Consider the following 461,373-nt stretch of genomic DNA (forward strand, 5'->3'; position numbering starts at 1 on the left):
GTATGGCGACGCGTTTGTCCCGCTTACGTCAGCGAATTGACGATGTCGGTGCCCATACCCAGGCGAAGGCTTGTGCGCGAGCCAAACGAGCCTCGCGTGGCGACATCGGCATGTCCTTTGCTTTGAAGGGAACGGCCGCGCATCGAGTGCGGTTCTTCCGTCCCATCGCAAACAAGGAGACATGCCATGCAATGGATCACCCCGTCGTACGCCGAGGTGCGTTTCGGCTTTGAAGTCACGATGTATATCGCCAATCGCTGAGCGGGCTGCGGCGTGCCGCCCGCAGTGCCGTAGTGGCGCCGCGGGCGGCGCTCGCAACGCCGGGCACGCCCGAGGCGCAGCAGCGCGCGCTCGATATCCTGCGGTTCAAACTCGATATTCTCTGGTCGATCCTCGATGCGGTCGAAAAGGCCTGGCCCCTATGAACACGCGTGACGCGGATAGCGGCGTGCCGCTGCGCCCCCGCCTGCGGAGCGTCTTCCGCCTGCAGTGGGAAGCGGCGCAGGACGCCTACGTGCTGCTCTATCCCGAAGGGATGGTGAAGCTCAACACTAGCGCCGGCGCGATCCTCGCGCGTTGCGACGGAGAACACGAGCTCGACGACATCATCGGCGAACTCGAACGGCTTTTCGGCACGTCCGAACTTGCGCCCGACGTCTATCGCTTTCTCGATCACGCGCGGCTGCGCGGCTGGCTAGCCTGACCTGGCCCACGACCATCCCGGTCCTTCCGTGCCAGTGCGGCGGCTCGCCGAATTGAAGTGCCGGTGCGTCCGAAGGCGTGCATGAAGGGCTGGGACTCGGTGTTTCCTGGTGTCGCGCCGGGTGGAGTTGCCCACCGTGCCACTCGGCGCGCCAATCAATGACCAGCGGCTCCCGCTGCTCCTGCGTCGGCACCGTTGTGCGGTTTAGTCAGCCAGATTAGCGGAATGATCGCGATAAAGATCACTGCCGATAACCAGAAAATGTCGTTTAAGCCCAGCATCGAGGCCGTTAATCGTTATAAAACGCCGCACGGACCACGCGAGCGTCTGATCAAATGTCCGATAATATCGAACGATTGCATCGCCCAGATCGTACGGCATTTCAATTGAAGCGGCGCATCCTTGAATTGCAGTAACTCACCTGACTGATCGGAGAAAAACATGGCTCGATTTCATGGCAAATCTGTATTGATCACTGGCGGTAGCAGCGGGATCGGTCTCGCCGCAGCAAAGGCGTTCGCCGCGGAAGGTGCGCGAGTCGTCATCACGGGCCGTGACAGCGCGGCTCTCGAAGAGGCTAGACGGGTGCTTGGCGCGGACGCGGTGGCAGTTCGTAACGACACAGGCTCGGTTGCGGCGGCGCGCGAACTCGCCATTGCGATCGGCAAGGCGGGCATCAAGCTCGATGCGCTCTTCATCAACGCGGGCGCTGCAAAGTTCGCGCCTTTCACTGACGTGGACGAAGCGCTCTGGGACGCGAGCTTCAATACCAACGTCAAGGGCGCCTATTTTCAGATCCAGTCGCTGCTGACGTATTTGAATAAGGGTGCTTCGGTGGTGATCAATGGCTCGATAAACGCGCACATCGGCATGCCGGGTTCATCCGTTTATGCGGCCAGCAAGGCTGCCGTGATCTCGCTCGCCAAGACCTTGTCCGCGGAGTTATTGCCGCGCGGCGTGCGCGTGAATGTCGTCAGCCCCGGGCCGGTGCAAACGCCGCTGTACGGCAAGCTCGGCATGGATGCAGCGACCCTCGAAGCCACTGCCGCTCAAATTCTCAATCAGATTCCCCTTGGACGCTTCGGCACGCCCGAGGAAATCGCCGCCACCGTCTTGCATCTGTCGTCACCCGAATCGGCGTTTATCGTCGGCACGGAGATCATCGCTGATGGTGGCATGAGTCAGCTTTAAACGACTCGATCGCAACAGCCTGCAATCCGTGCGCCATACCGGCGCCGTCGTGAGAGAGCTTCGCGAGATTGTCGCCAGCGGGCCTCCGGCATTTCGTCGGTGGCCCCGCCCTGATGCGGTCTCCAGTGTGGCGCAACATCGGGCCGAAGATATGAATCAGGTTTCCCTCCGGATCGCGCAACAAGGTTGAGCGCCGCTCGGCGCTCAACGGCTGGTCGGCCCACACCATGTCTACCTGATGGTCCGTCAGCAAGGCCGTGATCGCCTCCAGGTCGTCGGTTTCGAACACCATCGCTTTGAGGCCAAGCACTGCCTGACGATCTGGCGGGGACGTCCGGTCGACCGGACGTTGCACCGCGCTTGCGCGTGACACCAGTTCAATGCGCAAACCAGCGGCATCGAGCATTGCGTAGTCCGCGCTTACCGCGTCGAAACGACCGCGCCCGGTCACGACGAAATCGAGTCGGGATTCGTACCACGCGACCATCGCGTTCAGGTTGCTCACGGCGAGCGCGACGTTATTGAGTCGCAGGCCGCGAACGGGAGGGAGCATGGGATGAGCCTTGTACATGACTGAGGTTCCTACTTTGCAGGTGCGAATCGCGCGCGATCGTGAGGGATGAAGAAATCGAGAACCGGTCCAAGCGGCACGATGCCAGTAGGGTTGACCCCACGATGGCTTTCGTAATAGTGCCGTTTGATGTGATCGAAATTGACCGTTTCCGCGACACCCGGCAACTGATAGATATCGCGCGTATAGGCGGAAAGATTGGGGTAGTCGGCGATCCGGTGCAGGTTGCACTTGAAGTGACCGCTTCTAACCATCTTCATGGCCTTCATCGTCCCTGCAACGCCAAGTATGTTCATGACCCGCTTCAGGTTGTAGGCCAACACCTGCAGGCTCATCTCCGTACTCACTCGCCCGAGCGTCCTGGTCAGGAAGTGTGCAGGACCCATCCAGTGCTTGAGTGTACCGAAGACATGCTCGACAGTACTTCTGCGGATGGTCATTACATCGGGCTTCCGGTCGAGCCGTCGCTGCATGGCTTCCAGTATGTTTTCGTGCTCCCACCTTCGGATGCGACGATAGTCGCTGGGTGAACATCGCTCCTTCATAGGGCAACGCGGGCAGGCGCTGGGCCAGTAAACCCGCAAATTCATATCATACTCAACGGTAGTAAATCGAAGGATGGCACGCTCGCCGGCAGGACATCGATACACATCGTTTTTTGCCACGTAGACAAAGTCGGCTTTGGTGAAGAGACCTTTCTTCCTCGACGCGGAGGTGAGTGGCTTGGGAACGTACGCGCTCATGTCGTTCAGATCGCATGCCCGTATCTCCGGGCCGCTGAAGTAACCCCGATCCGCGACAACCTTCAGCCTCGATCCGCCCATCGCGTCCTTCGCAGACGGCGCCATTCTGCTGAGTTGTCCGTGATCGTTTCCGAACGCATCTGCTGGCGCAAGCGGGCGATTTTCTCGTACAGGCGAACGGTCTTCACATCGAAACCTGTGGGACTGGTCCGGTCTGCGGATTCAATCAGGTCGAGATATCGCTGCACGCTTTCCTCGATCTGCTGCTGACGCCTGTCGATCTTGCTTGCCGTGTAATTCCTGTCGCGGCTGTTTGACGCCTTGAACTTGCTACCGTCGATGGCCACCATGTCACTGGATAGCAGTTTCAGCCCACGACACAGTTCGACGAAACGCCGGCATACGTTGCGAATGGCTGCGCCGCTGTCACGGCGAAAGTCGGCGATCGTCTTGAAGTCGGGAGCCAGACGTCCCGTTAGCCACATCAGCTCGAGGTTGCGTTGGCATTCACGCTCGAGACGCCGGCTCGAAGGTATCCGGTTCAGGTAGCCGTAAATATAGATCTTGAGCATCGCGCCTGGGTGATAGGACGGGCGGGCCGTAATCGCTGGCGTGGTACCGTTGAAACCAAGATCCGCAAGGTCCAGTTCGTCGGCGAAGGCGTCTATGACCCTGAAAGGGTTGTCCTTTCCGATGTAGTCATCGACACATTCGGGAAGTAGTGCGATCTGCCCGCGGTCATCGCCTTCAACGAATCGCTTCATGAGTCACCCGGTCTCAGTGCGTTGATTCAGTTTGGGCGATCAATGCGTTTTCACACACTCTGCTCCGTAATCCGCCATTTGGGCAGCGAGGGCCGAACCGGCCGCTCCGGGTCGGAAGTACCCATTCGGCCCTCTGGAGAAGCGGTCATTGGCGGGCTCCCAGCCTGACTTCGGCGCCGAAGAGGCGTGGCAGGCAGGAAGCCTTGCACCGTGAGGGTACGAACGCGGCGCGTCAAGACGGGCTGCAGACCACCGCGGTCAGCAACAACGGAATCACCGTGCGCACGGTAGCGTTGCTGCCAGCATCGCGCACGCGCGATTCGACCGCGTCGCTGGGAGCGGACAGCACAGCGCCGTACAGCGGGCCCGCGAGCGCATTGCCGCGGCCCTTCTTGAACGTCCCGTCGTCCTGCTCGTACCCAAGCACGGCGTAGACACGAAAGCCGAAGGCCGTTATGTCGCTGCCTTGTGCTGGCCGAAACGCGTTGACCGAATTCGCCTCAACGTGCATTGGATTCGGGTCGATGTACTGGTTGTTGATGAGCTGCCCGATAAACGCGTGTGGACTCGCCCTGCAGTCGAATTGCCCATCAAGCGCGTACGCGTGCGCCGCGACTGGGCAGAAGCCTGCGCCTGACACCAGCAGTACGACGAGTACTTTTTGAAGACGGGTTGCCATGGTGAACGTGCCCGAACCGCGGGTGTCGACAGGCAAAACACGAGCCAGCCTGTAGTCTCGCAGATTTTCGCCGTCCGCCCGATGGGGCGACGCTAGCAGTCGGCTCGGGATAACGGCGACGGTGCGCCGCGATGACGCTTTCGTCTCCACGCTCGGACCGTACGAGTCCAACTGCGTGGTCTCATCCGCAGTTCGATCAGGTGGCGCAGCCTTGAGGCTGCCACAAAGTGTCGTCACGACTTTCAGGACGGCCTTCGTCAGCCTGTTCACGCCTGCCCCCGACGTTGCTTCGCCTTTCATCGTTCAACCTCCATCGTCCGACGGCAATACACACGACCTGCCTCGACAAATCCCTGCGGTGTTAGCTGAAAGCGCCGAGTGGAGCGGTAGCCGACCTACTCGACGCGCCCGCCTCTTGCCGCAACCGGAATTCTGGTCTGGCGGAAACATCCATCGGCGAGTGCAGCAACAGCAACAGCAGCATCAGCGCGATTTCATGGCCGCTGAAGCGGCGGCGCAACCTCGTAAGCGGCTTGGACGGGATGCTCATCGACATGGCTTGTTCGTGCGTGATCGTCATCGGGGCGAGTCTCCACCTCAGAAATTCAGCCCGATCGCGACCGCTTGTGTATCGATGAGAACGGGCGAATGAAGTGCGCGGTGAGTTTACGTCCAGTACTTGAAACTGGTCACGCTTCGCTCGTAGCCAGTCCCATGCTGCGGCGCTCGCGTCGAATGCGCACGGGAGAGTTGTATTCTTCTGGCATTTGCGTGGCGGGGCGGCCTTGCGTCCTCGGGACATGCCCCTTCCATTCGGAACGGTCGGCGACGGTAGCAACAGGCGAGGGCTCGGCGTTCTCTGGACTCTCTGCGGCCAGGCGTTCGAGCGGCAATTGCACATTCGCACCGACGACAAGAATGGCCTGCATCAGACCGGGCGTTTGAGACGCACACATTGCGGAAATTGCCACAATACACGCGGCAACGACATAGCTTGCTCGAATGCGAGGTAGTCTGATCGTGTACATCTTGCGTTCTCCATCACGCGCGAAAGAAAGTCACACAGCGGGTTTTAATTGACCAACGACGATAAATGTCTGACGATTCAGGTTGTATTGCGTACATCAGAAAGGCCCGAAGCCAATCAAATCTGCGCAACGCGATTGAGCGCTTCACTGGCGGGCACGCTCCCGAAACTGCTATCGAGCGTTTCCCTCATACGCGGCAGGAACTTAAGATGCACTGAAACGGCAGGAAAACGCCTGCGATATTCGATGATCGAGTGCGTCAACTGTCCGAGGCCGAGATCGGTTACGCAGTGAACGCGGAGTTTTCGGCGCGCGCGGGTGTGGGCGTCGCGTGCTTCGGCTTCGGCATCGTCGAGGTCGGACAGGATCCTCTTGCACTTCTGGTAGTAGCGCTTGCCGGGTTCCGTCAGCGATACCCGACGTGTCGCGCGTTGCAGGAGCGGCGCCTGCAGCTGGTCTTCGAGTGACAGGACGGCACGCGATACGTTCCCCTTGCTGCAACTCATATGCTCCGCAACGACGCTGAAGCGTCCCGCCTCGACTACTCCGGAGAAGATGCGCATGCTCATGAACTTGTCCATGGAACCGTTCACCTCGTGCTGTCTGATTCGGATCGCTCTTCAGAATGAGACTTTCCCGCTTGGAAGAACGATAGACCGAGGCGAACGATTGAACCATCCCTACATTGGGTTCGTCGCTTAATCCATGTGGTCAGCCGGCGATACGTTGGTATAGGTGTCGATCTTGCTGCGCAAGGCGGGTGTTCTGGAAGACGGAGAGCTTAGCGTCAGTGAGACAGGGACACCACAGGGATCAGTGGCTTCACCGCTGTTCGCGAACGTGTACCTGCACTACGTCTTCGATCTCTGGGCCAACCGGTGGCGACGGCGGGAAGCCAAAGGCAACGTCATCATTCTGCGATACGCAGATGACATCGTTGTCGGTTTCGAGCACGAAGCTGACGCGCGGCGATTCTGGGACGCGATGCGTTTGAGGCTGGAGGCATTCTCGCTTGTGCTTCACCCGGACAAGACGAGGCTGCTGGAGGTCGGCCGCTATGCAGCGGTCAACCGCCAGAGCCGGGGTCCTGGCCGACCGGCGACCTTCACCTTCCTGGGTTTCATCTTTATCTGCGGCAGGTCTCGTCGCGGGGCTTTCCAGTTGCAGCGGAAGACCCGAGGGGATCGCATGCGGGCGAGACTCAGGCAGATCAAGGAGGCGCTACGGACGCGCATGCACGAACCGATTCCAGTGCAAGGGCAATGGCTCAGGCAGGTAGTTCGCGGATACTTTGCGTATCACGCGGTGCCTACCAACTCGCGGGCACTCGGCGCATTTCGACATCACATCACCGCTCTATGGCGGCGCACGCTCCGGCGGCGCAGTCAGAAGGACGCCATGACGTGGGAGCGAATGAGACGAATCGCCAATGCCTGGCTTCCGCCCCCTCGAATCCTTCATCCGTGGCCTGACCGGCGCTTCGCCGTCAAACACCCGAGGTAGGAGCCCGGTGCCCGAATTGGGCACGCCGGGATCTGTGCGGGGGGTGCTCAGTAATGGGCATCCCTACCGCAATCCTGGGTCGACTTGCGACGATCATCCGCTGCGGGCCGGCAAGCGGTTCTCAATTCAGCTATCGGTCCGGGTTGGCCATGAAGCGCCATTCGCTCCCATCATTGCTCGGCCACCCAGAGGACGGCTCCACCCAATAACCGGCCGTTCCATCCCGCGAAGATGAACTCTGCATCATCGTGGCATTGCTCGCTCAGACGGCGAGGACAGTGCGCAAGGTGAAGCCTCCCGGAGCAGGGCCGGCGATTCATCAGCTTCGAGCGAAGCGCCGGTCGCGTCCGGTGAGTTCCGCGACCGGCTGATTTGTGAGTCTTCGGCTCGAACTGCAATCTAAATCGTCGATGGTCGGCGACGTCGTGCTTCTCGAGTTGCCCGGGGAGCAGCGCGCTGCCGGCTATTGCCCGTTCTGAGCGGACGCTCGTGCCTTCGAGCCGCTTGCCGGGGCGATGATACCGAAGAGTCCATTTGTCTCCTTGTTAGGACCTGCCGAGAAGTACAGCGCGTCCGGGCTCGAATTGCGGCCGCCACCAAGTGTCAGAGTCCACAGGCCGTCGATAGCCAGTGGATTGCCGAACTCATTTTCCAGCTGATCGACGAATGTGCCGTCGTTGTCGAAGACATTGATTCGACCATCGCCGAAGTTGCCAATGAGAATCTTGCCGCTGAAGCGGCCGAACGCAAACGATGCGCGCGCGATACCCCACGGCGAGTCGAGCGGCCCTCGGCTCGCAAAGCGACGCAGCAGGTGGCCGTCGGTATCAAATACGTCGACGAATCCATGACCGCGGCCTGCATCGTCGTCGTGCTTCTGTTTGTCCTGCTTCGCGTAGGTGACGAAAAGGTCCCCCTCGATGTTCGCGATGCCAAACGGGGCGTAGCCAGCCGGGATGTTCGGGTCGGCGAAACCACCGTCCGTCGCCGCAGGCGTGAACAGGCCGTCCGAACCGTTCGGCCCAAATACCTCGATCCGACCCGAGCGGAAGTTCGTCGCAAACAGGAATCCTCCTTGCGCATTCACTCCGAAGACGAGCCCCTTGTAGACCGCCCCGCTGGCGGCGGAGGGATTGGACGAGTTATCGACTGCGATCACGGCGTTGTTCGGCGGATTCAACCCACCGGCCCAAGCGGAAATCGTGCCGTCTTCCGTTGCGAAGATGAATACGGCCGGGATCTTGGTACCTGGCACGAGAAACGCCGACGAAGGATTCCATACAATTCCGGTTGGCGCCGCGGGCGTGGGATTCGGTGGACTCTTGGGAAGGACGGGATGACAGGCGCCGGCCGGAATGACGTTGCCTGGCAGCGGGATGGACACCTGCAGCGTCGTCACCTTTGTCCCCTCGCCGTCATACAGCGTGGAGCAGCCTGTGGCATTGTCGTTGATCCAGAATGGACTTCCTGCCGGACTAAAGGCAATACCCCAGGCGTTCTGCAGTACCCCGTCGACCTTCGGGGCAGCGCCTGCGACGTTGGACACGAGCGGTGTGACGACATAGGCATCGTCAGCGGCGGCATCCGCGATTGTGAAACCGGCGGCAAGGACAATCATGGCCGCCGCTTTGAGACCCCACGAGATCTGAGACATAACTTTCCTCCTCGTCTGACTGGCGAGAAATCGCCGCAGGCTAAACGAACGCTGTACTTCAAATATTCCCGCCCGGCTCCCAAAAATTCACTGGTCACCCGGTAGACTGGCATGAATGGCCCGCCGGATCACAGTTGGGGTGCGGTACTGGCCGTGGCAGGCATCTTTTTGCCAGGGCCGCTGCTCGTGTTTGCGGCTTTGCCTTCCAGAAGGGCTCAGTTGGGTCGAAAAGAGCGACTCTCGAGGACCGAGACTCCGCCGATGCGAACCTCGCGCGATCCTATTCGCGGCGCGCCTCGCTGACCAACCTCCGCGGTAGGCGGGAGGGGAACGATGCTTGCTGGTCCTGCGGCGGATCAACCGAAGGAGCGTGATAGGGCCGAAGGGCACAAAGCGGGCGAGAAGCTTCAGACGTATGGCATCTACAAGGTGGTGAGAGAAGGCGACGCCGGCTCCGGCTTCGAAGTGACATGCGTCGAAGGCGAGCATTTTCCGCCCACACGCAGCGGCAAGGGTGCGCACTACGAGTTGGTTCACGGCGCGGCGCAGGGAAGGAGACGTACTATGAGAAATCGGCCTGGAACACGGTCAATACTTCCCGCTCTGGTGATTTTGCTCGCTGGCTGTGTCGCTGGTGGCATGCCGTATACCGGGGTGCACTTCACTCCGACAGAGTGCCGCGACCTGGCGGCGCTCAAGACAAACGCGCCCCCTTCGATGGCGCAGCACCAAAGTGAACTCGCTGCCTTGAGGTAAGCGGGCTACGACCCGTCACCGTGGTTTGATGATCCGTATTACCCCTCAGGATTACCCATAAGTCGCTCGCGACTGTGCGATTGAAGGGCGATGGCTTGTAAACGGTGACGACCGATGTTAACTTTGATCCGGTTCGTGATCTGTGATGTCGGGCATTGTCGGACACATCTGACCTTGATGATTGGGCAAATGAAGAGTTTGGCGCCGCCGAGCTCGGCGACGCTCGCCTGACCAGACGGCTCGTGACGCTGGCACGCAAGCTTTCGTTGGGCCCACATTGCTCTTTTCCGCAGTCGTTCAATGGTTCGGAGCTGAAGGCGGCATATCGTTTTTTCGACAACCCGCACGTGGATGTCGATGGCGTGCTGGGTGGGCACATCGGTCAAACGCTGTGTCGTATGCAACAGGTGCCAGTCGTCCTTGCTGTTCAGGACACCACCGAGTTCAATTTGTCTCATCTGCGGGCAACCGAAGGTCTGGGATATGGCTCCGATCCACATGTGCGTGGTTTCCTGATACACAGTCTGCTTGCGCTCACGCCAGAGGGGCTGCCACTCGGGGTGATCGGGATGAAGACCTGGATACGCAGGCACGAGGAGTTGGGCAAGAAACATCTGCGTGGGCAACGAACCGTACAACAGAAAGAGAGCGCGAAATGGCTCGAAGGCATCGAGCAACTGGGCGTACTCAAGACGCACTGTCCGTGCACGCATGTCATCGGCGTGAGCGACCGTGAAGGCGATGTCTATGACGTGTTCCTGGCGCAGCGGCCTGCCGGTGTCGACTGGTTGGTGCGCGCGTCGTGGAACCGACGCGTTGCTCACCCCGATCGATATTTGTGGGAAACCGTGCTGGCCTCGCCAGTGCTTGGAGAGGCGCAACTGCAGGTGCCTGCACGCGAAAACCGCCAGGCACGCACCGCACGGCTGGTTGTGCGCTGCATGCCCGTACGCCTTCGTCCGCCGCAAAATCGTCGTCGCGAGAAGCTTCCCGAAATTGAAGTGTTTGCAATTCATGCACAGGAAACGAACTTGGACGAAGGAGCAGAGCCATTGGAATGGCTTCTACTGACTTCGGTGCCTACGCAAACACACGCAGAGGCCCTCGAGCGTCTTGCATGGTATGCGCGCCGATGGACGATTGAATCGTGGCATCGTGTGCTTAAAAGTGGCTGTCGCATTGAAGCCCGCCAATTTGGCAATCTCGATCGATTCGTCCGCGCCACCGCATTGTTCGCCGTCGTAAGCTGGAGGATCCTGTACTCCATGTTGCTTGCCAGGCTTGATGGCAACCTGCCATGCGAAGTATTGCTGCAGCCAATCGAGTGGCGAGCCCTCTACTGTCGTACGCATGGCAGTACCGAAATACCTGCTAAACCGCCGTCACTCGCGCAGGTCATCTTGTGGATCGCCAGACTCGGCGGATATCTCGCTCGAAAGCATGATCGTCCACCTGGTCCTACCGTCATCTGGCGTGGATTTCTTGTCCTGCACGAAATCACGATGATGTACCGAATATTCAGGCAAAACGAATAGCACCATCACATTACTTGTGGGTAATCCTGAGGGATTTGGTTTCAGGCAAAACGAATAGCACCATCACATTACTTGTGGGTAATCCTGAGGTATTACCCGGATGATCTACAAGCGGCACAGCGCCTGGTCAACTATTGGTTCCAAACGGAGCGCCAGCACCTTCAACCCGGCTGAGATAGAGAGATCGAGGACTGACCCGGATGTCGCCGCGCGGCCGAGGGTGTGTCAAAACTCGAAACTGCCAGGTTTTCGAGTGTCGCTTTACCCCTCCCCACGTGCCGCGAAGCCGATACAGCGCGTTCTGGTGGGTCGACTTTCGCACTCGACTACGAAGCAGCACGTTTTGACACACCCTCGGCCACGAACGGCCATACGCTCGAGCATTCGGACAGACACTCAAACGTCCGGTCCACTCCGCGGATTCAACCCGTCGATGCAATAGTTCGACCTTTCTCTCAAACCGACATTAGAACGTCGGCTCCGCCCCGGACAATGGACGTCCGCAAGCTGATCGTAGCTGGCGTGTTTATCGGTGTGATTGTCCGACGCAAGGAGACTCGTGGGTATAAAAGTGTACGTTTCGTCGAAGCGGTTGCTCAAGCATAGGTCGACGTTCTTGCGGTCCTCCAGACCGCTTTGAGAGGCACTCATGGACCGATTGCAAGGTTTGGCCGATAGCACTAGCGCGTGGCCTCGACTCGCGCTGATCGCGCTTTTGGCGGCGGTCTGTCTTTCCTGTGGTGGTGGCGGCGCGGGCGGGGCCGGCGCGAGTGGGGGAACTGGCTCCGGCGGAACATCGGCGAGTGGTTCTGGCGGAACATCGGGGAGTAGTTCCGGAGGAATGTCTAATGGCACGGCATCGATCGCGTGGATCGGTACCTGGGCTGTCGCACCATGGGTCACAAGTGCACCGGGGTTTAACAACGAGACTGTGCGCCAGATCGTGCACACCAGCATTGGCGGTTCTGCCGTGCGTGTGCAGTTGTCGAACCTTTACGGGAGCGAGGCAGTCGTGAGATCGGCAACGTTTATGTTGCCCTGCGTGACAGCGGTCCCATTACGGTCGCCAGTAGCACGAGAACGGTGACGTTCGGAGGCCAACAAAGCGTGACACTGCCCGCAGGTGCGTCAATCGCAAGCGACCCTGTTCCCTTCGACGTGCCGTCACTCGCGGATATTGCCGTCAGCCTGTATCTGCCCGGCGGAACGCCACCGCATTCGACTGGCCACGACGGCTCGCTGCAGGACGTCTACGTCGCGCCGGGCAACGTCGGTGCCGATCCGAGCTTCGCCGGCTTCACCCCTAACCCTGCCGGTCAGGCATACTATTTTTTGACGAACGTCGATGTCCAAAACGCCAAGGCAACGGGCGCGGTGGTGGCACTCGGCGCGTCGATCACTGACGGGTCTGCATCCAGCAGCAACGCTAATCGCCGCTGGCCGAACGATCTTGCCGTGCGCCTGTTCGACGCCGGCATGGCGGTCGGTGTACTGAACGAGGGAATCAGTGGCAATAACTTTTTCACGGATGGCTGGGGCGAAGCGGGCCTCAATCGCTTCAATCGCGACGCGTTGGCCCAGACGGGAGTGAAGTGGACTATCGTCTCCGACGATGCCGTCAACAACCTCAACACCGAGGCACCAGCCAGCGCGCAGGATCTGATCGCCGCGTTTCAACAGTTGATCGCTCGCGCGCATGTGGTCGACGTCAAGGTTATCTGCTCGACGCTGACGCCGTTTCGCGGCACGCCGTTCTGGACACCCGCGATCGAAGCTACACGGGAAGCGATCAACGCGTTTGTGCTGAGCCCGTCGAGCGGCTGCGATGCCGTGTTGGACCAGGCTCGCGCCGTGAGCAATCCCGCTGACCCAGCCTCCTTCCTGCCGGCTTTTAACAGTGGTGACAACCTGCATCCGAACGACGCTGGCATGCAGGCGATCGCCGACGCATTGGACCTTGATAGCCTCAAGTGATGACGTCATCTTGGGTTTCTGAACCTGCGTGCGCATTCTCAGCCAACGACGCTGGTGGTCCGATACCTTTATGGCAGGACACCGTCGCGCCATTCAAACGATGTCTGCGGGGAAATCGAGGCCGTTCACAACCGTTGGCTTGTTAAAGGACAGTTAGCTGCGGTTAGCAAACACACGCCCACGTCGACCGGCCACGCCGTGGGTCGCATAGAGCAACCGTCGCCGTTAATCGACTTGCTCTCCTGTCGAGACACGACAACGCGTGCCAGTGACGAGGTTTGGTGCAGCAACGGCGAGCCTGCCTACGAGAATCGCCATCAAGTTGGACAAGCCAATTAGAGACACGGACAACTACCAGCCAGTCAATATGAACGATCGAATGGCCGTTTTGGCGTGGCGGATTCAACCGGTCGATGCAACACAATGAACGTCGCATGAGCGGCGGGAGTGTTGCAAATGAAACAGAGGCGCCGGATCTATTACAGCGAAAGCCAGAAGGCATTGATGTGGGAACGCTGGCGCAAAGGCGAGTCGTTGCAGCACATCGCCCAGCTATTTGACCGCAATCACTCGTCAGTACAGGGAATTCTGGCGCAAACTGGAGGAATCCAGCCTGCACCCCGCCAGCGATCCAGGCTGGCGCTGACGCTTGCCGAACGCGAGGATGTAGATTGTCACTTACGATGGCCGCCCGTGTTGCCTCACGAAGGAATGTTACCCGACGGATTGTTGTCGTTTCGGTTTCTTTCTTCTTTTCTTTCGGGGGTTTGCCGGGCGCGAAGCGCCCGGCCCCCGCCGGCTTTCAACTTTTCCGCAGCTCACACTTGAGCGGGCGTCTCGGCGGACTTGTGCAGGCAGCCCAGGACCATTTCTTTCACGCGCTCGGCGCGCCATGCCTTGACCCGGCGCTGTAGCGTTCGAAGCTGTGCCTTGCTCGCATAGGCGTCCGGAACCATCGTCGCCAACCGGTCCATCAATTCATTCGCCGACACAGCGGGTTCGGCGATCAGCCACCCTTCGATAACCGGCCACGCGTCGGCGAAAGGATCCACCCGGGTTTTCCACCAGTGCTTTGCCTTGGGTTGCTTTCGGTGCGTTGGACGTGCTTCCCCTTCCTTCCACGCCGAAGAGAGGCTCGCGAGGAAGACGGCAACGTCTGATTCGTCTGCTGGCGCTGCGTCAGCGCGCACGCCGTGGGCCGCGAACTCGCTCAATGTCTGCTGAGCCGTTCGCATCTCCTGCAGCAGGCGCACAGGATCGAGGCTGTTGAACTGCGCCTTCAGCTTTTCCTTGATAGCTGGTTCGACGCTGTCGTGTGCCAGAAGCCGATCGCACGGCGTCGCCGGCGCAAAGTAGACCTTATGCACGCGCGCGCCATCGCGCGTCTTGGACTTCAGCTTGAACGAAGGCTGGAAGAAGTTGATGTATAGCCGCGATGACGCGTACAGCTGCGCCAGCGCGTTCCTCGCATCGGCGCCGCTCAGGCGGCCATAACCGACCAGTCGCCGAACGACGGAGCCGTTCTTCTGCTCCACCCAGGCCTGATCGTTCTTCTTGTGGGCCCGCGAGCGGGTCTGCTCAAGACCATGTTCCTTGCAGTAGTCGAAGACGCTCTGGTTCATGAATGCGGTGTCGTTATCCGAGTCCACTCCAAGCATCGCGAATGGCAGATCGGCGGCCACCTTGTCAAACGCCTCTATAACCAGCATCTGGTTGCGTACTCGCATGGCCACGCATTCTGTCCAGCCGCTGGCGATATCGGTCAGCGTCAGCGTGTGGACGAAGTCACCGTCGGTCTTCGGACCGCCACAGTGTTCGACCATGTCGATCTCGAAGAAGCCTGGCGGCGGATCGCGCCAGTCGGCGAAGGTGCGCACCGGGATGCTGCGCCGGATGGCCGAGCCCACACCCGTGCGGCGTTTGCGCTGCCCGTCGATCTGCAAACGTGCATTGGCCAGCATGCGATCGATGGTCGCCGCGCTGACCTCAAGGAGTTTGGCCTTGATGACCGGATCCAGGTCGAGACGGCCGTGCCGCTCCATGGCATCAACCAGCTTCGGGATCAACGCCTTCAGGCGCTTGCCGCAGACCCGGTCGGCCGCTTCCCACAACACCGTCAGCGCTTGGCGTACCGCTTCGTCGTACAGCCGGTTGCGCTCGCGCGTCCCCTTTGCCGCGCCGGGCTGCTCCCGCAGCAGCCGGATGGCGTGCTTGCGGTGATATCCGGTCAGAGCCACGAACTCGTCGAGAATCCTGATCCGGTCACCAAACGCCGCGCTGCTATACCGCAACTGCAATGCTGCCACCAACTCCTTGCGTGTCGTCATGCTGATTTGCCTCGTCACCTCGTGTCGCTCCCGCCGGACAATCCGGCGGGTAGCAAACTACGTGAGGCAACAGGTCAGCGCGAGTTGCATTTCTGATGAGTCAATGCGCCGCCCGAGCGACAACTATCTTGGCCGGTCGGCGGGGTTAGTTGCTGCGGCTCAGATCGTCATAGTTGTCGCTCCCTCCGATTCGGGCTCGGGTAATTGACGCCGCCGCGCGCGCTTGTTGTCGTCGGCGCTGCGACGCCGGTAGCTTTCGACGTTCAGCTCGAAGATCGTCGAGTGATGGACCAGGCGATCGATGGCGGCCACCGTCATCGACGGATCGGGGAACACGTCGCTCCAGCCAGAGAACGGCTGATTGGCCGTGATCAGCAGACTGCGCCGCTCATATCGTTCGGCAATGAGTTCGAACAGCACGCTCGTTTCCGCTTGATCCTTGCGCACGTATGACAGGTCGTCGAGGATGATCAGGTCGAAGTGATCGAGCTTGGCAAGCATCGATGGCAATTGCAGGCTCTGGCGGGCCGCCTGCAGCTTCTGCACGATTTCGCCGGTGCGTGTGAACAGCACCCGGTATCCGGCGTCGATCAACGCATGGCCGATGCCACAGCCTAAATGGCTCTTCCCGGCACCCGGCGAACCTGCAACACACTGCCCATCATCATTGCGACGATGTCGTTGTCTGCTATCCGTTTCACCCGCGCTTCGGCGAGCGCGTTAATGTCATTGGAATGAATCGCTATCGAGGCGAGTCGTACCTGATCATCATGCAACGCGATGGCACTCGCGCTCATCTTCCGCCGTGGATGACCGGCGAAGCAGCAACTCGCATGTCTATCGTTGTGCAGCCGGAATTACCGCACGGGGCGTTGATCGAACTTCAGCGCCTGGTCAGCGCCGCTTTATCTTCTTCAGTGTTGTCAACGCACAGGGGATACGGTGATGCGCAAACAGGTGATGATGCAGCACGATCTGTTCGAGGGGAGCAGCGAGGAAGGACCTCTGCCCGCAGAGGTGTTAGCGGACGTAGTGGCCCAGTTGACACTGTTGATGCAGTCGGTGATCGATGCAATCGAGATGGAGGTGCGCGATGAACAAGATCCGCGCTGAGCATCTCTCGCGCCTCGCCTATGTCTACGTTCGTCAGTCGACGCTGGACCAGGTGCAGCATAATCGTGAGAGCCAGTTACGTCAGTATGGACTCGCCGATCGTGCCCGCGTGCTCGGCTGGCCTGAGGTGACGGTCATCGATGACGACCTGGGCCGCTCGGGCTCGGGTATCCATCGGCCCGGCTTCGAGCGCTTGCTGGCCGCCCTTTGTAGCGGCGCGGTGGGCGCAGTATTCTGTATCGAAGCGTCCCGGCTCGCGCGCAACGGGCGTGACTGGCACACGTCGAATGCGCCATTGATCACGTTCTGGATGACGTTGCCTTTGTGTGGTACGCGGATATCGGCGATGTTCTCGCCCGCGACCATGCCGTTCTGGCAGACAAACCGGAATGTGCCCGCCAGCATCTGGTAGCTGCTGGTGCCATCGTGCGAGTTCAGCAGCACGATTTCGTCGGCTTCCTCGCCGGTGATCTGGTCAGCATGCCGAAGCCGGAGCATGTGTTTGGTGAATTCGCGCTTGCCCTCGTCGCGCACGCGGGTCTGGCAGATCATGAACGGCTGAAAGCCTTCGTTGCGCAGGCCGCGTAGCACGTCGATGGTGGGAATGTAGGTGTAGCGTTCGGAACGGCTTTCGTGCTTGCCGTGCGCGAAGATGGAAGGGGCAACGCGGCGGATCTGGTCGTCCGACAGAGGGGAATCGGCGCGCAGCATTGGGGCGCCGTAATGGAAGGAAGAAGCGAGTTGCATGGCAATCTCCACAGTCAAGGTTGGGGACCTGAACCGGGCGAGGGGATGTGCCTTGCAGTCGCGGCTGGGCACGTTCCGGTGGAACTCGGGGTTGGCTTTGCTGCCGCCAGGCTCCCGGGTTCCCGCCCGTGCGACTTGAGGAGCCGATAGCGGGCAGGCGTCAAGGAAAGAGGCGAGGGAGGGGTGCGGGTAACACGGTCCCTCGCCCCTTGATGCCTGCTCGCTATCGGCTACGGTCGCGGGTCAAGGGCAGGAACCTGGGAGTCGGGTGCATGCCATGCCCCGGGTTGACCGGGCATGCAGGTGCGGTTTGGCAAGGCGGCCACCGGGCTGCCGTTCACGGCTTTGCCTCCAACACACGAAAACACGTCCACGATGAACGCTATCTGGATTTCGACATGCCGTTTTGCGAGGTTTCACGCCAACGCCGCCATGCGACCGCGCTAATCGAGGACCAGTCGGAGGGCATCCGCGCCATTCTGATGGTGACGGATGGCGCACCCGCGGACATCGACGTGACACGCGATGCCTATCTGGTCGAAGACGCCCGGGTCGCGGTGCAGCATGCGAGGCGGGCTGGACTCCGCTGCTTCTGCATCGCTTTGGACACGCGGGCCGACTCGTATGTGCGTCGAATTTTCGGACAAGGGAACTATCTGATCGCGGTGGATCCGGATTTTTTACAGCAGCGCTTGAAGTCCGTCCTGGCGAAACTGGTGCGCCTCTAAGCGGTGGCTTGACAGCAATCGCCAATAGCGCCTGTGGGTCGCTATGCGGAGGTTTACATAGCGACCCTGACCGGACGGTCTCTTGCATATGTCGAATGTCGCTTCATTCGTCCATGACGGACCATCAACTGAAGTCACATCACAGGTTGGACCGCTGACCCGTCCGCCCGGACACGCAGCGCAGAGGAACGTGGCGGTGTGCCACGTTTCCTCCAGCTGCATTGATAACGTCCAAACATCAATGCTTCGAAAAAATGCACTTATCGCGTAACTCCATTTGCGTGAGTATCTGTACTCAAGATTCCAGCGAGATTGGAACGAAAGTAAAACGCATCGGAGACAAGGCTATGTACAACGCAAGGCGCACCTGGAGCGGCACGATCGCCCTTTGGGCCGGGTAGTCTCGAGCCCCAGCCGGTTCGAGCACCGGACAACTCAACCCACATCAGCCACGCATTCCGGCCGCCATCGGCGTCACGGCCGCTTGTCACGCCTGGCGCTTTCGCCTAACGACCAATCCGAACACCCGTTTCTTTTATATCGCTATGCCCTTCAGGAGACAACTTCATGCAAATCACCGGTATGTTGCACGGCGCGCGCCTGTTGCAATTCGTCGGATTCCCGGCGAGTGAGATCCTCGGCCCGAGCGCCAGCGAGGAGGAGATCAAGACTTTGATCGATCGTCATCGCCGGATATTCATCAAACCCGTCTTCAAAGGCGGAGTCGGAAAGAAGGGGAAGGCGGGTTTACTCGGCCGCGCGACCGATCTCAAGACGGCGTTGATCGAAAAAGAGCGGTTGTATTTTGCCGAGCATTCCGTCGGCCACCTGAAAGCTAAATCGAATGGCGTGACGTTCGAAGCCGGCGTTCCGGCCCAGCATGAGGTCTACTTCTCGATCACCGACTCCACGCGTTTTCGTGCGCCGACCATGACGCTCTCGCACGTGGGCGGCATGGACATTGAGGAGGTCGACCCGAAGCAGGTGGCGATGGTGCCGTTCGATGCGCTGACCGGGTTGAAGGCGTTCGTCGTAGCGAATGCACTGAGCGAGATCGGCGCGCCGAAGGAGATCATTTCGCCGCTCGTGCAGCAGTTGCCGAAACTCTGGGAACTCTTTCACGACTTCGGCATGACGACGCTCGAGTTGAACCCGATCCGCATGCGCGAGGACAGGCACGGTCGCCTTACGCCGGTTGCGTGCGACTTCAAGTGCGGCTTCGATCGCGACGATCCGCGCTGGGCGCGTCTTGGCCTGCCGCCCCATCTGTTCGCCGCCGACTACTCCGATTTTGAGCAGGAGATCAACCAGCTTCGCACCCATCAGGGCCAGAGCGACGTGTATGTGATCAACGAGAAGGGGACGATCCTCGCCCCGACCTTCGGCGGCGGCGCCAACTCGCTCGTGACCGAAATGCTCGGCGACGCCGCGATCATCTCGTCGGATTTCGGCGGCAATCCGCCTTACGCGAAGATGAAGGAAGTGGCGCGCATCTGTTTCAGGCACTGGCTCGAACAGGCGAACGTGCTCTTCATCATTGGCGGCAAGTCCAATAACACGGACATCTACGAGACGCTGCGCGCCATGGCCGACGCCCTGCGCGAGCACTTCAGCGAGCACGGACCGACGCCGCTCTATGTCGTGCTGGGCCGTGGAGGTCCGAACCTCGTGCGGGGCATGTCGGCGCTGAGGGACACATGCGACTCGCTGGGCCTGCCTTATCGGCTGTTCGGCTTCGACTCTGACATCAGCGAAGTGATCCAGTACGCACGCCGGGCGGACGCCTGGATGCGCGCCGGCGGCCGCACCGAGATCGCAGCAAGGATTGGCGCGTCACCGAGGCAAACCGAAACGGCTCGTGCCTGAGGAGATCGACATGTACAAGCAAGGCAGCAATACGTTCAAGTATTTCGTTGGCGTCAACTCACTTGCACAGATCGCCACGCGCGAGGATCGCGTGTGCGTGCTCAACATCCTGGGCGGTGAATCGTCGGACGTGACGCCCGTGAGTCACGCATTCTCGGGCGGTAACGTCGTATTCGGCACGGCGCCGGGCAAGGGCGGGCAAGTGCTCGCGACGCCGGCCGGCGATATCCCCGTGTACAACAACGTCCGTGAGGGGCTGCAGGCGGGACACCGGTTCAACTGCGGCGTCGTTTACCTGCCGCCGTCCGCGGCCCGCGACGGCGTCGCTGAACTGATCCGCGTGAATCCCGAGTTGCGGAAGATTTTCATCATCACCGAGAAGATCGCGGTCCACGACGCCCGCGAAATCCGCGCAATGGGCCAGCAGGCGGGCATCGACATCTTCGGCGCGAACGGCCTCGGCGTCGCCGATTCGTGGAATCGCGTGAGGATCGGCGGAGCGCTCGGCGGCGACAATCCTGACGATTCGTTGCGCAAGGGCTCGATCGCGATCTTCTCCAACTCCGGTGGCTTCAGCACGACGATCGCACAGTACCTGCGCATGGGTGGCTGGGGCACGTCGACGGTCATTTCCAGCGGCAAGGACGTCTATATCCACTATGCCGCGCCTGAATTCGCGTTCGCGCTCGCCAACGATGCGCGCAGCAAGGCTGCGGTGCTTTACTGCGAACCGGGTGGCTACTACGAGGCCGATGCGGTCTTCACGAAGCCAGTCGTCGCGTGCGTCGTGGGACGGTGGAAGAGCCGCCTCACGCGGGCAGTCGGCCACGCCGGCGCGATGGCCGGCGGCAACGACGATGCGCAAGCCAAGGAACGCTGGTTCATGCAGAAGTTCGGCGTCGAGCGCCTCTTCACGCCGGATGATCCATGCTGCTCGACGAAGGGTGCCGTGGTGACGAACATCGCGCACATCCCGGCCGCGCTGAGCGCCGTGATGCGCGCCAACGCGACGATGCCCGATTTCGAGTCGGAGGGCAGTCTCGCACTCAAGCCGTGGTTTGGCTCCGATCAGGGCATCGCGCTGCCGGACGGCCTCGGGATTCCGGTCGTGGAAGCTGTTGCGCCATATAACGAGCAGGTCCATCAGGTCAATCGACAGATCGGCGTGATCGCTCCGCGCCAGGCGCTCAAGGATGCATCGGGCGCGTCGCAGATGGACGCGAAGACGCAGGTGAGCAGCCTGCACGGCGCGTCAATGCTGGAGGCCGCGACGCGTTCGCTCGAAGCGAACGTCGGCCTTGCCCTGCTGCACGAATTCGGCGGCGAGAATGACGAACAACTCATCGATGTGGCGATCGCTGCGTCCGTCAATCTGCACGGAACGCCGGAACTCGCGGCAGCGCAAGCCGCACGCGAAGCCGGCAATGCACCCAACGCCATCTTGGCCGCCGCGGCCTCGATCATCGGGCCGAATCGTCAGCGCGCGGCGCGGGATGCCGCGAAATGGATGATCGAACGCTTCTCGGCAGCCGGCCTTACGAGTGCGCTCGACGAGAACTTTGACATCGCCCGGATCGACGTCAGCGGCTGCGAGCCGCTCTTTGCCGACACGCGCGATTTGCGCACCGAAGCGATGCTCGCGGGACTCGCCGAGCGTCGAGTCAGATCGGTCCCCGTGCGCTGGCTCACGTCTCAGCCCGCTCACCCGACGGCAGACGCTGTTCTGGCGGCGATCTCCATGACGCTCGCGTGGGGACCGCTGATGCGCAAGCGCATCTCGCGCGTCACGGCCGAGAGCCTGCCCTGGTGGACCATGTTGTTCGGGACGCTGATCGGTGCATCGGCGGACGCCTCGCGACACCGTCCCGACGGCTTTTGCGGCTTTACCACGCAAGCGCTGCTGAACGAACGCAGCCTGACAGAAATCTGTTTTGCCGCGTTGCTCAACCTCGCGCCGGGGCCCAACGATCTGTTCGCCTTCAAGACGCTCGTCGGTCTGCTGCTCACCAACGGTCCGGGCGCCATCTCGGCGCAAGGAGCAAAGGGCGCGGTATCCGCTGACGGCCCGGAAAGCCCCGAGCGCGTGCAACTCAACAAGGCGCTGGTCGGCTTTCTCACCCATACAGGCTATACGCACGGCGGCAATGGCTATGAAGGCATCGCCTTCCTGATCGAAGCGTTCAGGGACAGCGGGCTTGCCGATCCGTCCGACCCCGCGCACGGCGTGGACCTGCGCTCGCTGGCCGAGCGCTCGGTCGAGCGCTATGCGCAGTACAAGGCCCGACAGAAGCATGCCGGCAGCCTCGATATCGCGAAGCTGCCGGGCGTGAACCATCCCGTCTTCAAGGACAGGCCGGTCAACTACGATCCGCGCGAAGTGTTCATCGCGGAACTGTGCGGGAAGCGTGGGGAATATAACGTGTTCCATGCTTTCTATCGCGAACTGGTGCAGGCGTTGTTTGATGCCGGCGTCTCCCGCAACGTGTACTGCGTAAACGTCGATGCGGTGATCGCGGCGCTGCTGCTGAAGATGCTGTGGCAGCCGCTGCAACGTGGTGAATTGACTGAGACCGATCTGGAAACCGCCGCATTCACGATCTTCCTTTATCCCCGCATGCTCGGATGTGCGGCGGAAATCGACGATCATCTGAACCGGGGGCGCAACATGGACACCCGAACGCCCGCGTCCCAGTGCCGCTTCGTAGCTTGAGCGCTTCGCCGACACTGATAATCAACGGACATCAATCGTTTCGAAAATAGCACTTATCGTTTCGTGTGGTTCGGGCGAATATTCGACAAACAACAAATCGCCCGAACACCGCGTTCAAAATCTCTGGAGACACCTCGATGCATCCCTCCTCACCCCCGCTGGCCCCCGGGCAATCGAAGGCATTCGCCGTGCTACGCGTGACGGCAGGCAACTTCCTGGAGCAGTTCGACTTCTTCCTGTTCGGCTTCTATGCCACGCAGATTGCCGCGGTCTTTTTCCCGGCGGGGAGCGAGTTCGCTTCACTGATGATGACGTTCGCAGTGTTCGGCGCGGGCTTCCTGATGCGGCCGCTCGGCGCGATCATCCTCGGCGCGTATATCGACGATGTCGGTCGCCGCAAGGGCCTGATTGTCACGCTGTCGATCATGGCGAGCGGCACCATCCTGATCGCGTTCGTGCCCGGCTATGCGACGATCGGACTATTCGCCCCGGCGCTGGTTCTCATTGGCCGTCTGCTGCAGGGCTTCTCCGCGGGTGCGGAACTGGGCGGCGTATCGGTTTATCTCGCCGAGATGGCGACGCCGGGCCGCAAGGGTTTCTTCACGAGTTGGCAGTCGGCGAGCCAGCAAGTGGCGATCGTCATCGCTGCCGCGCTCGGCTTCGCGCTCAATCAGTGGCTCGACACGGCGGCGATCGCTGCGTGGGGATGGCGCGTGCCGTTCTTCGTCGGCTGCATGATCGTGCCGTTCATCTTCATCTTGCGGCGCAATCTCGAGGAAACGCAGGAATTCAAACAGCGCCAGCATCGCCCGAGCATGAAAGAAGTCTTTACGACGCTCGTGCAGAACTGGAATGTCGTAATCGCGGGCGTGCTGCTGGTCGCAATGACCACCACGAGCTTCTATCTGATCACGGTGTATGCGCCGACGTTTGGCAAGACGGTCCTGCATCTGAGCACCGCCGATAGCCTGCTCGTCACGCTGTGCGTGGGGATCTCCAACTTCATCTGGCTGCCGATTGGTGGCGCCCTATCGGACCGGATCGGACGCCGTCCGCTCCTCCTCGGAATGACGATCCTGGCAATTGCGACCGCCTACCCCGCGCTATCGCTGCTGGCTCACGCGCCGAGCTTCGTCAATATGCTGCTTGTGCTGCTCTGGCTCTCGTTCATGTACGGGATGTACAACGGCGCGATGATCGTCGCGCTCACCGAAGTGATGCCGGTCGAAGTGCGTGTCGCTGGATTCTCGCTGGCCTACAGCCTCGCGACGGCAGTCTTTGGCGGTTTCACACCCGTTATCTCGACCGCGCTCATTCACATGACGGGCGATAAAGCCGCGCCGGGCTACTGGATGAGCTTCGCCGCGGTGTGCGGGCTCGGTGCCACACTCGCACTGTATCGGCGCCGTCGCGTTCCGCTGCATGCGGCTTCCTGAAGCATCGCTTCGCTCCTCGAACTTCAGCCTGATGTTCTTTCAACCATGAAATCCATCCTTCTGAAACTCTGCACCGCGGCGCTCCTCGGCAGCGCCGCCGCTGCGGCGAATGTACAGGCCGCCGAACTGCACGTGATGAGCTCTGGCGGCTTCACCGCCGCCTACAAGCTGCTCGGCCCGAAGTTCGCGGCGTCCACGGGCAACACGCTCGATACCGCGCTCGGGCCGTCGATGGGCAAGTCGCCGGAGGCCATTCCGAACCGGCTTCGGCGCGGCGAGCCTGCCGACGTGGTGATCATGGTCGGCTATGCACTCGACGACCTCATCAAGCAGGGCAAGGTGATCCCCGATTCGCGCGTCGAGCTCGCGGATTCGCGCATCGGGATGGTCGTGCGCGATGGCGCGCCGAAGCCCGACATCGGATCTGAGGCGGCGCTCAAGGAAACCTTGCTGCATGCCCGGTCGATCGCTTACTCGGATAGCGCGAGCGGCGTCTATATCGAGCGCGAGTTGTTCAAGCGGCTCGGCATCGAGGAACAGGTGAAGACCAAGGCGAAGATGATCCCGAAGATCCCGGTGGCGTCGGTGGTTGCAACCGGCGACTATGAAGTGGGATTTCAGCAGGTGAGCGAGTTGCTCCCGGTGAAGGGCGCGGCTTACGTCGGCAAGATTCCGGAGTCGATACAGTCCGTCACGCGCTTTGCGGCCGGCATCCCGGTCGGCGCGCAGCATCCGAAGGAGGCGAAAGCGCTGCTCGACTATCTCGCGTCGCCCGCCGTGCAGCCGGAGGTGACATCGACCGGGCTCGATTCCGTCGCCACGCATTGAGACGACGGCAACGATTCAGCCCGGCAGGTCGGCGGGCTGATCGAAAGCTTCTTCGGGCTCATGCGCCAGGCTCAATGCATCCTTCAGACGCGTTCGGTCGCAGGCGCGCTCCCACATCGATACGAAGATCACCGCGCAGGCGTTGCTGATCACGCTCGTCAGGGCACGCGCCTCGGACATAAAGCGATCGATGCCGACCAGTAGCGCGACGCCTGCAACCGGCAGATCGGGAATGACGGCGAGCGTCGCGACGAGCGCAACCAGTCCGCTGCCCGACACGCCCGCCGCGCCCTTCGACGTGATCAGCATGACCACGAGCATCGTCGCGATCCGGCCGCCCGAGAGGTATACATCGCACGCTTGGGCGATGAACATCGAGGCGAGCGTCAGGTAGATCGCCGTGCCGTCGAGATTGAAGGAATAGCCGGCGGGCAGCACGAGACCCACGATGCCCTTGTCGCAGCCAAGCGCTTCGAGCTTGACGATGAGGCGCGGCAGCACCGGTTCGGTCGACGACGTCGCGAGCACGATGACGAGTTCCTCGCGAATGTAGCGCAGCAAACGCCACAGGGAGAAGCGATGCAGGCGTGCGAGGGGACCGAGCACGCAGACGACGAACAGCAGGCACGCCACATAGAACGACAACATCAGCATGCCGAGCGAGCCAATCGAACGGATGCCGAAACGGCCCACCGTGAACGCCATCGCGCCGAATGCTCCGACGGGGGCAAGCCGCATGATCAGCGCGAGGATGCGGAACAGCACGTGTGCGACGCTATCGATGAATTCCTGCACTCGCCGTCCGGCGCTTCCGCTGGCGTTCAGTGCGAAGCCGAACAGAAGGGCAAGCAGCAGGACCGGCAGAACCTCGCCTTTCTCGAAGGCGCCGACGAGCGTCTCCGGAATCAGATGCAGTGCGAACTCGACGAGCCCGTGCGACTGCGTGCGCGTCGAATACTGCGCCAGGATGGCCGTGTCCAGATGATGCGCGTCGATGTGCAGTCCCGCACCCGGATGCAGCGCGAACGCGGTCGCGAGACCCAGAACGAGCGCAACGATGGTGAGCACGTAGAACAACGCGAGCGCCTTCACGATGGTCCGGCCGATCTTCGAGTCGCTCGCAAGCGACGTGATGCCGATGACGATCGTGCAGAAGACGATTGGCGCGATCATCATGCGAACCAGCGCGACGAACGCATCGCTGAGCGGTTTCAGCGACGCGCCGACCTGTGGCCAGAAGTGGCCGACGGTCATGCCGAGCCCCATTCCAAGCAGGACCTGGACGTAAAGCAGCCGGAATGGCCTTGGCAGTGTCATTTCGAGGTCTTCTTCGCCGCGCGGGCCATGCCGCTGCGCTTCGTGTCGAGAATCGTCTGATAGAACTGCTGTGCGGCCGGCGCCAGCGGACGCCCCCGGCGTCTGACAATACCGACTCGCCTTGTCACGACCGGATCGACGAGCGGCACGCTGGTCAAAATCGGATGGTCGCGCATGGGCATTGCCATTGAAGGCACCGCTGCGACACCGAGTCCCGCTTCGATCAGGCCGAGCATGGTGGTGACATGACGAGTCTCGCAAACACTCGGCGTTGCCGGCTGCACGTTGGTCAACGCCTGATCGAGCAGCAGGCGGTTGCCAGAGGTCTTGTCCACGGATACATATTCGTGTTCATAAAGCTCGTTCCAGGTCACCTGCTTTTTCCGGGCAAGGGGATGATCGCGACGGCACGCGGCGACGAACCGTTCCTGCAGCAGGACCTTGAACTCGACCTCGGTTTCCTGGCTGCCCATGAAGCTGACGCCGAAATCGGCTTCACCGCTGATGACCGAGCCGAGCACTTCGTTGGCGCTCGAGTCCAGCAGCTTGACCCGGATGCGCGGATAGCGGCTGTGATAGGCGGCAACGACGCTCGGCAGGAAATAGTAGGCGACCGACGGCACGCATGCGATGGTCACATGACCGAGGCGGCTGCTGGAGACGTCGCGGATGCCGAGCAATGCGACATCGAGATCGTCGAGAAGTTGTTCCGCGCTTGGGGCGAACACGCGACCTATGGTGGTGAGCGTCACGCTGCGAGTGGTCCGCTCGAAGAGCCGCACACCGAGCGCCGCTTCGAGCTTCTCGATGCGCCGGCTCAGCGCTGGCTGCGAAATATTGACCGCCTCCGCTGCTTTGCGGAAGCTACCCAACTCCACCACGGCTCGAAACGCCTGCAAATCGTTCAGGTCGAAGTTGACACCCACGGGCCATCCTCCGCATTTTCGATGCGGCTATTTTGCATGATGCGGGTGAAAGCGCCCATCGAGGACAACACTCGGTGATTAGCCCGCGAGGGATTACCGAAGGCGGGATCGGGGGGCCGACCCGATACGATAAGCGATAGTCAGGCACACGATGTTCGCCAGTATCTTGCACGCGCCCTCGCAATAGCAGCCCGTCGAGCTGCGTCTTTATATCGTGCACAGCCGCAAGCATTGCGGGTATGTTCGGCATGGCGTTCCCCTCTCGTATATGAGGGATCAATTGGACGTCGAATATACGCCGACCTTCGGTCACTCGAGAAAGCCTGTCGAGCGACTCCTGATGGCCGGCTTATGCCGGATGCTGCTCCTCAATCGAAGCCTTGGAGGTAACCGCATGCGCAACGCAACCTGCTCAAGGTGACCAGTGAAGCGTTCCCCGGCAAGCGGCTGGTGGTGTGCCGCAATCCGCTGCTGGCCGACGAGCGCACCCGCAAGCGTGAGGTCTTGCTGCAGGCCACTGAACAGGAACTGGGCAAGATTGCCGAGGCGACCACGCGCGTACGCAACCGGCTCAAGGGCATGGAGGCGATTGCCTTGCGCGTGGGCCGCGTCATCGATCATTTCAGGAAACAGCAGTCGTGACCTCGACTTGCAACACGCCTTGCGGGAGCTCGATTCCCGATGTGGAGAATAAACCGGTCGGCTATTTTTGCTGCAGTACACCCCTGAAAGCCCAAGCCTGGCAGCGGTTTTCGGAGGATTTTCAGATTTCGGGGGATGGGCAAAAATAGCCTTTCACCTCGCCCCGACGGCCATAGCCATAAGTAAAGCGGACCCATTATCGTCTTTTTTATTGCTTTACCCGCTCCTCGTTCTACCCGACAGTAACCTCAGCGCGCCGCCACGGCAGCTTGCAGCCGAAACGCGATTGATCAGTGCTGACGGCTACCTACGACAATGATGACCTGCATTGCAGAAAATCTGCGGGTCCGGGAGACGAGTCGATGAGTCATATGGACAGAAGCTTAATCAACTACCGGCTTACGAAGTCAGGGGCCATTCACTTCGGCCAACACACGGCCGGCCCGGCCATGGGCATATCACCTTGCTGCTATCTCTGTTAATGACGCGGGATTTATTGCGTCATCGCGATGCACGCCTGCAGGGACCTCTCGAACAGGTGATGCCTAACTGGGAATTAAGGAACACCGAAAACCATACCGCTCCGGCAAGTTTCACCATTCCCAATATCAAAGATATCGATGTTTGATTATCTAAATTATCAAAAATACAAGGCATCGAGATGAAGACATCAATTAATGATTAGATCCCGGATAGCTTTTTATATTTAACCGACATTAATTACTGGATTCGATATGTCTAACCAAGTGATTTTGCCGCGCATCCTTCAGGTCGGCGCCAACGCCAGCGAGACAGTTCCCACGGTTCTGGCGACTCTCGGCTGCAGTCGACCTCTGATCATCACCGACAAGATGATGGTGCAGCTGGGCTATGCCGGGCGCATTCAGGAAAATCTCGCCGCCAATGGCATGACAGCCGAAATTTTCGCTGATACGGTCCCCGAGCCCACGGTTGACTCGATTCGAGCTGGCGTGGAGAAGGCTCGCGCAGGAGACTACGACAGTATCATCGCACTGGGCGGCGGCAGTCCGATCGACAGCGCCAAGGCGATTGGCATTCTTGCCAAGCATGGTGGAGAAATGCGCGACTATAAGTTTCCGCGCGTTGTTACCGAGGTTGGGTTGCCCATTATCGCGGTGCCCACCACTGCGGGAACCGGCTCGGAAGTGACCCGTTTCACGATCATCACTGACCAGCAGAACGACGAAAAAATGCTTTGTGTGGGCATCGGCTTCATGCCCGTGGCAGCCTTGGTCGACTATAACCTAACCCTCAGCCTGCCGCCGCGCGTCACCGCCGATACGGGTATTGATGCGCTGACCCACGCGATCGAGGCCTACGTCAGCCAGAAAGCCAACCTGTACAGCGACAGTCAGGCCTTGGCGGCCATGCGCTTGATTGGCCCCAATCTGCGTAAAGCCTATCGATCCGGCCAGGATACAGCCGCCCGCGAAGCCCTGATGCTCGGTTCGACGCTCGCGGGTGTGGCGTTCTCCGCTGCGTCCGTGGCGCTGGTACACGGCATGAGTCGACCGATCGGCGCCTTTTTCCACGTTCCCCATGGGCTGTCCAATGCCATGCTGCTGCCCAGTGTGACCGCGTTCTCGATCCCGGCGGCGGAAGAACGCTACGCTGATTGCGCTCGTGCCATGGGCGTGGCTGACAGGCAGGACAGTACGCAGGCCGCCAACGCCAGGTTGCTCGCTGAATTGCGGTCGATCAACGATGACCTTCAGGTGCCGACGCCCGAACAATTTGGTATCGACCGCGAGCGCTTCTTCAGCTTAATGCCGACCATGGCACGGCAGGCTCTGGCCTCCGGCTCGCCTGGCAATAACCCACGCGTGCCCTCGGTCGAGGAAATGGTCGAGCTCTACCGCGGTCTCTGGTAAGCAAATTCCCCACTCAAAAAAACCGCATCTGATCTATCGAAGTGAAGGTCATTCAGATGCGACAACAACTCTTGGCATCGGGAAGCAGAACGCTATTCCCATCGCCCATTTTTGTGGCCCTTAGAGCCTGTTCCGATCCCAGCAAGGAGTATGAAATGCAGCCCTTCAACGACGACGCAGACGTGGTTCACTTCATCAACGGTCGCCGCGTGCCAGGCACAGGCACTCGAAAGCAGCCGATATTCAACCCCGCGACCGGTTCTCCGGCACGCATGCTGCACCTCGGCGACGCGTCCGACGTAAGTGCCGCCGTAGCGTCGGGGAAACAGGCGTTCCAGGGATGGAGTAATACGCCACCCATCCGTCGCGCGCGCGTCATGCGCCGCTTTCTCGAACTGATGAACCAGCACAAGGACGAACTGGCAGCGATCATGACCGCCGAGCACGGAAAAGTGTTCAGCGATGCGCAAGGCGAAGTGGCACGGGGCATCGATGTGATCGAGTTTGCCTGCGGCATTCCGCAATTGCTGAAGGGTGACCATACGGAACAGGTGTCGACCGACATCGACAACTGGACGACCCGGCAACCACTCGGCGTTGTCGCCGGAATCACGCCTTTTAACTTTCCGTGCATGGTTCCTTGCTGGATGTTTCCGATCGCGATCGCCGCAGGCAATGCGTTCATTCTGAAGCCCAGCGAGCGTGATCCGTCAGCTTCGCTCTACATGGCCCGCCTGCTGCAGGAAGCCGGGTTGCCTGACGGCGTGTTCAACGTCGTGCAGGGGGACAAGGTAGTCGTGGATGCGCTACTCGAGCATCCTGACGTAAAAGCGATCAGTTTCGTCGGTTCGACGCCGATTGCCAACTACATCTACGAGACGGGGGCAAAGCACGGAAAACGGATCCAGGCGCTTGGCGGAGCGAAGAATCACATGGTTGTGATGCCCGACGCTGACATTGATCAAGCCGTCGACGCTTTGGTCGGCGCAGGCTACGGCTCCGCGGGTGAACGTTGCATGGCGATCTCGGTCGCAGTCCTCGTAGGCGACGTTGCGGACAAGCTGATTCCGCGGCTCGCTGATCGAGCACGCTCCGTAATAGTAAAGAACGGCACGGAGCCCGACGCCGAGATGGGGCCGATCGTCACACGTCAGGCGCTGGAACGCATTGAAAACTACATCGCGATTGGCGTCGAAGAAGGCGCGTCGCTGGTTGTCGATGGACGTGGCCTCAAGGTTCCGGGGCACGAGGAAGGCTTTTTTACCGGTGCCACGTTGTTCGACCACGTCACGCCCGAGATGCGAATCTATCAAGAGGAAATCTTCGGACCGGTGCTGTCCTGCGTCCGTGCGAAGGACTTTACAGAGGCCGTCGACCTGGTCAACGCGCACGAATTCGGCAATGGCGTCGCCTGTTACACTCGCGATGGACACATCGCGCGCGAGTTTGGCCGGAGAATTGAGGTTGGAATGGTTGGCATCAACGTACCGATCCCGGTACCGATGGCGTGGCACGGATTTGGCGGCTGGAAGCGTAGCTTGTTCGGTGATACGCACGCGTATGGCGAGGAAGGCGTCCGGTTCTATACGCGTCAGAAGTCAATCATGCAACGCTGGCCGGAGAGTATCGAGCAAGGTGCCGAATTCGCGATGCCGACGGCGAGGTAGCCTTTCCACTGCAAAACCCGCTACATCTCCCGTGCTGCCACATCCCGGCACGGGAGAGCACACCACCGGTCCTGAAGTCGCAGGCCTTCAAATCCGAACGGCAGCGCCCGACATCATGCGCTGCGGCAAATGTCGACAACCGTGCGACCGCTCAGCTTTCCATCCATCATTTGCACGGCTGCCTCCGGCACGTCGTGCAACGCTATTCGGTGCGTGAGTTCGGCGAGCTTTGCTCGATCCAGATTCGCAGCGAGCCGATTCCACGCTATCTGACGATGAGCGATCGAACACATAACCGAGTCGATGCCCAACAGTTTTATACCGCGCAGAATGAAAGGCGCAACGTTCGCCGGGAACTCCATGCCTTGCGCGAGACCACATGCCGTTACGGCGCCGCCATATTTCGTCTGTGCGCATGCGTTGGCAAGCGTATGCGAGCCGACAGAATCCACAACCGCCGCCCAGCGCTCTTTCTGCAACGGCTTGCCGGCTGCCGACAGCGAGTCCCGATCGACCACATCGGCGGCGCCGATACGCTTCAGAAAATGCGCCTGCTCCGGCTTGCCCGTCGATGCCACGACCGTAAATCCCCAACTGCTCAATAGCGAGATTGCCACGCTGCCCACACCGCCGCTCGCGCCGGTCACGAGGACTTCACCGTCGGCCGGCTTGACACCGGCCTGTTCCAGCGCAAGGCAGGATAGCATCGCCGTGTAACCGGCCGTCCCGATTGCCATGCTTTCGGCCGTTGATAGTCCCTGCGGTACCGCAATCAGCCAGTCGGCCTTCAGGCGGGCTTTCTCTGCGAGGCACCCCCAGTGTGTTTCGCCGAGGCCCCATCCGTTGACGAGGACAATATCTCCCGCTTTCCAGCGAGAATCTGTCGATGTCACCACCTCGCCGGCGCCATCGATACCCGCGACCATTGGCCAGGCGCGTACGACCGGACCGCGGTTCGTGACCGCTAGCGCGTCCTTGTAGTTAAGCGTCGAGTGCGCGATACGAATGAGCACTTCGCCGGCTGCGAGGGGATGCTCGTCGAGGGTTCGGTCATCGAGGCTGGTAACCCCGGCCGAAAAACCGCTGTCATTCTGCTGCAGATAAAGGGCTGAAAAAGCCATGCCTGTCCTCTCTGACGGTGAACGCAGGCGGGCAGGCAAGGCGAAATGGTACATCCAGACAACATAAACCATTCAAGGATGTACCACTACGCCATGCCCGACGGCTTCCGCGGGAATAATGCGACAGGTGCCGCGGCAAGCAGTGTCACGTCGCTATCTGTCGCGCCGCGCTTCTGGACCTCAGCCACTCCATCGTCACCAGAAGCAGGCTCGAAAATACAATCAGAATTGTCGCAAGGGCAGCAATCGTCGGCGTAATGTTTTCCCGGAGGCCGATGAACATCTGCAACGGCAATGTACCTTGTGTCGGACCCGCGATGAACATCGTGATGACGACATCATCGAGCGACGTGGCGAATGCAAACAGGGCTCCAGAAATAACGCCCGGCGCAATGATGGGCAGGGTGACGGAGAAGAACGTCGTGACGGGCGACGCACCGAGGCTCAGGCTCGCCCGCACGTAATTCTGGTTGAACCCGGCAAGGGTGGCGTTGACAGTGACCACCACGAATGGAGCAGCGATAGCGGTATGACCCAAAATCAGACCAAGGTACGACCCGGCTAACCCCCACTTCGCAAAGAACAGATACATCCCGACGGCAGTGACGATCACCGGCACGATCATCGGCGAGATCAAAATGCCGATCAGCGCGCCCTTGCCTTTGAACGTCGCCTTGTTGAGGCCCAACGCGGCCAACGTCCCGAGGACAGTGGCCAGGATCGTGGCAAGCGGGGTTACGATGAAGCTGTTTTTTCCGGCACGAAGCCAGTCAATCGACGTAAACAGATTGTGGTACCACTTGAACGAGAACTTGTGTATCGGATAGACCAGGAATGTATTGTCCGTGAAAGAAAGCGGGATGATCACCAGTATCGGCAAGACCAGAAAAAGCAGGATCATGACATTGGTCGACCGCAAAAAGTAGTGCCACGCGATCTCGGGGGCCGATGTATAAGGTGCAAAACGCGATACGGTCGTTTTCATGGTCCTAACCTACCTTCAGTTCGTTGCCGACGATCTTTCGATAAACACCGAAGAGTATCAATGTCACGAGAAGCAGAACCGCTCCCAGTGCGCACGCCATCCCCCAGTTCAAGGCCACATTCGTGAAATACGCGATGTAGTAGCTCACCATCTGGTCGCCGGCTCCGCCCAGCAATGCGGGAGTGATGTAGTAGCCCAAAGCCGTGATGAATACCAGCAGTCCGCCGGCGCCGACTCCTGGCAGCGTTTGCGGAAAGTAGACCTTCCAGAACGCGCCGAACGGGTGACTACCCAGCGAGATCGCTGCCTTCGTATAGCTGGCTGGCACCGACTTCATGACGCTGTACAGCGGCAGAATCATGAATGGCAGGAGGATATGAGTCATCGAGATCAGCACCCCCGTCCGGTTGAACAGCAGCGGCAATGGAGACGATATCAGGTCCAGCGACAGCAACGCCTTGTTGACGAGGCCCGATCCTTGAAGGATGACAATCCAGGCGGAGATCCGCACGAGGATCGAAGTCCAGAAGGGAAGGAGCACCAGGATCATCAGCAGATTTGCCTTACCCGCCGGCAGACTGGAGATCCAGTATGCCAGGGGGTAGCCAAGGAGCAGCGCGGCGAGCGTTACCAGGCCGCTAATCACGAACGTTCGCTTGAATACCTCCCGAAATGCCGAGGCGCCTGGATCAACCGGAACGATGTCACCGGCAGAATTGCGACGGTAGTCCATCGTCGCGAGGAGATACTGGCTTGTGTATCGGGATGAATCTTTAGCGATTACCTGCCAGTAACCGGGATCTTCCCAACGCCTGTCGATTTCGATCAGCTTTTGTCGAACCTCGTGCGCAGGCAACGCCGAATCATCGTCGCCGAACGGAAGTGCGCTCGAAGTCTTGTAAAACAACGAACGGAAACCCGGCTTCTGCCCGTTCAGTCGACCGGCAGCGGTACCCGAACTGTTGTTCCCGCCGTTGCGCTCGATATCCAGCATCAGCCCGCGAAAAGCCTCATCCGGAACTGCCGATTTCCGATCCCAGTTTCGCAGCGCCGCCGTCGTGTCTGGCAACGCGTCAACGACTTCCGGACTCTGAATCGACCGCGAAATCATGGATGCAACGGGCATCACGAATACCAGAAAAATGAAAATAGCAAGAGGAGCGACCAGCGCCAGCGCCGCCATTTGCTTACGTAAATTCACGTTCCTAAGCGATCGCTTGAGCTCACGCAAATGCCAATCCTGCTGCTGAGTAGTTACTGCGCTCATGTCTCTCTCCTTCGCGTACCCATGCGTTCGAGCGATGGGTACACGATTCGCGTTATTTCGCTGCCCACGCGGTGAAACGCTGTTCCAGCCCGTCGCCGTGGTCGGTCCAGAACTCTACGTCGTTGGGGATAGCGGCTTTGCCGTTCTTCGGCGAGTTTGGCAGGTTTTCAAGAGTGGCTGCATCGAGCAACTTTAAAGCGTTCTTGTTGGTTGGCCCGTATGGAATGTGCCGCGCGAACGCAGCTTGAGCCTGAGGTTCGAGCACGTAGGCAAGGTACTTCTCGGCTGCATCCTTATTTTTCGAGCCCTTCGGAATCACGAAAAAGTCCAGCTCATAGATGCTTTGGTCCCACGAGATACCCAGGTTCTTGTTCCCTGCCCGCATTGCGGCGTCGATGCGGCCGTTATACGCGGTGGACATCGAAACGTCACCGGCGACCAGGAACTGCGGCGGCTGTGCGCCAGCCTCCCACCACTGAATGTGTGGCTTGAGTTCGTCCATCTTCTTGAACGCCCGATTGACGCCAGCCTCCGTGCCCAGCACGGTGTACACGTCTTTCGCCGGAACGCCATCTGCCATCAGTGCGAATTCGAGGTTATAACGCGCCTCCTTCTTCATGCCACGCTTGCCAGGAAATTTCTTGACGTCCCAAAAATCCTTCCAGCCCTGTGGCGTGCCCTTCGTCAGCGTCGGGTTGTATGCCAGCACGGTCGACCACACGAATGTGCCGGCAGCGCAGGGAGTCACCGATCCAGGCACCAGATCACCCTTTTTCGCGATCTTCGACCAGTCGAGCTTCTCGAAGAGTCCGTCCTGACAGCCGCGTCCGATGTCTGCCGACTCGACTTCAACGACATCCCACGTAACATCTTTGGCGTCGACCATCGCTTTGACTTTGGCCATTTCGCCCGTGTACTCAATCGCATTCGTCGGAATACCGCTCGCTTTCGAGAACGGTTCAACCCAGGCAGCCTTCTCGGCGTTCCCCACGGCGCCACCGTAATTGACCGTCGTAAGGCCGTCGGCCAAAGCGAAAGCGGAACAACACATCATGGCAGCCACGCTGACCGTATTTCTAAATAGCCTCATTTCGTTCTCCTTGGCACAAGGTGATTTCGCTACGCGTGGTCAATTGAAAACTCTCAGATGATCTTCATGAAACGACAACGCGATTCGATTTCCCGGTTGGACATGGGCCGCCCCGTCCTGCCCGAGCGGAACCTTCACGAAACACTCTGTTTCTCCGGGGCAGCGGCAGCGTAGCCGGACGTGATCGCCGAAGTAGATCATCCCAAGCGTTTCGCTGTTGATGACATTGCGCTGCTGTTCGGATTGCCGTCCAATCGAGAGCCGCTCGGGACGGATCATGCCTGTGGCGTGGCTACCGACATTGAGCCCGGCAACATTCAGCGCACGTACGGTCGTACCGTCTGCAATACGCAATTCGCAATAGGTACCGTCCCGGCTTACGACGGTGCCTTCCACCCGGTTACTGTCACCAATGAAGTTGGCTACAAACAGATTCGTCGGCGATTCGTAGAGCGAGTCGACCTGGTCGAGCTGTTGAATCACCCCCTGATCAAAGACCGCTACTCGATCTGACATCGTGAGCGCCTCACCTTGATCGTGTGTGACGTACACAAAGGTCAGGCCAAGGGATTCGTGCAATGCCTTGAGTTCTATCTGCATGTGCTCGCGCAGCTGTTTGTCCAGCGCGCCAAGCGGTTCGTCCATCAGCACAAGCTTTGGGTTGAACACCAACGCACGCGCAAGCGCCACTCGCTGTTGCTGACCGCCTGAGAGCTGACCTGGCATTCGCTTACCCAGCTTTTCCATGTGGACCATCTCGAGCGCCCGCTTGACGCGCGCGGCCCGCTCGTCTGGCGGCATCTTGCGAACCTTGAGGGGATACTCGAGGTTCTGTCCGACGGTCAGGTGTGGGAAGAGTGCATAGTTCTGAAATACCATTCCGATGTCGCGTTTATGCGGCGGAATACGATTGAGCAACTGACCGTCCAGCCAGATTTCTCCATCGGTTGGGTATTCAAACCCGGCGAGCATCATGAGACAGGTGGTCTTTCCCGAGCCGGACGGACCGAGCAAAGTGAGAAACTCCCCCTTCTGGATGTCGAGATTCAGGTCTTTGACGACGAGTGTTTCTCCGTCGTATGTCTTCCGAACATTGCGGAAGCTCACAAATGTGTTGCCCTGGCCTTGCATGATCGTTACCCTCAATGTCTTTCGGTGCGGAAGGCACCTGGCAGCGCAGGCGGTAGCGCTGTGTCTGCAGATCGGCTGCGGCGAAAGGGAGGCGCACAGGGTACCTCCTTCCCCGTGCCTCGCCATGGGCGTCTTCGCGCCATGTGCTGCGTCGCTCGATTGAGGTTCTCGATAACGATTTCTGCGCCTCGCCGGGTGTTTTCGGTACCCGGGAGCTTGCGGTGTCGTACATGCATCTTCGTCTCCAATCTTATAAATATTCGAACACCTCTTGGCTACAGCCTTTTTTCTTTTAAGGTGCTTGCTGCTATCGTTCGCGTCCACACATCAGCGGAACGGTCGCGATTGTTCCGGCTTGCCCGCAACTGTGACGTGTTCAGCTGGGCAAATACTCTTCGCACCAGCTTTCGCCCACCGCCCCTCGCGCAATCAACGTCGTAATCTGGGTATCGCTGTAGCCCATCTTGCGCAGAACCTCTCGGGTCGAGGCACCAAACTTTTCTGCTGGCGCCAGTGCGCGGATCGGAGCAACGTGAGGGCGAATCGCAAAAGGATCGAGTTGGGTGACGCATCGTCCACTCGGATGCTCGGCATACACACTGAATGAATAGCTGCCGTTATCGATGCCCGGACGATTGTCTGCAGGGCGGCTGTAGCGTTGGCGCAAGTTGTCGATATTGTCCGGAATGGCTGCCGCCACATTGGCCGCTTGCAACCGCGTCTGCCAGGTTTCGGCGGAGGCCGTGGCGAGCGCGGAGCTGAGAAACGCTGCGGAATCCGCCGCGTCGCGGATGCCCGTCAGCCCCTCTACGGCGTTCAGCTTGTCCAGTTCCTTTGCGCTGGCGTCCACATACAACCAGTCATCCGCGGCCCGAAAGAAGCGTGACAGGTTGCCAAAGCCCTGGGCGCTACGGCCGGAAGGCTCATCGAACGGGGCCCGCCGTGGGTAGTCGTAGCAGAAGGGAATCTGCACCAGGTTGCCGAGCGATGCCAGGGAGGTCCGGGCACGGCTGATCTGGCCGGTTCTGGCTTTGCGATATAACGCGGCGGCAATGCCGAGCGCTGCAGCGAACCCGCAATTCACGTCAATGGTTCCGACGTGAGCGTGTTCCTCTGGCGTTGCCATGCCGCCGCCGAAGCGCAGCATGATGCCGGTGCTGGCCTGGATCAAGTCGTCGTAACCGAGATAATCGGTCCGCGGGCCGCGACGCGGTCCCCCAAAGCAATCCAGTTGACAGAAGATCACGCCAGGGTTGACGGCCTGGAGACTGGCTTCGTCAAGACCCAACGGTGCCAGTTGACGGTCCGGTGCATTCATCACGATCACGTCAACCGAACGAACCAATTGATTAAACACCTCGCGTCCGTCAGGGTGGTTCAGGTCGACCAGGACGCTTTGTTTGCCGCGGCCCGAAGACATGCCAAAGACCACTGTGTTCCAGGGATCATAGTTGGGTGTTACGGGGTCGAGCTTGATGACATCGGCGCCGAACCGGCCGAGGTAGGAGGTCGAATGCGGACCCGCGATGACGTTGGTCAAATCGAGGACACGCACACCGTCAAGCCAGCCGCCAACATGCTGTTCGGATGGGGTCGGCAGTGCCGTGGACGCGCACTCATCCAGGATGTCCAGGGCTTCTTTGAGACTCACCGTGCGGCGTGAGTCGGGCGAGAGCATCAGTTCGGCACTGTCTTCCAGCCAGGCGATCGCGCCAGGCTGTTTCATGTTGCCGTACTGGTGGTCGTCGACATCGACCACCAGACCAGCGGCGTTGGCGTGCTCGTCGTGCAACCACTCCTGAGTCGAGCGGTGGGGCGCACCGGGAAAACGGCCTTCGCCGAAGATTTTTTCCCACTCGGCTGCTGTCTTGGTCAGGAACACCTCCTTCATGCGTGCCGAAATGCGCCGGGCCCAACGATCAGGCAACGGGTAGACACCGAGTGAGGCGTCCCCCTCCCACTGAGAGATAGGAAGGTATGGGTCGCTCACTGTCGGCAGCCCGGCAGATAGCATTTCCTCGTACAGCCCCATCGCCTGAAGGCAACGCCTGGCGTGCGAGCGGTGTGACGGGCATACCGCATAGAACTTGCGACCGTCCGCGCACTCGTATGTGCGGTAAAAGGGGTCGAGATATTCTTGCAGTTCTTCGTAGCTGAGGTTCATCGGAAGATTTTCCGACCGCCGCCGCTCAGTTTCCTTTTCGCGCAAGGTCTTGTAGCGTTCTGGATAACCGTCGATCTTGATCGAGTTGTAAGACAGCCCCTCCATCACCGCCGCGGCCAGAGGTACCTCGATTTGATCACCCACTCCCGTGCGCTCCCGCGCCTGCAGAGCGAGTGCCACCGCGGAGACAGCCAGCATGGTGCCGTAGGACGATGCTAGCGGCAGCGGCGAAAAGCTCGGGTTTATCCCCATCAGTACGCGGTTCTGACCCATATCGGTGAATACCCCGGAGGCCGACGCAATAATCGGCTCGAGGGCGCGCCAGTGACGACGCAACTGGTCGTTGCTGGCGAAGCCAGGGATGGACAGCGTAATGAGCTCGGGCCTTTGACGACGCAGCTCGACGAAGTCCAGGCCCAACCGGGTCATGACGCCCGGCCGGAAGTTCTCGATCACGATATCGGCACGCGCGATGAATGCCATGGCCGCCTCGAGCCCCTGCGCGGACTTCAGGTCAAGCTGCAGGCAATACTTGTTGCGGTTCAGTACGGCATTGGCCGGGCTGTCCCAAAGCGGCCCGGCAGGGGGATCGATGTGAATGACGGTGGCGCCGAGATCCGCCAGGATCATCGCCACGGCCGGGCCGGCGATGTACTGGCCAAAGTCGATGACTTTCACGCCGCTAAAAGGCAGTTGATTATGCTTTCCCATGGCTCACCGACTCATCTCCAGGACCTGCAGATCTTCCGAAACGCAGGTCATTATTGTGGTGGGTCGCCGCCAGCACCAATCAACCGCATTTCGAATGCGAGGCGAGTGGCCTTGGCGACGAACTCGGGATCACTGTCGGATACAACGGGGAGCCGGTAAAGCAATAAAAAAAACGACGATGGGGTTGTTTTATTTATGACTCAGGCCGCTGGAGTGAACGCGCACGAAAATGGCCAGTCGATCACTGGTAGCCCGGCGAAATGGACGTGCGATGTCAACCTGCCTGATCAGTTCCGCGCACGCCCCTCCTGAGCCTTCGCACTCAACCAGGCCACGAACGCCGCGGCATCAGGGTTGACGATGCTGTGCGGAGAATAGACCAGGTAGAAAGCTTCACTGGTCGTAAGCCGGGATTTGAAAGGCGCTATCAGTTGCCCGGTGTCCAGCATCGACTGGACCAGCGACGAGCGCGCCAAGGCCACCCCTTGACCAAGCTCGGCCATTCTCAAAGCAGAGATCAAGGTATCGAACTGCATTCCCTTCGAAGAGTCGACCTGTCCCGCGCCTGCTTTCTTCAACCAGTATCCCCAGCCCTCCTCGTAGCCCAGGACGTGGAGTAGTTCGTGGTGACGGAGATCCTTCGGAGTAGCCAGTGGCGCCTGTTCGGAGGGCAAGAATGGGGCGCAGACCGGCAGCAACGTATCCCAGGTCAGCCGCTCGGCCTTGAGTCCCGTCCATTCTCCATGTCCATAGCGGATTTCCATATCGGCTTCGACGTCGGTCACGCTCGAATCGCCCCCCCATATGTTGCTGGTGATACGCAGATTGACCTCGGGGTGGCGTTCACGAAAATCGGGCAAGCGCATTGCCAGCCAATGGGTAAAAAACACCAGGCTGACCCGAACGGTAAGGACTCTGCCGTGACCTTGCCCGAAGATCTCTTCAGTTGCGGCCGCCAGTCGCTCTACAGCCTCATGGACAACCGGCAAATAGGCTAGCCCGGCCTCAGTGAGATCGAGTCCTCTTGGCAAGCGCTTAAAGAGGACTGCCCCCAACTGCGACTCGAGGCCCTTCACCTGCTGGCTTACCGCCGCCTGGGTCAGGTTCAACTCTGTCGCCGCATGGGTGAAACTGAGATGCCGGGCAGAGGATTCGAATGCGCGCAACCAGTTAAGCGGAGGTAATCGTTTTCTCATTCTGCAGACCGTTTGACTAAAGCTGTCCGCCTTCGTGGATTAGTTGCGTGTTGCGGCAACTCAGGATCCTCTAGACCCGCGGACGCGGCGGCGTCCTCAGGCGTCGACGAGTGCGTGCTCACTCCAATTGGGCAATCGAACATATGTTAGCGCGGAATTTCGAACACTCTGAAATGACAAGCCTGGGGGGCGGTTTCAAGAACGAAGTGCCGTTCCATACGAAAACTTACCGGATTCCGGTTGACCTTCGGTGGCAAGCGCGTTCCTGTCAAATCTCGCGCATGCGCTGGACTGCCGGAATGCGCGTTTCCCGCTGCGCCCCAATCACTGCGAAGACAACTGAGAGCAACGCCACGCCGACCACGGTAGTCAAATAAAGCCAGGGCATGCTGACAGATTCGGGCGGTGGATCGAAAACCCCCGTCAGGAGCTTGACCAGCATCCATGCGAGCGCAAAACCGGTCAGTAAGCCGATGCTGGTCCCGGTGACAAGGAGCAGTAAGGCCTCGCTCCACAGAAACGCGCCGAGCTGCCGGGGTTTCGCACCGAGGGCGGAGAGAATGGCAAAGGTGCGCCGCCGGTCGGCAATACCGAGCGCGAGAACGAGCCCCGCCGCGCCAGCCACCATAACGACGGCGAAGCCAAGCTCCAGTCGCGTCAGGCCGCCAAGGTCGACGGCGGTCAGACTGGATCCGATCAGATGCTGGGCCTGCCCCACATCGCTGACCTGCACTGCTGCCAGCGGAGCGACAATGCCCCGCGCCGCGGAAGCAATTTGCGCGGGGGAGGTGGACGTCTTCAACAGAACGATTTCCGCTGCATCCGCACCGGTCTGCTGTCCCACGTAACGGGCATTCGCGACCAGAAAGGAGTCACGGGGCGCGGTCGGGAATTCACGGACGACGCCAATGAAGTGGAACCGGACAACATGATACTGATGATCGTGTGCATTTTGCAGACGCAGATTGAGCTCATCGCCCGCCTGCAACTGAAAATCCCTGACGGTTTCTTCCGAAACGAGAATGCCGTCGGGTGTTCGCGCGAGCTTGTCCAGCGTCTGTTTCGCATTGCCGCCCACGAAATACGCATTTGACATCCTCGTTGCCTCCCCGATGTGCCTGGCGTCGATGCCATACAGGTCCTGCAGGTCCGTGCCGACGTAGGCGAGCCGGTGCTGCATCGGCTGCGCCGCGCTCACACCCGGGAGTGCCGCGAGTTCCCTGAGTTTCGTTGACGCCGGTGCCTGCGACGTGCCGGTGACCGTCACGTCTGCGCCGTTCGTGAGTTCAGCGTCGACGCGCGTCTGCGCGTTGTAGGTTGTGTTGAAGACGGCGGTCGATGTTGCGAAAGCAAAGGCCAGCGCGACCAGGACGATACCCTGTGTCATGCGTTTCCGCTGTCGGCTGAGGGCCGCGGCAACAATGCCCGCCAGGGAGCCCGCAATGGGATCCAGCCACCTGGCCAGACATGCCCGACCCCGCCTGAGTCCCGTCAGGCACACCCTCACCGCCAGCAGGCCGAGACCCAGCCATAGCAGAACCGGCGCGAGAAAGGCCGGGTAATCGATCGATGATGACGGCGTTCCCTCGGGCGCCAGCACGACCTGATAGCCCGTACTCCATGTTCTCCAGAAGATGACAGCCGACAGGGCAATGAAAATGAAATCGAGGCCGATGCGTTGCCAGAGCGCGGCGTGATCGTAGCCGATCGTCATCCGGGCGGTCGCGACCGTGGTCTGCCGGGCATCGATCCAGGCTGTGGCAAGCATGGTGGCAGGGGCGAGCACAACGCCAGCCAGGGCGGTGGCGGCGATCCAGCCTAAGGCGGAAACAACGAAAATACCCGCGCCGAGCAGCATGCGGGACACGAGCACGGCAAGGACCAGTCCGGCAATCGTGCCGCCCATACCCACGCACGCGGCTTCGACCGCCGCCAGTTTCATGATCTGCGCGCGCGAGGCACCACGAATTCGCAGCAGCGCCTGATCGCGCCGGCGCCGGCCGGCGCCGGATGCCACCACCGCCATCGTCAGGAGGGCGGCGAGGAGGGCTCCGGGTGCGCCAAGAAAGAGAAACACGACCTTGGCGTACAGCGCGTCACTGCGTACCGCATCGAGCCTGGCCGCCAGATTGTCCGCCACGATGCCATCGCCCGCGATGCGCGCTTCGAGATTCCTCGCCGCGCCCCGTACCGCCGCAAAAGCTGCCTGCGGATCGGCTGGAAGCCGGTCATGCGCCAACCGGACATGCAGCTGTACGCGAATCGAATCCGGCCTGATCGCCGCCTGCGGGTCAAATAGGCGGTGCCACTCATCGATGGGCATCAACAGCACATTGTCGGGTGGCGCTTGCGGTGCCGCCCCGGCCGGAACCCCGACCGCCTGGAACAGCGAGTCAGCATGCGGCAGATCGACAACGCCAGCCACCCTGACATCGACGGGCGCCAGGCCGATACGGTGGATCGTCACTGCGTCGCCGACCGTCACATGCAAATTGGCCGCCGTCTGTTGTGCGATGAGCACGCCATCCAGGCGGCCGAGCAGGGTCCGGAACTGCGCTGGATAGTCGCGCACATAGGCAGCATCGAGGCCAAGCACCTTGCCTTTGCCGGTCGTCTGCACGCTTGCGCCGGTATGGGCCTCGAAACCCGCGACATCGGCATAGCCGACCGTCTGCAGCCGCGAAACTGTTGCGGCCTGTCCAATGGCTGCCATGACCGACTGGGCGGTGGTCGCGGAGACCAGTTGCACCTGCCAGTCAACGGGTACGCCCGCGATGGCGCGGCGCGTCATGGAAGCGGTGCTTTGGGCCAGAAATGCACCGAGCGAGGTCAGCAACGCGACGGTGATCGCGATGCCCGCCGCTGCGCCTGCGAGGCGCGCCTTGCGTTCCTGGACCAGCCCCAAAAACCACAGCCAGGTCATATGGCCCCCGCAGTGTTGGGAGCGTCGATGAGCGTGCCGCGCTCGAGATACCAGACGCTATCCATGCGTTCCGCGACCGCCCGATCATGGGTGGCGATGACGAGTGCCGTCCCGGTGCCGGCGAGATGGGCCACCAGTGCGTCAAGCAAGGCGCGGCCGGTCGGCTGATCGAGTTGGCCAGTCGGCTCGTCGGCGAGGATCACGCGCGGGTTTCCGACGATCGCCCGTGCCATCGCGACACGCTGCATCTGGCCACCCGACAGCTCTTCGGGCAGCCTGGCCATCAGGCGCTCAAGACCAAAGGTGGCGAGCGCATCCGCCACCGCCTTGCCGATATCGCAGGTCGCTTTCGCCATCAGCAGCGGCAGTGCGACGTTCTCACTGACCGTCAACGGCTCCAGCAGGCTCGGCACCTGAAACACCAGCGAAATTCTCGTGGGCAGGAGCGCGTCCGCGGCGCCTAACGCGGGCCAACAGATCGCGCCGCTTGTCGGCGCGTCGAGTCCTGCCATGAGGTGCAACAACGTGGACTTGCCGCTCCCGGATCTCCCGACAAGGGCGACACGATCGCCCGCATGCAGGCGGAATGTCGCAGACGCGAGTGCGGCGACAGACACCCTGCCTTGCTGATAGCGCCGGCCCACTGACTTGGCCTCGATCAGGGTGTCAGACATGGGTTAGGCGCCCATCCTGAATGCCGAGCAGACGGTCGGCATATGACGCCAGTGCCATGCTGTGCGTCGCGATCAGGACTGCGACCCCGGCGCGGCATCGTTCCCCCAAATGGTTCAGGATGTCCGTTTCGGTGGCCGCGTCCACCTCCGCTGTAGGTTCGTCTGCCAGCAGCACGCGAGGATTCGACGACAGGGCAACCGCCAGCCCGGCGCGTGCCGCTTCGCCGCCCGACAGTTGCGAGGGGCGTGCGCGGCGTTGCCCGCCCAGTCCCATCACCTCGAGCAGATGATCGATCGTCCGTTGGCTGGACTGCCTGGACAGTGACATCTGAAACCGCATATGGGCTTCCACCGTGAGGTGCTCGAACAGGTTGCCCGATTGCATCAGGATACCGATGTGCCGCGCGCGCAACGCGGCACGAACCGCTTCGGGGCGTCGCGACAGGCGCAGCCCCATCACCTCGACATGTCCCCCATCCGGTTCATCCAGCCCGGCCAGGCAAGCCAGAAGCGTGGACTTGCCGCTTCCGGAAGGCCCCATCAGCGCGACGAATTCTCCTGCCCGGAGTCGCAGTGACACACCGCGCAACGCGGCCGTCTCGCCATCGCCGCTATGGAAGAAACGGTAGAGTTCAAATGCTTCCAGCGGCTGCGCTTCAACGCCATTGGAACGAATCTGAGATGAGTTTCCATTGGTCGGCATTGTCGGCTCCAAGCGGGGCAGAGAGATCAAGGGTAGCGAGCTTGCCGCCCCGGTAGATCAGATAGCGATGTCTCTCCAGGCGCAACTGTCTGTTGGTGACCGGGTTGGGTCCGGAATTCGATGTGTAGACGATCAGAAGCGCCGGGCCGGATCGCAGCATGACCTGCCTGATCGCCGCTATCCTGACTGCACGACCGCCTTTTATGAGATCCACCGCCTCATGACTGCCGATGGAGGTAGCGGTGGGAGCACGGGCAGCGGATGTGACGGTGACGTCGATGGCGTTGTATTTGTCCGAGAAGCCTGCCCCATCGGGATGATCCGTTCGCGCCCAGCCTTCAGGTACCTTGAGCGAAAAACCCAGTGGCGAGGCATAGGTAATGAAGACCTGGGTGTCTGGAATGTCGCCGGGTGGATTCTTTTCCGGCGTGATCGGCCGTTCTGTTGCCATCGCTGGCGTGCCCGCGATTTGCGTCGCGCTGCCGATCAGGGCGGCGACGGCAAAGATGGCCATGTGCAGTGACCGGAAGTATCCCTTGATCCGAGTTCTGCCTTGCATAGTGCCTCCTGTCCTGTAACCGCGCTGCGCCTGTTACTTCTCACACGTCCTTCGTGCCAGCGACTTTCTCATTGTTCTTTTATTTCCTGCTGCCTGGTCTCTTTCGCGTCATTCATCTCCTGCTTCCTGTTCTCACGTTTTTCTTCTTTCATTTCCCGTTTGCTACTCTCGCGTTGATATTTGCTGGCAGGTGTGGCTTGCGGCTGGGAAGCGGTCGCCCCGACGCCCGAAGCAGTCGTGTCAGCGGCCGCCGCAGTGAAAATCACCGTGGACAATGCCGCGGCAACGATGATTAACAGTAGTCTGCTCATTTCGATTCCTTTCACGAAGCCAGATCAGTTGAGATTCGTGTCGCCGCTCTCCTGGCGGCTTCACGTCGACCGCTCTGCATTGCTAAATATTGATATGTCCGTGGCCGGCTATTTCTCGGTTTTCTCTTCGTCGCTGGCAGTCCCCACGTGCACAACCGCCCCGTTGCCCGCATCGATCTTCACGTCCTTGATGTCGTTGCTGGCGGTCTTGATCTCCACGCTGTACACCAGGTTGCCGTTTTCGTTGTCGAGGGCGACCTTGAGCACGGTTCCGGGTACTTGGGCCAAAGCGGCTGAGGTCGCCCGGGTCGCGTCGATCCTTGCCAGCGCGGCAAGCCGGGCCGCTTCACCCCGTTCCCCTTTCTGCTGGTCCGGCACCTTGATGCTGGACTGATAGGCCGGGGCCTGGGTATGGCCGTCGCCGGCCGCGGATGCGCCGCCAGGCAGTCCGAAGCCCACGGTAAGCGCGCCCAGCACCATACCTAGCCGTTGCTTCCCGTTCATTGTCCATACTCCCTGAGCGAACCGTTTGCGTTGCAAGGCCGACTCGATGCCGATGTCCGTGTCAGCGCTGCGACCGCGAACGGACATCGGCATGCCTGCCCCACAGAGCCTATAGTGGTCGCTCAATCTTGCCCGGATCTTTCCCGAACATTACATCGCGGTAAGGATTGACGGGTGACGGGAAGGAAATGGGCGCTGACCGGTGAAGACGAGGGAAGAGCGTGCGTGAAGACGGATTCAGCGGACCGGTCCCCCGATTCAACTTCGTGACGGTCAATGTGCCACGGCGCGTCAGCATGCTGCGCCTGAACAGGGCGACCGAATGGGCGTTCCTCCCCGACGACGCTCGCACCGCGATCGGTCCGCGCGCGCAGGCTTGCCGCCGCACCGCGCTTGCTCTGATGCAGCTGATTTGACACTGCTGTGTTCCACATCGTGCCAGGACGCGTTCACAGAGAAGCGATTCGCGCTTGCACGGCGCGCAAGGGTAGCGGCCGTTCCGTTGCCCGATGACCCGGACAGTCGACCCCGCACCGGGTGGCGATGTTGCCTGTACCCTCGGTTGGCCCGTGTCACCGTGCGCGGTGACCAATGCCCATCGCCGGTCGGTCGGTTTCCGGCGGAAACACGCACCACGAGCCATCGTCATGTCGAAAGAATACGATGGTCAGTGTGCCGGCCGGTCGCGATGTCTCGACTTGTACATAGCGTTTCCGGGTGGAACGCGTGCGACTGAACCGGGTGACGTGAGCAGGCATCGCCGGGCCTGGCGCAAGCCATTTGTCGACCAGCCAGTGCAAGGACTTTTCGCCGATGTTCATCCGCGTCTCCTTCAGAGGTCCCGCGCTGGGACCGGAGTTCGCATACGGGCCCCACAGCAACCATACTGGTTGCTGAGTCTTGCCGGGACTTTTCCCGAACGTTACATCCTGGTAAGCGTTGACTGGTCGTTCGGGGGGAACGGGCTCCCGCCGGGAAAGGCGACGGGAAGCGTGACGGTGAAGACGGACCCGGCGCCCAGGTTGCTGGACGCTGTGACGTGGCCCTGGTGCGCTTCGACGACGGCCTTCACGAGGCTAAGGCCCAGTCCCAGGCCACGCTGCGAGCGGCTGCGATCGCCTCGAAACAGCCGGTCCCAGCTTTTCGATAGCTCGTCGGGCGTCATGCCGATGCCGGTGTCCGCGACGCGGATCACCAGCGTGTTCTGCGAAGCGTCGGCCTGCACCTCGACCCGGCCGCCCGCCGGTGTGTATTTGATGGCGTTGTCCAGCAGATTTCCCATGACCTGGCGAAGGCGGCTGCGGTCCGCTGTCAACCACATGTGCGGCGGTGCGACGATCGAGACGGCAATGGCTTTTTCTTCAGCCACAAGCTGGTAGAGGTCGACGGCATCGGCCAGGAGAGCCGGGATGTCTACCGGTTCCAGGTGCAATTTGAGCGTGCCCGTTTCTGCCTCGGAAATGTCCATCAACGTGTTCAGCATCTGAAGCAGTTGATCCGATTCTTCCATGCAGTCCGCCAGCGCCTCCCGGCAGCTATCCGGGTCGCGCTCCGAGCGCAGCGCGATTTCCGCGATGCCACGGATGCGGGCCACCGGCGTGCGCAAATCATGGGCGACGTTGTCAAGCGCGTTGCGCATGCCCAGGATCAACGTCGCAATCTTGTTCAGCATCCTGTTGAACAGCTTGCCGAGTTCGTCCAGTTCGTCACCGCTCTCGCGGACCGGCACCCGCGCCTCCATGGCCCCTGCCTCAATCGCATGGACGGCCTGAATGAGTTGGCGAACCGGCCGCAGGGATCGTCGCGCGAGAAACACCCCGCCGAACACGCCGACAACAACCATCGGGACCATGACACCGGCGACGATCCGCCCAAAGCTCTCGAGGACGCTGTCACGCTGCTCGGTGCTTTTGCCGACCTGCAGAACGCCGCCGTCGGGCAGACGGGTGCTGGCAATCTCGAGAACCGCCTCATCATCTTGTGCCGGCACACGGATCAGATCGCCGGGACCGGCGAGCGGTGTGCGCTCGAGCCGGCTCACGTCGAACGCCGCCCACTGATCCGGGATCTGAAGGAAGACCGTCGTATTGCGTGGTCCGGCAATGCGGATAAAGAACGGCTTTGACTTCCGTAGCCGGGTCTCCAGCGCCAGTTCCTTTTTCAGGCCGGCGAGGTCGCTTGCCTGATATTGGGCGGCCAGTTGGCGAAGCCGCTGCTCGACGTCGTCGCGATCATGCTGTTGCAGCGTGGAGGCGAGCAGGAAATAGGCGAGCGCGAAAAGCAAGGTGGTGCTGAGAATGAAGCACGCCGAATACCACAGCGCGAGTCGAAAGCTGATCGTCTTGCGGAGGGGATCAAGGGCCTTTAAGAACATACCCCACTCCCCGGATGGTATGAATCATCTTCACCGGAAAATCACGATCAACCTTGTTGCGCAGGCGGCAGACCAGCACGTCGACCACGTTGGTCTGTGGCTCGAAGCTGTAATCCCACACGTGCTCCAGGATCATCGTCTTCGACACAGGGCGGTTCGCATTGCGCATCAGGTACTCGAGCAGGGACAGTTCACGCGGCTGCAGATCGAGCCTGTGGTCCCCCCGCGATACTTCACGTGCGAGCAGATCAAGCGTGAGTTCACCGACGACCAGCCGGGTCGGTTCAGTCGCGCCGGTGGCCCGGCGGATGAGCGCGCCGACGCGCGCCAGCAGTTCAGTCAGCGCAAAAGGCTTGGTCAGGTAGTCGTCGCCCCCCGTCTGGAGACCCTTGACCCGATCATCGACGGTGCGCCTGGCACTGAGGATGATAACCGGTGTGGTGACTTTCTCACGGCGCAGTGTCTCGATGAGCGAGAGTCCGTCCAGTCGGGGCAGCATGATATCGATGACGGCTGCATCATAGGCGGTCGCGAGCGCCAGATCCAGTCCGCTCGCGCCGTCTTCCGCATGGTCGACCGCGAAGCCGGCCTGCTGCAGCGCCGTCACGACAAACGAGCCGATCTTCCGATCGTCTTCAACGACCAGCACGCGCATGATGGTTCTTCCTCGCCGTCCCCGGTCGGGACCTTTTCCGCAGGAGCATTCCGGATCTGCCGGACATTGTACGACTCGAGCGGGTTCGGGGGCGGCAGTGATCGCGTGACGCATTTCAATCTGCCAGTTCATGCCGGCAGGAAGACCGTCCGGACCATCTTGCCCGGTACTTGTGACGGGAGCCGCAGTCGGCATTGCGAAGGTCCGGGCCCGGCGTCCATAGCAGCCACGGCGACGGAATCACGATCTGAAAGCCCATCCGCATTCGACAGTCGCCGATGGGTGCTCCCTCCTGTACTAATCCAAACGCAGTTCTCGATGCCGCACACGGCGCAGGCCCTTTGGACTATCGTAATCGCAGGTATCGGCGGTACCGCGATCGGCTACATCGTTCAGAGCAGGGCGCAGGTCGAGTCGCCACCCAGCAGGATCGCGCTGATTCTCGTCCTCGAGCCCGTATTCGGCGGGCAGTTTGGGTACCTCTGGGTGGCGATCGCTTGAGCACAGCCAATCTGCTCGGCGCCGCTCTGATCCTTTGCGACGGTCGTAACCGAATTCCGTCCGCGCATCCGCGTAGTCTCGAATTTAATAGCCAGCGGCATGAATTGCGCCCGGCTTCGTTTGCAGCATGACTGAGGTTTTTGACCGTTAATATTTCGTTAAACTGGAGAACAGGGTATGCGAGTTACAGCGCCACTATACGGCGCTGTCATGGTTTTTTCGGCATAACTATCCGAGAGGGATCCGCTTTCAGGATCTCGGCCAACAAAGACAGATCCTCATGGGTCGGCGAGGGACTGAGCTTGCGCCCGGCTGCGCTTAGTGAGCGCGAAAGAGCGCGCGCTGGCCTGCCGCAGCCTGCCGGCCGCCCGATTGGGACAATGCTGCATCCACGCCGCCATAGCCGCCAATGTTTGCAGTTGCAGCGTTGTTGCGCCTGGCTGCTACGGTCAGCGCGCTTGGTCCGCGCTGAGACGCGGGAGCGCCGACGCCGGGACGGTAGAACGGAGCCGGACCATAACCGCTGGCAAAGGCCGGGGCAGCAATCGATGGGGAAAGTGCGAAGAGAACTGCGGCGATAAGCCTAGTTTTCATGATATGACTCCGATCGAAATTGAATAAAGAGGGCGCTGCGACTGTTTGCCATTGATCGCATCAACAGGTTCTTTCTCGGTCAAGCGGATAGAAGGACCGGCAATTGACAAACGGCGTGCAGCAGCGCGGGAGAGGATAGTTCAATATTTTTGAGGGACGCCTCCCAGGCAGGTTGTGACTGTCTTGACGAGCGCGGACCGCCCGCCCGCCCGTGCCGTCCGCCACGGTCGTTTTCAGGAGCAGTGCACCCTCGGTGCGGTGGCCGGCGACGGATAATCGTTTTTGCTGTGTTGTGCACTGCTCAGGCGCGCGGTCGCATCGATTTGAGCTTCGTTGCGCTCCCGCCGGGTCAGCGTCTGGCCGGTAGCTTGCTGCGCGAGGGCGGCCGGCTCGTTCACGGCACACACCACCTGCTTGCCGTCGCGCAAATGGACCGTCGTCGTATAGCTGGTTGAGGGAGTCGCGAATGCAGCGTCGGCGGTTGTTCCAAAGAGCACAATGGCGACTGCAAGATGAGAGATGTGACGCATGATGAATCCTCCGTACGGAGCGGCGATGTGCCGCGTCAAAATGAATTGTCGAGTGGCTACGTTCGCCACGTGGTACCGCTGACAGGTACCGGCAAGACGGCCCAACAGAATTCATATTGGCCCCTGAACGTTGCCGGGATCTTTCCCGAACGTTACATCCAGGTAAGGATTGGCGAATTGGGTTTTGCCGCAATAAGGCAGTCCGGTATGCAAAATTCGCGCGTCTTGATCGGCCTCGTAACGCAATGGGCCCGAAGTCAGCAGTCAAGCTATCTTGTTGGCCGGGAGCGGCGAGGCGATTTCTTTGCGCTGATCGTCCTCCAGGTCGCGACGAAACAGCTAATACTCACTCTCTCCTGGGTAGCGCCCATCCCCCATGACATTCCTGATGACGTGGGTGCCCAGTTTTTTCCAAACTCCGTGAACGCAGGAGTTCGACCGTGCTGCTTTCCGCTTCTTCGTTCCCCTTGTAAATGTGCTCCTCGCGAGCGCTCAGTCCCGTTCCAACAGGCGGTTCATCGAAGCGTAGAGGGCGGGCATCAGCAGCAACACTAGCGGCACCGCCACGATGAGGCCAGCAATGATGGCGATGGCGAGTGGCTTCAGCATCCCCGATCCAGCGCCGAGCCCCAACGCTAGCGGCGACAAGGCCAAAATGGCGATGATGGCGCTCATCAGGATCGCGCGCATGCGACCAACGCCGGCATCAATCAATGCCTCAGGCCCCGGTCGCGTTGCCACATCAAGCTCGTCAAAGTAGAAGATGGCGATTTCGGTGACCATGCCAACGATCATTGTCATGCCCATCATCGCCGAGATATTGCGCTCGGTACCCGTGAGCCAGAGCCCCACGAACACGCCCGTGAGGGTGAGCAAAGTCGTTGCGAGTATGCTTATAACAACAGTGAGCCGCTCATACAGGAACAGCAGCAAGACGGATACGAGCAGTACCGCGGCGACGAACACGATGAGCAGATCGTGGGATGATTTCTGCTGCTCTTTATACAGACCGCCATATTTCAATTGCACGCCGCCAGGAAGTTGCAGCTTGCCGAGGGCGGTCTTGACGTCCTGCACGGTCGAGCCCAGGTCGCGCCCTACGATGCGCGCCGTGACCGCCACCATCTGCCGGGAATTTTCACGAGTGATTTGCGGCTGCCCGACGGCGATCTTTATTTGCGCCACGCGTTTCAAGGGCAGGTAATGCCCATCGGGCGCCTGCAGCAGTGTATTCTGCAGTAGCGAAATTCGCTCGCGCAGGCGCTGGGGCGTCCAGATCCGCACGCCGATGATCTTCTCTTTGGACTGTATCTGACTCGTCACATTGCCGCCGAGCTGGTCCTGAATCTGGCCGGTGATCGACTTTTCATCCAATCCTTCGAGCGCCGCCTTGACCCGATCGATCTCGATGTCGATAGCGTCTCCCGCTATCACGATGCCATTCTTCACCTCCACTACGCCGGACACCTTGGAAATCTCTGCGGCAATTCTGGATGGCAGGCTCTTTAAGACACTCACATCGCTACTGAATATCTTTATCTCAATGGGTTGGGGAACCGCGGTCAAATCGCCAATTAAATCCTCGACCAGTTGCGAGGTTTCGATTTGCAGTCCCGGCACGTCTTGCTGCACCTGCTGGCGTACTTCCGACATGATCGCGTCGATCCCACGGCTACGCCTGACGGTGAGATGAATGAAAAAGTCGCCCGCGTTCGCTTCCGTAAGGCCGCCGCCAAGCTGCAACCCGGTGCGGCGCGAATAGCTGTCCACCTCCGGCACTTTCGCAATGATCTGCTCTACCTGGCGCAGCAAGCGATCGGTTTCCGTTAGGGAAGTCCCGGGCGCGGCCTTGTAATCGAGGATGAATCCTCCTTCGTCCATGTGCGGCAGGAAGCCTGAACCGACCTGCGTATAAGCGAAAAAACCGGCGATGCACAGTAGCACGACAATCGGCAATGCCCATAGCGGACGCGCGAGAAACCCGCCCATCAAGACTCTGTAGCGGGCCTCGAGCCAGTGCATGATGTACTGCTTTCTTGTCTTGGGCTGAGCTCCTGCCAGCAAGAACTCGCCCAGCAGCGGGACCACGAAAAAGGCCACAAAAAAGGAAATGAACAGCGCCGAGGCCATGGTCAGCGCTAACGCCTTGAAGAACCCGCCTGCGACGCCGCTCAGGAAAGCCAGCGGCAGGAAGATCACCGTAGTCGCCAGCGACGAACCCAATAACGGGCGGCTCATTTCCATGGCGCCCCTGAGCACCGTATCGCGACGCGTTACGCGATTCTGCTCCAGATCTTTCCCCAACTGCGGCTCTTGTTTCAGCCGGCGCATGATATGTTCCAGCATCACGACGCCATCATCGACGATGAGCCCGACCGCCGCGGCCATACCGCCCAGAGTCATCATGTCGAAATTCATGTTTAGCATGTGAAGGAGCAAGATGGCAGCGGCCAGGACCGTCGGCAGCATCAGCGCGATGATCAGGGTGACGCGCCAGTTCCATAAAAACAGGAACAGCACAGCGGCGGCGAAAATCGCGCCGATGGCGATCGCATCGCGCACGCTTTTTTCGGAAGCCAGCACCAATTCCGATTGATCGTAATAAGGCTTGATCTGAATGTCGGCGGGAACGGTGAAAGCGGCCACAGCCGCCTTCACTTCCTGAGCGATGGCGACGGTGTTCGCGCCTGGCTGCTGGAACACATTGACCAGCACCGCATCGCTGCCGTTGGCGGTCACGGTCGTCCATTCGGGGACTGTGTCACGCCGCACGTCTGCAACGTCCTCCAGCGTGACAATGCCGTTGCTGCCGCTGCGCAGAATGGTGTGCCGGATATCGTCGAGGCCGCGCAAGGGCGTGCTCGACAAAAGCAGATAAAGCCGGTACTGATCCTCGAGCCGGCCGACCGCGGTCACGACATTGCTCGCGGAAAGCGCGGTGACCACGTTATTGATCGAAATCCCGAGTGCGCGCAGCCGTGCAGGGTCGACCTGCACATGATATTCCTCTTGCCTGCCGCCCAGCGTATCCACGTTCGCGACGCCGGACACCGTGGATATTTCGCGACGCAGTTGATAATAGGCAAAATCGCGCAGGCTGACCAGATCGCGCGTCTTCGAAGTGAGTGCCAAACCCAGCACAGGAAATACGGTGGGGTCCAGCCGCCGGGCGGTGAATTTGGTTTCGCGCGGCAAGTTGGGCAACAGCTTGTTCACCGCTGACTCCGCCTGGACGAGTGCAGTGATCATGTCGGTGCCCCAAGCAAAGTTCACCGAGATCTCCGCCGAGCCCCGGCTGCTCGTGGAGCGTATGTCCTGCACGCCCGGCACGCCTCTCAACGCCTGTTCCAGGGGCTGGGTGACTTCCAGGATCATGCGATCGACCGGCCGGTCGCCGGCATCAACGCCGACAATGATGCGCGGAAACTGAATGTTGGGGAACAGCGCAACCGGCAGGCTGAACGCCGCGAAACCACCGCCCAGGGCGAGCAGAACGGTCACTATTAGCAGCGACCGGCGGTGCTGCTGCAGCCACGCGCCAATCATTTTTGCGGCTCCGTGTGCAATGCCATGCCGGCTGTCAATTCGGCATTGCCGACTGTGACGACGCTTTGTCCCGCGACGAGCCCTTTGCGGATTTCGATGACTTTCCCATTGTCCTCACCGGTTTCCACCGGACGCTCCCTGGCGTGCCCGTGATCATCCACAAATACATATGACTTGCCTTGCTGGGAGAGCACGGCGGAGCGCGGTACCACGAGTGCGTGCGGATTCGCTTCGACAACGATTTCCGCCCGCACCATCGCACCGGGAAGCAAGCCATGCGCCCGTGGCAAGGGGATCACCGCGTCCGCCAGGCGAGTCGTTGGATCGATTTGCCGATAGATCTTCTCTACGGTGCTCGATATCGGCGTTTCCGCCGAGTTGATCGGAACCACTTCGACGCGTTGACCGATGTGGATCCGCGCGAGATCGTCCTGCTCCAAGCCTAGTTTGACGCGTAAGCGATCGCGGTTGCCGATGGTGACCAGAGGCGCGCCTGGCGCCACCACTTGCCCGACCTGCACAGTGACGGTCTGCACGGTTCCCGCTACATTGGCCCGCACCACATGCGGTCCACCTCCTTCATGGCGCCGGGCGATGTTGGCGAGCGCCACCTCTGCCGTAGCGAGATACTTCTCGGCGGCTTGCACGTCGGTGTTGGTTGCGAGTTGCCGCTGGCGAAGATCATCCAGGCGCTGCACCTCCTTGTGCGCGAACTGCACTTCGATCCGTGCTTTATCAAGTTCGAGGCGGGCGTTGGCACTGGGTTCCAATGTAAGCAGACTGTCGCCTCTGCTCACCGGCTGTCCCACGGCGACCAACAGTTGCGTCACGACTTCCTCCGCTTGCACGCTTATTCTGCGCGCGCCGTCGGGGGAATATTCCACGGTGCCGTAAGCCGTAAGGGTCCTGGTAATCGGCGCGAGTTTCGCGGCCGTCACCATGACCCGCACGGGCGGCGGGCTTGCCGCGGACTGCGCCTGGTTGGCATCGGCAGTCTTGCCGCTGCAGCCCATGCAGAGCAGCGCAGCGCCGATTATGGCGATTGCTATCCTCATCGAGGGCTCTCCTGGGAACGCCACGGCGCACCCGTGGCGAGCTGCAGCGCTATCCGCTCTTCCGATGCCGCCTGTTCAAGACTGGAAAGCTTGAGCCGCTTGTCGAGCAAGCTCGCGCGCACCGTTTCGTAGTTGATCAGGGTCACGTCGCCGCTGTCCACGCCGCCTCGCATGCGCTGCTCTGCGCGCTGAAGTTCCGGCAATTGGTTCTGCAGCGGCACCATCTCCCGATCGATCCGTTCCAGATCGGCGACCAGCGCCGCGATATCCGCTCGCGTCTTGTAAAGCCTGGCAAGGTACTCCACATAGAGCTGCTCGCGGGTCGCGCGGGCAACGGCAATAGTCCCCCGGTTGCCGTTGAAGACCGGTAGCGTCATGCTGATGCTGAAACCGATTGTGGTGACATCACCGGTGTCGCGTGCACGATTCAAGCCCAGGTTGATCTGTGGAAAACGGGCCAGCAAATCCTTATACAACTGGTTTTCCTGCGCCGCGTAGCCGGCGCGCAAGGCGATGAGATCGAGTCGTTGATCTCGCGCCGTATCAAATAGCGCCTGGGCATCCAAATGCGGCCGCACGGAAATCGGTCTGGCCGCTACGACCAATCGCTCCGACGGCGGCAGCCCGAGATCCTGGTTCAATTCCTGACGGGCTTTTTCCAGCTCCCGCGTCAAGGCGAGCGTTCGATCCTGCGCATCGAGATAAGCCACTTGGCGCAGGGCGAATTCATCGATCTTGATATCGTGTCGCTGAAGATTGTGCCGGCTGATTTCGCATAGCTGCGCCGCGGTAGCCGCTGCATCGCGGGCCAGGCGTTCCTGTATTTGAAGATACGTCACCCGCTCGGCAAGCAGCCAGGCATGGTTGGCGATCATCCATTCGTTCCAGGCCACGTCATTACGCACCGCGGATAGTTTGGCCACGGCGATTCGCTCGCTGGCCCGACGGGTAATGAGGCTGAGGATGTCCCAGTTCAGGCCGAGATTGTAGGCATTGACCAGACCGGGCTGCCGACTCGTTGGAAGAGAGAGACCTAGCGCGAGCTGTGGGTCAGGTAGTAAGCCGGCATCGAACACCTGCGCTTCTGCAACCCCTTCCTTGGCGCGCAGGGCCTTGAGATCGGGGTTGATCAGCACGGCGATTACGGCGAGTTCATCGCCGGTCAAGGGTCTGGAGAAGTCGAGCGTGATGGGGGCGATGCGCGGGTGGCGGATTTGCTCGGCCTTGCTCACCAACATTGTCTTGTCGGATTCCGACAAGACCGCATCGGGCAGCGGGGGAATTTCAGAGAGGGGTTTGGGCTGGTAGGTAACGCAGCCAGACACCATGTTGGCAAGAGCGAATAGAAAGACATAAATTCTCATGGCATCTGTCCCGCCAACTTTTTGAGGTCGTGTCCCTGCGCACGGTGCAGGTCCACAGCTCATCGTCTGCCAAATTTGCCTGCCGCCCATTGTCGACACTCCAGAGCGCACCGTTTATGTTGCGGGGCGGATCCGCTGTGGAGATCCGTTCGCGGCACGTCGTACCTGTTGACGGAGGACCGACATGCCGGTCTCAAGAAAGTCATATTGGCCGGTCAACGTTGCCAGAACCTTGGCCGAACGTTACATCCGGGTAAGGTTGAGCAGATTGCCCGGCGACAATGGGCCCTCGCCCTCGCTATTTACACGCGACTGGAATAGTTGAAGCCGCAAGCGGGGACCAGCAGGGTCATCGGCGTGTTGAGCCTCACAGGCAACCGGATGTGCGGCACCGCGATCGCCGCATTGCGCTCGACCATGACTGGCACCCCTACCACGACCCTCTGCGCCTTTGGAAGCGCGCCGGTCAATCAGGGATTCGCGATGGACGCCGCGCAATATACCGAGCCGTTCATCGCCCGGGAGACCCATATAGTCCGCGCTGCACCGGGGCACTGCAGGTCGCTTATCCTGGGGGGAGCGGAGGCCAACGCCCATCGGTGAGCGGCTTGCGTGAACTACCGATCGTCTACGGAGCGGATAAAGTCTGGAAGCAGATGAACCGGGAGCATATCGCGGTGGTTCGCTGCACGGTCGAACGGCTGATGAAGCAACTGGGTTTGCGTGGCGTAATGCGAGGGCAAACGTGTTCGCACGACCATTGCCGATGCGGCGGCCGCGCGCCCGCTGGATCGGGTCAACCGGCAGTTCAGGGCAGACCGGCCAAACCAGCTCCGGGTTTCTGATTTCACCTATGTCTCGACGTGGCAGGGCTGGCTCTACGTGCGCGTTCGTGATCGACGTGTTTGCCCGACGGATTGTCGGTTGGTGCGTCAGTTCGTCGATGACTAGAGGCTTCGTTCTGGATGCACTTGAACAGGCACTTTATGCGCGGCGCCCAGGCGGCGATGGAACGTTGATACATCACTCCGACAGAGGCTCAATACGTTAGCATTCGCTATAGCGAGCGACTGGCTGAAGCGGGCATCGAGCCCTCGGTTGGTAGCAGTAGCGACAGTTACGACACTGGCCGAGACAATCAACGGTTTGTACAAGGCCGAACTGATTCATCGCCGCGCCTGGAAAACACGCGAGTCCGTCGAGTTGGCAACGCTGGAACGGGTGGCCTGGTTCAATCATCATCGATTGATGGAACCCATCGGCTACATCCCGCCTGCTGAAGTTGAGGCAATGAAATGAACGTCTCCCAACCCTGCGATCCGCCAGGGTAAGCCCGGATGCAGACGGATCCTCACGAGCCGACGGCATCAGAGTGCCCAAGATGGAAGATCATGAAGGTCTTCACAGGCAAATCGGAGGATCCGCCCTGCAGCTTACGCCAGTTGGAGTTGACATAGCAAAGTCAGTGTTTCAGGTGCACCACGTGGACCTCGAAACAGGGGAGATCGTGAACAAGGCGATTAAGCGCGTCGGATTTCTGGAGTACTTCGCCACGGCTTGAACGTCACGCCGGCAATCGACTGCGACGGGCTCTCGACCTGGAACGTCTGCGCGGCCTCGGGAACGTTGGCCATGATGTCGGCGACCTGACGGCCGAACGCCTCCTTTTGCTGCAGCGTCGCGTCCGGCGCGGAAGTCGGCTGCAGAATGACGACCCCTTGATCCTCTTGCGGTGCGAGTTCGCTGTCGGCACTTGTGTAGAGGAAATAGACCGAAACCGCTGCTCGCAACCGCACGCGCAACAGCCTCATCGTTCAGGCGCAGATCGCCACTTTATTTTGAGATGGCGAGTGTTGACGATTGCCGTCAGGGAGGTAACGGCGGCACATACGGCAGGGACGATAGGTCAGCCCTCCCGGGAACGACCCATCGTCCGTACTCTCACGCTCTGTGCATTTTTCGAGTAATCAAGGTTGCCTGGTACATCGGATCGGCGTTCCCTTGATGTCGATTTATGGGACGTATGGCTACTGCTGCGCCACGGCGCTCGTTTCCGACCAGCCGCCGCCCAGCACCTTGTACAGCGTGATCAGGTTCGACTGCCTGGCGAGCGTGTCCGTCGCAAGCTGCTGTTGCGCACTGTAGAGCGTGCGCTGGGCGTCGAGCAAGGTCAGGAAACTGTCGGTCCCGGCCCGGTAGCGTGCCTGCGCGAGATCGTAGTACTGCTGCGCCGAGTTCGCGTAGTCGCGGTCCGCGGCCACTTGCGATACGTAGGTCGTGCGCCCCGCAAGCGCGTTGGACACTTCCTTGAACGCCGTCTGGATGGCCTTTTCATAGTTGGCGATGTCGATGTCCTTCTCTACCTTCGCGACGTCGAGCGAGGCCCGGTTGTAGCCGAAGTCCAGGATCGGAACCGAGATGGACGGCGCAAAGGTCCACGCGCCCGTGCCGGCCTTGAAGAGATTCGAGAGGCTGCTGCTGGTGCTGCCCGCCGACGCCGTGAGCTCGATCTTCGGAAAGAACGCGGCGCGTGCCGCGCCAATGTTCGCGTTGGCGCCCTTGAGCGTGTGCTCGGCCTCGACGATGTCGGGGCGGCGCGTGAGCAGATCCGATGGCACGCCTTCACCGATGTCCGCGAGCGTGTTCTCGTTCTCCATCAGCGCGGGACCCTGGGGCAGATCGGCGGGCAGCGGCGCGCCAATTTCCGCGACGAGGTTGTTGCGGTCCTGTGCCACTGCGCGCGTGTAGGAGGCGAGGCTCGCACGCGCGGCGGCAAGCGAGTTTTCGGCCTGGCGCACGTCCTGCATCGATGCACTGCCCATCTTCATCATGCTGACCGTCAGATCGTAGGTGTGCTGGTCCGCATCCACCGTGTCTTGCGTGATCTGCAGCAGGGCTTCGTCTGAGAGTAGTTGCAGATAGTCGGTGGCGACCGTCGCGATCAGGCTGATCTGCGTGCTCGTGCGGGCGGCGTCCGTGGCGAGGTATTGCTCGAGCGCCTGGCGTTTCAGGCTGCGCAGGCGGCCGAAGAAGTCGATTTCCCACGACGTGAGGCCCACGCTCGCGCTGCTCGAGCTATACGCGCTGGTGGAGCCTTCCCAGCGTTCGCGCGTGACCGACCCCGACGCGCTGATGGTCGGGCCGATGTTGGCGCGCGCGATGCGGTACTGCGCCTCGTACTCGGCCACGTTCAGTGCGGCCACGCGCATGTCGCGATTGTTCGCGAGCGCGAGTTCGATCAGTTTCTGCAGGCACGGGTCCTTGAAGAAGTCGCGCCAGCCGAGGTCAGCGGCGAGCGGGGCAGCGGTGGCCGCCGTTGCCGCTTTCGACTGCGCCGGCGCGGGCGCGGTGGACCACGTGCTATCGACGGGCGCCGACGGGCGTTGCCAGGCCGGGTCCAGCGAACAGGCGCCGAGCGCGGCGGCGCACAGAAGGGCGATCAGTGTGCGTTTCATGCGTTGCCCTCGTTGGTTTCGGCCGCATCCATGGTGTGGCCGTGTTCCTTGAACAGTCTGCGTACCACGACGAAGAAGACAGGTACGAAGAAGATGGCGAGTACCGTGGCGGCGATCATGCCGCCCGTCACGCCCGTGCCGATCGCATGGCGCGCGCTGGCGCCGGCGCCCGTGCTGATAACGAGCGGCAGCACGCCGAACACGAACGCGAGCGAGGTCATGAGGATGGGGCGCAGGCGCATATGGGCGGCTTCGAGCACGGCGTCGACGAGGCTGTGTCCCTGCGCCTGAAGGTCCTTGGCGAACTCGACGATCAGAATCGCGTTCTTCGTGGAGAGTCCGATGGTGGTCAGCAGCCCCACCTTGAAGTAGATGTCGTTGGAGAGTCCGCGTCCATGCGCGGCGAGCAGCGCACCGAGCACGCCGAGCGGTACGACGAGCAACACCGCGAGCGGGATCGACCAGCTTTCGTAAAGGCCCGCGAGACACAGGAATACGATGACGAGCGAGATCGCATAGAGCATCGTGGCCTGGGAGCCGGCCTGCTTCTCCTGGTAGGACTGTCCCGTCCATTCCACGGCGAAGCCGGGCGGCATTTTGCGGGCGAGTTGTTCGACCGCGTTCATCGCTTCGCCGGTGCTCACGCCGGGCCGCGTGGCGGCTGAAATGCCCGTGGCGAGTTGCCGGTTGTAGCGCTCGATCTGCGGCGGCCCGAACGTCCAGTGGCTCTTCGCGAACGACGAGAACGGCGCCATGGTGGAGTCGTAGCCTGTGGTGCTGCTACTGGTGCTCGTGGTGGTTGTCGAAGACGACGAAGACGAAGACGAACTCGACGAGGTACTGCTCGCCTTCACATACCAGTCGCCGAGATCGGTGGGCATCATGCGATACGGCGCATCCGACTGCACGTAGACCTTCTGCACACGCCCCGTGTCGATGTAGTTGTTCACGTAGGACGAACCGAACGCGGTCTGCAACGTGTCGTTGACGTCCGAGATGGAAAGCCCCAGCGCGTTGGCCTTTTCGCGGTCGATATCCACCTGCAACTGCGGCGTATCTTCGAGGCCGGACGGGCGCACCATCGCGAGCGTGGGATCCTTCGACGCCATGCCGAGGAACTGGTCGCGCACCGTGAGGAGCTTGTCGTGCCCGGCGCCGCCGCGGTCTTCTATCTCGAAGTCGAGGCCGCTCTGCGTCCCGAGTTCCTGAATGGCGGGCGGATTCAGCACGAAGATCTGCGCATCGCGGTTCGCCGCGAAATGCTGGTTGGCGCGCGCGATGATGGCCTGCGCGCTGTCATGAGAGCCCCGCTGGCTCCAGTCCTTGAGGCTCACGAAGGCGATGGCGTTGTTCTGCCCCTGGCCGTTGAAGCTGAAACCGTTGATGGCGATGACCTGCTTGACACCCGGTTCGTCGTTCAGCACGTAGTGCTCGACTGCCTCCACCGTCTTCAGCGTGCGCGAGGCCGGGGTGCCCGCGGGCGCGCTGATCGACACGATGAAGTAGCCCTGGTCTTCGTCGGGCAGGAACGAGGAGGGCAGCGTGACGTAGAGCAACGCCACGATGCCGGCGATCACGCCGTAGACGAGCATGTAGCGCGTGGGCTTCGCGACCACGCGGGCGAGCGAGCTGCTGTAGCCCGCATTGCTTTTGGTGAACCAGCGGTTGAACCAGCCGAAGAAGCCGCGCTTCTCGTGATGTTCCACGTCGGCACGCTTGAGCAGCGTGGCGCACAAGGCCGGCGTGAGCGTGAGCGCGAGCATCACCGAAAGCAGCATCGCGGAGACGATCGTGATGGAGAACTGCCGGTAGATCGCGCCGGTGGAACCCGAGAAGAACGCCATCGGGATGAACACCGCGGTGAGCACCGTGGTCACGCCGATCAGCGCGCCCGTGATCTGGCCCATCGCCTTGTGCGTGGCTTCCTTCGGTTCGAGTTTCTCCTCGATCATGATGCGTTCGACGTTTTCCACCACGACGATCGCGTCGTCCACGAGCAGGCCGATGGCGAGCACCATGGCGAACATCGAAAGCACGTTGATCGAAAAGCCGATCATCGACATCACGCCGAACGTGCCGAGCAGCGCCACCGGCACCACGATGGTGGGAATCAGCGTGGCGCGCACGTTCTGCAGGAACAGGTACATCACGAGGAACACGAGCACGACGGCTTCGAACAGCGTCTTCACGACCTCTTCGATCGAGATGCGCACGAACGGCGCGGTGTCGTACGGATAACTGAGCGCCACGTCCTTCGGCAACTGCGGCTGGAGTTCGGCAAGCTTCGCACGAACCGCGTTTGCGGCCTGCAGCGCGTTGGCGCCGGTGGCGAGCTTGATGGCAAGTGCCGCCGCGGGCTTGCCGTTCAGGCGCGACGAGGTCTCGTAGCTGTCGCCGCCCACCTCGACCCGCGCGACATCCTTGATCAGCACACGGGAGCCGTCGCTGTTCACGCGCAGCAGAATGTTGGCGAACTGGTCGGCGGTGGTGAGCAGGCTCGATGAGCGGATGGTCGCGTTGATGGCCTGCGAGTCCGTTGCGGGCGCGCCGCCCACCTGGCCGGTGGTGAGCTCGACGTTCTGATTGGTGATCGCTGTGGTGACGTCCGAGGCCGTGAGGCCGTAGCTGCGCAGCTTCACCGGGTTGAGCCAGATGCGCATGGCGTGCTGCGCGCCGAACAGCGTGACGTCGCCCACGCCGTTGAGCTGCGAGAGCGGATCTTCGATCTGGGTGGCGATGATGTTGCCGAGATCCACTGAATTCCAGGTGCCGCCCGGCGACGAGAGCGCGACGATCATGAGGTAGTTCGTCGATGCCTTCGCCACCTGCACGCCTTGTTCCTGCACGGTCTGGGGCAAGGTGGGCGTGGCCTGCGTCACCTTGTTCTGGACTTGCACCTGCGCAATGTCGGGGTTCGTGCCGGGATTGAACGTCAACGTGATGGTGCCCTGCCCCGCGGAACTGCTCGTGGAGGACATGTACAGCACGTTGTCGATGCCGCTCAGCTTCTGCTCGATTACCTGGGTGACGGTTGCCGCCACGGTGTCGGCTGAGGCGCCGGGGTAGGTCGCCGTGACCTGTACCGAGGGTGGCGCGATGGTGGGGTACTGCTCGACGGGAAGGCTCGTGACCGCGGCGGCACCCACCAGCATGATGACGATGGCGGCGACCCACGCGAGAATCGGACGCTTGATGAAGAACTCTGCCATGTCGTTCTCCGCCTAGCGTTGCGCGGACACGGCCGCGGCCGTGCTTGCTGCTGACGCATCCGATGGTGCATTCGATCCCGTCTGCGACGTATCGGCGACCACCTTGACCGGCGCCCCCGCATGCTCGCTCTGCAAACCGCTCACGATCACGCGGTCACCGGCGTGCAGGCCCGAGGTCACGATCCATTGGTCGCCGAACGCGTTGTCGGCGACCACGGTCGCCTGCTGGGCGTTGCCGGACGCGTCCACGACGTAGACGCTTGCCTTGCCGTCCGACGCGCGTGTTACTGCCATCTGCGGCACGAGTATCGCGTTGTCGTTCTCGCCTTCTTCCAGGCTCGCGCGCACGAACATGCCGGGCAGCAATTCGCGTTCGGGATTCGGGAACGTGCTGCGCAACGTGACCGAACCCGTGGTGGCGTCCACCGTGACGCCGGAGAACTGCAGCGCGCCGGGGTGTGCGTATTCCGTGCCGTCTTCCATCACCAGCGTGACGATGGCGCTGTCGCTGCCGGTCTTCTTCAGACGCCCGGAGGCGAACGCTTTGCGCAGCTTCAGCCATTCCGTGCTGGGGCGCGTGACGTCGAGATACATCTGGTCGAACGCCTGGATCGTGGCGAGCGCGGTGGTCTGGTCCGAGGTGACGAGCGCACCCTCGGTCACGGTCGATGCGCCGATGCGGCCTGAAATGGGCGCCCGCACGCGCGTGTATTCGAGGTTCACGCGCGCGGATTCGAGCGATGCCTCGTCGGCGGTGACATCCGCGGCATCCTCGCGAACGGCGGCAACCGCATCGTCGTAGTCCTGCTTGCTCACGGCGTTGATCTTCACGAGGTCCGTGTAGCGGTCCGCCTTCGTCTTCGCGGAGGCCAGCGTGGCGCGCGCTTTCTCGAGCGTGCCGCGTGCCTGGTCGTAGGCGGCCTGGTAGGCGGCAGGATCGATCTGGTAGAGCACCTGGCCCGCCTTCACGTCGCTGCCTTCCACGAAGAGCCGCTTGAGGATGATGCCGCTCACCTGCGGGCGGACGTCGGAGACCTTCTGCGAGGAAAGCCGGCCGGAGAGCTCGGTGGTCTCTACGATCCGCTGCGGTGCGAGCGTGAGTACGCCCACTTGGGCGGTTTGCGCGGGAAAGCCGGCGGGTGCGCCTGCTTGCCTGTTGCAGCCGGCGGTGCCCAGTATCGCGAGCATCGAGAGTGCTGCAAACAGCCGACGCGGCCTCCAACGCAGGCGGTGCAGGCGGTGGTGCGCATCGTGGATCAGGGTGGTTGGCGTCTTCATCTTTGACCTGTTGGACATCGCAATGCCTCGCAACGCGAGAACGGGACCGCACCGGGCGCCGTGGCGGGAGCCTTAATGGAAGCCGTAGCGGGACCGGGTGCTGGGCAAGGCATAAAGCTACCGATGCCGCATGTTTTCGTGCTTACGGAAACTTACTGTCCAGTGACGCATCAAGACCGGCGAAAGAGATTCGGGCGTTCGGCGCACGAAACGCGGGACGACGCGGCCTTTGCGTTAGCGACCGCAGATCTCAGTAATATTCCGAAAGCCAATCGTGCCCTTTCCGGGCTACGATAACCCCGTCCTCATGCCGCCCCGAATGCCTGAAGTGCACGCACCTTCCACGCCCGATTCCGCCCTGCAAGTCCTGCTCGTTGACGACGACGCCGAACTGCGCGATCTGCTGCGCAAGTTCTTCCAGCAGCGCGGCATCGCGTTCTCCGTATTGCACGACGCCACGAAGCTGGCGCGGCGGCTGGAACGCGAGCGCCCATCCGTCATCGTGCTGGACCTCATGATGCCGGGCGTGGATGGCCTCACGGCGCTCAAGCAGCTGCGAGCCAGCGGCGACACGATTCCGGTCGTCATGCTCACGGCCCGTGCTGAAGGCGTGGACCGTGTGCTCGGGCTCGAACTCGGCGCGGACGACTATCTCGGCAAGCCCTTCATGCCGCAGGAACTGCTCGCGCGCATCCACGCGGTGCTGCGCCGGCAGGGCCAGCCGCAGACCACGGCGGCGCCGGAGAAGCGCGCGCCGTGCCGGTTCGGACGTTTCGAACTCGATTTCTCGACGCGCACGCTCCTGTGCGACGGCGAACCCGTGAAGCTCACGGGCGGCGAATACGCGCTGCTCGAAGTGCTCGCCTCGCACCCCATGGAAACGCTTTCGCGTACGCGCCTCATCGAGCTGCTCCACGGCCCGGATGCCGAAGTCACGGAACGCGGCATCGACGTACCGGTGTGGCGCCTGCGCCGGCTGATCGAGGACGACCCGTCCAATCCCCGCCGGCTGCAAACCATGCGCGGCGTCGGCTACATGTTCGTTCCCGACAACCCGGCCGATGAAGAATCCGCTTGATACGGTGTTTGGCCGGCTCGTAGTTACCACGGTTGGCCTGCTCCTACTCGTGCACCTCACGTCGCTGCTGCTGATCGACCGCACACGGGCGAGCCTCGCCGCGTCCCATATTTCGCGCGTTGTGGAGGCCGGTGCACAAATGAGCCAGCAGGACACCGGGCACGAACGTTCCGTGGCGGACATCCTCGGCATTTCTCTGGTGGACATTCACGGGCTCCCGCCCGCCGACGCTCAGCGTTTCCTCAACGACACGATAGGGCCGCTCGAGCAGCGTCTGAGGCGCGTCCTGCCCGCAGGCAGCCACGTCGCGCTGGACAGCGAAGGCACGCTCCGCGTCCTGCCCGCGGGCAGCTCGCGCGGCATCGTGCTGCCGCAGGCGGAGGTGCCGCCGAGCCGTTTCACCGGCGTGCTGACGCTCACGCTGGTGTTCGCCATCGTGGTCGCTGTCGTGCTTGCCTGGCAACTCAACCGGCCGATCCGCGACCTCGCCGCAGCCGCGCGCGAGCATCGCATGGGCCATCACTTGAGCCACGTGCGCAAGCGCGGGCCGCGCGAGCTCCGCGAACTGATCGGCGACTTCGACGACATGACGCGCGAACTGGCCGAGGCCGAGCGCGAGCGCGCCGTGATGCTCGCGAGCATCGCGCACGATCTGCGCACGCCGATCACGCGCATGCAGGTGCGTGCGGACCTGCTTGCCGATCCGGGCGATCGCGATGGTTTCCTACGCGATGCCGAATCCATGTCGCGCGTCATCACGCAGTTCCTCGACTTTGCCAGGGAGAGCCCCGAAGGCTCGCCGCAGATCAGCGTGGATGCGCACTGCCGCCGCGATTACACGGACGCGCTGAGTCCTGGCGGCGAACAGGACGCAGACGCGCTCGTCACGCTCGACCTGCGCGCGGGGCCGGACTTCACGCTGCCCATCGTCGATGTCGACCGCATCCTGTCGAACCTCGTCGAGAATGCGCTGACCTACGGCGAGCCGCCCGTCGAAATATCCACGCGAGCGCATGAGGAGCTTTACGAACTCGCGGTGCGCGACCATGGTGCCGGCGTGCCCGCGCCCGACCTCGACCGCGTGCTGCGCCCTTTCGTGCGGCTCGATCCCGCGCGCGGTGGCACCGCGCATAGCGGCCTCGGTCTCGCCATCGTGCGCCGTCTCGTTCGCCATCACGGCGGCACACTTCAAATCTCCAACGCGTCCGATGGCGGCCTCGTCATCGCGATGATGTTTCGGAGGCGCAGCCCCACACGTTGAAGCACCCTAGTTCGTCGCCGCTGCGGGCAACCGCAACGAATCGCCGCTGCTGCGTGACGCGCTGCCCAGAGTGAGCCAGATGGCGCGCGCCATCGGCATGGACCAGAAAGGCGCGCGCCTCAGTCTGGATGGTGACCATCAGAAGCGGAGCGAACGAGCTTGATGTATTCGGCGTGGGCCCACGCGAGCGGTGTGGCTGAGCCCGTCGGCCCGCCGGTCACGAAGGGCGTGTTGGGCAGATCGGGCAGATCCCACAATTGCTCGGGAAGCAGACCGCGCGTTCCTGCGAACGCCTCGAGAGCGCGGATGTAGGGTGTAGGATCGCCACCAGCGGCCAATTCATCATGGCCGCGTTCGCCAGCAAGCAGCGGCCAGGGGCGCCCAACCCCGAAGGGAGACCCTCTCCGGACGTTCACCCCGCGTGACCTCTACGGCCGCATTTGGGGTTCAACGGTCATCAAGGTGCCCGGGTGCGGACAGATCGTCGCCCTATAGGCGATCGGCGGCGGAAAGCGGTAAAAAAATATGGCGTGGGCAAGTAATGGAAATCTTACTAATATGGGAAAGGTGGTCAGTCCGGCCAGTCCTGAATGTCGTGTCCTCCTTGGCGCCCATTCTGCCTATCCACTACTTCCGGCTGATTAGTCGGCGGAATGAGCGGACCAAATCGACCTGTCCGGTGCGAGGCTGTGAATGCCGTCACAATCCTGCTGCAATGGCGCGTTTCCGCGTGGACATCGAAAGCATTGGTACGGGGATTTGTCGTGACTTTTCCTGCGCAGGATCAGGGCGGGCCGCTTGCTGGACACGAGGATGCAACTTTCGGTTTCGCAGAGATTGCATCAAATCGCTGATCGAACTGGTTCCATATCCAGTCGCTGTTGTGGACGACTGGCTTACGATCATCTGCACCAACGCCTGCGCAGCATCGCTGCTCGGCTATACGACGGAAGAACTCTCCGGCATGTGCTGCGGCACAGTCTTTCCTCAGTTGACAGCACCCGGTGGAGAGTCCCCGACCGAAGTGCGATCTTTCGGTGATGAGCCGTCCGCCCGCGGCGCAATGAAACCCGTCATTGCAAGCCGCAAGGACGGAGGCTGTGTTGCCGTGAACATCAAGAGCACGCGGTGCCCAACCGAGCTTTCGCCCGCCTGGAGGCTGGTTTTCGAGCAGGTGAAAGCTGGTCGGGACGAGGAACTGGGGGCGCATCTGGCACGGATGTCGGAACTGGAGTTTATGACAGGTGGAGGAGCCCACGAGATCAGGCAGCCGCTGACGGCGATCCTGAGCAATGCAGAGGCGGCGCAGCGAATTCTCGGGATGGATGTGCCAAACCTGTCTGAGTTGCGCGAGGCGATGGCGGACATCGCGGATAGCAGCTTCAGGGCCAACGAAATTGTCCGGACGATGCAGCAGCTGGCCAGACGGGCTCCCCATGAAACGCTCCCCCTCGACATGGGCAACCTGGTCCGCTCAGTGGTTCAGCGCATGCGTCGCGATGCTGCCGTGCGCGACATACAGATGACGTTAGATATCGTCCCGGACTTGCCGGTCGTGCACGGCAACAACATACAGCTGCAGCAGGTCATGGCCAACTTGTTGATGAATGCATTCGATGCGGTAGAACGATGTTCCGCAGAGGACCGGGTTGTTTCCGTAGCAGCGATGGGCGCGCTGGACGGAAGCGGCGTGAGCGTTGCTGTGAGCGATCGCGGCCTGGGTTTGAGCACCGAGCAGATCGGCGGATTGTTCACGCCGTATATCACGTCGAAGGCACACGGGCTGGGATTAGGCCTGTCGATCAGCAGCACCATCATCACCATGCATGGTGGGCGCCTGTGGGCCGAAAGTAATGGCGAACGCGGCGCAGTGTTTCATATCCTGCTCCCCGCGCGGGGCACGGAAGAAGAAACCGGTTCGCCGCGAAAATCATGAACACGCTCCTCCCAAAGTGTTCGAGGTCGAGGACGACGAACGCGTGCGCAGCGCGCTCGTACGGCTGCTACGGTTAAGCGACCATCGGGTGAAAACGTTCGGAAGCACTGAGGCATTCATGGAACACGCGAATCTCGCCGACGTCCCGGCGAGCCTGCTGTGGACCTGCAACTTCCGGGCTGAGCCGGCTGGCTCTGCAACGTCGGTTGCGCGTGATGCTTCCGATTATCTTCAAAAGTCGTCGTTGTAGTCAGAGAAGCTCGAACCGCGGTTCAGGGTTGATCGCGTTGCAAAAGGGCGTGACTTGACGGTACCGATGACGGTATCAACCTGCCAAGTCGTCTTGAGATGCGTGGCTTTCACGATTTTTTAAGGCGGGGGGCGTTGATTTTCCGATGCGGCCCACCTAAAGCCGTTGAGTGCCAGGATGAAATGCCGGTATCGCTGGCGGTATCGGCGGGTGCAATGGGAGCCGAGCGAGGCTCTGCGGTGGGTTTGCGGCGGGTGGTTGTCAATTGAGTGGGTATGGTGCTCAGGTTTGCTTGCTTGATCCTGCGGCCGTCGTTGGCATGCTTAGCCGATCAATATAGTCGGCCCACTCCTGCATGACCCTGCGACGATCGTCGTCAAACGTTGTTCTGTCATAGGCCTTTTGTACATCGCCACGCTTGGCGTGTGCCAGTTGCGCTTCCAGTACATCGATATCCATACCGAGTCGTTCTCGTCCGACCGTGCGGAGCATGCCCCGGAAACCGTGCGTCGCGTGTTTTCCTTGAAAGCCCATCTCTCGCAGTGCTTTGCTCAATGCATCTCGATGTAAATGAGGAGTCTTTTGGCGGGCAGGGGACGGAAAGACATAGTGCCCCTTACCGGTAAGTGACTGCAACTCGTTCAGAACGGCGATGGCCTGTTTCGGCAATGGCACGATATGATCGTGCCGCATTTTCATCCGCTCGGCTGCAACATGCCATTCAGCTGTCTTGAGGTTTACCTCGTCCCACGGCACTGCGGCAACTACACCTGGGCGAAGGCCGGTCAGCATGGTGAGCTTGAGGGCGGCGCGTGTAATAGGCGACTCGTAGGCATCGATGGCAAGAACGAGCGGAGCGATGTCCGCAGGCCTGGTGATCGCTGGTATGTGGCCTTTCTTGTGGCGTGGCACAACGCCGCGGAGTGTCAAGGCGGCGCCATCTTCGCGCAGTCCGTTCTGAACGGCGTACGTCACGATGCCACCGACATATTGCCTTGCTTTGGTCGCGAGGTTGGGCGCGTGGGATGCGATCGCTTCGAGTATGGGCTTGACCTCCGGCGTGGCAAGCGTCGAGATGGGCTTGTTGCGGAGCGCGGGAGTCAGGTATTCGCGTACGACAAACTCCGCTTTCCGGTAGGTTTCGTCTGCCCATTCCTTGCGTTTGAAGTCGAGCCAACGCTGCGCCACGAGATGGAAGGCGCCTTCGGCTACGCGTTTGCGTGCTGTGGATTCGGCCCGGCGATGTTCTACCGGATCGGTGCCCTCGCGTACAAGATTGCGCGCGGTAGTGGCCGACCGTCGTGCATCAACGAGCGTGATATCGGGGTAGGGGCCGAGGCTGAGGAAGTTCTCCCTGCCCGTGCTCGGTCGTCGGTAGCGGAACAGCCAGGTCTTGGCGCCGTTTGGCTGGACTCTCAGGGCGAGTCCGTTTCCATCTGCGTGAAGGTAGGAGCGCGCACGCGCTTTAGCTGCACGGAACACCAACTCTGACTTCGGTTCGACGCGTCTGGGCATGGGTTTGCCCCCGAATCTGGTATACGCAACAGCATACGCAAAAATCGTCGATGTCAGTGGAACGCAAGGGATCTGTAGAGAACAAAAAACCCCGTAAGACGTTGACTTTACGGGGTTTCTCGGACTTCTTCGGCTTACGCCGGAATAGCTGTTGGTGCCCAGGAGAGGACTCGAACCTCCACGGTGTTGCCACCGCTAGGACCTGAACCTAGTGCGTCTACCAATTCCGCCACCTGGGCACGTCTTCAAGCTAGACCGCTATTTTAGCAAGATGATTAAGCTTGTCAATTCCTGCTTCAAACAAACTTGCTTTTCTCATCCGCTCGGTTGAACGCGCAGCGAAGTAATGCAATCGCTGCTGAACCACCGTCCTGCTGATCCGGCAATCGAAACACAAACAACGATTTCGACTACCAGGCCTTACAAAAAAGAGAGCCGCCAAAAGGCGGCTCTACTTTTGAATCTGGTGCCAAGAGAGGACTCGAACAGTCGCTATAACGTCATGATTTAAAGGCAATTTCTGCTCCCTAATCGCATGCGTATACGTTTGCGTATACGCAAAAAAAATGGATCACTTCGGGAAGATTCGATACTACGGAGAAACGGAGCGAGCTGGAACAGCGCTCGGTTGGCTGGAGACGAAACCGGGACTGGTTTGGCTGCAGCGCCCGTGCGTGCGCTCAATGGCGCTACTACTAGTCCAACGAATTTCGATATCTGCGCCGTGCTCTTGGCTGTGCCTCGTAACCCGGTGCACTACCGTGCCGGTCGTCAGACGGCCGCGATTTTTGCACGGGTTCGCTATCGCACGAGGCATGTGGGTGGTTCTGCATGAGGTGCAGGTGGTCGGAGGTTCAAATCCTCTCGCCCCGACCAAAGAAATCAAGGCCTTACAAGCAATGCTTGTAAGGCCTTTTTGCTTGGCGGGCGGATTTTGCCCCCACGTTTGCCCCCACACGACGGGCGGCTCTCGCGGGAACGGAGCGGAATTTTTGGCGGGGACGGGGGAGCGGACGCGTTCGTTGCTCAGTTCGGGACGGCTTTGCTCGCGCGTTTGCCGGTGCATGCTATGTCCACGGCAACCGCACACACCGGTAACGACATGCCGTTTTCTGACGGTTTCGGAGGGGCTAGCATTTTGCCGAACATTTCCGATGCCGTCGCGTCGCTGACGACAAACGCTACGTAGCGCCCACAGACGGCACAACGGACCCCGCTGCGGGACGTGGCGGCGAATATGAAGGCCGGCACGGTGGCGCCTGCCCGCTGACCGAAGCGGACTGGGTCGTGACGAAGCACGGCGTGTCGCTCGTCGGCCACACGAATGTTCCGTCGATGGTCGCGGCCGACGCGTCGTCGCTCTACGCGCACAATCTGCTCGACTTCCTGAATCTGATCGTCACGAAGGAAGGCGCGCCATCCCAATGTGATCGAGTCTTCCGGCGAGCGCGAGGAAGCGAACTAAGCAATCCTTAATTTTACCCCGTCACGACATCGACTCGCATAACGTTGTGCCCGGCGGACTCCTGAGTGCGGTCCGTTTTCTGCGTTCCATATACTGGGGTCCGCGATGACCACCTGCATTGTTCGTTCAGCGCGTCCGGAAGACTATTTCGCCGTATGTGCGCTATTGGTCGCTCAAGACTACGCAGACCGCCGGCAGGGGAATGGCTCGCGTCTTGCGCCCCTTGCCGAGCACGGTAAGAATCCAACTGCCGCTGTCGTCGACCTCGAGCCTCGGTAGCTGCGCCTCATCGGACCACACGAGTTCGAACAGTCGTACGCCGGCATCGCGGTACAGCGTCCAGATCGCTCGTCGCCGCGCGGCGACGAGCGCATCTTCCCCCGCAACGGCTTGAGCTACTGCTACCCGCTCATTGCATGCGGCCAGCAACGCCGGCGGCAACATACGCTGTGACGCGAAGCCGACCAGTGACGCAAACATGCTCGATTCATTCCCATAACCCGCAAGGCCAACACGTGAGCCTTGGAGAGTTGGACGTATTGGCGCGGTAAACGCGGTCATGTATGCAAGGTAGGGTAGCGCTTGCGCGCTATCACGCGCCCGTTCCCGGCGACAAGATATTGCTCTCGGCATCCTCAACGCGGCCCATCTCGATTGCAGATGGTGAGGTCTCCAAATGGTATTTTTCTTTTCATCGCGGCGGCGTGATGATGGAAAAGCGCTGCGGGCATAACCACATTTGAAGTCCTCTTCGGACGTCCCCGCAACGGCCGCATATCAACAAAATATTCGGAGACTGAGCCCGGCATGAAACGTAGATCTTCCGCTTGTGCGACGAGGTCGGAACTGTTCGCGCTGTCGATTTCAGGCGAGCAGATCAGTTGCTTGATCCGCGTCGTCTATCTGGCGTTCTACCTGCGGGATGCGCACGCGTGAAATAGGCCCACGGGGCGCGCACGATACAGAGTCCATACGCGTGCCGTACGCCGTCCAGATCCGCGGTCAGTCCCATGAGCGCACCTCGTTGTCGTGACGGTTCAAATAAGGTTCAGGCAGTGTCGTCGTCCGCGAAAATGCCATTTTCAGGCTCCGCGCCCTCGTGGTCGACACATTGAATGTGCCAGTGGCCACTCATCAGCGTCCTGCCTGCATTGGCGCACCATTGCGCACGCCCGGTCTCACCTTCGAACGGGCCGCCGGACACGTTCAGATCAAGCCCCTCAAGCACACAGCAGGGCACCGAATCGTGCGGGCCGCACACGAGTGTATTGCCGCAGTCGACTTGCAGCGTGCCCCATTCGGGCAGTTCGAGGCCCAGGTGCCCCTCGCGCGACCATTGCCGCGTTTCGTTGTCGAGCCACAGGATGGCAAATGCCATCGGATTGACACGGTCGAATGTGTCGAGGTGAATGGTCAGGCGCATGACTTTCTCCATCTGTACCACGTGCATCCGCAGTAAGCGACTAGTCGTTCGTTGCGGTTCATTGACTCAGGACCCACTGGATCAGCGTGTGGGCGTCTTCGGGCGTAATCGGTCCGCCGCGGTCAGGCGGCAGCGGCATGGCCATGTCACCCCAATGAGCCCTGCCGCCGACCCGCAGTTTGTGTTCAAGCATCACCTGTGCATTCGGCGCGTTTCGATAACGTTGCGCGATCTGCTGGAACGAAGGCGCGAGAAACGGCGCGTCGCGGGTATGGCAGAACATGCAATGCTGTTGATCGACGAGGGCGGTCGGCTCGGACTGCCCGAACGCCGCGCCGCTTGCTGTCAGCAGGAGCCCGACTACATGCGCGGCCAGGTAGGGCGGAAACATGGCTTTCACGAGACACACTCCACGAAAGGTTGCAGGCTCAGTCCAGGTTTGACGACGCGGTTGCAATTGACTCACGTCAAGCCGACGTTTGCCTGCGATCATTGACCGTTTGCTTGCGTTATCCGGCATCGTCGGCGCTATCGGACGAATCGAAGCGGCCAACCGTTTGAGCGAGGACCGAAACGCTGTCGCGCGGCAGGTGCATTTCGACACTCAGCGCACTGAGGTTGAGCCAGCCGCGCGCCGCGACAGCGAGTCCTGCGGCCGCGCAGAAGAGATAGACGTTCTGCACGATCGCGCCGGCGCTTGCCGATGCAAAAGGTTCGCGCTGCGACGGTGTGATGTCGTGCATGCGTGCAAGGTCGGCGACGTACACCAGATCGAGCGGCGCATCGCCCACGAAGTCCTGGTAGCCCGTCAGCCCGCGCAGATCGCTTGCGACGGCCAGGTCGAGGCGATGTCGGCGTGGATTGTAGCGATACAGTCCGCGCGCGAGCACCGCGTAGATGTCGATTTCATGCAGGGCCAGCACCGAGGGCGCGGTTCGCCCACCGTCCGGCTCGCGATTGATGCCGTTGGCCGCCCACAGCAAATTGCTGAGTATCGTGTCGTCCAGCATGTCGGCCGCGAAGCGGCGCGTTGTGCGGCGTTTCGCAAATGTTTCCATGATCGGCATGCCGCCGGCGCGCTCGGGAGCAGGCAGTTCGATGTGCTCTGACACCATGCCGGTGACCGGACGCGTACGCGCCTGATCGCGCGGTGTGGTGCCAAGTCTGAATAGATGTTTCATGAACACGTCATCCTCGTGCAAGCCGGAACTGCAAACGGCACACAGTCATCGTGTACCACCGCGGCATTTAATGATTGACTCAAATCAACCCGGCTTTCGCGAACGCGGAGCTGTTCGAGGCCTGCCGTCAGGTGATGTCACTCGCTTGATCCGAGTCAACCAGGATCGCCACCAAAAAATTGGCGACGTTTCAAGCGCGTCTATTCTGAACACATCGGAGCGCCGAGCGTGGTCGCACTCAGGTTGTCCGCGCCGCTTCCGTCGGCTTTATTCAAGCCACGTCCTTTCACGCTCACAGGTACCGGCCATGCATATCCATTTCCCGCAGGAACGTCCCGAGTACTGCGCGCGCGATCTCGTCGTCGCCTTTCCGGCGGAGGTCGACGGTGAGCGCGTGCAGTGCGCCATCACCGCGGAGGCGCTGGAAGACCACTTCGGCGCGCCTTCGTTGCGTGAAGACGATCTGATCGAAGCGTTCGATACACACCGGCTGCCCATCGAGGCCGCCGCGCGAAATTTGCTGAAAGAAGTGGGCGCGAAGCCGGTCATGATGCACAGCGGCTACTTCCGCTTCCGGGATTGAAGCCGCGCGGCCGGGCCGCTGATCGGCCCTTTGACTGCGCCGCGCTACGACACCGGCACGGCGCTGCCACGGCCAACCCGGATCAGCAGTTGCGGAACGGCGTCCAGATTGAGCGCGGCGCGCAGGCGCTCGCGCAGCGAAGCCACTTCGATCAGTTGATTCAGGTAGGAAGCCGTCATGCCTTCGGAGGCGGCGGTGAGCAGCACCCGTTCGAGCGCCTGCCCGGCCGCGAGCCATGCGGACGCGTCATCCGTGCCGGTGCCGATGCAAAGCAGCAATGGCGAGCCGGCGACGAGTGTCTGATGCGCTGCGGCCAGACCGCCGCCCAGGTCGAAGGTGCGAACGATCGAACTCACCAACGGCACCGCGAAGTCGAGCAACCCGCGCGCGCCGGTCGACAACGCGGGCATGCCGTCCTGAAGACGCCGCGGATGAATCCAGCTAGCAAGTTCGCGGCGAAAGCGCGGGTCCTTGAATTGCCTCTGGTCGGCTTCACCGATCAACTCGGCGAGCTGTTCCCGACTCGCCGTGCTTTCAATGCAGACCGTATCGCAGCCTTCCGCCGTCCCCGCGTCCACGAGGCGCCGCTGGAATTCGGGTGGCGTGGGTTCGCCAGCGAAAATCTCACGCGTCGTCACGCGCAGCGCAATCGCATCGAACAGCGCGGCGAGGCCCTTGCCGCGCCGCAACTGATAATCAACTCGCGGTCGTACGGATCGACCACCGGCAGCGCGCGCATGTGGTCCGCGCACAGCGTCATGCAGTCGCCATCGACGATGAAATGCCACGGTTGAGTGTTGTGGTTCGACGGCGCGAGTACCGCATAGCGCAGCGCGAAGCGCAGTTTCTCGTCGATGCCCGCATGCGGGTCGAGTTGCCGTTCATCGACGGACCATGCCGTCGTGTTGGGAAGGGTGCTCATTCGGGGTCTCCTGACGCCGTGTCGGCTATGTTGCGTCAGACCATCCTGTCAGACAGCCCTGCGGCGGGCTTGACTCCGATCAAACGGCGGCGCAATGCCGGCTTGATTCAACTGCGGCGCGCGCGGCTACACGCGGGCGAGACCTTCCCTGTCGAGAATCCTGATCTGCTTGCCGTGGGTGTCGAGCAGGCCGTCCTTCTGAAACTTCGATAGCATGCGGCTGACGGTTTCGAGTTTCATCCCGAGGTAGCTGCCGATCTCTTCCCGCGTCATGCGCAGATGAAATTCGGCCTGCGAATAACCGCGCGACTTGAGCTTGCCCGACAGGTTCAGCAGGAACGTCGCGACCCGCTGGTCCGCGGACATCGTGCCGAGCAGCATCATCAGCGTGGCCTCGCGCACGATCTCGCCGCCCATCAGCCTGTGCACATGCTGCTGCAATGCCTTGACGTCGCGACACATGGCTTCGAGCAAATGGAACGGGATGATGCAGACCTTGCTGTCCTCGATGGCGAGCGCATCGCAGCTATGCTTGCCTGAACCGATGCCGTCGAGACCCAGCACATCGCCCGCAAGATGAAATCCGGTGACCTGTTCACGGCCGTCGCGATGCATCACGACGGTCTTGAACGAGCCCGCGCGAACCGCGTAGATGCTCTGGAACGAATCGCCTGCGCGAAACAGGGATTCGCCATTTTTGATCGTGCGCGAAGGGCAGATCAGCGCCTCGACCCGTTCGGTCTCTGTCGCCGTCAGACCTTCCGGCAAGCAGGAAGCACGCATCGCGCAACTCGAGCAGTTGGCGCCGCCGTGCTTCGGCGGGGCCGGTGCGAATCCGGGGTCTTTCAGTGCTTGCAGCGGAATCTGCGCGATGGTCCGGGTCTGGAAATATTCGGCAACGTCAGACATGATGGGCTCCGAGATGGTAGAGACCACGCGCGCAATGCTCGTGGGCAATTCGCTCGATGGTGTTGCATGCAAGATCGAATTCGCTGGTCTTGTCGAAGAAGTACTGCGCGCCGTTGGCGACGCACGCCTGCCTGAACCACGTGCCCGAATGATTCGTTAGCACGATCGTGATGACGGTGGACATGCTCTGCGCGAGGTTGCGCAGCAGGTCGATGCCGCTGCCGCCGCTCAGATGTAAATCCATCACCACGACGTCGGCTGCCGTCGCGCCGATGCCGTCCAGTGCCGCACAGAGTTCCTCCGCTTCACCGACGATCTCGACGCCTTCGATCGCACCGAAACGCGCGGCGATCCGTTTCCTGATCGAAATCGCGTCGTCCACGAGGAACACGCGTACGGCTGGGTATGACGGGCTTGAGTTCATGGCTCGAAGTATCGGCCGCGTCATCTCAAAATAAAATCAGCGGGGAACGAGATTCGGGTAGGCGAGCGCGAAGTGTTGTAGGGAATTTCCTACATACACTCTGTGACGGTAAAGCAGCCGCGCGAGGAGCCACGGATGTGACGGGGGTTAACGACGGAGCGGACCCAGTGACAGCGGCGCCATGACTGCGCTAGATTTCGTCGTCTTCGCCGAGCAGCTTGTGGCGCAGTGCATAGCGCACCAGTGCGGCTTCGTGAGGCATCTGCATTTTCTCGAGGCTGCGGGTTTTGTAGGTGCTTACGGTCTTGCCGCTGACGCTCAGTTCGGCGGCGATTTCCGTGAGGGTCTGCCCTGCTGCGATGCGCCGGAATACGTCGAATTCGCGATCCGACAGGCGCTGACGGGGCAGCGTGTCGGCGGGCTCGTTGAGGCTTTGCGCAAAGCGCTCGGCGATCGCGAGACTGGTGAGTACGAGGATGCGCAGCGCCGGCACTCTCCTTGGTGAGATAGCCCGATGCGCCGGCTTTGAAAGCGCGCACGGCGTACTGTTGCTCTCATGCCAGTAGCTGCGGTTGATGACGCGGAGCGCAGTGCCTGAAAGAGGGGTGGTCGAAGCCAGACGGCCGGCGCTTGATCCGCATCAAGCGTATTTCGGGTTTGAAACCGCAGACTGAACATCCGGGCACGTTTCGCCAGTGTTCGTTGGGGGATGCGTCAGAGTTCAGGAGCATGTCATGTACAAGCGGATTCTCGTAGCAATCGACGGCAGTCAGGCGGCCCAACTCGCGCTTCAGGAAGCGCTGACCATCGCGGAGGCGGCACAGTCGACCGTGACAGCGGTATTCGTCGCCGAACATGCTGCGCAAATGGTCGACGTCGGCATCGGCCTGATCGATCAGCAGAGCCGCTCGACGGTGTCGGCCGAGGCCGCGATGGCGACGCTGGAAGATGCTCGCGCGCTATTCGGGCAGCGTGGGGTGCGTGGCTTGACGCGAGTTCTCGACGCGTACGGCGAGGACATCGCGGGTGTGCTCTGCCGTATAGCCGGCGAATGCGAAGCCGATCTTGTCGTGATGGGCACGCATGGACGGCATGGAATAGGACGCTTGCTGCTGGGCAGTGTGGCTGAAGCCGTCTTGCGGCGCACCGAGGTGCCGGTCCTGCTGGTCCGGCGCGAACGGGATCTGGACGAGATACCCTCGGGCCTGTGACGGCATGAATTACAACCTCGGCCTGTGGATCGCGGACAAAAGAGGCGCCCTGACGAGCGGGCGCCTTGAAAGTTTCGTGAGGGGCTATCGCCGCGTAATGCCTAAAAACCCGTACATCGCGAATCCGTTTCGAATCAGTGTGACATCAGCACCGGCACGGTCATCGACTGCAGCATGGTTCGCGTGACGCCGCCGAGCAACCTTTCCTGAACGCGCGCATGCCCGTACGCGCCCATCACCAGTAGATCGATATGGCGGTCGGCAAGCATGTTCAACAGCAGCGCGCCGGTCGATACACCGTCCACTCCGGGCGTCCCGGCGAATCCCGCTTCGATGCCGTGCCGCGCGAGCCAGGCGGCGACGTCGATGCCGGCCGGTTCACCGCTCTGCGAATGGCGCTGCACCATCATCACGGTGACGAATCTCGCCTTCTTTAGCACCGGCAGTGCATCGGCCACGGATCGCGCGCTTTCGCGGCTGCCGTCCCACGCAATCAACACGCTTTGCCCGAACGACCGGACGGCTCCGGCGTAAGGCAGTACGATGGCCGGGCGGCCCGCACTCATGACCACGTCCTCTACAAAGTAACGGGCGATATACGACGACGGCTCCTCCGGATCGGACTGACCGAGAATCAGAAGGTCCGCGTGGCGAGCGTGCAAAGCCGTTGTTTCGACCGCATCACCCGCTGGCGCGCGCCATTCAACGCTCAGGCCGGCGCGTTCGCCGGCCGCCAGGAAGCGTGCCCGGGCGTCCTTCAGATTGGCGTCGCGTTGCGCTTCCTGCGCAGCCACCCAGGCACCTTCTCCATCCAATAAAATCGGTCGTGCGAGTTCCTGGCACACCACGTACAAGCCGATCAGATGCGCTTCGTACCGGCGGGCCAGGTCGAGCGCGAATTCGGTGCGCGCGGCGCTATACGGACTGTCGTCCAGATGCACGAGCAGAGTTTTGCAGTTCATGATCGCTCCTTGGCAGCTTCGGCCGTTGGCGATTGTTCGCCTGTAGCCGGGTTCACGCAGTGCGCGGAGATCAGGAGCACCGGGCACTGCGCAATGCGCAGAAAGCGTTCGGCGACGCTGCCGAGCACCATCCGCCGGAAACCTCGGCGCCCATGGGTGCCTATCACCACCACGTCGGCCTTGAACTCGGCGGCGGCGCGCTGGATGCATTGCGCGACGTCGTCGGCGCCCGGATCCGCCTCGACGATGCGTGGTGAGCCCGCCACGCCGGCGCGGCGCATGCGGGCGGCGGCGTCGTCGGTCACATGCGCGCCTTCTTCGAGAAGCGTGTCGCGGACATAAGAGGGATCGTAAGAGGGCACGTCATACGTCATGAGCGGGACGTTCACAACATACAACGGTTGCAATTGCGCGCCGGCTTCGCGTGCAAGTTGCAAGGCGGCGTCGAGCGCATGACTCGACACTTCACTGCCGTCGACCGCAACCAGAATCTGCTGGTACATGGCGAACTCTCCTTAAGGAGGCGGCTTGGGGCCGCGCCTGCAAAGCGCCTTCGATTGTCAGTGCGACATCAGCACCGGCACGGTCATCGACTGCAGCACCGTGCGGGTTGCGCCGCCCATCACCAGTTCCTGCCAGCGGGCATGGCCGTAGGCTCCCATCACGAGGAGGTCCGCACCGAGTCCGGCTGCTTCCGATAAGAGGGTGTCGCCAACCGACGCGGCCGGACCGGCTTCGACGTCCTTGACTTCGACCTTGATGCCGTGCCGCGCGATCACCGCTGCGATGTCGGCGCCTGGAATACGAGGGCCCGTTTCCCTGCGAGCGCCGTTGACCGCGACGATCGTGGTGAGCCGCGCTGTGCGCATGAACGGCAGCGCGTCATGCACGGCACGGGTGGCTTCGCGGCTGCCGTCCCAGCCGACCATCACATGACCGCCGGGGGAAGTGACGCTGCTGGCGTTCGGCACCAGCAGCACCGGCCGCCCCGCGGACATGACCAGGTTTTCGGGGAAATAGTTGCCGACGTACGACTCCGGATCATCCGGATCGTCCTGGCCGGCGATGATCAGATCCGCGCAACGTCCCCGGTGCGGCACCGCGAGACTGGCTGACTGATCGACGGCGACCCACTCGCCCGTCACCCCGGCCCGGCTCAGCTCCGCATGGAAGAGGCGTTCGAGCGCGCCGCGCCGCTCGGCGCGCAGCTGCTCATGCGTCGCGTAGTAGCTGGCGGTGCCGGCCATCACGTACAGCGAGCGCGGATCGGGACTGAACAGGGCGAATACGCCGGTCAGATGGGCACCGAAGTGCTTCGCGAGGCGCAGCGCGATTTCGAGCCGCGGATGCGCGCGCCGGCTCGTATCCAGATGAACGACGATGGTTTTGTAGCTCATTGCAAAGCTCCCGGAAAGTGAATGGGCGGCGCCCGACCATGTGAACTGAGTCTATGAGCGCGATGGCGCTGCGGCGTTGATTCAGATCAACCGTGCGACTGGTGGGGCGGGGACAGTGGAACCTGAAAACGACGGGGCGCGCCGGTCCCAAACGCCCCGTTCACGGGCGCTCCGAGCCTGCCAGCGCACGTTCCGCCGTCAGCTTGCCGAGTGCGGCGGATGCGAGCCTTACGCGCACGCTGTCGGCACGGCTCGTGAGGATGATCGGCACCCGCGCGCCGAGCACGAGACCAGCCGCGTCGGCGCCGGCGAAGTACATGAGCTGTTTGGCGAGCAGGTTGCCGGCTTCCAGATCTGGCGCCAGCAGGATGTCCGCCTGACCGGCCACGGGCGAATCGATCTGCTTGATTTTCGCGGCCGCCAGGCTGATTGCATTGTCGAAGGCGAGCGGGCCGTCCACCAGCGCGCCCGTGATCTGACCGCGCGCGGCCATGACGGTCAGCGCGGCGGCGTCGAGCGTGGTCGGCATGCGCGAGTTGACCGTTTCGATCGCGCCGAGCACCGCGACCCGCGGGAGTTCGACGCCCAGCGCGTGCAACATGTTGATGGCGTTCTGGCAGATATCGCGCTTATGGTCGAGCGATGGCGTGATATTGACCACGGCGTCGGTGACCACCAGCGGCTTCGAATAGGCCGGGACGTCCATCGCATAGACATGGCTGATGCGCCGCGAAGTGCGTAAGCCGGATGTCCGCGCGACGATCGCGCCGAGCAGTTCGCCCGTGTGCAGACTGCCTTTCATCAACGCGGCGACCCGACCGGCCGCGCCCATTTCCACGGCACGCGCAGCCGCCGCATGACTGTGCTCGACCGCTTCGATCGGCACGCCCGCGGGCTGACGTTGGCGGCCTCGGCAGCGGCGCGGATTTTGGCTTCGGGGCCGATCAGGACCGGTTCGATCAGGCCTTCGTCGCGGGCTTCGATCGCTGCCAGGATGGCTTCTTCCGAGCAGGGATGAACGATCGTGCGCAATGCGGGACGCACGCGCGCCTGCCGCATAAACGCGTCGTAGCGGTCGTGACGTCGCAAAGCGACCTCGGCATTCACCGTGCACGGCCACATTACCGGCATCGACGGTGCAACGACCGTTGCCGTGCCGAGCAGCACGCTGTCGCCCCTCTGGTTCGTGCAGCAGATGTCGAGCAGGACGATGCGTCCGTCATTGCGCTTTTCCTTCACCTTGACCATCGCGGTGATGGCGTCCCCCGCTGAGACAGGATGACGGAACTGCAGGGTCTGGCCGAGGCAGATCGTGCCGGGGCCAGGCAGCCGCTTGCCAAGCAGCGCGGAAATCAGCGCGGGGGTCCACATGCCGTGTACGACTCCAAGGCCGGACAGCGCGCCCGCGGCGATCGCCGCATCTTCATGCGCGGGATCGAGATCGCCCGATACGGCCGCAAACAGATCGATATCGTTCTGCAGGGCCACGCGTACGAGCGATGCCGACTCGCCGATTTCGATTTCGTCGAAAGTGCGGTTGCGCAAAAGGTTGTCGTTCACGATGGCTCCGACGCGACACGATGCCGTGTGAGTTTCAGGTACGTCGATTAAGTCATGCCGACGCTCCGGTGAGTTGATCTGCATCATCTGTTTCGGGGACGCGGCTGCTGGCGTCCTGCATTTCGTCAGACCGGCGCACGCTGACCGACGGTGTCGCACAGCGCTTCGGCGAAGCGTTTGAACGCATGCAGCGAGCCCGCGATGCTCTGGTATTTTTCTCGGCGCATCTGTCCGTCGAGCGTAATCAGCAGCTCCGACTCGCGCGCGAGCGCGAGGATGGCATCGAATTCACGGATCGCGTTGCGCGCGTCCTGTGATGGTTCCGCCGATGTCGCGGCGCGGGCGAAAAAGGCTGTGTTCGACATGGCCCGGTCTCCTTACGGGTCAACCTCGGCACGCGCACCAGGCGCATCGCGAGGGCAATCGATTCAGGCTGTCACGAATCCAGTATGGGTCGGCACCCGGCCGGTGCAAATCAGGTGGTGCCGAGCTTCAGGTAGGACGTGCTGCATGCTTGTCAGGTTTTTCCTACGCAACGATGCGCTGTCATGACGGCCAGGTTCGTCGCTTGATATGGATCACGAGAATTCGCTCAAGCGCGCCTATGCTCGTGGCATGTGCTGCGAATCCAGCATGTGAATGCACAACCGCGTGTGATATGGAGGCTGAAATGCCCAAAGCAAAAGTCCTTGTCGTCTATTTCTCACGCACCGGGACCACGCGCCTACTCGCGTCGGCGATTGCCGGAATGCTGGCCGCCGATCTCGAAGCGATCTGTGACTGCAGCGATCGCGCAGGGCCGGGCGGCTATCTGCGCTCGCTGATCGATGCGATCCGCAAGCGGCCCACGGAAATCGGTCCGGCCGGCTTGAGCGTGTCGGCCTATGACCTCGTCGTGATCGGTTCGCCGGTATGGGCCGGTTCCGTGTCGGCCCCGGTGCGTTCGTATCTCATCGAGAACCGGGCGCGACTGCCTCAGGTTGCATTTTTCTGCAGCTTCGGCGGACACGGCGCCGACGCGGCGCTTCGCGAGATGGGCGAACTGGCCGGGAAGCCGGCCGTTGCCGAATGCAAGATCACCGCGGCCGCGGCGCACCAGGGCGCGCAGGCCGCGCTGGCTGCGTTCGTCGGTGGACTCAAACGGCACCTGGCGCGGGCCGGCGAATTCGAATGGATGTGTTGAGTCGCATGGGGAGCGGGCGAACATGAACTGGCGGCTCTTTCCGATACTCGCCGTCGCGGGACTTGCGGCGTGCAACTCCGAGGCACGCATTGCCGCATTGCGCGACAGTGAGATTCAGCTGCAGCAGGCCCGCACACAGGCGTGGGTGAACTGCTCGGCTGGCGCCGACTGCGATCGCCTTTGGACATTGACGAAAAAATACCTCGCGCAGCGCTCGGTGACGCCGATTCGCCGTGCCGACGACACAGCGATCGAAACCGCCGAGCCGCATATGTTCGGCGCCGTCTATGTCTGGGCAACCAGGACCACCAATGACGCGGGCGCCTCGACCATCAGGCTCAAAGGCATGTGCCGTGGCATGTATCGCGCCGACGGTAACCCCGGTTGGCTGTACACGAGCTGTGCGCAGCAGATCCGTGCAGTCGAAACGGATTTCCGGGCGTTCGTCGGCGCCGCGTCGTAATTCCGCTGCTCGCACTTTCGCTGTGACCGCGTCGCGGCGTGCACAGCGCGCTTTTTTCTTACCCGGGAATAAACATCAGCAGCGCGGCCACGCCCATCACCAGGGTGGCGATCGAACCGAGCACGATCAGCGGTTTGCTGGCCGTGAACGCGCCCATCACCGATTCCCTCGACACGAGGATCATCACGACCACCAATAACGGCACCGCCACCACGCCGTTGATGACCGCGCTCCAGAACAGCGCCTTCATCGGACTGATCGGCGAATACTGGATCGCGAGCGCGGCCAGCACGCTGACGGCGATGATCGCGTAGAAGCCGCGCGCGTCGCGCAACTTGCGCTCGAGCCCCTCATGCCAGCCCATCGCTTCGGATAGCGCGTACGCGCCAGAACCCGCCAGCACCGGCACGCCGATCAGGCCGACGCCGAGAATGCCCGCCGCGAACAGGAGGTAAGCGAAGTCGCCGGCGAGCGGTCGCAGCGCGCTCGCGGCCTGCGCCGCTGTGGTGATATCGGTCAAGCCAGCCGCGTGCAGCGTGACGGCGGTCGCCAGCATGATGAAAAAGGCGGTGAGGTCGGAGTAGAACATGCCGGACCATGTGTCCCAGCGAATCCGCTCAAGCTCCCGGGGCGCCGCGCCGGCATCCAGGATGAGCGCGACACCGCCGCGATGAGCGTGCATGTCCTCCACTTCTTCGGAAGCCTGCCAGAAAAAGAGGTAAGGGCTGATGGTGGTGCCGAACACGCCGACGACCATCGCCGCCACGTTGCCGTTCAGCGTCAGATGCGGCCACAGCATGCGCCAGGCCACTTCGCGCCAGGGCACGTGAACGGTCAACAGCACGACGGCATAGGCGAGCAGCGAGACCGTCAGCCACTTCAGAAAGAACACGTACCGATGGTACGGAACGAAAACCTGCAGCAGCAGCGTGCCGAACACGAAGCAGGCCGTCATCAGGTGCCGGTCGACGCCGCTCACCAGTTCCGCCACTTCGCCCATCGCGGCAACATCGGCGGCGATGTTCAGCACGTTCGCGACCAGCAGCAACGACACGACGCCCATCAGCACGACAGGTGGGAACGTGCTCTTGATGTTGGCGGCGAGCCCTTTGCCGGTCACCCGGCCGAGGTTCGCGCACATTGACTGGACCGCGGCCATCAACGGAAAGGCGAGCGGCATCGTCCACAGCATGTTCAGGCCGAACTGCGCGCCAGCCTGCGAATAGGTGGCGATGCCGCTCGGATCGTCATCGGCGACGCCCGTGATGAGGCCCGGACCGACATGGGCCAGCGGATGCTCCTTCAGACGCGCGAGCAGCGCCCGCAGGCTTCTGGTATGCCGCAAACCGTCGACTTCCACTAGATCACCTCGCTAATGGTCCCGCAGCGTCGCGAATGCCTTGTAGACGATCCGCGGGTCATGCCGCCCCTTGTAGACAGCCGGTGCGGCCCGATCGAGCCCGAGCAGTGCATACACCGCGTTCTGCGCCGAGCGCACCGAGTATTCGACGGTGAACACGACGTCGTCGGGCAACTCGCAGAACTGCCCGATGAAAGCGAGATTGCGCCATCCGTCAGGCACCACGGCAGGCCGGTCGCCGCGCCGGCGCGGCAGGAACTGGCTCGTGATGAACGGCATCATGCAGGGAATGCAAACCGCGTGCTCGAGGATTCGGGCCGACTCCGCCTTGACCTTCAAATGGCCGAGAATCTCCGTCAGGATTTCGCGGCCGGTGCAGGCCTGCATCGGCTTGTCGACGAAATTGCCTGGCTGGTCGACTCGCAAGCCGTACCCCCAGAACACCTGCACGTCCGCCGGCTGATCGATGAAATGCGGCTGGTGTGGCAGCACGATCGAGGCGAGCCAGTTCGACTCAGGAAAAGTAATCAGGCCGCCTTCGCCGGGTACATTGCCGGTCAGATCGCGGATCAGCCGGAACAGTGTCGGGTCTCGCAGCGTCACCGTGAAGGAGAGCCACTTCGACGCGTCGACATGATCGGCGAACACGGACGGGTCGCCGAATTCGGGCCGGCCCGCGGCAATGTTTTTCCACAGGCTCCAGGCGCCCGTGCCGTCGACAGTCTCCAGCGGCGCGGGACGGTCCATGCCGCCGAGGCTGGAAGCCGCCGTCATCGAGCCGAGCGTGACGATCACCGTGTCGTTGCGGCCGATCAGCAATTCGAAGCCTTGATGCGCGCTCAAGCAAACCATGCCAACTACACTGTTCTGCTCGCCGGTTTCGTCGAACCAGAGATCGGTGACCCGGGTGTCCGGCTGGAAAATTGCGCCGTGCCCGTCCAGCCAGCGGCGCAGAGGCCGGACCATCGACTCGTACTGGTTGTAGACCGTGCGCATGATGCCGTGCAGCTGGTTGAAGCCCGCCGACATATGCGCGAAACGCAATAGATACCGACGGAATTCTGCTGCGCTATGCCATGGCTGGAACGCAAACGTCGTGCACCACATCAGCCAGAAATTGGTATCGAAGAACGACGCGTCGAAATGATCGGAAATCCGGCTGTTGCCGAGCATGATTTCCGGTTCGATCGACAGGCGGCCCAGGGTCATCAGATGCTTTTCATCGAGCCCATAGGCGGGGGCGTCCTCGCGTTTGCCGTTCCTCACGAGCCGCGACCTGGACGAAGTCCGGATGGTCTCGTTCCAGTCGAAGATCTCCTGGGTCACGGTTTTGCTGTCGTCCAGCGTCGGGATCGACGAAAAGAGGTCGTAGGTGCACAGATACTTGCTTTCGAGCATGCGGCCGCCGCGCACCACATAGCCACTTTCCGCGTTACCCGCGCCATCAAGGCTGCCGCCGGGCTTGTCGAGGGCTTCGAGGATGGTGACGTCGCAGCCGCGCACGTGGCCGTCGCGGATCAGGAACGCAGCGGCCGCCAGCGAGGCAATGCCGCCGCCGACAAGATAGAACTTGCCGTTCTCTGCAGGGTGGCCGTCACTGTTGACGTCGGTGCGCGGCGTGTGTGCGTGAATCGGATCAGAGTTTTGCACGTCGTTCTCCCGTTTGAGGTTCGCTGCAATCGAACTGCAGCCGGCCCGCCCTGCCGCGCAGAGCAGGCGTTGGTTCACCATACGCGAGGCTCGGTGGGTTCGATTGCGTTGGATCAAGCAATGATCGCGGCAGCGCAGCCGAGCGGGCGGCAGTCGACCTCATGTCGATTCGCAAAGGCAGCGCGGGCGTCGCGACGCTGCGTATCTCGCCTGTTTGTGATCCGTATCAAGGTCACCCGACGCTGCCCTCATACGATGGTTCAGCACCTCCCGTCAGCCGGTGGTTACAGCGGCGGCGCAGTCAACGGACGCTGGCCGCTAGCGGGACGGTCACCGGCGTCGCAAAGTCGGATACGGTGGCGAAATGAGCGATGATTTTCGCATTGCCGGCCTGGGCGGCATCGACCCCCATGACGGCCCGCGTGCGGTGCGCGCATGGCGCTGGCTGCAATGGGTTCTGTTGGGATTCAGCCTGTTGGCCATTCCCGCGTTCTACTTCGAACTGGCCGCCCACTCCACGGTCTTGCACCAAACGGGGCGGGCGCTCTACGCGTGCATGTCGGCCGGTTTCTCAATATCGCTCGCGTGGCTCGCGCGCTTGAGCCACAAGCCCCGGCGGTTTCTGGTGCGCAACCGCTATGACGTGCTGATCGCAGTGGGCGCAGCAGCTAGCGTCATTTCGGGCGTGTCGGCCTGGTCCTCGTTCGAATGGTCGATGCGCATTCTGTTCGTCGGACTCGTGGCGGCGCGAATCGCGCTGTCGCTGCAAGGATTTTTCTCGCCCAACCGACTGCTTCTGCTGCCCGCGACGGCTGCTGTGCTGCTGGCCTCGGCGGGCGCCGGTTTTTACTGGCTCGAACCGGGCGCGCACACGTATGCGGAGGGCGTCTGGCTCGCCTTCGAAAGCAGCGCGACGGTGGGCTACGGCGATATGGCGCCGACCACGCCGGCCTCGCGCGTCTTCGCCGCGTTCGTGGTGCTGCTCGGCTACGGGCTGCTGTCGCTGTTATTCGCGAGTATTGCCGCGCTCTTCATCGAACGGGAAGAGCGTCTGCTGCGTCGCGAAATGCATCGCGACATCAAGACCTTGCAGGCGGAAATCGCCTCGCTGCGAACGGAAGTGCTCCGCATCGGCGCCCACGCGCACGCCGACGACACCGCAATCGGTCGTCATCGTGCTGCGGGTACGCATGATCGAACCAGGCGGGCGCGCGTCAGATGACCCATCCGGCAAGCAGGTTGGTCACCAGCACCACCGCCCACGACGGCGCACGCCACGATCCGAGCAGCAGCAAGGCCAGCACGACGAGCACGAAATCCGCGCCGCTGTGCACGGCGCTCGTCCAGACCGGATCGTAGAGCGCAGCGAGCAGAATGCCGATCACCGCGGCGCTGATCGCGGCCATCGCCCGGCGCATCGGTGCGAACGCCCGCAGTTGTCCCCACAGCGGCAGCGTCGCGCCGACCAGCAAAAACGACGGCAGAAAGATCGCGGCTGTCGCGATCAGTGCGCCGCCGATTCCCGCCGGATGGCCGCTACTTGCGGCGCCGAGAAATGCCGCGAACGAGAACAGCGGACCCGGCACTGCTTGCGCGGCGCCGTAGCCGGCCATGAATTCGTTGGCCGACAGCCAGCCGCGCGGCACCACGACCGCTTGCAGCAACGGCAGCACCACATGGCCGCCGCCGAACACCGGCGACCCGACCCGGTAGAACGCGGCGAACAGGTCGAGCGGATAGACGTGCAGCCATGCGGCCGCCGCGGGCAGGCCGAACAGCAGCAAACCGAATCCGAGCAGGCACGCGAACGCGCCGGCTTTCGTGCCGGGCATGCCGAGCGGCGCGCCCGGCACGTCGGCCGAGCTTTTCAGAAGTAGCGCGCCGATCCCGGCCGCGACGACGATCGACGCGATCTGGCCATACGTCACGCCAAGCACCAGCACCGCGATCGCGGCGCCTGCGGCGATGGTCGCGCGGTCGCGGTCGGGACAGAGCGTGCGTCCCATCGACCACACCGCCTGCGCGACGACCGCCACCGCCGCCAGCTTGAGACCGCGCAGCAGACGAAGCGACGTCGCATCGGTCAGATGCGTGAACCCGTAGGCGAAACCGGTCAGCAGCGCGACCGGGGGCAGCTTGAATCCCAGCCGCGCTGCCAACGCGCCGGCGATACCGCCGCGCATCCGCCCGATCGCGATGCCGACCTGGCTGCTGCCCGGGCCGGCGGAAACTGGCACAACGCGACGAGGTCGCCGAACGTGTGTTCGTCGAGCCAACCGCGGCGCTTGACGAACTCGTCGCGGAAATAGCCCAGATGCGCGGCCGGACCGCCGAACGAAGTGAGGCGTGGCGCGCACGGCGCGACATGAACAGCATTCGGCGCTCAGGAAAAGCCGGCATCCACTCGATGTCTTGACGCAAGTCAAGTGGCTCAAACCGTCCCAGCCGATGATCCAATCATCCCGCCGGCTGCGTCTCGTCAGTTTGGCCACACGACCGCGGCGGGCAAGTTTGCTATGGAGCCCGCGCAAGAACGCTGGACGCCTGGGAGAGGGAACATGGGAGTCGGCATGCAAATCGTCTACTTCGGCTTCGTCGGAACGTCGCAAATCGAAGCCGAAGCCGCTTCGCAACTGGTGCGCCTCGAGCGTTTCAGCAGGTCCATCGCGGGCTGTCATCTGGCGATCGAATCCATCCGTGCCGCGCGCCCCGACTACCGGGACAACGCGCGGGCAGGTGATGGGCGCGCTCGCATGTTCGACGCCCGGCTCGACCTGATCATGCGCAGCGGCGAACTCGTCCCGATCAGACATTGTCTCGACGCCAAAGCGGAAGCGGCGATCCGGGCGGCATTCGATTCCGCCGAGGAGCAACTGGTGCGCAATTCGCCGCGTACCCGGTCCTGATCGTTGCAGCGAGTGCCGCGACCGCATCGTTTTTTAACGCTCTATGAGGAGACAGGCATGTATCGAAACATTCTGGTTGCCGTGGATGGCAGCGAAGCGTCGAAATGCGCGCTCGATGAGGCGATCCGCATGGCGAAGCTGGCAAGCGCGAAGTTGACGGCGGTCTATGCGATCGACCAGTCGGCGGCCTTCACTTATGCGGGCGCATGCGACCCGCATCTGTTGACCGATGCCGCGCGCGAGGCCGGACGACGCCTGCTGGACGACGCGCTCGTGAAAATGAAAGCCCTCGACGTGGCCGGCGATTCTGAAATCATCGAAACCCAGGGCATCGCCGAAGATATCGCGAGTTGCATCGCGCGGTGTGTCGAGCGGCGCGGCGCGGATCTGGTGGTGATGGGCACGCATGGCCGGCGCGGCATGCGGCGCATGGTGCTCGGCAGCGTCGCCGAGCGTTTCGTGCGGCATTCGCCGTGCCCTGTGCTGCTGGTTCGGGAAAGCGCCGCCCATGCCTGAGCATCGTCCTGACAGGCGCGCCATCTGCGGGACCGCAGCGCGCTGGCGTGCGTTGATACAGGTCAACCGCACTTCAACGCGCGGGCCTACATTGAACCGTCTGCTGCGTCGCGCTGACCGGCAGTGAGAATTGCGGGCTCGCCTGCGTCCGCCAAAACGATCTGAGGACCATCATGTCAACTGAATCCACCACGCCGCTCGATCTGTATCGTGCGAACCTGGGACTTTCACTGCGGATGTTCGGCTACGGACACGAATACCGCCGGCAAGCCTGCGAGTTCGAGATGCAACGCATCCAACGTGATCTTGCCGCGTTGAATGCGACGCGCGACGCCGCAACTGGCGCGCACGACTGGAGTGAACTCGCGGCGAGCTATCAGACGATGCTGCGCGACTATATGGCGGCCACTACGAATCTCTGGCAGCAGGGGCTCGCTTCGGCGGCCCGGCAGCAAACCGCGTGCAGCGACGGCATGCGCGACGCGCTCGCCGGATGGCATGCCGCGTGGACCGGCAATTGGCAACAGGGCGTCGGCATGAACCCCGCGACGCTGCCGCTGCAGGGCTGGATGCGTCGCTTCGAAGAGATGGCCAGGGGCGCGCTGGACGGCGGCGCAGCACTCGGGCTGCGTACGGGTTCTGCGACACCGCCCGCGCCGGCGGGCCGCTCCGCGCAACCGGGAGAACAGCATGTCGGCTAAGCGCGTTGCCTTCATTACCGGCGGCATGGGCGGACTCGGCGCCGCCATTAGCCGGCGCCTTCACGACGCCGGCATGGTGGTCGCCATGTCGCATTCGGAACGCAACGATCACGTCGCCACCTGGCTGGTGCACGAACGCGAAGCCGGCCGCCGTTTTCATGCCTACGAAGCCGACGTGACGAGTTTCGATTCATGCGCGCATTGCGCCAAACGCGTGTTCGACGAATTCGGGACGATCGACATTCTCGTCAACAATGCCGGCATCACGCGCGATTCGAGCTTTGCAAAAATGAACAAGGACGACTGGGATGCGGTACTGCGCACCGATCTCGACTCGCTGTTCAATATGACCAAGCCGTTGCTCGGCGGGATGGTCGCGCAACGTTTCGGGCGCATCGTGAATATCGGCTCGGTGAACGGCGCGCGCGGCGCTTTCGGTCAGACCAACTACGCAGCGGCGAAAGCCGGGATTCATGGCTTCTCGATGTCGCTGGCGCTGGAGGTTGCGAAACATGGCGTGACGGTCAACACCGTCTCGCCCGGTTACCTCGCGACCGCGATGACCGCGGCCGTGTCGAAGGATGTAATGGAGACGAAGATCTTGCCGCAGATTCCCGTGGGCCGTCTCGGGCAACCCGACGAAGTGGCCGCGCTGGTGGCGTTCCTCTGTTCGGACGACGGGGGTTTCGTCACCGGCGCGGAGTTCGCCATCAATGGCGGCATGCATATGGGCTAAAACGGGCTAAAGCGGTACGGATGGCGCTTCAGGGCCGCGCGGCGAACGACTGCGCGGCCCATTTCATGCGTGGGCTACGTCCGCATCGGGCGCCGCCGTTTCGTGCATTTCATGCATTGACTGCGTGTCCAGGCGTTCCAGCAATGCTTGCCAGTACTCAATATGCGCGAAGGCGCCCACGGGCACCTCGGTATCGAAATGTACCGTGCAAGCCATCTCGCCTGCGCTGAGCGGGTCTTCATTCGCCAGTTGCCTGATCAGAACGACCGGCCCGGCGTCCGACTCCGCATGCGCCTGCGCGGCGCGCCTGCTGACGCGTTCCGCAAGCAGGCAGGTGCGCGCATGAAAATCGAGCACGATGACAGGAACCGCCAGCGCATCGGCCAACGCCGCAAACCTCGACCGGTGATCGCGCTTCAAAAATGTCGCGTCGACCAGCGCTGGATAACCCGCGGCCAGCACGTGACGCGTGAGCGCCAGCAGCGTGCCGTAGTGTCGATCGATCGAGTCCGCCGAGTAGGCGGCGCGCGGCAACGGCTGCGCATCTATCGGCGCGAACGGGCGTGGGCGTTTGCGTTCGATGTCGCTGGACACGCGTATCGCACCGATCAGATTGACGAGCGCCTCGCTCGCCACCGATTTGCCCGAACCCGAGTAGCCGTGGCATAGCAACAGATAAGGGCGCGGCTTTGCGATCAGGCGTCCGGCGAGCCGCAGGTACTGATGGGTCTCTACCGATTCGCGGTCCGTCGGGCCGCCACGCGCTTTCAGCGCCGCAACGAGCGCTCGCACCAGCGCGCGATAAACCACGTAGTAACGCAGTGCGGGCAATGCGGCGAAGTCGCCGGTGCGTTGCAGCCAGCCGTTCAGCAACCGGGCGGCAAGATCGTCCCGGCCGTGCGCCTGCAGGTCCATCAGCAGGAAACTCAAATCACTCGCCACGTCGATCCACCGCAACGCGTCGCTGAATTCGATGCAATCGAACATGAGCACCCGCTTGCCACGACGCAGCACGTTGTCGAGGTGCAGGTCGCCATGGCACTCACGCACGAAGCCGCCCGCGCGGCGCGTTTCGAAATGTTCCGCGAGCCGCTCGCCGTCTTTCTCGCACCATTGACGAAGTGTGTCCGGTAGGGGCTTGCCGGTCTCGCGTCCCAGCGCGTCCAGCACGGTGTGCATTTGCGTGCGTACCGTCGACGCCGAACCGAAGCCGCGTCGCGGTGCAGCGCGCGCCGCACCGCGATGAAACGCGGCGAGGCTGTCGGCCAGCGCGTCGATCTCCGCGAAACCGAGCGCGTCGCGCGCGAGCAATGCCTGGAATACGTCGCGCTCGTCGAAACGCCGCATCTTGACCGCGTGTTCGACAACGTGCCCGTGGTGCCGGATCTTGCGCACGCGGCCCTGACGCACGATCGTCTCGACGCCGCAATACAACTCGCGCGCAAGGCGGCCGTTCAACCGCGCTTCGTCCTCGCACGCGCGTTGCCGCACGGCGGGCAGCGTGAAATCGACAAAGCCCGGATTGACCGGTTTCTTCAGCTTGTACGCGTAACGGCCGGCCAGATAGATCACGGAGATATGCGTTTCGATCCGGCCAATGCGGCCGGCCGGATGGCGGTATGAGCAGGGCCGTTGCAAGGCCCGGTCGATGGCGCGCCAGCCGCGTTGCGCAACGCGTTCGCGTTGCCGGACGTGCAGCGGGCGGTGACGCGGCGAGGGGAAATGTTCGGGCATGGTCGGCTCCGGGAAAGCAATGAGGGCTCGTCCAGCATAGGCACGACCGGATGAGCGGCGCTTGACGGAGATCATTCATTCGAGCGGACGGCGGCGGATGAACATCGCTTGATACATGTCAATCGGCGCGCTGCGAGCCAGCCTAAAGTCAGTCGTAGGCAAGCCCGCATCGATCAACGGAGGCAGCATATGAAAGCGCTCGTGTACCAGGGTCCCGGGAAGAAATCGCTTGAGGAACGGCCCATTCCAAAGCTCGCGGCGCCCACCGATGCGATCGTCAAAATGACGCGCACCACGATATGCGGCACCGATCTGCATATTCTCAAAGGCGACGTGCCGACCTGCGAGCCGGGACGCATTCTCGGCCACGAGGGCGTCGGCGTCGTGCAGCAGGTCGGCACGGCGGTATCGTCGTTCAAGTCCGGCGACCGGGTGCTGATTTCATGCATTTCGTCGTGCGGCAAATGCGATTACTGCCGGCGCGGAATGTATTCCCATTGCAGCACGGGCGGCTGGATTCTCGGCAACAAGATTGACGGCACCCAGGCCGAGTACGTGCGCATTCCGCACGCGGAGACGAGCCTCTATCCGATTCCCGCTGGCGCCGACGAAGAAGCGCTCGTGATGCTCTCCGATATCCTGCCGACCGGCTTCGAATGCGGCGTACTGAACGGCAAAGTGCAGCCCGGCAGTACGGTGGCGATCGTCGGTGCCGGGCCGATTGGCCTCGCCGCGCTGCTGACCGCGCAGTTCTATGCGCCGGCGCAGATCATCATGATCGACCTCGATCCCAACCGGCTCGAAGTCGCAGGCGGCTTCGGCGCCACTGCATGCATCGATAGCGGCCATGACGATCCCGTTGCGGCCGTGATGAAGCTGACCGAACAGAAAGGTGTGGATTGCGCAATCGAAGCGGTCGGCGTGCCTGCCACGTTCGAACTGTGCGAGGCGCTTGTCGCGCCGGGCGGCGTGATCGCGAACGTCGGCGTGCACGGCGTCAAGGCCGATCTGCACCTTGAACAGCTGTGGGACCGCAACATCGCGATCACGACGCGTCTGGTCGACACCGTCAGCACGCCGATGCTGCTCAAGACGGTGCGAGCGGGCCGCATCGATCCCGCGCGGCTGATTACGCACCGCTTCCAGCTCGAAGACGTGGCCGGTGCCTACGACACCTTCAGCCGCGCCGCGGACACGCATGCGCTGAAAGTGATCATTGAAGTGTCCTAACTGGCGCGTTGCGCGACGCATGCGCACCCGTGCCATTAACCCAGTCCCCTATCCATGACTGTATTGAATGGTAAGGAGTGACACGATGAGCAACTTGACCCGTTTTGACCCGTTTGCAATCGAACCCATGTCGGATCTCTTTCAGGGCCTGTTCCGCCCACTGCGCGGTGGCGCTGGCGGGGAGGTGCCGCTTGCCGATATCAAGGTCGATGTGACGGAGAGCGATACCCAGTACACCGTGAAAGCCGAACTGCCCGGCGTCGAGAAAGACGATATCGACGTGAAGATCGACGGCAATCTCGTATCGATCAGCGCCAAGGTCGAGCGTAAGCAGGAGCTGAAGGAGGGCGAACGCGTGGTTCGTCGCGAACGCTATTCGGGCGCCGTCAGCCGTTCGTTCTCGCTGCAGAGCGAGATCGATGAAGCCACTGCAACGGCGCAATACAAGGACGGCGTGCTGTCGCTGACGCTGCCCAAGAAGTCGGCCTCCGAACGCAAACGCCTGCCGATCAATTGATTGGCGCGCCGGACCCACGGCTACAGGTCCCGGCGCAGTTGCAATCCTTGCATGTCATCCAGGAGCAAGCAATGAAGTCTGACGTGGAATTGAAACGGCAGGTCGAAGACGAACTGGCCTGGGATCCGGCAGTCAGCATCACGGACATCGGCGTCGAAGTGTGCGACCGTGTCGTCACGCTGTCCGGCCACCCGCTCAGTTACGCCGAAAAAATCGCGGCGGAGAAAGCGGCGCAACGCGTCGCGGGCGTGAAGGCCGTCGTCGTGGAAATGGATGTGCGCCTGCTGCATACCGATGTGCGAACCGACGAAGACATTGCCCGGGCAGTTCGCACGATGCTGCGCTGGACGGTCGGTTTGAACGAAGACTCCGTGAAGGTGCAGGTCGAAAGAGGCTGGGTGACATTAAGCGGCGAAGTCGAGAGTGCCCATCAGAGTCATCTCGCCACCCGCACGATCTCGTGTATGCGTGGCGTAATCGGCGTCTCGAACACGATCCGCATCGGCGGGAACGTCGCCGCGCAGGATATCGGCGAGCAGATCAGCCAGGCGCTGCAGCGTCACGCCGACCGCGAGGCGAAGCATATCGCGGTCAAGGTGCACGAAGGCACCGTGACGCTGACGGGCAAGATCGATTCCGCCGCGGAGCGTTCGGCTGCGCGCGGGGCCGCGTGGGCGGCGCCGGGCGTGCATGCGGTCGTCGACAATCTGACCGTGGGCTAACGTGCGGCGCGCGTCCGGGGCGCGGTTTTGCGTGCGGTTCGCGTTGCTTCATCCAGGTGAAAGTTCAGGAGCGGCTCATGACGCTTTCCGGAGTCGTCGCGGCTCCGCCGGCCTGCGTGGATTGGTATAAAGTGAAGCGGTCGCCGCCACCGGGCGCATTGGACGAGTATTGCCGCCTCCGTTCCTCACCGGTCAGCTTCCAAAATGAAATACAGGGACTACTACGAGATTCTGGGTCTCGAACGCAGCGCTTCCCAGGAAGACATCAAGCGTTCGTATCGTAAGCTCGCGCGCAAATATCATCCTGACGTCAGCAAGCATGACGATGCGGAAGCCCGCTTCAAGGAGTTGGGCGAGGCGTACGAGGTGCTCAAGGACCCCGAGAAGCGCGCCGCCTACGATCGCATGGGCGACAAATGGCGCGACGGTCAGGATTTTCAGCCCCCGCCTGACTGGGACGAGGGTTTCGAATTCCGCGGCGCGGGCAGTCAGCAGGGTGCGCAGACCGACTTCCATGAATTCTTCGAGTCGATGTTCGGCGGCGCACGCGGCGCGCATGCGCATGCGGGGCACAGGGCGTTCAACGTGCGAGGCGAAGATCATCACGCGAAAGTGCTGATCGATCTCGAAGACGCGTATCGCGGCGCGCAGCGTTCGATCTCGCTGCAAGTGCCGGTGATCGATGCGCAAGGCCATGTCACACTGGAATCGCGCACGCTCGACATATCGATTCCAAAAGGGATACGGGCGGGCCAGCATCTTCGGCTCGGCGGCCAAGGCGGCGCGGGCGCTACGCCCGCGGACGCTGGCGACCTCTACCTGGAAATCGGGTTTCGCGAACATCCACGCTTTCGCGTCGACGGCCGCGACGTGTCGCTCGAATTGCCGGTCGCGCCGTGGGAAGCCGCGCTGGGCGCGAAGATCGCGGTGCCGATGCCGGATGGTACGGTCGAGATGACAATACCGCCGGGTTCCGCCGGCGGCCGACGCCTGAGACTCAGAGGCAAGGGGATCCCCGCCAACCCGCCTGGCGATCTCTACGTGATACTGAACATCGTTCTGCCTCCGGCGGACAGCGAAACGGCGAGGGCCGCTTACGACTCGATGCAACGGGCCTTCAACTTCGATCCGCGCGCGCACTTTTATGGAGGATCATCGTGAAAGAGACCAGGACGACGACCTGCCTGCAAGGACAGGTTGTCGACGAGAGTGTCGAGTTTACACTCGTCGAATTAAGTCGGGCGAGCGGGGCATCGGAAGAGGAATTGAGGCTTTGGGTCTCCGAAGGCGTGTTCGAACCCAAGGGGGATCAACCGCAGGAATGGCGTTTCAGTGGTGCGGCGTTTCGGCGCGTACGGACCGCACGGCGGCTCGCACGCGATCTTCAAATCAACCCACCTGGCATCGCGCTCGCCCTCGATCTGCTCGACGAAATCGACGCGCTGCGCGCGCGTGTCAATCGTCCTCGTGTTGGTTAGACGCTGGTGCGCGATGTGTGCCGCGGCGTTGCGTCGGGCTACGCGCAATGCGTCATCTTTCGCCGACCGCGCTGACGCGTCGGTGGGAGATGGCACCGACAAAGAGGCCTGTACTGCCTCGGCAATGGCAAGCGAGAGTCTGTAGCGACAGAGATCGCTGGGTCGGCCGTTAGGGTCGTAGGTGCTGTAGGCCAAACTGGATGTGCCATCGTCCGAGTAGTCGCCGGTGTCCGCTACGAGCAAGGCTGACAGAACTTTACCCGGTTTCGGGCCGTCGCCTGGCAAGCACAGTTGAATCCTTGCAAAGAGATCGGGACTGTCGCCAGATCGGTCCAGCACGTGTTCATATACGGGCAGCAAGGTGACACCGTGGAGCGCACCGCTCGGCGAACTGGTGGACATCATGGATGTTGGCTTTACGTGCGCGTTTCTGGCGACACCTTATGCGCGACGCCTCTGGGGCGAAACGCTGTATATCGACGGCGGCGTCAACATCATGGCTTGACGCGTGATTTTCGAACAATGGAGGGCAGCATCATGGCCGATCTCTGGGTGGGAAATGTAGAAGAAGACGCTTCCGACGACGAGATCAGGGAATTCCTGATCAAGTACGGGTTTCCGCCATTTGACGAAATCAGGCGCATTCCAGGAAGCGGTTCGCGGCCCGCAGTACAGCTTACGTTCAAGGACGTGGGGCCGGAAATATTACGGAGGCTGCAGCCGCGGGTACATGACATGTTCTGGAAAAACCGGAAACTCGTCGTACAGGTCATGCCAGAGCGCGACGGTCGTTGAACCCGCCGGCGCCGAACATGGGCATCGGAAGGCTGCTTCACAGGAGTCGCGCGAACGGCGAGGGCGACAAGCCGCAAATTGCCGATACGGTTGCGCGTGTCCTCAAGCTGAGTCCGCAGTAGCGGCTCGCTGACCAGTATAAGCACGCGAGCGCCTTGCGCGCGCCGTCATGACCTCGCTCGGGTAAGTCGGTAACCATTCATTTACGTCACATGTCGACGTAATCTTGTCGCGCGCAGCTCCGATATTTCCCGGTTCAAAGATCCTACGGCCATTCCGGCACCCAGCCATCAGTCCAAAATCCTATTGCTGGAAGAAGCCGGGCCAACAATACTGTATTTGTGGGGGGCGATCATGCAAGGGTTAGGTTCTGTTCGGGAGACGAAGCAATGTCTGACACTCGGAATGAGACGAAGGTCAACGGTTCGAAATCAGGCAACAAGCTAGGCAACAAGGCATACCAGAAGGAACTGGCCCGGCTTCACGTTGAACTGGTCAAGCTGCAGGAATGGGTAGTGCACAGCGGTGCCAAGATCTGCATCGTGTTCGAGGGACGCGATGGCGCGGGCAAGGGCGGAACAATCAAGGCGATCACCGAACGCGTGAGCCCGCGCATTTTCCGGGTGGTCGCGCTGCCAGCACCCACCGAGCGTGAAAAGACCCAGATGTACGTGCAGCGCTATTTTCCGTACCTGCCGGCGGCCGGCGAAGTGGTGCTCTTCGACCGAAGCTGGTATAACCGCGCGGGCGTCGAGCGGGTCATGGGCTTCTGCACGCAAGAGCAACTACGGACGTTCTTCAAGGATGCGCCGCTGGTGGAGCGGGCCATCATCGACTCAGGGGTCATCCTCGTCAAATACTGGCTCGAAGTCAGTCCCAAAGAGCAGACGCGCAGGCTCGAAGCCCGGATTCACGACGAGCGCAAGGTCTGGAAACTGTCGCCGATGGATCTCGAATCCTATCGTCGCTGGTACGACTATTCGCGTGCGCGCGATGAGATGTTCAGGTCGACTGACACCGAGTTCGCGCCGTGGTATGTCGCACGTTCCGACGACAAAAAGCGCGCCCGTCTGAACATCATCAGCCACCTGCTCAGCAGGGTTCCGTATGAGGCCGTCCCGCGCGGGAAGGTATCGTTGCCGCAACGACAGAAGGCTGGGGATTATCGCGAATCGGACCATCCGTTCAGGTATGTGCCTGAGAATTTCTGAGTAATGTCGCGTCGCGTTTAACCGCGGACAAACGGGGTAAGCCATGACGCACATTCGTCGGATTGTCGGTCGCACCCTGCTGGCCGGCCTGCTCCTGTTCATCGGCGCGGTCCCTGGCGTGCACGCCTCGGACGGTGAGACACTCGCTCAGGTGAAAGCGCGCGGGGTCCTGCGCTGCGGCGTCAGCGAAGGCATCACCGGGTTTTCGTCGCACGACGCGGCCGGCCTCTGGACGGGCATCGACGTCGATTTCTGCCGTGCGGTCGCGGCTGCTGCACTGGACAGTCCGGACAGGGTTGCCTTCGTTCCGCTCAGGGCGTCGGAGCGCTTCCCGGCACTCGAAGACGGCGTGATTGACGTGCTTGCCCGCAACACCAGTTGGACCCTGCTGCGCGAAAGCACGCTCGGCGTGCAGTTTGCGGGCGTGCTTTTCTACGACAGCCAGGCGTTCATGGTGCGCACGCAGGGCGCCCCGCAGACGCTGGCCGGGCTCAGGGATGCGGCCGTCTGCGTTGAGAAAGGCACCTCGAGCCAGGCTCATCTTCTCGCGTATTCGGCCGCAAACCGCCTGTACCTGCGGCCGCTCGTTTTCGCCTCGGCTGCCGAAGCGGGCGCTGCGTTCTTTTCCGGACGCTGCAGCGCCTGGACGAGCGATGCGTCGCAGCTGGCCGCCGCGCGCCTGCATGCGCCTGACGGTCCGCAAACCTGGGTGATCCTGCCCGAACGCATCTCGCAGGAACCGCTTGGACCCGCCGTGCGCGGCGACGACCGGAGCTGGCTGGTGCTCGTGCGGTGGGTTCTCTTCGCACTGTTGACCGCCGAGGAACTGGGTGTCACACGGGCGAACCTTGCGCAACGCTCACACGAGGCCGTCGTGCTGCAAGCGCTCGTGGCCGGCGACGAGGTGGACCGCAGTCTCGGCGTTGAATCCGGATGGATGTTGCGCGCCGTGCAGGCCGTCGGCAACTACGGCGAGCTGTTCGACCGCAATCTCGGTCCGAACAGCCCGCTCGATCTCGAACGGGGGCTCAACCGGCTCTGGACGCGGGGCGGACTGATGTACGTGCCGCCCGTGCGATAGGCGAGGAGAGTCAGACCATGAGCGAACTGCAGATCGCCATCGTGATGGCCGTTTTTTCGGCGGTGATTCTTGCGATCGCCTTCAATGTGATCGACATGGCCGTGGCCGCGCTGACCGGTGTCTGCGTGCTGATCGTGCTCGGCATTCTGGACGGTCAGGACATCGTCGACGCCGGCCGCACCTCGGGCGGACCGATCGGCTTGCTGTTCGGCGGCATGGTCGTGGCGCGCATCCTGGCTACGACGGGCATATTCGATCTGCTGGGCGACTTCTACCTGCGCGCGACGGGAGGCAGCGGCAAGCGCTTCCTGCTCCTGCTGATCGCCCTGGTCGCACCCGTGTGCGCGTTCCTGCCGAATGCCACCGCCGTCATCCTGCTCGCGCCCGTCATCGTGCGGGTCGCGCTTGCGCTCGAAGTGGATTTCGTCGGGCCCATGATACTGACCGCGATCGTGAGCAATTCCGCCGGTCTGCTCACGCTGGTCGGCGACCCGGCGACGTTCCTCGTCGGCAGTTCGATCGGCATGACGTTCGGCGCCTACCTGCACCGCGTAAGTCTGGGCGGTGTCATGGCCATCGCGATCGTCGTGCCGCTGCTGCGCTGGCTGATGCCGGACGTGTGGCACCTGCAGCGGACCTTGCCGGCGCGTACGGCGGCAAGGCGCATCGAGCGGCCTGTGTACACGAGTCTCGCGCTCGCAGTGCTCGCGACGATGGTGGCCCTGTTCGTCTTCGGCGAGGATCTGCCTACGCGCATCGTGCCGCCCGCGGTGGCGCTGATCGCGAGTGCGCTTGCGCTGCTGGTCGGATATGCAGCCCGGATCGAGCCGACCGACGACGTGCTGCGCGATGTCGACTGGAAGACCCTGGTGTTCCTGGCAAGCATTTTTTGCCTCGTGCAGGCGGTGGTCAAGACCGGCTTGCTGCAGTTGATGGCGCTTGGGCTCTATCAAGCGTTCGGCACGGAGCTGACGCTGGTTGCGCTGGCGATGATTGGGGGGATCGGCGTGCTGTCAAGCCTGCTTGCCAACGTGCCAGTGGCCGCAGCGTCCATGGTGATGGTCAAGGGCTATCTGGTGGCGGCCGAGGTGGTGCCCGAATCGGCGCTGTCCGCCCACTTCACGCAGTGGCCCGCGATTTCGATTCCCGTGTTCGTTGCGATGATGTTCGGCGCAACGCTCGGCGGCAATGCCACGCTGATCGGCGCTTCCGCCAATATCGTAGCGGCGGGGATCTGTGCGCGCGAGGACAAGCAGGTCACGTTTGCGAAGTTCCTGCGCTTCGGACTGCCTGTCACGCTGTGCCAACTGGCTGCGTCGGCGCTGTACGTACTCCTGCTGGCGCGCGTGATGCGATAGCCCCAACACGGCAGCTTGCACGTTGGTCAGCCTAACGCAGCAAAGCAGCATTGTTAGTCTCTTCGCCTTTTCGCCATCGTACGGGTAGTATTCGCGTGCGGCGTCATCGGAAAGCAGGCCGGCGAGCATTCAGACATGCTTTCTCCCTTCGACTTGTGTCATTACAGGTCCGAGGTGGCGGTTCCGGCATAGACCGCGACTAGAAGATCAAGGGCCGTTCCGTGCAATTGTCCGGTCCGGGATCAGCAGCAGATGATCGAAAACTTCGCCCGGCTGTCGCGAAGCGGTCGCGCAGAGACATTCGAAACGCCTTGTTTGGGCGCTTAGGCGGGTAGCAGCAACGCATCGCTGCGCCGCCGCCCCCCAAGAACGGAGCGTGCGACTTTCGCCGCACTCCGCTCACGCCGTTCAAAGCCCCTGATATGGAGCCGGCTTCGTCACGGATAGTTCGAGGCTGTGAATTTGCGCGTGGCAGTTCGGGTGAACCATGATCAGATTTCGTGACGCGTTACCTCCACCGTCAACACGTCGAACAATGTGGTGAACGTGCCACCCCGTGCCCTTGGTGATGCGTTGGTCGCAAACACAACAGATACCCTGTTGAGCGAGCCAAAGCCGAATCAGCTTCTTTCGGCCGCTGAGCGAGTGCAGCATCTTGAAACCCTGACGTTCTTCGAAGTAGCCTTCCCAGGCCGGGTCGAAGGGGTTCGCCTCCGCTTTGATCTTCGTGTGCCGCCGGATTGGAACCTCTACCGCGTAGCGAAGCGTTGTCACGATCGGCTTGCCATCCGGCCAACGTGCTCCCGTTTCAGCAGCAAAGGTCCAGTTCCGTGTCCCAACGCATCGAAAGTACCGATGCTTGATCCAGTGGCGCCCCTTGTTGGGATGCCTGCGACAACACCATTGCCACAACGCCCGCCAGATCTCTGAATCAACGCGTGCGAAGACTCTCTTGGAAACAGCGTGTCGATGATAGTCCGCCCACCCTTTGATCACCGGGTTCAGCAGGCCAATCAGATTCTGTTGTTTGGCCGTCCGGTTTTCTCTAATGATCGAGCGGATTTTCGTCAGAAACGCCTGAACATTCTTCTTTGATGGCTTGATCAGCAGCTTGCCATTGTATTTTCGAACGTTCTGCCCAAGGAAATCGAACCCTTCCGAGATATGCGTGATTCGTGTCTTTTCCGGCGAGAGAAGCAACCCTCGCTCTCGCAAGAAACGATCGATCTCTTGGCGAACCTCGTTTTCCAGAACCTCTTTCGAGGGGCCAGTAACGATGAAGTCGTCTGCATATCGAACGAAATTGATCTTTGAACTGATCTGCTTGCCACCGATCCAGCGTGGCTGCCCACAGGTCATCGCCAGTTGACGTTGCAAACCATCCAAAGTCCAATTCGCGATCGCGGGCGAGATGATACCGCCTTGTGGCGTACCCGCCTCGGTTGGAAACCACTGTCGATCTTCGAGGTATCCTGCCTTCAACCACTTCGAGAGCATCACTTTGTCGCTTGGGACGTGAGCGATGATCCAGTCGTGAGAAATTTTATCGAAACAGGCCTGAATGTCGCCTTCTAGAACCCACTGTGCAGCGCGCTTCGTCGCCAGCGCAATGAAGCACTGCTCGATCGCGTCCGCTGTGGACCTTTCCGGACGAAACCCATAAGAATTTGGGTCAGCATTCGTTTCCGATACAGGCTCCAGAGCAAGCAGATGAAGCGCTTGCATCGCTCTGTCGCGCATACATGGAATGCCGAGCGCTCTTTTCCTGCCATTGCTTTTTGGAATAAGAATTCTGCGCAACGGCAACGGCCGATAGCTACGCCGATGCAGCGTCTCGATGGCGTGATACTTGGCGTCCGGGGTAGACCATGTAACCTTGTCGACTCCCGGCGTTTTCCTGCCTCGGTTTTCCGTCACCCGCTTGACGGCAAGTGCCTTGCCGCTGAACGAGTGGGTCAGCAGCCATTGCAAGGCTTTCACCTTGTTCCAGCGGCCGTCCTTCGTCGCCTTGACGATGCGTGCTTGCAGCCTTCTGACTTCCCGGTAGCACGCGGCCCAATCGATCGCATGCCAGTGCCCCGCGTCGCCGGAGGGCGCGCCAGCGCGTGCTGCATACGCCGTCATTTGCATTTCCCTCCTGTAAAGGTTCACCAAACTATCTCGTCAAGAACGACCCGGTCGAAGTCTGCGCGCTTTCGCGTGGGGTGATGTCGCTTAGCAGCTCAACCCCTATCCACCCCATTACAGGGCGGCATTCGCTTTCTCGACCATCCTCTACCCGCATCCCCGTCAGCGTTCCTTGCGGTTCGCCTGCCACGAGGGCGAAGATTCGGGCTTACCGTGTTCCACGCCAGTTACACGAACAGCTTAGGTCCCGCCTTTCTTCCGGTGACTGTCTGTCCCTGTTGCTCGCAGCACGTATCGAGCAACCCGTCACATACCTTTTGGTCCAAGCCTGCCAGCATCTTGGGCTTGTCAAATTTAACGAAAGTTGCGGCGGTTCACTTACGTTGACCATCCTGTCCAGCCTAGCGTCCCTGCCGCCCGATGCTGGCAGCAATTGAGCGCACCTCGCGGCACGCTCTTCTCATGCGAAGGACTTCATTGTCCCGAGGGCTCCGAACCCGGCCGTTACCAGCCACGCTCGCCCCGGTAGGCTATCGCTGAGGGAACAACGAGTCTCACTATCCCTTGCGGGCCGAGACGATAACTGGCGCGACTTCACGTCGCACGCGTACGAAAAAATCCGTTTCTTGAGGGCACCCCGAGTTGTGCGGCAGATCAGGCAGGAAACGCACGGCTCCCGGGCTTCGCCCGCGTCGTGGCTCGCAAGCGAGGAGCTGCGATGCGTTCAGATGTCGTCCTCTTCGTCGCTGACCAGTTTGTGTCGCATCGCATAGCGCACCAGTGCGGCTTCGTGCGGCATCTGCATTTTCTCGAGGATGCGCGTCTTGTACGTGCTGACGGTCTTGGCGCTCACGCACAGTTCAGCCGCGATCTCCGTGATCGTCTGACCGGCGGCAATCCGCTTCAGGACGTCGAATTCCCGATCGGACAGACGCTGATGCGGCAGCAGATCGGTGGGTTCGTTGAGGCTCTGCGCGAACCGCTCCGCCATTGCGAGGCTCACATAGACACCGCCGGCAGCGACCTTGGTCACGGCCGCCACCAGTTCGGCGCTTGCGCTTTCTTTCGTCAGGTAACCGGATGCGCCGGCCTTGAACGCGCGCACCGCATATTGCTGCTCAGCGTGCATGGTCAGCACGAGGATGCGCAGCGTCGGTTTTTCTTCCTTGATCTGTTTGATCAATTCGACGCCGTTGCGGCCGGGCATCGACAGATCGAGCACCAGCACCTCGGCGGCCCGCGCGCGGATCAGCGCGACGGTGCTGGCGCTATCGTTCGCTTCGCCGACCACTTCGAAGCCGCTTGCACCCTGGAGGATATGCCGCAGGCCGTCGCGCACCAGCGCGTGGTCGTCGGCGAGCAGGACGCGGATCATGTTTGTGTCTCCCGCGCTTGCACGGTTTCCGAAGGAATAGTGACAGTCAACACAAAGCCCTCGCCGCGTGTGGTATGAATGTCGACCGCGCCGCCGAGCATGTGCGCGCGTTCGCGAATGCCGAGCAAGCCGAAGGACTTGCCCGCCGGCTCGGCCATGCGATGCGCGCCCTGGCCATTGTCGGCGATGCGCAGCACGAAGGTTTGATTCCCGGCGTGCAGGCTGAGTGTGACCAGAGTGGCGTCAGCATGGCGCGCGACATTCGTCAGCGCCTCCTGCACGATCCGGAATAGCGCGGTGGCTCCTGCCGGGCTGAAACGCGCGTCACCGGTCTCGATGTCACGTTTCACATCGATACCGTAGCGGTTGGTGAAGTCGTTGGAAAGCCATTCGATCGCGGGAATCAGCCCGAGGTCGTCGAGCATGACTGGCCGCAGATCGGCGGCAATGCGCCGGACCGAAGCAACGGTTACGTCGATCAACCGGCGCATGCCTTGCAACTGTTCACACACCAGCGCGCTTGCCGACGCGTCCAGCGCCTGTTCGACCGACGAGATGTCCATTTTCAGCGCGGTGAGTTGCTGGCCGAGATCGTCGTGCAGTTCGCGTGCGATGCGCGTTTTTTCTTCTTCACGGATTTTCTGCAGATTGGCGGACAGTTCGCGCAGTTCCTCACGCGCCTGCTGCTGCGCGCGTTCCGCTTTGACGCGTTCTGTGACGTCGCGCAGCATCACTGTGTAAAGGCGGGTGTCGCCATCGCGAATCTGCGAGATCGAGGCCTCGAGCGGGAATTCCTCGCCGTTGGCGCGCAAACCCGATAGCACGCGTTGCCTCCCCATCTGCCGGTCCGACACGCCTGTCACGCCGAATTGCTCGACGTGCTGCGCGTGCGCCGCCCGAAACCGCTCCGGGATGAAGCGGGCGAGCGGCTGGCCGATCGCGTCCATGGCGGAGTAGCCGAACACCTGTTCCGCCATCGGATTGAAGATGACGATCCGCTGCTGTTCGTCGATGGTGATAATCGCTTCCATCGAGGAACGGATGATCGCCATCATGCGAGCCTCATTCACGCCAGACCGACCGCTCCCGGCGCTTGTCTCGTCGCGTGCGGAAGAGTCATCGGGACGCCCGCGCACGAGCAGGAACGCGCTCGTCGCCAGAAGAAAGGCGGCGGCGACACAGATGAACAACACCGGGTCGAGCCAGTGCCGTGCCGCCAGCATCGCGGCCAGAGTCACGGAGAACGCTGCCGCCGACGCCAATGCGGGCCGTGCCGCAATCGAGCCCAGCCGCTCGCGTAAAACGGCACTGTGCGGTGCGGGCGTCTTACCGCTGACAGGCATGTGCGCCTCTTAGGAGTGACCGCGGACAAGGAGCGGGCGCGCTGTTCGACGATGTCGGTACGGCGGCGCGCATGGCAAACACGTCTATTCCGGGCGATTCCGTGCTTCGGGTGGCCGCAGGCCAAGGAAACACGCGCGGAAAGCCTGTGTTCGCGCTAATTGTCCGTGAATCGGCGGTTTCGTGCCAGTGCCGCCGGGCGGCGAGGGCGGACGACTTGCTCGTCCCCCCTTGGCGTAGGCGCCGGCGCGCCCGCGCAGTACCGACGTGCCACTCAATGCGACATCAGCAGGGGCACGGTCATCGACCGAAGCACGTTGCGCGTGACGCCGCCGAGCAGTCGTTCCTGCGCCCGCATATGGCCGTATGCACCCATCACCAACAGGTCGATATGGCGGTCGGCCAGTGCATTGAGCAGCATGGCGCCGGTGTCGACGCCGGACACTTTTGGCGTGGCCGTGAAACTTGCCTCGATGCCGTGCCGCGCCAGCCAGGCCGCCACATCGATGCCCGTCGGCTCACCGTAATGGGAATGACGCTGAACTTTCATTATTGTGACGAAACTAGCGCGGCGGATGAGCGGCAGCGCGTTGGTCGCGGCCCGCGCGCTTTCCCGGCCGCCATCCCACGCGATCATGACGTTATCCATCTGAGACCGGATCGGTCCCGCATACGGCAGCACGATTGCCGGCCGGCCCGAACCCATGATCACGTCCTCGGCGAAGTGGCGGGCGACAAATGCGCTCCTGTCTTCCGCTCATTCAGTTTCCGTAAGTGCAAGATACTTGCCCATATCACGCGTTGCGCAGCTCCTCCTGAATCGTCATGGCTACCGCGATTTGTGGGCTCATCGCACCCGTTGGCAATACCACGTGCCCATGGGTCTCGTTGATGATTTCCGCCGCCGACAGATAAAACGCTAGCAGCGCGGTGAGCATTCCCAGGTACCCGCCGGCGTGATGTAGCCATTCAAGTCCGGTCCATTCGCTCGCGGCGAGCACGAAGAACGTGATCCACAGCGAGAGAAACACCAGTTGCAGCACGCGCGCCGCGCGCCACGTCGCCACCCACATGTAAAGCGTAAACACGCCCCATAGAAACAGGTACCACCCGATAAAGGCAGGTGGAACCGTGCTGTGCAGAAACAGCACGAACAGCGCCAGCGACCACCAGAACGCGCCGTAGCTGAGGAAAGCGGTCGCGCCAAAGGTGTTGCCGCGCGGAATTTCCATCAATCCGGCGAGCGCCTGCGCGGTGCCGCCGTAAGCGAAGGCGACGGCGAGCACCATCCCCATCGCATTGCCGCTGAACCAGCCGGCGTTGATCATGCTGAGCAGCCACGTTGTCAGGGCAAAGCCTGCGAGCCCGAGCGAAGCGGGATTGGGCGCCTTGAAGTTCATGATGACATCCTCCGTTCCATGCTGGAACGCTGAAATTAGGGTCGCGCGCGTGCACGTGCGGTTCACGCGCGATCATCGGATTGCGTCAGAAGAGATGCGATGGGTAGTTGCTCGTGTGTCAGGTGGCGTCGGCGAACTGCGAAATCACCGTCGGGTTTTCTACCGTCGACGTGTCCTGCGCGATGGCTTCTCCTTTGGCCACCGAACGCAACAGCCGGCGCACTACCTTGCCCGAGCGCGTCTTCGGCATCGCATCGCCGAAGCGGATGTCCTTCGGCTTAGCGATGGGGCCAATCTCCTTGCCGACCCACGCGCGCAATTCGGCGGCCAAGCGCTTCGCGTCGGCTCCTGACGGTCGCGCCGCTTTGAGCACTACAAACGCGACGATCGCCTCGCCGGCGGTCTCATCGGGACGCCCGACCACTGCGGCCTCGGCGACCAACGGATGCGCGGCGAGCGCCGATTCGATTTCCATTGTTCCGAGCCGGTGCCCGGAAACGTTCAGCACGTCGTCGATACGGCCGGTGATGGTGAAGTAGCCGGTGTCGCGGTCGCGGATTGCGCCGTCGCCCGCGAGATACAGATTGCCGCCAAGCTCTTCGGGAAAATAGCCATGCCGGAAGCGCTCCGGATTGCCCCAGATGGTCCTGATCATCGAGGGCCACGGCTTGCGGATGACGAGCACGCCGCCGTGTCCGTTCGGCACTTCACGCCCGGTTTCGTCGACGATCGCCGCGTCGATGCCGGGCATCGGCAACGTGCATGACCCCGGCACGAGAGGAGTCACCCCGGGCAGTGGAGAAATCATGTGACCGCCCGTTTCCGTTTGCCAGAAAGTGTCGAGAACAGGACAACGCCCACCGCCGACGTGCTGCGCATACCACGTCCAGGCGCTGGGATTGATCGGCTCGCCGACTGTACCCAGCAGACGCAGACTGCTCAGGTCGAAGCTGGCCGGATGCACCGAATGATCGGCGTCCGCGGACTTGATGAGCGAGCGGATGGCCGTCGGCGCCGTGTAGAAGATGCTGACCTTGTGGCGCTGGATCATGTTCCAGAAGCGTCCCGCGTTCGGGTAGGTGGGCACGCCTTCGAAGATCACCTGCGTTGCGCCGACTGCGGTCGGCCCGTAGCAGATGTAGGTGTGTCCGGTGATCCAGCCGATATCCGCCGTGCACCAGAACACATCGGCCGGCTTGATATCGAAGGTCCATTTCATCGTCGCGGCAGCCCACAGCAGGTAACCGCCGGTGCTGTGCTGGACACCTTTGGGCGTGCCCGTCGAGCCGGACGTGTACAGCACGAACAACGGATGCTCCGCGCCGACCCACTCGGGCTCACAGGTGTCCGGCTGGGCCGCTTCGAGTTCGTTCAGCCATGCGTCGCGACCGGCGATCCACGGGATCCGGCCGCCCGTGCGCCGATAGATCGCCACCGTTCCGACGTCGGCCGTGCCGCCCATCGCGAGCGCTTCGTCGACGATCGTTTTGAGCGGCAGTGTCTTGCCGCCGCGGACCTGTTCGTCCGCGGTAATGACGGCGCACGCGCCGATATCGACGAGGCGTTCGTGCAACGATTTCGCGGAGAAGCCGCCAAAAACTACCGAGTGCGGTGCGCCGATGCGCGCGCACGCAAGCATCGCGACCACGCCTTCCACCGACATCGGCATATAGATCACCACCCGGTCGCCTTTTTTCACGCCGCGAGCACGCAACGCATTGGCGAGCCGGCATACGCGGTGATACAGAGCCTGATAGGTGACATGCGTGACGGTGCCGTCGTCCGACTCGAATACGATCGCGGTTTTCTCCGCCAGTCCGTTAATCAGGTTGCGGTCGAGGCAGTTGTACGACGCGTTCAGTTCGCCGTCTTCGAACCACCGATAGAACGGCGCATCCGTGTCGTTCAGCACCTTCGTGAACGGGCGGCGCCATTCGAGGTGTTCGCGGGCGAGACGCGCCCAGAACGCTTCGTGATCCTGGCTCGCCTCGGCAACCAGGGCGCGATAGGCGTTCATGCCGTCGATGCTGGCATGCCGGGCAAGCGGAATTTGCAGCGCGGTGGCATTGGTTGGAGCGGTATCGATGGTAGACATAGTCTCCTCACATGAGTCATGAAGGCGGTTAAAGCGCGTAACGCTTCACCGATGAGGGAAGGCTCTTGTTGGCCATGAGGCGCCGACGCCCGCGCTCCAGCAAGGGCGGGTCGGCGGCAAATCAGCGTGTGTATAGGGCGACTATGACCGAGCGAGGGGAATCGCGATTGATGCATATCAACTGGAAAGCGGACCGCCGCACATTTTCATAGCGGGATCTTCGCGGGCGACACGAAACGCGGCAGTCTTGATGAAAATCCGCTTCGGCACGTCGAAATCGCGCGGCTCGAGCAGTTCGAGCGCATTTTCAGCATTTTCCCGGGTGTACAGCGGCAGCGCGGGATGATGTTTCGAGAAGCCGTGGCGGTTCGCATAGGCCGCTTCTTCCTCCTGCAGTCGTGCGCTGTCACGCAACATTATCTGGCACAGGTCGCGGGTGCGGCGGGTGCAGTAGACCGGTCCGCAATAGCCCATCTGCACGAGCACCGGAAGGTAGCCGCTGTGATCCAGATGCGCGTGGGTCAGAATCACGGCGTCCAGTGTGCCGACATCGATCGGCAAAGGGCTCCAGTTGCGCAGGCGCAGATTTTTCGTGCCCTGAAAGAGGCCGCAGTCGATCAGAATCCGCAGCCCCGCGCCTTCCAGTAGATACCTCGAACCGGTGACGGATTCCGACGCGCCGAGAAAGGTCAGCTTCGTTTCGCGCACCTTGCAGTCAGGAGTGGCCGCATACGGCCGGGAGGCTGAGGGGCGCAACTGCGTTCAGTAACAACCACTCCACCGCCTCGGCCGGATAACTTTCCGCCACTCCCTTGCCAGCAATTCCAACGCCTCCCGCATGGCCGCAGAGATTGCTGCCGATGAAACTCCTGTGTTGCCCTCGGCCGTAGACGCTCCCGTCCCGCCCGCTGCATTGCCAGCAGTTTCCTTCACTGTTTCCAGTAGCCTTTGCGCGCAAGCAACTCGGTCGCATGCACGCCGTAGCCGAAGAAAGCTGGCGTCAGATAGCTCCAAATCGCGTGCCAAGACGCTGATGTCACTGTCTGCACCGCCCAAAATGAAGCAGAGCAGTTCGATAGAGGCTTGCGTCGTATCAGGGCGTGTCTCCGGCACTGCGGCAGATAACCATCGCAACACGCGAATTCGTGCGTGTGCCGCGCAGTCGCGACTCCTTCACGAGCCGGCCCTTCCACTTTGTCACCCTCTACCGGCCCTCGGCCAGGCCACTTCGTGTGCAGAACCTCTCCGCGTTGAGTTCATGCAGGGCCCGCACAAACGGCGTAACACCCTTGTCTTGCGGCTGTAAAGCGCGACGGGTTTCCCGTACCGTCCACAGATAGCGGCGCGTCGCCTTCGGGCAGCATTACCTTGCGCCTTTGATAGTCGACTAGCGGCAGATTTACCCCGGGTTGATCTCATGTTAGGACAGTGCGTACCGGATATGATCGAAGGAGGCTTCGATCTATCTGTCGTGGTAGCGCACGCGTTATCTGACTCCTCGTTCGTTTCGCAGTACATTGGGGCGGGTTATGCGGTGTTATGCGCATCCCCTCAATACGTCGAGCAGCACGGCATGCCTGACTCGATAGACGCTCTCGATGACCATATCTGCCTGCAACTGCTGCTTGGCGACTCGCCACGGGGACAGTGGATCTTCGACGGCGCGGACTTACCGGTGTTCCGTCATCGGCAGTTGGTGCCTTTTTCGATGAACATCGCGGAAGCGATGGTGCAGAGTCTCTGCAAGGGTATGGGTATAGGTCCGCTCTCCATTCGGGTTGCTTTGCCGTATCTTCGCGACGGCTCGCTGGTGCGCGTTTTACCGGCGCTTCATCTCCAGCATAACAACATCTACGCACTATATCCGTCCAGGCATTAGAGGGCGGAGAGGCGCTGTGACCACAATTACCTGACGTTCGTGATCGTATCTTGACAAGGGCGGACAACTTTCCGGTAGCGGCAATGCAAATTTGACATAAAAGAAATTGAGCAAAATTTTGACATGATTGATGTCAGAGCTTCATTCCATATCCTATTGTCGTGTGCTGCGTAGGCTCAGTGTTGGGCATCCAGTTCAGTGCGTCGGCGACGAATACGACGCGTACGACCACTATGACGATGCGGAGGCTGCGCTGACGACCCTCTGGAATTCAGGCGTTGGCCCCTTGGGCGCCCAAAACCGGCGCAAGCCTATCCTGCCGTTACTGGTTTTTATGTCTTTAAGATCGCCGTTCGCGAATCCGGTGAGTGGGCCTGACCATGGTCGAGCGGATAGATGGACTACCGCTGCAAAACGCCGTGTCTGGACGCGCAGAAAAAACGCGTGGCCCGCGCAGGAAGATGAAACATGCGCAGTGAAATGAACAGGACGTCGCATGGACATCTCCGGCCGTTCGCGCGAGTAAGCTGATCCACTTGGAACACGAAAGCTAAACGCCGAGCGCAGCATGCAAAACCATTCCGGTCATGCTTCGCGCAAAAAGACAGCCGCTCCGATGCACGAAGGTGTCAATGCTCGCGCAGGTTAAACGAGTCTGCTCCCGTGTGGCAGCGCAGGAAAACCTTGTCTGCCGTGCAGGTTTCAGCAGGTCCTGCGATCACCTGACATAGTATCGTGAGCCACGAATTTCAAAGACAGTCAGTCGCCAACGAACGGTGATTGATCGTTAGATCGGAGGCGCGACGTCGCTGCACATCTTCGCGTGCAATTGAAGGCACTGCCGCTCGCGACGGAGCAAAAAAATTTCTGATTCCGGGCAATTCCGGTCCGCTCCTGGACGTTCCGATACCTCGAATTGGGTCTGTTTTCAGGGATTGACGACCGTTAATCTCCTCCGCAAGATGGCATGAAGGCAGTGTGTTGAGGCGGGTCATGCCGCTCGTGAAGAGCTTTACTCAAGCCCAATGGGACGCTGCGGCGCGCCGTCTCGACGCGCTGCCGGAAAAGCCTGCGCACGAGCATCGCGTCAATGTGTGCGATGCGGTGAAGTCGATGCAACCTCAAATCAGTGGCGCGAAAAGGAAAGGGTACACGCTCGAAGAGATCGTCCAGCAGCTGGCGCAGGAGGGCGTGGACATCAGTACCAGCACGTTGAGGTACGCGATTCAACGCGCGACGAAGGAAAGCAAGTCCGAGCCCGTGGGAAAGAAAATCACGACGACGACTCCGACGGTAGCATCGCCTCGCGCCAAGAAGCCCAATCAGACAAGGTCGTGGAGCGCGGACAGCGCAGAGAAGGAATCCAGGCAGGATGGGGGAAAGACAGTGACCACGCCGGGGTCAATGGTGATTCGGGATGCGTTCTCGTTCGAGATCACGCCCGATATCGAAAACCTGTAGAGGGCTCATATGGCAACGACTTATCCCATTTATCTGGTCGGTGGCAGCAAGGGCGGTGTTGGCAAGAGCTTTGTTTCACTCGCGCTGGCCGATTACCTGCAGCGGCACGACTTTCCTGTCGCCCTGGTTGAAACCGATACTTCCAATCCAGACGTGATGAAATCCGTCCAGGACGAGATGCATTGCATCGCCTATAGCCTGGACGAGGCAGACGGCTGGATCGGTCTTGTCAACTTCTGCGACGAACGCCGGGACGCCGCCGTCATCGTGAACACGGCGGCTCGCAGTCAGACGGGTGTCGCACGCTTCGGTGCGACACTCGCCAGTACGCTCGGCGAATTGCGGCGTCAGCTCTTCGTGCTGTGGGTGATCAACCGGCAGCGCGACAGCCTCGAGCTGCTGCACGCATTCAGTAAGACATTTCCCAATGCGGTGACGCACGTGGTGCGAAATGGCTATTTCGGCACGCCCGACAAGTTCGCGCTGTATCAGTTATCGCAGCTTCGCAAGACCATTGAGGCGAGAGGGCACTCACTCGATTTTCCAGATCTTGCGGATCGTGTGGCCGACGAACTTCGGAGTCGGCGGATGTCCATCCGCAAGGCGTCGGAAATGATGCACATAGGGGAGCGAGCGGAACTATTGCGTTGGCGGGCGTTGTGCGATGTCATGTTCGCGAAGGCGATCGGCGCCGACGGGACCGCCCATGAGCAGTAGACGATCGCAGCCGGTTGATCCGCTCATGCGCCTGTTTCATGAAATATCCGGCGATGTCCCGGACGAGGCTAGTCTGGCCCGTATGCGTCGAGTATCGAGCGTACTGAATCTGCAAGAGAACGACGCGCTATGGTCGATCATCGCGGTGCTCGAATACTATGCGCGCCTGTATGAGGGGATGCCGGAACGTATTCGGTGGGCGAGCGAGGGCAGTCTCGAAGCCGCGCGCCGAGAAGTCGGCGGCGCGACCGATGCTCTGATGCAACAACACCAGGATGCGCTTGAGCGGTGCAAGTCGACGATCCAACTCGCGGAAAAGCTGATACAGGAACATGAGGCGCGGTATCGGGCTGCGCTGGCGAATCTCAATGAGGCGGCGCTGACGGCTTTGACCGTGCGTATAGCAAATCGGGTCGCGCGCTCGGCAGGTAATCGGCTGATTGGCGCAGCTGCAATTTCGGGGCGCGAGCAGCGTGAGCGGCTGGATGATGCGATTGGCGCGTTCGGACAGGCAACTGATGCAACGGTGGTGCGGGTGGATGCGATGGCGACAGGGATGGAAAGGCGTTTTGCACGCTCGATGCGCCGTCTATTGCTGATGGGCGGAGCCGTGCTCTGCCTGATGTTACTGGTCGTGGACGGTTTAGTGGAAGGGGGGGCGGGTGGTCATACGGCGGGCGCGAATTGTCGCGCGGTGCAGTTGCGGCAGGCACACGGCGGCCCCTAGAGGGTGCTGCCGCCTGCTGTGCCGCGTCATCAGTACGAGGCGAAGCTTACGCGTCGCGAAGGGCAGCCTTGCGCCGTATTCACTATGGCGGCAGTCGGGAAGGGCCACGCCGGCTGTGCGCTGATTCCGCGTCGTCGTCGTTGCTGTCCCGCGAGTTTCCTGTGTCGCTTCCGGTAACGGAGTCGTCCTCATCCACGTCGTCGCGGACGGCCCACGAGGGTATGGTCGAAATCTCGCGAACGGTGAGGACTTCCGGGACCCGTGCGACTTTCGCGGGCCGCAGTTCGGCGGTGGCAGCGGCGTCGACCTTCTTCAGCAACGGCGGAGAATGGGCGGCGCGAGTGCGCCGCCCCACGGTCGGTTACACCTTCATCTGGCGCATGGCGTCCGCGAGCATCCAGAGGGCGCGGTTCAGCTTCACGTTCTGATCGATGCCGGTGATGGGGCGCGTGGACATGGACCGGCCCGTGCGCGAACGTCCATGTAGACCGCCCTTGGTCAGGTTTTCCTGAATGCGGTTGAAGACCGTCCAGAGATCATTGCGGCGATCCTCGTAACGGCGCGGCGCGAGCAATTGGCTTTCGGTGATGGGGGCGGGTGCTTCGGCGTCGCTTGGGTCGTAGCGCAGTGCGAGCGCGGAGCGGGAAAACGCGTGCTGTTCGTCGCGGTCGAGCGTCACGGCGCGCATGCCTTCCTTCTGCTCGCGGATCAGGTCGAAGCCGTCGAGCACGTCGAACGCGCCATTGATCACGTTCTGAACGACGTTGCCTTTGTGCGGCACACGGATATCGGCGATGTTCTCGCCAGCCACCATGCCGTTTTGGCACACAAACCGGAACGTGCCTGCGAGCATCTGGTAACTGCTCGTGCCGTCGTGCGAGTTCAGCAGCACGATTTCGTCGGCTTCCTCGCCGGTGATCTGGTCGGCATGGCGCAGCCGGAGCATATGCTTGGTGAATTCGCGCTTGCCCTCATCGCGCACGCGGGTCTGGCAGATCATGAACGGCTGAAAGCCTTCGTTGCGTAGGCCGCGCAGCACGTCGATGGTGGGAATGTACGTGTAGCGTTCCGAACGGCTTTCGTGCTTGCCGTCCGCGAAGATGGTCGGGGCAACACGGCGAATCTGATCATCTGAAAGGGGCGAGTCAGCGCGCAGCATCGGGGAGCCGTAACGGAAAGAGGAAGCGAGTTGCATGGCAGTCTCCACAGTCAAGGTTGAGGACCTGAACCGGGCGAGGGGATGTGACTTGCCGTTGCGGCTGGACACCTCCCGGTGGAACTCGGGGTTGGCGTTGCTGCCGCCAGGGTCCCGGGTTCCCGCCCGTGCGACTGGAGGAGCCGATAGCGGGCAGGCGTCAAGGAAAAAGGCGAGGGAGGGGTGCGGGCGACACGGTCCCTCGCCCCTTGATGCCTGCCCGCTATCGGCTACGGTCGCGGGTCAAGGGCGGGAACCTGGGAGCCGGGTGCATGCCATGCCACGAGTTGACCGGGTGAGGGTGCCGCGCGGCAGGCGCGGCAGCGTGGCCGTGCCGGCCACGCCTGGCTAGGAGGGGACGGGGTTGTCTGCTGCGCCCCGGATGGACGCCTGGAACGGGTGAGGCGCGGCACTCTGCTCAACGCTCAGCGCGAAAACCCGGCCTCGCCGCATAAACGAATTTTGACTCCCGTTACGATCGGTACGGATCGCAGCGGTGTCAACGGCGGGTCACCCATGTCCAGCGGTCATTCGCTGACACCGGGCTGGCCGCAGCTCTTCGGCCAATGCCGACGTTGGAGAGGACTGGATTCTATGTCGGCAGTGGGACGGATTGCCGACGGTGGCGGCATCGAGCGGCCGGGCGGCAGCTTCCTGCATCAGCGAACTCACACTCTCGACCCATTGCCGCCGGTCGAGCCGTCAGGGCAGCAACGGCAGGTATCAGAGTCGAGCAGTCGCTTGGTATGGTCACTCACGGACGAGATTTTGTCTTCTTCATCACTTCGTTCTACCGGCGCCTTCCCATCAACCTGACAAAGCCGCTACCGCCCCTGCGACGTCTAAGCTTGTACTTGTTGCGAGCCGTGAACAAAGGCGTGATGTCTTGTCCGAGAGGCGATGCGGGAGATCTGGCGTCCGGTGCGGGTGAACCGCGGCGGCCGCCCACTCGGCTGAAGGTTCAGGTCGACGTGCTGCGCGAAGCGATCGGAGAATTCTCGCTGCGGGCCTGACCGCCGCTTCGGCCATGCGTGACAAGCGTCATGCGCATAAAATTTGGATAAAAGTTATTGCGCGAGAAACCTTTCGACGAGGCGCGCCCAGTACGCCGCGCCGACCGGAAGGTTGGCATCGTTGAAGTCGTAGTGCGGGTTGTGGACCATGCAGCCGTCCTCGCCTGCGCCGTTGCCGATGCACAGAAACGAGCCCGGGCGCTCGTGCAGCATGAACGCGAAGTCTTCACTACCCATCAGGATGTCCGCGTTCCCGACGACGTTTTCTTCCCCGACGAGTTCGCGCGCCACCTGCGCGGCGAATTCCGTCTCCGCGTCGGAGTTCACGACGACCGGATGGCCCTCCTCGTACGCCACCACCGCCATCGCGCCGTAGCTCGCGGCCTGCGCCTGCACCAACTCGGCGATGCGGCGCTTGAGCAGCGCGCGCACTTCCTCGCTGAACGAGCGCACGCTCAGTTCCAGCTTCGCCGAATTCGAGATGACGTTGTTCGCCGTGCCAGCATGCAGCGAGCCGACTGTGACCACCGCCGGCTGCGACGGATCGACGTTGCGCGCGACGATGGTCTGCAGCGCCATCACGACGCTCGAGGCCACCACGACCGGATCGACCGTCAGATGCGGCCGCGCCGCGTGCCCGCCGACGCCTTCGATCGTGATCGTCACTTTGTCGCCCGCCGCCGTGAACGCGCCCTTGCGGAACAGAAACGTACCCGGCGGCATGCCCGGATGGTTGTGCGCGCCGAACACGGCGTCGCACGGAAAGCGCGTGAAGAGGCCGTCAGCGATCATCTTCTGCGCGCCGCTCGGGACGCTGCGCTCCTCCGCCGGCTGGAAGTACAGATGCACCGTGCCGCTGAAACGCTGCATGCGCGCGAGATGGCGCGCGGCACCGAGGAGCATCGTCGTGTGACCGTCGTGGCCGCATGCGTGCATCTTGCCGTAGGTCGCACTGGCGTAGGGCTTGCCGGTCTGCTCGACGATCGGCAGCGCGTCCATGTCCGCGCGCAGGCCGATGCTGCGCGTGCCCTCGCCCACCTCCAGCGTGCCGACGACGCCCGTCTCGCCGACGTCGCGCGTCACCTGCCAGCCCCATTCGGCAAGCTTCTCCGCGACAAGCGCGGCCGTTCGCAGTTCCTCGAAGGCGAGTTCGGGATGCTGGTGGATGTGGTGCCGAATCTCGCGCAGGGAGGGGGCATCGTCGGCGAGATCGGGGATTTCGGTGTAGCGGGAAGTGAGAGTCATCGGGGAAGCCTTCGTGTGCCGGGTCGGCGCGGCAGCTTTCGGGTCGTGTCAACATTTACGGGCTGCAAAACGAGGCTGCGCACCGCTACACATGTCGCTGAGTTATAGCAGACGAATTCAGCCGCAAGCGCGGATAAGCTCGAGCTATTTGGCCAAGATGCCGGATGTTTCGGCAGCTTTTTCCAACGGCGGCCTGGTTCGCCGCCGATGGCTTTTACCTAACGGGCCCGTCGGGCCGGGCAGCAGTCGACCCGCTCCGGACATAGACTGCCCCGCCGTCGGACGGCGGCTTTTCGGGCTGCAACTGGCCTCGCTCGCTGCACGCATGCAAGCATGCATGCAAGCAAGCAAGTGGACCACGCTCGACCATACGGATCGTTAGCGGTATATGCTTTCAGCGTTGCATCCTGCAGCTGATCAATCTGGAACTGCGACTTGTTCGTGACCGACAGAGTCCCAGGTTCGCTCAAGCCGTGCTGTGCTCCACACAGGCAGTGTTTCAAGGAGGCTGTTCCATGAGCGACCAATATTCTTCGGCACTCGATACCGCCTACCGCAGCGCGATTCGGTTCCACGAGGCAAGGAAAGGCCTGCCGGCACGAGCGCCTGCGACGTTCGATCAACTGCTTGAAGCTTTCGGCGGTCCGATGACGGATGCGGGCATCGCGCCGGCAACGGTCATCGAGCGCCTCGCAGATGCCGCGGAGCCTGGCTTGACTGGCACGGCTGGACCGCACTTTTTCGCCTGGGTAATGGGTGCGTCCCATCCGATCGGAGTCGCCGCGGACTGGCTAACGAGCATGTGGGGCCAAAATGGCGCCGGCTATCACAGCTGCCCGGCGAACGCGGCCGCCGAAATTGTAGCCAGCAAGTGGCTGCTAGAACTTCTCCAGCTTCCGCCCGAGTGCTCAGTCGGATTTACTACTGGTGGGACAATGTCGCACTTCGTATGTCTCGCAGCCGCGCGCGGCGAACTGCTCAGTCGGCAGGGATGGGACGTTGATGCAGACGGTCTGTTCGGCGCACCGCAGATTACGGTATGCGTGAGTGCTGATGCTCACGTCAGTGTGTTTTCCGCCCTGCGATATCTTGGATTTGGTCAGCGTCGCGTCGTCGTGATACCGACGGACGGCGAAGGGCGAATGGACGCGAACGAGCTTGGACGTGCGATTGCAAAGGTCAACGCCCCGTTGTTGGTGGTCGCGCAGGCCGGACAGATCAACACCGGGGCCTTCGACCCTCTGCAAGCGATCGCCGAGTCGACGCATGAGAGACAGGGCTGGCTGCATGTCGATGGCGCTCTCGGGCTTTGGGCTCGAGCTTGTCCTTCGCGTGCGCATCTGGCGGAAGGAGCTGAACGGGCGGACTCATGGACGACCGACGGGCATAAATGGCTGCAAAGCCCCTACGACTGCGGCTATGCAATCGTTCGCGATGCGCGCGCGCACCGTCGCGCCATGACGGTTCAAGCCAGCTATCTTCCAGTGACCGCAAAAGAAATTCGTGACCCGAAGGAGTGGGTCCCCGAGCTGTCGCGCAGGGCTCGAGGCTTTGCGACTTGGGCATTGCTCCGCGCATTTGGCAAGGACGGAATTTCGGCGATGGTTGAACGGCATTGCCAACTTGCTGAACGAATGTCATCCGGGCTAGCCAGGGAACCGGGCATCCATGTGCTAAACAAGGTAGAGCTCAATCAGTTTCTTGTCCGATTCGGCTCGGCCCAGGTATCCGAGCAATCCGACCAGGCGACGAGGGATGTCATTGCTCAGTTGGAGACAGAGGGCACCTTCTTCTTCTCGGGCGCGGAATGGAGAGGAATGTGGGTCATGCGCGTGTCAGTTATCTCCTGGGCGACGACCCAGCCGGATGTGGATCAGGCGATCAACGTCATCGTGGACGCGTGGCGCCGGATGACGGGCAAACCGAAGAATCCGGCAAGTTGAGCTAATATCCAAGCGCCGACAGAATCCGCCACGAAGGTCCGTTGCTTGCGGCGGAGCCGACGTTCGAACGTCCGCGCGACGGCATCGGCGAACGTCGCTAGCTGGCCGACAGCCGCCCGACGTTGGCGACCGGGACCAACCATCTCGGCCGCATTAGCGATTACGCATCAACCCGCCTTCAGCCGCAGCGCGGGGTTTATATATGCCGAGCGCTGACACGCGAGCCTTGGAATGGTTGACGACCTATTCAAGGCGATCGATCTGTTGAAGCGCCGAAGTCAAGCGCGACTGATCCAGCGCAACGGCGGCAGGTTAATATCGCCGCGCGCCGACCCTGCGTCGTCCTAAAATTGTAAGTACGGTGTGGGGGCAACATGAAACATGGACTGGTACTTGGGCTGCTGAGCGGTGCGCTGCTTGTCGGTTGCATGTCCGCCGGGGTCGAAGTGAGGCCTGAACAGATGGCGATCTTCAGGCGTGGCGTGACGACGCTTCAGGAAGTGACAGCCACGCTCGGCCCGGCATCAGTGCAGACCGCGCTCGACGATGGTTCGATGCTGCTCGTGTACACGTATGTGACGTCGAGGCCGCACCCCGAAAACTACATCCCGATTATCGGGGCGCTGGTTGGTGGTGCCGACACGCACACATCGGCGGCGGTGTTCCTGTTCGATGCGCGCGGCGTCCTCAAGAGTGCGAACACCACCACCTCGAACGTCGGGACGGGCCTGAGCACCGAACTGCAGCACAGAGCCCCCGCGCCAATTGTTGAGGCGCCCCTCCCGGGCAACAACAATCCGCCGGCCGCCGTGCAGAGCGTTGAGCGGCCCGTCGTGGTCAAGAGCATTTCGCCGGCCGCCGCTGAGAGCGTCGAGCCACTTCCGGAAGAAGAGGGCCAACCAGCACCGGAAAACAGCGTCGAACCTCCACCAGAACAAGGCATCCAGCCGTCTGCGAGCAGCTAGCGCCGAACCTCGGCCGTCCACGACGCGCGCTGAGCGTTCTGTCGTCATGCCGATCGCAGCTGCGCGGTCGAAGGCATCGACGCGCGGGCAGGCGAGCCTTCCTGCTGTCGATGTCCACGTAACGTTGAACTTCACATACCCACGATATGAGGCTTTGCGGCGAAACCGTCCAACGAACGCCGAATCCGCGGTTCATTTAATTTTGAACTATCCAGACTTGGTTCATGATGCCAGCGCAGAGACGCGCGAACGTCTCCGCAACCCAAAACCGACATTGGGCCTGTCCGGGTTATGCGTCGGCAATGCGGCGGATTGCTGACGATACCTAGGGCAAAGCTGAACAAGCGGGTAAATCGGCGACGTGTCAGCGATTTGAACTTCGCCAAGTGATGAGGCCGAGCTTAAGCCCTTGCTTTTCGGCCCTCGCAGGCCTGTTGGGCGGGCACTTTGCCCGCCTTTCGCCCACTATGGGCGTACCGGTGCCATCAGTTTCTTGCGCGACAGGTAGACGTTCGCCAGTGCGAGCGCGACGAACGCCCGGTTGGCGTTCTTTGCCAGCCCTCGATAGCGCACCTTGGTAAATCCCCACAGGCGCTTCACAACCGCGAAGACGTGTTCGACTCGCGCCCGGATCTTCGACTTGTTGCGGTTCTTGCCGCGCTGCACCTCGTCGACTTCGCCGCCCGCACGGCGCGTGCGCTGATTGGTATAGTCGCGCGCCCTGGGCGCCTTGCTGTGGATCAGTGCCTTCTGGCTCGCATAGGCGCTGTCGCCGTAGACGCGCCGCTCCTGCCCGTGCAGCAATTGCGGCAGTGGATGCTTGTCATGCACATTGGCGGGCGTGAGCACCGCGCTGTGCGCCAGGCCGCTCTGGCTGTCCACACCGATGTGCAGCTTGGCGCCGAAATACCATTGGCGACCCTTGCGGGTCTGATGCATCTCGGGGTCGCGCGCCTTCTGCTCATTCTTCGTCGAGCTCGGCGCGCCGATGATCGTCGCGTCCACGATGGTGCCGCTTTTGAGCTTCATGCCGCTGGCCTGAAGGACCCGGCCGACTTCGGCAAACAATTGCTCGCCCAGTTTGTGCGTCTCCAGCAGGCGCCGGAATTTGAGCAGCGTCGTCGCATCGGGCACACCTTCGCAACCCAGGTCAATTCCGGCAAAGCGACGCAGGCTGGCGCTGTCGTAGAGGGCCTCTTCGCAAGCGAAGTCGGCCAGATTGAACCAGTGCTGCACGAAGTGGATCCGCAGCATGCGCTCCAGACCAATTGGCGGGCGGCCATTGCCGCGCTTCGGATAATGCGGCTCGATCACCGCGCACAACTGCGACCATGGCACGATCGCATTCATCGTGTCGAGAAACTCGTCGCGCCGCGTGCGTTTGCGGTGGGTCTCGAAACCCGCACCTTGATCGGCTGCCATCGCCAGCGTCTGCTGTTTCATCCTGTTCTGCCTTCCTCGTTTAATCCGATCTCTATAACGCTTGACGTGCCAGATTGGTGGACTTAATCAGTGTTGCCCTAGGACGAGCAGTCAGCCCGCAGCTTTTCGATCAGCGAAGACCACGTTCTCGACCCATCTCCTCTGACCGCTGTCCGACGCGGTCGGCAGAAACGCGACGTTTCTCGGACGCCCGGCATCCGGTGGGCGTATTTCTCTTATCGAAACTGCGATAATCATTCGAGGCGCTGGCGCCTGACTTTCTTCCCTTTGTACAGTGCACCTCTTCCGGTCACTGGACTAAGGCAAAATAGGCGAGGAAGTTACGGGCGACCGGCGGCATCGCGCCGCTGCGTTGCGCCAATCGGACGCATGGAGATGCGCTATGGAAAAGCTCACGAAAAGCTGCTCGACGCTTGCTGCGTTGGGGCTCCTTCTGACTGGCTATGCCGCCGCCGGAGTACCACACAGCGGGCCACACCTGACCCCAACCGAGTGCCATGACCTGGCCGCGACTAAAAGCAACGCGCCTCGGACGAGGTCACAACACCGAAGCGAGATTTCGGCTCTCAGCAAAGCGGGCTACAACCCATCACCATGGCACGACGACCCAAACTACCCAGCGGATCTACACGCGGCGCAGCGCCGGGTCGACCATTGGTTCGAAACGGAGTGCGAGCCGTCTCAACCTAGGTGAGAAGCCCCGGAGCCCCTACGGTCCTCCTCCGAGTTAGCGCGCAGCAACCGCGCGTCGCATTGCAGGGCAGCGCCGATATCTTGGAGCGTGGCCTGCAGATCGCCCCACGGGTCTCCCTTTCAACGAAAGTACATGGGCGCTGCGGTTTTTTCACTCCACTAGCCCGCGTTACTGACATCGCCCAGTTCGCGCCACCAGATCGGCATTGACAGCCTTTTCGTACCTTGCAACGGCACATTCGGAAGACCGCTTATGGCCGCCCTCTGCCTGACGGCGATCGGCAGCACGCGACCGGCGGATTCAACCGGTCGATGCAACACAATGAACGTCGCATGAGCGGCGGGAGTGTTGCAAATGAAACAGAGGCGCCGGATCTATTACAGCGAAAGCCAGAAGGCATTGATGTGGGAACGCTGGCGTCAAGGCGAGTCGTTGCAGCACATCGCCCAGCTATTTGACCGCAATCACTCGTCAGTACAGGGAATTCTGGCGCAAACTGGAGGAATCCAGCCTGCACCCCGCCAGCGATCCAGGCTGGCGCTGACGCTTGCCGAACGCGAGGAGATTTCGCGAGGCCTCGTCGCGGGTGATTCGATTCAGTCAGTCGCCCGGCGACTGTCGCGGTCACCGTCCACGATCTGTCGCGAGATCAAGCGCAACAGTGGGCAGGGCGGCTATCGGGCCAGCCACGCCGACCAGCTGGCATGGGATCGGTCGCTGCGCCCCAAAGTCTGCAAACTGGTCGAGCACCGGACGCTGACCCATATCGTGGCCGACAAGCTCCAGTTGCAGTGGTCGCCCCAGCAGATTGCTGGATGGCTCAAACGAGCCTGGCGGGGCAACGAGGACTACCACGTGTCACACGAGACCATCTACCGCAGTCTTTTCATTCAGGCACGGGATGCACTGAAGAAAGAACTGCTGGAGCATCTACGGCGCACCCGGGCCATGCGTCGCTCGCGCCATCACACCCAGAAAACGGACGACCACGGCAGGATCCGTGAGGCGGTATCAATCCGTGAACGCCCCGCCACTGTGGAAGACCGTGCGGTGCCGGGACACTGGGAAGGCGATCTCCTGTGTGGCAGTGGCGGTAGCCAGATTGCAACGCTTGTAGAGCGTCAGACGCGCTATGTGATGCTGGTGAAAATCGCCAGCAAGGACAGCGAAACAGTAGTCAATGCGCTCATCAGACATGCTGGAAAGCTGCCGAAGGAACTGTATAAATCGCTTACCTGGGATCGGGGATCAGAGATGGCGAACCACAAGCAGTTCACCATTGCCACCGACATTGCCGTGTACTTCTGCGATCCGAAACACCCCTGGCAACGGGGCTCGAATGAAAACACCAATGGCCTGTTAAGACAATACTTCCCGAAAGGCATCGATCTGTCGGTCTACTCACAGGCCAAACTCAATGCCGTGGCTCGAAGGCTGAACGAGCGTCCAAGGAAGACACTGGATTACGAAACACCGGCTGAACGGTTCCATCGAACTATTGCATCGACCGGTTGAATCCGCCACCCCCTTGCAGTCATTCGAGTCTGCGCGACGGCAACGGCCGTTTTCGGAACTCAGCGGCCACTAGCTCATCTCTGGCCCGCGGAACTATGAATCGAGTCGAAGGGCCGCGGCCGACCCCTATCGCACCATTCGACCCGATGGCCAGCGGATTTTTTCGAGTCGAGCGGGAATATTTGAAGCCCAGCGGTCGTTTAGCCTGCGGCGTTTTCGCCAGTCAGACGAGGAGGAAGCTATGTCTCAGATCTCGTGGGGTCTCAAAGCGGCGGCCGGGATTGTCCTCGCCGCCAATTTCGCAATCGGGCAGGCCGCTGCCGACGAAGCTTACGTTGTCAAACCACTCGTGTCCAACCTGGCAGGTGCTGCCCCGAAGGTCGACGGGGTATTGCAGAACGCATGGGGTATTGCCTTTAGTCCGGCAGGAAGTCCATTCTGGGTCAACGACAATGCCACGGGCTGCTCCACGCTGTATGACGGCGAGGGGACAAAAGTGACGACGCTGCAGGTCTCCATCCCGCTACCAGGCAACGTCATACCGGCCGGCGCCTGTCGTGCCGTCTATCCTAACCATCCACCGAATCCCACGCCCGCGGCGCCAACCGGGATCGTATGGAATCCTTCGACAGCCTTTCTCGTGCCAGGTACAAAGATCCCGGCCGTATTCATCTTCGCCACCGAAGACGGCACGCTTTCCGCTTGGGCCGGCGGGTTAAATCCGGCGAACAACGCCGTGATCGCGGTCGACAACTCGTCTAATCCCTCCGCCGTCAACGGGGCCGTCTACAAGGGGTTGGTCTTCGCAGTGAATTCGCAAGGAGGATTCCTGTTTGCGACGAACTTCCGCTCGGGCCAGATCGATGTATTCGGACCGAACGGTCCGAACGGCCTGTTCACGCCCGCGACGACGGATGGTGGTTTCGTCGACCCGAACATTCCGGTCGGTTACGCCCCGTTTGGTATCGCGAACATCGATGGGGACCTTTTCGTTACCTATGCGAAGCAGGACGATAAGAAGCACGACGACGTTGCAGGCCGAGGTCATGGATTCGTCGATGTATTCGATACCGACGGTCACCTGCTGCGCCGCTTTGCGAGCCAGGGAGCGCTCGACTCGCCGTGGGGCATCACGCGCGCATCGTTTGCATTCGGTCGCTTCAGCGGCAAGATCCTCATTGGCAATTTCGGCAATGGCCGAATCAATGTGTTTGACAATGACGGCAGATTCGTCGATCAACTGGAGAACGAGGCCGGCAATCCGCTGGCTATCGACGGCCTGTGGACTCTGACACTTGGTGGCGGCCGCAATTCGAGTCCGGACACGCTGTACTTCTCGGCAGGTCCTAACAAGGAGACAAATGGGCTTTTCGGCATCATCGCTCCAGTAGGCGGCTCCAGGTAACGAGCGTCGGCTCGGAACGGGCAATAGCCGCTAGCACGCGGCTCCCTGGATAACTTCAGAACCACGACGTAGCTGACCATTGACGATGTCGATTCTGGTTCGATCCGAAGGACCCCACCGCAGCCGGTCGCGGAACTCGCTAGACGCGACCGGCTCTTCTGGGTGAGACCGGGAACGACCAGTTTTCGCGTCGGCTCAGGACTGGCAGCAAGTGCGAGAAGACCCCTGGCTATTCTTTTGCCCGGTGCATCCCGTCAGAATGATTTCTGTTATCGACCCGGAGCCGTGCGCAGGCCGCTTTCGGAGCACAGCGGTCCCCCCAATGTCCAGGTCGTGGCGACGACGAACGACGGTTACTGGCCGCCCTCTGCCTGTCGCGGCCGACGACAGGCGTCCCCGCTTCTGCCGATTGTCTGAGATCCACGACTGGCCGTTTCTCTGCGCGATGGACACTGTTGCAAATCGGCTGCTTTGCGCTGCATCAAAGCGGCTTGAACGCAAGCATCTGCCACGCCCAACGCGGGCATACCGTGGAACAGCTCCTTGGCGTTTCAGGCAACCGGCTTGCGCCACACGCTGGCTGGCCACGGCTGCCGCTCACGCGGCAAGCCGGCGGGCCGGTAATAGTGCTCAATTTCGACGAAGCCTGCGTCCGCCATATATCGGCGCCATGTTTCGAGATCATGGAAGACGCCGTAGCGGCCGTGGCTCCAGCCTTCCTGATTCGTGCCGCGCGGGTTGGAGCTGAACAGTACGCCGCCGGGCTTCAGCGTCGCGTGCAATTGCCGCAACACGCGCGGCAACGCCTGACTCGGGACTTGGAACAGCGCGGCGTTGGCGAAAATGCCGTCAGAGTGCGCGGCCGGCAAATCGAGATGCAGGAAGTCCTGCTGCCAGACGTCGCAGCCAGTCGCGTCACGCGCCATTGCAACGAAGCGCTCGGCGCCATCGAGGCCGACCGCGCAATGGCCGAGTGTAGTGAAGGCCTTGAGATCTCGCCCCGGCCCGCAGCCGAAATCCAGGATCGTAAGAGGCGGCTCGACTTCGATATGGTGCAGCAGCGCCGCGATGTTCTGCGTGACGTCGTGGTCGGTGAGCGTGAGGCTGGGTGCCGCCGTGGGCACGCGGCCCGCGAGGCGAATGCGCTTGCAGTACGCGCATGGGCACGCCTCGCGCAGGCGGCTATGGGCGACGCGCTGCGTTCGGCCAGCCGCCCAATGCAGCGTGAGCGCGCGCGCCGTGACGTCGTTGCGGATTTCGTCAGGCGTATTCCGAGCGTGGTCGCCGCTTCTTCGCGCACCCGCCACACGCTTTCTGATATCGATATCGCGTCGAGCGGTGGCGACAGGATGACGCCGGTTCTGCCGTTTTTGCGAGTTGCGACGGCGGTATTGTCAAGTTGGCGCGGGGGTCGACGAATATAATGGGGCATGAAGAAAGCTTCCGTTTCCGCTTTGCTGTCGGCCGAGGCGCCGATTTCGTTCAAGGGCTATCGATTTCCGCCGGACATTATCCGCTACGCGGTGTGGCTGTACTACCGGTTCCCGCTCAGCCTGCGCATGGTTGAGGAGATGCTGGCGGCACGGGGAATCGAGCTTACGTACGAAACGGTGCGGTGCTGGGCGACGAAGTTCGGTCTGGCGGTCGCGAAGCGTATCCGTTCGACAGCGCCGGGTCGCGGCGACAAGTGGCACCTGGATGAGGCGGTCGTGACGATCCACGGCAGGAAGCATTGGCTGTGGCGGGCTGTCGATCAGCACGGCGCAGTGCTCGATGTGCTGGTGCAGAGCCGCCGCGACAAGGCGGCGGCCAAACGGCTGATGCGCAAGCTGCTCAGGCGCCACGGCTGCCCACGCGTGATCGTCACGGACAAGCTGCGCAGCTACGCGGCGGCGAACAACGAACTGGGCCTGAACGTCGAGCATCGGCAGCACAAAGGACTGAACAACCGGGCGGAGAATTCCCACCAGCCCACACGCGTGCGCGAGAAGGTGATGCGCCGCTTCAAGTCGGCGCGCCATCTACAACGATTCACGTCGGTCCATGCTCAGGTAAGCAACCTGTTCATGCACTGCCGCTACAACGCGAACGCGCAACAGAAACGGCAGGCCCGCAAGCATGCGTTCAAGGCGTGGGAAACCGTAACGGGCAATCAGATGCTGGATCGCATTGCCGCATAAATTAGTAATCCTTATGTTGAGTGATTTCGCCTGCGCGCCCTTCAACAAGTTGACAATACCCCTGGTCACTGTTGTTTCGGTCATTGGACGTTATTTCCGTTATCGTCTCATGACCTCGACACACTAAAAATCTGATAGGCTCCTCGAGTCCGGCGATAGGTCGTTGCGACTGACCTTGCCAGCCGCAACGACCTCAGCTTAGGACTGTTGAAAACAGGTCACTCTGCCTGAACCTTCTTCGGCTTAGGCGGCGATTGCACCTTCGCGTACTGGAACTCAGGCGTTGCCTTCAGGGCGTCCTTGGTGGCGCCCGGCAGATATAGGTTGCCGCCGCGCACGTCGAGTGCGGCGATGGGCACCGCTACGTCATGCGTGGCGACGCCGAGGAAGCCGCCTGTAGCGACGATGGCCGCCGACACGGAGCCGTCCGGGGCCACGATCAGATCTTTGACCGCGCCGATTTTTTCGTTCTGGTCGTTGTAGACCGATTTGCCCAGCACGCTCTTCTTGACGCTCCATCCCTGCAAAAGCGCATGGGACTGCTGAATAGTGACGCTCAGAGTCTGTGTGCCGGCGACCTGTGCGTGCACATCGATACAAGCTGCAAGTGCCACTGCTACCAATACTGCCTTCAAAGCCATATCGTTCACTCCATGGTTAGATTCGGTTTCTGGCACGTTCTTCGGCCCCCAATAGTGTAAGTTGACAATACCGTTTTGCTCTACTAATCGGCGCTGTCGATCCGAACCAGCGCTTGTGCGTCCAGCAAGCTGTGTTGCAGCCATTCGTAAGTGACGTAGGCCAGCCCGCCGTCGCCCCAGCCCGATGACCAGGAGTTCTTAATGATGAAATATCCGCCGCCCGCGACCTGATCGCTGTCCTTGTAGCCGACGACCAGAATTTCGTGACCGCACAGGCTGGTCCCGCAGCTGTCCGCCTTGATGACCCACGACACGACGCCGCCCTTGTACGTCGCAACCTGGAAATCGAAGTTCGCGTTGATGGCCATGACCACAGGGTAGCCGCGATAAAGCGCTTGCTTGATCCGGCCAATGGACGCATAGAGCTTGTGCGCCGTGGTCGTCCGAAATCCTGAGGAACTCGCTGCGGTAGAATCCTGCTGCCGGGTATCGCTGCCGCCACCCTGCGCCTCGGTAGGCGAGCAGGTGGCATTGGGATAGTTGCGGTTGTAGTTGGTGCAATACTTGTCATCGCCATTGTATGGCCACGATTTCTCCGGAACGAACTTGGTCTTGTTGTCGACGAATGCAGCGATGGTGTCGTACGGGTCGAGTCCGGCGTTGTTCCAGGTGTTGGTCAGTCGCTTTCCCTGGAAGTACGTGTTCTGTTCCGACAGTTTAGTACTGTTCTGCTGCCTCGAGAGCAGCAATTCCGTTGCGGCGTTCAGGGAGAACGCTACGCAAGTGCCCCGTTCGCTCTGATCTTTGATACCGCTCCTCAGGGATTCGAGATTCGTGATAAGAGCGCTGTGGCCCACCCCTAAGGAGTCAGAATCGACCGTGTCACAACCTTCCAGACCACTCGGGCAACTGTTCTTGCTCGCCTGGGTCAGCCGCACCTTGTAGTCGCCGAAGAGTTGGATCATCGAGTCGGAGACCTCGATGTTGGAAGCAAGGTCCTTTCCCACGTCCTGGTAGCTGATCACCTGACGGGTGACGCTGGACAGGTCGGCCTCATAGCGGGTGTCGCTTCTCGCGTCGCCGTAGCTCGGCGCATAGAAGCCGGTATCTGACGAACTGTTGCTGCTACTGTTTCCACTGCTGCCACCGCTCCCGCCGCCCCCACAAGCTTGAAGCGAAAAGAGAATGACGAGCAGAGTTACACGGGCAAGTTTCATGAGATTTTCTTGTCGGCGCCGGCGCGACAGGGCTGCCGCGAAAAAAAACGACGCGATGTTTTGACGAACCCGCTTTGGCTCAAAGCGACCTGCGCGGTCAGACCGGGGATCATTTTGGCGTAAAGCGCAATTGCATCCGGTATGGCCTTACATTACAGCCGCCACCGGAATCGGACTATCCCAGGGACGTCAGGAACGCCTGTACGGTGGGATATACCTGCATCGCGTTTAGCGTTGCCTGGATATGCGGGCGCATAGTGATGCCTTCAGGATCGGGTGCGTACACCTTGGCAACGGAGTCCGCGTCGCCCCTTACAAGCGCCGCATTGCACCGATCGAATAGCGACGCGATTTCAGCTTCGCGCTGATTTGTCGGCATCGCCGCGATTTCGTGATAGACCTGCGGTACGCGGAATTCGCCTGCAACAACGCCAGTGCTGAAAACAACTGCAGCGGCGATCAGAATCTTCTTCATCTTTGCCTTCACTACATTTAAATGGGACGCCGACGCGGCATCGGGGAACTACGCCCCATTAGTGGCTCTGGTTATGCGCGAACCTCTCAGCTATCGCCAGTTACCCCTGACTGGCAAGCAGCGCCAACATCAACAGAGCGGTTCGGTTGATTTCGGGATCCTGAGATTAATGCCGCCCAATCGCTCGCCCGCGACGACGAGTGGTGACATTACACCTAAAGTTGATTCTATCGTCAACTGTGATGTTGTTATTTTGTTTTCAGCGGACGCTGGGTCGGCTAACCATGCGTTTTGCAATTTCGGCGAGAAGCGAGTAGAGGCAATCTGCGACGATCTGAACGCACCAGGCATTCGGGTCTGTGAACGCACCGGGATGCAACTGGAAGGGGTGTTGCGACAGGAGCGGCGCGCTCCAGATGGTAGTTTGCGGAATACGCGCATCTATTCAAAGCTAGCTTGACCTCTCGCTGGGCTGGGCGAGTATTGGCCCAGACTGTGTCAAAACGCCATTTTGACAGGTTAAAATGGCTCATCCGATAGCGGAGGATGGGCGAGATGAAGCGGTTCGTTCAAGGCGACAGTCGTACACAAAGCTTTCTCCTCCCTGAAGCACTTGACGACTACGTGACGGACACCAATCCCGTGCGTGTAGTCGATGTTTTTGTAGATGAGCTTGATCTTCAGAAGCTTGGGTTTGAAGGTGTTGAGCCAGCGCTGACAGGGCGGCCTTCGTATCATCCGGAGGTGATGCTCAAGATCTACATCTACGGTTACCTGAACCGTATTCAATCCAGCCGTCGCCTTGAACGCGAGGCTCAGCGCAACGTCGAACTGATGTGGCTCACGGGCCGCTTGGCGCCGGACTTCAAGACCATTGCTCGGTTCCGTAAAGACAACGGCAAAGCAATCCGCAGCGTCTGTCGTCAGTTCGTCATGCTATGCCAGCGTCTGGACCTTTTCGCTGAAGCGTTCGTTGCGATCGACGGCAGCAAGTTCAAGGCGGTGAACCATCGTGATCGCAACTTCACAAGCGCCAAGCTCGAACGACGCATGCGCGACATCGAGTCAAGTATCGCTCGCTATCTCGAGGCGATGGACACAGCCGATCGTCAGGAGCCTGCAATCGCGAAGGCCAGAACAGAGCGACTGCAAGACAAGATCGCGGCCTTGAAGGAACAGATGCGAAGCCTCAAGGAAATCGAGGTTAAGCTGAACGAAGCACCGGACCGACAGGTGTCGCTCACGGATCCCGATGCCCGTTCGATGAAGACACGAGGAACGGGAGTCGTCGGCTACAACGTCCAGACGGCGGTTGACACGAAGCACCATCTGATCGTCGCGCACGTCGTTACGAATGATGGCATTGATCGTGATCAGTTGACGTCGATGGCGAAGCTGGCGCGTGATGAGATGGCCGTCGACAAGCTCACCGCAGTTGCGGATCGCGGCTACTACAAGAGCGAGGAGATACTCGCATGTCATGAGGCTGGAATAAGCGTGCTCGTTCCCAAACCGGTGACATCGAGCGCAACGGCTAATGGCCGCTTCGGCAAGGATGACTTCATTTACAACGCACAGACGGACGAATATCGGTGCCCGGCGGGCCAGCGGCTCATCTGGCGATTCTCAACTGTTGAGCGCGGTCTGAAGATCAGTAAATACTGGAGTTCAAATTGCCAGCAATGCTCACTAAAGGGGGATTGCACGCCGGGTCCTCAACGTCGCGTGACACGCTGGGAGCACGAGGCTGTTCTCGATGAGATGCAGGCGCGACTTGATCATGCGCCTGAGATGATGTGCATCCGGCGACAGACTGTCGAGCACCCGTTCGGCACGATCAAGGCATGGATGGGCGCCACTCATTTCCTGACACGGACCATCGAGCGGGTGAGTACGGAGATGAGCTTGCACGTGCTGGCGTACAACATGAAGCGAGTGATCAAGCTACTCGGTTCAGAAGCGGTTATGAAGGCGATGCGGGCGTGATGCCCGTACGGGGTTGTTGAGCCTTTGCGATATGTTCGGTTGTGGTTTGCGTTCAGATTGCCGCAAACGACAAGCCGCGACATGCGCCGGAACAGGTTTCGTCAATTCCCAGTGGCCACGCGTTTTGACACAGTCTGGGCCAGTTTGGGACGTTCAATGTTGGCGGCCAATTTGTCGACAATCGGATCGACCCGTTGCCTGCGGACCAGACACGGGAAACGAACGGTTCCGTCGCAATAGCGGCGGCTGGTATGCTGGGGGACCTTACAGAATGATGTGAACGACAATGAAAGCGCTCAGTCCGGCGGTAGCCAAGGTGCTGAAGCGGTTGCACTATCCGCTTGAGATCATGTTGGTGTGCGTGCGTTGGTATGTGGCCTACCCGCTGAGCTTGCGCAATCTGGAAGAGATGATGGCCGAACGCGGGATCGCGGTCGATCATTCGACCGTTCACCGGTGGGCCATCAAGCTTCTGCCGGTGCTTGAAAAGGCGTTCCGCCGCTGCAAGCGCCCGGTCGGCAAGAGCTGGCGTGTCGACGAGACCTACATCAAAGTCAAGGGGCAATGGACCTATCTGTACCGCGCCGTCGACAAGGCCGGCAACACGGTTGACTTTCTGCTGCGAGCCAGGCGGGACAAGGAAGCGGCCCGACGGTACTTCGAGAAGGCCATCGATCAGAATGGCGTGCCTGAAACCGTAACCATCGACAAGAGTGGTGCCAATCTGGCCGGGCTGCACGCCGTGAACGCCGAGCGTGAGACGCCTATCAAGATCCGCCAGGTCAAGTATCTCAACAACATCGTGGAACAAGACCATCGGGCGATAAAGCGCCGTACCCGACTCATGTTGGGATTCAAGATATTTCGTTGTGCGCGCATCTTGTTAAGCGGCATTGAACTTATGCATATGATCGCCAAAGGGCAGATGAAAGACTGCGGCATCGGACAGACTCCCGCGGAGCAGTTCTACTCGTTAGCCGTATAAGTAGTCCAAATCATGCGGGCCATTGTTCAACGCACTTTTTCTTATTGCGACAGAACCCGTCCGTGAGCTTGCTGCTGCCGGAAACATCCATCTTTCCGGGCGCGCGCCGTTCGTCCTGCCCTTTGCGCGGATGCGCGACCAGATGAACATGCACGCGATATACCGGCATTGTTCGACATCCCGCAGGACCGACAACGCCGACCGGGCGACACGCTCCCGGTCATGGGTCGCTTCTTTTGCTCAGTGGTCGAAGCTCTCCGCGCGCGACGGACTCCGGTATTCGTCCCAAAGCACCCGTCCGAAAGCGCTGGCGGGCCTCGTTCGTGAACCAATTCGCGCGAGGCGCGTCTGTATAATTCGATCGGCCGCAAGGACTCCGTGCCAAGCCGCCGTTGTTAAGGATCGTTTAAGCTCTGCCCGGGCAGCATCGCGTATCGCTCATTGAGCAACGCTTGCAAGCATCTGTCGCCGCCAATTCCCTGTTCATGCAAACACTCCATCTCGCCATTTTTTCGCTCGTCAATGCGGGCGCTTCCACTAACCCGACCGTCGCCGGCCTTGCCGAGTTCGCTGCGCAATGGCTGGTGTTCGTTGTGCCCGCAAGCTTGTTGATTGCGTGGCTCGCCGGCACGCGCACCACGCGCCGGGACAGCATCGAAGCCGGGCTGGTCGCCTGCGTCGCGCTCGCGCTTGCGCAGGTGCTCACGTACTTCTGGTATTCGCCGCGCCCGTTTGCGATCGGCATCGGCACGCAGCTCGTCGAGCACGCTGCCGACGGTTCCTTCCCGAGCGATCACCTGACGTTCATCTGGGGCGTCGCAGCCGGCTTGCTGATGTCCCGCTCGACGCGCGCACTCGGCGTCGCGCTTGCGGCGCTCGGCGTGGCTGTCGCATGGGGCCGCGTTTATGTCGGCGTACATTGGCCGATCGACATGCTCGGTGCTACGCTCGTCGCGACAGCGGCTGCTACGTCGGTTCGACTGTATGGCGGCGCCGTGTCGGTGCGGCTCGATCTTCTGGCTGAATCTGTACGGGCCGTCGTGTGCGGCGGCCGCGCGCAGGTCGCGCATCGTGTTATCGAAAGCACGCGCGCGACCGGGAAGCAGAAGCGCGACTGAAGATTCGACAGCTGTTCATTTGTTTGCAACGGCTGCAGTTTGCTTCGCCATCGCCGGGACATGAACGCCTGCCAAGGCCGTCCGATGCTCATGCTGACCCGCGCTGCGCACAGCCTTCGGAAAGAGCACCAGCGCGACTAGCGCACATGCGCTGGCGGCAAGCCATACCGCAGCCCACGCCCACGCTGCGAGGATCGCCGGAATCGCGATCGGCGTGACGTATTGCCCATCGCCAGCGCGGTTCCGGCACGTTGCGCGCCAGCCAGCGTCGCGAGTTCGGTATAGCCGACGCCATGCCACGAGGACACGCAAATTCCTGCGAAAGTGATTTTGGTCCCATCACCACAATGCCGGGCGGGTTGCGCATACCTGAATCGAAACTTGCCAGCGACATTAAGCGCTATACGCGGACGGGCTTCCGGGCGGTCATAATCTTGCATCTCTCGTCATAAAGACGATGTCGGCAGCGATACGTGGAACGAAGATGGTCTCGTGGCGCGCATGGCGCGTATTTGCAAGGACACCGCACCCGAGGCGTCGCGCATCCCTGACGCCCGAATCAAGGCCACGACGCTGCACAGCTTTAAAGGTTGGGAAGGTCGACTGCTTGTCGTGTATATCGCGCAGGCTACCGACGCGAAGAACTTTGCGCTCATCTACGCCGGGCCCACGCGCCTCAAGCGCAGCACGGGTGGCAGCTGGCTGACCGTAGTCTGTTCGGCGCCTGATCTGGAGGAATTTGGCAGAAAGTGGCCGCAATTTGAAGACTGGAGAACACCGTCAAAATTCGCGCGCGGCTGACGTCGGTGCCCTGATATCAAGCTTCCGTCCTGCATGAGTTCCCGGGTGCGCTCGACGTGCAGCGCCATTCCCTGACTCGTTCCAGTTGTGGCAAGCAGGGGACCCGAGGCGTCGCCGCGTTGGATTGGTTTAGCCGTCCTGCGCGCCTCAACGGAGCTTCAACACGCGCTCTTTGAGGTCACGGTTGATTGTGTCCAGTCGAGCCGCATCCGTTTTCGCCGACAGCGTTGAGCGAGCCTTGCGACCGAGAAAATACGCGATCCTTTCCGCATTGGCGCCGGAAGGATGCGGAAGACCATGCAGGATGCGGTCGGCCGGGATCACCCCGCGCTGCGCGAGCCAGTCCAGCCCTTCGCTCACCTTCGGTCCCAGCGGTACGAACACCGCCTTGTCCAGGATTCGGGCTTCCTGGGCGAAATGTTCCTCGATCTGCTCCTGCAGGAAGCTTGACCGGACCATGTTTGGCGTTCCGTTGTAGTTAGGCTTTTTTTTGCCCGCAATAAAGACCGGGTGGCGCAGGATCGAGGTCGTTTGCACCAAGTGGCCGGCCGAGTTGAACAGCGCGTCGCAGCTGGTCAACCCGAGCCATCGGTGCAGTCCGATGTGATCGAGCAGGCTGATCAGATTGGGCCGCATCGCGCCGCTGAACGCGCCTGTCTGTTTGGCAACCCGTTGGGCGATATCTGCCGGTGTGCCGGATCGAAGCTGCCGTTGCGCTTCCCGCATCGCGTTTTTCCATTGCGTGAAGCCCGGCGTGATGCCCACCAGCACCAGGCGGGCCGACGGATTCACGCAATCAAACTGAATGTAGTGGCTGGTCAGCGGGCCGTCCTGGCCCAGCAGGAACGACGCCGGAATGTCGGACGGTTGACTGACGCGGTCAAGGTCGAGCGTCTGGATGGCGGAAGCGAAATGGGCGAAGCGGTTGTTGTTGTCCATGGTCTCTCGTATGTAGCGTGAAGTGGAAAGTTTCAGTGTTTGATCCGGGTGTTGCGATGGGCGGCGGTCACGATCGTGCCTTCTGCGCCGACCACTGCGTAGCAGTCAAGATGGGCTTCCAGCAGGGAGGCCAGCGGGCCGGCATACGACCGCAGACGACGCCGGGCGGGTTTGTCGAAATAGTGCCTGGTGGTGCCATCGCCGGATTTTTCTGTGGCACCGAACTGCAGAAGCAGATTGAACCGGCCCGGGATTTCCGGAGGCTCCACTTCTTGAGAAAATGGAGCTATGGAAAACACCAAGAAGAAGTCCCCAAGGTACTCGCCGGAAGTTCGTGAGCGGGCTGTGCGAATGGTGCTGGAACACCAGGGCGACCGCGAATCGCAATGGAAAGTGATCGCGTCGATCGCAGCGAAATTTGGCTGCTCGGGTGAAACGCTGCGTAGCTGGGTGCGCAAGGAAGAGCGGGATCGGGGTTTGCGCCCGGGCACAAGCACGCAGGAGCAGGATCGGCTCAAGGAACTGGAGCGGGAGAACCGTGAGCTGCGCCAGGTTAATGAAATCCTGCGCAAGGCGTCAGCATATTTCGCACAGGCGGAGCTCGACCGCCGACCGAAGTGATGATCACGTTCATCGATGATCACCGGCACGTCTACGGGGTCGAGCCGATCTGCAGGGTGCTGCCAATTGCCCCGTCGACGTACTACACGCATGTGGCCCGCCGCGTCAATCCAGGCCTGGTGCCGCCGCGGGCCCAGCGCGACAGGATGCTCAAGGATGAGATCCGGCGCGTGTGGGAAGAAAATTTCCAGGTGTATGGCGCAGACAAGGTCTGGACGCAATTGAAGCGGGAAGGCATTGTCGCGGCGCGCTGCACGGTCGAGCGGCTGATGAAGCAGATGGGCCTGCGCGGTGTGGTGCGGGGCAAGACGGTACGCACGACAGTGAGCGATGGTTCGACGCCGTGCCCGAAGGATCTCGTGAACCGGCAATTCACCGCCGAACGGCCCAATGCGCTGTGGGTGTCAGATTTTACCTATGTATCGAGCTGGCAGGGCTTCGTCTATGTCGCGTTCATCATTGACGTGTTCGCCCGACGCATTGTCGGCTGGCGTGTGTCGAGCTCGGCGCGCACGGACTTCGTTCTGGACGCACTGGAGCAGGCCTTGTACGAGCGACAGCCGGCGCAGCAGGACGGGTTGATACATCACAGCGACCGCGGCGTGCAATACGTATCGATCCGCTATACGGATCGGCTGCTCGAGGCTGGCATTGAGCCGTCAGTGGGCAGCGTGGGCGACTCCTACGATAACGCACTGGCGGAAACGATCAACGGCTTGTACAAGGCAGAGGTGATCCATCGCCTCGGACCATGGCGCAATCCGCAGGCCGTTGAAATTGCGACGCTCGAATGGGTCGACTGGTTCAACAATCGTCGGCTCTTCGGCCCCATCGGCAACATTCCACCTGCTGAGGCAGAAGCCGCTTATTATTCAAAACTCGCTGGGTCCGCCATCGCGGCGTGACTCAAGCAAAACAGCCTCCGGGTTTCCCCTCAGGATTACCCACAAGTAATGTGATGGTGCTATTCGTTTTGCCTGAATACTCGGTACATCATCGTGATTTCGTGCAGGACAAGAAATCCACGCCAGATGACGGTAGGACCAGGTGGACGATCATGCTTTCGAGCGAGATATCCGCCGAGTCTGGCGATCCACAAGATGACCTGCGCGAGTGACGGCGGTTTATCAGGTATTTCGGTACTGCCATGCGTACGACAGTAGAGGGCTCGCCACTCGATTGGCTGCAGCAATACTTCGCATGGCAGGTTGCCATCAAGCCTGGCAAGCAACATGGAGTACAGGATCCTCCAGCTTACGACGGCGAACAATGCGGTGGCGCGGACGAATCGATCGAGATTGCCAAATTGGCGGGCTTCAATGCGACAGCCACTTTTAAGCACACGATGCCACGATTCAATCGTCCATCGGCGCGCATACCATGCAAGACGCTCGAGGGCCTCTGCGTGTGTTTGCGTAGGCACCGAAGTCAGTAGAAGCCATTCCAATGGCTCTGCTCCTTCGTCCAAGTTCGTTTCCTGTGCATGAATTGCAAACACTTCAATTTCGGGAAGCTTCTCGCGACGACGATTTTGCGGCGGACGAAGGCGTACGGGCATGCAGCGCACAACCAGCCGTGCGGTGCGTGCCTGGCGGTTTTCGCGTGCAGGCACCTGCAGTTGCGCCTCTCCAAGCACTGGCGAGGCCAGCACGGTTTCCCACAAATATCGATCGGGGTGAGCAACGCGTCGGTTCCACGACGCGCGCACCAACCAGTCGACACCGGCAGGCCGCTGCGCCAGGAACACGTCATAGACATCGCCTTCACGGTCGCTCACGCCGATGACATGCGTGCACGGACAGTGCGTCTTGAGTACGCCCAGTTGCTCGATGCCTTCGAGCCATTTCGCGCTCTCTTTCTGTTGTACGGTTCGTTGCCCACGCAGATGTTTCTTGCCCAACTCCTCGTGCCTGCGTATCCAGGTCTTCATCCCGATCACCCCGAGTGGCAGCCCCTCTGGCGTGAGCGCAAGCAGACTGTGTATCAGGAAACCACGCACATGTGGATCGGAGCCATATCCCAGACCTTCGGTTGCCCGCAGATGAGACAAATTGAACTCGGTGGTGTCCTGAACAGCAAGGACGACTGGCACCTGTTGCATACGACACAGCGTTTGACCGATGTGCCCACCCAGCACGCCATCGACATCCACGTGCGGGTTGTCGAAAAAACGATATGCCGCCTTCAGCTCCGAACCATTGAACGACTGCGGAAAAGAGCAATGTGGGCCCAACGAAAGCTTGCGTGCCAGCGTCACGAGCCGTCTGGTCAGGCGAGCGTCGCCGAGCTCGGCGGCGCCAAACTCTTCATTTGCCCAATCATCAAGGTCAGATGTGTCCGACAATGCCCGACATCACAGATCACGAACCGGATCAAAGTTAACATCGGTCGTCACCGTTTACAAGCCATCGCCCTTCAATCGCACAGTCGCGAGCGACTTATGGGTAATCCTGAGGGGAAACCCGGGGCGGTTCAGATCGATGACCAGCGGCGCGATGCCACGCTGTTGCAGGCGAACCGCAGCGTGCTTGCGCAGCTCCGGACTTCTCATAAGTAGTCCTCTGTATTGAATGTCGCTTTCTTACGGGTGGGATTCGATGGCCAGCCTCAGTCTTGTCCGTCGTCCGGTGGCTGGCTCAGTGCCTTCAGTTCGCGCTCGACTTCTGCGAGACGGGCCAGCGTGGCCGCTTCACGGGCGCGGAGCACGAGCCATGGGGCGGCCAGCTCAAGCAGGTCGGCAAGCGTTGTCATGAATGCCGCATCGTCAAAACGGTTCATCACATCGAATGCAAGGTAGGGGCCGTCGTAACTGTTCTCTAACTGGACGCCAGCATTCAAAAGTGCCGGATCGAGCGTGTTGGTCTCAAGACGGGCGATCAGTGCCTTGCGCCGCTGGTCCAGCGCCCGCAACAGGTCGTGAGGATCCTTGAAGCGGCGTTTCTGCAGGTCCACTTCACCGGCACTCCAGTAACGCTTGACCGGGATGTAGCGGTCCTTGGCTTGCAGCCACGCTTTGGCGACATCGCGGCCGATGCGCGTACCCTCGGGGGTAGTGAACGTTTCGAGAGGCGTAGCGCGTTTGGGATTGGCAGCGGCCCGCACACTCATTTCTTCCATATTGGCGAGCAGCGCCAGCTGTCCGACGGTCAGGCTATCGAGATCGTTACGCTCTTCCTCGTTACGCTCCTCCTTTTTGCCCAGACGTCGCGAGAAGTAGGAAAAGCCCTCCCCGTTTTCCAGGATGTGGCGGGCATTCGCGAGTTGCGCGACCTGATGTTTCGCTTTGAGGCCGACCTGAAGGTATTCCTGCATCGGGAGCCAGTCGACTTCCGGGCCGGTATCAACAGTCTGGTGATGCTGGTCGAGCAGTCGATGCAGCTCGATCCGTTCGCACGCTCGATGTTTGCCTTCCATACCTGGCGCAGCAATTGTGCCCGTTGCTGCAGATGTCCGAAGAACTCATCCAGTTCGGTCTGGACGCTCTTGCGCATGCCGGTGAGCATCAATGCGATCAGTGCCGGCAAGGGCAATTTGCGACGACGTTGGAAGACCGTGGGATGCTCGAGATCGCAAGCAACCTGACGAAACTGCTCAGTCTGTATATGGGCGGCGAGATCGGCAAGCAGAGTGGAAAGAGACATGGGGCCAACGAAGATCAAAAAGATCCTCATTGGCCGTCGCCCTGCTGGCGTCTAAAAAGACGCCAGCAGGGCGACGGCCGCGCGAAGTTGGCTTCACGTCAAGTGCTTATTTAACTCTCCGGCGCAGCAATAGCCCGGCGCTGGTAGACTTTATTGCCGGTATAAGGACTCTGCAGGACTACATGAAAGAACACATCCTGGAAGGCCAGACTCTGGACTGGCTTTTGGCTTCCGCTACGGAAGCAATGCTGATCGTCGATCGTAATGGCCAGATTGTCCATGCCAATCCGCCTGTCGATCGGCTTTTCGGCTATCCACGCTCGGAACTTGTCGGGCGGCCAGTGGAAGTACTGATGCCGGAGCGCTTCAGGGCAGCGCACATCGGCAAGCGCGTGGACTATTTTGCCGCTCCGCATGCTCGCCCCATGGGTACCGGGATGGAACTGCTCGGCCGTCGGCAGGACGGCGGAGAGTTTCCGATCGAAGTCAGTTTGTCGCCGCTCAGGACCGATCGCGGATTGAAACTGGTCATGGCGACGATCCACGACATCACCTCTCGCAAGCGCGCCGAGGAGGCGCTACTGGAAAGTGAAGCCCGCATGCGGGCGATCGTCGACACTGCTGTAGACGCCATTATCACCATCGATGAACATGGCGTGATGGAACGCGTGAATCCGCGCGCCGAGCGCCTGTTCGGCTATAGCGGCGTCGAGATGATCGGAAAGAACGTCTCGATGCTGATGCCGGAGCCGTTCCGCAACATGCACGATGGGTATTTAGCCCAATACCGGCAGACCGGCGAGAAAAAAATCATCGGCGTCGGCCGTGAAGTCGTCGGTTTGCGCAAGGACGGCACCACTTTCCCGATGGACCTAGCCGTGGCGGAAATGCACTTGGGACAGCGCCGCATGTTCACGGGGGTCGTGCGCGACATCACCGAACGCAAGCACGCCGAAGAGCAGCGTTTGCGCCTGTTGCAGGAAATCAGCAGCGCCAACGAGGAATTAACAAACTTCGCATACGTCGTGTCGCACGACCTCAAAGCGCCGCTAAGGGCCATCGGTTCGCTGGCCGACTGGCTCTCGACCGATTACGCGGACAAATTCGACGACGAAGGTCGCGAGCACATGCGCCTACTGATCAGCCGCGTGCACCGGATGAGCGCGCTGATCGACGGTATTTTGCAATACTCGCGCGTCGGTCGCGTCAAGGAAACATCCGTTGCGGTCGAGCTCAACCTGTTGGTACGCGAAGTGATCGATTTGCTCGCACCGTCAGAGAACATTGCGGTGACCATCGAGGCCCCCCTGCCCACTGTCTTTGGCGAGCGAACCCGGATCCAGCAGGTATTTCAGAATCTGATATCCAATGCCATCAAGTACATGGACAAGCCCGACGGCCAAGTCTGGATCAATTGTGTCGTGAAAGCCGACCGGTGGCAGTTCATCGTGGCCGATAATGGCCCCGGCATCGAGCAGCGGCATTTCGAGCGGATCTTTCAGCTATTTCAGACCCTCGCGCCGCGCGATAGGGTCGAGAGTACCGGGGTCGGGCTCGCGTTGGTAAAGAAAATTGTCGAGATGTACGGGGGAGAAATCTGGTTGGAATCTACGCCGGGGACCGGCAGTACCTTCTTCTTTACCCTGCCCGTCGGCACGGCAAGCAAACCACACCTGGAGCAAGTTGCATGAAGACACCGAGTAAGCCGATTCTTCTCGTTGAGGACGACGAGGTCGATATCATGACCATCAGACGTGCTCTCAAAGAAATCCATGTGGCCAATCCGGTGATACCGCAAGAAAACGGCGAGCAAGCGTTGGCCTATCTGCGCAATACTGCCAACGAAAAACCCTGCATCATTCTGCTCGACCTCAACATGCCCGTCATGAATGGTATCGAGTTTCTTCAGGTGGTCAAGAACGATGACCAGCTTAAGCGAATTCCAGTTGTGGTACTCACCACTTCTGAGGAAAAGCAGGACAAGGTAAACAGTTTCAATTTCAGCGTGGCCGGTTATATGGCAAAACCGGTGGACTATCGGCAATTCGTGGAAGTCATGCGCTCGATCGATCTCTACTGGTTCCCTCAGCGAACTACCATGAAAAGCGGCACACCAAGTACTTTCCAGGCATTGACGATAGCCTGACCAACCATGACGAAACCGCGGATTCGCATACTCCTGGTAGAAGATGATATGGTGGAACGGATGGCCTGCCGTCGCGCATTTGCCAGGGATCCGACTTGCGATTTCGTGTTATTCGAAGCGCAAACGGGCAGAGAGGGGTTGCAACTAGTCGATGCGCAAAGGCCGGACTGCATTCTGCTCGACTACCATCTTCCAGACCTGAACGGTCTCGAGTTCCTTGCGGCGCTAGCCCACGACACGGGGGAGATCGCCGTGCCCGTTATGGTACTGACCGGCGGAGATAGCCCGGCCGTAGCGGCAGAATTGATGCGACGGGGCGCACGGGACTACCTGGGTAAAGACTCCGAGCACCAGTACCTGAAGCTGCTGCCAGGCGTGATCCAGCGTATGTTACGGGCGCAGCAGATGCTGGAGGCAAAACGCCAGGCCGAAGCCAAATTCCGTACCCTGGTCGAACAGATTCAGGCCATCACTTATATCTCTTCCTGCGGCGAGTCTGGTTCGCTGCAATACATCAGTCCGCAGATCGCCATTCTCGGCTTCTCACCACAGGAGTGGCTGGCTGACAGCGGACTGCACGCGAGACAGGTCCACCCGGACGACCGCGCACATGTGCAGGAGGCCATGACTAACAGTCTCCCTGTCAATGCTCCGCGACGGATCGAATACCGCCTGCTGGCCAAAGACGGCCAGATCCTGTGGTTTCGCGACGAGACACAGGCGGTGCTCGACGATTCCGGCCGGCCGCTTTTTATACAGGGAATCTTGGTCGACATCACGCAAAACAAGCTGACCGAAGATGTATTGCGGCAGAAGCGGGAAGCATTACGGTCACTGGCCGCACATCAGGAAACGATCAAGGAAAATGAGCGCAAGCGCATCGCTCAGGAGATACACGACGAACTCGGCAGTCTGCTCACCGGTATCAAGGCATACGTATCGGTTTCCCTCGAGCGGTCGGTCCAGGCAGGCAGCTCTCCCGACCCGTTGTTGATCGACGCGGCCCGTCTCGCCGATGATGCGATGGCAGCGGTGCGCAGAGTCATTACGGACCTGAGGCCCAGCATACTGGACCAGCTTGGCGTATGGGAGGCATTGCATTGGTATGCGAACCAGATAGAGACGCGCTCGGACCTGGTCTGCGAGTGCGCAATTGACGAGAGCGCCGTCTCGACACAAATCGACTCCGAACGCAGTACGATGCTGTTCCGGATCGTACAGGAGACGCTCACCAATGTTCAGCGCCACGCCGAAGCATCACGTGTATCGATTCGCGCGGCAGCCGCGGAGGGTGAGATCATCGTCGAAATCCACGATGACGGCAAAGGCATCGAAGCCGAACACGTGCCCAACCACCCGTCGTGGGGCATCCTCGGCATGCATGAGCGTGCGAGGCATTTCGGCGGCAACCTGGTCGTGACCGGGCGACCGGGCGTCGGCACGACTGTATTGCTGCGACTGCCGATGGAGAGTACAAGTGGAAGCTGAGTTGATCAAGGTATTGCTGGTGGATGACCACACCGTCGCCCGGAACGGGGTTCGCCTCATGCTAAGTTCCGCGCCGGAAATTCGCGTGGTCGGTGAAGCCGAAACGGCAGCCGATGCGCTGCACCTCGTGCGGGACCCGAACTTCGACGTCGCGCTGGTCGATATAGCGTTACCCGGCAAAAATGGCCTCGAATTGCTAAAGTGCTTGCGCGTAGCGCAGCCCAGACTCGCTGTTTTGATTCTCAGCACCTATTCGGAAGAAATCTATGCGCTGCGTGCGCTGAAACTGGGTGCTGCAGGCTATCTCACCAAGGACAGTCCGACCGCCACGCTGGTGGCGGCGGTTCGCAAGGCCGCGCGCGGCAGTAAGTACGTCAGCCCATCACTGGCTGAGAAGCTTGCCAGCATGATCGGCGGACAAAGCGCCGCCTCGCATGAAGCGCTGTCGAATCGGGAAATCGAGGTCCTGAAACTGCTGGCCAGGGGTGAACATTTGGTGCAGATCGGAGACATGCTTCACCTGAGCCCCAAGACCGTCACCACCTACCGCACGCGCATCCTCGAGAAAATGGGACTTCACAGCAACGCGGAACTGGCCCGCTACGCGGTCGAAAACGGACTTCTGGCCTAATCTTACTGTGTCACATAATTAGTTGCGCGCTCTATTGCCGTACAGGAAGAGAGCCATCGTTGCATGAGCCTTAGTCCAAGCAGGATGCGCAACGTGGTAATGGAATCAGGAACGTGGCGTTGAGCGCGCTGGACTGCCCCGGGGGATGTAATCCGGGGGAAGGGCAGACAGCGCGCGTTCAAGGAAGTTTTTTTTATCGCGTGCATCTGATTGCATTCGGAGTCGCTGAGCCATCAGAAACCCATACGCAGCGATACTCAGTGTGGCGTGGTGGTGAAAGCCACGCCAGCCTCGCCCTTCATAATGACCGAGCCCGAACTCCTGTTTCAGGTCCTGATAGTCGCGCTCGATGCGCCAGCGCATTTTGGTCACGAACACAAGCTGCTCAAGTGTCGCCTCCTCGGGCGCGGTAGTGAGAAAGTATTTGAGCGGCTCCGGATCGCCAGCAGGCCATTCAATAAGCAGCCACTCTTCGTCGCGAACGGTGCTTCGCCAATAGTCGCGATGTGCGGGACGAACCCGTACGGCGGCAAAGCGCGAGGAAAGTGTTGCGTTGCTGCCTTCGCGCCAGGTTACGGATTGCCAGGCGTTTACGGGTAATTGCATGGCCAGTTCCTTCACGGCGATCGGCTCGTGGCCGGGCGCACGGCGCAACAACGTCGGTGGCTTGTTGCGCCCGCTCCAGGGCCTGGGCGGAAGCGGCGCCGTACCTGGTGCCCACACAGAGGTGCCCGGCCGGATCCCTACCGCGTACAACAAACCCAGTTCCGTTACGCCTTCCCGGAAAGCGGTTTCGTCGCCATACCCAGCATCGGCCAGCACGATGCCCGGTGCAATGCCGGATGCTATAGCCTCGCGAAGCTGGGCCAGCGCAATCCGGGGCTTGGTCTCGAAGGCCAGATCGTCGGGAATGCCCGCACGACGGGCACGTTCCCGGTCGTCAATCCATTCCCTGGGGACATACAGCTGCCAGGCAATCGGCAGGCTGCCGCGTTGCGTCGCGATCGACAGGCTCACTGCAACCTGGCAGTTGTCCTGCTTTCCGAGTTGCCCACAGTACTGACGTGCCACCCCGACCGAATGACGTCCGTTCTTTGGAAAGCCGGTGTCGTCAATGATCCAGTAGTAGCCGCTTTCTTCAGCAGCGTGCGCGTCTAACGCTGGTATCACCCATTCGCGTACCCGCTGCAGGACCGCCCGGTCAGACCATTCTGCCTTGGCCACAAAGTGATGGAGTGACTGGTGCTTCGCACTCGCGTGAAGTGGGTCAATGTGCGCGGCCATCGGCTCGACGCTCTTGCGCGACAGCGGCAACACCAGGCCCGAACAGTAACCCTTGAGGCCGGCATGGCGATCGGCGTGCCCTAACGCCTGCCCCAGATGATCCAGATACGCGTCAAATTCGTCGACATCTCCACTCATCGCGATCGCCCGAAGTCTGTATTATTTAATACTACCAGGTATTACCTTGCTGAAAATGAATTTTGTGACACAGTAAGACTAACAGGCTGTTGAAATACCTCGTTTCTCCGTCATCCGGGACGAAGGGGTAAACGTTGAAGGTAATGTCATGAATGTGAGCGGGATGAAACGGATGCGCGGTGCCGATGGTTTTACGGAGTCGATGTTCACGGTGTTGAAGCTGGATGATTTTGTGCCGAAAGACCATCCGTTGCGTCCGATTCGCTCGTGGCTCAACGATGCGCTCAAACGCATGGACGACGTGTTTGCCCGGATGTACGAGGCTGATGCGAAAGGTGGGCGGCCGAGCATTGCACCGGAGAAGCTGGTGCGAGCGTTACTGCTTCAGGTGCTGTACTCGATTCGCAGCGAGCGCATGTTGATGGAACAGATTTCCTACAACATGCTCTTTCGCTGGTTCGTCGGCTTGCCGATGGATGGGACGGTGTGGGACCACTCGACATTCAGCAAGAACCGCGACCGACTGCTTGAGCACGATGTGCTGGTATTGCTCTTCAATGAGACGGTTGAGACTGCGCGCGAGCGTGGGCATCTGTCGGGTGAGCACTCCACTGCTCAGGGGGAACGGCCGCCGCCTCGGGCAGGCGTCGGTTCAGCACGCGCACGGCGTGGACAAAGGACAGGTCTTCAGGTCGCTGCCCACTATCCTGTGCAGCCTCGTACATCAGTCGGCGAATGGCCGCGTGCGTAAGCATTAACGCATAGAACTCCTGACGGACCAGATCGGGCGTCTTGCTGCGCAGCACCTTCTTCCCGTCGCACAGATGTGTCTTGATCTCGTCGAACATCTCCTCTATCTTCCAGCGCCGGTGGTACAGCGCCGCCAGCTCAATGGCAGGTGCCACCTCCGGATCCAGCAGACTGGTAATCAGGCGATACTGCGGCTCAGCGTCAGGCACGCCTTCCAGGCGATACTCAATAACCCGCACCTGCATGCCGTTGCGCTGGTGTCGCCGCTCGGTGTCGCTGGCATAAACGGTGCTGAGGTACGAACCGTCTGCCACCGCACTTCGCACGGCAGCCGCAGATTCGATTTCACCCGCCACAGCAGTTGCGCGCCGGTGGCCACCGCGTCGCGCCACATGTCATAGCCATAGAACAGGCGATCGGCCAGCACCAGCATCTCGCTGGAGAACGCCGCAAACAGCTGGCACGTGAGCACCTGTTCGCTGTCCTCACGCACCCCGCCCGTCTGGACCTCACACAGCGCGTGCGTCGCACATTCGGCCAGCGCCACAAAGCGGATCTGCGGATACGCTGCCTCACCGCGCCCGCCCTGCGCATACCCGAACGCCTGCGCATTGGCCTGCTCATCAGGCACATCCAGGGTGAGCCATCCACGCTCATGACGCGATACCCCGCATAGTCCCCGCCCGCCGCCCGCGGGCGTTGCGCTGCCTGGCGGGCGAACAGTTCGCGCATCACCTGCCAGCCCAGCCGTGTGCCCCTCGATCACCAGACGAAACACTTCCTCATAGGCCACCCGCGGATACAGGCACATCGCCATCACGAAATACACCAGCACTTCCCGCGGCATGTCGCGGCGTAGCCGCGTCTGCACGCCGCACGACACCAGCGTCTCCTTGACCTGCCCCAGCGAGCAATTCAGCGCCAGATATCCCACCGTCAGATAGTCCGCCAGCCTCGCACCGCCGGGTATCGTTGCTGCCGTTCTTGCCATCCTTCAAGCTCTTCTTGTTGTTGCAGACGCTTGCAAGTGGCCTAAACCGCTCCGGCACTTTTTTGTAGGGGAACGCCTACAAATGACCATTCCGATCCCCGATACCGGGCGCGGGGCGTCCCGCCGACAATTGACTCCATCAAGAGACGTTCTGGCCGTCGACGATGAATGCCCGGCTGCTGCCCGGCCTCATTGCTCACGCCTTCTCCTACTCGACTGGAGTCTGACATGCTGAACAGCGTAACCAACCAATTGGCAAGCGCTCGAGTGCGCGGCTGCGAAAACCCGGCTGTACCGATGATGGCGATTGACCCGGATCGCATCGGGTTCGTGCGCACGGCGGCACCGCGGCCTGTGCTGATGCTCGGCCGACTGGACGACGAGAGAAACGTCCCCCTCACCGGGCCATCTCGTAGTGTTCAAACGTCGCAGTTCCCGCGAAGGTCGCAAATGCCCATCAAGATAGCAGTTCTCAAGGAAACCAGGCCGGACGAGCAGACGCAAGGAGTTTTATCATGAAGAAGACCATGAAGGCGGCCGTTGTTCGCGAATTCGGCAAGCCGCTCGTCATTGAGGAAGTGACCGTACCCGAGGTGGGTCCCGGCCAGATCCTTGTCAAGATCGCTGCGACTGGCGTTTGCCATACCGATCTCCACGCCGCCGAAGGCGACTGGCCAGTGAAACCGAAGCCGCCCTTCATTCCTGGTCACGAAGGCGTTGGTCACGTTGTTGCGGCAGGCGCGGGCGTCCGCCATGTGAAGGAGGGCGATCGCGTCGGCGTGCCGTGGCTCTATACCGCCTGCGGTCACTGCGCGCACTGCCTCGGCGGCTGGGAGACGCTATGCGACGAGCAACAGAACACAGGCTACTCGGTCAACGGCAGTTTCGCCGAATACGTCCTCGCCGACCCCAACTATGTCGGACATCTCCCCGCGAATGTCAGTTTCGTTGAGATCTCGCCGGTGCTGTGCGCGGGGGTCACGGTCTATAAGGGACTGAAGGTCACCGATACCAAACCTGGTGACTGGGTCGCCATCTCGGGCATTGGCGGGCTCGGCCACATGGCCGTGCAATACGCGAGGGCGATGGGGCTCAATGTTGTGGCTGTTGACATCGACGATGCCAAACTGAAGCTTGCGGAGACGCTAGGTGCGGCGCTGACGGTCAATGCGTTGAACACCGATCCTGCAGCCTTCATCAAGAAGGAGCTGGGTGGCACACAGGGTGTGCTAGTCACCGCCGTCTCGCCCAAGGCGTTTCAGCAGGCGATGGGCATGGTTGCTCGCGGCGGCACTGTCTCGCTGAACGGTCTGCCGCCGGGCGATTTTCCACTTTCGATCTTCGACACGGTGCTCAATGGCATTACCGTTCGTGGATCGATCGTCGGCACACGCCTTGATCTTCAGGAAGCGCTCGACTTTGCCGCTCAAGGCAAAGTCCGTGCGACTGTAAGGACCGAGACGCTCGACAACATCAATGATGTGTTTGCACGGATGCACCATGGCGAGATCGAAGGCCGTATCGTGCTCGATTTCGAGAACGATCCGACGCTCGGCAGGCGGTTAGGCTAGAGCGGGGCGGTCGCGCTGCCGGCGGATTCCGGCCGCGCGGCCCGCTCGGTACGTGTCGTTCAATACAGCAACGCGATTGAACGCAGACGGCACGTCAAAGACCCGAGCCTGCGGTTAGGTGTGTCTGCGCGACGTCGTCCACCTCGTCCTCAACAACAACGGTGAAGTCGATTCGCTGATCGGCTAGACGTTCAACATCAGCGGACCTGTCAGCAATCGTCGGGCGGAAATCGAAAGCCGTAGAGCACATCAGTTCGGTCGCTCGTTGCAAGGCCAAGGTCAGGAGGTCAATGCTCAGCCGGACGCGTTTTCAGGCGTCGCTTTGAAAAATGGTCGTGGGCTACACCGCACAGCGAAACCACGCATGGCGACGCGTCCATACATGCACGAAAAGGACGATTACCCGGAATCATGACGCGGAAGTCCACTCGGGCTTGCGTCAACCCCCTCGTAAAACATCAAGAGGATTTGCAAACATGAGTACCAGTCACACTATCGAAAACAAGAAGCTCGCTTTTCGTCCTGTCGCGCCGCTCACTGGCGCGGCCCTGCTACACGAGCCGGCGCACAACAAAGGGTCGGCCTTCACGCGCGACGAACGCCGCAGGCTCGGACTCGAAGGGCTGCTGCCGCACGCGGTCGAGCCGCTCGACCGTCAGGTCGAACGCGTGCTGTCGCATCTCGACGTGCTCACCGACGACCTCGCACGCTACGTCTATCTGATCGATCTGGAAGCGCGCAACGAAACGGTGTTCTACAAGACCATCATGTCGGACCCGAAGCGCTTCATCCCGATTCTCTACGACCCGACCGTCGCGGACGCGTGCCTCGAGTTCGGCAATCTGTATCGTCGCGCACGCGGCATGTACATCACCCGCGACATGAAGGGCCGCATCGCCGAAGTGCTGCGCAACTGGCCAGAGCGTGACGTGCGCTTCATCTGCGTGTCGACGGGCGGCCGCATTCTCGGGCTCGGCGACATCGGCGCGAACGGGATGGGCATTCCGATCGGCAAACTGCAGCTCTATACGGCGTGCGGCGCCGTGCCGCCGACGTGCCTGCTGCCTGTGCTGTTCGACATCGGCACCGCGAACGAACAGTTGCGTGCCGACCCTTTCTACATGGGTACGCGCGAGCTGCCGCTTTCCGAGGCCGAACTCGACGAGCTGACCGAAGAGTTCATCCAGGCAGTTCAGGAAGTGTTCCCGATCTGCTGCGTGCACTTCGAAGACTGGAAGGGCACGGACGCGATCCGGATGCTCGACCGCTATCGCGACCGCATCCTCTGCTACAACGACGACATCCAGGGTACTGCGTCCGTCGTGCTCGCCGGCATCTCGGCCGCGCTGACCCAGACCGGCGCCCGTCTTGCCGACCAGCGGATCCTGTTCCTCGGCGCGGGCTCGGCCGGCATCGGCATCGCGAAGCTGATCGCGGCTGAGATGCAGACCAAGGGGCTGTCGATCGAAGACGCACGTGCGCGCATTCGGCTCTTCGACGTGAATGGCCTCATCGAAGCGTCGCGCACCGACCTCACCGACGCGCAGAAGGCGTGGGCGCGCGACGACAAGCCGAGCAAGCGCTTCCTCGACGTGATCGAGAGCTTCAAGCCAACCATCCTGATCGGCGTGTCGACAAAGGTCGGCGCGTTCACCAAAGACGTCGTCGAGGCGATGGCCAGGCTCAACGAAAGGCCGGTCATCTTCGCGCTGTCCAATCCGACGACGAAGGCCGAGTGCACGGCGGAGCAGGCTTATACGTGGTCGCAGGGGCGAGCGCTCTTCGCCGCCGGCGTGCAGTTTCCCGATTTCGAGATGAACGGCCATCAGTATCGGCCGGGCCAGGCGAACAACTTCTACATCTACCCGGCGATCGGTCTTGCGACGTACGCATGCCGCCCGACGCGGCTCACCGACGAATGCTTCATCGTCGCCGCGCACGCGACCGCCGACCAGGTCAGCCCGTCGATGCAGGCCAAGGCGATGCTGTTCCCGAGCCAGGACCACATCCTCGAAACGGAGATCACGACGGCGAGCCGGATCGCCGAGTACATGTTCGAAGCCGGCCTCGCGCAGGTGCCCCGGCCTCGCGAGATCCGCGCGTGGATCGAAAGCCTGCTCTACAACCCGGCGTACTAAGCGTCAAGCGGTGGACAGGGGCGATAGGTGCCGCGTGCCGGACGCGCGACGACGCATGCAACGTCGTCGGGACGACAACCGGCAAGTCGTGGAAACAGCGAGTGCATATGGAACTGCGAGCAATGCGGTACTTCGTCGAACTCGTGCGGCAGAACAGCTTCACGCTCGCCGGCGAAAAGATGAACGTGACGCAACTGACAATCAGCAGGATGGTCAAGGCGATCGAGGACGAAGTGGGCGCGCCGCCGATCATTCGCGGCAAGCGGTTCGTCGAGCTGTCCGATGCGGGACGATTGGTGTTCGCGAGCGGCATCGAGATGCTGACCGCCGAGCGCCAATTGCGTGACGCCCTGACCGATCTCGGCAGCGGCGCGAGCGGCGTCGTGCGCGTCGGCGTGCGGCGGCTCGCCGGGCCGCTGGTTGCGCAACTCGTCGCTGCGTTTCGCGAGCGCTGTCCCGATATCACGCTGCCCTTCTGCGAAGACGTGAGCACCACGCTCGAAGCGATGCTGCGCGACGGAACAATCGATGCCGGCTTCATCCATCCGACGGTCGCGACAGAGGGGCCCGATCGAGCGCCCGTCAGCAGCGACCGCCTTTGCCTAGTCGCGCCGCGCGGATCGACGTTCGCCGTCATCCGCGCATCGGCAAGGAGCCTGATTGAAGAGAGAAAACGATGCCGGTTCAGGCGCACTGATGTTCGATATCCGGCATCAACCACATACCTTTCGCGCGCCAGGATGCGACGCTGTGCAAGCGAAGCTAAACATAAAGAGTCATTCGCCATGGAATACTTTGTCCAAACACTCCAGAAGTATCCGGAAATCGCCCTGTTCCTCACGATCGGCGTCGGCTTCTGGATCGGAAACCTGAGGCTCGGGAAACTCAATCTCGGCGTCGTCACCTCGACGTTGCTCGCCGGGCTGCTGGTCGGCCAGATCGGCATCAAGCTGCCGTCCGCGCTGCAATCGACGTTTTTCGCGATGTTCCTGTTTTCCGTCGGCTATTCCGTCGGTCCGCAATTCATCCGCGCGCTGAGAAGTGACGGGCTACCGCAAGTGGTCTTCTCGGTCATCGTCTGCCTCGCGGGCACGGCCACGGCCATTGCGCTCGGCAAGATGCTCGGCTATAACGCGGCGCTCACGTCCGGTCTGCTGTCGGGCGGCTATACGAACTCGACCGTGCTCGGTGTTGCCACCGACCTCATGCAGCAATCCGGCCTGCCCAACGCGCAACTGCAGAGCGCGCTCGCGCTGCTGCCGATCGCGTATGCCGTAACATACCCGTTCGGTACGATCGGCTCCGCGTATCTGCTCGCGAACATCGCGCCGAAGCTCATGCGCTTCGATCTCGCAAAAGAGTGCGAACAATACGAAAGCGACCATGGCGGTGGCACCGCAATCGGCCCCACCGCCTACCGCGAGTATTCGGCGCGTGCGTTCCGTCTGACGAACACCGATCTGATCGGCAAGACCGTGCTCGACGTCGAAACGCTGTTCAACCACGAAATCTTTGTGCGGCGCATACGCGTCACCGAGGGCTCGGCCATCGTCGACTGCACGCGCGATACCTTGCTCACCGAAGGTGCCGTGCTCGCAGTGTCCGGCGGCCTCGCCGCGCTCCTCACGTACGAGAACTGCTTCGGTCCCGAAGTGAAGGACGTACCGCTGCTCGATTTCCCGACCGAGCTGCTCGATCTCGTCGTGACGAACAAGCGCTATGCCGGAAAGACCCTCGGTGAAATCATCGACACGCTGTTCGGCGAGCCGGGTCGCGGCGTTTTCCTCACGAACGTCACGCGCTCCGACGTGTCGTTGCCGATGCAACGCGAGCATAAGGTCCAGCGCGGCGACGTGCTGAAGATTCTCGGCGCACGCCAGGACGTCGCGAAGATCGCGAAGGTGCTCGGCTACGCCGACCGCCCGGTCGAAGGCTCCGACATGGCGTTCATGGCGTTCGGCATCGTCGCTGGCAGCCTTGTCGGCGCGTTCACGATCCATATCGGCGGCGTCCCCCTCAGCCTCGGTACCGCGGTCGGCGCGATCGTCGCCGGGATCATCTGCGGCTATCTGCGTTCCACCATGCGGACCTTCGGCCGGATCCCCGGGCCTGCCATCTGGGTATTCAACAACGTCGGCCTCAACGGGTTCATCGCATGCATCGGACTCAACGCGGCGCTCGGCTTCGTCGGTGGTATCCAGCACTATGGCTCGACGCTTTTCCTCGCCGGCGTTCTGGTGACTATCGTGCCACTCGTCGTCGGTCTTTTGCTCGGCCGGTACGTGTTCAAGTTCCACCCCGGCATCCTGGTCGGCGCCTGCGCTGGCGCGCGGTCGACGACAGCTGCGCTCGGCGCGTTGCAGGAAGCCGCGAAGTCGAACGTGCCAGTCATCGGCTATGCGACAGGCTACGCGGTCTCGCGCCTTGTGATGGCGTTGCTCACCATCGTTGTGGTCAATATGTTCTAGACAGTATGACTCTATATGGACGCCTCCCTTTTTGCGAAGGTTTTTCGTGTGCATGACTTGATGGGGCGGTTGCTGCTTTATATCCGGCCTGTTGCAGCCAATCATTCGACTGGGGGGCCCCGATGAAATCCGCTGACTCCCTGAACTCAACCGTCGTATCATCGACCGGGTTTATAATGAATACATTGTCATAAATGACAAGTTTGTCAGATGAAGGATTGTTTGTGCTTGGTGCTGCCGTAATCCAGTCGGCATCTAGGCTTCTCTGCAACCAGGCAACGGAATGAGCAGTTGTGCCAGGTTAAGTCGCTTTGCTTAAGGAGATTCATGAGATGGACCAGGTTACACAGCTGACACGCAATCACGAGATCGCATTGAAAATCCTGCGCCTGTTGCACAATCGCCTGGAAGAGGCCCGGCAACGATTCGGGCAGAGGACGAGCGACGCAATCAAGGGGGGCGACGGCACGTCCGCGCTCACCATTCCCAACCTGGCGCAGTTCACACCATGGGGTGCCTGGCACTATACGGCCGATTTCGCGCAGCGCTCCGTCCTGTTCTGGGATGCCTTGCGTCAACGCGGCAACGAGTTCATCGAGCGCAACAAGGCCGGGATCAAGCCGGCGTTGCATTTCGACTATGACGTAGTGCTCGACGCGAGGCACTTTGAGCGGCCCGTCAACTACGCTCTGCTGTCGATACGGCCGCCGGAGGGTGTCGTGGTCGACGTGAAGAAGCGCCCGTATCTGATCATCGATCCGCGCGCCGGGCACGGTCCCGGCATCGGGGGCTTCAAGGACGATTCGCAGGTCGGCGTTGCCCTGCGCGCCGGTCATCCCGTCTATTTCGTCGTGTTCTTCCAGGAGCCAGAGCCCGGCCAGACCCTGCTCGACGTGTGCGCGGCCGAGCAGCAGTTCGTACGGAAGGTGCGCGAACTGCATTCAGACAGCCCAAAGCCCGCGATCGTCGGAAATTGCCAGGGCGGCTGGGCCGCGATGATGCTTGCCAGTTCGTCGCCGGAAGACACCGGTCCCATCCTGGTCAACGGCGCGCCCATGTCTTACTGGAGCGGGGCGTGGAGCGAGAGCGAGGTGCCCAATCCAATGCGTTATGCCGGAGGCATTCTGGGCGGCACGTGGCTCTCGTCCCTGGCGGCCGATCTTGGCAACGGCAAGTTCGACGGCGCGCATCTCGTGAACAACTTCGAGTATTTGAACCCCGCCAACACGTTCTGGGACAAGTACTACAACGTGTTCGCCAACATCGATACGGAACCGGCGCGCTTTATCGAGTTCGAGCGGTGGTGGGGCAGCTACTACCTGATGAACCGGGAAGAGATCGAGTGGATCACCCGTAACCTCTTCATCGGCAACAAGCTGTGGTCCGGCGAAGTGTCCGGCCCGTCGGGCAAATCCTTCGACCTGCGCGCCATCCGCTCGCCCATCATCCTTTTCGCATCGATGGGCGACAACATCACGCCGCCGCAACAGGCGTTCAACTGGGTCGCTGACATGTACAGCAGCACCGAGGAGATCAAGGCGCGCGGCCAGGTCATCGTCGCCCTGATGCACGAGGACGTCGGCCATCTCGGCATCTTTGTTTCCGGCAAGGTGGCGAAGAAGGAATACACGCAGATCTTCAGCGTGCTGGAGACAATCGAGACGCTCGCGCCGGGCCTCTACGGCATGTCGATCAAGGAGGGAAAGGGCGCAGACGGCAAAACGGAATACGAGGTCTCGCTCACCGAACACCGGCTGGAAGAAGCCGTCGAGCATTTCAACGAGTTGCGGCGCGAGGACGAAAAGCCGTTCAAGGCCGTGGCGGCGGTGTCGGAGTTCAACCAGCGAGCCTACGAGCTGTTCGTTCAACCCTTTGTGCAGCATGCGTCGAACGAGACGACCGCGCGGTTGCTGCGCGACTTTCATCCGTTGCGTCTCCAGCGCTGGGCGTTCTCGGACCTGAATCCGTGGGTGGCCGCGCTGCGTCCGATGGCCGATGCTGTCAGAGCCAGCCGGCAGCCCTCGAGCGACCTTGAACCCTGGCGCAAGGTGGAGCAGCGCGGCTCAGAACTGATCAGCGCCTCGCTCGACCAGTTCCGGGCGGTAAGAGACGCCAGCATCGAAGCACTGTTCTTCTCCATCTACGCGAATCTTTTCGCAATGCACGACCCGGACCGCTTCGGCGAGCATGGGGCCGGCACATCCGCCGCCGCCGATCCTCGCAGCCTGCCGTTCGTCCAGGCGGCGCTCGCCTCGCTGAGGCAGGGCGGCTACAACGAGGCGGTCGCGCGCACCGCGTTCCTCCTCGCGCCAAAGGGCGAGCCGCTGCCGCTATCGCGCATCGAGACAGTCAAGCAACTGGTCGATGAATATGCCGACGACCTGCCGCATTTGCCTCCTGCCGACTGGCGGCGCATTCGCGGGGAGCAGGAACTCATCGCGACTTTTGAGCCGCAACAGGCTATCCAGACGTTGCCCGATCTGCTCGCCAGCCCGGAAGACCGAAACCGGCTCCTGACCTTGCTCGACAAGCTGCTGGCCGACCGGCGGGTGCTGCGCATCCCGCCGACACCCGCGCAGGAAGAGGCGCTGCGCGCCATCCGGTCAGTGCTCGGCGCGACAACCGCGCTCGAGTCGCAGCCCCAAAAGGCCCGCGCACCGCGCGTTCGGGCCACGGCATCGTGAGTGCCGCCAACCCGTCAGTGAGGGAACCCGCCATGGAATCCAGACACGTCAAGTACCACGAGCTCATTGCGCAATGCCGTAACCTTGCGCCCATGTCTCTGGCCGTCGTTCATCCCTGCGACAAGAGTTCCTTGCAGGGGGCGGTCGAGGCCGCGCAGCAAGGGCTGATCGCGCCCACGCTCGTCGGTCCGCGCGAGCGCATCGTCTCGGTCGCTTCGGAATGCGGTCTACCGATCGCCGATTACCCGATCGTCGACACACCTTTCAGCGAAGCTTCGGCGGCCGCGGCCGTCCAGCTCGTGCGCGAAGGCAAGGCCGAAGCGCTCATGAAGGGCAGCCTTCACACCGACGAACTGATGGCCGAGGTGGTCCGCCGCGATTCGGGGCTGCGCACAGGCCGGCGCATCAGCCACTGCTTCGTGATGGATGTGCCGCGACATGCGGATCCGCTGATCGTGACCGACGCGGCGATCAACATCGCTCCGACGCTTGAGGAAAAAGTCGACATCCTGCAGAACGCAATCGATCTTGCCCACGCCTTGCGGTTTCCGGAAGTGCGGGTGGCGATTCTTTCGGCTATGGAGACGGTGAACCCGAAAGTGCCGTCCACAATCGAGGCTGCCGCTCTATGCAAGATGATGGACCGCGGGCAGGTGAGCGGGGCACTCGTCGACGGTCCGCTTGCGCTCGACAACGCCATCGACGCCGAGGCGGCACGCATCAAGCACATCGAGTCGCCGGTGGCGGGGCGCGCCAATGTGCTCATGGTGCCCGACCTCGAAGCGGGCAACATGCTGGCCAAGAGCCTGTCGTTCCTCGCGGGCGCGGACGCGGCCGGTATCGTGCTAGGCGCGCGCGTGCCCATCATCCTGACGAGCCGGGCCGATTCGCTCATTACCCGCCTCGCCTCGTGCGCGGTGGCCGTGCTCGTTGCCCGCGCGCGGCGCGAGGCGGCAAAGATGGTGGGGTGATGCCATGGCAGACGTGATTCTCGTCCTCAACGCCGGCTCGTCCAGTATCAAGTTCTCGGCGTTTGAAGAGCGGGGTAGTGCGCTCGAGCTGGTCGTGCATGGCCAGGTCGATGGACTCTATACGTCGCACGCAAGATTCGAAGCATTGGATCGTCACGGCAAGCACCACGCGAAGGAGTGGACTGCCGGTACGGAGCTGGACCATCGGCTCGGGCTCGAACACATCGGTGTGTTCCTCGAGGAGCACCGCGAAGGACACACGCTGGTGGCCGTCGGCCATCGTGTGGTACACGGCGGGCAGCGCTTCAGCGGGCCAGTTCGGTTGACCCCTGCCGTGGTCGACGAACTGGACAAGCTGACGCCGCTGGCACCACTGCATCAGCCGCATAACCTGAAGTCGATACGTCTTTTCGACCAGATGCAGCCAGACGTGCCGCAGGTGGCGTGCTTCGATACGGCGTTCCACCGTACGCAGCCGGAGGTGGCCCAGGCGTTCGCGCTCCCGGCGGCAATCACGGACCTCGGCGTGCGCCGCTATGGCTTTCACGGGCTGTCGTACGAGTACATCGCCAGCGTGTTGCCCCACGTCGCACCCGGAGCAGCCGCGGGGCGCACTGTGGTTGCGCATCTCGGCAACGGCGCGAGCATGTGCGCCCTCGTGGCGGGCGCGAGCGTGGCCAGCTCGATGGGCTTTACCGCCCTTGATGGCCTCCCGATGGGCACCCGCTGCGGCAATCTCGATCCCGGCGTGGTGCTGTACCTGATGGAAGAACAGGGCATGGATGTGCGTGCTGTGGAGGGTCTCCTGTATCGCAAGTCCGGATTGCTCGGCGTATCGGGCGTCTCCGCGGACATGCGCACGCTGCTCGAAAGCGACGATCCTCGCGCCCGCTTCGCGATCGATCTTTTCGTCTATCGCATCTCGCACGAGCTGGGCTCGCTTGCCGCCGCCATGGAAGGCATCGACGCGCTCGTGTTTACCGGCGGCATAGGCGAGCACGCGGCGGCGGTCCGCGAGGCTGTCGTGCGGCGAGCGAAGTGGCTCGGTGCCGAACTGGACGTCGCTGCTAATCTCAAGGGCGGACCGCTCGTGACCACCGCTTCAAGCCGCATACCGGTGTGGGTCATTCCGACCAACGAAGAACTGATGATTGCGCGCCATACGCGCGCTGTCGTGGAGTAAAGCGATGTCAACGGAAAACAGCGGACAGGCAGGCCCACTGCTGAAGGGCATGAAGGCGCTCGTCACGGGCATAGCCAACGAACACTCAATTGCATACGGGTGCGCGAAGGCGTTTCGCGAACTCGGCGCTGACCTTGCGATCACGTATGCCACGGAAAAGACCAAAGCCTGGGTCGAGCCAATCGCGCAGGAATTGGATGCTCACATGCTCCTGCCGCTCGACGTCACCGATGCGAACCAGCTCAACGCGGTGTTTGCCGAAATAGGCCAGCGTTGGGGACGCCTCGACATCGTGCTGCACTCGATTGCGTGGGCGCCGAAGGACGACCTTCAGGGCGGGCTGTTGCACTGCTCGAGCGAGGGCTTCGCGCAAGCAATGGACATTTCGTGCCATTCCTTCGTGCGTATGGCCGCGCTTGCCGCGCCCCTCATGGATAAAGGTGGCACGCTGCTCACCATGAGCTATCACGGCGCAAGCAAGGTCGTGCCGAACTATAGCGTCATGGGACCCGTGAAGGCCGCGCTCGAAGCGTGTGCGCGTTACCTCGCCCATGAACTGGGTCCGCGGGGCATCCGCGTTCACGCCATCTCACCGGGTCCGCTAATGACGCGCGCCGCTTCCGGACTCAAGGACTTTGGTCGGCTGCTCAACGAAGCAGCCCACCGTGCGCCGCTCGGCGAACTCGTCGACATCATGGACGTTGGCTACACCTGCGCTTTCCTCTCTACGCCGTACGCACGGAAAGTGTCCGGGGAAACGCTGTACGTCGATGGCGGCGTCAACATCATGGCGTGACACTGCACAGGAGAAGGACATCTTGACTGAGCTATTGCTGCAAACCGTCAAAGACACTGTTTCCGACGAAGACATCCGGGGGTTTTTGAGCCGCTATGGCTTCCCGCCGTTTATTTCCATCGAGCGCGTGGCAGGTACCGGAATCCGGCCTGCTGTGCTGCTTGCGTTCCATGATCTGCAGCCGGAAACGCTGCGACTGCTCCAGGCCAGGATTCACCGCGTGTTCTGGAACGACCACGTGATCGAAGCGATCATTGTGCAGCGCCCAACAGAATGACCGGCATGGGGTGGCGCCGCACAAAATGGGCCGCTTTCAGCGACCCCAATGCGTGGATTTCCGACTATAGGGGTGCCCTTCCATGAGCAGTCCTTTGTCAAGTGGTTCTGGCGAATTTTGATAATTGATCGATGTGCGAATCCTCCCGCCATAATGAACGGGCGGTCGCGGTTGCTGCAATTCACGATGGTCTGAAGCCGGCTCTTGCGCTCGTGAGACCTGACGTCTCCACCACTGAGGTCGGCCGGAACGCGTGGACGCCGACGGTGTTCAACATGACGATTGTGTCCAATTCATAGATGTATTCTCTATGTAGCCCGGTCAACGAAATCTGAAGAGCATGCCGTTTCCGGCTTGGCGCGCGATGTTTGGCGCGTGCTTGCCGGCTTGCACGCAAACAGCACGAAAATCACGGAGACCCTTTTAGCGAAAAGCAATCAACGCGACCAGCCGACTAATGCACGGCGACATCCTTTGCGCCCGTTTTGGGATGCACGGTCCAGGTAAATGTCATTCCGGGTTTGATGCTAAGTCGGAGCGTGACCACCGACTTTCTAATGATCAACGCGTCATGTGCGGTTGGCTCTTGTCGGCACCGGAGCGGCCCTTTGCAAAGTTTCGCCCACTGGCTGGTTGTGGCCGACTGTACTCGCTCACAGAGGCCGCCCCTAAGCCGCCGTTGAAGTTTTCAACGGCAGTTCTTCGGAACGTTCATTGAACTGGTGCTATCGGCCACCTTAGGACGTTCGCACGCGTGTTCAGGCAGACATTCGAACGTCGGTTCCTCCCCCAAAAAGCTGCCATTGAGATGCCACCGAGTGACGCGGCGGAGCCGGCTCGTGCCGGCCGCCGGTTCTCAGCTGCGCCTACCGGGCCAGTTGCCAGCGCAGGATTGGATGCGTCGCCCCGGCCGGCATGACCCACGCGCCGGTCGGGCTGAAGTCCCACGACGCGTCGAAGCTGGACGGGTTGCTCATCTGGGCAGTTGTCAGGCCGTTCGACGGGGGCAGTTGTGCGAGGTTTCCAGTGCCTTGCGTTCGTGTCGTCGTCTCTTTGTCCCAATAGACATTTGTTGCGATCGTTCCGCCGTTGTCGCGCGCCACGATTGCGCCGTAGGTGCCGTAATCCGGACCTTGACCAAAAGGTCCTCTAACCTCGCCGGATGCGAACGACTGTTCGACCACGCCGGCATTCGCGAAGACCAACCCGCTGGCCGCGAAGGATCCAAAGGTGACGCCCGTCGCGTAGGATTGCGACACGGTGCCGTAGTTGTTGCCCACCAGGCCGCCCCCAAAGCCATGGTAATTCGGAGCGACATCACCAGTTGTATAGGATTGCTTAATGGTGCCGTAGTTGGCGCCGACGAGCCCGCCAAACTCACCTCCCATACTAATCGTTGCGCTGCTCGACGACCGTTCGATCAGACCGTCATTGCGCCCCACCAGACCGCCGGCCATCGGACCCTCGAAGATACCGCTCAGCAGGAAACCGCTCGTATAAGTGTAGGTAATCAAGCCCTGGTTCTGCCCAGCCAGAATGCCCCCGTACGAATTCATACCTTCCCCCCCAACGGCATAGGCGTTCGTCATGCCGACATTGCGAACGACCGCTGTCGGACCGATCACGCCGAACAGTCCACCAAAGTCATCGAACTTGTCGATTACATGGTCCCTGCCATCGAATTGACCGGAGAAAGGCCTGGTCGCATTGCCAATTGAAATGAACGTGACCCCGCCGAAGGCATTCGTCGCGCTCGCATCGATATCCCTGCCGAGCGCATAGATGCCGGCCAGATCAAGCGACACGTTCTGCAAATCGGTCAGCGAATTGACCAGCCTGTAGCCGGTTACTTGCGTCAGTAGCCCGCTGTATGGCGCGGCGCTCCACGCGTTGTTGGTCAGGATGGTGCCCGGGCTGTAGCTGCCATTCATGTCATAGAGTGCGCTGAAGGTGCCCGTGCTGGCGGACCAGTCGATCGTGCCGTGGTTGGCTACGCTGCCGCCGTTATCGATGCCCGAAGCGTCGGCGCGCAGGGTCAGATTGCCCGCTCCGTTGTTCGCGATCGTCGTGCCCGTCGTGACCGACACATTGTGGTGCGCCGCGAGCGTAAGCGATGCGGCACCGTGCCAGTTCAGGTTCGATGCGATATCCAGATCACCGGTCGCGCCGTTGACACCCGTGGTCATGACGCCGACTGAAGTGCCCGCGTCGAGACTGCGTCGAAGCGCGCCTGCAGCGGCGCGATCGATAGTGAAAACAGGCGTCGATATGTTCCATTGGCCTGCGCGAACTTCCGCCCCCCTACCGAACGACAATCCCTCGGCCTGCGTGTCGACAGTGCCGCCACTGCCATCCGCATTCACCGCTGCAATTGGGCCACGCTGCGTGACACGGCCGCTGTCGGCGACCAGCCAGACGTGGCCATCGCGGCTCGCGGTGCCCGTCGCGCGGATGCGCGTGCCGCCGCCCGCGAGCGCATAGACGTTCCCATCGGCGGCCTGCAGACTGGCCTGTGCGGCCTTGATCTGCCCCACGTTGACGACGGTACCCTGACTGCCCGTCTGCACGAACACCTGCCTGCTGCTGGCCGAGTCCTGTAACAGCACCGTCTCGCCAGCCGCCAGTTCCACCGTGCCGCTGGGCGCTTTTACCGTGCCCGCGTTGATGACTGCCTGACGCGCGATCAGGAACACATCACCGCCGCTGGAACTGATCCTGCCGAGGTTGATCACGCTCGCGTCCGACTTGCCCGACAGCGTCAGTGCATCGCCGCCGTTGATGAAGACGTCGTTGCAGATATCCAGGGTGGACGCGACGAAACGTCCGCCCGTGCTAACCACGCCCGAGGGCCCCACGAGGATGCCTTGCGGATTGATCAGGTAGAGGCTGCCGGTGGCGGTGAGCTTGCCGAGAATCGATGACGGATCGCCGCCCGTTACACGGTTCAGCGTCGCGCCCGACCCGTTGTTGAAGGCGACGGTGTTGCCGTTGCCGATCGAGAAGCTGTGCCAGTCGATCACGCCGCGGGACGAGGACTGGTCGATCGTCAGCGAAGTGGTGCCGCTCGTCATCGCGCCTTGGCCCCGGACGAAGGCGCCGCCCTGCGGCAGCGGTCCGGCCGCGTGGGCCATCGGCACGCACCACGCGGTGAGCGCGAGCGGCACCCATAGCGCAAGCGGCAGCGGGCGCAGAACACGCTTCCATGCGGAAGGCCGCGACCGAGGCGCGATGAGTGCCGCGCCGGCATACGCCAGCGTAAAGCACAGCCCATTGCGTGGGGTTGGGGGCGACTGGATCGCCAGTCTGGACGAATGACGCGACATGATCCCTCCCGAAACATGGTTCGTGGAAAGTCGTTGTCGCGGAACGCAGGTTGTTGCGACCAGGCAAGGCGCGAAGGCCGCCATACCGCACAACACAGCCTAATGGTAGCAGCGCGTTTCGAAAGACAAACCGGTATTTGCGCATGCACCCGATGCTTGCTGGTACTTCTTCAAGCGGCGATGTGCGTCGGTCGCCGCGGCGGCAGGAATGGCCGTTCAACCCTCGAAAGCTGCCGTTAAGCTGGTGCGGGATCCAACGGCCGGATCGGGTCGAGTCCGTGTGAAAACGCATGCGAAATGCGGTGCTCGAAAAAATTGACCCTCCAGATCGCTCTGTATCGGCCTGGTAACAACTCCGGAAGGGTAAAGAGACACCCAAAAACCGAGTACTTTTGCGTTTTCACACGGGTGCGCCGGGAGACCGGCAAGGAGTAAGTGGTGCAAGTCCACTGCGATGAAGGAATAGCGAACCACATCGGCCCCGAGCCGTGCGCAGGCATCCGTGAGGATGTCGGCGAAGCGTCGGCAGGGGTACGTGCAGGCCAGCCATTGAGCCACGATAGAAAACTGATTCCGGGTGCCGACGCTGTCTGTGTAGCGGAAGGCAAAACGTCCGAGCGCGCAATCGCGAGCGCCCGGATGACCCGGCGTGGTCGTAGAACCTGGCATGTGCGCACGCTCCTTGTTCGGGAACCGGGAGATCTCCAGTCTGGCCTGTTGCAGGATGGACAGGTCCGCATCGGGAAGGCGAGGAGCCGTAGCCGATGATGAACGGACGGGAGAAGTCAGACTCCGCCGTAGTAGCGATGAAGCCTGCGAACAAGGCTGGGGAACCAGCTGCGGAGTGGGCGGAGCCAAGGGCGGGGACCGAGGGGAACACGGGTCAGCCACACACGCACCGGGCGCAGAACCGGGCAAGCGTGCCACAGGGGCTGGAACGTGTACGGCAAGCTGCAAGACAGCGGAAGAAGGAACGGTTCACCGCGCTTCTGCATCACGTCACGGCCGACCGGCTCCGAGGGGCTGAACCGCCCCGGGTTTCCCCTCAGGATTACCCACAAGTAATGTGATGGTGCTATTCGTTTTGCCTGAATATTCGGTACATCATCGTGATTTCGTGCAGGACAAGAAATCCACGCCAGATGACGGTAGGACCAGGTGGACGATCATGCTTTCGAGCGAGATATCCGCCGAGTCTGGCGATCCACAAGATGACCTGCGCGAGTGACGGCGGTTTATCAGGTATTTCGGTACTGCCATGCGTACGACAGTAGAGGGCTCGCCACTCGATTGGCTGCAGCAATACTTCGCATGGCAGGTTGCCATCAAGCCTGGCAAGCAACATGGAGTACAGGATCCTCCAGCTTACGACGGCGAACAATGCGGTGGCGCGGACGAATCGATCGAGATTGCCAAATTGGCGGGCTTCAATGCGACAGCCACTTTTAAGCACACGATGCCACGATTCAATCGTCCATCGGCGCGCATACCATGCAAGACGCTCGAGGGCCTCTGCGTGTGTTTGCGTAGGCACCGAAGTCAGTAGAAGCCATTCCAATGGCTCTGCTCCTTCGTCTAAGTTCGTTTCCTGTGCATGAATTGCAAACACTTCAATTTCGGGAAGCTTCTCGCGACGACGATTTTGCGGCGGACGAAGGCGTACGGGCATGCAGCGCACAACCAGCCGTGCGGTGCGTGCCTGGCGGTTTTCGCGTGCAGGCACCTGCAGTTGCGCCTCTCCAAGCACTGGCGAGGCCAGCACGGTTTCCCACAAATATCGATCGGGGTGAGCAACGCGTCGGTTCCACGACGCGCGCACCAACCAGTCGACACCGGCAGGCCGCTGCGCCAGGAACACGTCATAGACATCGCCTTCACGGTCGCTCACGCCGATGACATGCGTGCACGGACAGTGCGTCTTGAGTACGCCCAGTTGCTCGATGCCTTCGAGCCATTTCGCGCTCTCTTTCTGTTGTACGGTTCGTTGCCCACGCAGATGTTTCTTGCCCAACTCCTCGTGCCTGCGTATCCAGGTCTTCATCCCGATCACCCCGAGTGGCAGCCCCTCTGGCGTGAGCGCAAGCAGACTGTGTATCAGGAAACCACGCACATGTGGATCGGAGCCATATCCCAGACCTTCGGTTGCCCGCAGATGAGACAAATTGAACTCGGTGGTGTCCTGAACAGCAAGGACGACTGGCACCTGTTGCATACGACACAGCGTTTGACCGATGTGCCCACCCAGCACGCCATCGACATCCACGTGCGGGTTGTCGAAAAAACGATATGCCGCCTTCAGCTCCGAACCATTGAACGACTGCGGAAAAGAGCAATGTGGGCCCAACGAAAGCTTGCGTGCCAGCGTCACGAGCCGTCTGGTCAGGCGAGCGTCGCCGAGCTCGGCGGCGCCAAACTCTTCATTTGCCCAATCATCAAGGTCAGATGTGTCCGACAATGCCCGACATCACAGATCACGAACCGGATCAAAGTTAACATCGGTCGTCACCGTTTACAAGCCATCGCCCTTCAATCGCACAGTCGCGAGCGACTTATGGGTAATCCTGAGGGGTTTCCCGGAGGCTGTTTTGCTTGAGTCACGCCGCGATGGCGGACCCAGCGAGTTTTGAATAATAAGCGGCTTCTGCCTCAGCAGGTGGAATGTTGCCGATGGGGCCGAAGAGCCGAAGAGCCGAAGAGCCGACGATTGTTGAACCAGTCGACCCATTCGAGCGTCGCAATTTCAACGGCCTGCGGATTGCGCCATGGTCCGAGGCGATGGATCACCTCTGCCTTGTACAAGCCGTTGATCGTTTCCGCCAGTGCGTTATCGTAGGAGTCGCCCACGCTGCCCACTGACGGCTCAATGCCAGCCTCGAGCAGCCGATCCGTATAGCGGATCGATACGTATTGCACGCCGCGGTCGCTGTGATGTATCAACCCGTCCTGCTGCGCCGGCTGTCGCTCGTACAAGGCCTGCTCCAGTGCGTCCAGAACGAAGTCCGTGCGCGCCGAGCTCGACACACGCCAGCCGACAATGCGTCGGGCGAACACGTCAATGATGAACGCGACATAGACGAAGCCCTGCCAGCTCGATACATAGGTAAAATCTGACACCCACAGCGCATTGGGCCGTTCGGCGGTGAATTGCCGGTTCACGAGATCCTTCGGGCACGGCGTCGAACCATCGCTCACTGTCGTGCGTACCGTCTTGCCCCGCACCACACCGCGCAGGCCCATCTGCTTCATCAGCCGCTCGACCGTGCAGCGCGCCGCGACAATGCCTTCCCGCTTCAATTGCGTCCAGACCTTGTCTGCGCCATACACCTGGAAATTTTCTTCCCACACGCGCCGGATCTCATCCTTGAGCATCCTGTCGCGCTGGGCCCGCGGCGGCACCAGGCCTGGATTGACGCGGCGGGCCACATGCGTGTAGTACGTCGACGGGGCAATTGGCAGCACCCTGCAGATCGGCTCGACCCCGTAGACGTGCCGGTGATCATCGATGAACGTGATCATCACTTCGGTCGGCGGTCGAGCTCCGCCTGTGCGAAATATGCTGACGCCTTGCGCAGGATTTCATTAACCTGGCGCAGCTCACGGTTCTCCCGCTCCAGTTCCTTGAGCCGATCCTGCTCCTGCGTGCTTGTGCCCGGGCGCAAACCCCGATCCCGCTCTTCCTTGCGCACCCAGCTACGCAGCGTTTCACCCGAGCAGCCAAATTTCGCTGCGATCGACGCGATCACTTTCCATTGCGATTCGCGGTCGCCCTGGTGTTCCAGCACCATTCGCACAGCCCGCTCACGAACTTCCGGCGAGTACCTTGGGGACTTCTTCTTGGTGTTTTCCATAGCTCCATTTTCTCAAGAAGTGGAGCCTCCGGAAATCCCGGGCCGGTTCAAGGAAGACTTTCTGGGTTTCTCGTACGGGTTCCGGCCCGGGCGTAGTCAACATGATGCGCTGGATGCGTTGGCGACGGCCATCACCCACACCCCGGTGAACTGGATTCTGGACGCGGATCTTCGGAGCTTCTTCGACTCGGTTAGCCAGGAATGGCTAGTCCGTTTCATGGAGCACCGGATCGGCGACCAGCGCATCATCCGTCTTGTGCGCAAGTGGCTCAAGGCGGGTGTTCTGGAAGACGGAGAGCTTAGCGTCAGTGAGACAGGGACACCACAGGGATCAGTGGCTTCACCGCTGTTCGCGAACGTGTACCTGCACTACGTCTTCGATCTCTGGGCCAACCGGTGGCGACGGCGGGAAGCCAAAGGCAACGTCATCATTCTGCGATACGCAGATGACATCGTTGTCGGTTTCGAGCACGAAGCTGACGCGCGGCGATTCTGGGACGCGATGCGTTTGAGGCTGGAGGAGTTCTCGCTTGTGCTTCACCCGGACAAGACGAGGCTGCTGGAGTTCGGCCGCTATGCAGCGGTCAACCGCCAGAGCCGGGGTCTTGGCCGACCGGAGACCTTCACCTTCCTGGGTTTCATCTTTATCTGCGGCAGGTCTCGTCGCGGGGCTTTCCAGTTGCAGCGGAAGACCCGAGGGGATCGCATGCGGGCGAGATTCAGGCAGATCAAGGAGGCGCTACGGACGCGCATGCACGAACCGATTCCAGTGCAAGGGCAATGGCTCAGGCAGGTAGTTCGCGGATACTTTGCGTATCACGCGGTGCCTACCAACTCGCGGGCACTCGGCGCATTTCGACATCACGTCACCGCTCTATGGCGGCGCACGCTCCGGCGGCGCAGTCAGAAGGACGCCATGACTTGGGAGCGAATGAGACGAATCGCCAATGCCTGGCTTCCGCCCCCTCGAATCCTTCATCCGTGGCCTGACCGGCGCTTCGCCGTCAAACACCCGAGGTAGGAGCCCGGTGCCCGAATTGGGCACGCCGGGATCTGTGCGGGGGGTGCAAAGTAATGGGCATCCCTACCGCAATCCTCGGCCGTATGCGGAATTTGGTTCGGTGACGGGTTTGACCACAAGCGAGCGCCCAAGAGTTCGGTCAAAGACCAGTTTGCCCCTAATGCGCCTACCGCATGCGCCTCAATCGAAAGGCAATTCAAGTCTGGTCGACATCTGGCCGCGTGGCTTTTATGAGCGGACGAATTCGCAAGCAAATGTAAACGTGATGAACCGCCGAAATGACCGAAGGTCCAATGGGGCTCAATCGATCAATCATCGGACAAAGAAGGGAGATTCCGAACATGGCGAAACGCGTATCCTGGATCGCAATGCTGGCCGCGGCCGCGCTTGTTGCGCCCGCCGCTTCGTACGCGCAACTCAATCTCCAGCAATTCGGTTTCGGCGGCAACAAGGCGGAGCCGGCCGCGAGCGGAACAAATGGCGCGGCGCAGCCCTCGGCGCTGACGTCGCTCGTGCAGAACTACCTCGGTGCGAACCAGCAGGTGCTGAGCGGGCAGTCGAGCCTCGCTTCGTCGATGGGGATGACGGGCGTCGCGAGCCAGGCGCAGTCGGCGGCGGGAATGCTGGCGGGTGCGGCTGGTTCGGGCGGTGCGGGCGGGCTGCCGAGCGCGAGCGTCCTGTCGCAACTCGGCGGGACGCAGCAGAGCGTGTCGCAGTCGCTGATGCAGGCGTTCACTCACGGTTCGTCGACGCCCGCGTCGACCGGAGCCAGCAAGCAGGCGTTCACCGACGGCCTCGCGTCGCTCGGCAAGGGCGTGAGCCAGTACGCGGGGCTGCAATCCGATCTCGGCGCGGTAAGCAATACGATGAGCATGTCGTCGCTCCTGCAGGCGGGCTCGAATCCGGCGACGGCACAGGCGGCGACGTATATCGCGCAATCGGCGCCTGGCCAGTTGCAGTCGCTGGTCTCGACGCTGTCGCAGGCCGTGCAGTACGCCAAGACCAACGGGATTGCGGTGCCGGCGGTCGCTACTTCGGCGTTGAGCGGCGTGAGGTAGGCGGCGCATTCTTGAGAGAGCACGGTCTTGAGGGGCAGATGTAAAAAAGCGGCGAAGCCTTGAGGGCTTCACCGCTTTTTTACTCCTGCATCGTCTCACCGTGAAGACGTGGTCAATCCCGCAAAAGTCGTGATGTACGGGAAGTGCTGTCGGATTCATTATCTGCAAGCAAACGACCGCCAAGTGCACGATGTTGAACCCGCGGCTTTTCGACAAGCGTGGCAGTCTGTCGGCTGGCCGTCTATGACGACTGTTGGACCTCGGCAGCGGCCACTGAGATATCGCAGGATGCGGCGACCGGATATTGGGTCCACTACTGCCGGTCGCCGACAGACCGCCGTCGGCCACGAACAGCCAATCGCAGGTTCATGCCGAATGGCCGAAATGCGGTGAAGTTCAGCCCGTCACGGTTACGCACGCTTCACAGAATGTCGTCTTCCTATGGCGAGTCAGCAGATGTCTCGCACGCAAAGCGTTGCCGATTTGGCGATGGCCGGCTTTCTTGAACGCCCGCATGTGCTGACAGATGTGAGATGCCAATCATGTCCAGACACAGAACTCCGTACCCAATCAATTCTTCACATTGGGCTGCCCAGGGTGCGTTTGTCCGTTTGCCGGTGCTCTCGCCAGCGATTCGAGCGAAATCGGCGTGATGCAGCAACCGGCCACGCAGTGCGGCTGTCAGAGTCCGCTCGTTTTCGAAAGCGGACCTGATGCTCGTGCCACTCGGCGAGCCGAGAGCACAGCCTCGCGAACCTACGCAAGACACCCGATGAGGTAATCGCCGAAGTTGGCCGCATGGGCGCGATGCGCGACTCGGCCGACTCGAAGACGCTGATCGAATGCGGACTCGGCACGGCATTTGGCTGCGCGATCCAGGACCACGTCGAGCAAGGCGAAGTGCTGTGCTGCATGCGGGCGGTGCTCGACTCGCGCGCGGACCACGTGAGCACTGCGGACACAGCCGGCTACGCAGGTCCCGCCGCGATGCGCGATCTGTTCGAGAAGGCGCGCAAGGTCGCGGGCGAGCGCTTCTGGTGCGGCAATTTCCGTGACACCCGTGGCCTTGCGCTCGCCAACATCTATGCCGCGCAGGAAACCAGTGTGACCCGCTTCGATGCGACGCTCGCGGGTATAGGCGGCTGCCCGCATACACATGGGGCGAGCGGCAACGCGTCGAGCGAAGACCTGGCGTTCATGCTTGCCGACATGGACATCGAAACGGGTATTGACATCTCGGCGTTGCTCGCCTGACGAGCGTTGTCCGCGTTCTGGTTAATCGTCGAGGTGAGTTCCTCCATGCTGGCAGCCGTCTCCTGCAATGAAGCAACACCATGACAATGCTGACTAGACCCGCCACCACCACGAAGCTACCGACGCTTCGGTACAGCGTCGCGTGGAATTCCCCATCGATGCCGTCGAGGTAGACGCCTGTTTGGAAGACCCAGCCCTATGGCGCCTACGTATCAGAACAGGAAATCTTTGGCACGATGTCACTCGTGCCTGGTTTGGCAGGGTCGCGCCGGCTTTTTTAAAAGTTGGGCTGGCGGTAACGGAATCGAGCACCATCGCGTGACGAATCGTGACGGCGCCCGATTGGACATTAGACCGACGTTGATTTCGTGGCACCGGAAACGCGGCGCTTCGAGGCGTCAATCAACTGCCCCGATAGAGATCGTTGATGTCGACCTGCACACGCGCACCACTCGGCTGCGAAGCCGGGGATTCGACGGAGCCGCCGACAGCACCGTGGTCGCTGCGGGTGTCCGCAGCGTTGTGCTGTTCCGCCATGAGCGTTTGCGCGCTCGGGCCGCGTTGCGATGACGGCGCGCCAACCTCGGCGTTATAAAACGGTGCAGGACCGTAACCGCTCGCAAAAGCGGGAGCGGCGAGCAACGCAGATGTGGCGACCAACACTGCGACAGTGAGCTTCGTCTTCATAATGACCTCCAAAAACCTCAATGAATGCTGGAATGCGCCCTTTTAGGGACGTTCATCACCAGTCCGCAACGGCGTTGTCGGGCCGTCGCGAGATTAGTATCGGTTTCAAAGTTCACGCCCCTATCAAGGAAAGATCACAAGTCGGTCACACTGGTGCCCGTCTGAGCCCACTAGTTCCGATGAGACAAAAACGTGACGCATGCTTGACCGGCGCGTTAATTTCGGCAGCCATACTAGAGTCCAGAAGTGCGGGTTTCTTTAAGCATCTGCCGCACGTAATACGAGAGGGGAAGGAGAGGATCATGAACACCGCTCAACAATCTTTGCGCGCGCTGGTCGACAAATGGCTTGCACCGACTGTGGCCACGCCGGCTCACGTCACTCGGTTCAGTCGCATGAACTCGAATCACCGGCGCTACGTCTGCGTCGAAATTACGCGTCAAACTCGTATGGCGATATTCTTTTTCCGGCACGATGATGGGTGGTGTGTATTTCCACCCGGCGCGCATGGGCCTACCATTGGCGACCGTGCTCGCGCATCGGCCGGCTAGTCGACCCGGAGTCGGTGTACCCCGGATGCGCGATGCTCGGGAAATTTCGACGTGCTGCCCGCACTGGCGGCGACCTCGCTTCGAGGTGCAGCACCGGATCTACTGCCCGAGCTGTATGCGTCCATCAACTGAAAATCACATGTTCGCCACAGGCGGGCTCGCACGCGTCGCAGTTCGGGGAGTTAATCCGATGACTGCGCGATCTCAAAGCGCCATCTGTAACTGTCTCAAGTCCGTTCCCGAACGGACAGTCGCGAAGCCAGGTCGCGCGTCTCACATGGGTCCGACTACCGCCACCCGCATTTTTCAAGCAGACGCTCACCGTCCCGCCTGCGGCACGCGATCGCGAGTCGTCACGCTCGCGACGGCCGTCAGTCAGGAACTCACGCGCAGCTCGCACGGTCAGCGCATTGAGCGTGGTGTGCATCCCGCAACGGCGCCCGCTCACTGAGCCCGTTTCCCACGTCAATGCCTTGCCTTGACTGGAGAATGCACGCTGTCGATTCATTGCGATCACCAGCGCCGTACTCGCGTCGGGAGGATTGTCACTCACTGATTGCACCACGACGCCTGCATCGTCGGACGCGACACCCGAGGTGAACGCCGGGCGGCGCCAATCGCTACGCGAACGTGAATGCAACCCTCGAGCATCTTTGCGCGACGGTCCACGGCTCGCGCGAGATGGTCGTGTGCTCCACGAGTTCAAAATGAACATGGCCCTGGATCTTTCGCTGCATGATGGTGGCGCGCGCCGGTTATTCCGGTTCGCAACGCCGTTAGATCGTGTGCCTCGAGCTTGCTGCCGCATGCGAGATTGAACAGGGGGTGTTTTCGAGTGCGACCGGCGAGTCCGAGCCGAATCTGGTTCATCGGGATTTCCTTCAGTTGCAGACGTGTCTTTTGCCCAACTACGTGGCCCTTGTTCCGGGGCGGCCTCACTTCTGAAAGCCAGTGGACGTTTCCACGATCGTCACCTGAAAGAGACTGGGACACAATCCTGCGTTTGTCGAGCAGTACGGGCAGGTTTACCGCAGTGCGCGGTATATCGGCCAAAACGGTGATTGACACAAGGTTGCTCGCGACTTTCAGTCAATCATCGGACGTTGTAGCTGATCGGCCCGAGACCGTGCCCCCAGTATGACCAGATCCACCGGTTGCGCGATGCCACCAACGCTCCGGTTAGGCGCGGTCGCTTTCTTTGCGTCATATCCTTGAGAGACCGCCAGTTCATAAGTGATACGTGTAGTCAGTCCCCGAGTGTCTTCGGCTTTATTGTGCTTTTCAAGCTTCGCGGCAAGGTTAACGGCCTCACCGATCACCGTATATTCGAGGCGCGTATCGTCGCCGATGACGCCGAACACGACCTGGCCACTCGCCGCGCCCATGCCGACATCGGGCGCTATCTGTCCAGATTGCCGGCGCTTCGTCCGCCATCCGTGCACCGCACTTGCGATCGCGTCGACGGCGCGAAGCGCGTTCGCTGCATACTGGCTGTCCTGCGTGACCGCGCCAAAACTCGCGAGAATACCATCGCCCATGAACTTGTCGACGCTGCCGTGATGTGCTTTGATGATCGGCACGGCAAGGCGCTGATATTCGCCGAGCAACGCAATCAGCTCCGACGGCGGGAGCGTGGCTGATGCCTGGGTGAAGTCGCGCAGGTCGAGAAACAGGATCGCCGCATCGCGCAGATCGCCATGACCGGCCATGACTCGCGCGTCAGACTGGGTGATCCGGTGCGCTATGGAATCATCGAAGAAGAGCGATAAATCCGCGACAGCCTGCTGCCCCGACACAGACTTCACGACAAACCGGCGCGCACGAAAGAGCGTGAATGCAAGTACTGCGGTGACCATCAGAATGGCGAGCACCTTGTCGAATTCGCCGCCGTAGTGAATCTGGATCGAACGCAGCGCGGTGACATAGTCCCAGGTGACCGGGTTGTCGGGTGAGTGGGTCACCGCATAGCGTAACAGAACAAGCCAACCTGCCGCCGCGGTGAGACCGGACAACGCGACCCAGATTGGCTCCAACCGCAGCGCTCGCAACGCGATCAGCATGAACACATACACAAACTCAGTGCTCTTCAGGTAGAACTGTGCAGGCTGTTCATATTGAAGGTGGTACGCCCATATGACGAACATCAGTACGATCATCTCAGCGACGACGGACAGACCCACCATCCAGCGAGTGAGCTGCCCGGTCATTGCGAAGTAAAGGCGCACAAGTGTGAGCACCGCGAAGAGCGTCAGTCCCAGCGGCACGGCTCTTATCGGTGCGTCCGGAGAAAAGCCGGGTGGGGTGCTCGCGTAGAGCACGGCGAGCAACGACGCGATCAGTAACTGGACCGCCGTGACCAGCAGTTCGCTGCGATACTGTTCACGTTCGAATTCGCGCAGCACGCGCGTCGGCAGGCTCGTCTGCCCGCTTGCGGCATATATCACTGCGCGTACCATCTGTCCGGGCGTCCACATTGCATTCCTCGATTTCCGTCTGCATGAGCGCTGGCGGGAGCGTGCGTTCAAGCCGTTGCTATCCGGTTGACCTGCTGGCGCCGTCCGCGATTTTTGCGCAGGTCCCCGCCGGAAGCATCAGCCATTCGTCGCCAGCGGAATCGCGTGGGGCGCGTCCTGCGCATGCATGCTTTGCGGTGCCGCAGTCGTTCTTTCCCGCGCGCACGATGCCGAAGCAGCGTTCACGGTCGGATGTAAACGACGCATGCGCGTTCGGCATCAAATGGGTGTTGAGCCGAATCGCGAGCAGAGCTACGCCGATCGCGCTGCTTATGACCAATGTGTTGCCAAACCGATGTCCCATGTCGCTTCCCTGATATAAATCGTTACGCTCGCAACTACCACGGCGTCGGTCGCGCGTGTGCCGACGAAAGTGAATCATCCGTGCTCGGCCTGTTGCACCGAGCGTTCGGTCATGGCTTTCTCCACGACCGACGCCGTGCCGATCGCGGTACACATTGCAACGAACGCAACCCACGCATAGGGATACAGAAGCGGCATTCCGACGAGAAGAAGGCCGTCGTTGCCGCCGGGAATCAAAAGGCTGCCCCATCCCATTAGCGCACCGCCCAGCAGGCACCTCGCCACTTGCAAGGCCGAGACGGGGATGCTGCCTGACCGGCCTGCCATGCGGCCGCCCACGACTGCCCCGAGCAGCAGGGCGAGCAGCAGCATGATTCTGACGACGAGACTGGTGGCCATGCCGCGAGCAAGTTCGGTCAGGACATCGGTGTAGGACCATGCGCCGACGAGAAGCAGCATGACTACAAAGGTGATGCCGATCACTGTGGTCGCGGCATGCGGCGACCAGGACCGGCGGATGATGCCCTGCTGCGCCCGTTGAATCGCGCAAGGCCCCGATCCGCCCGGACGCGCGCTCAGCGACGAATGCGTGATGCGCCAGATGATGAACGCGCCGAACAGTAACAAAGCAGAAGCGGGCGAGTGGAATACGAACGAACCATACGCCAGAGTCTGATGCGCGGGATACGCCCACCAAGCCCGGAAACTCAAGCAGCCCACGTAGAAGCCGAGGGGCGTCGCGACATAAGCCCATTCACCCGAACCCAGTCTCGCGATCGCACCGAAGACGCACGCGCCATTGACGAAGGCGCCGAAGCCAAGCAACGCACCGCCCAACACAGTCATGTAATTCACGGGATAGCCGGCCGGCATTTTCACGAGCGCCTGAAGCATTTGTGCAAGCACCAGTCCTCCCGCGACCCACACCGATGCCTCGACGATCGCAATGAGACGGTTGAATCTGCGTTTGCCGACGATTTCGTTCACGGCGACAACCGTGCATGTCGCCCCGCGTTGAATTGCGAAGCCCATGACGCCGGCGCAAAGGGCGGCGACGACGAACGCAATACTGGTTACCATGACGTTCATTGGACGATCATCCGTTGAGGGTGCCGGCGCACGATCCACGCGAAAACGATACGACAGGCGAAACCACACCTGTCTTTGCTCGCCACATCTTCCTTCGAGGAGCCAGGCGTCGGACGACGATTAGATGACTCGGCATGACAGGCGTTTGTTTGAGGTCAGCGTCAAGCAGACGAGGCGAGCCGGCGCAGGCGGGACACAATGCCTCGCGCCGGCGCGCGGACTCACATCGTGTGCGGATCCATCTTCGCTTCGACTGGAAAGAGATCTACCGAAATCAACACGACAGGTACGGTTCCCTCGTTCTTCCACCAATGCTGCGTGCCGTTGCGTTCGGGAGCCACGTCACCGGCCTTGTGTACGATCGGCAGCGCACAATTGCTCGCGTATTCGACGATTTCTCCGGAAACCACGTAGATCTGCGCTGGACGGTTCTGGTGGCTATGCCATGGCACGATGCCTCCAGGCGCCACGTCGAGTTCACGCAGGCGCAATAGCCGGCCCTTCAGCGCAAGCGGCTCCTTCGACAAATCGGTCGACGCCCGCACGGTGTCGGTTACGCCTGTCGGTGTGCTCGGTCCGGGCTTCTGGCCCTGGCCGTCCGCGACCTTTTTGTCGAGCGGGCATTCACCCGCGCTCGCCGCCGTCGCCATAGCCGACATCGCAACGGCGAGCATTCCCGCTAGTGCGCACTGGTGCCAGATCGACACACGTTGTTGACTCTTGATGCTCATGATGTCCTCTCTTGAGGTGTGGGGGGAATTGCCTCTACGCGCAGACGCACGTCTACAGAAACTCGCTGTGGATATCGATGCTCGAGCGTTGGCCGAGTGCTTCGTAGTTGGCACTGAGCCACGCGTCGGCTTCCGCCCGGCCCTTGTCGTGAAGAAAGCAGAGGAAATCCCAGTCTGCGTTCAGCTTGCTCGACACGCCGAGCGCGCTCATGGTTTCGTCGGAGCGGATCGAATGGATTAGCATCTGCTTCATTGCGCCGCGTGCGATCTTGCCGTCGTCGATCAGGCGCGTGACGAAACTGATCGCACGCAGTTCGCGCATCAGTGACGAGTTGAAGCTGACTTCGTTGATGCGGTTGAGGATCTCGCCTGACGTCCTGGGCACGCCGCGACGCACGATAGGATTAATGTGGACGATCACCACATCGTTCGTGCCGCAGTTGTAGATCAGCGGATAAATCGCCGGATTCCCGACATAGCCGCCATCCCAGTAGTGCTCGCCATTGATTTCGACGGCCTGAAACAGGAACGGCAGGCACGCGGAAGCGAGCACGGCGCGGGCGCTCATGTCTTCCCCCGAGAAGACGCGGACCTTGCCGGTTTCGACATTGGTGGCACTGAGATAGAGATGGATCGGGCAGTGCTTTCTCAGCGCATCGAAATCGACGTGCTGTTCGAGTACGTCGCGCAGCGGATTGAGGTTGAGCGGATTGAACTGATAGGGCGACAGCATCCGTAGCATCATGTCCGTCATCAGGTACATGGGCGATCGATCCAGGGTGTAGCCGTCGTGCAGGAACTTCTCCCATGGCAGCTTGCGAAACGGATTGTTTATTTCCGCCGCGCGGGAGATGTCATGCCAGAAATCGCGCAACGCGGTGCGCGCCCCCTCGGGGCCGCCCTGCATGAGGCCATGTGCGAGCACCGCTGCGTTCATGGCACCGGCGCTGGTCGCGCTGACGCCCTCCACGGCAAGCCGGCCGTCTTCCAGCAACCGGTCGAGTACGCCCCACGCGAAGGCGCCGTGTGCGCCACCGCCCTGTAAAGCAAGTGCTATCGGTTTTTGCCCGCCGTTCGCAGGTCCCGTCTTGCGCTTCGTAGCCATCTTTCACCTCTTTAGTGCTGGGACCAGCCGCCGTCCATCGCCAGCGCAGCCGCTGTCATCGACGCCGCACTGTCGGAACTCAGGAACACCGCGAGCGCCGCGAGCTCTTCCACGGTCACGAACTCCTTGCGCGCCTGATGGACGAGCATCACGTCGCGCACCACATTCTGTGGAGAAATGCCGTGTGCCTTCGCCTGATCGGCGATCTGCTGTTCGGCGCGCGGTGTCTTCACATAACCGGGGCAAATCGTGTTGCTGGTAATGCCGTGTTCGGCGACTTCGAGCGCGACCGTTTTGGACAGTCCGAGCAACCCGTGCTTGGCCGCGACATAGGGCGACTTGAACGGCGACGCGAGCAGGCCGTGAGCCGATGCGATATTGATGATTCGCCCCCAGCGCTGCGCCTTCATGTCGGGCAGCACGGCCTTGATCAGATGGAATGCGGATGAGAGATTGATCGCGAGGATCGCGTCCCACTTCTCGTCGGGTTGTTCGTCGATGGGCGCGACGTGCTGGATACCCGCGTTGTTGACGATGATGTCCACACGGCCGAGCTCGCCGCGTGCGTAACGTGCCATCGCGCGAATGTCGTCAGGCCTGCTCATATCGGCGGCCGAGTAGCGCACGCCCACGCCGTGATCGCGTTCGAGGGCCGCACGCGTCATCTCGATCTCATCGGCATTGCCGAAGCCGTTGAGTAAGACGTTGGCGCCTTGCGCTGCCAACGCCGTGGCGATACCGAGACCGATGCCGCTCGTCGAGCCGGTGACGATGGCTGATTTGCCGTGAAGCATGAAATTCTCCTTTAGAAGTTGCTGTTGGCGTGCTGAACGCTGGAGCGAAACCTGGTCTGACAAGCCGGGTGGTCCTCAGCGACGACCGTTTCCACAGGCATGTCACCAGGCGTCTCGCGTCGCTCCTCATCGGCCTCGTGGGTGCGCGTGAAGCGCAGGTGCGTGATGTCAGTCGGGAAGAACATGCCCCAGGTCCATTCCACGAAGATGCGCAGCTTGCGGCCGAGCGTCGGCATGCGTGCGAGATACAGCGCGCGCCACAGCAGCCACGCCGGCAGGCCCGTGACGTTGACCCCATAGATTTGCGCGACACCCTTCATGTGGCCGATGGTTGCCATCGCACCTCTCGTCGTATAGGAAAATGGCTTGCCGGGCCGGTGAAGCAGGCGGTTTGCGACATTGACCGCGAGTTGGCGAGCTTGTGCGATCGCAAACTGTGCGGTAGGCGGAGACAGGCCGTCAGTCGCGGCGTTGTGGACGAGCGCGCAGTCCCCGATGGCCCAGAGCCCCGGCATGCCACGCACCGACATGTCGGGCTCGGTTTCGATGCGGCCGCGCTGGACCGGCAAGCGAACGCTTTGCGTGAGCTTTTGTACGAGCGGATTAGGCTTTGTGCCGATCGTGCAGACCACCGTCCCGCCGTCGACCGTTGTGCCGTCGGGCAGCGCGACGCCATCGGCGTGCACCTGCGCCGCACGCGTCTTCAGACGCACGTCGATGCCACGTGCAGACATCAGCCGTGCCGCAGCGATGCCGAGCGACTCGGGCATCTCGGGCAACAACCGATCGCCGTCGTGCAGGATCGTGACGGCCAGTTCGTCATCCTTGACGAGCTTGTAGAAGCGCTTGACGCTATGGATATAGTCGGCTAGTTCGCCCGCAACCTCGACCCCCGAAAATCCCCCGCCGATCACAATGAAGTGTCCCAGCCGGCGCCGCATATCGGGGCAGGTTTCGAGCTCGATGCGCGCAAGCTGACGCAAGACCCGATTGCGGATGAACATCGCATCGCCGACGAGTTTGAGCGGCAGCGAATGCTCGGCCATCCCTGGCACAAGGTCGAGATTCGCCCTCATGCCGAACGCGAAGATCAGATGTTCGAACGGAATTTTTCGGGCTCCCGCAAGCGTCCTGCCGTGCACGATCCGGCGCTGGTAGTCGACATCGCCGACCGACGCCATGATGAATCGCGAGTGCGCCAGCATCTGCCGAATCGGCACGATCACCTGCTCGGGGAAGACCGACGCACCGACGACTTCCGCCAGCATCGGGTTGAACGTTGTGTAGCTTTCTTCGCTTACCAGGATCACGCGGTACGGCGGCCGCACGATGTAGTCGAGATGCCGGGCCAGGGTGGTGCCGGCGAATCCGCCCCCAATGATGACGATGTTTCTGTCGGTGCTCATGTCCGCTCCTGGTATCTGAAAGCCTTGTCCGTGTTACATCGAGTCGCGATTCAGCGCGCGCCGAATGTGACGGCTGAGGAGGTAATCGAGGGAAAGCTTGCCCGGTCCATGCAGCAGGATGACGAGAAGGAGGACGCCCCAATACTGGTGATCCCTCAGGCCGGCGTCGCTCAGTCCCGGATACGAAAGCACCGCGATGATGTTGAAGATGAACAGACCGAAAGCCGCGCCGCGTGTGCCTAGACCGAGCACCAGCAACACCGGGAAGCCCAGTTCCGCCGCTGTGCCCATATAGGCGGCGAGCGCCGGCGGCAGCAACGGCACGGAATATTCGCTGTGAAATAGCGCGAGCGTCGTCGCCCAGCTCGCGATCTTGGTCAGGCCCGACTGGAAGAAGACGAGGCCGATCATGATGCGGATGCCCAGATCGAGCACGGGGGTGAGAACTTCCAGCATGCCGATGACTGCCTTGCCGGCGACGACGGCTCGCATTGGGAGGAGGCCGGAGGCGGCCGACGTGATTCCGGACGGGGTGGATGACGACTTCATTTCGGGTCCTCGATTCGTGATGCCAGGCGGCACGCGGCTCTGGCGCGTGCCGGACCGGACGTTGACGGGGCGGCGCCGCGGGTCAGCCCTGGGCCGCCTTGGCTGCCGGGCTGAGCACGCCGCTCTTGCCGCCTGGCTTGGCATCCTGCGACAACTGCAGATGACCGCCGGAGATCTTGTCGCAGGTGCCTTTGGGCACGAGCACCCATGCTTCCGCGTCGCGGTCGATCTTCACCGTCGCCGCACATGAGCTTTTGCTGGTGCCGCAATCGTTCTTGCCGGCCTTCGCAATGCCCGCGCACTTTTCGAAGTCGGCGGCAAATGCGTGGGTGCTGACTCCGACTACGCCAAACGCGAGCAGACTTGCGAGGGCGCCGTGAATGATGCGTTCCTTCTTCATGATCAGTTCTCCAAGATGGGTTGGGACTCGGACAGACCGTTTGCCTGTCTCTGGTAAGCAGTGTGCAAAACGGAACTCACGCCCTTGTCCGCAAAAAATCAATTTTCTGTAACGACGGACGCTGCATGGGTTCGCAGGGCCATCCCAGGTTGGATCGCGGTGCGGCAAGGACTAGAATGATCAGGAAGCGCTGACCGAAGCGGCATGGGTCGCCAAGCCACGAAGTCCAGTTCGTCGAACCGCGTCTGCGCCTTCACGCACGAAAGAGGTGAAGCCGTGTCACGTCATGTTCTGGTGATCGAGGACGAAGACGACATCGCGCAACTGGTCAAGTTGGAACTGACCAGGCAGTCGTGTGAGGTAACTGTGTGCAACGACGGCAAGGCAGGGCTCGCCGAGGCGCTCGCCCAACCGTACGATCTCCTCGTGCTCGATCTCATGCTGCCGGGTGTCGACGGCCTGGAAATCTGCAGACGCTTGCGCAGTCAGCCGCGCTATACGCCGATACTGATGCTCACTGCGCGCTCCACAGAACTCGACCGCGTGCTGGGGCTGGAGATGGGCGCCGATGACTATCTGACCAAGCCGTTCAGCGTCCTTGAGTTCGTCGCACGGGTCAAAGCGCTGTTCCGGCTCGTCGACATGCTTGTCAATCCGCCGGCGGACGCACCGAAGTTGATCGAAACGAAGGACCTCAGAATCGATATCGAGAAACGCGAGGTGACGGTGCGCCGCGAGCCCGTCTGTCTTACGGCGAAGGAGTTTCAGCTTCTGCTGCATTTCGCGCAGAATCCCGGGCGCGTCTATAGTCGCAGCCAGTTGCTGGATGAGGTCTGGGGCTACAGCCATAGCGGCTACGAGCACACCGTCAATTCGCACATCAACCGTCTTCGCGCAAAGATCGAAATCAACCCCAACGATCCCGACTATATTCAAACCGTGTGGGGTGTCGGCTACAAGTTTCGCAACGCTTCGAAAGGCTGATCCGCTCATGTACCGAACGCTGTACGGCAAGCTCGCGATCGTGCTGATGACGGTGTTCGTCGCGATCGGCGCGATCATGATCCTCGCCTCGCAGAAGATGTTCGAGGAGCAGCGGCTTTTTGGGCTTGCAACCAACCTTATGGTTGGAACGGTCGTGTTCAGCCTGATCGCAGCGTTGATCGTCTTCCGGTTTCTGACTGTCCGGCTGCGCATGTTGTCGGAATCCATCGAAGCGTTTCGTGCGAGCGGCTTCACGACGCCGGTTCCACTCACACTGCCTGGCAAACTCGACGATGAGATCTATCGGCTGAGCGCCGCATTCCAGGCGATGTCGGAGCGCATCGCCATGCAACTGGGGCAACTTGAACAGGTTGACCGGCAACGGCGCGAGTTACTCGCGAACGTCTCGCATGACTTGCGCACGCCGCTCGCGTCAATGCAGGGCTACCTCGAAACCATGCTGATCAGGGCGGACGAATTGACGTCCGAAGAAAGAAACCGCTACCTGCAGGTAGCGGTAAAACACTGCGAACGATTGGGCAAGCTGGTGCAGGATCTGTTCGAATTGACGAAGCTCGAGGCGCACGAAGTGAATCCGCAGATCGAGACCTTCCCGATCGCGGAACTGGCACAAGATGTGGTGCAGAAGTTCGCGTTGAAGGCCCAGAAGTGTCAGATCACTCTGGTCGCGAAGTGCGAGCCTGATTGTCCGCCCGTGCGCGCCGATATCGGCATGATCGAGCGGGTGCTGGAAAACCTCATTGAGAACGCAATGCGCTATACGCCAGTGGGTGGGGAGATCGGAGTCGAGGTCCGTCCAGCGGGAGCGCGCGTGGAACTGCGTGTGCGCGATACCGGCGAGGGAATTCGTGGCGAGGAACTGCACAATATCTTCGATCGCTACTATCGCGTGGACCGCTCCGAATCCGGCGGCACCGGCAACGCCGGGCTTGGGCTTGCCATCACGCGCCGTATCGTCGAACTGCACGGCGGAGACATTCAGGTCGAAAGCGCGCCGGGGCTTGGCACGACGTTTATCGTGGATCTGGCGGTAGCGTAATGCGCGTGGCGCGTCTCTCAGAACTCGAATACTTGTCCTTCCCGCAGCGCTTTCGGCAAGAATCGTCCAGCCACGTCCGTCACTTGTATTATCGTGACGGCGCGATCGCTCGGCTTCAGATGCGTGATGTAGACTTCAGCGGGAACCCGCAGCTTGGCCAGTTCGTCCGCGAGCAGGCTCGGGCACAAGTGCTGGGAGACGACGGCGAAGTCGTAGTCGCGTTGGCAAAATGCGGTTTCGATGATCAGGTAGCGCAAGTTGCCGATCGCGTTGATCGCTTCCCATAGATCGTCGTCTGGGCCGGAATCGCCGGTGAAAACGACGCTCGCAGCACCGCTGTCGATCTGATAGCCGACGGCGGGCACTATATGGCTTGCGGGCAACGGCGTGATCGCCCGTTGTCCAACCCGTACAGTTTCTCCGCAAGCGATCTCGCAGCACTGCACGAAGGGGCGATCAGGGTGTGGCAATTGCGTCAAATCGGGCCATAGAAGATTGTTGAACACGTGGGCCCGTAGCGTGTCAAGTGTTTGCCTGAGGCCATAGATCTTCAGAGGCGTTTCGCGCAGACGGCCGACTGCATCGGCGATAAACGGAACCGAACACACATGGTCAAGATGGCTGTGCGTGAGAAACACGGCTTCGATGCGCGACAGCGCCTCGATCGACAGATCGCCCACGCCCGTTCCCGCATCGATCAGTACGTCGTCGTCGAGAAGCATAGCCGTGGTGCGCAGGCCGGCGCCAATGCCGCCGCTGCAACCCAGCACGGTCAGCCTCATGATGAGGCGTTCCCTGCGTCGAAGTCGACAATCGTCGCTTCCAGGATGTGCTGCTGTATGAACGCTCCCAACTGGAATCCACTATCGACGAGCAGGGCGTCGTCGTATGCCTTTTCAACGGTTGCGCCTGCGTGCAGCGTCTGCAGCATTGTGAACGCCGCTGGTTCGAGCGGCCGCGCTTCGACCGCGAAATTGCGGCGCCGGATCAACAGGAATTCGCCTCCGCTATCTGCGTTCAAAGATTCGGAGCCGGTGGCCATCGGCTGATTGACGCACCAGATGCGTGACACTGGAAAGCGTGACGCAAGCAGACGGCAAGCGGGATTCAGCATGAAGCGCAGCGTCGTGCAGTCGGTTTGCACGATGCGGGCAAGACGGCTGATTGCGAGTGGCGGGCAGTCAGCGGCATGAAAGACCTCGTGCATTGCCCACTCCAGTTTTGCGGTGTCGAAAAGGTATGGCAGCGATGCCGCGGGAGCGAAGCCGGCCAGAAACGTTGCAAAGGTGGCACCGAACCGATGCACGTCACCGCTCGTCGAAGGATGCTCGCTGATATACCGGTCGGCGGCGTAATCAAAGAAGCGCTCGCCGACCAGCCGTTCGATGACCGGGAAGACCTCACGCAACACTTCCCTCAGGTTGTAGTACATGTTGTGGAAATAGACATCCAGCCGTTCATCGACCGGGGCGCCGCCTGTCTGCACATGTTCCCGCATGCGGGATGCGTCCTGATCGACGATCGCCGCGGCAAAGTCGAGTTGAAGTTCACGCAGAGACGGCATGTTCGTCTCCGAGGATGGCGCTGGCCTTGCCGGCCTCGTCGAGCAGGACAGCGAGCTCGGGAATATCTGTATCCCATTCGATCAGCGTCGGCACCGCGCCGAAACGCTTTGCCGCGCGTCGATAAAGCCTCCACACCGGCTCGGCCACACGCTGCCCGTGTGTATCGATCAGCAGGTCGTGGACGCGGTCAAAACCCGCCAGATGGATTTCCTTTACTGCGTGAACCGGCATCGCCTCGAGATAACGCAGAGGATCGATCCCGTGATTCACTGCGTTGACGTGGACATTGTTGACGTCGAGGAGAATCCCGCAGTCCGTGCGCGCCGCAAGCTCAGTGACGAACTCGTGCTCCGGGATAGTCGAGTGACGAAAGCGGATGTAGCTCGATACGTTCTCGACAAGAATCTGCCGCCCCAGATAATCCTGGGCTTCGTGAACATGCTCACACAGCACAGCGAGCGCTTCCTCCGTATAAGGCAGCGGCAGCAGGTCGTTCAGGAAACGTCCGGCGACTACTCCCCAGCTCAGGTGCTCCGACACGAGCCCGGGCTCGAAGCGCTCGACAAGCACGCGCAAGCGCCTGAGGTGGTCCCTGTCGAGGTGATCGGTCGTGCCGAGGCATAAGCCGACCCCGTGCAGGCTCAGTGGATAGGCATCGCGGATCCGCTGGAGGTAGTGCAGCGGCTGGCCGCCGTCGCCGAAATAGTTTTCGCTATGTACTTCCATCCATCCGATTGCCGGCCGCTCGGACAAGATCTGCCGATAATGCGGCGCGCGAAGTCCGATGCCGACCCGACACGGAATCTCAGCAGGCACTTCAAATCGGCTATTTAGCGGTTGCATCAGAAAATCCCGTCGCTGGGTTGGCTCGCTCCCGTGTACTTTCGCCTATAAAAATCACAAAATGATCACGCCGGTGTAGTGTTTGTGTCGCGTTCGGCGACATCGGGCCGCACGGCTGGCCAATGCACCCCGTCAAAGAATTGCGGCGGGCTCTCACGGAGTAGCCATGACGCCCCAGGCGCGCCGCTCCCAGGCTGCATCCCGCACCGCTTGAATCGAAGTATTCGGGTATCACCGCCATCGTCTTTCGACGTGCGGTTTTCTGTCCAGGAATTGCATATGGACCTCAAACGAAAGCTGCTGCTTCCGATAGCAATTTGTGGATTGCTCATGCTGGTTTATCTGGCGGTGGGCTGGGTGCCTGGCGCGGCAACGATCGCGACTCGGACAGGCGTGCTGGTCGTCGTTGCCGCTGGCCTGGCAGTGCTCCTCGCAGCCGCCAGCCTGGCCATCGACGCATACGTGCGGCGCCCGTTGAGCGCGATCGTCCAGGCATATTCAAACGAGAGCGAAACAAAAACGCTTGCTGGCCCGATGCCTCACGCGTCCGATGAGATTGAACAGGTCCGGATGGCGCTCGGCTCACTCCATGACAAGGCAGCAAATCTCGAGCGGACGCTGGAACTCGGGACAGAGCAGCGCAGACAGATTGACGTCGCGCTCAGGTCCAGCGAAGAGCGCTACGCGCTCGCGATGCGCACTTCCGACGATGGCCTTTGGGAGTGGAATCTTCAGACCAACGATTTCTTCCTGTCGCCTCGCTGGAAGGGCATGCTCGGCTACGACGATGACGAACTGCCGAATACGAGGCAGGCGTGGTTGCAGCGTATTCATCCGGCCGACGTTTCGTCAGTCGAGGCGGCGCTGAAGTCTTACCTGGACGGCGCGACGCCGCGCTATGAACAACAGTTGCGGCTCTTGCACAAGGACGGCCACTACCGCTGGGTGAACTCGCTCGGCAGCGTGATCCGCCACGCGAACGGCCGGGCGTCGCGCCTCATCGCACTCGACACGGACGTGACGCGCGTGAGGCGGATCGAAAATGTCCTTCAGCATATCGTTGAGGGAACCTCGGGCACATGCGGTGAGGATTTTTTCCGTACGCTGGTGCGTCACTTCGCAGGAGCGCTCGATGTGTCATGCGCGTTCGTCACCGAGTGCACTGACTGGCCGCCGAAGAGCGTCCATACGCTCGCATTCTGGTTTCAGGACGGCTTCCGCGAGAACTTCGAGTTTGAACTGGCGGGTACACCTTGCGAGGCGGTCTTCAGCCTGCAACTGCCCGCGTTTCACCCGAAAGGGGTCGGCAAGCTATTTCCGCGTGACGAAAAGTTCGAGAGCTACTATGGACTTCCAATCTTCAACAGCGAGCGGCAGGTCATCGGCCACATGGCCTTCTTCGACGAAAAGGAAATGAAGGAAGAGGATATGGTGATGGATTCCGTCTATTCGATCTTCACTGCGCGCGCCGCCGTGGAAATCGAGCGCAAGACAGTCCTGGACCGCTTGGCACGGACCTATGCCACCAGCGCTGGCAGCTCCGCGGCAATCACCCGGTAAGAGCTTCGCCTCGTCTTCCCCCTCCGGTATTCGTGATGAACACGTGATCTTTCTTTGATCGTCACGTGAATTTCGTCGGCCAGAATATCCCTCAGAAGTGCGGGTTCAATGAAGGTGCCAGCGTGCGTCGAACAGGCTATTGATGCGTCTGCTCGCCGTTGCGAAGGCTGTGCAATTCCGGCACTTCAAAATCGGGGCTGCCGTGTCGTTTGCCGGCAGCGTCATTTGATACGGAGTCCGGGCATGAATCACACATGTTTGCCGAAGCGCAAATGGATTCATGCCTTCACAGCTGATTGGAGTTTCCATGCTTACGATACGCAAATTGATGATGTGTGCGGCGGTGCCGCTTGTCCTCGCGTTTGGCGCGACTGCGAATGCGCAGGGCGTCGGCGGCAATGAGATGTATGTTGCCCCGTCCGGCACGGAGGTCGTCATCGCGATGGACAAGTTAGCGCCCGGGCAGCGCGACCAGGTCGTACAGATCAAGACAAGGATGATGCAGATGGAGATGGAGCATCGCGAAGCCATCATGCAGGTCGATACGAAGTATCAGCGATCGATAATGGAAATGCAGATGCAGTTGTTAAGCCTATACAGAGGGCATTGAGGCCGTCGGAAAGGAGCGCGCTCGCAATACTAAGGCTTCGTTTGATGGCAGCATCATTCGATAAGAAGTCCATTGTTCACAGGCGCTTTCTTGAGAACGACGGCTCATATCGCATTTCAGAGAATAGGAACGAAAAAGGACGATCACCCCGCTTTGCGACGATCGTCTTTCCTTCGCAAAGATATTTTTATCGCCCGCCTGTCATTGCGGCCGTTGTCCGCCGACTTAACCGTACCGCCGTCGCGACAAGACGTTCGCCGCACGGCATTTAGGGCATGAATGGCTGAATCGGTCGACTCCGTACCCCGCGTGATTCACAGCGATAGTGGTTCGCTCGCATGCGTGACGCCAACGGAGCCAGTCATCGATCTACAGGAGAATCCGATGAAGCTGACTTCACGTGTCGCACTGGCAGTGTGCACTGCCATTTCGGTCGCAGCCCCCGCGCATGCAGCCGACTTTCGTGAGTTCGAAAGCAGCGCGTTCGCTGCTGCACAGGCCGCCGGCGAACCAGTGCTGATCGACGTGCAAGCCTGGTGGTGTCCAGTCTGCGCATCGCAAAACCGCACGATCAAGAAGATCGTCGCCTCGCCACGCTATGACAAGCTGGTCGTCTTTCAACTCAACTACGACAAGCAAAAGGATGAATGGAGGCGCCTTGGCGTTTCGAAGCAGGGCACCTTGATCGCGTATCGCGGGCAGACCGAGACCGGCAGGCTGGCGTTTCAGACCAACTCCGAGAAGATCGAGGCGTTGCTCGATAGTGCGGTGCATTGATCATGGTGGCCTTTCTCAACCTGTTGTCGCTCGGTTATGCAGCGGGCGCGCTGACGATACTTTCGCCGTGCGTGCTGCCACTGGTGCCGATCGTGCTCGGCAGCGCGGCCCAGAACAACCGTTGGGGACCTCTCGCGCTGGCCGTGGGGCTGGTGGTGTCGTTCACGTCGGTCGCGCTGGCGGTGGCGATTGCAGGCGTGTCGAGCGGGATCGACGCGGACGTCGTGCGGATAACCGGCGCGGTCGTGATCGTGCTGGCCGGCCTCGCGATGCTGTTCAAACGCACAACTGCGGCGTTCGGCCGGATCCTCGCGCCCGTCGCTGCGTGGGCGAGCCGCAGCCAGACGCATCTCGAAAGCTATGGCGTGCTGGGCCAGGCCGCGATCGGCGCGTTGCTCGGCGTCGTATGGAGTCCCTGTGTCGGCCCGACGCTCGGAGCGGCGACCGCGCTCGCGAGTGCAGGGCATGACGTCGGCGTGGCCGCGCTGACCATCCTGGCGTTCGGGACCGGCATCGCGACGATGCTGGTGGTCATTGCACTGGCTGCGCGCGGCTTCGTGCCGCGCTGGCGCGAAGCGCTGATACGCGTCGGCGGCAACGGCAATCGCATCTTCGGCGGCCTGCTGATCGCGTTGGGGCTGCTGATCATCACCGGTCTCGACCACCAGTTCGAAGTGCTGGTGCTCGCCGTCTCGCCGGACTGGCTGACGGACTTGACCACCCGCTTGTAGTGCACACGGCCTGGCGTGCTCATTGCGTCCGCAGTCGAGCATGCCGCCAAGTGCGATTGGACTGAGGCGCAATTGGCTATGGCAATTCTCGACAATGAAGCCCATACCGCCGCGGCACCTGCATGTTTTACGGTGCCGCAGCGGCCACCCCGCTCGCGCAGCGCAGACGTCACGGCGCCTCGGCTCGATGAACGGACCGCGCGGGCGCTCGCCGACGTGTTGCCGCTGCTCCGCTGTGGAGAGGAAGCGGCCACCCTTGCATTCGGTCGGCTTGCGGACCGCGCGGATGTGGACCCTGCGCAACGCGCCGAGGCGGCCGCGCTGCACATGATCGAAGCCGAAGAGCGCGTGCATGATGCGCTGCTGCAGCAACTGTGCGAGCGGCTGCCGCAATCGGCTGACGGTGCCGCGCTGCGCAGCGCGGCACGGAGTTTTCATCTGCGCATGTTCGCGCGCGATCAGACACTGCATCTTGCGCGGATCGCTGCGGTCGATGCGGCGGTCTGTACGGTTTTGTCGCGGCTCACGTCGCCGCGCACGGCTCTCGCGCAGGATCCGGCGCTGGTGCAACTGTTTCACAGGATCCGTCGCGACGAGGCGCGCCACGTCGCGGTGACGCGTACCATCGTGAGCAAGCGCGGCAGCGCCGAACGGCTGCGTAGTTCGGGCGCCGCTGCGCGCGAGGCGCTCGCGGCGTTGCTGAGCCTGCGCGGTGCGACGTTCGACCTGTTGCGCGTCGACCCCGACGCGCTAATTCGCGACGTGGCGCGCTTGCCTGGAGGGTTGCTTTAATGGACGGCGCGCACGACACGAAGCGCAATGCGTATGCGCGCGGCAGCGTAACGGTGCTCGGCACAGGTTTCGCGCTGCCCGGTGCGCCGCTTGACAACCGCTGCCTGTTCGAGCGGGTCGGCGCGCTTGCGCCCGGCCTCAGCGCACGTGCGATGATCGCGACCGCGCGCCGCCTTTCGATCGACACGCGCCACGTCAGCCGCGCATTCCGGGCGCGCGCCGAGGCGCCACTTCCCGGCGCTCGCAACCCGGAACTTGCCGCGCGCGCCGTGCGTCGCGCACTGGACGAGGCCGGGCTCGATCCCGGCGAACTTGGCTATCTGATCGGTCACACGGCGACGCCCGCGCAACCGCTGCCGTCGAATATCGCGCTGGTCGCGGACGAATTGGACTACATGGGCCCGCATGTCGAGTTGCGCCAGGCGTGTACCGGGTTCGCGAACGCGTTGCTGATCGCGTTCGGGATGCTCGCCTATCCCGATGCGCGGCCGGTCGCGATCGTAGGCTCGGAGACCGGTTCGCTGTTCTTCGATCCGGCTTCTGCGACGCACGATCGTGGTCAGCGCGTGAACCTTGCGCAGATGGGCGATGCTGCGGCGGCGGTCGTGCTCGGGCCGGCCCGGCCCGGCGCATCGCGACTGCGTGCCGTGTGGTTCGGCGCACTCGGCCTGCACAGGGCTCCGGGGCTCGAGATGCGCGCGCTCGGCGCGGATTATTCCGCGCCGAGCGCGTTGCCGCTCGCGTTCGTTCACGACTATAAGCGGATCGCGGAGACGGGCACGGTGCTGTTCGACGCAGGGGTTGCGGCGGCGGAGAAGCAGGGTGTTGCGCTGGATGAGGTCGACTGGATCATTCCGCATCAGACGAGCGGGCGTATTGGCGTGCAACTGGCAGCTCATTTCGACGTGCCATCTGACAAGGTGTTTGTAAATGCCGACCGGGTCGGCAATACTGGCTCGGCTGCAATCTGGCTCGCGCTCGCGCAACTGCGCGAGCGCGGCCTCGCGTCGGGTACACGTGTGCTCGCGCTTGGAGCGGAAGCTACCAAGTATATGCATGGCGGCTTTTTGTACGAGCAGGGGTGAGGTTGGAGACCACGCCAAAGTGAGGGCTCTATGCTGCGAGCACTGGATACCATCGCTCGAAGCATTGCCTCGCGGATCACGTGCGCAACATGGATAGCCTGAGGTCCGAACTCCCTAGCTCAGCGGGTGCAACCGGCCATTTCCGGTCGCTCGACCGCGCTTTCACGTGGGCATTCGAACGTCTGGTCCGCACCGGATACTGTTGAAAAAGTCGCTGACCTTCTCTCTCGAGAGGTGTTCAGGGGTCTTTTTGCCCTTGACCGGCAAGCGCGCGCGGCCTGTAGGCCGATCTGAGAGGTCGATTTTCTCGCGGGAGAGCTGAAAAAGCCACGCAGCGACTTTTTCAACAGTACCTACCGGACAACGGATCGTCGCGTGTCGATGAATACCAGCGCGTCGGCGGCCACAGGATAATTCGAGCTGGATTCACGTGGCGGGAATTCGAAGCGACCGGGCGGCATTCTCACATGAGCACACTCAATGAGACGCAGCCTCGATTCGGGCAGGCGATTGCCGAAGCGGCGTGCCCCTCGGGAAAGAAGCTGAACGAAAGAACGGCCAGGAAATTCCCGGCCACCCTCCCGTCAAGCCAGGACCGTCATACGGCCCATGCCGGCTTCAGTGCGTCGGCGTGAACGAAACGCCGCGCAGCACTTCCGCAAACCCTGCACTACGCACCGTGACGAACTGTTCCTGGGCGGCGCCCGCAGCGGTCGTGTTCTTCAGCAAATCGCGGATTGCCACCAGCTTGTTCGGGTCCGCGCCTGTGTCGCCGTTGCCGCTGACGGTCGACGTGATCGCCCACAGCATTACAGTGCCGTCGCTCTCGACAGTGCCCGTCAGGTTACGCAGGCCGTCGGTTGCCGGTGCCCACGGCAGACCCGTTGCCACGTTCGATCCGGTCGGATAGCCGTTCACCGTGTACTGTTGGCCGAGGCTCAGGCCTTTCTGCAACGTGTACGCCAGCGTCCAACTCTTCGTCCCCGCGTTGTACACCCACTTCTGCAGGCCAGCGAGCGGCTGCGCGGCTGCATGCGTGTACAGGTCCGAACCGCCCGCGTAGCCGTCGCCTTCGTCCGCCACGTACAGCGTGTTCTTATCCGCGAACCACAGGCCGAACGGGTAGTGCGTCGGGTTCGCCGACTTGTTCGGCGTGGTCGGGAAGCCGGCGAGCACGCACATGTTGCTCGGAAGGCCGTTGGTTTGCAGCGTCGCGGCGCTAAACGTGAGCGGCCTGGTCGGCAGCGTCGCGTTCGGGGCCGGCACGCCCACGCCCGACAGGCATGCGGTCCCCGTCGTATCGAGGAAATACACGGTGTTCACGCCGTTGCTGCCGCTGCCCTTCGTGTAGTACAGCACGTTGTTGTAGATCGTCAGACCGCGGAAATTGTCGTCCTTGCCGATCTTGTCGGCCTTTGCACCGAGTTCGGTAACGGAAAAGCTGCCGACGGGCGTCGGCGTGCCCGGCGTTTGCTGTGCTTCGTGCTGGCTCGATGTGTCGAGCACCTGCGCGCCAGCGCCAAGCACGATGCCGTTCGGCTGCGGGTTCCCGCCATTGCCTGCGTTGCCAGCCGTGTAGATGATGTTCTGGCCGTTGCTGTCGTTCAGGATCGCGGCACGGCCGTTGTTGCCGCTGTACGCGTTGGTTTCCGTGAACTTGAACTGGCCGTTCTCATCAACACGCGCCACTGCGCGATAGACGTTCTGGCCGACCGGGTTGGTCGGATCGACCGCGCCCGGCGTGTTCGAGTTAGACGCATCGATCATGTCGACCGGAGCGACGTAACCCATGAACGTCAGGTACTTGCCGTCCGTCGACAGATTCAGCGCCATTTCCGACTTCGACGTGAAGCTCGTCACCATCTGGTCGCCACCCTGGCCCGGATGCACGCTGTTCGGCACCTCAAGCGTGTTGACGAGTTCGCCGCGCGGCGTGATCTGGTCGAGGTAGGCTCGCGCAGTGATGCCGAAGCTCGGGTCATAGATCACGTTGTTCCACACGTACGGATAGGTACCGTCGTTCGGCGCGCCGGTCGCTGCCGAGCAGCCGCTTTGCGTGGTTGCGCAGCCCGGCGGCAGCACCGTGCCGGTTTGAACGTTGCTCGACAGATTGCTATAAACACTGCGGCTGACGACCAGGTTGCCGGGCTCGAACTCGCGTGCATGGGCCGCTTGTGTCGCCATGCTGGCGGCGATCAGGGTGAGGGCAGTCGCGGGTCGCAGGAAAATTGTTTGCATGTACAGACTCCGAATGTTTTGAAGAAATCGGTTGAGTTTTCTGGCTCTCTGCATGGCACAACGTGGGTACGACTGCTGTGACTTTAGCTATGCTTAATGAAAGAATGATTGCCGCAACCTTCCAAACTTATAGATCTGGCTAACTGACAGGTTGAGTCGGCAACGAGATTGAGCGCCAGGGCACACTGTCGACGTAGATTTGACTGCGGCCCTTCAGCGTCGTGTAGTACGAGGGACAGCGCTGGGTTGCGAGTTACGGACTGCGTCCCTTGGGAAGTTCAAGCAGCGCATGCCCCGAGCACGAGGCGGCCCCCGTCCAGGCGTATACGCTGGTTAGGGAGCCGATGATCGTTTGCAGCCTGTACCGGTCGATCGGGCCTACCTGTGTCCACCGTCCCTTGAGGGTCGGGTGCCGTCCTCTGGCTGGGCGAAAGTTGTCATTCGAAGTGACAGGTCGCCCAACGACCGCAGAGCAATCTATAGCGACCCTTGGCTGACGATCGGCCCAATGACCGCATTGGCCGAACTCCAGTCTCCCTGTGCGAGTAGACGAATGGCCGTTGTACCTTGAAAGCCGACGTGGAGCGCGCCGGGACGACGGCCCGCCATGGAGGCGAACTCCGACTCAGCCCGACGCGTGCTAGCGTGTCCTGATCGGCTCTGAGAATCGCGCGGGCTCCCCGATGCGGGGTTTCGCGATACGCACAATTGCCCTTGACATGAGTTTGATCGCGCCTGCTGAAGATTGAGACACTTGCCAGTCGTGGTTGCGCAGCATCTTCCGGTCGAGCGGCCGCTGCGCTGCGCTCGCCGGGGTTGCAGCACGGTTTGCATCGTTTCCGGTCGGTAACATGGCCGCAGTTGGGATCATGGCTTCTATTCCTGAAGAAGTCGGCATTCGGATGCCCTGTGTTCGCGATGTTTGAAGGAAAGTGCGCGTGGATTCTCTGTTGCAGTCTGTCCAGAGCTGAAAACTGCCGACTGGATTTTTCGGTATGGCTGACGGTATCGTCACTCCCGACCGGCCGGAGAAGCCGTATACACAAGGGTCCCCGTCACCGATTGACGATCGAGTGGGGAGGGTGCCCAAGACGAGCGAGAAGTTATTGAATGAGAATGGGCGGTGCTCCAAGTAGCGATGGCATCGTCATCGCTCGGCTCAATTACGGCTTCGCGTTGCAGAGCCGGTCAATGTAATCAGCCCACTCTTGCATCACGCGGCGACGGTCATCGTCGAACGTTGTCCTGTCATATGCCTTCTGCACGTCCCCTCGTTTTGCGTGCGCGAGTTGTGCCTCCAGAATGTCAATGTCGATGCCTAGCCGCTCCCTGCCCACGGTGCGTAGCATGCCGCGGAATCCGTGAGTTGCATGCTTTCCCTGGAAGCCCATCTCGCGCAATGCCTTGCTTAAGGCATCCCGGTGCAAATGCGGCGTCTTCTGGCGCGCGGGTGAGGGGAACATGTAGTGTCCGCGGCCGGTCAGAGCCTCGAGCTCCTCGAGTAACTCAACCGCTTGCTTCGGCAGTGGCACGATGTGCTCGTGTTGCATCTTCATCCGGCCGGCCGGGACGTGCCATTCGGCCACATCGAGATCCATTTCATCCCAAGGTGCGGCAGCGACTACCCCGGGGCGCAGGCCGGTAAGCATGGTCAATTTCAGGGCGGCCCGTGTGATCGGCGACTTGTAGCTGTTAATGGCTTGTACAAGCGGCGCGATCTCGGCAGGTTTCGTGATTGCCGGGATGTGGCCTTTCTTGTGCCGCGGGATCACGCCGCGCAGCGACAGCGGAACACCGTCTTCTCTTAGACCGTGTTGTATTGCGTAGGTCACGATGCCGCCGACGTACTGCCGCGCCTTCGTGGCGAGGTTCGGCGCGTGCGCCGCAATCGCTTCCAGCACGGGTTTTACCTCGGGCGTAGCCAGCGTCGCGATCGGCTTGTTGCCAAGCGCCGGACTCAGGTACTCGCGCACCACGAACTCGGCCTTCCGGTAGGTCTCGTCGGCCCACTCCTTGCGTTTGAATGCGAGCCACTTCTGTGCCACGAGCTGAAACGCGCCTTCGGCTGCGCGCTTTCGCGCCGCTGACTCGGCTCTCCGGTGCTCGACGGGATCGGTGCCTTCGCGTACGAGGTTGCGCGCGATGGTGGCCGCTTTACGTGCATCCACGAGCGAGATGTCAGGGTAGGGACCGAGGCTGAGGAAGTTTTCCTTGCCGGTGCCCGGTCGCCGATATCGCAACAGCCACGTCCGGGTACCGGTTGGCCGGACTCGGAGTGCAAGGCCATTGCCATCAGCGAGCAGGTAAGGTTGCGCGCGCGGCTTGGCGGCGCGGAAGACCAATTCCGACTTCGAATCGACGCGTCTGGGCATGGAAAAGCCCCCGAATCTGGTATACGCAAGAGTATACGTAAAAATGATCGACGTCAGCGGAACGTAACGGCGCTGCAGGCAACAAAAAACCCCGTAAGACGTTGATCTTACGGGGTTTCTCGGACTACTACGGCTTACGCCGGAACAACTGATGGTGCCCAAGAGAGGACTCGAACCTCCACAGTGTTGCCACCGCTAGGACCTGAACCTAGTGCGTCTACCAATTTCGCCACCTGGGCAGATGATGAACAGCAAAGAGCGCCATTATAACGTCAGGTCCCGACCTGTCAAGCGATTTGCCGAACGCGATTCAACCTCGCGGCGAGCCCGGCGCACTATGCGTCCCAACCACCGCCGCAGGCCCGCGTGGTGCCCGACACGGGTGTTAGAATGCCTCGCAGTAGTTCGTTGGCACGATGCACATCCGGCGTCCCGACGCGAGTGTCGACATGCGATCAGGCGGACGCGCGTCGGCTGGCGTCGAACGAGCCGGACCCAGGCAGTTTCCGGTGCAAATCGCAGTGGAGCAGAAGAGCAGAAAGCAGCAGGTGCAATGACCGAGCCAGCGCAGCCGCCGTGCAGATGCAGCCGAGCGCGACTGCGCGCAATACGCAAACGCCTTCCAGGCCGGATCACATCGCCGACCGACGTCCATGCAACGAGAAAAAATCATCGACAAGCCCTTGAGCAAATTTCCGTATCCGATTCCAAGCCGCGAAGAAATCCTCGGCGTGCTGCGCACGAGTGAAATGCCGCTTGCCGCGAACGACATCGCCGAAGCCCTGTCGATCAAGCGCCAGGAGCGCGAAGGATTTTTCAAGCGTCTCGGCGCAATGGAGCGCGACGGCCAGATCCGGCTCGATCAGCGCAATCTCTATCAACTGACCCATCCGTCGAACTTCGTCGCGGGCCGCGTCCAGGGCCATCGCGACGGCTACGGTTTCCTGATTCGCGACGACGGCCAGGACGACCTGTTCCTGCCCAACGGCGAGATGCAGAAGGTCATGCACAACGACCGCGTGCTCGCGCGCATCGTCGGCTATGACCGGCGCGGGCGGCCGGAAGGGCACATCGTCGAGGTCACCGACCGCGCGAACAAGCGCGTGATCGGCCGTCTGCTCAACGAGAACGGCGCGCTGATCGTCGCGCCCGAAGACAAGCGCATCGGCCACGACATCCTGATCACGCAGAACACCCGCAAGGCGAAAGTTGGCCAGGTCGTGGTGGTCGAACTGACCGATTTTCCGAGCCGTCATTCGCAGCCGCTCGGCCGCGTGGTCGAAGTGCTGGGCGATATCGACGACCCTGGCATGGAAATCGAAATCGCGGTGCGCAAGTACGGCGTGCCGCACGAGTTCGGCGAGGCCGCGCTGGCCGAAGCGGCGAAGCTGCCCGACGAAGTGCGCCCGGTCGACATTCGCCATCGCGTCGATCTGCGCGACGTGCCGCTCGTCACGATCGACGGCGAGGACGCGCGCGACTTTGACGACGCCGTCTATTGCGAGCCGGTGCAGGTGGGCCGCGGCGACGGCTTCCGCCTGATCGTCGCAATCGCGGACGTGTCGCATTACGTGCTTCCGCAAAGCGGGCTCGATACCGACGCGATCGAGCGCAGCACGTCGGTGTATTTCCCGCGCCGCGTGATCCCGATGCTGCCGGAGAAGCTGTCGAACGGACTGTGCTCGCTGAATCCGCAAGTCGACCGCTGCGTGCTCGTGTGCGACATGATCGTCACCGCGCGTGGCGACGTGAAGGCGTATCAGTTCTATCCGGGCGTCATGCATTCGGCCGCGCGGCTCACCTACACCGAAGTCGCCGCGGTGCTGAAAAACACCAAAGGCCCGGAAGCGACCCGCCGCGCCGCGTTGCTGCCGCAACTGCAGAATCTGTATGGCGTCTACAAGGCGCTGTTCGCGGCGCGTCAGAAGCGCGGCGCGATCGACTTCGATACGACGGAGACGTACATCGTCTGCAACGCGCAGGGCAAGATCGAGCAGATCGTGCCGCGCACGCGCAACGATGCGCACAAGCTGATCGAGGAATGCATGCTGGCCGCGAACGTGTGCGCGGCGGACTTCCTCAAGCGCAACAAGCATCCGGGCCTGTTCCGCGTGCATGCGGGCCCGAGCGCGGAAAAGCTCGAGAACCTGCGTACCTTCCTGCGCGGCATGGGCCTGACGCTCGGCGGCGGCGACACGCCGCACGCGAGCGACTACGCCGCACTGATGGCGCAGATCCGCGACCGGCCCGACGCCTCGATGCTGCAGACGATGCTGCTGCGCTCGATGCAGCAGGCGGTCTACAGCCCCGACAACATCGGCCACTTTGGCCTCGCCTACGAGGCCTACGCGCACTTCACGAGCCCGATCCGCCGTTACCCCGACCTGCTCACGCATCGCGCGATCTACGCGATCCTGCAGGGCCGCAAGTATCAGCCGCAGCCGCCGCACGGCGTCGAGCTCAATACCGCACTGTCGCCGCGCGCCCGCGCGATGCAACAGGCCGACGAGGAAAAGCGCGGCGCTCGCGGGCGCGCGAACAACGTGGCGATCTGGGAAGAACTTGGGCTGCACTGCTCGGCGAACGAGCGCCGCGCGGACGAAGCATCGCGCGATGTCGAAGCGTGGCTCAAGTGCTATTTCATGCGCGACAAGCTCGGCGAAGAGTACGGCGGCATGGTCAACGGAGTCACGTCGTTTGGTATTTTCGTGCAGCTCGATTCGCTGTTCATCGAAGGCCTCGTGCATGTGACCGAACTCGGCTCCGACTACTTCCAGTACGACGAGATCAAGAACGAGCTGCGGGGCGAGCGCACGCGGCATTCGCTACCGGCTGTCGGATCGCGTGCGCGTGCAGGTGAGCCGCGTCGATCTCGACGCGCGCAAGATCGACTTCCGCCTTGTGCGCGATACGCCGATCAAGCCGCCTTTGACACGCGGTATCGCGGCGGACAAGGGAGAAGGCGCTGGCCCGCGCGTGCGCGTGATGCCGCCGGTGGAAAGTGGCGCGTCGGTGCCGGGTCCGCGGCGCAAGAAGGCCGCGCCCGCGCAGAGCGCGGCGGTCAAGGAAGCGCGCGTGGCGAGGAAGCACGGTGTCGCGACCAAGGCGGCGTCGAAGCAGGCACGCAAGAAGCGCTGAGGCTTTCACAGCGCCGGGACCGCGCGCAGCGGGCACGTGAGCACGTGCCGGTTGCGCGCGGTCTGCCTTTTGGTTTCATATTCATCACAGTGGCGCGCGTTGAATGCGCGCCCCATCAAAGGTTGTTCAGTCATGGCACGTCATAAGGTCTTATACGGTTTCCACGCAGTGACCGCGCGTATCCGGCACGATGCGTCGACGGTCGAGGATGTCTATTACGACGCGACGCGCAAGGACCGTCGTATGACCGAATTCCTGCATGCCGCGAAGGACGCGGGCGTGCGTCTGATCGCCGCCGACGAAACGCGTCTGTGGGGCCTCGCGCGCACGGAACGTCATCAGGGCGTGGTCGCGCGCGCGGGCGATCTGCCGCTTGCGCAGAATCTCGCCGAACTGCTCGACGGCATCAGCGGCTCGCCGCTGATCCTCGTGCTCGACGGCGTGACCGATCCGCACAATCTCGGCGCCTGCCTGCGCGTCGCCGACGCGGCCGGCGCCCACGCGGTGATCGCGCCGCGCGATCGCGCGGTGGGACTGAACGCGACCGCCGCGAAAGTCGCGAGCGGCGCGGCCGACACGGTCCCGTACATCACGGTCACGAATCTGGCGCGCGCGCTGCGCGAACTGAAGGACGCGGGTGTCTGGGTGGTCGGCACGGCCGACGACGCGCAGAAGAGTGTCTACGAAACGGAACTCGACGGGCCGGTGGCGCTCGTGATGGGGGCCGAAGGCGAGGGCATGCGACGCCTGACGCGTGAAACCTGCGATGTCGTCATGAACATTCCGATGGCGGGGACGGTGGAGAGTTTGAATGTATCCGTGGCTAGCGGAGTGTGTCTGTTCGAGGCTGTGCGGCAGCGGGCGGTGAAGAAGTAGTTTTTCTGTCGTCGTTCTTGTTGTTGGCCGATTGTTGGCGCCCGGAACGCAGTGGTGGTTCCGGGCGTTTTGCTTTGAGTGCGGAAAATACAGCTATTTGCGCAGGAGGCACTTTAGTTCATCAAGAAAGGACTTCGTCGTGTAGCCCCACAATTTGGGGCAAAAGCCAGTGTCGTATTCCCTTTCGAAAGCGGGATCAAGTTGCATCGGGTGCGCATTCATGAATAGATCAATTTCGCCGATCAATTCTGTCCCTCTTGTAGCACGCGATGATTTTCCGGGATGGTGTTTCCCCACAGATCGAAGTCCTTGGTTGAAATAGGCACCGAACGGTTCGTACATCCGTGGGTGGCGATCTGATCGCAGAGGGTGTAAAAATTTTTGTGTAAACGGTCATTTGGCAGGAAACTGTCAGCAACAGGAGCACAGATGACCGTAGCGAAACGCAACAAAAGAGAAAAACCCGATCCTGAACTCGTCAAGCTGGCAGACAGCCTGCTGGCGAACTACCAGAAGCCGGAAGATCTGATAGGCGAGAACGGGTTGCTCAAGCAGCTCACGAAGATGCTGGTGGAGCGAGCGCTTGAGACGGAGATGTCCGAGCACCTGGGCCATGGCAAGAGCGAAGCGGTGACTAATGCCACTGGCAACACCCGGAATGGGCATAGCGCCAAGACGCTGCAGGGGGAATTTGGCGAGTTGCCGCTCAACATCCCGCGCGACCGTCAGGGGGCGTTCGAGCCGAAGCTGGTGGAGCGCCATCAGACGCGCTGGACGGGCTTCGACGACAAGATCATTTCGCTGTATGCGCGTGGCCTGAGCGTGCGCGAGATCCAGGGGCACCTGGAAGAAATGTACGGCACGGAGGTCTCGCCCACGCTCATCTCGGCGGTCACCGACGCCGTCAGCGAGGAGGTGAAGGTCTGGCAAGGCCGTGCGCTCGATGCGCTTTACCCGATCGTCTATCTCGACTGCATCCACGTCAAGGTGCGCGACAGCGGCGCGGTGCGCACCAAGGCAGTGTACCTGGCCATCGGCGTGAACATGACCGGTCACAAGGAGGTTCTGGGACTGTGGATTGCCCAGACCGAGGGTGCCAAGTTCTGGTTGCAGGTGGTCACTGAGCTGAAGACGCGCGGCGTGCAGGACATTTTTATCGCCTGCGTCGACGGGCTCAAAGGTTTCCCTGAAGCCATTGAAGCGGTCTATCCGAAGGCGGCCGTGCAACTGTGCATCGTGCATATGGTGCGCAACAGCCTGAACTTCGTGCCGTGGAAAATACAGCAGGAAGTCGCCGCCGATCTGAAGACGATCTACACTTCATCGACCGTAGAGCTGGCCGAGCAGATGCTCGGCGTCTTCGAGGCCAGGTGGGACAAGGACTACCCTTCCATCGGGCAGAGCTGGCGGCGCAACTGGGCACGCGTGATTCCGTTCTTCGATTACCCGCCGGAAATCAGGAAGGTGATTTACACCACGAATGCCATAGAATCGATCAACATGAGTCTGCGCAAAGTAATCAAGACCCGCAGCTCGTTTCCGACCGATGAGGCCGTGACCAAGCTGTTTTACCTGGCGCTGAACAACATCAGCAAGAAGTGGACGATGCCTATCCGCGACTGGAAAGCGGCCCTGAACCGCTTCACAATCCAGTTCGAAGAGCGGCTAGTGCCGGGTTAAACCTCAACCCGTTTACACAAAATTCCGGACACCCCCTGATCGCATGACTCGTCTTCACTGAGTGATGAGAATTCTCTTCAATTCCTCGAAGACCTGTCTTCACCAGGTGAAGACTCAGACGTCCTTCTTTCAGAAAAATAAACCTGTTGCTGTTGCGCTCGGACACTACGTGGTGAGGATTTTTGCTAATTCATCAAGGAAGGAGCTGGTTGTGTATCCCCATAAGACGGGGTTGAAATCAAAGCCGTACGCATCATAAATTTTTTCATCGAGTTTTTCGCCTGCCTCCCTTCTGAATTTCTCTATTTCGGCTAGCGTATCCCGGATCTCTTCGGGCGAACTATCTCTCTCTCTCTTGAAGCAGGAGACTATCTCCTCCACAGTCTCTCCCCAAATGTCAGAGTCCTGATTGAGATAGCCACCAAGCAATGCATAAAATTGTGGGTACGACGTTTCGTCGATCCTGATGGAGAATCAAAAGGCGCGTCGGGTTTGACTGAGCCCAACTCCTGATCCTTGGCGTGTTGGAGTCCATCACCTTCGAGATCGCCCACTCCGCCGCCTGCAAATCCCGAAACGACGATACTACGTCTCTTTTCGGTTCCAACCTAAGCCTCTCCCGCAACTGCGCCTCAGTCCTCCCCACATGCTTCAATATCGTATGTCCGCCGATCAGGCTACCAGCTTCGGTCTCGTGCGCATCCAGACTAATCCGCCCCATCGTAATCCGCGCGACACGCGCGGCTTTGATCGAGCCGGCAAATCCGAACGGCACGACGATATCGAGCGACACGCCAATCTGGTTCGCCAGCTCCGAGCGGGCTTTCAGCGTCTCGGCAAGCTTCGTCGTGCTCTGCTGCGTCAGCGTGGCCGTCTCCTGGCCCGTCAACCCTGCGGCGACCTGCAGGCCACCCCATAGCCGGTTGGTCAGCATCTCCGTCTGGCTGATCGGTCCGCGCGTCAGTACGGCGGCCAGTTGCGGGGCACTGAGCACCGCGCGCACACCATCTTCATCGTATTGCTGCGACATTCCAGAATCATCTGCGGTCTCGCGGGCCTAAAAACTGGCAAGCGACCACAGCGGTATGAAATGGGCGATGGATGAATCCGGTGTCTCAATGTGTCCAATCGTGTCCGGCAAACAAGCGTGGTCCGCGGCACAAAGCCACCCAAACCCGGCCTTCTCCGCGCCACTCCGGTAAACTACGGGTTTTTCACGCTTTTCCCGCCTCTCCCATGACTCAAGACGAACTCAAGCAACTGGTCGGCCAGGCCGCCGCCGATTACGTGAATGCCAACGTGCCGCAAGGCTCGGTGATCGGCGTCGGCACGGGCTCCACCGCGAACTGCTTCATCGACGCGCTGGCCGCCACCAAATCCCGCTATCGCGGCGCGGTGTCGAGTTCGCTCGCCACCACCGCGCGTCTGCAATCGCACGGCTTCAAAGTGCTCGACCTGAATGAGATCGACTCGCTGCCGGTGTACGTCGACGGCGCCGACGAAATCGATCACAGCGGCGCGATGATCAAGGGCGGCGGCGGCGCGCTCACGCGCGAGAAGATCGTCGCGTCGGTGTCGGAAGTATTCGTCTGCATCGCGGATGCGAGCAAGGTCGTCGAGACGCTGGGCCATTTCCCGCTGCCAATCGAAGTCGTGCCGATGGCGCGCACCGCGATCGGCCGGCGCGTGACGGCGCTCGGCGGCGTGCCCGTCGTGCGTGTGACGAAGGAGGGTGTGCCGTTCATCACCGACAACGGCAACGAGATCATCGACGTGAAGGGCTTGAGCATCAGCGACCCGCGCACGCTCGAGGCGCATATCAACGCATGGCCCGGCGTCGTCACGGTTGGCCTGTTCGCGGGCCGCGGCGCGAATCTGTGCCTGCTCGGCACGGACACCGGCGTGCAAACGATGACGTACGGCCAGAATTGAGCGAATTGCGTTTCTGTTCGCTCTGACGCGTGTGAGCCGCTCCAACGGTTCACACGCGTTTTTTGTTGCGGTCGTGCCGCACGATCCCGCTTATACCGCCCGCCGCGGCGGTAATCGCGCGCACCTGGCGGAAAATGCCTGGCAGCGTGCGCAGACAATTAGCCGCCGATGCCCGCCGCGCGATGCCCGACACGCGCGCGTCGTCGATCAACCGCGCGCCAAGCGCTTCGAAGCGCACGCGCAACGGACCGTCCGACAGCAGTACCACTGCGTCGCGCGCCGTGCAGCGCACGGCGAATTCCCCCAGGGCGAACCCGGCCCTCCCAACTGAGTGCTCCGATCGCCAAACGGCACGCGAGGCACGCGAGGCACTGCGGCCGTCGACGTCGCTCGCCCGTCGCTCGCGCAGCGCTCCGATCGTAAAGGTGTGGGCTGGACTGGCGGGCAGGCGTGGGGGCGAAATGTTAGGCGTAGTGCACATACGAAAGCGCGGGAATGAAGCCGTGTTTTTGCAGACGCGAACGGACTCTCCGAATTACTCGCGTACTGTCGCACGTCGAATGTGGGCACGCGCACGCACAGGCAGGAGCGTGGCACATACACTCTTCTCTGAGGCCAGCTGGCGATTCGTGACAGATAGGACGGCATATGAAAGTGGCGATCGTGCACGATTGGCTGGTCGCTCCCGGCGGCGCCGAGAAAGTGCTCGGGCAGATCATCGAGTGCTTTCCCGACGCCGACGTTTTCAGCGTCGTCGATTTCCTCGAAGATCGCACGCCGCTTGCCGGTAAGCCGGTCACCACGTCGTTCATTCAAGGCCTGCCGTTTGCGCGCAGTCGTTATCGCGCCTATTTGCCCTTGATGCCGCTCGCCGTCGAACGGTTCGATCTGTCGAGCTATGACTTGATCATCACCAGTTCTTGCGCAGTCGCGAAGGGCGTATTGGTCGGCCCTCATCAGACGCACATCAGTTACGTGCACTCGCTGATGCGATATGCGTGGGATCTGCAGCATCAGTATCTGCGCGAAGCGAATCTGCTGCGCGGGCCGAAGTCGTGGGCCGCGCGGGTGTTGCTGCATTATCTGCGCGGCTGGGACGCGCAGTCGACGAATGGTGTCGATCGTCTGATCGCGAATTCGCATTCGGTCGCGCGGCGCATGATGAAAACCTATCGGCGCGATGCCGCGGTGATTCCACCGCCCGTCGATGTGAACGAATTCGAACTGCGCACCAAAAAAGATGATTTCTATCTGACCGTGTCGCGGATGGTGCCGCACCAACGCATCGATCTGATCGTCGAGACGTTCAACGCCACGCCGCAGCGCAAGCTGATCGCGATCGGCGACGGGCCGCAGATGGCGTCGATCCGCGCGAAGGCAGGACCGAACGTGACGGTCCTCGGCTATCAGCCATTCGGCGTACTGAAGGAGTATCTGGCGCGTGCGCGAGCCTTCGTGTGCGCCGCCGAGGAAGATTTCGGCATCGTGCCGCTCGAAGCGCAGGCCTGCGGCACGCCGGTCATCGCGTTCGCCAGGGGCGGGGCGCTCGAAACGGTAGTGCCGGTCGGCGACCCGCACCCGACCGGCGTTTTCTTCGCGCGTCAGACGGCGGTGTCAATGCTCGACGCGATCGACCGCTTCGAGCGCTTGAGCGCATACATCACGCCGGCGGCCTGTCGCGCGAATGCCGAGCGGTTTTCGGCTCAGGTGTTTCGGCGGGCGTTCATGGCCGAAGTCACGCGCACGATTGCGGCGGTCGCTCAGGGTCTGCCGGCGACGGAACTGGGGGAGCAGTTGAGGTGGGCGCAGCCCGATCTCGCGACCCGGGAACTCGGCATCGCCAACGACACGGCGCCGAAAAGCAGGTGGAGGCAATGAGGTGAGGGTCTTTCGCTGTTCTCGCCTCGTGGAGTTTTCGATAGGAGAGAAAGAGGTTTTCGTCGTCATGCAGTGATTTCGCAACGGGCAGTAACGAGCCGTTCTGACCAACGCGTCCGGGCGGCTCTTGGTGTGGGCGCGTCCGCTTCGCGCTTTGTGTCGGCAGCGCGTATCGCGTATCGCGCGATACGCGCCGCGCGTGCAATGCCAGCCGCGGCGGGCCATTGTCAAGCAGGCAGTATTGGACTTCAAAAAACGACATCGGGGTGCGCGCCACGCGCTGTGGGCGAGATATTCGCTGGCGCGGCATGCCTCGCGTGGCCATAACGACCTGAAGCAGACGTTCGCTATCGTGATCGCTGAATTTCCTCACTGCGAAGTTCGCCGTGCCGGCAATTCTGCGCGTAACGGCGATTCACTACAACAGGCAGTCGTCATTCGCGCGTCACCGATTAACGCGCCGACGGCTTTTGGACGAGGACGAATATAAACTCATGAATGCCGATCGCCTTCCGGGACCTTTTCCCGACATCTCCGCAACGTGGGCTGCGCTGAAGAGCCAGTTGCCGATCACGCCGATTCGCACCGAAGAGGATTATCACCAGATGGTGCGAGTCGCCAACTCCCTGTCCGATCATCTAAGCGGCCACGACAACGATCCGCTCGCCGATCTGCACGCGATTGTGACGGAACTGGTCGGTCACTGGCAAGCGCGCAACCTGACGATGCCAAAAGCGGAGCCGCGCGAGGTCCTGCGCCATCTGCTGATCACGCATGGTCTCAAGCAGAAGGATCTGGCCGGCATCGCGTCGCCGACCGTGGTCAGCGATATTCTCGCGGGGCGCCGCGCGATCAGCAAGAAAGTCGCCAAGGCGCTCGCGGTACGGTTTCAGACCGATGTCAGCGCGTTCCTGTAGAGGCGGTGCCACGCGGCGGACCCGTCCATGAAGTGGTCCGTCGCGGCTGCTCATCTTGCGTCAACGACGGCGGCTGTCGATCGGGCCGCCCGAGTTGGCGCTTCGATTCGCAGCGGCGTGTACGCGTTGTTGCGCGGTTGGGTGTTTTTCTCGAATGAAACGCAGGCGCATTCCGGCGATCCTTCAGCGCACCGCCTTCAGTACCCGCACTTCGTATGCGTCGCAGTGCCGGCACGATGACCGACACTCCCGGATGCGATTCCCTCGATGGCATGGTCAGAACGCGTTGCGGCCAACAAAGCCCTTGAAAATCGTGATGAAGACGATCTTCATGTCGAACCAGAACGACCAGTTCTGGATATAGAAGAGATCGAACTTCACGCGCGCTTCCATCTTCTCGACCTTGGTGGTCGCGCCGCGATAGCCGTTGACCTGGGCCCAGCCGGTGATGCCGGGCTTGATGCGGTAACGGTGCATGTAGCCGTATACCTGGTCCTTGTACAGATCATCGTGTTCGACCGCATGCGGACGCGGACCCACCACCGACATCTGACCGAGCAGCACGTTCAGAAACTGCGGCAACTCGTCGAGACTCGTGCGGCGCATGAAGCTGCCGAGCTTCGTCACGCGCAAGTCGTTGCGAGTCGCCTGCGTGATCTGGCCGCGCTCTTCCTGGTGCACGGTCATCGAGCGGAACTTGTAGATGGCGAACGGCAGGCCGTCGACGCCCTTGCGGATCTGCCGGAAAAACACCGGTCCCGGCGACGTGAGCTTGATGCCGATCGCGAGCACGACGAACACCGGCGCGAGCACGAAGAGCGCGAGCGCCGCGAACAGGCGGTCGAACATCAGCTTGGGCCACATCTGCGGCGACGAGAATGGCGTCGCGCTCAGATTCAGCGTCGGCAAACCGACGACATCGACGATCGCATGATTGAACAGCGACAGACTGCGCACGTCGGGAATGAAGCGCAGATTGACGAAGTCGTGTCTGAAGGTGCGCGTGAAGCGGTAGATCGTGTGTTCCTCGGAAAGGGGCAACGCAAGCCACACTTCGTTCACGCGTTCATTGCGCACCTTCGTCGCGAACGCTTCCAGATCCGTCAGCACGGGTAGGCGGGTCAGACGCGCGCCATACGCGTCGTGGCCTTGCACGCTGGTGTCGAACACGCACACCGGTTTGAAGCCCGCTTGCGGCGCATGCTCGAGATGCGCGAGCAGCGTGCGCGCAAACCCCGGTGCGCCGACGATCGCGACGGTGCGCGCGTTCATGCCGCGGCGACGTACGAAGCGCAGCACCACGTGCATGATGCAGCGTGTCGCGATGATCAACGCGCCCGAGATCAGCGTCGAGTAGCCGAGCCACAGGCGCGACACCGCATCCGTCCGATGCAGCGTGAATGCGAGCAGGAGCGCGGTCGCGACCACCATGAGCCACGCGGCGGCGATTCGCGCGAGCACCGGCGCGAGCGCCTTGCCGCGCCACGTCTCATAGACCCCGAAGCCCGGAAACAGCAACAGAACCAGCACACACTTGAACGCGATCAGAAGACGCTCGGTATCGGCGAACGCGATCGGCGCGGAGAAGCGCATCCAGTGGGCGAGCAGACCGCCTGCAATCACGAACAGTGCGTCGAGACATCGAGCAGTAATCCTGAACATAGGCAAATCGACCACGGTCATCGAGCCGCGTGCCGCTTATTCGACGGTCTCGGCCTGGCGCAGTCGCGGCAGCAGACGATCGAATTCGCGTTTCACGAGGCCGTAGCATTCGCACGCGCGGGCTTCGAGGCCCTTGCGGTCGAGCACCTTGATATGACCGCGGCTATGATGAATCAGGCCTTCGTCGTGCAGCTTGCCAGCCGCTTCGGTGATGCCTTCGCGGCGCACGCCGAGCATGTCGGCAATCAGCTGCTGCGTGACGGTCAGATCGTTCGACGCCACGCGGTCCACCTCGATCAGCAGCCAGCGGCACAGTTGCTTGTTGAGCGCGTGATGGCGATTGCACGCGGCGGTCTGCGCGACCTGGGTCAGAAGAGCGTGCATATACAGCAGCATCAGGCGGCGCAGAAAGTCGGACCGCGCGAACTGCTGCTTGAGCGCCTGTGCGCTCATCCGGTAGGCGAAGCCCGCGCATTGCACCTGTACGCGGTTCGGCATGGTTTCGCCGCCCGTGAGGACCGGCACGCCGGTCATGCCTTCGCGGCCGACCGCGGCGATCTCGACGGAGCTGCCGTCTTCCATCGTCGAGAGCATCGAGATGATCGCGGTGGTGGGGAAGTACACATGATGGATCCGTTGACCCGAGTCGCATAGCAGTTGCTCGGTGCGCAGATGAACCAGTTCGAGGTGGGGAGCTAGTGCCTGCCATTCGTGCGACGGCATTGCGCCCAGCAGATGGTTACCGTGCAAATCGGATTGAAGTGTCAACATGATCGGTCCTCGCATGAAAGTCGCGCCTCGCGCGACTCTCTCCGTTTATTTGATCCGATGCCCGCATCCTCGGAAGTGGGCTGCCCGGCGGGCAGCCAGGATGAACGGCATCGGCCCCGTTTTAGGCCTGTCTGCCACCGCCTCTGTTGTTGCGCTCGTGTGCGGTGACACTCTGTTGCGTCAAGGTAGTAGCGAGGACCGTGCCAACGTTAGGGAAAACGCCTGCTGATGCGGCGCAGCGAAGAAACCAGGAGCGTGTCGGGAGAGTAAAAGCGGCTTTTTGTTTCAGTTCTGCACACCCCCGCCGGATGGGGAATGCATCGTATGAAAGCTTTGGGTTTGGGCGAATCCCTTGATATCAAAGGCTTCACGGCCAAAAACTGGGGTGCTGTCGAAGCTGTCTCAGATTTGAACCTGGCGCCGCATGCACGTTTTGAAGCGCTCCTCGTGAAGTGCCGGAAATGATTCAGAAGTGTTAAATGGAGTGCGTGCGCTGTCGCACGTAAGGCCTTTCAGAGCAGGCAACAGTCGCGTTCTAGCCAACAGTGAGCGAGCCGGGCAGACAGTTCGAGACCTGCGAAGCGAGCTTTGGGGCGCTTCGCGTAAGTGCGACTAGTTCGGAATGACCACTAGCCGTAGAAGATGGCGGATAGCGCATTGATCGCGCGGACTTCCCCCTGGGGTGCCCCGCATGTTTCATCCACTTTAAAGGCCGCGTTTGATGCAGGAGCAACGAGTTCTTGCGGCGACGCCGCGAAGGCGGTCGGCAGCGGCGATTCGAGCGCATGCAGCGGCACGACACAGCGCCGGTTCGGCGCGAGATGGAACCAGTCGCGCGCCGCGCGATAACGGGGGTCAATGATATGAACGAAGCGCGCAAAGCGTTTCGTTTCGATCGCAAGCTGCCAGCCGCTGCCGTCGCCACGACGTTCGACCTCGACGGTCATACCGATGTCATCACGCGCGTGCACGCTACGCTCGGGCAGATGAAACGCTTCGGACACGATCTCGCCACTCGTGGCATCGTAGAGCGTTGCAATCGTGACATCGTGCGCGCGTGGGCCGAAGCGGTACGCATGCGTGAAATCGAAGAACTGGCCCAGATGCGCGGCCGCACTGATGCGTTGCAGGCTGCGCGGGGCAAGCGTCAGCGCGCGTCGCGCGGACGTGACCTTCACGCTGCCATCGCGCAGACAGACCAGTTCGAGTTCGCCGCAAAACGTTTGTGCGCGCTCGTTGATCAGATGAATATCGAGACCGTTCAGGCCTTCGTCGGTGAGCGTGATCTGCAACGGCTGCAGTGTCTGCGCGAAGCCGTGCAGCGCGCTTTTCGGCCGTCCCGTCGCGTCGATCACGCCCCAGCCCGCGCCCGCACGCAGATCCTGCAACTGCCACACGAGGCCGCCGCCGCACGACGAGCCCGCGCGCCGCCACTCGGCGAACACGTCGCCGATCAGCTCGGCAACCACCGCGCGCGACAGATCGAGATAACGCGCCGCATCTTCATAGCGCAAGCGCGCCGGCTCGACGCCGTAAAGCGCCTGCAAATAATGATCGCGCACGTCGTCGAAATCCCAGCCTGCGCCAGGATCGCGCGGCACGGCGGATTTCCAGCGCGGATCGTGCGTGTGGATCGTGCCGAGCGCGTCGTGCAGCGTCGCCTCGTCGGGGACGTTGGCGAATGCCAGGCATTCGGCCGCGAAGCGCACCTGCGCGCGGCGCACGTCGGCGAGCGGGCGCTGATACGCGCCGACGCCGTAATAGTGCGTGACGCCCTCGCTAGTCGAAAACGGCCACGCGCCGCCCGATGGCGAATTGCTGACATAGGGTACGTCGTCGCGATCGCGCGCGACGAGCGCGGGCAGCAGCTCGGTAAACAACGCTTGCGCGCGCTGCGCCGCGGGCAGTCCGAACATCGCCGCCTGCTGGTCGACCTCGCTGCCGCCGCACAGCACCGCGAGCGAGGCAAAGCGACGCGTGCGGCTCAGGAACTGGCTCGCTTCGCGCTCGATCAGCGCGCTGAACGCGGCATCGTTCGGGTAGTCGAAATTCGCCAGCGCGAAGTCCTGCCAGATCAGCAGGCCGTACTCGTCGGCGAGCGCATAAAACAGATCGGACTCATAGAGCATCGTGCCGCCGACGCGCAGCATGTTCATGCCAGCGGCGCGCGCGAGCTCGAACGTATGGCGCAATTGCGTTTCGGTGCCTGCTAGCGTGACGAGATCGGCGCTGGTCCAGCACGCGCCGCGACAGAATATGGGCACTTCGTTCACGCGCAAGCCGAAACCCGCAGCATCGGCGCCGCGGTCCACTTCGAGACGACGAAAGCCGATCGAGCCCAGAGACTGAGAGATCACGTTGCCGTCGACGAGCTGCAACGTCAGAGGATATAAAGTCGGCTCTCCATGCGTATGCGGCCACCAGCGTTTCGCGTGGGGCACGCGCACGTCGCCGGTGAGTGTATGTGCATCGTACCATTGCAAGGACGAAACATGGTCGCCGCAAGAAAGTGTCGCGCGGCAGGCCGCGACGTCGTGGGGGCGTACGAAACGTAAAGTCAACGAAACAACCCCATCCTCTTGCTCGAGCCGGCTGGTCAGATCAATCGTGTCGAATGCGTGCGGCGCGTCGTCGAGCATTTCGATCGGACGCCACGGGCCGACCGTCTGAATCGACGGACACCAGCCGGGCATATGGCCGAGCAGCGTGGTGCGCACGCTGCGAAGCGTCGGCGGCGACACGAGCCGCGGCCGCCAGCGCGCACGCGAGCGTTTGGCCGCCAACGCTGGCGTCAGTGAGCGAAAGCACAGCACGAGCGTCGCGCGGCCATCCAGTTCGATATCCAGATCATGGGCGATGAACATCGATGCGGAATCGAGCCGCTTCACATCGTCGAGCCACACTTGCGCGAGCGTCGCGAGTCCATGAAAACGCAAGCGGCGCCGCCCCGTACCGATCAGCGTGACGCGATACCAGTGATCGTCGAATGCGAGCGGTGGCGGGTGATCGACATCGAGCAGACCGGCGGCGAGCCGCGCGCTCGCGACGGTGCCGGGCACCTGCGCGGCGAGCCAGCCTTGCGCGGGCAGATCGGCCGGCGACTCATAGGCGTACGGCGGGGTGCTCAGACAGGCCCAGCCGGTGTCGAGCCGTTGCGGCCATAGCGAGGGCGCGGCGCGGGCAGTGCCCGCATCATGCGCTTGCGCGATCGCGCCGGCCGCGCGCGCACGGCCAGCATCGCTCTCGTCAGCGGGCGGATCGAGTGTCGATAGATCCACGGTCAATTCCCGGAAAAACCGCGCGGCACGAAGTGCGCGCAACAACGCATCACCGTATTAGCGCACCAGAGCGGCCAGCGGTGGCAGCGTTTTTTCATAAGCGCTTTCAAGCACGTCGAAGCAGTCTTCGCAGGTATCGCGACGGCCGCGCGCGATCGCGCGAATGAGCCGGAACTGCATCACCATCGACTCCGACGCGATGCGTTGCGCGGCGGCCGGTATCGTCGGCGGGATCTCGAAGCCTTGTGCGAACAGCCACTGCAGATACTTCGACAGGAACTCGAAGTTCGCGCCGAGTTGCCGCATCAGATTGAACGAGTACAGATGGAAGTACGCCTCGTCGCGCTCGAACAGCGTATCGAGATGCGCGGGAAACGCGGCACGCCATTGCGATATCGGATTGGTCAACGGACGCCGCTCCAGATGCGCGCACAGCAGTTCCGCCGACGCCTCCGCGAGCGCGGTGCCTTCGAGCGCGGGCCGCGCCTGCTTGGCGAACTCGACGTATGGAAACAGCAGATCGGGCTGCGCGGTGAAATGCGGCAGCTTGCGAAACACGCCGTCGTAGTCGTCGCCCTCGAGCCTGTGGTAGCCGGTGTTGTGGAAATAGCCGAGGCGGCGCGCGGCGGTGTCGACGAAGTCGATGCCGATCGTGGTCTTCGGATGCTCGCGGCGATACGAGGTCGCGCGCGTATCGGGGAGGTAGTAGCCGTCGACTTCGACGAGCACGGTGTGGCCGCGCAACGTCTGCGCGAGCACGCGTTCTTCGAGCGAGTCGTAGATCGCGAGCTCCTGCACCTGGGTGCCATACAGACGTTCGAGATCATCGAGCGGAAACTTGAAGAACGTGAACTGATCGCCTTCGAAATCCTGCGTGACCGTGAACGCGAGCGCCGCGCGCGGATCGAGCCCGAAGCCGTGCAGCAGCTCGATCCACAGATCGACATAGCAGTTGGTCTCCTGCCACACGCGTTCGCCCTGATGCAGCGCGTGCGCTACGTGCTCGCGCAACTGCGTGCCGGCACCGGGCACCGCGTGGGTCTGCTGATGCGTCGGCGGATCGCCTGCGCGTCGCGGCAACGACGAGTTGGCGAGCGCGCCGGCAAGCGCCGAAGTCGGCGATGGATTCATGCGCGCTCCGCGGCGACGGTCGCGGTTCGCGTAGATTGCGCCGCCTGCAGCGCATCCGCGACGCGGGTCTCGGTATCGCCCCACAGCAGCGCGCGCACGTCGTCGGGCCACGCGTCGACGTCGAGCCCATGATGACGGAACAGCGCGAGCGTGATGCGTTCCATGCCGAAGCCGACACAGCCCGTATGCGCGGTCACGCCGTCTTCGCAAGCGATCTTCCAGATCGCGCCGAAGTGGTCCATGTGATAGTTGAACGACAGGCAGGCCGTCTTGCCGCGCGGATCGGCGACCGCGATCAGCAACTCGAACTTGAGCGCCTGCGCGCGCTGACTATCGGCGACGATCTTGCCGCCGCGGCCGAAGAACGGATCGTTCGCGAGATCGACTTCGACCGGCAAGCCTAGCAGCTTCACAAGCAGCGAGCCGCGCTCGATCCACATCTGCCGGAACGCCATCACCTGCTCGGGGCTGCCGAGACGCACGTATTCCCGTTGACGGAACATCTGCATGCGGCCCGGATCGAGCGACGGCTCATGACGGAAGCAGTACGACAGCACGTCGACGGTGCGGCCGTCGGCGGGCAGCGCGCCGCGCCGCGCCATCACCGGATAGATCGGATAGCAGGCGGCCGGCGTCAGCACGACGCGCGTCGGTTTCTGTTGCGCGAGCCACGCGTCGCCGCGGTCGTCGTCGCTGTCGGCCATCGCATCGTCGAGCGCGCGCAGCAGACGGTGGTGGCCCATGTCGTCGCCGCAAAACGAATGGATGGTGCCCGCGAGATTCGGAAAGCTCTTCAGGTATTCGCTATCCTCGAAGTCGGTGCGGCGCATCACGGGCGGAAAACGCAATACTTCGGCTTGCTGATCTTTACCCAGCTGCGTAATCGCGAGGTTCAGTCGCTCGATCACGTCCTCGAAAACCTGGCTGCGGCCATAGAGTCCGTTTTCACCAGTATCGATCAGCAGGCCGGCGGCCAGCATCTCGTCGCGCAGCGTGAGCGAAGGCCCCACGTCCGTGGCGGCGGCGGCCGCGGCGATAGCGGCGGTATCGGTCCATCAGCTTCATTCAGGGTCTCCCCGGCGCGGCAGGACGTTGTGCGAGCAGCAGACTCGCGGTGTTCTGCGCGATACGGTCGTTATTGATCATCAAGGGCGCCGAGTGCAGGTCGCGCAGATGGCGGCCGACGCTATAGGGCGTGCCGTTCTTGTAGCCCGCCATGCCGCAGATCATCAGCACTTCCTGTACGACCTGCAGCGCGGTGGTCGAAATGCTGGTCTTCAGCGTGTTCATGTCCGACGCGAAACCGAGCATCGCCGCGAGCGGGGCGTCCGCCTGGGTCGCGCCCTCGCGTGCCTGATGCGCGGCGCGCGCGGCCTCCAGCGCGACCGATAGACGCGCCTGCATCATCTGCAGTAGCCCGACCGCTTCGGCGAGCCGCAGGCCCGCCGGCGGCATCGTGCCGGGCTTCGCGCGCGCCTGCGCGCGGAAGAACGCTTTCGCGCGATTGACCGCGTCGACGGCGATGCCGGTCCATACCGACGCCCACAGCGTGTGCGACACGGGCAGCATGGTCTGATCGGCGATGTCGGCGAACGGCGCCGCGAGGATCTGTTCGGCCAGTCCCGTCGCGACGAGCCGGAAGCCCTCGCTGCAGGTGCCGCGCATGCCCATCGCGTCCCAGCCGCCGCGCCGCTCGAGCTGCGTATCGGCGCGCAGCGCGACGATCAGCACCTGGTCGGACGCGGCCGCGTCGGCGGTGCGCCGCGCGGTCACGAGGATGCCGTCGGCGTGCGCGCCGTACGAGATCGTCGGTGCGAGCTTTTCGATCCGAAAACGCGCGCCATCGAGCTCCACCGAGCACGCGCTCGTGCGCATGTTGCCGCCGATCGTCTCTTCCGACGTCGCCGACGCGAGCAGCCATTGCTGCTCGGCCAGTTGTGCAAGCAGGCTCGCTTGCCAGGCGGAGGCGCCGCAATGAGAGTCGATGCACGCGATCTGGATCTGATGCATCGCGTAGATCATCGCGGTCGATGCGCAGCCCTGCGCGAGCGTTTCGCAGATCGCACCGATATCGGCAAGCGACAGGCCCGCGCCGCCGAAAGCGGTCGGCACCATCGCCGACAGCAAACGCTCGGTCTTGAGCGCGTCGAACGCCTCGACCGGAAAGCGCGCCTCGCGGTCCACGGCGTCCGCGTACTGCGAGGCGATCGCCGCGCAACGATGCGCTGCAGCACGCCATTCGGGACCGGTATCGAGCGCGCTCAGCGCCCCGGTGGCAGCGCCCTGGCCATCGCCGATCCGTGTGTCAGTAGTCGAGTTCGAGGCCGCCCCGCAGGCCGCTGCGGCGGCCTGACCCAGCAGCGGCGCACTCATGCTGCCGCCTTGGCCTGCTGCAACTCCGTCATCGCGGCGGCCATCGAGTCGATGCTCGAGAACAGGCGGCGCGTCAGCATACGGTCAGGAATTTCGACGTTGAATTCGTCTTCCATGGCAAGCATCAGATGCACGGTCGCGAGCGATGAGAGTCCGGCAGCATAGAGGTCGGCATCGTCGGCGAGGCTTTCCACCGGGACATCCAGGCGTGCGGATTCAGAAAGGATGCGTCTCAATGCAGTTTTCATGCAGTGCTCCCCTTATGGTCGAAGGTCTGCCGATGGGTGCCGGGGTCGAATGACGTCGGCACCTGATTTTCGTGTGTAAGTTCGTGCGGTGCGAAGACCGCGGCGTGCGTTCGCGATGGTGCAGTGCGGTGTTGCAGGCGGGCCTACGTGAAGCCATCCGCGATACCGGGCGCACGTGGCAAGGCTGCGCTACGTTGGCTCGTATTTAAGAATCCTCAACCCCGAGCGTCAGTGCGATGGCGCACGGAAGCACATCTTTCGCGCACGTTACCGTGTAGTCGATGATGAGGGACCGTCATGGATCGGCCTGCCGTCGCGCACGGCAGGCATTGCCGGACCCGCCGAAAATTTTGACAGCCGGGGGCGTGATGAACTGGAAAACGCTGGAGTTCGATCAGCTATCTGCACGTGAGTTGTATGTCGTGCTGCGTGCGCGCAGTGCGGTATTCGTCGTCGAGCAGTCGCATGTGTGCCTCGACGCGGACGGTCGCGACGAGCAGGCCTTGCATGTGTTCGCGGTCGAAGACATGGCGCGGCCGATGCCGGTGCTCGCCTATGCGCGGGTGCAGCCCGGCGATTCCGAAGATCCGGAAGTGACGGTCGACAAGGTGCTGACGAGTCCGCTGCGGCGCGGCGACGGCACCGCCGAGATGCTGATCGAGCGTGTGCTCGAAGCGGTGGCCCAACGCTGGCCGGGCCGCGCCACGCGCGTGAGCGCACCGCTTGGCTTGCGCGGGTTCTACGAGCAGTTCGGCTTTCGCAAGACGGAGGGACCGTACCTCGAACACGGTATGCCGTTCATCGGTCTCACGCGTCAGGTGCGCGGCGCTCAGGCGCGCTTCGGTCTGAGGCGCCGCGAGCGCGACGGCGCATCGTTCGTCAATACGTTCGAACTGTTGTGATGGCGCGTCGGCTGGGTACGTGTTTTCAGCCTTGGCATCCAGGTCCACCGACCGTGAACAAGCGGTGGACCGGCGTCATTGATTGCGCGCGCCGGGACTCAGCCTTGTGCCCGTCCGGACGACGGTGCGCAACGCAGCCAGAGTCTGTAAAGCGCGTCGCGCAACTCGCTCGACCCGCGCAGCGACATGCCGAAGTTCGCCGCGCTCAACGCGAGCGCGACGACGATCGCCAACAGCAACGCGCTGATCGAATCCGCGAGCGCGAGCGCGACGAGCAGAAACGCGAGATGCGCGAGCATGTTGCGCACGATCGTCCTTGCATGCAGCCGTGAGAACGCGAGCAACACCGAGTAATCGAGCAGCACCTTCAGCACGACGACGACCGCCGCGCCCATGATGCCGAACCAGTGGATACCGCACCATAACGCGCCGGTAAAGAACGGCAACTGAAGCCAGCTGACGCTCGCCACTGCCACGGGATGGGTCTGCGCCTGCAACAGGCTGCCGAGGATGCTCGACTGGCCGCTCAGCCACACGCCGAGGATCAGCACACTCGCGACCGGCGCCGCGGCGGCGAGCTGCGGTCCGAGCCACAGCAGCAAAAACGGCTTCAGGGCGAACAGCGCGATGATCACACATGGCGTAAATGCTCCATTGAGAAACGCGAGCGCGTTGTGCGCGAGCGCATCCGCATCCTCGCGCGACGCCGCCGACAGTCGCGGAAACAGGGTGCGCACCATCGCGAGCGGCAGCAGGTTCAATCGATTGATCAGGTTTTGCGGCGTCGCGTAGTAAGTGACGAAGCGCGCGCCGAGCAGTCCGCCGATGAACACGCGGTCGAGCGTCGACGCGATCATGTTGGCGCCGGAAAACATCAGCAGCCAGCGGCCGTTGCGGAACAGCCCGATCATCAAGCGCCATTGCGGCATCCGCATACGGCGAATGCCGAGCGCGCGAATGGCGGCCACCCCCAGCATCAGCCCGCCGACGAAACGCGCGATCACGGCGGCAGGAATCGCGATCGCGAGTGACGGCGAAAAGCAGAGGACCGCCGCGATCGGCAGCAACTGGAACAGCGCGGTGCCGAGCGTCTGGTTGATGTTGTAGCTCGTGAAGCACTCGACGCCGGTAATCGCGCCCGCGAACACCCAGGTCACGTTCGCGATCGGCACAGCGACCGCGATCCATGGCAGGCTCGCCATCACTTCATGCTGGAACGTCGGCTCGATTTTTACGCCGTAGGTGATGTAGACGATGGCTCCGGCATAAATCAGCGCGCCGCCGATGATGCCGGTACCGAGATTCATGAACCACGCACTCCAGAAGATCGGTTCGATCGAACCGTAGCTGGCCGCGCGAGCCTTGGCGATCTGGTTTTCGGTCGCCAGACTGGTGCCCAGATCGAGGACGCTGAAGTAGCCGATCAGCGCCCACACCAGATTGATCACCCCGTAACGCTCGGCGCCCAGCAGATGAATGTAGGTGGGCACGGTCACGAGGGAAACGAAGGTCGGCGCGACGGCGCCGGCAAAGTTGATGAAGATGTTCCTGACGATGCTTCGTTCCATGTTCCATTGCCGGGCCGGTGAGAAGGGCCGCGCGGACGCACGCGGCGGCATCAACGCTTCGCAGGTCTTGCATCTTGCCCCCGGGCGCCGCGTGACTGTGTGGGTGGCCGTACAGATAGCCGCGATCGGGAGGGGGTTAAATGGCAATGGTCATAGGGTAGCGCGGTCGTTGGCCACGAGACGGCCGCGCGCACCGCATTGCGGAGCATGCCCGGGCGCGCCCGCGCCGTCTCCATCACGTATTGCGCGGCACGCTGCACGCAGCCGCCGGCATCGACTACAGCGCATGAGCGACGCGATCCGCCGCGCGTCGGTCTACGCGCGGGGCATGCTGCACTGCACAGCACGCTCCTCGACACCCACGCCAGCGCGGCGCGATTCGGAGCCCAAACCAATGTGGCGCGACGCACATATGCGCGAGAGCACCTTTGTTGTAATCACTTGAAAGGGAAGAAATCGTAAGGAGCGGACTGTGAGACCCATCGTCTTCGACGGCAAATTCGGCTGGTTGCATCCAGCCAACGGCCCGGATGGCGTTGTGATGTGTTCCCCGTTTGGCTACGACACGCTGTGCACGTATCGCGGCATGCGCCGGCTCGCCGAGCGCCTCGCCGCGCGCGGCATGCCGGTGCTGCGCTTCGACTACCCGGCGACCGGCGATTCAGCCGGCGATCCGACCGACGCCGGCCTGTGGCGCGCATGGATCGACAGCGTCAAGCAGGCGGTCGCGCAGCTGCGCGAGGCGACCGGCGTCGAGCGTGTCAGCGTGTGTGGTCTGCGTCTCGGCGGCATGCTGGCCGCGCTTGCCGCGCAGGAACTTGGCGATGTGCACGGTCTCGTGCTGATGTCGCCGGTGCTGTCGGGCAAGACTTACCAGCGCGAATTGCGCGCGCATTACCGGCAGTGGTTGAACGATCCGGCCGCGATGGATTGCGTGGTCGAGCCCGATACCGACGAGTTCGTCGAAGCGTATGGCTTCCGCATGTATCGCGACACGCTGCAAAGCCTGCTCGCGGCGGATCTGTATCGCGCGACGAGCCGGCCGGCTGCGCGCGTGCTGCTGCTCGATTCACTGAACCCGGCGCGCGCCGGTGCGCTCGCCGCGCATTACAGCGAACATGGCGTCGAGCTCGAGCGTCACCCGTTCGACGAATACAGCCGCTTCATGATGGAACCGCTCGAAAGCGAAATACCGCACGCCGCGTTCGAGACCATCGAGAACTGGCTGCTGGCGGGGAGCGCGCAAACGGCCCGGACGCTGACGCGCGTGCCCGAGCGAGGCGAAGAGCCGGCGGGCGGCCACTATGTCGCGCCGAGGCTGCACGAGACGCCGGTGTGGCTGAACGACGGCAAGGTGTTCGGCATCTACTGCCGGCCCGACGGCGCCGCGGCGGCGCGCGCCCCGGCGGTGCTGCTGCTTAATACCGGCGCGGTGTCGCGGATCGGCAATGGGCGTTTCGGCGTACATTTCGCGCGGCGTCTCGCACGCCAGGGGATCGCGTCGCTGCGCATCGACGTCGGTGGTGTCGGCGACAGCATGCCGTCGTGCGACACGTTGAGCCTCGACGCGCTGTACTCTCAGTCGAGTGCCGGCGACGCCGCGTGCGCATCGCGCTGGCTTGCCGCGCGCGGTCATGCTGGCGCGCTGCTGCTCGGCATCTGCTCGGGCGCCTACACCGGCCTGCATGCGGCGACGCGCGAAGCGGCGGTGGTGGGCGCGGTGATCGTCAACGTGCAGAAGTTCAGATGGCATAACGTCTGCGACGAACACGGCAAGCCGATGATCCCGGTGTCCGCGTTCGGCTCGACGCGCAACTACATGCGCTCGATGAAGCAGCCGGGCAAATGGCTGCGTGTGCTCAAGGGCGAGACGGGCGGCTGGGGCCTCGTGCGCGAGCTGGTGGTACGCCAGCTCGCGCGGACCGGCGAAACGCTGGCCGACCGGATCGAGCAACTGTGTGGCCTCGAACTCGGCGCGCGTGACGAGCGGCATCTGTTCGCGAACCTCGAAGCACGGGGCGTCGACACGCACCTGGTGTTCGGTGTGCTGGACGAAGGCGTCGAGGAGCTCGAGCGCTACTTCGGCGTGCGCGGCACGCGGCTCGCGCGCTTCACGCGCATTCACGTGGCCTTCTGCAAGCACACCGATCACGCGATCCTGTCGTCGGTGGCGCAGGAAAACATCATGTCCTACGTCGAGAACGTCTATCGCGGCGGCGTCACGAAGCTGCGTCAGCCCGACAGCGCGGCGCTCGACGGCGAGCTGCACAGGCAGCAGCCGGAGCACGATGAACATTGCGCCGCGGGGGCGTTGCGTCCGTTCGGAGAAGCGTAGGGAGCACGCGCGGACAGACAGGGCCGCCCAGGCCGCACTGTGTGTCGCGCGCATACCCGGGTCCCTGAAGCCGCCGCTGATCGTCGTGTCGGTCGGGCATCGTGCGCGCATGCATGCACGGCTGATGGACGCCGAGCTGTTCGGCGTCAGCGTGCTGTCGGAGGCGCAGGAGCCGCACAGCCGGCATTTCGCGGGCGAGGCGCAGAGCCGCTTCGCGCCGTCTTGCGCGCCCTGCTTCGCGGCGGTCGACGGCCTCGCCGGCGTCGTGCTGCTCGAGCATGCGGCCGCGCGCTTCGCCGCGCGCGTGGTGGACCGCCATCCGTGCGGTGACCATACGCTGTTCGTCGGCGAGATGCTGGTGTTCTCGCTCGACGAGCACGCGCCGCTGCTGTTCTTCAGCGGCCGCTATGCGTCGGTCGCGGCGAGCGCGTCGAACGAAGACTCGGCGTGATGCGGCGTCCGCACGCCGCGGACCCGGCTGCGCCGCTTGCGCTTCGCACAACATCCTTGTTTGCCGGAACACGCAGGCGTCCGACCGCGTCCGTGCAAATCAGACAATTTCATCACGCCAACGTGCGAATGCGCACAATTCAAACCCCACAACGCAGGCACGCTTTGACGGGCGAGCTTTGTGCCTGGCGAAACAGATGGCGTTACACGAACGAAACAAATCTTCAGAGGGATAACCCTGTCAGGAAGTGTCCCAACTGGCGCATCCGTTTCGAAGCTTGCAACGTATCGAAAAATGATCCTACTTGCATAACAGATACGTACGGGCCCTTCATCAACAGGCCACGCGGGGTCAACACCGCTTCGGGGATATGTCATGGAACACGCAAACAAGGATCGCTCGTTGGTGAGCAAAGTCATGGACGGGCTCGTCAGCGGCATCGTCGAGGAGAAATACGGCGCGATTCTGCCGCCGCAGGATGTGCTGTCGAAGGAATTCGATGTGAGTCGCACCGTGATGCGCGAGGCGCTATCGATGCTGCTCGCGCGCGACATGCTCGACGTGCGGCCGAAGATCGGCACGCGCATCCGGCCGATGAGCGACTGGCGCATGATCGACGAGGACGTCGTCAATTGGCGTTTCCGCGCGAAGCCCGATCCGATGTTTCTGCGTGACGTGATCGAGTTTCGCATCCTGATCGAACCGCGCGCGTCGGCGCAGGCGGCCGCGCGCGGCAGTGCCGCGGACGTCGCGGCGATTCGCGAGGCGTTCGAGGCGTTTCGCATGATCCGTCCGGGCGAGGCCGGCTATCAGGAAGCCGACGAGCTGTTCCATACGCGCATCGTGATCGCGAGCGGCAACCAGTTTTTTAAGCAGATGGCGGCGATCGTTCGCGGCGCACTGTCGACCCTCAATCCGATCGTGCACGACCGGGAAGGGCTGTGGGAGAGTGCGATCGCGTCGCATCAGCGCGTCATCGAGGCGATCGAGCGGCGCGATCCGAAGGAGGCCGAGATCGCTGCGCTCGCGATGATCGATTACGCGGCCGAGGAGATCGGCGGGCGGTTTTCATCGGAGCCGCCAGCGCGGGTTTGAGCGTGATTGCGAGCGCGGGCTGAGCGTATCTGTGAACGTCCGGCGGGAGCGGCGGGGTGGGGTGTCGAAGGTCGGTGCGCGGCAGTGATGCCGCATGGTTCGATTGGCCGGGTTCGCCGCGTTCGCAAGCGACATCGGTGACAATAGCGGCTGTTCCGAACCGCATGGACCTTTGCGCACACGATGACAGATACGACAGCGGCACCGCACGCAGCCAGCACCCAACCGACCGATCGGGCAGCGCAGGACACCACTTCATCGCGCGAGATCCGCTGGGGGATCGTCGGCACCGGCCGGATTGCGCGCCGCTTCGCGCAAGGGCTCGCGTTCGTGCCGCGGACGCGGCTCGCGGCGCTGTGGTCGCGTCGCGTGGAACCGGCCCAGGCGTTCGCCGATGAATTCGGCGGCGCCGTCTGCGACAGTTTCGACACTCTGCTCGCGAGCGGCATCGACGCGCTCTATATCGCGACGCTGCAGGACAGTCACGCCGACTATGCGATCGCCGCGTTGCAAGCCGGGCTGCACGTGCTGTGCGAGAAACCCGCGTGTATCAATCGTCCGCAGCTCGAGCGCGTGCTCGACACCGCGCGCGCTTCGCAACGGCTCTTCATGGAAGCGATGAAGCCGCCGTTCTATCCGCTCTACAGAAGGTTGCGCGCGCGCCTCGCGGCCGAGCCGATCGGCGAGGTCGGGCTCGTGCGCGCGGGCTGCTCGGTGCCGGGCGTGCCGGCCGATCATCCGTCGCTGTCAGTCGAGCATGCGGGCGGCGCGCTGCTCGATATTGGCATCTACGAGATGTTTCTCGCGGTCGACTGGCTCGGCGCGCCACGCGACGTGCAGACCTTCGGCCGGCTTGGCGCGACCGGCGTCGATACGTTCGCGAGTCTGAACAGCCAGCACGAGCGCGGTGGCATCGCGCAACTATTCTGCGGGCTCGATCTGCATGGCAAGGGCGATGCGCTGCTGATGGCCCAAGGCGGTCACGTGACGCTGCACGAGCCGTGGTGGAACCCGTCGCGCGCGACGATCCGTTACGCGGATGGCCGCGTCGTCGAACTCGACGAACCGTTCGAAGGCGGCGGCTTGAACTACGAGACCGCGCACTTTTGCGAGCTGATTCGCGCGGGTGTGATGGAGAGTCCGCTGATGCCGCACGACACGTCCCGACACATGATCGCGATGGCCGACGCGGCGCGCGCGGCGTTGGGGCTCAAGTTCGCTGGGGAATGAGCCGCTGGGGGCAAAGAAAAGGAGCGGGCGGCGCTCAGTGCCGCGTCGGCAGCGACAGCCGCCGCTCATACCAGCGCTGCGCCCACTCGAGCACCTGACACAGCACCCAGTACACGGCCGCGGCCGCAAGATAAAGCGGCAGCGGCTGGTAGGTCGACGCGATGATTTCCTGCGCGCTGCGCAGCAACTCGGTCACCGTGATGACGGACACGAGCGAGGTGTCCTTGATCAGGCTGATCAGGCTGTTCGACAGACTCGGCACCGCGATGCGCAGCGCCTGCGGCGCGATCACGTAGCGCAGCGTCTGACGCCGCGACAGCCCGAGGCTGTACGAGGCGAGCCACTGGCCCTGGTGGATGCCCAGAATCGCGCCGCGCATGCTCTCGGACAGATACGCGGCGACGTTCGCCGACAACGCGATCACGCCAGCCGGCGTCGGATCGAGCGAAATGCCGAAGCTCGGCAGACCGTAATAAATCACGAAGATCTGCACGAGCAGCGGCGTGCCGCGCATCACGCTCACGTAGACGCGCGCGATCCAGTTCAGCGGACGGCTGTGGCTGATGCCCATCAGCGCGAGCACGGCGCCTCCGATCAGGCCGAAGATCATCGACAGGATCGCGAATTTGATCGTCAGCAGCGCGCCTTGTGCGAGCACCGGCAGCGATTGGAGCAGCAGGGATGTGATGGACATGGGCAGTGTTCTTATTGACGCACAAAGCGCACATCATAAACTTTGGCGCGCGTTCAGGCGCGGGCCGCGCGATGCGGCTTGGCGTATACGCGACGCGCGGTTCGGCTCCCGCAGCTCGCGTGGGCCGCAAAAGCGCGAAGGGCGGCATCGTAATCGATGCCGCCCTTCGTTCGACTGCACGCGTGTTACTTGATCGGCTTGCTGACGTCGATGCCGAACCACTTGTCCGAGATCTTCGTGAAGGTGCCGTCCGCTTCGAGCTGGGTCATCGCGTCGTCGATCGCCTGCGCGAACTTCGGGTTGCCCTTTCTGAACGGAATGCCCGACGGGTTGCCCGGGCCGACGTTCGCACCGGTGCGCAGCGGCAGGTTCGAGTTCTTCAGCAGGTACGCGAGCATCAGACGGTCGTTCAACGCCGCGTCGAGCCGGCCGGCGGCCAGATCACGCAGGTATTCGGGTGCGCCCGGGTAAGTCTTCACGTCGATGCCCGGCACTGCCTTCGCCATGTCCATGTAGTTCGTGCCGAGACCGACGCCGAGCTTCTTGCCCTTCAGGTCTTCGAGCGAGGTGAACTGGCGCGTGTCGTTCTTGCGCTGGATCAGTTGCGCCGCCGAGTACGTGTACGCCGGCGAGAAGTCGAGCGTCTGCTTGCGCGCGTCGGTGATGCCGACCTGGTTGACGATTACATCGAACTTGCCCGCCTGCAGACCGGCGATGATGCCGCTCCACTCGGTCGTGACGAACTCGGGCTTCACGCCGAGCCTGGCCGCGACCGCCTTGGCGATGTCGACGTCATAGCCGACCAGCTCGCCCGACGGCGCTTTCGAGTTGAACGGCGGGAAGGTGCCTTCGAGACCGACGCGCAGCGTGCCGCGCTGCTTGACCTGGTCGAGCAGGTCTTCCGCGTGCGCGGTAACGGCGGTCAGCGACGCGCCGATCAGCGCGGTGGCGAGGAGCTTCTTCAGCAAGCCGAATTTCATCGTGTTCCTTGTACGTCTGATGTTTTGACGGTCGAGAGCATAGCAAACGAGCCTATCGCAACCTAAATACCGTTTGTTTATGTCTATATGCGGCGGCGCGGATGCCTAGCGCAGCGCCTGCGCGCATTCGGCGATGAGCGTCGGACCGCGGTAGATGAAACCAGTATAAAGCTGCACCAGCGACGCGCCGGCCGCGAGCTTCGCGCGCGCATCGTTGCCCGAGAAAATGCCCCCGACGCCGATGATCGGCACGGCCTCGCCGACTTCGGCGCGCAGCTTGCGGATCACCTCGTTCGACGCGTCGAACACCGGCTTGCCCGACAGGCCGCCGGCTTCGTCAGCATGCTGCATGCCGGCGACGGCGGTGCGCGACAGCGTAGTGTTGGTCGCGATGACGCCTTCGAATTTGTGGCGCAGCAAGGTGTCGGCGATCGACTTGACCTGCTCGTCGTCGAGGTCGGGCGCGATCTTCAGTGCGAGCGGCACGAGCTTGCCGTGCATGTCGGCGAGTCTTTGCTGCTTGTCCTTCAGCGCGGCGAGCAGCGCGTCGAGTTCGTCGGCGCCCTGCAGCTGGCGCAGGTTCTTCGTATTCGGCGACGAGATGTTGACCGTCACGTAGCTCGCGAACGGGTACACGCGCTCGAGGCAGTACAGATAGTCTTCAGCGGCGCGCTCGATCGGCGTGTCGGCGTTCTTGCCGATGTTAAGACCGAGGATGCCGCGATAGCGCGCGGCCTGGACATTCTTCACGAACTGGTCGACGCCGGCGTTGTTGAAGCCCATCCGGTTGATCACCGCGTTCGCCTGCGGCAGCCGGAACATGCGCGGACGCGGATTGCCCGGCTGCGCGCGCGGCGTCACGGTGCCCACTTCGATGAAGCCGAAGCCGAGCGCCGCCAGACCGTCGATGCACGCGCCGTCTTTGTCGAGGCCCGCCGCGAGTCCGACCGCGTTTCGGAACGTCAGGCCCATCAGGGTGCGCGGCGAATCCGGCACGCGCGCCGCGAGCGCGCCGGCGAGGCCGGTGCGACCAGCGGCGCCGAGCATGCGCAAAGTCAGATGGTGAGCGTCTTCCGCGTCCATGCGAAAGAGTTGGGCGCGAACGAGCGGATAAAGGGAGCTGAGCACGGGATGAAGCCGGACGGCCGGGAAATGGGAACCCGCTATTTTACCGGCTTTGGGCTTTGATGAGACTGGTGGGGCGTTGCCGGCGACGAGCAGGACCCGGCAGCGACTCGACGGACGGCGCCTCGACTACGGCCTGAGCGGCCCGCGTCGTCCATGCATCGCGAAATCGACCGGCGGCAGGTCGATGCTGGCCGGATCGAGCACGCGCCACGCGCCGTCGATCAAGCCTTCGAGCGGCCGGAAATTCGCCTTGTACGCCATTTTCGGGCTTTCGCGAATCCAGTAGCCGAGATACACGTACGGCAGGTTCAGGCTGCGCGCCTGCTCGATCTGCCAGAAGATGTTGTAGGTGCCGAAGCTCGCGTGCGGCAGGCTCGGCTCGAAGAACGTGTACACGGACGACAACCCGTCGCCGAGGATATCGATCATGCTGATCATGCGCAGCGCGCCCCGCGCGTCAGGTCGCCCGTCAGGTCGCCCATCGGGCCGCAGCGGCGCTGGCTCACGAAACTCGACGAGCCGCGAGTTGATCCGGCTTTGCAGCAGGAACTGCTCGTACTGATCGCGGCTGTCGCGATCCATGCCGCCGCCCGCGTGGCGCGCCGACTGGTAGCGCATATACAGCGCGTAATGCTCCTCGTCGTAGTGCAGCGGCGCGACGGTCGCGATCAGGTCGCCGTGCTTTCGCCATACACGCCGCTGCGTGCGGTTCGGCTGAAAACGCTCGACCGGCACGCGCACCGGCACGCACGCGCGGCAGCCGTCGCAATACGGGCGATACGTGAACACGCCCGAGCGCCGGAAGCCTGCCTTGACGAGGTCGGTGTAGACGTCCGAATTGATCAGGTGACTGGGTGTGGCGACCTGCGAGCGCGCAATGCGGCCGTCCAGGTAACTGCAGGGATAGGGCGCCGTTGCATAAAATTGCAGCGCGGAAAGCGGAGAAAGAGGCAGCTCGTTGGGGTGAGTCACGTTGGCAGCTCTCGAAGCGTCTCTGGTAATGCAAACCCGGCACGCCCGGCGGTTGATGCCGCTATTCGATGGGCGGCGGACCGGATTCGGCCTGATTTTTCCTACGCCGCCCGCGCGAGGACGTCGAGCAGGGCGGTCTTGTCGAAGCGCCACGGGATGGCCGGTGCGCCGACAGACGCGCGAACATGCGCGACAAACGCCTTGCGCGCTATCTCGCGGCCGCCGAGCGACGCCAGATGCGACGTGTTCTGCTGGCAGTCTATCATTTCTATTTCGTGACGTCGCAAGTGGCCGACCAGCGCGGCCAGCGCCATTTTCGAGCCGTCGGTGACGTCGGTGTACATCGATTCGCCGAAGAACATCCGCCCGAGCGACACGCCATACAATCCCGCTACACGCTTGCCCTCGAGCCAGGTTTCGATGCTGTGCGCGTCGCCCAGGCGGTGCAGCGACGAATAGGCTTCGACGACGTCGGCGGTGATCCACGTGCCGCGCTGACCGTGGCGCGGCGCCTGCGCGCAGGCGCGCATCACGGCGGCGAAATCGTCATCGACGCGGATTTCCCACGCGTCGTCGCGCAACACGCGCTTGAGCGTCTTGCGCAGCGATGGCGACACCTTGAACTCGGCGGGGCGCAGGATCATGCGCGGATCGGGGCTCCACCACAACACCGGCTGGCCGTCCGAATACCACGGGAAGATGCCGCGCCGATACGCGTCGATGAGGCGCGACGGCAGCAGATCGCCGCTTGCCGCCAGCAGACCGGGCGCGCCGCTCGCGGCACCGAGCGCGCGCTCGACGGGCGGAAACGGGTCGTCAGCTCCGAGCCAGGGAACCATGCGCGCCGCTCAGCCTTCGCGCAGGGAGCGGAAGATGTCGCCGGTATGCAGGCCGAAACTGCCGGCCGCGCGGTCGGCGAAAAAAAAGCGCAGCGTCTGGCCGACGGTCGGAAACGCGATCTCGTCCCACGGAATCTCGTGCTCCTCGAACAGCTTCACTTCGAGGCTTTCCTCGCCGGCGACGACGTCGAGATCGAGCAGCCGCGCCATGTAGAACAGATGCACCTGATGCACGTGCGGCACATTCAGCAGCGAAAACAGGTTTTGCACCTCAACGCGGGCGCCGGCTTCCTCGAGCGTTTCGCGCGAGGCGGCTTCGGCCGTCGTTTCCCCCATTTCCATGAAGCCGGCGGGCAGTGTCCAGTAACCGTAGCGCGGCTCGATCGCGCGACGGCACAGCAGCACCTTTTCGTCCCACACGGGAACGGTGCCGACCACGTTACGCGGATTCTGATAATGCACGGTGCCGCAACTGCCGCATACGAAGCGCTCGCGATTGTCGCCCGGCGGAATGCTCAGACTGACGCCGTGGCCGCAGACAGAACAGAATTTCATTGGAAAGGGGACGAGAAAGGGTGATAGGAGTTTATCACCGGGGCGGGGGATTACTGAGGCGCCGACAGGGGCTGCGCGAGACGATGTCCAAGGCGGCGAGCGCCGTCGCGTCTGACATTGATTGACAGTCGATTTTTGGATGCGCTGATAGCATCGGTCCTGATGGTTGCGATGGAGGCCACCGCGTGCACCGGAGTCATTTTCTCTCTTGTACTTTGCCTCGTAGCTTGGCGCGTCATTCGGTTGACGCGCTTTTTTTCGCCTGAGGGTGGGGCGGTCAAGGGGATCGCCGGACCAAGGCCACAAAAACAAAAAAGGGTTACACGCCAATGCGTTGTAACCCTTCAATGATTTCGGTTGGTTGCGGGGGTAGGATTTGAACCTACGACCTTCGGGTTATGAGCCCGACGAGCTGCCAGACTGCTCCACCCCGCGTCCGTCGAAGAAAAGATTATAGACCAGCCAGACGGCCAGCGCAATAGCCATGTAAGAATTGGCTTCATTGCGCTTCGCTCCGCCCGCGCGACGTCGCCTATCGGAAAGGCTCTGGAAAGCCGTGCGCGGACGCTGCGCTAGAATTCAGATTCTCCACGCGGCTCGCCGGATCTTCACGACGGCGGCCCCTTTGACTCTGATGCCCCGACCCGTTCTGAACCCCATGGATATCGCTCACGACCTGCAGGTCATCGCCATTCAGGAAAAGACCCTCGTGTTTCCCCGCTTCGATGCCGACCGCGCGTGGCAAGTCGGCGCGTATCTGCACGAAGTCGCGAAAGCGCGCGGCATTGCCGCTGCGATCGACGTGCGCACGTTCGGCCAGCCGCTGTTCTTCAGCCTGCTCGACGGCGCGACGCCCGACAACGTCGACTGGGCGCGCCGCAAGGGCAACACCGTCGCGCAATTTCGCCGTAGCTCGTACGCGATCGGTCTGAAAATGCAGCTCGCGGGCGCGACGCTCGCCGACAAGCACGGACTGCCGGCCACCGAGTACGCATCACACGGCGGCGCGTTTCCGCTGGCGGTGGAAGGGGCGGGCGTGATCGGTTCGATCACGGTGTCCGGTCTGCCGCAGCGCGCCGATCATGAACTCGTGGTCGAAGCGCTGTGCGCGCATCTCGGTCACGACTACGGCAAGCTCGCGCTCGCGAAAAACTGACGCGATGCGCGTACCCCCGTATGCGCTGCTCGCGATCGCGATCGTCGCCGAAGTGATCGCGACTTCCGCGATGCGGGCCTCGGACGGCTTTTCACGGCTGCTGCCGTCGATGGTCGTCGTGCTCGGCTACGGCATCGCGTTCTATTGCCTGTCGTTGACGCTCCGAAGCATTCCAGTCGGCATCGTCTACGCGATCTGGTCCGGCGCGGGCATCGTGCTGATCACGCTGGTCGCGCTAGTGCTGTACCGGCAGGTACCCGACGTGCCGGCGATCATCGGGCTGGGATTGATCGTCGCTGGCGTCGCGGTGTTGAATCTCTTCTCGAAGATGCAGGCGCATTGAGCGCCCGCGCCAGCCGCCGCGATTGCCGCCAGGCACGTAAATCGGCTTACTTGCAGCGCACGATCATCGAGCGGCCCTTCACGTTCGCCGACGCCACGTTCGTGACGCTGCCGCCGGCGGTGCCGCCTTCGTCGTTATCCTTCGACACGATGTCGTAGCCGGTCGCGCCGCAGGCCTTACCCGCTTGCACGTAGCACGAGGCCCAACTCGAGCCGGCGTCGGCGCCGCTGCAGTTGACCGCGAAGCCGGTCTGGCCGTTCGGCAGATTGATCAGCGTGGTCGTGTTCGACGACGCGCAGCCGCCCAGTCCCGCGGCGAGCAGCAGCGCGGCGGGCAAGGCGGCCGACAGCGACGCGCGACGCACGAGGGCAAGCGCGGCGCTGGATCGGAGGCGGTGGAATCGGCCGGCGCGTCGCGGTTGCGTCGTGAATTGCATCGTGTTGTGTCCTTTCATTCAGATAGAGGGGGTCTGCCGGGCCGGGTCGACCGCTGTGGAGCGCGAGGGCGTGCGCCATGGCTCAGGTCGTTTCGACGGTGATGCCCGCCGCGTTGAGGAGCCGCCGGGCTTCCGCGCCTTCTTCAGTGGCTGCGTCTTCCCAGATGCCGATCGCTTTCGGGATGTCGATGCCGTGACTTTCGGCGTACTCGAACCAGCGGTTCGCCGCATCCGGCTCGGGCAGTTCATGATCCTGCAGAAAATATTTTCCCATATTGCGCTCGCTGGCCTCGAAATGGCGTCGTAACAGGTACCGTGCGACAGCATGGAGCATGCCGATATGGACCGTTCGACCAGCGCGCACGGCTGAAGTGCGGCGCGGCTTTTGGTGCGGCGCGGGGGCGCGTCTCGCGAGCAGAACTTATCGCGCGGCAACGCGCCTTATCGTTATGGGACGGGCCGCCCGCACACACCCAGTGCAGCGGCGCGCCGCATGCTGAAGCATCAGGGCGGCGCCGTTGCGACTGGCGCCAGCTCTGCAACCGCAACAGGAGAACGAAGATGGCTGAACGGGTCAGTGGCCCTTATCGCGGCTATTACATCAGCGCCGCCGCGCGCCTCGTGCCAGGGGGCAGCACGTCGGGCACGTCGGGCGACGCGCACACCAAAGCGGACGGTACTTACGTCGGCACGGTCAGCCTCGCCGAGCTCGGCCCGGACGATCCGCACCGGATGGAAACGCTGCTCGAGCTCGGCGACCGGCAACGCTTCGACAGTGAAGAAGAGGCGCTCGCGTTCGTCGAACGGGCGGCCCGCGAGTATGTCGACCGATTGCTGGATGGGCCGTGAGCGTGTCGGCGATTTCCGTGCAAAGGGCCCGCCGATGGGCTCGCCAAGGCAGCGCGCGATGCCCTGAATCAGGCCCCCGCGCGCGCTGGACCGTGATCCGGCGGCGCGAGTACCATAGCGGGACTTGCGAGGATCGGCGGCGCGCAGCGGCCTTCCGCGCAAGCTACGTTCCCGCCGCCAACTTCTGACGAGGCGACCATGAAAATCCGTTTTCCCGAAGACGCGCCTGCTTACCGCGACTCCAACCTGACCGTCGTGTTTTCCGCGCTGGTGGACGGTGAGCCGGTGCCGTGCGCGATCTCGGTGGAAGCGCTCGAGGATCATTTCGGCGCTTACAGCGAGGACCTCGACGGCTGGCTGCGCGCGTTCGATGCGGGCCGGCCGCGCATCGAGGCCGTTGCGCGTGAGCATCTGCAGATCAGTAACGGCACACCCGTGCTGCTCAAGAGTGGCCACTTTCCGCCGGGGCAGATGGCAGGCTAAGCGGACCTGCCGACGGACCATCGGCGCCAGAGGCCGGGTGCAGGTCCATCTCTGCGGGTTTCATTTCACCTACGCATCGCATCGCCAACGCCTTGCCGCTAAATCATGTCGCGTGCCGACACTACCTCGCGCGCCGCTTCGAAGCACCGCCTGATCCCTTCCTGATACGACGTCTTCGTTAGCGGCCCGATCAACGTCGCCAGCGCCGAATCGTCGAGCACGACCGGCTCGGTCATCAGATAGTTCATCTCGACCAACTCGCGCATCAGCCGATTGAATAGCCCGAGCACGCGCAGCATGCCCTTGCCGGCCACCATCAGCTTCGGCCCGGAACCCGCGAGCGCGTAGGCCTCGCGAGCCACCTCGCGCTGCGTGATCGTGCCGGCGCCCCCGAGATGCCACCAGCGGCCGTAGGCCTCGGGCGTGCGCGTGAGTCGTTCGACCACGGGACCGACATCCGGCAGATAGATGAATTCGTGCGGTACGTCGACGGGACCGAGCACCTGCGCGCGCTTGCCGGTAGCGGCGCCAACGAAGACACCGTGCAACAGGCTGCGCTCGACCCCCGGTCCGTAGAAATCGGGCAGTCGCAATACCAGCGTTTCGAGACCTTTCTGGCCATGCGCGGCCAGCACGAGCTTTTCCTGTTCAAGCCGCATGCGGCCCTTGAACGTGTGCGGCTCGCGCGGATGATCTTCTCGGACCGGGTTGCCGCGTGCGCGGCCATACGGATACACGGTGCCGATCAGAATGAAGCGCTCGACACCGGCGGCCGTCACGCCAGCCAGCGTTTTCTCCATCAACGGCGGGTGCTGCGCGAACTGGTCGTAGGGCACGCCGACGAGGTAGATCACGGTCTGCAGACCGGCGGCCGCGGCGCGGATCGAGGCGGGGTCGTCGGGGTTCCAGGTGACGATCTCCGCGTGCGGGTCGTCACCGAAAGTCCGTTGCAATACCTCGCGCGAGCGGCCGACCACCCGGTAATCGCGGCCCGCCGCGCCAAGCGCCGTCGCGATGCTTTGACCCGCAGCGCCCGCTGCACCGAATAAACCGACCTTTCCCGTGGTTTGCATGACGACTCCCTCAGATGGCGGCGCGACATCGTCGCGCGCTCATGGCTGCTCGATTTGACAGATGAAAATTTACTGAACATTGTTCAGTAAACGATGTTCAGTTTAAATTGACTTTTCAGTTTGTCAATCTGAAAATTGCGAGTCATGGGAATCGCCGAACGAAAAAACCGCCAGAAGCAGGCACTGCGCGAACGCATCCTCGATGCCGCGCGGCGCATCGTCGTGCGCGAGGGCTTTGCCGCGCTGTCGATGCGCAAGATCGCTGACGCGATCGAATATTCGCCCGCCACGTTGTATCTGCATTTCGCGAGTCGCGACGACATCGCGCGGGCCTTGTGCGCCGAAGGCTACGCGCAGTTGCTCGCGACCTTCGTGCCACTCGTGCAGATCGCGGATCCCGCCGAACGGCTGAAGGCGCTCGGGCGCGCGTACGTGGCGTTTGGCGTCGAGCATCCTGAAACGTACCGGCTGATTTTCATGGAGGACCCGAGCTATACCGGCGCGGCGCTCAGCGGCGGGGTTGGCACTGGCAAACACGACGGCAACACGGGCGACACAAGCGCGAACGCCGGGACCGGTGGTTCGACCGCCTCCCTGGGCGACGCCGCCGGCGGCGTTGCCGACGACGACCCCGACGAGGCCGCGCTGCACATCATGATCGACGCGCTCGACGAGTTGCGAGCAGCGGGGCGTCTGTCGGCGTCGGTCGCATCGATGGAGCCGGCCATCTGGGCCGAGGCGTTGTGGGCGAGTCTGCATGGCATCGTCGCGCTGAATCTCACGTGCCCGGTGTTTCCGAGCGCGCCGCTCGAGACGCTCGTCGCCGTGACGCTCGACGCATGGCTCGGTGTGCCGCAGGCCGTGGCGGCGGGCGCATCGAACAGCGCCGCAGTCTGCGGCAAGAAAACCCTCGCGCGGCGCCACGCCAAGTCGGCCGGCTCCACGGACCCGGCCCCCGAGCTCCCCACCAAACGCAAAGCGGCAGGCCCGTGATAACGTTCAGTTCCACCTCACGCCGCGCCGCCGCGCCCAGTTCTCCATGTCCACGTCCGCCTCGCCCGCCACTAGCGACGAAATCGCGACCCACGTAGCCAACCGCATCGGTCTCATCGAACTGGAGCGGCCGAAAGCGCTGAACGCGCTGTCGACCGGCATGATCCGCGCGATCCACGCGGCGCTCGACCAGTGGCGCGAGGACCCCGAGGTGCTGGCCGTCGTCGTGCGCAGCCGGCACGAGCGCGCGTTCTGCGCGGGCGGCGACATCCGCTTCATGCACGAAGCGGCGCAAACCGGCGACCAGGAGGCGCGCGATACGTTCTTCAGCGAGGAATACCGGCTCAATCACGCGATCTTCGTGTATCCGAAGCCGTATATCGCGTTGATGAACGGCATCGTGATGGGCGGCGGCATGGGCATTTCGCAGGGCGCACATCGCACCGGCGGCCTGCGCGTCGTCGCGCAATCGACGAAGATGGCGATGCCCGAAACCCGTATCGGCCTCTTTCCGGATGTCGGCGCGAGCTGGTTTCTCGCGCGCACGCCCGGCGCGATCGGCCGCTATCTGGCGGTGACCGGCGAGACGATCGGCGCGGCCGACGCGCTGTACGCGGGCCTCGCCGATGCCTACATCGACGACGCGGCGTTGCCCGCGCTCGTCGATACGTTGGGCCGCGAACCGTTCGAGCGCGGTGCTGATGCGGTTGCGTGCGTCGAGCGCGAGACGCTCGCGTATCAGGTCGCGCCGCGGCCCGAGGAGAGCGCGCTCGCAAAGGCGCGGACGTTGATCGACCGGCATTTCGCGCTGCCCGACGTCGCGCGGATACTCAAGTCGCTCGAACAGGAACGCGAGCGCGGTGGCGACGCGGCGGAGTGGGCCGAGCAGACGATCGCGGTGCTGCGCGAGCGCTCGCCGCTGTCGATGGCGGTCTCGCTCGAAGTGGTCACGCGCGCGGAAGGGTCGATGGCCGACGTGCTGCGCACTGATCTCGATCTGACGCGCTCGAGCTTTCTGCGCGGCGATACGGTGGAAGGCATTCGCGCACGCATCATCGATAAGGACAACGCGCCGCGCTGGCGTTTCGCGCGCATCGAGGACGTCAACCGGGCCGATGTGGAGCAGATGTTCGACAGCCCGTGGCCGGCGAACGAACACCCGCTGGGCGCTCTGCGCGGGTGAACGCGCGGCCTCGCGAACCCGCCCGCGCGAATCTACGCGTTGCGCGAATTCATGTTCGCCGCGCTTATTCCTCTGCCTCGCTCGCCATGAACGCGCGCATGAACACGAGCGCACCCCAGCCCCACATCGCGTTCGCCGTGAAGCCCACCGCGAGGCGCGGCAGCATGTTGCCGCTCGGCCAGATGCCGCGCAGCGGATCGACGACGAACACGCTCGCCGCCGTCAGCACGATGCCGCCGAACACGAACGCGGGTACCCACGGCGCGCGCAGATGTGGCGCGACGCGCAGCAGCCAGGCCATCAGCACGGCCCAGCACGCGCTCCAGATTGCGTTCGCGATGAACTCAGGCAGGCCGAGCGGCAAAAACGGCGCGGTCGAAAAACCGCTGGGGTCGATCATGCCGGCAGCGTGCATCAGCGCCAGCGTCGATTCGCGAAAGAACAAAGAAGCCAGAAAACCGGCGACGAACGGCAGAATAATTTTTTGCATGCATTGCACCGGCAACGTACAGGCGACGCGAATCGGAAGACCTGTACCGGGTGATTGGAAACGAGCGCCATTATATCGACCGGGGTTGGGCGGCCGGGGCCGCGTGTATAAAGCGCAACAACCCCATGCGGTAGCACCGGGCTAATCACGAAAGCGGAAATCCTAAGCTCAAAAAAATCGTTCAAAAGCCGCGGACCGCTCCATAGACTGTTTCCTCATGCAGACGGCGCGGGTGTCGCCGTCATCAGATAAATCGAGCGCACCACGCGCACGTTGGTCGAGGAAAGCCGTCGCAATGTCGAGCCGCACGCCGAATCTCCGTTGTCGCAGGGCCCGCGCGCGGTCGTGTTCGCGGTGTCGTCGGCCCGGCGCATAGCCTTCATCGATATGACGCAGTTGCCGATGGCCTGAGTCCATCGTCCGTTTCTCAATCCTTCAACGCGTCGCAGCGCCTTGCCGGTTGCCGGCTCGATGCGCGCGGCCAGCGCTCGTGCTCACCGTTTTCATTACGTCAGGAACAGGCAGGAGCAACAACATGAATGTGTTCTGGTTCATTCCGACTCACGGCGACAGCCGCTATCTCGGTACGTCCCAAGGCGCACGCGCAGCCGACTACGACTACTTCCGGCAGATCGCCGTCGCCGCCGACACGCTCGGCTACGAGGGCGTGCTGCTGCCGACCGGCCGCTCGTGCGAGGACGCCTGGGTCGTCGCGTCGAGCCTGATTCCCGTGACGCAGCGGCTGAAGTTCCTCGTCGCGATTCGCCCGGGGCTGTCGTCGCCGGGACTCGCCGCGCGTATGGCGGCGACGTTCGACCGGCTGTCGAACGGGCGTCTGTTGATCAACGTGGTGACGGGCGGCGACGCGGCCGAACTGGCCGGCGACGGCGTGTTCGTCGATCACGACACGCGCTACGAAATCACCGACGAATTCCTGCATATCTGGCGCAAGCTGCTCGCCGCGTCGCACAGCAACGTAGCGATCGATTTCGACGGCAAGCATTTGCGGTCGAAGGGCGGCAAGGCGCTATATCCGCCGGTGCAAAACCCGCATCCGCCGCTGTGGTTCGGCGGCTCGTCGGCGGCCGCGCACGATATCGCGGCCGAGCACATCGACACCTATCTGACGTGGGGTGAGCCGCCCGAAGCGGTCGCGAAGAAGATCGCCGACACTCGCGCACGCGCCGCGGCGCGCGGCCGGCGGATCCGCTTCGGCATCCGTCTGCACGTGATCGTGCGCGAGACCGAGGAGGAAGCGTGGGCCGCGGCCGACAAACTGATCAGCAAGCTCGACGACGACACGGTCGCGCGTGCGCAGGCGTCGTTCGCGAAGATGGATTCGGAAGGGCAGCGCCGTATGGCCGCGCTGCACGGCGGCAAGCGCGGCGGGCGCGAGCAGCTCGAGATCTATCCGAACCTGTGGGCGGGCGTGGGGCTCGTGCGCGGCGGCGCGGGCACCGCGCTAGTCGGCAGTCCGGAGCAGGTGGCCGCGCGTATGAAGGAGTACGCGGCGCTCGGCATCGAGACGTTCATCCTGTCGGGCTATCCGCATCTCGAGGAATCCTACCGTTTCGCCGAACTCGTGTTTCCGCTGCTGCCGCAACGCTTCAGCAAGGTTGCCAACGGGCCGTTGTCGGGGCCGTTCGGCGAAATCGTCGGCACCAGCTATCTGCCGAAGGCGGCGAGCGCGAGTTGAGCGCGCCCATAGCGTGGGTCGCGCGGCTTGCGCGACACGCGCACGACGATCGACAGGCAAGGAGAAAAGCCAACATGAGTGATACCACTTTGAGCGCGGGAAAGGCGGCAACCCCGCAGCCCGCGTCCACGACGCGCGCTGCCGCGCTGCGCCGTTTCGGCGCGCACCTGCTGCCGTGGCTCGCGCCGATCGCGATCCTGCTCGCGTGGGAAATCGCCGCGCGCAGCGGTGCGCTGTCGACGCGCGTGCTGCCCGAGCCGCTCGCGGTCGTGAAGGCCGCATGGTCGCTGATCCAGTCCGGCGAAATGTGGGCCGACGTGAAGGTCAGCACCTGGCGCGCGGTGTCGGGCTTCGCGATCGGCGGCGGCATCGGTTTCGTGCTCGGACTGGCGACGGGTCTCTTCAAACCCGCGGAAATCGTGCTCGATTCGACCGTACAGATGATCCGCAACATTCCCGCGCTCGCGATGATTCCGCTCGTGATCCTGTGGTTCGGCATCGAGGAACAAGCGAAGGTGTTCCTCGTCGCGCTCGGCGTGTTCTTCCCGGTCTATGTGAACACGTTTCACGGCATCCGTTCGGTCGACGCGAACCTGATCGAGATGGCGCGCAGCTATGGCGTCAAAGGTTTCGCGCTGTACCGCCACGTGATTCTGCCGGGTGCGCTGCCGTCGATTCTGGTCGGCGTGCGTTTCGCGTTCGGTCTGATGTGGGTCACGCTGATCGTCGCCGAGACCATTTCCGCGCAATCGGGCATCGGCTACATGACGATGAACGCGCGCGAATTCCTGCAAACCGATGTGGTGGTGGTCGGCATTCTGCTGTACGCCGCGCTCGGCAAACTCGCGGACATGCTCGCGAAGAGCCTCGAGCGCGTGTCGCTGCGCTGGCATCCGGCCTATCAGCGAGGAGCAAAAGCATGAGCGCAACGACGCTATCGACGACGTTCGGCGGCATCGCGGGCAGCGATCTCGAGACCGAACTCGCGCAGCCGCGGCTCGCGGATCACGACGCGAACGAGGCTGCGGAGGTTGAGCGGAACGGGGCGGCCGGGACTCATCACGGCTCGCAAGCCGGCTTGCAACCCGCTCCCGCGCTGGCCCGCAGCGACGCGCGCCCCGCGAGCGACTACGCGGTGCAATTGCGCGGCGTCGGCAAGCGCTATGGCGAGCGCGAGGTGCTGTCGGGCTTCGATCTGTCGATCGAGCGGGGCAGCTTCGTCGCGATCGTCGGCCGCAGCGGTTGCGGCAAGTCGACCTTGCTGCGGCTCGTCGCGGGTCTCGAGGAAGCCAGCTCGGGTGTGCTCGAAAAGCGCGCCGGGAACGGCGGTCCGCTCGACACCCGCATCATGTTTCAGGATGCGCGTCTGCTGCCGTGGAAAAGCGTGCTGCAAAACGTGATGCTCGGCCTCGGCCGCGGCGCGCGCGACGATGCGCGCGCGGTGCTCGCCGAAGTCGGCCTGCTCGAACGCGCGAACGACTGGCCCGCGCAACTATCGGGCGGTCAGCGGCAGCGCGTCGCGCTCGCGCGGGCGCTCGTGCATCGTCCGCAATTGCTGCTGCTCGACGAGCCGCTCGGCGCGCTCGATGCGTTGACGCGCATCGAAATGCACACGCTGATCGAAAGGCTGTGGCGCGAGCATCGCTTCACCGCGCTGCTCGTCACGCACGACGTGCACGAAGCCGTCGCGCTCGGCGACCGGATTCTGCTGATCGAGGAAGGGCGCATCGCGCTCGATCAGCCGGTCGCGCTCGCACGTCCGCGCGCGCGGGCGTCGGCGGGCTTCGCCGCACTCGAAGACCACGTGCTGCAACGCGTGCTGAAAAACGCGCCGAACGACGACACGCTGGCGCATCGCGCGTATCAGCCCTACGACCCGTATGGCTTGCCCGAACCCGGTCGTCTCACGCGGCCGACCGAAGTGCGCTGGGCCGTCTGAGTTTTCCTGGCAAATCGATCCGATCCGTTATCAACTGCTTCTGTGGAGTTATCTGAAATGAGCATTTCCGCCATCAACGTGCGCAATCAGTTCAAAGGCAAGGTCAAGGAAATCATCCGCGGCTCGGTGGTTTCCGAGGTCGACGTAGAGACGCCGTTCGGCATCGTCACGTCGGTGATCACGACGCGCTCGGTCGACGAACTCGAACTGAAAGTCGGCTCGGAGGTGGTCGCGCTCGTGAAGTCGACCGAGGTGTCGATCGCGCGGCTTTGATGACGCTCCGCCAATGCGAGCGGCGTGCGCAGCGGCTATTTCGCGTTTGCGCCGCTTGCGGGCGGCTCGTGCGACATGTGGTCGTTGGTCGGCTTCGCCGGCCGCTTGATCGGCATGTTGTCCGGGTTGCTCGAACCGCCGGCGCCCGATGCCGCCTCGGGCGGTTTGGCCATCGGCGCATGGCTGTCCGGCGGCGCGCTGGGCGCGGTCTGCGCGACGGCGCTCGCGCCGCTCGCGAAGAGCGCCGCCAGCGCGGCGGCGGTGGCCGTCAACGTGGCCCAATTGCCTCGCTTCATGTCGTTCTCCTTCGATGTCGCGCGCCGTCTGCAGACACGCGGCTGTGTGCACGATTAGCTAGTAGCAGGCCGCGTTCCGGGGCCGCTGCTGGCGCGTTGAGGCGTGCTCCTAACGGTCACGCCGGTTTCAGACGCCAATTGCCAGGCTCGACGCTCCGGGGAGCGGGCTCGTCAGGCGCGCACACCTGCATCCGCCGATGAAACTTGCTACGATGAATTGAGCATTCCGACGGAGACGGCCATGTCGAAGTCCTTGAGTCCTGAAGCGGTCGAAGCGTTGCGGCGTCTGAACGACGTCGGCGTCGGACAGACGGCGCCCGAAGTCGCGCAGTCCGTTGCGGCGGAGTTGCTGGCATGCGACCTGGTTGCCGAAGCGGGCAGCGGTGGGGTCGAAATCAACTGCAACGGCCGGCAGTATCTTTCCGGCGATTGCAACTGATCCGCTGATCGGCGGCCGGCCGCACGGCCGGTGTGTAGAGCGAGGCGGCGCGTCGCGGGTGAGTCGCGAGCAGGTGATTGGCCAGCGCGACGCCGGCGGACGCGCGCGTCCGCCTACCCGCAATTAGCGAAACCACGGAGACAAGCATGGAGCCGAAGGGCGTCGACATGGGCGACTATCAGGCGCGCTATGGCGACTACGACATCGAGGTGGCGGTCGAACAGGTGCTGACTGGCGTCAAGGCGCATTTCCGGGTGCTGCGCGACGATTCGACGGTGGTCGACTGGCAGCTCGTGCATATCGATAGCTTGTGGTCCACCGAGCATGCGGCCGCCGAAGCGGCTTTTCGCGCGGCGCGCGAGTTGATCGATGCGGGGCTGGCGAGTTAGACGCGGATAGCCGCGTCGCGACGGAAGGGGACGCCGTGTTCGGATGAGGCAAGGAAGCGGCAGGCGCACGAGACGACGGTTGTAAACCGCACGCTACCCGGGCAACTTACCGGGTACCACGGCTGCCGTACATGCAACTGGGCGCCGGCATCGATACTGCATGCGCGGCGCCCAGTTTGATCGCTGCCTTCAGAGGCAGCGGATCTGACGGCACTGCTGGCGGCTTAGTGGCCGAAGAACACCGATTGCGGACCCGACGTGGGTTCGCTGCGCGTGCCCGATTGCGTCGACACGCTATTCACGCCACCGTATGCATTCGATTGCGCGTTGGCGCGTTCAGCAGCGACGGTCTGCGCGTTCTGGCCTTGTTGCGAAGCCGGCGCGCCAACCGACGGACGGTAGTACGGTGCCGGACCATAGCCGCTGGCGAAAGCGGGAGCGGCGATCGAGGCGGAAGCGGCAACCAGCAGGGCGGCGATAAACTTGGTCTTCATGGTAGGACTCCGATAACGTTTCGACTGCATTTCAGGAAGATGTTGCAGGAGCCAGTGAACCAGGTGTCTGCAACGTCGATGGAAGCCAGTGTATACCCCTACTATTGAAAATTTGTGCCGATAATCTGAATTTACTATTTCCGACGAAGAAACAATCGTTCAGACGTACGCGCCGCAAGGCGGACCGGTGAACTGGCCCTGTTGGCCAAGCAGTTTTTGAGAGGCGGGAGAAGGCGGGAAGGGGTGATTGCGGGGCGGAAAACCGCACAGACATCGTGGAAAATGCAGAAGGCCGTCAGCAAAACAAAAACGGCGTTGTGATTGCTCACAACGCCGTTTGCTTGAATTCTCTGGGGTGGCTGATGGGACTCGAACCCACGACGACAGGAATCACAATCCTGTTCGGACGGCATTTCCCGGCGTTGACTTAAATTCACGAAAACACCTTAAACCGTTGCCCATTGGGCGATGCATGGACTTATGGTTACATTATCCTATTGACTAGCGTTGATTGCTGACCCCATAATCGGGTTACATGGCGGTTACATGAGATCGTGTAACCCGGTTTTCAGGGATGGCAACGGTGGCGAAGGTCAATTTCACGGCGGCTCGGGTCAACGGTTATTCCTGCCCCGAGGGCAAAGCCCAATCGTTCATATGGGATAACGGCGCGTCCGGCTTGGGCGTGCGTGCGACGGCGGCCGGCGCGCGCACCTACATATGGCAAGGCAAGTTGAACGGTGGCACGGTGCGGGTCACGATTGGCTCGCCGAAGGACTGGAAGATTGACGACGCCCGCGACGAAGCGCGCCGCCTGCAACGCCTTGTCGACGCTGGTAAAGACCCGCGCGAGGAAGCCGCCGAGCAACGCGCCGCCCATGAGGCCCGCAAGGCCGAAACGCGCCGCCAAGGCGTGACATTGGCTGATGCGTGGGCGCAGTATCTCGACGAACGCCGTTCGAAGTGGAGCGAACTGCATCACCGAGACCATGTAGACCTTTCGAGCGTCGGCGGGCAACCGAAGAAGCGTGGCAAGGGTTTGACCGAGCCGGGGCCGCTCGCCCAATTGATGCCGCTTCGCCTATCCGACCTGACCGGCGAGCATATCGCCCGATGGCTCGAAGAAGAAGCCGCGAAACGTCCGGCGCGTGCACGTCTTGCGTTTAATCTGCTGCGCATCTTTGCCGGCTGGTGCGAATCGAAACGTGAGTATCGCGGTTTGGTTGACGCTCAGGCAGTATCGACGCGCATTTCAAAAGACACACTGCCAAAACGCACCGCCAAGACCGACGCGCTCCAACGTGAGCAGTTGACGGCATGGTTTCAAGCCGTTCGGCAAACTGCAAATCCGACGATGGAGACGTATCTCATCGGCCTGTTGCTGACCGGCGCACGTCGTGAAGAACTGGCCGGCCTGCGCTGGGACGATGTGGATTTTCGCTGGCGCAGCCTGCACATTGCCGACAAGGTGGAAAACGAAACTGGCCGGGTGATTCCGTTGACGCCCTATCTTGCGTCGTTACTGGCGGAGTTGAAGCGGCGCAACGACACGCCGCCCAACGTCCGGCAGATGGCGAAACTTGAAAGCGAGGGCAAGGCGTGGGAGCCGTCACCATGGGTATTTTCAAGCCCCAACGCCGCTGATGGAAGGCTGGCCGCTCCGAACCGGGCTTTGCATCGCGTCTGCCAAGCGGCGGGCGTCCCCCCTGTCACGCTGCATGGCTTGCGCCGCTCGTTTTCCAGTCTCGCGGAATGGACGGAAACACCTACGGGCGTTGTCGCGCAAATCATGGGGCATAAGCCGAGCGCCATCGCGGAGAAGCATTACCGCCGCCGACCCATTGACCTGTTGCGCATGTGGCACGACAAGATTGAAGGGTGGATGCTTGAACAGGCGGGTATCGATTTTATGGCCGACGTTGCTGCGCCCGGGTTGCGCGCTGTTTCGATCGGATAGGTGTGGCGCTGTGCAATTTGCGACGCGCGTACGTCTGAGCGCCACGAACGTATTCGCGGCTATCGCGGCACGCGATGAGCGGCGCTCGATGCCTACGAGAAAGATAGAAGTTGGATAGCTGCTATCAGACCCTTAGCCGCGCCGTTTGCGGCCCGGTCGCCGGCGGCAGGGCGGCGCGAGACCCCCCGGCCCCGGGGGGCTGACGGGGGCGGCTCCTATGCGCTCCCCCATACGCATCAGGCCCGCGCTGAAAAATTTTGAAAATGGCTACCGCATATGGTCGCCCAAACAATTTGTAAGTGTGGCCGCGCAAAGGCAGCGCGACGCAAAAGCGCGTGTAACGCATGGCGACAAGGGGGTTGGGGAAAAGACCCTTTAAAATCAAATGTTTGGTGGGATTTGCATAATCAGGCACGCCGTTGGTGGACGCCGGTAACTCTATAGGGTAACTAATCAATTTATCGTTTCCTCACTTCATAAATGAGGAAACAAAATGGAAAATCAAACCACACAAAGCGGCCGCCGGTTTCTCACGACCGACGAACTGGCCGAACGGCTGAACGTTCGCGGGCAGTCGATTCGCAAGCGCTACAGCCAGACCGGCGCCTATTTCAATGTGCGCCCGGTCAAGCTCCCGAACCGTCGCCTTTGTTGGCCCCTCGATGCGGTCGAGATGCTTACCGGAATCGCAGAATGAGCGCGGCCGATCGACTTTTCAGTGCCCTCGCGTCGGACACGATGGCGCTCGACGAAGTGCGAGAGCGCGCCGGACTCTATTTGGAGTATTTCCCTGAGCTGACCGTCGGCGGCTGGCACGTCGACGGCGAGCCCTACGATCGCGATTTCGACATGGAACAAGTCCGGGTGGCGGAGCTGTTCCTGATCGCGTTCGGCAAGCGTCGACAGACGATCAACGGCAAAGATGAAGCGCATTCGTACATCCTGAAGCACGCCGTCGAGAACTGGACGGAGGCAAGCGGGGCTTTTGTGTACGTCGCGACCGGTGCATTCATCCTCGCTGCGCTCATGCTCGGGTATGAGTGCCGCCAGCGGCCCGGCTATCTCCACTGCCAACTCAACATCGTTGTCGATCCGACGATCCGCCATTACGCCTATTCGGACCGTCCGTTCAGCCCGCTCTTTCCGCCGTCCTGCTGACCCAATAAAAAAAGCCCCGGTGTTCGAGGCCGGGGCGTTCATTCCTCTATCGGAACGAAAATGATTAGTAATCCAAACTATAGTGGCGAGACGGCGCGCCCGCAACCCGAATCCGCAACCATGCTCGACCATGCGCTCGCCTACGCCGCACGAGGCATGCACGTGCTCCCGTTAGAGCCGAAGGGCAAAGCGCCGCTTGGCCGGCTTGTGCCGAACGGCAAGAACGATGCGACGTGCGACCCCGAAATTATCAAACGGTGGTGGGGTGCCGTGCCGGACGCGAACATCGGCATCAGTTTCGCTCCGTCCGGGCTTGTCGTCGTCGATATCGACCGGCACGAAGGTCAGGCAAACGGCTTTGACACCCTTTCGGAGCTTGAAGCGGAGTACGGCCCGTTGAACTCGCCAGTCGTTGTAACGTCGGGCGGTGGCGGCGAGCATCGCTATTACCGCACGCCCGTCGGCGCGCATTTGCCCGGCAAGGCGGCCCGGGGAGTCGACCTACTGCATAAGGGCTACGGCGTGGTGCCGCCGAGCATTCATCCGAATGGGATGCCCTATAGTTGGATGCCGGGCTGTAGCCTCTTTGACGCGCCGGAGATACCGGTATTGCCGGAATGGGTGTACGCACGCCGCCCCGAGCCAAAAAGCGCCCCTAAGGCCGATTCTGACCGGCTGCCGGACGAAGTGGCGCGCGCATGCTCTGCGCTGTTCTTCCTCAATGCCGGCTGCGACCGCGACAGATGGATTCGGCTCGGCATGGCCGCAAAGGATGCCGGCGTTCCCTTTGAAGTGTTCGACGCGTGGAGCGCAACGGGCGCCAACTACACGGGCGAAGACGATTGTCGGATAGCGTGGGATTCGTTCGAAGACGATAAGGCGGTTCGCATCACGGCGGCGACGTTGTTTCATGAAGCGCAGAAAGCCGGCTGGCATGACCCGGCCAAAGCGCGAGACTTTCAAGAAACGGATGCAGCACGCTTTCGTGTTCTGTCGGCCGATGACTTGGCAAACGCGCCGCCGCTTCGCTGCCTTGTGCGCGGCGTGCTGCCGGCGTCGGGCTTGGCTGCGCTCTACGGCCCTTCGGGCTCGGGAAAGTCGTTTCTCGCGCTCGATCTGTGTGCGGCGATTGCGGGCGGCGAAGATTGGTTCGGGCGGCGCGTCGACGCCGCGCCAGTGTTGTATGTGTGCCTCGAAGGTGCGGCCGGTATGGGAAAGCGCGTCAATGCATGGCGCAAGCACCACGGCCGCACGCTGCCTGAGCAGATGGGGTTCATTACGCAGCCGTTCGACCTGCGCAGCGCGGCCGATGTTGACGCCCTGTGCGCGGCCGTTTCGGCGGCCGGCTTGCGTGACGGCTTGATCGTAATCGACACATTGAACCGGGCCGCGCCGGGCGCCGATGAAAACGCGAGCGCGGACATGGGCGCGCTGATCGAGGCGTGTAAGGAAATTCAGCGCGAAAACGGCGGCGTGGTGCTGGTCGTGCATCACACCGGCAAAGATGCGGCGAAGGGCTTACGCGGCCATAGCAGCCTGTTTGCGGCGCTCGATGCGGCTATCGAAGTGAAGCGGGACGGCGACCGCCGCGAATGGTACGTAGCAAAGAGCAAAGATGATGCGGACGGCGCGAGCAATCCGTTCCGGCTTGAGTTCGTCGATCTTGGCGAAAGTGAGGACGGCGAGGCCGTCACGTCGTGCGTAGTCGAGCCCGATAACGGCCCTGCACAGGACGGCCCGCAAGCGCCAAAGGGAGCGACGCAAAAGGTCGTGCATGGGGCCATGGACAGACTTTTGCTCGCGTCGGAACACCACGGCGAAGCGGGAGCGCCGGCCGGCCGCCCCTGCGTGCGGAAAGATGAGGCGGTGACAGCCATCGCCAGTGATATGACGTGCGAGCAGCGGCGGCGCAGACAGTACGCCAAGCGCGCGCTCGATTCACTGATCGAGGCGGGGCACTACGCGGAGTTCGACGGGTGGGTTTGGGGAATTTGAACCTCAAAGCCGAGACACAAAGACGCCGCCCTAAAGGGCGGCTGCGTCTTTGTGTCCTTTCGGCGTTGCTATGGGCTGGACAAAAGCGACACAATTGCGTCCTTTGTGTCCTTTGCGTCCTTTTTGCTGCGGCCCGTTAGCGGGCGCTTTTTCCTCATTTCGAACGGGGTAGGTTGTGGCATCGACAAACGCCGCGCGGCTGGCGCGCCACAAGACCCGACTTCGGGCGGCGGGATTCAAGCGCCTATCGTTTTGGGTCTGTTCTGACCTTGCGGCATTGCTCGCGGCCGAACGGCGGCCGGGCGAATGCGGCGGTCGGACTCTGGAGCGGCTGCTATTGGGCGCGGCGGCAAAGCGGCCGGAGTACTGGACCGACGAGGAGCGGTCAGCTCGAAAGCGAATAAACCAACAGTAACAAGCTACGCGCGCGCTCGTAAGTGCGAAAACGGGTTCGGGTTGGGCGGTCGGATAGCGATTCGGAACAGCCAACGGGTTTGCTGGCGGCATCAATTCCAATAGTAACTCGTCGGCGCCGGAAGTTCGGCGGTGTGCGTCAGCGCCGGCGGCGCGGAATGCTTTACGGTCCCCCGTCCATTCCAATTTGCGACAGTTCAAATTGTTCGCCCTGCGGAGTTTCGATGCCGCGCGACTGGTGCGCATGTACGCTGGCGCTCTCAACGCTGGCGAACGGTCAAGCGGGCCGGACAACAGGTGTGTATCGTCGGGAGAAGGCGCGCGCAGAGCACATGGCGCGCGATTTGCCACCTACCTTGAATCGACGAGCGAACATGGAACCCCTGAAAAGTTGCCTAACTCCGGAAGAGAAGAAGAAACAGGAAACGAAAGACGCCGCTATTGGCATGCTCGTCGCGGCATTCTGCGCGTTTGTGTTTTGGAGCATCGGCGATTTGGGCCCCGGCGCATTAATCGGCAACGCCCGCGAAATACTGCTGTTCGTCCAAATGGCGCTCGTCGCCGCGTCAATAATCGCGTTTGTGTACTTCTTGCGCACGCTGCGTCGCTTGCGGTCGGATTGGTTCAGATACTTGGTTGGCATCTCGCTCCCGTTCATAGTCGGCGCTTTGGCGAGGCACCATTTTTTATCGTGACAATTGATGGTGGCGAGCGGCGAACAGCCGAGCGCGGGGCGGACACTTCACACCTTGACCCCCACGAGGTCGACTAGCGGCTCGACCTATTGAAAGAGGTTTGCCAAGGCCGTGATCGAGGCGCGGGCCGCGACATAGACCTCGGGGGCGTGGTTGTGGATGAATTGCCCTGGGGGATCAGCGCGAACTGTTTCACGACCTGGTGCGTCGTGAGCATGCTTATCCGGCACTCGCACGAATGGCGCACGAAAGACCGGCCGGCACTGGAGAAAATGCTCGCCGAGGCCGCCGAGGAGTGCATGCAGATGGCGCGGGAGTTTGAAACCTTTATGAACCAGCGAAACAGGGGGCGATATGGTGAAAAATCCGACGTTTGAAGAAACGCTCGCCGCCGAGCGCCTCGCGCGCGAGTACGGCGACGCGAAAGCGTATTTGCTCGGCTTGGCCGTACTGGTCGTGCTCTTTGCAGGATTCGCCGCCTATGTCGGCGACTGGCACGCGTTCGTCGGGCTATGGGCGGCGTCGCTCGCGGGTTGGGCGGCGCCACTTTGGGCCGACAAGGCATGGCGCGCGCGGCAAACGATGCGCGCGTACCGACAGTGGGAAAGGGAACGGAATGGGGTTCACGATTGACGAACGCGAGCGCCCCACGGCCGGGCGACTCATGTTCACGTATGCAATTTTTTCGGACCTCACTGAGTGAGGTTAGGGCGGCGGTGCACCTTTCGGGCAGAGAGGTCGTGCCGACTCGCGTTGACCGAATCCGGTTACATGGCGGTTACACGGAATCCAGAAAGCAAAAAGCCCGGTCGCAGTGACCGGGCTAAGTGCTTGATTTTATTGGGGTGGCTGATGGGACTCGAACCCACGACGACAGGAATCACAATCCTGGACTCTACCAACTGAGCTACAGCCACCACTAACATCCGCTTGACTTGCTCTAAAAACCTGTCTCGCCGACGAAGAAACGAGATTATAGGCACTAGATTGTGGTTTGCCTAGTCCTTTATTCAAAAATTTCGATGGGCTCGCGCAGATGCTGTCTTGCTTCGTCGAAGATGGTCAGATCACGGGCCGCAAGTCGCTTGCTGTCGGACAAAACTCGACGCCAACCACGCGCACCCGCTTCGCCGCGATACAGCCCAAGCGCATGGCGCGTGATCGCGCCGAGATAGGTGCCGCGTGCCATTTCGGTCGCGCAATACTCGATCAGTTTCGCTTCGACCTGCTCGCGCGTCAGCGGCGCCTGCACAGAGCCGTAGAAGCGCGCGTCGACATCGGCGAGCAGGTAGGGATTGTGATACGCCTCGCGCCCGAGCATCACGCCGTCAACGTGCTGAAGATGCGCGTCGACTTCGTCGAGCGTCTTGATACCGCCATTGATGATGATTTCCAGTTGCGGAAAATCGCGCTTCAACTGATACGCGTAGTCGTACTTGAGCGGCGGAATCTCGCGGTTTTCCTTCGGGCTCAGGCCCTTCAGGATCGCGTTGCGCGCATGAACGATAAAGACCTCACAGCCGGCTTGCGCGATCGTGCCGACAAAATCGCGGACGAAGCCGTATTCCTCGACCGTATCGACGCCGATGCGGTGCTTGACCGTGACTGGCACCGATACGACGTCGCGCATCGCCTTCACGCAATCGGCGACGAGTTGCGGCTCGTTCATCAGGCATGCGCCGAACGCGCCGCGTTGCACGCGCTCGGATGGGCAGCCGCAATTCAGGTTGATTTCGTCATAGCCCCATTGCTCGCCGAGCTTGGCCGAACGCGCGAGATCGTCGGGCTCGCTGCCGCCGAGTTGCAGCGCGACTGGCGCTTCGTCGGGTGTGAATGCGAGATGACGCGGCACGTCGCCGTGCAGCAGCGCGCCGGTCGTCACCATTTCCGTGTAAAGCCAGGTATGGCGCGAAATCATTCGATGCAGCGAGCGGCAATGACGATCCGTCCAATCCATCATCGGGGCGACGGACACGCGGCGGGGCCTGGGAGTGCGAGGTAAAGACATGGAGCGGCCAAGCGGCTTGAATCAAAACGATAATTTTACCGCAAGGCCAGAAACCGCCGGGCGCGCTGGAGCCATATCACTGTCGCGACAGAGGCGGGCACCGGTTCGTCAATGCGTCCATGCCTTAATGTCCATGTCCCCCCATCCCGCCACCACTGCTCCACGAGCTGCCGCCGCCGTGCATGCCGCCGTATCCGCCACCGTGCCATCCGCCGTCGCCGCCATGCCATCCGCCGTGCCCGCCGTGCCCGCCACCGCCATGCCATCCACCGCGCCCGTGCCAATACCCATGTCCGTAATAACAGCACGACCCTCCGAAACCGCCATAGATACCAACCGAGCCGTACGCCGGTCCGTAGTAAGGCGGTCCATACGCGTAGGGATAGTAGGGTTGCGCATAGCCGTAGTCCGCTGGCGGCGCGACGACGCATCCAGTGATGCTCGCTGCCGCGGCCGCTATCAGCGTCATCGATGCAATGAGCCTGGTCACGATTTTCTCCTTCACGTAAACCTCAGAAAAACCGCGCGCAACGGAGTTCAGCCGCGTTTGTGTCCGAGCGTTACCGGCGCCAGTGCGGCGGTGCGCGCTCGGGGCTTCGACCACGTGAGCCGTTGCCGCGACGCTCGACCGTTTCGCCAATCTTCTCGCGTATTACCGAGCGGCGTTGCGGTAACACTTCGTTAACGATCTGATACGTTACTGAAGGGCGTGGCTGCTAACTTCCATCGGACGATTCGTCGTTTAAGTCGGAAGCGATTCGCTTGCCCGCCCCGTTCGATCATCTGCTCAAAGGCAACGTGCTGTATCGCCAGGGCATGCGCGACAACGAGCCGGAATCGCTTGGACCACTCGCGCGCTTTGCCGACAAATACCCGTTCAACTTCATCAACGTCGGCCTCATTCATCTCGCGCTGCCCAACGCGCGCATCAATCTTGGCCGCCGGCCGCCATTACAGACCTGTCGATCGATTTTCTCGCGCATTTTTACGACGTGTCGTTCGGCTGCCACCTCGGCGAGCTGGGCCGCTGTCAGCGCGCGTACGATGAGTTGATAACGCGCTGGCGGCGCGTTCTACCCGCGGGCGTGATGATCGAGATCGAGCACGAGGAGCTGGTCGACGCTTGCGAGGCGAACGTGCGTCGCATGCTCGCGCATTGCGGGCTCGAGTGGGACGAACGTTGCCTCGCATTTCGCGAGACGATGCGGCGTGTCAGCACCGCGAGTTCGGCACAGGTGCGCCGACCGTTGTATCGAACGTCGATGCGGCGCTGGCAGCCGCGAGGCGAATTGCGTGAACCGCTATGGGAAGGTCTCGCCCCGACCTGACGGCGGCCGACGCTCAACGCGCGATCACCGACACGTGATGCAGCCACGGGTACACGCCGGCAATGAACGCCGCGTAGATCGCGGCCATCGTTACGCCGGCGGCCGTGCCCCAGATGTCGCGCGAGGCCGCGCCCTGGCGAAAATGCACAGGCAGTCCGACCACGACGTAGCCGATCACGAAGAACAGGATGACCGCGCGCACCGGCGACAGATCGTGGCCGATGAATTCGAGCAACGCCGACAGGCTGATTTGCGACATGGACATGCAGGGAGTCACGAAGGCGGGGGATCGCAGGGCGCCGGAACACATCGAAATTGTTCAGCGAATGACGACTGATCCGCTTCACTCTCGACGTTTCACAGCGCGACGACCTATGCCGATTAAAGGCCACGCAAACGCGATCCGCAAGAAAAAACCTGTATGAATTTGTACTGTCCCATAGAGCTTGCAGCTTGCCTGCGTCGCGACTTTCAGCCGGCTTGGCAACGCTTTCACGGCCACGGTCTCAACGCTCCAGGGGCTTCGGTTTGCGCAAGGGATCGAGCAGCGGTTTCAAACCGTTGTGATCGATCTCGTGCATCAACGCGAGCAGACGGCCGATCTCGCCGGGCGGAAAGCCTTGGCTCGCGAACCAGTTCAGATAGTGGCCGGGCAGGTCGGCGATCACGCGGCCTTTATATTTCCCGTAGGGCATCACGCGCGTGACCAGCAATTCGAGGTGTTCGTGATTCATGGCAACGAAGTCATGATGAAACGCGCATCGAGAGCGCAAAGCGCGCAACGCGCAAGCACCAGGCGGCGCGCTGCAACGCATGGCCCCGCATTCTAGCCTTGCTGCAGGTAATGCGCCGGCGTGGTAACGTCTGCGCTTTCCGTTCACCTCTTCAACAGGACAAGTTAGATGGAATACCGCAGACTCGGCGACTCCGACGTGCAGGTTAGCCTGATTGGTCTCGGCACGATGACGTGGGGCGAGCAGAACACCGAGCAGGAAGCGCACGCGCAGATCGACTACGCTCTCGATCACGGCGTGAACCTGATCGACACCGCGGAAATGTATCCGGTGCCGCCGCGCGCCGAAACGCAAGGCTCGACGGAGCGCTACATTGGCACGTGGCTCGCGCAGCACAAGAGCGCGCGCGAGAAGATCGTGCTCGCAACCAAGATCGCGGGCCCCGCGCGTCAGCCGCACAATCCGCGTCATATTCGCGGCGAGGGCAACCAGTTCGATCGCAAGAACCTGACCGAGGCGCTCAACGACAGCCTCGAACGTCTGCAAACGGACTACGTCGATCTGTATCAGCTGCACTGGCCCGATCGCAGCACGATGACGTTCGGCCGCCCGTCGTATCCGTGGGTCGACGACGCGTACACGGTGCCGATCGAGGAAACGCTGACGGTACTCGCCGAATTCGTGAAGGCTGGCAAGGTGCGCCAGATCGGCGTGTCGAACGAAACGCCGTGGGGTGTCGCGCAGTTTCTGCGCGCGGCCGAAAGACTCGGCTTGCCGCGCATCGTCAGCATCCAGAATCCGTACAGCCTATTGAACCGCACGTACGAAGTGGGTCTGTCCGAGTACGCGCATCGCGACAACATCGGTCTGCTCGCGTATTCACCGCTCGCGTTCGGCTGGCTGTCGGGCAAGTACGAAGGCGGCGCGCGTCCCGCCGGCGCGCGCATCACGCTGTTCGAGCGCTTCCAGCGCTATAGCAAGCCGCAAGCCGTGCAGGCGACCACGCGTTACGTCGAGCTCGCGAAGCGCCACGGCATGACCCCCGCGCAATTCGCGCTCGCGTTCGTCAATAGCCGGCCGTTCGTGACCAGCAATCTGATCGGCGCGACCTCGCTCGAACAATTGAAGGAAAACATCGCCAGCGCGGACGTGAAGCTGTCGCCGGAAGTGCTGGCGGAAATCGACAGGCTGCACGAGCTGCAGCCGAATCCGGCGCCTTGATGTCGAGGTAAGCGCGACGCGCTTGCCGCGGTGGCCCCGGTCGATTGCCGGGGCGGCCGCGGAAGGCGCAGCGAATCACTCGGCGTCGGCCGAACTCAACCCGCGGCCTTTGCCGTATCCACCGTCTCGCGCTTCGCCGCAAGCGGCGAATTCTCGCCGAGATCCCAGAACAGTCCCGCCATCATCTGCAGGCCCTCGCGCACCACCGGAGCTAGAAGGTGCTCGTTCGGCGCATGCTGCGAGCAGGTCGGATAAGAATGCGGCACCCAGATCGTCGGCAGACCGAGCGTGTCGGCGAATACCTCGTTCGGCAGCGTGCCGCCGAGATTCGGCAGCAGCGCGGTCTTCTTGCCGGTGGTCGCTTCGAGCGACGCGATCGCCCACGTGACCCACGGATCGTCGGGATCCAGCCGCGTGGCTGGCGCGCCGCGTTCGACGTCGATTTCGACCAGCTGAAAACCGTGCGCATCGAGATGCGCGCGCAGATGCTTGCCGAGGTTTTCCCAAGCGGTGCCGACCACGAAACGCAACTGGCAGACCGCGAACGCCGACGGCGGAATCGCGTTGACCGGGTTCTCCGGATTACCCGCCTTGAAGGCCAGCACTTCGAAGCTGTTCCAGCCGAACACGCGCTCGGGCGCGGAAAGACCCGGCTCGCCCCAGTTGTCATCGACGGTGGGGTCGCCCGGACCGTTGCCCACCGTGATGTCGGCAAGTGCGCGGCGCACGGCCTCGGGGATTGGCGGCGGACGCAGGCCTTCGACTGCGATCACGCCGCGCGCATCGACGAGACTCGCGAGCGCGTTGGCGAGCACCGTCGCCGGATTGCGCAGCAAGCCGCCCCAGTTGCCCGAGTGATGCGCGCCGTCGCGCAGGTTCAGCGACAGCCTGAAATTGACCGCGCCGCGCGAGCCGAGAAACACGGTCGGACGACGCGCTGCGAGACGCGGACCGTCGGAGGCGATCAGCACGTCGGCGGCGAGTTCGTCGCGACGCGCATGGCAGATCGCGTCGAGCCCCGGAGAGCCGGTTTCCTCGCCCATCTCGATCAACAGCTTCGTGTTGAAGCCGAGTTTGCCGTCGCGCGCGGCGAGCGTGCTCGCGAGCGCGGCGAGGTTGATCGAGTGCTGGCCTTTGTTGTCGGCGGTGCCGCGACCGAACCAGCGCTCGCCTTCCACGGTCACCGCCCACGGCGTCAGCGGCGCGCGCCACTGGCTGTCGTAGCCGCGCACGACGTCGCCGTGGCCGTAGATCAGCACGGTCGGCAGATGATCGCCTTCGTGACGGTTGGCGATCAGAAACGGACCGAAGCCATCGACCGGGTTATCGACGATGCGCGTGCTGAAGCCGAGGCGCTCCGCTTCGGGCTGGATTTCGTCGGTCAGATAGGACAGCAGCAGTGCGCCGCGATCGCTTTCCTGGCTTTCGGTGCGAAAACCGACGCGACGGTTCAGATCGGCGAGAAAAGCGCCGGATTCGAAGTGCCGGGTGGCAAGCTCGATGGCCTGGTTGCGGCTCATGTCGATGTCTCCGATGCGGGGGATGGGTCAAGGGGCGGAGGGCCGCCAGGCTCGATGGCTCGATGCTCGGCGCGGCGTTCAGGCGAATCGCCTGCAACGTCATTGCAACCGATTCTAGAAGCGCGCCATTTTTGTCACAATGATCATGTTTCGAAGCTTGCCTTGCCGGAAAAGCAAAGCGTCGCGCGTCGGCTCAAACCGCGGCACCCGCCCACCCATGGCACCGTTGCAACTGATTCGATGGAGGCGTCCAGGATGGCACGTTCACTGCATGGCATCGCGTTGCGTTATTTCGTCGAAGTCGCGCGCAGCGGCTCGCTGAGCGACGCGTCCGAGCGGCTGCACGTCGCGGTATCGGCGATCAGCCGGCAAATCGTGCGGCTCGAAAGCGAGCTCGGCGTGACGCTGTTCGAGCGGCGTCCGCGCGGCATGACGCTGTCCGAGGCCGGTGAGCGGCTGCTTGCGTACGCGCAACGCAGCCTGCTCGAAGCCGAGCACGTGATGAAAGAGATTAGCGGCCTCGCGAGCTTGCACGGCAGCCGGATCAAGATAGCGACCGCCGAGGGTTTTGCGGTCGACTTCCTGCCCGCCGCGATTGCGAATTTCCGCGCCGAGCACCCCGGCATCGATTTCACGCTGACCGTGATGTCGCCGGCCGACGCCACTCGCCACGTGCGCGACGGCGACGTCGATATCGCGCTGTCGTTCAGCCTCGCGCCGGAGAAGGGCGTGAAGGTCGAGCACACCGAACGCGCGCCGGTGTTCGTGCTGCTGCGCGCCGATCATCCCCTTGCGGCGCGCGCGAACCTGTCGCTCGCCGAGGCGAGTCGCTATCCGCTCGTGTTGTCGGAGACGGGGACCACGATTCGCCAGTTGATCGACATCACGTGCGCGCTCGAAGGCATCCTCCTCGAGCCGGACCTGATCTGCAACAACAGCGGCGCGAGTTATCGCTACGCGCAGCGGTCCGGCGCGATCATGTTCACGGGGCTGCTGTCGGTGCGCGACCGCTATGCTGACGACGGCTTCGTCGTGATTCCGCTCACCGACCCGCAGATGCGCCAGCGCAGCATCCAGGTGCAGACGATGGCGGGGCGCGAGTTGCCCCCGTCGGTGCGCACGTTTCGCGACCATCTGATCGCGCGGATCGCGGATGCGAAGCCGGCTGGGGCGCAGGCGTCGAAGGTCACAGGTGGACGCGGTAAACGTACGCCGCGGCGCCCGCGAGCCGATGCATGAAATGCGACACATGCCAGGCACTAAGCGGCAAATGTTCTCCCGGAATCCGAATCACGACCTAAACTGTGGTGGACGGCAAGGACGGCCCTGAGAAAACGATCCTGATGGTGCGCGCCACGATCAGGGGACACGCGGAGTAATCGCAGTCGAACCGCGGACCTGCCGCCCAGCCCGCGATGCTGCAATGCACACGAGCGACAATAGATGGACCCAAATAGAAGCGCGGCGCGTCGTCCCGATGGCGCGTTGCCCACAACAGAGCGATAGGACCAAAACAGCCATGGCGCAACAGAAAACCAATCCAAAACTCGAGCAGGCTCTCACACGCGGTGATCTCGCGATCCGTCAGGCGAACTCGGCGCGAGCGACCGCGTTGTTGCGTGCGCTCGCCAAGATGATCGTCGATGCGTCGGCCACCATCGGAGTGGAAGCCTTCACGCTGATTCACGACGGCGACAAGATCTACGATCCCGCCGATGGTCTATGGCCACAGGCGCTGCTGATTTCGCTCGACGGTCCCGTCGAGGACGCCGATCCCGACGAATTGCGCACGGTGCGGCTGATCGCGGATGATCCGGCCACCGTGTTCCGGGTGGAGTGGCAGCGCGCAGATGGCAAGATCGGGCGTCACGACGGCGGCCCGTTCGCGACGGTCGCGTTCATCTCCGACGTCGACATTCCGTGGAGCGATGACGAAGAATGAGCGCGCAACGATAGCAAACACGCCGTGCGACGACCGACGCGGCGTCGTCTTGCGCGGGTGCAGGCGCAACGCGCCGCCCGCACGTTCGGCTTACTTCATCATGCGACGCCGAAACAGGATCGCCGACACGATGAAGCCGCCGACTGCATAAGCGGCCAGCACGCTCACATGCAGCGCCGCGTGCTCCATCGGCCGACCGAGCATCGCCGGGCGCATCAGATCGACCGCATTGGCGAGCGGCAGCGCGGCAGTCACCGCTTGTGCGGCGCCGGGCAGTTGCGAGATCGGAAAGAACACGCCGGAGAGCAGCAGCATCGGCGTGAGCACGAGCGTCTGATAGAACATGAAAAAGTCATATGACGGCGCGAGCGCCGTCACGATCATCGCGAGGCTCGCGAACGCGAGACCGGCCAGCACGATGACCGGCAGCGCGAGCAGCATCGACGGAAAACTCGCATAGCCGAGCGCGCCCGCCACCAGCATGATCGCCACACCCGACAACACCGATTTGCTGGCGGCCCACACCACCTCGCCGAGCACGATATCGCCGAGCGTGAGCGGCGTATGCATGATCGCTTCCCACGTGCGCTGCACGTGCATGCGCGAAAAGCCCGAATACATCGACTCGAAGCTCGCCGACATCATCACGCTCGACGCCACCGTGCCCGCCGCGAGGAACGAGATATACGACACGCCGTCGACGTGCCCGACCATCAGCCCGAGCCCGAGGCCGAGACCGAACAGATAGATCATCGGATCGGCGAGGTTGCCGAACATCGACGCGATCGCGAGCTTTTTCCACACCAGGTAGTTGCGGCGCCACACCGCGATCCAGTTCGTGGCGTTGGCGGGGAAGGCGCCGAACGGCTCTTGCGCCGATGGCGTGCCGTCGTGGGTTTCGTAAGTACGTGCGTCCATCAAGTGTCTCGCTATGGGTTCAGTCCTGCATTTCGCGACCGGTGAGCCGCAGAAACACATCCTCGAGATTCGCCGGCCGATGCAGATAGCGCAAATCGGCGCGCTGCTTGAGGCGCATATGCACGGGCTGCGCGTCGTTCACATAACAGAACAGTGTCTCGCCGCTGATCTCGGTGCGCTCGGCGAGCGGCGCGAGTTCGTCGCGCAACGCAAACGGATCGGGGCCGTAGATCTCGATCACGTCGCAGCCGATTTCGGACTCGATCAACTCGCGCGGCGCGCCTTCGGCGATCTTGCGGCCTTCCTCGATCACGCACAGTCGATGACAGAGCCGTTCGGCTTCTTCCATGAAGTGCGTGGTCAGCAGGATGGTCTTGCCGCGCGCGAGCAGCGAGCGCAGCCGCTCCCAGATCAGATGGCGCGCTTGCGGATCGAGACCGGTGGTCGGCTCGTCCATGATCAGCACGTCGGGATCGTTGATCAGCGCACGCGCGAGCGTGAGGCGCCGCTTCATGCCGCCCGACAGTTCGCTCACGCGCGCGTCCGCCTTGTTCTCGAGGCGAGCGAATTCGAGCAGACCCGGCACCACCGCGCGACACTGCGCGGCGCTCAGACCGAAGTAGCGACCGAATACGAGCAGATTTTCGCGCACCGTGAAATCGGGATCGAGGTTGTCGAACTGCGGCACCACGCCGACGCGCGAGCGTGCGAGGCGCGCGCGGCCCGGGATCGGCTCGTCGCACAGCCGGATCGCGCCGGCGTCGGGCGCCGCAATGCCGAGCAGCATGCGCAACGTCGTGGTCTTACCGGCGCCGTTGGGGCCGAGTAGCCCGAAGCATTCGCCGGTGTTCACATGAAACGACAATCCGTCGACGACCGTTTTTTCGCCGTAGCTTTTCCTGACCTGATGGAACTCGATGGGGACGGTGGGCATGGCTCGAGCAAGGCTCCGGAAAAAGACACAACGTACGCGCAAGACACACAACATACCTGCGATGCACGCATTGCGCACGCGAAGCCGCTTACTCCAGGTATCGGATCGCTGATGCGAGCGGGTGTCCGGGAACGCGTCATGCGTGGGGTGCGATGCGCTCGTCGGTGTCGCTTGGCGCCGCTGATTGGCGGTGGCACGACTGGCGCGTCAACCGGCCCGCAGTGTGTCGACGCAGCGTTCGCAAACGAAGTTTTGCATTGCGGCATCCGTGTGCAAACGCTGCGTCGGGTCGCCCAACGCTTGTGCAGACTGGATCGGCATGCACCGAGTATGTACTTAGCGTTTTCCATCCCTTGCAAGCCGAATTGCGGCGCACCATGATTGATTCAGACCGCGCTTTCCGCGCGAATGGAGAAAGCAGATGGCGAGCTACCAGAAAATCCTGTTGTGCTACGACGGCTCGCGCGAAGGCCGCAAAGCCCTGCGTTGCGGTGCCGATCTGGCGTTGGAACTGAAGGCGGAAACGCATCTGCTGTCGGTCGTCGACATGCGTTCGAGCATCGCGCAGAGCGCGGGCCTGTTGACGGACGTCGCCTGCGGCAGCTTCGAAAAAACTGCCCGCGAGATTCTGCAGGAGGGCGTGAACTGGCTGACCGAGCGAGGCGTGAGCGCGGAAGGGCATTTCGCATTCGGTCATCCGATCGACGAGATCGCCAATCTTGCCAACGAGTTGCAGGTCGACCTTGTGGTGGTGGGTCATCGCTGCCGGACTGGTTTGTCGCGATGGTGGATGGGGGCGGGCAACACGCCGCTGCTCGACCGCGTGTCGTGCAGCATTCTGGTGGCGTGCTCGTCCGCGCAGGAGCAGCAGCAGGCGGCTGCGGCGTAATGGGCTAGTGAGGGACGCGAAGCCGCGCGCCCCGTCATCTAGCCCAGATGTGTATAGACCCTGTCGCGTGGCCGGCCCCGATGGCCAGCTACGCATCCCATCCGGCCAGGCTCCGACCTCACTCGTTCAGATTGATCGCCGCGAGCTTCCACGTGACCAGACCTTCGCGACGAAAGATTGCCGAATAATTCGCGTTACCTTCGCCACGCCGGTACGTGATGACAAACTCGTTGAGACTGCGATAGCCCGCCGTGCTTTGACGCCCGGGCGGCGGTGCGCTTGCCTGCGTGGTGGTGTCGCCCGCGGCTGGCGTGGCCGGCGCTTCGCCGCCCGCGGTTGGCGGCGCGGACGGTTGCTCGCCCGGCGTGCCACGCGGCGGCATGCCGTTCAGCAGCGCCGCGACGCCGTCGGGTGTCGCATAGGCATCGACGAGCGGGCCGATCAGCGTCACGCCGATCACCGCGCCGATCGTGGCCATCTTGTTGCCGGCATCCGCCTCAAGCCGGCGTGTCAGCATGGCGCCCACCTGTTGCTTCAGGCTATCGCGTAGCGCGGGAAAGTCCACATACTGATTGACGGTTTGCACGTCACGCGCATCGGCGGCGCGTTTGAGATTGTTCACCGCGAGATACGGTGACGCATAAATAAAGCCCAGCGCGGCAATCACGATCACCACGATCAGCGTGATCAGCAGCGGCCGGGTGGCGCTGCCCTGTGTGCGTTTCCGAATTGTCATCGAATGGGACTCCACGTCAGTGATGATCTAACGTCGACCACGGCGAGGTCGAAACGATCCCATCCCGCGCGAATCTCTGAACATCCGAGGTGCTTGTTGCATGCGTACTCAGGATTCGCTCACGCTTCGAACACCGCGCCGTGCACGTTGGCTTCGTCGGCTATGCAACGATCGATCATACGGCATACGGCGTCGACCGTGCCGACCATGATCAGTCGCGACGGTCCATGATAGACCCGCACCGGCGCGCGACGCGCGGGCTCGGCGATGTTCAGCGCCGAATTCAGCGACACGCGCGCGAACGCCGGCAACGACGACGGCAGACCGGAAGCTTCGGCAGTCGCGTCGAACAGCGAGGGCGTGCGCGCAGCGGGCGCCTCGATTAGCGCGCAGGGCGTGAGCTTGCGCAGATGGCGCAGACGGCCGAACTGGCGAAAGGGCAACAGGCGGGCAAGGCGTTCCATGAGTCTCTCCAGGCGATGCGGCGTAGATGCGGGCGTAGATGCGGGCGTAAATGCGGCTTGGGTTGGACAAACCGGCGCAAGCGTTCCGGCGACAGCGAAAGATCAGAACTCGCTGGGGCGGATCAGCCCGACCGCGATCCCTTCGAGCGCGAAATCGGCGCTGCCGATTTCCACGAAGATGTTGTCGTAATCGGGGTTTTCGGCGATCAGTTCGATGCCGTTCGGCCGGCGCTTCAGACGCTTGACCGTCACGTCATCGCCAAGCCGCGCAATGATGATCTGGCCGTCCTTCGCTTCGGTGCGCTTTTGCACCGCGAGCAGGTCGCCGTCGAGAATGCCCGCGTCGCGCATCGACAGGCCGCGCACCTTCAGCAGGTAGTCGGGCTTGCTCGAGAACAGCGCCGGGTCACACGCGTAGTGCTGCGAGATATGTTCCTGCGCGAGGATCGGGCTACCCGCCGCGACCCGGCCAATCAGCGGCAACGACAACTGCATCAGGCCCGCATGCGGCAGGGTGAACTGATACGGCGCGTCCTCCTGCCCGGACAGCAGGCGGATGCCGCGCGACGCGCCGGCCGCGAGTTCGATCACGCCCTTGCGCGCCAGCGCGCGCAGATGCTCTTCCGCGGAATTGGCCGAGCTGAACCCGAGTTCGGCGGCAATTTCCGCGCGAGTGGGCGGAAAGCCGGTGCGTTCGATCGCGCGGCGGATCAGATCGAAAACCTGCTGCTGTCGTGCGGTGAGTTTTGTCATAGCCACTGTATGTATGAACAGGTGACTGTATTTTTATACAGTATTCGGCGCATTTCAAGCTTTACTTTAAGTTCGGCGCAAGGGTCGCGCTGGGACGTCGTTTATCGGCGACACGACGGCGTTTTCGGCGTCCCAACAGCCGGAGCATCTGTCGTTACCACTTTTGAGTATTAAAAAATGAAGAAACATTATTTTTAATGATGAAGGCGCTTCGATAGACTGGCCTCCGGTTGGCGCTCATGTGCACGTGACCGCGACGCAGAACAACACCAGACGCTCATCAGCGGACATCACGCGGAGAAAAATTGAAATGAACCATCGGCATACGGGGCTTGCGGCTCGAACCAGAAGACTGATCGCGGCGCTCGCCGTCGGCGCGGCGGGGGCGCTCGGCATATTGGGCGCAAGCGGCGTCGCGCACGCCGACACCTCGCTGTTGAACGTGTCCTACGATCCGACGCGCGAACTGTATCAGGACATCAATCAGGCATTCGGCAAGGAATGGAAGGCCAGGACCGGCGAAGCCGTCACCTTCAGGCAGTCGCACGGCGGCTCGGGCGCTCAGGCTCGCTCGGTGCTCGACGGACTGCAGGCCGACGTCGTGACGCTCGCGCTCGCCTATGACATCGACGCGATCGCGAACAAGGGGCTCGTCGACAAGAACTGGCAAAAGCGTCTGCCGGACAACGCATCGCCGTACACGTCGACGATCGTGTTTCTGGTGCGCAAGGGCAACCCGAAGCACATCAAGGATTGGGACGATCTGGTGAAACCGGGCGTGTCGATCGTGACGCCGAATCCGAAGACCTCGGGCGGCGCGCGCTGGAATTATCTGGCCGCGTGGGCGTACGCCGAGCATCAACCGGGCGGCAACGACCAGAAGGCCAGGGAGTTCGTCGGCAAGCTGTACAGGAACGCCGGCGTGCTCGATTCGGGTGCGCGCGGCGCGACCACGAGCTTCGTGCAGCGCGGTATCGGCGACGTGCTGATCGCGTGGGAAAACGAGGCGTTCCTGTCGCTGAAGGAGTTTGGTCCGGACAAGTTCGAGATCGTGGTGCCGTCGGTGAGCATTCTGGCCGAGCCGCCGGTCGCGCTGGTCGACAAGGTCGTCGACAAACACGGCACGCGCAAGCTGGCCGAGGCATATCTGAACTTCCTGTATAGCGAGCAAGGTCAGGAGATCGCCGCGCGCAATTTCTATCGTCCGCGTTCCAGCAAGGTGCCCGCCGATCTGACCGCGAAGTTTCCGAAGCTGAAGCTGTACACGATCGACGATTCGTTCGGCGGTTGGACCAACGCGCAGAAGACCCATTTCGCGGACGGCGGCGTGTTCGATTCGATTTATCAGCCGCAGTAAGAACCACCGCCTGAATCACAGCCAGGGGAAAGAGGGCGCGCCCAATGGGCGCGCTTTCGGCTAACCGGGGTCCGGTGGCCAGCAGTGCGGCAGTACCGCAGTACGGCAGCACGGCAAAACGAACAACCGCGCGAGCATCAACCATGAACGAGTATCCAGCATGACCACGTTGACCTTCCGCAAGCCGAGCGCATTGCCCGGTTTTGGCCTGACACTCGGCATCACGGTGGCTTATCTGAGCCTCGTGGTGCTGATTCCATTGGCGGCGACCTTTCTGAAAACCGCGACGCTCGACTGGGATCAGTTCGTACGCGCGGTCACGTCGCCGCGTGTGCTCGCGTCGTATCGGCTGACGTTTTTCTCGGCGCTAGGCGGCGCGTTGATCAACGCGGTGTTCGGCTTTCTCGTCGCGTGGGTGCTGGTGCGTTACACGTTTCCGTTCAAGCGTATCGTCGATGCGGTCGTCGATCTGCCATTCGCGTTGCCCACCTCGGTGGCGGGCATTTCGCTCGCGGCCGTGTATGCGGGCAACGGCTGGATCGGCCAGTTCCTCGCGCCGCTCGGCATCAAGATCGCGTTCACGCCGGCGGGCGTGCTGGTCGCGCTGACGTTCATCGGCCTGCCGTTCGTCGTGCGCACCGTGCAACCGGTGCTCGAGGAGTTCGAGCGCGAGCAGGAGGAGGCGGCCGCGTGTCTAGGCGCGTCGCGCTGGCTCACGTTTCGCCGCGTCGTGCTGCCGGCCGTGCTCCCGGCGCTGCTGACCGGCTTCGCGCTCGCCTTTGCGCGCGCGCTCGGCGAATACGGCTCGGTGATCTTCATCGCCGGCAATGTGCCGATGAAGTCCGAGATCACGTCGCTCCTGATCATCACGAAGCTCGAGCAATACGACTATGCGGGCGCGACGGCGCTCGCGGTCGTGATGCTGGTCGTGTCGTTCCTGATGCTGCTGTTGATCAACACGCTGCAGTGGTATCTGCAGCGGCGCACGAGCCGCGGCAATACGGGATCGGCGCCAGTGGCCACGAGCGTCGCCGCTATCGGTGGAGGTGTGCAATGAGCCGCGTTCCGACCAACCCGGCGAGCGTGGCGCGTCGCCCCGATCCGGTCAGCGAGCCGGCAGTCGTGCGCTGGCTGCTGATCGGCCTCGCACTGCTGTTTCTCGCGCTGTTTCTGGTCGTGCCGCTCGCCGCGGTGTTCTACCAGGCGCTGAACAAGGGGCTGCGTTTTTACTTCGAAGCGCTCGCCGATCCGGATGCGCTGTCGGCGATCAAACTGACGCTGCTCACCGCGGCGATCGCGGTGCCGCTGAACCTCGTGTTCGGCCTTGCGGCGTCGTGGTGTATCGCGAAGTTCGAATTCCGTGGCAAGGCGCTGCTGACCACGTTGATCGATCTGCCGTTTTCGGTGTCGCCGGTGATCTCCGGTCTGATCTACGTGCTGATGTTCGGCGCGCAGGGCTGGTTCGGCCCGTGGCTCGAAGATCACAACGTGCAGATCATCTTCGCGGTGCCGGGCATCGTGCTCGCGACGATCTTCGTCACGTTCCCGTTCGTCGCGCGCGAGCTGATTCCGCTGATGCAGGCGCAGGGCAACGACGAGGAAGAAGCCGCGCACGTGCTCGGCGCATCGGGCTGGCAGACGTTCCGTCGCGTCACGCTGCCGAACGTCAAGTGGGGTCTGCTGTACGGCGTGATTCTGTGCAATGCGCGCGCAATGGGCGAGTTCGGCGCGGTGTCGGTCGTGTCGGGCCATATTCGCGGGCAGACCGACACGATGCCGCTGCACGTCGAAATCCTCTACAACGAGTACAACTTCTCGGCCGCGTTCGCCGTGGCCTCGCTGCTCGCGCTGCTGGCGCTGGTTACGCTGGGGCTCAAGCTGTTGGCCGAGCGTCATATGTCGACGGAACTGTCGGCGGCGCGCGAAGCGCCTGCGTACGCGGGGCCCGTGTCGCCGTCCGGCGCTTCGCAGGCCAATAGCGCGCAGTCCGCTTCTCATTTGTTTTTCGTCAACGCCACGCCTGCGTCGCAGCGACATCCGCTCAAGCAAGGAGAGCTGTAAATGGGTATCACCGTTCGTAACCTGCAAAAGCGCTTCGGCGATTTCGTCGCGCTCGACAACGTGTCGCTCGACTTTCCGCCGGGCGAACTCGTCGCGCTGCTCGGGCCGTCCGGTTGCGGCAAGACGACGTTGCTGCGTGTGATCGCCGGCCTCGAATACGCGGACGGCGGCCAGGTCGAGCTGCAAGGCCAGGATGTCGCGGCGGTCGGCGCGCGTGAGCGCGAGGTGGGTTTCGTGTTCCAGCACTACGCGCTGTTCCGTCATATGACGGTGTTCGAAAACGTCGCGTTCGGGCTGCGCGTGAAGCCGCGCAAGGAACGTCCGTCCGAGAAGGTGATTCGTGAGAAGGTGCATGAGTTGCTGAAGCTCGTGCAGCTCGACTGGCTCGCGCAGCGCTATCCGTCGGAGCTGTCCGGAGGCCAGCGCCAGCGCATCGCGCTCGCACGTGCGTTGGCCGTGGAGCCAAAGGTGCTGTTGCTCGACGAGCCGTTCGGCGCGCTCGACGCGAAGGTGCGCAAGGAACTGCGCAGCTGGTTGCGTCGCCTGCACGACGATCTGCATATTTCGACGATCTTCGTCACGCACGATCAGGAAGAAGCGCTCGAAGTGGCGGACCGCATCGTCGTGCTCGATCGCGGGCATGTCGAGCAGGTCGGCAGCCCACAGGAGGTGTACGACCATCCCCAGACGCCGTTCGTCTACGAGTTTCTCGGCGCGGCGAACCGCCTGCACGGCAGCGTCGATGCGCAAGGCTTCGTCGTCGATGGCGCGGCGCTGCCGGTCGCGATCGCGGCGGGTTTTAGGGGCCCGGCGTTCGCCTATGTGCGGCCGCACGATCTGCAGTTGTATCCGCAGGCGGCGGGGCATCGCGAGGGCATTGTCGTCGACGTGCGGCGCGTGGTGACGCTCGGCGGTTCGGTGCGCGTCGAGCTCTCGGGTCGCGAGGGCAATCTGCTCGAAGCCGAACTCGATCGCGAAACGTGGCGTGATCTGCAACTCGCGGTCGGCGACGGCGTGACCGCGGTGCCGCGCGCGCTGCGGGTGTTTCCGGCGCAGTGAGGTGGCGGCGCCGCTGTGCGGCACTGAGGACAGGAGAGAACGTATCAGCCGTACCGCGTGGATCGCCTGACATTTGCGGCTCCAATAACTCAACTCTGGCAGAACCGGAGACACAACGATGAATTTCCAGCAATTGCGCTTCGTGCGCGAAGCCGTGCGGCAGAACATGAACCTGACCGAAGTGGCGAACGTGCTCTACACGTCGCAGTCGGGCGTATCGAAGCAGATCAAGGATCTCGAGGACGAACTCGGGGTCGACATCTTCATCCGCCGCGGCAAGCGTCTGACCGGGCTCACCGAACCAGGCAAGGCCGTGCATCAGTTGATCGAGCGGATGCTGCTCGACGCGGAGAATCTGCGCCGCGTTGCGCGTCAGTACGCGGATCAGGACAGCGGCCACCTCGTCGTCGCGACCACCCACACGCAGGCACGCTACGCATTGCCGAAGGTGGTTCGGCAGTTCACGTCGGTGTTCCCGAAAGTGCATCTGGCGCTGCGCCAGGGCAGCCCGCAGCAGATCGCGCAGATGATCATCAACGGCGAGGCGGATATCGGCATCTCGACCGAGGCGCTCGACCGTTTTCCCGACATCGTCACGTTCCCGTGCTATTCGTGGCATCACGTCGTGGTGGTGCCGAAGGATCATCCGCTCGTCGACCGAGCGAATCTGACGCTCGACGAGATCGCCGAATTTCCGATCGTCACCTACGACCAGGACTTCACCGGCCGCTCGCATATCGATCAGGCGTTCGCGAAAGCGGGTGCGTTGCCCGACGTCGTGCTGACCGCGATCGACGCCGACGTGATCAAGACCTACGTCGAACTCGGCATGGGCATCGGCGTGGTCGCGGCAATGGCCTACGACCCGAAGCGCGACAGCGAACTCGTCGCGCTCGACACGCAGCATCTGTTCGAGGCGAGCACGACGCGCGTTGGCTTGCGCAAGGGCGCGTTCCTGCGCGCGTACGCCTATCGGTTGATCGAGATGTTCGCGCCGCAGTTGAGCGAGGCAGACATCGCGGCGCAGTTGCGCGAGGCGGCTTAGAGCCGCGAGCAGCTTAGGGTGGGACTTGCACCCGTCGTCAATACTTGTGGTGATGAGTGCAATTGGGCACCGCATGAGATTTAAGCCCGCTCGCGCGTTGCGCACGCTCGCGCAAGCCGAACCCGCGTCCGGTCTTCCACGCATGGCGACGCGAAGCGCATCGCTTACAATCGCCGCCATGAATACCTCGACTTCTCCCTCTCTCCCGATTCCCCCCGGCCATAGCACCGCGTCGACGCTGCCGCGCATCGCAGTGCTCGCGACCGGCGGCACGATCGCCGGCGCGGCCCCGGATGCGGCCAATACGTCGGGCTATCAGGCGGGCGTCGTCGGCGTCGATCAGCTGCTCGCGGCGGTGCCGGCTTTGTCTACGGTCGCGCGGATCGCGCCCGAGCAGATCGCCAGCGTCGACAGCAAGGACATGTCGCTGCCGCTTTGGACCACACTCGCGCAACGCGTCAACGCGCTGCTCGCGACGGACGACGTCGACGGCCTGGTGGTCACGCACGGTACCGATACGCTCGAGGAAACCGCCTATCTGCTGCATCTGACCGTCAAGTCGGACAAGCCGGTCGTGTTGACCGCGGCGATGCGTCCAGCGTCGGCGCTGTCCGCCGACGGTCCGCTGAACCTGCTAAACGCGGTGACGGTCGCCGCGCACGCGGCGGCACGCGGGCAGGGCGTGCTGGTCGCGTTTAACAACCGGATTCATAGCGCGCGCGACGTTGTGAAAACGAGCACGTATGCGGTCGATGCGTTCCAGTCGCCCGAAATCGGCGCGCTCGGCTGGGTGCAGGATGGCCGCGTCGAATTCCAGCGCGGCGTGGTGCGCGCGCATACGGTCGCGAGCGAATTCGCGATCGATGCGGCGTGGCCGCAGGTGGAGATCGTCACGAGCTATGCGGGCGTGTCGCGGATCGCCATCGATGCGCTGGTCGCCGCGGATGTGCGCGGCATCGTCGTGGCGGGGACGGGCAATGGCTCGATCCACCAGTCGTTGCAGCAGGCACTGGCGGATGCCGCGTTGCGCGGCGTGGCGGTGGTGCGCTCGTCGCGCGTGGGTTCGGGGCATGTGATGCGCAACGGCGCGGCGGCCGACGATGCGCTCGGTTTCGTCAGCGCGGGTTCGCTGAATCCGTACAAGGCGAGGGTGCTGCTGATGCTGGCGCTGGCCGCGGGCCACACTGCGCCGGCGGCGTTGCAGAAGGTGTTCGATACGTATTGATTGGCGAATCCGACAGCCGGACACCCGACGACGACGTCTGACCGACCAAGGCTTCCCCGTCACCGACGGGTGCCGCTGCGGACCCCACTTGCCGCTCTCAGCCCAGAGCGGCGCGATTTGCCCATTGCGCCGCGCCGGCAACCCAAGCTGCCGTGCAACGAACGGGCGCCCCACCTGTGTTCACCGTGACGTCGCCGATGCCGAAGCGGCAACCAGCGGAATCAACGGCGAGCTGAACTGAAGAGGAAACACGAAGACCTCAAGCCGCCTTCGCTTCCTCGCTGTCCGGCGCCTGCGCGACTTCATGATTCGCCATGATTTCGAGCGCGCGCACCATCGCCGAGTGATCCCACGCCTTGCCGCCGTTCGCGGCGCTGACGCTGAACAGTTGCTGCGCGCTCGCGGTATGCGGCAGCGCGATGCCGAGCTTACGCGCGCCATCGAGCGCGAGATTCAGGTCCTTCTGATGCAACTCGATCCGGAAACCCGGATTGAACGTGCGCTTCGTCATGCGCTCGCCATGCACTTCGAGAATCCGCGACGACGCGAAGCCGCCCATCAGCGCGCGCCGCACCCGCTCTGGATCAGCGCCCGAGCGCGACGCGAACAGCAGCGCTTCCGCGACCGCTTCGATGTTCAGCGCGACGATGATCTGGTTCGCGACCTTGCAGGTCTGACCCGCGCCGTTGTCGCCGATCAGCGAAATGTTCTTGCCCATCAGCTCGAACAACGGCTTGGCCAGCGCAAAGGCTTTCTCGGGACCGCCGACCATGATCGTCAGCGACGCATCCCGCGCGCCGATTTCGCCGCCGGACACCGGCGCATCGAGATAGTCGACGCCGAGCGCGTTGATCTTCTTCGCGAACGCCTGGGTGTCGAGCGGCGAGATCGAGCTCATGTCGATGACGAGCTTGCCTTTGGTGAGGCCGGCGGCGACGCCGTCGTCGGCGAACAGCACGTTGGCGACGTCCGGCGTGTCCGGCACCATGATGATGACGATGTCGGCGGCCTGCGCGACCGCGGTCGAACTGGCGACCACGCTCGTGCTCTTCGCGATGTCGTCCGGTACCGGATACGCGCCGTTCACGAACAGCGAGTGACCGCCCTTGATGAGGTTGCGCGCCATGTGCGCGCCCATGATGCCGAGTCCGATGAAGCCGATCTTTGCCATGTGTGTGAATCTCCAGGGTTATAGGGGGCGTGCGTTGAGGCTTCAGGGTTCCATCAGGAACCCCAAGGCGCCTCAAGCCGCCGCATGCGCCGCGCCACGCGCCTGACCTGCCACGCTTTGCACCCAGCCGAGGCCGGCATCGGTCGTCGTGCGCGGCTTGTATTCGCAACCGACGTAGCCGTCGTAGCCGAGCGAGTCGAGCAGCGCGAACAGATACGGATAGTTGATCTCGCCGGTGCCCGGTTCGTGCCGCCCGGGGTTGTCCGCGAGCTGGATATGCGAGATCTGCGCGAGGTTCTTTTCGATCGTCGCCGCGAGTTCGCCTTCCATCCGCTGCATGTGATAGATGTCGTATTGCAAGAACAGATTGTCCGAGCCGACCTCGCGAATCACGTCGAGTCCATCGCGCGAACGGTTCAGCGCGAAGCCCGGAATGTCGTACGAGTTGCATGGCTCGACGAGCAGCCGGATGCCGGTCTTCTTGAGTTCGCGCGCGGCAAAGCGCAGGTTGTCGACGATCGTTGCGCGGGCGGTATCGGCGTCGACGTTCGCGCCCGGAATGCCGACGAGGCAGTTCAGTTGCGGCACCTTCAACGCGCTTGCGTAGTCGATCGCGTGGCCCACGCCTTCCTGAAACTCGGCGACCCGATCGGGCAGGCACGCGATGCCGCGTTCGCCGGCTTCCCAGTTGCCGGCCGGCAGGTTGTGCAGCACCAGCTTGAGGCGGTTCTGTTGCAGACGTGCGCTCAATTCGGCGATCGAATACGGATAGGGAAACAGGAATTCGACGGCATGAAAGCCGGCGTTGGCCGCCGCCGCGAAACGGTCGAGGAACGGCACTTCGTTGAACAGCATCGTCAGGTTCGCTGCGAATTTCGGCATGGTGCTTTTGTCTCTCAGGTCGGTCAGGGAGTGGCACGCTGGTCGTGATGAGGCGAGGGCGCAGAGCATGAACTCGGCCCTCGCGCATCGAGCGCGCTGAATGCTGCGAATACCGTGAAGACGCAACGCTCAATCGAGCAGGCTGATTGCCGTCGGCGCGTCCTCGCGCTTTTCCGCGAGTTCCTCGAACTCGTTGATCGCATCGATCTCGGTGCCCATCGAGATGTTGGTCACGCGCTCGAGAATCACTTCGACGATCACCGGCACGTTGAACTCGGCGAGCATCGACTGCGCTTTTTGCAGCGCCGGCTTCAGCTCTTCCGGCTTGAACACGCGAATCGCCTTGCAGCCGAGACCTTCGGCGACCGCGACGTGATCGACGCCATAGCCGTTCGTCTCCGGCGAGTTGATGTTCTCGAAGCCGAGCTGCACGCAGTAGTCCATCTCGAACGCGCGCTGTGCCTGGCGGATCAACCCGAGGTACGAGTTGTTCACGACGACGTGCACATACGGCAGCTTGAATTGCGCGCCGGCCGCGAGCTCCTCGATCATGAACTGGAAGTCGTAGTCGCCGGACAGCGCGACGATCGGCCGTTGCGGATCGGCCGCGCGCACGCCGAGCGCCGCCGGAATCGTCCAGCCGAGCGGGCCGGCCTGACCGCAGTTGATCCAGTTGCGCGCCTTGTACACGTGCAGGAATTGCGCGGCGGCGATCTGCGATAAACCGATCGTGCTCACGTAGCAGGTATCGCGGCCGAACACCTGGTTCATCTCTTCGTAGACGCGCTGCGGCTTCATCGGCACGTTGTCGAAGTGCGTCTTGCGCAGCATCGTGCGCTTGCGCTGCTGGCAATCGGCGACCCACGCGCCGCGATCCTTCAGCTTGCCCGCGGCCTTCCATTCGCTGGCGATTTCGACGAACAGTTCGAGCGCGGCCTTCGCGTCCGACACGATGCCGAGATCCGGGCCGAACACGCGGCCGATCTGCGTCGGTTCGATATCGACGTGCACGAACTTGCGGCCCTTGGTATAGACATCGACGCTGCCGGTGTGACGGTTCGCCCAGCGGTTGCCGATGCCGAGCACGAAGTCGGACGCGAGCATCGTCGCGTTGCCGTAGCGGTGCGAGGTTTGCAGACCGACCATGCCGGCCATCAGCGGATGGTCGTCGGCAATCGCGCCCCACGACATCAGCGTCGGGATCACCGGCACGCCGACCGTTTCGGCGAACTTCACGAGCAGGTCCTCGGCCACGGCGTTCAGTACGCCGCCGCCCGACACGATCAGCGGCTTGTCGGCATCGTTGAGCAGCGTGAGCGCGGCTTCGATCTGCTTGCGGGTGGCCTTCGGCTTGTAGACCGGCAGCGGTTCGTAGGTGTCGATGTCGAATTCGATTTCGGCGAGCTGCACGTCGATCGGCAGATCGACCAGCACCGGACCCGGGCGGCCCGAGCGCATCAGGTGGAACGCCTGCTGGAACACACGCGGCACCAGCGCCGGCTCGCGCACGGTCACCGCCCACTTGGTGACGGGCTTCGCGATCGATTCGATATCGACGGCCTGGAAGTCTTCCTTGTACAGGCGCGCGCGCGGCGCCTGGCCTGTGATAGCCAGAATAGGAATCGAGTCGGCCTGCGCGGAGTACAAACCGGTGATCATGTCGGTGCCGGCGGGGCCCGACGTGCCGATGCACACGCCGATGTTGCCCGGCTGGGCGCGCGTATAGCCCTCGGCCATGTGCGACGCACCCTCCACATGGCGCGCGAGCACGTGACTGATGCCGCCGGCTTTGCGCATCGCCGAGTAGAACGGGTTGATCGCGGCGCCGGGCACGCCGAACGCGGTATCGATGCCTTCTTTTTCGAGCACCAGAACGGCGGCGTCGACGGCTCTCATTTTGGCCATGAATGTCTCCTCAAGGTCGGGAATTACGTCGGTTGAGGGACACTGTAGGCCTGCGCCGAAGGTTTGATAAGATCAGTCCGGGTCGCTTATTCCGGAACAAAAAGTATGGAATGACGTGAAGCCCGGCGCACGGCCGGCATCAGCCCCGGCAAGAGACAGGTGGGAGACGAACATGGACCGCTTCAAACAGATCGAAACCTTCGTGCGGGTCGCCGATGCGGGCAGTCTCGCGGCGGCGGCGCTGGAGGAAGGGGTGTCGCCGGTGATTCTCGGGCGGCGCATCGATGCGCTCGAGAAGCGCCTCGGCGTGAAGCTGATGTATCGCACGACACGGCGGCTCGTCGTCAGCGAGGACGGCGCCGCGTTTCTCGAACGCTGCCGCGGGCTTCTCAGCGAATGGGATCAGGCGGAAAACGAACTGAGCGCGGGGCGCCGCGCGGTGAACGGCCATCTGATCGTGTCGGCGCCCGCGGCGTTCGGGCGTAAGCACGTCGCGCCGCTCGCGCCTGCATTTCTGCGCGACAAACCCGAGTTGCAGATGTCGTTCAATCTGACCGACCGGGTCGTCGATCTGGTGCGCGAGGGCTACGATCTGTCGATCCGCATCGGCGGCGCGGTCGATCCGAACTTCGTCGCGGTGAAGCTCGCGTCGAACCGGCGCGTGGTATGCGGTACGCCCGACTATTTTCGCCGTCACGGCAAGCCGAAGACGCTCGAGGATCTGCCGGCCCACAACTGTCTCGCGTTCAATCTGCAAGGCGGGCAAAACCGCGGCTGGTATTTCCGCCGCAACGGCAAGCTCGCGACGGTGAGGGTGGGCGGCTCGCTCGACTGCAACGATGGCGAACTGCTCCATCGCTGGGTTTCGGAGGGGCTCGGACTCGGCTGGCGTTCGACGTGGGAAATCCAGCGGCAGCTCGCGCGCGGCGAGCTCGAAACCGTGCTCGACGAATATGCGCTGCCCGATTACGACATTCTTGCGGTCTATCCGCAGCAGCGCTTCGTGCCGGCGCGCGTGCGCTATTTCATCGACTATCTGAAAGACGTGTACGCGAGCGACGACTACTGGAACCGGCCATCGTACTAGCTGGCGAGCGGGGCGCGCAGGCGATCGCGATCTTTCTTGCGAATGCTCGCCTGAGTCGGGAATAAACTTGGTCTATGGCCAGTTCTGCTGTGAAAGACACGTCAGGAACGACACCACGCGGGACGCGCGACAGCGACCCGCACGACGCAGCCGCCATGCCCTTGGAGGGGCCCACGTGGTCCAGACCGATTCAGACGCCGATGCCGATGCAGCGAAAAGCCGCCGCTTCCAGCAGCTGGCGTTGCCGCATCTCGACGCCGCGTACAACCTCGCGCGCTGGCTGTGCGGCAATCCGAACGATGCCGAGGACGTCGTGCAGGAAGCATTCATGCGCGCGTTCCGCTTCTTCGATACGTTTCGCGGCGACTCCGCGCGGCCGTGGCTGCTCGCGATCGTGCGCCGCACCTGGTACACGGAATGGCGCCGGCGCGCGCCGTCGCACGACATGCTCGAGTTCGACGAAACGATGGACGACGCGACCCTCGACGGCTGGAGCGCGGGCGGCGACGATCCGCAGACGCTGCTGATCCGCGACGAGGATGCACGCCAGGTACACGACGCGTTGGCGCGTTTGCCGGTCGAGTATCGCGAGGTGCTGATCTTGCGCGAGTTCGAGGAGATGGGATATCGGGAGATCGCGGTGGTGGCCGATGTGCCGATCGGTACGGTGATGTCGCGGCTCGCGCGTGGGCGGCGCAAGCTGGCGGAGGTGTTGATGGCGCAGCAGCGAGGCGGGGGGGAGTCGGTTGGCGGGGGGCGCAAAGGCGGGCAGGGTGACCGGCGCGGGTCGACTGAAGCGCCGCTGGAGCAGCGGGCGCAGTCCGGGCGAGTCGTGCAGTCGGCGGCAGTCGCGCCCTCGGGGTCGTCCACGCCCTGCGCGCCGTCCGACCGGCCACCGCGAAGTTCCGGCGACGGCCGCGCGGCATCATCGGCGGTCGTGCCCGCCACCGCAACAGTGACGCAACTCCGGGCGTTTGCCGACGGCCGGCCCCTCAACATTCCCGGCGCTGCCGCCGACCCCGCTCAGGAGACGCCGGATGGACTGTAACGAAGCTCGGCCGCTCCTCGATGCGAATGCCGATCACGAACTGCCGGCGCCCGATGCGCGCCGGGTCCAGCAGCATATCGAGAGCTGCGACGACTGCCGGCGCGCGAGCGACAACCTGCGCGCGCTGAGCGGCGCGCTGCGCGCGGCGCCGTATCATCGGGCGCCGCAGTCGTTGCGGGCGCGGATCGTGGCGGGCTTGCCCGGCGCGGTCGAGGGAGGAACTGCGGTGTTGGCCACGACGGCGGCGCCTGAAGATGCGGAGGAGGAGTCTACCGGCAGCGCTAGCGCCGGGATGACCGACATGGCGACGTACGAACCTCAGCGTCAGCGGCGTTGGGCGCGGCGGCCCGCGTGGCTCGACCGGTGGCTCAGCGGCTTCAGCGGTCCGGGTCGCTCGGGCGATTCACGCGGCCGGCTAATCGGCTTCAACGGACCGCATGCCGCCGGCGGCGGCAACCGCGTGGTCGCGCGCGGCGGTCTCGCGGTGCTCGTGATCGCGCTGTGTGTGGCCACCGCTGTCCTGACGCTGACGCTGCGCCGTCCCGCCGAATTCACGCCATTCACCGACGAACTCATCGAAAGCCATGTGCGCGCGCAGGTTTCCGGCCGCGACATCGACGTAATTTCGACCGACCGTCACACGGTCAAGCCATGGTTCAACGGTCGGCTCGACTATTCGCCGCCGGTCGAGGACCTCGCGGCGGCCGGCTTCGCGCTGGAGGGGGGCCGGCTCGACTACGTCGCGCACCAGCGGGTCGCGGTGCTCGTGTACCGCTACGGCAAGCACGTGATCGACGTGTATGTGTTTCCGCAGTCCACAACGCGTGGCACCGACGGCGCGACGCCGGCATCGCTCGCCCACGACGGCTATTCGATCGCGCACTGGGACGCGGCGGGCATGACCTGGTGGGCGATCTCGGACGCCGCACCCGATGCGCTCAAGGGACTCGAAGCGGCGCTCAGAGCGCGTTTGCAGAGCGGCAGCCAGCGCACGGAAGCGGGTTGAGGGCAAGAACGGCCCGACTTCCGCGACCCCCACCCTAAGCTCTTGAAAATACATCCGATTCCGCCGCCGAATCGGCGGAATTCCTTGCAACCCGTCCCCATTCGGGTTACACTCTTCGGCTTCTCACTTGCCGCACCGGTTCCGACGCCCGGGCGGCTTCTATCCAAAAGTCAGCACAAGGAGTGTGTAATGCGTCATTACGAAATCGTCTTTATCGTGCATCCCGATCAAAGCGAGCAGGTGCCCGCCATGATCGAGCGTTACAAGGGCACAATCACGTCGCACGGTGGTCAGATCCACCGCGTCGAAGACTGGGGCCGTCGCCAACTGGCCTACATGATCGAGAAACTCGCGAAGGCTCACTACGTCTGCATGAACATCGAGTGCGACCAGACCACGCTCGACGAGCTGGAACACGCGTTCAAGTTCAACGACGCCGTTCTGCGTCACCTCATCGTCAAGATGAAGAAGGCCGAAACCGGCCCGTCGCCGATGATGAAGGAAGTGCAGCGCGAAGAAGCCAAGAAGTCGGCAGCAGCTCAGCCGACCGAAGCGCAGGCTTAAGACTCATTATTTAAGCTGCCAGACACGCAGCGTCGCTCCGCTCACGTACACGAAGACATAAACAGGTACATGAACCGGCTGCAACTTACGGCGAGCGTCGTCGAACGCGAACCGGTGCGGTACACCCCCGCCGGCGTTCCGATTGCAAGCTGCACGTTGCACCACCGCACGGAAGTCGTCGAGGCGGGCATTGCTCGTCAGGTCGAATTGACCATGCAGGCGGTCGCCGCGGGCGAAGCGAGCGGTAAGCTCGAAAACTGTCAGATGGGCGTCGAAACGCTCTTCACAGGTTTTCTGGCTAAAAAGCACCGTAACGCGCGAACTCTGGTATTTCACATCACAGCATTGCAGGACATTGGAAAGGACTAATCATGCCCCGCCCGACTGGTAAGAAATTCGACAAGCGTCGTCAGCAACAGAACCCGCTCTTCAAGCGCAAGAAGTTCTGCCGTTTCACGGCAGCTGGCGTCGAGTACATCGACTACAAAGACATCGAAACGCTGAAGGACTTCATCGGCGAGAACGGCAAGATCACGCCGGCACGTCTCACGGGTACCAAGTCGCATTATCAACGCCAGCTGGACACGGCTATCAAGCGCGCACGTTTCCTCGCGCTGGTGCCGTACACCGACCAGCACAAGGCCTAACCCGACGACGCGATAAGGAGCATCCGAATGCAAATCATTCTTCTGGAAAAAGTCGTCAATCTGGGTAGCCTCGGCGACATCGTGAAGGTCAAGGACGGTTACGCACGTAACTTCCTGATCCCGAACAAGAAAGCTCGCCGTGCAACGAAGGAAGCCCTCGCTGAATTCGAAGTGCGCCGCGCAGAACTCGAAAAGCACGCCGCTGAAAAGCTGGCAGCCGCTCAGGCTCAAGGCGAAAAGCTGGCAGGCCAGACCGTTCAGGTCAATCAGAAGGCTGGCGTCGACGGCCGTCTGTTCGGCTCGGTGACTAACGCTGACATCGCCGAAGCGCTCGGCAAGCAAGGCTTCGCAGTGGAAAAGTCGCAAGTGCGCCTGCCGGAAGGCCCGCTGAAGATGGTTGGCGAGCACCCGGTTCAGGTTTCGCTGCACACCGACGTTCTCGTCGATGTGACGGTGGCCGTGATCGGCGAGCACGTCTAAGCCGACCGCATCTAAGCATCAGGCAGGATCAGCCAGCGTATTGCTGGTGAAGAGCAGGGGCCGGGAAACCGGCCCCTGCTTTTTTGTGCCCGACTATCTCTCGTATATCCCCGTATTTGCGTTTTTTCCGCTCGCAGCCGTCGCCGGATTGCCCGATAATTCCTCCCCATGAACGCACCGTCCAAAGATCCCCAACTCGAGTCGCTGAAAGTCCCGCCGCATTCGATCGAAGCCGAGCAATCGGTGCTGGGCGGCCTGCTGCTCGATAACGCGGCCTGGGACCGCATCGCCGACTTCCTCGCGCAAAGCGACTTCTACCGCTACGACCACCGCATCATCTTCGAGCACATCGGCAAGCTGATTGCGGCCACGCGGCCGGCCGACGTGGTCACCGTCTACGAAGCGCTCGGCACTTCGGGCAAGGCGGAAGAGGTCGGCGGCCTCGCTTACCTGAACGCGCTCGCGCAGAACACGCCGAGCGCGGCCAACATCCGCCGCTATGCGGAAATCGTGCGCGACCGCGCGGTGCTGCGCCGGCTCGTGTCGGTCGCCGATGAAATCTCCGCCGACGCGTTCAACCCGCAAGGCAAGGAAGTCCGGCAATTGCTGGACGAAGCGGAATCGAAGGTGTTCTCGATCGCCGAAGACGGCGCGCGCGGCACCCAGGGCTTTCTCGAGATCGGGCCGCTGCTGACTCAGGTGGTCGAGCGGATCGACACGCTCTATCACACGGCCAATCCGAGCGACGTGACCGGCACGCCGACCGGCTTCGTCGATCTGGATCGTATGACCTCGGGCATGCACGGCGGCGAGCTGATCATCGTCGCGGGCCGTCCGTCGATGGGTAAGACGGCGTTTTCGATGAACATCGGCGAATACGTCGCGGTCGAGTACGGACTACCCGTCGCGGTGTTCTCGATGGAAATGCCGGGCACGCAGCTCACGATGCGTATGCTGGGCTCGGTCGGCCGGCTCGACCAGCATCGCATGCGAACCGGGCGCCTGACCGACGAGGATTGGCCGAAGCTCACGCACGCGGTGCAGAAAATGAGCGAGGCGCAGATCTTCATCGACGAAACCGGCGGTCTGAACCCGATGGAACTGCGCTCGCGCGCGCGCCGGCTATCGCGCCAGTGCGGCAAGCTCGGACTGATCATCATCGACTATCTGCAGCTGATGAGCGGCTCGTCGTCGGGCGAAAACCGCGCGACCGAAATCTCGGAAATCTCGCGTTCGCTGAAGAGCCTCGCGAAGGAGCTCGACGTGCCGGTGATCGCGTTGTCGCAGCTGAACCGCGGTCTCGAGCAGCGGCCCAACAAGCGGCCAATCATGTCGGACCTGCGCGAATCGGGAGCTATCGAACAGGACGCCGACGTGATCCTGTTCATCTACCGCGACGAAGTGTACAACCCGGACAGCCCCGACAAGGGCACCGCGGAGATCATCATCGGCAAGCAGCGGAACGGTCCGATCGGTCCCGTTCGGCTCACTTTCCACGGCCAATACACGAAGTTCGACAACTTTGCGGGCGCGCAGAACTTCTACGGCGGCGAGTGACGCAAGGCGCCGTGGGCTGTTGTAACGGCGCTGTCGCGAGTGCGGCAATGATGGCGGAACGGTACAATCTGGCGGTTTTATGTCAGCCATAACGTGACCCATTTCCAGGATCCCAATGTTCGGTCGATTCATGCCCACCGAGGGCAAGTTCTTTGAAATCTTCAATTCGCACGCAACGTGCATCATCTCGGCAAGCCGCGAACTCGAGCTCCTGATCGACAATCTGCAGGACGCCGAAACCCACAAGCAGAACGTACAAAAGGCCGAGAAAGCGGCCGACAAGCTCACACACGAAGCCATCGACCTGCTGCACAAGACCTTCATCACGCCGCTCGACCGCGACGAGATCCACAAGCTGATCACGACGATGGACGACATCCTCGACCTGATGGAGGACGTCGCCACCGCGATCTCGCTGTACGACGTGCAAGCGGTCACGTCGGAGGCGAGCCAGCTCGCGCATATCTGCACGGCGACCTGCGAGCGCGTGCAGTTCGCGGTCAGCCTGCTGTCGGACATGAAGCAGGCGAGTCAGATCCTGAAGGCCTGCGAGGACATCGACCGGCTCGAATCGGAAGCCGACCGCGTGCTGCGCGCGGCGATGTCGAAGCTGTTCCGCGAGGAAGACGACGTCAAGGTCCTGATCAAGCTCAAGGCGATCTACGAGCTGCTCGAAACGATCACGGACAAGTGTGAGGATGTGGCCAACATCATCGAAGGCATCGTGCTGGAAAACGCATAATGCAATCGATACAACTCGCTATCTGGGTCGTCACCGGCCTGGTTGCCATTGCTTTGGTGTTCGACTTCATGAACGGTTTTCACGACGCGGCGAATTCGATCGCCACGGTCGTGTCGACCGGCGTGCTGAAGCCACAGCAGGCGGTGGCGTTCGCGGCGGCGTTCAACGTCATCGCGTATTTCGTGTTTCACCTGAAGGTGGCCACGACCGTCGGCAAGGGCACGATCGACCCGGACATCGTCGATCACTACGTGATCTTCGGCGCGTTGGTCGGCGCGATCGCGTGGAACGTGATCACCTGGGTCTACGGCATTCCGTCCAGCTCGTCGCACGCGCTGATCGGCGGCCTCATGGGTGCGGCGCTCGCGAAGTCTGGCTGGGGATCGCTGAACTGGGATGGCCTGATGAAGACCGTCGCGTTCATCTTCATTTCACCGCTGCTCGGCTTCGTGCTCGGCTCGTTTTTCATGCTCCTGGTGTCGTGGCTGTACTTCCGCACGCCGCCTAGCAAGGTCGACCGGCGCTTCAGGCGTCTGCAATTGCTCTCCGCTGGCCTGTACAGCCTGGGTCACGGTGGCAACGACGCGCAGAAAACCATCGGTATCATCTGGATGCTACTGATCGCCACCGGCTTCGCATCGATGAAGGCGGACGCGCCGCCGCTGTGGGTGATCGGCGGCTGCTATCTGTCGATGGGTCTCGGTACGCTGTTCGGTGGCTGGCGCATCGTGCGCACGATGGGCCAGAAAATCACGAAGTTGAAGCCGGTCGGCGGCTTCTGCGCGGAGGCGGGCGGAGCGATCACGCTCTTTACCGCCTCGGCGCTCGGCATTCCCGTCTCTACCACGCATACGATCACCGGCGCGATCGTCGGAGTCGGCGCGACGCAGAAGCTGAGCGCGGTGCGCTGGGGTGTCGCCGGCAACATCGTCTGGGCCTGGATTCTGACGATCCCGGCTTCCGCGGTGCTGTCCGGCGGGGCCTGGTGGCTGGGCCACCACTTCCTGTGATCACCATGCGATGCAGGCCTGCGCTGCCGGGTTCGGCTGAGTTCGGCTGAACAGCACGCGCGGGCTTCGGCTACATGCCGCCCATGGCATCGCACCGGTGTCCCTACGTAGTTCGACTAAAAAGCGCGTTGCACGGCGCGTTCAGATCAGCGGCGCGTTCGCACCATCCATCGGAATGATCGCGCCCGTCACATAGCTCGCGCGGCGGCTCGCGAGGAACAGCGCCACGTCGGCGATTTCCTCCGGCTTTGCATAGCGCCCGAGCGGCATCCGGGCCTGCCCGCGCGCCAGCGCTTCGTCATTGCCGATGCCTTGCTGCGCCGCTTCCAGCCGGACCGCTTCCTCGACGCGCTCGGTCAGCGTCGAGCCCGGATTGATCGCGTTGATGCGGATGCCATAGCGCGCGTAGTAGTGCGCGAGGCCGACGGTCGCGAGCATCAGCGCCGCGTTGGCCGCGCCGCCTGCGATATGGATGTCGCTCGCGACCTTGCCGCCCATGCCGATGATATTGACGATCGTGCCCGGCTCGGCACCGCCGTTGGCTTTCGCGCGCTCGGCCATACGGCGCAGCACTTCCTGCTGCGGATAGATATACGGGAAATACTTCGCTTCCATCGTCGCGCGGAATGCGTCGGCATCGAGCGTCTCGGGGTCGTACCGGCGCGCGGCGCCGGCACTGTTGATCAGCACGTCGATCGGGCCGACGGCGGTGCTGACTTCCTCGACGATATCGGCGGCGCTGTGCGATTCGTGCAGGTCGGCGCGCGTGCGGTGCACGTGGAATCCTTCCTGTTTCAGCTGTTCGTAGGCGCGCGCAAGGTTGGCGGGGTCGCGCGACACGATCGCGACCTTCGCGCCTTCCTGTGCGAAGGCGCGCGCGCACGCGAAACCGATGCCTTTGCTGCCGCCGGTGATGAGCACCACCTTATTTCTGAGCCCGAGTTCCATGGTCGTTACCCGCCGTCGAAAGAATATCGATGACGATAGCAGATCACGGCGTCAGAAGTTGCCGTTCGCGAAACGGGCAATCGGGTCGTCGCTGCTTTGCGTGGGTGCGGGCAAGCCGTGGGAAGCCGTCGACGCACGCATGAGCTGCACGGATCCAGTGGCTTCGGTCTGCTGCATCTGCCGGGCCTGGCGTTCCGCGATGGGGGCGGGTGGCGGCGGTTCGAATGCATCGGCGGCGGCGTCGATCGGGTCGGGTGAAGGTTGGGCAACGGTGCGGGCGGTCGTCGCGGACTGCATCGGTTGAGCGGGCGAAGCAGCGCCGCTTTCATACGTACTCGTCTGAGCCGCGGGGACCATCGTCGCTGCCACGGCGCCCGCTGAGCGTGCCTGCAGCTGCGCGGCGCCGAGGCCCGACGGCGGCGGCTCGAATTGATCGGCTTGCACGACGGGCGTGCCGCCGCCTGCACGGGTCGCCGGCGTCGCGCTCGCGACCGGCCGGGCCGTTGCCATCGACGGCGCGCTGGACAGCGCCGTCGGGCCCGCGTAGGTCGACGCAGCCGGAACTGCCACGGTTGTTGCCGTGCCCGTCGCCGCGACCGCAGCACCTCGCTCGGTTCGCGGCGCCGCAGCCTGATAGCTCGGCGTATCGAACGGCGCCGGCGTTGCCGCCGGTCCCGCCATCCGGCGGATGCCGTCGAAGCGCTTCGCCCAGTAGGGATTGGTCAGATAGTCGAGCCGCACGGTGCCGCCCGTCGATGGCGCGTTGACGAAGCGCAGCTTGCCCACGTAGATGCCGACGTGCGAATGCGCGCGCCCCGTCGTGTTGAAAAAGATCAGATCGCCTGGCGCGATTTCGTCCGGTTCGACCGACTCGCCGCGCCCGCTCATCTCGGCCGTCGTGCGCGGCAGGTTCACCGACGCCGCGCGCAGCACGACGTACCGCACGAGACCGCTGCAATCGAAGCCGCTGTCGGGCGTATTGCCGCCCCACCGGTAGGGCACGCCGACGAGACTCATCGCCTGAATGGAGATTTCCTCGCGGCCGATGCTGTGATCGACGAAGTGGGGAAAGCCGGGCGGCGGCGCGCGATAGGCGCCGTTCGCGACGACGCTGCCGCCTAACTCGCGCGACGTCTTCTGCGGCGCGCCGGCACAGGCGGCGAGCAGCAGGACGGGCAGCAGCGATAAGGCGAGTCGGCGCATGAAGACGGCACGGGCGGTAAGCGCCCATTTACTCACTGACGATGTCGGGATGGTAGCCGCCCAACAAGGCTGCGGCAAGAATTGTTGATAAATTACTTGAAGTTTGTGCGCTAAGTGTTGCCTGCGGGGAACGCCGGCGCAATAAAAAAAGCCGCGTCCGGAACGAACCGGAGGCGGCCTGCGATCAAAAGCCGGAAAAAAAACCGGCGAACCTCTAGAGAATCTCCGACGCGTAGTCAGCGAGGCGCGAGCGCTCGCCGCGCGCGAGCGTTACGTGTCCGCTGTGCGCCCAGCCCTTGAAGCGATCGACCACATAGGTCAGGCCCGAACTGCCCTCGGTCAGGTAAGGCGTATCGATCTGCGCGATGTTGCCAAGGCAGATGATCTTCGTGCCCGGACCCGCGCGCGTGACGAGCGTTTTCATCTGCTTCGGCGTCAGGTTCTGCGCCTCGTCGATGATCAGATACTTGTCGACGAACGTGCGGCCGCGCATGAAGTTCATGCTCTTGATCTTCAGGCGCGAGCGGATCAGCTCCTGGGTCGCGGCGCGGCCCCATTCGCCGGCGGCGTCGTCGGTTTTCTGCAGCACTTCGAGGTTGTCGTCGAACGCACCCATCCACGGCTGCATCTTTTCCTCTTCGGTGCCCGGCAGAAAGCCGATGTCTTCGCCGACCGGCACCGTCGCGCGCGTCACGATGATCTCGTTGTAGCGCTTGTCGTCGAGCACCTGCGCGAGACCCGCCGCGAGTGCGACCAGCGTCTTGCCGGTGCCGGCCTGGCCAAGCAGCGTGACGAAGTCGATGTCCGGATTCATCAGCAGGTTCAGCGCGAAGTTCTGCTCGCGATTGCGCGCCGTGATGCCCCACACGTTGTTCTTGTGGTGGCCATAGTCACGCAGCGTTTGCAGTAGCGCGGTCTTGCCGTTCAGTTCGCGCACCAGCGCATGAAACGCGGGCTCGCCGTTCTGCGGCTCCAGATAAACGAACTCGTTGACCAGCATCGATGCGCACAGCGGACCCGTCACGCGGTAGTACGTGGTGCCGGTTTTTGTGTCCTGCCAGCTTTCCATGCCCTTCGCGTGCCTGGTCCAGAAGTCTTGCGGCAGCGTGCGGATGCCCGTGTACAGCAGGTCGCTGTCCTCGAGCACCTGGTCGTTGAAGTAGTCTTCGGCGGGCAGACCGAGCGCATGCGCCTTGATGCGCATGTTGATGTCTTTCGACACCAGCACGACCTGGCGATCCGCGCGATCGCGCTGCAGCGCGCGCACGACGCCGAGGATCTGGTTGTCGGCCTTGCCTTCGGGCAGACCTTCGACCGGCTCGATCGCGGTCAGCCGGGTCTGGAAGTACAGCCGCCCGGACGCCTCGCGGCTGCCCAGACGCGCGAGCGAAATGCCGTCGGCCATGTCGCCCGCGTTCGCGACGAGCGCGTCGAGCGTGCGGCTCACCTGACGCGCGTTACGCGCGACTTCCGACATTCCCTTCTTGTGGTCGTCGAGCTCTTCCAACGTCATCATCGGCAGATAGACGTCGTGCTCCTCGAAGCGGAACAGGCAGCTCGGATCGTGCATCAGCACGTTGGTGTCGAGCACGAAAAGCTTCTGCACCTCGGCTGGCATGGTGCCCGTGCCACGTTTCTTGCGCGTGGCCGCAGGGCTCGCTGCGGCGGGCGCGGCGGCTGTTTCGTCCGTGCGCTGCTTCGCGGCTGGCGTGCGTGCGACGACCGGCTGCGCTTCGGCCGCGTCGGCTTCGAGCTGCGCTCGCGCGGACGGAACCGGCTGCAACAGCGCGGCGGTCTGCCTGGTCTTGCGGCCGCGCGCGGGCGCGGGTTGCGCGGCGGGCGGCGACTCGACGGCGGGCACGGGCCATAACGTAGTGGCGGCGTTGGCGGCCTGCGCCATCGGTGTGGCGACATTGGCGCGGCCGTAATCGGCCGACTCTGCGGATTCCCCTTCACGCGCCTGTTTTTTCGCGGTGGAGCGCGCGGGCGTGACGGCTTTGGCCTTGTATTCGTCAGGCGACAAAAGATTGCCGAGCTTGCTGGGGGGAGTAGGCAAAGGCATGGTTTCCCTCGAAATAATCGGGTCACATATCGTGCGCCGCCCGTCGCATTCTGACGATGCCCTCATGGGACATCGAGTTTGCGCGAGGAGGCGCGCATTCGGTCTAGAGATGCCGGTTCGCCTGGTTTTCGATAGGCTCCTTGACGGAAGCGCGTGAACCAATGAACGAACGGTCGCGCGCAATTAAAAAAGCCGCCGCCCCGGCATTCGGGGCAAGCGGCTCGACGATGATGCTCACGTTGCGCCTCACGCTCCGAACGGCACCGGTGGATCCGGTCAGGCGGCCGTCAGGGCTGGCGCAGCGGAGAAAAATGTGGGGTGGACAGGCACTCATTGCGGGCCAATATAACGCGCATCAAAGCGCTTGTACAGCCTCCAGAATGTCGTCGACGTGGCCCGGCACTTTAACGCCGCGCCACTCCTGGCGCAGCACGCCATCGGCGTCGATGAGGAACGTGGAGCGCTCGATTCCCCGTACCTCTTTGCCATACATTTTCTTCATTTTGATGACGGCGAAGAGGGCGCACAGCGTTTCTTCCGGGTCGGAAACCAGCGGGAAGGGTAGTTCGAGCTTAGCCTTGAAGTTGTCATGCGAACGCAGACTGTCGCGCGACACGCCGATCACTTCCGCGCCGGCTTTCTTGAACTTCGGATACAGATCGCGGAACTGCAACCCTTCGGTCGTGCAGCCCGGCGTGTTGTCCTTCGGATAGAAATACAGCACCACCTTCTTGCCCCGCAGCTTTGACAGCGCGATTTCGCCGCCCGTCGCGGCGGCGGTGAAGTCGGGGATGGGTTGGTCGACTGCGATGGACACGAGGTTCTCCGGTTGTTGGGGCTGGCGTCGCTAGGTGCCGCGGCGTCGGCCGGTCTGTCGTCGAGGTTGTTGTTGTTCGGGAATACGGTCGGCGCGCGGTTGTCCGATCGTCAGACCCGGCAAGGAAGCGGGCAACAGGCGGGCGACGGGCGGGCAACAGGCGAGCAACAAGCGGCGCGCCTTCTAACGACTCCCGCGTCGCGGGCCTTCAGGGCTGGACGATCAGTTCGCCGGAGCGTCCCGGAATCTCGCCCCACGCGACAGGGTACGATGGCAGCGTGTCGCGGTCTAGCGTGGCGTAGTAATCGCCCATCGTCGCGAACGTGTGGCCCTGGGCGCGCCAGCCTTCGAGCAACTGTTCGAAAACCGGCGCAAGTTTCTGTCCTTCGAGTTCCGCGTGCAGCGTGAACACCTGGTCGTGCGGATTTTTTTCAGTTTGTTTCAGCATCCACGCGGCGACGTTGTGCGTATCGACACCGTCGACACCGAGCACTTCGTCGAGCGTCGGGAGCGTGGTCGGCATCTGCACGTGCTTCAGCGTCCTGCCGTCGACCACCGGCAGATATGGCGAGTGGCCGCGGCCGTCGGAAGCGTAGCGCATGCCCCACGCGTCGATCTGCTCGAACGCGTGGCCGTTCATCTGCCAGCCCGCGGCGCCGTGCGTGACGGGAGGCGCGCCGAATATCTCGATGAATCGCGCGTGGCTCCGCTGCATCTGCGCGACGGTCCACGCGCGATCTTTGGTGCGCACGTTGTCCTGCCAGTACACGTGATCCCACGTATGGATGCCGCACTCGAAACCGGCTTCGTGGATCGCGCGCATCTCGGCCGCGGCCTTCGCGCCGATGTCCGGACCGGGCAGCAGCACGCCGTACATCAACTGCCTGACGCCGTAATGCTCGACCACCGACGTGCGCGACACCTTCTTCAGAAAGCCCGGCCGCAGCACGCGGCGCATCGCCCAACCGGTGTGGTCGGGCCCGAGGCTGAACAGGAAGGTGGCGCGCGCCTTGAAGCGGTCGAAGATGCGCGCGAGATTCGGCACGCCTTCGCGGGTGCCGCGCAGCGTGTCGACGTCGATCTTCAGGACGATGCGAGCCAAGGACGCGCCCTTATTGCTGTTCGACGAGTGCGCGGGCTTCCGCGACGTGGCCGCGATACGCTTCGAAAATCTTGCGCAGCGCTTCGTCGAAAGTCGACGTGGGTGCCCAGCTGAGTTCCTGCTTCGTATTGTCGATCTTCGGCACGCGGTTCTGCACGTCCTGATAGCCGTTGCCGTAGTACGCGCCCGACGACGTTTCGACCAGTTGCACCTTCTTGGCCGAGTCCGCGTATTCGGGGAATTCGGCCGCGAGTGCCAGCATCTTGTGCGCGAGCTCACGCACCGAGAAGTTGTTGATCGGGTTGCCGATGTTGTAGATCTTGCCGGTGGCGACGCCGTTCTTGTTCGCGATGATCTTCATCAGCGCGCTGATGCCGTCGTCGATGTCCGTGAACGCGCGCTTCTGCGCGCCGCCATCGACGAGGCTGATGTTCTCGCCGCGCACGATGTGGCCGAGGAACTGCGTGACCACGCGCGAGCTACCTTCCTTCGGCGTGTAGATCGAGTCGAGGCCCGGGCCGATCCAGTTGAACGGACGGAACAGCGTGAAGTTCAGGCCTTCCATGCCGTAGCCCCAGATCACGCGGTCCATCAGTTGCTTCGAGCACGCGTAGATCCAGCGCGGCTTGTTGATCGGGCCGTACGACAGCTGCGATTCTTCCGGATCGAACTGCTCGTCCGTGCACATGCCGTAGACCTCGGAGGTCGACGGAAACACCAGATGCTTGCCGTACTTGACGGCTGAACGCACGATCGGCAGGTTCGCCTCAAAGTCGAGTTCGAACACGCGCAGCGGCTGCTTCACATACGTTGCGGGCGTGGCGATCGCGACGAGCGGCAGAATCACATCGCACTTCTTGACGTGATATTCGACCCATTCCTTGTTGATCGTGATGTCGCCTTCGAAGAAGTGCATCCGCTCATGATTGACGAGGTCGCCGAGACGTTCGGTCTGCATGTCCATCCCGAACACTTCCCAGTCGGTGGTTTCGAGAATGCGTTTGGACAGGTGATGGCCGATGAAGCCATTCACACCCAGAATCAGGACTTTTTTCATGAATGAGATTGGATGAGCTGGGCGAACTCCGCCGGACTGACGGCAGACTCGCCGCCGTCGTGCTGGTGCCGCAATTCGTGGATGTTGATCGCGCGGCCGTCGCCGCAGATCGCGAAAACGGCATTATCGCTTACGTGCAGGCCCGGGGGCAAATCCGAGCGGAGCGCGCCGGGCGCGGCCAGACGCGCGCGCGCGACGATGAAACGGCGCCCGTTCAGCTCGGTGAAAGCGCCCGGATACGGCGGCGCGACCGCGCGGATCAGGTTGTAGACCTGTTGCGCGGACTGATTCCAGTCGATGCGGCCGTCTTCCGGTTTGCGCCCGCCGTAGTAGCTGCCATGCGCGAGATCGTTCGGCAGATGCGGCGCCTCGCCCGCGAGCAGCGCCGGCAGCACGCGCCACAGCGTTTGCTCGGCGGCGACCGTGACCTTGTCGAAGACCTGCGCGGCGGTGTCGTCGGGCAGGATCGGCACCGGTGTTTGCGCAATGATCGCGCCGGCGTCGGGCTTCGCGGCCATTTCGTGCAGTGTTGCGCCGGTTTCGCTTTCGCCGTTGAGCACCGCCCAGTTGGTCGGCACGCGGCCACGATACTTCGGCAACAGCGAGCCGTGCATGTTGTAAGCGCCCCGTGCGGCGATCGCGAGCAGGTCGAGCGGCAACATGTGGCGGTAGTAGAACGAGAAGATGAAGTCCGGCCGCGCGGCGCTCACCGCGACGCGCAGTTCGGGGCTCTTCGGATCGGCCGGCGTAACGACGGCAATGCCGTGCCCGGCTGCCACCGATGCGACGCTGCCGAACCAGATGTTCTCGCTCGGGTTGTCTTCGTGGGTCACGACGAGCGCGACCTCGACGCCGCGCGCGAGCAGCACCTGCAGGCAGCGCACGCCGACGTTGTGATACGCGAATACGACGGCGCGCGGCTTCATGGATGGTGTCCCTGGTCGGCGACCGGCACCGGCTGCACGCCTTGCACGACGGTCTGACGCGGCGCTTCGGCGACGGCCCCGCCGTCGCGTTCCTCGAGAATGGTCTGCACCAGATAACGCGGCCGCGCACGCACCTGCTGATAGATCCGGCCGATGTATTCACCGAGCAGGCCGAGCGCGAAGATGATCACGCCGAGCAGGAAGAAGGTGATTGCAAACAGCGTGAACACACCTTGCACTTCCGCGCCGATGATGAAACGGCGAATCAGCAGCAGGACGAACAGCGCCGCGGACCCTAGCGACAGGATCACGCCGATGAACGACAGCCATTGCAGCGGCACCACCGAGAAGCCGGTGACGAGGTCGAAATTCAGACGGATCAGCGAGTACAGCGAGTACTTTGACTCACCGGCGAAGCGTTCCTCGTGCGCGACCTCGATTTCCACCGGATTCTGCGCGAACGTGTACGCGAGCGCCGGAATGAACGTGTTGATTTCGCCGCAGCGGTTGATCGTATCGACGATATGGCGGCTGTAGGCGCGCAGCATGCAGCCCTGGTCGGTCATCTTGATGCGCGTGATGCGCTCGCGCAGATGATTCATCGCGCGCGACGCCTTGCGGCGCCACAGGCTGTCCTGGCGCTGCCGACGGATCGTGCCGACGTAGTCGAAACCTTCGCGCATCTTCGCGACGAGCTTGGCGATTTCCTCGGGCGGATTCTGCAGGTCGGCGTCGAGCGTGATCACGACGTCGCCGCGCGACTGCTCGAAGCCCGCGAGAATCGCCATGTGCTGGCCGTAGTTGCCGTTCAGCAGGATCACGCGCGTGGTGTCGGGGCGCGCGCGGAACTGCCCGGCGAGCAGCGCCGCGGATTTGTCGCGGCTGCCGTCGTTGATGAAGATCACTTCATAACCGGTGCCGAGCGCGTCGAGCGCCGGATAGAGGCGCGCGAACAGCGCGGCCAGTCCGGCTTCCTCGTTGTACACCGGAATGATGATCGACACTTCCGGTGCGACGGCGCGATGTTCCGAATAAGTCATGTCCGCTTATTTTCCGTAGTGTTCGCAAATTTCGTTGACCGCGCGGCACACGCGCTCGACGTCGCCTTCGTTCATCAGCGTGAAGAGTGGCAGCGTGACGGTGGTGGCGCCGAAGCGCTCCGCGTGCGGGAACATGCCTTCCTTGAAGCCGCGCGCGCGGTACAGGGAAAACAGGTGCAGCGCCGGGTAGTGCACGCCCGAGCCGATGCCTCGCTCCTTCAGCTCGCCCATGAAGCCGGCGCGGTCGATCGACAGTTTTTCGAGCGGCAGCGTGATCTGGAACATGTGCCAGTTGCTGTTTTCGAAGTCCGCGGGCGGCAGGCCGACGCCGAGCTTAACGGCCGCGCCGCCTTCGAGTTGCGCGAAGTACGCGCGCACGAGCTTCTTGCGCTGCGCGATGAAGCGCTCGAGATGCGGCAGCTGGCCGAGGCCGACACGCGCGGCGACGTCGGTCAGGTTGTACTTGCCGCCGAGCACGTCGCAGTCCATGCCGTCGAAGCCGGTGCGCGTGATGCCCTGCAGCCGGTACTTCTGCGCGAGCACCGCTTCTTCCTCGTTGTTCAGCACCAGCGCGCCGCCTTCGACCGAGGTCAGGTTCTTGTTCGCGTGGAAGCTGAACGACACGATGTCGCCGAGCTTGCCGATGCGCTCGCCGTTCCAGGTGGAGCCGAATGCCTGCGCGGCGTCTTCGATCACGCGCAGCTCGTGCGCGCGGGCGATCCCGTACAGACGGTCCATGTCGACCGGCAGGCCCGACAGGAACACCGGCAGCAACGCCTTGGTGCGCGGCGTGATCGCTTTTTCGAGCAGGTCGAGATCGATGTTGCGCGTGATCGGGTCGATGTCGGCGAACACTGGCGTCGCACCGGTTTCGAGGATCACGTTGCAGGTCGACACCCAGGTGGCCGGCGTCGTGATCACTTCGTCGCCGGGACCGACGCCGGCGATGCGCAGGCCGATTTCGAGCGTCGCGGTACCGGAATTGAAGGTGCGCACCGGGCGGCCGCCGCAAAACTCGGACAGCGCGGCCTCGAACTTCTGGTTCTGCGGGCCGGTGGTGATCCAGCCGGAACGCAGCACGTCGGCGACGCCCTGGATCGTTTCCTCGTCGATCTCGGGTTTGACAAACGGCAAAAACGGGACTTGTGACTGGCTCATGAATGCATCGCTCGATTGAAAGGGGCGCGGCCCGACGGGCGCGAAGTACGATGGGCGCGAAGTAAACCACAAACTACCCGCAAACCCAAGGCCGCGGCTTAAAAAACGCAACCGCACAGCTTACCGCGGACTACCTTACGTCTCGCTTAGGCGGCGCGTGTGCCGCGCGGGCTCCTGCGCGAGGCGCCGCGCCTAGCTGCGCGCGAGCACGACCACGCCGACGAGAATGATGCCGATGCCGACCAGCTTCTGCACCGACATCACTTCGCCGAACAGGTACCACGCGGCGATCGCATTGACGACGTAGCCAAGTGACAGCATCGGATAGGCGATCGACACGTCCACGCGCGAGAGCCCGATGATCCACACCGCCACGCTGATCACGTAGCAGGCGAGTCCGCCGATGATCGGCGGCTGGGTTGCCAGCTTGAAGCCGATGGGCAGGATGTTCGCACGGGTGAATTCGAAGTGTCCAACGGCATTCGTGCCGGCCTTGAGCAGCAGCTGCGCGCCGGCGTTAAGCGTGACGCCGGCCAGGATGCAGAACAGGGAAATCGGGTTCATCGAACGGTCTGGTTCTCGAAAGGGTTAGGGCTTTGCCGCGGGCGTGGAGACGGGGGCCGGCGTGGCCGATGCCGCGGGCCTCACTTCCACGACTGCCGAGGCGGCATTAGCGGGGGTAGCGGGTGCTGCTGCCGCCGCTGCGGCCGGGGCGGCGGCAGCAGCCGCGTCGGCGAGCGGCTTCATCACCACCACGCGGCGCGGATCGCGCGCGATCACCTGCATCGGCACGCCTTGCTTCACGAGGCGGTCGTAGGTCGGCGGCGGGATCAGCGCGAGCGCGTAGCGATCGGCCTTCCAGCGCTCGATCCACGCGTCGACCGTCGGCACCCATTTTTGCGGCTCGACGGACACGCCGAATGCGAGCTCGTCCGGGTGCGCGACCATGATCATCGTGTGGCCGATGTAGAACGGCAGCGTGTGGTCGAGCACGCCGACCGAGTAGAACGGCGTGTCGGGCGGCAGCTTCGCGAGCTCGGCCTTGATCGCGGGCGCGAGCGGCGCGCCGGAGCTCAGGCGCCCGAACACGTCGTGGCCGGTGCCCGCGATGGTGCCGAGCAGCAGCCAGCCCGCGCCGAACGCGGCGAGGCTGCCGAGACCGACTCGCGCGTTGGCGCCCACGCCGCCCTGGCCGCGGCGGTTCAGCCACAGCGCGAACAGCGTGAGCACGAACGCGACGGCTAGCGCGGCGAGCACCCACACGCGGTATTCGGCATACAGCTCGGCTGGATTGCGCGCAGTGCCGAAGCGCGGCAGGAACAGCGCCGCGAACGCGGCGACCACGAAAAACAGCGCGTAGCCCGCCAGATGCCGGCGCAGCTGCTCGCGCGTGACGAGCGGCAGATACATGCCGATCAGCATCGCGATCGGCGGCGCGATCGGCAGCGTGTAGGACAGCAGCTTCGAGTGCGACGCGCTGAAGAACAGGAAAATGAAGACGATCCACGTGAGCATCAGCGTGACCGGCGCGAAGCCGTTCGGCTGACGCGGCTGGCGCCACGCGTGGCGCACGCTTTGCACGGTTACCGACAGCCACGGCAGGAAGCCCACCAGCAGTACTGGCACGAAGTAGTAGAACGCGCCGGGGCGATTCTGCTCGGGCGTCAGATAGCGCTTGAACTGCTGAACGACGAAGAAGAAGTTCAGGAATTCCGGATTGCGCTGCTGCACGAGGACGAACCACGGCGTCACGATCGCGAAAAAAACGATCAGCCCGCTCACCAGATGCAGACGCTTCCATAGCGCCCAATCGCGCGCGATCAGCGTGTAGAGCACCAGCGCCGCGCCTGGCAGGATCAGCCCGACCAGGCCCTTCGAGAGCACCGCCAGCGCCATCGACGCCCAGCACACCCACATCCAGCCGCGCACGCATGGGGGCCGCAGGTTCGGGCGCTGGGCGAGCAGCAGCGCGCACAGCGTGAGCGCCATCCAGAGCGACAAGCCCATGTCGAGCGTATTGAAGTGGCCCATCAGGTTCCAGTACGGCGAACAGGCGAGCACGAGTGCCGCGAACACGCCGGTCGCCGCGTTGAACACGCGGGCGCCGGTAAAGCCGATCAGCAGCACGCCGGCGAAGCCCGTCAGCGCGGTGTAGAGGCGCGCCTGCCATTCGCCGATGCCGAACCACGCGAACGTCAGCGCGTTCGCCCAGGTTTGCAGCGGCGGCTTCTCGAAGTACTTGTAGGCGTTGTAGCGCGGCGTGATCCAGTCGCCGGTCACGAACATTTCGCGCGCCATTTCGGCGTAGCGGCCTTCGTCGCTCGGCAGCAGATGGCGCCAGCCGAGTGGCACGAACCAGATCACGGCGAGAACCAGCACCAGCAACAGGATCGCGGTGCGGTTGAGCGGTAGCCTCGACGGCGTATCGTTCATGAAATATCAACCCTTCTTGTTATCGACGGCGCGCGCACGGGCGCGACGCGGGGGGCCAGAACCGGGCCGGCCGGGTGCGCCGGCGCGGGATGCGCCGGCGCCGGGCACGCTCAGGCCTCGATCAGCAACGCGGCCGCGACCTTGCGGCCCTCGGCCATCAGAATGTTGTAGGTGCGGCAGGCGGCCTTGAAGTCCATCGTTTCCACGCCGATGCGTTTCGCTGTCAGCGCGGCGGTCAGGCGCGGGTGCGGAAAGCGCAGCCGCTCGCCGCTGCCGAACACGACCACTTCGGGCGCGGCGTCGGCCAGCATCGCGAAATGCTCGGCGCTCAACTGCTCGAATGACGAGACGGGCCAGGGAATGACCGGCGCGTCCGGCAGCACGAGAATACTGCCCGCGTGACGCACCAGATTGATTTCGACGTAGTCCGCGCCGTAGCCGGTAACGGTATTGAGCGCGCCGCTGGAATCCTGATGTAATTTCAAATTGGTTTTCCGAAGTCGTCGTGAGACGTCATGCGTGTTGTCGGCCTGGCTGCACGTCGCACAGGCCGCGCGGTTCGACGCGTGTGACACACGAGAAGGCCGAAAAGGCTTGCCGATGCGGGTGGTGCATTGCGGAAGTCGGCCAAAATCCGCTAAATTATAACTTTTTAGCCGCCTTGCGGCGCCCCTCGCTCAAGTGCCGCCACAAGCCGCGCTGGGCGCATCGGCGTGGCCCACCGGCTACCTGGGTTGGCATCGCCCGCTTTCGCTGCATTTTTTCCCACACGCCGGAACCCGGAAAGCGCGGCCGCTCGACAGTTCGACCCCATTTCGCGGCTGGCCGCCGTCGCCGGCGCCGCCGCGTCCGAATTCCCCGTAGCGGTGAATCCGAGCGGCCCGGCGTCGTCAGCCAGGCCCCGTTTGCCCAAGGTTTGCCCCAGCCATCAACCAGGATGAAGTGCCCGCCGTGAAACCGATTCTCAAATCCAACAAGTTGTTGAATGTCTGCTACGACATTCGCGGGCCCGTCCTCGAACATGCGAAGCGGCTCGAAGAAGAGGGTCACCGCATCATCAAGCTGAACATCGGCAATCTGGCACCGTTCGGCTTCGAGGCGCCGGACGAGATCATTCAGGACATGATCCTGAACCTGCCCAGCTCGTCGGGCTACTCCGACTCGAAGGGCGTGTTCGCCGCGCGCAAGGCGATCATGCACTACACGCAGCAAAAGGGCGTGCACGGCGTCGAGCTGGACGACGTCTACATCGGCAACGGCGCGTCCGAGCTGATCGTGATGGCGCTCCAGGGCCTCGTCAACGACGGCGACGAAGTGCTGCTGCCCGCGCCCGATTACCCGCTGTGGACCGCCGGCGTGAGCCTCGCGGGCGGCACGCCGGTGCACTACATCTGCGACGAGTCGAATAGCTGGATGCCCGACCTCGATGACATCCGCGCGAAAATCACGCCGAACACGCGCGCGCTGGTCGTGATCAACCCGAACAACCCGACCGGCGCGCTGTACTCGGACGAACTGCTGCTCGGCCTGATCCAGATCGCGCGCCAGCACGGCCTCGTGATCTTCGCCGACGAGGTCTACGACAAGATCGTCTACGACGGCAAGAGGCACACGTCGATGGCGTCGCTGTCCGAAGACGTGCTGACCGTCACGTTCAACAGCCTGTCGAAGAGCTACCGCTCGTGCGGCTATCGCGCCGGCTGGATGGCCGTTTCGGGCCTGATCGGCGAAAACCGCCGGCTCGCGAAAGACTATCTGGAGGGGCTCGGCATCCTCGCGTCGATGCGGCTGTGCCCGAACGTGCCCGGCCAGTACGCGATCCAGACCGCGCTCGGCGGCTATCAGAGCATCAACGACCTGATCGTGCCGGGCGGGCGCCTGTACAAGCAGCGCGAGCTCGCCTACGACATGCTGACGGCGATCCCCGGCGTGAGCTGCGTGAAGCCCGAGGCGGCGCTGTACATGTTCCCGCGCCTCGACCCGAAGGTGTATCCGATCCAGAACGACCAGCAGTTCATCCTCGACCTGCTGCTCGAAGAGCGGGTGCTGCTCGTGCAGGGCACCGGCTTCAACTGGAAGACGCCGGATCACTTCCGTGTCGTGTTCCTGCCGAACGTCGACGACCTCGCGGATTCGATCAACCGGATCGCGCGCTTCCTCGACGGCTACCGCAAACGTCACACAGCCTGAGCCGGCCTCGCGTACGATGTGGCGCGTGAGGCGCGCCGCTCGTGCCACCCCCGACACCCTTTTCAAACCTCTACTAGAAACACACGCTGCATGGAACCGATCAAAGTTGGACTGCTGGGCTTCGGCACGGTAGGCAGCGGGACCTTCACGGTACTGCGCCGCAATCAGGAAGAAATCAAACGTCGCGCGGGTCGCGGCATCGAGATTGCGCGCATTGCCGTGCGCAACCCGGCCAAGGCGACCGCGGCGCTCGGCGGCGAAGCCGGCAGCGTGGCGCTGACCGATGACTTCAACGCGGTCGTCGACGATCCTTCGATCGCGATCGTCGCGGAAATGATCGGCGGCACCGGCATCGCGCGCGACCTCGTGCTGCGCGCGATCAACAACGGCAAGCACGTGGTCACCGCCAACAAGGCGCTGCTCGCGGTGCATGGCACGGAGATTTTCGAGGCGGCGCGCGCGAACGGCGTGATGGTCGCGTTCGAGTCGGCGGTGGCGGGTGGCATTCCGATCATCAAGGCACTGCGCGAAGGGCTGACGGCGAACCGCATCCAGTACATCGCGGGCATCATCAACGGCACGACGAACTACATCCTGTCGGAGATGCGTGACCGTGGGCTCGATTTCGCGACCGCGCTGAAGGCCGCGCAGGAGCTCGGCTACGCGGAAGCCGACCCGACCTTCGACATCGAGGGCGTCGACGCGGCGCACAAAGCGACGATCATGAGCGCGATCGCGTTCGGCGTGCCGGTGCAGTTCGACCGCGCGTACGTCGAAGGCATCAGCAAGCTCGCCGCGATCGACATCAAATACGCCGAGGAGCTCGGCTACCGCATCAAGCTGCTCGGCATCACGCGACGCACCGACAAGGGCATCGAGCTGCGCGTGCACCCCACGCTGATTCCGGAGAAGCGCCTGCTCGCGAATGTGGAAGGCGCGATGAACGCGGTCGTCGTGCATGGTGACGCGGTCGGCACGACGTTGTACTACGGCAAGGGCGCGGGCGCCGAGCCGACGGCTTCCGCCGTGGTCGCCGATCTCGTTGACGTGACGCGTCTGCACACGGCCGACCCCGAGCACCGCGTGCCGCATCTGGCATTCCAGCCAGACAGCCTGTCGAACATCCCGATCCTGCCGATCGAAGAAGTCACGAGCGGCTACTACCTGCGCCTGCGCGTCGCCGACGTGACCGGCGTGCTCGCCGACATCACGCGCATTCTGGCGGACACCGGCATTTCGATCGACGCGCTGCTGCAAAAGGAATCGGAGCTCGTCGACGCGAACGGCAAGGGCGAAACCGACATCCTGCTGATCACGCACGAGACGGTCGAAAAGCAGGTCAATGCCGCGATCAGGTCGATCGAGGCGCTCGAGACCGTCGTCTCGCAAGTCACGAAGCTGCGCATGGAAGCGCTGAACTAGGCCGAACTATGAACTACCTCTCCACGCGCGGCGCCGGAGCCGGCGAGCGCCATACCTTCTCCGAGATCCTGCTCGGCGGTCTCGCGAAAGACGGCGGCCTGTATCTGCCGGCCGACTATCCGCGCGTCACCGCGGATGAACTCACGCGCTGGCGCACGCTACCGTACGCGGATCTCGCCTTCGAGATCCTGTCGAAGTTCTGCGACGACATTCCCGGCGCCGACCTGCGCGCACTGACGCGCAAGACCTATACGGCGGCGACCTACTGCAACGTGCGCGACGACGAAAGCGCCGCGCAGATCACGCCGCTGAAGACGCTCGGCGTCGAAGCCGGCGCGCCGCTGTCGCTGCTCGAACTGTCGAACGGTCCGACGCTCGCGTTCAAAGACATGGCGATGCAGCTGATCGGCAACCTGTTCGAGTACACGCTCGCGAAGCATGGCGAAACGCTGAACATTCTCGGCGCGACGTCGGGCGACACCGGCAGCGCCGCTGAATACGCGATGCGCGGCAAGAAGGGCATCCGCGTGTTCATGCTGTCGCCGCACAAAAAGATGAGCGCGTTCCAGTCCGCGCAGATGTACAGCCTGCAAGACCCGAACATCTTCAACCTCGCGGTGCAAGGCGTGTTCGACGACGCGCAGGACATTGTGAAGGCGGTGTCGAACGATCACGCGTTCAAGTCGAAGTACAAGATCGGCACGGTCAACTCGATCAACTGGGCGCGGGTCGTCGCACAGGTCGTCTACTACTTCAAGGGCTACTTTGCCGCGACGAAGTCGAACGCCGAGCGCGTGTCGTTCACGGTGCCGTCGGGCAACTTCGGCAACGTGTGCGCGGGCCATATCGCGCGCATGATGGGTCTGCCGATCGAGAAGCTCGTCGTCGCGACCAACGAGAACGACGTGCTCGACGAGTTCTTCCGCACTGGTATTTACCGCGTACGCAAGGCGGCCGAGACGTATCACACGAGCAGCCCGAGCATGGACATCTCGAAGGCATCGAACTTCGAGCGCTTCGTGTACGACCTGCTCGGCCGCGATCCGGCGCGCGTGCTGCAACTGTTCCGCGACGTCGAGGAGAAGGGCGGTTTCGATCTCGCGGCGAGTGGCGACTTCGCGCGCGTAAAGGAGTTCGGTTTCGTGTCGGGCAGCAGCAGCCACGACACCCGCGTCGACACGATCCGCGACGTGTTCCAGCGTTACGACATGATGATCGACACGCACACGGCCGACGGCTTGAAGGTCGCGCGCGAGCATCTGCAGCCCGGCATTCCGATGATCGTGCTCGAGACCGCGCAGCCGATCAAGTTCGGCGAGACGATCCGCGAGGCGCTGCTGCGCGAGCCGGAGCGCCCGGCGGCGTTCTCGGGGCTCGAGTCGCTGCCGCAGCGCTTCGAGGTCGTGCCCGCGGATGCGCAGCGGGTGAAGGACTTCATCGTTGCGAATACCGGCGAATAAGGGCGAGCGGGCCGCGTGAGCCGTTTTACGGCTCACGCGGGATGCCGCGTCGCTTCAGGTTGATCGACGCCCACGCCCGCACTACGGGAAAACGCTGGCCGCACCCTCCGCGGCCACGCATCGAAAAACACAAAAAGCTCCCCATAACGCCCGGCCGCCCAGGCTAACGGCATCGGCCGCTACAATGTTCTTTTAACCTGCGGCTTCCACCCCCCCAGATGTCCACACCCACGCCCCGCGCCCCGATGCTCGCCACTGCCGATGCGCTGGCGATCCTGCTCGACGCCGCGCGCGCGCTCGACGGTATCGAAACGCTGCCGACGCTCGACGCGCTGAATCGCGTGCTCGCCACCGACGTCACGTCGCCGCTCGACGTGCCGCCGATGAACACGAGCGCGATGGACGGCTACGCGGTCCGCATCGCCGATCTCGCGCACGGCAGCCGCCTGCCGGTCTCGCAACGCATTCCGGCCGGCCATGCGCCGACGCCGCTCGCGCCCAATAGCGCGGCACGCATCTTCACCGGCGCGACGGTGCCCGCCGGCGCGGACGCGGTCGTGATGCAGGAGCAGACCGAGGTGGCTGGCGACGAGGTGACGATCGTGCATCGTCCGCAGGCGGGCGAGTGGATCACCGCACAGGGCGCCGATATTCGCGCGGGCTCGGTGATCCTGCCGGGCGGCACGCGGCTCACGCCGCAGGCGTTGGGGCTTGCCGCGTCGGTCGGATGCGCGCGGCTCGAGGTGCGCCGCCGCGTGAAAGTCGCCGTATTCTTCACCGGCGACGAACTGACGATGCCCGGTGAGCCGCTGAAGCCCGGCGCGATCTACAACTCGAATCGCTTCACGCTGCGCGGCCTGCTCGAGAAGCTCGGCTGCGACGTGACCGACTATGGCATCGTCGCCGATCAACTCGACGCGACCCGCGCGACGCTGCGAGAAGCCGCCGAGGCGCACGATCTGATTCTCACCTGCGGCGGCGTGTCGGTCGGCGAGGAGGATCACGTGAAGCCGGCGGTGGAGGCCGAAGGGCGTCTGTCGATGTGGCAGATCGCCATGAAGCCGGGCAAGCCGCTCGCGTTCGGCGCGGTGCGGCGTGGTGCGGGTGGTGCGGGTGGTGCAAATGGGGGCGAGCCGGCCGAAACGTTTTTCATCGGCCTGCCCGGCAATCCGGTGTCGAGCTTCGTGACGTTCCTGCTGTTCGTGCGTCCGTTCGTACTGCGGCTGGCCGGCGTGCAGGCGGTCGCGCCGCGCGCGCTGTCGCTGCGCGCGGACTTCACGCAGGGCAAGGCCGATCGCCGCAACGAGTTCCTGCGCGCGCGCGTCAATGTGGCGGGAGGGCTCGATCTGTTTGCCAATCAGAGTTCGGCCGTGTTGACGTCGACCGTGTGGGGCGACGGTCTGATCGACAATCCGCCGAACCACGCGATCAGCGCCGGCGAAACCGTGCGCTTCATTCCGTTTTCCGAACTGCTGAACTGAGGCCGGTCGTCCGCGGCATGCGCGGCTTAGACCGGCGGTATCCCGATGAAGATTGAACTCCGATACTTTGCGAGCGTGCGTGAAGCGCTCAATACGTCCGACGAAAGCGTCGAGGTGCCCGACGGCATCGCGACCGTCGGCGATGTGCGCGCGTGGCTGCGCGTGCGTGGCGGCATCTGGGCCGAGACGCTCGCCGAAGGCCGCGCGCTGCGCATGGCCTGCAACCACGTGATGACCGGCGCGAGCACCCGCATCACCGAGGGCTGCGAGGTCGCGTTCTTTCCGCCCGTCACCGGCGGCTGAGCCGCGCTCTCGCACATTACGTTCACGCCAGCGACAAAAGCCCTCAGGAGCCGTCCATGCCCGTTCGCGTCCAGACCGAAGACTTCGACCTCAGCGCCGAGGTGGCCGCGCTGCGCGCGCGCAATCCGAGGATCGGCGCGGTCGCATGCTTCGTCGGCACCGTGCGCGATCTCAACGAGGGCAGCGCGGTCGAGACGATGGAGCTCGAGCATTATCCGGGCATGACGGAGAAGTCGCTCGAGGCGATCGTCGAGCGTGCGCGCGAACGCTGGCCGGGCATCGAGGTGCTGATCGTGCATCGCGTCGGCAAGCTGTATCCGCTCGATCAGATCGTGCTCGTTGCGACGACGGCCGCGCATCGCGGCGACGCGTTTGCGTCGTGTGAATTCGTGATGGACTATCTGAAGACCGAAGCGCCATTCTGGAAGAAGGAGAAAACCGACGCGGGCGAGCGCTGGGTCGACGCGCGCGTGACCGACGATGCCGCGCTCGCGCGCTGGGGAATCGATTCGGGAAATCGGACTTCGGAGTAAACGAGTCGCGGGCCGCGGAGTTGCGACGGCGCACGCGGCGTCTTTGTGTGAGGGGCGTCGGCGCCGGCCGACGTTCACTCGTCCCGCGAGCGTCCGATGATCGGCACCGGGAACGGCTCCCCAGCCGGCCGCGACGGATGCTCACCATCGTCGTCAACGTCGCCATCTCGCGGCCGACGCTTCGGCGCCACCCGCTCGAGCAGCGCCTGCTGCTCCGGCGGGATCTTGTAATCCCAGCCGAAACGGCTCAGCTGCAGACTCTGCGCGATCCGCAGCGCCGGCTCCATGAAACGGACCGCCGCGGCCGGCTGATAGCGCGATTCGACCGTATCGAGGAACAGATACAGCCAGCGGCTGAAATGCTGCGGCTCGATGCGTTCGAGCGGCTGATGCGCCTGCTGCACGTTGCCGCGATACTGCTTCGCGCCGAGCACGAGGCTGCTCCAGAATGTGCACATCTTCGGCAGATGGTCGTCCCAGCGGTCCGCGAGCTTCGCGTCGAAGACCGGACCGAGCAGCGGGTCGGCACGCACGCGATCGTAAAAGCCATAGACGAGGTCGCGGATATTGGCGTCGGTGGGTTCGGCCGCGCGTTCGACCGGCGGCGCGGCGGGGAAAGACGGATTCATGCGGATTCCAGAAAATTGCGGTTGCCGATGACGGCTGAACTGAACCTTGAACCTCCCGTTTTTCTAACAAACGGTTGATGCGGAAAAAGCTACTATTGCTATCCGAAACAGTTTTGCAACGCGATTCGCGGAACGACGCCCGCCAGCCAGTCATGCCAGCCAGTCATGTTAGGGCGTAGCGCTCGTTCCCGGCAACCCTTGCCTCGACGCGGTTATCGGGACGTACAAGGCACTTGCTCGCAGCCTTTCAAGCTATACCGGGACCTATGAGACTTACCGACTATACGGATTACGCGCTGCGCGTGCTGCTGTACCTCGCGGTGCGGGGCGACGGATTATCGACGATTCAGGACATTTCGCAAGCCTACGGCATCTCGAAGAACCATCTGATGAAGGTCGTGCAGCAGCTGGGCGAGCTCGGCTGGGTCGAAACCGTGCGCGGCCGCAACGGCGGTTTGCGGCTCGGCGCGCAATCGCTGTCGCTGACCGTGGGCGACGTGGTGCGGGTCACGGAAAGCGACTTTGCGCTGGTCGGCTGTCTGCCAGACCGGCAGGGCCAACAGCGGCCTTGCGTCATCACGACGCAGTGCCGGCTGCGTGGCGCGTTGCAGGCGGCGAACCACGCTTTTCTCGCCGAGCTCGACCGTTTTACGATCGGCGAAGTCGCGCAACCGAAAAGTCCGCTCGCGGCGTTGCTCGGGTTAGGCTCCACGATTCAGATGGTGCCGCTGCCGATTACGGTGGCATCGGATAGCACGCGCGGCGGCAGTCCGGCGACGCTGGGCCACAAGAACTAGAACATCCGGCCGGCTCCCCGGGTGCGCAAACCCGCCCGGCCGCGCCACTGGGGAAGGATCGCGGCAGTTCTTGCGCTCAAATGTTAAATAGTTGCGACCGAGGCCAAAAAAGCGCTTGAAACCCTAATAAAACGCCTCATTTTGGTGGTAATCGAAATTGGAGGTCTCTTGATGAGAATCGACAAACTCACCACTAAATTCCAGGAAGCGCTCGCGGACGCCCAGAGTCTGGCGGTTGGCCACGACAATCAGTACATCGAACCCGTGCACGTGCTGGCGGCACTCGTCGCGCAGCAGGACGGCTCCGCTCGCTCGCTGCTGTCGCGCGCCGGCGTGCATGTACAACCTCTACAAACCGCACTGAACGACGCGGTCACGCGGCTGCCCCAAGTGCAAGGCACCGATGGCAACGTGCAGATCGGCCGCGAACTGACCGGTCTGTTGAACCAGGCCGACAAGGAAGCGCAGAAGCTCAACGACACGTTCGTCGCGAGCGAAATGTTCCTGCTCGCGGTCGCCGACGACAAAGGCGAGGCCGGCCGTCTCGCGCGCGAGCATGGGTTGTCGCGCAAGGCGCTCGAAACCGCGATCGCCGCGGTGCGCGGCGGCTCGCAGGTGCATAGCCAGGACGCCGAAAGCCAGCGCGAAGCGCTGAAGAAATACACGATCGACCTGACCGAGCGCGCCCGCGCAGGCAAGCTCGACCCCGTGATTGGCCGCGACGACGAAATCCGCCGTTCCATCCAGATCCTGCAGCGCCGCACCAAGAACAACCCGGTGCTGATCGGCGAGCCGGGCGTCGGCAAGACCGCGATCGTCGAGGGGCTCGCACAGCGCATCGTCAACGGCGAAGTGCCGGAAACGCTGAAGAACAAGCGCGTGCTGTCGCTCGACATGGCCGCGCTGCTCGCGGGCGCCAAATATCGCGGCGAGTTCGAGGAGCGCCTGAAGGCGGTGCTCAACGACATCGCGAAGGACGAAGGGCAAACCATCGTCTTCATCGACGAGATTCACACGATGGTCGGCGCCGGCAAGGCCGAAGGCGCGATGGACGCGGGCAACATGCTGAAGCCGGCGCTCTCGCGCGGCGAGCTGCATTGCGTCGGCGCGACCACGCTCGACGAATACCGCAAGTACATCGAAAAGGATGCCGCGCTCGAGCGCCGTTTCCAGAAGGTGCTGGTGGACGAGCCGTCGGTCGAGGCGACCATCGCGATCCTGCGCGGTCTGCAGGAGCGCTATGAGCTGCACCACGGCGTCGACATCACCGACCCGGCGATCGTCGCGGCCGCCGAGCTGTCGCATCGTTACATCACGGACCGCTTCCTGCCCGACAAGGCGATCGATCTGATCGACGAAGCCGCGTCGAAGATCAAGATGGAAATCGACTCGAAGCCGGAGGAGATGGATCGGCTCGACCGTCGTCTGATCCAGCTGAAGATCGAACGCGAAGCAGTGAAGAAGGAGAAGGACGAAGCGTCGCAGAAGCGTCTGCAACTGATCGAAGAGGAAATCGAGCGGCTCAACCGCGAATATTCGGACCTCGATGAAATCTGGACCGCGGAAAAAGCGGCGGTGCAGGGCAGCGCGCAACTGAAGGAAGAGATCGAGAAGACGCGTGCGGAAATCGTGCGTCTGCAGCGTGAGGGCAAGCTCGAGAAGGTGGCCGAATTGCAGTACGGCAAGCTGCCGGGTCTCGAGGCGCAGCTGAAGGAAGTCACGCGCGCCGAGGCCGAGGAGCAGAACAGTCCGAAGCGTCCGCGTCTGTTGCGCACGCAGGTCGGCGCTGAAGAAATCGCCGAGGTCGTGTCGCGGGCCACCGGCATTCCGGTGTCGCGCATGATGCAGGGCGAGCGCGAAAAGCTGCTGCAGATCGAGTCGAAGCTGCATGAGCGCGTGGTCGGCCAGGACGAGGCGATCAGCGCGGTCGCCGATGCGATTCGCCGCTCGCGCGCGGGTCTGTCGGACCCGAACCGTCCGTATGGCTCGTTCCTGTTCCTCGGGCCGACCGGCGTCGGCAAGACCGAGCTGTGCAAGGCGTTGGCGTCGTTCCTGTTCGATTCGGAAGAGCATCTCATCCGTATCGACATGAGCGAGTTCATGGAGAAGCACAGCGTCGCGCGTCTGATCGGCGCGCCGCCGGGTTACGTCGGCTACGAGGAGGGCGGTTATCTGACTGAGGCCGTGCGCCGCAAGCCGTATAGCGTGATCCTGCTCGACGAAATCGAGAAGGCGCATCCGGACGTGTTCAACGTGCTGCTGCAGGTGCTCGACGACGGCCGCATGACCGATGGCCAGGGCCGCACCGTCGACTTCAAGAACACGGTGATCGTGATGACCTCGAACCTCGGTTCGCAGGTGATCCAGGCGATGGTCGGCGAGCCGCAGGAAGCCGTGAAGGACGCCGTGTGGGAAGAGGTGAAGCTGCACTTCCGGCCCGAGTTCCTGAACCGGATCGACGACGTCGTCGTGTTCCATGCGCTCGATCGCTCGAACATCCAGTCGATCGCGCGGATCCAGCTGCAGCGTCTGCACGAGCGGCTCGCAAAGCTCGACATGCAGCTGGTGGTATCGGACGCGGCGCTCGAGCACATCGGCAAGGTCGGCTACGACCCGCTGTTCGGTGCGCGGCCGCTGAAGCGCGCAATCCAGCAGGAGATCGAGAACCCGATAGCGAAGCTGATTCTGGCCGGCAAGTTCGGTCCGAAGGATGTAATTCCGGTCGAAGTGGACGACGGTAAGCTGCTGTTCGAGCGCGTCGTGCACTGAAGGCGATGGCTTGATGACGCGAAGGGACGATAGCAGGCGAGTCGTTCCCACCAACGTTAAGAAACCGGCAACGAAGGTGACTTCGTTGCCGGTTTTCTTTTGTCCGCCGATTTCAAACCGGTGGCATCATCGTGGAGCGAAGGTCTCTGCAAGTCGCCAGCGCATGGCGCACAGCGTGCTTAAGCGTTGCCCTTGTTGCCGAGCAGCGCCGACAGGCCGCCGAGCGCGCCGAGCACCGTGGTCGCGTTCAGCTTGCCATCGGCCGGCACTTCGCCTTCCGGCGTGGCCGCGTTGACGACGTGCGGCAGGATCTGCGACAGCAGACCCGTCACCTGATCCGGCTGGACGCCGGCCTTGGCGGCGAGACCGGTCACGGCTTCCGAGCCCAGCACGTTATGCAGCGCGTCGGGTGCGATCGGCTGGTTTTCGCCATTGCCGACCCACGACGACACGACGTCGCCGAGGCCCTTTTCCTGGAAGCGCTGGATCAGGCCGTTCAGGCCACCAGGCTGGTTGTTGACGAATTCGAGCGCGGCGGCGATCAGCGCTTGCTGGCCGCCGCCTTCTGGCGATTTGCCAAGCAGGGAACCGATGGTGTCGAGTAGGCTCATGACGGTCTCTCTTGAATGCCGGCGCGTACGACGGCCGGGCGGTTGACGTCGACGCGCGGTTGCGCGTCGCGGTGAAACGCAGGGCGGCAGCCCCGCCGGCATCATGCGCCGGACGCAGCCGCGGCGGATGCCGCCTTGCTCTTCTTCGCTTTCTTCTTCGAAGCCTTGGTGCCGGACGCGTCGGCCGGTGCGCTGGCTGCCGCGGCGGCCGGAGCCGTAGCGGTTGCCGCTTCGGATGCAGCGGCCTTGTCCTTCTTCTTCGACTTCGACGGCTTAGCGGCCGAGGCAGGCGCAGCCGCGGCCGGCGCTGCCGTCGTGGCAGCGGGCGCGGCGGCGGTGGTTGCCGCGGGAGCCGCCGGTGTGGTCTTCGTGGCCGACTTGGTGGACGTCTTCGCGCCGGTCGGCGGTGCCGACGAGCCGTTGATCGTCAGTCCGGCCGCTTCGAGGTTCTCGACCGATTTCTGCCCGATGCCCTTCACACGTGCGGCGAGATCGTCGGCGTTCTTGAACGGGCCGTTTTTGGCGCGTTCGTCGAGAATCGCTTTCGCATGCACGGGGCCGATGCCCTTGACCGATTCGAGCGCGGCCTGATCGGCGGTATTCACTTCCACGGCCGCGGCAAATCCGGCCGACAGCGACAAAGCCACAGCGAGGCAAAGCATGAAAAGCTTCTTCAGCATGGCAAGCACTCCATTGAGAGCAAAAAGTTAGCCGGGAACGGACGACCTATCCTGTCAGCGGGCGCTGCGTTTAAGCATAGGACAAATCGCAGGCCCGATTTGAGATAGCGGACGATTTATACCGATCGATTGATGACAAGTAAATCCGCCACACAGTATTTAAAGCTTTTAGCGGCATGCAATGCCGGTGAATTTATCGGTCGATATCGATCGCGATAACTCGTCTGCGATAAAGAATGAGCAACGCAAAGGAATGACAGCGTCCGACGCTTGACTTAGAGTGCACTCGAAGTCCTAACCTGAGTCCGTCATGTCGAAACACTCAACCGCGCTCACCATCGGTCAGGTCGCCGAAACGATCGGCGTGTCCACGCACACGTTGCGCTATTACGAACAGGCCGGCTTGATCAGGCCGGTCGGACGCACGCAGACGGGACACCGGCTGTACTCGCCGGCCGATCTCGACTGGTTGCGCTTCGTGATGCGTCTGAAGGCAACGGGCATGTCGATCTCCGGCATGCAGCAGATCGCCGCGCTGCGCGCGCAAGGCCATCCGACGATGCGCGCACGCCGCGACCTGCTGGTTGCGCATCGCACCGCGCTGCTCGCGCGGATCGCCGATCTGCAGAGCAACCTCGGCGCGATCGACGACAAGATCGCGTACTACGAGGCGGCCACGAGCGGCGCGCTTGAGCCCGATCCGGCACGACAGGACGACGAAGCCTCGTCGCCCTCACACCCCGATAAGGACTCGCAATGGACTACGCACACAACGACCGCTACGCGCGGGGCTGGGACAAGCTCAGGGAAATCGACGGTTCGGCGGGCGAGCAGGTAATTGCCGCGCTCGCGCCAGTCGCGCCGGAATTCGGACGCCTGTTGATTGAATTCGGCTTCGGCGACATCTACAGCCGGCCGCAGCTCGATCTGCGCACGCGTGAGATTGCGACGATCGCGTCGCTCGCGACCCTCGGCTGCGCGCAGCCGCAGCTGAAGGTACATATCGAGGCGGCGCTGAACGTCGGCTGCACCCGCGAGCAGATCGTCGAGGTGTTCATGCAGATGGCGCTTTATGCGGGCTTTCCGGCCGCGCTCAATGCGCTGTTCGCGGCGCGGGAAATTTTCGAGGCCAAGGATCGGGAGGGGGAGGCCGCATACGCGGCGTGAGCGGGCTGAGCTGCGTGGGGAACGGAAAGGCGGATGCAGAACAGGTCGTCTCTCCCTGGCTTGGGCGCAACTAACGGTCCGGTCCGTACTATTCGTGGCCTTCCCAACCCTCCATCCCCTCAAACAGCCGAATCAACCCGCGCCGCCGCAGCCTCGCGCAAATAGCGCTGGCTCACGATTCGCCAGTACACGAGCAAGCCGAGCCCGGCAATCGCGAGACTTGCGGTATTCGCGACCCAGAAGCCGCGCGCGCCGGTCAGCCAGGGCGGCGTGAGGCCGGTCGTATTGAAGCCGAGCGCATAGCCGCCGCCGAGCCCGACTCCCCACAGCGCCACCGCATAGATGATGGTCGGCACGACCGCGACCTTGTAGGCGCGCAGCACGAACGCGGTCGAGATCTGCAACGCGTCGAACAGGTGGTAGCAGGCGACGATCAGCACCAGCGGCAACGCCTTCGCCGCGACCTGCGCGTTCGTCGTATAGCCGGCGACGATATATGGCCGCAGCACGAGCACGAGCGCGCCATAGCAGCACGCGATCGCAACCGCCATCGCGATGCCGTGACGCGACAGCGTGCGCGCCGCGTGCGGCCGATGCGCGCCGAGCGCCTGCGCGACCAGCGTCGACGACGCGATGCCGATCGACAGTGGCGTCATATAGAGCACCGCGCCGACGTTGCCGGCGATCTGATGTCCGGCGAGCGTCGTCGTGCCGAAACGCGCGATGAAAAGCGCCATGAACGTGTACGAGGTGACCTCGATCAGATACGACAGCCCCATTGGAATACCGAGCCGCAGTTGCGCGGCCTGGCGCTTCCAGACCGGCCAGCAGAACTGCGTGAAGATGCCGAGTGCCTTGAAATCGTCGATGCGCGCGAGCAGCAGCATGCCGAGCGCCGCGAGTGCCCAGTTGAGCAGCGTGCTCGCGAGCGCGCAGCCCGGACCGCCCAGCGCGGGCACGCCGAGGCCGCCGAAAATGAACCAGGTATTGAGCGGAATTTTCAGCAGCAGCGCGGCGATCTGCAGGAACATCACGAGCCGCGGTTTGGCGAGCGCATTGGCAACGGAGCCGTAGACCCGGAAGGCGAGGCCGGCGGGCAGCCCGAACGCGAGAATCCGCAGGTACGCGAGCGTGCGCTCGTGCAGCGCGTCGGACACCCGCGACAACGCCAGCAGCGGTCCGGGGAAGAACAGGATCAGAAAGCCGATCACGGTCAGCGCGGCGGCAAGCCACCATGACTGGCGGACCTCTTCACCGATCTCGCCGTAGCGACTCGCGCCGTACAGCTGCGCGGTGATCGGCTGCAGCGCGGTCAGGATGCCGGTCAGGCCGATATAGACCGAGACGTAGATCGACGAGCCGAGGCCGAGCGCGGCCAGATCGACGGCCGAGTAGCGCCCGACCATCGCCGTGTCGATCACGCCGAACGCGATGATGGCCAACTGGCCGATCAATACGGGCCACGCGAGCGCGGCGATCTTCCGTACGTCGGCGAACATGGTCAGTCGAGCTTCTTGTGCCAGTTGCGGCGCTTGCCGGGCGGCGGCTTGGGACGGTCGATGCGCACGTACAGGCGGAAGCGCTCGTCGCGGTCCGCCGCGCGGCGGCCTTCCCACACGAGCTTCCAGATGTAGTCGGGCATCGCGCTAGGGTCGCCGTAGTCCTGCGAGTCCTGACGCAGGATCACGTCGCAGTCCTGGTCGAACGAAAAGTGCATGTCGCCGAAATACGCGAACGTCGCGATCTGCGCATTGCCGAGGCGCACCGGCGCGATGCACGTGTAGTCATCGGGCAAGTGGTTGGCGATCTGCTGCGCGACGTCGCGATAGGTCCGGCTGTAGTTGACGACCGGCAGCCACAGCGTCATCAGCAACACCCACATCAGCGTGGTGCCGGCGCTCGAGAGCACGACGCTGCGCCACAGCACCTTTGGATGACGCGCGAGGCGCCAGCGCACCAGCAGGAACCAGCACACGGTCACCGCGACCGCGCACACGAACGACAGAATCTTGAACTGCGGCACGAAGCCGGGCGCGAGTCGCGCGAGATTGCGCGCGAGCGGATGCGGAAAGCCGGTCAGGCCTGCCACATACACGAGCCATACGAAGCTGCCGAGGATCGTGAAGCTCAGCAGCGCGAACCAGTCGATCGCGTTGATCGCGCCGCGCTTGAGCGTCGGCAGCGCGAAAGCGGCGAGCACCGCAAGCGGCGGCAGCAGCAGCATGTAGAGTCGGTTCGACTGATGGCTTTGCAGCACGACGAGCACGAACAGCGGCCCGATCACCGACAGCGGAATCGCCACGTGCGGCGCGCGCCGCAGTCCCTGCCAGCTGAACCACGACCACAGCGCGAGCGGCCAGGCGGGCCATGTGAAGAGCGGCAGGTTTTTCAGCGCATACGCGGCGACCGAGCCGGGTGGGCCCGCGAACGAACTCAGGCTCACGTGCAGCCACTGGTTCAGATACCAGACAGCGTCGTCCGGGAACGCGGTGAGCGCGATGATCGGCCACGACACCGCGAGCACGAGCGCCACGGGCAGACCCGCGAGCAGCAGCCAGCGCGATCGCGTTTCGCGTACGATCAGCGTCATCGCGAGCGTGCCGAGCAGCAGCGCGCCGACCAGCACCGGGCTGCTCGCCAGTGTGACGAGGCCGATCGCGAGACCCCAGATCAGCGCGCCCTGAATCGGCTTGTCGATCATGCGCACGAGGCCGTACACGAGCATCGCGATGCAGACGAACTGCACGAGCTGCGGCGTGGTCTCGTGACCGCGCTCGGCGAGGCCGAAGCACGCGAGCAGGATCAGCAGTGCGCCATCGGCGAGCGTGCGGCCATAGTCGCGCGGTTCCGGCTCGCCGCCGAACGCATATTTGAATGGCTGCACTTCGGCACGCCGGCCGAGCAGATACGCCGCGTACCAGACGAACGCACAGCCCGCGCAGAACAGCAGGCCCGTGAACACGCGCGACGCGTTGCTCGCGTCGACCCACGGTGCAAGGATGCGGATCGCACTCGCGCCGAGCCAGTAGCCGAGCGGGCCGTCCTCGGTCAGATATTTGCCGACGAGATTCGGCAGCAGCCAATCGTGCGCGCCGCCGTTCGCCATCGTCCACATCACACCAAAGCCGGCTGCGTCCTCGTTCTTCCACGGATCGCGGCCGAACAGGCCGAACGAGGCGTAGACGATACAGATGGCCAGCAGCAGCCAGCGCGGCAACGCACTGGTCGCAGAGGCGGTGAGGCGAACGACAGGTCTCATGCGGTGTGTGGAGTCTGGATAAACGATGCAGCCGGAGCGGCCCGGCAGGTCAGGGCGCGAGGGCCCGTTTCGAGCATCCGGCATTGTAGTCGTGCCGTGCGATGCACGTCACGGCCGGTAACGCCCGGCAACGTCAATGGACAAGCTGTAACACAGTGCCGCGAAAGCGCGGCGTGCGACCCAGCGGGCGCACAAGCGCAGGCGACAAAAAAGGGCAGCTCGCGCTGCCCTTTCTGTTTGCTCTGTTGCCGGCCGGAAGCCGGCACCGTTGCGGTATTACTTTACTGCCTTGCCCGAAGCGCGTGCGCCGAACTTCTTGTTGAACTTCTCGACGCGGCCGGCCGTGTCCATGATCTTTTGCTGGCCGGTGTAGAACGGATGCGATTCCGACGACACTTCGATCTTCGCGAGCGGGTAGGTCTTGCCGTTGAATTCCGCGGTTTCGCGCGTCTGAATGGTCGAGCGCGTCACGAACCTGAAGTCGTTCGACATGTCGACGAACAGGACTTCGCGGTAATTCGGGTGAATGCCTTCTTTCATGGTCTTTCCTTTAATCTGGCGGTAGCCAACCCGCGTGCAGCCTCGAATGGGACTGCCTTCAGGCGCGAGCCACTTGCCTACGGTCGAAAATCCGGGATTATGCCAGAAAATCAGTCGCTTGGCGATTTTTCTGCCAGCGGATTCTCTTGCGGCGCAAGCGGCGCCCATCCGCGGCGTCTCAAATGGGCGTGAACGTCAAACCGACGCGCGCTGGATCTTGCCGGTAGTAGCGCGCGAGCAGTCGGTACAGTTCCGGATACTCCGCCTCGAACGCTTGGGGCCGCACGAACAGCGCCTCGCTGCATACGGCAAAAAATTCCGACGGATGGTCCGCCGCATACGGATCGATCAGCGACTCGCGTTCGAAACGCGCCCAGCGTCGCTCGGGCACCGCGTCGACTTTCGCACAGAAGTGATCGTATGCATGGTCGAACACATCGGCCCATGCCTGCGCATCGAGCGGCGCGTGCCAGCGGCGCATCAGCGGCGGGTGGCCATCCGCTTCGCCGTTGAGCATGTCGATTTTGTGCGCGAACTCGTGGATCACAACGTTGTATGCATCGCTGCCATCGGTCATCTGCGCGTCTTCCCACGACAGCACCACCGGGCCGCCTTCCCACGCCTCGCCGCTGGCGTCGTGTTCGATCTCGTGCACGACGCCATCTTCGTCCTCAACGGTCTTGCGGATCACGAACTCGCCCGGATAGACGATCACGCCGACCCAGCCGCGATACAGATCGAGGCTCAGGTTCAGCACCGGCAGGCACGCCTGCGCGGCGATGCCGACCGTCATCGCATCGGTCAGCTCGAGCTCGTGCGCGGTCGAGAACTCCTTTTGCGCGAGGAAGAGACTCGTCATCTCGCGCAGCCGCGCGAGATCGGGCGCTTCCAGATGCGTGAGAAAGGGTAGGTCGGCGAGTGTCGCCTGCCACAAGGAATCGTCGATCGCGTAGTCGCGCAGCGCGCGCTCGCGACGCCGTGCGCCCAGCCAGTTCGTGAGTTTCGACAGCATGCTTGGAGCCCACCTTCAGTCGATCTGTTTTTGCCACGCGGCGAACGGGCCGCCGCATATCGCGACGCCGATCAGAAAATAGAAACCGTCGGGCGACGCGAGCAAACTGGCCTGCTGCGCAATCGACCGGCTGATCGACGCGATCGCGAGCGCGTGCGCCTCGCTCGCCGCATGACCGGCGGCGGCGGAGCCGCGCGCCAGCGTCGCGAGCGTGTTCTGGTAGACCGGATTGTACGGATTCACGGACTCTGCGAGGCGACTTTGATGCAGCGCGAGCCGCTGCTGCTGCGCGGCCTGCTGTTGCTGTTCATCGTGCCGCCGGTCGCGAATCTGACGTGCCGGATCTTCTCGATCGAGGAGTTCACGCACGGCTGCCGGCCGAAAAACATCGTCCAGCAGTTGACCATCTCCTTCGCGACCGGCGGCACGATGAACAGCAACAGCAGGCCGCGCAGCAGCACCGGCACGGCGAGCGCCGCCTCGCCGACATCCGGCGACATGCGTGTCATCCACCCGGCGGCGAACGCGGGCACCGCGAAGCCCGGCACGATGATCCACTTCTTACGCGGCAGCAGCTTCGCAAAACGCAGATAGACGAACAGCGCGCTCGCCGAAATCAGCGACGTGACGCCGACGAGCCGCCCGGCGTTCTCGACGGGATAGCCGAGGCCCCTTCGAGAAACCGTGTGTACGTTCACGCTGATGTTAAGGCGGCGCATTGTCTCTGCAGACGACGGACGAAAAAAAACCGCTCGCAGTTTGCGAGCGGTTTTTCATGCGTTGCAGTTGCCGACTAATACGGCCAGCCCGAACGTCGCGCGTTAGCTGCCGCCGCCACGACGCATCATGTCGAAGAACTCGGAATTGCTCTTCGTCTGGCGGATCTTGTCGAGCAGGAATTCCATCGACTCGACTTCGTCCATGTCGTGAATGAACTTGCGCAGTACCCAGATCTTCTGCAGCGCTTCGGGCTTGATCAGCAGCTCTTCGCGGCGCGTGCCCGACTTGTTCAGGTTGATTGAAGGGTAGACGCGCTTCTCGGCGAGACGGCGCTCGAGGTGGACTTCCATGTTGCCGGTGCCCTTGAACTCTTCGTAGATCACATCGTCCATGCGGCTGCCGGTTTCGATTAGCGCCGTGCCAATGATGGTCAGCGATCCGCCTTCCTCGATGTTGCGCGCCGCACCGAAGAACCGTTTCGGGCGCTGCAGCGCGTTCGCGTCGACACCGCCCGTCAGCACCTTGCCCGAGGCCGGGACCACCGTGTTGTAAGCGCGCGCGAGACGCGTGATCGAGTCGAGCAGAATCACGACGTCGTTCTTCATTTCGACGAGGCGCTTGGCCTTCTCGATCACCATTTCGGCGACCTGCACGTGACGCGCGGCGGGTTCGTCGAACGTGGAGGCGATCACTTCGCCGGCCACCGAACGCTGCATTTCCGTCACTTCCTCCGGACGCTCGTCGATCAGCAGCACGAACAGCACGACGTCGGGATGGTTCTGCTTGATCGCGTGCGCGATGTGCTGAAGCATCACGGTCTTGCCCGACTTCGGCGACGCGACGAGCAGGCCGCGCTGGCCCTTGCCGATCGGCGCGATCATGTCGATGATGCGGCCGGTCACGTTCTCTTCGCCACGCATTTCACGTTCGAGCAGCAGCACCTTGTTCGGGTGCAGCGGCGTCAGGTTTTCGAACATGATCTTATGCTTCGAGGCCTCCGGCGGCTGGCCGTTGACCTTGTCCACCTTCACCAGCGCGAAATAGCGCTCGCCGTCTTTCGGCGTGCGCACTTCGCCTTCGATTGTGTCGCCCGTATGCAGATTGAAGCGGCGGATTTGCGACGGGCTGATGTAGATGTCATCCGTGCTGGCGAGGTAGGAGGTTTCCGGCGAACGCAGGAAGCCGAAACCGTCCGGCAGCACTTCGAGGGTGCCGTCGCCGAAGATCGTGTCGCCCGCTTTGGCTCGTTTTTTTAGAATGGCGAACATCAATTCCTGCTTGCGCAGGCGGTTCGCGCTTTCGATCTCGAGGCCATTGGCCATCTCGATCAATTGGGACACGTGCAGAGTCTTAAGCTCGGATAAATGCATACGGAGAACCCGCAGGAGAAGGTGCGACGAAATGAAATCTGGGAGGAGGGAGAGCGGAACCGCTCAAAGACTTACACGTCTTTTCGACGTTTTGTGGATTCTAGCATAGCACACGCCAATTTAAGCCAGTGCGGCAGCGTGGCATCTTTGTTGCAAAGCGTGTTGCCGGCTGACAACACGCTTGACCGGCGGGCGCGGCGGTTTGCTCACCCGATGCGCCCGATTCTCCAACTGCCTGCGGCGCGCGATGGACCCGCGAGCGCCGCGGCGTACTGCTTGCTTTACAGGTTGCCGTCGAGGAACGCGGTGAGTTGCGACTTCGACAGAGCTCCGACCTTCTGAGCGGCAACGGCGCCGTTCTTGAACAGGATCAATGTGGGGATGCCGCGCACGCCAAACTTGACCGGCGTGGACTGATGCTCGTCGACATTGATCTTCGCAACTTGCAGGCGATCGGCGTAATCCTTCGCGACCTCGTCGAGGATCGGCGCGATCATCTTGCACGGACCGCACCATTCGGCCCAGAAATCGAGCAGCACGGGTTTATCGGATTTCACGACGTCCTGTTCGAACGATGCGTCGCTAATATGCTTGATTTGTTCGCTCATTTATGAATACCTCTGTCGGTTCGAGGCCCGCCTGAATTGCTCGCCACGATACGTCAAAAACTGGGAAAACTTCTGTTCGCTTTGCCGCATCCAGAGCCTCGCCGCGCATGCCTGTGAAAATCAGAAAAACCGTCTGAAAAAACGCCGGATTTTCACGGAATGCGCGGAAAGAGTCGCGTATGCGGGTCTTTCAACTGGCAGTGTAGCTTAATTCGCTATGCGTTGCCGATGGCGATAGTACTCATCAAGGCAGTGGGGCTAATAGGCCGCCGCCGCAGCGTCGGCCGGTTTCTGCGGCTCACGGCGACCGCCTTGCAATCTAAATGGTGTCGCGCACGGCGAACTCAAGTGCCGCGCGTGGCGGGCGTCGCCGCGGTGGCCGGGAGGGCGTCTGGCGGCGTGCAGAAAGCGGCTGCAAACCGCGCGAAGCCGTTCGAAGCGGAGCGTCGTTCGCGTTTTGCTCATGTCAACAGTCGCACAATGCGCGCGGCAATGATAGAATCTTTCGTGACGGGCCTCCTCGCATGGAGGGATGGTCAATCTGGTCAGGTCGGGAACGAAGCAGCCACAGCCGTTTTCCACCAGTGCCGAGGGTCGGGCTCGTCACCTTTCCTTGCTTTTTTCTCCGCGGCCGTTTTCACGGCTTCTCCGCAGTTTCTCCTCAGTCATTCCCAGCTTTTGTATTGATCGTTCGCCGTCTTCGGATGGAGCGTCGTCGTGGCCGTTTCGCGCATTTCACGCGTCTTCCCGAATCGGTTTTGCGCGCCATTGTTACTGATACAATTTCCGGATGACCTATCAAGTTCTCGCACGCAAATGGCGGCCGAAGGATTTCGCTTCGCTCGTCGGACAGGAGCACGTTGTGCGCGCGCTCACCCATGCGCTCGACGGCGGCCGTCTGCACCATGCCTATTTGTTTACAGGTACGCGCGGCGTCGGCAAGACCACGCTGTCGCGCATCTTCGCGAAGGCGCTCAATTGCGAGACCGGCGTGACGGCGACGCCGTGCGGCGTATGCCGTGCGTGTCGCGAGATCGACGAAGGGCGCTTTGTCGATTACGTCGAAATGGACGCGGCGAGTAATCGTGGCGTCGATGAAATGGCCGCGCTGCTCGAGCGCGCGGTGTACGCGCCCGTCGATGCGCGCTTCAAGGTCTACATGATCGACGAAGTGCACATGCTGACGAACCACGCGTTCAACGCGATGCTGAAGACGCTCGAAGAGCCGCCGCCGCACGTCAAGTTCATCCTCGCGACCACCGACCCGCAGAAGATTCCGGTCACCGTGCTGTCGCGCTGTCTGCAGTTCAATCTGAAGCAGATGCCGGCCGGCCATATCGTGTCGCATCTTGAACGCATTCTCGGCGAAGAGAATGTGCCTCACGAGGCGCAGGCGTTGCGCCTCCTCGCGCGCGCGGCCGACGGTTCGATGCGCGACGCGCTATCGCTGACCGATCAGGCGATCGCCTATTCGGCGAACCAGATCAGTGAAGACGCGGTGCGCGGCATGCTCGGCGCGCTCGACCAAAGCTATCTGATCCGCCTGCTCGACGCGCTCGCGCAGGGCGACGGCGCGGCGGTGCTGGCGGTCGCCGACGAGATGGCCTTGCGCAGCCTGTCGTTCTCGACGGCGTTGCAAGACCTGGCGAGCCTGCTGCATCGGATCGCGTGGGCGCAGTTCGCGCCTTCGTCGGTGCTCGACGAATGGCCGGAGGCGGCCGACTTGCGCCGTTTCGCCGACGCGTTGAGCGCCGAGCAGGTGCAACTGTTCTATCAGATCGCGACGATCGGCCGAAGCGAACTGGGCCTCGCGCCCGACGAATACGCGGGCTTCACGATGACGCTGCTGCGCATGCTCGCGTTCGAGCCGGCGCCGACAGGCGGCGGTGGCGGAGCGGCGGGAGCCGCTGGCACGCAGAGCGGTGCGGGCGGCGCCGGCGCCGGTGCGCAGCGCTCGGGTGCACCGACGGTTGCCGCGCTGCGCGCGCTGTCACCTTCGTCCGTGACGGCCATGGCAGCTGCTGCGCCCGTTCGTGGACCTCAGGTAGGCGTTGCCGGCGAGGAGCAGGGCGACGCGATGAAATCGACCGCGCCGACTGCAAAGCCGATCGCGAAGCCCGCAGCCGACTCCGCGCAATCTGAAGAAGCACCGCAATCGCCCAATGCCGAAGTCGCCCGCGTGACAGACGCGCCTGCCACTACGGCACCCCCGCTGGCGCCGTGGGAAGACGCGCCCGCGAATGCCGTCGCCACGATCGCCAGCTCGAGCGCGCCGGTCTCGAACGGAGTTTCCGACATCGCACCTTCGTCCGCACCGAGCGCGCTTGCAACTGCCGCGCCTGGTCGCGCGGAAGAGGCCACGACACCGGAACCGGAAGCGCGGCCGGAATTGGTGGCGCCCGCTTCAACGGCGGCACCGGCGGCACCGGCGGCACCGGCGGCCGCAGCCGACTCCGCGCCGCGCCGCGCGGGCGGCGCCAGCGCCGCGCTCGACGTGCTGCGCAACGCCGGCATGAAAGTATCGTCCGACCGTGGCCGTGCTAACACGGACGTGTCCGCGAAGCCGGCCGCACCCGCCACACCGAAGCCGGCCGCACCGAAACCCGCCGCGCCGCGTGTGGTCGTGCCGGTGCCGACGCCCGGTGCGTCACGCCGCGTGTCGCAGGACACCGCCGCGCAGGCTGCGCCCGCTCGCGACGCAAACAGCGGCGCGAGCGGCAATGCGCAGCAGAACAGCCCGTCGATCCCGCCATGGGACGACATGCCGCCCGACGACTACATGCCGTTGTCGGCCGCGGACGGCGCGTACTTCATTCCGCCAGACGACAACTTCGTGCCGGTGTTCGACCGCGGCCCCGACGACGTCCGCATGGACGGCGCGGCCGCGCAGGCCGCCGCGCCGGCGCCGGTCGCCGATACGCGCCCGCTGCCGCCTGCCGTGCCGCTCGATCCGCTAGGTTTCACCGGCGACTGGCCGGCGCTCGCCGTCGATCTGCCGCTGAAGGGCATCTCGAATCAGCTTGCGTTCAACAGCGAACTGATGGCGCTCGACGGCAGCACGCTGAAGCTCAACGTGCCGGTGCCGCAATACGCAGAAGCGTCGCAGGTCGCTAAACTGAAGGCAGCGCTCGTCGAGCGGCTCGGCCAGAACGTCGACGTGCAGGTCGAAGTCGGCCCGGCGCGCCGTACCGCCGCCGCGCACGACGCGAAGCTGCGCGCGCAGCGCCAGCAGGAAGCCGAGCGCGAGATCAGCGCCGATCCGTTCGTGCAGTCGCTGATTCGCGAGTTCGGCGCGAGCATCGTGCCGGGCTCGATCCGCCCGATTACCCCGGACGCCGCCCCGAACGGCGCGTCACCGGCCCACTGATCCATCGTTCGCGGCGTCGTCGCAGCGCGGCGCCGGAATGCCAGATTCCACGCTATCTAGAAGGAGCACGTCCATGATGAAAGGCCAACTCGCCGGGCTGATGAAGCAAGCCCAGCAGATGCAGGAAAACATGAAGAAGATGCAGGAGCAACTCGCGCAGATCGAAGTCGAGGGGCAGTCGGGTGCCGGTCTCGTCAAGGTGACGATGACCTGCAAGAACGACGTGCGCCGCGTGTCGATCGACCCGAGCCTGCTCGCCGACGACAAGGACATGTTGGAAGATCTCGTCGCCGCCGCGTTCAATGACGCCGTGCGCAAGGCCGAGGCGACCGCGCAGGAAAAGATGGGCGGCATGACCGCCGGCCTGCCGCTGCCGCCGGGTTTCAAGCTGCCGTTCTGAACCTGCTCTGATTGGGAACGGGCTGAAGCGGGTGAGCGCCGCGGCGGTTCATTGCCGCGGTGCGAACGCAGACGCTCGCCGCCGCGCGCCGCGCGCAGGCTGGAATCATCGAACCTACAGCCGCGCGTGAAAGCGTCGTCACGGCGTGAAAGCGCGGCCCGGTTCGAGCAACACCCCCGCATCCCAATTCGCCCACCCGAGCACCACCCACGTCGACGCCGATCCGCATGAAACAACCTTCCGCCCTGTCGGCGCTCGTCGAAGCGCTGCGCGCGCTGCCCGGTGTCGGGCCGAAGTCCGCGCAGCGCATGGCGTATCACCTGATGCAGCACGATCGCGAAGGCGCCGAAAAGCTCGGGCGCTCGCTGTTGTTCGCGACCGAGCATCTGCGTCACTGCGAAAAGTGCAACACGTTTACCGAAGCGCAGATCTGCGAGGTCTGCCTCGATGAGGAGCGCGATCCGTCGCTGCTGTGCGTCGTTGAAACGCCGGCCGACCAGATCATGCTCGAACAGACGATGACCTATCGCGGCCTCTATTTCGTGCTGATGGGGCGGTTGAGTCCGCTCGACGGCATCGGCCCGAAGGAAATCCATTTCGATCGGCTCGTGAAGCGCGCGTCGGATGGCGTCGTCAAGGAAGTCGTGCTGGCCACCAATTTCACCAACGAGGGCGAGGCCACCGCGCATTACCTCGGACAGACGCTGAAGGCGCGCGGCCTTGCCGTGACGCGTCTCGCGCGCGGCGTGCCGGTGGGCGGCGAACTCGAGTATGTCGACGCGGGCACGATCGCGCGCGCGATGCTCGACCGTCGTTCGATGTAGCCACGCGGCTTTCGTTGGCCGCCGCCATATCCGTCCAGGCACGCATCGTCGCAAGTCGTTGCAAACCAGAGAGACCGGGTACACAACGATGCAGAACCAGGGAGACTCATGAGCGCCACCCCCGAATCAGGCGCGATCGCCGCACCGCATGACGCGTGCGGTCCGCTCGCCGGCGTCAAGGTGCTGGAACTCGGCACGCTGATCGCCGGGCCGTTCGCCGCGCGTTTTCTCGGCGAATTCGGCGCCGACGTCGTCAAGATCGAAGACCCCAAAGGCGGCGACCCGCTGCGCAAATGGCGCAAGCTGTACCCGGAAGTCGGCGGTACGTCGCTGTGGTGGGCCGTGCAGGCGCGCAACAAGAAGTCCGTCACGATCAACCTGAAAGCCGAAGAGGGCAAGGAGATCGTGCGGCGCCTCGCGAAAGAGGCCGATATCGTCGTCGAGAATTTCCGGCCCGGTCTGCTCGAAAAGCTCGGGCTCGGCTACGACGTGCTGTCCGCCGAGAACCCCGGCCTCGTGATGGTGCGTCTGTCGGGCTACGGCCAGACGGGCCCGTATCGCGACCGGCCCGGCTTCGGCGCGATCGCCGAGTCGATGGGCGGTCTGCGCCATATCACCGGCTATCCGGATCTGCCGCCGCCGCGCATCGGCATTTCGATCGGCGATTCGATCGCCGCGCTGCACGGTGTGATCGGCGCGCTGATGGCGCTGCATCACAAGCAGGTGAACGGCGGCAAGGGGCAGGTCGTCGACGTCGCGCTGTACGAGGCTGTCTTCAACATGATGGAAAGCGTGGTGCCCGAATACGGCGTCTACGGCATGGTGCGCGAGCGTACCGGCGCGTCTCTGCCGGGCATCGTGCCGTCGAATACGTATCCATGCCGCGACGGCAGCATCGTGATCGGCGGCAATAGCGATCCGATCTTCAGGCGCCTGATGATCGCGATCGAACGCGACGATCTCGCCAACGATCCGGCGCTCGCGCACAACGATGGCCGCGTGCCGCGCACGCAGGAAATCGACGCCGCGATCGGCGCGTGGCTGTCCACGCGCACGATCGACGAAGCGCTCGCGGTGCTGAACGCGGCCGACGTGCCGGTGGGCCGCATCTACAGCGTCGCCGATATGTTCACCGATCCGCAGTTCATCGCGCGGCAGATGATCCAGCGGTTCAAGTGGCAGGACGGCAAGGAAATCACGCTGCCCACGATTACGCCGAAGCTGTCGGCGACGCCCGGTGAGACGCGCTGGCTGGGGCCAGAACTGGGTGAACATACCGATGAAGTCCTGCAATCGCTAGGTTATGATGCTGACGGCATCGCGCGGTTGCGGGCGCAACAGATCGTCTGATGCGCACAGCGCAACGCATAGAGAAGGGCGCGTAAAGCGCGGCGCTAACGCACGATTCGCGCCGCGCGACCGGCAGCCCCACACCGTGGCCAAGCGCTTGCGCAACGCGCACACGGGCGGTCAAAAAGCCGGACTACAAAAAATCTGGAGACAACGGACCATGCAACGCAGAACCTTCCTCGCCGGCGGTGCGGCGCTTGCGGGCGCCTCGCTCGCGGCCACGCCGTTCGCTTTCGCGCAGGGCAAGCCCGAGAGCACCAAGGTCGCCATCGCGGTCGGCGGCAAGAACCTGTTCTACTACCTGCCGCTGACGATCGCCGAGCGCCGCAACTACTTCAAGGACGAGGGGCTCGAAGTCGAGATTTCCGACTTCGCGGGCGGCTCGCAGGCGTTGAAGGCGGCAGTCGGCGGAAGCGCCGACGTGGTCTCCGGCGCGTTCGAACACACGCTGCTGTTGCAGGCACAAAAGCAGATGTTCCGCGAATTCGTGCTGCAGGGCCGCGCGCCGCAGATCGTGCTCGCGGTGTCGAAGAAGACAATGCCGAACTACAAGTCGATCGCCGATCTGAAGGGCAAGAAGATCGGCGTGACCGCGCCGGGTTCGTCGACGTCGATCATGGCGAGCTTCGTCCTCGCGAAAGCCGGGCTCAGTCCGAAGGACGTCGCGTTCATCGGCGTGGGCGCCGGGGCCGGCGCGATCGCCGCGCTGCAGTCCGGGCAGATCGACGCGATCGCCAATCTCGATCCGGTCGTCACGCGCCTCGAGCGCGCCGGCGACGTGCGCGTCGTGTCGGATACCCGCACCCTCACCGATACGCACATCGTGTTCGGCGGCGACATGCCGGCGGGCTGCCTGTACGCATCGCAGTCGTTCATCACGAAGAACCCGAACACCACGCAGGCGCTGACCAATGCGATGGTGCGCGCGCTCAAGTGGCTGCAGAACGCGAGCGGCAGCGAACTGATCAACACGGTGCCGGAGAGCTATCTGCTCGGCGACCGCGCGCTCTATCTCGACGCGTGGCAGCACGTGCGCGAAGCGATGTCGCCCGACGGCCTGATGCCCGCCGACGGTCCCGCGACGTCGCTGAAGACGCTGAAAGCGTTCGATCCGGTGATCCAGAACGCGCAGATCGATCTGTCGAAGACGTGGACCAACGACTTCGTGAAGAAGGCGCTCGCGACCGTCAAGGCGTAAACGACGCGGCGCGCGCATGGGCGCATCGAATGGGACGTGGACAAGGCGATTCGCCGCGTCCACACCCGTCGCCCCAGCGTCGCCGCGACACTCCCCGCAAACCCGATTCCCGAAGCGAGCCGTACGATGACCGTTGCTGCCCTGGCGCTCGAAAACATCACCTGCACATTCGCCGCGCGTGACAACCGCGCACAGCGCTACACAGCAGTTAAGGACACGACGCTGCGTATCGAGCCCGGCGAGTTCGTGTCGGTCGTCGGGCCGACTGGCTGCGGCAAGTCCACGCTGCTGAACATCGGCGCGGGGCTGCTCCAGCCGTCGACGGGCGGCGTCAGCGTGTTCGGCGAAAAGCTCAGCGGCCTGAATCGCCGTGCGGGCTATATGTTCCAGGCAGATGCGCTGATGCCGTGGCGCTCGGCGCTCGACAACGTGATGGCCGGCCTGTCGTTTCACCGCGTGCCGGCCTCGGAAGCGCGCGCGAAGGCCGAAGAGTGGTTGAAGCGTGTCGGTCTCGGCGGCTTCGGCGACCGCTATCCGCATCAGCTGTCGGGCGGCATGCGCAAGCGCGTCGCGATGGCGCAGACGCTGATCCTCGACCCCGACATCATCCTCATGGACGAGCCGTTTTCGGCGCTGGATATTCAAACGCGGCAACTGATGGAAAACGAGCTGCTCGATCTCTGGGCCGCGAAGCGCAAGGCCGTGCTGTTCATTACCCACGATCTCGACGAAGCGATCGCGATGTCGGATCGCGTGGTGGTACTGTCGGCCGGGCCTGCGACGCATCCGATCGGCGAGTTCCGGATCGATCTGCCGCGGCCGCGCGATGTCGCAGAAATCCGTTCGCATCCGCGCTTCGTCGAGTTGCATGCGCAGATATGGGGTGTGCTGCGCGATGAGGTGCTCAAGGGTTATCAGCAGCAACTGACCGCTGTTTAAATGTGCCGCGCATCCCCGCCTGCGCATCGAAAAGAAGACGTGTTCAATAATCGTCCAAGGCAAACCAAGTCATGTGGAAGACGTTGCGCCCGAGCCGGGCGAATCTGGTGATCTGGCAGTGGCTGCTGCTCGTGCTGTGCTTCGCGCTGTGGTACGTTCTGACGAGCCCGACGCTGATACCGCCGTTCTATTTCGACGATCCGAACAAGGCGGCGTTTTTCTTTGGCGAGCCGCAGAAAGTACTGCAGCGGATCTGGGAATGGTTCACGGGCGGCGAGATCTATCTGCATCTGTGGGTTACGCTCGTCGAGACCGTGCTCGCGTTCGTCTTTGGCACCGCGATCGGGCTCGGCGTCGGCCTGTGGCTCGCGCTCGCGCCGACCGCGAGCGCGCTGTTCGATCCGTACGTGAAGGCCGCGAACTCGATGCCGCGCGTGATTCTCGCGCCGATCTTCGGCGTGTGGTTCGGCCTCGGCATCTGGTCGAAGGTCGCACTCGGCGTCACGCTGGTGTTCTTCATCGTGTTCTTCAACGTCTACCAGGGCGTGAAGGAAGTGAGCCCGGTCGTGCTCGCGAACGCGCGTATGCTCGGCGCGAACCGCAAACAGCTGCTGCGTTTCGTCTATCTGCCGAGCGCGATGAGCTGGGTGTTTTCGAGCCTGCATACGTCGGTGGGGCTTGCGTTCGTCGGCTCGGTGGTGGGCGAGTATCTGGGCTCGGCGCGCGGTGTCGGCTATCTGATCCTGCAGGCCGAGGGCACCTTCGATATCAACACGGTGTTCGCGGGGATTCTGGTGTTGACCGCGTTCGCGCTGATTCTCGATGCGATCGTCGGGACCGCGGAGCGGCGTTTGATGAAGTGGCAGCCGCGCACCGGGGATACCGAGAAGCTGTGAACGTGGATCGCAAGCGGCGCGGCGGCCGAAATCGCAGTCGGCCGCCGCGCGGTTTTTGATCCTGCTTTATTGGTTGTGCTACGGCGTGATGACCACCTTGCCGATCACGCGGCGCTCGGCCATGTCGCGCAACGCGCGGCCGGTGTCGTCGAGCGAGTAGCGGGCCGACACGTAGGGCTTGAGCTTGCCTTCACGAATCCAGCCGGTCATCTGCTCGAATGCCGCGCGATTGCGCTGCGGCTCACGCTTTGCGAAGTCGCCCCAGAACACGCCGACCACGCTTGCGCCCTTGAGCAACATCAGGTTCAGCGGCAGCCTTGGAATCTCGCCATTCGCAAAGCCGACCACCAGATAACGCCCCCTCCAGCCGATGCTGCGAAACGCCGGCTCCGCATATACGCCGCCGACCGGGTCGTAGATCACGTCCGGACCTTTGCCGTCGGTGAGCGCCTTGATGCGCTCGCGCAGATCCTCGGTGTTGTAGTTGATCGTCGCGTCCGCGCCGTGCTTCACGCAGGTCGCGAGCTTTTCGTCGCTCGATGCCGCCGCGATCACGCGCGCGCCGAGCACCTTGCCGATTTCGACCGCCGCCAGCCCGACTCCGCCGGCCGCGCCGAGCACGAGCATCGTCTCGCCCGGCTGCAGCGCGCCGCGATCGACCACCGCGTGATGCGAGGTGCCATACGCGAGCGTGAACGCGGCCGCGAGTTCGAACGACACGTCATCGTCGAGCGGCAGGCAGGCCGCGGCGGGCGCAAGCGCCTGCTCGGCAAAACCGCCGGAACCGGTGAACGCGGCCACGCGCGAACCAGGCTTGAACTGCGTGACGCCTTCGCCCACCGCGCGCACGATGCCCGCGGCTTCCGAACCGGGCGTGAACGGCAGCGGCGGCTTGAACTGGTATTTGTTCTCGATGATCAGCACGTCGGGAAAATTGACGGCCGCGGCCTTCACGTCGATCACGACGTGGCCAGGCGGCGCTTCGAGATCCGCCAGGTTGTCGACGACCAGACTCTCGGGCGGCCCGTACTGCTTGCAGCGAATCGCGCGCATCGTGTCTCCGTATCGTTCAGGGTTGGCACTGTTTTCGAGTGTAAAGTAAAGCGCACGACCGTGCGATTTATTGCGCTGCGGGTTACAACGTGCAGCGCGCTTTTGATGCGTCGCGCGCGCTTCTCGTGCAAGCCGTATTGCATTGCACAGCGCGAAGTACGCACACGATGCCGATTCATTGACGAGCGCGCACGGCCGCGCGTTCAGTGCAAAGCAGCATCTTTGCGTTCGATACAAGCATCCGCGCACCTGGAAAATACTGGCTCGCACGACGCTTGTGCACGCCACGCAGACACGCCGTCCATGTCGTTCGCGTGCCATCTTTCCTCGGTTACAATCGGCGCATGCGAATCCTACTCAGCAACGACGACGGTTATCTGGCGCCGGGCCTCGCCGCGCTTTACGAAGCGCTGAAGCCGATCGCCGACGTCACCGTGATGGCTCCCGAACAGAACTGCAGCGCCGCGTCGAATTCCCTGACGCTGTGGCGGCCGCTGTCGGTCCTGCGTTCGGCGAACGGTTTCTACTACGTGAACGGCACGCCGACCGACTCGGTGCACATCGCACTGACCGGCATGCTCGACCATACACCGGACCTCGTCGTGTCGGGTATCAACAACGGCCAGAACATGGGCGACGACACGCTGTATTCCGGCACCGTCGCAGCCGCCACCGAAGGCATCATGTTCGGGGTGCCGGCCATCGCGTTCTCGCTCGTCGACAAAGATTGGGCGCATCTCGAAGACGCGACCCGCGTTGCCGCCGAAATCGTCACGCACTATCTCGCGCGGCCGCTGCCGGGACATCCGCTGCTGAACGTCAATATTCCTAACCTGCCGTATGACGAACTGCGCGGCTGGCAGATCACGCGACTCGGCAAACGTCATCCGTCGCAGCCGGTGATCCGCCAGACCAATCCGCGCGGCGAACCGATCTATTGGATCGGCGCCTCGGGCCAGGCGCGCGACGCGAGCGAAGGCACGGACTTCCATGCGGTGGCCAACGGCGCCGTGTCGATCACGCCGCTGCAGCTCGATCTGACCTACACGCAAATGCTGCCCGCGGCGCGCGACTGGCTGCGCGCCGGGAGCGGCAGTTCATGACCGGCGAGCGCGCGAAGCGCTTTCCGTTAGGTCTCGAGGACCTGGTGCGCGAACCGCGCCGGCCCGAGGGACGTCCGGGTGAGATGCGCGCGGCGGCGCTCGCGGCGAGCGCGGCGTTGAACACACGGCAGCAGTCGGCGAAACCGACGCAGGGCGGCGCGGCCGCACGGGCGCAAGCGAGGACCTCAGCTGCTGCGCAATCTACGCCGGCGACGCGACCCCAGGTGATTCCCCAGGCGAAGACGCAAAGCGCTTCGTTCGGTACGTCAACGGCGGCGACCGGTGCAATGCCGCCAAAGCCGCAAGCCGCGCCAGTCGCAAAGACAACGGCGAACTCGTTGGCTGGTGCATTGGCGGGGCAGCCTGTCAAGCAAGCACCGAAGTCGTCGGTCAAGCCAGGCAAAACCTCGACGCATGCGCCTCGCCACAGCGCACGCGCGACACCATCGCCACTCCAGTCGCAACTGCAGCAAAGCGCGAAACCCGCGCCGAACGCCGCGCTAGCCGGCGCAATGAGCGGCGCATTCGGCGGCGCGACCAGCGGCGCGATGAACAACGCCCTGGCGCTGACCTCGGAACGGGTTCGCGAACGTATGGTCGAACGCCTGCGAGCCAATGGCGTCAGCGATCAGCGTGTGCTGAACGCGATGGCGGCGGTGCCGCGCCACATGTTCGTCGATCCGGGTCTTGCGGCCCAGGCGTACGAAGATGCCGCGCTGCCGATCGGTCATCACCAGACTATCTCGAAGCCGTCGGTGGTTGCGCGAATGATCGAACTCGCGGCGGCCGGGCGCGCGCTGAACACGGTGCTCGAAATCGGCACCGGTTGCGGCTATCAGGCGGCGGTGCTGAGCCAGGTCGCGCGCGAGGTTTATTCGATCGAACGCATCAAGCCGCTGTCCGAGCGCGCGAAGACGAATCTGCGTCCGCTGCGCATTCCGAATATCCGGCTGCATTACGGCGACGGGCGGCTCGGTTTGCCGTCGGCGGCGCCGTTCGACGCGATCGTGATCGCGGCGGCCGGGCTCGACGTGCCGCAGGCGTTGCTCGAGCAGCTCGCGATCGGCGGACGTCTGGTTGCGCCGGTCGGCTCGCAGGAAGGACAGAGCCAGGTGCTGACGCTGGTCGAGCGCCTCGGCCCCGCGCAATGGCGCGAGTCGCGGCTTGATCGCGTTTTCTTTGTACCCTTAAAATCCGGAGTGATTTGACACCGATGAGTATGTTGCGCGCGATGCAGAGAACCACCCCGAATACCCCCCTGACCGTAACCCAGCGCAGCGTGTGCGTGCTCGCCTTGTCCCTGTTGATGACGGCCTGTGCATCCCGGCTCGACCAGGCGCCCGTCGTCGACCGCTCCGGTGGCGGCACGCTCGCCACCGCGCAGGGCGCGGCGCAACCGGCGGTGCCGCTCGGCCCGCCGCCGCCCGGCTACTATCGCGTGAAGCCGGGCGATACGCTGTACCGCATTGCGCTCGAAAACGGCCAGAATTACCGCGACATCTCGACGTGGAACAACCTCACCAACCCGAATCAGATCGAAGTCGACCAGCTGCTGCGCGTCGTGCCGCCGGGCGCGAATACCGCGGCCATGACGCCGGGCGTGTCGACCGCGCCGATCGGCAGCACGGGCGCGGTGCAAAGCGCACCGCTGAACAACAACGCGCCGGCCGTGGTCGGCGCCGCGATGCCGCCGCTCTACGGCGGCGCGACGAACGGTACGCCCGCGAATGGTGCGGTAGCTGCGCCTCCGGCCAATCCCTCTGCGGCGAGCGCCGACATCGGCAGCGCCGCGGCAGGCAACGTAGCATTTGCATGGCCGGTGCGCGGTCCGCTGCTCAACACGTTCAACGACTCGACCAACAAGGGCGTCAATATCGGCGGCTCCGCGGGCGAGCCGGTTAACGCGTCAGCCGATGGTCGCGTCGTCTATGCCGGAAATGGGCTGCGTGGTTACGGCAATCTCATTATCATCAAGCATGATGCAACTTATCTCACCGCGTATGCACACAACCGCGCTTTGATGGTAAAAGAGGGGGACGCGGTTACGAAAGGGCAGAAGATCGCAGAGATGGGCAATAGCGATTCCGACCGTGTGATGTTGCATTTCGAAGTTCGCCGACAGGGTAAACCAGTCGACCCACTGAAGTATTTGCCGCCGCAATAAGCGATACGACCATGCCGAAATCGAAGCGCCGCCCGCCGCAAGCCGAGTCTGAGACGATCAGCGAAGTCACGTCTGCCGCAGTGGACGAAAGCGGCGCTTCGGAAGTGGAAGAAGAGGTCGCGGAGGAGCGCGATCTCGACGAACGCCAGAGCGGCCTCGACGACAGCGAGAGCGCTGACGCGCGCGAAACCACCGGCGAGGCGCCGCCCGACGCCGACGATTTCCGCGCACTGCTGCAGGCCGAACTCACGGCCGACACGATCCAGCATTATCTGAATCGCATCAGCGTGAAGCCGTTGCTCACCGTCGAGGAAGAGCAGAAATATTCGCGTCTTGCCAAGGCCGGCGAGTTCGAAGCGCGGCAGGTAATGATCGAGCGCAATCTGCGGCTGGTCGTCAGCATTGCCAAGGGTTATCTGAATCGCGGCGTGCCGCTGCTCGATCTGATCGAGGAGGGCAACCTCGGCCTCATGCACGCGATCGAAAAATTCGATCCGACGCGCGGCTTCCGTTTCTCGACCTACGCGACGTGGTGGATCCGCCAGAGCATCGAGCGCGCGATCATGAACCAGGCGCGTACGGTGCGATTGCCCGTCCATGTGATTCGTGAGCTCAACCAGGTGTTGCGCGCGAAGCGCCATCTGGAAAAGAACTCGATGAATTCGGGGGAGGCGGCCGAGCGCCGCGACGCGAGCATCGACGACATCGCTTATCTGACCGGCAAGACCACCGACGAAGTCACCGACATCCTCGCGCTGAACGAGCACACCGCCTCGCTCGATGCGCCGCTCGATCTCGATCCGGCGAGCAGCCTGCTCGATCTGCTGTCGGACGACCAGAGCCAGTCGCCAGACGCCGAAGTGCAGCATCGCGAGCTTGAAACACTGACACGCGCATGGCTCGCGCGTTTGTCGGACAAGCACCGCCATGTGATCGAGCGGCGCTTCGGTCTGAATCACATCGAGCCCGCCACGCTCGAGGAGCTGGCCGACGAAATGGGCCTCACGCGCGAGCGTGTGCGCCAGATCCAACAGGAAGCGCTGGTGCGACTGAAGCGCTTCTTTGCCTCAAACGGTGTCCGCAAAGACGCCGTTCTCTGACCTGATGACACCGATTCTTGTTTTCGACATCGAGACGATTCCCGATGTCGCCGGCATCCGCCGGCTTGAAGATTTGCCCGCGTCGATGAGCGACGCCGATGTCGCCGAGCACGCGTTCGCCGCACGCCGCGAAAAAACTGGCAGCGATTTTCTGCCGCATCACCTCCAGCGGGTCGCGGCGATTTCCTGCGTGTTCCGTGACAACAACGGTTTTCGCGTGCGCTCGCTCGGTACGCCCGAGGACGGCGAGGCGACGCTCGTGCAGTCTTTCTATCGCGTGATCGAAAAGTACACGCCGCAACTCGTGTCGTGGAACGGCGGCGGTTTCGATCTGCCGGTGCTCAACTACCGCGCGCTCGTCAACGGCATCCCCGCCTACCGGTTCTGGGATCTCGGCGAGGACGACCGAGACTTCAAGTGGAACAACTACATCAGCCGCTACCACGCGCGACACACCGATCTGATGGACGTGCTCGCGATGTATCAGGCGCGCGCGAACGCGCCGCTCGACGCGCTCGCGAAGATGTGCGGCTTTCCTGGCAAGATGGGCATGGACGGCAGTCAGGTGTGGCAGGCGTTCCAGCAAGGGCGTATCGAGGAAATCCGCAATTACTGCGAGACCGACGTCGTCAATACGTACCTGCTGTATTGCCGCTTCCAACTGATGCGCGGTGGCTTTTCGCCGTCGGAGTATGCTGACGAGATCAACCTCGTGAAGAACGCGCTCGCGCTGGAAAGCGCGCCGCAGTGGGCCGAGTATCTGGCGGCGTTCGAGCAGTAAGCGCGCGCGAGCAGAGCATCCGCCGGGGAGCCGCAATCCGGGCCGCGATCCGCACTCGCTCCGCGTGTGGTCCGCACCGCATCGCAGGCAAGCCCGGCGCTTCGTCTACAATCTCGCCTTTCCCCCATAGTTTGTCAGGAAGTCCGCAGGTGTCCCGAACTGCCCCCCCACGTCGCTCGCCGCGGCGCTCATCGAAGCATGCCAGGGCGCACGCCCCGGCGCCGGCGCCCGTCATTACCGGCAACGAACCGCTCATCGAAATCGTTTCGCTCGATATGGAAGCGCGCGGCGTGGGCCGCACCACGAGCGAAGACGGCACGCCGGGCAAGGTCGTGTTCGTCGAAGGCGCGCTGCCGGGTGAACTCGTCAGTTATTCGACGCATCGCAGCAAGCCGAAATTCGAGCAGGCCGAAGTCGTCCAGGTGTTCCGCGAAAGCGTGATCCGCACGACGCCGAAATGCACGTACTTCAACATCTGCGGCGGCTGCTCGATGCAGCATCTCGACATGCGCGCGCAGGTGGCGGTCAAGCAGCGCGTGCTCGAGGACAGCCTGCAGCATCTGGCGAAGCTGCGCCCCGAAACGGTGTTCCGTCCGATTCACGGGCCGTCCTGGGGTTATCGCTATCGCGCGCGGCTCGCGGTGCGCTATCTGCCGGAGCGCGGCGGCATGCGCATCGGCTTTCACGAGAAGAAGAGCAGCTATATCGCCGACATGAAGACCTGCGAGGTGCTGCCGCCGCATGTGTCGGCGATGCTGATGCCGCTGCGTTTCATGGTCCGCAAGCTGTCTTTCTACGACCGCATACCGCAGCTCGAGCTCGCGGTCGGCTCGTCGGTCACGGCGCTCGTCGTGCGCAACCTCGAACCGCTGACGGCCGGGGACGAGCAGGTGCTGCGCGAGTTCTCGGACGAGCACAAGGTGCAGTTCTGGATCCAGCCGGGCGGTCCCGACACGGTCACGCCGCTTTATCCTCTCGACGTGCAGCTCGACTACACGCTGCCCGAATACGGCATCCGTATGCCATTCAAGCCAACTGATTTCACCCAGGTCAATCACGCGATCAACCGCGTGCTGGTGAGCCGCGCGCTGCGCCTGCTGGCGCCGGCACGCACCGACCGCGTGCTCGACCTGTTCTGCGGGATCGGCAACTTCACGCTGCCGCTCGCGCGAATCTCGCGGGAAGTGGTCGGCATCGAGGGTAGCGAAGTGCTGACCCAGCGCGCGCTCGCGAATGCGGAGCTGAATGGCGTCGCCGGGCATACGTCGTTCGCGTGCCGCAACCTGTTCGAAGTCACCGCCGACGACTTGCGCGCGCTCGGCCACTTCGACAAGTTCCTCGTCGATCCGCCGCGCGAAGGCGCGCTCGCGATCGCGAAGGCGCTCGCGGAGATCGCGCAGAACGGCAACGGGCCGCTGCCGACGCGCATCGTCTATGTGTCGTGCGCGCCGGCCACGCTCGCGCGCGATGCCGGGCTGCTCGTGCATGAGGCCGGCTATCGGCTGATGGGCGCGGGCGTCGTCAATATGTTCCCGCATACGTCGCACGTGGAATCGATTGCGCTGTTCGAGCGCGATTGAGTCTCGCGGCGCGCATAAACGAAAACGCCACGACCGAGGTCGTGGCGTTTTCGTTTTCAGACGAAGGTCAGTGTGCCGTCGGCGCGTGAGGCGTCAGAACTGCCACCACGACTTCGCCGTGCCGGGCCGTGCGTGGCCGGTCACGTACGGGCTGTCGGGGAAGGTGCCGGCCAGCACGCGACGAGTGTCGTCGGCGAGTTGCTGGTTGTTCAGCTTCTCGTACGACAGGATCATGATGTGCAGCGCGTCTTCGATGGCCGGCGCGTTCTTGTACTCGCGCAATGCGAGCTGCGCACGGTTGATGGCGGCGACATAGGCGCCGCGGCGATAGTAGTAGTCCGCGGCGTGGACTTCGTGCGATGCAAGCGCATTCACGATGTAGCGCATGCGCTGCGCGGCGTCCGCCGCGTACTTGCTGTTCGGGAAGCGGTCCACCACGACCTTGAACGCGTCATACGACTCGCGCAGCGACTTCGGATCGCGCTCGCTCATATCCTGGCCCGAGAAGCGGCCGAACAGACCGAGGTCGTCGTTGAAGTGGATCATGCCCTTCAGGTAATACGCGTAGGCGATGTCCGGATGATCCGGGTGCAGCTGGATGAAGCGGTCGATGGCCTGGTCGGCGGCGGCGTTTTCGTTGTCTTTCCAGTTGCAGTACGCGACGTTGATCTGCGCCTGCTGGGCGAAGTGGCCGAACGGGTCGCGGCCCTCGAGCAGCTCGAAATACTTCGCGCACTTGCCCCAGTCGCCACCGGTCAGGGCATCGTTCGCCTCCGTATATAATTTGTTGTTGTTCCACGCTGCCGTTTCGTCGGTCTTCTCCGGCAGGCCGTGGCAAGCCGCAACAGCGACGACGGCCGCGGCGCATGCAATGTATCCGGCCACTTTCCGGGCCGCCTTCTTGATGGCCGCCAAATTGATCGCCGCTTCAGTGATGGTGTTCAAGGCTCGCATTTTCCAGTCTAGCTTTACGTCCAGGTGACCCAGATTCAATGACCCGCTCAAATACTCCAGGCGCCGCAGGCGCCGGGAATAGCAACGAAGATTATAGCGTAAGCGCCGACCCGGCCGACGCGTTGGGCGTCGATTCCCTCGACGACGATTTCTCCAGCGACGCGCTCGCCGCAAGCAGCCCGCAAGGCTCTGCGGCCGCGGCGGCACCCGTGCCCGTGCGCGTGGCCGACGAAGCGCCGCGCAGCGTCGTGGTACCCGACGAACTGGCCGGCGAGCGCCTCGACAAGGTGCTCGCCAAAGTATTCCCGGAGTTCTCGCGCAGCCGTCTGCAAAGCTGGATCGAGGCGCAGCGGGTGCGCGTCGACGGCAAGGCGGCGAAGATCCGCCAGCCGGTGCCGCTTGGCGCGACGATCGAGCTCGTGCCCGATCTGCTGCCAGAGCAGCTCGCCTTCACGCCCGAGCCGGTGCCGCTCGACATCGTCTACGAGGACGACACGCTCGTCGTCATCAACAAGCCGGCCGGCATGGTCGTGCATCCGGCGGCTGGCAACTGGAGCGGCACCGTGCTGAACGGGCTGCTCTACCGCTATGGCGAGTCCGCGGCGGGTCTGCCGCGCGCGGGCATCGTGCATCGGCTTGACAAGGAGACCTCGGGGCTGATGGTGGTCGCGCGCACGCTCGAGGCGCAGACCGACCTCGTGCGCCAGTTGCAGGCGCGCACGGTCAAGCGCCGCTACCTCGCGCTCGTGTGGGGCAACCTGCCCGAGGAAGGCACGATCGACGCGCCGATCGGCCGCGATCCGCGCGAGCGCACGCGCATGGCCGTCGTGACGGGCGCGGCCGGCAAGCCGGCGCGCACGCATTTCCGGCGCGTGGCCTCGGCGATCTGGCAGCGTCAGCCGGTCACGGCGATTCACTGCGATCTGGAGACGGGGCGCACGCATCAGATTCGCGTGCATTGCGCGCACATCGGTCATCCGTTGCTCGGCGATCCCGTGTACGGACGCGCGCGCGGCAAGCGCTCGGTCACGCCGCTGCCAGACGGCTTCGCGCGCCAGGCGCTGCACGCGTGGCGGCTCGGCCTGATTCATCCGAAGACCGGCCGCTCGATGCAATGGCGCGCCGACGTGCCGGCCGACATCGAGGCGTTGTCGGCCGCGCTCGGTCTGGGTCGCGACGACTCGGGCGAGTTTGACGATGCGTATGGCGAGGATGAGGACTGCGATGCATCGTTCGACGACGGCGCGTACGATGAAGACAGCGACCACGACGAGGACGATCACGCATGAGCACCAATCTCCCGGAGCTGGGTTTTGCCGATGTCGTGCAACCCGCATGGAACGTGTCGCCGCGCGTGCGCGCGCTCGTGACCACCCGCGACGGCGGCGTCAGCGACGCGCCGTTCGGCCGCTGGCGCGACGGCGCCGACCAGCCCGGCGGGCTGAATCTGGGCATGAAGACCGGCGACGATCCCGCCGCGGTCGCGAGCAATCGCGCACGGCTCGTCGCGCTTGCCGGTGTTCGCGAGGCCGCGTGGCTCGAACAGATCCATGGCGCCGGCATCGTCCGCGCCGAGGATGCGATCGCGCACGCGCGCGACCATGGTGCGCCGGCGCGCGCCGACGCGAGCGTCACCGATGGCGCGGGCATCGCGTGCGTCGTCATGGTCGCCGATTGCATGCCGGTGCTGTTGTGCGACGAAGCGGGGCGCGCGGTCGGCGCCGCGCATGCCGGGTGGCGCGGACTCGCGGCGGGCATCGTCGAGCAGACCGCCGCGCGGGTCGCGGCGCTGGCGGGTGTGCGGGCGAGCGAGCTGCATGCGTACCTCGGGCCGTCGATCGGGCCCACCGCATTCGAAGTCGGCGCAGACGTGCGTGACGCCTTCATGACCGGTGCCGACGATGCACAACGCGACGCGACCGCGCAGGCGTTCGTCGCGCATCCCGCGAATGCCGGCAAATATCTCGCCGATCTGCCGGCGCTGGCGCGCCTGCGCCTGCAGCGGCTCGGCCTAACGCGCATCAGCGGCGGCGATCTGTGCACGGTCACGTTGCGCGAGCGTTTTTATTCGTATCGCCGTGATCGCGAGACCGGTCGCATGGCCGCGTTGATCTGGATCGACGAACAGGCGCAATCAATTGCCGATTAATTCGGGATGGCGCGCGGACGCATCTTGTCATACTTTTAAAATCGAGCGGTGGTTTTATTTCGCGTGAATGCGCGCCGGGTCGTTATTCGCGGATCCCACGGCCGACCCGTCGCTGACGGCCCGTTCCCCGGGCTTCACACGCATTTTTTGTTGCGCTGCCGGAAGGCCCGTCGATAGCGCGAATCGCCCGCCGGCTGTGTGGGCGACCGAACGAATAAATATGCTTAATTGCCATGCGCCGTAGGAGTTTTTCGGATTTACCCGCGGCAGGCATCATTTGATTCGTTAAAGCGCGATTTGCCATACAGGGAAAACGATAATTAAAAAACTATCGCACTGCGGCAAAATCTGGAGCAAGCATTGACATGCCTTGTGATGGGGAGCAAGAATGTTCCTCCTAAGCTCCTCGTCGTTCATGGGACAGGGCGTGACGAAGTCGCGAGCAATCGCCACATGCGCACGGACCTGCCTCTCAACCCGTCCGCAAGGACTTACCGGTCAAAAGCAGGTATGGCAGCATCTCATTCCTCAGCTTCCCCCAGCACCGACTCCTCGAAGGAGCAGACGCAGCAGGCCGGTACGAGCGGTGCACCGTCAGCCGCAGGCATGCAGCAATTTCTCGACGCCTGGATGAACGCCTGGCGTTCGTTCGGCGCGCAGCCCAATGGCACGGCATTTCAGATGCCCTCAATGCCGCAGATGCCGGACCTTGCACAGATAACGGCGGGCTTCCCGCAAATACCGGCGTTTCCCGGGATGCCCGACTTCAGCAAGCTGGCCGCCGGTGCGTTGCCGTCGTTGCCGGGGCTGGGCATTCCCACCGCCGCGATTCCGCCCGAGCGTTTGCAGAAGCTGCAGACCGACTATTCGCGCGAGGCGATGGAGCTGATCCAGCAGGCCACCACGTCGGCGATCAAGGCGCCCGAGCTCAAGGACCGGCGCTTTAGCGCGGACGCCTGGAGCGCGGCGCCCGCCTACGCGTTCACCGCCGCGTGGTATCTGCTGAACGCGCGCTATCTGCAGCAGTTGGTCGACGCGCTCGACACCCAGCCGAAAACCCGCGAGCGCATTCGCTTCGCGGTCCAGCAGTGGACCGCGGCGGCCTCGCCGAGCAACTTCTTCGCGCTGAATCCCGAAGCGCAGAAAACGCTGCTCGACAGTAAAGGCGAGAGCTTGCGCCAGGGCGTGATGAACCTGCTCACCGACATGCAGCGCGGCAAGATTTCCCAAACCGACGAATCGCGTTTCGCGGTCGGCGAGAACCTCGCGAACACCGAAGGCTCGGTCGTGTTCGAGAACGATCTGCTGCAGCTGATCCAGTACAAGCCGCGCACGGCGACCGTGCGCGAGCGGCCGCTCCTGATCGTGCCGCCGTGCATCAACAAGTACTACATTCTCGACCTGCAACCCGAAAACTCGCTCGTCGCGCACGGGCTTGATTCGGGCCATCAGGTGTTCCTGATTTCGTGGCGCAACGCGGATCAGTCCGTCGCGCACAAGACGTGGGACGACTACATCGGCGAGGGTGTGCTCACCTCGATCGACACCGTGCGCAAGATCAGCGGCCGCGAGCAGATCAATACGCTCGGCTTTTGCGTCGGCGGCACGATGCTCGCCACCGCGCTCGCGGTGGCTGCGGCGCGCGGCGAACATCCGGCCGCGTCGATGACGCTGCTCACCGCGATGCTCGACTTCTCCGACACGGGCGTGCTCGACGTGTTCGTCGACGAGGCGCACGTGCAGATGCGCGAGCAGAGCATCGGCGGCAAGAACGGCGCGCCGCCGGGACTGATGCGCGGCGTCGAGTTCGCGAACACGTTCTCGTTCCTGCGCCCGAACGACCTCGTGTGGAACTACGTCGTCGACAATTACCTGAAGGGCCGCACGCCGGTACCGTTCGACCTGCTGTACTGGAACAGCGACTCGACCAGTCTGCCTGGGCCGATGTACGTCTGGTATCTGCGCAACACGTATCTCGAGAACAAGCTGCGCGAGCCCGGTGCGCTGACCACCTGCGGCGAGCCGATCGATCTGTCGAAGATCGACGTGCCGACCTTCATCTACGGTTCGCGCGAAGACCATATCGTGCCGTGGCAAACCGCGTATGCGTCGGCGCCGCTGCTCACCGGGCCGCTAAAGTTCGTGCTCGGCGCGTCGGGCCATATCGCCGGCGTGATCAATCCGCCCGCGAAGAAAAAGCGCAGCTTCTGGACGCTCGATACCGACGCGAAGACGCTGCCCGAAAGCGCGGACGAATGGTTCGACGCGGCGACCGAAGTGCCCGGCAGCTGGTGGCCGGAATGGACCGACTGGCTCGATCAGTACGGCGGCAAGAAAGTGAAGCCGCGCGCCAATTTGGGCTCCGACGAATTCCCGGTCATCGAGCCGGCGCCGGGCCGCTACGTGCGGCAACGGGAGTAGGTTCACGCACAGGCTCGACGCGCGCGTACGACATTGCTGTCGACGCAGACATAGTGCGCAGTCGGCCGGTGCATAGGTGTTTGGCAGGTGAATGAGCGTCTGGTTGATGAAGGCGTGAGAGCAACGCAAGTTGCAACGCAATTTTTAACGTAACGGGCTGCGGCGGAGTTGGCCGGGATGCCCGGAGGATATGGAAATGACTGATGTTGTGATCGTATCGGCCGCTCGTACTGCAGTGGGCAAGTTTGGTGGGTCGCTGGCGAAGATTGCCGCACCTGAACTCGGCGCGCTCGCGGTGCGCGCCGTGCTCGAACGGGCAGGCGTGAAGCCGGAACAGGTGAGCGAAGTTATTCTGGGCCAGGTGCTGACGGCGGGCTCCGGCCAGAACCCCGCGCGTCAGGCGCTGATCAAGGCGGGTTTGCCGTCGGCCGTGCCGGGCATGACGATCAACAAGGTCTGCGGCTCAGGTCTGAAGGCCGTGATGCTCGCGGCCAACGCGATCGTCGCCGGTGACGCGGACATCGTCGTGGCAGGCGGCCAGGAAAACATGAGCGCCGCGCCGCACGTGCTGCCGGGTTCGCGCGACGGTTTCCGCATGGGCGACGCGAAGCTGATCGACTCGATGATCGTCGACGGCCTGTGGGACGTCTACAACCAGTACCACATGGGCGTGACGGCCGAGAACGTCGCGAAGGAGCACGGCATCACGCGCGAACAGCAGGACGCGTTCGCGGCGCTGTCGCAGAACAAGGCGGAAGCCGCGCAGAAGGCGGGGCGCTTCAACGACGAAATCGTGCCGGTCGAGATTCCGCAACGCAAGGGCGAGCCGCTGCGCTTCACCACCGACGAATTCGTGCGTCATGGCGTGACGGCCGAATCACTCGCGAGCCTGAAGCCGGCGTTCTCGAAGGAAGGCACGGTCACGGCGGCCAACGCATCGGGTCTGAACGACGGCGCAGCCGCGGTGCTCGTGATGTCGCTGAAAAAGGCGGAAGCGCTCGGCCTCACACCGCTCGCGCGCATCAAGGCATACGCGAACGCGGGTGTCGATCCGAAGGTGATGGGCATGGGCCCGGTACCGGCTTCGCGCCGTTGCCTCGAGCGCGCGGGCTGGACGCCGGCCGACCTCGACCTGATGGAAATCAACGAAGCGTTTGCCGCGCAGGCGCTCGCCGTGCACAAGCAGATGGGCTGGGACACGTCGAAGATCAACGTGAACGGCGGCGCGATCGCGATCGGCCACCCGATCGGCGCGTCCGGTTGCCGGATTCTCGTCACGTTGCTGTACGAAATGCAGAAGCGCGATGCGAAGAAGGGTCTGGCGTCGCTGTGTATCGGCGGCGGCATGGGTGTCGCGCTCGCGGTCGAGCGCGTTTAAAGTACGCTGGGTACGCCGCGCGCATTCGCGACCGGTCGCGCGCGGTCTTCGCCAGCACAGGCATCTGGCCGCGCCGCACGTCAACTGGCGGTGCGGCGCGTTGCAACAGGTGACTCGTGTCGGCAGTGCGCGTTGCCGGACGGTCGCCCGGCGGCAACGCGAACCAGCATCTGGCGAGGCACGAGGCCGCCGGCAGGCGCCTCGACAACGATAACGGAGTGTGGTTTATGACACAGCGAATTGCGTACGTAACGGGCGGCATGGGCGGCATCGGCACCAGCATCTGCCAGCGTCTGCACAAGGAAGGCTTCAGGGTGATCGCCGGCTGCGGCCCGAATTCGCCGCGCCGTGCGAAGTGGCTCGACGAGCAGAAGGTACTCGGCTACGACTTCGTCGCCTCCGAGGGTAACGTCGGTGACTGGCAATCGACCAAGGACGCATTCGACAAGGTCAAGGCCGAAGTTGGCGAGATCGACGTGCTGGTCAACAATGCCGGCATCACGCGCGACGTCGTGTTCCGCAAGATGACGCACGAAGACTGGACGGCGGTGATCGACACCAATCTGACCAGCCTGTTCAACGTCACCAAGCAGGTGATCGACGGCATGGTCGAGCGGGGCTTTGGCCGGGTGATCAACATTTCGTCGGTGAACGGCCAGAAGGGCCAGTTCGGCCAGACCAATTATTCGACCGCGAAGGCCGGCATTCACGGCTTTACGATGTCGCTCGCACAGGAAGTCGCGACCAAGGGCGTGACGGTCAACACCGTGTCGCCGGGCTACATCGGCACCGACATGGTCAAGGCGATCCGCCCGGACGTGCTGGAAAAAATCGTCGCGACGATTCCGGTGCGCCGCCTCGGTCAGCCGGCCGAAATCGGCTCGATCGTCGCGTGGCTTGCGTCGGAAGAATCGGGCTTCGCCACGGGCGCCGATTTTTCGCTGAACGGCGGCTTGCATATGGGCTGAGCCATCAGCGCGCCGGACCGGAAGGCGGCGCGCTTCGGCTCAGATGGTTTCGCCGGCGTCCCGGCTGCGCAATGGATCCCGTTGCACAGCCCGGACGCCGTTTCCGCGTTTGCTTAACTCGAGCTTAAAGGCGTTACATGACTACTACTACAAAGAAAACGGCCGAACGACTGATCAAGAAATATCCGAATCGTCGGCTCTACGACACCGAGACGAGTACCTACATCACGCTGACTGATGTGAAGCAACTCGTGCTCGATCAGGAAGATTTCAAGGTGATCGATGCCAAAAGCAACGAGGACCTGACGCGCTCGATCCTGCTGCAGATCATTCTCGAAGAAGAGAGCGGCGGCCTGCCGATGTTCTCGTCGTCGATGCTGTCGCAGATCATCCGGTTCTACGGTCATGCGATGCAGGGCATGATGGGCACGTATCTGGAAAAGAACATCCAGGCCTTCATCGACATTCAGGCGAAGCTTGCCGACCAGTCGAAGAATCTCTATGAAGGAAAGGCGATGAACCCCGAAGTCTGGTCGCAGTTCATGAACATGCAGGCGCCGATGATGCAGGGCATGATGACCAGCTACATCGAGCAATCGAAGAACATGTTCGTGCAGATGCAGGAGCAGATGCAGAATCAGGCGAAGACCATGTTCGCCACGTTCCCGTTTACGCCGGGCGGCGCGGTCAATGCGAGCAATGCGAGCAATGTGAGCAATGTGAGCAATGCGCCGGCCACGCCGCAGGGCAATCCGGAGACGGAGAAGAAGTGAAGGAGTGAATGGCGGCGAGCTCGCGGGAGTGCAGCCGCCGACGCGCTACAATGGCGGCCCGCGCGTGGGGACGCTTTTCCGTCGGAAGCGGATTCGGGCCGCGGCTCGATGTCCGTTGCGTCCACTGCCGGCACACCGCTGCTTGCGCCGTTACCGTTTCTTCCGCTGGACCCGTCCTATGTTTCAGACCGTCTCCCTGATCGCGTCAGCGTCTTCCGTTGCGAAGGCCGCGCGGATCATTCTGCTCTGACCCGCCGTTCACCCACACCGCTCATGAGCCGGCTGTTTCTCGCCCCAATGGAAGGGCTCGCTGACTATGTGCTGCGCGACGTGCTGACGAGCGCGGGCGCTTTCGACGGCTGCGTGTCCGAGTTCATCCGCATCACAGGCTCGCTGCTGCCAACCCGCGTCTACGAGCGCGAGGCGCCCGAAATTCTGCACGCGAGCGTGACCGCCAGTGGCACGCCAATGGTGATCCAGCTGCTCGGCAGCGATCCCGAGTGGATGGCACGCAATGCCGCGTACGCGGCCATGCTGTCGCCCTACGGTATCGACCTGAACTTCGGCTGTCCCGCCAAAGTCGTCAATCAGCACGGCGGCGGCGCGATGCTGCTCGCGAACCCGAAGTTGCTGAACCAGATCGTCTCGGCCGTGCGCGTCGCGGTGCCTGCCGATATCGCGGTGACGGCAAAAATGCGCCTCGGCGTGTCCGACACGTCGCGGGCGATCGAATGCGCGCAGGCGCTCGCGGACGGCGGCGCGGCCTCGCTCGTCGTGCATGCGCGCACGCGCGACGACCGCTATCGGCCGCCTGCGCACTGGGAGTGGATCGCGCGCATCGACGACGCCGTCGACGTGCCCGTCATCGCGAACGGCGAAGTCTGGACGGTGGCGGACTGGCAGCGTTGCCGCTCGGTCAGCGGCTGCGCGGACGTGATGATCGGGCGCGGCGCCGTGTCGGATCCGTTCCTCGCGCAGCGAATCCGCGGGCTCATCGAGCCGTGTCCATCTGCCGACGAATGGCAGCAGGTGCTGGGTTCAATCGTCGGCTACATGAACAAGCTGCGGGCGCATGGCACGCTGACCCATGAGCACGGCCGCGTCAAGAAGTGGCTCAGCTACCTGCAGCGGACCTGGCCGCAAGCCGCCGAACTGCATGCGGCGATCCGGCGAGTGCAGGACTCTGACGAAATTCTTACGGTAATCGGCCAGGCGCTGGCCGCCGGAGCCGCGTCGGCGCCGACGCGTCAGCACGTTTCCAGCGACGAAAATAGCGAGCTGAATCAACCCGGTCCTGCCGAACCCATCCCCGTTTGAAGACTAGAATTCAAAGACTTACGAGCGGTGGCGGTGGCGAACCGCTACAATTCACGGTTTAACGTCTTCAAGCGGTTCCCCATGTCTTCCACCCCCTCGAACGCTCCGGCCGTGCCGGGCGCCACGCCGAAAGTCGGCTTCGTCTCTCTCGGCTGCCCCAAGGCCCTCGTCGATTCCGAGCAGATCATCACCCAGTTGCGCGCCGAAGGCTACGAAATCTCCGGCACCTATGACGGCGCGGACCTCGTGGTCGTCAACACCTGCGGCTTCATCGACGAAGCCGTGCAGGAAAGCCTCGACGCGATCGGCGAAGCGCTCAACGAAAACGGCAAGGTGATCGTCACCGGTTGCCTCGGCGCGAAGAAGAGCGCGAGCGGTTCGGGGCTGATCGAGGAAGTGCATCCGAAGGTGCTCGCCGTAACCGGCCCGCACGCGCTCGGCGAGGTGATGCAGGCGGTGCACAGCCATCTGCCGAAGCCGCACGATCCGTTCGTCGATCTGGTGCCCGCCGCGGGCGTCAAGCTCACACCGCGCCACTACGCGTACCTGAAGATTTCCGAAGGCTGCAATCACCGCTGCACGTTCTGCATCATCCCGTCGATGCGCGGCGATCTGGTGTCGCGCCCGGTCGCGGAAGTGATGCTCGAAGCGGAGAACCTGTTCAAGTCCGGCGTGAAGGAACTGCTCGTGATCTCGCAGGACACGAGCGCATATGGCGTCGACGTCAAATATCGCACCGGTTTCTGGAACGGCAAGCCGATCAAGACGCGCATGACGGATCTGGTCGCCGCGCTCGGCGAACTCGCCGCGCAATATGGTGCGTGGGTGCGCCTGCATTACGTGTATCCGTATCCGAGCGTCGACGAAGTGATTCCGATGATGGCCGAGGGTCCGTACAAGGGCCACGTGCTGCCGTATCTCGACGTGCCGTTCCAGCACGCGCATCCGGAAGTGCTGAAGCGCATGAAGCGCCCGGCCAACGCCGAGAAGGTGATGGAGCGCGTCAAGGCCTGGCGCGAGACCTGCCCCGATCTGACGATCCGCAGCACGTTCATTGCCGGCTTTCCGGGCGAGACCGAAGAGCAGTTCGAGACGCTGCTCGATTTCATCCGCGAGGCGGAGCTCGATCGCGTCGGCTGTTTCGCGTATTCGCCGGTCGAAGGCGCGAGCGCGAATGAACTCGACGGCGCGCTGCCCGATGAAGTGCGTGAGGAACGTCGCGCGCGCTTCATGGAAGTGGCCGAGCAGGTGTCGGCCAAGCGCATCGCGAGGAAGGTCGGCAAGACGCTGAAGGTGCTCGTCGACGAAATCAACGCGGACGGCGGCATCGGCCGCACCGCGGCGGATGCGCCGGAGATCGACGGCGTCGTCTATATCGCGCCGTCCGCCAAGGCGTCGAAGCGCTACAAGGTCGGCGATTTCGTGTCGGTGAAGATCACCGGCGCGGACGGCCACGATTTGTGGGGCGAGGTCTAAGCGATGACGCACAGCGCGGCCGCACAGCATGAAGCTCACACACCGGACATCCTCGCGCTCGGCGAGGCGATGATCGAATTCAACCAGTCGGCGAAGGATCAACCGAACTACCTGCAAGGCTTCGGCGGCGACACGTCGAACTTCTGCATCGCGGCTGCGCGCCAGGGTGCGAGGACCGGTTTCGTGTCGGCGGTCGGCGCCGATCATTTCGGACGCCTGCTGGTCGATCTGTGGGAGCGCGAGCAGGTCGACACGTCGCTCGTGCGCATCGATGCGCAGGCGTCGACCGGCGTCTACTTCGTGTCGCACGGCCCCAACGGCCACGCGTTCGACTATCTGCGCGCGGGCTCGGCGGCGAGCCGCTATGCACCCGCCGATCTGCCGCGCGACGCGCTCGCGGCGGCGAAGGTCGTCCATCTGTCCGGCATCAGTCTCGCGATCAGCGTCAGCGCCTGCGACGCCGCGCTCGAAGCGATCGCGCATGCGCGCGCGAATGGGGCGCGCGTGAGCTTCGACACCAATCTGCGTCTTAAGCTGTGGCCGCTGGCGCGGGCGCGCGCGGTGATGCTCGAGGCGATCCGCCAGACTGACATCTGCCTGCCGAGCTGGGACGATGTGACCGAACTGACGGGGCTGACCGGCCGTGACGAGATCGTCGATTTTCTGCTGTCGCACGGACCGAGCGTGGTCGCGCTGAAGCTCGGCAAGGACGGCTCGTATATCGCGACGCCTAACGAGCGACGCGTCGTGCCGGGTCACGTCGTCGATGCGGTCGATGCAACCGGCGCCGGCGACTGTTTCGGCGGCGCATTCATCGCGCGCATCGTCGCGGGCGACGATCCATTTGCCGCCGCGCGCTACGCGAACGTTGCCGCCGCGCTGTCCACGCAAGGCTATGGCGCGGTCGCGCCGATTCCGTCGCGCGAGACCGTCGAGCGGCTGCTGGCGGGGTAGATATTCCGTAAGCTGCGCGGCGCAGCATGGCCCGCGTTGGCGCAATCATCCAGGCGAACTGGAGAGACAACAGGAGGGGCAAGCGATGCAACGGGACGTAGTAGTGGTGAGCGGTGTGCGCACGGCAATCGGCACGTTCGGCGGCAGCCTGAAGGATTTCGCGCCGACCGATCTCGGCGCGCGCGTGGTGCGCGAAGTGCTCGAGCGCGCGAGCGTGTCGGGCGACGAAGTCGGACACGTCGTGTTCGGCAACGTCGTGCACACCGAGCCGAAAGACATGTATCTCGCGCGCGTCGCGGCGATCAACGGCGGGGTTGCGCAGCATACGCCCGCGCTGACCGTCAACCGGCTGTGCGGCTCGGGCTTGCAGGCCATCGTTTCGGCCGCGCAGAGCGTGCTGCTCGGCGACGCCGACATTGCGATCGGCGGTGGCGCGGAAAACATGAGCCGCGCGCCGTACTCGATGCCGGCCGCGCGCTTCGGACAGCGCATGGGCGACGCGCGTCTGGTCGACATGATGGTCGGCGCGCTCAACGATCCTTTCCAGTCGATCCACATGGGCGTGACCGCCGAGAACGTCGCGCGCAAGTACGAGATCTCGCGCGACGCGCAGGACGCGCTCGCGCTCGAGTCGCATCGTCGCGCGGCCCACGCGATCACGAGCGGCTACTTCAAGGAACAGATTCTGCCGATCACGATTCCGTCGAAGAAGGGCGACGTCGTGTTCGACACGGACGAGCACGCGAGGCTCAACGCAACGGCGGACGACTTCGCGAAGTTGAAGCCGGTGTTCGCGAAGGAAAACGGTACGGTGACGGCGGGCAACGCCTCGGGCATCAACGACGCGGCCGCGGCCGTCGTGCTGATGGAGCGCGGCGTCGCCGAGCGGCGCGGCGTGAAGCCGCTGGCGCGGCTCGTGTCGTACGCGCATGCGGGCGTCGATCCGGCGTACATGGGCATCGGGCCGGTGCCGGCGAGCCGCAAGGCGCTCGAGCGGGCGGGTCTGACGGTCGCCGATCTCGACGTGATCGAGGCCAACGAGGCATTCGCCGCGCAGGCCTGCGCGGTCAGCAAGGAGCTCGGCTTCGATCCGGCCAAGGTCAATCCGAACGGCTCGGGCATTTCGCTCGGCCATCCGATCGGCGCGACCGGCGCGCTGATTACCGTCAAGGCGCTGTACGAGCTGCAGCGCATTGGCGGGCGTTATGCACTCGTCACGATGTGCATTGGCGGGGGGCAGGGCATCGCGGCGGTTTTCGAGCGTCTCTGATCGCGCACGGCAGCCCGGCGCGGCACAGGTAGCGAGCAGGGACCAGTAACAAGGATGGACAGGATGCAGGAAGCGAAAGTGACGAAGGGTTCGGCAACGCGCGCCTTGCGCCGGCGCGCCGGCGTGGTGGCGAGCGCTGCCGCACTGCTGTGCGCCGGCACGGTGCTGTGGATGCCGTCGCAGGCGTGGGCGGAAAGCGATGCGGTCAAGGCACTGGCCGCGCCGCCGCCGATCCAGCTGCCGCTGAAACCGAGCCCCGAGTTCGCGAAGTTTCCGCGCTACGTGGGCACGCTCGGCGCGCGGCCGATCGTGCTGCGGCTCGGGCCCAAGACCGACGATCCATCTGGCGTGCACGGCGAGTATCAGTACACCGATAGCGGCGAGGTGATTCTGATCGCCGGCGATCGCGACGGCGATACGCTCGAAGTCGAGGAATCGAACGACGGCACGCATATCACCGGCAACTGGGTCGGCAAGTTCGCGGCGGACGGCTCGCTCGAAGGCGACCGCATGAACGTCGACGATTCGAACCCGCAGGAATTCAGCCTGAAGCCGCTGGCGGCAGGGCAGGCGGTGCCGGTGGCCGGTTCGGCCGGCGGTGCGGCGGCCAGGCCTGCAGCCCCCTCACCGCAACCGGCCGCGGCCAACGGCGCAGCGGCGGCTCCCGCGCCGGCACCCGCTGCCGGCGGGCACCCGGTGGGCGGCGTCAGCAACCTGCAAACGGGCTACTGATGCGCACGCGCGCCGGGCATCCGGAATCGCGCAGCGCGGCCGTTGCTTCAGGCTCGCTTCACTATGTTTTTCACCGAGCTTCACATGACTGAATCCAAATTCAAACATGGCCTGCAGACCCGCATCGTGCGTGCCGAGGACCAGATCACGCCGGGCTTCGAATCGTTCTCGACGCCCGTCACGCGCGCGTCGACGGTGGTGTTTCCCGACCTCGCCGCGATGCGCGCGCTCGACTGGAAAAACGACGCGCAATGGCGCTACGGCCTGCATGCGACGCCGACGCAGATCGCGCTCGCTCAGCGCCTCGCCGCGATCGAGGGCGGCAATCATGCGCTGCTGCAGCCGTCGGGGCTGTCGTCGATCTCGAACGTCTACTTCGGCCTCGTGAAGGCCGGCGACGACGTGCTGATTCCCGATAACGTGTACTCGCCGAACCGCGACCACGGCGACTGGCTCGCGCGCGATTTCGGTATCACGGCGCGCTACTACGATCCGCTGATCGGCGCGGGCATCGCCAGTCTGATCCAGCCGAACACGCGCCTGATCTGGATCGAGGCGCCCGGCTCGGTGACGATGGAAGTGCCCGACGTACCGGCCATCACGGCGGCGGCTCGCGCGCGCAAGGTCGTCACCGCGATCGACAACACGTGGTCCGCGGGCCTCGCGTTCCGGCCGTTCGACCACGGCGTCGACATCTCGGTGCAGGCGCTGACCAAATACCAGTCGGGCGGCGGCGACGTGCTGATGGGCGCGACGATCACGGTCGACCGCGACGTGCATGTGAAGCTGAAGGCGGCGCGCATGCGCATGGGGATCGGCGTGTCCTCGGACGACTGCTCGCTGATCCTGCGCAGCCTACCGAGCATGCAGTTGCGTTTCGCGCAGCACGATCGCGTGGCGCTGTCGCTCGCGACGTGGTTGAAGAGCCGGCCGGAAATCGTCGCGGTGTTGCATCCGGCGCTCGCCGACTGTCCGGGGCACGAAGTGTACAAGCGCGATTTCAGCGGCGCGGGCGGACTGTTCTCGGTGGTGTTCGACGAACGCTACAGCGCGGCGCGGATCGACACGTTTTGCGAGTCGCTCGAACTGTTTTCGCTCGGCTGGAGCTGGGGGGGCGCGCATAGCCTCGCGATGCCGTACGACATCGCGTCGATGCGCACTGCGGCGCAGTGGCCGCATCGCGGCACGTTGGTGCGCTTCTATATCGGTCTGGAAGACGAGGCGGACCTGCGTGCGGATATCGAGCAGAGCCTGACCAAGCTGGCTTGACACGCGTTAGCCCTGTTCGACACGTTGTTCGAGAAGCCCGCCGGGATCTCTTCCCGGCGGGCTTTTTTGTGTGCGCCCAGCATGGGCGCACTCCTGGAGGTGCAAGTCCTCCCATAAGCTGACCACAGCGAATGAAGTGAAGCGCAACTGCGTAAGGGTGACCGAGCGTGGGGAGGAAGCGTGGAGCAAAGCCGTGAGCCGATGGACAAGAACCGGATATGAGGCGGCACCGATCAGGGCGAGCGGGCACGAATCTGCGAAGCTCTTGTGGTCAAGGATTGGTGCCGTAAATCCGGCGGTTGTGCGGTGAAGGAGTGCGTTCTTACCTGGGGAGATCTCGCCTCATGCCTGAAAGGGCAACGGTGTCGAACCGGAGCGGGAAGTCAGCCGAGGTCGTAGTAGTCACAGGACAGGTCGGCAAGGCTGAAGCTGGTGACGAAGGACCGAACGGGAAGGAGTGTTCAGGGATATGCCGATGCGGCAGGCAATGCGTCAGATGCCCGTGCAAACGGGGCGAGCGGGAGCAGCGCGTGGTGAAGCTGCGCATGTACCTGTGAGCGACGAAGCCGGCTGCCCGCGGCATGAACCCGGGAGCACAGGGTCAGCGTTGCTGGAAGCGGCGTTGACGAGAGAGAACCTGAAGCGGGCGTTCAAACGGGTGCGGGCCAACAAAGGAGCCGCTGGGGTGGATGGTCTGGGCGTTGACCAGACTGCGCGCCATCTGGTGACGGCGTGGCCAGCGATTCGTGAACAACTGCTGAAGGGGACGTACCGGCCCAGCCCGGTACGGCGGGTGACGATTCCGAAGCCGGACGGAGGCGAGCGCGAGCTTGGTATCCCGACGGTAACGGACCGGTTGATCCAGCAGGCTCTGCTGCAGGTGCTGCAGCCGGTTCTGGATCCCACCTTCAGCGAGCATAGCTACGGCTTCCGGCCCGGACGGCGTGCACACGATGCGGTGCTTGCCGCGCAGTCGTACGTGCAGTCAGGCCGGCGAATCGTGGTGGACGTTGACCTGGAGAAGTTCTTCGACCGGGTCAACCACGACATCCTGATCGACCGCCTACAGAAACGCATTGGAGACGCTGGTGTAATCCGGCTGATCAGGGCGTATCTGAACAGCGGCATCATGGATGATGGAGTGGTTCAGCAGCGAGCCCAGGGCACGCCGCAAGGCGGGCCGCTATCGCCGCTGCTGGCCAACGTGTTGCTGGATGAGGTGGACAAGGAACTGGAGCGGCGGGGCCACTGCTTTGCGCGCTACGCCGACGATGCGAACGTGTATGTTCGTAGCCGCCGCGCGGGCGAACGGGTAATGGTGCTGCTGCGACGTCTGTATGGGCGATTGCGCCTGAAGGTCAACGAGACCAAAAGTGCGGTCGCGAGTGTGTTCGGTCGCAAGTTCCTGGGTTACAGCTTATGGGTGGCTCCAGGCGGTGTGGTCAAGCGCAAGGTGGCGGCCAAACCGCTGCTGGCGTTCAGGCACCGCATTCGTGAACTGACCCGCCGATCTGGCGGGCGCAGCATGAAGGACGTGGTGGCACGGTTGCGGACTTATGTGCAGGGCTGGAGGGCATACTTCCGGTTGGCGCAAACCCCCAGAGTCTGGCGTGAGCTGGATGAGTGGCTGCGCCACCGACTACGCGCCATCCAGCTTAAGCATTGGCGCCGTGGCTCAACCATCTACCGGGAACTGCGCGCGCTGGGCGCGTCATGCTCTGTGGCACAACAGGTGGCGGCGAACAGTCGCCGCTGGTGGTGCAACAGCGGCAAGCTCCTCAACAGCGTGCTGACCATCACTTACTTCGATCAGCTGGGTGTGCCCCGACTCTCCTAACCTCAACTTCCCGAACCGCCCGGTGCGGACCCGCATGCCGGGTGGTGTGGCAGGGGCGCAGCCTCAGGCTGCCCCCTATGCCGATTGCCCTGAGTATCAGGCAGACCCGAACGGATCCCTCGAGCGCCGGCCTCAAATCAACCGCAGCAAACCGTCCATTCCAACGAAATTGAACGACACGCTGGCTGCTTCCCGCACCACCGGCTTCGCCCGGAATGCAACGGAGAGTCCCGCTTCGGCCATCATTTTCAGGTCGTTCGAGCCGTCGCCCATCGCAATTGCGCGCGACGGTTCGATGCCGAGCGTCGCGCAGGTTTCGCGCAGCGTGCGCGCTTTCACGTCGGCATTGACGATCTCGCCCATCACATTGCCGGTCAGCTTGCCGTCGATGATTTCAAGCGTGTTCGCGCGCGTGAAATCGAGCCCAAGGCGCGTCTTCAGCTTCGCGGTGAAGAACGTGAAGCCGCCCGACACGAGCAGCGTTTTCAGGCCCGCCTGTTTCGCGCCGGCCAGCATGCGTTCGGCGCCCGGCGACAACCGCAGCCGTTCCTCGTACACGCGCTCGAGCGCGCTGGCGTCGAGCCCTTTCAGCAGCGCGACCCGACGAATCAGGCTCTCGTTGAAGTCCTCGATCTCACCGCGCATCGCAGCCTCGGTGATCGCCGCGACTTCGGCTTTGAGCCCGCAGAAATCGGCGATTTCGTCGACGCACTCGATCGTGATCAGCGTCGAATCCATGTCCATCGCGACGAGGCCGAAGTCGCTCAACTGGCGGCCGGTTTCGACAAACGCGTAGTCGAGTTGATGCGCATAGCAATACGCTTCGACGTCGGCGCGTTGCGCGAGGTTCGCGTCGGCGATGCGAATCGCGTGCTCGTCGATGACGGCGGCGTGCGAGCCGCGTGCGAGCGCGACGAGCGTTTTGTGGTGGTCGGCGGAAAGGGGGGCGACGCTTTGAATGACGAGGTTCATGGACGACCGGTGGCGCGGAAAGAAAGAGGCGCGTGGCGCGCGGACAATCCCGCTATTGTATCGGTTCTGTGCGTTGGCCCGTCGCAGGCGGCTGTGCCGGGCTTGCCGTGCGCTCCGGCGGCGTGCGGTTCATACTGGCGCATCGAATCATGTGATGCAGTCGTCGCGTTGGCTGAAGCCGGCGTTCGGCGCATCGCCGTAACGGAACAGGCCGAACGAATACGGTCACACGAACCCACCACCCCACACGGGCGCAACAAGACGCCCCACGGAGACAATGCATGACCCCGGCAACCGCCAGCGAGGCATCCTCCCTTGCCCGCGACTTCGATCTGCGTCATCTGAGCCCGGCGTTCTACGCCGATCCCTATCCCGTCTATCACGCACTGCGCAGCTATGAGCCAATCCGGCGCATGCCCGACGGCTCGCTGTTCCTGACGCGCTTTCGCGACGTGCAGGCGGTCTACCGCGACCCCAAGACCTTCAGCTCCGACAAGACCGTCGAGTTCCGCCCGAAATACGGCGACTCTCTCCTCTACGCGCATCACACCACGAGTCTCGTGTTCAACGATCCACCGCGCCATACGCGTGTGCGCAAGCTGATCGCCGGCGCGCTGACCGCGCGCGCGATCGCTGCGATGGAGCCCGCCCTGATCCGGCTCGTCGACGGCCTGCTCGATGCGGCCGCGCAGCGCGGACGTATCGATCTGATCGGCGAATTCGCGTCGGCGATTCCGGTCGAGGTCATTGGCAATCTGCTCGACGTGCCGCACGATGAACGCGCGCCGCTGCGCGACTGGTCGCTCGCGATACTGGGCGCGCTCGAGCCCTCGCTGACCGACGCGCAGTCCGAGCGCGGCAATCGCGCGGTCAGCGAATTCGTCGACTATCTGCGCGGCCTCGTCGCACGACGCCGCCGCGAGCCGGGCGATCCGCAGCACGACGTGCTGACGCGGCTGATCCAGGGGGAGGGGCCGGACCAGCAGCTATCTGAAGCCGAACTGCTGCAGAACTGCATTTTCATCCTTAACGCCGGGCACGAAACGACCACCAACCTGATCGGCAACGGGCTCGTCACGCTGAGCGAGTGGCCTGACGAGCGTGCCGCGCTGCTGCGCGAGCCGGAGCTGATCGGCACCGCGGTCGAGGAGTGCTTGCGCTTCGAGAGTTCGAACCAGCTCGGCAATCGCATGGCCACCGTCGATACCGAGTTCGGCGGCGTCGCCCTCGCGCGCGGCACGCCGGTCACGCTGTGCATCGGCGCGGCCAATCGCGATCCCGAGCAGTTTGCCGAGCCGGACCGCTTCGATATCCTCCGCGACCCGAACCGGCATCTCGCGTTCGGGTTCGGGATTCATCAGTGCGCGGGTCTGTCGCTGGCGCGGCTGGAGGCGCGGATTGCGATCGGGCGCTTCGTGCAGCGCTTCCCGGCGTATCGCGTCGATGGTGAGCCGACGCGGGGCGGTCGCGTTCGGTTTCGCGGGTTTGCGTCGGTACCGGTCCTGCTCGAGCCTTGATGCGGGCGCCGCGTAGACCGCGCGCACCAGGAAAACCGTAGCTTTTGCCGCCTCGTCGCAAGACTTACAACCCCATGACAGCACGCCGCCGAGCCGAACCGCTCCTGCTTTACGCGTGGCGGCAGTGTCGAGCGCGCCGAAACGCGGGCACGCTTGCTGCTTCGCCTGATATTTCAGGGCCATGGGACAGGGGAGCGCGCGATGGCACACATGATCTGGAGGGGCGCAATCAGTTTCGGGCTCGTCCACGTACCGGTGCAGCTTTATCCGGCGACGCAGTCGGAGAAGGTCGGCTTCAATCTGCTCGACAAGCGCACGATCGATCCGATCGGCTACAAGCAGATCAACAAGCGTACCGGCAAGGACGTGACCCGCGACAACATCGTGCGCGGCTTCGAGTACGAGAAGGATCACTACGTCGTGCTGTCGGACGACGAAATCCGTTCGGCGAACCCCGAGTCGACGCAGACGGTCGACATCCTCGCGTTCGTCGACGCCCCCGACATCTCGTTTCTCTATCTCGATACGCCGTATTTCCTGACGCCCGACCGCAAGGGTGAAAAAGTCTATGCGCTGTTGCGCGAGGCGATGACGGCGTCGGGCAAGATCGGCGTCGCGAGTGTCGTGCTGCACAACAAGCAGCATCTGGCGGCGCTGATTCCGCTCGGTCCGATGCTCGCGCTGAACACACTGCGCTGGGCCGACGAGGTGCGCAATTTCGACGAATTCAACGTGCCGCCCGAAGGCATGAAGGCCGCCGGCGTGTCGGCGAAAGAACTCGACATGGCGAAAAAGCTGATCGACGACATGAGCGAGACGTGGGACCCGATGCAGTATCACAATACGTTTCGCGACGACATCATGGCGCTCGTCGAGCGCAAGATCCAGGCGGGCAAGACCGAGGAGGTCGTCGAGGTCGAAACGCCGCACGAGTCGCGCAAGTCCGCCGACATTCTCGACCTGTCCGATCTGCTGCGCCGCAGTCTTGGCCGCGGCAAGGGCAAGCAGGCCACCACCGGCCGCAAGCGCGCCGCCGACGAGGACGAGGATCAGAGCGATAGCGAAGCCGAGTCCGATGAAGAGGCGGCCGCGCCCGCGCGCAAAAAGCCGCGCGCGGCAAGCACGGCGCGCAGTCGCAGCGGTAGCGGCGGCAGCGGGCGCGCGACGTCGAAAACCACCGCAACGTCCCGCAAACGGAGCGCGGCGGCCTGAGCGCGCGGCCCAGCCGTCTATGGCACCAAACGCACCGGAGTCATCGCCATGAACGACCGACTCGACCACTATCATCGCAAGCGCCGCTTCGAGGACACGCCGGAGCCGGCCGGCGCGACGACCCGCAAGCGCGCCGGGCCCGATACGCTCTCCTACGTGATCCAGGAGCACGACGCGCGGCGTCTGCATTACGACTTCCGGCTCGAACTGAACGGCGCGCTGCTGTCGTGGGCGGTTCCGAAGGGGCCGAGCCTCGACCCGTCGGTCAAGCGGCTCGCGGTGCACGTCGAGGATCATCCGGTCGAATACGGTACCTTCGAGGGCGAGATTCCGCCCGGCAACTACGGCGCGGGAACCGTGATCGTGTGGGATCGCGGCACGTGGGAGCCGGCGGGCGGCGCGGCCGAAGCCGCGCGGTCGTACGCGGCCGGCAAGCTCAAGTTTCATTTGCACGGCGAGAAGCTGCATGGCGGCTGGACGCTCGTGCGGAGCCACATGCGCGGCAGCGGCGACAAGGAGCAATGGCTGCTGATCAAGGAGCGCGATGAGGAAGCGCGCGACGAAAGCGACTACGACGTGCTGAAGAAGCTGCCGGGCAGCGTGCTGGCCGACGGAGCTTCGAAAGGCAGGAAAACGAAGCAATCGAAAGCGGAGACGAAAACCTCGCGCAACGGCAAGGCCACGAGCGCGGGCAAGCCGGCGAAATCCGCATCCTTGTGCCGCGCAGCCGACCCCAAACGCCCCGACATCGTCGCGACGCGCAGCGCGCAGTCGCTACGCGAACTCGCCGCATCGCCATCGATCGAAGGCGCGGTCGCAGCCGACTTGCCCGCGAGCCTGAAGCCGGAGCTGGCGACGCTCGTCGACAGCGCGCCGCCAGGCGATGACTGGCTCTACGAAATCAAGTTCGACGGCTACCGCGTGCTCGCGCGCATCGACCACGCGTCGAAAGCGAAGGGCGGGGCCGTCAGCGTTTTCACGCGCAACGGCAACGATTGGACCGCAAAGTTCAGCAAGCAGATCGAGGCTCTCGCGGCACTCGGTATGCAAAGCGCCTGGCTCGACGGCGAAGCCGTCGTGCTCGATGAACGCGACGTGCCCAACTTCCAGTTGCTGCAAAACGCGTTCGATGCGCATCGCCCACAGGACATCGTGATCTATCTGTTCGATCTGCCGTTTCTGAACGGCTACGACCTGCGCGACGTGCCGCTCGAACAGCGCCGCGCGATTTTGCGGGCGCTGCTCGAAGGCGTCGATGATCGCGTGCTGCGCTTTTCGAACGACTTCGCGTTCAGCGCCGACGAGCTGCTCAAGAGCGCGTGCGACATGGCGCTCGAAGGCATCATCGGCAAGCGGCGTGACAGCAGCTATGTGTCGGGCCGCTCGCCGTCGTGGATCAAGCTGAAGTGCAGGCGCCGCCAGGAGTTCGTGATCGGCGGCTATTCGGAGCCGGGCGGCAGCCGCGCGGCGTTCGGCGCGCTGCTGCTCGGCGTCTACGACGCCGATGGCCGGCTGCAGTACGCGGGCCGCGTCGGCACGGGCTTCGACGCGGCGCTGCTGCGCTCGGTCAAACAGGCGCTCGACGCGCACGCGAGCAAGCGCATGCCGTTCGCGAGCACACCGCGCGAGCGCAGCCGCACGCCCGTGCATTGGGTCGAGCCGGTGCTCGTTGCCGAATGCAACTTCGCCGAATGGACGGGCGACGGCATCGTGCGCCAGGCGTCGTTCGTCAGCCTGCGCGACGACAAGCCGGCGCGCCAGATCGTCAGGGAAACCGCCCGACAAGGAGTCGACGTGCAACAGCAAACCGAAACCGCCACCGCCGATACGCCGCAAACAGGCGCGCCGAAAAAGCGCGCAACCAGCAAGACCGCCGGTGCCGCCAGGCCCGCCGCCAAGGAAAGCGCGCCCGCCCGAACCACGGCAACACGCTCGCGTGCACAGAGCGAAATCGCCGGTGTGCGCATCTCGCATCCCGATCGCGTGATCGACAAGAGCAGCGGCGCAAGCAAGCTCGAACTGGTGCAGTACTACGAATCAATCGCCGAATGGATGCTGCCTCATCTGCGCGAGCGGCCCGTCGCGCTGGTGCGCGCGCCCGAGGATATCGGCGGTGAGCTGTTTTTCCAGAAGCACAGTCAGAAGCTGTCGATTCCGCACGTCACGCAGCACGAGGGACTCGATCCGGGCCATCCTCCGCTGATCACGATCGACACGCTCGCCGCGCTGGTCGGCGCCGCGCAGATGGGCACCGTCGAATTTCATACGTGGAATGCGGTCGCGTCGAATATCGAAAAGCCCGATCGCATGGTGTTCGATCTCGACCCGGACCCGTCGCTCGGCTGGGAACGCATGGTCGAGGCCGCGCAACTGACCCGCTCGCTGCTCGACGAACTGGGCCTGAAGTCGTTCTGCAAGACGAGCGGCGGCAAGGGCTTGCACGTGGTCGTGCCGCTCGCGAAGCAGGCCGGCTGGGACGAAGTGAAGGATTTCTCGCAGGCGGTCGCGCAGCACATGGCGACGACGCTGCCGCAGTACTTCAGCGCGAAGATGGGCGCGCAGAATCGCAAGAAAAAGATTTTCATCGACTATCTGCGCAACAACCGTGGCTCGAGCACGGTGGCCGCATTCTCGGCACGCGCGCGGCCGGGGCTCGGGGTGTCGGTGCCGCTCGCGTGGGACGAACTGGAGAGCACGACGAGCGGCGATCAATGGGGCATCCGCAACGTCCACGAGCGCGTGGACGGCCTCAGAAACGACCCGTGGGCCGACTACGCAAAGACGCGTCAGCGCATCACCGCGGCGATGAAAAAACGTCTGGGCGTCGCGTGATGCGCGCTCGTCCGGGTGGCTGAATCCAACCCGCGAATTCGCCGTGCGTACTTAGCGCGCGAACGCGCTTCGCGAAGGAGCAATGCAATGAAGACCCTGCCGCAATCGACCGATGGCGACCCGCAAGCCGACCCGCGCGCGAACAAGGATCCGAAGTCGTTGCAGGAAGCCGCGGCGCCGCTGCCGCATGAAGTCGACCAGCATCCCGAGTCGCAGCACGAGGACGAGCCGCGCCATGTCGGCAAGCAGGCGCATGACGACATCGAGCATGGGCAGCAGGATACCGACCGCCGCGGCGGCGGCGAGTATCAGCAACGCACGCAGAACGACGCACATGCCGATGTGAACTCGGATCGCAAGCAGGGCGGCGCAAAGGGCGGCAAGCGCTGACGCGGCGTAGCGGGCATCGCGCCTACGCGCCCGCCAGGCCAACCGGCTCGCGATCCCAGTACGGCGGATCGCCGAAATGCGCGGCGACGAAGTCGATGAAGGCGAGCGTCTTCGGCGGCACGAACGCGCGGCTTGGGTACACGGCCCAGATCGCGACGTCGTCCGCGAGACGATAGCTGTCGAGCACGCTGACGAGTTTGCCGCTGCGCAGATAGGGCGCCACGTCCCATGTCGATTTCAGCGCGATGCCGAAGCCCGCGAGCAGCGCGTCGCGAATCACCTCGCCGTTGTCGGTGACGAGGCGGCCGCTCACGCGCACGTCGAGGGGACCGGCGGGCGTCACGAAGCGCCAGTCGCGCTGCTCCGACAGGATGATGCACTCGTGCCGCGCGAGATCCGACGGATGATGCGGCGTGCCGCGCGCGGCCAGATAGGCGGGAGCCGCGCACAGCACGCGGCGGTTGACCGCGAGCCGCCGCGCGACCAGCGACGAATCCTTCAGCACGCCGACGCGAATCGCGACATCGATTCCCGCGTCGACCAGATCGACCACCTGATCGGTCAGGCGCAGATCGACGCTGACACCCGGATAGCGGCGCAGAAACTCGCTGATCACCGGCGACACATGCTGACGCCCGAACGACGACGGCATCGACACGCGCAGCCGTCCCTGCGGCTCGGCCTGCGCGCGGCCGACCGATGCGCGCGCTGCGGCGGCCGCGTCGAGCAGCGCTTCGGCGCGCGTCATGAACACTTCACCGTCCTGGGTGAGGCTGATGCGGCGCGTGGTCCGATGCAACAAACGCGCGCCGAGGATCTTTTCGAGTTGTGCGATCCGCGCGCTCGCGACCGCCGCCGACAATCCGAACTCGCGCCCGGCCGCCGACACGTTGGCGAGCAGCGCGGCACGCACGAACAACGCGACGTCGAGCAGATCGAGCCGTTCGCGTTCGCTGGGCACGGACCGGCCGGCCGGGCTTGGATCGTCCATTATTCTGAAAAACCAGAAAATGTTTCAGCGATTATGGCTGTTTTATCAGAATAAGAACCATCCTACGATACGAGTCATGCGTCACATCAACCGAACCCACAAGGAGAAGCCATGAAAGCCGTCGGACTCTACCGTTATCTGCCCATCGATCACGCCGAAGCGCTCGTCGACGTCGAGATCCCGAAACCCGAAGCGACCGGCCGCGATCTGCTGGTCAAGGTCGAAGCCATTTCCGTGAACCCGGTCGACACCAAGGTGCGCGCGCCGAAAGACACCGTCGAAAAGACGCCGCGCGTGCTCGGCTGGGATGCGGCCGGCACTGTCGTCGCAGCTGGCCCCGAGGTCACGCTGTTCAAGGTCGGCGATCCGGTGTTCTATGCGGGCAGCATTACCCGGCCGGGCGCCAACAGCGAATTTCATCTGGTGGACGAACGGATCGTCGGACACAAGCCGGCGTCGCTCGATTTCACGCACGCGGCCGCATTGCCGCTGACCGCGATCACTGCGTGGGAAGCATTGTTCGATCGCCTCGGCGTATCGCCGCAGGGCGCCGACGCAGGCCGTACGGTGCTGATTTTCGGCGGCGCGGGCGGGGTCGGCTCGATCGGCATCCAGCTCGCGAAGCAGCTCGGCAAGCTGCAGGTGATCGCGACCGCGTCGCGGCCCGAATCGGCGAAATGGGCACGGGATCTCGGCGCGGATCACGTCGTCGATCATTTCGGCGATGTGCCCGCGCAGATGAAGGAGATCGGCATCGAGCAGGTCGACTACGTGCTGATCTTCAACGACACCGACCGTAATTTCCCGGCCGCCGCGCAACTGATCAAGCCGCAAGGCAGCATCTGCACGATCGTCGAGAACAGCGCCGCCGTGCCCGTCGAATTGCTGAAGGCGAAGAGCGCCGCATTTCACTGGGAGTTCATGTTCACCCGCTCGATGTTCGGCACGACCGACATGATCGAGCAGCACAAGCTGCTGACCGAGGTCGCGCGGCTCGTCGATGCGGGCACGTTGCGAACGACGCTCGGCCAGGACCTCGGCCGCATCAACGCGGAGAATCTGCGTCGCGCGCATGGGTTGCTCGAAGCAGGACGCGCGATCGGCAAGCTGGTGCTGACCGGCTTCTGAGATGAAATCGACGCGCAGAAAGCGCGTCGCCGCAAGCGGGTTAACACCAGAGCCGACACGGCACGCGCGGCAGCGCGCTTGGCGTTAGACTGACGACGCAGCATGCCAAAACGGTTGCGTGTCTTGCGGCGAGGCAAGCCGGTATGAACCGGCCGGCCCTCGGCAGTGCGTGAACAGTGCACAGGCAGTCGCGTCGACGCGAGCGCGCAGCGGCACAACAACGAGGTGACAGTATGAGCTTCAGCTTCAAACTCTCCGCCGTTTCCGTTGTCGCTTCTCTCGCCTGCGCGCTCGTGCCGGCTGCCCACGCAGCCACGCCGATCACGGTGACCAACAAGGCCGCGCTCGACGGTCCGATCCGCTACACCGTTCGCGTCACGTCGAAACAGTTCGGCAATTCCCAGGAGACCCGCACGATCCGCTCGGGCGAATCGGACGACTTCACGTGGAAGACCGTGCCGCCCGGCGGACCGGTGGCCGCGACGGACGCATGCCCGGACTATGCGTCGCTGGCGGTCGACGAGAATGGCGCGATGATCCGCCAGACGCAGATCCGCTTCGCGCCGGTGGTGTCGAGCGACGGCACCGCGGCCGTCCAGCTGAGCTTCCAGGCGCAGACGCCGCATGGCGTGAAAACCGTGACGAGCGGCGGCAAGACGCTCAAGTGTCCGAACGATGTGCGCGTGAGTCAGATCGTGCGTTTCACGATGCCGGTCAACGGCACGACGAAAACGCTGACGCTGACCGACGGCACGGAGATCGCCGTCACCGCGAAGCGGTGAAGGTTCGAGCGCGCGGCATGATGGCCGCGTGCGCGGCCGTAGCACGCGCTAGCGCGTCATCCTTGTGCGTCATCCTTTGCGTGCCTCACGCTCGACGAGCCGCGTCGGCAAGAACTGATGCTCGGCCGAAAAGAGCCGCCGGTACGTCAGCAGCACCGCGCCCACGGTCCCCAGCGCCGACGCCGCCGCGATCAGAAACATGATGACGATCTGATAGCGCACCGCCTGCAATGGCGACTGCCCGGCCAGCACCTGACCGGTCATCATGCCCGGCAAACTGACAACGCCGACCACCGCCATCTGGTTCAACGTCGGCATCATGCCCGCGCGTACCGCCTGGCGCGCCGGCGCCTGCGCGGCCTCCCAGCGTGTCGCGCCGAGCGCGAGCGCCATGTCGACGCGGTCGCGCCGCGCGGTCAGCTCCTCGGTCATCCGCTCGATGCCGAGCGATACACCGGTCAACGTGTTGCCGAGGATCATGCCGAGAATCGGAATCGCATATTGCGGCGCGTACCACGGATGGATGCGGATCACGACGAACAGTCCCACCGCGGCCACGAGCCACGAGCTGACCCAGATCGACAGCACGCTGTCGGCGCGTTGTCCGGCATAGGTGTGGCTGCCGCGCTGCGCGCCGGCGAAACCGGCGATCAGCGTCATCACGATCATCAGCGGCAGCACGACGTACCAGCGAGCGAAACTGAACACCCAGCCGAGCACGTAGCCGATCGCGAGCAACTGGACCACGGTGCGCACCGCCGCCCATGCGAGCTTGCGCTCGAGATCGAGCTTCAGCGCGACCGACACCGCGCCATTCACGACGATCAGCAGCGTCGCGATCGCGACGTCCCATAAGCTCAGATTCTGCAGGCTCATTGGCGGGGCTCCCGACGCTGGTCCGCGGGAGCGCGTTGGTCCGCATCGCGCCGCACGGAAGTGTGTTCGGCCAGTACGCCGGCGCGCATCGTCAGATGCCGTTCGCTCATGCGTGCCGCCTGCTCGACATCGTGCGACACCCACATCGATGCGTGAGCGCCCGGCGCGGCATCGAACCACGCCTGCACGAGCGCTTCGATCGCGCGCGACGACGCCGGATCGAGCGATGCGGTCGGCTCGTCGAGCAACAGCACTTCGGGCGCGAGTTGCAGCACGCGGATCAGCGCGGCGATCTGCGCTTCGCCACCCGATAATTCGCTTGCGCGCTTGCCGAGAAAGTCCTCGCCGCGGCCGGCCTGCATCGCAAGCCTGGCCGCGCGCGTGCGATCGAAGCGCGCGTCGCGATATGCCCGCAGCTCAAACGGATAGCGCAGATTGTCTTCGACGCTGCCGTCGATCAGCGCGGGCCGCTGCCGGATATACGCGATTGCGCGCCGGTAGCGCGGAATCCGCGCACGCTCGAGCGGCGCGCCATGCCACAGGATGCGCCCCGCGTCGACCGGATCGAGCAGCGCGAGCGCGCGCAGAAACACGCTCTTGCCGGAGCCGGACGGTCCGGTAATCGCGACGCGCTCGCCGGCGCGCAGGGCGAAGGTGGTTGGCTGCAACAGCGTCTGGCCGCGCTGCGCATCGCGCCGCACGATGCCGTCGGCGAGGACGAAGGGAACATCGGTCATGGTTGGAACGTCGTGGGGAGGGTGTGCCGGTGGGGCTGTCGGTAAAGCGTGCGCCATGATAAAACGACGAGGCGCAACAGCGCACGACCAACGCGGCGATTCATGCTCGCGCGCCAGGTACGATAACTGCTGCACGGTGCACAACATAGAACAATACGCGGAGCCTTTCAATGGCAGGGTCGAGCAGCACCGGACGACGGGTCGGAAAAATCTTTGCATGGCTGCTGGCGGCGCTCGTGATCCTGATCGTCGCGCTCGTCATCTTCATCCTGAGCTTCGACTGGAACCGCGCGCGGCCTTACATCGACGACAAGGTCAGCCAGGCGATCGGCCGGCCGTTTGCGATCAACGGCGACCTGACGGTGGGCTGGCGTCATGCGGTCGGCGAGACCGGCTGGCGCGGCTGGGTGCCCTGGCCGCGCTTTTCGGCGGCCAACATCACGATCGGCAATCCCGACTGGACCAAACAGCCGCAGTTCGCGACGCTCGACGAAATCGACTTCGAGGTCGAGGTGCTGCCGCTGCTCGCGCACGACATCGTGATTCCGGCGATCAACCTCGTGAATCCGTCGGTCGATCTGGAACGTCTTGTCGACGGGCGCAATAACTGGACCTTCAAGCTGCCGTCGTCGAGCGGACCCGCCGCGTGGAAGCTCGATCTGCACGATATCGCGTTCGCGAAGGGCAACATCGCGCTGTCGGATCAGCAGAAGAAGGTCGAGGTGCAGATGGTCGTCGATACGCTCGGGCAGCCGATCCCGATCGGCGACGCGCTGAAGCAGCAGGAAGCGGCCTCGCGCAGCGCGTCGGCTCAGGCCGTCGGCCGGGCGGGCGCGCGCCAACTCGCCGTGCAGGCCGAGGCACAGGCGGCCTCGGAGGCGAAGGCGGCTTCCGCAGCGGCGGGTTATGAAGCGGCGGCGCAGGCGTCGGGCGCATCGGGCGCGTCCGCAACGTCGGGCGCGGCCGCGAGTTCCGGCGCGCTCGCGACGAGCGGCGCCGCCGCATCAGCCGAAACCACCAGCGGGAGCGCCAGCCCGGCCGCGGCTGTCTCGGGGGCGAGCGGCAGCGCACCTGGCGCCAGGCGCGCGACGCCGCTTTATGCGATCGGCTGGACCGTCAAGGGCACGTACAACCGCACGCCGGTGTCGGGCAACGGCAAGCTCGGCGGCGTGCTCGCGCTGCAGGACGCGAACCGGCCGTTCCCGGTGCAAGCCGATGTCAAAGCCGGCGATCTGCATATCGCCTTCGTCGGCACGGTCACCGATCCGGCGCATCTCGCGGCGCTCGATCTGCGTCTCTGGTTGCAGGGCAACAGCATGGCGCGCCTGTATTCGCTGACCGGCGTGACCTTGCCCGAGACCCCGCCGTACGCGACCGAGGGTCATCTGATCGGTCAGTTCAAAGCGAGCGGCAACGTGTTCACGTATGAAAACTTTACAGGCCGGGTCGGCGGCAGCGATCTGAACGGGTCGTTGACCTATACCGGGCGCGAGCCACGTCCGCTGCTGCGGGGCGAACTCGAGTCGCATCTGTTGCAGTTCTCGGATCTCGCGCCGGTGATCGGCGCCGATTCGAACGCGAGCAAGGCGGGGCGCGGCGACGCGGCCGCGCAGCCGAGCAACCGCGCACTGCCGGTCGAGGAGTTCCGCACCGACCGCTGGAAGGCGATCGACGCCGACGTCAAGTTCACCGGCCGGCGCATCATCAAGAACGCGAACCTGCCGATCACGGATCTGTACACGCACGTCGTGATGACCGATGGCGTGCTGTCGCTCGTGCCGCTGAAGTTCGGCGTCGCGGGCGGCTCGCTCGCGTCGGACATTCATCTCGATGGCAGCGCAGCGCCGCTGAAGGGCCGCTTCGCGACGTCGGCGCGGCATATCAAGCTGAAGCAATTGTTCCCGAGCTTCAAGACAATGCAGAACGCGCTCGGCGAGATCAACGGCGATGCGTCGCTGTCCGCGACCGGTAATTCGCCGGCGGCGCTCGCGGCGACATCGAACGGCGAGTTGAAGGCGCTCGTGACCGACGGCACCGTGAGCCGTCTGCTGATGGAGGCGGCCGGGCTCAACGTCGCGAACGTCGTCTACGAAAAGCTGTTCGGCAATCGCGACGTGAAGATCAACTGCGCGGCCGCCGACTTCGTCGCGACGGACGGCGTACTCGAAGCGCGCGTGTTCGCGCTCGATACCGACGACGCGGTGATCAACATCGACGGTCACGTGAATCTGCGCGACGAGACGATGGACCTGGGCGTGCATCCGCATACGAAGGGCTTCCGGGTCATTTCGCTGCGCTCGCCGCTGTACGTGAAGGGCACCTTCAAGGATCCGCACGTCGGCGTCAATGCGGCCGCGCTCGCGTTGCGCGGCGGCGCGGCGGTCGGGCTCGGGCTGATCAATCCGTTCGCGGCGCTGATCCCGCTGCTCGCGCCGAGCAACAACAAGCCGCTACCGTGCGCGCAATTGCTCGCGCAAGTGCGGCAGATGCCGAAGGCGCCGCCGCCGGGCGTCAAGCAACAGCCGAAGGCGCCGATGTCGCTCGAGGGCGCGCCGGTCAACAAGTCCTCGGGCGGCGCGTCGTCGCCAGCCGCGGTGGATCGTAAGCCAGCGACGTCGTCGCCGGCGAGCGCGGCCGAATACAAGGGCAGCTGATGCGCGGCGAGCGCGTCGATGATGCGATCGCCGAATCAACGGTATGATGCCGCGTGAGGAGCTGCGCGCGGTTGCCGTCGAGCCAGGGTTTCGATGAAGCGAAGAGAACGACCTGTCAGTAGCCCTGAACTTCAGGGCGCCCGATTGGTGCTATCTGAGCGAACGTGGTGTTGCATCGCCCGACGCATCCTGGCGACGCACGCCGCGGCGGGTACCGATTCGTGTCGCGCCGAACTCCGTCAGAATCTTGCTGCGCGCACGGCTCGCGAACACGAGGAAGCCGAAGCCGTCGGCCTCGTACCAGTAGCCGCCATTCTCGAGACCATCGAGCGGCTGCTCCAGCGCGTTGGTAATGGATTCGATGCAGCGCCGCCGCAATTCGGCTGGTGCGGGGTAGGGCGGCTGTGCGCCGCGCACACTGCATAGAAGCACGTCGAGTCCGGGCAGCACGTGTGCATAGAGCACCGGTTCGTCCTGCGCGCGAGCCCGCGCAATCTTGGTGTCGAGTTGACCGAACGGCTTGAAATGTCGCAGAACCGCGAGGAACGACTCGTCGCCGTCCACCTTCGCGCGTCTACGCTTTTTCGGGAAGGACATAAAAATTCGCCTGAAAAAGAATTGCAAGAATCGCTGCGTCCTCATGCGACCACTCCCGGCTTTCGCGCGCCGCACGTCGATCTTTTATAGCATACGACAAGGCCGGATTCACGATGATTCGACGCTACCGCATCGCGCCACCGCCTCCCGCACGAATCATGCCGAACCGCCTCGCCGCGCGCATTCGCATCCCAGCACACCTTGTCTCCATCATAGACGCAGGCGGCGCGGAAAAAACATCCCATCCCAATAAAAAAGTCATTTTTGTGTGGTCGAGCGCTTGCTGGCGCGTCGTTGAAATATCTCCGATTCACGTCGATAATGGCCCGTCAAGCCGCGCGGCGCCCGCTTGCAGGGCGCGACGGGTGCGCGCGAGCCCCGCCGTTCGAGTGGCAGCCTGAACCACAGCCTGAACGCCCTGACGGAACCATGAAACTATTCACCAAAGGTCTGCTGCTGATCGCGATACCGAGCGTGGTCGAACTCGCGCTGCTCGGGGTCGTCTTCGATACCCAGGAGCGGACCGCGCAGGCCGCGCGATGGGTCGACAACAGCAAGCAGATCCTCTACGAGTCGTCGGCCATCGTCGATCCGCTGCTGCATCAGGCCGCGCGCGTGCGCACGGCGATGGTGACGGGCAGCGCCTCGCTGATCGACCGCCATGCGGTGTGGGTCGACCTGAATGACCGGCTCGCGAAGCTCGATGCGCTCGTCGCTGAAACGCCGGCCCAGGCCGAGCGCGTGCGCAGCATGCGGCGCGCGATCGACGCGTATCGCGAACAGAGTGTCGCGATCTCGCAGGCGTTGCACGAGGGGCGCAGTCTACGCCCCTATATCGCGCTCGAAACCGGCGAGTTGCCGGAGCAGATCGCCATGTTCCGCGACGAGTTGGCCCAGTTCGGCGCGGCGGCGTCGGAGCTCGACGTCGAGCGCTCGAGCGCGCTCGGCGAGCGGCGCGAGCTTCAGCAGCGCGCACTGATCGCCGCGGTGTTCGGCTCGATGTTGATCTGGGCGGTCACCGCCTTCGTGTTCGCGCGCGGCATCGGCCAACGCCTCGAAGTGCTGACCGATAACGCCGAGCGGCTCGGCAGCGGCCGGCCGCTCGCGGCGCCGTTGTCGGGCAGCGACGAAATCGCCGCGCTCGACACGGTGCTACATCAGACCGATGCGCGTCTGCGCGAGGCGGAAGCCGGGCAGGAGGCGCTGAAGACGGAGCTCGAAGCACGCGCGCGCGAACTGGCGGCCGTCAATGAGGAATTGCGCCAGGAAACGCAGGACAACGAGATGTTCATCTACAGCGTGTCGCACGATCTGCGCTCGCCGCTCGTCAATCTGCAGGGGTTTTCGAAAGAGCTGCACGTGTCGTGCGACGAACTCGACGTGCTCGTCGGACAGGCTCGTCTGTCGGAGAACGAAGCACGGCGCATGACGCAGATCCTCGATGGCGACGTGCGCGAGTCGTTGCACTATTTGCGCACCGCGGTCGCGCGCGCGGCGGCGATCATCGACGCGCTGTTGCGCATCTCGCGCGCGGGACGGCTCGAATATCAGTGGCAGCGGGTCAGCGTCGAGCGCGCGGTGGCGCGAGTCGTCGATGGGCTGCAAGGCACGATCGACCACCGCGTCGCGAGCGTCACGGTGCGCGAGCTGCCGCCCGCATGGGGCGATCCGGCGGCGGTCGAGCAGATCTTCGGCAACCTGATCGGCAATGCGCTGACTTTCCTCGATCCGGCGCGCCGCGGGCGCATCGAGGTCGGCGCGCTCGCGCCCGAACCCGTCGACGAAAGCGAGCCGCGCGCGGTCCGTATGCGCACCTATTACGTCCGCGATAATGGGCTCGGCATTCCGGCCGTGTATCTGTCGAAGGTGTTTCGCGCGTTCCAGCGTCTGCACGGGGACGTTGCAAGCGGCGAGGGGATCGGCCTCGCGGTGGTGCGGCGCGCGGTCGAGCGGCACGGCGGGCGCGTCTGGGTCGAATCGGCTGAAGGCGCCGGATCGACCTTTTTCGTGGTGCTGCCCGAGCAGCCGGCGCGCCTCTGAGCGCGGCGCACGCCGGCGCGGGCACTGCCGCTGCCATTCTCCCGGCGGCATGGATGACGAATCGTTGGCACGGAGAGCCTATGAATCACGCGCAAACGGTCAGCATCGTTCTGATCGAAGACGACGACGGCCACGCGACGCTCGTCGAGCGGAATCTGCGCCGCGCCGGCATTTCGAATGGCTTCGTGCGCCTTCGCGACGGCCAGCAGGCGCTCGATTACTTCTTCGGCCCCGCGGCCGCTGAGCCGTTGACCGACGCCGACGGCCATCCCTATCCGCCGCGCGAGAATCTGGCGAATTTCGTCGTGCTGCTCGATCTGGAGATGCCGCGCGTCGACGGCTTCGAGGTGTTGCGGCGTCTGAAGGAAGCCCCCGAGACCGCCGCCGTGCCCGTGATCGTGCTGACCACGACCGACGATCCGCGCGAAATCGCGCGCTGCTACGAACTCGGTTGCAACGTCTATCTCTGCAAGCCGGTCGAATACGATGCGTTCATCGAGGCCGTGCGTCGGCTCGGCTTTTTCCTGCAAGTGGTCAAACTGCCGCCGGGGCATCGGCTCGCGCCGCCCTGAAGCTGTCCGAAAGCCGTTCATGACAAGATGAGCACCGTACCGAGCCGGAGAGCACCTGCATGATCGAAGAAGTGTCCACGCCGCACGCCGCCTATGTGCTCGTCGTCGATGACGACGAGGGCATCTTGCGGCTCGCGCGCAAGTCGCTCGAACGCGCCGGCTGCCGGGTGACGATCTGCGCCGGCGTCGAGGCGGCCCGCGAGCGGCTCGCGCGCGGCGCCCCCGATCTGCTCGTGCTCGATTATCAGCTGAGCGGACCGGAGACCGGGCTCGATTTCTTCCGGCGTCTGCGCGCGGAGGGCGTGCGCATTCCGGCGATCCTCGTGACCGGCTTCACCGACGAGTCGCGCGTGATCGAAGCGCTGCGCGCGGGCGTGTCCGACGTGGTGCCGAAGTCCGGCGACTATCTCGACTATCTGCCAGAGGCCGTGGAGCGCGTGTTGTCGCAGGTGCGGCTGCAACGCGCGTCCGACGAAGCGCTACTGCTGCGCGATCGCGAGTTGCATTACCGCACGCTGTCGGAGACGTTGCCGCATCTCGTGCTGACCTGTGACGCGGCCGGCGATTGCGACTTCCTGTCGAAGCAGTGGTACGACTACACCGGCTTGCCCGAACATGGCTCGCATGGTCTCGCGTGGCTCGACGCCGTGCATCCCGACGATCGCGAGCAGATCCGGCAAAGCTGGCTGAAGGCCGTCGCGAGCCGCAGCGGCGACTATCGGCACGAGATGCGGATTCGCCGCCACGACGGCGAGTACCGCTGGTTCGACGTGCGCGTGGTCGCGATGCGCGATGCCGATGGCAACGTCAGCAAATGGTTCGGTAGCTGCACCGACATCCACTCGCAGCGCGAGGCGATCGAGGAGCGCGAGCGACTGCTCGAGTCCGAGCAGGCCGCGCGCCAGGCCGCCGAAGAAGCGAATCGCGCGAAGGACCGTTTTCTCGCGATGCTGTCGCACGAATTGCGCACACCGCTCACGCCGGTGCTCGCGGGCGCGAGCGTGCTCGAGATGATCCCGGAACTGCCGGAGCAGGCGCGTGCGAGCGTGCGCATGATCCGCCGCAACGTCGAACTGGAGGCGCGGCTGATCGACGATCTGCTCGATCTGACGCGCGTCGCGAACGGCAAGCTGCGGCTGTCGCTGGAGACCGTCGACGTACACGACGTGATCGACAGCGTGCTCGAACTCTTTCGCAGCGAAATCCAGGTCAAGCAGCAGGACGTGCATGTCGAGAAGCACGCGACGCATCACTACGTGCTCGCCGATCGCGCGCGGCTGCAACAGATGCTGTGGAACCTGATTCGAAATGCCGCGAAGTTCACGCCGGACGGCGGCCATATCTATGTGCGCACACGCGACGAACGCATGCAGGTGCAGATCTCGGTCGAAGACACCGGCATCGGCATCGAGCCGGAGCAGATCGGCAAGCTGTTCAATGCGTTCGAGCAGGGCGACCAAAGCATGACGCGGCAGTTCGGCGGCCTGGGTCTCGGTCTCGCGATCACGAAGGCTTTGACGGACGTGCACGGCGGCACTGTGACCGCGCAGAGTCCCGGTCCGCATTGCGGCGCGACCTTCACGATCACGCTGCCGACCGCCGCCGCGCCGGCCCCCGCGCCGCCGGTCATCGTGCCGAGCAACGTGCAGCCGGCGAGTTCGCTGTCCGTGCTGCTGATCGAGGACCATGCCGACACCGCCGACGTGATGGCCCAATTGATGCGCGGCTTGGGTCATCAGGTGACGGTGGTCGGGCGCGTCGACGATGCGCTTGCCGCGACGCAGTTGCACAGGTTCGATCTGGTTGTCAGCGATGTCGGATTGCCCGATGGCACTGGTCTCGATTTCGTCAAGGCGTTTCGCGAACATTCCGACGTGCCAGCCGTCGCGCTGACCGGCTTCGGCACCGACGAGGACGTGCGCCGCTGTTTGAGCGCGGGCTTTACATCGCATCTGACGAAGCCTGTCAATCTCGGCCAGCTCGAAGCGATGATCGAAAGCGCGGCGCAATTGAAGGCGCAAAAGGGAGGATAAGGCTCGATAAAGCGCAGCGCGCTGAAAGCAGCGTGAAAACACAAAGGCCTGTTGCGACGCCGATCGCAACAGGCCTTTTAATTTCACTGGCTCAGGCCGTGCAACCCGAGCTTGATTCGACGATTAACGCTGCTGGTTCTTCAGCGAATCGCGGATCTCGCGCAGCAGCAGCACGTCTTCCGGCGGCGCCGGCGGCTCCGCCGGCGCGGCTTGCGGTTCCTTGCGCAGTTTGTTGATGAACTTGACCATCAGAAAGATGATGAACGCGAGAATGATGAAGTTGATCGTCGCGGTAATGAACGAACCGTAACCGAACACCGCCACGCCAGCCGTCTGCAGGTCTTTATACGATTCGGGGTTGCCTTTGTAAGTGGCCGGAATATGGCCCAGGCGAACGAACAGATTGGAGAAATCGAGGCCGCCGGTAGCGACCCCGACAACCGGCATGATCAGGTCTTTAACCACGGAATTGACAATGGTGGAAAACGCGCCGCCGATAATCACACCGACCGCCAGATCCATCACATTGCCTTTGAGGGCAAATTCTTTAAATTCCTGGATCATGCTCATACAACCACCTCCCTGATATGAATAGCCGAATCATACCAACCTGAAGCGGATAGGCTAGTGCTTTAGCCGCAAGGCAACAAGCGCATCTGCTGCGCGTCGCTAATGAGGAAACTGTGACTCGCTATGGCGCGCGCGCTCCAGATGCGCGGCAAAACTGACCGGGTCGATATTGGCGCCGCACAGCAGCACGCCCACGCGTTTGCCCTGCAACTGTTCGCGCAGCGGTCCGAGCAATCCGGCCGTGGCGGCCGCGCAAGCCGGCTCGACCGCGAGCTTCAGCTGATTGAACAGGATCAGCATCGCCTCGCGCAACTGGTCGTCGGACACGGTGACGATCCGATCGACATGGCGGCGGCACAGCTCGTAGCTGTATTGCTCGGTATGCGGCGACATCAGCGAATCGGCGATGCTGTGCATGTGGCCCATTCTGACCGTATGGTTGGCGGCGAAACTCTTGCTCATCACGTCCGAGCCTTCGGGTTCGACGCCGTACACGTGCACGTTCGGATTCGCGAGCCGCAGCGCGGTGGAGACCCCGGCCGCGAGTCCGCCGCCGCCAATCGGCACGATCACCGCTTCGAGGTCGGGCGTTTGCGTGGCCCATTCGTAGCCGAGCGTCGCCGAGCCGAGCACCGTGCGATAGCCGTTGAACGGATGCACGAAATAGCGGCCTTCCTCGGCTTCGACGCGGCGCACCAGTTCGAACGCTTCGGCGAGATCTTCCGCATAGACGATGTCGGCGCCGTACTCGCGGCACAACGCGACGCGGGCCGGATTCGCTGCGCTGAACAGCACGACCTTAGCGCTGACGCCGAGCCGCATCGCCGCATAGGCGACCGCCACCGCGTGATTGCCGCCCGACACGCAGGTGACACCCGCGCTCTTCTGCGCGTCGTCGAGCGCGAGCAGGTTCGTGAAGGCGCCGCGTGCCTTGAAGCTGCCGCCCGCCTGCAGCAGCTCGAACTTGAAATTGACGACGGTGCCGCGCAGCGACGCGAAGTCGAGCCGGTCGAACACCGGCGTGCGCGCGACCCAGGGCGTCAACGCGAAGTGCTGCGCGGCGATGTCGTCGAGCGTGGGGATCGGCTCACCGTCGATCGTGTGATCCGTGTGCTGCTGCATGGCGCTGGACATGGCGGTCGCTCCGGAGTCGTCGATGTCGCTGTGAGACCCGTGGTTCGGCGCGCAGGTTCACTGCGGCTGCGCGCCGCTGCAACGAAACGGGCTAAGCGGCCTCGACCGACATGCTGTGGATGAACTTGCGCAAGAAGCGCTCGCACGCGACGAGCTGCGCGAGCTCGACGAATTCGTTCGCCTTATGCGCCTGCTGGATGTCGCCGGGGCCGCAGACGATGCTCGGAATCCCCGCGTTCGAAAACAGGCCGGCCTCGGTGCCGTATGCGACCTTGCGCTTGTCCTGGTCGGCCGTCAGCGCGCGTACGAGCTGCGTGATCGCGGCCTGTTCAGACGAATCGAGTCCGGGCGCCGCGGCGATCTTCGTGATCTCGATTGCGGCCGACGGGTGCTCGCGCAGCATTTTCGGCAGCAGCGTTTCGCGCGCGTAGCTGTCGATGCGCGCGAAGATCTGCTCGGGATCGAGCGTCGGCAGATTGCGGAATTCGAACTGGAACTGGCATTCGGCCGGCACCGTGTTGATTGCGTTGCCGCCCGTGATCGTGCTGGTCTGCGCGGTGCTGAACGGCACGTCGTACAGTTCGTCGAAGGGGCCTTGCGCGCGGAACTGGTCGGCCATGTCGCGGATGTAGCAGATCAGGAGAGCCGCGTACTCGATCGCGTTCAAGCCCTTCGGCGTCAGCGACGAATGCGCGGCCTGGCCGCGTACGCAGCACTGATACGCGTTGATGCCCTTGTGCGCGATGATCGGGCGCATGCTGGTCGGCTCGCCGACGATGCAGCCGTCCGGCTTCACGCCGCGCTTCATCAGATCGGCGATCAGAAGCGGCGCGCCGACGCAGCCCACTTCCTCGTCGAACGACAGCGCGAAGTGGATCGGCTTCGCGAGCTTCGTGCGCTGCATGTCCGGCACGAGCGCGAGCGCCGCGCCGATGAAGCCCTTCATGTCGCAGGTGCCGCGGCCATAGAGCTTGTCTCCGCGAATCTCCGGCTTGAACGGATCGCTGTCCCATTGCTGGCCGTCCACCGGCACGACATCGGTGTGGCCCGACAGCACGACGCCGCCGTTCGTTTCGCCGTCGTGCGCGGGAATGGTCGCGAACAGGTTCGCCCATTTGCCGCCCTTGCCGTGCGTCAGCGTCGCGTCGATACCGACCGCGCGCAGCTCGTCGCGCACGGTTTCGATCAGGCCGAGGTTGGGATTGCGGCTCACCGTGTCCATCGACACGAGACGGGTGACCCACGGTAGAGATATCGGAGAAGCGGGGGACGTGGAGGAGCCGGGCGACTGCAACGATTGCGCTGTTTCAGCGACATGAGACATGACATGACTCCAGCGTTTTGTGTCTATCGATCATATCCCAAATTGCATTTTCGTAAGGATGTCCAAAAAGCCGGGCTCGCGTTGGCGCAGCGCAGCATCGATGCAGAAAACGGGGGACGTCCCCCCGTTTTCTGCGGTTTTCACGAGCCTGTGCGCGCAGCGTGCCGCGCTCAGCGAGCAGGCGCCGCCGCCGTGCCGCGGCTCGGCGAACCGAGCGCGCGCAAGGTCTCCTTGACGGTCGCGACGCGCACCGCGAGATCCGGGCTGCGCGTTTCGATACGCAGCTTGTCCTGACCCGCGAGCTTGATGTGCTTGTGCTTCTGCACCATCTCGATGATCCGCATCGCGTCGACGGGCGGATTGGGGATGAACTGCAGGCCGATCACCGCTTCACCGGCATCGATCTTCGAAATGCCGAGCGGCTTCGCGGCGAGCCGCAGTCGATGCGTCTCCACCAGCGCATGCGCCTGCGGCGGCAGCTTGCCGAAGCGGTCGATCAGCTCTTCCTGGATGCCGTCGATCGAATCGTTGTGTTCGCAGTTCGCGAGGCGCTTGTACAGCGACAGACGTTCCTGCACGTCGCCGCAATAGTCCGACGGCAGGATCGCCGGCGAATGCAGGTTGATCTCGGTGGTCGCGGCGAGCGGCGCGGTGAGGTCTGGCTCCTTGCCGTTCTTGAGCGCCCTCACTGCGTCGTTGAGCATGTCGGTATAAAGCTGGAAGCCGATCTCGTGAATCTCGCCCGACTGCTTGTCACCGAGCACCTCGCCGGTGCCGCGAATTTCGAGGTCGTGCATCGCGAGATAGAAGCCCGAGCCGAGTTCCTCCATCTGCTGGATCGCTTCGAGCCGCCGTTGCGCCTGCTTGGTGAGCCCCTGTGGATCGTGCACGAGCAGATACGAGTACGCCTGGTGATGCGAGCGGCCGACGCGGCCACGCAGCTGATGCAATTGCGCGAGGCCGAACTTGTCGGAGCGGTGGATCAGGATCGTGTTCGCGCTCGGCACGTCGATGCCGGTTTCGATGATCGTCGTGCACAGCAGCACGTTCGCGCGTTGCGCGACGAAGTCGCGCATCACCCGCTCCAGTTCCCGCTCGTGCATCTGTCCATGCGCGACCGCGATGCGCGCTTCGGGCACCAGCTCTTCGAGCATCTGCCGGCGATTCTGGATCGTCTCGACTTCGTTGTGCAGGAAGTAGACCTGGCCGCCGCGCTTCAACTCGCGCAGCATTGCTTCGCGAATCACGCTGTCTTCCTCGCGCCGCACGAAGGTCTTGATCGCGAGGCGCTTTTGCGGCGCGGTCGCGATCACCGAGAAATCGCGCAGGCCTTCGAGCGCCATGCCGAGCGTACGGGGAATCGGCGTCGCGGTCAGCGTCAGCACGTCGACTTCCGCGCGCAGCGCTTTCAGCGCCTCCTTCTGACGCACGCCGAAGCGATGCTCCTCGTCGATGATCACGAGTCCGAGCCGCTTGAACTGCACGTCCGACGACAGCAGCTTGTGCGTGCCAATCACGATGTCGACCGAGCCTTCGTTGATCTGCTGGATCGCCGCGTTGGCTTCTTTGGTCGACTTGAAGCGCGACAGCTCGGCGATGCGCACCGGCCAGTCGGAGAAGCGGTCGCTGAAGGTTTGCGTGTGCTGCTCGGCGAGCAGCGTGGTCGGCGACAACAGCGCGACCTGCTTGCCGCCCATCACCGCGATGAACGCCGCGCGCAATGCGACCTCGGTCTTGCCGAAGCCGACGTCGCCGCACACGAGCCGGTCCATCGGCTTGCCGCTCGTCATGTCGCCGATCACGGCCGCGATCGCGGCGGCCTGGTCCGGCGTTTCCTCGAAACCGAAGCTTTCGGCGAACTTCACGTAGTCCTTCGGTTCGAGCGCGAACGCGTGGCCCTCGCGGGCGGCACGGCGGGCGTACAGGTTGAGCAGCTCGGCGGCGGTGTCGCGGATCTGCTGCGCGGCCTTGCGCTTGGCCTTTTCCCACTGGCCCGAGCCGAGCGAATGCAGCGGCGCGCTTTCCGGATCGGCGCCGCTATAGCGCGAGATCACGTGCAATTGCGCGACCGGCACGTAGAGCTTGCTGTCGCCCGCGTATTCGAGGTGCAGGAACTCGGTTTCGCCTTCGCCGAGATCCATCGTCACGAGACCCATGTAGCGGCCGATACCGTGCTGCGAATGCACGACCGGGTCGCCGAGCTTCAGCTCGGACAGATCGCGCACCATCGAATCGACGTTGCTCGCCTGTTCCTGGCGGCGGCGTCCCGCGCGGCGCGCGAGCGGCCCGTACAGCTCGGTTTCGGTGATGATCGCGATGCCGTCGCCCGGCAGCGCGAAGCCATTTGCGAGCGGCGCGACGCCGAGTGAGAAACGCGCGTCGCTCTTGAGCCAGTCGGCGAAGCTGTCGGCCGAGGCGGGCTTCAGCTGGTTGTCGGCGAGCAGTTGCAGCAACGTCTCGCGGCGGCCCGCCGATTCGGCGGCGAACAGCACCCGGTTCGGCGTCGTGCTCAGATACGCGCGCAGCGCCGAGACGGGATCGTCGGCGTGACGATCGATCGCGAGGTTCGGCAGCGCGATCGACCAGGCGCCGTCGCCGTTGGTGGGCAGCACGAGCCGTGCGAACGGTTTCGCGAACGTGAAGAAATCCTCGTCCGACAGGAACAGCTTCTGCGGTTCGAGAATCGGCCGGTCGCGGTCGTGCGACAGGAAATTGAAGCGCTGCTTCGTGTCGTTGGTGAAGCGCCGGATCGCCGCGTCCAGATCGCCGACGAACGCGAGTTGCGAACCGTCGGGCAGGTAATGGAAGAGGGTGGCCGTCTCCTCGAAGAACAGCGGCAGATAGTATTCGATACCCGCCGACGGCACGCCGTTGCCGATGTCTTTATAGATCGACGCGCGGCTCGGATCGCCCTCGAAAGTCTCGCGCCAGCGGCTGCGGAATGCGGTGCGCGCGGCCTCGTCGAACGGGAATTCGCGGCCCGGCAGCAGGCGCACGTCCTTGACCGGATAGAGGCTGCGCTGCGTGTCGGGGTCGAACGCGCGGATCGAGTCGACCTGGTCGTCGAACAGGTCGATCCGGTAGGGCAGCGGCGAGCCCATCGGAAACAGATCGAGCAGCGAGCCGCGCACGCAATATTCGCCGGGACGCACCACCTGGCTCACGTGCTCGTAGCCGGCGAGCGTCAGCTGCGCCTTCAGCTTCGCTTCGTCGAGCCGCTCGCCTTGCGAGAACGAGAACGTGTAGGCGGCCAGAAACGATGCAGGCGGCATCCGGTACAAGGCCGTCGTGGCCGGCACGAGCAGGATGTCGCAGCGGCCTTCGCCGAGGTCGTGCAGCGTCGCGAGACGCTCGGAGACGAGGTCCTGGTGCGGCGAAAACGTGTCGTAAGGCAGCGTCTCCCAGTCGGGAAGGAGGCGCACGCGCGCGTCCGGCGCGAAGAAGCCGATTTCCTGCGACAGCCGCTGCGCGTCGACCGCGCTTTCGCAGACCACCGCAAGCAGCGCCATCTTCTCGCGATACGCGAGATGGTAGCGGGCGATCAGCAGCGCGTCGGACGAACCGCGCGTGCCGTCGAAGGCGAAACGCTGGCCGGCCTTGACGAGCGCGACGGGCGGGGAGGACTGCGAGGATGCGGCGATGTCTGGCATAAAGGAGAAAAAGGGGCGGCTCGGGGCTCACGCGACGGCCAAGTTTACGCGTGTACGGGCGTGGATGCGAAGGACCTATTATAAAATCCGTCATTTACTTTGACCTGGCGGCATCCGCACTCGTGACTTCCCGTCTCTTTGCCCTGATCCCGTGCGCAGGCACCGGCAGCCGTTCCGGCGCTGCGATGCCCAAGCAATACCGCACTGTCGCCGGCCGCGACATGCTGCATTACTCGCTCGCCGCGTTCGACGCGTGCAGCGAATTCACGCAGACGCTCGTCGTCATCGCGCCCGACGACCAGCACTTCGACGCCCGCCGCTTCGGCAATCTGCGCTTCGCGGTGCGTCGCGTGGGCGGCGCGTCGCGGCAAGCCTCGGTGCTCAACGGTCTGCACGCGCTCGCCGAGTTCGGCGCCCACGACGCCGACTGGGTGCTCGTGCACGACGCGGCCCGGCCGGGCATCACGCCGGCGCTGATCCGTACGCTGATCGGTTCGCTCAAGGACGATGCGGTCGGCGGCATCATGGCGTTGCCGGTCGCCGATACCTTGAAGCGTATCGACCGCGCTTCGGCCGATGGCCGCATCGCCCATACCGAAGCGCGTGACGGCTTGTGGCAGGCGCAGACGCCGCAGATGTTCCGCATCGGCATGCTGCGCGAGGCGATCCTGCGCGCCCAGGCCGACGGCCACGATCTGACCGACGAGGCGAGCGCGATCGAATGGTCGGGCCACGCGCCGAAGCTCGTGCAAGGCAGCCTGCGTAACTTCAAGGTCACGTATCCGGAAGATTTCGATCTGGCCGAGGCGATTCTGAGCCGCCCCGCCGGTTCGTGAAACCGCGCCTTGGGCACATTGGAAAGATTTAGAAAGGCTTTAAAGAAGCTAAAAGCTTCAGCACTTGAGGACGTGACGCACATGGATTTCAGAATTGGGCAGGGCTACGACGTGCATGCGCTGGTGCCGGGACGCGCGTTGATCATCGGCGGCGTAACGATTCCGTACGAGCGCGGGCTGCTCGGTCACTCGGACGCGGATGTGCTGCTGCACGCGATCACCGACGCGCTGTTTGGCGCGGCCGCGTTGGGCGATATCGGCCGCCACTTCTCCGATACCGACGCGAAGTTCGCCGGCGCCGACAGCCGCGTGCTGCTGCGCGAATGCGTGGCGCGCGTGAAGGCGGCCGGCTTTGCGATCGGCAACGTCGACAGCAGCGTGATCGCGCAGGCGCCGAAGCTCGCACCGCATATCGAAGGGATGCGCGCCAATATCGCGGCGGACCTCGGTCTGCCGATCGAGCGCGTGAACGTCAAGGCGAAGACGAACGAGAAGCTCGGTTATCTCGGCCGCGGCGAGGGCATCGAGGCGCAGGCCGCGGTGTTGTTGGTCAGGAGCTGAACGGGATTTTTGTTTGGGTGACGGGCGGTGCCGCTTACAGCGTCGCGCCGCCAATCGTCCGATTGCTCGGACACAGCTCGTCCGTTTGCAGGCCGTCGAGGATGCGCAGCACTTCTTCGGGATTACGGCCCACGTACAGATTGTTGACCGACACGTGCTGGATCGTGTTGTCCGGATCGACGATATAGGTCGCGCGCAGCGCGACGCCCGCTTCCTTGTCGCGCACGCCGAGCTGGTCGATCAGCTCGCCTTTCACGTCGCCGAACGAGTAGTGGTTGAGCCTGTCGAGCTCTTTGTACTCGCGGCGCCACGCGAGCTTCACGTATTCATTGTCGACGCTGCCGCCGAGCAGCACGGCCTCGCGGTCCTCGAACTCCTTGACGAGCTTGCTGAATTCGACGATTTCCGTCGGGCAGACCAACGAAAAATCCTTCGGATAGAAGTAAATGATTTTCCATTTGCCTGGAAACGACTGCTCGGTGATGTATTCGAACGCCGAGACGCCGTGTTCTTCGTGATGGTTGAAGCCCGGCTTGGCGGCAATGACGGTGAACGCTTCGAGTTTATCGCCAACGGTTTTCATGCAAAGGCTCCTTCGGAAGTCGCAACAAGCGGCGTGTTTCGAATGGCGACGGCGCGCGGCGCCGCGCGTCGTCGGCTCACGCGCTTTTCGCGAGCGGAAACTCGATCGTCACTTCAAGCCCTGGTCCGGGCGAGCGGTTGCGCAGCCGTAGCGCGCCGCGATAACGGGCGACGAGCCGCTGCACGATCGCCATGCCGAGGCCCGTGCCGTTGGCCTGGGTGCGCGCCGAATTCACACGATAGAACGGCCGCGTGACGAGCGCGAGCTGGTCTTCGGGAATGCCGGGGCCTTCGTCGACCACCGAGAGTTCGACGCGCGAGTGCGACACGCGCGTTTCGAGAATTACGTGCGGCACACCGTCGCCGTCGCTGAGGCCATATTTGCGCGCGTTCTCGAGCAGATTGCCGACCACGCGACGCATGTCGGTTTCATCGGCCTCGATCACCGCCGACGGAGCGAGCCGCGTGATCAGCCGCATGCTGTCCTCGCTTTGCATGCGTGCGGCGAGTTCGCTCGCGATCACCGAGAGGTCCACCGGTTCCGGCACACGCTGAACGGGACGCGCGTAGTCGAGGAAGCGGCCGATGATCATGTCCATCTGCTCGATGTCGTCGACCATCGCGTCCTTGGTGGCCTGATCGGACGGGCTCATTTCGGTCTCGAGCCGCAGCCGTGCGAGCGGCGTGCGCAGATCGTGCGAGATGCCCGCGAGCATCAGCGCGCGGTCCGCCTCGAGCTGTTCGAGGTCGCGCACCATCTGGTTGAAGCTTCGATTGGTTTCGGCGGCCACACCCATGCCGCGCTCGGGCAGCGGCTCGGGCGATTGCCCCGAGCCGACCCGGCGCGCGGCCATCGCCAGACGCGCGAACGGCCGGTTCACCAGACTCGTGATGAACGCCGCGCCGAACAGCGACAGCGCAAGCGCGAACACGCCCCAGCCGGCCCATTGCAGGCCGGTGGCGTTGTCGAGCTGATCGCGGTCGAGCGCGACCCAGTAATCGTCGTCGTCGATCTTGAAGCTGATCCATACGCCGTTGATATCGTTGACGCTCTGCGCGATCACGGTGTCGTCGCCGAGACGGCCGCGGATGTCGTGCTCGATCAGGCGATTCAACGATTCGTCGGGCTGGAGTTTGTATTTGTCGGTGGCTTCGCGCGGGTACACGCGCACCCCTTCGTTGCTCTCCAGATCCTGCAGCAGCGCGCGCCGCAGGTCGGGATCGGAATAGAGGAGTGCGGTGCGCGTGAGCTTGACGATCGCGACGAGTTGCAGAGCCACGCGCTGCGCGCGCGGCTCACGCTCGATCACGCGAAAGCTCTGGAACCACGCGGCGAGACTGACTGCGATCAACAGCGCGATCAGCAGAAAGGTCCGCCAGAAAAGGCCGCCGAACGCGAGCGTCAGGAGGCGCCGGTCGATCCGCATGGGCCCTTCTTATGTGACACAGAAACGAAAACGGAGCACAAACTCAGGCTGCACCGTCGGGGATGAAGACGTAGCCGAGGCCCCACACGGTCTGAATGAAGCGCGGGCTGCCCGGATCCGGCTCGATCAGCTTGCGCAGACGCGAGATCTGCACGTCGAGGCTGCGGTCGAAGACCTCGTATTCACGGCCGCGTGCGAGTTCCATCAGCTTTTCGCGCGACAGCGGCTGACGCGGATGACGCGCGAATACCTTCAGCACCGAGAACTCACCGGTGGTGAGCGGAATTTCCTGGCCGGCCTTGGTCAGCGTGCGGGTGGCGAGATTCAGCGCGAACTCGCCGAACTCGAAGACCTCGGTGGTCTCGGACGGCGCACCCGGCAATTCGGACGGCGACTGGCGACGCAGCACCGCGTGAATGCGCGCGACCAGTTCGCGTGGATTGAACGGCTTGGGCAGATAGTCGTCGGCACCCATCTCGAGGCCGACGATGCGATCCACATCCTCACCCTTGGCCGTCAGCATGATGATCGGCGTGCGGTCGTTGCTGCCGCGCAGTCGCCGGCAGATCGACAGGCCGTCCTCACCGGGCAGCATCAGATCGAGCACCAGCAGATCGAAGCGCTCGCGCACCCAGAGCTTGTTCATTGACGGCGCATTTTCGGCGACGTAGACGTTGAAGCCTTGTTCGCCGAGGTAGCGGCGCAGAAGATCGCGCAGGCGTGGATCGTCGTCGACGACGAGGATTTTCGAAGGGTTTTTGGTTTCCATGGTCGGCATCTTAGCGCGATTAGAAAGTGGTGCGCGGTTACACCATTTCTGGGGTTACAGTCGGTTACAAAATTTACCCGCGGTGTGGCGCGACGTAAAGTATGCGCGTTTAGACTGCTTTACTGAATGCGGCTGTTCGGTGGATACTTCACTCGACAAAACTCTCGCACCCGGCTGTTACCGGGGTTTGTATACGCATCTGAGGTAGCCGGTTGCCGCGCCACGAAGGGAACAACATGAAGGGAGGGGTTTGGCCAAACGTGCGCCTGAGCGTGATTGCACTGGCGGTTGCCGGTACGCTGGCAGGCACACTGGGCCCGACGCTCGCTCATGCGCAGCCGTCCGCAGATAGAGCGACGAGCGAGCATGCGCCCCGCTCGGGCAATGGCAGAACCAGCCGCCACAACCCGGGCATCGATCGCCCTGCCTCTGACGCGATGCTGCGCACCGCGGTTCCTCCCGATCTTGATCAACGTCGCCGCGACGGGCATATGACGCCTGAAGAGCGTCGGCTGTTGCGGCAGCACATCGAAGACGCCGTGCGCGAGTTGTACAAGCGTTAATCCCAGCGCGCGCATCGCCGCGTGAAAAATCCCGTTGCATCTTCAGCGTCCACTTTCTGATCCGCTGCTCCGTTGAGTCGCCAGCACCGGCGCGTTTTTGTGCGCGTCTTCGTGCATACAGGCGCCTCGGCTCACGATGTCACGCCACTCACGAGCGCGCGCCGCGAAGCGATATCGCGACCTCCCGACTGGGTAGTCGAGCCGATCCCGGCGCGCGCCGAGCGCAACGCATGGACGCCGGATCAGCGTCACATCTCCGACACGCCGGACCCGGCACGCGTCGAGCCGATCGCCACGCAGTTTCGCGCGAGCGGTTATGACATCGAGGTGACGCTGCGCGCGCTCTTTTCTCAACGATGCGTTTTGGAGCGATGGCAATCGCGGGGTGCTGGTGAAGTCGCCGGTCGAGTTCGTGATCGGCGCGCTGCGCGCATTCGCTGTCGGCTACGACAACACGGCGCCGTTCGCCGCGCAGATCCGCCCGCTCGGCGAGAACCTGTTCTATCCGCCGAACGTCAAAGGATGGCCGGGCGGCGCGTCCTGGATCAACAGCTCGACGCTGCTCGCGCGCAAACAGTTCGTCGAGCAGCTGTTTCGCGCGACCGAGACTGCGGGGGCGCCGCGCATGAATGGCGCGGCCAGCGCGAAGAGCGCGGCGAGCGGCACGCGGCGGGATGCGTCGAATGCGCCCGTCGTGCCGGGGCGTGGTTACGACAACCTGCTGATCCTCATCGAACTGCAAGGCGGCAACGACGGTTTGAACACCGTGATCCCGTTCGCCGATCCTGCGTACCTCGTGCTGCGCAAAAACATCGGCATCAAACGCGAACCGATGATCCAGCTCGACGAGCGCACCGCGCTGCATCCCGCGTTGGAGCCGCTGATGCCGCTCTGGCGCAGCCGGCAGCTCGCGATCGCGCAGGGCGTCAGCTATGCGCAGCCGAACCTGTCGCATTTCCGTTCGATCGATATCTGGCATACCGCGTCACGCTCCGACCAATATCTGCGCGACGGCTGACTCACGCGCGCGTTCGCGATGAGGCCGGTGCCCATCGGTTTCGCGGCCGACGGCGTCGTGATCGGCAGCGCCGAAATGGGGCCGCTCGCAAACGGCGCGCGATCGCGCTGGTCAATCCCGCGCAGTTCGTCAGGGCCTCTCGACTCGCGACGCCAGTGTCCTTGCACGAGCGCAATCCTGCGCTCGCGCCTATTCTCGACGTCGAAAACGACATCGTGAAAGTGGCCGGTCGTCTGCGTGCGACGCAAGGGCAGCCTCAGTTGAAGACCGCGTTTCCGGGCGGCGCGTTCGGCAGTTCGATCAAAGCGGCAATGCAGGTGCTGGCCGTTTCGGACACCCTGAAGATAGCTGGCGCCGGACGCGCGCCAGTGGAGCAGCCGTTGAGCGGGCAGGGCGTGGCCGTGATCCGGCTAACGCTGAACGGTTTCGATACGCACCAGAACCAGCCGGGACAACAGGCCGAGTTGCTCAAACAGTTCGCGGAAGGGATGGTGGCGATGCAGGCCGCGCTCGTCGAGTTGGGCCGGTGGAACGATACGCTCGTGACGACGTACGCGGAATTCGGGCGCCGTCCGCGCGAGAACCAGAGCAACGGCACCGATCACGGCACGGTGGCGCCGCACTTCGTGACGGGCGGTCGCGTGCAGGGCGGTTTGTTTGGCGTGCCGCCGATGCTTGCGCGGCTCGATGGGAATGGCAACCTGCCGGTCGGCGTGGATTTTCGCCAGCTTTATGCGACGGTGCTCGGGCCCTGGTGGGGGTTGGACGCGCCTGCGATTCTGCAGCAGCGGTTCGAGCCGCTGCCGTTGCTGCGGGCGTGAGCGCTGGGCGCGAATCGACGCGCCCGGCTGTCAGGCTACTTCGCGCGCCACGCGATCCATAGCTTGCGGATCGGCGTCAACGCGATGCGTTGATGCAGCACGTGATAACCGTCGCGCTCGATTTCATCGAGCAACGCCAACGCGAGCGCCGCGAGCGCGAGCAGCGTGCGCTGCGCGCGCCGCGCACTGGCGGGCACCACGGCGAGCGCGGTCTGCACCGCGTCGCGCGCGCGATTCGTTTCGAACCGCATCAGCTCGGTAAAAGCGTCGGTGTATTTGCGGTTGATCAGATCGGCGGCGGTGACGTTGTAGCGCTGCATCTCGTCGATCGGAACGTAGATGCGGCCGTGCCGGGCATCGTTGCCGGTTTCGGCGACGAACTGCGCGAGCATCAGCGCCTCGCCGAGCGGAGCGGCCCACGCCGACGCTTGCGCGGCATCGTCGGCCGATCCGGTTGCAGCCGCGCGCGACACCAGCGACGCAAAATTGCCACCGACACCATGCACATAGCGGCGCAGGTTCGGATAGTCGAGATAGCGTGCCTGGTCGAGATCCATCTCGAAGCCCGCGAGCAGTTCCTGCAGAGCCCGATATTCGGCCTGCGCGTCGGGCAGATAGGCCGCGAGTGCCTTGGACACCGGATGCGACGGCGAGCCCGCGGCCAGCGCGGCAATTTCTTTCTGCCACCAAGCGAGCTTCGTGCGGCCGACCGCCGGATCGCTCGTCTCCTTGACCGTTTCCTCGAACTCGCGACGCAATGCGAAGAGCGCCGTCAACAGCGGCTGACTGGCGGCGCGCGCCTGGCGAAGCGCATAGTAGGTGCTCGATCCTGGGGGCGCCGCTTTCTGCTGGCAATAGTCGTCGAAATTCACGGGATGGGAGTGTGGGGAAGGACTGGCGAGAAGGGCGCCGACGTCCGTCGCGGCGCCCGTCTCGACGAGCCGAAAATTGTAGCATCGGCGTCGCGCGCGCAGATACCGCCGGGTGCAGACAAGCGCGAATCAATCGGTTAGAATCTCGCGCTTACGCTTTCGGGAGCGTGTTCAGCGCGCTTGGGAGTGCACAGGACAATCGGGCGCGAAGCATCGCGGCGTACCCGGCTGCGAGGGTGGCGAAATTGGTAGACGCACCAGGTTTAGGTCCTGACGCCCGCAAGGGTGTAGGGGTTCGAGTCCCCTCCCTCGCACCACTTATTGGTAGTCGAGAAAAACCCCGTCAAGTCTTTGGACCGACGGGGTTTTTCTTTTTTGCGCGGTCTTCTGAAAGGCCTCAGTGTTGCTCCGCTGCCTTTCATCGCGAGCGCGCGACTCAGGCACCCGGCGCTCCCGGCGCTTCCTGCGAGCCCGGCAATTCCGCTTGCGCGGCGCCTTCGAGGAAACGGCGCGTCGACTCGAACGCCTGCAGCATCTGGTCCGGCCACGGCGTTTGCAGCATCACCGCCTGATGACTTTCAAATGCCGACGACAGCAGTTTCGCCAGTTCCGGCGAACGAAGATGACGCAGCACGACGCTGACCGCGATCGCGGTCGCCTGGCTCGCGCCGGCGGTCTGGAGTTCCGACGCGGTGAGTGCCGCGACCTGTTTGTTGATGTCCACTGAAACGTCCCTGGATGAAAAAGAGGGTGAAGGCGCGTTGGCCAAGGCTCAATCTTGACACGCGCCGCCCATGCCGTGAAACGGCGCTTTTCAAACACGGCCGGTTCGCCGCGCGCTATCACTCCCGCGCGTTCATGGCACTGATCACCTTGTCGAGCGCCCCGCCGAACGCGGCCCTTTCCTCTTCGTTGAGGCAGTCGAACATATCGTCGTTCCACTTGCGCGCGATCGGCATCACTTTGCGATACAGCGCGCGGCCTTCCTGCGTCAGCGAGACCAGCACGACGCGGCCGTCCGCGGCGCTCGATTCTCGCTGCACGAGTCCCTGCCGGATCAGCGCTTCGGCCGCGCGACTCGCCTGGCTTTTGTCGAGATTGGCATGGCGTGCCAACTCCATGATCGAGAACGGTCCGAACGATCCCACCGTCGCAATCACCCGCGCTTCGGGCAGCGTCACGTCGAGCTTCGCCGCGTAGCGCGCGCTGATGCCGCGCTCGGCCAGTTTGTTCAGTACATGCAGACGATACGTGAGGAACTGCTCGAGCCCGGCTTTGGCGGAGTCCTTCATGGTCACCCCGTGATGAGTGGAACGGTCGTGGCGCTGTGATTGTTGCGGCAACCGTTTCGCGGGTCAACGCACGCCGTATTTCAGGCGCGTCAGCTGCTCGGCTTCGTTGGCGAGCAGGCGCGCCGCGTCGCGAATCGCGACGTCGAGCGTGATCGGCCCCGGCGCCGGAGAAAAGCAGCCGCCGAAGTATTCGGCAAGACGCGGCAGCGCGGCGGGGTCGATCGCGCCGGACAGCAGCGTGGCGGGCACGCCCGCGGCGCGCGCATGCGCGCAGGCGATGAACGGCGCCTTGCCGTGCAGCGTCTGTACGTCGGAACGGCCTTCACCGGTGATCAGCCAGTTGGCGCCCGTGAGCGCGGCGTCGAGGTCGATTTGCCGCGCGACGGTTTCCGCGCCCGGCTCGAACTGCGCGCCGAGCATGTGCAATGCGAAGCCGAGGCCGCCCGCCGCGCCCGCGCCCGGCAGGTCACGCGCCGTGCGGCCGAGCGCGGCTTCGAGCAGATCGGCGAAGCGCGCGAGCGCCGCGTCGATCGGCGCGACCTGTTCTGGCTTCACGCCTTTTTGCGGACCGAAGATCGCGGTCGCGCCGTGCTCGCCGGTCAACGGATTGTCGACGTCCGACATGCCGACGAACTGCGTGTCGGCAAGCCGCGCGTCGAGCAGCGACGCATCGACCCGCGCCACGCGCGCAAGCTGCTCGGGTGTGCCTTCGAGTACGTTGCCTTGCGCGTCGAACAGTTGCAAGCCGAGGCCGGTCAGCAGGCCGGCGCCGCCGTCGTTCGTGCTGCTGCCGCCGAGCGCGACGAAAAAGCGCCGCACGCCGGCATCAAGCAGCGCGCGAATCGCTTCGCCCATGCCGCGCGTGCTGCGCGCCTCGACCGGCACGCCCATGCCGACGGGGTCCGTAATGCCGACGATTTCCGCCGTTTCGATGATGGCGCTGCCGTCCGTGAGCAGGCCCGTCAGCGCTGCGCGCGTCGGACCGGCCGCGCCGCGCACGCTAAGCGTGCGGCGCTCGCCGCCGCTCGTGAGCATTGCGTCGAGCGTGCCTTCGCCGCCGTCGGCCATCGGACAGATGCGCACGCTCGCGTCGGGGCGTGCGCGCTGGACGCCGGATGCGATCGCCTGCGCGACCTGTTCCGCGCTGAGGGAGCCTTTGAATGAATCGGGAGCGATGACGACGACAGGCGAGGGCGACGAATTCGGCATGGTGTCTCTGAGAGGTTTGGGTCGTTGTAAGCGGTTGCTGGAGCGGATGAAGCGACCGGCTGCTGGTGACCGGCGGTGGCGGCCCGACCGAGTGCGTTAGCTTATCAGCATGGGGGCGTCGGCTGAATATGTCGAAAGGCATAGGCGGGATCGCCGCCACGACACGTCGGCCGCGAGCGGGTGCGAGCGTCCACGCGAAGGTTCTGTTGCATGACGAAAGAGCGCCGAGGAACGCACGACGCTAACCGGATAGCGATGCCAGCGGCAAATCGCGCTCGCTGTGTCAAAACTAACCGAAAATGGCCCTCAAAACGCCTGGAATGCAGGGAAAACTCGATGCAATCATCGAATCCCGGCTAGGCGCGCAAATAGTTTGCTAAAATATTCGGCTCTTTGGACTCAACCGTGCTGCCGACGGCCTGCAAGCCCGCGGCGCAGGCGCGTGATCGATGCAATCGGCGCAAATCGATGCGAAGCGACATCGACGGGCAGCACGGAGAAGATAACTGTTTCGCTCGAATAATTTTAGGACGATTGAAGCCATGGCTAACGTTGTTGAAAACCTCGGCAAGCTCGAACGCCGCGTGACGATTTCCCTGCCGAAGGATGCCGTGCAGAAGGAAGTGGATTCGCGTATCCGCCAACTCGCGAAGAACGTGCGCATGCCGGGTTTCCGCCCGGGCAAGGTGCCGCTCAAGATGGTGACGCAACAGTATTCGGGCCAGGTGGAAGCCGAAGTGCTGAGCGACAAGGTCGGCAAGGAATTTTTCGACATCAGCCGCACCGAAAACCTGCGTGTCGCGGGTCAGCCGAGCTTCGCGCCGAAGACCGACGCTGGTGAAGGCAGCTACGCGTTCGACGCGACCTTCGAGGTGTATCCGGAAGTGAAGCTGGGCGACGTCGCCACGGCTGAAATCGAGCGCACCATGACCAGCATTAGCGAAGCGGAAATCGACCGCACGCTGGACATCCTGCGCAAACAGCGCGTGCACTTCCACGCTCGCGGCGAGGCAGGCGAGCACGGCGACGGCGGCGCGGACACGGCCGCCAAAGACGGCGACCGCGTGACGGTCGACTTCGTCGGCAAGATCGACGGTGAAGCATTCCAGGGCGGTAGCGCCGAAGACTTCGGCTTCATCCTCGGCGAAGGCCGCATGCTGCCGGAATTCGAAAAAGCGGCGCTCGGCTTGAAGGTCGGCGAAGCGAAGGAATTCGACCTGAAGTTCCCGGACGACTACCACGGCAAGGAAGTGGCGGGCAAGACGGCGCAATTCACGATCACGATGAAGAAGATCGAATGGCCGCATTTGCCGGAAGTCGACGGCGAATTCGCGAAATCGCTCGGCATCGAAGACGGCGATCTGACCAAGATGCGCGCTGAAATCAAGGACAACCTCGAGCGCGAAGCGAAGCGCCGCACACAAGCCATCGTCAAGAACCAGGTGATGGACGCACTGCTGAAAATCTCGGAGCTCGACGTCCCGAACGCGCTGATCGAGCAGGATCAGGAGCGCCTCGTCGCGATGGCTCGCCAGGATCTGGAACAGCGCGGCGTGCCGAACGCGAAGGACGCGCCGATCCCGGCCGCAATGTTCAAGGAGCAGGCCGAGCGCCGCGTCAAGCTGGGTCTCGTACTGGCCGAGCTCGTGAAGGCGAACGAACTGCAGGCGAAGCCGGAGCAGATCCGTGCCGAAGTCGATGAATTCGCGAAAAGCTACGAGGACCCGAAGGAAGTCGTCCGCTGGTATTATTCCAACCAGCAACGTCTTGCTGAAATGGAAGCGTATGTCGTTGAAGCCAACGTCGTCGACTTCGTCCTCAGCAAGGCCAAGGTGACGGACAAGGAAGTGAGCTTCGAGGAACTGGCAAGCGCAACGGCGCAAGCGTAAGCGTCGCTGCAGCGGCGTGCCGGCTGTCGGAGCGACCGACGGCCCGCACGCCGTTTTTTTGTGCCATGAATCTGTGTGACGTACCGGATCCGGTCGTGCGGCGCACACGAAGACGGCACTTGAATACGGGCTCGTCGCACCAACCTGTGTCCAGCAGCTAATATTCAGAATATTTCCAGACAAGGATCCATTGCATGACCTTTCGCGCCCAAATGCTGGACACGTTGACCTCCCAGTCGTCCCGGGATCTCGAAGCGCAGGCACTCGGTCTGGTGCCGATCGTCGTGGAAACGAGCGGCCGGGGCGAGCGCTCCTATGATATTTATTCGCGTCTGCTGAAGGAACGCATCGTGTTCCTCGTGGGCGAAGTGAACGACCAGACGGCCAATCTGGTGGTTGCGCAGATGCTGTTTCTCGAAAGCGAGAATCCGGACAAGGACATCTACTTCTACATCAACAGTCCGGGCGGCTCCGTGTCTGCCGGTATGGCGATCTACGATACGATGCAGTTCATCAAGCCGGACGTCTCGACGCTGTGCATGGGGCTTGCGGCGAGCATGGGCGCGTTCCTGCTCGCGGCCGGTGCAAAGGGCAAGCGTTTCGCGCTGCCGAATTCGCGCGTGATGATTCATCAGCCGCTCGGCGGCGCGCGCGGCCAGGCATCGGACATTGAAATCCAGGCGCGTGAAATCCTGTACCTGAAGGATCGGCTGAATCATCTGCTCGCGCACCACACCGGTCAGCCCGTCGAACGTATCGCGCGTGACACCGACCGTGACAATTTCATGTCCGGCGATGACGCGCAGGCGTACGGCCTCGTCGACCAGGTGGCGCACAAGCGTCCCTGATCTGGTACGGTTTTGCTCTGCTGTTTTGCCCACTGTTGCGGCAAAACCGTCATCGGGTCGGTTGTGAATGTTCAACTTCCGTCCGGGCGTCTGCGGCAAGCGCCGTTATCGTGCTCACTAGCCCTGCCGCGCCCAAACTGCGTGGCGGGGGCAAACGGCGTATTATCTAATCCGGTGTCCGGAGGCTCACACATCTATGGCGGACAAGAAAGGTTCTAACAGCGAAAAGCTGTTGTATTGCTCGTTTTGCGGCAAGAGCCAGCATGAGGTCAAGAAACTGATTGCTGGCCCGTCGGTATTCATCTGCGATGAATGTATCGATCTGTGCAACGAAATCATTCGTGACGAGGCTGCAGGCGCGGGCATCGAGGCCGGCTTGTCCAAGTCCGATCTGCCGACCCCGCAGGAAATCCGCGAAATTCTCGACCAGTACGTGATCGGTCAGGAGCGCGCGAAAAAGATCCTCGCGGTCGCGGTCTACAACCACTACAAGCGCCTCAAGCATCTCGACAAGAAGGACGAAATCGAGCTGTCCAAGAGCAACATCCTGCTGATCGGCCCGACCGGCTCCGGCAAGACGCTGCTTGCGCAGACGCTCGCGCGCCTTCTGAACGTGCCATTCGTGATTGCCGACGCGACCACGCTGACGGAAGCTGGCTATGTCGGCGAAGACGTCGAGAACATCATTCAGAAGCTGCTGCAGAATTGTAATTACGAGGTGGACAAGGCCCAGCGCGGCATCGTCTACATCGACGAAATCGACAAGATCAGTCGCAAGTCCGACAACCCGTCCATCACGCGCGACGTGTCGGGCGAGGGTGTGCAGCAGGCTCTGCTGAAGCTGGTCGAAGGCACGATGGCGTCGGTGCCGCCGCAAGGTGGCCGTAAGCATCCGAACCAGGACTTCATCCAGGTCGATACGACGAACATCCTGTTCATCTGCGGCGGTGCGTTCGACGGCCTCGAGAAGGTCATCGTCGATCGCACTGAGAAGACCGGCATCGGTTTCGGCGCGAGCGTGAAGAGCAAGCAGGACCGCGACGCCGGCGAAGTGCTGCGCGAAGTGGAGCCGGAAGATCTGATCAAATTCGGCCTGATTCCGGAGCTGATCGGCCGTCTGCCGGTGGTCGCCACGCTCGGCAAGCTCGACGAAGCGGCGCTGATGAAGATTCTCGTCGAACCGAAGAATGCGCTGGTCAAGCAGTATCACAAGCTGTTCAGCATGGAGCGCGTCGAGCTCGAAATCCGTCCCGCCGCGTTGCAGGCCGTGGCGCGCAAGGCGATCCGCCGCAAGACGGGCGCGCGGGGCCTGCGTTCGATTCTGGAACAGGCGTTGCTTGATGTCATGTACGATCTTCCGCAAATGAAAGGTGTCAGCAAGGTCATCATCGACGACAACGTTATCGACGGCGACGGCAAACCGCTGCTGATCTACGAAGACGCGCCGAAGGTCGCGGGTTCGAACTGATCGGCTTTCGAGTTCTGCAAAAAGGCCGTTCATGGCGACGTGAACGGCTTTTTCGTTTATCGTGTGGTCAGGCTGGTTGTTCTCAACTATGGAGTCACTGAACCTTCGGAGTCACTGAACTTTTCCCACACGCGGAGGCTTGCAATATTTTCTGCTGGCCTCACCTATCGAACGAACTGATTCCACTCATGGGGAAATGAAATGTCAGGAACCCAACTCCTCCCGCCGGAACGCATTACGCTGCCGCTGCTCCCGCTGCGCGACGTAGTCGTTTTCCCGCACATGGTGATTCCGCTCTTCGTAGGCCGCCCGAAGTCGATCAAGGCTCTCGAAGCAGCAATGGAAGGCGGCAAGCACATCATGCTCGTCGCCCAGAAGACGGCTGCGAAAGATGAGCCGACCGAAAAGGACATGTACGAAGTAGGGTGTATCGCCAACATCCTGCAGATGCTGAAGCTGCCCGACGGTACCGTGAAGGTGCTCGTCGAAGGCTTGCAGCGCGCGAAGACGCTTTCCATCGAAGAACAGGAAACGCAGTTCTCGTGCGAAGTCATGCCGCTCGAACCTGACCACGCCGACAGCGCTGAAACCGAAGCGCTGCGTCGCGCGATCGTGTCGCAGTTCGACCAGTATGTGAAGCTGAACAAGAAGATCCCGCCGGAGATCCTGACCTCGCTGTCGGGTATCGACGAGGCAGGGCGTCTCGCCGACACGATCGCGGCGCATTTGCCGCTCAAGCTCGACCAGAAGCAACACATCCTCGAGATGTTCCCGGTGATCGAGCGGCTCGAGCATCTGCTCGCGCAACTCGAAGCCGAGATCGACATCCTGCAGGTCGAAAAGCGTATCCGCGGGCGCGTGAAGCGTCAGATGGAGAAGAGTCAGCGCGAGTACTACCTGAACGAACAGGTCAAGGCGATCCAGAAGGAACTCGGCGAAGGCGAAGAAGGTGCGGATCTCGAAGAACTCGAGAAGCGCATCACGGCCGCCCGCATGCCGAAGGAAGCGAAGAAGAAGGCCGACGCCGAGCTGAAGAAGCTCAAGCTGATGTCGCCGATGTCGGCGGAAGCGACGGTCGTGCGCAACTACATCGACACGCTGATCGGCTTGCCGTGGCGCAAGAAGAGCAAGGTCAACAACGACCTGTCGAATGCGGAGCGCGTGCTCGACGAAGACCACTTCGGTCTCGAGAAAGTGAAGGAACGCATTCTCGAGTATCTCGCGGTCCAGCAACGTGTCGACAAGGTCAAGGCGCCGATCCTGTGCCTCGTGGGGCCCCCGGGCGTCGGTAAGACTTCGCTCGGTCAGTCGATCGCGCGCGCGACGAACCGCAAGTTCGTGCGCATGGCATTGGGCGGCGTACGTGACGAAGCCGAGATTCGTGGCCACCGTCGCACGTACATCGGTTCGATGCCGGGCAAGATCCTGCAAAGCCTGACCAAGGTCGGCGTGCGCAATCCGCTCTTCCTGCTCGACGAAGTCGACAAAATGGGTCAGGATTTCCGCGGCGATCCGTCGTCGGCCCTGCTGGAAGTGCTCGATCCGGAACAGAACCACACGTTCGCCGACCACTACGTCGAAGTCGACTTCGATCTGTCGGACGTGATGTTCGTGGCGACGTCGAACTCGCTGAACATTCCGCCGCCGCTGCTCGACCGGATGGAAGTGATTCGTCTGTCCGGTTATACGGAAGACGAGAAGGTCAGCATCGCGCAGCGTTATCTGCTGCCGAAGCAGAAGAAGAACAACGGCCTCAAGGATGGCGAGGTCGATGTGACGGAAACTGCGATCCGCGACATCATTCGTTACTACACGCGCGAAGCGGGCGTCCGCTCGCTCGAGCGTGAAATTTCGAAGATTTGCCGCAAGGTCGTGAAGATGCTTCTGCTGAAGAAGGCGGAAGGCGCGGTGAAGGTCGACGGCAGCAACCTCGACACGTTCCTCGGCGTGCGCAAGTACGACTTCGGTCTGGCCGCGAAGGAAAATCAGGTGGGCCAGGTCACGGGTCTCGCGTGGACGGAAGTGGGCGGCGATCTGCTGACCATCGAAGCCGCGGTGATGCCGGGCAAGGGCAATGTGATCCGCACGGGTTCGCTCGGCGACGTGATGAAGGAATCCGTCGAAGCGGCGCGCTCGGTCGTGCGTTCGCGTTCGCGTCGTCTTGGCATCAAGGACGAAGCGTTCGAGAAGCAGGACATTCACATCCACGTGCCGGAAGGCGCGACGCCGAAAGATGGTCCTTCGGCTGGTATCGCGATGACGACCGCGCTGGTGTCGGTGTTGACCGGTATTCCGGTGCGCGCCGATGTCGCGATGACGGGCGAAATCACGCTGCGTGGCGAAGTTCTGCCGATCGGCGGCCTGAAGGAAAAGCTGCTGGCAGCGCATCGCGGTGGCATCAAGCTGGTGCTGATTCCGGAAGAAAACGTCAAGGACTTGACGGAGATTCCGGACAACGTGAAGAACGCGATCGAAATCGTGCCGGTCCGCTGGATCGACAAGGTGCTCGAACTTGCGCTCGAACGTGTACCGCAGGCGTTACCGGAAGACGAACCGAAGCCCTCGGCGCCGGTCGGGGCTGAGCCGGGCAAGGATGCCGCGACGGACGTCGTCAAGCACTAAGGTTCGATGCGCATCAGAATGCGCTGACGCCAAAGCATTCTGCAGCGGTGTCGTTTGCTGAAGCGGAAAACCCGCGGTCAAGAGCCGCGGGTTTTTTTGCCCGCGCGGCTTCGTCGCTAGGCCGCATCGCCAGTCTTTCCGCTGCAACATACTGTGACAAAAGCGCCCCTCTAAAATAACGCCGATCAGGCTCAACCCCGGTTGACACAAGGGTTTCGGCCGCTTCTAATGAGGCGGCCTGGCGTTCGCGCCGGCCGCGTGGCGGGAGGTGCTGGAAAGCACTGTCACGATTGCCAATAAACATTCACGGGGGTTTGAATGAACAAGACGGAATTGATCGATCACATCGCACAGCAAGCCGACATTTCGAAGGCCGCGGCGGGCCGTGCGCTCGATGCAGTCATCGCGGGCGTCAAAAACACGTTGAAGAAGGGCGGATCTGTGACGTTGGTCGGCTTTGGCACGTTCGCGGTCGGCAAGCGCACCGCGCGCACCGGACGCAATCCGCGCACGGGCGCCGCGATCAAAATCAAGGCAGCAAAAGTTCCTAAATTTAGGCCTGGAAAAGCTCTGAAGGATGCGCTAAACTAATGGGCTTGCTGCTTTAGGAATTGCTTAACCCGACTGCATGAACGATTCACGGGGAGGGCAGCGGCAAGGCAGAAAACACATCAAGCACTGAATCACGAAACGGGTGCTTAGCTCAGTTGGTAGAGCGGCGCCCTTACAAGGCGTAGGTCGGGAGTTCGAGCCTCTCAGCACCCACCAGTTTCAGATTCGGCTGCAGTGTTTCCAGTCGCAAAAGTGCAGTATAAGGAGTGGTAGTTCAGTCGGTTAGAATACCGGCCTGTCACGCCGGGGGTCGCGGGTTCGAGTCCCGTCCACTCCGCCAGTATCCACGAAAGGCGAACTCCGGTTCGCCTTTTTTGTTGCCCGCTGTTGTAAGATCGGGCGTTCTGTTTTTGGCACCCCTCACGCATGCTCGATTTTTTCCGCAATCACCAACGCCTGATGATGTTCATGCTCATCCTCGTCATTTTGCCGGGGTTGGGTTTCGTGGGTATTCAGGGTTTCCGCGGCTTCTTTGACGAAAGTGCAAACGTCGCGAGTGTCAACGGTCACAAGATCACCCGTGTCGAATACGACGACGCGATGCGCCAGCAGATCGACCGCGGGCGTCAGATGCTCGGCGCGAAGTTCGACATGAAGTCGTTCGACACGCCGGAGCGCCGTCGCCAGATGCTCGACGGCATGATCGAGCAGCGTGTGCTTGCCGACGAAACGCAGCGTCTGCATCTGAGCGCATCGGACGAAGCGGTGCGCCGCGCGCTGCTGTCCGATCCGGTGATCTCGTCGCTGAAGAATCCCGACGGGTCGATCGACCTCGACCGCTACAAGCAACTGCTCGCGATGCAGGGCATGACGCCCGATCAGTACGACGAGCGCGTGCGCTACAACCTCGCTATGCAACAACTGCCCGCGAGCGTCGAGGCGAGCGCGTTCACGTCGAAGACGCTCGCGCAGCACTTGACCGAGCTCGCGCAGCAGCAGCGTGAAGTGCAGGGCATCGCGTTCCATCCCCACGATTACGCGGCGAAGATCCAGCCGACCGATGCGCAACTGCAAGCGTACTACGACGCGCATCGCAACGACTTCGCGACGCCCGCTACGGCGACGATCCAGTACCTGGTGATGTCGCCGGCCGCGCTGAGCGCATCGGTGCAGCCGAGCGACGCGGACCTGAAGAAGTACTACGACGACAACATCGCCCACTTCCGCACCGAGGGCGAAGTGCGCGCGAGCCATATCCTGATCGCGGCAACGAAGGACGCGAGCGCGGCCGACAAGGCCCAAGCGAAGCAGAAGGCCGAGGAGTTGCTCGCACAGCTCAAGGCGCATCCGGACCAGTTCGCGCAGATCGCGCACCAGAACTCGCAGGATCCGGGTTCGGCATCGAAGGGTGGCGATCTCGGTTACTTCGGCCGCGGCATGATCGCGGGCGGCCAGGCGTTCGACGACGCGGTGTTCGCGCTGAAGAAGGACGAAATCAGCGGCATCGTCCAGACCGACTTCGGTTTCCACATCATCAAGGTCACCGATGTAAAGCCGGCGGTCACGAAGTCGTTCGACGAAGTGAAGGACCAGATCGCCAGGGAGCTGAAGACGCAACTGGCGAGCAAGGCGTTCACCGACAGCTCGGAAGGTTTCACGTCGCTCGTCTATGAAAAGGCCAAGAGCCTGCAGCCGGCCGCTGACAAATTCAAGCTGCAGATCCAGACGGCGACGGTCACGCCGCAGCCGGATCCGAAGCTGCCGCCCGACAGCCCGCTGAACAACCCGAAGTTCCTCGCAGCCGTGTTCGCGAACGACTCGGTATCGGCGCACAACAATACGCAGGCCATCGACGTCGGCAACAACACGCTGATCGCCGCGCGTGTGACCGACTACAAGCCCGCTGCCGTGCCCGCATTCGACGCGGTGAAGGACGCGGTGCGTCAGAAGGTGATCGCCGTGCAGGCGAACGAAGCAGCGCACAAGGACGGCGTCGCGAAGCTGGCCGAGTTCGAGAAGTCGAAGGCGACCGCCGGTTTCTCGTCGCCGCTGAAGGTGTCGCGCAATGACGCGCAGGGCGTGCCGCCTGCCGCACTGAGCGCAATCTACAAGGTCGATGCGCAAAAGTTGCCGGCATACGTCGGTGTCGATCTCGGCGACGACGGCTATGCGATCTATCGCGTGAACCAGATTGTGCAGCCCGCGGCCACCGACGCGCAGCATCTCGCTGTCGCGCAGCAGCAGATCGCGCAGGTGGACGCGCAGTCGCAGGCCGAAGCCTATCTGAAAGCGCTGCGCGAGCGCTCGAAGGTGAAGTTCTACGGTACGCTCGACAGCGCCGCCCAGCCGGCCGATCAGTAAGCCGCAGTAAGCATTACCTGCTCGTCCAAAAAAAAGCCCCGCATTTGCGGGGCTTTTTTATCTACAGCCAGGTGGCAGCTTTACAGACAGCCGCTGATCGCGCCGGTGGCGTTGCCACCGCCAGCACCGCCGGCGCGAAAGCCGACCCACGTGCCCTTGCCGCTATACGAAGGACGGACCACCGCGGCCGCGCCGTTGGGCGGCTGCTGGCCCGGGACGTAGACGTCCATGGCCTGATCGTTGGCGAGGGTGTTTTGCGAGACCACCTGTTGTTGCGAACTATCCGCCCATTTCTGCGCGATGCAGGTTGCGACGGCGCGAGGCGGCTGCTGGCTTTGACCCACCGACTGAACGCCGGCTGGCGGTTGAGCCGCGCAAGCCGAGATGGCAACGGTCAAAGCGATTAACGGTAAATATTTCAACGTTATCTCCTCAGAAGTCGCTCAAGAATGAGTCGGGTGGCAGGGATTGCCCATATGTCGAACGGCTCGGCGATCCGTGTTCCCCCAGGTTCCGGAAACAAGTCGTTAGCAGATCTTTCAGTGCGGCGAACTTGTGCGAAGAAGTGGCTTGAGAGCGGGCCACACGTTGTTGAGTAGCAGCGGCTGTGCCTGCTGCGTCGGGTGGATCTGATCGGTCTGGAACATATCCGGTTTATCCGCGATGCCGGCGAGAAGAAACGGCACGAGCGACACATGGAACTCCTTCGACAGCTGGCCGTAGAGGCCGTGGAACTTTTGCGTATAGTCGGGGCCATAATTGGGCGGCACGTACATGCCGACGAGCACGACCTTCGCGTGGCCTTGCTGCGCCTGTTCGATGATCGTGCGCAGGTTGTCCTCGGTCGTCGAGAGCGGCACGCCGCGCAACGCGTCGTTGGCGCCGAGCTCGACGATCACGATGCTCGGTTTGAGCCGTTCCATGAGCGCGGGCAGACGCGCGCGTCCGCCGCTCGTCGTGTCGCCGCTGATGCTCGCATTGGCGACGCTATAATCGATGCGCTCTTCGGCCAGACGCTGACGCATCAATGCGACCCAGCCCGTATCGCGGGGCAGCCCGTACTCAGCGGAGATGCTGTCGCCGAGCACGACGATCACCGGCTTCGCGGGGTCGGGCGTATTCGCCGCGTGAGCCCGCAACGGTAACGAAACCAGCGCGGCGGCCATCATGGTCGCGCCGAATGCCGCAGACAGCGCCGCGGCGCGAGGGGCGATGGCGCGCACTTTCAATCTACGCTTCACCATGCCAAACAGAACTGATCCAGTCATTGAAGTGCGGGGTTTGTGCAAGAGGGTTAAGGATGCTGCGGGCGAACTGACGATTCTCGATGACATCGATCTTGCCATCGATGCCGGCAGCAGCGTCGCGATCGTCGGTGCATCCGGGTCGGGCAAGTCTACGCTGCTCGGCTTGCTCGCGGGATTGGACAGTGCTAGCGCGGGCTCGGTTCGGCTGCTCGGGCGCGAACTCGGCGAGCTCGACGAAGACGGCCGCGCCGCGTTGCGCAGCGGCGCGGTCGGCTTCGTGTTCCAGTCGTTTCAGTTGATGCCGCATCTGACCGCGCTCGAAAACGTCACGTTGCCGCTCGAACTGCAAGGCGGCATCGGCACACGCGAGGCCGCCGCGCGTGCGCGTGAACTGCTCGAACAGGTTGGGCTCGGGCAGCGTACCGGTCATTATCCGAAGCTGCTGTCGGGCGGCGAGCAGCAGCGCGTCGCGCTCGCGCGCGCGTTCGTCACGCGCCCGGCGATCCTGTTCGCCGATGAACCCACCGGCAGTCTCGACGCGGCCACCGGCCACGCGGTGATCGATCTGATGTTCGAGATGAATCGCGCGCACGGCGCGACGCTCGTGCTCGTGACACACGACATCGAACTCGCGCGGCGTTGCGATACGACGGTGACAATCGAAGCGGGGCGGCTCGCTTGATGGTCTGGCGGATCGCGGGCTTGCGCTCGCGTACCTCGAGCATGTCGTCGTCGAAGCAAAAACAAAGCGGGCCGTAGCCCGCTTTCTTCTGTTTATGGCGCGTTATCGCCCGCTATCGTGCACTCCAGACTTCCATTCAGCGCTTCAACGCAGCCCGGGCCCGCGTGATCAGCGCCGACGTCGACGAGTCATGTTTCTTCACGTCGGCACTCGCCGCGCCCAGATCGGCCTCGACCACCTTGCCGAGGATCTTGCCGAGTTCGACGCCCCACTGATCGAACGGGTTGATGTTCCACACCGACGCTTGCACCAGCACCTTGTGCTCGTAAAGCGCGATCAGCGCGCCGAGCGTGCGCGCGGTCAACGCGTCGAGCAGCAGCGTCGCGGTGGGGCGGTTGCCCGGGAACGTCAGGTGCGGCGCGAGTTCCGGCTTGTCGGGGCCGGCCACTTTCTTCGCTTCCTCGAGCGTGCGACCGAGCATCAACGCTTCGCTCTGCGCGAAGCAGTTCGCGAGCAGCTTCGGATGATGGCTCGCGAGCGGATGCTCGGGCGTCAGCAGCGCGATGAAATCGATCGGCACGATCGTCGGGCCCTGGTGCAGCATCTGGAAAAACGCGTGCTGACCGTTCGTGCCCGGCTCGCCCCACGTGACTGCGGAAGTCGCATAGTCGACGAACGCGCCGTCGAGACGGGCGGACTTGCCGTTGCTCTCCATTTCGAGCTGCTGCAGATACGACGGCAGGAAATGCAGCGCCTGCGAATACGGCGCGACCAGATAGCTCTGCGAGCCGAAGAAGTTGCGATACCAGATGCCGATCATGCCGAGCAGCACCGGCAGGTTCCTGTCGAGCGGCGCGGTGCGGAAGTGTTGGTCCATCTCGTTGGCGCCGGCGAGCAGTTCGTCGAACTGTTGCGGACCTACCGCGATCATGATCGACAGACCGACGGCCGACCACAGCGAGTAGCGTCCGCCGACCCAGTCCCACATCGCGAACACGTTCTCTTGCGCGATGCCGAACTTGACGACTTCGGCCGTATTGGCCGACACACCGACGAAGTGCTTCGCCAGCGCGCTTTCCGGGCAGCCTTTCTGGATGAAAAAGTCGCGCAGCGAGCGCGCGTTGGTCATCGTCTCCAGCGTCGTGAAAGTCTTCGACACGATGATCGCGAGCGTCTCTTCGGGATCGATCTGCTGCATCACGTTGTACAGATCGGCGCCGTCCACGTTCGACACGAAGTGCGTCGAGATCTCGGGCGTCGCGAGATGATGCAACGCGTGCACGACCATCTTCGGCCCTAGATCCGAGCCGCCAATGCCGATGTTCACGACATGACGGATCCGCTTGCCGGTGTAGCCGGTCCATGCGCCGCTGCGGACCTGCTCGGCGAACGCAGCCATTTTCTTGCGCTCGGACTGCACTTCGGCGAAGAACGGCGCCTTCGGGTCGGTTGCGCGCAAGGCCGTGTGCAGCGCGGCGCGGCCTTCGGTCGGGTTGACGACCTCGCCCGCGAACATCGCGTCGCGGCGCTTCTCGACGCCGGCTTCGCGGGCGAGTTGCACGAGCAGTTGCAGGGTTTCGGCGGTGATGCGGTGCTTCGAGAAATCGGCTGAGAGACCGCCGCCCGCGAACGTGAAGCGTTCGGCGCGCGTGGGAGCGGGATCGTTCTCGGGGGCGAACCAGTCGCGCAGATGCGCATCGCGAATCGTGTCGTAATGCGTCTGCAGCGAGGACCAGGAGGGGAGCGAGTTCTGGGTCATAGCGTCCGTCTAACCAAGGGGCACGAAGGAAGGCGCGCGCATGAAGCGCGGCCGAGAATGATGCGGCGATGCAGTCAGAGCGATGCCACGCGGCCCGGATCGGGACAGGTGCCGACGATACTTCGCGAAGCGGATGAACTTCGCGAAAACGCGAGACGGCGCCCGCGCCCGCTGGAGTATCGCCGCGACCCGCGATTGATCCGACGCGCGGCGCAGGCAATCAGTATAGCGGGGATGCGCGACGGGCAGCAGGGCGTTGCGCGCGCTCGCAATGATTGGGATCGCGATGTTTCATCGGTGTGAACGAGCGCCGCGAACGCGATTCGTATTCAGAGCAATCGCGCGCGTCAAGCAAGCGGCGCCGAATAGAACAGCCGGTTCAACAAGGTACGCACCATCGGTGCCAGCTCGCCGGCCGTCAGCCCGGCGGGGCCGTGGCCCTGCGCGGTCAGCGTATCGGCGGCAAGGCCGTGCAGATAGACGCCCGCGAGCGCCGCCTCGAAGCGTGGCAGATGCTGCGCGAGCAGCGCGCCGATGATGCCGCCGAGCACGTCGCCGGTGCCGCCCGTCGCGAGCGCGGCGTTGCCGGTCGGGTTCAGCGCGAGGCGGCCGTCGGGCGCGGCGATGATCGTGCCGACGCCCTTCAGCACGACGACGCTCGCAAAACGCGCCGCGAGCGCGCGCGCGGCCGCGAGACGGTCGCGTTGCACGCTCGCCGCATCGCTGCCAAGCAGGCGCGCCGCTTCGAGCGGATGCGGAGTGAAAATGCACGGATCGCCTTGCACGCCGCGCGCGGTGACTTCCGCGGCGAGCGCGGGATCCTTGGCGACCAGGTTCAGCGCGTCGGCATCGAACAGCTTGGGCACGTCGAGTTGCAGCACGTCGTGCAGTACCCGCGTCGCGCGTTCGCCGTGCCCCATGCCGCAGCCGATCGCGAGCGCGTCCATCGAATCGAGCGGCAGCGTGTCGATCGGATGCAGCATCAGTTCGGGGTGCGGCGGATCGTAGGGCGGGGCGCCTTCGCCGAGCAGCGCGACGTGGACCTTGCCCGCGCCGGTGTAGAGCGCCGCGCGTGCCGCGAGAATCGGCGCGCCGCACATGCCGGTGTCGCCGCCGACCACCGCGAGGCTGCCGAAGGTGCCCTTGTTGGTCGCGAAGTTGCGTGGGGGTATGAAGGGGCCGAAGAGATCGGGCGCGCTGAGCTGGATCGCCGCACGTGAGGCGCTGGTGGCAGCGTCCTGGCTGCCCCGGCCGTTGATCCCTGCCACGAGCCCGATCGGTGCAACCGTCACTCGCCCGGCGAGATCGCGGCCTTGCGCGGTGAAAAGCCCCGGCTTCGCGCCGATGAACGTGATCGTGTGCGTCGCATGGACCGCCGCCGCGCCGTTGTCGCCGATCACCGCGCCGGTGTCGCTGTCGAGCCCGCTGGGCACATCGAGCGCGAGCACGGCGCCTTGTGTCGGGCGCGCCTTCGTGCGCTGCGACAGCTGCCGCGCGAGCGTCGCGAAGACGCCGTCGAGCGGCCGCGCGAGACCGATGCCGAACATACCGTCGACGAGCCAGCCATAGCCGTCGAGCGAGGCGAGCGGCGCCGCGTCGATCGGCACGCCGGCGGCGCGCGCGGCGTCGAGCGCCCAGCGCGCGTCGGCGGGCTTCACTTCAACCGGCATACAGACTTCTACTGCGATGCCGGCCTTGTGCAGTTCGGTCGCGACGACCAGCGCGTCGCCGCCGTTGTTGCCCGGGCCGGCGATCAGCCACGCGCGCTGCTGCGACTTCGTCACCGACGTATCCGCGGCGATCCGTTCGAGCAGCCAGCGCGCGGCCGCGTGACCGGCGCGCGCCATCAGCGTGTGCTCGGGCAGGGCCGCGGCGGCCTGGGATTCGGCGATCCGCAAGTCGGTCAGCGTCAGCAGCGGCAGCGCAAGCGGCTGCGAGTCGGTCAGCGGATCGAAAAGGGAGAGCAGCGAGTTTTCTGCGTCTGTCATGGCGAAGCCTGGCGGTGCGCCCGCGGCGCGGCGGGCAGACTTTGGAATCGCTATGTTAGTGCCGATAGGCGCACCGCGTGCGGCTGTTTCGGTGCGTGCGGCGGAAGCGGTGCGATGAACGCGGGGTATCGACAGCGGGCTGTCAGTCCGCCATACCCGCCTGGAACAGCACGAAACCTTACTGGAACCGCTCCGGCCTCAATGCAGCGAGCGTGTCTTGCGGCAACGTCGGCGTCTGTCCCGACATCAGCTGTGCAACGAGCTTGCCCGCGCCGCAGGCGAGGCCCCAGCCGGCCGGGCCATGCCCGACATTGATGAACAGCCGCGGATGCAGCGCGTTGCCGATCACCGGCAAGCCATCGGGCGACAGCAGTTTCACGCCTTCCCACGGCAGCGCCGCCGAAATGCGCGCGGCGCCCGGAATCCAGTCGTGCGTCGCCTGGCCGAGCAACGCGAGCGCCTCCTTGGTCAGCGCTTCGCCGAGCGGCTTGTCGATCTGGCTCGCGCTTTGCAGCACCGCGCCGCCCGCGATCCGCAGCCGATGGTTCATGCGGCTGATGCCGATGCGCTTGACCGCATCGACGATCGCGACGTGCGGCGCGCATTCCTCGTGCGCGATCGGCGCGACCAGCGAATGCAGCCGCAGCGGATGCAGCGGCAGCCTGAGCCCCGCGCGTTCGAGCAGCGCCAGGCTGCCGTAACCGGCGGCGACCACGACGGCGTCGGCCTGGACCACGTCGATCTCGCGCGAGCGGGGCGCGCCGTCGCGCGGCGCCAGTTCGACCGCCGCGCGCTGACTTTCGAGACGAATGCCGGTCACCTCGCAGTTCGGCATGAACTGCACGCCGCCTTGGGTATCGAGCACCTGTTTGACGAGCTTGGTCAAAAGCGGACAGTTCGCGGTGCGCTCGTGCTCGAACAGCACGCCGCCGGCGAATTCAGGATCTGTGGGGACCCCATGCTCGATCGCCGCGCATTCGGCCGGGCTCAGCACGTGATGCGGCACCTCGAACCGGTGCAGCAGATCGAGCGCGGCTGCGTTCAGCTCCCATTCGTGCGCGCTGCGCACGAGGTACAGCAGACCGCTCGTCTGTTCGAATTCGAGGCCGAAGCGGGCTTCGACGTCGGCCATCGCATCGCGCGAGGATTCGATCAGCGGCCGCAGCAGCGCGTACTGGCGCGCGAACGCCTCGGGTTCCTGCCATGCTCCGAGCTGTTTGATGAACTGCCGCGCGGCGCCGTTGAAGCCGGTCTTGCTGATCACGCCATTTTTCGCGTTGTAGCGGCTCGCCATGAAGGTCGGGCCGAACCAGACGTCGAGCGGCGTCGGCAGCACGTTGCCGCCTTGTCCGTAGGTGGCGCCTTGCGCGACGGTCGCGTGACGCTCGACGACGCATACCCGATGGCCGGCCGCGCGCAGGTGATAAGCGGTGGCGACGCCCGCTACCCCGCCGCCAATGACGATGACATCCATGCTCTGATTCGATGTGCCGACGGGCGGCTCGCGCGCGTTCCCGTTGGCTGTGACATGCGGCGCGCCGCCGGGTGAAGCCCGGGCCGCGTGCGCCGATCTGGTGAAACGCGAATGATAGCAGTCAAAACACCCGCGCGGCGACGCGACGGGCACCGCGGCGACGCCTCGCGCGGGCAGGCGCGGCCCGCCGCCCACGCACCCCGGAGCCCGCTGGAAGCCCGTTCCCGGGGTATAATCCCGGACTTCCTTTCCGCCTCACGCCGCCTGCATGCGCGGCTCCCCGGCATCAATGAGCGACGCAACGTCAAGTCCCATGGCCCACTTCTCGTGTTTCCCCGGCGCTTCGGCCCTCTCCGATTTCCGTCAAACCCGCCTGCTCGACACGCTCACGCGCATCGACCCGAATATCACCGGCGTGCGCGGGCAGTATCTGCACTTCGTCAATGCCCAGACCGAACTGTCCGCTGAAGACAGCGCGAAGATCGAGGCGCTGATGCACTACGGCGATCCGTTCGAAGAAGGCAAGGAGCGTGGCGCGGTCGAAACCTTCCTGGTCGTGCCGCGCTTTGGCACCGTGTCGCCGTGGGCCAGCAAGGCAACCGACATCGCGCATCTGTGCGGGCTCACGCAGGTGCGCCGCATCGAGCGCGGCGTCGAGTACTCGGTGACGCTGAAAAGCGGCCTGCTCGGCGGCAAGAAGACGCTGTCGGACGAAGCGCGCGCGGCCGTCGCCGCCGCGCTGCACGATCGCATGACCGAGAGCGTCGCGCCGTCGCGCGACCACGCGTTGCATCTGTTCGACGAATTGCCTGCCAAGCCGCTGCAAACCGTCGACGTGCTCGCGAGCGGCCGCGCCGCGCTCGAAACCGCCAACGCGGAACTGGGCCTCGCGCTCGCCGACGACGAAATCGACTACCTGGTGGACGCATTCACGAAGCTCGGCCGCAATCCGACCGACGTCGAGCTGATGATGTTCGCGCAGGCCAACAGCGAGCACTGCCGCCACAAGATCTTCAACGCGGACTGGACGATCGACGGCGAGAAGCAGGACATGTCGCTGTTCAACATGATCCGCAACACCGAGAAGCTGAACCCGCAGGGCACGATCGTCGCGTATTCGGACAACTCGGCGATCATGGTCGGCGGCATGGCGGAGCGCTGGTTCCCGCGCACGCCGGCCGACCTCGGCGCGAGCGAATTGCCCGAGCACTATGGCCGCAGCGTCGAGCTCACGCACACGCTGATGAAGGTCGAAACGCACAACCACCCGACCGCGATCTCGCCGTTCCCGGGCGCCGCGACCGGCGCCGGCGGCGAAATCCGCGACGAAGGCGCGACCGGCCGCGGCGCGCGTCCGAAGGCGGGCCTCGCGGGCTTCACGGTATCGAACCTCGAACTGCCGGACGGCGTCGAGGCGTGGGAAAACGCCCGCGACACCGCTCAGCCGCTCGCGCAGCGCAATCCGGCCGACCAGCACGAAGCGTACGGCCGCCCGGACCGCATCGCCTCGCCGCTGCAGATCATGATCGACGGCCCGCTCGGCGGCGCCGCGTTCAACAACGAATTCGGCCGGCCGAACCTCGGCGGCTACTTCCGCGCCTACGAGCAGAACGTCGCGGGTCTCGTGCGCGGCTATCACAAGCCGATCATGATCGCGGGCGGCATCGGCAATATCTCCGACCAGCACACGCACAAGCACGATCTGCCGGAAGGCTCGCTGCTGATCCAGATCGGCGGCCCGGGCATGCGCATCGGCATGGGCGGCGGCGCCGCGAGCTCGATGGCGACCGGCACCAACACCGCCGAGCTCGACTTCGACTCGGTGCAGCGCGGCAACCCGGAAATCGAGCGACGCGCGCAGGAAGTGATCAACGCGTGCTGGCAGCTCGGCGACAAGAACCCGATCCTCAGTATTCACGACGTCGGCGCGGGCGGTCTGTCGAACGCGTTCCCCGAAGTGGTGGACGGTGCGGGCAAGGGCGCACTGTTCGAACTGCGCAAGATCCAGCTCGAAGAAAGCGGTCTGTCGCCGCGCGAAATCTGGTCGAACGAAGCGCAGGAGCGCTACGTGCTGGCGATCGCGCCGGCCGATCTGCTGGTGTTCGAGGCGATGTGCAAGCGCGAGCGCTGCCCGTTCGCGGTGATCGGCACGGCCACCGCCGAGCGTCAGCTGAAGCTGATCGATGCCGAACAGCAGGAAGGCGCGCATCAGCCAGTCGATATGCCGATGGAAGTGCTGCTCGGCAAGGCGCCGCGTATGCACCGCGACGTAAAGCGTGCCGAGCGCAGGCTCGAACCGGTCGACGTGACCGGCCTCGCGCTGCAGGACGTCGCGCAGAGCGTGCTGCGTCATCCGACGGTCGCGAGCAAGTCGTTTCTGATCACGATCGGCGACCGCTCGGTCGGCGGCACGACCGCGCGCGATCAGATGGTCGGTCCGTGGCAGGTGCCGGTGGCCGACGTCGCGATCACGACGATGGATTACGCAGGCTTCAGCGGCGAAGCGATGACGATGTCCGAGCGCACGCCGCTCGCCGTCATCAACGCACCGGCCTCTGGCCGTATGGCAGTCGGCGAGGCGATCACCAACATCGCGGCGGCGCCGATCGCGTCGCTCGACAAACTCAAGCTGTCGGCCAACTGGATGGCCGCGTGCGGCGCGCCTGGCGAAGACGCCGCGCTCTACGACACGGTCAAGGCGATCGGCATGGAACTGTGCCCGGCGCTCGGTATCGGCATTCCGGTCGGCAAGGATTCGCTGTCGATGCGCACCCGCTGGGAAGAGAGCGGCGTCGCGAAGGAAGTGGTCGCGCCGGTGTCGCTGATCATCTCCGCGTTCGCGCCGGTTGAAGACGTCCGCAAGCATCTGACGCCGCAACTGCAGCGTGTGAGCGAAGTCGGCGAGTCGGTGCTGATCGCGATCGATCTCGGCCGCGGCAAGCAGCGTCTGGGCGGCAGCATTCTCGCGCAAGTCACGCAGCAGGTCGGCGACACGGTGCCGGACGTCGACGATCCGGAAGATCTGAAGCGCTTTTTCAACGCGATCCAGTCGCTCAATAGCGACGGCAAGCTGCTCGCGTACCACGACCGCTCGGACGGCGGGCTGTGGGCGACGGTCTGCGAAATGGCGTTCGCGGGTCACGCGGGCGTGTCGCTGAACGTCGACATGCTCGTGCTCGACCCGCATCACGAATCCGATTACGGCGACGCGAAGGACTGGGCGAAGCAGACCAGCGGCCGCCGCGAAGACCGCACGCTGCGCGCGCTCTTCAACGAAGAGCTCGGCGCCGTCGTGCAAGTGCGCGCGGCCGATCGCGACGTTGTGCTCGCCGCGCTGCGCGAACACGGTCTGTCGGCCTGCTCGCACGTGATCGGCAAGACCAACGAGCGCGACGTGATCGAGATCTATCGCGACGCGAAGAAGCTTTATGAAGCGCCGCGCGCCGAACTGCATCGCACGTGGAGCGAAGTCAGCTGGCGCATCGCGCGTCTGCGCGACAACCCGGCTTGCGCCGACGCCGAATACGACGCGCTGCTCGACGCGGCCGACCCGGGCATCACGCCGATGCTGAGCTTCGATCCGGCAGACGACGTCGCCGCACCGTTCATCCCCCAAGGGGACTTCCTTCGGGGCGTCGGCAAGGGCGCGCGTCCGCGCGTCGCGATCCTGCGCGAGCAGGGCGTGAACTCGCATCTGGAGACGGCCTATGCATTCGATCGCGCCGGCTTCGACGCGCACGACGTGCACATGAGCGACCTGCTCGCGGGCCGCGCGAACCTCGCCGATTTCGCGGGTGCGGTCGCGTGCGGCGGCTTCTCGTACGGCGATACGCTGGGCGCCGGCGAAGGCTGGGCCAAGACGATCCGCTTCAACGCGCAACTGGCCGACATGTTCGCCGCGTTCTTCAGTCGTGGCGACACGTTCGCACTCGGCATCTGCAACGGCTGCCAGATGATGAGCAGCCTCGCGTCGATGATCCCCGGCGCCGAAGCATGGCCGAAGTTCACGCGCAACAAGTCGGAGAAGTTCGAGGCGCGCTTCTCGCTCGTCGAGGTGCAGGCATCGCCGTCGCTCTTTTTCGCCGGCATGGAAGGCTCGCGCATTCCGGTCGCGGTCGCGCACGGCGAAGGCTTTGCGGACTTCTCGCAGCAGGGCGACAAGTCGAAGGTCGCGGTCGCGATGCGCTATGTCGATCACCGTGGTCAGGCGACCGAGCAGTATCCGTTCAACCCGAACGGTTCGCCCGAGGGCATCACATCGGTCACGACGGCCGACGGCCGCTTCACGGTGCTGATGCCGCACATGGAGCGCGTGCATCGCGCGGTGCAGATGAGCTGGCATCCGCAGGGCTGGGGCGAGATCGGCACGGACGCGAGCCCGTGGCTGCGCGTGTTCCAGAACGCGCGTCGCTGGCTCGGTTGATGAGTCGAGGGGCTGCCGCCCGCGTGCTGCGGCTCCTGTTTGCGGCAGCCACGCACGCCGCCGCTGCAAATCTTGCAGCAACAAAAAAGCCGCCCACGGGCGGCTTTATCGCATTCAGGCTTCAGAGCCAGGCGGACTATCCGAAGACGATCTTCCCGCCGACCCTTACTGAATCTTCGCGTTTTTGCGCAGATTCTCTTCGAACGCCTGCAGCTTTTCCTGCTGGATCTGCTGCACGATCTGCGCGCGCACCTGCTCGAGCGGCGGCGGCGTGACGGCGCGGATGTCGTCGACACGGATGATGTGCCAGCCGAATTGCGTATGCACCGGCGTGTCGGTTATCTGGCCTTTCTGCAGATGCGTGGCCGCGTCCGCGAATTCAGGTACGTAGGCCTTCGGGTCCGACCAGTCGAGATCGCCGCCGTTCTTGCCCGATCCCGGGTCCTTCGAGTACTGCTTGGCCAGGTTCTCGAAGCTCGCGCCGGCCTTGATCTTCGCGATCAGGTCCTTCGCCTGTTGCTCGTTGTCGACGAGGATATGGTGCAGGTGATATTCCTTGCCGCCCGCATCCTTGACGAGCACGTTGTAGCGCGCGGTGACTTCGGCGTCGGTCGGCTGATTGTTCTTCACGAAGTCTTCGATCAGCGCGCGCAGCACGACAGTTTGCTGCGCGACCGCGATTTGCGCCTTGACGTCCGGACGGTTCGGCAGCCCGCGACGCAGCGCTTCCTGCATCAGGATTTCGCGATTCACGAGCTCTTCGCGCACGGCCTGCTGCAGCTGCGGCGTGTTCTGCTGTCCCTGGTGAACCAGTTGCTGGATCAATGCATCGGCGCGCGACTTCGGAATCGGCGTACCGTTCACCACGGCGATGTTCTGTGCGAATGCAGGTGCGGCCGCGAACGCAGCCAGCAATACCCAGAGGCGGGTTTTCTTCAAGGTCATCGAAAGGTTCCTAGCGGGGCAACAAAGCAAATTCTTCGGGCGTATACGCCGTGATTGCAAGGGCATGAATGCCGCGCTGCATGGCATCGGCCAGCGCATCATACACCATGCGATGCCGCGCCACGCGGGGCTTGCCGGCAAACGCGACGGCCACGATCGTGACACTGAAATGACCGCCGGCCGAGGCGCCGGCATGGCCCGCGTGCTGCGCGCTGTCGTCGGTGATGTGGATCGATTCGACGGGCGCGAGCGCGGCCGCGAGGCGCGCCTCGATCAGCGCGGCGCGCTCGGCGGTGGTGGCGTGCATGAACAGGTCGCTCATGTCATTCCTCCTTCATGTACTTCGACAGCCACAGGCTCTGTCCGACGATGAACACGAGCAGGCAGCCGGTCGCGCCGAACAGTTTGAAATTGACCCACTGATCCGTCGTGTAGTGATACGCGACGAACAGGTTCAGCAGACCGAGCAGCACGAAAAACACCGCCCAGATCCGGTTCAGCTTGCCCCAGATCGCGTGCGGCAGCGTGATCTGCTTGCCCATCATCGCTTCGATCAGGTTCTTGTTGAAGCCGAGCTGCGACACGATCAGCGCGACCGAAAACGCCCAGTACAGCACGGTCGGCTTCCATTTGATGAAGGTGTCGTTGTGCAGCACGAGCGTCGCGCCGCCGAATACCACGACGACGCCGAGGCTCACCCACAGCATCGGATCGACCTTGCGGTGGCGGAACGCCACCCACGCGATCTGCACCAGCGTGGCGACGATCGCCACTGCCGTCGCCGTGAAAATGCCCCAGATCTTGAAGGCCACGAAGAACAGGATGATCGGGAACAGATCGAACAGGAATTTCATTATCTGATCGGGAAGTCGGAGAGTGAGTCGAACGTTGAAGCGCGCCCGCCTGGCGTGCAAGGTGCGCGGTGCCCGCTGGCGAGCGGGACTGCCGCATTGGAAGGGCGCCGCGCGCACTTCCAGTGCGGCGCCGAAGGCGGGCAGGGATGCTGCCGCGCCGCGTTACTTGGGCTCGAATTGTAACGCAGCCGAATTGATGCAGTAACGCAGACCGGTCGGCGCCGGTCCGTCCTCGAAGACGTGGCCCAGATGCGCGCCGCAGTTCTTGCACTGCACCTCGATGCGCAGCATGCCGTGTGAGCGGTCGGTCTTCTCGGCGATCACCTCGCCGTTGATGGGGCGGAAATAGCTCGGCCAGCCGCAGCCGGCGTCGAACTTGGTGTCCGATTCGAACAGCGGCGTGCCGCAGCACACGCAGTCGTAGACGCCGCGTTCCCAGTGATCGCTGTAGCGGCCGGAGAAGGGACGCTCGGTCGCCGCATGGCGCGTCACCTGGTATTCGATGTCCGACAGCTGTTCGCGCCATTCGGCGTCGCTCTTCTGCACGGCTGGGGCATCATGCTTGAGATCGTCGGGGTTGCTCATGGTCGGGTTCCTGTCTCGGGTTTGTCTCAGTGTTTTCTGGCGAGGCAGCCGTGGCATTCAGCTGCGCCGATGCGTCACGACGAACAGCTCACTTCCAGTGAGTTCGCCCAGTCGGGCGGCAGGCCCGCATACGACGCGTATTCGGGCTGCTCGTCGAACGGGTGACGCAACACGGCCGCGAGCCGTTCCACCTCGGAGAAATCCTTCTCCTTCGCGCGTTGGATCGCCGTTTCCGCCAGATGGTTGCGAAGTACGAATTTGGGGTTCACGCGATTCATTGCAATGGCGCGCGCAACGTCGTCGCGTGACTCTTCGGCGAGTCGCGCGCGATAGTCGTTCGCCCATGCGTCGAAGGCGACGCGATCGAGGAACAGATCGCGCACCGGCGTGTCGCCGCTCGCATCGTGTTTCGACAGGCGCGCGAGACTGCGGAACGTCAGCGTGAAATCGGCGCGGTTCGCGTGCATCACTTCGAACAGCCGGTTGACCAGCGCGTCGTCGCCGTCGCGCGCCTGTTCGAGGCCGAGCTTCGCGCGCATGCGGTTTTCGAGCGCCGGCGCGAAACGGTCCTTGAAGCCGGCGAGCACGTGCTGCGCATCTTCGACCGCCTTGTCGGCGCGCACGCTTTCGTCGTGCTTCTCGCCGAACAACGGCAGCAGTCCCTGCGCGAGGCAGAACAGGTTCCAGTACGCGATTTGCGGCTGCAGCCGGTAGGCGTAGCGGCCCTGCGTATCGGAGTGATTGCAGATGTGGCCGGCATCGAAGCCATCCATGAAACCGAACGGGCCGTAGTCGATCGTCAGGCCCAGGATCGACATGTTGTCGGTATTCATCACGCCGTGACAGAAACCGACCGCCTGCCAGTCGACCATCAGATCCGCGGTGGAGCGCACCGCCTCGGCGAGCAGCGCCAGATACGGATCGTCGGCCTCCTTGCAATGCGGATAGAAGCGCTCGATGACGTGATCGGCGAGCGCGCGCAACGCGTCGACACGATCGTTCGCGTAGAAGTGCTCGAAGTGGCCGAAGCGCACGAAGCTCGGCGCGACGCGCGTGACCACCGCGGCGGTTTCGATCGTCTCGCGCCGCACCGGCTGGTCGGAGCCGATCACGCACAATGCGCGCGTGGTCGGAATGCCGAGATGATGCATCGCCTCCGAGCACAGATATTCGCGGATTGACGAGCGCAGCACCGCGCGGCCGTCGCCCATGCGCGAATAGGGCGTGCGGCCCGCGCCTTTGAGCTGCAGTTCGTTGCGCTCGCCGTCGTGTTCGAGCTCGCCCAGACCGAGCGCGCGGCCGTCGCCGAGCTGGCCGGCCCACACGCCGAACTGATGCCCCGAGTACACCGACGCATAAGGCAGCGTGTCGGCCGGCCAGTCGCGCGTCGCGTTGCCGCAGAACAGCTCGATAAAGCCCGGATCGCGCTCGATGCCCTCGGGCATCCCGAGCCGCGCGGCGGTCCCGGCCGAGAAGCCGACGAGATAGGGTGCGTCGAGCGGCGCGGCGGGCAGGCGCGTGAGGAACGTGCCGCCGAGCCGCGCGAACGCGTTGGCTGGGGGAGTGGCGAGTGTGTTGGAAAGATCCGTCAAAGCTGCGGATAGCCCTGCAAAGCTTGGGGAAAACGACATGTTGAGCGCCTCTGGATTAGCCGATATTGTAAGTCCGCGCCCGCGGCGCTGCTGGGCGGCCGCCTTCATCGTTCGGACCACGCTGCTGCGCTCGACGCCGCCAGATCTTCCGCCAACCCATCGACCCACTAACAAGCCGAGGAGACCCCGCCTTATGACGACGCCGCTGCTGGGCCAGATGATGGACGTGCCGCTCACCGTGTCATCGTTGCTCGCGCATGCCGCGCGGCATTTCGGCAGCACCGGGATCGTGTCGCGGCGCATCGAAGGCGACCTGCATCGCTACACCTATCGCGATTGCGAGCAGCGCGCGAAGCAACTCGCGCAGGCGCTGATCGCGCTCGGTGTCGAACCGGGCGAACGCGTCGCGACGCTCGCGTGGAACGGCTACCGGCATCTCGAAGCTTATTACGGCACCACCGGGTTCGGCGCCGTGTGTCACACGATCAACCCGCGGCTTTTCCCCGACCAGATCGCCTACATCGTCAATCATGCCGACGACGCGTACGTGCTGTTCGACACGACGTTCGCCGCGCTGGTCGACACGCTCGCGCCGCAGTGCCCGCGCGTGCGCGGCTGGATCGCGCTATGCGATGAAGCGCATCGGCCGCCGATGCAAACGTCGGTGCTGTGCTACGAAACGCTGATGGACGGGCAGGACGGCCGCTTCGACTGGCCCGCGCTCGACGAGCGCCAGGCGTCGTATCTCTGCTATACGTCGGGCACGACCGGCAATCCGAAAGGCGCGCTGTATAGCCATCGCTCGACGGTGCTGCACGCGTTCGGCGCGGCGTTGCCCGACGCAATGAACCTGTCGGCGCGCGACTCGGTGCTGCCCATCGTGCCGATGTTCCATGTCAACGCATGGGGCCTCGCGCACGCGGGGCCGCTGACCGGCGCGAAGCTCGTGTTCCCCGGCAAGGATCTCGACGGCAAGTCGCTGTACGAGCTGATGGAGAGCGAACGCGTCACGTGCTCGGCCGGCGTGCCGACCGTGTGGCTCGGTCTGCTGAACCACCTGCGCGAAACGGGCGCGAGGTTTTCGTCGCTCGAGCGCACGGTGATCGGCGGTTCCGCCTGTCCGCCCGCGATGCTGCGGATACTCGAGGACGACTACGGCGTGCAGGTGATCCATGCATGGGGCATGACGGAGATGTCGCCGCTCGGTACCTTGTCGAAGCTGACCTGGGAGCAGAGCCAGCGGCCGCTCGCCGATCAGCGCAAACTGCTCGAAAAGCAGGGTCATGCGATCTACGGCGTCGACATGAAGATCGTCGGCGAGGATGGACGCGAGCTGCCTTGGGATGGCGTCGCGTTCGGCGATCTGCACGTGCGCGGGCCGTGGGTCATCGACCGGTATTTCCGCAAGGAAGACTCGCCGCTCATCGACGGCTGGTTCCCGACCGGCGACGTCGCGACGATCGACCCCGACAGCTTCCTGCACATCACCGATCGCTCGAAGGACGTGATCAAGTCGGGCGGCGAATGGATCAGCTCGATCGACGTCGAGAACGTCGCGCTCGCGCATCCGGCGGTCGCGGAAGCCGCGTGCATCGCGTGCGCGCATCCGAAGTGGACCGAGCGTCCGTTGCTCGTCGTCGTCAAACGCGCGGGGCAAGACGTCACCCGCGACGAACTGCTCGCGTACTACGACGGCAAGGTCGCGAAGTGGTGGATCCCCGACGACGTCGTGTTCGTCGACCAACTACCGCACACGGCGACCGGCAAGCTGCAGAAGCTGAAGCTGCGCGATCTGTTCCGCGACCACGTGCTGCCGTCCGCGCTCGAAGACGGCTGAAGCTGTCCGCTGACCCCCGAGTCCCAGGGGAAACCCCACTCTGGAATAAATTGAACGTTCGTTCGTTTTTGGTGTATCGTGCCTGCTGACCCGGGAACCGTCGCTTGAAAAAGTCTGACCATAAGCAGGCTCGATGAACCGGACGGGCGGCGCATCACGCGCCGCCTCAATGCATGGATCGCACGGAGGCACGCAGATGGCAGTGGACTACATAACTCATGACGGCGTGGCCGTCCTCACGCTGAACAATCCGCCCGTCAATGGGCTCGGTCTGTCGACGCGCGTGGGTATCGTCGAAGGGCTCGAGCGCGCGCAGAACGATCCGGCCATCAAGGTCATCGTGCTGACGGGCGCGGGCAAGGCTTTTTCGGGCGGCGCCGACATCACCGAATTCAATACGCCGAAGGCGACCCAGGAGCCGACGCTCGCGACCGTCATCAAGGCCGTTGAAGGCAGCGCGAAGCCGGTCGTCGCGGCGATCCACAGCGTCGCGATGGGCGGCGGCCTCGAACTTGCCCTCGGCGCGCATTACCGCGTCGCCGCGGCCGGCGCGCAGATCGCGCTGCCCGAAGTGAAGCTCGGCATCCTGCCGGGCGCGGGCGGCACGCAGCGTCTGCCGCGCGCTATCGGTCTGGAAGCGTCGCTGAACATGATCGTGTCGGGCGCGCCGGTGCTCTCGGAAAAGCTCGCCGATTCGGGGCTGTTCGACGAAGTCGTCGCGAATCCCGCCGAACTGGCCGAAGCCGCGCTCGCGTTCGCGCGCAAGGTCGGCGCCGCGGCCGGCCCGCATCCGAAGGTGCGCGACCGCAAGATCGAACATCCGAATGCGGCCGGTTTCATCCAGTTCGCGCGCAATAGTGTCGCGGCAATCGCGAAGAACTTCCCGGCGCCGCATAAATGCATCGACGCGGTCGAAGCCGGTGTGAAGGACGGCTTCGACAAGGGCCTCGCATTCGAGCGCGAATGCTTCATCGCGCTCGTGCAGACGCCGGAGAGCCGCGCGCTGCGTCACGCGTTCTTCGGTGAGCGGGCGGCGAGCAAGATTCCCGACGTGCCGTCGGATACTTCGGTGCGCGACATCGATCGGGTGGCCGTGATCGGCGCCGGCACGATGGGTGGCGGCATCGCGATGAACTTCCTGAACGCGGGCATTCCGGTCACGCTGCTGGAAACGAAGCAGGAAGCGCTCGACCGCGGTCTCGCGACGATCCGCAAGAACTACGAGGCGACCGTCACGAAAGGCAAGCTGAAGCCCGAGGTGATGGAACAGCGCCTCGCGCTGCTGAGCTCGACGCTCTCCTACGACGACCTGAAGCACGCCGACATGATCGTCGAAGCCGTGTTTGAAGAGCTGGGCGTGAAGGAGCAGGTGTTCCGCCGGCTCGATGAAGTCGCGAAGCCCGGTGCGATCCTCGCGTCGAACACGTCGACGCTCGACGTCGACAAGATCGCCGCGTTCACGAAACGTCCGCAGGATGTGGTCGGCATGCACTTCTTCAGCCCGGCCAACGTGATGAAGCTGCTCGAAGTCGTGCGTGGCAAGGAGACCGCGAAGGACGTGCTCGCCAGCGTGATGAAGCTCGCGAAGAAGATCAGGAAGACCGCGGTGGTGTCGGGCGTGTGCGACGGCTTTATCGGCAACCGGATGATCGAGCAATACGTTCGTCAGGCGCTCTTCATGCTCGAAGAGGGCGCGTTGCCAGCGCAGGTGGACAAGGCCATCGAGAAGTTCGGCTTCGCGATGGGTCCGTTCCGCATGAGCGACCTCGCCGGCAACGACATCGGCTGGGCGATCCGCAAGCGCCGCTATCTCGAACACCCCGACATGCACTACTCGAAGATCGCCGACCGTCTGTGCGAGATGGGCCGCTTCGGCCAGAAGACCGGCGGCGGCTGGTACGACTACAAGGCGGGCGATCGCACCGCATACCCTTCGGGCGTGGTCAACGAAATGATCGGTGAGTACTCGAAGGAAACCAACTCTGAGCGCCGCAAGATCAGCGACGAGGAAATCGTCGAGCGTCTGGTGTTCGCGCTAGTCAACGAAGGCGCGAAGATTCTCGAGGAAGGCATCGCGTCGAAGGCGTCGGATATCGACATGGTCTATCTGACCGGCTATGGCTTCCCGCTCTATCGCGGCGGCCCGATGCTGTACGCGGACACGGTCGGGCTCTACAACGTCGAGCGCGCGATTCGCCGCTATGCGGCGCGGCCGAACGGCGACGCGTGGAAGCTCGCGCCGAGCATCGCGAAGCTCGCGGCCGAAGGTCGCGGGTTCAACGGCTGAGCGCGGCTGGCTTCAGCCCACGAATTGAGCGGTGCGGGTTTCCCCCGCATCGCTCGCATCAAACGACAGAGGCGGCGCGGTGATGCGCATTTGAACGCACGGCAGTGAGCCGGCGCGCCACTTTTGACACTGCAATTGGAGACATGCATGACTGACGCCGTAATCGTATCCACCGCCCGCACGGGTCTCGCCAAATCGTGGCGCGGCGGTTTCAACATGACGCACGGCGCGACGCTCGGCGGCCACGCGACGCAGGCTGCGGTCGAGCGCGCGAAGCTCGATCCGGCGCGCGTCGAGGACGTGATCATGGGTTGCGCGAATCCGGAAGGCGCGACGGGCGGCAATATCGCGCGGCAGATCGCATTGCGCGCGGGCTTGCCGGTCAGCGTGCCGGGCATGACCGTGAACCGTTTCTGCTCGTCGGGATTGCAGACGATCGCGCTCGCGTCGCAGCGCGTGACCGCCGGCGAGGGCGACGTGTACGTCGCGGGTGGCGTCGAGTCGATCTCGTGCGTGCAGAACGAGATGAACGGCCACATGATGACCGACGGCTGGCTCACCGAGCACAAGCCGGAAATCTACTGGTCGATGCTGCAGACCGCCGAGAACGTTGCGAAGCGCTACTCGATCTCGAAGGAACGCCAGGACGAATACGGCGTGCGCTCGCAGCAACGCGCGGCGGCCGCGCTGGAAGCCGGTAAATTCAAGGACGAAATCGTGCCGTTGACGGTGCTCGCCGGCGTCGCCGACAAGGCGAGCGGCCGTCTCTACACGAAGGAAGTGACCGTCAGCAGCGACGAAGGCATTCGCGCCGACACGACGCTCGAAGGCGTGTCGAAGATCCGCACCGCGCAGCCGGGCGGCGTGATCACCGCGGGCAATGCGAGCCAGTTCTCGGACGGCGCATCCGCTTGCGTCGTGATGAACGCGACGCTGGCCGAACGCGAAGGGCTGCAACCGCTCGGCATCTTCCGCGGTTTCGCGGTGGCCGGCTGCGAGCCCGACGAGATGGGCATCGGGCCGGTGTTCGCGGTGCCGAAGCTGTTGAAGAAAGCCGGCCTCAAGGTCGAGGACATCGGCCTGTGGGAACTGAACGAAGCGTTCGCGGTGCAGGTGCTCTATTGCGCCGACCAGCTCGGCATTGCGCACGACCGCCTGAACGTGAACGGCGGCGCGATCGCGGTGGGCCATCCGTACGGCGTGTCGGGAGCGCGGCTCGTCGGCCATGCGCTGATCGAAGGCAAGCGGCGCGGCGTGAAGTTCGTCGTCGTGACGATGTGCATCGGCGGCGGGCAGGGCGCGGCGGGTTTGTTCGAAGTGGTTTGAGCGGGCGTGGGCCGGCGTCATTACGAGCCCGTGTCCGACGACGGCAGGCTCAGCGTCCCCTGATCGGTGAATCGCGTCGTACCGGTCACGCCACCCGCGAGCTTGCCGCGCAGAACGTACGGAACCTGTCCCGACTGCGCGGCGCCGGCTAGCGCAAAGGCTTGACGAACCGCGGCGAAAGCCGGCACGGTCAGCGGCACGGTGACGACGGTTTCACCGAAGCGCGGCACGGTGCCGCTCTGGTCGCTGACGCCGCTGGCGAACGGCTTGCCGTTCAGCTCGAGATCGACCGACACGCCGTTGAAGCTGACCGCGGAGTCGTTGGGATTCTGCACGCGCAGCTTGACGTTGAAGCGCATCTCCATGCCCTGGCCAGCGATCGGCTCGATGCCCGCCACATTGACGCGCAACGGGTCGGCGCCGAACAGGCCCGCGCAGCCAGCGAGTGTCAGCGTGACAGCGACGACGGCGGCGAACAGGCGCCACACCCGTGGGACCAGGCCCGGCTGCAGCGCGCGAAAGAATGACATGACCTGCACCTCGAACGAAGCGGGTTGGTCATGCATTGTAACGGGCCACGTGGCGCGCGCAGCGACGTTTCAGGCGGCGCGCCGCCACCGTGTGCGCACGACGCAAGCGAGACGCCGAGCGGCTTGCAGAACGAAACCGCGTGCGCTGTGTTCAGCGTGTGCAGGCAGCACGATGAACGCGGCGCGATCGGCCCGCGTCGCGCGGATCGACACGACGCCACGTTGCGAGGTCGCAAACCGCTCGCCTTCGTGCAACGTGAGCGACGTGAGCGGGGCGTCGTTGCCAAGCCAGGCCAGCGAATGATCGCGGAAGACGAGTTGCAATGCACCTTCGACCGCGATGATCGAACTGCGGGCGCGCAAGTCGTGCAGGGTCATCTGACCGGCGGCAAGATGCGACGCCGCGGTGCAATCCACTTCTGCACCGGGTAACAAGCGATCGTGGTATGGACGCACAGGCATGACCGATTCCTTTAAACCGTCTTCGTGTCACACAGCTTAGGGAATCCGTCCGGATGAAAACAGGCGCAGCTGTCGACAATCTGAACCGGTACAGTGGTGCGTTTCGTCACGCTGTATCGGTCCGAATCACGTCGATGTGTATCTGTCGCGGCGCGCGGACTATCCGCACCATCGGTTCATGAGCGAATCCCTCTTCACACCGCACGGTCCCTCGACGGACCGGCCGGCCGAGCGCCAGCCGCTTTACCGGCAACTGGCCGACCAATACCGCCGCGCGATCGGCAACGGCGTGCTGCGCCCGGGCGACCGCATGCCGTCGATGCGCGCGTTCATGCAGCGCCACGGCGTGAGCCTCGCGACGGCGACCGAGAGCTATCGCGAACTGGAACGCGCCGCGCTGATCGACGCCCGGCCGCGCGCCGGCTATTTCGTGCGCGTGCCGCCGACGGCTGCGTTGCCCTGCGCCGCCGAGCCCGATCTCGCGATGCAGCCCGGCGCCGCCGCGCAGTTCGTCGGCATTCACTCGGAGATTTCGGCGCTCGTGTCGAAATTTCAGCGCTATCCGCACGCGCTGAATCTCGGCGGCGCGACCGCGTCGCCCGATCTCTATCCGACCGATGCGTTGCAAAAGGCCGCGGTGCGCGCGTTGCGCCGGCGGCCCACCTTGCTGACCGCCGTCGGGCCCGATCAGGGTGATCCGGCGTTGCGCGCGATCATCGCCCGGCGCGCGCTCGAGGCCGGCAGCCAGATCGGCGCGGACGACATCATCATGACGCACGGCGGCGTCGAAGCGATGAACCTCGCGTTGCGCGCGGTGACGCAGCCGGGCGACACGGTCGCGGTCGAATCGCCGTGCTTCTTCGGTTTGCTGCAGGCGCTCGAAAGTCTCGGTCTGCGCGCACTCGAAATTCCGACCAGCCCGAGCACCGGCCTCGCGATCGAGGCGCTGGCGTTCGCGCTGCACACGCATCCCGACATCAAGGCGGTCGTGGTGGTGCCGAATCTGCAAAACCCGCTCGGCAGCGTGATGCCCGACGCGCACAAGGCGAGCCTCGTCGAACTGTGCGCGCGCGCCGGCATCGCGCTGATCGAGGACGATCCCTACCGCGAGCTCGTCGATGCCGCGCCGCCGCCCCGCTCGCTGAAAGCCTGGGACACCGATGGCACCGTGATCCATTGCACATCGTTCAACAAGACGCTGGCGCCTGGCATGCGCGTCGGCTGGATCAACGGTGGCCGGTGGCATCCGCGCATCGGTATGCTGAAGTTCGCGCAGTCGCGCCACAACGAGCAGTTGTCGCAAGTCGTGCTCGCCGGGTTCCTGGAGACGAGCGCGTACGAGCGCCATTTGCGGCGTTTGCGCGAGAGCTTGCAGCTGCGGCGCGAGCGGATGGCCGCGGCGGTGGCGGCATCGTTTCCCGACGGCACGCGGTTCACGCCGCCGCGCGGCGGGATGTTTTTCTGGATCGAATTGCCGCGTCACGTATCGTCGTCGGCTTTATTCGACGCCGCGTTGCATGACGGTATTCGCATCATGCCGGGCACGGTATTTTCGAACGCCGGGCGTTTCGATCACTTCATTCGGCTCAGCTGTCCGAGTGCGGATCTGGATCTGACCGACGAAGCGGTGCGCAGACTAGGGCGCCTCGCGGCACGGATGGCAGCTCATGCCCCAACGCGATAGCGGGTATCATTTCCCGCCGTAGGCTCGACACGCGCCGTCGGCTACGAAATCTGATATCTGAGCCATGACCGATCCATCCACCTCATCCAGAACGGGCCATGCATCGTTGCCCGAAAGTCCCTTCATCGACCGTCTCGGCGCACAGTTGTTGTCGGCCGCCGACGGCGTCAGCGAAGTCGTGCTGCCGTTGCAACGCGATCATATGAACACGTGGGACGTCGCGCATGGCGGCGTCACGATGACGCTCGCCGACGTCGCGCTCGCGATGGCCGCGCGCAGTCTCGCAGGCGACGGCGTCGGCGTCGTCACCGTCGAGATGAAGGTCAACTTCATGCAGCCGGGACGCGGCGAGTTGCGCGCGACCGGCCGCGTGCTGCATCGCTCGACGACGATGGCCTATTGCGAAGGCGAGATCCGCGACAGCGAAGGCCACTTCGTCGCGAAAGCGCTCGGCACCTTCAAATACATGCGCCGCCTCGCGGTGGGCCGCGACGTCACGCGGCAGCGTCTGCGCAGCGACCCGGCGGCGAAGCCCGGTCCGAGCGACTGAGCACCCAACAACCCAAGGAGACGACCGCATGACCCAGATCAATCGCCAATTGCTGCTGGTTTCGCGCCCCCAAGGCGAAGCCACGCCCGATAACTTCAAGCTCGTCGAAACGCCGCTCGCGCCGCTCGCCGACGGCGAAGTACGGGTGCGCAACCACTATCTGTCGCTCGATCCGTATATGCGCGGACGCATGAACGACACTAAGTCATACGCGGCGCCGCAGCCGCTGAACGAAGTGATGATCGGCGGCACGGTCGGCGAGGTCGTCGAGACGAGGAATCCGAAGTTCGCGGTCGGCGACAAGGTCGTCGCGATGTTCGGCTGGCAGGAGTACGGCACCTCGAATGGCACGGGCATGCAGAAGGTCGACGACACGCATGTGCCGCTGTCGGCGTATCTCGGGCCGGTCGGCATGCCGGGCGTCACCGCATGGTACGGGCTGAACCGGATCATCGCGCCGAAGGCCGGCGAGACGGTGGTCGTCAGCGCGGCGAGCGGCGCGGTGGGCAGCGTGGTCGGTCAGCTCGCGAAGGCGGCGGGCGCGCGCGCGGTCGGCATCGCGGGCGGCGCGGACAAGTGCCGCTATGTGGTCGAGACGCTCGGCTTCGACGCGTGCGTCGACTACAAGGCCGGTAACCTGTACCAGGACCTGAAGGCCGTCACGCCCGACGGTGTCGACGGCTGCTTCGAGAACGTCGGCGGCGACGGGCTCGACGCGACGCTCGCGCGCATGAACGCGTTCGGGCGCATCGCATTGTGCGGCTTCATCGCAGGCTATGACGGCCGGCCGCTGCCGCTCAAGCATCCGTCGCTGATGCTGACGCAGCGGCTGCTCGTGCAGGGCTTCATCGTCAGCGAACACATGGACGTGTGGCCCGAGGCGCTCAAGCAGCTCGGCACGCTCGTCGCGCAAAAGAAGCTGCACTATCGCGAGACGATCGCGCAAGGGCTCGAAGCCGCGCCCGAGGCATTCATCGGCTTGCTGAAGGGCCGTAACTTCGGCAAGCAACTGGTCAAGCTGATCTGAGCGCGACGTCATCATGCAACGGCAAGCCGCCACTCAACCAGGGACTCACAGGATGTTCGAATTCGCGGGCAAGGTGGCGGTGATCACCGGCGCGGGCAGCGGCTTTGGCCGCGCGTTCGCGCACAAGGGCGCGGCGCTCGGCATGAAGCTCGTACTCGCGGACGTCAACGCGGACCAGCTCGCGCAAACCGTCGACGCATTGCGCGAAACCGGCGCCGAGGCGATCGGCGTGCCGACCGACGTATCGAACGCCGCGCAGGTCGAGGCGCTCGCGCAGGCGGCGCTCGCCGCGTTCGGCAAGGTCCACGTGCTGTTCAACAACGCGGGCGTCGGCACCGGCGGGTTCCTGTGGGAAAGCTCGGCGAACGACTGGTCGTGGGTGTTCGGCGTCAACGTGATGGGTGTCGCGCACGGCGTGCGCGTGTTCGCGCCGATCATGCTCGCGCAGAAGGAGCCCGCGCATATCGTCAATACGGCGTCGGTGGCGGGGCTGCTGGCGCCGCCGGCAATGGGCATCTACAACGCGTCGAAGCATGCGGTGGTGGCGCTGACCGAGACGCTGTATCACGACCTGAAGCTCGCGCAGGCCGGCGCGGGCGGCGAGGTCGGCTGTTCGCTGCTGTGTCCCGCCTTCGTGCCGACCGGCATCGCGGAGGCCGAGCGCGCGCGTCCCGACGAGTTGCGCAACGCGGGCCGGCCGACGCGCTCGCAGATCTCGGCCGGCAAGCAGTTGCAGCGCGCGGTGCAGTCGGGCAAGCTCACCGCCGACGATGTCGCCGACATCGCGTTCGAGGCGATCGCCGCGCGGCGTTTCTATATCATCACGCATCCGGGCATCATGGCGACCGTGAAGCTGCGTCACGAGGATATCGAGCAGTTGCGCGAGCCATCCGATCCGATGTCGCTGAAGCCTGAGGTGAAGAACGCGCAGTAGCGGCCGGCTGCGCGGCCGGTGCGCCGGCTTGTGTCAACCCTTGGCGCACTGCGCGCCGCCCGATGCGCGACGCGCACCACGTTGCCAAAACCATGCCGCTGAATCCCACGATCGAGCAGGTGCTCGACATGATCGCGCGGGCCAAACGCCCGCAGTATCACCAGATGAGCGCGCAAGCGGCGCGCGCGTCGTACGAGAAAAGCGCGCCGATCCTCGAGATCGCGAGCGCGCCGATGTTCTCCGTCGAAGATCTGCGCGTGCCGACGCGCGACGGCGCGACGATCCGCGCGCGCCTCTACTTCCCGGTCGAGCCGAGCTGGGCCGAGCCGCTGCCGGCGTTCGTGTACTACCACGGCGGCGGCTTCACGGTCGGCAGCGTCGATACGCACGATGCGCTGTGCCGGATGTTCGCGCGCGACGGCCAGTGCGCGGTGCTGTCGGTCGATTACCGGCTCGCGCCCGAGCACAAGTTTCCGACCGCTGTCGACGATGCCTTCGACGCACTCAGCTGGCTGCACGCGCACGCGGCCGAATTCGGCATCGACGGCACGCGGCTCGCGGTGGGCGGCGATAGCGCGGGCGGCACGCTCGCGACGGTTTGCGCGGTGCTCGCGCGCGACGCCGGCCTCGCACTCGCGCTGCAATTGCTGATTTATCCGGGCACGACCGGCCATCAGCAGACCGACTCGCACTCGCGCCTCGCCGACGGCTTCCTGCTGTCGGGCGACACCATCCAGTGGTTCTTCGAGCACTACGTGCGAGATAGCGGCGATCGCGACGACTGGCGTTTCGCGCCGCTCGACGGCGAGCGCGGTGCCCCGGATTTTCGCGGCGTCGCGCCCGCGTGGATCGCGACCGCCGAATACGATCCGCTCAGCGACGAGGGCGATGCCTATGCGGAGAAACTCCGTGCGCTCGGCAATCCGGTCACGCTCAAACGCTACGCCGGCATGATCCATGAGTTCTTCAAGATGGGCGGCTTCGTGCGCGAAGTCGCGCAGGCGCATGCGGACGCCGCGGCGGCGTTGCGCGCGGCATTCGGCATCGGGTGAGGGCGGTGATCGCGAAGCGATGAGCGGCCGGCGGCGAATGCGCCGGCCAGGCGGTGCTCAAACGATCACGCCACGCTCATCCGGTCGCGCTCGACATTGAACGCGAAGCTGCGCTCGAAATCGCCGGGCCGCACGATCCGGTGCGAGCCGTTGTCGTCGCTGCGCTCGGCGACCGCGACGCCGATCACGTCGCCATAGGCGGCGACGCGCAGCGCGGTGGTGCTGCGCGTGCCATAGTCCGGCGATTCGATGAACGCCGCCGACAGCACGCGTTCGCGTTCGAGCGGAATACCTGTCGACGGCAATTCGTCGTCGCGCGCGAGCCGCGGATCGCGCATCAGATCGATCAGGCGTTCGAGCGGCGGCATCGGATCGCGCGCGAGCAGCGTGCCGAGCTCGCTGCGCTTTTTGACCAGCTTCGGCCACGCGGTATCGAGCACCGCGTTCGAGATGCCGTGCGTGCCCGGCGCGAGCAGCGCGGGGCCGCAGTTTGCGTCGACGGCGCCGCGATTGCAGTACCACGCGAGCTCGCGACGCGTCCAGTCGCCGACCAGCAGATTGAAGCCGTTGTAGATGTCGCCGGATTGCTCGACGTGCCGCAGATACGCGAGCGGCGTCTCGTGCGGATTGCCGTCGGCGTCGCGCGCGGCGCTCGTGAGCCAGTCGCTGACGAGCGTGCCGCGGGTCGGCGCATCGGCGCGCATTTCGCCCGGCGCGCGGTAATTGGTCAGCGCGGCGAAGCGGCCGTCGCGCGACAACCCGAGCCACGTGCCGCCGCCCACGAGGTCGCGGCCCCCCAGCACCTCCGGCGCGTCGCGCCACCAGCCGATCGGCTCGGCCGTGCGGCGGAAGAACTCGTCGCGATTCGCAGCGAGCGTGAACAGCGGACCATCGAGCGCATCAGGTCGCCAGTCGAAAACGATCAGGCACATCGGGGAGCATCTCCCGTTCAGAGCATGGGGCGGCCGCCTGATGCAGCGACGCAGGCGGCAAACGAAAGCGGCAAAAAACAGACGAGAATAAAGCAGTCAATAAAAAACGGCGCCCGATTGCGCCGCTTTTTACCCTCTCCAACGATCAGACTTCGGCAGGCAGCCCGTAGGGCAGCGTCAGGAAGCGCAGCGCGGGGCCGTCGGCCGCGCCGACATGTACGCTGCCGCTGTCGAGCGCCGTGAGCTTGGTCTCGACCAGCAGATCGACGCCGCCGCCTTGCGCCGATGCCGCGTTGACGATCATCCCGCACGGCTGGCCCGGATCGTCCGAGTGGAACAGCTCGCTGCCGGGCCGCACCGTGTCCAGCTCGCCGGCGACGTTGGCGAGCGACGTGCGCCGCTTGATCGTGCCGCGATACTGGCTGCGCGCGACCACTTCCTGACCCGGATAGCAGCCCTTGCGGAAATTGACCGCGCCGAGCACGTCGAAGTTGACCATTTGCGGCACGAACTGCTCGACGACCGGCCGCGTGATGCGCGGCTCGCCCGCGCGGATGTCGAGCCAGTCCCACACGGCCGGCGACACGCGCTTTAGCCTGCCGTCGAGCGACGGCAGAAGCGCTTCGATCTGCGCTTTCGGGCCGATCCACAGATAGCGCAGCCGCTCCAACGCATCGGGCACGCGGATCAGCGTGCCCGCTGTGCCGTCGACCTGCACGTGCACACCGTCGGGCAGCGCGTCGAACACGCCAGACAGCGCGCCGCGCACGTCGCCCGCGAGGCCGACCACCGCGAACTCGCCGCTCGCGTCGGCGAGCTTGGCCTTTGCGCGCAGCACGAACATCGACAACCGCTTTTGCACCGCGGCCTGCACGTCTTTCGATAACAGCAGGCGGATCGTATCGCCGCTGCGCCAGCTGAGGAACGACGCGAGCAGCCGGCCCTTGGCCGAGCAGTAGCCGGCGAGGCGCGCGTTCGCGGCGTCGAGATGCTGGACGTCGTTGGTCAACTGGGCGTGCAGGAAGCTCGCCGCGTCGTCGCCGGTCGTGTCGATCACGCCGAACTGCGACAGCGGCATGTACGCGCCATGCTCGAGCACGGCGGTGAATTCTTCGGCCGACGGGCGCGGCAGGATGGGCAGGGCGGCGGGCGCCGCCACGGCGGGAGTGAGACCGGAAGCGTTACCTGAGGCGTTCACGAGCGGTGTGTTCATGGATTCCGGGAACAGTCAATTCTGACTTTGGCTAAGGCAAACAGTCATTATATTCAGTCCAGCCCTGTCGCGTTTCGCAAGTCCCTGGCGGATGAAGGCTTTCTGAGAGCCTTGCGCAGCAGGGGATTGCACGTTATCACCCTCCGGCTGTGCCCATATTGTGACCATGTTGGGGTGTTCTGCCAGAGGGTCCGGCGCAAGATGGGGCGGGCACCCGACGTGCCGGATCTGCTGTCCGCTGCCGCGGTCACAGACGAGCCGCCGCCGGGGTGGCTGCGGCGGGGCCACTGAGTAAGGCGGACGAGCCACTGTCATTCCGTGGGCGGCCTGGCCGGGGCCCAGTCCATCGGCTGCTCAGTCGTGATTTTCAGCCGTTCGCGCAATTCGGGATGCGCGATTGCCTGAATCAGAATCGCCATTCCTCCAAGCTTCCGAGCGTCTTCGTCTGTCACTGGCAACATTGAATTTTCCGGAGCATCCGGTGGGATAGTGATTGCCAGCGCTCGATCAATCGCCGCTTGCACGTGAACCCGTGAAACTGTGCACATCTTTAACTGCTGAGTATCGGCGTCATAAAAAATGACGCTAGCCCGATCCGGTTTAGTCATCTCAATATCCCCTGCATGCCTGGAATTTATCGAATGCTCGCTGTGTGCAGAGCGCATAGGTGCGTGGATCTTGATACATTGCTCGGGCCACCTGACACTGCTCCATGTCTGAATGGTAGTCCGCGAAACACTCAGCCTCATCCATCCCACTGACGCCACGCGCGGCCAGTTCCTGCACATCGCCGAACTGCGGATCCTCGGTGTACTCAAACGGCCGCGCATCGCCGAGCGGCGTCGATACTGGCGTGGCGATGGTTCCATCTGGCAAGACGTCGCCGGGGCGGGCGGTAGCGGGCGCGTGTCATGCGTGAGCTCCCATGCGCTTGCCGAGGCAATGAGCTTCCGGCCGGCACGCGCTTCGTCGCTAATGCGTTGCCGCGATATTCCTGCCGCGTGTGGAGCATGCAGCCCCCAGTGGGTTCCGACCTTGAAGTCGATCGCCATGCGCCCCCTCTGTAACGTCAAATCAGCCGGCATACCTATGGCCGGGACCCGATCATGCGTTCCCAAAGAATGAATTCCGATGCGAACCCTATTGTTGTTGTCGTACCGCTTTGGCGACCGCAAGAATTCTCAGAGCGGAACGGGGCGTAGAGTCTCCCAATTGCCGCAACTCGTGCTCGGGTCTTTCGCGGTCGCCCCTGAACCGTCGTTCGAAACTGTCGACAACGGTCAAAAGCGGCAGGAGCCGAAAAGGCGTTTGGTCGGGAATTGTCGAACCTTTGAAACTCTGACCTGTGTTGTGACAGCGTACGATTCGAGTAGCATCAGACCGACGCCAGCGGATTTCATATTGTTGTTTCCGGCCGTGACCATCTGGTGCCCGCATCTATACAATACAGGTCGCAAAAGGCCGAAAGGGCTGCAAAACGGCACAGTCTCAATGTTGACCGACGCAAGACTTTCCCGTTAAAAATCAGTTCGTTGCCATCTAAACGCTAATTCTTTCCTGTCGTGTCCCTTCTGAAGAAATGTTTCGTCGCCGGCGCGCTCGTCGTTGTGCTGGCCGCGGCGGCCATCGCCGCTGGATACTACTGGGCCACCCGCCCGCTCGAATTGACCCCGGCGCAACTCGACGTCACCGTCAAGCCGCACAGCAGCCTGCGCAGCGTCGCGCTGCAGCTCAATCGCGGCGGCGTGCCGGTCGAGCCCGAGCTGTTCATCGCGATGACGCGGTTGCTCGGGCTGCAAAGCGAGCTGAAGTCCGGCAATTACGAGTTCAAGAGCGGCATCACGCCCTACGAGGTGCTGCAGAAAATCGCGCGCGGCGACGTCAACGAATATGTGGCGACGGTCATCGAAGGCTGGACCTTCAAACATATGCGCGCTGAACTCGACGCCAATCCTGCGCTGAAGCACGACACGCTCGGCATGAGCGACACCGATCTGATGAGCGCAATCGGCGCGCCCGAGGCGTCGATCGGCAACGGCGAAGGGCTGTTTTTCCCGGATACCTACCTGTTCGACAAGGGCACCAGCGACCTCGACATCTATCGCCGCGCTTACCGTCTGATGCGCGTGCGTCTCGACGAGGCGTGGCTCTCGCGCGCGCCGAACCTGCCGTATAAGTCCCCGTACGACGCGCTGACGATGGCGTCGATCGTCGAAAAGGAAACCGGCAAGGCGTCCGACCGGGCGCTCGTCGCCGCGGTGTTCGCCAACCGTCTGCGCGCCGGCATGCCGCTACAGACCGACCCGACCGTGATCTACGGAATGGGCGACAGCTACGCCGGCCACATCAGAAAGAAAGACCTGCAGACCGACACTCCATACAATACCTACACGCGGATGGGCCTACCGCCGACGCCGATCTCGCTGCCGAGCGTCGCGTCGCTGCAGGCGGCGATGAACCCGGCGCAAAGCAACGCGCTGTACTTCGTGTCGCGCGGCGACGGCAGCAGCATCTTTTCTGACACCCTCGGCGAACACAACAAGGCCGTGGACAAATACATTCGAGGGCAATGATGGCGCGCGGCAAATTCATTACGTTTGAAGGCATCGACGGCGCGGGCAAGACCACCCATCTGGGCTGGTTCCGCGAACGGCTCGAGGCGAAGCTCGCGCCGAGCGGCCGCTCGGTCGTGATGACACGCGAGCCGGGCGGCACGCCGCTCGGTGAGCAGATCCGCGATATCGTGCTGCATCAGAAGATGGATCTCGAAACCGAAGCGCTGTTGATGTTCGCGCTGCGCCGTCAGCATCTGGCCGAGGTGATCGAGCCGGCGCTCGCGCGCGGCGATTGGGTGCTGTCCGACCGTTTTACCGATGCCACTTTCGCCTACCAGGGCGGCGGCCGCGGCTTGCCGCGCGACAAGCTGGAGACGCTCGAGCGCTGGGTGCAGGGCGGTTTCCAGCCGGATTTGACCGTGCTGTTCGATTTGCCGCCCGCCGTCGCCAACGAGCGGCGCAGCGCGGCGCGCAATCCGGATCGTTTCGAGAGCGAGTCGGCGGCGTTTTTCGAGCGCACGCGCGCCGAATACATGCGCCGCGCCGAAGAAGCGCCATATCGATTCGCTATCATCGACTCTTCGCAGAGCATCGTTCGAATTCAGAAGCAGCTTGAGGAGTTGATTGCAACCCTCTGATTCGAAATAGATATAACCGCTTCTTATAATCTCGTGCGAAGTTCACTCGACATCTGAAGTAGCGCCTACAACCGATTGATTCAAAAAGACAAACGATGATCTATCCGTGGCAAGCCGATGACTGGAATCGCCTGCAGCAGCTGCACGGCCACTGGCCGCACGCATTGTTGCTGCACGGCCAGGCGGGGATCGGCAAGCTGCGTTTCGCGCAGCACCTCGCGCAGGGTCTGCTGTGCGAGGCGCGGCAACCGAACGGCGAGCCGTGCGGCGCGTGCGTGGCCTGCAACTGGTTCGCGCAGGGCAATCATCCCGACTACCGCATCGTCGTGCCGGAGGCACTCGCCGCCGAAGCCGGCCTCGCGAACGCCGCGAACGGCGCCGACGACAAGGCCGAAAAAGCCGATGGCGACGAAGGCAAGAAGACCCGCACGCCGAGCAAGGAAATCAAGATCGAGCAGATCCGCGGTCTGCTCGACTTCGTCGGCGTCGGTTCGCATCGCGGCGGCGCGCGCGTCGTCGTGCTGTATCCGGCCGAGGCGCTCAACGTCGCGGCCGCCAACGCGTTGCTGAAGACGCTGGAAGAGCCGCCCGCGGGCGTCGTGTTCCTGATGGTGTCGGCGCGCGTCGACCGTTTGCTGCCGACCATCATTAGCCGCTGCCGTCAGTGGCCGATGAGCGTGCCCGCGCCGGACACCGCCGCGCAGTGGCTGGCCGCGCAAGGCGTCGACGACGCCCGCGCGCTGCTCGCCGAAGCGGGTGGCGCGCCGCTCGCCGCGCTCGCGCTCGCCAGCGACGAAAACCGTCCGCTGCGCGACTGGACGCTCAAGCAGCTCGCGGCCGGCGCCGGGTGCGACGCATTCGCGTGTGGCGAGGCGCTGCAGAAGCTCCCAGTGCCGCTCGTGCTCGGCTGGCTGCAGCGCTGGATGTACGATCTGCTCGCGCAGCGCACCGCCGGCGCGCCGCGCTATTTCCCGCAGGCGTCAGCCGCGCTCACCCGCTGCGCCACCCAGGCCGACGCCAATGCATTCGCGCGTTTTCTGCGCACCGTCACGCGCCAGCGCGCGGTCGAGAACCATCCGTTGAACGCGCGGCTCGTGTTCGAGGAACTGTTCATCGGCTATCGCGCGCTGTTTGCGTGAGCCCGCAGCCGGACAGCCTTCCGTCTTTTTTCATTCAAGCCAACCCGCCATGAGCCTTTCCTACCGCGACGCCACGCTCGACGATCTGCCCGCGATCGTCGCCATCTACAATTCGACGATCCCGTCGCGCCAGGTCACCGCGGACCTCGAGCCGGTCAGCGTCGAGAGCCGGCATGGGTGGTTTCATGCGCACAGCCCGCAGAAGCGGCCGCTGTGGGTGGTCGAAGATCCGAAGCAGGCGGGCCGCGTGATCGCGTGGCTCAGCTTTTCCGATTTTTATGGCCGGCCGGCTTATCGGCGCACCGCCGAAGTCAGCATCTATCTCGACGAGCGCGCGCGCGGCCAGGGACTCGGCAAGCAACTGCTGGCGGCGTCGCTCGACGCGGCACCGGGTCTAGGCATCGATACGGTGCTCGGCTTCGTGTTCGGTCACAATGAAGCGAGCGTGCGGCTGTTCCGCGGCTTCGGCTTCGATGCATGGGGCACGCTACCGCGCGTCGCGGTGCTGGATGGTGTCGAGCGCGATCTGGTGATTCTTGGCAAGCGTCTTGCGCACGCCGGTTGAGCACGCCGGTTGAGCACGCTGCGTAAGCAGCGCCACCTGAGCTGTCCCAAGCGGCCCCGGCCACGCCATCGCCCGGCTGCAAGCCCCTTTTTCGCAGGACCTGACCATGTTTGTCGATTCACACTGCCATATCAATTTCGAAGGACTCGCGGACCGTCTGCCTCAAGTGCTCGAAAACATGCGCAGCCATTCGGTCTCGCACGCGTTGTGCGTGTCGGTGGATTTTGAAACGCTGCCGTCGGTACTGGACATCGCCAGCCGCTATGACAACGTGTACGCGTCGGTCGGCGTGCATCCCGATCACGAGCACATGCGCGAGCCGAGCGTAGCCGAGCTGGTTGAACTGGCCGGGCACCCGAAGGTCGTCGCGATCGGCGAAACCGGGCTCGATTACTACCGCCTCGAAGGCCGCTCGATCGCCGACATGGAGTGGCAGCGCGAGCGCTTTCGCACGCACATCCGCGCCGCGCACGCGACCAGCAAGCCGTTGATCATCCACACCCGCTCGTCGTCGGAAGATACGTTGCGCATCATGGCCGAGGAGCGCGCCGGCGTGCCGGGCGGCGTCATGCATTGCTTCACCGAACCGTGGGCCATCGCCGAGCAGGCGCTCGCGCAGAATTTTTACATTTCGCTGTCGGGCATCGTCACGTTCAAGAGCGCGACCGATGTGCAGGACGTCGCGCGCCGCGTGCCGCTCGACCGTCTGCTGATCGAAACCGACTCGCCGTACCTGGCGCCGGTGCCGTATCGCGGCAAACCGAATGAACCTGCGTACGTCAGTTATGTCGGACGCTTCATCGCGCAGCAACGCGAGATGCCGGACGAGGCGCTGGCCGCCGCCACCACGCAAAACTTTTTCAGACTATTCGGACTCGCCGCGCCGGCCGGAATCTGATCAAAAAAGCCACGTAAGATCAAAGGGATAGGAAGTTTTCCTAAAGTACCATATGAAAAATATTTCGACGTCGTCCGCTGATTTCCAACCGCTGTCCGCCGGCTCGGCCGCCCGGGCTCTCGCGCCGGCGCGCCGTCTCGCGTGCGCCGCCGCGCTCGCGTGCGCGGCGCTCGTCGCGGTGCCCGCGCATGCGGCGCCGATCGACTCGCTGATCAAGTCGGTCAAGTTCGACGACGTCGACGGCGTCAACAAGCTGCTCGCGAAGGGCATGGACCCGAACAGCGTCGACAATCAGGGCATCCCGCTGCTCGTGCTCGCCGCGCGCGAGAAGTCCGACAAGGTCGCGGCCGCGTTGCTTGCGAATCCAAAGACCGATATCGAGATTCAGGACAAGGCCGGCGAAAACGCGCTGATGATGGCGTCGCTGGTCGGCGACCTGAACTTCGTGAATCTGCTGATCGCGAAGGACGCCGAGGTCAACAAGAAGGGCTGGGCGCCCCTGCACTACGCGGCCGCGAACGGCCACGACGACATCGTCAAGGTGCTGCTCGACCACTCGGCCTACGTCGACGCGGGCTCGCCGAACGGCACCACGCCGCTGATGATGGCCGCGCGCGGCGGCCACGTTTCCACCGTCAAGCTGCTGCTGGACAACGGCGCGGACCTGTCGGTGAAAAACCAGATCGGCATGACCGCGCTCGATTTCGCCAAGACCTACAAGGAGCCGGACGTCGTCGAAGGGCTCACGGCGCGCATGCAGCAGACGCAGCAGCAGAAGCAATGACGTTTTGTCGGCAGGCGGCGCGGTGCGCCCGCGAAGCGTCAGGCGCCTCGCCATGCCGTGCCGCTTTGCAGCCGTTTTGTCCGAGCCGCGCGGCTGTCGGCCTGCTGCCGCCGCGTAAAACAGTGCAGAATGACGACTTCGGCGCGCCGCGTAGCGCGCCGTCCGGACGCGGCAGAAAGACCGCGTGAATAAACAACCCTGGAAAGGAACACCATGCTGCGGGCTTTGATTTTCGCCGGCGCGCTTGCCTTGCCGCTTTCGGCAGCCGCGTTTACGGGAGGCGACCTCAACAAGCTGTGCACCAAGACGGACGTGGCTTCGCGTAGCGCCTGCGCGGCCTACATCGAAGGCGCGGCCGACGGCATCTTCAACACGATCGACGCGATCGGCGGCACCACCGGTCCGCGCGTCGGCCAGTACTTCTGCCTGCCGCCGGATGCGCGCTCGGCGCAGTTGACCGACGCGGTGCGCAAGTACATCGCCGAGAACCCGAACGCCGCGGGCTACAACGCGAGCACGGCGATTTCGCTGGGTCTCGGCAAGGCGTTTCCCTGCAAGAGCGGCGGCTGATCGATAACCGCGGCGCATCGAAGAACCCGTTGTAACGCCCAGGCGCGGTCGTGCGCTCCGGATGTCAGTAGTCGCGCAGGCGCGCCGCCGCTCATCGAGCCCGGAGGAAGATGCCCGTTATGCCTACTATCGACGACTTCTACCGCGTGGCGGCCGCGCCGCTGCATACGTGGCTCGGCACGCTGATCGTGACGGCCATCGTGGCGATCGTGGCGAGCGGCATTCACCGCTTCGGCGCGCGCGTCGTGAAGCGTCTCGCGCGGCCGCACGCGCTGACGAGCGTCGTGCTGCGCTACATCGACAAGCCGTCGCTGTTCGCCCTCGTGCTCCTCGTGTTCGCGTGGGTCTGGTCCGAGGCACCCGATACCCTCAACTTCATCGAACCGGTGCGCGACATCACCGGCATCGCGCTGATCGCCGCGCTGACGTGGCTGTCGGTGCGCTCGGCCGCGGCGATCGGCGAAGCGATCATCCGCGCCCATCCGCTCGATTCCTCCGATAACCTGCAGGCTCGCCGCATCCATACGCAGGCGCGCGTACTCGCGCGCTCGGTGATGATCGTGATCGTGATCATCGGTGTCGGCGGTGCGCTGATGACCTTGCCCAACGTGCGGCAGATCGGCGCGAGCCTGCTGGCGTCGGCGGGTGTCGCCGGTCTGGTCGCCGGTATCGCCGCGCGGCCGGTGCTCGGCAACCTCATCGCCGGTTTGCAGATCGCGCTGTCGCAACCGATCCGCCTCGACGACGTCGTCGTGATCCAGAACGAGTGGGGGCGCATCGAGGAGATCACCGGCACGTACGTGTCGGTTCGGCTGTGGGACCAGCGCCGTCTGATCGTGCCGTTGCAATGGTTTATCGAGAATCCGTTCTCGAACTGGACCCGCAGCAGCTCGCAGATCATCGGCACCGTGTTCCTGTTCGTCGATTACCGGATGCCGCTCGCGCCGCTGCGCGAGGAGCTTGCGCGCATCGTCGAGAACGCGCCCGAGTGGGACCGTCGCGTGCAGGTGCTGCAGGTGACGGACTGTACCGAGCGCGCGATGCAGTTGCGCGCGCTGGTCAGCGCGCCCGATTCCGGCCTTGCGTGGGATCTGCGCTGCCGCGTGCGCGAAGGGCTGCTCGATTTCGTTCATCGGCATTACCCGGAATACCTGCCGCGCGCGCGTGCCGAGGTGTCGGCGGAGCTGGAGACCAGCGGCGCTGGCCCGAGCGACTGGCTGCCGCGCAGCCGGCAGGCGCCAGCCGGCAGCACCGCCGCCCATACCGAAGCCGATCCGGTGGCGAGCCGCGTCGGCCGCACTGGCGCGGGCGAGGTCGCGCAGAAGGCGAAGGAGCAGGCTTAGCCGGGCGTTGCGGATCGCGAATCGCGCGTGGCGTGTGGCAAATCGCGAGTTGGGTATCGCGAGCGGCGTGCGGCGACCGTCCTCGGCAAGCCCGGCGATGCGCGGGCACGCCGATTGCTGCTAAAGGGCGCGCCACGCCTGCTCAGGCGTCGCGGCGCATCGCAAGAATGACGGAGGACATGCACTATGGGCCGATTGATCGTCGTGTCGAATCGCGTCGCGACGCCGACGGAGACCAAGGGATCGGCGGGTGGACTCGCGGTCGGCGTATTCGGCGCGCTGAAGGATGCAGGCGGCGTCTGGTTCGGCTGGAGCGGCGACGTAGTCAGCGAAACGGTCGCCAACGCGGGGCCGATGCTCGAGCAGGACGGCGCGGTGACCTTCGCAACCGTCGGCCTCACGCGCAAGGACTACGACCAGTACTACCGCGGCTTCTCGAACGCGACGCTGTGGCCGGTATTCCACTACCGCAACGACCTCGCGCGCTACGAGCGCGAGGAGTACGCGGGCTACCGGCGCGTCAACGCATGGCTCGCGCACAAGCTGGTCAAGCTGCTCGAACCCGACGATATCATCTGGATTCACGACTACCATCTGATCCCGTTTGCCGAGGCGCTGCGCAGCGAGGGCGTGACGAACCGCATCGGTTTCTTCCTGCATATTCCGTTTCCCGCGCCGCAGATCCTGCTCAACATTCCGCCGCACGAGGAACTGGTGAAGTCGATGTCGTGCTACGACCTGCTCGGCTTCCAGACCGCCACCGACCAGCAGGCATTCCACGACTACGTGACGCGTCACGCGCGCGGCACGGTGAGCGCGGACGGCATCGTCGAGGCGTTCGGGCGCAAGCTGCGCACCGGCGTCTACCGGATCGGCGTGTTCCCCGACGAAATCGCCGAGCAGGCCAAGCGCTACGAAAGCCGCCAGCACGTGCTCGAGCTGAAGCAAAGCCTCGAGGGGCGCAAGCTGATCATGAGCGTCGACCGGCTCGACTATTCGAAGGGACTGGTCGAGCGCTTTCGCGCGTTCGAGTTGCTGCTCGAACGCTCGCCCGAATGGCGCGGCAACGTCACGCTCGTGCAGATCGCGCCGCCTACGCGCTCGGACGTCGCGACCTATCAGAAGATCCGCCAGGATCTCGAATACGAGGCAGGGCGCATCAACGGCCGCTACTCGGGGCTCGACTACACGCCGATCCGCTATCTGAACCAGCAGTACGACCGCTGGAAGCTGATGTCGCTGTTTCGGGAGTCGCAGATCGGCTTCGTCACGCCGCTGCACGACGGCATGAACCTCGTCGCGAAGGAGTACGTGGCCGCGCAGAATCCCGACGATCCCGGCGTGCTCGTGCTGTCGATTTTCGCGGGCGCGGCCGCCGAGCTCTCTGGCGCGCTGCTCGTCAATCCGCACGATGCGATCGGCATGTGCGAGGCCTTGCAACGTGCGCTGCAAATGCCGCTCGACGCGCGCCAGCGGCGTCACGAGATCAACATGGCCGCGCTGCGTAAGAACGATCTCGGAGTGTGGCGCGACAGCTTCCTCAGGGATTTGCGCAGCATGCCAGTGCGCGGGTCGGGCGAGGGCGGCGGCCACAAATGACGGCGCGGCGACGGCCCAGAGCCCGCGCAAACCCGGCGCGTGGCCGCGTGTCACCGGATGTAAGCCGCTTGTAACAGCACCGAGCAATTGCAAGACCAGCGGCTTTTCGACCGATGCCAGGGAATAATTCCCCGTAGCGACGATGCATGCGACGCTTAGGGACCGCGCGCATTGTTCCGACGTCATGGCGCTGTCATACTCGGCGTCGCCGACGGCATCGCGATTGCGCGCCAGCCGCCGGCTCACGGAGACACAACATGAAGATTGCGCAGATCGCCCCGCTGACCGAATCGGTGCCGCCGAAGCTCTACGGCGGCACGGAGCGCGTCGTGTCGTACATCACCGAAGCGCTGGTCGAGCAAGGCCACGACGTGACGCTGTTCGCGAGCGGCGACTCCGTCACGAGCGCGAAGCTCGAAGCGGTGTGGCCGCGCGCGCTGCGGCTCGATCCGGGCATTCGCGACCGCATCGCGCCGCATATGCTGTTGATGGAACTCGTGCGCCGCCAGGCCGAAGAGTTCGACGTGCTGCATTTCCACCTCGACTACTACTCGTTCTCGGTATTCAAGCGGCAGGACACGCCGTTCGTCACGACGATGCACGGCCGGCTCGATCTGCCCGAGCAGCAGCCGGTGTTCGACACATTCAACACCGCGCCCGTGATCTCCATTTCGAACGCTCAGCGTCATCCGCTGCCGCAGGCGCGCTGGCTCACCACGGTCTATCACGGCCTGCCGGCGCAGCTCTATACGCCGCAACCGGTCGAGCAGAAGTACCTCGCGTTTCTCGGCCGGATTTCGCCGGAAAAGCGCGTCGATACGGCGATCCGCATCGCCGGCCGCTGCGGCATGCCGATCCGTATCGCCGCCAAGGTGGATGCGGCCGATCGCGAGTACTTCGAGCGCGATATCCGGCCGTTGCTCGACCTGCCGTACGTCGAGTACATCGGCGAGATTGCCGATCATCAGAAGGCCGGGTTTCTGTCGGGCGCGCATGCGCTGCTGTTTCCGATCGACTGGCCGGAGCCGTTCGGTCTCGTGATGATCGAGGCGATGGCTTGCGGGACGCCGGTGATCGCGTTCAACCGCGGGTCGGTGCCCGAAGTGCTCGAAGAGGGCGTGACCGGGTTCATCGTCGAGGACGAGATCGGCGCGGTGGCCGCCGTGAACCGGCTGCACAAGGTGTCGCGCGCGGGCGTGCGGCGGCGTTTCGAGGAGCGCTTCACGTCGCACCGGATGGCGCGTCAGTATGTGGAGGCGTATCAGTCGGTGATTCGCGCACAGAAGCGCTCGAGGTTCAAGGTGGTCGATTCGTCGGGCGGTTGACGCGGGATCGTTGGAACGTGTCGAAGCGAACGACGGCGGTGCGCGATGCGCGGCGCCGTTTTTTTGCGCGCGAGTTTTTCCGTTCCCGAGCGTCGGCATCTGCATACATAACAAAAAGGCCGCGCGACGACCCGCACAGGGTCCTCCGCGCGGCCTTCGCCGCGATGCGCGCAAGTGATCAGTGAAGCGCGCCGATGAGCGTGCTCAAATCTTCAGCCGCGTGACCTTCGTGCCTTGCAGCGAGACGTCGCCCATCAGGCCCGCGTTCGTCAACACGAAAACCTGCACCGGCGCGGTGGCCGTGGTCGTGTCGACGGCGCCGTTCGCGCCGATCTTCACGAGCGCGACCGATGCATCGACGCCGGCCGACCAGCCGTCCGCGTTGCGGAATTTATCGAGCGAATCCTGCGTCATGAACAGAAAGATGATCGCCTTCGACTGCGCGCCCGCCTGCAGGCCGAGCGAGCCCGACGCGGTGCTGTAGTAGCCGACCGTCGCGCCGCCCACCCGCAATGCGCCTTCGCCATACTGGCCGCCGACGATCAAGCCCGCCTGCAGCACCGACGGGAACACCAGCACGCCGCGCGCCTTCGACACCAGCTCGCGCGAGCCCGGCACGGTCGTGAACAGCTTGGACAGCGTGCCGTCGACGCTGGCGTCGATCGACTGTCGTTTCGAGGCGTCGACATGAGCATTGTCCGGCGTGTTGCCCGTCGTCGTGCACCCGGCGAGTGCAAGGCCTCCGAAAGCAAGCGCAGCGGTCGTCTTCAACATGAAGTGTCGTCTTTGCATCGTTTTTCTCCGTCATGGATCCGGGGCGCAACCGTGGTGGTGTCGCCTGGTTGCCTTTGAGTTATAACACAGGCTGGTACAAAAGGCGCGTTGCGTCACAACGCGAAAAGCCTTACGGGACAAGGGTTTGAGCCTGCTCGCAAGACGTGTTCCCAGTAAATTTGACCGGCCTTGCCCGCGACTTCCGAACATGTCGAGCGACAATCCGAGGGGCGACGCCGAACAGCGCCCGAGTCGCGGCGATTGTGGGGACGCTTCGGCGCGGCCGCACGATGCGCCGGCTTTTATCGATTTTCGCGTCGCGCGGCGGGCCATCGACATGGCAATGAGAGTGTTGTTTCGGCGCGGCAAATTGCGGCGAAGTGCAAGCGGCGCGGCCGCCGCTCACCCGTGATTCGCCGGACTCTTGACCGCGGGCGGGCGCCGCAGCGCGCGGCGCACCATGCCGATGATCGCGCCGATCGCGAACAGCATAGCCGCCGGCACCATCCAATAGCCGACAAACGCGTGCCACAGATAGGCAAATAGCGTCGAGCGGCGCACGCTGTATTCGTTGATCGCGTCCTGCTGGCGCGGCGCGTTGGCGGCCAGCACGTCGGCCGGGCAGCCGGCCGCCTTGGCCTCGTCGGGCTTGCCATGGCAATGTGCGGGCGCCCCGGCGGCGCGCTGCGCCTGGGTGAAATTCCAGGTGGTGAGCGCGCGGTCGAGATCGACCGCGTTGTACGACATTTCCTCACGGATCTCGTTGACCGCGACGATCGCCACAGGCACGGCCCAGAATATGATGACCAGCAACCACCGCCTTAACCAGCGGTTTTTGTGCTTCGATACCATCCTTGCCTCCGATCGATGCTCAGTAGCACCAACGACAAGATGGCGGCCCGCGTAGTTGTTTGGTTCTATATGAGTGAGGGTGGGCCGTCTCCGCAGCCATCATAGAAGAAAACGGCGCGTTGCGGCGGGTGGACGACGAAGCGGGGGACTCGATCGGAGCGCCGCGTGGGCGCAACGATGCGCCGGCGCAGCGTCGATCGGAGGGCGCCGGCGTGGGGGACGGCTACGCCTTTCGCTCAGTTGGCCGGCGCCGAGGAGGACAGGCAGGTCTTCATGAAGGCCTTGCGGTCGTCGCCTTTCTTGTCGCCCGCCTGCTTGTTGCACACCTTCATCTTGTCCTGCTGGCTCATCGGCGCGGCGGCGGCCGGCTTCGCGGAAAGACAGGTTTGCATGAACGCCTTGCGCTCGTCGCCTTTCTTGTCGCCGGCCTGCTTGTTGCAGTCGGCCATCTTGTTTTGCTGGCTGTTCTGCGCAAACGCCGGCGATACGAGTACCGCGCCCAACACCAGCGTAGCGATAGCGGATTGGATTTTCATGGGACACTCCATCGGTGGTGAAAACGTTTCTGATCGTTCATGCGCGCGGGCGACGACGGCATCCATGGGCCCATCGGCGCATCCATTATGGCAAATGCCGTCTGCGAGAACGGCTCAAAATGCATTCCGGTTGACAGCGGTCCGCGCTCGTTTTCCCTGAGCAGTGGCGCAACTGGCGCTGCGGCGTTTGAAACAATCGAATGAACGAGAGCGCGAATTTTGTCATGCAATGCAGATTGCTCGGCGCGATTATTTCAAGCTTATTGAAACGAAATTACGGTTTCCGCTATTTTGATCTATGGTTAACAGGCAATGAGAATTTTCATATTGCTGCGAATGCAACTGAATAGAAAATAGGCATGAAATTCGGTAGCCGCCGTTATCCTCAACTGCGCTCCGGTGCATGCCGCTCCCTGCCAACCCTCAACCTCGCGAGGAGACTCGCCATGCATTACCTGTTGATGTACGAGTTGGTACCCGACTATCTGGAGCGGCGCGGCGAGCACCGCGACGCGCATCTGAAACTCGCATGGGCCGCCGCCGAGCGCGGCGAACTGCTGCTGGCCGGCGCGCTCGCGGAGCCGACGGACGGTGCGGTGCTGCTCTTCACCGGCGCGTCGCCTGCGGTGGCGGAGGCCTTTGCTACCGCCGATCCGTACGTACTCTCCGGACTGGTCACACGTTGGCGCGTGCGCGAATGGACCACGGTCGTCGGCGAGCACGCATCGAAACCAGTGCGCCCGTAACATCGTTCGAAGCGACTTCGTCGCTTCTGTCACACCTCGAACTCCGCGCATGCGCGGCGGCCGCGTGCGCGCCTCACGTTGCCTCCATGTCACCGCGCGGGCGCGTCACAGTCCTTTCGCCGACGCTCGAAACCGATGTTCACATCAACCATCAAAGCGCATAGAAATGCATGCTGGATCGGCAATTACATTTCTAAGGCCCATTCTGTTCGATCATGCGGTATTGTGCTTTGCAATAGACAGATCCGATGCCGGATAAGCAGCGGCTTCTGTTACGGCAATACGAGAATCGACGCAGCGAAACCGACAAGATTGTTTCTATCCGTAACACTTGTCTCAACCGTACTCATGCAAAGATTGGAATGGTATGCTTCGTGCACAAATTTTCCCATGCACGAGTGAGACCGCGTTTTGTGCTTCGTAATAGGGAAGAGCCGCACCACGTGTGGGCGGGCTGCTCCAGCGAGCCGAACGGACAAAACAATTTTGTGCAACCGAGGGCCGCACACGGGTCGTGAACGCTGAGAATCCGTGGCAGGCCCAACGCCGCAGCCAGGCCAGGCCGCGTGGAGAAAATCCAATGTTTTTCGATGAGCTAAACAACGACGAATGGGCGCTGCTCGCGCCGCTCGTCTCCGACGAGCCGGCCGTCCGTCTGAATCGGCGCGGCCGGCCGCGCGCCGAACCGCGCATCGTGACGAATGCCGTGCTGTGGATCATGACCACCGGCGAGCCGTGGTCGAAGCTGCCGGGCCGCTATCCGTCCGGTCCCACCTGCCGCCGCCGCTTCGAAGAGTGGCAACTGAACGGCACACTGCTGGAGATGGTTCGCCTGCTGTCGCAGAGCGGGCGCACGTTCGCATACATTCCCCAACCGGCGCCGCCCGTTACGGCAAGACCCGCGGCACCGGTTGCGCAAACCCCGAGCCCGCGCGAAGACAACAATCTGCGCGGCGTGTCGTGGAAGAGTCCCGAGTCGTGGCAGGCGCCCGGCGTTGCGAGCGCGTTGAGCCAATGGCGTACGGCCGATCCGATCGGCGACATCACGCGGCAATTGTCGGGGCTTGCGCCGGCGAGCGCGGTGGCGACATCGGCGTTCGCGACGTCCGCAGTCGCGACGTCCGCGATGGCGGCGGAGATGCGCGTCGAACCGGCCGCATCCGGCGCGGTCGAGCCCGTCGCGGTCGACGACCCGCGCCCGTCGCTGACGATGGGCCTTGCCCCGCGCGGCATGCAGGTCGCCGATTCGCGCGGTTATCTGATCTACGTGGTGGTCGAGGAAGTGCCGAATGCGATGTATCGCGGGTGGGCGGAGATCATCAGGGACGGCAAGCGCGTCGAGCGCTCTGGCCTCGTCGGCCCGCGCTTCGCGGATGCGCGGCACGCGCAGCAGTTCGCGCTCGAATGGGCGCGTCAGTGGATCGATCGCGAATGCGCGACCGACGCGGCGGCCACGACGATGGTCCACGCAACGGCCGCGCCCGCGTCGGCGAACCTTGCGCAGCGGTCCGCGGACCGTTCGTTGTCAGGCCTGCGTCACGCGCCGGAACCGGCATCGGTCAATGGCATCGCGAATCACCCGGGCAATCACGGCGCGCCGTTGCATGGGCCGCTGAAGCCATCACTGAATGCATTGCGCGCGCCGCTGCGCCGCTATCCGTCGGACACCGCGACCGCGGGCGGGGCAAGCACGCCCACGGTGACGACCGACAGCGGCACCGCGGAGCGCTTTTCCGCAACCTACAAAGAACTCATCTCATACGTGGGATGAGCCCGGCGGTGCCTGCGGCCGCTTTGCGCCGCCGCAGGTTCCCGCTTCGTCATTGCGACCGGTCGCGCCTCATTGCCTTCCGTACGTATCGTCGAAGCGCACGATATCGTCTTCGCCGAGGTACGAACCCGACTGCACCTCGATCATTTCGAGCGGCATCTTGCCCGGGTTTTCGAGGCGATGCTTAACGCCGAGCGGAATATAGGCCGACTCGTTTTCGGACACGATAAAGCGTTCGTCGCCGCGCGTGACAAGCGCGGTGCCGCGCACGACGATCCAGTGCTCCGCGCGATGATGATGCATCTGCAGCGACAACCGCGCGCCCGGCTTCACGACGATCCGCTTGACCTGGAAGCGCTCGCCGGTGTCGACGGAATCGTAGTTGCCCCACGGCCGATGCACCTTGCGATGATTGGCCGCTTCGAGCCCGCCATCCTCGCGAATCCGGTTGACGATCTTCTTGACGTCCTGCACGCGTGATTTGTCGGCGACCAGAATCGCATCGGCGGTCTCGACGACGACGAGATCCTGCGTGCCGACGCAGGCAATCAGTCGTCCTTCGGAATGCGCGAAGGTGGAGTTCGCGCCTTCGAACATCACGCGGCCGCGGCTCACGTTGCGATCGGGGTCCTTCTCGCTGATCTCCCAGATCGCGTCCCACGAACCGACGTCGGACCAGCCGGCCGTAAGCGGCACGACCACGCCCAACGCGATGCTCTGATCGGCGCCGAGCTTTTCCATCACCGCGTAGTCGATCGAATTCGACGGCGAGCCGCTGAACGCATCGCGTTGCAGCCGGAAGAAGTCGCCGTCCGCCGTGCTGCCCACGAAGGCCGATTCGCATGCTTCGTAAATGGCCGGCTGAAAATGGCGGATCGCTTTGAGCCACGTCGATGCGCGCACGATGAAAATGCCGCTGTTCCACCAGTATTCGCGTGATTCGACATAGCGCTGCGCGAGTTCCAGATGCGGCTTTTCGACGAAACGGTCGAGGCGATGCGCAACGGGGCGAGCCGCTGCTTCGGTCTGCACATCGTCAGAACCGAGCGGCGCGCCGATGCGGATATAGCCGTAGCCGGTTTCGGCACGCGTCGGCACGATTCCCATGGTGACGATATGGCCAGCGGCCGCATGCTGTACGCCGGCGGCGACCGCCGCGTGAAATCCTGCGCTGTCGGTGACCGCGTGATCGGCGGGCATCACGACCATGATGCCGTCTTCATCCTGCGCGGCGACGGACAACGCGGCCACCGTCAACGCGGGCGCGGTGTCACGGCCCACAGGTTCGAGTATCAGCCGGCTCGGCTTGGCGCTCGTGCGCAATTGTTCGGCTGTAGTGAAGCGCTGTTCTTCATTGGCGACGACCACGAGCTGGCCGGCAAGCGGATAACCGGCTTCGAGCCCATCGAGACGGCGGGTCGTCGATTGCAGCAGCGACTCTTCGCCGAGCAGGCCGATCAACTGCTTGGGATGCTGCTCGCGCGACATCGGCCACAGCCGGGTGCCCGAGCCGCCCGCGAGAATCACGGGATGAACCTTGAGCTTGACGCTGGTTGCGGTTGAGGGCATGGGCGATTGGGCGGGGGTGGGCCGGGTGCCGGCAGGCGTGACCGGGGCCGGAGCTGTCATGGTGAACTCTCCTCGAGGCTGGATGAATGCGTGGAGTTTTATCACGAAGTCGCGAATCAATAAAAGCGCGTTAAATACAATTCCGATAAAAGGCGCGTCGAATTTATTCGAAATTCATCAAAAAATGTCTCGTCGATTTATTTATAAATAAAAATTACCTGAAAAAATCAGCAAGCATTTTTTTCGCTTAATGATGCGCAAGAATGACAGCACGAGTGGGGCCCGAGCTTCGCGCCAGAACTGTTGGCAAAGCGAAAGCTTCTATGTAAAAGCGCTCGAATGGGCTGCCCGAAACCTTCTGTTGGGCCGCGTTGCGGCAACAATTGCCGCACAAAATGCATAAAAAATGCCGAAATTTTGACCGATACAATTTGAGATTTTTTGCGGTCTTGTCGTGGGAATTTTAATACCGCTTTATTGAGGTATGAACAAGGGTATTCACCCATTCGCATTCGGATTTTGCGGTCTGGCCATTCAGGCTAATTCAGTCCAATCGCGCCGCCAGGCAGATCGGAAATAAAGAAGCCCAACGATGAAACGCGTATGCAACAGCCATTTCAACCAACCGACGGATCGCACTTGACTGACGAACAGAGGGGCGGCGCATGCTGAGCGTTCTAGCGAGAATCATCGACATCGCCATGGTCGCGCTCGCCGCGGTGCTGGCGGCGGGCGTGCACAGCGGCAGAGTGGTATGGCTCGACGATATGCAAAGCGTGTCGCTTGCGTTCGGCTGCCTGCTCGTGGTGGTGTTCTTCCCGCCGCTCGGCATCTATCAGTCGTGGCGTGGCAAGCCGCTCTACGATCTGCTGTCGCGCGTCACGGGCGGCTGGCTGATGGTCGAAGTGACCGGCGTGCTGATCAGCTTCAGCGTGCACCGCGCCGACAGCCTGTCGCGGCTGTGGCTCGTTTACTGGGCGCTCGCGTCGATCGTGCTGCTGGTCGTCACGAAGGTGATCGTCTATTCGATCCTGCGCGGGCTGCGCCGCGAGGGCTTCAACCAGCGCGCGGTCGCGATCGTCGGCGGCGCGCCGTACGGCCGCTTCCTGATCGAACAGATGCGCGGCCGTCCCGAAGCTGGCTTCAAGCCCGTCGTCGTGTTCGACGAGGACGGCACGATCAATCCCTACGAAGACCCGGACGCCGCGCACGCGGTCGCGGGCGTGCCGGTCGAGCGCGACTATCAGCGCATGATCGAACTGGTACGGCAGCGCGCGATCCGCGAGTTGTGGCTCGCGCTGCCGATCTCGAAGGAGAAGGCGATCCATCGCCTCGTGATGGATCTGCGCAACGACTTCGTGAACATCCGCTTCATCCCCGACGTCGGCAGCCTGACGCTGTTCAATCAGCCGATGGTCGAGCTGCTCGGCGTGCCCGCGATCAATCTGGCCGCCTCGCCGATCACCGATTTGCGCGTGCTGCCCAAGCGCGTGTTCGACAGTGTGTTCGCGCTGGGCGCGCTGACCGCGCTCGCGCCGCTGATGCTCGCGATCGCGCTGATGGTGAAGCTCAGCTCGCCGGGGCCAGTGTTTTTCCGCCAGCGGCGCAAGGGCATCGACGGCCGCGAGTTCGAGATCTTAAAGTTCCGCTCGATGAAGGTCCACAAGGAAGCGGCCGGCAAGATCACCCAGGCGACGCGACGCGATCCGCGCATCACCGCGGTCGGCGCGTTCCTGCGCCGCACCAGCCTCGACGAGCTGCCGCAGTTCATCAATGTGCTGCGCGGCGAGATGTCGGTGGTAGGTCCGCGTCCGCATGCGCTCGAGCACGACGACATCTACAAGGATCTGGTGAAGGGCTACATGCACCGCTACCGGATCAAGCCGGGCATTACCGGCTGGGCGCAGATCAACGGTTATCGCGGCGAAACCGATCGCATCGAAAAGATGATGGGCCGCGTAAAGCTCGATCTGTACTACATGCAGCACTGGACCTTCTGGCTCGACATCAAGATCGTCGTGCTGACGCTGTGGAAGGGCTTCGCGGGCAGCAATGCCTATTGAACGCGGGGCGCCGGGCCGCGCCGATGCCACGCATCGCGCGAGCGCATTCCTGAATCAACTTTTTTACCGAGGTGCAATCCATGAACCTGACGATCATCGGTAGCGGCTATGTCGGTCTCGTGACCGGCGCGTGTCTGGCCGACATCGGCCACGACGTGTTCTGTCTCGACGTCGACGCGCGCAAGATCGACGTGCTCAACAAAGGCGGCGTGCCGATCCACGAGCCGGGGCTGCAGGAGATCATCGCGCGCAATCGCCGCGCGAAGCGCCTGACATTCTCCACCGACGTCGAGGCCGCGGTCGCGCACGGCGATATCCAGTTCATCGCGGTCGGCACGCCGGCCGACGAAGACGGTTCCGCCGATCTGCAATACGTGCTCGCGGCCGCGCGCAACATCGGCCGCCATATGACCGGCTTCAAGGTGATCGTCGACAAATCGACGGTGCCGGTCGGCACCGCATCGCGCGTGCGCGAAGTGGTTGCCGCCGAGCTGGCCGCGCGCGGCGTCGAGCAGATGTTCTCGGTCGTGTCGAATCCGGAGTTCCTGAAGGAGGGTGCGGCCGTCGAAGACTTCACGCGGCCCGATCGCATTGTGCTCGGCTGCGACGAGGACGTGCCGGGCGAAAAGGCGCGCGAACTGATGAAGCGCCTGTATGCGCCGTTCAACCGCAATCGCGAGCGCACGCTGTATATGGACGTGCGTTCGGCCGAATTCACCAAGTATGCGGCCAACGCAATGCTCGCGACGCGCATCTCGTACATGAACGAGCTCGCGAATCTGGCCGATCGCGTCGGCGCGGATATCGAGGCGGTGCGCCGCGGCATCGGTTCCGATCCGCGCATCGGCTATGACTTCCTCTACGCGGGTTGCGGCTATGGCGGCTCCTGTTTTCCGAAGGACGTGCAGGCGCTGATCCGCACCGCGGCCGACCACAATGCGAACCTGCGCATTCTCGAAGCGGTGGAAGCGGTCAACGATGCACAGAAGCAGATCCTCGCGCAGAAGATCGTCGCGCGTCTCGGCGAGGATCTGTCGGACCGCACGTTCGGCGTCTGGGGTCTCGCATTCAAGCCGAACACCGACGACATGCGCGCGGCGCCGAGCCGCGAGCTGATCGCCGGGCTGCTGGGCCGCGGCGCGCGCGTGAAGGCCTACGACCCGGTCTCGATCGACGAAGCGAAGCGCGTGCTCGCGCTCGATCTGAAGGACGTGCCGCAGCAGCATGCGCGACTTTCGTTCGTGAGTGAAGAGATGGAAGCGGCGAGCGGCGTCGATGCGCTCGTGATCCTGACCGAATGGAAGGTCTTCAAGAGTCCTGATTTCGATGCGCTGAAGCGCATGCTGAAGACGCCGCTGATCTTCGATGGCCGCAATCTGTACGAGCCGGACGTGCTGCTCGAACTCGGCATCGAGTATCACGCGATCGGCCGGCGGCATGCGTTGCGCAACGCGCCGGCGCGTGTCGGCGCGAACGGTTCGATGCAGGCGGCGGACCTCGCCGCGACGGCAGCCTCCGGCCGCTGAGGCCACCGCGATCGCCGCGCGAGAGAGTCCGCCATGTTCGACAACGTTCTGATCGTGTGCCACGCCAACGTGTGCCGCTCGCCCGCCGCCGAGATGCTGTTCAAGGCGAGCCAGGCGCGCGCGCCGCGCTCGGGGGCCGCACCTATTGCGTTTCATTCGGCGGGCATTCGTGCGGTGAACGGCCACGGCATGGACCCGGTGATGCGGCGCCTGCTCGAAGAGCGCGGCGTCGCGGCCGGCGTTCACCACGCGCGGCGCCTCGAGCGCTCGCTCGTGCGCGCGGCCGATCTCGTGCTGGTGACCGAGCGCGCGCAGGTGAGCAAGGTCGAAGCGCTCGATCCGTCCGCACGCGGCAAGGTCTATCCGCTCGGCAAGTGGGAAGCCGATTCGGACGTCGCCGATCCGCACGGCGGCGAGGAAGACGAATACAGGGAGAGTCTCGTGCTCATCGAACATCTGGTCATGGGATGGCTGAAAAAAATATGCTGAAGAAACCCCGCATCGAAAACTCATTCGCGAGCTTGCGCACGAAGCTCGCCGCCTCACTTCTGCTGACGTCCTTTCTGTCGGCCTGCGCGACCGCACCGGGCAATTACCTCGACACGTCGCGGCTCAAGGACAACGATCAGGCGCCGAGCGAAACCTATCCGGTCCATCTGATCGACGCGAACCTGATCATGGCGCAGGCGCAAGCCGCCGCCGCGAAGACCCAGCCGTTGCCGCCGTCGGCGCTGTCCGATCCGTCGCTGTACGTGTACCACCTCGCGCCGCAGGACATTCTCGGCATTACCGTGTGGGATCACCCCGAGCTGACCACGCCGCAGGGCAGTACCTTGTCCTCGGGCGGCAATACCACGCAGACGATCGCGGGTGCGTTGCAGCAGCCGTATACGGCCGCGCTGCCGGGCCAGGCCGATCCGTACGGCCAGACCATCGCCGCCGACGGTACGATCTTTTTCCCGTTCGTCGGCCGCATCCAGGCCGCGGGCAAGACCACGACCGAGTTGCGCGATCAGCTCGCCTCCCGCCTCGTGCCTTATATCCGCAATCCGCAGGTCGACGTGCGCGTGCTGTCGTATCGCGGCCAGAAGGTGCAGGTCACGGGCGAAGTGAAGCAGCCGGGACCGCTCGCGGTCAGCGACGTGCCGCTGACGCTGGTCGACGCGATCACGCGCTCGGGCGGCACGAACCCGGACGCCGACATCCAGCGCGTGCGACTCACGCGCAGCCACAAGCTCTATGTGCTCAATGCCGATCGCATGCTCGATCAGGGCGATACCACGCAGGACGTGATGCTGCAGAACGGCGACGTGGTCAACGTGCCGGACCGCACCGACAGCCGCATCTTCGTGATGGGCGAAGTGAAGACGCCGATCCAGGTGCCGATCGCGCGTGGCCGCATGACGATCGCCGACGCGCTCACGCAGGGCGGCGGCATCCTCAACACCGACGCCAATCCGCGCCAGATCTACGTGATGCGCGGCATGCGCGAGCATCCGACCACGCCCGAGGTGTTCCGCCTCGACATGACGCAGCCGGACTCGATCATGCTGTCCTCGCAGTTCCAGTTGCAGCCGCTCGACGTCGTGTACGTGGGCACCGCCGCGTCGACCACGTTCAACCGTGTGTTGCAGCAGGTGCTGCCGAGCGTGCAGACGCTGTTCTATCTGAAGCAGCTGACGCGCTGAACGTTTGGCCTGTAACGTCCCGCGCCGCTGTTGTCCGGACGGTGCGGGACGTGCAACGAAAGCAGAAGTACCGCTGACGCGAAAGCCGAAGCCAACGACACGGGATGGAACAGTGAGCAATCAACTCTCTCCACACATGGCTGGTCCGATCAAGACCGAAGAAGAAGACGTCGTCCTCGGACAACTGGTGCAGGTGATCCTCGACGACATCTGGTGGCTGCTCGCGATCACCGCGATCATCGTCGCGATGGCGGTCGCGTACTGCTACCTCGCCAAGCCGACTTATTCGGCCGATGCGCACGTGCGCGTCGAGCAGTCCGACAGCATGTCGCAGGCGCTCACGCAAACGCAGACCGGCGCCGCGATCACCAGCGGCTCGACGTCGCTGCCGACCGACGCCGAGATCGAAATCATCAAGAGCCGTGGCGTGGTCGCGCCGGTCGTGCAGCAGTTGAAGCTGAACTTCAGCGTTACGCCGAAGACGATCCCGCTGCTCGGCAACATCGCCGCGCGCCTCGCGACGCCGGGCCAGCCCGCGCGCGCGTGGCTGGGGCTCACGTCCTACGCATGGGGCGGCGAAGAAGTCGACGTCGATTCGATCGACGTGACACCGTCGCTCGAGGGCGAGAAGCTGCTGCTGCGCGTGATCGACGCGCAGCACTATGAACTGTTCGCGCCGAACGGCTCGCTGCTGCTGCGCGGCCAGGTCGGGCAGCAGGCGCAGGGCGGGGGCGTGACGATGGTCGTCAACACGCTGGTCGCGCGCCCCGGGCAGGAGTTCACCATCGTGCGCTCGAACGATCTCGATGCGATCACCGCGTTCCAGTCGGCGATCACGGTGCAGGAGCAGGGCAAGCAGACCGGTGTGATCCAGATCTCGCTGGAGGACAAGAGTCCCGAGCATGCGGCGCTCGTCGCCAATGCGCTCGCGCAGTCGTATCTGCGCGAGCACGTGTCGAACAAGCAGGCCGACGCGAGCAAGATGCTCGACTTCCTGAGGAGCGAGGAGCCGCGCCTGAAGGCCGATCTCGAACGCGCGGAGGCCGCGCTGACCGCTTATCAACGTCAGTCCGGCTCGATCAACGCGAGCGACGAGGCGAAGGTCTACCTCGAAGGCAGCGTGCAATACGAGCAGCAGATCGCCGCGTTGCGTCTGCAGATGACGCAGCTCGCCGAGCGCTACGGCGACGACCATCCGACGCTCGTCGCCGCGCGTCAGCAGATGGCCGAATTGCAGGCGCAGCGCACCAAATACGCGGACCGCTTCCGCGATCTGCCGGCCACCGAAGTGAAGGCCGTGCAGTTGCAGCGCGACGCGAAGGTCGCCGAAGACATTTACGTGCTGCTGCTCAATCGTGTGCAGGAGTTGTCGGTGCAGAAGGCGGGCACCGGCGGCAACGTCCATATCGTCGACGCCGCGCTGCGCCCCGGCGCGCCGGTCAAGCCGAAGAAGATGCTGATCATCTCGGCGGCCGTGATTCTCGGGCTGATCGCGGGCACCGGTTTCGTGTTCCTGCGCCGCAATCTGTTCAAGGGCATCGACGACCCCGATCACGTCGAGCGCGCGTTCCATCTGCCGGTGTTCGGCCTCGTGCCGCAAAGCGCCGAGCAGGTGCAGCTCGAAAACAGCTATGCGCGGGGCGGCGAACGGCTGCGTCCGGTGCTTGCGAACGCGCGGCCGAAGGACGTGACGATCGAAAGTCTGCGCAGCCTGCGCACCGCGATGCAGTTCACGCTGATGGACGCGCGCAACCGCATCGTGATGCTGACGGGGCCGATGGCCGGCGTCGGCAAGAGCTTCCTCAGCGTGAACCTGGCGATGCTGCTCGCCCATTCGGGCAAGCGCGTGTTGCTGATCGATGGCGACATGCGGCGCGGCGCGCTCGAACGTCAGATCGGCGGCATGCAGGAGAACGGCCTGTCGGAGTTGCTGAGCGGCCAGATCTCGCTGGAAGAGGCGATTCGCGGTTCGAACATCGAAGGCCTGAGCTTCATTTCGTGCGGCCGCCGTCCGCCGAATCCGTCCGAGCTGCTGATGTCGCCGCGTCTGCCGCAGTATCTCGACGGCCTCGCGAAGCGCTACGACGTGATCCTGATCGACACGCCGCCGGTGCTCGCGGTGACCGATGCGTCGATCATCGGCGCGTATGCGGGCTCGACGTTCTTCGTGATGCGCTCGGGCATGCACAGCGAGGTCGAACTGGCCGATGCGCTGAAACGCCTGCGCTCGGCGGGCGTACACGTGCAGGGCGGCATCTTCAACGGCATGCCGGCGCGCTCGCGGGTCGGCTACGACCGCGGCTACGCGGCGACTCAGGCATACCTGAGCACGTGACGCGGGCTCCGCACTCGAGCACCGACTTCTGCACGACAGGAACAGAGGACATCACGATGAAACTGACGGTACTGGTACCGACCTATCGCCGCCCGGCCGATCTGGCGCGCTGCCTCGCGGCGCTCGAACGGCAATCGCGCGCGCCCGACGAAGTGATCGTGGTCGCGCGCGTCGACGACGACGCGACGCACGCGTGCCTGCGCGATCCGTCCACGGGCGGCCGCCTGCCGCTCGTGATCGCGCCGGTGGACATACCGGGCCAGGTCGCGGCCCTGAATCGCGGGCTCGACGCCGCGAGCGGCGACGTGATCGCGATCACCGACGACGACGCCGCGCCGCGCCGCGACTGGGTCGAGCGCATCGCGGCCGCGTTCGAAGCCGATGCGCGCCTCGGCGCGCTGGGCGGGCGCGACTGGGTGCACGAGAAAGGCCGCGTGCTCGACGGCGAGCGGCCGCTGGTCGGCAAGGTGACCGCGCACGGCAAGATCATCGGCAATCATCATCTGGGTGTCGGTGCCGCGCGCGAGGTGGACATCCTGAAGGGCGCCAACATGAGCTACCGGCGCGAAGCGGTGCGCACGATCCGCTTCGACGCGCGTCTGCGCGGCGCGGGCGCGCAGGTGCACAACGACATGGCGTTCAGCCTCGCGGTGAAAAACGCGGGCTGGAAGCTCGTGTACGACCCGCAGATCGCGGTCGATCATTTCCCGGCCGAGCGTTACGACGACGACAAACGCGACGCGCAGACGATGGCCGCGCTGCGCAACGCCGCGTTCAACTTCCATCTGATCCTGCGCGACCAGTTGCCGCCGCTGCGCCGCGAAGCCGCGTGGTGGTGGTGGACGCTGGTGGGCACACGGCTTTATCCGGGCCTCACGCATGCGGCGCTCGCGCTGTTGTCGAAGCAGGCGCAGTTGAAGCTGTCGCGCTGGCGCGAGGTTCGCGCAGGCGCCCATGAGGCGCGGCGCGCGCTGTCGAAGAGCGGAGTGTCCGCATGAGCACGAAGGTTCACGTTCATCTCTTTTACGGCGCCGATCCGCGTTTTTATCGCAAGGGCGACGATATCGGCTGCCTGTACGGTTATCACCATGCGCAGTCCGAAGCATTCGCGCTGACCTATTCGCAAGACGCGCGCGAAAGCCGGCCCGTGCGGCTCGTACGGCGCGCGCTGAAGGCCGCGCTCGGCTTCGATTTCATCCATACGTGGCGCAATCGCGCGGAGATGCTGCGCTCGGACGTGATCTGGACGCATACCGAGCAGGAATGGCTGTCCGCCGCGCTGATGCTGCTGCTGTGCGGGCGCAAGGCGGGGCCGCGCGCGTCGCCGCTGCTGCTCGCGCAAAGCGTATGGCTGCTCGACAAGTGGCCGTCGTACGGCATCGCGCGCAGCTGGTTGTATCGCAAGCTGATGACGCGGGCCGATCGGCTGACCACACTCGCGAGCGAAAACGCCGGGCTGTGCCAGGACTATTTCCACCGCGACGCGACGCCGCTGCTGTACGGCCTGAACACGCGCGACTTCCCGGTCACCCCGCCGACGCAGTGGACGCCTCGCACGCCGCTGCGCATCGCGGCGATCGGCAACGATCGCGACCGCGACTGGGAGACGCTGATCAAGGCGGTCGGCAACGATCCGCGCTACACGGTGAAGCTCGCGACGCGGCGGCGCATTCCCGCGTCGCTGCGCGCGTCGAATGTCGAGATCGCGCTGTTTTCCGGCATCAAAAAGCAGCACGAGCTGTACGACTGGGCCGACGTGATTGTCGTGCCGCTGCGGCCGAACTCGCACGCGTCGGGTATCACGGTGATGCTCGAAGCGGCGGCGGTCGGCAAGCCGATGGTCGCGACCGACGTCGGCGCGCTGCGCGACTATTTTCCTGCCGACGAAGCCGCCTACGTGCCGCCGTTCAATCCGCAGGCACTGCGCGATGCGCTCGACCGGCTCGCCGCCGGGCCTGACGAGGCGCTGCGCCAGGCGCAGGCAGCCGCGGCCGGTCTTCTCGCGCGCGATCTGACCACCCAGCACTACGCGATGCAGCACGTGCGGATCACGCGCGAGATGCTGAGCGCGCGCGGGCAGGCGAGCGCGCACGCCGGCGCAGCCACGCACGCGCAGCCCGCCGCACCCGGGCGCGAATCGCGCGGAGGCCTATAAGCGATGTCGACGATTCCGCGCGCGAACCCGTTGCCGCCGACAGGCGCGGCCAACGCCGGCCCTGCAAAACACCGCCGCGAGCGGGCTGCTGTCAGGCGGCCCGCGAGAATGGCTGCCGCCGCTCTTGCTGTGGCTGATCGCCGCGGTGCTGATCGTCGCGCATCAGGGCACGGTGCTCACGCTGGCGTTCCCAGTGCTCGCGATCCTGACGGGTCTGTGGCTCTACTTCAAGAGCCCGGCGCGCTACATCGGCTTCATGTGGTGGCTGTGGTTCCTGAGCCCCGAAGTGCGGCGTCTCGCCGACTGGTCAAAGGGCGCGTTCACGCCGACGAGCCTGATCCAGGTCGCGCCGCTCGCCGTCACGATGATCAGCGGGCTGTCGCTGCTGCGCTACTACCGGCTGCTCGCGCAGCGCCGCGGTTTGCCGGTGCTGCTGATCCTGCTCGGCTTGATCTACGCGTTCCTGATCGGCGTGATGTCGAGCGGCCCGCTCGCGGCCACCTACGACCTCGCGAACTGGCTCTACCCGATCCTGATCGGCTTTCACATCATGGCGCACACGCGCCAGTATCCGCAGTATCGCGACACGATCATCAACACGTTCATCTGGGGGATGCTGGTGATGGGCGGCTACGGCCTGATCCAGTTTTTCATCATGCCGCCGTGGGACGCGCTGTGGATGCTCGGCTCGCAGATGAACTCGCAGGGCGACCCGGTGCCGATGGGCGTACGCGTGTTCAGCACGATGAACTCGTCGGGCCCGTTCGCGTTCGCGATGATGGGCGCGATGGTATTCGTGATGGCCACGCAGCATCGCGTGCGCTGGATCGCCGCCGCGCTCGGCTTCTTCTCGTTCGCGCTGAGCCTCGTGCGCTCGACGTGGGGAGGCTGGGTCATCGCGCTCTTGATCCAGCTCGTGAAGTCGAACAACAAGGTGCGCGTGCGCATCGTCGCGAGCGCGGTACTGCTCGCCGGCTTGTGCGTGCCGCTGCTCGCGGTCGGTCCGGTGGCCGAACGGATGCAGGCGCGGCTAAACACGATCGTCAATCTGCACGACGACCAGAGCTACGCGGCGCGTAACGAGTTCTACGCGACCTTCGCGAAGACCGCGTTTACCGACGTCTCGGGCGAGGGCATGGGCGCGACCGGCACCTCGACGAAACTTTCCAACGACGGCGGCCAGCTCGGCCAGTACGGCAACTTCGACAGCGGCGTGATGAACATTCCGTTCGTGCTCGGCTGGCCCGGCACCTTGCTGTACATGTCCGGCATCGTGTGGCTGCTGACGCGCGCGGTGCTCGGCTCGTTCAGGCTGCGCGACGACAAGTTCGTCTCCGCGTGCCTGAGCCTGTGTCTTGCGACCTTCGCGATGCTCGTGTTCACGAACTCGCTGGTCGGCACCGGCGGCTTGCTGCTTTTCATGGGCGCTTTTTCGATTCTTTCCGCGGTTCACCACGAAAAAATGAACCGCGCACGCACGCTATTTCTCCACGGAGGCACGGATTGAGAGTCGCCATTGTCACGCACGTAGTGCGCCATAACGACGGCCAGGGGCGCGTCAACCACGAGATCGCGCGCGCGGCGCTCGACGAGAACATCCGCGTGACGCTGGTCGCGTCGCACGTGGCGCCCGAGCTGCTCGCGCATCCTAACGTGCGCTGGGCGCCGGTGAAGATCGGCCGCTGGTGGCCCACCAATCTGCTGCGCCAGCAGGTGTTCGCGGCGAAGAGCGCGCTGTGGCTGCGCGCGCATCGGCGCGACTACGACGTGCTGCACGTGAACGGCTTCATCACGTGGATGCGCGCCGACGTCAATACCTCGCATTTCGTGCATAGCGGCTGGTTCGCGAGCAAGTACTATCCGTTCGGCCTCACGAAGGGTGTCTGGTCCGCGTACCAGTCGGTCTACACGCGCTGCAACGCGTTGCTCGAGCGCTGGGCGTACCGGCGCTCGAAGGTGATCACCGCGGTGTCGCAGAAGGTCGCCGACGAAATCCGCGCAATCGGCCTCACGCCGCGCAACCGCGTGGACGTCATCTACAACGGCGTCGACACGCAGGGCTTCGCGGCGGCGAGCGGCGATCGCGCAAAGTTCGGGTTACCAGACGATGTGTTCCTGCTGCTGTTCGTCGGCGACCTGCGCACGCCGCGCAAGAATCTCGGCACCGTGCTCGCCGCGTTGAAGCATCTGCCCGAGCATGTGCAGATCGCAGTGGCCGGCTTTCTGCCGGGCAGCCCGTATCCGGACGAGGCGAAGGCGCTCGGCATCGCGCATCGCGTGCATTTTCTCGGGCTCGTCAAGGAGATGCCGGTGCTGATGCATTCGGTCGACGCGTTCGTGTTCCCGTCGCGCTACGAAGCGATGAGTCTGTCGCTGCTCGAAGCGATGGCGGCGGGGCTGCCCGTCGTGACCGCGCGCACGGCTGGCGGCGCCGAGATCATCACGCCCGAGTGCGGCATCGTGCTGGACGATCCCGACGACCCGCAAGCGCTCGCTCGCGCGGTCGCGCAACTCGCCGGCGACGACAGCGCGCGCCACGCGATGGGCAAAGCCGCGAGCGAACTCGCGACCGGCTTCGGCTGGGCGCGCATGGCCGCGCAATACATCGCGCTGTACCGGCAACTGGCCGGGCAGCAGGAAAACCGCCGGCGCAGCCAGACGGAAGCGACGGTCGTCGCGCAGAACGATGCGCTGACGCTGAACCATCTCGCCGGACAGAAGAGCGCGGAATGACCGCGCGAAGCGCGCCATCCACGTCTACACATAGCAACTCACCGGAAGCAACACACAGGGGCACACCATCATGACGACTGGCTCAATCAAATCACTGCAGATCGGGATGCACTGGTTTCCCGAACGCGCGGGCGGCCTCGACCGCATGTACTACTCGCTGGTCGGCGCGCTGCCGGGCGCGGGCGTCGCGGTGCGCGGCGTCGTCGCCGGCTCGCCGAAAGTCGCGGCCGATACCGGTGGCGCGATCAACGGTTTCGGCCCCGCCGCGCAATCGCTGCCGCTGCGGCTAATGGCGGCACGCCGCGCGCTACGCCACGAAATCCGCACATCGCGGCCCGATGTGATTTCGTCGCACTTCGCGCTCTATACGTTTCCGGGGCTCGACGTGACGCGCGGCATTCCGCAGGTGTCGCATTTTCAGGGACCGTGGGCCGACGAGAGCCACGTCGAAGGCGCCGATTCGTTCGGCCAGCGCGCGAAGCGTTATCTGGAGCAGTCGGTATACGCGCGTTCATCGCGGTTGATCGTACTGTCCGACGCGTTCGGCAAGATTCTCACGACGCGCTACGGCATCTCGCCGGAGCGCGTGCGCGTGGTGCCGGGCTGCGTCGATGTCGAGCAGTTCAATCTGCCGATCACGCAGGCCGAGGCGCGTCTGCGTCTGCAATTGCCGCAGGACCGACCGATCGTGCTGGCGGTGCGACGGCTGGTGCGGCGCATGGGTCTCGAAGATCTGATCGATGCGGTGAAGCTGCTCAAACGCAGAGCGCCCGACGTGCTGCTGCTGATCGCGGGCAAGGGTCGGCTCGAAGGTGAGCTGGAGGCACGCATCGCCGACGCGGGGCTCGAACACAACGTGAAGCTGCTCGGCTTCGTGCCCGATCAGCATCTGGCGGCGCTGTATCGCGCGGCCAATCTCAGCGTCGTGCCGACCGTCGCGCTGGAAGGCTTCGGGCTCATCACGGTCGAATCGCTCGCGTCGGGCACGCCGGTGCTGGTGACGCCGGTCGGCGGATTGCCCGAGGCGGTGGCGGGATTGTCGCCCGATCTGGTGTTGCCGGAGACCGGCGCAGCTGCGATCGCCGCGGGTCTCGCCGGCGCGCTGAACGGTACGCTGAAGTTGCCCGATGCGGATGCATGCCGCCGCTATGCGCGCGAACGCTTCGATAACGCGGTGATCGCGAAGCGGGTCGCGGCGGTGTATGCCGAAGCGATTGCGGGGAGCGTGCTGCATTGAAGCGCAGCGGCGGCGGTTCAATCGAATGAAAAAAGGGCGGGGCTCGGATCGCTGCGTTCGGGCCTCGCGTTCATGTCGCCGCAAGACCGGCAAAAAAACAGGCTACCAATAACGGCACATTTCTGTTGAACTTGAGCCCGGATCAGCCCCTGGCCGCGATTTTCCAACCTTATTTTTCAAATCCCTGAAACGTGGCGCCCGGCGTCGACTTCGTCACGTTGACGTCACACATCCGCGACGATAATCCCCGCGCCCGAAAGTACAAAAACACACGGGCGTCCCGCCAAAAAGCGGGGACCTTGTATTTTCTGATCTCGGGGATTCTCAGATGACCATCCGCCACCGCATCACGCTTCTCGTCATTCTGATGCTTGTCGCGCTATCCGCCATTGGCGGATACGCTGTGCTTCAGACCCGCAACAGCGCCGCCAACGTCAGGCAGGTCACCCAGGGCGTCGTGCCGAGCGCGCTCGCGTCGGCAGACCTCGTATCGCAGGTCAAGGACGTGCAGCTCGCGATGATGACGCTCGTCTATGCGCCTGACGCGAACATGGTCTCGCAGGCTCAAGACCTGCTGAAGAGCAAGGAAGCGTCGTTGCAGGCGGCGCTCGACGTGCAGGCGAAGGCCGCGCAAGGTCAGGCCCAAACCGGGCTCGTGAGCCAGGCGCGCGACAGCCTCGCGAATTATTTCAACGCGGTCAACGACACCGCGAAGATGAAGGCCGACGGCAAGAACGAACTGGCGCAGGCCTATCTGTTCGCGAACGTCGCGCAATACCGCGATGAACTCGAAGGCATCGTCGAGACGCTGCGGATCGAAAAGAACCGCCAGAAAGACGCCGCGATCGACGAACTGAACAGCGCGCTCGCCACCACGACGACGGCGATCGGCGCCGCGACCGGCGCGGCCATCGTCGTGCTGTTGCTGATCAGCGCGCTGCTGTATCGCCAGATCACCCGGCCGCTGAGCCGCATGCAGGTGGAGATGAGCGAGATCGCGGCGAGCCAGGACTTCACGCGTCGCGTGCCGGTCGGACGCATGGATGAGATCGGTCATTCGATCGTCGCGTTCAACGGCATGATCGAGAAGATCCAGCAAAGCTCGCTGCAACTGAAGCAGAAGACCGCCGATATCCAGGCGATGCTGCAAAACATGCAGCAGGGGATTCTGACGGTGGTCGAAGGCGTGGTCGTGCATCCGGAATACTCCGCCTATCTCGAGGCCATCTTCGAGACGCGCGAGATTGCGGGCCGTCCGTTGCTCGATCTCGTGTTCGGCGGCACCGATATCAACAGCGATGCGCTCTCACAGATCGAAGCGGCGCTGCAGGCATGCATCGGTGAAGACAGCATGAACTTCGAGTTCAATCAGCACCTGCTCGTCAACGAAATCGCCAAGCCGATGGCCGATGGCCGCGTGAAGACGCTCGATCTGAGCTGGTCGGCGATCACCGACGAACACGACGTCGTGCTGCGTTTGATGCTGTGCGTGCGCGACGTGACCGAACTGCGCGCGCTCGCCGCCGAGGCCGGCGAACAGAAGCGCCGGCTGGAAATGATCGGCGAGATTCTCGCGGTGAGTCAGGAGAAGTTCCATCACTTCGTCGAAAGCGCGACGGGCTTCATCAGCGAGAACGAACGGATCATCCGTCAGCATCACGAGCCGAGTCACGAAGCCGTCGCCGAGCTGTTCCGCAACATGCACACCGTCAAGGGTAATGCGCGCACGTACAGCCTTCAGCATCTGACCGGCATCGTCCACGAAACCGAACAGCGCTACGACGCATTGCGCCGCGCTGACAGCAGCGAAGCGTGGGACCAGCAGCTTCTGATCGAGGATCTGCAGCGCGTGAAGGCCGCGCTCGAAACCTACGCGACGATCAACGAAGTGAGCCTCGGCCGCAAGGGGCCGGGCCAGAGCGGCGCGGTGGATCGCTACCTGATGGTCGATCGCGAGTTGATCCAGAAGCAGCTGGATCTGCTCGAAAGCGCCGATCCGGCCGACCGGGATGCGCTCGTGTCGATGCGCGAATCGTTGCAGCGCGAACTGCGTCTGTTGGGCACCGAATCGATCTACGAAGCGCTCGCGGGCGTGCTCGACTCGCTGCCGTCTCTGGCGGCCGAACTCGGCAAGGAGGCGCCGGTCGTCAGCATCGGTAACAACGGCTACCGCGTGCGCAGCGAGGTCAGCCATACGCTGCGCAATGTGTTCACGCACCTGCTGCGCAACTCGGTCGACCACGGCATCGAGCCTGCCGCCGAGCGTGTCGCGAACGGCAAGGACCCGGCCGGCGTCATCGAACTGGAAGTGGGCGTCGACCATCACGCGCTGCAGATCACCATCAGCGACGACGGCCGCGGTCTCGCGCTCGCGAAAATCCGTGGGGCCGCGATCGAACGCGGCTGGATCGACGCCGATGCCGCGCTCAGCGACGAAGCGATTGCCGAGATGATTTTCCGTTCCGGCTTCTCGACCGCGCAGACCGTCAGCGAGATTTCGGGCCGCGGCGTCGGCATGGATGCCGTGCGCGATTTCGTGCGGCGCGAGCATGGCCGCATCGAATTGCGTTTCACCGACGATCGCCGCGGCGCGGACTATCGCCGCTTTCAGACCGTCGTGTCGTTCCCCGAGGACTGGGCGGTGGACAGTCTCGACGCGTCCGCCGATGCAGCGCGCGAGCGTGACGCGGATGCGTTAGCAGGCTGACGGCCTGATGGATTGAACGAAGCGATGGGAGCAGGTTGTGCTTGAAAGTTATCTTTTGGCCGCAGGCGTTGGCGGTATCCTCTGCGCACTCGCGACGGGAATTTTTTATCGTCGGAAGCTTCGCGCGGGTGCGCAGGCGCAACGTGTCGACGCGCTCGCGCGGCAGGCTCTCGAGCAGCAACTCGACGCGGCGGTCCGGCTCGGCGAGCAGGCCAACAGCGAGCGCGCCGCACTGGAGTCGATGCTCGCCGATCTGCGCGCGCAAGCCGGGCAGTGCGCGCACGATCGCGAAGCGTTGCAGGCGTCGCTCGACGCCGCGAGTTCGCGAAGCGACGAATGGCTGCAGCATGCGACGCGGATCGCGCACGAGGCGGGCCGTCTGAAAACGCTGACCATCACGTTCGAGCGTTGGCACGAGCAGATGATTTCGCTGATGTCGCAGAACCGCGACATGCACAAGAAGAACCAGGAGCTGTCGTCGATCGTGCAGCACGTGCTGATCGTTTCGCTGAATGCGTCGATCGAAGCGGCGCGCGCCGGCACCGCGGGGCGCGGCTTTTCGATCGTCGCGGGCGAAGTGCGCTCGCTGGCGTCGCGCTCGCAGGAGTTGTCGAAGAGCTATCGCGAGAGCCTGCATCGCAACGACCTGACGACGGCGGCGACGTTCCAGGACATCCAGGCCGGCGGCAAGATGATCACGGCGTCGCTCGGCGGTGTCGAAGTGCTGGCGACCCAGTTCCAATCCCGGCTCGAGCAGGCCGCGGCGTGACTACCGATCAGGCGAAGCAAAGCATCGCGGACATCTTCTGTCACGCGGCCCGCGCGAGATTGCCCGCGACGCCGGGCGATTCGTGCGAGATCACGGCGGTGCCGAGGTGGGATCGCGATCATCCGGCCGGACCTTGCGCGATGGCGTTGACGATCTCGTCGATCGGCTTTCGTCTGCTGTTCGTGCTGCATTTCGGCAAGGACGACGCGACGCACGCCTACTACGCCAGCGGCGACACGACGCGTTCGCTGTCGGAAACGCTGATGGAACTCGGCAACCTGTGCTGCGGCTACATGAACCAGCAACTGGTCAATCATTTCCCCGATCTTGGCATGTCGACGCCGTATGAATTGAACGGCGCCTGTGTCGAGTATCTGGACGAGTTGCGGCCCGATCACGTGTGGGCGTACGAGCTGACGATCGGCGGTGCGGCCCGGCTGGGTGTCACGTTATGTCTATGCGCGCAGGCGCCGCTCGATTTCAAGGCTGAACTCGCCACGGCCGACGAGGCCGAAGGCGAACTCGAACTTTTCTAGCCCCTCAACACTGCATTCGCAGACTGAAACACGATGAATACCAGCAAGCCCGTCAGCAAGCTGCTCGTGCTCGACGACTGTCCGGCACACGCGCAAGCGCTGAAGCTCTTTTTCGACGAATACAACCTGATCGCACTGAAGGTGCGCGACAGCAACCGCCTCGGCTCGGTACTGGCCACCAATATCGATCTCGGCGGCGTTCTGCTGGCGGATAACTACGGCGGATCGGTCGAGCAGGCGGCTACGACCGCCGCGCGCATCAATGCCTTGCGCCCCGAACTGCCGGTGATCCTGCGTTCGAGCGGCAACGCGCCGCTCGAACGGCTTCCGAAGCCGTTGACGAACGCGGCATGCGCGCATTTCAATGCCGCCGATCTGACGGCGCTGCGTGAAGCCGTCGATCAATACATCTTCAGCCTCGACTTCCCGAACGCGCTCGTGCGCGGTATCGCGGAGATCACGGAAGCGCGGCTCGCCACGTTGTTCGACGGCGTCACGCTGCAACGCGACACGCCCAGTATCGTGCGCGATCGAATCATCTTCGGCGAGGTCTTCAGCCTGATTCCGCTCGAAGGCAGCTGGTGTCGCGGCTATATGTTGATGCAGGCCGAAGAGGAGCCGCTGCTCGGCATGATCGATCGCGACCGCGCGGCACGCGATTCCGGCATGGGCGCGGGGCAACCGGGCTTTCGCGATCTGAATGACGTGCTCGGCGAATTGACCAATCTGATCTGGGGGGCATTCAAGGACCGCTTCCTCGGTCAGCAGAACGCTCGCGAAGCAAGTCAGGTGCAGGTGCCACTGCTGGTCAATCACAAGCATCGCTACATCTCGTTCGGCTCGGACAATCCGCAGTTGCGGTTTCAATATCGATTGAGCGACGCCGCGAGCGGACAGTCGGTGTCGATCGACCAGCGCTTCGTTTTCAACCTGAGCTGGTCACCCGAAGATTTTTCTGAAAACGCGGTGGATGTCGACGACCTCGTCGAGTCCGGCGAACTCGATCTGTTTTGATACGACGCGTCGGTGACGCAAGGGAATGGTTATGGCAAAGATTCTGGTGGTGGACGATTCGAGCACGGTACGCGATGAAGTCGCGGGTTTTCTGGCGAAAAACGGTCTCGACGTCGCGACGGCCATCGACGGCAAGGATGGCCTTGCGAAGCTGAAAACGGATTCGAATATCCGCCTGATCGTCAGCGACGTGAACATGCCGAATATGGACGGCCTGACGATGGTCGAAAAAATCCGCGGCGAACTCGCGAACAAAACCGTCAACGTGATCATGCTGACGACCGAAAGCAGCCCCGCGATGAAGGAGCGCGGCAAGGCCGCCGGCGTGAAGGGCTGGATCGTCAAGCCGTTCAAGGGCGATGCGGTGCTCGAGACGTTCCGGAAACTGGCGGGTTGACGGGGCAGTGTGCGGCGAGCCCCGCCGCACACGGATGCCGTGTTAGAACGTCTCGTGGTGCTCGTTGCGCGCGATGTCCGCCTGCACCATCATCTGGCACAGCTGTTCGAGCGAGGTTTGCGGTTGCCAGCCGAGCGTGTCGCGCGCCTTGTCCGCGCAGCCGATCAGCAGGTCCACTTCGGCCGGCCGATAGAACTTCGGATTGACCCGCACGAGCGTCTTGCCGGTCGCGACGTCGATGCCGGTCTCGCGCTCGTCCTTGCCCGACCATTCCAGCTGATAGCCGGCCGCCGTAAACGCCATGCGCACGAAATCGCGAACCGTTTCGGTGCGGCCGGTCGCGAGCACGAAGGTGTCGGGCGCGTCGGCCTGCAGCATGCGCCACATACCCTCGACGTATTCGAGTGCGAA

Annotated in this window: 406 protein-coding genes, 8 tRNA genes, 1 other RNA gene, 26 pseudogenes and 2 other annotated features (1 of these 443 only partly in view); of the genes and pseudogenes, 240 read left to right on the plus strand and 201 right to left on the minus strand. The window is 63.3% G+C overall.

Annotation, left to right across the window (positions count from 1 at the left end; translation table 11 throughout):
• The first annotated feature begins 186 nt into the window (after positions 1-186).
• The 4 genes and pseudogenes from pqqA to OKW28_RS22990 all read left to right on the plus strand — a co-directional run bounded on the left by pqqA (position 187) and on the right by OKW28_RS22990 (position 1,894).
• Positions 187-261 (plus strand): pyrroloquinoline quinone precursor peptide PqqA, encoded by a 75-nt coding sequence (gene pqqA, locus OKW28_RS22975; protein WP_090805708.1) that lies wholly within the window; start codon positions 187-189, stop codon positions 259-261.
• 65 nt (positions 262-326) lie between these two features.
• Positions 327-425 (plus strand): annotated as a pseudogene (locus tag OKW28_RS22980) (pyrroloquinoline-quinone synthase PqqC); the annotation flags it as partial.
• Positions 422-703: a pyrroloquinoline quinone biosynthesis peptide chaperone PqqD gene (pqqD, locus tag OKW28_RS22985; RefSeq protein ID WP_184044028.1), complete on the plus strand. Its 282-nt coding sequence runs from the start codon at positions 422-424 to the stop codon at positions 701-703. The pseudogene OKW28_RS22980 and the gene pqqD, both read left to right, overlap by 4 nt.
• 441 nt (positions 704-1,144) lie before the next feature.
• Positions 1,145-1,894: an SDR family oxidoreductase gene (locus OKW28_RS22990; RefSeq protein WP_429449195.1), complete on the plus strand. Its 750-nt coding sequence runs from the start codon at positions 1,145-1,147 to the stop codon at positions 1,892-1,894.
• Here the strand turns inward: OKW28_RS22990 and OKW28_RS22995 are convergent.
• The 6 genes and pseudogenes from OKW28_RS22995 to OKW28_RS23020 all read right to left on the minus strand — a co-directional run bounded on the left by OKW28_RS22995 (position 1,863) and on the right by OKW28_RS23020 (position 6,260).
• Positions 1,863-2,465 carry a VOC family protein gene (locus OKW28_RS22995; protein WP_429449197.1) on the minus strand — a complete coding sequence of 201 codons (603 nt, stop codon included), beginning with the start codon at positions 2,463-2,465 and terminating at the stop codon, positions 1,863-1,865. The genes OKW28_RS22990 and OKW28_RS22995 overlap by 32 nt on opposite strands.
• Positions 2,466-2,716: 251 nt before the next feature.
• A pseudogene (locus OKW28_RS23000) lies at positions 2,717-3,972 on the minus strand (transposase); the annotation flags it as partial.
• Positions 3,973-4,204: 232 nt separating this feature from the next.
• The gene (locus tag OKW28_RS23005; RefSeq protein ID WP_429449198.1) at positions 4,205-4,651 is read right to left on the minus strand and encodes a hypothetical protein; all 447 of its coding nucleotides are present in this window, start codon (positions 4,649-4,651) and stop codon (positions 4,205-4,207) included.
• Positions 4,652-5,012: 361 nt separating this feature from the next.
• Entirely contained in the window at positions 5,013-5,231 is a 219-nt protein-coding gene (locus OKW28_RS23010; RefSeq protein WP_429449199.1) for a hypothetical protein, read from the minus strand.
• A 109-nt stretch (positions 5,232-5,340) separates the two neighbouring features.
• On the minus strand, positions 5,341-5,679 hold the full coding sequence (locus OKW28_RS23015) for a hypothetical protein (RefSeq protein ID WP_429449200.1): 339 nt from the start codon (positions 5,677-5,679) through the stop codon (positions 5,341-5,343).
• A gap of 116 nt (positions 5,680-5,795) precedes the next feature.
• On the minus strand, positions 5,796-6,260 hold the full coding sequence (locus OKW28_RS23020; protein WP_429449202.1) for a LysR family transcriptional regulator: 465 nt from the start codon (positions 6,258-6,260) through the stop codon (positions 5,796-5,798).
• A gap of 163 nt (positions 6,261-6,423) precedes the next feature.
• Here OKW28_RS23020 and OKW28_RS23025 point away from each other — a divergent pair, with 163 nt between their 5' ends.
• Positions 6,424-7,182: a reverse transcriptase domain-containing protein gene (locus tag OKW28_RS23025; protein ID WP_429449203.1), complete on the plus strand. Its 759-nt coding sequence runs from the start codon at positions 6,424-6,426 to the stop codon at positions 7,180-7,182.
• Positions 7,183-7,645: 463 nt separating this feature from the next.
• Here OKW28_RS23025 and OKW28_RS23030 read toward each other — a convergent pair whose 3' ends face one another.
• Entirely contained in the window at positions 7,646-8,836 is a 1,191-nt protein-coding gene (locus tag OKW28_RS23030; protein WP_429449205.1) for a TIGR03118 family protein, read from the minus strand.
• 564 nt (positions 8,837-9,400) lie between these two features.
• Here OKW28_RS23030 and OKW28_RS23035 point away from each other — a divergent pair.
• The 4 genes and pseudogenes from OKW28_RS23035 to OKW28_RS23050 form a co-directional block, all read left to right on the plus strand.
• Positions 9,401-9,676, plus strand: a pseudogene (locus tag OKW28_RS23035) (DUF4148 domain-containing protein).
• A 71-nt stretch (positions 9,677-9,747) separates the two neighbouring features.
• The gene (locus OKW28_RS23040; RefSeq protein ID WP_429449207.1) at positions 9,748-11,127 is read left to right on the plus strand and encodes an IS4 family transposase; all 1,380 of its coding nucleotides are present in this window, start codon (positions 9,748-9,750) and stop codon (positions 11,125-11,127) included.
• A gap of 1,332 nt (positions 11,128-12,459) precedes the next feature.
• The gene (locus OKW28_RS23045; RefSeq protein ID WP_429449209.1) at positions 12,460-13,101 is read left to right on the plus strand and encodes a GDSL-type esterase/lipase family protein; all 642 of its coding nucleotides are present in this window, start codon (positions 12,460-12,462) and stop codon (positions 13,099-13,101) included.
• A 456-nt stretch (positions 13,102-13,557) separates the two neighbouring features.
• Positions 13,558-13,770, plus strand: a pseudogene (locus OKW28_RS23050) (IS30 family transposase); the annotation flags it as partial.
• Positions 13,771-13,919: 149 nt separating this feature from the next.
• Here OKW28_RS23050 and OKW28_RS23055 read toward each other — a convergent pair.
• From OKW28_RS23055 to OKW28_RS23065, 3 genes and pseudogenes are all read right to left on the minus strand, one after another.
• Positions 13,920-15,428, minus strand: a complete 1,509-nt coding sequence (locus OKW28_RS23055; RefSeq protein ID WP_429449210.1) for an integrase catalytic domain-containing protein — start codon at positions 15,426-15,428, stop codon at positions 13,920-13,922.
• A gap of 159 nt (positions 15,429-15,587) precedes the next feature.
• Positions 15,588-16,073, minus strand: a pseudogene (locus tag OKW28_RS23060) (ATP-binding protein); the annotation flags it as partial.
• Complete coding sequence (locus OKW28_RS23065; protein ID WP_429449212.1) at positions 16,043-16,225, minus strand: hypothetical protein; 183 nt, start codon at positions 16,223-16,225, stop codon at positions 16,043-16,045. The gene OKW28_RS23065 and the pseudogene OKW28_RS23060, both read right to left, overlap by 31 nt.
• Before the next feature lie 148 nt (positions 16,226-16,373).
• Here OKW28_RS23065 and OKW28_RS23070 point away from each other — a divergent pair, with 148 nt between their 5' ends.
• On the plus strand, positions 16,374-16,541 hold the full coding sequence (locus OKW28_RS23070) for a hypothetical protein (protein ID WP_429449214.1): 168 nt from the start codon (positions 16,374-16,376) through the stop codon (positions 16,539-16,541).
• Positions 16,522-16,764 (plus strand): annotated as a pseudogene (locus OKW28_RS23075) (recombinase family protein); the annotation flags it as partial. The gene OKW28_RS23070 and the pseudogene OKW28_RS23075, both read left to right, overlap by 20 nt.
• A gap of 56 nt (positions 16,765-16,820) precedes the next feature.
• Here OKW28_RS23075 and OKW28_RS23080 read toward each other — a convergent pair.
• A pseudogene (locus OKW28_RS23080) lies at positions 16,821-17,288 on the minus strand (DUF932 domain-containing protein); the annotation flags it as partial.
• Between the two features lie 287 nt (positions 17,289-17,575).
• On the opposite strand from OKW28_RS23080, the gene OKW28_RS23085 reads away from it, so the two are divergent.
• From OKW28_RS23085 to OKW28_RS23105, 5 genes are all read left to right on the plus strand, one after another.
• Positions 17,576-18,016 (plus strand): hypothetical protein, encoded by a 441-nt coding sequence (locus OKW28_RS23085; RefSeq protein WP_429449216.1) that lies wholly within the window; start codon positions 17,576-17,578, stop codon positions 18,014-18,016.
• 567 nt (positions 18,017-18,583) lie between these two features.
• Positions 18,584-19,882, plus strand: a complete 1,299-nt coding sequence (locus OKW28_RS23090; protein WP_429449218.1) for an ATP citrate lyase citrate-binding domain-containing protein — start codon at positions 18,584-18,586, stop codon at positions 19,880-19,882.
• A gap of 10 nt (positions 19,883-19,892) precedes the next feature.
• Positions 19,893-22,592: a CoA-binding protein gene (locus tag OKW28_RS23095; RefSeq protein WP_429449220.1), complete on the plus strand. Its 2,700-nt coding sequence runs from the start codon at positions 19,893-19,895 to the stop codon at positions 22,590-22,592.
• A gap of 137 nt (positions 22,593-22,729) precedes the next feature.
• Positions 22,730-24,028 carry an MFS transporter gene (locus OKW28_RS23100; protein ID WP_429449221.1) on the plus strand — a complete coding sequence of 433 codons (1,299 nt, stop codon included), beginning with the start codon at positions 22,730-22,732 and terminating at the stop codon, positions 24,026-24,028.
• 45 nt (positions 24,029-24,073) lie between these two features.
• Positions 24,074-24,856, plus strand: coding sequence for a substrate-binding domain-containing protein (locus OKW28_RS23105; protein ID WP_429449223.1), 783 nt, complete (start codon positions 24,074-24,076; stop codon positions 24,854-24,856).
• A 15-nt stretch (positions 24,857-24,871) separates the two neighbouring features.
• Here the strand turns inward: OKW28_RS23105 and dctA are convergent, their stop codons facing one another.
• Both dctA and OKW28_RS23115 read right to left on the minus strand, forming a co-directional pair.
• Entirely contained in the window at positions 24,872-26,173 is a 1,302-nt protein-coding gene (gene dctA / locus OKW28_RS23110; protein WP_429449225.1) for a C4-dicarboxylate transporter DctA, read from the minus strand.
• Complete coding sequence (locus tag OKW28_RS23115; protein WP_429449227.1) at positions 26,170-27,099, minus strand: LysR family transcriptional regulator; 930 nt, start codon at positions 27,097-27,099, stop codon at positions 26,170-26,172. The genes dctA and OKW28_RS23115 overlap by 4 nt, the downstream gene beginning before the upstream one ends.
• Before the next feature lie 399 nt (positions 27,100-27,498).
• Between OKW28_RS23115 and OKW28_RS23120 the strand changes: the two are divergent.
• The 3 genes and pseudogenes from OKW28_RS23120 to OKW28_RS23130 all read left to right on the plus strand — a co-directional run.
• Positions 27,499-27,726 (plus strand): annotated as a pseudogene (locus tag OKW28_RS23120) (IS1634 family transposase); the annotation flags it as partial.
• Positions 27,727-28,475: 749 nt separating this feature from the next.
• The gene (locus tag OKW28_RS23125; protein ID WP_429449229.1) at positions 28,476-29,633 is read left to right on the plus strand and encodes an iron-containing alcohol dehydrogenase; all 1,158 of its coding nucleotides are present in this window, start codon (positions 28,476-28,478) and stop codon (positions 29,631-29,633) included.
• A gap of 155 nt (positions 29,634-29,788) precedes the next feature.
• Positions 29,789-31,300, plus strand: coding sequence for a CoA-acylating methylmalonate-semialdehyde dehydrogenase (locus tag OKW28_RS23130; protein ID WP_429454423.1), 1,512 nt, complete (start codon positions 29,789-29,791; stop codon positions 31,298-31,300).
• A 113-nt stretch (positions 31,301-31,413) separates the two neighbouring features.
• Here OKW28_RS23130 and OKW28_RS23135 read toward each other — a convergent pair whose 3' ends face one another.
• The 21 genes from OKW28_RS23135 to OKW28_RS23235 all read right to left on the minus strand — a co-directional run bounded on the left by OKW28_RS23135 (position 31,414) and on the right by OKW28_RS23235 (position 57,258).
• Positions 31,414-32,421, minus strand: a complete 1,008-nt coding sequence (locus OKW28_RS23135; RefSeq protein ID WP_429449231.1) for an MDR family oxidoreductase — start codon at positions 32,419-32,421, stop codon at positions 31,414-31,416.
• Between the two features lie 145 nt (positions 32,422-32,566).
• On the minus strand, positions 32,567-33,406 hold the full coding sequence (locus OKW28_RS23140) for an ABC transporter permease (RefSeq protein WP_184040168.1): 840 nt from the start codon (positions 33,404-33,406) through the stop codon (positions 32,567-32,569).
• Positions 33,407-33,410: 4 nt separating this feature from the next.
• Positions 33,411-34,673, minus strand: a complete 1,263-nt coding sequence (locus OKW28_RS23145) for an ABC transporter permease (protein ID WP_429449233.1) — start codon at positions 34,671-34,673, stop codon at positions 33,411-33,413.
• Between the two features lie 52 nt (positions 34,674-34,725).
• Positions 34,726-35,763, minus strand: a complete 1,038-nt coding sequence (locus tag OKW28_RS23150) for a polyamine ABC transporter substrate-binding protein (protein ID WP_429449235.1) — start codon at positions 35,761-35,763, stop codon at positions 34,726-34,728.
• Between the two features lie 39 nt (positions 35,764-35,802).
• A complete protein-coding gene (locus tag OKW28_RS23155) occupies positions 35,803-36,894 on the minus strand; it encodes an ABC transporter ATP-binding protein (RefSeq protein WP_429449237.1) in 1,092 nt (363 codons plus the stop codon).
• Positions 36,895-37,270: 376 nt separating this feature from the next.
• Positions 37,271-39,769 carry a CoA transferase gene (locus OKW28_RS23160; protein WP_429449239.1) on the minus strand — a complete coding sequence of 833 codons (2,499 nt, stop codon included), beginning with the start codon at positions 39,767-39,769 and terminating at the stop codon, positions 37,271-37,273.
• Between the two features lie 287 nt (positions 39,770-40,056).
• Positions 40,057-40,965, minus strand: a complete 909-nt coding sequence (gene gcvA / locus OKW28_RS23165; RefSeq protein WP_429449241.1) for a transcriptional regulator GcvA — start codon at positions 40,963-40,965, stop codon at positions 40,057-40,059.
• A gap of 268 nt (positions 40,966-41,233) precedes the next feature.
• Positions 41,234-43,888: an FtsX-like permease family protein gene (locus OKW28_RS23170; RefSeq protein WP_429449244.1), complete on the minus strand. Its 2,655-nt coding sequence runs from the start codon at positions 43,886-43,888 to the stop codon at positions 41,234-41,236.
• Positions 43,885-44,562, minus strand: a complete 678-nt coding sequence (locus OKW28_RS23175) for an ABC transporter ATP-binding protein (RefSeq protein ID WP_429449247.1) — start codon at positions 44,560-44,562, stop codon at positions 43,885-43,887. Before OKW28_RS23175 ends, OKW28_RS23170 begins: the two co-directional genes overlap by 4 nt.
• Positions 44,555-45,265, minus strand: coding sequence for an ABC transporter ATP-binding protein (locus OKW28_RS23180; protein ID WP_429449249.1), 711 nt, complete (start codon positions 45,263-45,265; stop codon positions 44,555-44,557). Before OKW28_RS23180 ends, OKW28_RS23175 begins: the two co-directional genes overlap by 8 nt.
• Positions 45,219-45,824 carry a hypothetical protein gene (locus OKW28_RS23185; protein WP_429449251.1) on the minus strand — a complete coding sequence of 202 codons (606 nt, stop codon included), beginning with the start codon at positions 45,822-45,824 and terminating at the stop codon, positions 45,219-45,221. Before OKW28_RS23185 ends, OKW28_RS23180 begins: the two co-directional genes overlap by 47 nt.
• A gap of 68 nt (positions 45,825-45,892) precedes the next feature.
• Positions 45,893-46,135 carry a hypothetical protein gene (locus OKW28_RS23190; protein ID WP_429449253.1) on the minus strand — a complete coding sequence of 81 codons (243 nt, stop codon included), beginning with the start codon at positions 46,133-46,135 and terminating at the stop codon, positions 45,893-45,895.
• A gap of 108 nt (positions 46,136-46,243) precedes the next feature.
• The gene (locus OKW28_RS23195) at positions 46,244-46,639 is read right to left on the minus strand and encodes a PepSY domain-containing protein (RefSeq protein ID WP_429449254.1); all 396 of its coding nucleotides are present in this window, start codon (positions 46,637-46,639) and stop codon (positions 46,244-46,246) included.
• Positions 46,640-47,211: 572 nt separating this feature from the next.
• Positions 47,212-47,460: a hypothetical protein gene (locus tag OKW28_RS23200; protein ID WP_429449256.1), complete on the minus strand. Its 249-nt coding sequence runs from the start codon at positions 47,458-47,460 to the stop codon at positions 47,212-47,214.
• Between the two features lie 101 nt (positions 47,461-47,561).
• Positions 47,562-49,013, minus strand: coding sequence for a sensor histidine kinase (locus OKW28_RS23205; protein ID WP_429449258.1), 1,452 nt, complete (start codon positions 49,011-49,013; stop codon positions 47,562-47,564).
• The gene (locus tag OKW28_RS23210) at positions 48,994-49,668 is read right to left on the minus strand and encodes a response regulator (RefSeq protein ID WP_429449260.1); all 675 of its coding nucleotides are present in this window, start codon (positions 49,666-49,668) and stop codon (positions 48,994-48,996) included. Before OKW28_RS23210 ends, OKW28_RS23205 begins: the two co-directional genes overlap by 20 nt.
• Before the next feature lie 819 nt (positions 49,669-50,487).
• Complete coding sequence (locus OKW28_RS23215) at positions 50,488-50,763, minus strand: hypothetical protein (protein WP_429449262.1); 276 nt, start codon at positions 50,761-50,763, stop codon at positions 50,488-50,490.
• A 233-nt stretch (positions 50,764-50,996) separates the two neighbouring features.
• Positions 50,997-51,293, minus strand: coding sequence for a hypothetical protein (locus OKW28_RS23220; protein ID WP_429449264.1), 297 nt, complete (start codon positions 51,291-51,293; stop codon positions 50,997-50,999).
• A gap of 492 nt (positions 51,294-51,785) precedes the next feature.
• Entirely contained in the window at positions 51,786-54,839 is a 3,054-nt protein-coding gene (locus tag OKW28_RS23225; RefSeq protein WP_429449266.1) for an efflux RND transporter permease subunit, read from the minus strand.
• Entirely contained in the window at positions 54,836-55,894 is a 1,059-nt protein-coding gene (locus OKW28_RS23230; protein ID WP_429449268.1) for an efflux RND transporter periplasmic adaptor subunit, read from the minus strand. Before OKW28_RS23230 ends, OKW28_RS23225 begins: the two co-directional genes overlap by 4 nt.
• Entirely contained in the window at positions 55,891-57,258 is a 1,368-nt protein-coding gene (locus OKW28_RS23235) for a TolC family protein (protein WP_429449270.1), read from the minus strand. Before OKW28_RS23235 ends, OKW28_RS23230 begins: the two co-directional genes overlap by 4 nt.
• A 626-nt stretch (positions 57,259-57,884) precedes the next feature.
• Here OKW28_RS23235 and OKW28_RS23240 point away from each other — a divergent pair.
• Together OKW28_RS23240 and OKW28_RS23245 are read left to right on the plus strand one after the other, a co-directional pair.
• Positions 57,885-58,557 (plus strand): annotated as a pseudogene (locus OKW28_RS23240) (IS3 family transposase); the annotation flags it as partial.
• A gap of 127 nt (positions 58,558-58,684) precedes the next feature.
• Positions 58,685-58,810: pseudogene (locus OKW28_RS23245) on the plus strand (IS110 family transposase); the annotation flags it as partial.
• On the opposite strand, the gene OKW28_RS23250 reads toward OKW28_RS23245, so the two are convergent.
• The 4 genes from OKW28_RS23250 to OKW28_RS23265 form a co-directional block, all read right to left on the minus strand.
• On the minus strand, positions 58,779-59,054 hold the full coding sequence (locus OKW28_RS23250) for a hypothetical protein (protein ID WP_429449272.1): 276 nt from the start codon (positions 59,052-59,054) through the stop codon (positions 58,779-58,781). The pseudogene OKW28_RS23245 and the gene OKW28_RS23250 overlap by 32 nt on opposite strands.
• Before the next feature lie 231 nt (positions 59,055-59,285).
• Positions 59,286-60,713, minus strand: coding sequence for an efflux transporter outer membrane subunit (locus OKW28_RS23255; protein WP_429449274.1), 1,428 nt, complete (start codon positions 60,711-60,713; stop codon positions 59,286-59,288).
• Entirely contained in the window at positions 60,710-63,922 is a 3,213-nt protein-coding gene (locus tag OKW28_RS23260; RefSeq protein ID WP_429449276.1) for an efflux RND transporter permease subunit, read from the minus strand. The genes OKW28_RS23255 and OKW28_RS23260 overlap by 4 nt, the downstream gene beginning before the upstream one ends.
• A gap of 12 nt (positions 63,923-63,934) precedes the next feature.
• Positions 63,935-65,200 (minus strand): efflux RND transporter periplasmic adaptor subunit, encoded by a 1,266-nt coding sequence (locus tag OKW28_RS23265; RefSeq protein WP_429454425.1) that lies wholly within the window; start codon positions 65,198-65,200, stop codon positions 63,935-63,937.
• A 319-nt stretch (positions 65,201-65,519) separates the two neighbouring features.
• Between OKW28_RS23265 and OKW28_RS23270 the strand changes: the two genes are divergently transcribed.
• The 3 genes from OKW28_RS23270 to OKW28_RS23280 all read left to right on the plus strand — a co-directional run bounded on the left by OKW28_RS23270 (position 65,520) and on the right by OKW28_RS23280 (position 69,475).
• The gene (locus OKW28_RS23270) at positions 65,520-66,278 is read left to right on the plus strand and encodes a response regulator (protein ID WP_429449278.1); all 759 of its coding nucleotides are present in this window, start codon (positions 65,520-65,522) and stop codon (positions 66,276-66,278) included.
• Positions 66,262-67,539 carry an ATP-binding protein gene (locus OKW28_RS23275; RefSeq protein WP_429449280.1) on the plus strand — a complete coding sequence of 426 codons (1,278 nt, stop codon included), beginning with the start codon at positions 66,262-66,264 and terminating at the stop codon, positions 67,537-67,539. The genes OKW28_RS23270 and OKW28_RS23275 overlap by 17 nt, the downstream gene beginning before the upstream one ends.
• A 730-nt stretch (positions 67,540-68,269) precedes the next feature.
• Positions 68,270-69,475, plus strand: a complete 1,206-nt coding sequence (locus tag OKW28_RS23280; protein WP_429449282.1) for a sensor histidine kinase — start codon at positions 68,270-68,272, stop codon at positions 69,473-69,475.
• 532 nt (positions 69,476-70,007) lie between these two features.
• Here OKW28_RS23280 and OKW28_RS23285 read toward each other — a convergent pair.
• Both OKW28_RS23285 and OKW28_RS23290 read right to left on the minus strand, forming a co-directional pair.
• Complete coding sequence (locus OKW28_RS23285; protein ID WP_429449284.1) at positions 70,008-71,240, minus strand: tyrosine-type recombinase/integrase; 1,233 nt, start codon at positions 71,238-71,240, stop codon at positions 70,008-70,010.
• A 152-nt stretch (positions 71,241-71,392) separates the two neighbouring features.
• Positions 71,393-71,479 (minus strand) — tRNA-Leu (locus OKW28_RS23290).
• A gap of 970 nt (positions 71,480-72,449) precedes the next feature.
• On the opposite strand from OKW28_RS23290, the pseudogene OKW28_RS23295 reads away from it, so the two are divergent.
• Positions 72,450-72,656 (plus strand): annotated as a pseudogene (locus tag OKW28_RS23295) (NAD(P)(+) transhydrogenase (Re/Si-specific) subunit alpha); the annotation flags it as partial.
• A gap of 211 nt (positions 72,657-72,867) precedes the next feature.
• Here the strand turns inward: OKW28_RS23295 and OKW28_RS23300 are convergent.
• Positions 72,868-73,185, minus strand: a complete 318-nt coding sequence (locus OKW28_RS23300) for a hypothetical protein (protein ID WP_429449285.1) — start codon at positions 73,183-73,185, stop codon at positions 72,868-72,870.
• Between the two features lie 83 nt (positions 73,186-73,268).
• On the opposite strand from OKW28_RS23300, the gene OKW28_RS23305 reads away from it, so the two are divergent.
• Positions 73,269-73,448, plus strand: coding sequence for a hypothetical protein (locus OKW28_RS23305; protein ID WP_429449287.1), 180 nt, complete (start codon positions 73,269-73,271; stop codon positions 73,446-73,448).
• Between the two features lie 64 nt (positions 73,449-73,512).
• A complete protein-coding gene (locus OKW28_RS23310; RefSeq protein WP_429449289.1) occupies positions 73,513-73,641 on the plus strand; it encodes a hypothetical protein in 129 nt (42 codons plus the stop codon).
• Positions 73,642-73,753: 112 nt separating this feature from the next.
• Here OKW28_RS23310 and OKW28_RS23315 read toward each other — a convergent pair whose 3' ends face one another.
• The 3 genes from OKW28_RS23315 to OKW28_RS23325 form a co-directional block, all read right to left on the minus strand.
• On the minus strand, positions 73,754-74,128 hold the full coding sequence (locus OKW28_RS23315) for a DUF3564 domain-containing protein (protein WP_429449291.1): 375 nt from the start codon (positions 74,126-74,128) through the stop codon (positions 73,754-73,756).
• 58 nt (positions 74,129-74,186) lie between these two features.
• Positions 74,187-74,519, minus strand: a complete 333-nt coding sequence (locus OKW28_RS23320) for a c-type cytochrome (RefSeq protein ID WP_429454426.1) — start codon at positions 74,517-74,519, stop codon at positions 74,187-74,189.
• Positions 74,520-74,637: 118 nt separating this feature from the next.
• Positions 74,638-75,309: a nitroreductase family protein gene (locus OKW28_RS23325; protein ID WP_429449293.1), complete on the minus strand. Its 672-nt coding sequence runs from the start codon at positions 75,307-75,309 to the stop codon at positions 74,638-74,640.
• Positions 75,310-75,616: 307 nt separating this feature from the next.
• Between OKW28_RS23325 and OKW28_RS23330 the strand changes: the two genes are divergently transcribed.
• Positions 75,617-75,892 (plus strand): DUF1488 domain-containing protein, encoded by a 276-nt coding sequence (locus OKW28_RS23330; protein ID WP_090804945.1) that lies wholly within the window; start codon positions 75,617-75,619, stop codon positions 75,890-75,892.
• A 44-nt stretch (positions 75,893-75,936) separates the two neighbouring features.
• Here the strand turns inward: OKW28_RS23330 and OKW28_RS23335 are convergent.
• The 4 genes and pseudogenes from OKW28_RS23335 to OKW28_RS23350 all read right to left on the minus strand — a co-directional run.
• Positions 75,937-76,814 (minus strand): annotated as a pseudogene (locus tag OKW28_RS23335) (nitroreductase family protein).
• Positions 76,815-76,940: 126 nt separating this feature from the next.
• Complete coding sequence (fnr, locus tag OKW28_RS23340) at positions 76,941-77,723, minus strand: fumarate/nitrate reduction transcriptional regulator Fnr (RefSeq protein ID WP_429449295.1); 783 nt, start codon at positions 77,721-77,723, stop codon at positions 76,941-76,943.
• On the minus strand, positions 77,716-78,147 hold the full coding sequence (locus tag OKW28_RS23345) for a response regulator (RefSeq protein ID WP_429449297.1): 432 nt from the start codon (positions 78,145-78,147) through the stop codon (positions 77,716-77,718). The genes fnr and OKW28_RS23345 overlap by 8 nt, the downstream gene beginning before the upstream one ends.
• A 190-nt stretch (positions 78,148-78,337) precedes the next feature.
• Positions 78,338-78,701 (minus strand): annotated as a pseudogene (locus OKW28_RS23350) (LuxR C-terminal-related transcriptional regulator); the annotation flags it as partial.
• A gap of 180 nt (positions 78,702-78,881) precedes the next feature.
• Between OKW28_RS23350 and OKW28_RS23355 the strand changes: the two are divergent.
• Positions 78,882-79,358, plus strand: a complete 477-nt coding sequence (locus OKW28_RS23355; protein WP_429449299.1) for a universal stress protein — start codon at positions 78,882-78,884, stop codon at positions 79,356-79,358.
• A gap of 134 nt (positions 79,359-79,492) precedes the next feature.
• On the opposite strand, the gene OKW28_RS23360 is transcribed toward OKW28_RS23355, so the two are convergent.
• The 5 genes and pseudogenes from OKW28_RS23360 to OKW28_RS23380 all read right to left on the minus strand — a co-directional run bounded on the left by OKW28_RS23360 (position 79,493) and on the right by OKW28_RS23380 (position 83,642).
• Entirely contained in the window at positions 79,493-80,320 is an 828-nt protein-coding gene (locus tag OKW28_RS23360) for a universal stress protein (protein ID WP_429449301.1), read from the minus strand.
• The gene (locus OKW28_RS23365; RefSeq protein WP_429449303.1) at positions 80,317-80,823 is read right to left on the minus strand and encodes a universal stress protein; all 507 of its coding nucleotides are present in this window, start codon (positions 80,821-80,823) and stop codon (positions 80,317-80,319) included. Before OKW28_RS23365 ends, OKW28_RS23360 begins: the two co-directional genes overlap by 4 nt.
• Positions 80,824-80,880: 57 nt before the next feature.
• Complete coding sequence (locus tag OKW28_RS23370) at positions 80,881-81,717, minus strand: universal stress protein (RefSeq protein ID WP_187638033.1); 837 nt, start codon at positions 81,715-81,717, stop codon at positions 80,881-80,883.
• 160 nt (positions 81,718-81,877) lie between these two features.
• Positions 81,878-83,277, minus strand: a pseudogene (locus OKW28_RS23375) (bifunctional enoyl-CoA hydratase/phosphate acetyltransferase).
• Between the two features lie 125 nt (positions 83,278-83,402).
• Positions 83,403-83,642 carry a hypothetical protein gene (locus OKW28_RS23380; RefSeq protein WP_429449305.1) on the minus strand — a complete coding sequence of 80 codons (240 nt, stop codon included), beginning with the start codon at positions 83,640-83,642 and terminating at the stop codon, positions 83,403-83,405.
• A 305-nt stretch (positions 83,643-83,947) separates the two neighbouring features.
• Between OKW28_RS23380 and OKW28_RS23385 the strand changes: the two genes are divergently transcribed.
• Both OKW28_RS23385 and OKW28_RS23390 read left to right on the plus strand, forming a co-directional pair.
• A complete protein-coding gene (locus tag OKW28_RS23385; RefSeq protein WP_429449308.1) occupies positions 83,948-84,460 on the plus strand; it encodes a flavodoxin family protein in 513 nt (170 codons plus the stop codon).
• A 22-nt stretch (positions 84,461-84,482) separates the two neighbouring features.
• Positions 84,483-84,923, plus strand: coding sequence for a hypothetical protein (locus OKW28_RS23390; RefSeq protein ID WP_429449310.1), 441 nt, complete (start codon positions 84,483-84,485; stop codon positions 84,921-84,923).
• Between the two features lie 58 nt (positions 84,924-84,981).
• On the opposite strand, the gene OKW28_RS23395 is transcribed toward OKW28_RS23390, so the two are convergent.
• Both OKW28_RS23395 and OKW28_RS23400 read right to left on the minus strand, forming a co-directional pair.
• A complete protein-coding gene (locus OKW28_RS23395; protein WP_429449312.1) occupies positions 84,982-86,283 on the minus strand; it encodes an NRAMP family divalent metal transporter in 1,302 nt (433 codons plus the stop codon).
• A gap of 12 nt (positions 86,284-86,295) precedes the next feature.
• On the minus strand, positions 86,296-87,915 hold the full coding sequence (locus OKW28_RS23400) for an oleate hydratase (RefSeq protein ID WP_429454428.1): 1,620 nt from the start codon (positions 87,913-87,915) through the stop codon (positions 86,296-86,298).
• A gap of 382 nt (positions 87,916-88,297) precedes the next feature.
• On the opposite strand from OKW28_RS23400, the gene OKW28_RS23405 reads away from it, so the two are divergent.
• Positions 88,298-89,155 carry an ion channel gene (locus tag OKW28_RS23405; RefSeq protein ID WP_429449314.1) on the plus strand — a complete coding sequence of 286 codons (858 nt, stop codon included), beginning with the start codon at positions 88,298-88,300 and terminating at the stop codon, positions 89,153-89,155.
• Here the strand turns inward: OKW28_RS23405 and chrA are convergent.
• Positions 89,148-90,247 (minus strand): annotated as a pseudogene (gene chrA / locus OKW28_RS23410) (chromate efflux transporter). The gene OKW28_RS23405 and the pseudogene chrA sit on opposite strands and share 8 nt — an antisense overlap.
• A gap of 256 nt (positions 90,248-90,503) precedes the next feature.
• On the opposite strand from chrA, the gene OKW28_RS23415 reads away from it, so the two are divergent.
• The 4 genes from OKW28_RS23415 to OKW28_RS23430 all read left to right on the plus strand — a co-directional run bounded on the left by OKW28_RS23415 (position 90,504) and on the right by OKW28_RS23430 (position 92,792).
• The gene (locus OKW28_RS23415; protein WP_429449316.1) at positions 90,504-90,839 is read left to right on the plus strand and encodes a hypothetical protein; all 336 of its coding nucleotides are present in this window, start codon (positions 90,504-90,506) and stop codon (positions 90,837-90,839) included.
• Between the two features lie 57 nt (positions 90,840-90,896).
• Positions 90,897-91,355: a universal stress protein gene (locus OKW28_RS23420; protein ID WP_429449318.1), complete on the plus strand. Its 459-nt coding sequence runs from the start codon at positions 90,897-90,899 to the stop codon at positions 91,353-91,355.
• Between the two features lie 173 nt (positions 91,356-91,528).
• Positions 91,529-92,056, plus strand: coding sequence for a hypothetical protein (locus OKW28_RS23425; protein ID WP_429449321.1), 528 nt, complete (start codon positions 91,529-91,531; stop codon positions 92,054-92,056).
• Positions 92,046-92,792 (plus strand): beta-ketoacyl-ACP reductase, encoded by a 747-nt coding sequence (locus OKW28_RS23430; protein ID WP_429449323.1) that lies wholly within the window; start codon positions 92,046-92,048, stop codon positions 92,790-92,792. The genes OKW28_RS23425 and OKW28_RS23430 overlap by 11 nt, the downstream gene beginning before the upstream one ends.
• Before the next feature lie 63 nt (positions 92,793-92,855).
• Here OKW28_RS23430 and OKW28_RS23435 read toward each other — a convergent pair whose 3' ends face one another.
• The gene (locus OKW28_RS23435; RefSeq protein WP_429449325.1) at positions 92,856-94,526 is read right to left on the minus strand and encodes an AAA family ATPase; all 1,671 of its coding nucleotides are present in this window, start codon (positions 94,524-94,526) and stop codon (positions 92,856-92,858) included.
• Between the two features lie 189 nt (positions 94,527-94,715).
• On the opposite strand from OKW28_RS23435, the gene OKW28_RS23440 reads away from it, so the two are divergent.
• The 10 genes and pseudogenes from OKW28_RS23440 (at position 94,716) to OKW28_RS23485 (ending at position 102,918) form a co-directional block, all read left to right on the plus strand.
• Positions 94,716-95,756 carry a zinc-dependent alcohol dehydrogenase family protein gene (locus tag OKW28_RS23440; RefSeq protein ID WP_187638045.1) on the plus strand — a complete coding sequence of 347 codons (1,041 nt, stop codon included), beginning with the start codon at positions 94,716-94,718 and terminating at the stop codon, positions 95,754-95,756.
• An 85-nt stretch (positions 95,757-95,841) separates the two neighbouring features.
• Positions 95,842-96,273, plus strand: a complete 432-nt coding sequence (locus tag OKW28_RS23445; protein WP_429449327.1) for an Hsp20/alpha crystallin family protein — start codon at positions 95,842-95,844, stop codon at positions 96,271-96,273.
• A gap of 71 nt (positions 96,274-96,344) precedes the next feature.
• On the plus strand, positions 96,345-96,995 hold the full coding sequence (locus OKW28_RS23450) for a BON domain-containing protein (protein WP_429449329.1): 651 nt from the start codon (positions 96,345-96,347) through the stop codon (positions 96,993-96,995).
• Between the two features lie 204 nt (positions 96,996-97,199).
• Complete coding sequence (locus OKW28_RS23455; RefSeq protein ID WP_429449331.1) at positions 97,200-98,156, plus strand: DnaJ C-terminal domain-containing protein; 957 nt, start codon at positions 97,200-97,202, stop codon at positions 98,154-98,156.
• Positions 98,153-98,473: a chaperone modulator CbpM gene (locus OKW28_RS23460; protein ID WP_429449333.1), complete on the plus strand. Its 321-nt coding sequence runs from the start codon at positions 98,153-98,155 to the stop codon at positions 98,471-98,473. Before OKW28_RS23455 ends, OKW28_RS23460 begins: the two co-directional genes overlap by 4 nt.
• A gap of 376 nt (positions 98,474-98,849) precedes the next feature.
• Positions 98,850-98,978: pseudogene (locus tag OKW28_RS23465) on the plus strand (SDR family oxidoreductase); the annotation flags it as partial.
• A gap of 32 nt (positions 98,979-99,010) precedes the next feature.
• The gene (locus OKW28_RS23470; protein ID WP_429449335.1) at positions 99,011-99,268 is read left to right on the plus strand and encodes an RNA-binding protein; all 258 of its coding nucleotides are present in this window, start codon (positions 99,011-99,013) and stop codon (positions 99,266-99,268) included.
• Between the two features lie 389 nt (positions 99,269-99,657).
• Complete coding sequence (ppk2, locus tag OKW28_RS23475) at positions 99,658-100,479, plus strand: polyphosphate kinase 2 (RefSeq protein ID WP_429449337.1); 822 nt, start codon at positions 99,658-99,660, stop codon at positions 100,477-100,479.
• Positions 100,480-100,522: 43 nt separating this feature from the next.
• Positions 100,523-101,560 carry an amino acid ABC transporter substrate-binding protein gene (locus tag OKW28_RS23480; protein ID WP_429449339.1) on the plus strand — a complete coding sequence of 346 codons (1,038 nt, stop codon included), beginning with the start codon at positions 100,523-100,525 and terminating at the stop codon, positions 101,558-101,560.
• 17 nt (positions 101,561-101,577) lie between these two features.
• Positions 101,578-102,918 (plus strand): SLC13 family permease, encoded by a 1,341-nt coding sequence (locus tag OKW28_RS23485; RefSeq protein ID WP_429449340.1) that lies wholly within the window; start codon positions 101,578-101,580, stop codon positions 102,916-102,918.
• 408 nt (positions 102,919-103,326) lie between these two features.
• Here the strand turns inward: OKW28_RS23485 and ltrA (OKW28_RS23490) are convergent, their stop codons facing one another.
• The 7 genes and pseudogenes from ltrA (OKW28_RS23490) to OKW28_RS23520 all read right to left on the minus strand — a co-directional run.
• Complete coding sequence (ltrA, locus tag OKW28_RS23490; RefSeq protein ID WP_429449342.1) at positions 103,327-105,048, minus strand: group II intron reverse transcriptase/maturase; 1,722 nt, start codon at positions 105,046-105,048, stop codon at positions 103,327-103,329.
• Positions 105,049-105,769: 721 nt separating this feature from the next.
• Positions 105,770-106,420, minus strand: coding sequence for a response regulator (locus OKW28_RS23495; protein ID WP_429449343.1), 651 nt, complete (start codon positions 106,418-106,420; stop codon positions 105,770-105,772).
• Positions 106,417-107,763, minus strand: a complete 1,347-nt coding sequence (locus OKW28_RS23500; RefSeq protein WP_429449345.1) for a PAS domain-containing sensor histidine kinase — start codon at positions 107,761-107,763, stop codon at positions 106,417-106,419. The genes OKW28_RS23495 and OKW28_RS23500 overlap by 4 nt, the downstream gene beginning before the upstream one ends.
• Before the next feature lie 272 nt (positions 107,764-108,035).
• Positions 108,036-108,467, minus strand: a complete 432-nt coding sequence (locus OKW28_RS23505; RefSeq protein ID WP_429449347.1) for a universal stress protein — start codon at positions 108,465-108,467, stop codon at positions 108,036-108,038.
• Between the two features lie 88 nt (positions 108,468-108,555).
• Positions 108,556-109,161 carry an acetate uptake transporter gene (locus OKW28_RS23510; RefSeq protein ID WP_429449349.1) on the minus strand — a complete coding sequence of 202 codons (606 nt, stop codon included), beginning with the start codon at positions 109,159-109,161 and terminating at the stop codon, positions 108,556-108,558.
• 118 nt (positions 109,162-109,279) lie between these two features.
• Complete coding sequence (gene acs, locus OKW28_RS23515) at positions 109,280-111,256, minus strand: acetate--CoA ligase (protein WP_429449351.1); 1,977 nt, start codon at positions 111,254-111,256, stop codon at positions 109,280-109,282.
• Between the two features lie 255 nt (positions 111,257-111,511).
• Positions 111,512-111,964: pseudogene (locus OKW28_RS23520) on the minus strand (MBL fold metallo-hydrolase); the annotation flags it as partial.
• Positions 111,965-112,697: 733 nt separating this feature from the next.
• Between OKW28_RS23520 and OKW28_RS23525 the strand changes: the two are divergent.
• From OKW28_RS23525 to OKW28_RS23540, 4 genes are all read left to right on the plus strand, one after another.
• Positions 112,698-113,135: a LysR substrate-binding domain-containing protein gene (locus tag OKW28_RS23525; RefSeq protein ID WP_429449353.1), complete on the plus strand. Its 438-nt coding sequence runs from the start codon at positions 112,698-112,700 to the stop codon at positions 113,133-113,135.
• A gap of 993 nt (positions 113,136-114,128) precedes the next feature.
• A complete protein-coding gene (locus OKW28_RS23530; protein WP_429443971.1) occupies positions 114,129-114,596 on the plus strand; it encodes a hypothetical protein in 468 nt (155 codons plus the stop codon).
• Between the two features lie 9 nt (positions 114,597-114,605).
• On the plus strand, positions 114,606-115,313 hold the full coding sequence (locus OKW28_RS23535) for a P-loop NTPase (RefSeq protein ID WP_429449354.1): 708 nt from the start codon (positions 114,606-114,608) through the stop codon (positions 115,311-115,313).
• On the plus strand, positions 115,303-116,040 hold the full coding sequence (locus OKW28_RS23540) for a hypothetical protein (RefSeq protein WP_187639575.1): 738 nt from the start codon (positions 115,303-115,305) through the stop codon (positions 116,038-116,040). The genes OKW28_RS23535 and OKW28_RS23540 overlap by 11 nt, the downstream gene beginning before the upstream one ends.
• Positions 116,041-116,401: 361 nt before the next feature.
• On the opposite strand, the gene OKW28_RS23545 is transcribed toward OKW28_RS23540, so the two are convergent.
• Complete coding sequence (locus tag OKW28_RS23545) at positions 116,402-117,235, minus strand: DUF932 domain-containing protein (RefSeq protein WP_429454429.1); 834 nt, start codon at positions 117,233-117,235, stop codon at positions 116,402-116,404.
• A gap of 1,067 nt (positions 117,236-118,302) precedes the next feature.
• On the minus strand, positions 118,303-119,493 hold the full coding sequence (locus OKW28_RS23550; RefSeq protein ID WP_187639581.1) for a M20 aminoacylase family protein: 1,191 nt from the start codon (positions 119,491-119,493) through the stop codon (positions 118,303-118,305).
• Positions 119,494-120,008: 515 nt separating this feature from the next.
• Between OKW28_RS23550 and OKW28_RS23555 the strand changes: the two genes are divergently transcribed.
• Positions 120,009-121,436: a pyridoxal phosphate-dependent decarboxylase family protein gene (locus tag OKW28_RS23555; RefSeq protein ID WP_187639582.1), complete on the plus strand. Its 1,428-nt coding sequence runs from the start codon at positions 120,009-120,011 to the stop codon at positions 121,434-121,436.
• A gap of 374 nt (positions 121,437-121,810) precedes the next feature.
• On the plus strand, positions 121,811-122,401 hold the full coding sequence (locus tag OKW28_RS23560; RefSeq protein ID WP_429449357.1) for a hypothetical protein: 591 nt from the start codon (positions 121,811-121,813) through the stop codon (positions 122,399-122,401).
• 465 nt (positions 122,402-122,866) lie between these two features.
• On the opposite strand, the gene OKW28_RS23565 is transcribed toward OKW28_RS23560, so the two are convergent.
• Positions 122,867-123,844 (minus strand): IS5 family transposase, encoded by a 978-nt coding sequence (locus OKW28_RS23565; RefSeq protein WP_429449359.1) that lies wholly within the window; start codon positions 123,842-123,844, stop codon positions 122,867-122,869.
• A 382-nt stretch (positions 123,845-124,226) separates the two neighbouring features.
• Here OKW28_RS23565 and OKW28_RS23570 point away from each other — a divergent pair, with 382 nt between their 5' ends.
• The 3 genes from OKW28_RS23570 to OKW28_RS23580 all read left to right on the plus strand — a co-directional run bounded on the left by OKW28_RS23570 (position 124,227) and on the right by OKW28_RS23580 (position 127,458).
• Entirely contained in the window at positions 124,227-124,538 is a 312-nt protein-coding gene (locus tag OKW28_RS23570; protein ID WP_187639648.1) for a DUF4148 domain-containing protein, read from the plus strand.
• Between the two features lie 354 nt (positions 124,539-124,892).
• Positions 124,893-126,053: an IS30 family transposase gene (locus OKW28_RS23575; protein ID WP_429449361.1), complete on the plus strand. Its 1,161-nt coding sequence runs from the start codon at positions 124,893-124,895 to the stop codon at positions 126,051-126,053.
• Positions 126,054-126,294: 241 nt separating this feature from the next.
• Positions 126,295-127,458 (plus strand): TIGR03118 family protein, encoded by a 1,164-nt coding sequence (locus OKW28_RS23580; RefSeq protein WP_429449363.1) that lies wholly within the window; start codon positions 126,295-126,297, stop codon positions 127,456-127,458.
• A 551-nt stretch (positions 127,459-128,009) separates the two neighbouring features.
• Here OKW28_RS23580 and OKW28_RS23585 read toward each other — a convergent pair.
• Positions 128,010-128,765: a methyltransferase domain-containing protein gene (locus OKW28_RS23585; protein ID WP_429449365.1), complete on the minus strand. Its 756-nt coding sequence runs from the start codon at positions 128,763-128,765 to the stop codon at positions 128,010-128,012.
• A gap of 123 nt (positions 128,766-128,888) precedes the next feature.
• On the opposite strand from OKW28_RS23585, the gene OKW28_RS23590 reads away from it, so the two are divergent.
• On the plus strand, positions 128,889-129,638 hold the full coding sequence (locus tag OKW28_RS23590) for an IS6 family transposase (protein ID WP_429449367.1): 750 nt from the start codon (positions 128,889-128,891) through the stop codon (positions 129,636-129,638).
• 218 nt (positions 129,639-129,856) lie between these two features.
• On the opposite strand, the gene OKW28_RS23595 is transcribed toward OKW28_RS23590, so the two are convergent.
• The 3 genes from OKW28_RS23595 to OKW28_RS23605 form a co-directional block, all read right to left on the minus strand.
• Complete coding sequence (locus tag OKW28_RS23595; RefSeq protein WP_429449369.1) at positions 129,857-130,279, minus strand: PRC-barrel domain-containing protein; 423 nt, start codon at positions 130,277-130,279, stop codon at positions 129,857-129,859.
• A gap of 83 nt (positions 130,280-130,362) precedes the next feature.
• Positions 130,363-131,496, minus strand: a complete 1,134-nt coding sequence (locus OKW28_RS23600; protein ID WP_429449371.1) for a C1 family peptidase — start codon at positions 131,494-131,496, stop codon at positions 130,363-130,365.
• A gap of 175 nt (positions 131,497-131,671) precedes the next feature.
• Positions 131,672-131,971 (minus strand): hypothetical protein, encoded by a 300-nt coding sequence (locus OKW28_RS23605; RefSeq protein ID WP_429449373.1) that lies wholly within the window; start codon positions 131,969-131,971, stop codon positions 131,672-131,674.
• Between the two features lie 73 nt (positions 131,972-132,044).
• Here OKW28_RS23605 and OKW28_RS23610 point away from each other — a divergent pair, with 73 nt between their 5' ends.
• From OKW28_RS23610 to OKW28_RS23625, 4 genes are all read left to right on the plus strand, one after another.
• Positions 132,045-132,431, plus strand: a complete 387-nt coding sequence (locus tag OKW28_RS23610) for a GNAT family N-acetyltransferase (RefSeq protein WP_429449374.1) — start codon at positions 132,045-132,047, stop codon at positions 132,429-132,431.
• 95 nt (positions 132,432-132,526) lie between these two features.
• On the plus strand, positions 132,527-133,957 hold the full coding sequence (locus OKW28_RS23615) for an IS1182 family transposase (protein WP_429449375.1): 1,431 nt from the start codon (positions 132,527-132,529) through the stop codon (positions 133,955-133,957).
• Positions 133,958-134,243: 286 nt separating this feature from the next.
• Entirely contained in the window at positions 134,244-134,942 is a 699-nt protein-coding gene (locus tag OKW28_RS23620) for an IS6 family transposase (RefSeq protein WP_429449377.1), read from the plus strand.
• A gap of 485 nt (positions 134,943-135,427) precedes the next feature.
• Positions 135,428-136,060 carry an undecaprenyl-diphosphatase gene (locus tag OKW28_RS23625; protein WP_429454431.1) on the plus strand — a complete coding sequence of 211 codons (633 nt, stop codon included), beginning with the start codon at positions 135,428-135,430 and terminating at the stop codon, positions 136,058-136,060.
• 15 nt (positions 136,061-136,075) lie between these two features.
• Here the strand turns inward: OKW28_RS23625 and OKW28_RS23630 are convergent.
• Positions 136,076-136,389, minus strand: a pseudogene (locus OKW28_RS23630) (hypothetical protein); the annotation flags it as partial.
• 163 nt (positions 136,390-136,552) lie between these two features.
• Here OKW28_RS23630 and OKW28_RS23635 point away from each other — a divergent pair.
• A complete protein-coding gene (locus tag OKW28_RS23635; protein WP_429449379.1) occupies positions 136,553-136,861 on the plus strand; it encodes a hypothetical protein in 309 nt (102 codons plus the stop codon).
• A gap of 147 nt (positions 136,862-137,008) precedes the next feature.
• Here OKW28_RS23635 and OKW28_RS23640 read toward each other — a convergent pair whose 3' ends face one another.
• Together OKW28_RS23640 and OKW28_RS23645 are read right to left on the minus strand one after the other, a co-directional pair.
• The gene (locus OKW28_RS23640) at positions 137,009-137,800 is read right to left on the minus strand and encodes a hypothetical protein (RefSeq protein WP_429449381.1); all 792 of its coding nucleotides are present in this window, start codon (positions 137,798-137,800) and stop codon (positions 137,009-137,011) included.
• Positions 137,801-137,832: 32 nt separating this feature from the next.
• A complete protein-coding gene (locus OKW28_RS23645) occupies positions 137,833-138,102 on the minus strand; it encodes a hypothetical protein (RefSeq protein WP_429449382.1) in 270 nt (89 codons plus the stop codon).
• Between OKW28_RS23645 and OKW28_RS23650 the strand changes: the two genes are divergently transcribed.
• A protein-coding gene (locus OKW28_RS23650) for an IS3 family transposase (RefSeq protein WP_429449384.1) occupies positions 138,089-139,326 on the plus strand; the annotation gives its coding sequence in 2 pieces (ribosomal slippage) (positions 138,089-138,392 and positions 138,392-139,326; 1,239 coding nt in all). The two genes, OKW28_RS23645 and OKW28_RS23650, sit on opposite strands and share 14 nt — an antisense overlap.
• Positions 138,379-138,495 (plus strand) — a sequence feature (AL1L pseudoknot). Its footprint overlaps the gene before it by 117 nt.
• Before the next feature lie 59 nt (positions 139,327-139,385).
• On the opposite strand, the gene OKW28_RS23655 is transcribed toward OKW28_RS23650, so the two are convergent.
• Together OKW28_RS23655 and OKW28_RS23660 are read right to left on the minus strand one after the other, a co-directional pair.
• The gene (locus OKW28_RS23655) at positions 139,386-140,765 is read right to left on the minus strand and encodes an IS4 family transposase (RefSeq protein WP_429449386.1); all 1,380 of its coding nucleotides are present in this window, start codon (positions 140,763-140,765) and stop codon (positions 139,386-139,388) included.
• A 263-nt stretch (positions 140,766-141,028) separates the two neighbouring features.
• Positions 141,029-141,835 carry a hypothetical protein gene (locus OKW28_RS23660; protein WP_429454647.1) on the minus strand — a complete coding sequence of 269 codons (807 nt, stop codon included), beginning with the start codon at positions 141,833-141,835 and terminating at the stop codon, positions 141,029-141,031.
• Here OKW28_RS23660 and OKW28_RS23665 point away from each other — a divergent pair.
• The 6 genes from OKW28_RS23665 to OKW28_RS23690 all read left to right on the plus strand — a co-directional run bounded on the left by OKW28_RS23665 (position 141,776) and on the right by OKW28_RS23690 (position 146,327).
• A complete protein-coding gene (locus OKW28_RS23665) occupies positions 141,776-142,003 on the plus strand; it encodes a hypothetical protein (protein ID WP_429454432.1) in 228 nt (75 codons plus the stop codon). The two genes, OKW28_RS23660 and OKW28_RS23665, sit on opposite strands and share 60 nt — an antisense overlap.
• Positions 141,979-142,176, plus strand: coding sequence for a hypothetical protein (locus OKW28_RS23670; protein WP_429449387.1), 198 nt, complete (start codon positions 141,979-141,981; stop codon positions 142,174-142,176). Before OKW28_RS23665 ends, OKW28_RS23670 begins: the two co-directional genes overlap by 25 nt.
• 68 nt (positions 142,177-142,244) lie before the next feature.
• On the plus strand, positions 142,245-143,753 hold the full coding sequence (locus OKW28_RS23675) for a sensor histidine kinase (RefSeq protein WP_429449389.1): 1,509 nt from the start codon (positions 142,245-142,247) through the stop codon (positions 143,751-143,753).
• On the plus strand, positions 143,750-144,208 hold the full coding sequence (locus OKW28_RS23680; RefSeq protein WP_429449391.1) for a response regulator: 459 nt from the start codon (positions 143,750-143,752) through the stop codon (positions 144,206-144,208). The genes OKW28_RS23675 and OKW28_RS23680 overlap by 4 nt, the downstream gene beginning before the upstream one ends.
• Before the next feature lie 6 nt (positions 144,209-144,214).
• The gene (locus tag OKW28_RS23685) at positions 144,215-145,696 is read left to right on the plus strand and encodes a response regulator (RefSeq protein WP_429449393.1); all 1,482 of its coding nucleotides are present in this window, start codon (positions 144,215-144,217) and stop codon (positions 145,694-145,696) included.
• Complete coding sequence (locus tag OKW28_RS23690) at positions 145,686-146,327, plus strand: response regulator (RefSeq protein ID WP_429449395.1); 642 nt, start codon at positions 145,686-145,688, stop codon at positions 146,325-146,327. The genes OKW28_RS23685 and OKW28_RS23690 overlap by 11 nt, the downstream gene beginning before the upstream one ends.
• Before the next feature lie 105 nt (positions 146,328-146,432).
• Here the strand turns inward: OKW28_RS23690 and OKW28_RS23695 are convergent, their stop codons facing one another.
• Positions 146,433-147,749 (minus strand): IS701 family transposase, encoded by a 1,317-nt coding sequence (locus OKW28_RS23695; protein WP_429449397.1) that lies wholly within the window; start codon positions 147,747-147,749, stop codon positions 146,433-146,435.
• 172 nt (positions 147,750-147,921) lie between these two features.
• Between OKW28_RS23695 and OKW28_RS23700 the strand changes: the two are divergent.
• A pseudogene (locus OKW28_RS23700) lies at positions 147,922-148,371 on the plus strand (transposase); the annotation flags it as partial.
• On the opposite strand, the pseudogene OKW28_RS23705 reads toward OKW28_RS23700, so the two are convergent.
• Positions 148,367-149,490 (minus strand): annotated as a pseudogene (locus OKW28_RS23705) (IS4 family transposase); the annotation flags it as partial. The pseudogenes OKW28_RS23700 and OKW28_RS23705 overlap by 5 nt on opposite strands.
• Positions 149,491-149,718: 228 nt before the next feature.
• Here OKW28_RS23705 and OKW28_RS23710 point away from each other — a divergent pair.
• From OKW28_RS23710 to OKW28_RS23750, 9 genes are all read left to right on the plus strand, one after another.
• Positions 149,719-150,009: a hypothetical protein gene (locus OKW28_RS23710; protein WP_429449398.1), complete on the plus strand. Its 291-nt coding sequence runs from the start codon at positions 149,719-149,721 to the stop codon at positions 150,007-150,009.
• A complete protein-coding gene (gene adhP / locus OKW28_RS23715; protein ID WP_429449400.1) occupies positions 150,006-151,061 on the plus strand; it encodes an alcohol dehydrogenase AdhP in 1,056 nt (351 codons plus the stop codon). Before OKW28_RS23710 ends, adhP begins: the two co-directional genes overlap by 4 nt.
• A 476-nt stretch (positions 151,062-151,537) precedes the next feature.
• A complete protein-coding gene (locus OKW28_RS23720) occupies positions 151,538-153,199 on the plus strand; it encodes an NAD-dependent malic enzyme (protein WP_429449402.1) in 1,662 nt (553 codons plus the stop codon).
• 107 nt (positions 153,200-153,306) lie between these two features.
• On the plus strand, positions 153,307-155,667 hold the full coding sequence (aspT, locus tag OKW28_RS23725) for an aspartate-alanine antiporter (RefSeq protein WP_429449404.1): 2,361 nt from the start codon (positions 153,307-153,309) through the stop codon (positions 155,665-155,667).
• Positions 155,668-155,999: 332 nt separating this feature from the next.
• Positions 156,000-158,351, plus strand: a complete 2,352-nt coding sequence (locus OKW28_RS23730; RefSeq protein WP_429449406.1) for a DUF3141 domain-containing protein — start codon at positions 156,000-156,002, stop codon at positions 158,349-158,351.
• Positions 158,348-159,322 (plus strand): phosphate acetyltransferase, encoded by a 975-nt coding sequence (locus OKW28_RS23735; RefSeq protein ID WP_429449408.1) that lies wholly within the window; start codon positions 158,348-158,350, stop codon positions 159,320-159,322. The genes OKW28_RS23730 and OKW28_RS23735 overlap by 4 nt, the downstream gene beginning before the upstream one ends.
• A gap of 4 nt (positions 159,323-159,326) precedes the next feature.
• Positions 159,327-160,505 carry an acetate/propionate family kinase gene (locus tag OKW28_RS23740; RefSeq protein WP_429449410.1) on the plus strand — a complete coding sequence of 393 codons (1,179 nt, stop codon included), beginning with the start codon at positions 159,327-159,329 and terminating at the stop codon, positions 160,503-160,505.
• Positions 160,506-160,509: 4 nt separating this feature from the next.
• The gene (gene fabI, locus OKW28_RS23745) at positions 160,510-161,301 is read left to right on the plus strand and encodes an enoyl-ACP reductase FabI (RefSeq protein WP_429449412.1); all 792 of its coding nucleotides are present in this window, start codon (positions 160,510-160,512) and stop codon (positions 161,299-161,301) included.
• Positions 161,302-161,323: 22 nt separating this feature from the next.
• Entirely contained in the window at positions 161,324-161,578 is a 255-nt protein-coding gene (locus OKW28_RS23750; RefSeq protein ID WP_429449414.1) for an RNA-binding protein, read from the plus strand.
• A gap of 866 nt (positions 161,579-162,444) precedes the next feature.
• Here OKW28_RS23750 and OKW28_RS23755 read toward each other — a convergent pair.
• The 3 genes and pseudogenes from OKW28_RS23755 to OKW28_RS23765 all read right to left on the minus strand — a co-directional run bounded on the left by OKW28_RS23755 (position 162,445) and on the right by OKW28_RS23765 (position 168,749).
• Positions 162,445-164,709 (minus strand): filamentous hemagglutinin N-terminal domain-containing protein, encoded by a 2,265-nt coding sequence (locus OKW28_RS23755; protein WP_429454434.1) that lies wholly within the window; start codon positions 164,707-164,709, stop codon positions 162,445-162,447.
• A 1,267-nt stretch (positions 164,710-165,976) separates the two neighbouring features.
• Complete coding sequence (locus OKW28_RS23760; protein ID WP_429443705.1) at positions 165,977-167,356, minus strand: IS4 family transposase; 1,380 nt, start codon at positions 167,354-167,356, stop codon at positions 165,977-165,979.
• A 139-nt stretch (positions 167,357-167,495) separates the two neighbouring features.
• Positions 167,496-168,749: pseudogene (locus OKW28_RS23765) on the minus strand (IS3 family transposase).
• Positions 168,343-168,459: a sequence feature (AL1L pseudoknot), on the minus strand. Its footprint overlaps the pseudogene before it by 117 nt.
• Here OKW28_RS23765 and OKW28_RS23770 point away from each other — a divergent pair.
• The 3 genes and pseudogenes from OKW28_RS23770 to OKW28_RS23780 form a co-directional block, all read left to right on the plus strand.
• A complete protein-coding gene (locus OKW28_RS23770) occupies positions 168,739-169,770 on the plus strand; it encodes a reverse transcriptase domain-containing protein (RefSeq protein WP_429454436.1) in 1,032 nt (343 codons plus the stop codon). The pseudogene OKW28_RS23765 and the gene OKW28_RS23770 sit on opposite strands and share 11 nt — an antisense overlap.
• Before the next feature lie 341 nt (positions 169,771-170,111).
• Entirely contained in the window at positions 170,112-170,828 is a 717-nt protein-coding gene (locus tag OKW28_RS23775; protein ID WP_429449415.1) for a hypothetical protein, read from the plus strand.
• A 698-nt stretch (positions 170,829-171,526) separates the two neighbouring features.
• Positions 171,527-172,079: pseudogene (locus tag OKW28_RS23780) on the plus strand (hydroxymethylglutaryl-CoA lyase); the annotation flags it as partial.
• Positions 172,080-172,484: 405 nt separating this feature from the next.
• On the opposite strand, the gene OKW28_RS23785 reads toward OKW28_RS23780, so the two are convergent.
• Entirely contained in the window at positions 172,485-172,769 is a 285-nt protein-coding gene (locus tag OKW28_RS23785) for a hypothetical protein (protein ID WP_429449416.1), read from the minus strand.
• 302 nt (positions 172,770-173,071) lie between these two features.
• Between OKW28_RS23785 and OKW28_RS23790 the strand changes: the two genes are divergently transcribed.
• Positions 173,072-173,320 (plus strand): hypothetical protein, encoded by a 249-nt coding sequence (locus tag OKW28_RS23790; RefSeq protein WP_429449417.1) that lies wholly within the window; start codon positions 173,072-173,074, stop codon positions 173,318-173,320.
• A 1,085-nt stretch (positions 173,321-174,405) separates the two neighbouring features.
• Here OKW28_RS23790 and OKW28_RS23795 read toward each other — a convergent pair.
• From OKW28_RS23795 to OKW28_RS23835, 9 genes are all read right to left on the minus strand, one after another.
• Complete coding sequence (locus tag OKW28_RS23795; protein ID WP_429449419.1) at positions 174,406-175,794, minus strand: adenylate/guanylate cyclase domain-containing protein; 1,389 nt, start codon at positions 175,792-175,794, stop codon at positions 174,406-174,408.
• A 58-nt stretch (positions 175,795-175,852) separates the two neighbouring features.
• The gene (locus OKW28_RS23800) at positions 175,853-176,215 is read right to left on the minus strand and encodes a BufA1 family periplasmic bufferin-type metallophore (RefSeq protein WP_429449421.1); all 363 of its coding nucleotides are present in this window, start codon (positions 176,213-176,215) and stop codon (positions 175,853-175,855) included.
• Positions 176,212-177,225 carry a YeeE/YedE thiosulfate transporter family protein gene (locus OKW28_RS23805; RefSeq protein ID WP_429449423.1) on the minus strand — a complete coding sequence of 338 codons (1,014 nt, stop codon included), beginning with the start codon at positions 177,223-177,225 and terminating at the stop codon, positions 176,212-176,214. Before OKW28_RS23805 ends, OKW28_RS23800 begins: the two co-directional genes overlap by 4 nt.
• A 221-nt stretch (positions 177,226-177,446) precedes the next feature.
• Positions 177,447-177,956, minus strand: coding sequence for a cupin domain-containing protein (locus OKW28_RS23810; protein ID WP_429449424.1), 510 nt, complete (start codon positions 177,954-177,956; stop codon positions 177,447-177,449).
• Between the two features lie 52 nt (positions 177,957-178,008).
• Positions 178,009-179,061 (minus strand): patatin-like phospholipase family protein, encoded by a 1,053-nt coding sequence (locus tag OKW28_RS23815; protein WP_429449426.1) that lies wholly within the window; start codon positions 179,059-179,061, stop codon positions 178,009-178,011.
• 11 nt (positions 179,062-179,072) lie between these two features.
• Positions 179,073-179,855, minus strand: coding sequence for a 3-hydroxybutyrate dehydrogenase (locus OKW28_RS23820; RefSeq protein WP_429449427.1), 783 nt, complete (start codon positions 179,853-179,855; stop codon positions 179,073-179,075).
• A gap of 11 nt (positions 179,856-179,866) precedes the next feature.
• Positions 179,867-181,261: an NAD(P)/FAD-dependent oxidoreductase gene (locus OKW28_RS23825; protein WP_429449428.1), complete on the minus strand. Its 1,395-nt coding sequence runs from the start codon at positions 181,259-181,261 to the stop codon at positions 179,867-179,869.
• 33 nt (positions 181,262-181,294) lie between these two features.
• Positions 181,295-181,810: a DoxX family protein gene (locus OKW28_RS23830; protein WP_429449430.1), complete on the minus strand. Its 516-nt coding sequence runs from the start codon at positions 181,808-181,810 to the stop codon at positions 181,295-181,297.
• A gap of 82 nt (positions 181,811-181,892) precedes the next feature.
• Complete coding sequence (locus OKW28_RS23835; protein ID WP_429449432.1) at positions 181,893-182,210, minus strand: BufA1 family periplasmic bufferin-type metallophore; 318 nt, start codon at positions 182,208-182,210, stop codon at positions 181,893-181,895.
• A gap of 276 nt (positions 182,211-182,486) precedes the next feature.
• Here OKW28_RS23835 and OKW28_RS23840 point away from each other — a divergent pair, with 276 nt between their 5' ends.
• On the plus strand, positions 182,487-183,194 hold the full coding sequence (locus OKW28_RS23840) for a response regulator transcription factor (protein WP_429449434.1): 708 nt from the start codon (positions 182,487-182,489) through the stop codon (positions 183,192-183,194).
• Positions 183,195-183,291: 97 nt separating this feature from the next.
• Positions 183,292-184,254 carry a sensor histidine kinase gene (locus OKW28_RS23845; protein WP_429449435.1) on the plus strand — a complete coding sequence of 321 codons (963 nt, stop codon included), beginning with the start codon at positions 183,292-183,294 and terminating at the stop codon, positions 184,252-184,254.
• Positions 184,255-184,271: 17 nt separating this feature from the next.
• On the opposite strand, the gene OKW28_RS23850 is transcribed toward OKW28_RS23845, so the two are convergent.
• The 3 genes from OKW28_RS23850 to bufB are packed head-to-tail and all read right to left on the minus strand — an operon-like array spanning position 184,272 to position 186,662.
• Entirely contained in the window at positions 184,272-185,036 is a 765-nt protein-coding gene (locus OKW28_RS23850; protein ID WP_429449437.1) for a 3',5'-cyclic-nucleotide phosphodiesterase, read from the minus strand.
• Positions 185,033-185,818, minus strand: a complete 786-nt coding sequence (locus OKW28_RS23855) for a DNA-binding domain-containing protein (RefSeq protein WP_429449439.1) — start codon at positions 185,816-185,818, stop codon at positions 185,033-185,035. Before OKW28_RS23855 ends, OKW28_RS23850 begins: the two co-directional genes overlap by 4 nt.
• On the minus strand, positions 185,802-186,662 hold the full coding sequence (bufB, locus tag OKW28_RS23860; RefSeq protein ID WP_429449441.1) for an MNIO family bufferin maturase: 861 nt from the start codon (positions 186,660-186,662) through the stop codon (positions 185,802-185,804). The genes OKW28_RS23855 and bufB overlap by 17 nt, the downstream gene beginning before the upstream one ends.
• Before the next feature lie 279 nt (positions 186,663-186,941).
• Here bufB and OKW28_RS23865 point away from each other — a divergent pair, with 279 nt between their 5' ends.
• From OKW28_RS23865 to OKW28_RS23890, 6 genes are all read left to right on the plus strand, one after another.
• On the plus strand, positions 186,942-188,222 hold the full coding sequence (locus OKW28_RS23865; RefSeq protein WP_429449443.1) for a PAS domain-containing protein: 1,281 nt from the start codon (positions 186,942-186,944) through the stop codon (positions 188,220-188,222).
• Between the two features lie 280 nt (positions 188,223-188,502).
• Positions 188,503-188,832, plus strand: coding sequence for a hypothetical protein (locus OKW28_RS23870; RefSeq protein WP_429449445.1), 330 nt, complete (start codon positions 188,503-188,505; stop codon positions 188,830-188,832).
• A 384-nt stretch (positions 188,833-189,216) separates the two neighbouring features.
• Positions 189,217-189,609, plus strand: a complete 393-nt coding sequence (locus OKW28_RS23875; RefSeq protein ID WP_429449447.1) for a thioredoxin family protein — start codon at positions 189,217-189,219, stop codon at positions 189,607-189,609.
• A gap of 2 nt (positions 189,610-189,611) precedes the next feature.
• Entirely contained in the window at positions 189,612-190,340 is a 729-nt protein-coding gene (locus OKW28_RS23880; protein ID WP_429449449.1) for a cytochrome c biogenesis CcdA family protein, read from the plus strand.
• A 78-nt stretch (positions 190,341-190,418) separates the two neighbouring features.
• Positions 190,419-191,132 (plus strand): hypothetical protein, encoded by a 714-nt coding sequence (locus tag OKW28_RS23885; RefSeq protein WP_429449451.1) that lies wholly within the window; start codon positions 190,419-190,421, stop codon positions 191,130-191,132.
• The gene (locus tag OKW28_RS23890; RefSeq protein WP_429449452.1) at positions 191,132-192,217 is read left to right on the plus strand and encodes a 3-oxoacyl-ACP synthase III family protein; all 1,086 of its coding nucleotides are present in this window, start codon (positions 191,132-191,134) and stop codon (positions 192,215-192,217) included. Before OKW28_RS23885 ends, OKW28_RS23890 begins: the two co-directional genes overlap by 1 nt.
• A 618-nt stretch (positions 192,218-192,835) precedes the next feature.
• Here the strand turns inward: OKW28_RS23890 and OKW28_RS23895 are convergent.
• The 3 genes from OKW28_RS23895 to OKW28_RS23905 all read right to left on the minus strand — a co-directional run bounded on the left by OKW28_RS23895 (position 192,836) and on the right by OKW28_RS23905 (position 197,066).
• Positions 192,836-194,455 (minus strand): hypothetical protein, encoded by a 1,620-nt coding sequence (locus tag OKW28_RS23895; protein ID WP_429449454.1) that lies wholly within the window; start codon positions 194,453-194,455, stop codon positions 192,836-192,838.
• A 1,163-nt stretch (positions 194,456-195,618) separates the two neighbouring features.
• Entirely contained in the window at positions 195,619-196,827 is a 1,209-nt protein-coding gene (locus OKW28_RS23900; protein ID WP_429449457.1) for a tyrosine-type recombinase/integrase, read from the minus strand.
• A gap of 152 nt (positions 196,828-196,979) precedes the next feature.
• Positions 196,980-197,066: transfer RNA gene (locus OKW28_RS23905), tRNA-Leu, on the minus strand.
• 414 nt (positions 197,067-197,480) lie between these two features.
• On the opposite strand from OKW28_RS23905, the pseudogene rnr reads away from it, so the two are divergent.
• Positions 197,481-199,965: pseudogene (gene rnr / locus OKW28_RS23910) on the plus strand (ribonuclease R).
• Positions 199,966-200,097: 132 nt separating this feature from the next.
• Positions 200,098-200,841, plus strand: coding sequence for a 23S rRNA (guanosine(2251)-2'-O)-methyltransferase RlmB (gene rlmB, locus OKW28_RS23915; RefSeq protein WP_184029367.1), 744 nt, complete (start codon positions 200,098-200,100; stop codon positions 200,839-200,841).
• A gap of 93 nt (positions 200,842-200,934) precedes the next feature.
• On the opposite strand, the gene OKW28_RS23920 is transcribed toward rlmB, so the two are convergent.
• Entirely contained in the window at positions 200,935-201,183 is a 249-nt protein-coding gene (locus OKW28_RS23920) for a contact-dependent growth inhibition system immunity protein (protein WP_429449459.1), read from the minus strand.
• An 87-nt stretch (positions 201,184-201,270) separates the two neighbouring features.
• Here OKW28_RS23920 and OKW28_RS23925 point away from each other — a divergent pair, with 87 nt between their 5' ends.
• A complete protein-coding gene (locus OKW28_RS23925) occupies positions 201,271-202,521 on the plus strand; it encodes an IS256 family transposase (RefSeq protein ID WP_184073972.1) in 1,251 nt (416 codons plus the stop codon).
• A 165-nt stretch (positions 202,522-202,686) separates the two neighbouring features.
• Here the strand turns inward: OKW28_RS23925 and OKW28_RS23930 are convergent, their stop codons facing one another.
• Positions 202,687-202,950, minus strand: coding sequence for a contact-dependent growth inhibition system immunity protein (locus OKW28_RS23930; RefSeq protein WP_429449461.1), 264 nt, complete (start codon positions 202,948-202,950; stop codon positions 202,687-202,689).
• Positions 202,919-203,551: an RNase A-like domain-containing protein gene (locus tag OKW28_RS23935; RefSeq protein ID WP_429449463.1), complete on the minus strand. Its 633-nt coding sequence runs from the start codon at positions 203,549-203,551 to the stop codon at positions 202,919-202,921. Before OKW28_RS23935 ends, OKW28_RS23930 begins: the two co-directional genes overlap by 32 nt.
• A gap of 206 nt (positions 203,552-203,757) precedes the next feature.
• Between OKW28_RS23935 and rpiA the strand changes: the two genes are divergently transcribed.
• Positions 203,758-204,453: a ribose-5-phosphate isomerase RpiA gene (gene rpiA, locus OKW28_RS23940; RefSeq protein ID WP_429449465.1), complete on the plus strand. Its 696-nt coding sequence runs from the start codon at positions 203,758-203,760 to the stop codon at positions 204,451-204,453.
• Between the two features lie 49 nt (positions 204,454-204,502).
• On the opposite strand, the gene OKW28_RS23945 is transcribed toward rpiA, so the two are convergent.
• Positions 204,503-204,745, minus strand: coding sequence for a hypothetical protein (locus OKW28_RS23945; RefSeq protein WP_429449467.1), 243 nt, complete (start codon positions 204,743-204,745; stop codon positions 204,503-204,505).
• 356 nt (positions 204,746-205,101) lie between these two features.
• Between OKW28_RS23945 and OKW28_RS23950 the strand changes: the two genes are divergently transcribed.
• Both OKW28_RS23950 and OKW28_RS23955 read left to right on the plus strand, forming a co-directional pair.
• Positions 205,102-206,331, plus strand: coding sequence for a glycosyltransferase family 4 protein (locus tag OKW28_RS23950; RefSeq protein ID WP_429449468.1), 1,230 nt, complete (start codon positions 205,102-205,104; stop codon positions 206,329-206,331).
• A 494-nt stretch (positions 206,332-206,825) separates the two neighbouring features.
• Entirely contained in the window at positions 206,826-207,248 is a 423-nt protein-coding gene (locus OKW28_RS23955; protein WP_429449470.1) for a helix-turn-helix domain-containing protein, read from the plus strand.
• 276 nt (positions 207,249-207,524) lie between these two features.
• Here OKW28_RS23955 and OKW28_RS23960 read toward each other — a convergent pair whose 3' ends face one another.
• Both OKW28_RS23960 and OKW28_RS23965 read right to left on the minus strand, forming a co-directional pair.
• A complete protein-coding gene (locus OKW28_RS23960; RefSeq protein ID WP_429449472.1) occupies positions 207,525-208,910 on the minus strand; it encodes an undecaprenyl-phosphate glucose phosphotransferase in 1,386 nt (461 codons plus the stop codon).
• A gap of 36 nt (positions 208,911-208,946) precedes the next feature.
• Positions 208,947-209,681: a Crp/Fnr family transcriptional regulator gene (locus tag OKW28_RS23965; RefSeq protein WP_184044020.1), complete on the minus strand. Its 735-nt coding sequence runs from the start codon at positions 209,679-209,681 to the stop codon at positions 208,947-208,949.
• A 315-nt stretch (positions 209,682-209,996) separates the two neighbouring features.
• Between OKW28_RS23965 and OKW28_RS23970 the strand changes: the two genes are divergently transcribed.
• Positions 209,997-210,146 (plus strand): hypothetical protein, encoded by a 150-nt coding sequence (locus tag OKW28_RS23970; protein WP_429449474.1) that lies wholly within the window; start codon positions 209,997-209,999, stop codon positions 210,144-210,146.
• A 164-nt stretch (positions 210,147-210,310) separates the two neighbouring features.
• On the opposite strand, the gene OKW28_RS23975 is transcribed toward OKW28_RS23970, so the two are convergent.
• From OKW28_RS23975 to OKW28_RS23995, 5 genes are read right to left on the minus strand one after another with little or no spacing between them, the layout of a single operon-like run.
• Positions 210,311-212,959, minus strand: a complete 2,649-nt coding sequence (locus OKW28_RS23975) for a glycosyl hydrolase 2 galactose-binding domain-containing protein (RefSeq protein ID WP_429449476.1) — start codon at positions 212,957-212,959, stop codon at positions 210,311-210,313.
• 57 nt (positions 212,960-213,016) lie between these two features.
• Positions 213,017-214,090, minus strand: a complete 1,074-nt coding sequence (locus OKW28_RS23980; protein ID WP_429449478.1) for a DUF1839 family protein — start codon at positions 214,088-214,090, stop codon at positions 213,017-213,019.
• Positions 214,087-215,100 carry an amino acid--[acyl-carrier-protein] ligase gene (locus OKW28_RS23985; protein ID WP_429449480.1) on the minus strand — a complete coding sequence of 338 codons (1,014 nt, stop codon included), beginning with the start codon at positions 215,098-215,100 and terminating at the stop codon, positions 214,087-214,089. Before OKW28_RS23985 ends, OKW28_RS23980 begins: the two co-directional genes overlap by 4 nt.
• Before the next feature lie 55 nt (positions 215,101-215,155).
• Complete coding sequence (locus tag OKW28_RS23990; RefSeq protein ID WP_429449481.1) at positions 215,156-216,463, minus strand: acyl-CoA dehydrogenase family protein; 1,308 nt, start codon at positions 216,461-216,463, stop codon at positions 215,156-215,158.
• Complete coding sequence (locus tag OKW28_RS23995; RefSeq protein ID WP_013089253.1) at positions 216,460-216,711, minus strand: acyl carrier protein; 252 nt, start codon at positions 216,709-216,711, stop codon at positions 216,460-216,462. The genes OKW28_RS23990 and OKW28_RS23995 overlap by 4 nt, the downstream gene beginning before the upstream one ends.
• Positions 216,712-217,079: 368 nt before the next feature.
• On the opposite strand from OKW28_RS23995, the gene OKW28_RS24000 reads away from it, so the two are divergent.
• Complete coding sequence (locus OKW28_RS24000; protein ID WP_429449483.1) at positions 217,080-217,613, plus strand: GNAT family N-acetyltransferase; 534 nt, start codon at positions 217,080-217,082, stop codon at positions 217,611-217,613.
• A gap of 98 nt (positions 217,614-217,711) precedes the next feature.
• Here the strand turns inward: OKW28_RS24000 and OKW28_RS24005 are convergent, their stop codons facing one another.
• Positions 217,712-219,181, minus strand: a complete 1,470-nt coding sequence (locus tag OKW28_RS24005) for an oligosaccharide flippase family protein (protein WP_429449486.1) — start codon at positions 219,179-219,181, stop codon at positions 217,712-217,714.
• A 472-nt stretch (positions 219,182-219,653) separates the two neighbouring features.
• Between OKW28_RS24005 and OKW28_RS24010 the strand changes: the two genes are divergently transcribed.
• The 4 genes from OKW28_RS24010 (at position 219,654) to OKW28_RS24025 (ending at position 224,292) form a co-directional block, all read left to right on the plus strand.
• The gene (locus tag OKW28_RS24010; RefSeq protein WP_429449488.1) at positions 219,654-221,516 is read left to right on the plus strand and encodes an alpha/beta fold hydrolase; all 1,863 of its coding nucleotides are present in this window, start codon (positions 219,654-219,656) and stop codon (positions 221,514-221,516) included.
• 37 nt (positions 221,517-221,553) lie between these two features.
• Positions 221,554-221,967: a flavin reductase family protein gene (locus tag OKW28_RS24015; RefSeq protein ID WP_429454438.1), complete on the plus strand. Its 414-nt coding sequence runs from the start codon at positions 221,554-221,556 to the stop codon at positions 221,965-221,967.
• 375 nt (positions 221,968-222,342) lie between these two features.
• Positions 222,343-223,062, plus strand: coding sequence for a FadR/GntR family transcriptional regulator (locus OKW28_RS24020; RefSeq protein WP_429449490.1), 720 nt, complete (start codon positions 222,343-222,345; stop codon positions 223,060-223,062).
• A 183-nt stretch (positions 223,063-223,245) separates the two neighbouring features.
• A complete protein-coding gene (locus OKW28_RS24025; protein ID WP_429449492.1) occupies positions 223,246-224,292 on the plus strand; it encodes a Gfo/Idh/MocA family protein in 1,047 nt (348 codons plus the stop codon).
• A 34-nt stretch (positions 224,293-224,326) separates the two neighbouring features.
• Here OKW28_RS24025 and OKW28_RS24030 read toward each other — a convergent pair whose 3' ends face one another.
• From OKW28_RS24030 to OKW28_RS24060, 7 genes are all read right to left on the minus strand, one after another.
• Entirely contained in the window at positions 224,327-224,986 is a 660-nt protein-coding gene (locus OKW28_RS24030) for an amino acid ABC transporter permease (RefSeq protein WP_027197491.1), read from the minus strand.
• A 185-nt stretch (positions 224,987-225,171) separates the two neighbouring features.
• Entirely contained in the window at positions 225,172-225,966 is a 795-nt protein-coding gene (locus OKW28_RS24035; protein ID WP_429449494.1) for a cystine ABC transporter substrate-binding protein, read from the minus strand.
• Positions 225,967-226,071: 105 nt separating this feature from the next.
• Positions 226,072-227,094, minus strand: a complete 1,023-nt coding sequence (locus OKW28_RS24040) for a quinone-dependent dihydroorotate dehydrogenase (RefSeq protein WP_429449495.1) — start codon at positions 227,092-227,094, stop codon at positions 226,072-226,074.
• Between the two features lie 126 nt (positions 227,095-227,220).
• Positions 227,221-228,066 carry an arginyltransferase gene (locus OKW28_RS24045; protein ID WP_429449497.1) on the minus strand — a complete coding sequence of 282 codons (846 nt, stop codon included), beginning with the start codon at positions 228,064-228,066 and terminating at the stop codon, positions 227,221-227,223.
• Between the two features lie 101 nt (positions 228,067-228,167).
• Positions 228,168-228,905 (minus strand): leucyl/phenylalanyl-tRNA--protein transferase, encoded by a 738-nt coding sequence (gene aat / locus OKW28_RS24050; RefSeq protein ID WP_429449498.1) that lies wholly within the window; start codon positions 228,903-228,905, stop codon positions 228,168-228,170.
• 9 nt (positions 228,906-228,914) lie between these two features.
• Positions 228,915-229,460 (minus strand): NUDIX hydrolase, encoded by a 546-nt coding sequence (locus OKW28_RS24055; protein ID WP_429449499.1) that lies wholly within the window; start codon positions 229,458-229,460, stop codon positions 228,915-228,917.
• A 358-nt stretch (positions 229,461-229,818) separates the two neighbouring features.
• Positions 229,819-229,895, minus strand: a tRNA-Met gene (locus tag OKW28_RS24060).
• A gap of 223 nt (positions 229,896-230,118) precedes the next feature.
• Between OKW28_RS24060 and OKW28_RS24065 the strand changes: the two genes are divergently transcribed.
• Both OKW28_RS24065 and OKW28_RS24070 read left to right on the plus strand, forming a co-directional pair.
• A complete protein-coding gene (locus OKW28_RS24065) occupies positions 230,119-230,616 on the plus strand; it encodes a heme-degrading domain-containing protein (protein ID WP_184043993.1) in 498 nt (165 codons plus the stop codon).
• Positions 230,617-230,620: 4 nt separating this feature from the next.
• Positions 230,621-230,959, plus strand: a complete 339-nt coding sequence (locus tag OKW28_RS24070) for a DMT family transporter (protein ID WP_184068636.1) — start codon at positions 230,621-230,623, stop codon at positions 230,957-230,959.
• A 46-nt stretch (positions 230,960-231,005) separates the two neighbouring features.
• Here the strand turns inward: OKW28_RS24070 and OKW28_RS24075 are convergent, their stop codons facing one another.
• Both OKW28_RS24075 and OKW28_RS24080 read right to left on the minus strand, forming a co-directional pair.
• Positions 231,006-231,395: a hypothetical protein gene (locus OKW28_RS24075; RefSeq protein WP_090805720.1), complete on the minus strand. Its 390-nt coding sequence runs from the start codon at positions 231,393-231,395 to the stop codon at positions 231,006-231,008.
• Between the two features lie 82 nt (positions 231,396-231,477).
• Positions 231,478-231,669: a hypothetical protein gene (locus OKW28_RS24080; protein WP_187630069.1), complete on the minus strand. Its 192-nt coding sequence runs from the start codon at positions 231,667-231,669 to the stop codon at positions 231,478-231,480.
• 287 nt (positions 231,670-231,956) lie between these two features.
• On the opposite strand from OKW28_RS24080, the gene OKW28_RS24085 reads away from it, so the two are divergent.
• Both OKW28_RS24085 and OKW28_RS24090 read left to right on the plus strand, forming a co-directional pair.
• Entirely contained in the window at positions 231,957-232,244 is a 288-nt protein-coding gene (locus OKW28_RS24085) for a hypothetical protein (RefSeq protein ID WP_184068631.1), read from the plus strand.
• Between the two features lie 198 nt (positions 232,245-232,442).
• Positions 232,443-232,727, plus strand: coding sequence for a DUF1488 domain-containing protein (locus OKW28_RS24090; protein WP_184029285.1), 285 nt, complete (start codon positions 232,443-232,445; stop codon positions 232,725-232,727).
• 98 nt (positions 232,728-232,825) lie between these two features.
• Here the strand turns inward: OKW28_RS24090 and OKW28_RS24095 are convergent, their stop codons facing one another.
• On the minus strand, positions 232,826-233,800 hold the full coding sequence (locus OKW28_RS24095) for an NAD-dependent epimerase/dehydratase family protein (RefSeq protein WP_429449501.1): 975 nt from the start codon (positions 233,798-233,800) through the stop codon (positions 232,826-232,828).
• Positions 233,801-233,944: 144 nt separating this feature from the next.
• On the opposite strand from OKW28_RS24095, the gene OKW28_RS24100 reads away from it, so the two are divergent.
• Both OKW28_RS24100 and OKW28_RS24105 read left to right on the plus strand, forming a co-directional pair.
• A complete protein-coding gene (locus OKW28_RS24100) occupies positions 233,945-234,793 on the plus strand; it encodes a TetR/AcrR family transcriptional regulator (protein ID WP_429449502.1) in 849 nt (282 codons plus the stop codon).
• 46 nt (positions 234,794-234,839) lie between these two features.
• Positions 234,840-235,976 (plus strand): enoyl-CoA hydratase/isomerase family protein, encoded by a 1,137-nt coding sequence (locus OKW28_RS24105; RefSeq protein WP_429449503.1) that lies wholly within the window; start codon positions 234,840-234,842, stop codon positions 235,974-235,976.
• 64 nt (positions 235,977-236,040) lie between these two features.
• Here the strand turns inward: OKW28_RS24105 and OKW28_RS24110 are convergent, their stop codons facing one another.
• Both OKW28_RS24110 and OKW28_RS24115 read right to left on the minus strand, forming a co-directional pair.
• Positions 236,041-236,466, minus strand: coding sequence for a hypothetical protein (locus tag OKW28_RS24110; RefSeq protein ID WP_429449505.1), 426 nt, complete (start codon positions 236,464-236,466; stop codon positions 236,041-236,043).
• Positions 236,467-236,634: 168 nt separating this feature from the next.
• Positions 236,635-236,883: a hypothetical protein gene (locus OKW28_RS24115; protein WP_429449508.1), complete on the minus strand. Its 249-nt coding sequence runs from the start codon at positions 236,881-236,883 to the stop codon at positions 236,635-236,637.
• Between the two features lie 118 nt (positions 236,884-237,001).
• On the opposite strand from OKW28_RS24115, the gene ssuD reads away from it, so the two are divergent.
• The 4 genes from ssuD to OKW28_RS24135 all read left to right on the plus strand — a co-directional run bounded on the left by ssuD (position 237,002) and on the right by OKW28_RS24135 (position 240,374).
• Positions 237,002-238,162 (plus strand): FMNH2-dependent alkanesulfonate monooxygenase, encoded by a 1,161-nt coding sequence (gene ssuD / locus OKW28_RS24120; RefSeq protein ID WP_429449510.1) that lies wholly within the window; start codon positions 237,002-237,004, stop codon positions 238,160-238,162.
• A 74-nt stretch (positions 238,163-238,236) separates the two neighbouring features.
• Positions 238,237-239,085: an aliphatic sulfonate ABC transporter permease SsuC gene (ssuC, locus tag OKW28_RS24125; protein WP_429449511.1), complete on the plus strand. Its 849-nt coding sequence runs from the start codon at positions 238,237-238,239 to the stop codon at positions 239,083-239,085.
• Positions 239,082-240,101 (plus strand): ATP-binding cassette domain-containing protein, encoded by a 1,020-nt coding sequence (locus tag OKW28_RS24130; protein WP_429449513.1) that lies wholly within the window; start codon positions 239,082-239,084, stop codon positions 240,099-240,101. The genes ssuC and OKW28_RS24130 overlap by 4 nt, the downstream gene beginning before the upstream one ends.
• A 57-nt stretch (positions 240,102-240,158) precedes the next feature.
• Entirely contained in the window at positions 240,159-240,374 is a 216-nt protein-coding gene (locus OKW28_RS24135; RefSeq protein ID WP_008922916.1) for a TOBE domain-containing protein, read from the plus strand.
• A 35-nt stretch (positions 240,375-240,409) separates the two neighbouring features.
• Here OKW28_RS24135 and OKW28_RS24140 read toward each other — a convergent pair whose 3' ends face one another.
• Positions 240,410-240,670 carry a hypothetical protein gene (locus tag OKW28_RS24140; RefSeq protein ID WP_429449515.1) on the minus strand — a complete coding sequence of 87 codons (261 nt, stop codon included), beginning with the start codon at positions 240,668-240,670 and terminating at the stop codon, positions 240,410-240,412.
• A gap of 241 nt (positions 240,671-240,911) precedes the next feature.
• Here OKW28_RS24140 and OKW28_RS24145 point away from each other — a divergent pair, with 241 nt between their 5' ends.
• Positions 240,912-241,109 (plus strand): hypothetical protein, encoded by a 198-nt coding sequence (locus tag OKW28_RS24145; protein WP_013089281.1) that lies wholly within the window; start codon positions 240,912-240,914, stop codon positions 241,107-241,109.
• 146 nt (positions 241,110-241,255) lie between these two features.
• Positions 241,256-241,498, plus strand: a complete 243-nt coding sequence (locus OKW28_RS24150) for a DUF6566 family protein (RefSeq protein ID WP_018418205.1) — start codon at positions 241,256-241,258, stop codon at positions 241,496-241,498.
• A 224-nt stretch (positions 241,499-241,722) separates the two neighbouring features.
• On the opposite strand, the gene OKW28_RS24155 is transcribed toward OKW28_RS24150, so the two are convergent.
• Together OKW28_RS24155 and OKW28_RS24160 are read right to left on the minus strand one after the other, a co-directional pair.
• Complete coding sequence (locus OKW28_RS24155) at positions 241,723-241,992, minus strand: hypothetical protein (RefSeq protein WP_018418204.1); 270 nt, start codon at positions 241,990-241,992, stop codon at positions 241,723-241,725.
• 351 nt (positions 241,993-242,343) lie between these two features.
• Positions 242,344-242,437 (minus strand) — tRNA-Ser (locus OKW28_RS24160).
• A 138-nt stretch (positions 242,438-242,575) separates the two neighbouring features.
• Between OKW28_RS24160 and OKW28_RS24165 the strand changes: the two genes are divergently transcribed.
• From OKW28_RS24165 to OKW28_RS24195, 7 genes are all read left to right on the plus strand, one after another.
• A complete protein-coding gene (locus tag OKW28_RS24165) occupies positions 242,576-243,949 on the plus strand; it encodes a tyrosine-type recombinase/integrase (protein ID WP_429449517.1) in 1,374 nt (457 codons plus the stop codon).
• Positions 243,950-244,442: 493 nt separating this feature from the next.
• A complete protein-coding gene (locus tag OKW28_RS24170) occupies positions 244,443-244,646 on the plus strand; it encodes a DNA-binding protein (RefSeq protein ID WP_429449519.1) in 204 nt (67 codons plus the stop codon).
• Positions 244,643-245,107, plus strand: a complete 465-nt coding sequence (locus OKW28_RS24175) for a hypothetical protein (protein WP_429449521.1) — start codon at positions 244,643-244,645, stop codon at positions 245,105-245,107. Before OKW28_RS24170 ends, OKW28_RS24175 begins: the two co-directional genes overlap by 4 nt.
• 60 nt (positions 245,108-245,167) lie before the next feature.
• Positions 245,168-247,102 carry an AAA family ATPase gene (locus OKW28_RS24180; protein WP_429449523.1) on the plus strand — a complete coding sequence of 645 codons (1,935 nt, stop codon included), beginning with the start codon at positions 245,168-245,170 and terminating at the stop codon, positions 247,100-247,102.
• A gap of 638 nt (positions 247,103-247,740) precedes the next feature.
• On the plus strand, positions 247,741-248,211 hold the full coding sequence (locus OKW28_RS24185; RefSeq protein ID WP_429449525.1) for a hypothetical protein: 471 nt from the start codon (positions 247,741-247,743) through the stop codon (positions 248,209-248,211).
• 209 nt (positions 248,212-248,420) lie between these two features.
• A complete protein-coding gene (locus tag OKW28_RS24190; protein WP_429449526.1) occupies positions 248,421-248,588 on the plus strand; it encodes a hypothetical protein in 168 nt (55 codons plus the stop codon).
• The gene (locus tag OKW28_RS24195) at positions 248,566-248,844 is read left to right on the plus strand and encodes a hypothetical protein (RefSeq protein WP_429449528.1); all 279 of its coding nucleotides are present in this window, start codon (positions 248,566-248,568) and stop codon (positions 248,842-248,844) included. The genes OKW28_RS24190 and OKW28_RS24195 overlap by 23 nt, the downstream gene beginning before the upstream one ends.
• Before the next feature lie 208 nt (positions 248,845-249,052).
• Here the strand turns inward: OKW28_RS24195 and OKW28_RS24200 are convergent.
• The 3 genes from OKW28_RS24200 to OKW28_RS24210 form a co-directional block, all read right to left on the minus strand.
• Positions 249,053-249,128 (minus strand) — tRNA-His (locus OKW28_RS24200).
• Positions 249,129-249,217: 89 nt separating this feature from the next.
• Positions 249,218-250,219, minus strand: a complete 1,002-nt coding sequence (gene dusA, locus OKW28_RS24205; RefSeq protein ID WP_429449529.1) for a tRNA dihydrouridine(20/20a) synthase DusA — start codon at positions 250,217-250,219, stop codon at positions 249,218-249,220.
• A 124-nt stretch (positions 250,220-250,343) separates the two neighbouring features.
• Positions 250,344-250,709, minus strand: a complete 366-nt coding sequence (locus OKW28_RS24210) for a hypothetical protein (protein WP_429449531.1) — start codon at positions 250,707-250,709, stop codon at positions 250,344-250,346.
• A gap of 272 nt (positions 250,710-250,981) precedes the next feature.
• On the opposite strand from OKW28_RS24210, the gene OKW28_RS24215 reads away from it, so the two are divergent.
• Together OKW28_RS24215 and OKW28_RS24220 are read left to right on the plus strand one after the other, a co-directional pair.
• Positions 250,982-251,272 carry a hypothetical protein gene (locus OKW28_RS24215; protein ID WP_429449533.1) on the plus strand — a complete coding sequence of 97 codons (291 nt, stop codon included), beginning with the start codon at positions 250,982-250,984 and terminating at the stop codon, positions 251,270-251,272.
• On the plus strand, positions 251,212-251,547 hold the full coding sequence (locus OKW28_RS24220; protein WP_429449535.1) for a sulfotransferase: 336 nt from the start codon (positions 251,212-251,214) through the stop codon (positions 251,545-251,547). The genes OKW28_RS24215 and OKW28_RS24220 overlap by 61 nt, the downstream gene beginning before the upstream one ends.
• Before the next feature lie 13 nt (positions 251,548-251,560).
• On the opposite strand, the gene OKW28_RS24225 is transcribed toward OKW28_RS24220, so the two are convergent.
• On the minus strand, positions 251,561-251,806 hold the full coding sequence (locus tag OKW28_RS24225; RefSeq protein WP_429454439.1) for a hypothetical protein: 246 nt from the start codon (positions 251,804-251,806) through the stop codon (positions 251,561-251,563).
• 247 nt (positions 251,807-252,053) lie between these two features.
• Positions 252,054-252,281 (minus strand): DUF3820 family protein, encoded by a 228-nt coding sequence (locus OKW28_RS24230; RefSeq protein ID WP_018418198.1) that lies wholly within the window; start codon positions 252,279-252,281, stop codon positions 252,054-252,056.
• A gap of 168 nt (positions 252,282-252,449) precedes the next feature.
• On the opposite strand from OKW28_RS24230, the gene OKW28_RS24235 reads away from it, so the two are divergent.
• Positions 252,450-253,502, plus strand: a complete 1,053-nt coding sequence (locus OKW28_RS24235) for an NADP(H)-dependent aldo-keto reductase (RefSeq protein ID WP_429449537.1) — start codon at positions 252,450-252,452, stop codon at positions 253,500-253,502.
• A 95-nt stretch (positions 253,503-253,597) separates the two neighbouring features.
• On the opposite strand, the gene OKW28_RS24240 is transcribed toward OKW28_RS24235, so the two are convergent.
• On the minus strand, positions 253,598-255,022 hold the full coding sequence (locus OKW28_RS24240) for a M20 family metallopeptidase (RefSeq protein WP_429449540.1): 1,425 nt from the start codon (positions 255,020-255,022) through the stop codon (positions 253,598-253,600).
• Between the two features lie 255 nt (positions 255,023-255,277).
• Here OKW28_RS24240 and OKW28_RS24245 point away from each other — a divergent pair, with 255 nt between their 5' ends.
• Complete coding sequence (locus OKW28_RS24245; protein ID WP_429449542.1) at positions 255,278-256,261, plus strand: LysR family transcriptional regulator; 984 nt, start codon at positions 255,278-255,280, stop codon at positions 256,259-256,261.
• 280 nt (positions 256,262-256,541) lie between these two features.
• On the plus strand, positions 256,542-256,964 hold the full coding sequence (locus tag OKW28_RS24250) for a hypothetical protein (RefSeq protein ID WP_429449545.1): 423 nt from the start codon (positions 256,542-256,544) through the stop codon (positions 256,962-256,964).
• A 90-nt stretch (positions 256,965-257,054) separates the two neighbouring features.
• Here OKW28_RS24250 and OKW28_RS24255 read toward each other — a convergent pair whose 3' ends face one another.
• Both OKW28_RS24255 and nodI read right to left on the minus strand, forming a co-directional pair.
• Positions 257,055-257,882, minus strand: coding sequence for an ABC transporter permease (locus OKW28_RS24255; RefSeq protein WP_184043958.1), 828 nt, complete (start codon positions 257,880-257,882; stop codon positions 257,055-257,057).
• A gap of 19 nt (positions 257,883-257,901) precedes the next feature.
• Entirely contained in the window at positions 257,902-258,816 is a 915-nt protein-coding gene (nodI, locus tag OKW28_RS24260) for a nodulation factor ABC transporter ATP-binding protein NodI (RefSeq protein WP_429449547.1), read from the minus strand.
• 421 nt (positions 258,817-259,237) lie between these two features.
• Between nodI and OKW28_RS24265 the strand changes: the two genes are divergently transcribed.
• Entirely contained in the window at positions 259,238-259,705 is a 468-nt protein-coding gene (locus OKW28_RS24265) for a universal stress protein (RefSeq protein ID WP_429449549.1), read from the plus strand.
• Positions 259,706-259,823: 118 nt separating this feature from the next.
• Here the strand turns inward: OKW28_RS24265 and OKW28_RS24270 are convergent, their stop codons facing one another.
• From OKW28_RS24270 to lexA, 3 genes are all read right to left on the minus strand, one after another.
• On the minus strand, positions 259,824-260,441 hold the full coding sequence (locus tag OKW28_RS24270; RefSeq protein WP_429449551.1) for a DUF2939 domain-containing protein: 618 nt from the start codon (positions 260,439-260,441) through the stop codon (positions 259,824-259,826).
• 119 nt (positions 260,442-260,560) lie between these two features.
• Complete coding sequence (locus OKW28_RS24275) at positions 260,561-260,905, minus strand: hypothetical protein (RefSeq protein WP_018418189.1); 345 nt, start codon at positions 260,903-260,905, stop codon at positions 260,561-260,563.
• A 102-nt stretch (positions 260,906-261,007) separates the two neighbouring features.
• On the minus strand, positions 261,008-261,658 hold the full coding sequence (gene lexA, locus OKW28_RS24280) for a transcriptional repressor LexA (RefSeq protein ID WP_429449553.1): 651 nt from the start codon (positions 261,656-261,658) through the stop codon (positions 261,008-261,010).
• Between the two features lie 310 nt (positions 261,659-261,968).
• Between lexA and OKW28_RS24285 the strand changes: the two genes are divergently transcribed.
• From OKW28_RS24285 to OKW28_RS24310, 6 genes are all read left to right on the plus strand, one after another.
• Positions 261,969-263,015, plus strand: coding sequence for a sulfate ABC transporter substrate-binding protein (locus OKW28_RS24285; protein WP_429449555.1), 1,047 nt, complete (start codon positions 261,969-261,971; stop codon positions 263,013-263,015).
• A 160-nt stretch (positions 263,016-263,175) separates the two neighbouring features.
• Positions 263,176-264,072, plus strand: a complete 897-nt coding sequence (cysT, locus tag OKW28_RS24290) for a sulfate ABC transporter permease subunit CysT (protein WP_429449557.1) — start codon at positions 263,176-263,178, stop codon at positions 264,070-264,072.
• A complete protein-coding gene (gene cysW, locus OKW28_RS24295) occupies positions 264,069-265,076 on the plus strand; it encodes a sulfate ABC transporter permease subunit CysW (RefSeq protein ID WP_429449559.1) in 1,008 nt (335 codons plus the stop codon). The genes cysT and cysW overlap by 4 nt, the downstream gene beginning before the upstream one ends.
• Positions 265,077-266,135 carry a sulfate/molybdate ABC transporter ATP-binding protein gene (locus tag OKW28_RS24300; RefSeq protein ID WP_429449561.1) on the plus strand — a complete coding sequence of 353 codons (1,059 nt, stop codon included), beginning with the start codon at positions 265,077-265,079 and terminating at the stop codon, positions 266,133-266,135.
• Between the two features lie 118 nt (positions 266,136-266,253).
• Positions 266,254-267,180 carry a CysB family HTH-type transcriptional regulator gene (locus OKW28_RS24305; RefSeq protein WP_429449564.1) on the plus strand — a complete coding sequence of 309 codons (927 nt, stop codon included), beginning with the start codon at positions 266,254-266,256 and terminating at the stop codon, positions 267,178-267,180.
• 178 nt (positions 267,181-267,358) lie between these two features.
• On the plus strand, positions 267,359-268,405 hold the full coding sequence (locus tag OKW28_RS24310) for an asparaginase (protein WP_429449566.1): 1,047 nt from the start codon (positions 267,359-267,361) through the stop codon (positions 268,403-268,405).
• 259 nt (positions 268,406-268,664) lie between these two features.
• Here the strand turns inward: OKW28_RS24310 and OKW28_RS24315 are convergent, their stop codons facing one another.
• From OKW28_RS24315 to gcl, 3 genes are all read right to left on the minus strand, one after another.
• Positions 268,665-269,576, minus strand: a complete 912-nt coding sequence (locus OKW28_RS24315; protein WP_429449568.1) for a 2-hydroxy-3-oxopropionate reductase — start codon at positions 269,574-269,576, stop codon at positions 268,665-268,667.
• A 72-nt stretch (positions 269,577-269,648) separates the two neighbouring features.
• Positions 269,649-270,458 (minus strand): hydroxypyruvate isomerase, encoded by an 810-nt coding sequence (hyi, locus tag OKW28_RS24320; RefSeq protein ID WP_429449570.1) that lies wholly within the window; start codon positions 270,456-270,458, stop codon positions 269,649-269,651.
• A gap of 129 nt (positions 270,459-270,587) precedes the next feature.
• Complete coding sequence (gene gcl, locus OKW28_RS24325) at positions 270,588-272,363, minus strand: glyoxylate carboligase (RefSeq protein ID WP_429449572.1); 1,776 nt, start codon at positions 272,361-272,363, stop codon at positions 270,588-270,590.
• Between the two features lie 172 nt (positions 272,364-272,535).
• Here gcl and OKW28_RS24330 point away from each other — a divergent pair, with 172 nt between their 5' ends.
• The 10 genes from OKW28_RS24330 (at position 272,536) to OKW28_RS24375 (ending at position 280,504) form a co-directional block, all read left to right on the plus strand.
• The gene (locus OKW28_RS24330) at positions 272,536-273,450 is read left to right on the plus strand and encodes a substrate binding domain-containing protein (protein WP_184043936.1); all 915 of its coding nucleotides are present in this window, start codon (positions 272,536-272,538) and stop codon (positions 273,448-273,450) included.
• Positions 273,451-273,625: 175 nt separating this feature from the next.
• Positions 273,626-274,498 carry an RNA polymerase sigma factor gene (locus tag OKW28_RS24335; RefSeq protein ID WP_429449574.1) on the plus strand — a complete coding sequence of 291 codons (873 nt, stop codon included), beginning with the start codon at positions 273,626-273,628 and terminating at the stop codon, positions 274,496-274,498.
• Positions 274,488-275,504: an anti-sigma factor family protein gene (locus OKW28_RS24340; protein ID WP_429449576.1), complete on the plus strand. Its 1,017-nt coding sequence runs from the start codon at positions 274,488-274,490 to the stop codon at positions 275,502-275,504. The genes OKW28_RS24335 and OKW28_RS24340 overlap by 11 nt, the downstream gene beginning before the upstream one ends.
• A gap of 189 nt (positions 275,505-275,693) precedes the next feature.
• On the plus strand, positions 275,694-276,068 hold the full coding sequence (gene rpsF / locus OKW28_RS24345; RefSeq protein WP_090804556.1) for a 30S ribosomal protein S6: 375 nt from the start codon (positions 275,694-275,696) through the stop codon (positions 276,066-276,068).
• A 69-nt stretch (positions 276,069-276,137) separates the two neighbouring features.
• Entirely contained in the window at positions 276,138-276,437 is a 300-nt protein-coding gene (priB, locus tag OKW28_RS24350; RefSeq protein ID WP_008922420.1) for a primosomal replication protein N, read from the plus strand.
• Between the two features lie 2 nt (positions 276,438-276,439).
• Entirely contained in the window at positions 276,440-276,715 is a 276-nt protein-coding gene (rpsR, locus tag OKW28_RS24355; protein WP_006048825.1) for a 30S ribosomal protein S18, read from the plus strand.
• A 27-nt stretch (positions 276,716-276,742) separates the two neighbouring features.
• Positions 276,743-277,195: a 50S ribosomal protein L9 gene (gene rplI, locus OKW28_RS24360; protein ID WP_429449578.1), complete on the plus strand. Its 453-nt coding sequence runs from the start codon at positions 276,743-276,745 to the stop codon at positions 277,193-277,195.
• Between the two features lie 168 nt (positions 277,196-277,363).
• The gene (locus tag OKW28_RS24365) at positions 277,364-278,752 is read left to right on the plus strand and encodes a replicative DNA helicase (protein WP_184029116.1); all 1,389 of its coding nucleotides are present in this window, start codon (positions 277,364-277,366) and stop codon (positions 278,750-278,752) included.
• 115 nt (positions 278,753-278,867) lie between these two features.
• Positions 278,868-279,494 (plus strand): DUF47 domain-containing protein, encoded by a 627-nt coding sequence (locus OKW28_RS24370; protein ID WP_018418171.1) that lies wholly within the window; start codon positions 278,868-278,870, stop codon positions 279,492-279,494.
• Complete coding sequence (locus OKW28_RS24375; RefSeq protein ID WP_429449580.1) at positions 279,494-280,504, plus strand: inorganic phosphate transporter; 1,011 nt, start codon at positions 279,494-279,496, stop codon at positions 280,502-280,504. Before OKW28_RS24370 ends, OKW28_RS24375 begins: the two co-directional genes overlap by 1 nt.
• A gap of 141 nt (positions 280,505-280,645) precedes the next feature.
• Here OKW28_RS24375 and OKW28_RS24380 read toward each other — a convergent pair whose 3' ends face one another.
• From OKW28_RS24380 to OKW28_RS24440, 13 genes are all read right to left on the minus strand, one after another.
• Positions 280,646-281,452 (minus strand): SDR family oxidoreductase, encoded by an 807-nt coding sequence (locus tag OKW28_RS24380; protein ID WP_429449582.1) that lies wholly within the window; start codon positions 281,450-281,452, stop codon positions 280,646-280,648.
• A 51-nt stretch (positions 281,453-281,503) separates the two neighbouring features.
• On the minus strand, positions 281,504-282,655 hold the full coding sequence (locus OKW28_RS24385) for an NlpC/P60 family protein (protein ID WP_429449584.1): 1,152 nt from the start codon (positions 282,653-282,655) through the stop codon (positions 281,504-281,506).
• A gap of 214 nt (positions 282,656-282,869) precedes the next feature.
• On the minus strand, positions 282,870-284,717 hold the full coding sequence (locus OKW28_RS24390) for a PhoH family protein (RefSeq protein ID WP_429449586.1): 1,848 nt from the start codon (positions 284,715-284,717) through the stop codon (positions 282,870-282,872).
• A gap of 103 nt (positions 284,718-284,820) precedes the next feature.
• Complete coding sequence (locus OKW28_RS24395) at positions 284,821-284,955, minus strand: hypothetical protein (protein ID WP_260321379.1); 135 nt, start codon at positions 284,953-284,955, stop codon at positions 284,821-284,823.
• Between the two features lie 117 nt (positions 284,956-285,072).
• Positions 285,073-285,534, minus strand: a complete 462-nt coding sequence (locus OKW28_RS24400) for a peroxiredoxin (protein WP_429449588.1) — start codon at positions 285,532-285,534, stop codon at positions 285,073-285,075.
• Positions 285,535-285,742: 208 nt separating this feature from the next.
• Positions 285,743-286,636, minus strand: a complete 894-nt coding sequence (locus OKW28_RS24405; RefSeq protein WP_429449590.1) for a polysaccharide deacetylase family protein — start codon at positions 286,634-286,636, stop codon at positions 285,743-285,745.
• A gap of 10 nt (positions 286,637-286,646) precedes the next feature.
• Positions 286,647-287,693: a bifunctional UDP-4-keto-pentose/UDP-xylose synthase gene (locus OKW28_RS24410; RefSeq protein WP_429449592.1), complete on the minus strand. Its 1,047-nt coding sequence runs from the start codon at positions 287,691-287,693 to the stop codon at positions 286,647-286,649.
• Positions 287,690-288,619, minus strand: coding sequence for a formyltransferase (locus tag OKW28_RS24415; protein ID WP_429449594.1), 930 nt, complete (start codon positions 288,617-288,619; stop codon positions 287,690-287,692). The genes OKW28_RS24410 and OKW28_RS24415 overlap by 4 nt, the downstream gene beginning before the upstream one ends.
• Positions 288,616-289,659 (minus strand): glycosyltransferase, encoded by a 1,044-nt coding sequence (locus OKW28_RS24420; RefSeq protein WP_429449595.1) that lies wholly within the window; start codon positions 289,657-289,659, stop codon positions 288,616-288,618. Before OKW28_RS24420 ends, OKW28_RS24415 begins: the two co-directional genes overlap by 4 nt.
• A gap of 6 nt (positions 289,660-289,665) precedes the next feature.
• Positions 289,666-290,817, minus strand: a complete 1,152-nt coding sequence (locus OKW28_RS24425) for a DegT/DnrJ/EryC1/StrS family aminotransferase (protein ID WP_429449597.1) — start codon at positions 290,815-290,817, stop codon at positions 289,666-289,668.
• Positions 290,818-291,009: 192 nt separating this feature from the next.
• Positions 291,010-291,381, minus strand: coding sequence for an SMR family transporter (locus OKW28_RS24430; RefSeq protein ID WP_013089326.1), 372 nt, complete (start codon positions 291,379-291,381; stop codon positions 291,010-291,012).
• A gap of 24 nt (positions 291,382-291,405) precedes the next feature.
• The gene (locus tag OKW28_RS24435; protein ID WP_429449599.1) at positions 291,406-293,250 is read right to left on the minus strand and encodes a glycosyltransferase family 39 protein; all 1,845 of its coding nucleotides are present in this window, start codon (positions 293,248-293,250) and stop codon (positions 291,406-291,408) included.
• A gap of 110 nt (positions 293,251-293,360) precedes the next feature.
• Positions 293,361-293,735, minus strand: a complete 375-nt coding sequence (locus tag OKW28_RS24440; protein ID WP_429449601.1) for an Mth938-like domain-containing protein — start codon at positions 293,733-293,735, stop codon at positions 293,361-293,363.
• 457 nt (positions 293,736-294,192) lie between these two features.
• Between OKW28_RS24440 and OKW28_RS24445 the strand changes: the two genes are divergently transcribed.
• The 6 genes from OKW28_RS24445 to moaE all read left to right on the plus strand — a co-directional run bounded on the left by OKW28_RS24445 (position 294,193) and on the right by moaE (position 300,639).
• On the plus strand, positions 294,193-295,440 hold the full coding sequence (locus tag OKW28_RS24445; RefSeq protein ID WP_429449603.1) for a pyridoxal phosphate-dependent aminotransferase: 1,248 nt from the start codon (positions 294,193-294,195) through the stop codon (positions 295,438-295,440).
• A 90-nt stretch (positions 295,441-295,530) separates the two neighbouring features.
• Entirely contained in the window at positions 295,531-296,862 is a 1,332-nt protein-coding gene (locus OKW28_RS24450; protein WP_429449604.1) for a homoserine dehydrogenase, read from the plus strand.
• Positions 296,863-296,870: 8 nt separating this feature from the next.
• On the plus strand, positions 296,871-298,322 hold the full coding sequence (gene thrC / locus OKW28_RS24455) for a threonine synthase (RefSeq protein ID WP_429449607.1): 1,452 nt from the start codon (positions 296,871-296,873) through the stop codon (positions 298,320-298,322).
• A gap of 245 nt (positions 298,323-298,567) precedes the next feature.
• Positions 298,568-299,803, plus strand: a complete 1,236-nt coding sequence (locus OKW28_RS24460; protein ID WP_429449610.1) for a molybdopterin molybdotransferase MoeA — start codon at positions 298,568-298,570, stop codon at positions 299,801-299,803.
• A 45-nt stretch (positions 299,804-299,848) separates the two neighbouring features.
• Positions 299,849-300,106 (plus strand): molybdopterin converting factor subunit 1, encoded by a 258-nt coding sequence (gene moaD, locus OKW28_RS24465; RefSeq protein ID WP_090804599.1) that lies wholly within the window; start codon positions 299,849-299,851, stop codon positions 300,104-300,106.
• A 56-nt stretch (positions 300,107-300,162) separates the two neighbouring features.
• Positions 300,163-300,639: a molybdopterin synthase catalytic subunit MoaE gene (moaE, locus tag OKW28_RS24470; RefSeq protein WP_429449612.1), complete on the plus strand. Its 477-nt coding sequence runs from the start codon at positions 300,163-300,165 to the stop codon at positions 300,637-300,639.
• A gap of 74 nt (positions 300,640-300,713) precedes the next feature.
• Here the strand turns inward: moaE and OKW28_RS24475 are convergent, their stop codons facing one another.
• Positions 300,714-301,268: a group III truncated hemoglobin gene (locus OKW28_RS24475; protein ID WP_429449614.1), complete on the minus strand. Its 555-nt coding sequence runs from the start codon at positions 301,266-301,268 to the stop codon at positions 300,714-300,716.
• 266 nt (positions 301,269-301,534) lie between these two features.
• On the opposite strand from OKW28_RS24475, the gene OKW28_RS24480 reads away from it, so the two are divergent.
• Together OKW28_RS24480 and clpB are read left to right on the plus strand one after the other, a co-directional pair.
• On the plus strand, positions 301,535-302,065 hold the full coding sequence (locus OKW28_RS24480; protein ID WP_429449615.1) for an Rrf2 family transcriptional regulator: 531 nt from the start codon (positions 301,535-301,537) through the stop codon (positions 302,063-302,065).
• A 171-nt stretch (positions 302,066-302,236) separates the two neighbouring features.
• Positions 302,237-304,834, plus strand: a complete 2,598-nt coding sequence (clpB, locus tag OKW28_RS24485) for an ATP-dependent chaperone ClpB (RefSeq protein ID WP_090804607.1) — start codon at positions 302,237-302,239, stop codon at positions 304,832-304,834.
• Between the two features lie 179 nt (positions 304,835-305,013).
• Here clpB and OKW28_RS24490 read toward each other — a convergent pair whose 3' ends face one another.
• The gene (locus OKW28_RS24490; RefSeq protein WP_018418148.1) at positions 305,014-305,445 is read right to left on the minus strand and encodes a YidB family protein; all 432 of its coding nucleotides are present in this window, start codon (positions 305,443-305,445) and stop codon (positions 305,014-305,016) included.
• 101 nt (positions 305,446-305,546) lie between these two features.
• Positions 305,547-306,125 (minus strand): ComEA family DNA-binding protein, encoded by a 579-nt coding sequence (locus tag OKW28_RS24495; protein WP_429449617.1) that lies wholly within the window; start codon positions 306,123-306,125, stop codon positions 305,547-305,549.
• A 310-nt stretch (positions 306,126-306,435) separates the two neighbouring features.
• On the opposite strand from OKW28_RS24495, the gene OKW28_RS24500 reads away from it, so the two are divergent.
• Both OKW28_RS24500 and OKW28_RS24505 read left to right on the plus strand, forming a co-directional pair.
• On the plus strand, positions 306,436-306,963 hold the full coding sequence (locus OKW28_RS24500) for a MerR family transcriptional regulator (protein ID WP_090804611.1): 528 nt from the start codon (positions 306,436-306,438) through the stop codon (positions 306,961-306,963).
• Positions 306,882-307,292, plus strand: a complete 411-nt coding sequence (locus OKW28_RS24505; RefSeq protein WP_429449619.1) for a carboxymuconolactone decarboxylase family protein — start codon at positions 306,882-306,884, stop codon at positions 307,290-307,292. Before OKW28_RS24500 ends, OKW28_RS24505 begins: the two co-directional genes overlap by 82 nt.
• Positions 307,293-307,411: 119 nt before the next feature.
• Here the strand turns inward: OKW28_RS24505 and OKW28_RS24510 are convergent, their stop codons facing one another.
• From OKW28_RS24510 to trxA, 8 genes and pseudogenes are all read right to left on the minus strand, one after another.
• Positions 307,412-308,791 carry an MATE family efflux transporter gene (locus OKW28_RS24510; protein ID WP_429449621.1) on the minus strand — a complete coding sequence of 460 codons (1,380 nt, stop codon included), beginning with the start codon at positions 308,789-308,791 and terminating at the stop codon, positions 307,412-307,414.
• A 2-nt stretch (positions 308,792-308,793) separates the two neighbouring features.
• Entirely contained in the window at positions 308,794-310,551 is a 1,758-nt protein-coding gene (locus OKW28_RS24515) for an ArnT family glycosyltransferase (protein WP_429449623.1), read from the minus strand.
• A gap of 276 nt (positions 310,552-310,827) precedes the next feature.
• Complete coding sequence (locus OKW28_RS24520; protein WP_090804621.1) at positions 310,828-311,091, minus strand: type B 50S ribosomal protein L31; 264 nt, start codon at positions 311,089-311,091, stop codon at positions 310,828-310,830.
• A 178-nt stretch (positions 311,092-311,269) separates the two neighbouring features.
• Positions 311,270-312,103 (minus strand): zinc-dependent peptidase, encoded by an 834-nt coding sequence (locus OKW28_RS24525; protein ID WP_429449625.1) that lies wholly within the window; start codon positions 312,101-312,103, stop codon positions 311,270-311,272.
• A gap of 15 nt (positions 312,104-312,118) precedes the next feature.
• Positions 312,119-312,388: pseudogene (locus OKW28_RS24530) on the minus strand (MFS transporter); the annotation flags it as partial.
• Between the two features lie 124 nt (positions 312,389-312,512).
• Positions 312,513-312,774 (minus strand): annotated as a pseudogene (locus tag OKW28_RS24535) (MFS transporter); the annotation flags it as partial.
• Positions 312,775-312,924: 150 nt separating this feature from the next.
• Positions 312,925-314,193, minus strand: a complete 1,269-nt coding sequence (gene rho, locus OKW28_RS24540) for a transcription termination factor Rho (RefSeq protein WP_026225411.1) — start codon at positions 314,191-314,193, stop codon at positions 312,925-312,927.
• 281 nt (positions 314,194-314,474) lie between these two features.
• A complete protein-coding gene (gene trxA / locus OKW28_RS24545) occupies positions 314,475-314,801 on the minus strand; it encodes a thioredoxin TrxA (RefSeq protein WP_013089343.1) in 327 nt (108 codons plus the stop codon).
• Between the two features lie 509 nt (positions 314,802-315,310).
• On the opposite strand from trxA, the gene ffs reads away from it, so the two are divergent.
• The 8 genes from ffs to OKW28_RS24585 all read left to right on the plus strand — a co-directional run bounded on the left by ffs (position 315,311) and on the right by OKW28_RS24585 (position 323,775).
• Positions 315,311-315,409: signal recognition particle sRNA small type (gene ffs, locus OKW28_RS24550), an RNA gene on the plus strand.
• Positions 315,410-315,591: 182 nt separating this feature from the next.
• Positions 315,592-318,168, plus strand: a complete 2,577-nt coding sequence (locus OKW28_RS24555; RefSeq protein ID WP_429449627.1) for a DNA polymerase III subunit gamma/tau — start codon at positions 315,592-315,594, stop codon at positions 318,166-318,168.
• Between the two features lie 73 nt (positions 318,169-318,241).
• Positions 318,242-318,568 (plus strand): YbaB/EbfC family nucleoid-associated protein, encoded by a 327-nt coding sequence (locus OKW28_RS24560; RefSeq protein ID WP_008923976.1) that lies wholly within the window; start codon positions 318,242-318,244, stop codon positions 318,566-318,568.
• Positions 318,569-318,795: 227 nt separating this feature from the next.
• Positions 318,796-319,392: a recombination mediator RecR gene (recR, locus tag OKW28_RS24565; RefSeq protein ID WP_018418135.1), complete on the plus strand. Its 597-nt coding sequence runs from the start codon at positions 318,796-318,798 to the stop codon at positions 319,390-319,392.
• 108 nt (positions 319,393-319,500) lie between these two features.
• Positions 319,501-320,742, plus strand: coding sequence for a CaiB/BaiF CoA transferase family protein (locus tag OKW28_RS24570; RefSeq protein WP_429449629.1), 1,242 nt, complete (start codon positions 319,501-319,503; stop codon positions 320,740-320,742).
• 160 nt (positions 320,743-320,902) lie between these two features.
• Positions 320,903-321,940, plus strand: a complete 1,038-nt coding sequence (locus tag OKW28_RS24575) for an ABC transporter substrate-binding protein (protein ID WP_429449631.1) — start codon at positions 320,903-320,905, stop codon at positions 321,938-321,940.
• A 126-nt stretch (positions 321,941-322,066) separates the two neighbouring features.
• A complete protein-coding gene (locus OKW28_RS24580) occupies positions 322,067-322,879 on the plus strand; it encodes an ABC transporter ATP-binding protein (RefSeq protein WP_429449633.1) in 813 nt (270 codons plus the stop codon).
• Positions 322,880-322,950: 71 nt separating this feature from the next.
• Positions 322,951-323,775 (plus strand): ABC transporter permease, encoded by an 825-nt coding sequence (locus OKW28_RS24585; protein ID WP_429449635.1) that lies wholly within the window; start codon positions 322,951-322,953, stop codon positions 323,773-323,775.
• Positions 323,776-323,853: 78 nt separating this feature from the next.
• On the opposite strand, the gene OKW28_RS24590 is transcribed toward OKW28_RS24585, so the two are convergent.
• Positions 323,854-324,828: an NADPH:quinone oxidoreductase family protein gene (locus OKW28_RS24590; protein ID WP_429449636.1), complete on the minus strand. Its 975-nt coding sequence runs from the start codon at positions 324,826-324,828 to the stop codon at positions 323,854-323,856.
• Between the two features lie 344 nt (positions 324,829-325,172).
• Between OKW28_RS24590 and surE the strand changes: the two genes are divergently transcribed.
• The 6 genes from surE (at position 325,173) to rlmD (ending at position 331,556) form a co-directional block, all read left to right on the plus strand.
• Positions 325,173-325,931 carry a 5'/3'-nucleotidase SurE gene (surE, locus tag OKW28_RS24595; RefSeq protein WP_429449638.1) on the plus strand — a complete coding sequence of 253 codons (759 nt, stop codon included), beginning with the start codon at positions 325,173-325,175 and terminating at the stop codon, positions 325,929-325,931.
• Positions 325,928-327,139, plus strand: a complete 1,212-nt coding sequence (locus tag OKW28_RS24600) for a protein-L-isoaspartate(D-aspartate) O-methyltransferase (protein WP_429449640.1) — start codon at positions 325,928-325,930, stop codon at positions 327,137-327,139. Before surE ends, OKW28_RS24600 begins: the two co-directional genes overlap by 4 nt.
• Positions 327,140-327,144: 5 nt before the next feature.
• A complete protein-coding gene (locus tag OKW28_RS24605; RefSeq protein WP_429449642.1) occupies positions 327,145-328,095 on the plus strand; it encodes a peptidoglycan DD-metalloendopeptidase family protein in 951 nt (316 codons plus the stop codon).
• Between the two features lie 11 nt (positions 328,096-328,106).
• Positions 328,107-329,195, plus strand: coding sequence for an RNA polymerase sigma factor RpoS (gene rpoS / locus OKW28_RS24610; RefSeq protein WP_018418126.1), 1,089 nt, complete (start codon positions 328,107-328,109; stop codon positions 329,193-329,195).
• Between the two features lie 4 nt (positions 329,196-329,199).
• Entirely contained in the window at positions 329,200-329,976 is a 777-nt protein-coding gene (locus tag OKW28_RS24615; RefSeq protein WP_184064915.1) for a 3'-5' exonuclease, read from the plus strand.
• 149 nt (positions 329,977-330,125) lie between these two features.
• Complete coding sequence (rlmD, locus tag OKW28_RS24620) at positions 330,126-331,556, plus strand: 23S rRNA (uracil(1939)-C(5))-methyltransferase RlmD (protein WP_429449644.1); 1,431 nt, start codon at positions 330,126-330,128, stop codon at positions 331,554-331,556.
• Positions 331,557-331,649: 93 nt separating this feature from the next.
• Here rlmD and OKW28_RS24625 read toward each other — a convergent pair whose 3' ends face one another.
• Positions 331,650-332,510 carry an outer membrane protein assembly factor BamD gene (locus tag OKW28_RS24625; protein ID WP_090804648.1) on the minus strand — a complete coding sequence of 287 codons (861 nt, stop codon included), beginning with the start codon at positions 332,508-332,510 and terminating at the stop codon, positions 331,650-331,652.
• A gap of 38 nt (positions 332,511-332,548) precedes the next feature.
• Between OKW28_RS24625 and OKW28_RS24630 the strand changes: the two genes are divergently transcribed.
• From OKW28_RS24630 to ltrA (OKW28_RS24690), 13 genes are all read left to right on the plus strand, one after another.
• Positions 332,549-333,799, plus strand: coding sequence for an RluA family pseudouridine synthase (locus tag OKW28_RS24630; protein WP_429449645.1), 1,251 nt, complete (start codon positions 332,549-332,551; stop codon positions 333,797-333,799).
• Positions 333,796-334,659, plus strand: a complete 864-nt coding sequence (gene pgeF / locus OKW28_RS24635; protein ID WP_429449647.1) for a peptidoglycan editing factor PgeF — start codon at positions 333,796-333,798, stop codon at positions 334,657-334,659. The genes OKW28_RS24630 and pgeF overlap by 4 nt, the downstream gene beginning before the upstream one ends.
• Before the next feature lie 606 nt (positions 334,660-335,265).
• A complete protein-coding gene (gene phaC, locus OKW28_RS24640; RefSeq protein WP_429454441.1) occupies positions 335,266-337,080 on the plus strand; it encodes a class I poly(R)-hydroxyalkanoic acid synthase in 1,815 nt (604 codons plus the stop codon).
• A gap of 196 nt (positions 337,081-337,276) precedes the next feature.
• A complete protein-coding gene (locus OKW28_RS24645) occupies positions 337,277-338,458 on the plus strand; it encodes an acetyl-CoA C-acetyltransferase (RefSeq protein WP_429449649.1) in 1,182 nt (393 codons plus the stop codon).
• A 227-nt stretch (positions 338,459-338,685) separates the two neighbouring features.
• A complete protein-coding gene (locus tag OKW28_RS24650; protein ID WP_429449652.1) occupies positions 338,686-339,426 on the plus strand; it encodes a 3-ketoacyl-ACP reductase in 741 nt (246 codons plus the stop codon).
• 137 nt (positions 339,427-339,563) lie between these two features.
• Complete coding sequence (phaR, locus tag OKW28_RS24655) at positions 339,564-340,199, plus strand: polyhydroxyalkanoate synthesis repressor PhaR (RefSeq protein ID WP_429449654.1); 636 nt, start codon at positions 339,564-339,566, stop codon at positions 340,197-340,199.
• 273 nt (positions 340,200-340,472) lie between these two features.
• On the plus strand, positions 340,473-341,516 hold the full coding sequence (locus tag OKW28_RS24660) for a tRNA dihydrouridine synthase (protein WP_429449656.1): 1,044 nt from the start codon (positions 340,473-340,475) through the stop codon (positions 341,514-341,516).
• A gap of 81 nt (positions 341,517-341,597) precedes the next feature.
• Positions 341,598-342,992 carry a 30S ribosomal protein S12 methylthiotransferase RimO gene (rimO, locus tag OKW28_RS24665; protein WP_429449658.1) on the plus strand — a complete coding sequence of 465 codons (1,395 nt, stop codon included), beginning with the start codon at positions 341,598-341,600 and terminating at the stop codon, positions 342,990-342,992.
• Between the two features lie 3 nt (positions 342,993-342,995).
• Complete coding sequence (locus tag OKW28_RS24670) at positions 342,996-343,946, plus strand: sugar kinase (RefSeq protein WP_429449660.1); 951 nt, start codon at positions 342,996-342,998, stop codon at positions 343,944-343,946.
• Between the two features lie 85 nt (positions 343,947-344,031).
• The gene (bktB, locus tag OKW28_RS24675) at positions 344,032-345,216 is read left to right on the plus strand and encodes a beta-ketothiolase BktB (protein WP_429449663.1); all 1,185 of its coding nucleotides are present in this window, start codon (positions 344,032-344,034) and stop codon (positions 345,214-345,216) included.
• Between the two features lie 63 nt (positions 345,217-345,279).
• A complete protein-coding gene (locus OKW28_RS24680; protein WP_429449665.1) occupies positions 345,280-345,948 on the plus strand; it encodes a hypothetical protein in 669 nt (222 codons plus the stop codon).
• 84 nt (positions 345,949-346,032) lie between these two features.
• On the plus strand, positions 346,033-347,217 hold the full coding sequence (locus OKW28_RS24685; RefSeq protein ID WP_429449666.1) for a cystathionine beta-lyase: 1,185 nt from the start codon (positions 346,033-346,035) through the stop codon (positions 347,215-347,217).
• 469 nt (positions 347,218-347,686) lie between these two features.
• Entirely contained in the window at positions 347,687-349,054 is a 1,368-nt protein-coding gene (ltrA, locus tag OKW28_RS24690) for a group II intron reverse transcriptase/maturase (RefSeq protein WP_187620135.1), read from the plus strand.
• A 132-nt stretch (positions 349,055-349,186) separates the two neighbouring features.
• Here ltrA (OKW28_RS24690) and serB read toward each other — a convergent pair whose 3' ends face one another.
• Entirely contained in the window at positions 349,187-350,026 is an 840-nt protein-coding gene (gene serB, locus OKW28_RS24695) for a phosphoserine phosphatase SerB (RefSeq protein ID WP_429449668.1), read from the minus strand.
• A gap of 281 nt (positions 350,027-350,307) precedes the next feature.
• Here serB and OKW28_RS24700 point away from each other — a divergent pair, with 281 nt between their 5' ends.
• The 4 genes from OKW28_RS24700 (at position 350,308) to OKW28_RS24715 (ending at position 355,977) form a co-directional block, all read left to right on the plus strand.
• Positions 350,308-351,543, plus strand: a complete 1,236-nt coding sequence (locus tag OKW28_RS24700) for a cytochrome P450 (protein ID WP_429449670.1) — start codon at positions 350,308-350,310, stop codon at positions 351,541-351,543.
• 201 nt (positions 351,544-351,744) lie between these two features.
• On the plus strand, positions 351,745-352,755 hold the full coding sequence (locus OKW28_RS24705) for a Ku protein (protein ID WP_429449672.1): 1,011 nt from the start codon (positions 351,745-351,747) through the stop codon (positions 352,753-352,755).
• A gap of 48 nt (positions 352,756-352,803) precedes the next feature.
• Positions 352,804-355,587: a DNA ligase D gene (ligD, locus tag OKW28_RS24710; protein ID WP_429449674.1), complete on the plus strand. Its 2,784-nt coding sequence runs from the start codon at positions 352,804-352,806 to the stop codon at positions 355,585-355,587.
• 87 nt (positions 355,588-355,674) lie between these two features.
• Positions 355,675-355,977, plus strand: a complete 303-nt coding sequence (locus OKW28_RS24715; RefSeq protein WP_429449676.1) for a hypothetical protein — start codon at positions 355,675-355,677, stop codon at positions 355,975-355,977.
• 22 nt (positions 355,978-355,999) lie between these two features.
• On the opposite strand, the gene OKW28_RS24720 is transcribed toward OKW28_RS24715, so the two are convergent.
• Positions 356,000-356,968, minus strand: a complete 969-nt coding sequence (locus OKW28_RS24720) for a LysR substrate-binding domain-containing protein (RefSeq protein WP_429449678.1) — start codon at positions 356,966-356,968, stop codon at positions 356,000-356,002.
• A gap of 111 nt (positions 356,969-357,079) precedes the next feature.
• On the opposite strand from OKW28_RS24720, the gene OKW28_RS24725 reads away from it, so the two are divergent.
• A complete protein-coding gene (locus OKW28_RS24725; protein WP_429449680.1) occupies positions 357,080-358,096 on the plus strand; it encodes a zinc-binding alcohol dehydrogenase family protein in 1,017 nt (338 codons plus the stop codon).
• Between the two features lie 233 nt (positions 358,097-358,329).
• Positions 358,330-358,878: a DUF6013 family protein gene (locus tag OKW28_RS24730; protein ID WP_429449682.1), complete on the plus strand. Its 549-nt coding sequence runs from the start codon at positions 358,330-358,332 to the stop codon at positions 358,876-358,878.
• Positions 358,879-358,947: 69 nt separating this feature from the next.
• On the opposite strand, the gene OKW28_RS24735 is transcribed toward OKW28_RS24730, so the two are convergent.
• Positions 358,948-359,754, minus strand: a complete 807-nt coding sequence (locus OKW28_RS24735) for an ABC transporter permease (protein WP_429449684.1) — start codon at positions 359,752-359,754, stop codon at positions 358,948-358,950.
• Positions 359,751-360,491, minus strand: a complete 741-nt coding sequence (locus tag OKW28_RS24740) for an ABC transporter ATP-binding protein (RefSeq protein ID WP_184033411.1) — start codon at positions 360,489-360,491, stop codon at positions 359,751-359,753. Before OKW28_RS24740 ends, OKW28_RS24735 begins: the two co-directional genes overlap by 4 nt.
• Before the next feature lie 170 nt (positions 360,492-360,661).
• Here OKW28_RS24740 and OKW28_RS24745 point away from each other — a divergent pair, with 170 nt between their 5' ends.
• Positions 360,662-363,145: an AsmA family protein gene (locus tag OKW28_RS24745; protein ID WP_429449686.1), complete on the plus strand. Its 2,484-nt coding sequence runs from the start codon at positions 360,662-360,664 to the stop codon at positions 363,143-363,145.
• A gap of 150 nt (positions 363,146-363,295) precedes the next feature.
• Here OKW28_RS24745 and OKW28_RS24750 read toward each other — a convergent pair whose 3' ends face one another.
• A complete protein-coding gene (locus OKW28_RS24750; protein WP_027197613.1) occupies positions 363,296-363,787 on the minus strand; it encodes a hypothetical protein in 492 nt (163 codons plus the stop codon).
• Between the two features lie 384 nt (positions 363,788-364,171).
• Between OKW28_RS24750 and OKW28_RS24755 the strand changes: the two genes are divergently transcribed.
• From OKW28_RS24755 to OKW28_RS24765, 3 genes are all read left to right on the plus strand, one after another.
• Entirely contained in the window at positions 364,172-365,782 is a 1,611-nt protein-coding gene (locus OKW28_RS24755) for a sensor histidine kinase (RefSeq protein WP_429449688.1), read from the plus strand.
• An 80-nt stretch (positions 365,783-365,862) separates the two neighbouring features.
• Entirely contained in the window at positions 365,863-366,354 is a 492-nt protein-coding gene (locus OKW28_RS24760; RefSeq protein WP_429449690.1) for a response regulator, read from the plus strand.
• Between the two features lie 59 nt (positions 366,355-366,413).
• Positions 366,414-368,387, plus strand: a complete 1,974-nt coding sequence (locus OKW28_RS24765; protein ID WP_429449692.1) for a response regulator — start codon at positions 366,414-366,416, stop codon at positions 368,385-368,387.
• Between the two features lie 123 nt (positions 368,388-368,510).
• Here OKW28_RS24765 and mscL read toward each other — a convergent pair whose 3' ends face one another.
• From mscL to mfd, 4 genes are all read right to left on the minus strand, one after another.
• Complete coding sequence (mscL, locus tag OKW28_RS24770) at positions 368,511-368,957, minus strand: large conductance mechanosensitive channel protein MscL (protein ID WP_429449694.1); 447 nt, start codon at positions 368,955-368,957, stop codon at positions 368,511-368,513.
• Positions 368,958-369,056: 99 nt separating this feature from the next.
• A complete protein-coding gene (locus OKW28_RS24775) occupies positions 369,057-370,091 on the minus strand; it encodes a threonine ammonia-lyase (protein WP_429449696.1) in 1,035 nt (344 codons plus the stop codon).
• A 91-nt stretch (positions 370,092-370,182) separates the two neighbouring features.
• On the minus strand, positions 370,183-371,415 hold the full coding sequence (gene argE, locus OKW28_RS24780) for an acetylornithine deacetylase (RefSeq protein ID WP_429449698.1): 1,233 nt from the start codon (positions 371,413-371,415) through the stop codon (positions 370,183-370,185).
• A gap of 170 nt (positions 371,416-371,585) precedes the next feature.
• Positions 371,586-375,065, minus strand: coding sequence for a transcription-repair coupling factor (gene mfd, locus OKW28_RS24785; RefSeq protein WP_429449700.1), 3,480 nt, complete (start codon positions 375,063-375,065; stop codon positions 371,586-371,588).
• 122 nt (positions 375,066-375,187) lie between these two features.
• Between mfd and ispD the strand changes: the two genes are divergently transcribed.
• Positions 375,188-375,901, plus strand: coding sequence for a 2-C-methyl-D-erythritol 4-phosphate cytidylyltransferase (ispD, locus tag OKW28_RS24790; RefSeq protein ID WP_429449702.1), 714 nt, complete (start codon positions 375,188-375,190; stop codon positions 375,899-375,901).
• Positions 375,902-375,982: 81 nt separating this feature from the next.
• On the plus strand, positions 375,983-376,462 hold the full coding sequence (gene ispF, locus OKW28_RS24795; RefSeq protein WP_018432029.1) for a 2-C-methyl-D-erythritol 2,4-cyclodiphosphate synthase: 480 nt from the start codon (positions 375,983-375,985) through the stop codon (positions 376,460-376,462).
• Between the two features lie 34 nt (positions 376,463-376,496).
• On the opposite strand, the gene OKW28_RS24800 is transcribed toward ispF, so the two are convergent.
• From OKW28_RS24800 to ompR, 3 genes are all read right to left on the minus strand, one after another.
• A complete protein-coding gene (locus tag OKW28_RS24800) occupies positions 376,497-377,045 on the minus strand; it encodes a peroxiredoxin (protein WP_090804730.1) in 549 nt (182 codons plus the stop codon).
• Between the two features lie 76 nt (positions 377,046-377,121).
• A complete protein-coding gene (locus OKW28_RS24805) occupies positions 377,122-378,471 on the minus strand; it encodes an ATP-binding protein (RefSeq protein WP_013089393.1) in 1,350 nt (449 codons plus the stop codon).
• 43 nt (positions 378,472-378,514) lie between these two features.
• Positions 378,515-379,249 (minus strand): two-component system response regulator OmpR, encoded by a 735-nt coding sequence (ompR, locus tag OKW28_RS24810; RefSeq protein WP_006048917.1) that lies wholly within the window; start codon positions 379,247-379,249, stop codon positions 378,515-378,517.
• Between the two features lie 227 nt (positions 379,250-379,476).
• Between ompR and OKW28_RS24815 the strand changes: the two genes are divergently transcribed.
• Both OKW28_RS24815 and OKW28_RS24820 read left to right on the plus strand, forming a co-directional pair.
• Positions 379,477-379,803, plus strand: coding sequence for a hypothetical protein (locus tag OKW28_RS24815; RefSeq protein ID WP_429449704.1), 327 nt, complete (start codon positions 379,477-379,479; stop codon positions 379,801-379,803).
• 391 nt (positions 379,804-380,194) lie between these two features.
• Positions 380,195-381,642, plus strand: a pseudogene (locus OKW28_RS24820) (DUF1800 family protein).
• Between the two features lie 35 nt (positions 381,643-381,677).
• Here OKW28_RS24820 and OKW28_RS24825 read toward each other — a convergent pair.
• Positions 381,678-382,514 (minus strand): squalene/phytoene synthase family protein, encoded by an 837-nt coding sequence (locus OKW28_RS24825; RefSeq protein WP_429449706.1) that lies wholly within the window; start codon positions 382,512-382,514, stop codon positions 381,678-381,680.
• A 230-nt stretch (positions 382,515-382,744) separates the two neighbouring features.
• Between OKW28_RS24825 and OKW28_RS24830 the strand changes: the two genes are divergently transcribed.
• Positions 382,745-382,831: transfer RNA gene (locus OKW28_RS24830), tRNA-Leu, on the plus strand.
• A gap of 119 nt (positions 382,832-382,950) precedes the next feature.
• Here OKW28_RS24830 and OKW28_RS24835 read toward each other — a convergent pair.
• The 3 genes from OKW28_RS24835 to OKW28_RS24845 form a co-directional block, all read right to left on the minus strand.
• Complete coding sequence (locus tag OKW28_RS24835) at positions 382,951-383,238, minus strand: hypothetical protein (RefSeq protein ID WP_429449708.1); 288 nt, start codon at positions 383,236-383,238, stop codon at positions 382,951-382,953.
• Positions 383,239-383,356: 118 nt separating this feature from the next.
• Complete coding sequence (locus OKW28_RS24840; protein ID WP_429449710.1) at positions 383,357-383,806, minus strand: MarR family winged helix-turn-helix transcriptional regulator; 450 nt, start codon at positions 383,804-383,806, stop codon at positions 383,357-383,359.
• A gap of 63 nt (positions 383,807-383,869) precedes the next feature.
• Entirely contained in the window at positions 383,870-385,015 is a 1,146-nt protein-coding gene (locus tag OKW28_RS24845; protein WP_429449712.1) for a glycerate kinase, read from the minus strand.
• Between the two features lie 542 nt (positions 385,016-385,557).
• Between OKW28_RS24845 and tig the strand changes: the two genes are divergently transcribed.
• The 8 genes from tig (at position 385,558) to OKW28_RS24885 (ending at position 394,755) form a co-directional block, all read left to right on the plus strand.
• Positions 385,558-386,904 (plus strand): trigger factor, encoded by a 1,347-nt coding sequence (tig, locus tag OKW28_RS24850; RefSeq protein WP_184063592.1) that lies wholly within the window; start codon positions 385,558-385,560, stop codon positions 386,902-386,904.
• Between the two features lie 194 nt (positions 386,905-387,098).
• Positions 387,099-387,752: an ATP-dependent Clp endopeptidase proteolytic subunit ClpP gene (clpP, locus tag OKW28_RS24855; protein WP_013089401.1), complete on the plus strand. Its 654-nt coding sequence runs from the start codon at positions 387,099-387,101 to the stop codon at positions 387,750-387,752.
• A gap of 196 nt (positions 387,753-387,948) precedes the next feature.
• A complete protein-coding gene (clpX, locus tag OKW28_RS24860; RefSeq protein ID WP_013089402.1) occupies positions 387,949-389,220 on the plus strand; it encodes an ATP-dependent Clp protease ATP-binding subunit ClpX in 1,272 nt (423 codons plus the stop codon).
• A gap of 201 nt (positions 389,221-389,421) precedes the next feature.
• Entirely contained in the window at positions 389,422-391,842 is a 2,421-nt protein-coding gene (gene lon, locus OKW28_RS24865; RefSeq protein ID WP_429449714.1) for an endopeptidase La, read from the plus strand.
• 318 nt (positions 391,843-392,160) lie between these two features.
• A complete protein-coding gene (locus OKW28_RS24870) occupies positions 392,161-392,433 on the plus strand; it encodes an HU family DNA-binding protein (protein ID WP_018418077.1) in 273 nt (90 codons plus the stop codon).
• A gap of 101 nt (positions 392,434-392,534) precedes the next feature.
• Positions 392,535-392,610, plus strand: a tRNA-Val gene (locus tag OKW28_RS24875).
• Between the two features lie 47 nt (positions 392,611-392,657).
• Positions 392,658-392,734, plus strand: a tRNA-Asp gene (locus OKW28_RS24880).
• Between the two features lie 86 nt (positions 392,735-392,820).
• On the plus strand, positions 392,821-394,755 hold the full coding sequence (locus tag OKW28_RS24885) for a SurA N-terminal domain-containing protein (RefSeq protein ID WP_429449717.1): 1,935 nt from the start codon (positions 392,821-392,823) through the stop codon (positions 394,753-394,755).
• Positions 394,756-394,835: 80 nt separating this feature from the next.
• Here the strand turns inward: OKW28_RS24885 and OKW28_RS24890 are convergent, their stop codons facing one another.
• Positions 394,836-395,177 carry a hypothetical protein gene (locus OKW28_RS24890; RefSeq protein WP_026225396.1) on the minus strand — a complete coding sequence of 114 codons (342 nt, stop codon included), beginning with the start codon at positions 395,175-395,177 and terminating at the stop codon, positions 394,836-394,838.
• Positions 395,178-395,294: 117 nt separating this feature from the next.
• Entirely contained in the window at positions 395,295-395,999 is a 705-nt protein-coding gene (locus OKW28_RS24895) for an arylesterase (RefSeq protein ID WP_429449719.1), read from the minus strand.
• On the opposite strand from OKW28_RS24895, the gene OKW28_RS24900 reads away from it, so the two are divergent.
• A complete protein-coding gene (locus OKW28_RS24900) occupies positions 395,998-396,684 on the plus strand; it encodes an ABC transporter ATP-binding protein (protein WP_026225394.1) in 687 nt (228 codons plus the stop codon). The genes OKW28_RS24895 and OKW28_RS24900 overlap by 2 nt on opposite strands.
• 136 nt (positions 396,685-396,820) lie before the next feature.
• Here the strand turns inward: OKW28_RS24900 and pgi are convergent, their stop codons facing one another.
• From pgi to OKW28_RS24915, 3 genes are all read right to left on the minus strand, one after another.
• Entirely contained in the window at positions 396,821-398,443 is a 1,623-nt protein-coding gene (gene pgi, locus OKW28_RS24905; protein ID WP_429449721.1) for a glucose-6-phosphate isomerase, read from the minus strand.
• 347 nt (positions 398,444-398,790) lie between these two features.
• A complete protein-coding gene (locus tag OKW28_RS24910; RefSeq protein WP_429449722.1) occupies positions 398,791-400,431 on the minus strand; it encodes an NAD(P)H-hydrate dehydratase in 1,641 nt (546 codons plus the stop codon).
• Between the two features lie 178 nt (positions 400,432-400,609).
• On the minus strand, positions 400,610-401,905 hold the full coding sequence (locus OKW28_RS24915; RefSeq protein ID WP_429449724.1) for an NAD(P)/FAD-dependent oxidoreductase: 1,296 nt from the start codon (positions 401,903-401,905) through the stop codon (positions 400,610-400,612).
• 313 nt (positions 401,906-402,218) lie between these two features.
• Between OKW28_RS24915 and purL the strand changes: the two genes are divergently transcribed.
• Entirely contained in the window at positions 402,219-406,328 is a 4,110-nt protein-coding gene (purL, locus tag OKW28_RS24920) for a phosphoribosylformylglycinamidine synthase (RefSeq protein WP_429449726.1), read from the plus strand.
• 165 nt (positions 406,329-406,493) lie between these two features.
• On the opposite strand, the gene OKW28_RS24925 is transcribed toward purL, so the two are convergent.
• From OKW28_RS24925 to OKW28_RS24945, 5 genes are all read right to left on the minus strand, one after another.
• Entirely contained in the window at positions 406,494-407,273 is a 780-nt protein-coding gene (locus tag OKW28_RS24925) for a peptidylprolyl isomerase (protein WP_429449728.1), read from the minus strand.
• A gap of 10 nt (positions 407,274-407,283) precedes the next feature.
• Entirely contained in the window at positions 407,284-407,595 is a 312-nt protein-coding gene (locus OKW28_RS24930; protein ID WP_429449730.1) for a BolA family protein, read from the minus strand.
• Position 407,596: 1 nt separating this feature from the next.
• On the minus strand, positions 407,597-408,127 hold the full coding sequence (locus OKW28_RS24935; protein WP_429449732.1) for a septation protein A: 531 nt from the start codon (positions 408,125-408,127) through the stop codon (positions 407,597-407,599).
• 162 nt (positions 408,128-408,289) lie between these two features.
• Complete coding sequence (gene msrB / locus OKW28_RS24940; RefSeq protein WP_429449734.1) at positions 408,290-408,712, minus strand: peptide-methionine (R)-S-oxide reductase MsrB; 423 nt, start codon at positions 408,710-408,712, stop codon at positions 408,290-408,292.
• 74 nt (positions 408,713-408,786) lie between these two features.
• The gene (locus tag OKW28_RS24945; protein WP_429449736.1) at positions 408,787-410,343 is read right to left on the minus strand and encodes a protein adenylyltransferase SelO; all 1,557 of its coding nucleotides are present in this window, start codon (positions 410,341-410,343) and stop codon (positions 408,787-408,789) included.
• A gap of 154 nt (positions 410,344-410,497) precedes the next feature.
• Here OKW28_RS24945 and OKW28_RS24950 point away from each other — a divergent pair, with 154 nt between their 5' ends.
• The 3 genes from OKW28_RS24950 to OKW28_RS24960 all read left to right on the plus strand — a co-directional run bounded on the left by OKW28_RS24950 (position 410,498) and on the right by OKW28_RS24960 (position 415,754).
• A complete protein-coding gene (locus OKW28_RS24950; RefSeq protein ID WP_429449738.1) occupies positions 410,498-412,141 on the plus strand; it encodes a 3-(methylthio)propionyl-CoA ligase in 1,644 nt (547 codons plus the stop codon).
• A 196-nt stretch (positions 412,142-412,337) separates the two neighbouring features.
• On the plus strand, positions 412,338-414,428 hold the full coding sequence (locus OKW28_RS24955; protein WP_429449740.1) for a 3-hydroxyacyl-CoA dehydrogenase NAD-binding domain-containing protein: 2,091 nt from the start codon (positions 412,338-412,340) through the stop codon (positions 414,426-414,428).
• Positions 414,429-414,575: 147 nt separating this feature from the next.
• Positions 414,576-415,754: an acetyl-CoA C-acyltransferase gene (locus tag OKW28_RS24960; protein WP_429449742.1), complete on the plus strand. Its 1,179-nt coding sequence runs from the start codon at positions 414,576-414,578 to the stop codon at positions 415,752-415,754.
• 20 nt (positions 415,755-415,774) lie between these two features.
• Here OKW28_RS24960 and OKW28_RS24965 read toward each other — a convergent pair whose 3' ends face one another.
• Both OKW28_RS24965 and OKW28_RS24970 read right to left on the minus strand, forming a co-directional pair.
• Positions 415,775-416,284, minus strand: a complete 510-nt coding sequence (locus OKW28_RS24965; protein ID WP_429449743.1) for an LEA type 2 family protein — start codon at positions 416,282-416,284, stop codon at positions 415,775-415,777.
• Between the two features lie 69 nt (positions 416,285-416,353).
• Positions 416,354-416,746 carry a hypothetical protein gene (locus tag OKW28_RS24970; RefSeq protein WP_429449744.1) on the minus strand — a complete coding sequence of 131 codons (393 nt, stop codon included), beginning with the start codon at positions 416,744-416,746 and terminating at the stop codon, positions 416,354-416,356.
• A gap of 178 nt (positions 416,747-416,924) precedes the next feature.
• Here OKW28_RS24970 and OKW28_RS24975 point away from each other — a divergent pair, with 178 nt between their 5' ends.
• From OKW28_RS24975 to OKW28_RS24995, 5 genes are all read left to right on the plus strand, one after another.
• Positions 416,925-418,430: a PLP-dependent aminotransferase family protein gene (locus tag OKW28_RS24975; RefSeq protein WP_429449746.1), complete on the plus strand. Its 1,506-nt coding sequence runs from the start codon at positions 416,925-416,927 to the stop codon at positions 418,428-418,430.
• 64 nt (positions 418,431-418,494) lie between these two features.
• On the plus strand, positions 418,495-418,980 hold the full coding sequence (locus tag OKW28_RS24980; protein ID WP_026225390.1) for a PaaI family thioesterase: 486 nt from the start codon (positions 418,495-418,497) through the stop codon (positions 418,978-418,980).
• 28 nt (positions 418,981-419,008) lie between these two features.
• A complete protein-coding gene (locus OKW28_RS24985; RefSeq protein ID WP_429449748.1) occupies positions 419,009-420,007 on the plus strand; it encodes an NADP-dependent oxidoreductase in 999 nt (332 codons plus the stop codon).
• Positions 420,008-420,059: 52 nt separating this feature from the next.
• Complete coding sequence (locus OKW28_RS24990; protein WP_429449750.1) at positions 420,060-420,941, plus strand: SDR family oxidoreductase; 882 nt, start codon at positions 420,060-420,062, stop codon at positions 420,939-420,941.
• Between the two features lie 92 nt (positions 420,942-421,033).
• Complete coding sequence (locus OKW28_RS24995) at positions 421,034-421,993, plus strand: alpha/beta hydrolase (protein ID WP_429449751.1); 960 nt, start codon at positions 421,034-421,036, stop codon at positions 421,991-421,993.
• Positions 421,994-422,058: 65 nt separating this feature from the next.
• Here OKW28_RS24995 and OKW28_RS25000 read toward each other — a convergent pair whose 3' ends face one another.
• The 4 genes from OKW28_RS25000 to OKW28_RS25015 form a co-directional block, all read right to left on the minus strand.
• On the minus strand, positions 422,059-422,925 hold the full coding sequence (locus OKW28_RS25000; RefSeq protein WP_429449753.1) for an NRDE family protein: 867 nt from the start codon (positions 422,923-422,925) through the stop codon (positions 422,059-422,061).
• Positions 422,926-423,070: 145 nt separating this feature from the next.
• Positions 423,071-424,138 (minus strand): YgfZ/GcvT domain-containing protein, encoded by a 1,068-nt coding sequence (locus tag OKW28_RS25005; RefSeq protein ID WP_429449754.1) that lies wholly within the window; start codon positions 424,136-424,138, stop codon positions 423,071-423,073.
• Between the two features lie 311 nt (positions 424,139-424,449).
• Positions 424,450-424,746 (minus strand): hypothetical protein, encoded by a 297-nt coding sequence (locus OKW28_RS25010; RefSeq protein WP_429449756.1) that lies wholly within the window; start codon positions 424,744-424,746, stop codon positions 424,450-424,452.
• Between the two features lies 1 nt (position 424,747).
• Positions 424,748-425,014 (minus strand): hypothetical protein, encoded by a 267-nt coding sequence (locus OKW28_RS25015; RefSeq protein ID WP_429449758.1) that lies wholly within the window; start codon positions 425,012-425,014, stop codon positions 424,748-424,750.
• 686 nt (positions 425,015-425,700) lie between these two features.
• Between OKW28_RS25015 and mltG the strand changes: the two genes are divergently transcribed.
• The 10 genes from mltG to OKW28_RS25065 all read left to right on the plus strand — a co-directional run bounded on the left by mltG (position 425,701) and on the right by OKW28_RS25065 (position 435,554).
• Positions 425,701-426,711 (plus strand): endolytic transglycosylase MltG, encoded by a 1,011-nt coding sequence (gene mltG / locus OKW28_RS25020; protein WP_429449760.1) that lies wholly within the window; start codon positions 425,701-425,703, stop codon positions 426,709-426,711.
• Positions 426,711-427,331 carry a dTMP kinase gene (gene tmk, locus OKW28_RS25025; RefSeq protein ID WP_429449761.1) on the plus strand — a complete coding sequence of 207 codons (621 nt, stop codon included), beginning with the start codon at positions 426,711-426,713 and terminating at the stop codon, positions 427,329-427,331. Before mltG ends, tmk begins: the two co-directional genes overlap by 1 nt.
• Positions 427,332-427,426: 95 nt before the next feature.
• Positions 427,427-428,470: a DNA polymerase III subunit delta' gene (locus OKW28_RS25030; RefSeq protein ID WP_429449763.1), complete on the plus strand. Its 1,044-nt coding sequence runs from the start codon at positions 427,427-427,429 to the stop codon at positions 428,468-428,470.
• A 49-nt stretch (positions 428,471-428,519) separates the two neighbouring features.
• The gene (locus tag OKW28_RS25035; RefSeq protein WP_429449764.1) at positions 428,520-429,035 is read left to right on the plus strand and encodes an N-acetyltransferase family protein; all 516 of its coding nucleotides are present in this window, start codon (positions 428,520-428,522) and stop codon (positions 429,033-429,035) included.
• 106 nt (positions 429,036-429,141) lie between these two features.
• Positions 429,142-429,933, plus strand: coding sequence for a TatD family hydrolase (locus tag OKW28_RS25040; protein WP_429449765.1), 792 nt, complete (start codon positions 429,142-429,144; stop codon positions 429,931-429,933).
• Between the two features lie 52 nt (positions 429,934-429,985).
• Positions 429,986-430,717 carry an ankyrin repeat domain-containing protein gene (locus OKW28_RS25045; protein WP_429449767.1) on the plus strand — a complete coding sequence of 244 codons (732 nt, stop codon included), beginning with the start codon at positions 429,986-429,988 and terminating at the stop codon, positions 430,715-430,717.
• A gap of 213 nt (positions 430,718-430,930) precedes the next feature.
• Complete coding sequence (locus OKW28_RS25050; protein ID WP_090804794.1) at positions 430,931-431,287, plus strand: Rap1a/Tai family immunity protein; 357 nt, start codon at positions 430,931-430,933, stop codon at positions 431,285-431,287.
• Positions 431,288-431,406: 119 nt separating this feature from the next.
• Positions 431,407-432,630 (plus strand): mechanosensitive ion channel family protein, encoded by a 1,224-nt coding sequence (locus tag OKW28_RS25055; protein ID WP_429449769.1) that lies wholly within the window; start codon positions 431,407-431,409, stop codon positions 432,628-432,630.
• A gap of 186 nt (positions 432,631-432,816) precedes the next feature.
• Positions 432,817-434,229: an alpha,alpha-trehalose-phosphate synthase (UDP-forming) gene (otsA, locus tag OKW28_RS25060; protein WP_429449771.1), complete on the plus strand. Its 1,413-nt coding sequence runs from the start codon at positions 432,817-432,819 to the stop codon at positions 434,227-434,229.
• Between the two features lie 257 nt (positions 434,230-434,486).
• Positions 434,487-435,554, plus strand: coding sequence for a glycosyltransferase family 4 protein (locus OKW28_RS25065; protein WP_429449772.1), 1,068 nt, complete (start codon positions 434,487-434,489; stop codon positions 435,552-435,554).
• Between the two features lie 204 nt (positions 435,555-435,758).
• Here the strand turns inward: OKW28_RS25065 and OKW28_RS25070 are convergent, their stop codons facing one another.
• The 3 genes from OKW28_RS25070 to OKW28_RS25080 form a co-directional block, all read right to left on the minus strand.
• A complete protein-coding gene (locus tag OKW28_RS25070; protein WP_429449774.1) occupies positions 435,759-436,346 on the minus strand; it encodes a BPSL1445 family SYLF domain-containing lipoprotein in 588 nt (195 codons plus the stop codon).
• 384 nt (positions 436,347-436,730) lie between these two features.
• On the minus strand, positions 436,731-437,180 hold the full coding sequence (locus OKW28_RS25075; RefSeq protein ID WP_090804804.1) for a hypothetical protein: 450 nt from the start codon (positions 437,178-437,180) through the stop codon (positions 436,731-436,733).
• A 236-nt stretch (positions 437,181-437,416) separates the two neighbouring features.
• On the minus strand, positions 437,417-437,716 hold the full coding sequence (locus OKW28_RS25080) for a PsiF family protein (RefSeq protein ID WP_429454443.1): 300 nt from the start codon (positions 437,714-437,716) through the stop codon (positions 437,417-437,419).
• Positions 437,717-438,162: 446 nt separating this feature from the next.
• Between OKW28_RS25080 and OKW28_RS25085 the strand changes: the two genes are divergently transcribed.
• Positions 438,163-438,462: a YciI-like protein gene (locus OKW28_RS25085; RefSeq protein WP_018418036.1), complete on the plus strand. Its 300-nt coding sequence runs from the start codon at positions 438,163-438,165 to the stop codon at positions 438,460-438,462.
• A 580-nt stretch (positions 438,463-439,042) separates the two neighbouring features.
• A complete protein-coding gene (locus OKW28_RS25090) occupies positions 439,043-440,233 on the plus strand; it encodes a transposase (RefSeq protein ID WP_429449776.1) in 1,191 nt (396 codons plus the stop codon).
• A gap of 69 nt (positions 440,234-440,302) precedes the next feature.
• Here the strand turns inward: OKW28_RS25090 and OKW28_RS25095 are convergent, their stop codons facing one another.
• On the minus strand, positions 440,303-441,862 hold the full coding sequence (locus OKW28_RS25095; protein ID WP_429449778.1) for a mannose-1-phosphate guanylyltransferase/mannose-6-phosphate isomerase: 1,560 nt from the start codon (positions 441,860-441,862) through the stop codon (positions 440,303-440,305).
• Positions 441,863-442,467: 605 nt separating this feature from the next.
• Between OKW28_RS25095 and OKW28_RS25100 the strand changes: the two genes are divergently transcribed.
• The 15 genes from OKW28_RS25100 to OKW28_RS25170 all read left to right on the plus strand — a co-directional run bounded on the left by OKW28_RS25100 (position 442,468) and on the right by OKW28_RS25170 (position 460,962).
• Complete coding sequence (locus tag OKW28_RS25100) at positions 442,468-443,865, plus strand: undecaprenyl-phosphate glucose phosphotransferase (RefSeq protein WP_429449780.1); 1,398 nt, start codon at positions 442,468-442,470, stop codon at positions 443,863-443,865.
• A gap of 80 nt (positions 443,866-443,945) precedes the next feature.
• On the plus strand, positions 443,946-445,391 hold the full coding sequence (locus OKW28_RS25105; protein ID WP_429449781.1) for a UDP-glucose dehydrogenase family protein: 1,446 nt from the start codon (positions 443,946-443,948) through the stop codon (positions 445,389-445,391).
• Positions 445,392-445,424: 33 nt separating this feature from the next.
• Positions 445,425-445,880 (plus strand): low molecular weight phosphotyrosine protein phosphatase, encoded by a 456-nt coding sequence (locus OKW28_RS25110; RefSeq protein ID WP_429449783.1) that lies wholly within the window; start codon positions 445,425-445,427, stop codon positions 445,878-445,880.
• Complete coding sequence (locus OKW28_RS25115; protein WP_429449785.1) at positions 445,874-447,079, plus strand: polysaccharide biosynthesis/export family protein; 1,206 nt, start codon at positions 445,874-445,876, stop codon at positions 447,077-447,079. Before OKW28_RS25110 ends, OKW28_RS25115 begins: the two co-directional genes overlap by 7 nt.
• A gap of 136 nt (positions 447,080-447,215) precedes the next feature.
• Positions 447,216-449,414: a polysaccharide biosynthesis tyrosine autokinase gene (locus tag OKW28_RS25120; protein WP_429454445.1), complete on the plus strand. Its 2,199-nt coding sequence runs from the start codon at positions 447,216-447,218 to the stop codon at positions 449,412-449,414.
• Between the two features lie 56 nt (positions 449,415-449,470).
• The gene (locus OKW28_RS25125) at positions 449,471-450,412 is read left to right on the plus strand and encodes a glycosyltransferase family 2 protein (RefSeq protein WP_429449787.1); all 942 of its coding nucleotides are present in this window, start codon (positions 449,471-449,473) and stop codon (positions 450,410-450,412) included.
• Positions 450,409-451,569, plus strand: coding sequence for a glycosyltransferase family 4 protein (locus OKW28_RS25130; RefSeq protein ID WP_429449789.1), 1,161 nt, complete (start codon positions 450,409-450,411; stop codon positions 451,567-451,569). The genes OKW28_RS25125 and OKW28_RS25130 overlap by 4 nt, the downstream gene beginning before the upstream one ends.
• A gap of 61 nt (positions 451,570-451,630) precedes the next feature.
• Complete coding sequence (locus OKW28_RS25135) at positions 451,631-453,076, plus strand: glucose-6-phosphate isomerase (RefSeq protein ID WP_429454447.1); 1,446 nt, start codon at positions 451,631-451,633, stop codon at positions 453,074-453,076.
• Positions 453,073-454,302, plus strand: a complete 1,230-nt coding sequence (locus OKW28_RS25140; protein WP_429449791.1) for a glycosyltransferase family 4 protein — start codon at positions 453,073-453,075, stop codon at positions 454,300-454,302. The genes OKW28_RS25135 and OKW28_RS25140 overlap by 4 nt, the downstream gene beginning before the upstream one ends.
• A 70-nt stretch (positions 454,303-454,372) precedes the next feature.
• Complete coding sequence (locus OKW28_RS25145; protein WP_429449792.1) at positions 454,373-455,539, plus strand: glycosyltransferase family 4 protein; 1,167 nt, start codon at positions 454,373-454,375, stop codon at positions 455,537-455,539.
• Between the two features lie 328 nt (positions 455,540-455,867).
• Entirely contained in the window at positions 455,868-458,246 is a 2,379-nt protein-coding gene (locus tag OKW28_RS25150; protein WP_429449794.1) for an ATP-binding protein, read from the plus strand.
• A 37-nt stretch (positions 458,247-458,283) separates the two neighbouring features.
• Positions 458,284-459,015 carry a methyl-accepting chemotaxis protein gene (locus OKW28_RS25155; protein ID WP_429346601.1) on the plus strand — a complete coding sequence of 244 codons (732 nt, stop codon included), beginning with the start codon at positions 458,284-458,286 and terminating at the stop codon, positions 459,013-459,015.
• Positions 459,012-459,551, plus strand: coding sequence for a hypothetical protein (locus OKW28_RS25160; RefSeq protein ID WP_429449795.1), 540 nt, complete (start codon positions 459,012-459,014; stop codon positions 459,549-459,551). Before OKW28_RS25155 ends, OKW28_RS25160 begins: the two co-directional genes overlap by 4 nt.
• A 33-nt stretch (positions 459,552-459,584) precedes the next feature.
• Positions 459,585-460,565, plus strand: coding sequence for a chemotaxis protein CheX (locus OKW28_RS25165; protein WP_429449797.1), 981 nt, complete (start codon positions 459,585-459,587; stop codon positions 460,563-460,565).
• Between the two features lie 31 nt (positions 460,566-460,596).
• Positions 460,597-460,962 carry a response regulator gene (locus OKW28_RS25170; protein WP_018418019.1) on the plus strand — a complete coding sequence of 122 codons (366 nt, stop codon included), beginning with the start codon at positions 460,597-460,599 and terminating at the stop codon, positions 460,960-460,962.
• Positions 460,963-461,004: 42 nt separating this feature from the next.
• Here OKW28_RS25170 and gmd read toward each other — a convergent pair whose 3' ends face one another.
• Positions 461,005-461,373 carry the 3' portion of a GDP-mannose 4,6-dehydratase gene (gene gmd, locus OKW28_RS25175; protein ID WP_429449799.1) on the minus strand. The gene runs 675 nt beyond the window's last position, so only the last 369 of its 1,044 coding nucleotides appear in the window; its start codon lies off the right edge, out of view; its stop codon occupies positions 461,005-461,007.

The organism is Paraburkholderia sp. 40, from assembly GCF_050434105.1.
GTDB classification, from domain to species: Bacteria; Pseudomonadota; Gammaproteobacteria; order Burkholderiales; family Burkholderiaceae; genus Paraburkholderia; species Paraburkholderia tuberum.

Coding starts and splice junctions, on each gene's coding strand:
- OKW28_RS23990 (WP_429449481.1), bottom strand. CDS start 216,463: ATGAGTGCGCCGCTGCTGGGTCAGGCCGCCGCAGCGGCCTGCGGGGCG.
- OKW28_RS23435 (WP_429449325.1), bottom strand. CDS start 94,526: ATGCCCGAACATTTCCCCTCGCCGCGTCACCGCCCGCTGCACGTCCGG.
- OKW28_RS23310 (WP_429449289.1), top strand. CDS start 73,513: ATGAAACGTAGATCTTCCGCTTGTGCGACGAGGTCGGAACTGTTCGCG.
- OKW28_RS22995 (WP_429449197.1), bottom strand. CDS start 2,465: ATGTACAAGGCTCATCCCATGCTCCCTCCCGTTCGCGGCCTGCGACTC.
- OKW28_RS24430 (WP_013089326.1), bottom strand. CDS start 291,381: ATGAACCCGATTTCCCTGTTCTGCATCCTGGCCGGCGTCACGCTTAAC.
- OKW28_RS23800 (WP_429449421.1), bottom strand. CDS start 176,215: ATGATTCACTTTCGTCGGCACACGCGCGACCGACGCCGTGGTAGTTGC.
- rpsR (WP_006048825.1), top strand. CDS start 276,440: ATGCCCCGCCCGACTGGTAAGAAATTCGACAAGCGTCGTCAGCAACAG.
- bktB (WP_429449663.1), top strand. CDS start 344,032: ATGCAACGGGACGTAGTAGTGGTGAGCGGTGTGCGCACGGCAATCGGC.
- OKW28_RS23345 (WP_429449297.1), bottom strand. CDS start 78,147: ATGAACTCAAGCCCGTCATACCCAGCCGTACGCGTGTTCCTCGTGGAC.
- OKW28_RS24505 (WP_429449619.1), top strand. CDS start 306,882: ATGGACTACGCACACAACGACCGCTACGCGCGGGGCTGGGACAAGCTC.
- OKW28_RS24910 (WP_429449722.1), bottom strand. CDS start 400,431: ATGACAGACGCAGAAAACTCGCTGCTCTCCCTTTTCGATCCGCTGACC.
- OKW28_RS23550 (WP_187639581.1), bottom strand. CDS start 119,493: ATGACTCTCACTTCCCGCTACACCGAAATCCCCGATCTCGCCGACGAT.
- adhP (WP_429449400.1), top strand. CDS start 150,006: ATGAAGAAGACCATGAAGGCGGCCGTTGTTCGCGAATTCGGCAAGCCG.
- OKW28_RS23665 (WP_429454432.1), top strand. CDS start 141,776: ATGCTGGTCGAGCAGTCGATGCAGCTCGATCCGTTCGCACGCTCGATG.
- OKW28_RS24020 (WP_429449490.1), top strand. CDS start 222,343: ATGGAACACGCAAACAAGGATCGCTCGTTGGTGAGCAAAGTCATGGAC.
- OKW28_RS24115 (WP_429449508.1), bottom strand. CDS start 236,883: ATGGACTCAGGCCATCGGCAACTGCGTCATATCGATGAAGGCTATGCG.
- OKW28_RS24715 (WP_429449676.1), top strand. CDS start 355,675: ATGAAGACCCTGCCGCAATCGACCGATGGCGACCCGCAAGCCGACCCG.
- OKW28_RS24525 (WP_429449625.1), bottom strand. CDS start 312,103: ATGCTGTCGAAACTCACGAACTGGCTGGGCGCACGGCGTCGCGAGCGC.
- tmk (WP_429449761.1), top strand. CDS start 426,711: ATGGCGCGCGGCAAATTCATTACGTTTGAAGGCATCGACGGCGCGGGC.
- OKW28_RS24700 (WP_429449670.1), top strand. CDS start 350,308: ATGACCCCGGCAACCGCCAGCGAGGCATCCTCCCTTGCCCGCGACTTC.
- aspT (WP_429449404.1), top strand. CDS start 153,307: ATGGAACTGCGAGCAATGCGGTACTTCGTCGAACTCGTGCGGCAGAAC.
- OKW28_RS25105 (WP_429449781.1), top strand. CDS start 443,946: ATGAACCTGACGATCATCGGTAGCGGCTATGTCGGTCTCGTGACCGGC.
- OKW28_RS24630 (WP_429449645.1), top strand. CDS start 332,549: ATGACCCGCTCAAATACTCCAGGCGCCGCAGGCGCCGGGAATAGCAAC.
- OKW28_RS23455 (WP_429449331.1), top strand. CDS start 97,200: ATGAAATACAGGGACTACTACGAGATTCTGGGTCTCGAACGCAGCGCT.
- OKW28_RS24500 (WP_090804611.1), top strand. CDS start 306,436: ATGTCGAAACACTCAACCGCGCTCACCATCGGTCAGGTCGCCGAAACG.
- OKW28_RS24105 (WP_429449503.1), top strand. CDS start 234,840: ATGTCCACGTCCGCCTCGCCCGCCACTAGCGACGAAATCGCGACCCAC.
- OKW28_RS24250 (WP_429449545.1), top strand. CDS start 256,542: ATGGCGCAACAGAAAACCAATCCAAAACTCGAGCAGGCTCTCACACGC.
- OKW28_RS24495 (WP_429449617.1), bottom strand. CDS start 306,125: ATGCTGAAGAAGCTTTTCATGCTTTGCCTCGCTGTGGCTTTGTCGCTG.
- OKW28_RS23480 (WP_429449339.1), top strand. CDS start 100,523: ATGACGCACATTCGTCGGATTGTCGGTCGCACCCTGCTGGCCGGCCTG.
- OKW28_RS23020 (WP_429449202.1), bottom strand. CDS start 6,260: ATGGACAAGTTCATGAGCATGCGCATCTTCTCCGGAGTAGTCGAGGCG.
- OKW28_RS23775 (WP_429449415.1), top strand. CDS start 170,112: ATGGCGAAACGCGTATCCTGGATCGCAATGCTGGCCGCGGCCGCGCTT.
- OKW28_RS23995 (WP_013089253.1), bottom strand. CDS start 216,711: ATGAAAACTGCATTGAGACGCATCCTTTCTGAATCCGCACGCCTGGAT.
- OKW28_RS23625 (WP_429454431.1), top strand. CDS start 135,428: ATGCAAACACTCCATCTCGCCATTTTTTCGCTCGTCAATGCGGGCGCT.
- OKW28_RS23680 (WP_429449391.1), top strand. CDS start 143,750: ATGAAGACACCGAGTAAGCCGATTCTTCTCGTTGAGGACGACGAGGTC.
- OKW28_RS24750 (WP_027197613.1), bottom strand. CDS start 363,787: ATGAGGACGCAGCGATTCTTGCAATTCTTTTTCAGGCGAATTTTTATG.
- OKW28_RS24285 (WP_429449555.1), top strand. CDS start 261,969: ATGAACCATCGGCATACGGGGCTTGCGGCTCGAACCAGAAGACTGATC.
- cysW (WP_429449559.1), top strand. CDS start 264,069: ATGAGCCGCGTTCCGACCAACCCGGCGAGCGTGGCGCGTCGCCCCGAT.
- OKW28_RS24915 (WP_429449724.1), bottom strand. CDS start 401,905: ATGGATGTCATCGTCATTGGCGGCGGGGTAGCGGGCGTCGCCACCGCT.
- OKW28_RS25075 (WP_090804804.1), bottom strand. CDS start 437,180: ATGGTATCGAAGCACAAAAACCGCTGGTTAAGGCGGTGGTTGCTGGTC.
- OKW28_RS23730 (WP_429449406.1), top strand. CDS start 156,000: ATGGACCAGGTTACACAGCTGACACGCAATCACGAGATCGCATTGAAA.
- OKW28_RS24110 (WP_429449505.1), bottom strand. CDS start 236,466: ATGCAAAAAATTATTCTGCCGTTCGTCGCCGGTTTTCTGGCTTCTTTG.
- OKW28_RS23980 (WP_429449478.1), bottom strand. CDS start 214,090: ATGAATCCATCGCCGACTTCGGCGCTTGCCGGCGCGCTCGCCAACTCG.
- mscL (WP_429449694.1), bottom strand. CDS start 368,957: ATGAGCATGATCCAGGAATTTAAAGAATTTGCCCTCAAAGGCAATGTG.
- OKW28_RS23440 (WP_187638045.1), top strand. CDS start 94,716: ATGAAAGCGCTCGTGTACCAGGGTCCCGGGAAGAAATCGCTTGAGGAA.
- clpB (WP_090804607.1), top strand. CDS start 302,237: ATGAGAATCGACAAACTCACCACTAAATTCCAGGAAGCGCTCGCGGAC.
- OKW28_RS24930 (WP_429449730.1), bottom strand. CDS start 407,595: ATGAGCGACCTGTTCATGCACGCCACCACCGCCGAGCGCGCCGCGCTG.
- OKW28_RS25085 (WP_018418036.1), top strand. CDS start 438,163: ATGCATTACCTGTTGATGTACGAGTTGGTACCCGACTATCTGGAGCGG.
- OKW28_RS24575 (WP_429449631.1), top strand. CDS start 320,903: ATGCAACGCAGAACCTTCCTCGCCGGCGGTGCGGCGCTTGCGGGCGCC.
- rpsF (WP_090804556.1), top strand. CDS start 275,694: ATGCGTCATTACGAAATCGTCTTTATCGTGCATCCCGATCAAAGCGAG.
- OKW28_RS25165 (WP_429449797.1), top strand. CDS start 459,585: ATGAATACCAGCAAGCCCGTCAGCAAGCTGCTCGTGCTCGACGACTGT.
- ppk2 (WP_429449337.1), top strand. CDS start 99,658: ATGTCTGACACTCGGAATGAGACGAAGGTCAACGGTTCGAAATCAGGC.
- rplI (WP_429449578.1), top strand. CDS start 276,743: ATGCAAATCATTCTTCTGGAAAAAGTCGTCAATCTGGGTAGCCTCGGC.
- OKW28_RS23390 (WP_429449310.1), top strand. CDS start 84,483: ATGAACTGGCGGCTCTTTCCGATACTCGCCGTCGCGGGACTTGCGGCG.
- OKW28_RS23320 (WP_429454426.1), bottom strand. CDS start 74,519: ATGTTTCCGCCCTACCTGGCCGCGCATGTAGTCGGGCTCCTGCTGACA.
- OKW28_RS23510 (WP_429449349.1), bottom strand. CDS start 109,161: ATGAACTTCAAGGCGCCCAATCCCGCTTCGCTCGGGCTCGCAGGCTTT.
- OKW28_RS23385 (WP_429449308.1), top strand. CDS start 83,948: ATGCCCAAAGCAAAAGTCCTTGTCGTCTATTTCTCACGCACCGGGACC.
- OKW28_RS24805 (WP_013089393.1), bottom strand. CDS start 378,471: ATGCGGATCGACCGGCGCCTCCTGACGCTCGCGTTCGGCGGCCTTTTC.
- OKW28_RS23500 (WP_429449345.1), bottom strand. CDS start 107,763: ATGCCTGTCAGCGGTAAGACGCCCGCACCGCACAGTGCCGTTTTACGC.
- OKW28_RS25080 (WP_429454443.1), bottom strand. CDS start 437,716: ATGAAAATCCAATCCGCTATCGCTACGCTGGTGTTGGGCGCGGTACTC.
- OKW28_RS24735 (WP_429449684.1), bottom strand. CDS start 359,754: ATGAGCCTGCAGAATCTGAGCTTATGGGACGTCGCGATCGCGACGCTG.
- OKW28_RS24960 (WP_429449742.1), top strand. CDS start 414,576: ATGACTGACGCCGTAATCGTATCCACCGCCCGCACGGGTCTCGCCAAA.
- OKW28_RS24070 (WP_184068636.1), top strand. CDS start 230,621: ATGCGCGTACCCCCGTATGCGCTGCTCGCGATCGCGATCGTCGCCGAA.
- OKW28_RS23885 (WP_429449451.1), top strand. CDS start 190,419: ATGGCAATTCTCGACAATGAAGCCCATACCGCCGCGGCACCTGCATGT.
- ltrA (WP_187620135.1), top strand. CDS start 347,687: ATGCCGATGCGGCAGGCAATGCGTCAGATGCCCGTGCAAACGGGGCGA.
- OKW28_RS23935 (WP_429449463.1), bottom strand. CDS start 203,551: ATGTCGCAGCAATACGATGAAGATGGTGTGCGCGCGGTGCTCAGTGCC.
- tig (WP_184063592.1), top strand. CDS start 385,558: ATGGCTAACGTTGTTGAAAACCTCGGCAAGCTCGAACGCCGCGTGACG.
- dctA (WP_429449225.1), bottom strand. CDS start 26,173: ATGACACTGCCAAGGCCATTCCGGCTGCTTTACGTCCAGGTCCTGCTT.
- OKW28_RS23710 (WP_429449398.1), top strand. CDS start 149,719: ATGCTGAACAGCGTAACCAACCAATTGGCAAGCGCTCGAGTGCGCGGC.
- pgeF (WP_429449647.1), top strand. CDS start 333,796: ATGAGCACCAATCTCCCGGAGCTGGGTTTTGCCGATGTCGTGCAACCC.
- OKW28_RS24775 (WP_429449696.1), bottom strand. CDS start 370,091: ATGTCCAGCGCCATGCAGCAGCACACGGATCACACGATCGACGGTGAG.
- OKW28_RS24515 (WP_429449623.1), bottom strand. CDS start 310,551: ATGAGACCTGTCGTTCGCCTCACCGCCTCTGCGACCAGTGCGTTGCCG.
- dusA (WP_429449529.1), bottom strand. CDS start 250,219: ATGTCTTTACCTCGCACTCCCAGGCCCCGCCGCGTGTCCGTCGCCCCG.
- OKW28_RS24895 (WP_429449719.1), bottom strand. CDS start 395,999: ATGGTGAAGCGTAGATTGAAAGTGCGCGCCATCGCCCCTCGCGCCGCG.
- OKW28_RS23845 (WP_429449435.1), top strand. CDS start 183,292: ATGTTCGAGGAGCAGCGGCTTTTTGGGCTTGCAACCAACCTTATGGTT.
- OKW28_RS24585 (WP_429449635.1), top strand. CDS start 322,951: ATGTGGAAGACGTTGCGCCCGAGCCGGGCGAATCTGGTGATCTGGCAG.
- nodI (WP_429449547.1), bottom strand. CDS start 258,816: ATGCCCACCGTCCCCATCGAGTTCCATCAGGTCAGGAAAAGCTACGGC.
- OKW28_RS24950 (WP_429449738.1), top strand. CDS start 410,498: ATGACGACGCCGCTGCTGGGCCAGATGATGGACGTGCCGCTCACCGTG.
- OKW28_RS23405 (WP_429449314.1), top strand. CDS start 88,298: ATGAGCGATGATTTTCGCATTGCCGGCCTGGGCGGCATCGACCCCCAT.
- OKW28_RS23790 (WP_429449417.1), top strand. CDS start 173,072: ATGAACACCGCTCAACAATCTTTGCGCGCGCTGGTCGACAAATGGCTT.
- OKW28_RS24140 (WP_429449515.1), bottom strand. CDS start 240,670: ATGAAGCGAGGCAATTGGGCCACGTTGACGGCCACCGCCGCCGCGCTG.
- OKW28_RS22990 (WP_429449195.1), top strand. CDS start 1,145: ATGGCTCGATTTCATGGCAAATCTGTATTGATCACTGGCGGTAGCAGC.
- OKW28_RS23620 (WP_429449377.1), top strand. CDS start 134,244: ATGAAAGCGCTCAGTCCGGCGGTAGCCAAGGTGCTGAAGCGGTTGCAC.
- OKW28_RS23870 (WP_429449445.1), top strand. CDS start 188,503: ATGCCTTCACAGCTGATTGGAGTTTCCATGCTTACGATACGCAAATTG.
- OKW28_RS23365 (WP_429449303.1), bottom strand. CDS start 80,823: ATGTACCAGCAGATTCTGGTTGCGGTCGACGGCAGTGAAGTGTCGAGT.
- OKW28_RS23150 (WP_429449235.1), bottom strand. CDS start 35,763: ATGAGGCTATTTAGAAATACGGTCAGCGTGGCTGCCATGATGTGTTGT.
- OKW28_RS24435 (WP_429449599.1), bottom strand. CDS start 293,250: ATGAACGATACGCCGTCGAGGCTACCGCTCAACCGCACCGCGATCCTG.
- OKW28_RS23195 (WP_429449254.1), bottom strand. CDS start 46,639: ATGAACGGGAAGCAACGGCTAGGTATGGTGCTGGGCGCGCTTACCGTG.
- OKW28_RS24980 (WP_026225390.1), top strand. CDS start 418,495: ATGACCGATCCATCCACCTCATCCAGAACGGGCCATGCATCGTTGCCC.
- OKW28_RS25170 (WP_018418019.1), top strand. CDS start 460,597: ATGGCAAAGATTCTGGTGGTGGACGATTCGAGCACGGTACGCGATGAA.
- OKW28_RS23190 (WP_429449253.1), bottom strand. CDS start 46,135: ATGAGCAGACTACTGTTAATCATCGTTGCCGCGGCATTGTCCACGGTG.
- OKW28_RS24520 (WP_090804621.1), bottom strand. CDS start 311,091: ATGAAAGAAGGCATTCACCCGAATTACCGCGAAGTCCTGTTCGTCGAC.
- OKW28_RS24490 (WP_018418148.1), bottom strand. CDS start 305,445: ATGAGCCTACTCGACACCATCGGTTCCCTGCTTGGCAAATCGCCAGAA.
- fnr (WP_429449295.1), bottom strand. CDS start 77,723: ATGTCTGACGTTGCCGAATATTTCCAGACCCGGACCATCGCGCAGATT.
- OKW28_RS25000 (WP_429449753.1), bottom strand. CDS start 422,925: ATGTGCCTGATCGTTTTCGACTGGCGACCTGATGCGCTCGATGGTCCG.
- OKW28_RS23960 (WP_429449472.1), bottom strand. CDS start 208,910: ATGTTCAGGATTACTGCTCGATGTCTCGACGCACTGTTCGTGATTGCA.
- rimO (WP_429449658.1), top strand. CDS start 341,598: ATGTCTTCCACCCCCTCGAACGCTCCGGCCGTGCCGGGCGCCACGCCG.
- OKW28_RS24275 (WP_018418189.1), bottom strand. CDS start 260,905: ATGGAACGCCTTGCCCGCCTGTTGCCCTTTCGCCAGTTCGGCCGTCTG.
- OKW28_RS25010 (WP_429449756.1), bottom strand. CDS start 424,746: ATGACTAAACCGGATCGGGCTAGCGTCATTTTTTATGACGCCGATACT.
- OKW28_RS24055 (WP_429449499.1), bottom strand. CDS start 229,460: ATGAAATTCTGTTCTGTCTGCGGCCACGGCGTCAGTCTGAGCATTCCG.
- OKW28_RS23275 (WP_429449280.1), top strand. CDS start 66,262: ATGAAGAATCCGCTTGATACGGTGTTTGGCCGGCTCGTAGTTACCACG.
- OKW28_RS23265 (WP_429454425.1), bottom strand. CDS start 65,200: ATGAAGACGCCAACCACCCTGATCCACGATGCGCACCACCGCCTGCAC.
- OKW28_RS24145 (WP_013089281.1), top strand. CDS start 240,912: ATGTCGAAGTCCTTGAGTCCTGAAGCGGTCGAAGCGTTGCGGCGTCTG.
- OKW28_RS24870 (WP_018418077.1), top strand. CDS start 392,161: ATGAACAAGACGGAATTGATCGATCACATCGCACAGCAAGCCGACATT.
- thrC (WP_429449607.1), top strand. CDS start 296,871: ATGAACTACCTCTCCACGCGCGGCGCCGGAGCCGGCGAGCGCCATACC.
- OKW28_RS24300 (WP_429449561.1), top strand. CDS start 265,077: ATGGGTATCACCGTTCGTAACCTGCAAAAGCGCTTCGGCGATTTCGTC.
- OKW28_RS24340 (WP_429449576.1), top strand. CDS start 274,488: ATGGACTGTAACGAAGCTCGGCCGCTCCTCGATGCGAATGCCGATCAC.
- ompR (WP_006048917.1), bottom strand. CDS start 379,249: ATGCCGACCATGGAAACCAAAAACCCTTCGAAAATCCTCGTCGTCGAC.
- OKW28_RS23065 (WP_429449212.1), bottom strand. CDS start 16,225: ATGAGCGCGAGTGCCATCGCGTTGCATGATGATCAGGTACGACTCGCC.
- OKW28_RS24845 (WP_429449712.1), bottom strand. CDS start 385,015: ATGCCGAATTCGTCGCCCTCGCCTGTCGTCGTCATCGCTCCCGATTCA.
- OKW28_RS24135 (WP_008922916.1), top strand. CDS start 240,159: ATGAGCATTTCCGCCATCAACGTGCGCAATCAGTTCAAAGGCAAGGTC.
- msrB (WP_429449734.1), bottom strand. CDS start 408,712: ATGAGCAACCCCGACGATCTCAAGCATGATGCCCCAGCCGTGCAGAAG.
- OKW28_RS25150 (WP_429449794.1), top strand. CDS start 455,868: ATGACCATCCGCCACCGCATCACGCTTCTCGTCATTCTGATGCTTGTC.
- OKW28_RS23575 (WP_429449361.1), top strand. CDS start 124,893: ATGAAACAGAGGCGCCGGATCTATTACAGCGAAAGCCAGAAGGCATTG.
- OKW28_RS23535 (WP_429449354.1), top strand. CDS start 114,606: ATGGCAACGACTTATCCCATTTATCTGGTCGGTGGCAGCAAGGGCGGT.
- priB (WP_008922420.1), top strand. CDS start 276,138: ATGAACCGGCTGCAACTTACGGCGAGCGTCGTCGAACGCGAACCGGTG.
- surE (WP_429449638.1), top strand. CDS start 325,173: ATGCGAATCCTACTCAGCAACGACGACGGTTATCTGGCGCCGGGCCTC.
- OKW28_RS23205 (WP_429449258.1), bottom strand. CDS start 49,013: ATGTTCTTAAAGGCCCTTGATCCCCTCCGCAAGACGATCAGCTTTCGA.
- OKW28_RS24625 (WP_090804648.1), bottom strand. CDS start 332,510: ATGCGAGCCTTGAACACCATCACTGAAGCGGCGATCAATTTGGCGGCC.
- ssuC (WP_429449511.1), top strand. CDS start 238,237: ATGAGTGATACCACTTTGAGCGCGGGAAAGGCGGCAACCCCGCAGCCC.
- OKW28_RS24800 (WP_090804730.1), bottom strand. CDS start 377,045: ATGAAAACCGTTGGCGATAAACTCGAAGCGTTCACCGTCATTGCCGCC.
- OKW28_RS25115 (WP_429449785.1), top strand. CDS start 445,874: ATGCTGAAGAAACCCCGCATCGAAAACTCATTCGCGAGCTTGCGCACG.
- OKW28_RS24450 (WP_429449604.1), top strand. CDS start 295,531: ATGGAACCGATCAAAGTTGGACTGCTGGGCTTCGGCACGGTAGGCAGC.
- OKW28_RS23495 (WP_429449343.1), bottom strand. CDS start 106,420: ATGATCCGCGTCCTGCTCGCCGACGACCACGCGCTGGTGCGCGACGGC.
- OKW28_RS24000 (WP_429449483.1), top strand. CDS start 217,080: ATGAACTGGAAAACGCTGGAGTTCGATCAGCTATCTGCACGTGAGTTG.
- OKW28_RS23825 (WP_429449428.1), bottom strand. CDS start 181,261: ATGAGCACCGACAGAAACATCGTCATCATTGGGGGCGGATTCGCCGGC.
- OKW28_RS23235 (WP_429449270.1), bottom strand. CDS start 57,258: ATGAGAATTTATGTCTTTCTATTCGCTCTTGCCAACATGGTGTCTGGC.
- OKW28_RS23200 (WP_429449256.1), bottom strand. CDS start 47,460: ATGAACATCGGCGAAAAGTCCTTGCACTGGCTGGTCGACAAATGGCTT.
- phaC (WP_429454441.1), top strand. CDS start 335,266: ATGCAGCAATTTCTCGACGCCTGGATGAACGCCTGGCGTTCGTTCGGC.
- OKW28_RS23920 (WP_429449459.1), bottom strand. CDS start 201,183: ATGTACGAACCGTTCGGTGCCTATTTCAACCAAGGACTTCGATCTGTG.
- OKW28_RS23595 (WP_429449369.1), bottom strand. CDS start 130,279: ATGGCTTTGAAGGCAGTATTGGTAGCAGTGGCACTTGCAGCTTGTATC.
- OKW28_RS24740 (WP_184033411.1), bottom strand. CDS start 360,491: ATGACCGATGTTCCCTTCGTCCTCGCCGACGGCATCGTGCGGCGCGAT.
- rlmB (WP_184029367.1), top strand. CDS start 200,098: ATGGCACGTCATAAGGTCTTATACGGTTTCCACGCAGTGACCGCGCGT.
- lexA (WP_429449553.1), bottom strand. CDS start 261,658: ATGACAAAACTCACCGCACGACAGCAGCAGGTTTTCGATCTGATCCGC.
- pgi (WP_429449721.1), bottom strand. CDS start 398,443: ATGACCCAGAACTCGCTCCCCTCCTGGTCCTCGCTGCAGACGCATTAC.
- OKW28_RS24305 (WP_429449564.1), top strand. CDS start 266,254: ATGAATTTCCAGCAATTGCGCTTCGTGCGCGAAGCCGTGCGGCAGAAC.
- OKW28_RS23965 (WP_184044020.1), bottom strand. CDS start 209,681: ATGTTGACACTTCAATCCGATTTGCACGGTAACCATCTGCTGGGCGCA.
- OKW28_RS23095 (WP_429449220.1), top strand. CDS start 19,893: ATGTACAAGCAAGGCAGCAATACGTTCAAGTATTTCGTTGGCGTCAAC.
- serB (WP_429449668.1), bottom strand. CDS start 350,026: ATGAACCTCGTCATTCAAAGCGTCGCCCCCCTTTCCGCCGACCACCAC.
- OKW28_RS25100 (WP_429449780.1), top strand. CDS start 442,468: ATGCTGAGCGTTCTAGCGAGAATCATCGACATCGCCATGGTCGCGCTC.
- OKW28_RS23125 (WP_429449229.1), top strand. CDS start 28,476: ATGTCTAACCAAGTGATTTTGCCGCGCATCCTTCAGGTCGGCGCCAAC.
- OKW28_RS23555 (WP_187639582.1), top strand. CDS start 120,009: ATGAGCGACCAATATTCTTCGGCACTCGATACCGCCTACCGCAGCGCG.
- OKW28_RS24670 (WP_429449660.1), top strand. CDS start 342,996: ATGACGCACAGCGCGGCCGCACAGCATGAAGCTCACACACCGGACATC.
- ispF (WP_018432029.1), top strand. CDS start 375,983: ATGGATTTCAGAATTGGGCAGGGCTACGACGTGCATGCGCTGGTGCCG.
- OKW28_RS24685 (WP_429449666.1), top strand. CDS start 346,033: ATGACTGAATCCAAATTCAAACATGGCCTGCAGACCCGCATCGTGCGT.
- recR (WP_018418135.1), top strand. CDS start 318,796: ATGAAACAACCTTCCGCCCTGTCGGCGCTCGTCGAAGCGCTGCGCGCG.
- fabI (WP_429449412.1), top strand. CDS start 160,510: ATGTCAACGGAAAACAGCGGACAGGCAGGCCCACTGCTGAAGGGCATG.
- OKW28_RS24425 (WP_429449597.1), bottom strand. CDS start 290,817: ATGAGCCAGTCACAAGTCCCGTTTTTGCCGTTTGTCAAACCCGAGATC.
- OKW28_RS23640 (WP_429449381.1), bottom strand. CDS start 137,800: ATGGACAACAACAACCGCTTCGCCCATTTCGCTTCCGCCATCCAGACG.
- OKW28_RS24600 (WP_429449640.1), top strand. CDS start 325,928: ATGACCGGCGAGCGCGCGAAGCGCTTTCCGTTAGGTCTCGAGGACCTG.
- OKW28_RS24765 (WP_429449692.1), top strand. CDS start 366,414: ATGATCGAAGAAGTGTCCACGCCGCACGCCGCCTATGTGCTCGTCGTC.
- trxA (WP_013089343.1), bottom strand. CDS start 314,801: ATGAGCGAACAAATCAAGCATATTAGCGACGCATCGTTCGAACAGGAC.
- OKW28_RS24760 (WP_429449690.1), top strand. CDS start 365,863: ATGAATCACGCGCAAACGGTCAGCATCGTTCTGATCGAAGACGACGAC.
- OKW28_RS24510 (WP_429449621.1), bottom strand. CDS start 308,791: ATGTTCGCCGACGTACGGAAGATCGCCGCGCTCGCGTGGCCCGTATTG.
- OKW28_RS24310 (WP_429449566.1), top strand. CDS start 267,359: ATGAATACCTCGACTTCTCCCTCTCTCCCGATTCCCCCCGGCCATAGC.
- OKW28_RS23660 (WP_429454647.1), bottom strand. CDS start 141,835: ATGGAAGGCAAACATCGAGCGTGCGAACGGATCGAGCTGCATCGACTG.
- OKW28_RS23795 (WP_429449419.1), bottom strand. CDS start 175,794: ATGTGGACGCCCGGACAGATGGTACGCGCAGTGATATATGCCGCAAGC.
- OKW28_RS23675 (WP_429449389.1), top strand. CDS start 142,245: ATGAAAGAACACATCCTGGAAGGCCAGACTCTGGACTGGCTTTTGGCT.
- OKW28_RS24975 (WP_429449746.1), top strand. CDS start 416,925: ATGAGCGAATCCCTCTTCACACCGCACGGTCCCTCGACGGACCGGCCG.
- OKW28_RS24170 (WP_429449519.1), top strand. CDS start 244,443: ATGGAAAATCAAACCACACAAAGCGGCCGCCGGTTTCTCACGACCGAC.
- OKW28_RS24375 (WP_429449580.1), top strand. CDS start 279,494: ATGCAATCGATACAACTCGCTATCTGGGTCGTCACCGGCCTGGTTGCC.
- OKW28_RS23430 (WP_429449323.1), top strand. CDS start 92,046: ATGTCGGCTAAGCGCGTTGCCTTCATTACCGGCGGCATGGGCGGACTC.
- OKW28_RS23270 (WP_429449278.1), top strand. CDS start 65,520: ATGCCTGAAGTGCACGCACCTTCCACGCCCGATTCCGCCCTGCAAGTC.
- OKW28_RS24155 (WP_018418204.1), bottom strand. CDS start 241,992: ATGAAGACCAAGTTTATCGCCGCCCTGCTGGTTGCCGCTTCCGCCTCG.
- OKW28_RS23815 (WP_429449426.1), bottom strand. CDS start 179,061: ATGGCTACGAAGCGCAAGACGGGACCTGCGAACGGCGGGCAAAAACCG.
- OKW28_RS23820 (WP_429449427.1), bottom strand. CDS start 179,855: ATGCTTCACGGCAAATCAGCCATCGTCACCGGCTCGACGAGCGGCATC.
- OKW28_RS24385 (WP_429449584.1), bottom strand. CDS start 282,655: ATGCGCCGACTCGCCTTATCGCTGCTGCCCGTCCTGCTGCTCGCCGCC.
- OKW28_RS23330 (WP_090804945.1), top strand. CDS start 75,617: ATGCATATCCATTTCCCGCAGGAACGTCCCGAGTACTGCGCGCGCGAT.
- OKW28_RS24130 (WP_429449513.1), top strand. CDS start 239,082: ATGAGCGCAACGACGCTATCGACGACGTTCGGCGGCATCGCGGGCAGC.
- gcl (WP_429449572.1), bottom strand. CDS start 272,363: ATGGCCAAAATGAGAGCCGTCGACGCCGCCGTTCTGGTGCTCGAAAAA.
- OKW28_RS23830 (WP_429449430.1), bottom strand. CDS start 181,810: ATGAAGTCGTCATCCACCCCGTCCGGAATCACGTCGGCCGCCTCCGGC.
- OKW28_RS24720 (WP_429449678.1), bottom strand. CDS start 356,968: ATGGACGATCCAAGCCCGGCCGGCCGGTCCGTGCCCAGCGAACGCGAA.
- OKW28_RS24245 (WP_429449542.1), top strand. CDS start 255,278: ATGGCACGTTCACTGCATGGCATCGCGTTGCGTTATTTCGTCGAAGTC.
- OKW28_RS25040 (WP_429449765.1), top strand. CDS start 429,142: ATGTTTGTCGATTCACACTGCCATATCAATTTCGAAGGACTCGCGGAC.
- OKW28_RS23055 (WP_429449210.1), bottom strand. CDS start 15,428: ATGACGACACGCAAGGAGTTGGTGGCAGCATTGCAGTTGCGGTATAGC.
- OKW28_RS24255 (WP_184043958.1), bottom strand. CDS start 257,882: ATGGACGCACGTACTTACGAAACCCACGACGGCACGCCATCGGCGCAA.
- rpiA (WP_429449465.1), top strand. CDS start 203,758: ATGACTCAAGACGAACTCAAGCAACTGGTCGGCCAGGCCGCCGCCGAT.
- OKW28_RS23880 (WP_429449449.1), top strand. CDS start 189,612: ATGGTGGCCTTTCTCAACCTGTTGTCGCTCGGTTATGCAGCGGGCGCG.
- OKW28_RS23970 (WP_429449474.1), top strand. CDS start 209,997: ATGCATCGTATGAAAGCTTTGGGTTTGGGCGAATCCCTTGATATCAAA.
- OKW28_RS24180 (WP_429449523.1), top strand. CDS start 245,168: ATGATTAGTAATCCAAACTATAGTGGCGAGACGGCGCGCCCGCAACCC.
- OKW28_RS24265 (WP_429449549.1), top strand. CDS start 259,238: ATGGCGAGCTACCAGAAAATCCTGTTGTGCTACGACGGCTCGCGCGAA.
- OKW28_RS24475 (WP_429449614.1), bottom strand. CDS start 301,268: ATGAATCCGTCTTTCCCCGCCGCGCCGCCGGTCGAACGCGCGGCCGAA.
- OKW28_RS24885 (WP_429449717.1), top strand. CDS start 392,821: ATGCTCGATTTTTTCCGCAATCACCAACGCCTGATGATGTTCATGCTC.
- OKW28_RS23695 (WP_429449397.1), bottom strand. CDS start 147,749: ATGAGTGGAGATGTCGACGAATTTGACGCGTATCTGGATCATCTGGGG.
- acs (WP_429449351.1), bottom strand. CDS start 111,256: ATGTCTACCATCGATACCGCTCCAACCAATGCCACCGCGCTGCAAATT.
- OKW28_RS23325 (WP_429449293.1), bottom strand. CDS start 75,309: ATGAAACATCTATTCAGACTTGGCACCACACCGCGCGATCAGGCGCGT.
- OKW28_RS23425 (WP_429449321.1), top strand. CDS start 91,529: ATGTCAACTGAATCCACCACGCCGCTCGATCTGTATCGTGCGAACCTG.
- OKW28_RS24660 (WP_429449656.1), top strand. CDS start 340,473: ATGAGCCGGCTGTTTCTCGCCCCAATGGAAGGGCTCGCTGACTATGTG.
- OKW28_RS24970 (WP_429449744.1), bottom strand. CDS start 416,746: ATGCCTGTGCGTCCATACCACGATCGCTTGTTACCCGGTGCAGAAGTG.
- OKW28_RS24080 (WP_187630069.1), bottom strand. CDS start 231,669: ATGGGAAAATATTTTCTGCAGGATCATGAACTGCCCGAGCCGGATGCG.
- OKW28_RS23850 (WP_429449437.1), bottom strand. CDS start 185,036: ATGAGGCTGACCGTGCTGGGTTGCAGCGGCGGCATTGGCGCCGGCCTG.
- OKW28_RS23950 (WP_429449468.1), top strand. CDS start 205,102: ATGAAAGTGGCGATCGTGCACGATTGGCTGGTCGCTCCCGGCGGCGCC.
- OKW28_RS24330 (WP_184043936.1), top strand. CDS start 272,536: ATGGACCGCTTCAAACAGATCGAAACCTTCGTGCGGGTCGCCGATGCG.
- OKW28_RS24065 (WP_184043993.1), top strand. CDS start 230,119: ATGGATATCGCTCACGACCTGCAGGTCATCGCCATTCAGGAAAAGACC.
- lon (WP_429449714.1), top strand. CDS start 389,422: ATGTCAGGAACCCAACTCCTCCCGCCGGAACGCATTACGCTGCCGCTG.
- OKW28_RS24570 (WP_429449629.1), top strand. CDS start 319,501: ATGAGCGCCACCCCCGAATCAGGCGCGATCGCCGCACCGCATGACGCG.
- OKW28_RS24225 (WP_429454439.1), bottom strand. CDS start 251,806: ATGTCGCAAATCAGCCTGTCGGCGTTGCTCGAATTCATCGGCCACGAT.
- OKW28_RS23900 (WP_429449457.1), bottom strand. CDS start 196,827: ATGCCCAGACGCGTCGATTCGAAGTCGGAATTGGTCTTCCGCGCCGCC.
- OKW28_RS25045 (WP_429449767.1), top strand. CDS start 429,986: ATGAAAAATATTTCGACGTCGTCCGCTGATTTCCAACCGCTGTCCGCC.
- OKW28_RS24965 (WP_429449743.1), bottom strand. CDS start 416,284: ATGTCATTCTTTCGCGCGCTGCAGCCGGGCCTGGTCCCACGGGTGTGG.
- OKW28_RS23545 (WP_429454429.1), bottom strand. CDS start 117,235: ATGCAACTCGCTTCCTCTTTCCGTTACGGCTCCCCGATGCTGCGCGCT.
- OKW28_RS23590 (WP_429449367.1), top strand. CDS start 128,889: ATGAAGAAAGCTTCCGTTTCCGCTTTGCTGTCGGCCGAGGCGCCGATT.
- OKW28_RS23445 (WP_429449327.1), top strand. CDS start 95,842: ATGAGCAACTTGACCCGTTTTGACCCGTTTGCAATCGAACCCATGTCG.
- OKW28_RS25145 (WP_429449792.1), top strand. CDS start 454,373: ATGACGACTGGCTCAATCAAATCACTGCAGATCGGGATGCACTGGTTT.
- OKW28_RS23670 (WP_429449387.1), top strand. CDS start 141,979: ATGCTCGAGATCGCAAGCAACCTGACGAAACTGCTCAGTCTGTATATG.
- OKW28_RS24150 (WP_018418205.1), top strand. CDS start 241,256: ATGGAGCCGAAGGGCGTCGACATGGGCGACTATCAGGCGCGCTATGGC.
- ltrA (WP_429449342.1), bottom strand. CDS start 105,048: ATGCAAATGACGGCGTATGCAGCACGCGCTGGCGCGCCCTCCGGCGAC.
- OKW28_RS23810 (WP_429449424.1), bottom strand. CDS start 177,956: ATGAGCATCAAGAGTCAACAACGTGTGTCGATCTGGCACCAGTGCGCA.
- OKW28_RS23485 (WP_429449340.1), top strand. CDS start 101,578: ATGAGCGAACTGCAGATCGCCATCGTGATGGCCGTTTTTTCGGCGGTG.
- OKW28_RS23740 (WP_429449410.1), top strand. CDS start 159,327: ATGGCAGACGTGATTCTCGTCCTCAACGCCGGCTCGTCCAGTATCAAG.
- OKW28_RS24990 (WP_429449750.1), top strand. CDS start 420,060: ATGTTCGAATTCGCGGGCAAGGTGGCGGTGATCACCGGCGCGGGCAGC.
- OKW28_RS23615 (WP_429449375.1), top strand. CDS start 132,527: ATGAAGCGGTTCGTTCAAGGCGACAGTCGTACACAAAGCTTTCTCCTC.
- pqqD (WP_184044028.1), top strand. CDS start 422: ATGAACACGCGTGACGCGGATAGCGGCGTGCCGCTGCGCCCCCGCCTG.
- OKW28_RS24390 (WP_429449586.1), bottom strand. CDS start 284,717: ATGCCTTTGCCTACTCCCCCCAGCAAGCTCGGCAATCTTTTGTCGCCT.
- OKW28_RS23130 (WP_429454423.1), top strand. CDS start 29,789: ATGCAGCCCTTCAACGACGACGCAGACGTGGTTCACTTCATCAACGGT.
- OKW28_RS24745 (WP_429449686.1), top strand. CDS start 360,662: ATGGCAGGGTCGAGCAGCACCGGACGACGGGTCGGAAAAATCTTTGCA.
- OKW28_RS23090 (WP_429449218.1), top strand. CDS start 18,584: ATGCAAATCACCGGTATGTTGCACGGCGCGCGCCTGTTGCAATTCGTC.
- OKW28_RS24985 (WP_429449748.1), top strand. CDS start 419,009: ATGACCCAGATCAATCGCCAATTGCTGCTGGTTTCGCGCCCCCAAGGC.
- OKW28_RS24480 (WP_429449615.1), top strand. CDS start 301,535: ATGAGACTTACCGACTATACGGATTACGCGCTGCGCGTGCTGCTGTAC.
- OKW28_RS24955 (WP_429449740.1), top strand. CDS start 412,338: ATGGCAGTGGACTACATAACTCATGACGGCGTGGCCGTCCTCACGCTG.
- OKW28_RS24555 (WP_429449627.1), top strand. CDS start 315,592: ATGACCTATCAAGTTCTCGCACGCAAATGGCGGCCGAAGGATTTCGCT.
- clpX (WP_013089402.1), top strand. CDS start 387,949: ATGGCGGACAAGAAAGGTTCTAACAGCGAAAAGCTGTTGTATTGCTCG.
- OKW28_RS23015 (WP_429449200.1), bottom strand. CDS start 5,679: ATGTACACGATCAGACTACCTCGCATTCGAGCAAGCTATGTCGTTGCC.
- bufB (WP_429449441.1), bottom strand. CDS start 186,662: ATGCAACCGCTAAATAGCCGATTTGAAGTGCCTGCTGAGATTCCGTGT.
- OKW28_RS23685 (WP_429449393.1), top strand. CDS start 144,215: ATGACGAAACCGCGGATTCGCATACTCCTGGTAGAAGATGATATGGTG.
- OKW28_RS23185 (WP_429449251.1), bottom strand. CDS start 45,824: ATGCAAGGCAGAACTCGGATCAAGGGATACTTCCGGTCACTGCACATG.
- phaR (WP_429449654.1), top strand. CDS start 339,564: ATGACTACTACTACAAAGAAAACGGCCGAACGACTGATCAAGAAATAT.
- OKW28_RS23755 (WP_429454434.1), bottom strand. CDS start 164,709: ATGGCCCACGCGGCCGGACCGCTGCCGCAGGGCGGCGCCTTCGTCCGG.
- OKW28_RS24995 (WP_429449751.1), top strand. CDS start 421,034: ATGCCGCTGAATCCCACGATCGAGCAGGTGCTCGACATGATCGCGCGG.
- OKW28_RS24240 (WP_429449540.1), bottom strand. CDS start 255,022: ATGAGCCGCAACCAGGCCATCGAGCTTGCCACCCGGCACTTCGAATCC.
- OKW28_RS23580 (WP_429449363.1), top strand. CDS start 126,295: ATGTCTCAGATCTCGTGGGGTCTCAAAGCGGCGGCCGGGATTGTCCTC.
- OKW28_RS25120 (WP_429454445.1), top strand. CDS start 447,216: ATGGCTGGTCCGATCAAGACCGAAGAAGAAGACGTCGTCCTCGGACAA.
- OKW28_RS23570 (WP_187639648.1), top strand. CDS start 124,227: ATGGAAAAGCTCACGAAAAGCTGCTCGACGCTTGCTGCGTTGGGGCTC.
- OKW28_RS24680 (WP_429449665.1), top strand. CDS start 345,280: ATGCAGGAAGCGAAAGTGACGAAGGGTTCGGCAACGCGCGCCTTGCGC.
- OKW28_RS23005 (WP_429449198.1), bottom strand. CDS start 4,651: ATGGCAACCCGTCTTCAAAAAGTACTCGTCGTACTGCTGGTGTCAGGC.
- OKW28_RS24370 (WP_018418171.1), top strand. CDS start 278,868: ATGTTCGGTCGATTCATGCCCACCGAGGGCAAGTTCTTTGAAATCTTC.
- OKW28_RS24230 (WP_018418198.1), bottom strand. CDS start 252,281: ATGAATCACGAACACCTCGAATTGCTGGTCACGCGCGTGATGCCCTAC.
- OKW28_RS24650 (WP_429449652.1), top strand. CDS start 338,686: ATGACACAGCGAATTGCGTACGTAACGGGCGGCATGGGCGGCATCGGC.
- OKW28_RS25035 (WP_429449764.1), top strand. CDS start 428,520: ATGAGCCTTTCCTACCGCGACGCCACGCTCGACGATCTGCCCGCGATC.
- OKW28_RS25110 (WP_429449783.1), top strand. CDS start 445,425: ATGTTCGACAACGTTCTGATCGTGTGCCACGCCAACGTGTGCCGCTCG.
- OKW28_RS23525 (WP_429449353.1), top strand. CDS start 112,698: ATGATCGAAGGAGGCTTCGATCTATCTGTCGTGGTAGCGCACGCGTTA.
- OKW28_RS24315 (WP_429449568.1), bottom strand. CDS start 269,576: ATGGCAAAGATCGGCTTCATCGGACTCGGCATCATGGGCGCGCACATG.
- OKW28_RS23600 (WP_429449371.1), bottom strand. CDS start 131,496: ATGAAACTTGCCCGTGTAACTCTGCTCGTCATTCTCTTTTCGCTTCAA.
- OKW28_RS25090 (WP_429449776.1), top strand. CDS start 439,043: ATGTTTTTCGATGAGCTAAACAACGACGAATGGGCGCTGCTCGCGCCG.
- OKW28_RS23255 (WP_429449274.1), bottom strand. CDS start 60,713: ATGAAACGCACACTGATCGCCCTTCTGTGCGCCGCCGCGCTCGGCGCC.
- OKW28_RS24420 (WP_429449595.1), bottom strand. CDS start 289,659: ATGACTTATTCGGAACATCGCGCCGTCGCACCGGAAGTGTCGATCATC.
- clpP (WP_013089401.1), top strand. CDS start 387,099: ATGACCTTTCGCGCCCAAATGCTGGACACGTTGACCTCCCAGTCGTCC.
- OKW28_RS24410 (WP_429449592.1), bottom strand. CDS start 287,693: ATGAAAAAAGTCCTGATTCTGGGTGTGAATGGCTTCATCGGCCATCAC.
- aat (WP_429449498.1), bottom strand. CDS start 228,905: ATGGTTCCCTGGCTCGGAGCTGACGACCCGTTTCCGCCCGTCGAGCGC.
- OKW28_RS25005 (WP_429449754.1), bottom strand. CDS start 424,138: ATGAACACACCGCTCGTGAACGCCTCAGGTAACGCTTCCGGTCTCACT.
- OKW28_RS24935 (WP_429449732.1), bottom strand. CDS start 408,127: ATGAAATTCCTGTTCGATCTGTTCCCGATCATCCTGTTCTTCGTGGCC.
- OKW28_RS24100 (WP_429449502.1), top strand. CDS start 233,945: ATGGGAATCGCCGAACGAAAAAACCGCCAGAAGCAGGCACTGCGCGAA.
- OKW28_RS24730 (WP_429449682.1), top strand. CDS start 358,330: ATGAGCTTCAGCTTCAAACTCTCCGCCGTTTCCGTTGTCGCTTCTCTC.
- OKW28_RS25095 (WP_429449778.1), bottom strand. CDS start 441,862: ATGACAGCTCCGGCCCCGGTCACGCCTGCCGGCACCCGGCCCACCCCC.
- OKW28_RS24095 (WP_429449501.1), bottom strand. CDS start 233,800: ATGCAAACCACGGGAAAGGTCGGTTTATTCGGTGCAGCGGGCGCTGCG.
- OKW28_RS25030 (WP_429449763.1), top strand. CDS start 427,427: ATGATCTATCCGTGGCAAGCCGATGACTGGAATCGCCTGCAGCAGCTG.
- OKW28_RS23030 (WP_429449205.1), bottom strand. CDS start 8,836: ATGTCTCAGATCTCGTGGGGTCTCAAAGCGGCGGCCATGATTGTCCTT.
- OKW28_RS24195 (WP_429449528.1), top strand. CDS start 248,566: ATGGTGAAAAATCCGACGTTTGAAGAAACGCTCGCCGCCGAGCGCCTC.
- OKW28_RS23785 (WP_429449416.1), bottom strand. CDS start 172,769: ATGAAGACGAAGCTCACTGTCGCAGTGTTGGTCGCCACATCTGCGTTG.
- OKW28_RS24560 (WP_008923976.1), top strand. CDS start 318,242: ATGATGAAAGGCCAACTCGCCGGGCTGATGAAGCAAGCCCAGCAGATG.
- OKW28_RS24580 (WP_429449633.1), top strand. CDS start 322,067: ATGACCGTTGCTGCCCTGGCGCTCGAAAACATCACCTGCACATTCGCC.
- OKW28_RS24235 (WP_429449537.1), top strand. CDS start 252,450: ATGGAATACCGCAGACTCGGCGACTCCGACGTGCAGGTTAGCCTGATT.
- OKW28_RS24645 (WP_429449649.1), top strand. CDS start 337,277: ATGACTGATGTTGTGATCGTATCGGCCGCTCGTACTGCAGTGGGCAAG.
- ssuD (WP_429449510.1), top strand. CDS start 237,002: ATGAATGTGTTCTGGTTCATTCCGACTCACGGCGACAGCCGCTATCTC.
- OKW28_RS23805 (WP_429449423.1), bottom strand. CDS start 177,225: ATGAACGTCATGGTAACCAGTATTGCGTTCGTCGTCGCCGCCCTTTGC.
- OKW28_RS23470 (WP_429449335.1), top strand. CDS start 99,011: ATGGCCGATCTCTGGGTGGGAAATGTAGAAGAAGACGCTTCCGACGAC.
- OKW28_RS25065 (WP_429449772.1), top strand. CDS start 434,487: ATGAAGATTGCGCAGATCGCCCCGCTGACCGAATCGGTGCCGCCGAAG.
- OKW28_RS24590 (WP_429449636.1), bottom strand. CDS start 324,828: ATGCGCGCGATTCGCTGCAAGCAGTACGGGCCGCCCGAGAGTCTGGTC.
- argE (WP_429449698.1), bottom strand. CDS start 371,415: ATGTCTCATGTCGCTGAAACAGCGCAATCGTTGCAGTCGCCCGGCTCC.
- OKW28_RS24755 (WP_429449688.1), top strand. CDS start 364,172: ATGAAACTATTCACCAAAGGTCTGCTGCTGATCGCGATACCGAGCGTG.
- OKW28_RS24840 (WP_429449710.1), bottom strand. CDS start 383,806: ATGAAGGACTCCGCCAAAGCCGGGCTCGAGCAGTTCCTCACGTATCGT.
- OKW28_RS23360 (WP_429449301.1), bottom strand. CDS start 80,320: ATGAACTGCAAAACTCTGCTCGTGCATCTGGACGACAGTCCGTATAGC.
- OKW28_RS24365 (WP_184029116.1), top strand. CDS start 277,364: ATGAACGCACCGTCCAAAGATCCCCAACTCGAGTCGCTGAAAGTCCCG.
- OKW28_RS23610 (WP_429449374.1), top strand. CDS start 132,045: ATGCGCGAACCTCTCAGCTATCGCCAGTTACCCCTGACTGGCAAGCAG.
- OKW28_RS23540 (WP_187639575.1), top strand. CDS start 115,303: ATGAGCAGTAGACGATCGCAGCCGGTTGATCCGCTCATGCGCCTGTTT.
- OKW28_RS24075 (WP_090805720.1), bottom strand. CDS start 231,395: ATGCAATTCACGACGCAACCGCGACGCGCCGGCCGATTCCACCGCCTC.
- OKW28_RS23415 (WP_429449316.1), top strand. CDS start 90,504: ATGCAAATCGTCTACTTCGGCTTCGTCGGAACGTCGCAAATCGAAGCC.
- OKW28_RS24090 (WP_184029285.1), top strand. CDS start 232,443: ATGAAAATCCGTTTTCCCGAAGACGCGCCTGCTTACCGCGACTCCAAC.
- OKW28_RS23170 (WP_429449244.1), bottom strand. CDS start 43,888: ATGACCTGGCTGTGGTTTTTGGGGCTGGTCCAGGAACGCAAGGCGCGC.
- OKW28_RS24005 (WP_429449486.1), bottom strand. CDS start 219,181: ATGGAACGAAGCATCGTCAGGAACATCTTCATCAACTTTGCCGGCGCC.
- OKW28_RS25130 (WP_429449789.1), top strand. CDS start 450,409: ATGAGCACGAAGGTTCACGTTCATCTCTTTTACGGCGCCGATCCGCGT.
- OKW28_RS25055 (WP_429449769.1), top strand. CDS start 431,407: ATGCCTACTATCGACGACTTCTACCGCGTGGCGGCCGCGCCGCTGCAT.
- OKW28_RS23355 (WP_429449299.1), top strand. CDS start 78,882: ATGTACAAGCGGATTCTCGTAGCAATCGACGGCAGTCAGGCGGCCCAA.
- moaD (WP_090804599.1), top strand. CDS start 299,849: ATGAAGATTGAACTCCGATACTTTGCGAGCGTGCGTGAAGCGCTCAAT.
- OKW28_RS24945 (WP_429449736.1), bottom strand. CDS start 410,343: ATGTCGTTTTCCCCAAGCTTTGCAGGGCTATCCGCAGCTTTGACGGAT.
- OKW28_RS24705 (WP_429449672.1), top strand. CDS start 351,745: ATGGCACACATGATCTGGAGGGGCGCAATCAGTTTCGGGCTCGTCCAC.
- OKW28_RS23010 (WP_429449199.1), bottom strand. CDS start 5,231: ATGACGATCACGCACGAACAAGCCATGTCGATGAGCATCCCGTCCAAG.
- OKW28_RS23955 (WP_429449470.1), top strand. CDS start 206,826: ATGAATGCCGATCGCCTTCCGGGACCTTTTCCCGACATCTCCGCAACG.
- OKW28_RS23420 (WP_429449318.1), top strand. CDS start 90,897: ATGTATCGAAACATTCTGGTTGCCGTGGATGGCAGCGAAGCGTCGAAA.
- OKW28_RS24725 (WP_429449680.1), top strand. CDS start 357,080: ATGAAAGCCGTCGGACTCTACCGTTATCTGCCCATCGATCACGCCGAA.
- otsA (WP_429449771.1), top strand. CDS start 432,817: ATGGGCCGATTGATCGTCGTGTCGAATCGCGTCGCGACGCCGACGGAG.
- OKW28_RS23450 (WP_429449329.1), top strand. CDS start 96,345: ATGAAGTCTGACGTGGAATTGAAACGGCAGGTCGAAGACGAACTGGCC.
- OKW28_RS23530 (WP_429443971.1), top strand. CDS start 114,129: ATGCCGCTCGTGAAGAGCTTTACTCAAGCCCAATGGGACGCTGCGGCG.
- OKW28_RS23145 (WP_429449233.1), bottom strand. CDS start 34,673: ATGAGCGCAGTAACTACTCAGCAGCAGGATTGGCATTTGCGTGAGCTC.
- OKW28_RS25050 (WP_090804794.1), top strand. CDS start 430,931: ATGCTGCGGGCTTTGATTTTCGCCGGCGCGCTTGCCTTGCCGCTTTCG.
- OKW28_RS23565 (WP_429449359.1), bottom strand. CDS start 123,844: ATGAAACAGCAGACGCTGGCGATGGCAGCCGATCAAGGTGCGGGTTTC.
- OKW28_RS25070 (WP_429449774.1), bottom strand. CDS start 436,346: ATGCAAAGACGACACTTCATGTTGAAGACGACCGCTGCGCTTGCTTTC.
- OKW28_RS23370 (WP_187638033.1), bottom strand. CDS start 81,717: ATGAGCTACAAAACCATCGTCGTTCATCTGGATACGAGCCGGCGCGCG.
- OKW28_RS23175 (WP_429449247.1), bottom strand. CDS start 44,562: ATGTCTGACACCCTGATCGAGGCCAAGTCAGTGGGCCGGCGCTATCAG.
- OKW28_RS24270 (WP_429449551.1), bottom strand. CDS start 260,441: ATGACAATTCGGAAACGCACACAGGGCAGCGCCACCCGGCCGCTGCTG.
- OKW28_RS24615 (WP_184064915.1), top strand. CDS start 329,200: ATGACACCGATTCTTGTTTTCGACATCGAGACGATTCCCGATGTCGCC.
- OKW28_RS23380 (WP_429449305.1), bottom strand. CDS start 83,642: ATGTCGAACACAGCCTTTTTCGCCCGCGCCGCGACATCGGCGGAACCA.
- OKW28_RS23225 (WP_429449266.1), bottom strand. CDS start 54,839: ATGATTGGCGCGTGGCTGCAGCAGCACCGCCGGTCGCTGCTAATAGTG.
- OKW28_RS23315 (WP_429449291.1), bottom strand. CDS start 74,128: ATGCGCCTGACCATTCACCTCGACACATTCGACCGTGTCAATCCGATG.
- OKW28_RS23300 (WP_429449285.1), bottom strand. CDS start 73,185: ATGTTTGCGTCACTGGTCGGCTTCGCGTCACAGCGTATGTTGCCGCCG.
- OKW28_RS24030 (WP_027197491.1), bottom strand. CDS start 224,986: ATGTCCATCACATCCCTGCTGCTCCAATCGCTGCCGGTGCTCGCACAA.
- gcvA (WP_429449241.1), bottom strand. CDS start 40,965: ATGAGAAAACGATTACCTCCGCTTAACTGGTTGCGCGCATTCGAATCC.
- OKW28_RS24035 (WP_429449494.1), bottom strand. CDS start 225,966: ATGAAATTCGGCTTGCTGAAGAAGCTCCTCGCCACCGCGCTGATCGGC.
- OKW28_RS23105 (WP_429449223.1), top strand. CDS start 24,074: ATGAAATCCATCCTTCTGAAACTCTGCACCGCGGCGCTCCTCGGCAGC.
- OKW28_RS23220 (WP_429449264.1), bottom strand. CDS start 51,293: ATGCGTCACATCTCTCATCTTGCAGTCGCCATTGTGCTCTTTGGAACA.
- OKW28_RS23875 (WP_429449447.1), top strand. CDS start 189,217: ATGAAGCTGACTTCACGTGTCGCACTGGCAGTGTGCACTGCCATTTCG.
- OKW28_RS24025 (WP_429449492.1), top strand. CDS start 223,246: ATGACAGATACGACAGCGGCACCGCACGCAGCCAGCACCCAACCGACC.
- OKW28_RS24815 (WP_429449704.1), top strand. CDS start 379,477: ATGAAGGGAGGGGTTTGGCCAAACGTGCGCCTGAGCGTGATTGCACTG.
- OKW28_RS23180 (WP_429449249.1), bottom strand. CDS start 45,265: ATGCCGACCAATGGAAACTCATCTCAGATTCGTTCCAATGGCGTTGAA.
- OKW28_RS23835 (WP_429449432.1), bottom strand. CDS start 182,210: ATGAAGAAGGAACGCATCATTCACGGCGCCCTCGCAAGTCTGCTCGCG.
- OKW28_RS23855 (WP_429449439.1), bottom strand. CDS start 185,818: ATGCCGTCTCTGCGTGAACTTCAACTCGACTTTGCCGCGGCGATCGTC.
- rpoS (WP_018418126.1), top strand. CDS start 328,107: ATGCCGAAATCGAAGCGCCGCCCGCCGCAAGCCGAGTCTGAGACGATC.
- OKW28_RS24460 (WP_429449610.1), top strand. CDS start 298,568: ATGCTCGCCACTGCCGATGCGCTGGCGATCCTGCTCGACGCCGCGCGC.
- OKW28_RS23160 (WP_429449239.1), bottom strand. CDS start 39,769: ATGGGAAAGCATAATCAACTGCCTTTTAGCGGCGTGAAAGTCATCGAC.
- OKW28_RS23895 (WP_429449454.1), bottom strand. CDS start 194,455: ATGCAAACAATTTTCCTGCGACCCGCGACTGCCCTCACCCTGATCGCC.
- OKW28_RS23155 (WP_429449237.1), bottom strand. CDS start 36,894: ATGCAAGGCCAGGGCAACACATTTGTGAGCTTCCGCAATGTTCGGAAG.
- OKW28_RS24605 (WP_429449642.1), top strand. CDS start 327,145: ATGAGTATGTTGCGCGCGATGCAGAGAACCACCCCGAATACCCCCCTG.
- OKW28_RS23135 (WP_429449231.1), bottom strand. CDS start 32,421: ATGGCTTTTTCAGCCCTTTATCTGCAGCAGAATGACAGCGGTTTTTCG.
- OKW28_RS24185 (WP_429449525.1), top strand. CDS start 247,741: ATGCCGCGCGACTGGTGCGCATGTACGCTGGCGCTCTCAACGCTGGCG.
- OKW28_RS23285 (WP_429449284.1), bottom strand. CDS start 71,240: ATGCCCAGACGCGTCGAACCGAAGTCAGAGTTGGTGTTCCGTGCAGCT.
- OKW28_RS24085 (WP_184068631.1), top strand. CDS start 231,957: ATGGCTGAACGGGTCAGTGGCCCTTATCGCGGCTATTACATCAGCGCC.
- OKW28_RS24175 (WP_429449521.1), top strand. CDS start 244,643: ATGAGCGCGGCCGATCGACTTTTCAGTGCCCTCGCGTCGGACACGATG.
- OKW28_RS24925 (WP_429449728.1), bottom strand. CDS start 407,273: ATGACCTTGAAGAAAACCCGCCTCTGGGTATTGCTGGCTGCGTTCGCG.
- OKW28_RS23720 (WP_429449402.1), top strand. CDS start 151,538: ATGAGTACCAGTCACACTATCGAAAACAAGAAGCTCGCTTTTCGTCCT.
- cysT (WP_429449557.1), top strand. CDS start 263,176: ATGACCACGTTGACCTTCCGCAAGCCGAGCGCATTGCCCGGTTTTGGC.
- OKW28_RS24900 (WP_026225394.1), top strand. CDS start 395,998: ATGCCAAACAGAACTGATCCAGTCATTGAAGTGCGGGGTTTGTGCAAG.
- OKW28_RS23260 (WP_429449276.1), bottom strand. CDS start 63,922: ATGGCAGAGTTCTTCATCAAGCGTCCGATTCTCGCGTGGGTCGCCGCC.
- OKW28_RS23140 (WP_184040168.1), bottom strand. CDS start 33,406: ATGAAAACGACCGTATCGCGTTTTGCACCTTATACATCGGCCCCCGAG.
- mfd (WP_429449700.1), bottom strand. CDS start 375,065: ATGCCAGACATCGCCGCATCCTCGCAGTCCTCCCCGCCCGTCGCGCTC.
- OKW28_RS23890 (WP_429449452.1), top strand. CDS start 191,132: ATGGACGGCGCGCACGACACGAAGCGCAATGCGTATGCGCGCGGCAGC.
- OKW28_RS23305 (WP_429449287.1), top strand. CDS start 73,269: ATGCAAGGTAGGGTAGCGCTTGCGCGCTATCACGCGCCCGTTCCCGGC.
- OKW28_RS25125 (WP_429449787.1), top strand. CDS start 449,471: ATGAAACTGACGGTACTGGTACCGACCTATCGCCGCCCGGCCGATCTG.
- OKW28_RS23070 (WP_429449214.1), top strand. CDS start 16,374: ATGCGCAAACAGGTGATGATGCAGCACGATCTGTTCGAGGGGAGCAGC.
- hyi (WP_429449570.1), bottom strand. CDS start 270,458: ATGCCGAAATTCGCAGCGAACCTGACGATGCTGTTCAACGAAGTGCCG.
- OKW28_RS23925 (WP_184073972.1), top strand. CDS start 201,271: ATGACCGTAGCGAAACGCAACAAAAGAGAAAAACCCGATCCTGAACTC.
- ligD (WP_429449674.1), top strand. CDS start 352,804: ATGAACGACCGACTCGACCACTATCATCGCAAGCGCCGCTTCGAGGAC.
- moaE (WP_429449612.1), top strand. CDS start 300,163: ATGCCCGTTCGCGTCCAGACCGAAGACTTCGACCTCAGCGCCGAGGTG.
- OKW28_RS23605 (WP_429449373.1), bottom strand. CDS start 131,971: ATGAAGAAGATTCTGATCGCCGCTGCAGTTGTTTTCAGCACTGGCGTT.
- OKW28_RS23560 (WP_429449357.1), top strand. CDS start 121,811: ATGAAACATGGACTGGTACTTGGGCTGCTGAGCGGTGCGCTGCTTGTC.
- OKW28_RS24415 (WP_429449594.1), bottom strand. CDS start 288,619: ATGAAGCCGCGCGCCGTCGTATTCGCGTATCACAACGTCGGCGTGCGC.
- OKW28_RS23865 (WP_429449443.1), top strand. CDS start 186,942: ATGGACCTCAAACGAAAGCTGCTGCTTCCGATAGCAATTTGTGGATTG.
- OKW28_RS23505 (WP_429449347.1), bottom strand. CDS start 108,467: ATGGGTTCGGGCCGGCCGGCAATCGTGCTGCCGTATGCGGGACCGATC.
- OKW28_RS23210 (WP_429449260.1), bottom strand. CDS start 49,668: ATGCGCGTGCTGGTCGTTGAAGACGATCGGAAGATCGGCTCGTTTGTC.
- OKW28_RS24380 (WP_429449582.1), bottom strand. CDS start 281,452: ATGGAACTCGGGCTCAGAAATAAGGTGGTGCTCATCACCGGCGGCAGC.
- rho (WP_026225411.1), bottom strand. CDS start 314,193: ATGCATTTATCCGAGCTTAAGACTCTGCACGTGTCCCAATTGATCGAG.
- OKW28_RS23230 (WP_429449268.1), bottom strand. CDS start 55,894: ATGAGGATAGCAATCGCCATAATCGGCGCTGCGCTGCTCTGCATGGGC.
- OKW28_RS23100 (WP_429449221.1), top strand. CDS start 22,730: ATGCATCCCTCCTCACCCCCGCTGGCCCCCGGGCAATCGAAGGCATTC.
- OKW28_RS23215 (WP_429449262.1), bottom strand. CDS start 50,763: ATGAAAACTAGGCTTATCGCCGCAGTTCTCTTCGCACTTTCCCCATCG.
- purL (WP_429449726.1), top strand. CDS start 402,219: ATGGCCCACTTCTCGTGTTTCCCCGGCGCTTCGGCCCTCTCCGATTTC.